This is a genomic window from Pantoea anthophila (genome assembly GCF_026104315.1).
Classification (GTDB): Bacteria; Pseudomonadota; Gammaproteobacteria; order Enterobacterales; family Enterobacteriaceae; genus Pantoea; species Pantoea anthophila.
Map to the genome: position 1 here is coordinate 169,538 of NZ_CP110473.1, position 457,732 is coordinate 627,269.

Consider the following 457,732-nt stretch of genomic DNA (forward strand, 5'->3'; position numbering starts at 1 on the left):
TGCAAACAGGCAGAGCGCCACGGTAATGGCCGGGTTCAGGTGCGCACCCGAAATGCCTGCGGTGAGGTAGGCGGCCATGGAAACGCCCAGCCCCCAGATGATGCAGATTTCCCACTGACCGAATGCGGCACCGGCGAGTTTCAGTGCGGCCACACAGCCCGCGCCGAAGAAAATAATCAAGCCTGTCCCCAGAAATTCGGCAATACACTGACCTTTGAGCGTGTTAGTTGTCTGACTCATAATAGTGGTTCCTGAAGCGAGGTTAAATTTTATCAGTTTTTGTTCTCATTCCATGAGTCGCCCAGCTTTATTGTAGGGTTGGTGTGAATTTATCGTTAACGAACATAAACGAGAAATAGCGAAATCATTTTTTGTGTACTGTGTCATAAAAATGCGCGTTTTCGCGTATTCCGGCTTTCTTTCGCCCTTAAATGCGCCGGATAGCGGGCGTGGCGGAGAGATCTCTGTGTGCCGTTGATCGGAGCACAGCATAAATTCAGGCATAGACTGAAAAGTGTTACAGACTACGCCCGGCGCGCCCGCGTTGCTGGACTTGCGGGGTGAGGGTACATACAATCGGGACAACGTTGCTGGCTAGCGCTGGCATCATCAACGCCTTGCAGGAATTTAGGAGAGGTCAGAAAGATGTCATTTGAAGTGTTTGAGAAACTGGAAGCGAAAGTACAGCAGGCGATTGATACCATCACCCTGTTGCAGATGGAAATCGAAGAGCTGAAAGAGCAGAACAACTCACTGCGTAACGATGCGCAACAAGTCGCGGGCAACCACGATGCGCTGATGCGTGAAAATCAGCACCTGAAAGAAGAGCAGCACGTCTGGCAGGAACGTCTGCGCGCACTGCTGGGAAAAATGGAAGAGGTTTGAAGCCTCAGCTGATGTGAAAAACGGGTGCTCAGGCACCCGTTTTCATGTCTGCTCCCGGTTGCTGTCGGACCTTATTCGAGGTCCAGCGCATCCTCTGACAGAATGATACCGGTATTGTCGGCATAGAGATGGTCACCGGAAAAGAAGGTCACGCCGCCGAAATTGACGCGCACATCGCTTTCGCCAATCCCTTCACCCGCCGCGCCGGCCGGAATGGCGGCAATCGCCTGAATGCCAATTTCCAGCTCTTCCAGCTCGTCAACCTGACGTACTGACCCGTAGATGACCAGGCCTTCCCACTCGTTAGTGGCTGCCAGACGTGCCAGCTGCGCATCCACCAGCGCCCGACGCACGGAACCGCCGCCATCAATCACCAGCACCCGACCGCGGCCATTTTCTTCCAGCAGATCGTAGAGTAAGCCGTTGTCTTCAAAGCATTTCACTGTGGTAATCTGACCACCGAATGAAGTGCGCCCACCAAAGTTTGAAAAAAGCGGTTCAACAACATTCACTTCTTCATGGTAGATATCGCAGAGTTCAGATGTATCGTATTTCATAAGGGTTTCGTCTGTTTGCCACAGGAATGCTAAGTATATCGCTATATGCAGATTGTTGGCAAAATCATCACCCTGAAAAAAGCATCGTTCGATCAAGAACATGCATAAAAAAGCCCAGCCGGTTCGGCTGGGCTTCTGAAAAGTGCGACATCCGTGAATCAGAGAATGAAGCGGCTCAGGTCTTCGTCAGCCACCAGTTCATCCAGATGTTTGCCCACATAGTCAGCATCGATGGTGACCGATTCACCGTGACGATCGCTGGCGTCATAGGAGATATCCTCCATCAGACGTTCCAGTACGGTATGCAGACGACGCGCACCGATGTTTTCGGTGGTTTCGTTAACCTGCCATGCGGCCTCAGCGATCCGGCGGATACCATCCTCGGTGAACTCAATATTCACGCCTTCGGTATTCATCAGCGCTTTGTACTGCACGGTTACCGACGCATTAGGCTCGGTCAGAATGCGTTCGAAATCATTCACGGTCAGCGCCTGCAGTTCAACGCGGATAGGCAGACGACCCTGCAGTTCCGGGATCAAATCGGACGGGCTGGCAACCTGGAACGCGCCCGAAGCGATAAACAGAATGTGGTCCGTTTTCACCATACCGTGCTTGGTTGAGACCGTGCAGCCTTCCACCAGCGGCAGCAGGTCGCGCTGAACGCCTTCGCGTGACACATCCGGACCGCCAGCATTCTGGCCGCCGCGCTTACAGATTTTGTCGATCTCATCGATAAACACGATACCGTGCTGCTCGACGGCATCGATGGCGTCCTGTTTAAGCTCTTCCGGATTCACCAGTTTTGCCGCTTCTTCTTCGATCAGCAGCTTCATCGCTTCTTTGATCTTCAGCTTGCGAGGTTTCTGCTTCTGGCCGCCGAGGTTCTGGAACATCGACTGCAGCTGGCTGGTCATCTCTTCCATTCCCGGAGGCGCCATGATTTCGACGCCCGGGCCGCTGGCGGCCAGGTCGATCTCGATCTCTTTGTCATCCAGCTGGCCTTCGCGCAGTTTTTTACGGAACGACTGGCGCGCCGCAGAAGGTTCCGCGCTCTGCTCTGACTGGCCCCAGTTGTTTTTGGCTGGCGGAATCAGAACATCCAGGATGCGCTCTTCCGCCATCTCTTCTGCACGGTATTTGTTCTTTTCAATCGCCTGGCTGCGCACCATCTTAATGGCGGAGTCGGTCAGGTCGCGAATGATCGAATCGACTTCCTTACCGACATAACCCACTTCGGTAAATTTGGTCGCCTCGACCTTGATAAAAGGCGCATTGGCCAGTTTAGCCAGACGACGGGCGATCTCCGTTTTACCGACACCGGTCGGTCCGATCATCAGGATGTTTTTCGGGGTCACTTCATGGCGCAGCTCTTCATCCAGCTGCATGCGACGCCAGCGGTTGCGCAGTGCAATAGCCACGGCGCGCTTGGCGCTGTCCTGGCCGATAATAAAGCGGTTCAGTTCGCTGACGATTTCGCGTGGAGTCATCTCAGACATAGTTATACCTTTACGCCCTGGAGGTTAATTCTTCGAAATTAACGTTATGGTTAGTGTAGATGCAGATATCGCCTGCGATGTTCAGCGACTTCTCAACGATGTCGCGCGCGCCCATGTCGGTATTCTCCAGCAGCGCACGTGCCGCGGCTTGGGCGAAAGGTCCGCCGGAGCCGATGGCAATCAGATCGTTTTCAGGCTGAATTACATCACCATTACCGCTGATGATCAGTGAGGCGGACTCATCCGCGACCGCCAGCAGGGCTTCAAGTCGACGCAGCATACGGTCAGTACGCCAGTCTTTAGCCAGTTCCACCGCGGCTTTCACCAGATGGCCCTGATGCATTTCTAGTTTACGTTCGAAAAGCTCAAACAGGGTGAAGGCGTCTGCGGTGCCGCCAGCAAATCCGGCAATCACCTTATCGTTGTATAAACGACGCACTTTTTTAACGTTGCCTTTCATCACGGTATTGCCGAGCGTAGCCTGGCCATCACCGCCAATCACTACCTGGCCGTTGCGTCGTACACTTACTATTGTTGTCACGGGCAGACCCCTTGTTGCAGTCGGAAAAGGACTCCGCGCACGGGGCGCGGAGTATCATGCAACAGATATGGGGCGGGTTTGACGGGTTTCAACCCCCGATTGAGAGGGGAATGCAGCCGGAGTGGCCGGAACTGCGCAGACGCTTCAGTGTGCTGTCCGCAGAGGCGCGATCTTTATACGGACCAATCACCACGCGATTCCAGCCGCCACCGGTCGTAATGCGGCTTTCAAATCCTTCAAAGGCTAAACCGGCACGCACTGACTCCGCCTGGTCGGTGCCTTTGAATGACCCGCACTGCACCATCCAGCGCTGCGAAGAGGCTTTCTCCGCCGGTTTCGCTTTTGCGGTCTCCTGCGGTTTTGACTGCAACTCGGGTTCCCGCGTAACTGGCGCAGGCTGCGTCTGGCGCTGAACATTTTGCTGCTGCTGCTGCTGCTGCTGCTGCTGCTGACGTTGCTGCTGTAACTGCAGCTGCTGCTGACGCTGTTGTTGCTGCTGCAACTGCTGCTGGCGCTGTTGCTGCTGTTGAGCCTGCAACTGCTGACGTTGCTGCTGCAGCTGTTGTTGCTGAACCTGCTGCTGCTGACGTTGCTGCTGTTGCTGGAATTGCTGCTGCTGGCGTTGCAGCTGCTGTAACTGCTGCTGATGCTGCAGCGTCTGCTGACGTTGCGCCGGTGTCTGTTCGTTCCACGGCACTTCGTTCAGCTGCGTTGGCTGCTGGCGCATATCCGCCTGCATCTGCTCCAGCAGCTGGCGCTGCTCGTCAGTCAGCTGCGTCTGCGACTTCACCTCGCCACCCGAAGAGGGTTCGATAGGGGTCGGCACGGTAACCTGACGGTTCTCCAGCTCTTTAATATATTTCCAGCGCTCTTCGGGCTTCGGCGGTAAGCCATTGCCGTTGGCTTTATGATCCGTAATGACCGGCACGTCCTCTTTCTTGTGATGCGCCAGGAACCATAAACCACCGGCAAAGGTCACCAGCACGGCGACCGCCAGTACAATCATCAGTTTGGATGTTCCCGAACCGCCTTTGCTCTTCTTGCCGCGGCTGGGGCTTTTTTTGCGACGCGTCCCTGTTGAACGCCCGCGGCCTACGTAATCTTTTTGTGCCACTCTCGTTCTTATACCCTTCAAAAATAGTGCCAGATGGGCGAAATGATGATTTTTACGCGCCCGGCAAGGAGTCCGCCATGTTACTCAAGGGTCGGAACTTTGACCAGCAGTGTTCGCTTTAAGAATCTACTGAAAAAGCGCGGCGAATACGCTTATTTTTCACGCTTTTTTGCGCGCGCCGTGCTGCCCCGAATGGTCAGACCCGCGTCCAGTAGCCGCGAACCGCTGATGACCCGTTTGCCATTCAGCTCATCCAGCAGCAGCAGCATCGCTTCCCGGCCGATCTGATAGCGCGGTTGGGTAACGGTAGTCAGCGGCGGCTCGCAGTAGCGCGCCAACTCGATGTCATCAAATCCCACCACAGAGAGATCGTCAGGTATCCGCAGCCCGCAGCGTCGGGCCTGATTCATCGCCCCGAGCGCCATAATGTCGCTGTGGCAGAACAGCGCGCGCGGTGGCTGCGGCAGGGTCATCAGCTGATTCATCGCGGCAACGCCCGCTTCGAAGGTGAAATCGCCGCGCACAATATAGGTGGGATCGACCGTCAGGCCACTGCGCCGCATCGCCTGGACATAGCCCTGTAACCGATACTGACAGAGCGGCATCTCTTCCGGCCCGGCGATACAGGCAATCTGTGTGTGACCTAACTGCAGCAGATGATTAACCGCTTCAAACGCGGCGGTCAGGTTGTCGATGTGCACCGAGGGCAGTGACATTTCGGGCGCAAACTCATTCGCCATCACCATCGGCGGCAGGTTGCGCTGCTCATCAATGCCGGCATCAAAGGGCAGCTGTGAGCCCAGCAGGACCATGCCATCTATCTGGCGCGTCACCATCAGGTTGAGAAAGGTTCGCTCCTGCTGATTCTGATGGGCGCAATCGCCAATCAGCACCAGATAACCCTCTTCGGCTGCCGTGACTTCAATGCCGCGGATGATTTCACTGAAGAAGGGATCGCAGATATCAGGGACAATGACGAGGATGGTTCGGGTCTCATTGCGACGCGCGTTGCGTGTTGGACCATGTGCTGCATAGCCGACAGCGGCAACAGCCTGTTCGACTTTCTGTCGGGTGGCCGCAGAAACTTTCTCCGGATTCATCAGCGCACGCGATACGGTGGCGGTTGAGACACCCGCATGTTCCGCGACATCCTTCATCGTGGCGGCGGGCGGTTGTTGATTCTGCTCCAACACATGCTCCTGACGCATTATGGCGTGTTCGATTCTGTTTTTGCCTGCTCAGAGGCAAACCAGCCACATTGTTAACGATTGCGTGGCTGGTTGTTACTTAATTTGCATAAAAATTGTGACTTATGCGACATTTTTCGATCTGGCTCGCAACGTCAGCGGAGATCAGCTCTCGGTAGGGTCAATATCCAGCGTCCATTTCACTTTGCGCGCGGCGGGCAGGGTGGAAATCAGCGGCAGCGAACTGCTCAGCAACTGCTGCAGACGCTGCCGGGAAGGGTGCTGAACCAGCAGTTGCCAGCGCCAGCGGCCGCTGCGTTTTGGCTGCAGGGCCGGGACCGGCCCCATAAACCACATGGCCTGATCGTTGAGCGGACTGGCCTCCAGCAGGTTACGAAGCTGTTGCAGAAATTCAGCTGCCTGCTGATTATCCATATCTTCAGCGCGAAACAGCGCATGGCGGCTCCAGGGTGGCAGGTGAACCGCCTGGCGCTCCAGCAGTGCCTGCTGCGCAAACGCCGTATAGCCCTGGTGCAGCAGGGTCTGAAGCAGCGGATGTTCCGGGTGGTGGGTCTGCAGCAGGACTTCGCCCTGCTTACCGGCACGCCCGGCACGTCCGGCGACCTGGGTGTAGAGCTGAGCAAAGCGCTCCGCCGCCCGGAAATCGGCGGAAAACAGCGCCCCATCGACATCCAGTAGCGACACCAGCGTCACGTCAGGGAAGTGGTGGCCCTTCGCCAGCATCTGAGTACCAACCAGAATGCGCGCGCCTCCGCGATGCACATCGGCCAGATGCTGCTCCAGCGCCCCTTTACGGCTGGTGGTATCACGATCGATTCGCGACACCGGCACGCCAGGGAACAGCGTGCCGAGCTGCTGTTCCAGCTGTTCCGTGCCGACACCGACCGGCAGCAGGTGAGTGGAGCCACATTGCGGGCACTGATGAGGAAGCGGACGCTGGCTGTCGCAGTGGTGGCAGCGCAGCTGGCGATGATGCTGATGCAGCGTGTAGTAGCGGTCACAGCGGTGACACTCGGCAATCCAGCCGCAGTCGTGACAGAGCAGGGCGGGCGAAAAGCCGCGGCGGTTAAGAAACAGCAGCACCTGATTATCCGCCTGCAGATGCTGACGCATTTTGCCAATCAGGCCCGGTGCCAGGCCGCCGATCAGCTGCACACCTTTTAAGTCGATCAGCTGTTGCAGCGCCGGTCTGGCATTGCCTGCGCGCTTTGTCAGGTCGAGCTGGCGATACTTGCCGCTGCGCACATTGTGCAGCGTCTCCAGCGCGGGCGTCGCCGATCCCATTACAATCGGGATATTTTCTTCATGGGCGCGAAACACAGCCAGATCGCGCGCCTGATAGCGCCAGCCCTCCTGCTGCTTGTAAGAGCTGTCGTGCTCTTCATCAATGATGATGACCCCCGGCCGGGCCAGCGGGGTAAACAGCGCCGAGCGGGTGCCAATCACAATTGCCGTTTCACCGCGTCGCGCACGTAACCAGACGGCCAGCCGCTCGCTGTCGTTTAAGGCGGAGTGCAGCACGTCAATCGGCGCATCAAAACGCTCCCGGAAACGGGCAATGGTCTGCGGGGTCAGGCCGATCTCCGGGACCAGCACCAGCGCCTGTTTTCCCCGAGCCAGCACATTCTCCAGCACGCTGAGGTAGACCTCCGTTTTGCCGGAACCGGTGATGCCCGCCAGCAGCCAGGCGGCGTAATGTTCGTCATCTGCCCGAATTGCACCGACCGCCATCGCCTGATCGGTATTCAGACGCAGGCGTTCGCCTTTAACGGCGAAGGTGGTTCGCCAGTCGTGCCGCTGCGGCTGATGCTCATACAGCTCGCACAGCCCTTTGGTGCGCAGAGCCTGAAGCGTCGCCTCCGTCAGGTCGTGTTCGCTGACCTGATGGCGATAGAGTGGCTGCTGACGCAGGGCAGCCAGCGCCTGCTGCTGTTTGGGCGCGCGCTTTAAACTCTCCGGCATGGTCGCCCGGCCCTGCTCGGTAATTTCCCAGCGCCATAACGGGTTATCCTGCGCGGGTTTACCCTGACGCAGCAGCACCGGGATGGCATGGTTCAGCACTTCGCCCTGGGGAGAGTGATAGTAGCTGGCGGCCCAGTTAAGGATGCGCCACAGCGAAGAGGGGTAGAGTGACTCGCTATCCAGCACCTCAATGACGCGCTTGAGCTGTCCTTCGGGCAGATCGCTGCTCTCACGCAGGGCGACCACAATGCCGATCATCCTGCGATTGCCAAAGGGCACACTTACGCGACCACCAATGACCGGCTGCGCGCCCTGTGGCGGCAGATAATCAAACAGGCGGGGCAAGGGGACGGGCAGGGCAACCTGGACAACGGGCATAACTCTCTCTTTCCGGCTCGGGCATCGGGAGGGCTAGTGTACACGCTGGACCCGGATGGCGGGTATCCCAGGATAAATTTGCAGCAATGACAACTTCTCTGTATAATATGCCGCCTTCGGTGAGAAAGACCTTGCCGGAATACACCCTATAATGTTCAACCGCGTGTGGTGCTGTGCAGGTTTAAGCCTGGCACGGAGAGCGACACGGCCTTCTATGAGGTTTCCCATGAAACAAGGTATTCACCCGAAATACGAAGCAGTTACTATCAAATGTACCTGCGGCAACGAGATCCACACCCGTTCAACACTGACTCACGAACTGAACCTGGACGTCTGTGGTAAATGCCACCCGTTCTATACCGGTAAGCAGCGTGAAGTGGCAACTGGTGGCCGTGTTGACCGCTTTAACAAGCGTTTCAGCGTGCCAGGCGCTAAAAAATAAGATTAAAAGGCACCTGAACCTGCGGGTTCGGCGGCAACAAAAAACCCAGCCTCGGCTGGGTTTTTTTATGGCCCGGTTACAGGCTGGAGTCTGTTTCAGGCTTGTTCAATTCCAGAAGCTGCGTGGTGTAATCACCATCTAAATCAGCAATGGTAGTGATCTTAGGGGCTGAGATTGAAATTTTATCCGCTTTCATGGTGCCCTGCCTGCACAATAACCACAGTCGGCAGGATGTATTACTGATTTTGCCATCCGTTGTCAGGGCCAGGGTTGCCGCCTTCAGGGTACCCTTATTAGAAATTCCACTTTTACCGGTCACGCTTAACCGCTCAGTCGCCTGCATCACGCCCTAATTGCTGAAGTCGTCAGAAACGAGAGAGGCATTCTGCGCTGTGAGGGTTCCGGCGTTAGAGACAGTTACGGCAGAAACAGAGGCTGTGCTCTGTGCGGTAACATCGCCTGACCGGAGGCTGACCCCTTTAACGGCGTATAAGCCAATAGTGTCCGCCTGAATCGAGCCGGAGTTAATCAGGCTGGTGTTGGCGACAGGCGTGATAACGCCATTCACCGTGCTGTAGCCGGTCTGCATTGTCAGGGCTCCAGCCGTGCTGATGGTGCCTTTATTTTCGATATCTCCCGCCAGCGAAAAAATGCTGACGGTACCATCGCCACTGATCTGCCCTTTCTCGTTGTTAGTCACTTTTCCATAACTCACGATGCTGGCGTTATTGGTGGCTTTAACAGTGCCTTCATTCGTGAATGTATTTGTTGTCTGCAGAGCAGCCTGGCTGGCAGAAAGCGTCCCTTTGTTCGTCATGCTGCCGCTGGCTGCGATGCTCATCACGCCAGCGTCAAGGGTTCCGTTGTTGGTTAACGTGCCATTGGTTGAGATATAAAGGCTGTTGGCATTCAGGACGCCATTATTGTTGACGCCCGCACCGGCTTCCGTAGTTTGCAGCTGGATCAGGCCTGCTGTTGCTCCGCCCAGCGCGCTGACATCGATGCTGTTGCCGCCAGTCCGGCCTGTCGTGCTGGCTGTGGCCTGACCCGATGCCCTGTTATAGGTGTATTTACCGGCAATCGCCCTGAGCTGGGTTGTCCCGACTTTGCCCTCAAGATTGATTTTTTGTGCCAGCAGGTCCGTATAATCGGCGCCTGTCAACCCTTTGCCTTTAACCGTAAGGGTGCCTTTCGTCACATTAAAGCCCGTCAGTGCACCATCGGTTAAAACTGGCGTGCCGGTGGTCAGGGTGGCGCGTCCGGTATTGATAAAATTACAGCCGGAACAGGTGATCCCGTTTGGGTTGGCGATAATCACATCGGCCTTCTGACCTGCGACTTCAATAAAGCCGTTCAGTGAGGAAGCTGTATTTGAGATGACCTCGTTCAGAATCAGACTGGCTGAGCTATTCAGATTGCTGTTCCGGGCAATATTACCACTGTCGCGAACCATATCTGTGGTGCTGTTATTCAGTACCAACCCCTTTTCTGAGACGTTGAAGCTCTGATACATATTATGTGACAGACCATTCGCATCCGGCTGATTAATATCCACCACGGTCGAACCATTTGCATGCTGATAACTGTTCAGTGCAGAAAGCGCAGGCTGGCTACACAGGGTGGCGAGCATCGCCAGGAATAGCAGATTAAACTTATGCGTATTCATTTTTTTCCTCTGGATATGTGTGTGTTTATTTTCAAACTCTTTTTATTTAACGCTTTTACTTCTTACTAATATTTCCACTGCAGTGAAAAACCGAGCGTAACGGGATCGGTGTGGAAAGCCTGGGGTTTTTTAACCGGGGTGCCGGCAAAAAGATCAAAACGTGTTTTCAGGAGTGTTCCCCGCAGGCCAGCCACGCTGCCTATAACGGTTTTTCCGGCATATTCCTGCTGGCTGCTATTACCGTAGACCTGGCCTGCGTCAATACCGATATAAGGCTGAACCGGTTTGTCAGGGAAAATCCAGCTGATATCGTTGCGCCAGAACCAGCCTTTATTATCCTGAAGCGCGTATTCGCCATCGAAGCCACGAACCGTCCAGCGGTTTGCCAGCGAAAAGCGATTCAGCGAAGAGAGGGTGTCGGGTGAATATTGCACACTGACATGGGGTGAGTAGTTCAGCCAGTTATCTCCTAACTGGAAATTAACCGAACCTTTCAGATCCAGCGTCATAATCCGGCCCTGCGTATCAATGAGCCCATACGTCTGTTCAACGGTATGGCTGCTGTTAAACCAGGGCATCTTCCGTTGATAGCTCAGGGTCGTCGTCAGCGCCGCGTTATCGTCATGCATCTCATGCTGCAGCAACGCTTTCCAGCCCGCACTTTTTTTATGCATGCTGATGAGGTCCCGGTCATTAAGTGAATAACGCGATGACGTATTGAAGATTTGCAGGCCAGCTGTGGTGGTCTGAAAGAGGGTTCGCGAAAGCAGTCGGTTGAGCTGCGCACTGTAGTAGCTGTTCTTATTATCCAGTGCCCATTCTGACCAGTTTCCGGTCAGGCGTTGCTGATAATGACTCTGGCTGGCATAGAGATCGAGCCACCAGAAACCCCATGGCACCGAATAACCCATCGATTTATTATCATTGCCTTTGCGGGTCTGTTTCGGCGCAATATCGTGGCCGTAAGAGACGTAAAAGATGTCACTTAATGACGCAATGTTGTTTAAATAGAGTGCGGTTCCCCCCTGATAACGCCCGGTCGCCGCCGAGCCGGCATCATTCAGCCAGGCGCTCATCTGCCAGTATTTATCCTGTTCGCGCTGGATAACGATATCGCTTTCACCTTTGCTGCTGCCTGGCAATAACTGAACGTTAACCCGCGATCCCGGGACGCGCTGAAGATTAAGGCTGCCCTGTTCCAGATCGCTGAGTTCGAGCAGATCACCCGCGCTGAACGGCAGGGTACTGGTGAGATTAATGTCGTCGCCACTCGCCTTATTTAGCACGATTTTTCCGACGTGACCGGCATGAATGTCAAACGTTAACGTACGGCCCGACAGATTCTGTTCGGGCAAATTAACACGCGTTGTAATATAACCCAGCCGGATAATTTCATTCTGCAGCGTTTTAGCGAGAAGTTTTATTCCGTTAATGCCCAGGCACTTCCCTTCTGCCTGTGCGGTAAAATAGCGTAATTTTCTGAGGTGCAGTTTTTTACTGTCCTGATTCAGCGAAATATTATCGATCGGATAGCAATTTTCCTCATGCGGAAACGGAATCGCTTCCGGTCTGAAGTCCTCTTTTTCAGACATGCCAGGCGGCAGGTCAGGCGCTAATTGCGCTTTGCGCTCCCGATCCTGTTGCCGGGCATTAATATTCTCATTTTGCACCGTTATAGCCGGTGCCACGCTGGATGCAGAAGTGAAATAACTGGTTGTGCCGGTGATGAAAAAAATAAAAAAAGTGGGTGCGAAGGATTTTATTTTATATTTGATGCTCATTGGCTTTCCGTGAAATTGTCGCTCTGACAAAATCTTACGGATGCGCATAATAGTGAACAATAGTAATAATTCTATTGTCCGGATAAAACAATATTCTTATTGCAATGGAAATAACGCAATAATAAGGAAAAGAGGGTAGATTTTTCTGATACGTCTGGCAGGCAATATGCAGGCGATGGCGTCAGGCCGGAAGAGAGGAGCGTCACAGGGGGCAGAACGGATCAGAAAAGCGGCTCCCTGAGCGGAGCCTGCTTCTCTGCAGCGAGGTCAGGCGACAACGGCGCCGGGGATCAATATTCCCATGTGTCCGGATCAACACCCATCTGGCGCATAATTGCTTTCGCTTCTTCCGGGATCTCATCGCTGCGCTCTTTGCGCAGGTCGACGTCATCCGGCAGCGGTTGACCCGTAAAGGCATGTAAAAAGGCTTCGCAAAGCAGCTCGCTGTTGGTGGCGTGACGCAGGTTATTCACCTGACGACGGGTGCGCTCATCCGTTAAAATCTTCAGCACGCTCAAGGGGATAGAAACTGTAATCTTCTTGACCTGCTCGCTCTTCTTACCGTGCTCAGCGTACGGGCTGATATATTCGCCGTTCCATTCAGCCATGGGTTACCTTAATTAATAAACGTTAAATGTGAGGAAATCAGCGGATTATGCCTGATTTTTTCCTGCCTGACCCCTGATATGGCGGGTTTTCTTCGTTCACTGCCTCTGTTCTTCAGAGAGGAACGCCAGGCGATGACGCATAATTTTAGCGGGTATTGCGTTTCTGCTCAATCTATACGCAAAGACATTTAGATGTCCAGATGTATTGACGTCTAATTAGAGGGTGATATTCTGTGAGCCACATTTTATTCACTTTTCAGGAACAATTCGCTCATGACGCGTAAACCGGCAACCATCGCAGTGCGTAGCGGTTTGAATGATGACGAGCAGTATGGCTGCGTTGTCCCGCCTATCCATCTTTCCACAACCTATAACTTCCTGGATTTTAATGAGCCGCGTGCGCATGACTATTCCCGTCGGGGTAACCCCACGCGTGATGTCGTGCAGCGTACGCTGGCGGAACTGGAAGGCGGTGCGGGCGCGGTATTAACCAATACCGGGATGTCGGCGATTCATCTGGTGACGACGGTGTTCCTGAAGCCTGGCGATCTGCTGGTTGCACCACATGACTGCTATGGCGGCAGCTATCGGCTGTTTGACAGCATGAATAAGCGCGGCGCATATCGGGTGAAATTTGTTGATCAGGGTGATCCGGTGGCACTGCAGGCGGCACTGGATGAGAAACCTAAACTGGTGCTGATCGAAAGCCCCAGCAATCCGCTGCTGCGCGTGGTGGATATCAGCGCGATTTGCACCGCTGCCCGGGCGGCGGGTGCCATCAGCGTGGTGGATAACACCTTTATGAGTCCGGCCCTGCAGAATCCGCTGGCGCTGGGGGCAGACCTGGTGATCCACTCCTGTACGAAATATCTCAACGGTCATTCCGACGTGGTGGCAGGCGCGGTGATTGCTAAAGATCCGCAGCTGGCGACGGACCTGGCCTGGTGGGCAAACAACATTGGCGTCACGGGCGCGGCCTTTGACAGCTACCTGCTGCTGCGCGGGATTCGCACACTTTCACCACGCATCGCAGCGGCGCAGCGCAATGCGCTGGCGATTGTGGAGTATCTGAAGCAGCAGAAACGGGTGAAAAAGTTGTATCATCCTTCGCTGCCGGAGAACGCCGGACACGAACATGCCGTTCGTCAGCAGCGCGGCTTTGGCGCCATGCTGAGTTTCGAGGTTGACGGTGACGAGGCGCTGCTGCGCCGCTTCCTGAAAGCGCTGCGGCTGTTTACGCTGGCGGAATCGCTGGGTGGCGTTGAGAGTCTGATCTCCCACACCGCCACCATGACGCACGCGGGGATGTCGGCAGAGGCACGCGCTGCAGCGGGCATTTCCGATACGCTACTGCGGGTTTCTGTTGGTATTGAAGATCACGAAGATTTAATTGCCGATCTGGATAATGCATTCCGGGTCGCAGCCGAGGGTTAAGCATGACGATTTCAGCAGGCACGGGAACGCCGACTATCAGGCAGTTGCATAAATTTGGCGGCAGTAGCCTGGCCGACGCACGCTGCTATCAGCGTGTGGCCAGCATCATGGCGGATTACAGTCAGCCGGGCGACATGATGGTGGTCTCTGCGGCTGGCTCGACCACCAACCAGCTGATTAGCTGGCTGAAGCTGAGCCAGAGCGACCGGCTCTCCGCGCACCAGGTGCAACAGGCTTTACGGCGTTACCAGAGCGAACTGATCGGTGCGCTGCTGCCTGCTGAGATGGCGGAACCCTTAACCGCGGCATTTATTCGCGACCTGGAAAAGCTGGCCGCGCTGCTGGATGGACCGATAACCGATGCGGTCTACGCCGAAGTGGTCGGCCACGGTGAACTCTGGTCGGCGCGCCTGATGGCAGCGGTGCTGAGTCAGCGCGACATGCAGGCCTGCTGGCTGGATGCGCGTGAGTTTCTGCGTGCTGAACGTGCGGCCCAGCCGCAGGTCGATGAAGGCAAATCCTGGCCGCTGCTGCAGACCCTGCTGGCACAGCATCCGCATCAGCGCATCGTGGTGACCGGCTTTATCAGCCGCAATGACGCGGGTGAAACCGTCCTGCTTGGCCGCAACGGTTCCGACTACTCCGCCACGCAGATTGGTGCGCTGGCAGGTGTGGGACGGGTCACGATCTGGAGCGATGTGGCGGGCGTCTACAGCGCCGATCCACGCAAAGTTTCTGATGCCTGTCTGCTGCCGCTGTTAAGGCTGGACGAAGCCAGTGAGCTGGCGCGTCTGGCGGCCCCGGTGCTGCATACCCGCACCCTGCAGCCGGTTTCCGGCAGCGATATCGACCTGCAACTGCGCTGCAGTTATCAGCCGGAGCAGGGTTCCACCCGCATCGAGCGGGTGCTGGCCTCCGGAACCGGCGCACGCATCGTGACCAGTCATGATGATGTCTGTCTGATTGAAATCCAGCTGCCGGAGCAGCATGACTTCGCCATCCTGCACAAAGAGATCGACCTGCTGCTGAAGCGGGCGCAGCTGCGTCCGCTGGCGTTTGGCGTCCATCCTGACCGCCAGCTGCTACAGCTCTGTTACACCTCTGAAGTGGTCAACAGCGCCTTTACGCTGCTGCAGGATGCCGGACTGCCGGGCCATCTGCAGCTGCGTGACGGCCTGGCGCTGGTGGCGCTGGTGGGCGCAGGCGTGACCCGCAATCCGCTGCATACCCATCGCTTCTGGCAGCAGTTAAAAGATCAACCCGTTGAGTTTATCTGGCAGTCTGAAGAGCACATCAGCGTGGTCGCAGTGCTGCGCGTCGGTCCCACTCAGCATCTGATTCAGGGATTACATCAGTCACTGTTCCGTGCAGAAAAGCGTATCGGCCTGATGCTGTTTGGCAAAGGCAATATCGGCTCACGCTGGCTGGAGCTGTTTGCCCGCGACCAGGAAACGCTCTCAGCGCGCACCGGCTTTGAATTTGTGCTGGCGGGTGTGGTGGACAGCCGTCGCAGCCTGCTGAGTTATGAGGGACTGGATGCCAGCCGTGCGCTGGCCTTCTTTGACGATGAAGCGGTAGAGCGTGACGAAGAGTCGCTGTTCCTGTGGATGCGCGCTCATCCGTTTGATGATTTAGTGGTGCTGGATGTCACCGCCAGTACGCCGCTGGCGCAGCAGTATCTCGACTTTGCCAGCCACGGTTTCCATGTCATCAGCGCCAATAAAGTGGCCGGTGCATCCGACAGCCAGACCTGGCGGCAAATCCGTGATGCTTTTACCAAAACCGGACGTCACTGGCTCTATAACGCCACTGTCGGTGCAGGTCTGCCGATCAACTATACGGTGCGCGATCTGCGTGACAGCGGTGATACCATCCTGGCGATCAGCGGGATCTTCTCCGGCACGCTGTCATGGCTGTTCCTGCAGTTTGACGGCACGGTGCCCTTCACCGAGCTGGTGGATCAGGCGTGGCAGCAGGGCCTGACCGAACCCGATCCGCGGGCCGATCTCTCAGGGCAGGATGTAATGCGCAAACTGGTGATCCTGGCGCGTGAGGCGGGCTATAACATCGAGCCGGATCAGGTGCGGGTCGAATCGCTGGTGCCAGACAACTGCCAGCAGGGCTCGGTTGACCATTTCTTTGAAAATGGCGATGAGCTGAATGAGCAGATGCTGCAGCGACTGGAAGCGGCGCGGGAGATGGATCTCGTGCTGCGTTATGTTGCCCGTTTTGATGCCAACGGCAAGGCGCGCGTGGGGGTTGAAGCGGTTCGTCCGGAACATCCGCTGGCCTCGCTGCTGCCCTGCGACAATGTCTTCGCCATTGAGAGCCGCTGGTATCGCGACAACCCGCTGGTAATTCGCGGGCCGGGTGCAGGCCGGGATGTCACCGCCGGTGCTATCCAGTCAGATATCAATCGCCTCGCACAACTGCTCTAGTCCTCCCCTCAGGCGCTTCGGCGCCTGTTTTCAATGCGTTACCGCTGCCTGTTGAATCTCTTTCATGCTGGTTGAAAATTGATCATCGCTGTTCACGATTTATGCGTTGACGGCACGATCGGATTGGGTCATTTTGAGCATCTGGACGTCTAAACGTTCAGATGTTCGCGGTCCAGTTTTTAACCGATGAGGATGCAGGATGAGTTTCTTTCATGCCAATCAGCGCGAAGCGCTAAACCAGAGCCTGGCTGAGCTGAACGGGCGCATTAACGTCTCATTTGAGTTCTTCCCACCGCGGTCTGGTGAAATGGAAGAGACCCTGTGGCGTTCCATCGACCGTCTGAGCAGCCTGAAACCGAAATTTGTTTCTGTCACCTACGGTGCCAACTCAGGCGAGCGCGATCGCACGCATAGCATTATCAAAGGCATCAAAGATCGCACCGGTCTGGAGGCGGCCCCTCATCTCACCTGTGTTGATGCCACCCGCGATGAACTGCGCGCTATCGCCCAGGATTACTGGCATAACGGCATCCGTCACATTGTGGCGCTGCGGGGCGATCTGCCAGAGGGAGGCGGCAGGCCGGAGATGTACGGCAGCGATCTGGTGGCGCTGCTGAAAGAGGTCGGCGATTTTGATATCTCCGTCGCGGCCTATCCGGAAGTCCATCCCGAAGCGAAAAGCGCCCAGGCCGATCTGATTAACCTGAAGCGAAAAATCGATGCAGGCGCAAGCCGCGCCATTACCCAGTTTTTCTTCGACGTGGAAAGCTATTTACGTTTCCGCGATCGCTGTGTCGCGACCGGCATCGACGTTGAAATTGTGCCAGGCATTCTGCCGGTTTCTAACTTTAAACAGCTGCAACGCTTTGCCACGCTGACCAATGTGCGCGTGCCGGGCTGGATGAACGCGATGTTTGCCGGACTGGATGAGGACCCGGAAACACGGAAAATGGTCGGGGCAAACATCGCGATGGACATGGTGAAAATCCTGTCACGCGAAGGGGTGAAAGATTTTCATTTCTACACGCTGAACCGCGCTGAAATGAGTTACGCCATCTGCCACACGCTGGGCGTGCGTCCGGTTGCGGTGGCGGCTTAACCGCTCTCCTTCAGGCAATAAAAAAGTCGGGACAGTCCCGACTTTTTTTATGGCGGCGTTCAGAGGGCGCGGACGATATGCCGCGCCTGCGCGCTAACCGGTGTTACGCATGCCTGCTGCCACGCCCGCAATGGTCACCATCAGGGCCTGCTCAACGCGCGGATCCGGCTCATCGCCGCGTGCTTCCTGTGCGCGTGAACGATGCAGCAGTTCTGCCTGGAGGACGTTAAGCGGGTCGGTGTAGACGTTACGCAACGCAATTGACTCGGCAATCCACGGCTGGTCGGCCATCAGGTGCGAGTCATTGGCGATGGTCAGCACCGCTTTGATATCGGCATCAAGCTGATCGCGCAACTGCTTGCCCAGCGGCCAGAGGGATTTGTCGACCAGACGCTGATCGTAATACTCTGCCAGCCACAGGTCCGCTTTTGCGAACACCATCTCCAGCATCCCCAGACGGGTAGAGAAGAAAGGCCAGTCACGGCACATCGCCTCCAGCTGATCCTGATGACCTGCCGCCATCGCCTGCTGCAGGGCCGCACCGGCACCCAGCCAGGCAGGCAGCATCAGACGGTTCTGCGTCCAGGCGAAAATCCATGGGATGGCACGCAGCGACTCCACGCCGCCGGTCGGGCGACGTTTAGCCGGGCGTGAGCCGAGCGGTAATTTACCCAGCTCCTGCTCCGGCGTGGCTGAACGGAAGTAGGGAACGAAGTCGGCATTTTCACGCACATAACCCCGATACATCGCACAGGAGTCAGCGGAGAGCTGATTCATGATGTCACGCCATTCGCGTTTTGGCTCCGGCGGTGGCATCAGGTTCGCTTCCAGAATTGCGCCGGTATAGAGCGACAGACTGGCGATGGTGACGGCCGGTAAACCATATTTGAAGCGAATCATCTCGCCCTGTTCGGTGACGCGCAGCCCGCCGCGCAGACTTCCTGGCGGCTGCGACAGCAGCGCGGCATGAGCCGGTGCGCCGCCACGGCCAATACTGCCGCCGCGTCCGTGGAACAGGGTCAGGGAGATGCCCGCTTTCTCGCAGGTTTTGATCAGTGCATCCTGCGCCTGATATTGCGCCCAGCTGGCGGCCATCACACCGGCATCTTTCGCCGAGTCAGAGTAGCCAATCATCACCATCTGTTTGCCCTGAATAAAGCCGCGATACCAGTCGATGCTCAGCAGCTGGCTCATCACATCATTGGCGTTGTTCAGGTCATCCAGAGTTTCAAACAGCGGTGCAACCGGCATCGCATAGCTGATGCCCGCTTCTTTCAGCAGCAGATGCACGGCCAGCACGTCAGACGGGGTTTTCGCCATTGAGATCACGTAGGCGGCGATGGAGCCCTGTGGCGCTTCAGCCGCGACGCGGCAGGTTTCCAGCACTTCACGCGTCTCGTCGCTGGGTTCCCAGCTGCGCGGCAGCAGAGGACGCTTAGAGTTCAGCTCACGGATCAGGAAGGCCTGCTTATCCGCTTCAGACCAGCTTTCATAGTCGCCCAGTCCCAGATAGCGGGTGACTTCGGCAATCGCTTCGGTGTGACGGGTGCTCTCCTGGCGCAGATCGATACGCACCAGCGGCACGCCAAAACATTTCACGCGGCGCAGCGTATCAAGCAGCTGACCGTTGGCGATAATGCCCATGCCGCACTGCTGCAGCGACTGGTAGATGGCAAACAGCGGGTCCCACAGCTGATCGTTGGAGACCAGCAGGTCGGCCGGACGCGGCAGACGCTCGCCTTTCAGGCGATGTTCCAGGAATGACTGCGTGCTCATGAGCTGGCTGCGCAGACGCTTCAGGATCACACGATAAGGTTCGATCGCTTCCGGATCGCCGCTGAGTTCACGGATCTCATCGCTGCACTCCGACATCGACAGCTCGGAGATCAACACGCCGATATCGCGCAGGAACAGGTCAGTGGCTTTCCAGCGGCTCAGCTGCATCACATGACGGGTGATCGACGCCGTCACATTCGGGTTGCCGTCGCGGTCGCCGCCCATCCAGGAGGTGAACCGGACCGGCACGAAATCCACCGGCAGCTTAATGCCAAACGCCTCTTCTACCTGTTCGTTCAGCTCACGCAGAAAGGCGGGAACGCCTTCCCACAGGCTGTTTTCCACTACGGCAAAGCCCCATTTGGCTTCATCGATAGGGGTGGGACGGTATTTGCGGATTTCATCGGTGTGCCATGCCTGCGCGACCAGCTGGCGCAGGCGGCGCATAATCTGGTTACGTTCGTAGTCAGAGACATCGCTGTGGTCGAGCTGTTTCAGGCAGCTGTTAACTTCGACCAGCTTGTGAATCAGGGTACGGCGGGTGATTTCGGTCGGATGCGCGGTCAGCACCAGCTCCAGCGACAGCGACTCAATGGCCGCCAGAATGTCGCTTTCACGGATATCTTTCTGCTGTTTCAGAGTCTCAAAGGTCTTTTTCAGCAGTTCCGGGTGATTCGCCCCTTCGCCACTCTGGGAAATGGTCTGATACTGCTCGGCCACGTTGGTTAGGTTAAGAAACTGGCTGAAGGCGCGTGCAACCGGCAGAAGCTCTTCGTTGGAGAGATTCTGCAGCGTATTGAGCAGTTCTTTACGATGTGTGTCATTGCCTGCACGGGATGACTTGGAGAGCTTACGGATGGCTTCAACCTGGTCGAGGATGTTCTCGCCCAGAGCTTCCTTAATCGTATCCCCGAGCAGTTTGCCGAGCATACTGACATTACTTCGCATTGCGGAATATTGTTCGTTCATTGGACCCTGACACCCTTATCGTCTTGAAAAACTTCTACACCCGACCTTTCAGGCAGCAGAAAAATCGGCAACGTTCTGCTCCCGCTAATCTACAGGGAACCGGCTCCGTTGCCGCCTGTCAGCATTCTGAAACGTTCTGGATAGTCACCCGGTGGGCATAACAACGTCTTTTATCTAGCCACGTAATGTTGCGTTCGTCAAATGCGTTAAAGTGGGCTGAACAGGTCGCTAAATAACGGAAATTCGAAGAATTTATCGGGAACAAAGCGGGATAAGTTATTCTTATTGGTAAATCCCGCAGAATGAGGGGGCATTTTACTGTTACTACAGTGAAATGCCCCATTTACTGTCAATCAGTGACAGAAATGCTGCACAACCTGACTGATAAGCGCCCGTGTCGGCTTAATAAATGCAGTATCAATAAATTCATCTGGCTGATGGGCCTGATTAATGGACCCTGGCCCCAGCACCAGCGTCGGACAGAGCTGCTGAATAAAAGGGGCTTCGGTGCAGTAGTTGACGATTTCGGTCGGCGTGCCCAGCAGTTTTTCCACCACACTCACCAGCTCATGATTCGCCGGACACTCATAGCCGGGAATCGGCGGATGCAGTTCGGCCACCGTGACACGGCCTGGCCAGCGTGCGCTGACCGGAGCCAGCGCCTCGTTAAGCAGCCCATCCAGATCGCTGAGCGACAGGCCCGGCAGCGGACGGATATCCATATGCAGTTCACAGCAGGCGCAGATACGGTTAGCGGCATCACCGCCATGAATATGGCCGAAGTTCATGGTGGGATAAGGGATGGCAAAGCCATCATGGTGATAACGCTCCTGCAGGGTCGTGCGCAGTTGCATCAGATGGGTAATCGACTCATGCATCAGTTCAATGGCGTTCACGCCGCGAGCCGGATCGCTGGAATGACCCGATTTCCCTTCAATACGGATCACATTCGACAGGTGTCCTTTGTGTGCCCGCACCGGCTTGAGTGAGGTGGGTTCACCGATGATGGCGCAGTCGGGGCGCAGCTGCGTCGATTCAGAGAAATATTTCGCGCCGGCCATCGTGGTCTCTTCATCGGCCGTGGCAAGAATATAGAGCGGCTTGCTGAGGGTGCTGACATCCACATCCCGCAGCGTATCGAGAATAAAGGCGAAGAAACCTTTCATGTCTGCCGTGCCCAGGCCATAGAGCTTGTTGTCGTGCTCGGTCAGGGTAAAGGGATCGCGTGTCCAGCGGCCATCATCAAAGGGAACGGTATCGGTATGCCCGGCTAACAGCAGGCCGCCCGCACCGGTTCCGGTCCGCGCCAGCATATTAAATTTATTGCGGGTGCCGGGTACAGGCTGCACTTCCACGCTGAAGCCGAGGTCACGAAACCAGCCTGCCAGCAAATTGATTAAAGTTTCATTACTCTGATCCAGAGCCGCATCGGTTGCGCTGATCGACGGTGTGGCGATTAACTGGCGGTAGAGTTCAATAAAAGGCGGTAATTTTGTCTTCACTGTTGACGGTCCTTGGGTTAGGATGTATCCATATTCATGCATTAATAGTGAATAAAAATACATTAACGTCCTCTGCAAGGAAACCTTAAATCACTGCAGAAGACTGAGTGGGTTACGGGGCAAGGCCGCGGCCCGGGACGTGCGACTGTAAAAGGGGTTACAGCCTGATGTTGAATACGCTGATCGTTGGTGCCAGTGGTTATGCTGGAGTAGAGCTTGCCACCTTCCTGAATCGTCATCCACATATCAACATAACCGCTTTAGCGGTTTCGGCGCAAAGCCCTGATGCAGGTAAGCGCTTGTCTGATCTTCATCCGCAGCTGAAAGGCGTGGTGGATCTTCCGCTGCAGCCACTGAGCAGCGCGGCGGAGTGGGCAGACAAAGTGGATGTGGTCTTTCTGGCGACGGCGCATGAAGTCAGCCACGATCTGGCTCCGGAATTTCTTAAGGCGGGTTGTGTGGTGTTCGACCTGTCGGGCGCTTTCCGGGTCAATGACGCTGAGTTCTACACCCGCTTCTATGGCTTCACCCATCAGCATGGCGACTGGCTGGACAAAGCCGTTTACGGCCTGGCGGAATATCAGCATGAAAACATCCAGCAGGCGCAGCTGGTGGCCGTGCCGGGTTGCTATCCGACCGCCGCGCAGCTGGCGCTGAAACCGCTGGTGGATGCCGGACTGCTAAACGACGCGCAGTGGCCGGTCATCAATGCCACCAGTGGCGTGAGCGGTGCCGGCCGTAAAGCCAATGTCGGCACCAGCTTCTGCGAAGTGAGCCTGCAGCCTTACGGCCTGTTCAATCATCGTCATCATCCGGAGATTGTGGCCCACCTTGGCACCCCGGTGATCTTCACACCACATCTGGGCAGCTTCCCGCGCGGTATCCTGGCGACCATTACCTGCCGTCTGAAAGCGGGTGTCAGCCGCGAAGATATTGCCGCCGTTTTCCATCGCGCCTATGACAATAAGCCGCTGGTGCGTTTCTATGACCAGGGTGTGCCGGCGCTGAAAGCCGTCGTGGGCCTGCCTTACTGCGACATCGGATTTGAGACGCAGGGCGAGCATCTGATTGTCGTGGCAGCCGAAGACAATCTGCTGAAGGGTGCGGCATCACAGGCGGTGCAGTGCCTGAACATCCGGTTCGGCTTCCCAGAAACGCAGTCACTGATTTAACGGACAAATAAACCATGACCAATCCATTGATTATCAAACTGGGCGGTGTGCTGCTGGACAGCGAAGAAGCGCTGGCCCGCTTGTTTGAAGCGCTGCTGAAATATCGCAGCACCCATCAGCGTCCACTGATCATTGTCCACGGCGGCGGTTGCCTGGTGGACGAGCTGATGAAAAAGCTGTCGCTGCCGGTGATGAAGAAAAATGGCCTGCGCGTCACCCCAGCCGATCAGATCGACATCATTACCGGTGCGCTGGCGGGAACCGCCAATAAAACGCTGCTGGCCTGGGCGAAAAAATCGGGCATCAACGCGGTTGGCCTCTGCCTGGGTGATGCGGGCATCGTGAATGTCACCGCCTTCGATCCGGAACTTGGCCATGTGGGCCACGCCATGCCAGGCGATCCGGCACTGCTGAATACGCTGCTGGCGGCGGGTTACATGCCGGTGGTGAGCTCTATTGGCATCACTGAGGGCGGCGAACTGATGAACGTCAACGCCGATCAGGCTGCGACGGCACTGGCTTCAACGCTGGGCGCGGATTTAGTTCTGCTCTCCGACGTGAGTGGTATTCTCGACGGCAAAGGTCAGCGCATCGAAGAGATGACCGCTGACAAAGCGGAGCAGCTGATCACCCAGGGCATTATTACCGATGGCATGATTGTGAAAGTGCACGCGGCGCTGGATGCCGCGCGTACGCTGGGCCGCCCGGTCGATATCGCCAGCTGGCGTCACGCTGAGCGGCTGCCTGACCTGTTTAACGGCGTGTCGATTGGCACCCGGATTCTCGCTTAACGACTCTGATTCAAGGATTACGAAATGCAAACGCAAAACATCAAAAAAATCGTTCTGGCTTACTCCGGTGGTCTTGATACCTCGGCAATCATTCCATGGCTGAAAGAGAACTACGGTGGCTGTGAAGTGGTCGCTTTTGTGGCGGATATCGGTCAGGAGCGTGGCGATCTGGAAGGTGTTGAGAAGAAAGCGCTGCAGTCTGGCGCCTCGGAATGCCACGTTGTGGATCTGCGTGAAGAGTTTATCAGCGACTACGTTTACCCGGTGCTGCAGACCGGTGCGCTCTATGAAGGCACCTATCTGCTCGGCACCTCGATGGCCCGTCCTATCATCGCGAAAGCGCAGGTTGAGCTGGCACTGAAAGTAGGCGCGGATGCGCTGTGCCACGGTGCAACCGGTAAAGGGAATGACCAGGTGCGTTTCGAAACCACCTATACCGCCCTGGCACCGCAACTGAAAGTGGTTGCCCCGTGGCGTGAATGGAACCTGCGTTCGCGTGAAGCGCTGCTGGACTACCTGAAAGAGCGCAATATCCCGACCACCGCCTCACTGGAAAAGATCTACAGCCGTGATGAAAACGCCTGGCACATCTCTACCGAAGGCGGCGTGCTGGAGAGCCCGGCCAATGCGCCGAATAAAGATTGCTGGGTCTGGACCGTCGATCCGCTGGAGGCGCCCGATCAGCCTGAAGAGGTGACCGTGACCGTCGAAAAAGGCCGGGTTGTGGCCGTTAACGGCGAAAAACTGAGTCCGTTCCAGTGTCTGGAAAAACTCAACGAGCTGGGCGCAAAACATGGTGTCGGCCGTATCGACATCGTGGAAAACCGTCTGGTCGGGATTAAGTCCCGTGGCTGCTACGAAACCCCGGGCGGCACCATCATGGTCAGCGCGCTGCGTGCCGTTGAACAGCTGGTACTGGATCGCGACAGCTTCAAATGGCGCGAGCAGCTCGGCCACGAGATGTCCTATGTGGTCTATGACGGTCGCTGGTTTGCCCCGCTGCGTAAGTCGATTCAGGCTGCTGCCGAATCGCTGGCGGAAGAGGTAAATGGTGAAGTTGTGGTGCAGCTCTACAAAGGCCACGCGACAGCCACTCAGAAACGCTCGGCTAACAGCCTCTACTCGGAAGAGTTCGCCACCTTTGGCGAAGATGAGGTTTACGACCACCGTCATGCAGGCGGCTTTATCCGTCTGTTCTCGCTCTCTTCACGTATCCGTGCGCTGAACGAGCAGAAGAAGAAGTAATATTTCAGGCGAGGTGCGCCTCGCCTCACAGATTCAATCCAGGGGCGGCATTTATGCCGCCCCTTGTTTAACGATTCAGAGGAGTTTTCACATGGCACTTTGGGGTGGACGGTTTACTCAGGCAGCGGATCAACGTTTTAAACAGTTCAACGACTCGCTGCGCTTCGATTACCGCCTGGCAGAGCAGGACATTATTGGCTCTGTTGCCTGGTCCAAAGCGCTGGTGACGGTAAACGTGCTGACTCAGGATGAGCAGCAGCAGCTGGAAGCGGCCCTGAATACGTTGCTGGGTGAAGTGCGCGAGAATCCTGAGCAGATTCTGCAAAGCGACGCCGAAGATATTCACAGCTGGGTTGAAGGACAGCTGATCGACAAAGTGGGCGCGCTGGGTAAAAAACTGCATACCGGCCGCAGCCGTAACGATCAGGTCGCGACCGATCTGAAACTCTGGTGCAAGATGCAGGTTGAGGCATTGCTGGGCGCGACACGCGATTTGCAGCAGGCGCTGGTCGTCACTGCGGAAGCGAATCAGGATGCAGTGATGCCGGGCTACACCCATCTGCAGCGTGCGCAGCCGGTGACCTTCGCGCACTGGTGTCTGGCCTATGTGGAAATGCTGGCGCGTGATGAGAGCCGTCTGCAGGATACCCTGAAGCGTCTTGATGTCAGCCCGCTGGGCTGCGGTGCACTGGCCGGAACGGCCTACGAAATCGATCGTCAGCAGCTGGCAGGCTGGCTGGGTTTTGCCTCCGCCACGCGCAACAGTCTCGACACCGTCTCCGATCGCGATCATGTGCTGGAGCTGCTCTCTGATGCGGCGATCGGCATGGTTCATCTGTCGCGCTTCGCCGAAGATATGATCTTCTTCAACACCGGTGAAGCGGGCTTTATCGAGCTGTCAGACAAAGTTACTTCCGGCTCATCGCTGATGCCGCAGAAGAAAAACCCGGATGCGCTGGAGCTGATTCGTGGCAAATGCGGTCGGGTGCAGGGCGCACTGACCGGCATGATGATGACGCTGAAAGGTCTGCCGCTGGCGTACAACAAAGATATGCAGGAAGACAAAGAGGGGCTGTTTGACGCGCTGGACACCTGGCTCGACTGTCTGCACATGTCCGTGCTGGTGCTGGATGGCCTGCAGGTGAAACGTCCGCGCTGCCAGGAAGCCGCAGAGCAGGGCTACGCAAACTCCACTGAACTGGCCGACTATCTGGTCGCCAAAGGTGTGCCGTTCCGTGAAGCTCATCATATCGTCGGCGAGGTCGTGGTAGCGGCCATCGGGCAGGGTGTGGCGCTGGAAGCCCTGTCGCTGGCACAGTTACAGCAGTTCAGTGCGGTGATTGACGACGATGTCTATCCGATTCTGGCACTGCAATCCTGTCTGGATAAACGTAATGCGCAGGGGGGCGTCTCGCCACAGCAGGTTGCCCGCGCCATCGGTGAGGCGAAGCAGCGGCTGGCATAATTCGCAGGCAAAAAAAGGCGGGCACAACAGATGCCCGCTAACCTCTAGCTTCAGAATTACTACTTTATTATAGGCACATCATCAAAGCGCCCGCTCTCCCGGCCGACGCTAAGATTCTCTTACGCTGACAGCAGGAACTGCTGCAGATCCTCACTGCCGCCGATATGACGACCGCCCATGAAAATCTGCGGCACCGTCGCCCGGCCTGATACGGCTCGCAGACTTACGGTTGTGGCATCCTGACCCAGCACAATTTCTTCATACTGGATGCCATGATCCATCAGCATCTGTTTTGCCTGGGCGCAGAAGATGCAGCCAGGTTTCGTAAAGATGGAGACTGACTCCTGTGCTTTGCACTCCGGGGCCAGATAGCGCAGCATGGTATCGGCATCGGAGACCTCAAAGGGGTCGCCAGGCTTGTTCGGCTCAACGAACATTTTCTCCACCACGCCGTTACGTACCAGCATGGAGTAGCGCCATGAGCGCGGGCCAAAACCGAGATCGGCTTTCTCAACCAGCATCTCCATACCTCGGGTGAACTCGCCGTTGCCATCAGGAATGAAGGTAATATTGTCTGCCCGCTGTTCGGCTTTCCAGGCGTTCATCACGAAGGTGTCATTGACCGAGACGCAGAGAATCGTGTCCACGCCATGTTGGGCAAACAGGCCCGCTAGTTCGTTGTAACGCGGCAGATGACTGGATGAGCAGGTAGGGGTAAAGGCACCCGGCAGGGAAAAAACAATCACCGTTTTGTCTTTGAACAGCGATTCTGTGGTGACATCGACCCAGCGATCGTCCTGGCGCGTATGAAACGTGACGGACGGAATGGCTTTACCTTCCTGACTTGCAAACATTTTTTCTCCTGATAACCCCTTTCCATTTGATGCGCGCATTATTCCGAACCGCCCTTGATAGGGCCAATCGTTCATTGCTATTCTATCTATCGCCACGGGCTATCGTGGTTTGGAGGGTAATAATGAATATTCGTGATCTTGAATATCTGGTCTCACTTGCTGAATATCGCCATTTCCGCCGTGCGGCAGATGCGTGTCATGTCAGTCAGCCAACGTTAAGCGGGCAGATCCGCAAGCTGGAAGATGAGCTGGGTGTGATGCTGCTGGAGCGTACCAGCCGTAAAGTGCTGTTTACCCAGGCCGGTTTGCTGCTGGTGGATCAGGCGCGCACGGTTTTGCGTGAAGTAAAAGTGCTGAAAGAGATGGCCAGTCAGCAAGGGGAAGCGATGTCAGGCCCGCTGCATATCGGCCTTATCCCGACCACCGGCCCCTACCTGTTGCCACAGATTATCCCGATGCTGCACCAGACGTTCCCGAAACTGGAAATGTATCTGCATGAAGCGCAGACGCAGCAGCTGCTGGCACAGCTCGACAGCGGCAAACTGGACTGCGCGATTGTGGCGCTGGTCAAAGAGAGTCAGGCCTTTATCGAGGTTCCACTGTTTGATGAACCGATGAAGCTGGCGATCTACGAAGATCATCCGTGGCGCGACCGCGATCGGGTACCGATGTCCGATCTGGCGGGCGAGAAATTACTGATGCTGGAAGATGGGCACTGTCTGCGTGACCAGGCGATGGGATTCTGTTTTGAGGCGGGTGCCGACGAAGATACCCATTTCAGGGCAACCAGTCTGGAAACGCTGCGCAATATGGTGGCAGCAGGCAGCGGCATTACACTGTTACCGGCGCTGGCGGTTCCGCCGGAACGTATCCGCGATGGGGTCTGCTATCTTCCGTGCTATAAACCGGTACCACAACGCACGATTGCGCTGGTCTATCGGCCGGGTTCGCCTCTGCGCAGCCGTTATGAACAGCTGGCAGAAGCAATCAAAACCCACATGCAGCACTATCTCGACACGACGTTAAAACAGGCGGTTTAAGCCGTTTAATGCCGCCACGCGATAGGCTTCCGCCATCGTCGGATAGTTAAAGGTGGTATTCACGAAGTACTCAATCGTGTTGCCACCATTTTTCTGCTCCATGATCGCCTGACCGATGTGAATAATCTCGGCGGCACGCTCACCAAAGCAGTGGATCCCCAGAATCTCTTTGGTTTCCCGGTGGAACAGGATCTTCAGGCTGCCGACGTTCATCCCCACAATCTGCGCCCGCGCCAGATGTTTGAACTGCGCGCGTCCCACTTCATAGGGCACTTTCATGGCGGTCAGCTGCTGCTCGGTTTTGCCCACGGAGCTGATTTCCGGAATGGTGTAGATACCGGTCGGGATATCTTCAATCAGATGCGCTGACGCTTCTCCTTTAATAATCGCCTGCGCGGCAATGCGGCCCTGATCGTAGGCGGCAGAGGCCAGACTCGGATAGCCAATCACGTCACCGACCGCATAGATGTGCGGCTGCGCAGTCTGATACATGCTGTTGACTTTCAGCAGGCCACGGCCATCCGCTTCCAGACCGACATTTTCCAGCGACAGGGAATCGGTGTTGCCGGTTCGGCCGTTGGCGTAAAGCAGGCAGTCCGCTTTCACTTTCTTGCCGGATTTCAGATGGATGATGACGCCATCTTCCACGCCCTCAATCTTCTCAAACTCTTCGTTGTGACGAATCACCACACCGCTGTTCCAGAAGTGGTAGGAGAGCGAATCAGACATCTCCTGATCGAGGAACGCCAGCAGACGATCGCGGGTATTGATCAGGTCAACCTTGACGTTCAGACCGCGGAAAATCGAGGCGTATTCACAGCCAATCACGCCGGCGCCATAAATGATGACGTGGCCCGGTTCGTGATGCAGGTTGAGAATGGAGTCTGAGTCATAGACGCGGGGATGGGTAAAGTCGACATCGTCAGGATGGTAAGGACGTGAACCACAGGCGATGACAAATTTCTCTGCCGTCAGCCGCTCACGCGTCCCATCAGGTTGTTCAATCTCAATGGTGTTGGCATCAACAAAATGCGCATCGCCCTGGTACAGTTCGCAGCGGTTACGCTCGTAGAAGCCCTGACGCATGGCCGTCTGCTGGCTGATCACGTTTTCCGTGTGATTGAGAATGTCGGCAAAAGAGGAGCGAAGGAGTCGGGTGTGATCGCTGTAAAGCGGGTTCTGATTAAATTCGATAATGCGACTGACGGCGTGACGGAGGGCTTTAGAGGGGATGGTGCCCCAGTGGGTACAGCCGCCGCCGATGTTATGGTAGCGTTCGATCACGGCGATGCGCGCTCCCTGTTTTACCAGCCCCATCGCCGCCCCTTCACCGCCGGGCCCTGAGCCAATCACAATGGCATCGTAATCGTAAGACTTTTGCATACCGATACGTCCTATTATTTATACATTTTTACAACGAGATTCTAACATCTCGTCGCGCACTTCTGAATTCTATCAGCGATTTTCATCACAGTTTGACAAAGAGTGAGGTTCACAGGCGGTGACAAAGATTGCCAATCTGTACGCTGAAATTTTTGATATAGTGCCTGCCTAACACCGCTAAAGGCAGAGAGAATGGGCGTCAGAGCGCAACAAAAAGAACGTACACGACGTACACTGATTGAAGCAGCGTTCAGTCAGCTCAGCGCCGAACGCAGTTTTGCCAGCCTGAGTCTGCGGGAAGTTGCCCGCGAGGCAGGTATCGCACCCACCTCCTTTTATCGTCATTTCAAGGATGTCGATGAGCTGGGCCTGACGATGGTGGATGAAAGCGGGCTCATGCTGCGACAGCTGATGCGCCAGGCGCGCCAGCGTATCGCCAAAGGCGGCAGCATCATTAAAACGTCGGTGTCGACCTTTATGGAGTTCATCGGCAACAACCCCAACGCTTTCCGCCTGTTACTGCGTGAACGTTCCGGCACCTCCGCCGCTTTCCGTGCCGCCGTGGCGCGTGAAATTCAGCACTTTATCGCTGAACTGGCTGACTATCTTGAGGTCGAAAATCGCATGCCGCGCAGTTTTACCGAAGCGCAGGCTGAGGCGATGGTGACCATTGTCTTCAGCGCCGGTGCAGAAGCACTGGATGTTGATGCTGAGCAGCGTCGTAAGCTTGAGGATCGGCTGGTGTTACAGCTGCGTATGATCGCCAAAGGCGCCTATTACTGGTACCGCCGGGAGCAGGAGCGTCTCGCGGTTACCCTGGAAAAACCCGAAGAGTAATGAGTAAGGATCCGTCCATGACCCACCCAGCTTCCCGCGATAAAGGCACACTGGCACTGGCTTTTATTACCGGCTTAGCGATTAACGGCTCATTTTCTGTGCTGTTCAGCGCCTTTGTTCCCTTTTCCATTTTTCCGCTGATTGCACTGGGCCTGGCGGCCTGGTGTCTGCATCAGCGTTACCTCAACACTAACATGCCGGAGGGGATGCCGGGCCTGGCAGCCGCCTTTTTCCTGCTGGGAATTCTGGTTTACAGCGCGCTGGTGCGGGCAGAATACCCGGACATGGGCTCCAACTTCATCCCCACTGTTCTGATGGTGGCGCTGGTGTTCTGGATTGCAACGCGATTTAAGCGCAAGCGTAATCAGTAAAAAAAACGGGAACCGCAGGGTTCCCGTTTTTGTTTATGCTTCAGGCTTTACGCGTCAGCAGAACACCGCATTCCATATGATGGGTGTAAGGGAACTGGTCAAACAGCGCCAGGCGCGCGACGTCGTGCGTTTGCGCCAGCGTCTGCAGGTTGTCGCTCAGGGTCTGAGGATTGCAGGAGATATAGAGGATGCGCGGATAAGCCTGCACCATCTTCACCGTCTCATCATCCAGTCCGCTGCGCGGCGGATCGACAAAAATCGTCTCGCAGTCGTAGCTGGTCAGATCAATGCCTTCCAGACGATTAAAGCTGCGGACACCGTTCATCGCCTGGGTAAACTCTTCCGCCGCCATGCGAATGATCTGCACATTATCGATCTGGTTAGCGGCGATATTGTATTGCGCCGATGCCACGGAAGGTTTGGCGATTTCCGTTGCCAGTACACGGCGGAAATTGCGTGCCAGCGCCAGCGAGAAGTTGCCGTTGCCGCAGTAGAGTTCCAGCAAATCCCCCTGTGAATCCCGGGTGACATCCAGCGCCCACTCCAGCATCTGAATATTCATTGCCGCGTTAGGCTGCGTAAAACTGTTTTCGACCTGGCGATAGATAAGCTCGCGGCCCGCCACCGGCAGACGTTCGTCAACGTAGTCGCGGTCGAGACAGATTTTGGTTTTGGTGGCGCGGCCAATCAGCTGCACATCCAGCCCTTCTGCACGCAGCCGATCGCGCAGCGCGGCGGCGGCCTGCTGCCACTCGTCGTCCAGCTTGCGGTGGTAGAGCAGCGAAATGACAATCTGATTGCTCAGGGTCGAGAGATAGTCGATCTGGAACAGCTTGTGGCGCAGAGTACGGTTATCGCGGATCGCGGCGATCATCTTTGGCATCAGCTGATTGATCAGCTGGCTGGCCGCAGGGAACTGATCGACACGGATCCGTTCGCGCGTCTGCTGATCGAAGATGATGTGATAGATATCATCACCGTCGTGCCACAGCCGGAACTCTGCGCGCATCCGATAGTGGCTGACCGGTGAACGGAACACCTCCACGTCGGGCGCAGCAAACGGCGTCATCATCGTCTCTAAACGACTGACTTTTTCCGCCAGCTGTGCGTCATACTCTTCAATGGGGAGATGTTCGGGTGTCATGAGCAATCCTGATTAATAGCTTACCAGCGGGCGATTGTAGGCATTCACTTGCTGATGTCCAGTCCCGCAGAGAGATGATTCCCGGCTATCTGGACTTCCGAATCGCCACTCCGTAGACTGCAGACGCCGGCCTCAGCCTGAGTTAATAGGGAATCCAGTGTAAATCTGGAGCTGACGCGCAGCGGTAAGGAATGTCGTGATGAGTGCAATGGCAGACACTGTCCTGCGGGATGGGAAGTCATCATCATTTATGGTTCCCAGCCCGAAGACCTGCCGGTGTAACGTCGCTACTCGTACAATCATCGCGTGCTATCGATTGTCGGCCTGCGGCATCCTGCTTCGTCTTATGGATGCGATTTAAAAATGATAAAAAAAAGTGTATCGCTGTTCGCTCTGAGCGCAACGGCGGCTTCTCTCTGGGCGCAAAACGGGTTTGCTCAGGCAAATGATGAGACGCAAATCGTGACCGCTAATCGTTTTGCCGAACCTGTCTCCGGCGTGCTGGCACCCACCACCGTCGTGACGCGCGATGAGATTGAGCGCTGGCAGGCTAAAAGCCTGGCGGATGTGATGCGCCGTCTGCCGGGTGTCGATGTGGCGCAAAACGGCGGATTAGGTCAGCAGAGCTCCCTGTTTATTCGCGGCACCGAGTCCCGCCATGTCCTGATCCTGATTGATGGCATCCGGCTGAATCAGGCCGGAATAAGTGGTTCGTCCGATCTCAGCCAGATTCCGCTGACCCTGGTGCAGCGTATCGAATATATCCGCGGGGCACGTTCTGCCGTCTACGGTTCTGATGCCATTGGCGGCGTAATTAATATCATCACCGGCCGGTCGCAGCCGGGAACCACGCTGACGGGGGGCATGGGCTCCAATGGCTATCAATCTTATGATGGCTCTACCCAGCAGAGGCTGAGCGACGCCACCACGCTGACCCTGGCAGGCAACTATACCTACACCAGAGGATATGATGTGGTGGCGGGCTATCCCAGTAATTATGGCCCGGCACAGCACGACCGCGACGGATTCATGAGCAAAACCCTCTATGGCAATCTTGAGCATCAGTTCAGCGATGAGCTGAGTGGGTTTGTGCGCGGCTACGGATTTGATAACCGCACCGCCTATGACGGGGCATACAGCTACGATGAGAGTTATACCAACATCATCGGTCTGCCGGACACCCGCCAGCTCTACAGTCAGACCTGGGACACCGGTTTACGCTTTAACCGTGATTTCTACTCTACTCAGCTCATCGCCAGCTATGGGCATACCAAAGATATCAACTACGACCCGCGCAATGGCCGCTATGGCGCGGCTTCCACGTTTGATGATGTCACGCAGTACAATCTGCAGTGGGGCAACACCGTGCAGATGGGGCAGGGCGCGGTGAGTGGGGGTGTCGACTGGCAGAAAGAGACTACTGAGCCAGGCACCAATACTCTGTCAGAGGGGTATGAGCAGCGTAACACCGGCCTCTACCTGACCGGCCAGCAGCAGTTCGGCACGGTTACCCTGGAAGGGGCGGTACGCGGTGACGATAACAATCAGTTCGGCTGGCATAACACCTGGCAGACGGCAGCTTCCTGGGAGTTTATCTCGGGCTACCGTGTATTCGCCTCTTATGGCACCGCCTTTAAAGCGCCGAATCTGTCACAGGTTTACAGCCCGGCTTATGGTAATCGGGACCTCGAACCGGAAAAAAGTAAACAGTGGGAAGGCGGCTTTGAAGGGCTGAGCGGGCCGGTCAGCTGGCGCGTGTCGGGCTACCGCAATGACATCGATAACCTGATTGATGGCGATCCGGCGACCTTCCGGTACTACAACATTAAGCAGGCGCGTATTAAAGGCGTGGAAGCGACGGCAGGCTTTGATACCGGGCCACTGACGCATCAGCTCTCTTATGATTATGTCGATGCGCGGGATGGCAGCACCAACCAGCCGCTGGTTCGCCGGGCAAAACAGCAGGTGAAGTATCAGCTCGACTGGACGCTGTATGACGCGGACTGGTCCGTGACCTATCACTATCTGGGCGACCGCTACGATACGGATTTTAACAGCACGCCCAGCCGCCGCGTCAGGGAAGGTGGCGTCAGTCTGTGGGATCTCGCCGTCTCGTATCCGGTCACTTCACAACTCACAGTTCGTGGTAGAATTGCCAACCTGTTCGATAAAGATTACGAGACAGCGTATGGCTATCAGACTCCAGGACGAGAGTATTACCTCAGCGGCAGCTACAGCTTCTGATTTGCGACCCACCGTGCTGGTATTTGATTCCGGCGTCGGTGGGCTTTCTGTCTATGATGAGGTCCGTCAGCTACTGCCGGATCTTCATTATCTTTACGCCTTCGATAACGCCGGCTTCCCTTATGGTGAGAAAAGCGAATCCTTTATCGTGGAGCGGGTGGTTGCCATCGTTGAGGCCATTACCCGCCGCACGCCTCTCTCATTAGTCATCATCGCCTGCAATACCGCCAGCACGGTTTCGCTGCCTGCATTGCGTGAACACTTTTCGTTTCCTGTTGTAGGCGTCGTTCCGGCGATTAAACCGGCTGCGCGCCTGACGCGTAATGGTGTAGTGGGCTTGCTGGCGACAAGAGCAACCGTTCGCCGTCCTTATACCCATGAGCTGGTGGCACAGTTTGCTGGCTCCTGCAAAATTGAGATGCTGGGATCGGCGGAGCTGGTGGAGCTGGCGGAAGCCAAGCTGCATGGCGGGGAAGTGGCACTGGATGAGGTAAGGCGTATTGTTCAGCCATGGCTGCGGATGGCGGAACCGCCTGACACGGTGGTTTTAGGCTGCACTCACTTTCCTTTACTGCGCGAAGAGCTGCAACAGGTCCTGCCGGAAGGAACGCGCCTGATTGATTCCGGTGCGGCAATCGCCCGACGTACGGTCTGGCTGCTGGAGCATGAAGCACCTGAGGTGCGTTCCTCACAGCAGAACGTCGCATTCTGTACGGAGCTGGGTGGCGAAGCGGTACAATTATCACCCGTTTTACACCGTTATGGCTTCCCGTTGCTGGAAAAACTGGCGCTTTAGGGGCTTTTAGCTGAAAAAAACAGCACTCGGAATTTTATTTGAAATTAGCACTTGTCAGCCTCCGAGAACTCCCTATAATGCGCCTCCACTGACACGGCACAACGGCTTACGAAGCGTCGCGTTAAGTGGTTCGAAATCATACGAACCAGTGAGTTAAGCGAAAATAAATGCTTGACTGACAATGCGGAAAGCGTAATATACGCAGCCCGCGCCGCAGGAAAACGCGGCACTGCTCTTTAACAATTTATCAGACAATCTGTGTGGGCACTCGCAGGATTGATATCAGCGCCTTAGGGCGCACAAAAATATCAAAGCCTCACGAGTGAACACATAATGAAATTCATTATGACGTTTTACAGATGAGCACCGCTGAACTCGTTTCAGCAAATCAAACTTTAAATTGAAGAGTTTGATCATGGCTCAGATTGAACGCTGGCGGCAGGCCTAACACATGCAAGTCGGACGGTAGCACAGAGAGCTTGCTCTTGGGTGACGAGTGGCGGACGGGTGAGTAATGTCTGGGGATCTGCCCGATAGAGGGGGATAACCACTGGAAACGGTGGCTAATACCGCATAACGTCGCAAGACCAAAGAGGGGGACCTTCGGGCCTCTCACTATCGGATGAACCCAGATGGGATTAGCTAGTAGGCGGGGTAATGGCCCACCTAGGCGACGATCCCTAGCTGGTCTGAGAGGATGACCAGCCACACTGGAACTGAGACACGGTCCAGACTCCTACGGGAGGCAGCAGTGGGGAATATTGCACAATGGGCGCAAGCCTGATGCAGCCATGCCGCGTGTATGAAGAAGGCCTTCGGGTTGTAAAGTACTTTCAGCGGGGAGGAAGGCGGTGAGGTTAATAACCTCGCCGATTGACGTTACCCGCAGAAGAAGCACCGGCTAACTCCGTGCCAGCAGCCGCGGTAATACGGAGGGTGCAAGCGTTAATCGGAATTACTGGGCGTAAAGCGCACGCAGGCGGTCTGTTAAGTCAGATGTGAAATCCCCGGGCTTAACCTGGGAACTGCATTTGAAACTGGCAGGCTTGAGTCTCGTAGAGGGGGGTAGAATTCCAGGTGTAGCGGTGAAATGCGTAGAGATCTGGAGGAATACCGGTGGCGAAGGCGGCCCCCTGGACGAAGACTGACGCTCAGGTGCGAAAGCGTGGGGAGCAAACAGGATTAGATACCCTGGTAGTCCACGCCGTAAACGATGTCGACTTGGAGGTTGTTCCCTTGAGGAGTGGCTTCCGGAGCTAACGCGTTAAGTCGACCGCCTGGGGAGTACGGCCGCAAGGTTAAAACTCAAATGAATTGACGGGGGCCCGCACAAGCGGTGGAGCATGTGGTTTAATTCGATGCAACGCGAAGAACCTTACCTACTCTTGACATCCAGAGAACTTAGCAGAGATGCTTTGGTGCCTTCGGGAACTCTGAGACAGGTGCTGCATGGCTGTCGTCAGCTCGTGTTGTGAAATGTTGGGTTAAGTCCCGCAACGAGCGCAACCCTTATCCTTTGTTGCCAGCGATTCGGTCGGGAACTCAAAGGAGACTGCCGGTGATAAACCGGAGGAAGGTGGGGATGACGTCAAGTCATCATGGCCCTTACGAGTAGGGCTACACACGTGCTACAATGGCGCATACAAAGAGAAGCGACCTCGCGAGAGCAAGCGGACCTCACAAAGTGCGTCGTAGTCCGGATCGGAGTCTGCAACTCGACTCCGTGAAGTCGGAATCGCTAGTAATCGTGGATCAGAATGCCACGGTGAATACGTTCCCGGGCCTTGTACACACCGCCCGTCACACCATGGGAGTGGGTTGCAAAAGAAGTAGGTAGCTTAACCTTCGGGAGGGCGCTTACCACTTTGTGATTCATGACTGGGGTGAAGTCGTAACAAGGTAACCGTAGGGGAACCTGCGGTTGGATCACCTCCTTACCTGAAGATACCTTCCCGCGCAGTGCTCACACAGATTGTCTGATAAAAAGTCACGAGCAGAAAAAACCTCTACAGGCTTGTAGCTCAGGTGGTTAGAGCGCACCCCTGATAAGGGTGAGGTCGGTGGTTCAAGTCCACTCAGGCCTACCAGATTTGTCCTCATGCTGCGTTGTGCCGACGGCTCGCATAGTTCACTATGCTTCGCGTCAGCACGCCTTGCCTGAGAAAAATCGCATTCTTTACATGAAGAATGCAACTCCTGGTAGTAGTGGTCTCTGCAGTAACTGTATGGGGCTATAGCTCAGCTGGGAGAGCGCCTGCCTTGCACGCAGGAGGTCAGCGGTTCGATCCCGCTTAGCTCCACCATACATGCTGTTTTTTCTGAAATACCTCAGAGCGTACCGGTGACGGTGTGCTGTGACGTATTATGCTCTTTAACAATCCGGAACAAGCTGAAAATTGAAACGACATGGCGCGTTCATTCTCCGTAATAAGAATGAAATGGCGACATGTCCGAGTCTCTCAAATGCTTACAGTCTGCAGCGTGAAAACGCCTGTGGGTTGTGAGGTTAAGCGACTAAGCGTACACGGTGGATGCCCTGGCAGTCAGAGGCGATGAAGGACGTGCTAATCTGCGTAAAGCGACGGTAAGGTGATATGAACCGCTACAGCCGTCGATGTCCGAATGGGGAAACCCGGTGCACTCAGTGCATCATTGCAGCATGAATACATAGTGCTGCAAGGCGAACCGGGGGAACTGAAACATCTAAGTACCCCGAGGAAAAGAAATCAACCGAGATTCCCCCAGTAGCGGCGAGCGAACGGGGAGCAGCCCAGAGCCTGAATCAGCATGTGTGTTAGTGGAAGCGTCTGGAAAGTCGCAGGGTACAGGGTGATACTCCCGTACACAAAAGCACACGCGCTGTGAGCTCGATGAGTAAGGCGGGACACGTGGTATCCTGTCTGAATATGGGGGGACCATCCTCCAAGGCTAAATACTCCTGACTGACCGATAGTGAACCAGTACCGTGAGGGAAAGGCGAAAAGAACCCCGGCGAGGGGAGTGAAACAGAACCTGAAACCGTGTACGTACAAGCAGTGGGAGCACCCTTGTGGTGTGACTGCGTACCTTTGTATAATGGGTCAGCGACTTATATTCTGTAGCAAGGTTAACCGTATAGGGGAGCCGCAGGGAAACCGAGTCTTAACTGGGCGTTAAGTTGCAGGGTATAGACCCGAAACCCGGTGATCTAGCCATGGGCAGGTTGAAGGTTGGGTAACACTAACTGGAGGACCGAACCGACTAATGTTGAAAAATTAGCGGATGACCTGTGGCTGGGGGTGAAAGGCCAATCAAACCGGGAGATAGCTGGTTCTCCCCGAAAGCTATTTAGGTAGCGCCTCGTGAACTCATCTCCGGGGGTAGAGCACTGTTTCGGCTAGGGGGCCATCCCGGCTTACCAACCCGATGCAAACTGCGAATACCGGAGAATGTTATCACGGGAGACACACGGCGGGTGCTAACGTCCGTCGTGAAGAGGGAAACAACCCAGACCGCCAGCTAAGGTCCCAAAGTCATGGTTAAGTGGGAAACGATGTGGGAAGGCACAGACAGCCAGGATGTTGGCTTAGAAGCAGCCATCATTTAAAGAAAGCGTAATAGCTCACTGGTCGAGTCGGCCTGCGCGGAAGATGTAACGGGGCTAAACCATGCACCGAAGCTGCGGCAGCGACACTATGTGTTGTTGGGTAGGGGAGCGTTCTGTAAGCCGTCGAAGGTGTGTCGTGAGGCATGCTGGAGGTATCAGAAGTGCGAATGCTGACATAAGTAACGATAAAGCGGGTGAAAAGCCCGCTCGCCGGAAGACCAAGGGTTCCTGTTCAACGTTAATCGGAGCAGGGTGAGTCGACCCCTAAGGCGAGGCCGAAAGGCGTAGTCGATGGGAAACAGGTTAATATTCCTGTACTCGGTGTTACTGCGAAGGGGGGACGGAGAAGGCTATATCAGCCGGGCGACGGTTGTCCCGGTTTAAGCGTGTAGGCGGAGGGTCCAGGTAAATCCGGACTCTTGTTAACGCTGAGGCGTGACGACGAGGCACTACGGTGCTGAAGTGATAAATGCCCTGCTTCCAGGAAAAGCCTCTAAGCATCAGGTAACACAGAATCGTACCCCAAACCGACACAGGTGGTCAGGTAGAGAATACCAAGGCGCTTGAGAGAACTCGGGTGAAGGAACTAGGCAAAATGGTGCCGTAACTTCGGGAGAAGGCACGCTGGCGCGTAGGTGAAGGGACTTGCTCCCGGAGCTGAAGCCAGTCGAAGATACCAGCTGGCTGCAACTGTTTATTAAAAACACAGCACTGTGCAAACACGAAAGTGGACGTATACGGTGTGACGCCTGCCCGGTGCCGGAAGGTTAATTGATGGGGTTATCCGTAAGGAGAAGCTCTTGATCGAAGCCCCGGTAAACGGCGGCCGTAACTATAACGGTCCTAAGGTAGCGAAATTCCTTGTCGGGTAAGTTCCGACCTGCACGAATGGCGTAATGATGGCCAGGCTGTCTCCACCCGAGACTCAGTGAAATTGAACTCGCTGTGAAGATGCAGTGTACCCGCGGCAAGACGGAAAGACCCCGTGAACCTTTACTACAGCTTGACACTGAACATTGAGCCTTGATGTGTAGGATAGGTGGGAGGCTTTGAAGCGCGGACGCCAGTCTGCGTGGAGCCATCCTTGAAATACCACCCTTTAATGTTTGATGTTCTAACGTGGCCCCGTGATCCGGGGTGCGGACAGTGTCTGGTGGGTAGTTTGACTGGGGCGGTCTCCTCCCAAAGAGTAACGGAGGAGCACGAAGGTCAGCTAATCACGGTCGGACATCGTGAGGTTAGTGCAATGGCATAAGCTGGCTTGACTGCGAGAGTGACGGCTCGAGCAGGTGCGAAAGCAGGTCATAGTGATCCGGTGGTTCTGAATGGAAGGGCCATCGCTCAACGGATAAAAGGTACTCCGGGGATAACAGGCTGATACCGCCCAAGAGTTCATATCGACGGCGGTGTTTGGCACCTCGATGTCGGCTCATCACATCCTGGGGCTGAAGTAGGTCCCAAGGGTACGGCTGTTCGCCGTTTAAAGTGGTACGCGAGCTGGGTTTAGAACGTCGTGAGACAGTTCGGTCCCTATCTGCCGTGGGCGCTGGAGAATTGAGGGGGGTTGCTCCTAGTACGAGAGGACCGGAGTGAACGCACCACTGGTGTTCGGGTTGTCATGCCAATGGCACTGCCCGGTAGCTAAGTGCGGAAAAGATAAGTGCTGAAAGCATCTAAGCACGAAACTTGCCCCGAGATGAGTTCTCCCTGACTCCCAGAGAGTCCTGAAGGGACGTTGAAGACGACGACGTTGATAGGCCGGGTGTGTAAGCGCAGCGATGCGTTGAGCTAACCGGTACTAATGACCCGTGAGGCTTAACCTTACAACGCCAGAGGCGTTTTTGAGAGACACGATTTTCAGTTTGTGACGGATAAAGAATAAGCAGAAGCGAAGAATTTTTCGTTTCGTGCACCAAGATTTGCCTGGCGGCTTTAGCGCGGTGGTCCCACCTGACCCCATGCCGAACTCAGAAGTGAAACGCCGTAGCGCCGATGGTAGTGTGGGGCCTCCCCATGCGAGAGTAGGGAACTGCCAGGCATCAATTTAAGACCAGTACGCTGGTCGTGACCACTCCGGTGACGCGGAGCGGGCGAAATACCTGAAGTCAGCGCAAGCGGACCTCAGTACAGAATCGGTGGAGCGGTAGTTCAGTTGGTTAGAATACCTGCCTGTCACGCAGGGGGTCGCGGGTTCGAGCCCCGTCCGTTCCGCCACCCTATTTAGGGGCGTAGTTCAATTGGTAGAGCACCGGTCTCCAAAACCGGGTGTTGGGGGTTCGAGTCCCTCCGCCCCTGCCAGAAAACGATCCTTTGCTTCGGCAAAGGATTTTTTTTGCTTATAAAAAAGCAAAAAAGAAAAACCAGCTAAATCTAACTGGTCTCTGATCTCTCTTCTTTCTGCACGCCTGCCTGCTAATTCAGCTGTTTTGCCTGACCAGAATCGGGAATTTAAGCAGCTGACGGATATGCGCCTGCTGATCGCTGTTCTGCAACCAGACCGCATAAAGCGGACGAACGGCGACCGGTGCGTCTGGCATCACCATCAGTTCACTGTATACGCTTTGCCAGAAGTCTGGCAGAAACGCGCATGCACCCGTAGTGTAGAGCAGTTCACGGGTAACATGTGCCGATGTCGTGGTCAGCACCGGCACATCATCAGCGCCAGAGAGGTAGCTCTGATGCTGATGGAAATCGGCTCCCCACTCCAGCTTGATGTAGTCATACTTTTCGCGCTTTTCGCTCTGGCGGGCACAGAACAGTGCCAGCGAAATATGGCCAATCTGCTGGCTGGTTAATTCATCCATCTTAGGCGCTTCAGTGGTAATCAACAGATCCAGCTGACGCTCATGAAGCTGCTTAACCAGCAGATGCCGCTGCGCCACGCGTGCTTCTAAATGCAGGCTCTCACGATTCTCATACAGCGTCTGAAGCCAGGGCGTCAGATAGGCCTCCCAGAGCGATGCGCTGGCACCTATCGAGAGCTCATGATGCTGCTCAGTATGAGAAACCTCCTTCTTCGCCATCATCCAGGTGCTCATCAGGCTTTCCGCATAAGGAAGCAGTCGCTCCCCGGCGGCAGTCAGACGTATGTTGTTGCGATGCCGGGTAAAAAGGTTAACGCCGAGCTGATTCTCCAGCTGACGGATGCGAAAACTGACAGCAGATTGCGTAAGGTAAAGGGCTTCAGCAGCACGCCCGAAATGACGTGTTCTGCTCACTTCTAGGAAAGTTTTCAGTAATTCCGTATCCACAACGCGCTCCCAAAAATTGTTTGTCGTATAGATTTAAATGTTTTGTTTTACACTCTGTCAAGCCTATCTAATACTCCGCGCCATTAACAGCACGGCATTAGAGAATCAGGAGCGTGTAACATGGCGGAAAGCTTCTTAACAGAGAATCGTTTCTTTGATAACAAACATTACCCGCGTGGTTTCTCACGCCACGGTGACTTTACTATTAAAGAAGCCCAGCTTCTGGAACGCCACGGTTTCGCCTTTAATGAGCTGGATTTATCGAAGCGTGAGCCTGCAACAGAAGAAGAACGTTTGTTTATCGAAGTGTGTCGTGGCGTGCGTGAGCCGCAGACGGAAGCTGAGCGTGTATGGTCAAAGTATATGACCCGCATCAAGCGTCCTAAGCGTTTTCACACGCTGTCTGGCGGTAAGCCACAGATGGACACCGTTGAAGATTACAGCGACAGCGACGATTAACAGAAAGGGGCGAGAGCCCCTTTTTTATTGCAGGCTGTTATGCAGATGGATCATTAATCGATCAATCGCGCGATAGCTGACCGCCTCCTGCAGATGGAGGCGGGTAATCTCTTTCTCTCCGGCCAGATCGGCCACGGTGCGCGCCACTTTTAAAATTCGCTGCCAGGCTCGCACAGATAACCCCAGTTTTTCCAGCACAGACTCCAGCCATTCGGCATCCTCTTTTTCAGGCTGGCACCAGCGCAGGATTTCCGCATTATTCAGATGCGCGTTAATTTTACCTGCGCGGGCGAGCTGGATCGCTCGCGCCGCAACGACCCGCTGACGAACCTGCTCAGAACTTTCTGCGGCCGGTCGCTGACCGCTGAGCATGCCACCGGGCAACAGCGGCACCTCCAGCGAAAGATCAAAGCGATCCAGAAACGGGCCTGATAACTTACTGAGATAACGCAGGATCTGCTGAGGCGAACAGCGATTGTGCTGTCCCTGATAATGCCCGGTTGGCCCGGGATTCATGGCAGCAATCAGCTGAAACCGTGCCGGGAACGTGACCTTTGCCCGAGCTCGCGAAATGGCGATGAGGCCTGACTCCAGTGGCTCACGCAGTGAATCCAGCACCCTGCGGTCAAATTCCGGTAATTCATCCAGAAACAGCACGCCATTATGCGCCAGGGAGATCTCTCCGGGCCGCGGCAGTGACCCTCCGCCAACCAGAGCATAGAGAGACGCGCTGTGATGAGGCGACCTGAAAGGCCGGCTACGCCACTGTCGGTGCAGGGCAGTGCTGTTTATCAGGCTGGCTATCGCCGCACACTCCAGCGCTTCCTGGTCGCTTAAGGCGGGCATGATGCCAGGCAGACGGGTTGCGAGCATCGTTTTGCCGGTGCCAGGCGGCCCAATCAGTAACAGGTTATGCCCGCCCGCCGCGGTGATCTCCAGTGCTCTGCGCCCCTGCTGCTGACCGATGATATCCGCGAGATCGTCACCAGGCGTGGCATGCTGATGCTCAGGGTAGGGAGCCGGTGATAATGTCAGCGCATCACGGAGAAAAGCGCAGACCTCACTGAGGTGAGCGGCGACCAGTGACGCTCCCTCACGAATCAGCCCGGCGTCACGCTGATTTTCCGCAGAGAGAACCAGCTGTCGTCCAGCCTGAAGGGCCATCATGGCCGCAGGAATTGCCCCCTGAACGGCACATAGCGCGCCATCCAGCGCCAGTTCACCCAGAAACTCAAAGTGCAACAGCTTATCCGCAGGAAGCTGCTCTGAGGCGACCAGAATGGCAATTGCCATGGGCAGGTCATAGCGCCCGCCCTCTTTGGGTAAATCCGCTGGTGCCAGATTGATGGTGACCCGTCTGGCCGGGAAGGTAAAACCGCTGTTGATAATGGCGCTGCGAACCCGTTCACGCGCCTCTTTGACCGTGGTTTCAGGCAGACCCACCAGCGTCAGTGCAGGCAGGCCATTACTGATGTGAGCCTCAATGGTCACCAGCGGCGCTTCCACGCCTAATGCTGCGCGGGTCAGAACTTTAGACAATGACATACTCACTCCTTGTTGCCATCAGTCTGATCAGCACCCAAAAGGAAAGCGAGTACGCCTTCTGACGATTCCGACGCACTGCACAAGAAATTGAGGTCACTTTCACTGGCTCTCATCGTGCTGCGAAACTGCACGTAAATTCAGCAGAACATCATTACGTCAGTAAAGTGATGAATATTTATCATCTTGTAATTATTACTTGTATTACAAATTGATAGGACGGGATTTAATCTCCCGCGCTAAAAAAAACCTGCAAAAAAAGTTGTGTTATGGCCCCTGACTATGATAACTCTGTAGGCATTACTTCGAACACGTAAAAGAATTGAACAACACATGAAAGCCCTTCTACAAGTGATTAGCCTGGTCGTGATTAGCGTGGTGGTGGTTATTGACCTACCGTGCGGGGCAACGCTTGGAGAAAGAAAGGCTTAAAAATCAAGCCTCTAATCCGAAAAAACCCCCGCACCGAAAGGTCCGGGGGTTTTTTTTCGACCCGGGGAAATATCAGTAAATCTGCAAGGAACAAACAATGAACAGTAGCATAAAATTCTGTTGTTCCCGTCAGGACACAGGAGAATAGCGATGACAGGTGCTCAGTGGGTAGTTCAGGCTTTACGCGCGCAGGGTGTTGATACCGTATTTGGTTACCCTGGCGGCGCCATCATGCCGGTCTACGACGCGCTATACGATGGCGGCGTGGAACACCTACTGTGCCGTCATGAGCAGGGGGCGGTTATGGCCGCGATTGGCTATGCGCGCTCCACCGGCAAAACCGGTGTCTGTATTGCCACCTCCGGCCCTGGCGCTACCAACCTGATCACCGGTCTGGCTGATGCCATGATGGACTCCGTGCCGATCGTTGCGGTAACCGGTCAGGTCTCGTCTGCGTTTATCGGTACTGACGCTTTCCAGGAGATCGACGTGCTGGGACTGTCCCTGGCCTGCACCAAACATAGCTTCCTGGTTGAGTCGCTGGATGAGCTGCCCGCTATCATGGCTGAGGCTTTTGCCATGGCGCAGTCAGGGCGTCCGGGTCCGGTACTGGTTGATATTCCCAAAGATATTCAGATTGCGCAGGGTGAACCCGCACCGCATCTGGTTTCGGTTGAGGAGGAAGAGTCGCTGCCGCATCATGCCATCCGCGAGGCGCGGGCAATAATGACCCAGGCCAGAAAACCGATGCTCTATGTTGGCGGAGGCGTGGGCATGGCGCAGGCGGTTCCGGCACTGCGTGCATTCGCAGAAGAAACCGGCATCCCTGCCGTTGCGACCCTGAAAGGTCTGGGCAGCGTCGATGCGCAGAGCGAGGTTTATCTGGGCATGCTGGGGATGCACGGCACCAAAGCCGCTAACTATGCTGTTCAGGCGTGTGACCTGCTGATTGCGGTCGGTGCCCGTTTTGACGATCGGGTGACCGGCAAGCTGGATACCTTTGCGCCGCACGCCAGCGTGATTCATCTCGACATCGACCCCGCAGAGTTAAATAAGTTACGTCGCGCGCACGTCTCACTGCAGGGCGATCTCAACGCGCTGCTGCCCGCGCTGAGTCAGCCTTTGCACATCGACGCCTGGCGCGACGAGGTGAAGGCACTCAAGGCCAGTCACGCCTGGCGCTACGATCATCCAGGCGAGGCAATCTATGCACCGCTGCTGCTGAAGCAGCTCTCCGAGCGCAAACCGGACAGCGCGGTGGTCACCACCGATGTCGGACAGCACCAGATGTGGACGGCCCAGCATATGGCCTTCAGCGCGCCGGAGAACTTCATCACCTCCAGCGGCTTAGGCACGATGGGCTTTGGTTTGCCTGCCGCCATCGGTGCACAGGTCGCCCGTCCGGAAAATACGGTGATCTGCGTCTCGGGCGACGGCTCAATCATGATGAATATTCAGGAGCTGGGCACCATTAAGCGCGGAAAGCTGCCGGTCAAAATCGTGCTGCTGGATAACCAGCGTCTGGGCATGGTGCGTCAGTGGCAGCAGCTCTTTTTCGACGGTCGCTACAGCGAAACCAATCTCTCTGACAATCCTGACTTCCTCACGCTGGCCAGCGCTTTCAATATCCCCGGCCAGCGCATTACCCGTAAAGATCAGGTCGACGCCGCACTTGATGCTCTGCTGAACAGCGAAGGTCCTTACTTCCTGCATGTTGCAATTGATGAGCATGAAAACGTCTGGCCACTGGTACCGCCGGGTGCCAGCAATGCAAACATGATGGAGAAAACCGTATGAACCAGCATCAATTGTCTATCGAAGCCCGCTTCCGCCCTGAAATATTGGAGCGCATTTTACGCGTCGTGCGCCACCGCGGTTTTCAGGTCTGTTCTATGAACATGGCCTCAGTCGCCAACGCGGAAAACATTAATATTGAAATGACCGTTGCCAGCCAGCGCTCCGTCGATTTACTGTCTTCGCAGTTAAGTAAATTGATTGACGTTGCATGCGTTCAGATTCAACAACAGACAACACAACAAATCCGCGCCTAGCCGCGAGAGGGAATAACAATGAGCACGAAGAAAGCAGACTTTATTTGGTTCAATGGCGAGATGGTTAAGTGGGAAGAGGCGAAGGTCAGCGTCATGTCCCACGCGTTGCACTATGGCACGTCGGTGTTTGAAGGCGTCCGCTGCTACGACTCTCACAAAGGACCGGTTGTGTTCCGCCACCGTGAACACATGCAACGTCTGCACGACTCCGCCAAAATCTACCGTTTCCCGATTAAAAGCAGCGTTGATGAGCTGATGGAAGCGTGCCGCGAAGTCATCCGCGTGAACAAACTGAAAAGTGCTTATATCCGTCCGCTGGCCTTCGTGGGCGATGTGGGCCTGGGCGTGAACCCGCCAGATGGCTTTACCACCGACGTGATCATTGCAGCCTTCCCGTGGGGCGCGTACCTGGGTGCGGAAGCTCTGGAAAACGGCATTGATGCTATGGTCTCCTCCTGGAGCCGTGTGGCGCCGAATACCCTGCCAACTGCCGCAAAAGCGGGCGGTAACTACCTCTCCTCACTGCTGGTGGGCAGCGAAGCCCGTCGTCACGGCTATCAGGAAGGTATCGCGCTGGATACCAATGGCCTGATCTCAGAAGGTGCGGGCGAAAACCTGTTTGAAGTGAAAGATGGCGTGCTCTTTACCCCGCCATTCACCTCTTCCGCTCTGCCGGGCATTACCCGCGATGCCATCATCACCCTGGCGCGTGATATGGGCATTGAAGTGCGCGAGCAGACCCTGTCGCGTGAATCCCTCTATCTGGCTGATGAAGTGTTTATGTCTGGTACCGCTGCAGAAATTACCCCGGTGCGCAGCGTTGACCGTATTCAGGTGGGCGAAGGCAAATGTGGCCCGGTGACCAAACGCATCCAGCAGGCCTTCTTTGGTCTGTTCACCGGCGAAACCGAAGACAAATGGGGCTGGTTAGATCCGGTTAATCCATAATCAGATACAGCGCGGACGTCATCTGACGTCCGCGAGCTTTTTCTTACTGGAGTAAATAGAGCATGCCTAAGTACCGTTCCGCCACCACCACCCACGGCCGTAATATGGCGGGTGCCCGTGCCTTATGGCGCGCGACAGGAATGACCGATGACGATTTCGGTAAGCCGATTATCGCTGTGGTTAACTCATTCACCCAATTTGTCCCGGGCCACGTTCACCTGCGTGACCTTGGTAAACTGGTCGCCGAGCAGATCGAAGCATCAGGCGGTGTGGCTAAAGAGTTCAACACAATCGCGGTGGATGACGGTATTGCCATGGGTCATGGCGGCATGCTGTATTCACTGCCTTCGCGCGAACTGATTGCTGACTCGGTCGAGTACATGGTGAACGCACACTGCGCCGACGCCATGGTCTGTATCTCCAACTGCGACAAAATCACGCCGGGGATGCTGATGGCGTCACTGCGCCTCAATATCCCGGTGATCTTCGTTTCAGGCGGACCGATGGAAGCCGGTAAAACCAAGCTTTCTGACCAGATCATCAAACTGGATCTGGTGGATGCGATGATTCAGGGGGCCAACCCGAACGTCAGCGACGCCGACAGTGAGCAGATCGAACGCTCTGCCTGTCCGACCTGCGGCTCCTGCTCCGGCATGTTTACCGCGAACTCAATGAACTGCCTGACCGAAGCACTCGGCCTGTCGCAGCCAGGCAACGGCTCCCTGCTGGCCACTCACGCCGATCGTAAAGAGCTGTTCATCAACGCCGGTAAGCGCATCGTCAGCCTGACCAAACGTTACTATGAACAGGATGACGTCAACGTGCTGCCGCGGAGCATCGCCAACAAGGCCGCTTTCGAAAACGCCATGACGCTGGATATCGCCATGGGCGGTTCCACTAATACCGTACTGCACCTGCTGGCAGCCGCGCAGGAAGGCGATATCGACTTCAATATCTCTGACATCGATCGCCTGTCACGCAAAGTCCCTCAGCTCTGTAAAGTCGCGCCAAGTACCCCGAAATATCACATGGAAGATGTGCATCGCGCGGGTGGTGTTTACGCGATTCTCGGCGAGCTGGATCGCGCAGGTCTGTTCGACAGCAGCGCCCGAAATATCCTGCAGCAGACGATGCGTGAAACGCTGGATCAGTACGACATCATGCTCACCAACGATCAGGCGGTAAAAGAGATGTTCCGTGCCGGTCCGGCGGGCATCCGCACCACCCAGGCATTCTCGCAGAGCTGCCGCTGGGACACGCTGGATGATGACCGTGCTGAAGGCTGTATCCGTACCCGCGAAAACGCCTATTCGCAGGATGGTGGTCTGGCCGTACTCTACGGCAACATCGCAGAAGATGGCTGTATCGTTAAAACCGCAGGCGTAGACAAAGAGATCCTGACCTTCACCGGCCCGGCTAAAGTCTACGAAAGTCAGGATGATGCTGTTGAAGCGATCCTGGGCGGCAAAGTGGTGGCGGGCGACGTGGTCGTGATCCGCTACGAAGGGCCAAAAGGCGGGCCGGGTATGCAGGAGATGCTCTATCCGACCACCTATCTGAAATCGATGGGACTGGGCAAAAGCTGCGCCCTGATCACCGACGGTCGTTTCTCTGGCGGCACCTCCGGTCTCTCTATCGGTCATGCCTCACCTGAAGCGGCAAACGGCGGCACCATTGCGCTGGTGAAAGATGGCGACACCATTGAGATCGACATCCCGAACCGCGGCATCAGACTTGCCGTGCCGGATAACGAACTGCACGCCCGCCGTGAAGAGCAGCAGGCACGTGGCGATGCGGCCTATACGCCGATCAATCGTCAGCGTGAAGTCTCGTTCGCGCTGCGTGCTTACGCCTCACTTGCGACCAGTGCTGATAAAGGCGCTGTCCGCGATAAGAGCAAGCTGGGAGGCTGACCATGGCCGAGTCTCAACCGCTACCCGATGCACCCTGCGGCGCCGAGTATTTGCGCGCGGTGTTGCGTTCACCGGTGTACGAAGTCGCACAGGTAACGCCGCTGCAGAAGATGGAAAAAATCTCATCGCGTCTTGGCAACACCATTCTGGTGAAGCGGGAAGATCGCCAGCCAGTGCACAGCTTCAAGCTGCGCGGTGCTTACGCGATGATTGCCGGCCTGAACGAAGAGCAGAAAGCGCGCGGCGTGGTAACGGCCTCCGCCGGTAACCATGCACAGGGCGTGGCGCTCTCCGCCAGCAAGCTGGGCATTAAGTCACTGATCGTGATGCCGCTGGCGACAGCCGATATCAAGGTGGATGCGGTGCGCGCGTTTGGCGGTGAGGCTTACCTGTTTGGTGCCAACTTTGATGAGGCGAAAGCCAAAGCGATCGAACTGTCGGAACAGCGCGGCTACACTTTCGTGCCACCGTTTGACCATCCGGCAGTGATTGCCGGACAGGGCACGCTGGCGATGGAGCTGCTGCAACAGGATGCGCATCTGGATCGGGTCTTTGTCCCGGTTGGCGGGGGCGGTCTGGCAGCCGGTGTGGCGGTGCTGATTAAACAGCTGATGCCGCAAATCAAAGTGATTGCTGTGGAGTCAGAAGATTCAGCCTGTCTGAAGGCGGCGCTGGAGGCGGGTCATCCGGTCGATCTGCCCCGCGTCGGGCTGTTTGCCGAAGGCGTGGCGGTGAAGCGTATTGGCAGCGAGACCTTCCGCCTGTGCAAAGCGTATCTTGACGACATTATCACCGTCGACAGCGATGCCATCTGCGCAGCGATGAAGGATCTGTTCGAAGATGTCCGTGCTGTGGCGGAGCCTTCCGGGGCGCTGGCGCTGGCGGGCATGAAGAAGTATATCCAGCAGCATGAGATTAAAGGCGAACGGCTGGCGCATGTCTTATCCGGGGCCAACGTCAATTTTCACGGCCTGCGATATGTCTCTGAGCGCTGCGAGCTGGGCGAACAGCGAGAGGCGCTGCTGGCTGTGACCATCCCGGAACAGCAGGGGAGCTTTTTACGCTTCTGCCAGACGCTGGGCGGGCGTGCCATCACGGAGTTCAACTACCGCTACGCTGACGCAGATAAAGCCTGCATCTTTGTTGGTGTCAGGCTGACCCGTGGCGTCGAGGAGCGCAGCGAGATTATCAGCGAACTGACCCACGGCGGCTATCAGGTGGTCGATCTCTCTGATGATGAAATGGCAAAGCTGCACGTGCGTTACATGGTGGGCGGACGACCTTCCAAACCGCTGCGTGAACGGCTTTTCAGCTTTGAATTTCCGGAGGCACCCGGTGCGTTGCTGAAGTTTCTGCAGACGCTTGGCACGCACTGGAATATCTCGCTGTTTCACTACCGCAGCCACGGCACTGATTATGGCCGCGTGCTGGCGGCCTTTGAACTGGGCAGCGATGAGCCGCGTTTCGAAGAGCATCTCACCGATCTGGGCTATGACTTTCATGATGAAAGCCAGAACCCGGCGTTCCGCTTCTTCCTGTCAGGCAGCTGATTACAGCTGGCTCCAGAAGGCACTGATCAGCGGCTCACCGAGCCGCTTTTTTTGTACGCAGATGCCGAGTTCAAACGGCGCGACCGATTCAACATTTTCCAGCATCATCACGCGGTTACGCACCGGTTCCGGGCTGTTTTCCAGCACCACATGCGGCAGCAACGCGATGCCGCATCCCAGCGCCACCATCGAGACAATCGCTTCATGCCCCGACACCGTGGCGTAAATCAGCGGGTTAGGAATGCGATGGCGGCGGAACCAGAGATCGATACGCCGCCGTGCCGGGCCCTGGTCCGGCAGAATAAACGGAATCTGTGCCCAGTCTGGCTGTGGCTGTGTAGCCTGCGTACGAACGGCACAGGGTAAGGCGGGCGCAATCAGGACCAGCGGGATCAGCCCCAGTGGCATAAAATCAATGCTGGCTGGCAGCGTTTCAGGGCGTCCGGCAATCGCCAGATCGGCATCACCGGAGTGAACTTTTTCCAGCGCATCCGCGGCATCGCCGGTATTCAGTTTAATTTCCACCTGCGGATGTTCGGCGCGAAAGCGGTCGAGGATGGGCGGCAGATGGCTGTAGGCCGCCGTTACCGAGCAGAACAGCCGCAGCTCGCCGCTGAGTGACGGACCATTAAGATCCATGACATGACGCAGTTGCTGATACTGCAGCAGCGTCTGCTGGGCAAACTGACGCAGGCGCTCACCCGCCTCCGTCAGTGTGACGGTACGGTTATCACGCAGAAACAGCGCATGGCCGACATCCTCTTCAAGCCGCTGGATCTGGCGTGACAGCGTGGAAGGGCTGACGTGCATAGCACGCGCGCTGCGCCCGAAGTGGCAGCTTTCTGCCAGATGAAGAAACAGTTTCAGATCCCGTAAATCCATATGCGCGTCGCCTCTGGGTGGTGTTGCATTTATTGCAATGTGACGTTGTTAATATATCAATTTAAGCAACAGAATTCCTGTCATATGATGGGGTCATTCGCGGCGCTGCATGACACGCCGTTCCTGAACAAAAAAAGCAAACACAACTTACCGGAGTACCCATGGCTAACTATTTCAACACACTGAATCTGCGCAATCAGCTGGCGCAATTAGGCAAATGTCGTTTCATGGCGCGCGATGAGTTCGCAGATGGTGCGAGTTTCCTGAAGGGCAAAAAAGTCGTTATCGTTGGCTGTGGCGCACAGGGCCTGAACCAGGGTCTGAACATGCGTGATTCCGGTCTGGATGTCGCCTATGCACTGCGTGCTGAAGCGATTGCTGAGAAACGCCCTTCATGGCGCAAAGCGACCGATAACGGTTTCAAAGTGGGTACCTACGAAGAGCTGATCCCGCAGGCGGACCTGGTGGTCAACCTGACGCCAGACAAACAGCACTCTGCAGTGGTTCAGGCTGTTCAGCCGCTGATGAAAGATGGCGCTGCGCTGGGCTACTCACACGGCTTCAACATCGTAGAAGTGGGCGAGAGCATTCGTAAAGATATCACCGTCGTCATGGTGGCACCGAAGTGTCCGGGTACAGAAGTGCGTGAAGAGTATAAGCGTGGCTTCGGTGTTCCGACCCTGATCGCTGTTCACCCGGAAAATGATCCAAAAGGCGAAGGCATGGCGATTGCTAAAGCCTGGGCAGCCGCAACCGGTGGCGATCGTGCTGGCGTGCTGGAATCCTCTTTCGTGGCAGAAGTCAAATCTGACCTGATGGGTGAGCAGACTATTCTGTGTGGCATGCTGCAGGCGGGTTCACTGCTCTGCTTCGACAAGCTGGTGGCGGAAGGTCATGACGCGGCGTACACCGAAAAACTGATTCAGTTCGGCTGGGAAACCATCACCGAATCGCTGAAGTTCGGCGGCATCACCCTGATGATGGATCGCCTCTCTAATCCGGCAAAAATCCGTGCATACGCGCTGTCTGAGCAGCTGAAAACCATCATGGCTCCGCTGTTCCAGAAGCACATGGATGACATCATCTCAGGCGAATTCTCTTCCGGTATGATGGCCGACTGGGCGAACGACGACAAAAACCTGCTCACCTGGCGTGAAGAGACCGGTAAAACTGCGTTCGAAAATGCGCCGCAGTTTGAAGGTAAGATCGACGAGCAGGAGTATTACGACAAAGGTGTCGTTATGGTCGCCATGGTCAAAGCGGGCGTGGAGCTGGCGTTTGAAACCATGGTTGATGCGGGCATCATCGAAGAGTCTGCTTACTATGAATCCCTGCACGAGCTGCCGCTGATTGCTAACACCATTGCCCGTAAGCGTCTGTACGAAATGAACGTGGTTATCTCGGATACCGCCGAATATGGTAACTACCTGTTCTCCTTCGCGGCTGTACCGCTGCTGAAAGAGTTCATGACCACGCTGCAGCCAGGCGACCTGGGTAAAGCCATTGAGGGAACGCAGGTAGACAACGCGCAGCTGCGTGACGTCAACGAAGCGGTTCGCCAGCATCCGATTGAAATCGTGGGCCGCAAACTGCGTGGCTACATGACCGACATGAAGCGTATCGCTGTCGCAGGCTGATAAGCGGCACTCCCGTTTTCAGCAAAACAAACCCCGGCTTGCCGGGGTTTTTTGTTTGTGAACACTGTCTGAGAAGTTCGCTGGTGGAACGGTGCCTGCACTGCCTGCTTCGCTATGAGACCGAGCCTGCACAGGTAACACGGTCAGATCGGAAAGGCGCTTAAGCCAATCCCTGGCCGCTCGGCCCGCGCGATTACGCACCTCATCCCTGAGGTGCGCCCGTAAACGGGCCAACGCGTTGCGTTGTTCAAAAACGCTCCCGGCGTTTTTATCCGGGCGGCGGGACGCCTTCCTCTTCTGACCGTGTTCCCTGTGCCCTTAAGCTTCTGCATTGCTGCCAGAATAACCCTGCCCATTAGCACGATGCAGGATCTTCAAACAGACAGCCAATCAACTTAAAGCGATGGGAGCATACGCCTGTAGCAAAGCATAGCGGGCCAGGGATGGCCCGCGCTGAGCCCGCCACGGATGGCGTCTTTTGCGTCTTTGCGGAGGGCGTATGCTCCCTGAGCCGGTAGCCTGACCATAAGGCGATGTTTTTGAACTCCTCAGGGTCAAAGTATGTTCCCTAAGCTGCCTTAGATTGACTAAACCCAACCCATAAAAAAACCCGGCATCTGCCGGGTTTTACTGACTTTCATCCCACCGGACTACACGTCATACAGCGTCTGGTGACGCGTCTCTTTACAGGCGAGCAACGCAATCAGTGTCAGCACCGCCATCGACGCCAGATAGAACCCTACCGCCTGTAGGCCATAACTGGCATTCAGCCAGGTCGCGATGTAAGGCGCAACCGAGGCACCCAGAATCGAGGAGAGATTGTAGGAGAACGAGGCACCGGTATAACGCACTTCGGTCGGAAACAGCTCCGGCAGCAGTGCGCCCATCGGGCCAAACGTCAGCCCCATAATGCTCAGACCCAGCAGCAGGAACGCCATCACCAGCGCCTGCGAACCCGAACCGAGCATCGCCGGGAACAGGAACGAAAACGCGATAATCATCAGCGTAATGGTAATCATGGTCTTGCGACGACCAAAGCGATCCGCCAGCACGCCCGCAATCGGCACCATCACGCCAAAGCCAATGACCGCCAGCATCAGCATCCACAGCATACTGTTACGCGGAATACCCAGACCCGCTGGCGCTGGCGTGGTGCCGTAACTCATTGAATAGACCGTCATGATATAGAACAGCGTATAGGTCGCCAGCATGATAAAGGTGCCGAGAATGGTGGCAGTCAGGTGCCTGCTCAGCAGCGCCGCAATCGGTACCCGAACCTGCTTCTGCTCTTTCTGCACTTTGGCAAACACCGGACTTTCATGCAGCGAAACGCGCACATAGAGGCCAATCAGCACCAGTACGGCAGAGAGAATGAAGGGAACGCGCCAGCCCCACTGCATAAACTGCTCGTCAGTCAGCAGCCACGAGAGCAGCAGAAAGGTGCCGTTAGCAAAGAAAAAGCCGATCGGCGCGCCCAGCTGCGGGAAGGAGCCATAGAGCGCACGCTTCTTCGCCGGAGCGTTTTCCGTTGCCAGCAGTGCTGCGCCACCCCATTCGCCGCCCAGGCCCAGCCCCTGACCAAAACGCGCCAGCGCCAGCAGCAGCGGCGCCATCACACCAATGGTTTCATAGCCCGGCAGCAGGCCAATCACCACGGTGGAGATCCCCATGGTCAGCAGCGAAGCAACCAGGGTGGCCTTACGTCCTACGCGGTCGCCAAAGTGACCAAACAGGGCAGAGCCAATCGGACGCGCAATAAAGGCGATAGCGAAAGTGGCGAGCGACTGTAGCGTGGCGACGGTGGCATCACCCTGCGGGAAGAAAATATGGGGAAAAACAATCACCGCAGCCGTGGCATAAATATAAAAGTCGAAGAATTCGATGGCCGTGCCGACCAGTGAGGCTATCACCACTTTACTGCGTGAGTTAACCGGTGCGGGGTCCTGCTGTTTGTCGAGTGTGTCTGAGAGGGAGGCTTGCATAACTGTTTCTTATTTGTAAATACAGACAAAGAATCTTACGCACCTGACTGACCGCATTCAATGGCGAAAACCCGCGCCGCGCCTGGCTTCAGCGGGCAAAAAGAGGATAATTTCTGTGGTGCGGCGAATGCCGGGTGATACCGGGGTAAACCGGACGATATCTGGCGGGATACTCTGTGAAAGGGCTAAATAAAAGTGACCCCTCAGCTATTCATCCTGTTATCTGAGTAAAAAATAGCCGAGGGGAGGTGTTTTCCGCTGTTGTTAACAGATCAGGAGGTTTTGCGTCGTGCTGCGCTGCCCGCTTCAGGCATCTGCGGATCGTCTTTATATTTAGCTGTGGCGATCCAGGCCGCACAGAACAGCGTCAGACGGGCGAAGAAGTAGAAGAACGCCATCAGGCCGAGCACGGAACCAAAGGCCGCTCCTGAAGGGGAGGTTGCCAGCTTTGGCAGGGTCAGCGTCATGACAAACTTGATCACCTCAAAACCGATGGCCGCCAGCAGCGTCCCGCGGAACAGCGCCTTCTTGCGTGGCTTATGTCGTGGCAGGATCCAGAAAATCCAGAGAAACAGCAGGTAGTTAGCCAGCACAGAAATCGAGGTGGCGATAATGGTCATCGCAGGCCGCAGCCAGTCGATGCCATCCAGCCCCAGGGCGCTCACGATGGTCGCCTGGGCAGACCCCGCCACTGAGGTCAGCGAAAGCGTAATGATCAGGGCCAGCATCAGGCCGGTCAGCGACAGGAAATCGCGGATGTAGCGTTTCCAGATCTTCTCCTGGTCATCAGGATTGCGTTCCCAGACGTCGCGCGACTGGGCGCGAATGGCTTCCCGCAGATTCCCCATCCAGTTCAGACCGGAATAGAGCGCCAGCAGTAAACCGGAGATCCCCACCGTGGCGCGCTGCTGAATGGCGGTATTCACCGTATTCTTCAGCGTGGTCGCCAGCGTCGGGTCGCTGATGCTGCTGACGATTTTATTGATGATATCGGTCAGCAGATCCGGATTGGAGGCGAGTACAAAACCGACGGCGGCAAACGACACCATCAGAATCGGGATCAGCGATAAAAATGAGAAATAGGTAATGGCCGCACCAAACTGGCTGCCGAGCCGGTCGTTAAAGCGCTCAAGGGCACGGATAAAATGCGCCACCGCCGGAATGGCCTGAAACCAGGCGGCAAAATGCGACACGCGGACAATCGACTGGTCCACGGTCTGATTGCCGGTTTTAATGTCGATAAGCGGTTTCTCTGGCTGTGTATCCTGCGAATGTTCCTGCTTGTCTGTCATAGACCTTCACTGTCCTGTTTGTCATTAAAATCAGAGTATAGTCGCTCAGGTGACGTACTCCTGCAGCACCTGACTCAGCCACTCCATAAAAACCCGCACGCGACGCGCCACATTGCGCCGGTGCGGATAGAGCAGGTGGATCGGCATGGGCCTGGCGGGGAAGCGATGCAGCACCTCGACCAGCTCGCCGTTTTCCAGCAGGGGCTGAATGCCGGCCGCCGGCACCTGAATAATGCCTAATCCAGCCAGACAGGCGGCGCGGTAGGTTTCGGTGCTGTTTACGGTTACGGCACCGCCGGTGTGAACATAGTGGCACTGCCTGCCATCAAAATATTCAAAACCTGGTGCGGCCTGGCCCAGCTGCTGGCTGTAGTGGACCATCGCATGCTGCGACAGCTCCTCCAGCCGGACCGGCATCCCGAAACGCGAAAGGTAGCCAGGGCTGGCGCAGTTGATCAAGGTGTGGGTGCCAATTTTTCGCGCGATCAGTCCCGAATCCTTCAGCTCGCCGACCCGGATAACACAGTCAAAGCCTTCCCGGATCACATCCACCTGACGGTCACTGCTGCTCAGTTCAATCTCTACGCCAGGGTAGTGCTGCAAAAATTCCGGCAGGCGGGGAAGGATAAAACCGGTCGCCATCGCGACGGACATATCGACCCGCAGCTTGCCGCTGAGCGTGGCGGGATCGTGCTGGAACAGACTGTCCATATCGTCAATCATCGACAGCAGGTCCAGACAGCGATCGTAATAGACCAGTCCATCCTGAGTTAGTTGCACCCGGCGCGTGGTGCGATGCAGCAAACGGGTTGCCATTTGATTCTCCAGCGCCTGTATCTGCCGCGATACGCTGCCTTTAGGCACGCCTAAACTCTCTGCCGCGCGGGTAAAACTGCCCATTTCGGCCACCCGCACAAAAACCTGCATTGCGTGAATTTTGTCCATGTTGTTCACCGATTGTTGTTTTTATTGAAACAGTGATGCGCTTTTTACACTGTTTATAGATCAATAATTCGCGAATATCCTTAACACGTGTTCAACTTTTCAACAGGTGTGAGAGATGAATCAGAAAGTTGCGTTAATTACCGGTGCAAATCGCGGTTTAGGCCGTAACGGCGCGTTAAAACTGGCTGCCAGAGGCACCGATATCATTCTGACCTACCGCACTCATGCCGATGAGGCGCAGGCGGTTGTCAAAGAGATTGAGGCGATGGGACGGCGTGCAGTGGCGCTGGCGCTGGATGTCGGCGACACCGGTCAGTTCGATCGCTTTGTCGGGCAGGTGAAAGAGGCCCTGCAGCAGCAGTGGCAGCGGGATCGCTTTGACTATTTAGTAAACAACGCCGGGCACGGTCACTATAAGCCGTTTACCGATACCACGGAGGCGGAATTTGACGCCCTGGTGAATGTCCATTTCAAGGGGCCCTACTTTCTGACCCAGAAGCTGCTGCCGCTGATCAACGACGGAGGCCGCATCCTGAACATCTCCAGCGGTCTGACCCGGCTGGTCTATCCGGGCTCTGCGACCTATGCATCAATGAAAGGGGCGATGGAGGTGCTGACCCGCTATCAGGCGAAGGAGCTGGGGGCGCGCCGGATTCGGGTCAATATTCTGGCACCCGGGGCGATAGAAACGGACTTCGGCGGAGGCCGGGTGCGCGACACCCGGGAGATTAACGATCAGATTGCTGCACTGACGGCGCTGGGCCGGGTGGGATTACCGGACGACATCGGCGATGCCATCAGCGCGATTCTCAGTGATGAAACCGGCTGGATCACCGCGCAGCGCATCGAAGCCTCAGGCGGGCAGGGCATTTAACCCCCGGCGGCATCGCGGCAGACCGGCCCGCCGATGCCGCCAGCCTTACAGCGCGATCGTGCCGTCGATGACGGTGACGGTATGGCCGCCAATCCAGATCGTGCCACTATCGAAGGTCACGTTTACCCGACCGGCACGCTGCAGCGCCGTGCCCTGACGCACACGATAGCCCGTGGTCTGTCCCGCCATGGCAAAGTAACGCGCCAGACAGGCGTTGGCACTGCCCGTCACCGGATCTTCGGTCAGGCTGCCATTCTCGACCAGCAGGGCGCGTACTTCATACTGCTCCTCTTCTCCCTGCGGCAGGCGGCCAAACGCCATTATCCCCGATACGTCCGCCTGTTTAAGCAGACGCTCGAGTTCGCTGACGCTGGGCTGCAGCGCCAGCACCGCGTCGGCGCTGGTCATCGGCACCAGCAGCCAGCGGATACCCATATCAACCACCGTCGGGCTTTGCGTCAGATCGAAAGCCTCGCTGTTTAACGCTTTCGCCATCAGTGCATCCTGCCAGGGTGTCAGCGTGGCAGCCGGGGCGGCAAACGCCAGTTCACCCGTCTCATTAATCTTCACCGTGACGTTACCGACACCGCACTCCTGCACAATCTCGCCGGGTGTGCGGGTTGGCCAGCCGGCCTCCAGCAGGGCGTGCGCCGTACCCAGCGTGGGATGACCGGCAAACGGCAGCTCGCCTTCAACGGTAAAAATGCGCACCCGATAGTCAGCTTCCGCATGCTCAGGCGGCAGCACAAAGGTGGTCTCCGACAGGTTAGTCCAGCGGGCAATGGCGGCCAGCTGGCTGTCGCTTAACCCCTGCGCATCCATGATGACCGCCAGCGGATTGCCGTTAAAGGCTGATGAGGTAAACACATCGACTTGCTTAAACGCGACCTGCATGGTGACTCCTTGCTGAGGGTGTTCAGGGTGGCCTTTTCTCTGCCAGATGATTGCTTATAACAGCTAACAGCGTTATCAATAAGTTAAAGATTCTACCGGAGACTCTGCATGTTAACGATCCTGGGACGCGCCTCCTCAATCAACGTGCGCAAAGTATTATGGCTGTGTGACGAGCTGGATCTGGATTACCAGCGCGAAGAGTGGGGCGACGGTTTCCGCTCCACGCATCTGCCGGAGTTCATGGCACTCAATCCGAATGCGATGGTGCCGGTGCTGAAAGATGATGACTTAGTCATCTGGGAATCTAACGCTATCCTGCGCTATCTGGCGAATGCCTATGGCGGCGAGTGGCTTTATCCGCCTAATCCGCAGGCGCGTGCACCGGTCGATCAGTGGATGGACTGGCAGGCCACAGAACTGAATACCTCCTGGCGCTACGCTTTCATGTCGCTGGTAAGAAACTCTCCGGCTCATCAGGATCCGCGCCTGCTGGCAGCGGCCTGCAAAGGCTGGGCGCACACCATGAGCATCCTTAATCAGCAACTGGAAAAAACCGGTCGCTACGTTGCCGGACGCAATTTCACCCTGGCCGACATTCCGATTGGTCTGGCGGTAAACCGCTGGTTTGAGACGCCGCTTGAGCATCCCGATTATCCGGCGGTTCGCACCTATTACGAGCGCCTGACCGAACGGCGTGGTTACACCGTCTGGGGCCGCAACGGGACGCCCTGAGCCTCACCAGCCGGGAGTCCTGACAGTTCACAGGCAATCTCTCCGGCGCGCTGAATTGCCCGGCTATAGCGCGCATCAAACGGATAACAGCAGGAGAGACGCAGCGCATGGTTGTAACGCTCGCTCAGAGAATAGAGCGCGCCAGGCGTGACGCAGATCTGCTCCTGCAGCAGCCGGTCAAACATCTCCGTAGTCTTCACGTTGCCGGGTAACTCGACCCAGAAGACGAATCCTCCGCGCGGCAGCGTGGCGCGGGTGCCCTGCGGGAAGTAGCGGGCGATCAGTCCCCGCGCCTCATCCAGATTGGCTGCGTAGCGACGGCGCAGGGTGCGCAGGTGGTGATCGTAACCGCCGGACGCAAGAAACTCCGCCAGTGTTTCTGACAGCAGGGCCGATTCAGCCATCGACGAAACCGCTTTGAGCCGGGCAATCGCGTCGTGAAAACGGCCGGCAGCGGTCCAGCCAATCCGGAAGTCGGGTGCCACGGTTTTGGTGAAGCTGGTGCAGTAGATCACCCAGCCATCGCGATCAAACGCTTTCACAGCGGGCGAGAGGGGCCAGTCGAACTGCAACTCGTCATACAGTCCGTCTTCGATCAGCGGAACGTGGTAAGTGTTCACTAACTTTGCCAGCCGCTTCTTGTTTGCCAGCGACATGCCGCAGCCCAGCGGATTCTGCACACCGGGCATGGCAATCAGTGCCTTGATGCGCTGCTCCTGCAGCAGCATCTCCAGCGCATCCAGCGACAGGCCATGCTGCGGATCGGTGGGGATTTCCAGCGCTTTAAGGCCCAGCGACGCCAGCAGTGGAAACAGGAAGAAGTAGGTCGGCGACTCCAGCCCGACACAGTCGCCGGGCTGCGTGACCGCACGTAATGCCAGCTGCAGGGCTTCCATGCAGCCGTGGGTGAGGGTGATCTCATCGGCGGTCAGCCGCTGTCCGGCGTGCAGCGCCCGGCGCGCAATCTCCTCCCGTAAGCGCTCACTACCGGGCGGAAGCGCATAGCGCCCGATCAGATTGGGATGACGGCGCAGCAGTGAAGCCGTGATCCGGGCGATGCGGGTCGCAGGGAAAAGTTCACTGTCCTGCGGGCAGGCCAGCGAGATATTGATGTAGTCGGGATGGTTCTGTGCGGCAAACACCTTATCAATCAGGTCGAGTTTACCGCTGCCGGGGTCGCGTACCCGGGTCTTATGCTCACCGTGACGGGTCACGGCGGGCAGCACGCCGCGCACGTAGTAGCCCGACTGCGGTCGAGCCTCAATCAGACCGCGATCTTCCAGCAGCTGCCAGGCATTCAGCACCGTATTCACACTGACCTGATGGGACTGAGCGACACGCCGGATCGCTGGCAGGCGTTTGCCCGGTTTCAGCGTGCCCTGGTGGATAGCCTCAGCGAAGCTGTCCGCCAGCTGCTGATAAAGACGCTGATCGGAAGAGGGAGCAAGGGACACAGTAGCCTCCGGATTGGATGGGTACAATTGCTGCAAACGTAAACTGTAACCATCACAATAGTGATTTTGTGTCACTGTTACCATCCTTTTTCGCGCCGTAGCATAGAGCTCTGTCCACTTTCAGGAGCGCCACTATGCTTGATCCCTCTTTCTTCAGTTACGTCACCGTCATGTCGATTACGCCAGGCCCAAACAATCTGTTGCTGGCGACCTCCGGGGTCAATTTTGGCATGCGTCGCACCCTGCCGATGATGTTCGGCATTTTACTGGGCTGTGCGGTGCAAACGGTGATTGCCGGAATGGCGCTGGAGGTGCTGCTGCACTGGATGTCGGCGATTCGCCTGCCGCTGACGCTGGCAGGCTGCACCTATCTGTTGTGGCTCTCCTGGAAGATCTTTCGTGCTGCCGCCCCCGAAACGCGAACCCGGCCGCAGCCGATGACGCTGCTGGGTGGCGCCTGTTTCCAGGCGATTAACCCCAAAGCCTGGCTGATGGCCAGCAACGTGGCACTGCTCTACAGCGCCAGCAGCGGCGTTGTAACGGTAATGATCTGCTTCATGCTGCTCAATCTGCCCTGCATCCTGATCTGGGCTGCGCTGGGCGACCGCCTGCGCAGCCATCTGCAGATTGCCTGGAAGCGCCAGCTGTTTAACAGCCTGATGGCGCTGTCGCTGGTGGCGACCACCGTCTGGATGGTGACCGACGCGCTGCAGGCCGCTTAATCAGGCGCGCCTGGTGCAGTGGCGGATGGCCATTTCCAGTTCTGCACCTCCGGCAGATCCTCGCCATGTTCGCGGACATACTGGTGATGCGCGGCCAGACGCTGCTGCAAATCCTCCAGCAGCCCGGGATGAGCATCCGCCAGCCCGGGCACGCGCAGAATCGCCTCCTGCGCCAGATGATAGCGGTCCAGTTCGTTGAGTACCGTCATATCAAATGGCGTGGTGGTGGTGCCCTCTTCATTGAAGCCACGCACGTGGAAGTTGCGATGATTGGTGCGCTGATAGGTCAGGCGATGCACCAGCGTCGGATAGCCGTGGAAGGCAAAAATCACCGGTTTATCCTGCGTAAACAGCGCATCAAATTCCGTATCGGATTTGCCATGCGGGTGCTGATCCTGCGTCTGCAGCGCCATTAAATCGACCACGTTTACCACCCGAATCCGCAGTTCAGGCAGCATCTCGCGCAGCAGATCGACGGCCGCCAGGGTTTCCATGGTGGGCACATCACCGGCACAGGCCATCACCACATCCGGCTGTGCATTATCGGGCGTGGTGCCTGCCCAGCGCCATTCGCCCATGCCCGCTTCGCAGTGGGTTATGGCACTGGCCATGTCGAGCCACTGCGGCGCAGGCTGTTTGCCCGCCACAATGACATTAATGCGGTCCCAGGTGCGCAGGCAGTGGTCGCCTACCCAGAGCAGCGTATTGGCATCGGGCGGCAGATAGATACGTACGATGTCCGCTTTCTTATTGGCAACGTGATCGATAAAGCCGGGGTCCTGATGGCTGTAGCCATTGTGGTCCTGGCGCCAGACGTGCGAAGAGAGCAGATAGTTGAGTGAGGAGATGGGCTTACGCCAGCCCAGCTTACGCGTGACTTTCAGCCACTTGGCATGCTGGTTAAACATGGAATCGATAATGTGGATAAAGGCTTCATAGCAGTTGAACAGCCCGTGACGGCCGGTCAGGAGATAGCCCTCCAGCCAGCCCTGACACTGATGCTCACTGAGAATTTCCATGACGCGGCCATCGCGCGCCAGCTGCTCGTCGTAGGGCTCTGTTCTTTCCAGCCAGGTGCGGCTGGTCACGTCGAAGACCGGCGTCAGGCGGTTTGAGGCGGTTTCATCCGGGCCAAACAGCCGGAAGTTGTCGCGGTTTCGCTGAAACAGCACGCTGAGGTAGCGTCCCAGATGCTCGGTAGCCTGCGCCATCTGTGAACCCGGTTCGCCGACCTCGCAGGCAAACGCGGCGAGCTCCGGCGTCTCCAGCTCACGGCGCAGCAGGCCGCCATTAGCGTAAGGCGAAGCCCCCATGCGCTTGTCGCCCTCCGGCGCCAGCGCCTGCAGCTCCGGCTTCAGGCGACCCTGTTCATCGAACAGATCATCCGGCTGATAGCTTCGCATCCACGTTTCCAGAATCTGACGATGACCTTCATCTTCACGACAGGCGGCGACCGGCACCTGATGCGCCCGCCAGAAATCCTCTACTTTTTTGCCGTCGACCGTTTTGGGGCCGGTCCAGCCTTTGGGGCTGCGCAGGATAATCATCGGCCAGCGCGGCACATCGGTCGTGGCGCTGCCCTGGCGCGCCTCACGCTGGAAGGCGGTGATTTTTGCCAGAGCATTGTCCAGCGCTTCCGCCATCAGCGGATGCATTTTCTCCGGCTCATGCCCGCTGACAAACAGCGGTTCATAGCCGTAACCGCTGAACAGCTGACGCAGATCTTCATCGCTGCTGCGACCCAGCAGCGTCGGGTTAGCAATCTTGTAGCCGTTGAGATGCAGAATAGGTAACACCGCGCCATCACGTTGCGGATTGAGGAATTTGATGCCGTGCCAGCTGGACGCCAGCGGTCCGGTTTCCGCTTCGCCGTCGCCGATGACGCAGGGCACCACCAGGTCGGGATTATCGAAAGCCGCGCCAAATGCATGAGAGAGCGAATAGCCCAGCTCCCCCCCTTCATGAATTGAGCCGGGCGTCTCCGGGGCCGCGTGGCTGGGAATGCCGCCCGGGAAGGAGAACTGTTTAAACAGGCGCTGCATGCCCGCCGCATCCTGGCTGATGTGCGGATAAATTTCGCTGTAGCTGCCCTCCAGCCAGGTGTTTGCCACCATGCCGGGGCCGCCGTGCCCGGGTCCGCAGATGTAGATCATGTTCAGATTTTGCTGCCGGATAATCCGGTTGAGGTGGGCATAGATAAAATTCAGCCCTGGCGTGGTGCCCCAGTGGCCCAGCAGGCGCGGTTTGATATGTTCCGGCCTGAGTGGCTCGCGCAACAGCGGGTTATCCATCAGGTAGATCTGCCCGACGGAGAGGTAGTTCGCCGCCCGCCAGTAGCGGTCAAGCAGCGTGAATTCCGGTGAAGCAGGGGAGTAAGACATGCCTTTTCCTCCTGAGTGTTCAGCTAAAAGATCTCTTAACCCTAATAGAGAAACCCCAGGACGACCAGGCAACCGGCCAATAAAAAAGGCCCCGCTGTGCGGAGCCTTTTTATCAGCGGTGCGGAATTACTTGCCGACAACGAAAGCGGTTTCACGTCCTTCATCGTTTGCCGCCATCGGTGTCACCGGCGAGTAGTCGAGCTGCAGAATACGGCTGGTTTCGGCCAACACTTTCTCTGTCAGGGCCACGTCACCGTTCAGCTTACGGCCCCAGGAAGGGATGACGGCGCGGATTTTATTCTGCCATTCCGGCGTGGCCATCTGCTCAGGACAGACCTTATGCAGCAGTTCCAGCATAATCGGTGCCGCTGTCGAGGCGCCCGGTGAGGCGCCCAGCAGTGCTGAAATCGTCCCATCCTGTGAGGCGACCACTTCGGTGCCGAGACGCAATACAGCACCCTCTTTCTCATCCTTCTTGATGATCTGCACACGCTGACCGGCCGTCACTAACCGCCAGTCCTCCTGCTTCGCCTGCGGCACATAGGCGCGCAGGGCGTCCATACGGTCGCGATCGCTTTGCAGCACCTGATCCATCAGGTATTTCACCAGATCGAAACTTTTCAGCCCCACTTTCACCATCGGCAGCATGTTGCTGCTGTTCAGAGAGGTGAACATATCCATCAGCGAACCCTGCTTCAGGAACTTGGTGGAGAAGGTGGCGAACGGGCCAAACAGCAGCACCTGCTTGCCATCCAGTACGCGGGTGTCAACGTGCGGCACGGACATCGGCGGTGCGCCGACGCTGGCTTTGCCGTAGACCTTGGCCATATGCTGCGCCACTACCTGCGGATTTTCCGTCACCAGGAACGAACCCCCTACCGGGAATCCGGCGTAGCCGTTCGCTTCCGGGATACCGGCCTTCTGCAGCAGCGGCAATGCCGCGCCGCCAGCGCCGATAAAGATTTTGCCCGCTGTCAGCGTGCGGCGGTTGCCGCTGTTCAGACACTGCAGCGTCACCTGCCAGCGCCCGTCAGCAAGCTGCTTCAGGTCACGCACTTCCTGACGCAGACGCAGGCGGAAGTTCGCCTTCTTCTCTAAGGAGGCGATCAGCTGACGCGTTACTTCACCGAAGTTCACATCGGTGCCCATCTCCGTCCAGGTCGCGGCCACTTTCTGACGGCGATCGCGGCCATTCATGACCAGCGGGATCCAGCGCGCAATCTGCTGCGGATCTTCGGAGTAGGCCATGCCCCGGAACAGGGTGCTTTTCTGCAACGCCTGATAGCGTTTGCGCAGGAATTCGACGTTGTCGTCTCCCCAGACAAAACTCATGTGTGGCGTGCTGTGAATAAAGCTTTTGGGATTGCGCAGGTTGCCTTTCTGGACCTGATATGACCAGAACTGGCGGGAAATCTGGAACGATTCGTTGATCGTCACCGCTTTAGAGATGTCGATGCTGCCATCCGCCTGCTGCGGCGTATAGTTCAGCTCGGCCAGGGCGGCATGACCGGTGCCGGCGTTATTCCAGCCGTTGGACGACTCCTCGGCCACGCTGTCCAGCCGCTCCACCATTTCGATGGACCAGTCCGGCGCTAAATCCTGCAGCCATGCACCGAGGGTAGCGCTCATCACACCTGCGCCAATCAGCAGCACGTCAACGTCTTTGCGCTCCTGCGCGGTAGTGGTGTCCTTTGCCATGGCACTCATCGCGAGCGCAAGGTTTACAGCTGAATTGCACATGAGGCGACATCTCCTCTTCTGTTGACCTGAAGCCCAACAGTTTTGCAGGCGAAATAGTCACGCTTCTTGCGAGCGCGTTGCGCTATTTCTCAAAGGTTAAGTCTCAGGTATAGGTTAAAGCGGTGATAACGGGTTAACTGCACGTTATGCTTTGTCATCCGAATATAACATTCTCACCCCTGAATTAAACATTTGTTTATTTTTTAAATGCAGAAATGATTCAGCATAAGAATTAATCATCAGCACGGCTGCGCGATTAGGGATTTTTTATTGTTAAGTCAGGGGGTTAACCCGGAAAGGATGTTGCGGAAAAGCGCCATGATGGTGCAACGGCAGAATCGATATGAACGGTGCGGAATTATTTAATTATCTGAATTTTAGCGATTTATTATGCAATGCGGAATAGTTTGAATTGTTGATAAAGCAGCCAGATAGGCTCTTGTGTAAAAATAATGTTACATTTTTGTGAGTCTGAAAATGCGCGCGCAGCGGCGCACGCATCGGCTTCACTTATGACGCATTCGCACTGGCAGGCAGCTTTTTCAGACTTATCGCCATGCGGTTGTAGGTGTTCATCAGGCCAATGGCGATATTCAGATCGACAATTGCTTTGTCACTGAAGTGCTCCCTCAGCGCGGTATAACTTGCTTCCGGCGCGCCATGCTGTGCAATCAGCGTCAGGCACTCCGCCCACTGCAGGGCCGCTTTCTCTTTTTCACTGAACAGGGTGCCGGATTCGTGCCAGACCGACGTCAGTACAATTTTATCCCAGCCGATCCCCGCCTTGTTCAGCGCTTTTGTATGCATATCAATGCAGTAAGCGCAGCCGTTAATCTGCGATATGCGCAGGAACAGCAGTTCCAGTAAAGTGAGCGGCAAATCGGTTTGTGACAGATAACCGTATACGCCGCTCAGTGCTTTCATGCCTGCCGGTGCTGCCTGGTGAAAATCGATACGTTCGCTCATCTTATTGCCTCCTGGGATTGATGAGGCGATTTTCGGCCTTTGAATGGAGCAGATAAAGTGCCAAAAAATGAGAGTCTGACTGGTCCATCCCCCCTTTTCTCGCTGACGCTGCAGCGCGGTACGCCGCGTGGTCTGAGCGAACAGCTGCGCCAGCTGATTGAGCAGGCGATTGGTGAAGGCCGTTTACAGCCGGGGGCGCGTCTGCCTTCCTGTCGCGATCTGGCTGCGCAGCTTGGTGTTGCACGCGGCACCGTCCGTGCCAGTTATGACATGCTGGCCGATGGTCAGTTTCTGGAAACCCGGGGCGCGGCGGGCACCTTCGTCAGCACTTTACCGCCATTAAAACCGGCCCGCTCCGATGCCGGGTGCCTTCCGCCGCCCTCTGCAGGGATCGAGGCGTTTGACGCGCCACCGCTGACCTTCCAGATGGGGACGCCCGCCAGCGATGCGTTCCCAGCCAAAGTCTGGCTGCGCATCCTGCAGCGGCAGGCGCGAATGCAGGTCAGCCGGCCAGCCAGCTATCCCGATCCGCGTGGCAGTCTGGCACTGCGGCAGGCACTGGTGGCCTATCTGGCGGTGGCGCGCGGTCTGCGCTGTCAGGCAGAGCAGATCATCATTACCAGTGGCTATGCAGGCGCGATGGGTCTGATTGGCCTGGCGATGGATTTTCAGGGCAAAACCGCCTGGCTGGAAGATCCCGGATTCTGGCTGGCGCGCGGCGCGGTGGAAGCGTTGCGGGTCAGGCCGGTTGCGGTGCCGGTCGACGAGGAGGGGATGCAGGTCGCTGCCGGGGTGACGCGTGCGCCGGACGCCGCTTTCGCGCTGGTGACGCCGGGCCAGCAGGCACCGCTTGGCATGACGATGAGCCTGGCGCGCCGCCATGCCCTGCTTGAGTGGGCCAGCCGCGAACAGCGCTGGATTATTGAAGATGACTACCTGGGTGAGCTCCAGCCTGGTCATCGCGCCGCGCCAGCGCTGGCCGCACTCGACAGCGAGGGACGGGTCCTGCATATCGGCACGTTCAGCAAGACGCTGACGCCACAACTGCGGCTCGGTTTTATGGTGGTGCCGCCCGCACTGGCTGCCCGGTTCGGTGAGGTGTGTGCGTTACTGGCACCGGCATCGGCAGGATTGCTGCACAATGCGGTCGCGGAGTTTCTGCGGGAAGGTCACTTCATGCGGCATCTGCGGCGGATGAAGCGTGTGTATCACGAGCGGCTGGAGCAGATGGTTGCCGCGCTGCACCCTCATTTTCCGGACCTGCAACGCGCCGGGCTGGCGGTGATCGTTCGCCTGCCCGCCGGTTCCCCGGACCAGCTTATTGCTCAGCAGGCGGCAGAGTGGGGGATGGCACCCTCGCCGCTGTCACTCTGGTATCAGGATGCGGATCAGCGCCGCGCAGGCCTGTTGCTGGGCGCGGCACATCTGCCGCGCGAAGGCTATGCCCGCAGCGCCGGACAACTAAAAGCGCTGGTGGACGCACATTGTGCCGTCAGGCCCTGAACCAGCGACGCCAGACAAAGCGGATAACGAAAAACTCCAGCGCGCCCAGCAGTAAAAACCAGATGCAGAACACGACCGTGTAAAGCTGATTGAGATCCTGCAGATGGAACAGCTGCAGCAGATGCTGCGCCACGGTCAGGCTGAAGGCAGGGGCGGGCAGCAGCAGCGCCGAGAGAAAACCCAGCAGCAGAATGCCACCAGGCACGATCAACGTTTCAAAAGGGTTATTCATTACCGGTATCCCATCATTATCAGCCCGGCATTTTCCGGTAATTGGTCGCGCGGTTCAATGGCGGTGTCGGGCGCAAAGGCGAACGGAGCGGGGATTCAGGCCATCGGAGTGGCCAGAAAACGCTTTGCCACCATCGACTTAGGTCCATTCATAGCGGAAGATAAGAGTTATAGCCTTTGCTATACTTAAATCCCTGATTTTGCTGTCTTTTTATCTGCGGGTTTGCATGGTAGACTGCGCGCACTTTTTCATAACTGAACACTTTGTGTGGTGAATTCAGCGTGAATAGCCGCTTTTTCGCCCCAGGTGAATAAATCATGACCTTTATTGCTACGTTAATTCTTGCGCTGGGTATGTCGATGGACGCATTTGCTGCTGCGCTGGGCAAAGGTGCGACGCTGCATCGTCCTGGTTTTAAAGAAGCGCTGCGCACCGGTCTGATTTTCGGCTCTATTGAAGCACTGACCCCGCTGATTGGCTGGGCACTCGGCCTGGCAGCCAGCCGTTATATCATGGCGTGGGACCACTGGGTCGCGTTTACACTGCTGGCGTTCCTGGGTGGCCGTATGATGATGGAAGGCTTCCGTCAGACCGCGGTCGCCGAACCCTGTGAAGCGCCAAAAAGCCACGGCTTTGTGGTACTGGCGACCACTGCGGTAGCCACCAGCCTTGATGCGCTGGCGGTCGGCGTTGGTCTGGCCTTTTTACAGGTGAACATCATCACCACCGCGCTGACGATTGGTGCCGCGACCACGGTAATGGCGACGACCGGTGTCCTGGTCGGGCGCTTTATTGGTCCGGTGCTGGGTAAATGGGCGGAAGTGCTCGGTGGCCTCGTCTTAATTGCCGTTGGTTCCACCATTCTGCTGCAGCATCTCGGCTACACCGCATAGTTTTTTATGAAGCGAGAAGCCGTAGTTTTGTGATCGGGTTCAAATTTATTTGCTGTTAAAACGCACAGAAGTTATACTTTTTCAGTATATCTTCAACTAAATTTGAATCAGGTGCTCCATGAAACGCATTTTCAAATACGTGTTCCGTGCTTACGTTGAGACGTTCAAACACGTACCGCCGGGTGCTATCTCCTGAGCACCCCGCAGGAAACCCTCGATAATCGCGGTCAGGGATCGACCGGTGATTATCACCTTTCTGTTTTGCCTCCGCTGACTGAAACCCGCTTTTTCTGCGCCTGAGGTCTGTTCAGGTTGCCGCCTCCGTTTCTCCGTTCTCTTTCTTAAACCCTGGATCGGTTCCATTCCGAAGCATAATTTTCAAATTCGCGTATCTGATAGGGATCGATAACGTATTTGACGTGACAGGTGATCATTTCTCCTCCGGGTATAAAAGATTGAAAATTCTATTTTTTATATACGACTTCAACCCTTTTTCATCATCATTTTAAAAAGCGGCTTCAGCCTTTCTCGCTTTTCACCCGTCTGCAGTTCATGACCTTGCCGGTACATGTCGGCATAATTTGTGAGTTATATCTTGTTTACATAATAAACAAGCTCATAACACTGGCATCAGCGCCAGTGTCGTCGATATAGTGATTTCATCATGTACACCTGAGTTTTACTTAGTAAAACAGACTGTGAGGCAGGCTATGTTCGCTGATGAGACACCGCTGATTCACCGCAGAGACGCACACGTGCGCACGGATTATGTCAGCCGGGTTAAGGGATTCACTGAAAAGGACACCATTCTATGACTTATCTGACGCAGGCGGATGTCAGGGAGACATCAATTTTTACCCGGCTGCCCGACCACTTTCGTTCCCCTGATCGCAACAATGTCTGGGCTGCCGCCAATCGCGGAGGACAGCTCACCGACTCATTCCTGGAAGGGCCGGTCTGGCACCCTTCCGGTTGTCTGTACCTGACCGATATCCCGTATGGCCGGATATTCCGGGTCGATATGGCAGGCAACTGGGATCTCGTCGTGCAATATGATGGCGAACCGAACGGCATGAAACTCGTCGATCCGGATACCCTTCTGATTACGGATTATCATCACGGGTTAATGAAGCTCTCGCTTAAAACGCAGGACGTGACGCCGTGGCTGCCTCGCCGCCACAGTGAGAGCTTTCGCGGTGTGAACGATTTAACGCCCGACAGCCGGGGCAACCTCTATTTCACCGATCAGGGTCAGACGGGACTTCACGATCCGACTGGCCGTGTTTATCGTCTCAGCCAGGACGGACGACTGGATATCCTGCTGGATAACTGTCCAAGCCCAAACGGGCTGGTTCTGTCGCCAGATGAAAAAGTGCTTTATGTCGCGATGACGCGCGGCAATGCCATCTGGCGCGTGCCGCTTCAGCGTGATGGGTCGGTCAGCAAAGTGAGTCAATATTTTACCTCGCACGGGCCCAGCGGTCCCGATGGACTGGCCATCAACGCGCAGGGTGAGCTACTGATTGCCAATCCGGGGCTGGGTCGCGTCTGGCTGCTCAACGATCTGGCTGAGCCTGCCGAAATCCTCACCAGTCCCGCCGGGCGCTCCACCACCAACCTCTGCTTTGGTGGCGAAAATTTACAGCAACTGTTTATTACCGAATCGGTCAGCGGCAGCATTCTTACCTGTTCAATGAAGACGCCCGGCCATCCACTGTCCTTTATGTCCACTGCATTTCTCTAAGAACAACTCTGCGTTCTCTGAACGCAGCGGAGGTACTCATGAATCTGCATACTGTAAGCACCGGCTCACCTGCGGAGCCGGAAACCGTGTCCGGCGATCGTGAAGAGATGAATCAAAAGGATTTTGAACAAAGTGAACAGGCAGCCGGTAAAGCGTTTCGCCGCATCCTGCCTTTTATTTTCATCTGTTATGTCGTCAGTTATCTGGATCGCACCAACGTCAGCTTCGCGGCGCTGGGCATGAATGCCGATCTGGGCATCACGGCTGAGCAGTTCGGATTCGGCGCCGGGATGTTTTTTATCGGCTATTTTCTGTTTGAAGTGCCCAGCAACCTGATCATGCAAAAAGTGGGCGCCCGTATCTGGATTGCCCGCATCATGATCTCATGGGGACTCATCTCCATGGCGACCGCCTTCGTGTCCGGCCCCCTGAGCTTTGCCTTTGCCCGTTTTTGTCTGGGGGTGGCCGAAGCCGGATTCACGCCCGGTATTTACCTGTTCTTCACATACTGGTTCCCCGGAAGCTGGCGCGCAAAAATTACGGCCGCCTTTTTAGTCGGGATCCCCGTGGCCAATATCATCGGCGCTCCCCTATCGGGGATGCTGATGCAAATCACCGGGCATGAACATATCCGTAACTGGCAGTGGCTGCTGCTGCTGGAAGGGTTCCCGGCGGTGATCCTCGGCGTGCTGTGCCTCTTCTTCCTTAACGACCGCCCGGAGAAGGCAAACTGGCTGAGCGACACGGAAAAGTCCCTGCTGAGCAGACGACTGAAGAACGAGCAACAGCAGATTGAAAAAGCACACGGTTCCAGCCTGCGCGATGCGCTGCGGAATCCGCTGCTTTATCTGCTGGCGTTTATTAACTTCTGCGGGATTGTCGGTTCGATCGGGGTGGGCCTGTGGATGCCGCAGATCATCCGCCAGCTTGGCGTCAGCCACACCACCACCGGTTTCCTGACCGCATTACCCTACATTTGTGCCGCGTTCAGCATGCTGTTCTGGGCCCGGCGGGCCAATGCCTCCGGGCATCGCATTCGCTGGATCAGTGGTGCACTCGTTATCGCCGCCTTTGCGCTAGCCTGCAGCGCCGTCGTGAATGAGCCCGTTCTGAAGATGCTGGCACTCTGCTTTACCGTCAGCGGCATTCTCGCTTTTCAGGCCTCATTCTGGGCTCTCCCTTCGGGCTTTCTTACCGGCAGCGCAGCCGCAGGCGGATTAGCCATGATCGTCTCTGTCGGGAATCTGGGCGGCTTTGTCGGCCCCTCCCTGATTGGCTATATCCGCCAGAGCAGCGGGGGATTTACCTGGGCACTGCTGGCGGTCTCTGCCGTGCTGCTGATTGGGGCGTTCTCCGTGGCATTAATCAAAGATCCCTATCGCAAAGCACAGTAAAAAGAGGGAAAAGGCGCGCTGGCGCCTTTTCCCCTCTCCGCGAATCCAGGGGCTGAAGACACGCTTTCCGGCGTCCCGCCTCCCCTCAAGAGACGCGCTGAACTTTTCCTCGCCATGACACCGATAAACCGCCTCCCATCCGATCCCGGCCTACACTGAATTATTCTCCCCGAAACAGGAGCAGTGGATGAGCCAGAAGCAGCGACGAAAACAGGCAGCGATAGTGGCAGGCGTGGGATTAGGTGTGGCGGCCACCCTGTGGGGCATGAAACGCTGGCAGCAGCTGAAACAGACACCGCCGGTGTCACCGCGCAGCCACCATGCCGGCATGGCCGGTTACTTTCAGCAGGTGGGCGACTGGCGGATGTTCACCCGGGTCACGCCCAATGAGGATAAGGGACTGCCGGTGGTGCTGATCCACGGACTGGTGATGTCAGGCCGGGCGATGGAGCCGCTGGCGCTGGCGCTGAGCCGCGCTTATCACGTGCTGGTGCCCGACCTGCCTGGTTTCGGAGCCAGTACGCTGCCCGCTTCTGCGCCGGTGATGTCAGTCGACCAGCAGGCGGAGGCGCTCTGGTTATGGCTGCAGCACAACGGCTTTCAGCGCGCCATCTGGGTCGGTAACTCGTTTGGCTGTCAGATTCTGGCCGCGCTGGCGGTGAAGCATCCGCAGGCGGTGGCGGGGCTGGTGCTGCAGGGTCCGACGGTGGACCGCCATGCCCGCAGCCTGCCGCGTCAGCTGTGGCGCGACTGGCGCAATGGCCGGCTGGAAACCCGGCGACCGCCGGGGCCGCTGGCCCGCATCGATTACGCTAAAGCGGGTCTGCGCCGCGCCTTTGGCACGATGCGTGAGATGATGCGCGACCACATCGAGCATCGCCTTACCTACATCAATGCGCCCACGCTGCTGCTGCGCGGCTCGCGCGATCCGGTCTGTCCGGCACGCTGGCTGGATGAGCTTGCCGCGCTGATGCCGCACAGCGAACTGATTACACTGCGCGACGGCACGCACACCCTGCATTACGTCTATCCGTGGAGTTTCTGTCACGCCATTCGCCCGTTCCTGGCGCGCATTCAGCAGGAGAATCAGCATGAGTAAACCCCCGAAAGGTATTGCCCGTTTTGACTCCGCCGCAGCGATGCTGCTGGCGCTGGCGAATGCGCTGCACGATCGCCCCTTTGCCAGTCCCAGCCAGTCTCCGACGCTGGATCGGCTGCTGCCGTCGCTGAACCGGCTGCCGACCGGACTGCGGGAGTGGGGCTACGCGCTGGGCGGGATGGCAGAGGGCATCAGCCTGCGCCAGGCGGGGGAGCTGGATGTGGAGGGCATCGCCGAATGGATGGTCAGTGAGTATCCCCAGCAGGATTATCCCGCCGCCTTTATCGGCTCGTCGAACGGTGCGCTGATGCATCTGGCGGCGGCGATGGGCGTGCCCTGGCTGCCACAAACCTTTCTCTGCCCGGTGCGGGCAACCAGCAGCGATCCCGATGATGCGCAGGCAGGTTTTGAGGAGGGTAAAGAGATTGCCGCTGCGCTGCTCTCGGCCTGGCCGCGGCTGGCGGTTCACCATATGCAGGACCCCAATCAGGATCGGCTGATGCTGGACCAGATGCGCTATTTCCGGCTGAAACTGCGCGACCTGCCGCTGGCCTTTAACGAGTTCCTGATGGGCAGCCTGCCTGCCGGATCCACCCTGTTCATTAATCACTGTACCCGCCAGTGGCCGGTCACGCGCACCAGCGATCGCTCCTTCTTTCAGTTTGGCGCGCTCGGCGGGGCAACCGAGCAGGAGTATTTACAGGGTGGTCCGCGGGTTGCGGAGTATCTGGCACGTTATGGCGTTGACCGCGAGCGCTGGACACCGCCCGCCATCACCGATCGGGTGCCGGAAGCGGAGTGGGGGCTGGATGGCTATCTCATCTCACCACTGAAAAAGCTGGCGCAAGCCCAGAACTGGAAGCTGATGGAGATTCGCTATGAAGATCCGGAAGCGATGAGTTATGTGGTGGCAGAGATCTATCGTGACTGGTATCTGGCTGCCGGTATTTTACCGACCCGTCTGACGGTGGACAGTTTCCTGCTGATGGACCCGTGGAGCAGCATCCGACAGCAGGCTATCCCGTTCTGGCTGGTGTTCTGCACCGAGCCGTCAGCGGCGGCCCTGCAACGCTTCCTGGAAAAACAGCCGCCGTTCCGCAATATCGACATGATGCTCTTTTCTCACGGCACCGACAGCATCGGGCTGGCGGAGATTGATCGCTGGCGGGCGCTGCTGGACCATGCCCGTGATGAGGGGGTCTTCATCGGCGTGGATGAAGAGCGGTTCCCGCGCGATTTTGCTACCTTTGCCCGCTTCGACTCGGCGCTGCGTGAAAGAGCACCGCTGCTGCCACCGCCACCGCCGCTCAGCACGGAGAAGGTGATCGCCGGTATTCAGCGTTACGGGGCGAAACATGGGGTTACACTGACGACGCTGAGCTGACCGCCGCGCCGTCAGCGGGGGTTATTCGCCGTCGGTGATCGGCTTACGCACCAGCAGCAGATAGGCGAGGGCGCCGATGAGCGTGACACAGGCGCAAATCATCAGCGCCAGGCTGAACGATTGGGTGGTGTCGAGCACCCAGCCGGTAATGACCGGCGCAAACGAGGCAAAGATAAAGCTGGCGAAGTTCTGAATGCTGCCGACCGAGGCGGTCATGCGCGCGGTAACGTTGGCGTGGATCAGCCCCCAGCACGACGTACCGGCAAAGTGGATACAGAACAGCGCCATGCCGATCAGCGTCACGGCGCTGGTGGTGTCGGTCGCGCGGGTGACAACGGCGGTAAATCCGGCTGACAGCAGCATGCCGCTGACGATGCAGACTTTGCGGGTTTTCACCGCGTTAAACCCGCGGCGTACCAGCGTATCGACCACATAGCCATTCAGCAGCATACCCGCCGCGCCGAACAGGAACGGAATCGCCGCCAGCAGGCCCGTGCTTTTGAGATCGAGGTGATAAGTCGACTGCAGATAGCCCGGCAGCCAGGCGATATAGAGCCAGGCGGTGTAGTTGATGCCGCTGAAGCCAATCATCATGCCCCACATGGTGCGCTGCTTAAACAGGCCGCGCCACTCCCTGAAGCTGATCGGCTCTTTGCGTGACGCCACGCTGCCCGCCTGCAGATAGTGGATCTCTTCGGCGCTCAGGGTGCGGTTATCGCGGTCGCGATAGACCATGTACCAGCCAATGGCGAGGAAGATGCCGAGGATGCCGATGGTGACAAACATCCCCCGCCAGCCCATCACCAGCATCATCGCCGCCAGAATCGGCGGTGCAACCGACAGCCCAATCATCGAGGCGGCGTTAAACATCCCCATCGGCATGCCGCGATCTTTGATATTGAACCAGTCGTTGATCACTTTGACGCCGCACGGGTTCATCGGCGCTTCGCCAATGCCGAGGCCGATGCGCACCAGCACAAACTGGGTGAAGTTGTGGACCAGGCCAGAGGCCGCCTGAAACAGTGACCAGATGAACATGCCGATGCCGAGCATGATGCGTGGCCCTTTGCGATCCAGCAGCGCACCGCACGGCAGCTGCGCCAGACCATAAGCCAGCGAAAAAGCGGAGAGCAGAACGCCGATTTCGGTGGCGCTCAGTCCCATCTCCTCACGGATAGTCATATTGGCCACCGACAGCGAGCTGCGATCCAGATAGTTGATGACGGCCGCAAACAGCAACAGCAGCATCGCGGTGACCTGAATCTTACGGATGCGCGGTGAACGCACCACGTCGCTGCGCATGGGCACGAAATCCTGGTCTGGTGTCATCTCACCGGACGCGCGATCACGGCCGGATACTGAGGTCTTTTCCATTGCACTCTCCCGAAACTGGCTGGTTATCGTTATGGTGAGAAGGGTCTGCGCGCAGCGGCAAAAGGCCGCCGTGACGTTACCGTCGAGACTAAGAGCAAAGGGAAAAGGATGTTGCAAAGATGTTTCTGAAGCGTGCGGGAGCTAATGCTTTGTGGTTTTTAATCGGTTTTTAATTGTACTGGCTGATTGATCGCACCATGGAGGTTTTTGCGGTAGCCAGATGGTTGTGCAGGGCGCAGAGCGCGTCGACATCCTGACGGCCAATCAGCGCGGTCAGAATCGCCATATGCTCCTCCAGCGCCACGATATTGCGCTGCTTAAGATCGCTCTCATCCCACTGATAGTGCGAATGAAAGATCACCGAGATGATCTCCAGCGACTGATTAAAGAACGGATTGCTGGCGGCGGATAAGATCAGGGAATGCATCTGCCGATCCAGCGCGGCAAAGTGGCGATAGTTGCTGGCGATGGTGTCGCGCATCGATCGATGGCGATCCAGCAGATCCCGTGCCTGAACCCAGCGCTCATCACTGGCGGGCAGATTCAGGAAGCGGCTCAGGGCGTGGGTTTCCAGCATCTCGCGCAGTTCAAACAGCTTCTCCGCGTAGTCCTGAGTGAATTTCTTCATCCGCCACTGGCCGCGTTTAACCGGCTCCAGCAGGTCATAGCGCATAAAGCGCAGCAGAAATTCACGCACCACGACCGGACTGACCTTCACCTGCTGCGCCAGCTGCAGTTCGCTGAACGTGTCACCCGGCACCAGCTGCCGCTGGTTAATCAGATTAAAAAACATCTGCTCTACGTGGCTGGCCTGCTGCTCAATCGGCGGCGTGACGGCGCTGAAACTGTCCTCTTCGCGCGGCTCGCGCACGATAACCCAGGTCTGTTCAACCTTATCCAGTACGCCGCACTGATGCAGGTAGTGCAGGGTATGGCGTACCGTGGTCCGGCTGATATTGAACATCTCCGCCAGCGCCGCCTGTGGCGGCAGCGGGGAGCGAATATGGCGCTGAGTAATACTTTCCAGCATCTGGTTAACCACGTTCTGACGCAAATTCTGGCTGCGGCTCATCGCACTCTCCGGTTTTTTATGCATTAAAAACCATTCAGAGCCCAAAAAAACCGTGGTGCTTCACACTTCCGGCAAGCGAGACCCGCGTCCGCTGCCGGATTCGGCATAACTGCCTGCAGGACAACCGGAGACTCACCATGACAACAATGAAAGCACTGGTCATCGCTGAACCACGCAGAATGGTCTGGGCCACCCGCGACAGGCCAGCGCCCGCCGCGGGCGAGGCGCTGATTAAAATTCTTACCGCCGGGATCTGCGGAACAGATATTCACGCCTGGTCCGGCAATCAGCCCTTTTTCAGCTATCCCCGGGTGCTGGGCCATGAAATCTGTGCGGAGGTGGTCGCGCTGGGCCGTGGCGCTGAAGGTGTTCAGCCGGGCCAGCGGGTGGCGCTTATGCCCTACATCGCCTGCCTGCACTGCGACGCCTGCCAGAGCGGTAAAACCAACTGCTGTGAGCAGATCTCCGTGATTGGCGTCCATCAGGATGGGGGATTCAGCGACTACTTAAGCGTGCCGGTCAGCACGCTGCTGGCGGTGGATGAAGTGACACCGGAGGCGGCTGCGCTGATTGAGCCGTTTGCCATCAGCGCGCATGCGGTGCGTCGGGCTGGCGTGACCGCCGATGAGCAGGTGCTGGTGGTGGGTGCAGGGCCGATTGGCCTGGGTGTGGCTGCCATTGCCGCTGCCAGCGGTGCGCAGGTGATTGTGGCGGACACCAGCGCATTTCGTCGTCAGCATGTCGCTGACCAGCTTGGCCTGGTGGCGCTGAACCCGGCAGACGCGGCATTCGATGCCGCGTTGCGCGAGCAAGCGGGCGGGCGGCTGCCGCTGAAAGTGATCGACGCCACCGGCAACCCGGCGGCCATGAACAACGCGGTCAGCCTGATACGGCACGGCGGCACGGTCGTCTATGTCGGCCTGCACAAAGGCGATCTGGTGATCCCGGACAGTGAGTTTCACAAAAAAGAGGCCACCCTGCTCGGGAGCCGGAACGCCACCCGCGAAGATTTTGATCGGGTCTGCTCCCTGATGGCCAGCGGTCAGCTGCGCGCCAGCATGATGCTGAATCACTCTCTGGCGTTCTCCACGCTGGATGAAACCTTTGAACCGCAGGTCATCAACAATCGCGAACTGATCAAAGGCGTGATTCATTTCGACCGGTAACGCGGCCAGCCAGCGCGTCAGGGCGCGGTGAGGGTGTTAAAGAAGTGCGCCCGCACCGCGTCAGCATCCACGCCGAGCGCGATGCGCTGGGCGGGCAGACCGGCAAACGGGTCCTGCCGGGAGGCCAGTGCGCTCAGCCTGCGCACCGTCTGACCGCAGGCGATCCCTTCGGTGATCACCCGCAGCGGGCTTTCGGCCAGGGTAAACGCCTCTGGCAGACTCAGCCATGCCACCGCCAGGGTGTCGTGCAGCGCCATGCCGTTAAATCCCTCTTTCGCCAGACTGTAAGCCAGGTAAGGGCGACAGATGGCGCTCAGCACTGGCTGATTCAGCCGCTGAACCTCTTCGCCAGTGATCAGGACCTTGTGGGTAACATCCAGCGGGATCACCACCACGTTCAGCGCCGAGGTGAGCACCTGATCGGCAGCATGCGGATCTTTCCAGATATTAAATTCGCTGAAGGGCGTCACGTTGCCACTGTGTCCCCCGCTGCCGAACGCACCGCCCATGATCACCAGCTCTTTCACCAGCGGAATGATGTCGGGTGCCTGATTAATGGCCGAGGCGATGTTGGTCAGCGGACCGATCGCCACCAGGGTGATCTGATGCGGCTGTGCCCGCACGCTGTCGATAATAAACTGCACCGCGCCGGGGGCCTGATCGCTACAGCTGTTTTCAAACGCATCACCCAGCCCGTCCTGGCCGTGCAGGGTGGCGGGGGCCGACGGGGCCTGCGCCAGCGGTCGCGCGCAGCCGCGATAAACCTCTGCGTCGATCGCCATCTTCTGGCAGAACAGCCGGGCATTTTTCACCGCCTGACCCACCGCCACGTTGCCGAAAACGGTGGTAATGCCCAGCAGATGCTGGGTGCGCGCCGCATAGGCCAGCGCAAAAGCATCATCCACGCTGATATCAGTATCAAAAATCAGGGTTCGCATCGCCTCTCCGTCACCGACTTTCATTCCTCAGCATTACCCCGCCCGCAGCGTGGGCGTCAAGCATTTACGCCAGCCGGGCCGGTTTCCCGGCGCAAGGTTGCCAGCCTGAAACGGGCGTCGTATTATCACCGGCTCAAGGTGATGGCGTGCCACCTTTCCCAACCGCCGGTGGGCTTAACACCGGCTGATGACGCCTGACACTCAATCCTTTCGCGGGAGCTGAGGCGTCAGGCGCAGTTTATCTCTGCCTCTCCTCTCAGCCCGGCGTTAATCTGTAACCAGGAGCAAGTTATGTTGAAACCGTTACTGGCGGTGATGATCGGCGGCTCGGCCGGCTGTGTGCTGCGCTGGCTGTTCGCGATGCGCTTTAATGCGCTCTTTCCCAATCTGCCACCCGGCACGCTGCTGGTGAATCTGATCGGCGGGCTGGTGATTGGCGGTGCGATGGCCTGGTTTGTTCGCCACCCTGACATCGACCCGATCTGGAAACTGCTGATCGTCACCGGCCTGTGCGGCGGACTGACCACCTTCTCCTCCTTCACGGCAGAATTAATGGTGTTGCTACAATCAGGTAAGTATCTCTGGGCGATGGCCAGCGCGCTGGTGCATGTGATCGGTTCACTGCTGATGGCGTTTGCCGGTTTTGCGCTGGTGACGCTGCTGGGCTGAGCCGGTTAACCGGCCCCTGTGCGCCAGAGAAACAGAGGGGTTCAGGTCACGCCCGTCTCTCACCGGGGGCATGACCTGAACATCACCGATTATTCCGGACGATTAAGGAGCCGAGCAATGCGAACCAACCCCACCTTCCTTAACCTGGTGTTGTTAAACGGTGAACCCGGCCAGAAACTCCAGGCGGCGCGTGACGCCGGTTTCGATCAGGTGGAGATCTGGCGCGAGGATGTTGAGGCGTGCGAGGGCGGTGCGGCGGCGCTGGCTGAGATCGCGGCGCGGCAGGGACCCGGCTTTACCAACCTCCAGGTGCTGCGCGATTTCACCGGCGCACCCATGGCACTGCGCGCACAGAAGCGCGAAGAGCTGCGTCAGTTTATTCAGATCGCCCAGGCGCTGGGCTGCGATACCCTTCAGGCTCCGGCCAGCACCCGGGAAGATTGCTGTGCCGAACTGATCGATGATGACCTGCGCTGGATGGCCTCTGAAGCCGCGCGCTACAACATGCGCATTATGTATGAGCCAATGGCCTGGTGCAGTGTGGATAACACGCTGCCGCTGGCGTGGCAGCGGTTGCAGCGGCTCGACCAGCCGAATATTGGTCTGGTGGTCGACCTGTTCCATATCTGCGCGCGCGGGGGCGACGCCGCCCATCTGGATGGCATTCCGGCCGACCGCATTTATGAGGTGCAGTTGTGTGATATGGCCGCCGTTCCGGCTCAGGACAAACAGAGCCTGATGGCGATGGCGAAGCATCAGCGTCTGCTGCCTGGCGACGGCATTATCGACGTGGATCGCTTTGTCGATAAGCTCAAAAGCGCAGGCTATCAGGGGCCGCTGGGTATTGAAGTCTTCAACGACAGACTGAAACGCCTGCCGCCTGAGGTGGCGGCGGCGCAGGCCTGGCAGGCGTTAGATCGCTACCGGCGTTAATCCTGCAGGCACTGTCCGATAAAGGCGGCGGCGTGCATCGCGCCCGGACCTGAAATGGTGTGGCCGGTGGACGGTTCAAAGCGCGCGTCGACCGGCACCCCGGCGGCTCTGAGTCGTGTCGCGGCCGATTCGCTCTCCTGCCACGGGATCACCTCATCGCCCTGGCCGTGGATCAGCAGCGCGGGCACATGAGCCTGCGGGGTTAATTGACCCTCAACGGCCAGACGACCGGAAAAGGCGACCACGCCTGCCAGCGGATAACGGCCCGAGGCGAGCGCATCCAGCGCCATAATCGACCCCTGTGAAAAGCCGACCAGCACCACATCCTGCCAGCGGTCGGCGAAGCCATGCTGCTCAACGATAGCGTTCAGGATTGCGTCAAACGCGGCGCGTGCTGCCCGCACCCGGCCTGGCCGATTTTCTGGCGTCACGTCGGTCAGGCTGAACCACTGCCAGCCAAACCCTGCGGCAAAACGTTCAGGCGCATTGGGCGCGGCAAAAATCACATCCGGCAACAATGTCGCCCAGTGGTGGCCCAGCGGGGCCAGGTCATCGCCGTTACTCCCCACGCCATGCAGAAAAATCACCAGTGCCTTTGCCATCATTGCTCCTTTAAAAACCGTATTCGCTCATATCCGGGCCCGCCGGCACGATGCCGTTCGGGTTGAGCGCTTTGATCGAGTAGTAACCCTGTTTGATGTGATCGATGTTGACCGTCTCACGCACGCCGGAGACCGACAGCATGCTCTTAAGATAGCGGTTGAGCAGCGTATAGTCGCGTAAGCGGCGCAGGTTGCATTTGAACAGGCCGTGATAGGCCACGTCAAAGCGGATCAGGGTCACAAACAGGCGAATGTCGGTTTCGGTCAGCCGTTCCCCCAGCAGAAACGTGCGGCCATCGCTCAGCAGCGCCTCCAGCTCATCCAGCTGGCTGAAGACGTCGTTAAACGCCTGCTGATAGCTGATGGCGGTCGTGGCAAATCCGGCGCGGTAAACCCCGTTATTCAGGCGCGGATAGAGGCTCTCATTGAGCGCATCAATCTCAGCGCGCAGCGCGGCGGGATAGAGGTCGATGCGGTTATCGGCCAGATCGCCAAAGCCGCTGTTGAACATGCGCACGATGTCTGCCGACTCGTTGCTGACAATGGTGCCGGTTTTCTTGTCCCACAGCACCGGCACGGTGGCCCGGCCCGTGTAATCGGGTGCCACGCGGGTATAGATCTCATGCAGGTACTGCGCGTTATTCAGCGGGTCCTGCTGCGCGCCAGGAAAATCACCGAAGCGCCAGCCCTGAGCACCGAGCTGCGGCTCCACCACCGTGACGCCGACGAGCGACTCCAGCCCTTTGAGCCTGCGGGCGATCAGCGCACGTGATGCCCATGGGCAGATCAGCGCCACATAGAGATGGTAGCGGTCGGGCTCTGCCGGGAATGGCGTTGAGCCATCGCTGCTGATGAAGTCCCGGAAACCGGATGTCTGGCGGACGAAACCGCCCTGTTTGTCAGTAGCCTGCACCGGATGCCAGTCACTACTCCACTTGCCTTCTACTAACATTGTGCGACTCCTCTGTTGAGATGAGAAGCAGCATAACTGATGACTAAAAGGCTGATAATCCGGTCCTGAAGACAATCATTTCTTCCATATTGGAAGAAATCAGACGGGTGGAAAATGAATGAAATGGGTGACCAGGAAGTCGATAAGCAGGCGCGCCCGGTGGGGCAGATGGCGGGCGGGCGGATAAACCGCAAACAGACCCAGTGGCGGCGTCTCGAAGTTCTCCAGCAGCCGAACGATATCACCGCGTTGCAGCGCAGGGGCCGCGATAAATCCGGGCAGGCGCGCGATGCCCAGGCCCGCGATAGCCGCCTGCAGACAGGCTTCGGTGTTGGCGAAGCGCAGACGGCCCTGCACAGGCACGGTCACGACCTCACCGTCGGAACCGGCAAACGGCCAGTGCCGGGGATCGCGAAAATTGGTGTCGATAATGCACTGATGCTGAGCGATCTCCTGCCAGTGCTGCGGGGTGCCGAACTGTTCAAGATAGGCCGGTGAGGCGGCGAAGCGCACGTGAACCTCGCCCAGCCTGCGCGCCACCAGGCTGCTGTCGCTCAGGTTGCCGATGCGGATCGCCATATCAAATCCTTCATCGACGATGTTCACGGCCCGATCTGAAAAGCTGACGTCCAGCTCAATCAGCGGATAGCGGCGGGCAAAGGCGACCAGTACCTGAGAGAGCACCGCCGTGCCAAAGGAGCCGGGCGCGCTGATTTTCAGCCGGCCGGTCGGCGTCATGGCGCTTTCGCGCACGCTGGCATCCAGCGTCTCAAACGCGTCGAGCAGGTGTTTGACCCGTTCGTAATAGGCGCGCCCGACATCGGTCGGCGACAGGGCGCGGGTGCTGCGCTTAAACAGCTGCACGCCGAGCTGCTGCTCCAGCTTCGATACCAGCTTTGACGCCTGACTGCTGCTGGTGCCGAGACGTAACGCCGCCGCAGAAAAGCTGCCGGTTTCCAGCACCGTGACAAACATCCGGTCACAATCGAGTCGATCCATGGCGATGTCCTGTGGGATAAAGTCGCAGTATAGGGGCTGTGCTCAGCGGATGCAGCCTTCACTTTGCGTGCCTTAGCCCTTTCGCTGACGCGCAAAACCTGCTTGACTGCATCTCTGCCCGCCGTTGTCTGGAGTTATTCATGTCGCTGATTCACCTGAACTCGCTGACGGCGATTCCCGCCGCTGAGTGGGATGCCCTGTTGCCGGATGACCAGCCGTTTCTGCGCCACGCCTTTCTGCTCACGTTAGAAGAGAGCGGCTGCGTGCGGCCTGCATCGGGCTGGCAGCCTGATCATCTGCTGTGGCAGGAAAACGGCGTGACCCGCGCCGCGCTGCCGGGCTACCGCAAACGCCATTCCCAGGGCGAGTATGTCTTTGATCACGCCTGGGCGGATGCCAGCCAGCGCGCCGGGATTCGCTACTACCCGAAATGGCTGGGGGCGATTCCCTTCAGCCCCGTCAGCGGTGCCCGGCTGCTGGGTGATCCCTCTGCCGCCGCACACCTGCTGGCGGCCCTGCCTGAGCACCTGTTGCAGCAGGGCTTAAGCGGCGCGCACATCAACTTTACCGACGCGCAGGCCAATACTTTGCTGGCTGAGCAGCCCGACTGGCTGTCGCGGCTCGGCTGTCAGTATCACTGGCACAACCGGGGCTACCGCGATTTTCAGGATTTCCTCGATACGCTGATGTCGCGCAAGCGCAAACAGCTGCGCAAAGAACGTGAACAGGTGGCGCAGAGCGGCTTCGAATTTGACCGCTATCCGGGCCATCAGCTGCGGGAAGATCAGTGGGATTTTGTCTATACCTGTTACGCCAACACCTATGCGGTGCGCGGCCAGCGCCCCTACCTGACGCGGGATTTCTTCAGCCTGCTGGCGGAGCGGATGCCGCAGAATATTGTGGTGGTGATCGCCCGCTTACAGCAGCAACCGGCGGCGATGGCCTTTTATCTGCGCGACAGCAACACGCTCTATGGCCGCTACTGGGGCTGTCTGGCGGAGTTTGACCGGCTGCACTTCGAAACCTGTTTCTATCAGGGGATGGATCTGGCTCTGGATGAAGGGCTGGCGCGGTTTGATGCGGGTGCGCAGGGTGAGCACAAGCTGGTGCGCGGCTTTGAGCCGCAGATCACCCACTCCTGGCACTATCTGCTGCATCCCGGCCTGCGCGATGCCGTCGCCGATTTTCTGCAGCAGGAGCGGGAAGGCGTGCGCGGCTGGGCGGAAGAAGCGCGCGACGCCTTACCCTATCGGCGTGGCGATTAATCGACGCCGACAAACCCCCCGGTCTGATGCTGCCACAGCCGGGCATAGAGGCCGTTTTGCGCCAGCAGTTCCTGATGGCTGCCCATCTCGGCGATGCCGCCCTTATCCAGCACCACCAGCCGGTCCATCTTCGCGATAGTCGACAGGCGGTGCGCGATGGCGATGACGGTTTTACCCTGCATCAGCGACTCCAGACTCTCCTGAATCGCGGCTTCCACTTCTGAGTCGAGCGCCGAGGTGGCCTCATCCATGATCAGAATCGGGGCATCTTTCAGCAGCACGCGGGCGATCGCCACACGTTGACGCTGACCGCCCGACAGCTTCACCCCGCGTTCGCCCACGTGGGCGTCTAGGCCGGTGCGGCCCTGCGGGTCGGAGAGCAGGGGAATAAACTCGTCGGCGCGGGCGCGGCGGATCGCAAGCTGGAGCGCCTCTTCACTGGCGTCTGGACGGCCATAAAGCAGGTTTTCACGGATTGAGCGGTGCAGCAGCGAGGTGTCCTGGGTGATCATGCCAATCTGGCTGCGGAGGCTCTCCTGCGTCACGCTGGCGATATCCTGATCGTCGATCACAATCCGGCCACCGTTCAGGTCATAGAGCCGCAGCAGCAGGTTGACCAGCGTCGATTTGCCGGCACCCGAAGGACCAATCAGACCAATCTTCTCGCCGGGCTGAATGGTGAGGTTAAGGTGGTTGATGACCTGACGACCGCCACCATAGTCGAAGCGCACATCTTCATAGCGAATCTGGCCGCGCGTCACCTTCAGCTGCTTCGCCTGCGGCGCATCCTGCACGCTCAGCGGCTGGGCGATGGTGTTCAGGCCATCCTGCACCATGCCGATATTTTCAAAGATGCCGTTGACGACCCACATGATCCAGCCGGACATGTTCACCAGGCGGATCACCAGACCGGTCGCCAGGGCAATCGCCCCGACGCTGATCAGCGACTGGCTCCATAGCCAGAGCGCCAGCCCGGAGGTGGAGACAATCAGCAGGCCGTTCAGCGCTGACAGCGTCAGATCCATGCTGGTGACCATGCGGCTGGCGTGCTGGGTTTTATCGGTCTGCTCCTGAATAGCCTCGCGCGCATACTGACGTTCCAGATCGCTGTGGGCGAACAGCTTGATGGTGGCGATATTGGTATAGCCGTCAACGATGGTGCCCATCAGCTTAGAGCGTGCTTCTGAGGAGACCACCGAACGCGCCTTGACGCGCGGTACAAAGAAACGCAGTGAGGCGCTGTAGGCCACCATCCAGAGGATCAGCGGGATCATCAGCCGCCAGTCGGCATCGGCAAACAGGATCAGCGAGGTCACGGCGTAGATCAGGACATGCCAGATGGCATCCACCAGCTGCACCGCCGAGTCGCGCAGTGAATTGCCGGTCTGCATGATGCGCTGGGCGATACGACCGGCGAAATCATTCTGAAAGAAATTGAGACTCTGACGCAGCACGTAGTTGTGGTGCTGCCAGCGGATCATACTGGTCATGCTCGGGCTGATACTCTGGTGCACCAGCATGTCGTGCAGGCCGATAAAGATCGGCCGCAGAATCAGCGCCACCGCCCCCATCCAGAGCAGCAACGGCCAGTTATCCCGGAACAGCGTGGCGGGCGTGGCGTGATTGACCATATCAATGAGGCGGCTCAGATAGCCAAACAGCGACACCTCGATCAGCGCGGAGACCAGGCCTACCAGCAGCAGCGCCGCAAAACTGGGCCAGACCTGGCGCAGATAGTAGAGATAAAAGGGCCAGACCGTGGAGGGCGGTGAATCGGTCGGCGCGTCATGAAAAATATTGATAAAACGCTCAAAACGGCGATACAACATAGCGAGGCTCTTTTCATCCGGTAAAGAGCTACAGCTTAGTGCATGAACCCCATCCGGCTAACAGGAGAAAATATGGAAATTGTCATACGGGCACGGGAACCGCAGGATGCTGCCGCCTATCAGCGGCTTTACAGCCACCCCGATGTTTACCCCTGGACACTGCAACTGCCGTTTCCCAGCGTCGCTCTCTGGGAGAAAAAATTCGCCAGGATGGATGCAGAGGGTTTTGTTGCGTTTGTCGCCGAAATCGACGGCGTGCTGGCCGGTGAGCTGACGCTGTTCGTCGACAGTAAGCCGCGCACCCGCCACTGCATCAGCTTTGGGCTGGGGGTACATCCTGACTTTGCCGGACGCGGCGTCGGTGAGCGTCTGATCCGCACCGCGATGAACTATGCCCGCAACTGGCTGGGGATCACCCGGATGGAGCTGGAGGTGTTTCACGACAACGAACGGGCGCTGCGGCTCTACCAGCGGCTGGGCTTTGAACGGGAAGGAATGAAGCGCCAGGCTGCCCTGCGTGACGGGCAGCTGCGCGATGTCGTGATGATGGCGAAGCTGCTGAACGACGCGTAATAAACGGCGCGGTCACGCGGCCGCGCCAGTCTGCGTCACGGGTTCTTCGTGCTGTATTGCTGCATATTCTGCTGCGTGACCAGCTCAAACGGGATCCACTGATGGGACGCTACCTTCTGGCCTTTAATCATCTGCTGCGCCACCTCAACCGATTTTCTGCCCTGACCCACGGCATCCTGGAAAACCGTGACCGCCAGTTTGCCGCTCGCCAGCGCTTTCAGGCCATCTGGCGTGGCATCAATACCGCCCACCAGAATGGTTTTCTTCGGCTTCGCCTGCGCGATCGCCATAGTGGCACCAATCGCCATTTCATCGTTGTTGGCGGCGACAATATCGATATCTTCGCCGTTCGACAGCCAGCTGAGCATTAAATCCATTCCCTCGTTGCGCGCATAGTTGGCGGTCTGTTTCAGCACCACTTTCATCCCGGGATACTTTGCGACCACCTGCTCCACATCCCGGGTGCGCTGCAACGCACCCGCATCGCTGAGGTTACCGATCATGATGGCGACTTTGCCGCGATAGCCGGCCTGTTTTGCCAGCGCCTCCATCTGCAGCGTGCCCGATTCGCGCTCATCCGAGCCGACAAACACCACGCCCGGAGGCAGGGTTTTATCGCCCGGCGTGCGGTTAACGTAAACCAGCGGAATGCGAGCCTGCTGCGCCAGGCGGGTCAGGGCAGGGGTGCTGGCGGAGTCGACCGGATCGACGATAATCGCATCCACTCCGGCGCTGATAAAGCTCTGCACCTGATCGGTCTGACGGCCCACATCGCCGCGCGCATCTTCAAACTGCGCATCCAGCTTTTGCGCTTTTGCCTCCTTGTCGATTGCCTGGCGGATAAGGGTGAGAAAGTTCTGGTCGAAATAGGCCATCGACACGCCAATTTTCTCTGCCAGCGCCGACGTGGAAAGAGCGAGCAGACAGAGAATTGCCCATGCACATTTTTTCATTGCGGACTCCCGAGGTTAACCGGATGGAATGGATTTTTCATTTATTCTGAGAATGGACAAATAAGATCATTTGCAGCTTATGAAGGAGAGTCAGGTTTGACAACCGCCTCTTTTCACTCTTGCTGGCGCCGCCACACTTTGCCGGAAAAGCGTGGCGTTATTGCTGTCTACAGCATTGATTGAGCGCGTCGGTAACAGGGTGAACGTCCTGCGTCCTGTAAATAACAAAAAGAAAGAAACGGGTATGACAGACATATCGTGTGCTGAACGCCTCCGCCGCACAAAACAGCCTGAAGAAAATTTGTCCAGCTGCCGATATCACCTTATCTCCCTCGCTGAGCTTAAGGAGTGATAGCGTGATAAAGCTGATTACCATTGATGAACTGCGCCCGGGGATGTTTATCCACAAGCTGGAAGTCTGGTGGATCAAAGACCAGCGCATTCGTAATGAGATGCTGATCGCCGATCCACGACAAATCGCCCTGTTACGCAGTGAAGGGATCCGCCAGCTCTGGATCGATCTCGATCGTTCAGTGCAGGCCCCGATCGCCACCGTGGTCGCGAAAAAAACCATTGGTCGCACCCCCTTTTTTCAGGAACTCGATCAGGCCCAGCAGATCTTCCAGCAGGGCAAACCGAAAGTCCTGGCGATGTTCAACGAAGCGCGGCTGGGTAACGGCCTGAAGCTCGACTATATGATGAATCTGGTGGATGAAATCGCCGGATCGATCACGCGTGAACCTTCCGCCATGCTGAGCGTGGCGCGGCTGAAGAATCATGATGACTATACCTACCTGCACTCCATGGCGGTCTGCGGGCTGATGATTGCGCTGGGTAAAACACTCGGTCTGAACGACCAGCAGCTGCGGCGGGTGGGCATGGGCGGTTTACTGCATGATGTCGGTAAAGCGGCCGTGCCGCTGGCGATCCTCAACAAAGCCGGCAAGCTGACTGACGAGGAGTTCAGAGTGATGCGCGAGCATCCGGTGGTTGGCACGCAGATGCTGATAGAAGCTGACGCCGATGACGATCTGCTGGATATCGCCCTGCATCATCATGAGAAATATGATGGCAGCGGCTACCCGCACGGCCTGAAAGGGGAGGCGATTTCGCTCTATGCCCGCATGGCGGCGGTGTGTGACGTCTATGATGCCGTGACCTCAACCCGTGCCTATCGCAACGGCTGGACGCCTGCTGAGGCGATGCATCAGATGCTGAGCTGGCGCGGCCATTTTGACCCCGGCCTGCTGCACACCTTTGTGCGCACCATCGGCATCTATCCGGTGGGATCGCTGGTGCGTCTCGCCTCCGGCCGGGTGGCACTGGTGGTCAGAGCGGGTGAAAAGTCGCTGATGCGTCCCTGTGTGCATGTGTTCTGGTCGCTGCACGCCCAGCGCGAAGTCAAACCGGAGGAGCTCGACCTTGGCGACAGTTTCTGCACTGACAGCATTGTCGGCGCAGAGGACAGTACGCTGTGGGGTAATGTCGATCTTAATCGTATCTGGGCGCTGGAAGTCGCCTGATATTTCGCCATTTTTACACTATTTTTACGCCCGCCCGCTGCATTTTAACCCCTTCTTTATACGCCTCCGCGCAAGCTATGCCCTAAATCCAAACCTCTGGAGGTTCCTGTGAGCGTGGGCGTAATAACCGGCATTCTGCTGGTGGTGTTGTTACTGGGCTATCTGATCTATGCCCTGTTAAATGCGGAGGCCTTCTGATGGCGGCCAATGTTTTCTTACTTATCGCCGTTTATCTGCTGCTGCTGATGGTGCTGGCGCAGCCGCTCGGCCGGGGTCTGGCGTCGTTAGTGGCGGATAAGCCGGTGTTTGCCCGCCTTGAAGCGCCGCTGTGGCGACTGCTGGGGGCGCAGCAATCTGACATGCGCTGGCCGCACTATCTGCTGGCGATTCTGCTGTTTAATGCGCTGGGTTTTGTCGTGCTGCTGGCGATTCTGCTGATGCAGGGGGCGCTGCCGCTCAATCCACAGCAGCTGCCTGGCCTGAGCTGGCATCTGGCGCTCAACACCGCCATCAGCTTTGTCACCAACACTAACTGGCAGTCCTACAGCGGTGAGAGCACCCTGAGCTATTTCAGTCAGATGGTGGGCCTGACGGTGCAGAACTTCCTCTCTGCCGCGACCGGCATTGCGGTGGCATTTGCCCTGATCCGTGGCTTCGCGAATCGCAGCATCGCCACGCTGGGCAACGCCTGGCGCGACCTGACGCGCATCACGCTCTACGTCTTACTGCCCATCAGCCTGCTGATGGCGCTGTTCTTTGTCAGTCAGGGCAGCATTCAGAACGTCCTGCCTTATCACAGCCTCTCCACGCTGGAAGGCGCGCAGCAGACGCTGTCGATGGGGCCAGTGGCGTCGCAGGAGGCGATCAAAATGCTGGGCACCAACGGTGGCGGCTTCTTTAACGCCAACTCTGCCCATCCGTTTGAAAACCCGAATGTGCTCACCAACTTCGTGCAGATGCTGAGCATCTTCCTGATCCCGGCGGCGCTCTGCTTCGCGTTTGGCGAAAGCGTGCGTGACCGTCGTCAGGGCCACATGCTGCTGTGGGCGATGACGCTGATGTTTGTGGCGGCGGTGGCGGTGGTGATGTGGGCCGAACTGCAGGGCAACCCGCACTTCCTCCAGCTGGGGGCTGACAGCGCCGTCAATATGGAAGGCAAAGAGACGCGCTTTGGCATTCTTAACAGCAGCCTGTTCGCCGTGATCACAACGGCGGCCTCGTGCGGTGCGGTCAATGCCATGCACGACTCCTTTACCGCGCTGGGCGGGATGGTGCCGATGTGGCTGATGCAGCTGGGCGAAGTGGTGTTCGGCGGTGTCGGAGCCGGCCTCTATGGCATGCTGCTGTTTGTGCTGCTGGCGGTGTTTATCGCCGGGCTGATGATTGGCCGCACGCCGGAGTTTCTGGGTAAAAAAGTCGATGTCTGGGAGATGAAAATGACCGCCCTGGCGATTCTGGTCACCCCGGCGCTGGTGCTGATCGGCACCGCTCTGGCGATGATGACCGACGCCGGACGCAGCGCTATGGCAAACCCGGGCATTCACGGCTTTAGCGAAGTGCTTTACGCCGTCTCATCCGCGGCCAACAACAACGGCAGTGCCTTTGCCGGACTCAGCGCCAACACGCCGTTCTGGAACCTGTTACTGGCCGTCTGCATGCTGCTGGGCCGCTTCGGCATCATCATTCCGGTGATGGCGATTGCCGGTGCGATGGCGGCGAAAAAAGTGCAGCCGGTGGGCAATGGCACACTGCCTACCCACGGCCCGCTGTTTATCGCACTGCTGATCGGTACGGTGCTGCTGGTCGGCGCACTGACCTTTATTCCTGCTCTGGCGCTGGGCCCGGTGGCTGAGCATCTGCAACTTGTTCAGGGACAATCCTCATGAGTCGTCAACAACAGGCGTTATTTGACGCAGCGCTGCTGCGCACCTCAGCCTGGGATGCGGTGAAAAAGCTCGATCCCCGGGTGCAGTTCCGTAACCCGGTGATGTTTGTGGTCTACCTCGGCAGCATCCTGACCTCGCTGCTGGCGCTGGCGATGCTGGCGGGCCGGATCGACGGCAGCGCCAGTTTTACCGGAGCGATTGCGCTCTGGCTCTGGTTTACCGTGCTGTTCGCCAATCTGGCGGAGGCGCTGGCAGAGGGGCGCAGTAAGGCCCAGGCGAGCAGCCTGAAAGGGGTGAAAAAGACCAGCTTTGCCAAAAAACTGTCAGCGGCGCGCTATGGCGCAGAGTGGCAGCAGGTGGCCGCCGATCAGCTGCGCAAAGGCGACGCGGTGCTGGTGGAAGCGGGCGACATCATTCCCTGCGACGGTGAAGTGCTGGAGGGCGGGGCCTCGGTGGATGAGAGCGCCATTACCGGCGAGTCCGCCCCGGTGATCCGCGAGTCGGGCGGGGACTTTGCCTCCGTGACCGGCGGGACCCGCATTCTCTCTGACTGGCTGGTGATCACCTGCAGCGCCAACCCGGGTGAAACCTTCCTCGACCGGATGATCGCCATGGTGGAAGGCGCGAAGCGTCGCAAAACGCCAAACGAGATCGCCCTGACCATCCTGCTGGTTTCGCTGACTATCGTCTTCCTGCTGGCGACCGTGACGCTCTGGCCTTTCTCGGCCTGGGGCGGAACGCCGGTCAGCGTTACGGTGCTGGTGGCGCTGCTGGTCTGTCTGATCCCGACCACGATTGGTGGCCTGCTGTCAGCGATTGGGGTGGCGGGGATGAGCCGGATGCTGGGCGCTAACGTCATCGCCACCAGCGGCCGTGCCGTCGAGGCCGCAGGCGATGTGGATGTGCTGATGCTGGATAAAACCGGCACCATCACCCTGGGTAACCGTCAGGCGACGCAGTTCCTGCCCGCGCCGGGCGTCAGCGAAGAGCAGCTGGCCGACGCGGCGCAGCTGGCGTCGCTGGCCGATGAGACGCCGGAGGGCCGCAGCATCGTGGTGCTGGCCAAACAGCAGTTTAACCTGCGTGAACGCGATCTCAGCAGCATGGGGGCCACCTTTATTCCCTTCTCGGCGCAGACCCGCATGAGCGGCGTCAACGTGCAGGACCGGCTGATCCGTAAAGGGGCGGTGGATGCGGTGCGTCGCCACATCGAAGCCAGTCATGGCCGTTTCCCGGCCGAGGTGAATGCGCAGGTCGAAGAGGTGGCGCGCACCGGGGGCACCCCGCTGGTCGTCGCCGAGGGTGCAAACGTGCTGGGCGTGGTGGCGCTGAAGGATATCGTAAAAGGCGGCATCAAAGAGCGCTTTGCCGAGCTGCGCAAGATGGGCATCAAAACCGTGATGATCACCGGCGATAACCCGCTGACGGCGGCAGCGATTGCGGCGGAAGCGGGCGTGGATGATTTTCTCTCTGAGGCGACGCCGGAAGCGAAGCTGGCGCTGATCCGCCAGTATCAGGCGGAAGGGCGTCTGGTCGCGATGACCGGCGACGGCACCAACGATGCGCCTGCGCTGGCACAGGCCGATGTGGCGGTGGCGATGAACTCCGGTACGCAGGCGGCGAAAGAGGCGGGCAACATGGTCGACCTCGACTCGAACCCGACCAAGCTGCTGGAAGTGGTGCACATTGGTAAACAGATGCTGATGACGCGCGGTTCGCTGACCACCTTCAGTATCGCCAACGACGTGGCGAAATATTTTGCGATCATCCCGGCGGCGTTTGCGGCGACCTATCCGCAGCTCAACATGCTCAACGTCATGCAGCTGCACTCGCCCGCCAGCGCAATCCTCTCAGCGGTGATCTTCAACGCTCTGGTGATTGTCTTTCTGATCCCGCTGGCCCTGAAAGGCGTCAGCTACCGGCCACTGAGTGCCGCTGCGCTGCTGCGCCGCAACCTGCTGATTTATGGGCTGGGCGGCCTGCTGGTGCCGTTTGCCGGCATCAAAGCTATCGATCTGCTGTTAGTGTTATCAGGCATGGCCTGAGGAGCAAAAAATGAGTCAGTTACGTCCGGCAATTTTACTGTTGTTACTGCTTACCCTGGTCACCGGCGTGGTTTATCCTTTCCTCACGACCAGCCTGGCGCAGTGGCTGTTTCCGGCGCAGGCGAATGGATCGCTGCTGGAGGAGGATGGCGTGGTGCGCGGATCCGCGCTGATTGGTCAGAACTTCACGCAGCCCGGTTATTTCTGGGGCCGCCCTTCAGCCACCAGCGACAAACCCGATAATCCGCTGGCCTCAGGGGGCAGCAATCTGGCAGCCAGTAACCCGGCGCTGGACAAAGCCGTCGCGGAGCGCGTCGCGGCGCTGCGGGCCGCCAATCCGCAGGCACCCGCCGCGGTGCCGGTTGAGCTGGTCACCACCTCAGCCAGCGGGCTGGACCCGGATATCTCGACTGACGCCGCGTTATGGCAGGCGCCGCGCATCGCCGCCAGCCGTAAGCTGCCATTGGCGCAGGTCGAGGCGCTGATCGACCAGCAGACGCACCGTCCGCTGATGCCATTCCTCGGCTCGCCGACGGTCAATGTGCTGCAGCTCAATATGGCGCTCAACGATCTGTAAGGGTGTTTCTGTTATGCCATTAAGGAAGCTATGAATCACGAACCCCAGCGTCCCGATCCCGACGCGCTGCTGCAGGCTAACCGCGAAACCCATCGCGGGCAGCTGAAAATCTACTTTGGTGCCTGTGCCGGTGTGGGCAAAACCTACGCCATGCTGCAGGAGGCGCAGCGGCTGCGCGCGCAGGGTCTGGATGTGCTGATCGGCGTGGTGGAGACCCATGAACGGCCGGAAACCGCGCAGCTGCTGACGGGATTACCCCTGTTGCCGCGTCGTGCGACCGGTCGCTCGCGTCATGCGGAGTTCGATCTCGATGCGGCACTGGCTCGCCATCCGGCGGTGATCCTGATGGATGAGCTGGCGCACACCAACGTGCAGGGCTCGCGCCATCCCAAGCGCTGGCAGGACATCGAAGAGCTGCTTGAAGCGGGCATTGACGTGCTGACCACCGTCAACGTGCAGCATCTTGAAAGCCTCAACGATGTGGTCGGGGGCGTCACCGGCATTCAGGTGCGCGAAACCGTGCCAGATCCCTTTTTCGACAGCGCCGATGAGGTGGTGCTGGTCGATCTGCCGCCCGACGATCTGCGTCAGCGGCTGAAAGAGGGCAAAGTCTACATCGGTGACCGGGCAGAGCGCGCCATCGAAAACTTTTTCCGCAAAGGTAACCTGTTCGCGCTGCGTGAGCTGGCCCTGCGCCGCACCGCCGATCGGGTGGATGATCAGATGCGCGCCTGGCGCGATCAGCAGGGGCGGGATCGCGTCTGGCACACCCGCGACGCCATTCTGCTCTGCATCGGCGACGACAGCGGCAGTGAGAAGCTGGTGCGCACGGCCGCCCGGCTGGCGGCGCGGCTCGGCAGTGAATGGCATGCGGTCTATGTTGAAACGCCCCGTCTTCACCGGCTGCCGGAAGGACGGCGGCGGGCGATTCTGCGCACGCTGCAGCTGGCGCAGGAGCTGGGGGCGGAAACCGCCACCCTCTCCGAGCCGGATGAAGCCGAAGCGGTGCTGGGCTACGCGCGCGAACATAATCTGGGCAAAATCGTCACCGGCCGCCGTCCGCTGCGGCGCTGGCGGCGTGACAGTTTTGCCGAGCGGCTCGGCCAGCTGGGGCCGGATCTCGACCTGCTGGTGGTGGCGCTGGATGAACCACTGAAGGATGCGCCGCATCCGCTGCCGGATGGCCGCCCGACCAGCGATAAATGGCGGATTCAGCTGCGTGGCGTGATGATGGCGCTGGTGCTCTGCATCGCCGTTACCGCCGCCGGGCAGTCGGTGCTGATCAACTTCGATCCCGCCAACTGCGTGATGATCTACCTGCTGGCGGTGGTGATCGTGGCGCTGCGCTACGGGCGCTGGCCATCGGTGATCGCCACGGTGATGAATATCGTCGCCTTCGACCTCTTCTTTGTGGCCCCCACCGGCACGGTGGCGGTCTCCGACCTGCAATATCTGGTCACCTTTGGTGTGATGCTGGCGGTCGGGGTCATCGTCGGCAATCTCACGGCGGGCGTCCGCTATCAGGCGCGGGTGGCACGCTACCGCGAACAGCGTGCGCGACAGCTCTATGAGATGGCGAAATCGCTGGGCAGCGCCTTAACGCCGCAGGATATCGCGGCGACCAGCCAGCGGGTGCTGGATGCCACCCTGCAGGCGCGCTGCCTGCTGCTGCTGCCGGATGAGCAGGGCGAACTGCAGCCGGTCGGTGAGGCGTTACCGGCCAGCGAACCGGACCGCGCTATCGCGAAGTGGAGCTACAGCAAAGGCCAGCCGGCGGGAGCGGGCACCGATACGTTACCGGCGGTGCCTTATCAGATCCTGCCGCTGAAAAGCGGCGGGCACTGCCGGGGCCTGCTGGTGGTGGAGCCGCAGAATCTGCGTCAGCTGATGATCCCTGAACAGCAGCGGCTGGTGGAAACCTTCACGGTGTTGATTGCTAACGCGCTGGAGCGGATGGCGCTGTCGCACAGCGAGGCGGCATCGCGGCTGTCGGCGGAGCGGGAACAGCTGCGCAATGCGCTGCTGTCCGCCCTGTCACACGATCTGCGCACCCCGCTGACCGTGCTGTTTGGTCAGGCGGAAATGCTGATGCTCGACCTGGCCAGCGATAACTCAAAATATGTGCCGCAGGCCAGCCAGATCCGCGAGCAGACGCTGAGTACCATCCGGCTGGTCAGCAATATGCTGGATATGGCGCGCATTCAGTCGGGCGGCCTCAATCTGCGTGAAGAGTGGCTGGCGCTGGAGGAGGTGATTGGCGGGGCGCTGAGCAGCATGGCGCCGTCGCTGAAAGGGCATGAGGTGCAGCTCGACCTGCCGGACGATATCGTGCTGATCAAAGGCGACAGCACACTGCTGGAGCGGGTCTTCACGAACCTGATTGAAAACAGCCTGAAGTATGCCGGTAACTGTGCGCCGCGCGGTATCCGGGCGTGGCGTGCCGCAAACCGGCTGGAGATCTCGGTCTGGGATGGCGGGAAGGGCATCGCTGAAGGGGACTTAAGCCGGATATTCGATAAGTTTTCGCGCGGTGATAAGGAGTCTGCCGTACCGGGCGTCGGGCTGGGGCTGGCGATCTGTAAAACCATCATTGAGAGCCACGGCGGCCAGATCTGGGCGGAGAATCGGACCGAAGGCGGCGCGGCCTTTCGTCTCTCGCTTCCCCTGCCGCCGGTTCCGGAAATTTCTGACGACGAGCTGAAATAACTTCACAGTGAATCGGTTATACTCCCGGACCTGTCTGATTACGTGTGGGATTGTATGGAACGTTTTACCGAAAACCTGATGTATGCATCGCGCTGGTTGCTGGCCCCGGTTTACATTGGACTTTCGCTGGGATTGCTGGCGCTGACGATTAAATTTTTCCAGGAAATAGTCCACCTGCTGCCCAACATTTTCAGCATTGCGGAAAACGATCTGATCCTGCTGCTGCTGTCGCTGGTCGATATGACGCTGGTTGGCGGTCTGCTGGTGATGGTGATGCTGTCAGGCTATGAGAACTTTATCTCGAAGCTCGATATCGACGAAGACAAAGAGAAGCTGAGCTGGCTGGGCAAGATGGACTCCGGCTCACTGAAGAACAAAGTAGCCGCCTCTATCGTCGCCATCTCTTCGATTCACCTGCTGCGGGTGTTTATGGAAGCGCGCAACGTCGATAATGATAAGCTGATGTGGTACGTGATTATCCACCTGACCTTCGTGCTCTCCGCCTTTGTCATGGGCTGGCTGGATAAGCTGTCACGCTACGATAAAAAGTAACGCATTCCCTTTCCGGCGCGCCGCTGATGCGGGCGCCTGCTCTGCCTCCTCCTCCCGCGTCTCCCTGCCCAAATCCGCTAGCTTTCTCCGTCGTTACTCCGCCCTGTCTGAGCGGGCCGGTTGTGAGGCCGGACGGGTGCCGGTCAGCTGCGGCATCACCTCTTTGATCATGGCAAAGAAGTGTTGCAGCCTGGCCGGGTAGTAACTCGCCCACGGATAGGTCAGCCACACCGGCAGCGGCGGGGCCTGCCACGCGGGCATCAGCTGAATCAGTTTGCCCTCCGCCAGATCGTCCTGCACCGCCCACGATGAGACAATCGCCGCCCCCATGCCGGCCAGTGCCGCTTTACGCACGGCGTAAAGGCTGTCGCTGCTCAGCCGCGGCATAATTGGCAGGTTCAGCGGCTGGCCGTCATCTATTTTCTGCAACGCCACTTCATTACGGTAAAAGCTGGTGAGCGCCAGCCACGGCAGATCGCCCAGCTGTTCCACCCGCTCAATCGGCGGAAACTGGTCCAGCAGGCGCGGCGCCGCCACCACGAAACGCGGCACTTCTGCCAGCAGGACCGCCACGACCGACGGATCGCTGGGCGCGCCGACCTGAATGGCACAGTCCACATTCTCCGCGATGAAGTCGGGTGTGCGGTCATTCAGCATCCACTCTATATTGAGTCGGGGAAAGCGGTGCAGATAGTCCACCAGGGGATCGATCAGCTGATCCTGACCAAAGGCGTGCGGGGCGCGAACCCGCAGCGTGCCGATGGGATCGTCACTGGCCCCGGTCAGCTCATCTTCCAGCGCATGCCACGTGGCCAGCAACTGCCGCGCCTGGGCGTAGCAGCGTTCGCCATCATCGGTGAGCTTCAGCGCATGGGTCGTGCGCAGAATGAGCTTCAGGCCGAGCCGCTGCTCCAGGATTTGCAGCCGCCGGCTGACGGTAGGCTGGGTGGTGCCGAGCTGTGCTGCAGCGGCGGAGAGGCTGCCGCTCTCAACAATACGGATAAAAGTCTGCATCAGTTCGATGCGGTCGCTGCCACTGGAATGATTCATACGCTCCACGCATAACGGTTTTGCCTGACGTCAGTCTACCGCGTATAACCGCAATGCGCTTAAATAGCGGCACGAAATGATGAGGATGACACCATGTCAGCAATAGAAAACCCAACCCGAAACGAACCGCTCTCCGCTCCGCTGGTCTTCACCCTGGCCGCCGGGGCCGGGCTCAGCGTGGCGTCGATTTACTACAGTCAGCCAATGCTGGATATCATCAGTAAGCAGTTCAGTGCGGGGATCGGCGCGGTCGGCATGGTGCCGATGCTGACGCAGGCGGGCTATGCGCTGGGCATCCTGCTGCTGGCCCCGCTGGGCGATCGCCATGACCGGCGCACGATTATCTTTATCAAGGGTCTGCTGCTGGTCGCCGCACTGCTGCTGTGTGGCTTTTCCGCGGGGCTCAGCGCGCTGCTGATCGCCAGCTTTGTGACCGGCCTGACCGCCACCGTGGCGCAGGATATTGTCCCGGCGTCGGCGGCGCTGGCTCCGGAACGCAGCCGGGGTAAAACGGTCGGCACGGTGATGACCGGCCTGCTGGTGGGGATTCTGCTGTCGCGGGTCGTCAGTGGCGTGGTGGCAGAGTATTTCGGCTGGCGCACCATGTATCTGATTGCGGCGCTGTCGGTGCTGCTGATTACGCTGACGCTCAGGCGGGTGCTGCCACGCTTTACGCCGGGCACCACCGTAAGCTATCCGCGCCTGTTGCTGTCGCTGGTGCATCTGTGGCGTCACCACCAGACGCTGCGCCGCGCCGCCCTGGCTCAGGGACTGCTGTCGGTAGGGTTCAGCGCCTTCTGGTCGACGCTGGCGTTAATGCTCAGCGATCGCTTTCATCTGGACAGCGCCGTGGCCGGGGCCTTTGGCTTAGCCGGGGCGGCGGGGGCGATGGCGGCCCCGCTGGCGGGCAGTTTTGCCGATCGCATCGGCCCGGCGCGGGTCACCCAGGCCGGTGCCGCCCTGGTGACGCTCTCTTTTGCGCTGATGTTCCTGCTGCCCGTGCTGCCTGTCCCGGCGCAGCTGGCGCTGATTGTGATCTGTACCATTGGCTTTGATCTGGGCGTGCAGGCCACGCTGGTCGCGCACCAGACGCTGGTTTATGGCCTGGCACCTGAAGCACGCAGTCGCCTCAATGCGCTGCTGTTCACCGTGGTGTTTATCGGTATGGCCAGCGGGGCGGCACTGGGCAGCCTGGCGCTGGCGCACTGGGGCTGGAATGGGGTGGTTGCGCTCTCTACCTTAGCCGGGGCGGCCGCGCTGGCGGTGCGCTTCGCCAGTCGCCACCTGAAAAACTGATCGTCTCGCCCTTCAAAAAATGTGCCAGGCTTATTGATAAACCCGAAATAAGCTGGAGCATTATGAACTTTTTAGCCTGGACAGCAGCGACGGGCGGCCTTCTGCTGCTGATGTCGCTGGCTTCCGGTTGGATTCACCGGGGGCCAGTCACCTCATTTGGTCTGTTTCTTATCGCGGGCATACTGTGCGGCCCGTGGGCGTTTGATGTGGTCCACATCGATATCGTCACTCATTCCGAGGCCGTGGCCCACATTACCGAAATCACCATGGCCGCCTCGCTGTTTATCACCGGACTCAAGCTGCGTCTGCCGTTACAGAATAACTGCTGGCACACCGGGCTGAAGCTCGCCTTTCCCGCCATGCTGCTGACCGTGGCGGCAATGACCCTGCTGGCCCATTTCCTGGTGGGATTAGACTGGCCGGTTGCGCTGGCGTTTGGTGCCATTGTCGCGCCGACAGATCCGGTGCTGGCCAGCCTCATCTCGGTAAACGATGCGCAGGATGATGACTCGCTGCGGGTGGCGATCTCCAGCGAAGCGGGCATGAACGACGGCTCCGCGCTGCCGCTGCTGGTGCTGGCGCTGCTGCTGTTCAATGGCGAGAGCCTGAGCGGGGGGATGCTGGCTCACTGGGGCGCGGTCGAGGTGATCTGGGCGATTGGCGCCGGCCTGCTTATCGGCTTTGTCATGGGGCAGATGATCGGTGTGCTGACGACCCGGCTGCGCAATGCCAACGGCGATGTGGCCCCAAATGATTTCCTCGCGCTGGCGCTGATCGCGCTGAGTTATTCGCTGGTGGAGTGGCTGGGCGCCTCCGGCTTCCTGGCCGCCTTTGCCGCCGGACTGGGGCTACGCCGCGCCGAGCTGGGGGTGTTTCGCCGTCATCAGCCGGAGGATCTCTCTGATGATGAACGTGTTCTCCCCTCTGAGGCGCTGGTCAATCCCAATAAGCGGCTGGCGCACCAGGGCAATAACAATATGGTGAAGTCGATTGGGTTTGTAGTAGGCGACGCCCTCTCTTTTGGCGATACTATTGAACGTCTGCTGGCGGCTGGCATGATGGTGGTGCTGGGCGTGACGCTGGCACAGCACTGGAATATCTACGGCGTGCTGCTGGGCCTGGTGCTGTTTGTGGTGGTGCGCCCGCTGGCCGTCTGGCTGGTCACGCTGCGCGCCGGGCTGCCGCTGGGTCAGCGTCTGCTGATTGGCTGGCTGGGCATCCGCGGAATCGGCAGCCTGAACTATATTGCCTATGCCTGGACGCACGGCATGGAAGGCCCGCAGATGGAAATCATGACGAATATGGCGTTAACGCTGGTGGTCTGCAGCGTGGTTGTCCACGGCACCACCGTGTCGCCGCTGCTGAACTGGCGTCAGAAGCGCATCGAAGCCCTTCAGCGCAAAGTTTAATCCGAACAAACAGGAGTGAAGAATGAAAGTAACCCAGATTATCCTGCTGAGCCTGCTCGCCTCCGGCAGCGCGCTGGCGGCGGACGACGCTGACACCGAACAGAATGTCTACGCCAGTCAGCTATGTCACATCGTCAGCAGTGAAAAAAAGGTCGCCAGCGCGGATCAGTATGTGGAGCAGATGAAATCTGACGTGGCGCGCAGTAAATCCTCATCGGCGATGAATCAGCCCGAATTCGATGAAGAATCGGCGCGGGAAGTTGCCAGTGCCTGGCTGCAGCTGGGTGACGATGAACGCGCCAAACTGCGCGTCAACGAACAGCAGTGTGAGCAGGCTGTGATGGCGCAGTTCCAGCAGGAAGATTAACCGGGCCGCACGGTATAAAACGCGCCTGCGGGGCGCGTTTTTTTATGGCTTTTCACCCGGCATTGCGTACATAATCGCCAGCGTCTGGCACCAGACTTGCATCTGTTGATTCTTTTGCAGCACACCGCAACGGTCTGCTCTCTTACTGGCATCACTTAACAGGCACTATGATTACGCGTCGACGCTTTATTCTCGGCACGGGAGCGCTTGGGCTCTCCATGACCACCGGCAAATTATTTGCCCGCGATGACATTATTCCCCTCTGGCCGGACGACCCGCCCGGCGGCGGTGGCCCGTCGGGCCAGCTGCACATTAACAGCAGCGGTTCGTGGTCCAATATCGTCAGCCCGGCGATCCAGCGTTTCAAACCGGAAAATCCCAACGGCGAAGCGGTGCTGATCGCCGCAGGCGGCGGCTATCGCTGGATCGGCATGGGGCGCGAAGCCTGGCCGGTGGCGCGCTGGCTGAACGCCAATGGCTACACCGCCTACGTGCTCAGCTACCGGCTGCCGCATGAGAAGTGGCAGGCGGGGCGGCTGGCTCCGCTGCAGGATGCGCAGCGTGCTATCCGGCTGGTGCGATCGTTTGAGCGCAGGGTGCATGTACTGGGCTTCTCGGCCGGTGGCCATCTGCTGGGGCTGGCGGCGGCGCGCCCGGACTTTGAATCCTATCCGGCCATCGACCCGCTGGATGAAGTGGTGCCCGCCGTCGACAGCGTGGGCCTGATCTATCCGGTCATTACCCTGGAAGCGCCCTATCAGCACACCAGCACGCATCTGATGATGGTCGGCAAAAATGCCACCCCACAGGATGAGGCAAACTGGTCAGTGCAGAACTTTGTGACCCGGCGCTATCCGCCCACCTTCCTGGCGCAGGCGGAAGACGATCACACCTCCAACCCGTTTAACACCGAGCTGATGCGCGACACCTGTCGGCGTAATCGCGTGCCGGTTGAGCTGATTCAGATCAGCAAAGGCGGGCATGGGTTTGGTCTGGGCAAAGCGGGAACGCCCGCGGCGTTGTGGGATCAGGCCTATGTTAAGTGGCTGGAAACCCCTCATCAGGCTGCGTCCCCGGCCCTGTAATGCTTCCCCTGCGGCTGACGTAAAAAAAGCTGGCATGAGCCAGCCTCGCTAAGTGCGCGTTGTCAGGTATGAAGCCATGCTGCACAAAACAGGAGCAGCCGGGTCAGAACTGATAGGTCAGGCCCATACCGATACTGTTTTTCGTCGTAATACCGGTGGCACGCGTAAAGTCGTTGTCCTTCAGCAGGTTTTTGCGGTAGTCCACGTAGGTCAGCATGTTCTTGTTGAAATAGAAATAGGTGCCCACCGCAATATATTTCTGCATCGTCTGGCTGCCTCCGGCAAAATTCCCTGCGCCCTGCAGGTTTTCGCCACGCTGCATGACAAAACCGACAGAAGGGCGCAGACCGTTCAGGAACTGGTACTGCGCAATCGCCTCAACGTTATGGGTTTTGTCGGCGACCTGTGCCAGCTGTCCATAAGGCGTAACGTCACTGGCTTCGCCATACATGGCGGCCAGATAGAGCTGGCTGGCATCATATTTTGCAGAGGTGACCCAGGCGGTGGCATCGTCTCCCTGACCGTCAGCTTGCTGGATCAGCGTCCGTTTTGCTTTCATCCCTGCCGCCGCAATGCTCAGCCCATCGGTAATGCTGTAAGTCACGCCAGCACCGTAGCCATCCCCGTTAGCCACTTTAGCGGTGGCGCGGTCATTTTTTCCCTGATACTGCAGGGTCAGCTTTAACCCACCCCACGCCGGAGAGTGCCAGGTCGCGAGGCCGGTTGAGCGTTTTGACAGGAAGTTATCGTTGGTAGTCATGGTGCCGGAACCGTAGACCGGTGCCATATCCGTATAGGCAGAGGCAACGTACAGCACCCCAAAGCTACGGCCATAATCGAACGAGCCGAAGTCGGCCAGTTTCAGACCGGCAAACCCTAAGCGGGTGGCATTACCCGTTTGCGCGTCGCTACCGCCTTCACTGTGATTCAGCGGGAAGTTATATTCCCATTGACCATAACCGCTAAGCCGATCGTTAATTTGCGTCTCACCTTTAAAACCCAGGCGTGCGTAAGAGTTGTCGCCATCTTCTGCAATATTATCTGAGAAAACATGACGCGCATCGACTTTACCGTACAGGTCGAGTTTATTTCCATCTTTATTATAAATCTCAGCGGAGTATGCAGAAAATGAGGCCAGAAAACAGATTGCATACGGCGCGGCGGCTTTTATTTTATTGTGCATATCATCTACCCTTATCCGTTAACTTAAGCATGAGGAGGTAACCGCTCAGAGCGGCATTTATTTCACTATGACTTTCGTCTTCCAGAATGGCTAAATAATAAAGGCGTTATAGCGGCCATAAAGTTTATGGCCATTTTTATAATGAATTTCCCTGGTGTTACGGGTTTGTGGCTGAGAACGTCCTGAACAATTTTTTATTCAGAATGCTAAGTCGGGTATATCGCTTAATACCGTTTGCGCACCCGCATCAATATATTTTCTGGCAAGAACCGGGTCATTGATCGTGGCAATCGCAAATTCAATACCTGAACGAGCCAGTCGCGTCAGGTCTTCGTCCGTCGCGAAGTCACCCAGGAAATGCAGGATCTGGCAACCCGTTCTGGCGAGGAGCGCCTCGGGGTCTTTGGGCGGGACGCAAACTGCCAGGCCGCGCGGGACGTCAGGCATAAGCTGTGCGGCAACCTGCAGCGAAATCTCCGAGAAGCTGCTGATAAAGAGCTTCTTCTCACCTGCAGGCCACAGTGACTTCAGCTGAGCGATAGCAATCTCCGCCGTTTCCACTTCCTGTCCGGAGGTGGGTTTGATCTCCAGTTGCAGCCCGACGCCTTTATCCAGAACAAACGCCACTGTTTCAGCCAGCGTCGGCACTTTTACGCCTCTGAAAAGGTGGCCATAACACACGCCCGCCTCCAGCGATCGGATCTCATCCAGGGTTAAGTTCGCCACATAGCCTTTGCCATTTGTTGTCCGGTCCACGGAATCGTCATGAATAATGACCGGATGCCTGTCTTTGGTGAGTTTGACATCCACCTCTATCCACGTCGCTCCGCGTTCAACAGCCGCCTGAAACGAAGGCAGCGTGTTTTCCGGGGCCAGCAGCGGTGCTCCCCGATGGGCAATCAGGCGTGAATTCACTACGCGTGCAGGGGTTTTTTTTGTCGACATTCCTGGCTTTACCTTCTGTTAGGGTTTTATCGCAGGTCTACCTGAGTAAAACCTGGTTAGAGAATTCGGTTCTGACTTCATCACCCAGCGGTTTAGGCATGAACTGGGTGCCATGAACGCGCTCTTTGCTGTCGATCAGCCCGGCATCACGATTCACTTCTCTGTTCTGCGGCGTAATGCCATAAACCTGCTGGAACAGCCGCTGGGTAGTGGGCAGCGTCAGCCAGTGGATAAACAGCAACGCTGCCGCTTTATGGGGGGCATTTTGCGGTATCGCCACCATATTTCCGCCGCCGGGCATGCCGAAATCAGGGACATAGAGCCGGATGGTTTTCGGGACTTCACCGTGGTTTTCTAATCCCACCAGGTAATCTTCCCAGGCGGGAACCAGCAGGAATTCACCGCTGACCAGTCGGGTGACGCTGTCGGCGTTGGAGGCCGTAATGATGTAGTTGGGACGCTGCTGTCTGAACCAGTTCCAGGCGGGCTGCAGAGCCGTCAGGCTTTTTACATCCGCATCGCCTTTGGTGAAATCAAAACCCGGCACCTGCATGCGCGTCACCGATTCAATAAAGGCCGGGCCGGAACCGCCGTTTTCAACGTTGAAGCCAAATTCCTGAGGATGAGCCTGCAGGAAAGCCGTGAGCTGCGACAGGGTTCGCGGCAACTCACTTTCCTTAAGGCGGCGCGAATCGTAGGCCAGACCGGTCTGGTTGCCCCAGAATGCCACGCCATAGCCTTTACTGTCCGTTCCCTCAATGGTGTAGTTCAGGGTTTTGCCTTCCGGCAGCAGTCTGTTAATCGGGCCAAAAAAGGTCTGCTCAGGCGAGACGGTTCCGAATGCGCCCCCGCCAATCGAAAACAGATCGATATCGCCCGTTTCCCGTCCGCGGTCAGCCATGAGCTTATTAATGTTGCCCTGAAGTGTGCCTTCAGACAGGGTAACGTTAATGCCGTACTGTTTTTCAAACAGGCTGACCTGCTCTTTTAACCGATCCTGGTAATACCATTGATACCAGGTCAGTTTCCCCTCCTTTTTCGCCTGTCCGACAATCTGTTCCCAGTTCATTGTGTTTAAATCCTGAGCCTGGCTACAGAAAGCCCCGGCCAGCAATAATATTGCAGCAGCGAGTCTGAACATATTTTTCCCCAATAACGCGTATTAAAGAGTGTCAGCCTTTTCCCGCAAAGGAGGCGACAGGATTTTTTGTCAGTAATTTTTCTGCAATCAACATTAAAATGACATTCGGTACAACCAGCATTAAAGAAATGACCGCCGCATTGGGTCGGATAAAGTTATAACCCAGATAAGAATAGAGAATGGCAGGGACGGTAATAAAATCGGGTGAGCCCACAATAAAACTTATGGCGAACTCTTCTATGGATAACGTAAAGACAATAATTAATGCGGCAAATATTCCCGGTCTGAGGGTGGGCAGGCAGGCCACTAAAAACCGGTTCATCGCCGAAGCGCCCATATCTCGTGCCGCATCGAGCGTGTCCTGGCGTATCTGCGAAAACGACAGGGTCAGAATGCGCACGGCATAAGGCATCAGGATAATCATATGCCCCAGTAAAATGCCGCCAAACCGGCTGTGAATGCCCACCACGTTGAGCAACATGGAAAAAAACAGCGCGACGACAAAGCCCGGAACGATAAGCGGCAATAAGATCGCATTCTGTAAAAGGTGTTTGCCCGTAAACGACATTCTGCCAAACGCCCACGCGGCAGGCAGAGACAACATCAGCGTGCAGACGGAGACGGCTGCCGCCAGTAAATAGCTGTTCCTGAGCGCCTGCGGTAATGCGGTCGTGGTCCATACCTCCACCCAGCGTCCCAGTGAGAGAACCGGCGGCAGGGCATCTGGCCATGCCCACGGATGGGTTTTATCGACCAGTGACCACAGCACGGTCAGCATAAAGGGAATAACCAGCCACAGCATAAACAGGGCGGTGATAAGGGTCATCATGACGATACGCAGCGGGGATAAGGTCTCTCTGGCTCTCATTATCTCTGTTCTCCGGCTTGTTGCAGCCACTTCGCCAGGGCGGCAAGCACGACTGCACCGACAAAAGCGGCCAGCATTAAAATCACCGCGACAACGGCCGCAAGATTCCAGCCCTGTGCGCTGATTTCAGGGAAGCGCAGCATGTATTGCGAAAGAGAGAACACGCTGGTTGGCCCCGCAACGACCTGGAAGGAAAAGTCACCCAGGGCGCCGATGAAGATCAGCACCAGCGATACCTGAACGGATCTGACAGATAAGGGCAGGATGATCTGTAACAACCGGGCACGCTTGCCGGCACCTAAATCCCGCGCGGCATTGAAAATTTCATCGCCAATCGCGCGCAGGCTGCCGGTCATGATCAGCAGCGCATAGGGAAGCTGTTTCCAGACCTGCAAAATAATCACGCCAATGCCCCAGCGGTCATTCTGCATTCTGATGGGGTGAGAGAGGATCCCCAGCCGGACCAGGCCCAGGTTAATAAAGCCCTGCCAGGAAATCAGGTTGATAAACAGCAGCGCAGCCACCAGCCCGTGTACCATCAGCGGGGCTTTGAGTAAGCCGCTCATCAGCATTGAGCCGGGGAAAGGCTTTCTCAGCCAGAGTGCCAGCGGAAGCGCCAGGGCAACGGACAGCACCGCACTGATCACGCCGATTCTGAGCGAGTAGCCTGTCGCGCGCCACAGCTGGTTGTCATTCAGAATGGTTTGCCAGTAGTGAAGCGTAAAGCGCGCCGGGGCGCCAAAATTAAACAGGCCAACGGATTGCGCCAGTGCCATGATCACAATCAGCATCAGCGTGATGACGACCGGCGCGACCGCAGGCAGAACCAGCAACCAGCAGAGCCTGTTCCGGGTGCGCGTTTTCATGAATAGCTTTCCCGTAAAAAGCGGATCTTGTCTGGCGGAAGAGAGAAATTAACGTTGTCCCCTTCGCGGATGGCGCTTTTACCGACCAGCTGGATGCACCACTGATATTCCGTTTCTTCATGGCCCAGCGGATGAACCTGGAGTTCAGAAAGGTTGCCCAGAAAACTCACCGCGCCGATTTCAAAGGCCCGCGTATTTTTTCCGGCACGCTGTTCGCTGAGTACGGCATCCTCAGGGCGCCAGAAGGTATAGACCTCGTCCGATACGGGCGGCGCAGGGCTATGGACTTCCATTTCGCCCAGTACGCACGCAATGCGATAAATACCGGTGCTGCTGTCGCTCTCCAGTACGCGGGCTTTCATGACGTTAGCCTGACCGACGAAACCGGCGACAAAGCGGTTTACCGGGGAATAGTAGATCTCATCCGGCGTTCCGGTTTGCTCAATCTTTCCGGCATTCATGACCACCACAATGTCAGACATCGACAGGGCTTCTGCACGGTCGTGGGTAACATAAATGGCGGTAAACCCGTGGACGCGCTGAAGCTGTCTGATCTCCAGTCGTACCTTGTCGCGTAATCTGGCATCCAGATTTGACAGCGGCTCATCAAACAACACGATTTCCGGACGCACGGCCAGCGCTCTGGCCAGCGCGACACGCTGCTGCTGGCCGCCGGATAACTGCGCTGGCAGTTTAGACAAATGCGCATTCAGCGAAACCTGCGCGGCGGTCTGCGCGACGCGAACGTGAATGTCTGTTTTTTCCATCTTCCGTTGCCTGAGGCCGAACCCGATATTTTCAGCAACGGAGAGGTGAGGAAACAGCGCATAGGACTGGAAGCACATCGCCGTATCGCGATGTTCAGGTTTGACATGATGCATGTCCTGCTGGTGGATCAGGACGTTGCCACTATCAAGCGTGTAGAAGCCGGCAATAACTTTAAGCAGCGTGGTTTTGCCACAGCCAGAGGGGCCAAGCAGGGAAACAAATTGCCCTTTTCTGGCCTGCAGGGAAATGCCGTTCAGCGCGACAAAATCGTCGAACGTCAGCATGGCATTGTGAATTTCTAGCGTGTTCACGTTGAGCGGCTCCGTCATAGAGTGCCAGGGACTTTTTAATTAATGCGAGGCGCATAATAATTTGGCGTATCGGAGTTAAGCAATTTCAGGCAGGTTAAGAATTTATTAACTTTTTAAAACCTATATATAACAGTTGAGTGGGCGTTTACTTGAGAGTCATACGTTTAACACGCTAACCATTTTCATGCATTGTAATTAATATTCGGGATAGAGGGCCGGGTGAACATGCATAGCGGGCAGGACAGCGGGGAAAGGCTGTCCTGAAATGCCGTGATGAGGTAAGCCGGCGGCAATGCGTGGTCAGGCGGGCGTAAAACGCGGGTAAGGGATAAACCGGGCGGAAAGGCGATTCATTTCGGCCGTCCCGACACTAACATGTGTTCTGCTCTTTTCCTGTGAACCGGCAAGATGTGCATCCAGTCCCGCGGCCTTACAGAGCGCATAACCCGCAGAAACGTCCCACATGCTGCTAAAACATTCCTGATAACCGTCGACGTAACCCAGCACGCTAAAGCTTAAACCTGCGGTGGTACAGCGATAGCGCACCACATTCCAGCCGTCGTCCCGATACGCCTTTTCAATACAGAGCTGATGGGTGAAATCCCATGATGGACTGTCGCCAATCGCCACGGTTTTCAGCGCTTCAGCGACCACAGGACGTTGAAAGGGCTCGCCATTCAGATAAAGCCCTGTCTCCTTGCCGCCGCTCAGCATGAGGTTTAAAACCGGATGGACGATCACGCCCATCACCGGCTCGCCATCGATCACATAGCCAACAGAAATCCCCCACAGGGATGAGCCGCGCAGGAAGTGACTCGTACCATCAATCGGATCAACAGACCAGTAGCTGGCGCTGGGCTCACCACCATGCTTTTCCCCGATAACTGATTCCTGTGGGAAGTGATGTTCCAGGCGCTGCCGAATCAGATTTTCCACTTCCCGATCGGCTTCACTGAAGAGATCCTGCGGCCTTTTTTCGCCGATCTCTGACTCTTTTAGCCGTCTGAAATAGTCCAGAGCCAAAAGCGAGGCCTCCTGCGCGATGCGTTCAGCAACCTTTAAGCGCGTTTCCATTGTTCACCTGATGCACAAAAAAAGTGTGTAAATGAAGGCAGAGCCCTGTGCACGGTGAAAGTGCCAGTCCGTACATAAGGCACGTTTTTAATATCATGCTCATTGCATGATATTGGAGTCTCCCCTCGTAATGTTTCACTATTATGACGCTTTTATGATCGTGTAAGGCAGGGCAGCAGAAGCTGAATATTGGCACATTTAACGAAAACGCAAAGGCAGGGTCTTTAACTATTCGCTATGCATAAAAGCATGCTAGGTTGTTAACAGAAGGCATTATTAAACAGGGTGAGGAGAACGCTGTGGTTTATGGATATTCCGCTGGTCATGAAGTCGAACTTAACCGCAGTGAAAAACTCATTCTTGAGCTTGTCCGCCGCAACGATGGCATTTCCCGCTCCTCGCTGGTTTCGCAAACCATTCTGAACCAGTCATCTGTTCACCGCATTGTTGATACGCTGACCGAAAACGGCTTTCTCAGCCTGGGGGAATCGCCCTCCCAGGGAAGAGGCAAGCCCAGCCCGTCGTTATCCCTCAATGCGAACGCGCGTTATGGTTACGGTATCTCGATTAACTCAGACAGCGTGGCCGCCAGCCTGATTAATTTCCGGGGCGGCATTACAGAATACTGCGTACTGGATACGCACCCGCGCGATCCTGCCCGGACCTTACTGAATATCAGACATCACTATCTGGATACCTTAAAACAATATGGTATTTCGCCAGAAAAAGTCTGTGGGGTGGGATACAGCATGGCGGGCTTTCTTTATGAATCACGAAAGTATTTTAATCCGCCTGAACCTTTAAAAGCGTGGATGGGCATCGATCTGCATCGTGAAATTACCATGTTATTTGATCGACCGGTATGGATTGAAAATAACGCCACAACGGCGGCGCACGCTGAAGCCTTTTTAGGCGCCGGGCTGAAATACGATACGTTTGGCTATCTCTCTTTTAATTATGGTTTTGGCGGTGGCATCGTGATTAACGGCAAACCGTTCCAGGGGGCATTCGGGAATGCGGGGGAGATCAGCCGTATTTTTACGCCGGAAGAGGGCAAGCTACGCCCGGCCCTCGGGATCCTGATCGATCGGTTACGTGATGGCGGTATTGAAATCAAAGATATACGCGATCTCAATCATAAATTCGATCCGGCCTGGCCGATTGCGCAACAGTGGGTAGAAGACGTAACGCCAAATCTGCATCGGGCAATGGATGCCATGAATGCGGTGATCGATCCCGGCGCCATCATATTAGGGGGTGAAATTCCCCGTCAGCTGGGGGAGATGTTTTTAGCTATGCCGCGCACGAGCTCGGGTGAACGCTGGGGCATTTCTGCGGAATATCCGGATATTCTGCTCAGCGCCATTGAGGGGGACAGCTCGGCAATGGGTGCGGCATTAACGCCGTTGCGGGAAACCTATTTTAATTAAAGCCGTTACCCGCAGAGCAACGTGTCAGCGGGTAACGGTCAGTCATGCGCAGGGGGGAGGTGGCTAGCGCATGGTCACAAACTCTTCCGCTGCGGTCGGGTGGATCGCCACGGTGTTGTCGAAGTCTTTCTTCGTCGCACCCATTTTCAGCGCCACGGCGAAGCCCTGCAGCATCTCATCCATGCCGAATCCGATACCGTGAATCCCGACAATCTTCTCATCGGCACCCACACAGACCAGCTTCATGCGGCACGGCTGACGATGCTGCGTCACGGCGGTGTACATCGCCGTAAACGACGATTTGTAGACCTTCACCTGATCGTCGCCATACTGTTCACGCGCCTGCGGCTCTGTCAGACCGACGGTGCCAATCGGCGGATGGCTGAACACCACGGTCGGGACATTGCTGTAATCGAGATGCTCGTCCGGCTTGTTGTTAAACAGGCGCTCAGAGAGGCGACGGCCCGCGGCCACCGCTACCGGGGTCAGTTCAACCGCACCGGTGTTATCGCCTACGGCGTAAACGCCTGACACATTGGTGTTCTGGAACTTATCGACGCGGATGTAGCCTTTCTCATCCAGCGCCACGCCCGCGGCCTGAATATTGAGATTGTCCGTTTCAGGCTCACGGCCAATCGCCCAGACCAGGCAGTCCACGGTGTAGTCGCTGCCGTTTTCCAGCTGCAGCGTCAGGCTGCCATCTTCGTTTTTAATCACGGCTTTCGGAACGGCTTCGGTATGCAGCATCGGCCCTTCGCTGTTCATCACTTCTACCAGCGTCTCGCTGAGCAGGGGATCAAAGCTGCGCAGCGGCGCGTGTTTACGCACGAACAGATGGGTTTCCGATCCCAGCGCGTTCACCACACCGGCCAGCTCCACCGCGATGTAGCCCGCACCGATCACCGCGGTGCGCTTTGGCAGGGCGTCCAGCTCGAAGAAGCCGTCAGAATCAATACCGTACTCCGCACCCGGAATCGAAGGGTGAACCGGGCGGCCGCCCGTGGCGATCAGAATATGGCTGGCTGTGATAATCTCGCCGTTGACTTCCACGCTGTGCGCATCGACAAACCGGGCAAAGCCTTTGATCACTTCGACTTTGTTTTTACCCAGCACGTTGTCATAGGAGTTGTGGATACGATCGATATAGGCGCTGCGGTTTTTGACCAGCGTGGCCCAGTCGAAACGATTCACGGTGGTGTCGAAGCCATAATCCGGCCCGTACAGATGGATAGCTTCGGCGATTTGCGCGGCGTGCCACATGATTTTCTTCGGCACACAACCTACGTTCACGCAGGTGCCGCCCAGCTCTTTGGCTTCAATCAGGGCACATTTCTGGCCATACATGGCCGCACGGTTAATTGAAGCGATGCCGCCGCTGCCGCCGCCAATGGCGAGATAGTCGAAATGTCGGGTCATTGAAGTATCCATCCGGTTGCATAAAAATTTGGGGTTGAGTGTAACGCTGTCGGTCGAAATGACGCAAAGATTGCGCCTATGATTGTAATAGGGTTCTGTTTTTTCATCGCTTTCAGGGAAGCATACCATGCACCTTACTTTTCTCGGCACCGGCGGCGGTGCGCCCAGCCTGCAACGCAACGTCACCGCCATCGCCTTCACCCGCGCACTGAGCGGGGAAACCTGGCTGTTCGACTGCGGCGAGGGCACGCAGTTACAGTTTATGCGCTCCAGCCTGAAACCGGGCAAGCTGGATAAGATTTTTATCACCCATCTGCATGGCGACCATATTTTTGGTCTGCCGGGGCTGCTCACCAGCCGCTCAATGGCCGGGTTAACCACCCCGATGACGGTCTATGGCCCGAAAGGCTTAAAGACCTTTGTTGAAACGGCGCTGGCGATCAGCGGCTCCTACACCGACTATCCGCTGAACATTGTTGAGATTGAGGCGGGCTGGACGCTGGATGATGGCGAGTTCCGGATCAGTGCCTGGCCGCTGAACCATCCGGTTGCGTGTTTTGGTTATCGCATTGAGCAGCACGACAAACCCGGCCTGCTCGATGCCGCGCGGCTGAAAGCGGAAGGGGTTCCGCGCGGGCCATGGTTTCAGCAGCTGAAACAGGGGGAATGCGTGACGCTGGAAGATGGGCGGGTGGTCAATGGCGCGGATTATCTCGGCCCGTCGACGCCGGGCAAAAAGCTGGCCATCTTTGGCGATACGGCGCCGACCGATGTCGCGTTGCAGCTGGCGGCGGATGTTGACCTGATGGTGCATGAAACCACGCTGGAGGCGGCGATGGAGGAGAAAGCCAACGGACGCGGACACTCTACCACCCTGCAGGCAGCCGACGTGGCAAAGCGCGCCGGAGCCAAACGGCTGATCGCCACTCACTTCAGCTCCCGCTATCTGGCAAAGGATATGAGCCGCCTGCTGGCCGAGTGCCAGACGATTTTCCCTCGCACCGAGCTGGCGAGCGACCTGGCAGTCTTCACCGTCTAGTGTTGCAGCGCGGGATAGGTAAACAGCAGCAGATGGGTAAGGTTCAGGGCAAAGTGCAGGAGGGTCGCCAGCCATAAGCGGCCGCTCCAGTGCCACGCCAGGCCGTACAATCCTCCCGCCAGGGTGGCAAAAATCACCAGCAGCACGCCGCCGGGGGCGTGCACCAGCCCGAACAGCAGCGCGCTTAGCAGCAGCGCGGGCATCCCCCCCAGCGCCTCTCTCAGCCGCTGTTGCAGATAACCCCGGAACAGCGCCTCTTCGGCCAGCGAAACAAAGAAGAGATTCGCCAGCACAAACGCCCCCAGCCACGGCGGAAAGTGGGGCTCAATCGCCAGGCCGCCCGGCAGCACGGCGCTACCGAGCAGCAGCGGAACCGCGGCGATTAACGCCAGCGCACTGAGCCAGCGAAAGCGCGGCGGGTGGGCAGGGGCGCGGAAGAGGGTGGGCAGCGCGGCCAGCAGCACAAAGGGAACCAGGGCTTTATCGAAGTTAAAGGAAAAACTGAAAGGCACGCTCTGCGCGCCAGCACGCACCTCATCAACCTGGCGGGGATTAGCAAAGCCGGGAAAGAGATGCAGAAATAACCCCATGGCAATCACAACCAGCAGGGCTTCGCTGAGGCGGTGCCGCCGGGAAGGGGCCGTATGCCAGAGACGCAGCGCGACCAGCACCCCGGTGCCGGCCAGCAACGGCAGCACCGGCCACGTCAGAACATGCTGATAGAACCCCACTCCGACGGCGAACGCTAACAGCAGGAGAGCCAGCCGTCGGGCGGGTTGCAGCGCGGCCAGCGCACCGGCCAGCAGGAGCCACATCAGGCCGGACGCACTTATTCAGGCACGATCTGGTTCACGACCGCGTGGCCGGTTCCGGCGGGCACCAGCTTCTGATGCAGCCACGGCAGCAGGGTTTCCATCTGTTGCGCCAGCTTCCACGGCGGGTTAATCACGATCATGCCGGAAGCGGTCATGCCGCGCTGATCGCTGTCAGGACGGGTCGCCAGTTCAATCTGCAGGATATTGCGGATACCGGTGGCTTCCAGATCGCGTAGCATGTGTTTAATTTGCTGACGTAACACCACCGGATACCACAGCGCAAAAACACCAGTGCTGAAACGCTTATGGCCTTCCTGAATGCCTTTCACCACCGCCTGATAATCGCTTTTCATCTCGTACGGCGGGTCGATCAGCACCAGACCACGACGCGACAGCGGGGGCAGCTTCGCTTTCAGCTGCTGATAGCCGTCGGCACGATCGACGCGCGCGCGCTTATCTTTGCTGAACTCGTTACGCAGCAGCGGGTAGTCGCTGGAGTGCAGTTCCGTAAGCTGCAGTTTGTCATCTTCACGCAGCAGGTGACGGGCAATCAGCGGCGAGCCGGGATAGTAGCGCAGCGTGCCACTGCGGTTCAGCGCAGCAATCGCATCAAAGTAGGGTTGCAGCAGTTCAGGCGCATCGGGCTGCTGCCAGATGCGGGAGATGCCTTCCAGATATTCGCCGGTGCGCTCGGCGTGTTCACCGCTGAGCTGATAGCGGCCCGCGCCTGCGTGAGTATCCAGGTAGAAGAACGGTTTCTCTTTCTCTTTCAGCGCCGTAATGATCAGACTCAGCACGGTGTGCTTCAGTACGTCGGCGTGGTTGCCAGCATGGAAGCTATGGCGATAACTCAGCATTGTTTATCCTGTTGAATGTATAAGGTTTTAATCGATGGGAAATCAATTTGTACCAATTATTACCTCACGTATTACCCACAGAACGACGCACAGCACCCGACGCAGGAAAAGCATGAGAATCCGCGATTATATCAGGGATGGGCGGGCGATGTGCCAGAAGCGTGACAACAAATCGGGGCGCGCGATCCGGCGGTTTCTTCCTCACCTCATCCTGCCTGCCATTGATTTTCGCTACACTAAGCCGCATGTTATTGAGATTGCGTTGCGCGACCCGCTGCGCCCCATACATCCATAAAGGACTGCGCTATGACCAATCCGCTACTGACATCTTTTACGCTTCCCCCTTTTTCTGCCATCCAGCCTGAACATGTGGTGCCTGCCGTGACTGAAGTGCTCAGTCAGTGTCGCGCAGAAGTTGAAAAGGTCGTGGCGCACGGCGCGCCTTACACCTGGGATAACCTGGTTCAGCCGCTGGCTGAAACGGATGACCGCCTGAGCCGTATCTTCTCGCCGGTCAGCCATCTCAATGCCGTGAAGAACAGCCCGGAGCTGCGCGAAGCCTATGAGCAGACGCTGCCGCTGCTGTCGGAGTACAGCACCTGGGTGGGTCAGCATGAGGGACTGTATCAGGCGTATCGCGACCTGAAAGAGGGCGATCAATACGCGACCCTGGATCTGGCGCAGAAGAAAGCGGTAGATAACGCCCTGCGCGATTTTGAGCTTTCCGGTATCGGTCTGCCGAAAGAGAAGCAGCAGCGCTATGGCGAAATCGCCGCACGTCTCTCCGAGCTGGGCTCGGCGTACAGCAACAACGTGCTGGATGCCACCATGGGCTGGAGCAAACTGATCACCGACGAAAATGAGCTGGCCGGTATGCCAGAAAGTGCGCTGGCGGCGGCGAAAGCGCAGGCCGAAGCCAAAGAGCAGGAGGGCTGGCTGCTGACGCTGGATATCCCAAGCTATCTGCCGGTGATGACTTACTGCGATAACGCGGCGCTGCGTGAAGAGATGTATCGCGCCTATGCGACACGCGCCTCCGATCAGGGGCCAAACGCCGGGAAATGGGATAACGGCCCGATCATGGCGGAAGAGCTGGCGCTGCGTCACGAGCTGGCACAGCTGCTGGGCTTTGACTCTTACGCCGACAAATCGCTGGCGACCAAAATGGCCCAGAGCCCGTCTCAGGTGATCGACTTCCTGAATGACCTGGCCGAACGCGCCCGTCCGCAGGGGGAAAAAGAGCTGGAGCAGCTGCGCGCCTTCGCGAAAAAAGAGCATGGCGTTGAAGAGCTGAATCCGTGGGATCTCACCTATTACGGGGAAAAGCAGAAGCAGCATCTCTATACCATCAGCGATGAGCAGCTGCGCCCATACTTCCCGGAAGCGCGTGCGGTCGCTGGCCTGTTTGAAGTGGTCAAACGCATCTACGGCATCAGTGCGAAGCAGCGTAACGACGTTGAGGTCTATCATCCTGACGTGAAGTTCTACGATCTGTTCGATGAAACCGGCGAACTGCGCGGCAGCTTCTATCTCGACCTCTATGCCCGCGAACACAAACGTGGCGGCGCCTGGATGGATGACTGCGTGGGTCAGATGCGTAAAGCCGATGGCACCCTGCAGAAGCCGGTCGCCTATCTGACCTGTAACTTTAACCGTCCGGTGAAGGGGAAACCTGCGCTCTTCACCCATGACGAAGTGATTACCCTGTTCCATGAGTTCGGTCACGGTCTGCACCACATGCTGACCCGCATCGAAGCGCCTGGTGTTTCCGGTATCAGCGGTGTGCCATGGGATGCGGTCGAACTGCCAAGCCAGTTTATGGAAAACTGGTGCTGGGAGCCGGATGCGCTGGCGTTTATCTCCGGACACTATGAGACCGGCGAACCGCTGCCGAAAGCCCTGCTGGATAAAATGCTGGCCGCGAAGAACTATCAGGCCGCGCTGTTTATCCTGCGTCAGCTGGAGTTCGGCCTGTTCGATTTCCGTCTGCATACCGAGTTCAACCCGGAAAAAGGCGCGCAGATTCTGGAAACCCTGCGTGAAGTGAAAAGCCGCGTGGCGGTGGTGCCTGGTCCGGAATGGGGCCGTTTCCCGCACGCCTTCAGCCACATTTTTGCGGGCGGCTATGCGGCAGGTTACTACAGCTATCTGTGGGCGGACGTGCTGGCGGCGGATGCCTATTCCCGTTTTGAAGAGGAAGGGATCTTCAACCGCGAAACCGGCCAGTCGTTCCTGGATAACATCCTGACGCGCGGCGGTTCGGAAGAGCCAATGGAGCTGTTTAAGCGCTTCCGTGGCCGTGAGCCGCAGCTCGATGCGATGCTGGAACATTACGGCATTCAGGGATAAGTCGGTTCGTGAAAATCTGTTTGCTCGATGAATCAGGCGCCGGAGACGGCGCCTTGTCACGTTTAGCGCAGCGCTGGCAGCTGGAGCAGGATGACACCGCGCTGCTGGCGCTGGTGCAGACCGCGACCCACCTTGAACTGCGTAAGCGGGATGAGCCAAAGCTGGGCGGTATATTTGTTGATTTCGTCACCGGCGCCATGGCCCATCGCCGTCGTTTCGGCGGAGGACGCGGTGAAGCCGTCGCCAAAGCGGTCGGCATCAAAGGCAGTTATCTGCCGGATGTGGTCGATGCGACCGCCGGTCTGGGACGCGATGCGTTTGTGCTGGCGGCGCTGGGCTGCCGGGTACGGATGCTGGAGCGCCATCCGGTGGTGGCAGCACTGCTGGAAGATGGTCTGCAGCGTGGCTATCAGGATGCGGAAATCGGTCCCTGGCTGCGCGAGCGGCTGACGCTGATTCATGCGGCCAGTGCCCAGGCACTGGGTGATATCACGCCACCGCCTGACGTCGTTTATCTCGATCCGATGTATCCCCATCGCCAGAAAAGTGCGCTGGTGAAAAAGGAGATGCGGGTCTTTCAGTCGCTGGTGGGGCCGGATGAGGATGCGGATGCGTTACTGGAGCCTGCCCGCCGGCTGGCCAGAAAACGCATTGTGGTAAAACGGCCAGACTATGCGCCGCCGCTGGCGGGTGTGGTGACGCAGGCCGCCGTGGTGACTAAAAGCCATCGCTTTGATATTTATCCTCCGCTCAGCGAATAACGTATGTCAGCGCGAGTGGCTATTTCGTTTTCTGTTTTTGCTTAAAGAGCATGCCTGATAACGTTTCAGGCATGCTTCAGCCTCTCCTGTTTGCGCAATCGTACAAACAGGGTAAATAAATCAGGCCGATATTGTCGTCAGGAAGCCGGAAAAGGCGGTCAGAAAGCTTTTGGCCACATTCAGGCCGAGGGCTCTGAAGGTCAGACTCAGTCGCTCTCCGAATGTGGTGCTTTCCTTCAGCGACGTCAGGGTGCTGTCCAGTAAGCCCGAAACGTCCGTCAGTGCGCTGTTCACGTCACCCAGAAATTCAGGCAGGCCAGCACCGCTTACCGCCGCAATTTCTTTCTCGTTAATTTCTCTCATTGTTAATGTCCTTATTGATTAAATAGATCAGCTTATCTTTTTCCTGCTCTCTCTGATGTAAACAGATCGGAGAGCAGGCGAAAGATAGCGAATGGGAAAAAGGTTGCCCATAGTAAAATTGTGATAAACAGCGCACTGCGCGAAATAAAACGATTCGCATTAGCGAATCAACGATTCATTAATGTAACGCCGGTTTTAATATGATGTTCAGATAAGCGAAATGAAGCGGATAAATGCGGGGGCCGGGCCGAACCTGAAAGAGACGACAGAGAAAAGCCGGCTGACGCCGGCTTTCAGAAAAGGATTTATTCGTCGTCGGCATCGCGCAGCGGCACAATCAGCATATCGATATGCACCGTGTTAATCAGCTGACGGGCCGAAGACATCAGCTTGCTCCAGAAATCCTGATGATGACCGCAGACCACCAGGTCAACGTCATACTTCTTAATGGCATCGACCAGAACCTGACCCAGGTCGCCGCTGCCGCTCAGGGTTTCACTGATCGGATAACCGGCCGCCTCTGATAATCCTTTCAGGGCGGTGTGCGTCTCTTCCGAGATACGCTTCTGCATATCCCCCAGGTTAACGTCGATCAGACCGGTGTAAAGGTCGGAGTAGTTCACGTCGACGTGAATCAGGGAAATGCGGGCATCGTACGGGCGAGCCAGCGAAACGGCCTTATCCACCAGTAACTGACTTTCGGGGGAAAGGTCTACTGCAATCAGGATATGTTTATAAGCCATGATAAAACTCCTTTCGCGAGATTAAGGATGGCATCCGGTGTTCCTGCCGCGTCACAGCTGAGCGAAATCCCTTGCGCGAGCGGGCGATGAGCGCCACCAAAGTGTCTGCCTGCGTTGCAGGTGATGTAGTTATGCCCTGAGTATAGTCTTCTCTCACCGTAAATGCTGTGGTTGCCGTCTGGCTTGTGAATAAGATCAAGGCTGTGCCGGATTTACTCGCGCTGAACGAAAATCATCGTTGGAAAAAACGTAAAGATTTCTCCTACACTGAAAAAAGGCGGTCCGATTCGCAACCGCTCAGGGGGTCGAAAACTTTCGCAGTCCGGTGATTCAGTGGCTGGTGATGACGGCAGGTTTGCTCAGGGATTTATCGCTGGGTCAGCGACTGCGCCGCCAGTCGGGAGGGGGAGAATATGATCAGCACGGTTGCGCTTTTCTGGGCGCTTTGTGTGGTATGCATCGTGAATATGGCGCGCTATTTTTCATCTCTGCGCGCACTGCTGGCGGTATTACGGGGGTGCGATCCACTGCTCTATCAGTATGTCGACGGCGCGGGCTTTTTTACCTCTCACGGTCAGCCGAGCAAGCAGGTGAGGCTGGTAACCTATATCTGGGCTAAGCGCTATCTCGACCATCATGACGATGAGTTTATCCGGCGCTGCGAGCGGGTGCGTGGGCAGTTTATTCTGACCAGCGCGCTGTGCGGACTGGTCATTATCAGCCTGGTGGCGCTGGCGATCTGGCATTAAAAAAGGGCGACCGGAGCCGCCCTTTTTAGCTGGCATTACACCAGTTTTAACGCAATCCAGTAGAGCGAACCTGACAGCACAATACAGACCGGCAGGGTGAAGACCCACGCCATCGCGATGTTCTTGATGGTCCGGCTCTGCAATCCGCCACCGTCAACCAGCATGGTACCGGCAACGGATGAGGAGAGGATGTGCGTGGTCGAAACCGGCATACCGGTGTAGCTGGCGACGCCAATCGACAGCGCGGCCGTCACCTGAGCCGACATGCCCTGCGCATAGGTCATGCCTTTTTTACCGATTTTTTCACCAATGGTGGTGGCGACACGACGCCAGCCAATCATGGTGCCGGTGCCCAGCGCCAGCGCCACAGCCATGATGATCCAGATCGGCGCATACTCGATGGTGCCGAGCAGGTCGCTTTTCAGCTTACCAAGGAAGCGTTTGTCATCGGGCGTGGTCTCCGGCAGTTTCGCCGCCTTGTCGGCAGTGTCGGAGATGCAGAGCAGCAGACGACGCATCTGACCGCGCTGTTCAACCGTCAGCTGATCGTAGCTCTGCAGGTTATTCAGCAGCCCCTGAGCACGCTGAACCGCCTGCAGCGCGCGGGCGCTGTCACAGTGGAACTCCTGCGGGCTGGTGGCCGGCACTTCTTCCGGTGTCGGCAGCTTTGGCGGTGCCATCTGGATGATATGCGTCAGCGAGGCGCTATGCTGCTGATAATATTGCTCCAGGTGATTGACCGCATCGCGGGTGCGCGTGATGTCGTAACCGGAGGCATTCATGTTGACCACGAATCCCGCCGGAGCCACACCAATCAGGACCAGCATGATCAGACCAATGCCTTTCTGGCCGTCGTTTGCCCCGTGCGAGTAGCTGACGCCGATTGCCGATACAATCAGGGCAATACGGGTCCAGAACGGCGGCTTCTTCTTGCCGTCGATCTTCTCACGGTCAGCAGGCGTCATATGAATACGCGCACGCTTTTTGGTGCTGCTCCAGTAGCGGCGCAGAATAAAGATTAAGCCACCCGCAATCACCAGGCCGATGATCGGCGACAGGATCAGAGAAAGGAAGATATTCAGCACTTTCGGGATGTTGAGGGCATCAACGACCGAGGTGCCGCTCATCAGGGCGTTGGTCAGACCGATACCGATAATGGCGCCAATCAGCGTATGGGAGCTGGAGGCCGGCAGACCGAGATACCAGGTGCCGAGGTTCCAGATAATCGCCGCCAGCAGCATAGAAAACACCATGGCGAGACCGTGTGCCGATCCCACATTTAACAGCAGGTCGGTGGGAAGCATATGAACAATAGCGTAAGCGACACTCAATCCACCGAGCAGCACGCCAAGGAAGTTGAATACGCCTGCCATGACCACAGCAAGCTGGGCACGCATGGCACGGGTATAGATGACCGTCGCAACCGCGTTGGCCGTGTCGTGGAAACCGTTGATCGCTTCGTAAAACAATACAAACAGCAGGGCAAGAACCAATAACAGACTCGTACTGAGGTCTAGACCAGCAAACAGATGTAGCATAAACGTTACGCCATTTTTGGAGGACATGAACGCGGCGCATTATCCGCGACAACGTGCTGTATGGGAAAGGAAAATATAGCCCTAATTTGACCTTTCGTTGTAAGCCTGACGCGTAAGTCAGCGAAAAAGGGTTAGATATTAAGCAGATACATTATGACACATTTACGGCAATTTTTTGACGCTGGCGTCTCAGTGAGCAGATCACTACAATCTGCGCCTTTCCTGTTATATGAGTGAGCTGCAGTGGAACAGTTTGACGTTATCATCATTGGTGCCGGGGCCGCAGGCCTGTTCTGTGCCGCCCAGGCCGGACAGCGGGGACGCCGCGTATTACTGCTGGATAATGGCAAGAAGCCGGGCCGCAAAATTCTGATGTCTGGCGGCGGGCGCTGCAACTTCACCAATCTCTACACGGAACCGGCGGCTTATCTGTCGCACAATCCCCACTTCTGCAAGTCGGCACTGGCCAGATATACCCAGTGGGATTTCATCGATCTGGTTAATCGCCACGGCATCGCCTGGCACGAGAAAACCCTGGGCCAGCTCTTCTGCGACGACTCTGCGCAGCAGATTGTCGATCTGCTGATGGCCGAGTGTGACAGGGGCAATGTCACTCTGCGGCTGCGCAGTGAAGTGCTCAGCGTCACGCGCGATGAGCGCGGTTATTCGCTGCAACTCAACGGCAGCACGGTGCAGGCTGAAAAGCTGGTGATCGCCAGCGGCGGCCTGTCGATGCCGGGTCTGGGTGCCTCGCCGTTTGGCTACAAAATTGCGGAGCAGTTCGGGCTGAGCGTCTTCCCGACGCGGGCCGCACTGGTGCCCTTTACCCTGCATAAACCGTTGCTGGAGCAGTTGCAGACGCTCTCTGGCGTCGCGCTGGACACCACCATCGATGCCGAAGATGGTACCCGCTTTAAAGAGGCGATGCTCTTCACCCATCGCGGGCTATCCGGCCCGGCGGTGTTGCAGATCTCCAGCTACTGGCAGCCGGGTGAGTTCGTGACGGTCGATCTGTCGCCCGCCACCCCGCTGGCACCGTTTCTGACGGCGCAGCGCGACGCCCATCCTAACCTCAGCCTGAAAAACAGTCTGGCCAAAATCCTGCCGAAACGGCTGGTGGAAGTGCTGCAGGCGCTGAACGTGGTGCCGGATGTCACGCTGAAGCAGCTCAACAGCCGACAGCAAACGGAACTGGCGCAGACCCTGCACGCCTGGCGCATCCAGCCAAACGGCACCGAGGGGTATCGCACCGCCGAAGTGACGCTGGGCGGCGTGGACACCACGCAGCTCTCCTCAAAAACCATGGAGGCGCGCGCGGTGCCGGGACTCTACTTTATTGGTGAAGTGGCGGACGTGACCGGCTGGCTGGGGGGATATAACTTCCAGTGGGCCTGGAGTTCCGCCTGGGCCTGCGCCCAGGCGTTGTAACGCCCGTTTACCAGCGCTGATGCACGTGGGGCGCGATCTTCTCCTGATAGAGCTGCTTCAGCGCCGTCATCGTTTCCGCAGAGAGCGCGTCAACGCCGCTGGCACGCGCATTCGCTTCCGCCTGCTCGCGGTTTTTCGCACCGGGAATGACCACACTGACATCGTCGTTCATCAGGATCCAGCGCAGCGCGAACAGGGCCATCGTGATGTCGCCCGGAACAAAGCGGCGAATCTCCTCAACCGCCTCCAGCGCCACCTCATAAGGCACGCCGGAAAAGGTCTCTCCTTTATCAAACGCTTCGCCATGACGGTTAAAGGTGCGGTGATCGTCAGCGGCAAACACGCTGTCGGCGTGCATTTTGCCGGTCAGCAGGCCTGATGCCAGCGGCACACGGGCGATGATAGCCACATCTCGGCTTTTCGCCTCACGCATAAGCCGTTCAGCCGGACGCTGGCGGAAAATGTTGTAAATCAGCTGAATGGACGCGACGTTGGGAAACTCCAGCGCCTTCAGACCCTCTTCGACTTTCTCAACGGATACGCCGTAGTGACGGATTTTTCCGGCGGCCACCATCTCATCCATCACCGCAAACACCTCCGGGCTGTAATAGACCTCGGTTGGCGGGCAGTGCAGCTGGACCAGATCCAGCGTGTCGGTTTGCAGATTATCCCGCGAGCGGTCAATGAAATCGTTGAGGTTTTTCGCATTGTAGCCTTCAGCCACATGGGGAGAGAGGCGCCGCCCCAGTTTGGTAGCCACGAAAGGGCGTTCGCCGCCGCGCTGTTTCAGCACCTCGGCAATGATTTTTTCGGAGCGGCCATCGCCATAGACGTCGGCGGTATCGATAAAGGTAACGCCCGCATCCAGCGCGGCATGCAGTGCGGCTCTGGCATCCTCCAGGCTGACCTCTCCCCAGGTTCCGCCGATAGCCCAGGCGCCAAAGCCAATTTCAGAGACGCGCTGACCGGTACGGCCCAGTGTTCGTAGTTTCATGCAAACTTTCCTCGATGCGTTTCAGACAGGGTAAGAGTACGCGGATGACCCTTGAGCTTAGTCTTTCCTGGCCGGGAGAGCGCGCCGCGTCCCCGCAGCTCAATCCAACAGAGAAGGAGGCGTCTGCAACGCCAGGCCGCTGGTAACGTTGAGGTTTTCAGGAAAAAATCGCCGGAAACAACGCCTTACCGCTTCGCTAATTAGCTGATTTTAAGAAATTTCCCCTGAAATTAATTGGGCGAGAGTGTGGATTCAGTCACATACTTCTTTTTTTGACTCACAAGTGGATCGCTATGTTCAGGTTTATTAAGTCGGTCTTTGCCAGTCCCGAGAAATTTCTGCAGATCATGACCCGCCAGGATATCAACGACTCGATTGCCGAAGGTGAACGCATCATCATTGATGAGAACGGCAATATCTCGGTCAACACGCTGAGCGAGGAAGTCCACGAAGATTTTTCCCGCCATGTGAACGCGTTAAAGGGAGTCTGAGGTGGGTACCGCAATATTCATGGTCCTGATGGTGAGTGGTTACTGGTACACCAGCCGCGATCTCAACAGCCGTTTTAAAATCCGCCGCTCATCAGGCTGGGACGTCTATTTCCTGGTCGCGCTGTATGGCTGTATTTTTGTCCTGCAGGGGGTCTTTGCCACCGGCCTTGTCTGGCTGCTGCTGCTGGGCATCTCCGCGCTGGCAAATGCTGTTCAGGTCATACCGGGCGCCCATCTGAAGTGGCAGGTGGAGTTCATGAACTGGAGCTTTCTCGGCATCCAGGCTCCGGTCGTCATTATGCTGGCCTTCGCGATCCTGCTCTGTCTCTACCGCTCCAACTGGGCGGGCAGCGCACGGCTGAACGTTTCAGGCCGTAAAGATCTCTATCAGCGGCTCTCCCGATCTAACGGCGTGGAGCAACTGCTGTTTCAGTGCATGGAAGAGGGTGAACTGGCGTGGATCACGCTGAAGTCCCGCCGCATCTACATCGGCATGGTTCACGCCTCCACGTTCGAATATGAGAGCACCAAAAACATTGTGCTGATTCCGATGCTGAGCGGCTATCGCGACAGCAAGACGCTGAAGCTGGCGGTGGAGCACAACTACAGCAAATGGTATGCTGAGCATGGCATTACGCTCGACTCGACACCGAAAGATGCGATGTCGTTTCGTAAGGTGATCATGGTTGACCAGATTGAAAGCCTGTCACTGTTCGATCCGGCCAGCGCCACGGCGCTCTCAATGGGCCATCCCCAGGAAGTGGAGAAGAGCCAGGGGAACGAGAACGGCGACAGTCCGGATGATAAAAGCCGGGACACGCAGGGATAATCAAAACCCGCTCCTATCCCTTCATCAGGCGCGCTCATCAGGCGCCTGAAACCTGCCTTCACCCCCTCTGCGAGCAGCGAAAAGTTACCTGACGTGCGGTGGCCCGGCGAAAAAGCACGGCGGGCCGCGCTCTGCGCCGATTTGCCGTTAAGCTTGTGATGAAACCACTAACGAGGAGTGAATATGGCTCAGCAAAATAAGGTACTGATTATCGGCGCCTCACGCGGTATCGGCCTGGCGGTGGCGCAGGCGTTCGCCGGGCAGGGCTGGCAGGTCACGGCCACCCATCGCAGCGGCATCCCGGCGCAGGGCAACCGGCCCGAAATCCGCTGGCACGCGCTGGATATGACCCAGGCGTCAGCGGTGGAAGAGCTGGCTGGCCAGCTCACCGGTGAGGGGTTCGATGCCATTCTGATTAATGCCGGCATTTCCGGGCCGTCGCACCAGACCCTGTCGCAGAGTGACGATCAGGAACTGGCGCAGCTCTTCCTGACCAATGCCATCGCGCCGGTACGCAGCGCAGAAATATTACTGCCACTGCTGAAGCCGAGTGGTGTGCTGGCACTGACCTCCTCCCAGCTCGGCAGCCTGAATGAAAACCCGGATGCGCAGATGCCGATTTATGCTGCCAGCAAAGCGGCACTGAACATGTTAAGCCGCACCCTGACCGCTGCTGTGGACGCGCAGGGCGGAACGCTGCTGACGCTGCATCCCGGCTGGGTAAAAACCGACATGGGTGGCGAAAGCGCGCCCCTGACGGCAGAAGAGAGCGCGGAAGGTATCGTCCGGCAGCTGACCCACTGGCGCGGTCGTGGAGGACATCACTACGTCGATTACGCCGGCCAGTCATTGCAGTGGTAAGCTGCGTCGGGGCGGTTACGCCCCGATATCACGCAGCGCTTTGCCTTTCATCAGATTGCGTTCGATGTGCTCCAGCGTCACATGTTTGGTCTCCGGCACCAGCATCATCGTCAGCACGATAAACACCAGATTCAGCGCGCCGTAGAACCAGAAGGTGTTGGCATTCCCCAGCTGATCGAGCAGGGTGAGGAAGGTTGCCCCTACAATCATATTGCCGACCCAGTTGGTGGTCGTGGAGGCGGTAATCCCGAAGTCACGCCCTTTCAGCGGCTGGATCTCGGAACAGAGCAGCCAGACAACCGGACCGGCTGCCATCGCAAAGCCCACGATAAACATCAGCAGCATCGCCACCGCAAAATATTTGCGGAAGTCGGTCTCAACGCCGATGTGCAGCAGCGTGCCCAGCACCCCCATCCCCACGGCCATCACCAGAAAGCTGGTGGTAAGCATGGGTTTGCGGCCCCAGCGATCCACAAAGAAGATGGCAATCAGCGTCGCCAGCATGTTGACCAGCCCGACAATCACCGTGCCCCACATCTGCTCACTGGTGCTGGAGAACCCGGCGATGTTGAAGATTTTAGGGGCGTAATACATCACGACGTTCATGCCGGTAAACTGCTGCATCACCTGCAGCAGCATGCCGAGCCACACCGCGCGGCGGAAATTGCCATTCGAGCGGAACAGTGACCAGCCGCGCTGCTTCACCTGCAGGCTTTCCCGGATCTCCTCCAGCTCCTCACGAGCCTGCTCGCTGCTGTTACGCAGCCGGTCCAGAACCCGCTGCGCCTCATTAAACCGACCGTGTGCCGCCAGCCAGCGCGGGCTGTTGGGCAGAAACAGCACGCCGATAAACAGGATCACCGCCGGAATCGCGATGACCCCGAGCATGCCGCGCCAGTTACCGCTGTAGCTGAAAGCCGTGTCGGAGAGATAGGCCACCACAATGCCGGTGGTCAGCATCAGCTGATACATGGAGATCATTGAGCCGCGAATACGCTCAGGCGCAATCTCGGCCAGATAGAGCGGCGCGGTGTAGGAGGCGATGCCTACCGCCAGTCCCAGAATCACGCGCGCGCAGACCAGCGAGGTCACATCCGGTGAGAAGGCTGACCAGAGCGAGCCAATCACAAACAGCGTCGCGCCTGCCAGCATACTTTTCTTGCGACCCAGCTTTGATGACATCCAGCCCGCCGCCAGCGCACCCAGCGCCGCGCCAAACATCATCGAACTGACCACCCACTCCTGTTGATGGTTGGTGATCTGCAAATCCTTCGCCAGAAACGGCAGGGCACCGGCGATGACGCCAATATCCAGGCCAAACAGCAGGCCGGACAGCGCAGCCATAAAACAGACGAACCAGGTAAAGCGGTTCTGCGTACTTCCCGATTTTTTTGCCGCGCCCATGCGAGTCTCCTTGCGGTAGTCCAGTGTCAACATTGTTAATGTTATGTAAACATAGTCGACGTCAGTGTGTTGCCGATCACACTTCCGACCACTGTTACCGCTCAGTCAGACAGAGCCGCAAAATAAAGCATGAGATATCAATGGGGTGACGACGAAGGCAAAACAGGGGCAGGGGCACGATTACACAAAGCCGTCCAGATTTTGCAACTCATCACCGGCGGCATTACACTGCCGCTTTCCTGCTATTGATTGAAGGTGTTTATGTCTGAACCTTTCCAGCGTCAGCCGCTGCCTCTGCCGGGCGGTCACAATAAAGTCCTGCTGCACTCCTGCTGCGCCCCCTGTTCGGGTGAAGTGATGGAAGCGATGCTGGCATCCGGCATTGATTACACGATCTATTTCTACAACCCGAATATTCATCCGCTCAAAGAGTATGAGCTGCGCAAAGAGGAGAATATTCGTTTTGCTGAAAAATTTGGCGTGCCGTTTGTGGATGCTGACTACGACCGGGATAACTGGTTTGAGCGGGCGCGCGGTCTGGAGTGGTCGCCGGAGCGCGGTGAACGCTGCACCATGTGCTTTGATATGCGCTTTGAGCGAACCGCGCTCTATGCGCATGAAAACGGCTTTCCCGTTATGACCAGCTGTCTGGGGATTTCACGCTGGAAAGATATGAAGCAGATCAACAGCTGCGGTGTCCGTGCAGCGGCCGCTTATCCCGATCTGCTCTACTGGGAATTTAACTGGCGTAAAGGTGGCGGGTCGGCGCGCATGATCGAAATCAGCAAGCGCGAAAGTTTCTATCAGCAGGAATATTGCGGCTGTGTCTATTCACTGCGCGACACCAATCGTCATCGCGTTGCTCAGGGACGTGAGCGGATTCAGATTGGTGTGCAGTATTATCAGCCGGATGAGTGATTAACCGGCATCGCGGAAAGTGTCGGCCTGCGCATAACCGCGTGCCGGGCGCCTGACAGGGCGCACCGTGACGGCACAGCGCGGCTGAGTGTCCGCGTCGGGCCGCGCGTAGCCGCACAGGGCACAGGGATTCTGCGCGTCTGCCAGCGCTGTGCTGCTCCCATTACTCAGCGGACGCTTGCGGCAGGCGCTCGGCGTGCAGCCCATCATCTGTTTGAATGAGCGGGTAAAGGATTGCTGGCTTTCAAAATGGTATTTCAGCGCCAGGCTGATAATGGGCGTACGGCTGTTTTTTAAATCATGAATACAGGCGTTAAGCTTTTTTCTGCGAATATAGCGCGCCAGTGTTTCATTATGATAGCGGGCAAAGAGTTTCTGCAGATACCATTTGGAATAACCCGCCTTTTCCGAAATATCATCAATACTTAAACGCTGATCGAGATTGTGATTAATCCACTCAGTGATGGAGACGATTACGCTTTCATTATATTTATTGTCGTTCATAGGCACCCCCCGTTTAACGTGCGGGCATTCTGAATTATTTATCTTAATGTGCTTATTCTTTGCGTAAAGATTCTTCAGGATTTGAATCGCAACCTCTCATGAGGTTCATTTAAACGGTGCTTATTAATAAATAAGATGAGATGTAATTAATCTGTTGGTTTTTTTGGCGGAATAAGGCGGCAACCGGCGCGGATGCAGCGCCAGCCCGGGTAAGCACTTCGCCACCGCACAGCGCATCAATAGATTTTTTTCCGCGACCTGCCAGGCTTACGACTCACCTTTAACCTGGAGAATCCCGGATGGGCCCGACATTTCTGCTGAAGAAACCGCTTGCTGTGCTGTTGACCTCGCTGGCCTTGCTGACCTCTCTCCCCACCCGTGCCGCCACAACCTATGGCGAACAGCTAGAAGGCTTTCACTACCCTTATCCTCTGCACCATTTTGATTTTTTATCGCAGCAGCAGTCGCTCAGCATGGGCTATATGGATGTGAAACCCGTCGCGCGTGCCAACGGGAAAACCGTGGTGCTGATGCACGGTAAAAACTTCTGTGGTGCCACCTGGGAAGAGACCATTCGCGCCCTCAGTCAGCAGGGATACCGCGTTATCGCGCCCGATCAGATTGGCTTCTGCAGCGCCACCAAACCCGCCCGCTATCAGTACAGCTTTCAGCAGCTGGCCGACAATACGCATCAGCTGCTTGCCCGGCTGGGTGTGGAGAAGGCGGTAATTGTGGGTCACTCCACCGGCGGGATGCTGGCGACGCGCTATGCGCTGATGTACCCGCAGCAGACGCAGAAGCTGGTGCTGGTTAATCCGATAGGGCTGGAAGACTGGAAAGCGAAAGGGGCGCCGTGGCGTTCCGTCGATCAGTGGTATCAGCGGGAACTCAGGCTCAGCGCAGAGGGCATTAAGAAGTATGAGCAGCAGACCTACTACGCGGGCCGCTGGAAACCTGAATATGACAAATGGGTCGATATGCTGGCCGGACTCAACAGCGGGTCAGGACATGAAAAGGTGGCGTGGAACTCCGCCTTAATCTACGACATGATTTTCACGCAGCCGGTGTTTTATGAGTTCGGCGATCTGAAGGTGCCGACCACGCTGATGATCGGCACGTCTGACACCACGGCTATCGGCAGCGATATCGCCCCACCGGCGGTGAAAGCGCGGCTGGGCGATTACAGGGTGCTTGGTAAAGCGGTCGCAAAACGCATTCCGGGGGCGCGGCTGATTGAGTTTCCGGGCCTGGGGCACGCGCCGCAAATGGAAGAGCCTGCAAAGTTTAATCAGACCCTGCTCGACGATCTGGCGCGTCCCTGACCCTTCAGCCGCGGCGGCGGCTGAGGTTACACCGCGACACGCTTCTGCTTTTTACGCTGGTACATCCGCTCATCGCTGTCGTGCAGCAGCTGTTCCAGCGACTGCGGCTGCGCCGGATCGAATTCGACGATGCCGGAAGAGAACTGCAGATGGTAACGACGATTCAGGCTGATCGACTGCTGGCGCAGATAGCAGGCAAACTGCTGTAACAGCGCTTCGCTCTGCTGCTGCGACATGCCATTGAGCAGCACCACAAACTCGTCGCCGCCCAGTCGGGCAAAGAGATCGGAGTGTTTAAACACCACCTTCATCGCGTCGGCAAAGTCCATCAGCGCCCGGTCGCCTTCGCGATGGCCCAGCGAGTCGTTGATCTGCTTGAACTTGTCGAGGTCGAGAAACGTCAGTGAGGCTGGCCGGTTTTTCATCCGGCACTCGTTCAGCACCATCTGTCCCAGGGTCATAAAGCCGCGGCGATTGGTTATCTGCGTCAGTTCGTCGCAGGTGGCGGTCTGAAAGGCGACCAGCTCTGCTTCAGCCATCGCGGCCAGGTCACGCATGGTAGCCTGATCCTCTTCATCAAACTGGCGCGGCTCGCGTCCAATGATGCAGAGCGTGCCCAGTTTGGCGCCGCCTGGTGCACGCAGCGGACAGCCGGCATAAAAACGAATATGTGGATCGCCGGTGACGAGCGGGTTGTCGTGAAAACGCTCATCTTTGTGCGCATCTTCAACAATCATGATCTCATCCTGCAGGATAGCGTGTCCGCAGAAGGAGATATTGCGCGGCGATCCCGGCGGTGCAAAGCCCTGAGCCGATTTAAACCATTGATGGTCAGCTTCCAGCAGGCTGACTAACGCGATAGGCACGTCAAACAGGCGGCGGGCCAGACGGGTTAAACGATCAAAACGTTCCTCCGCGGTGGTGTTCATGATGTTCAGCGCACGCAGCTGCGATAAACGTTGTGCCTCGTCGGCAGGAATGTCAGGTGCTTTCATCACAGAGACCTTTGTTGGTTTAGCCGAAGCCAGGTTCTGGTGTTTGCCTTTAGGCGGAGAAGAAGAGCGTGACATCGCGATCACGCTCTTTATGAGGAGGGGATCAGAGCACCTTTTGTTCGGCGAGATCAAGAGCGAAATAGCTGAAAATCAGGTCTGCACCGGCACGTTTGATCGCCCCGAGGCTTTCCAGCACCACGTTACGCTCGTCAATGGCACCGGCCGCTGCGGCAAACTTGATCATCGCGTATTCGCCACTCACCTGATAAGCCGCCAGAGGCAGTTCGGTGCGCTCACGGATGTCACGCAGGATATCCAGATAGGCACCTGCCGGTTTCACCATCAGTGAATCTGCGCCCTGAGCCGCGTCGAGCAGTGATTCACGAATCGCTTCACGGCGGTTCATCGGGTTCATCTGATACGTTTTACGATCGCCTTTCAGCGCCGTGCCTGCGGCTTCACGGAACGGGCCGTAGAAGGAGGAGGCAAACTTGGTGGAGTAGGACATGATTGCGGTCTGGGTGAAGCCCGCCGCGTCCAGCGCGCGACGAATCGCCTCAACCTGCCCATCCATCGCCGCCGACGGGGCGATAAAATCGGCTCCGGCTGCGGCAGCAACGACCGCCTGCTTACCCAGGTTTTCCAGGGTGGCATCGTTGTCGACACCGTGATCGCAGAGCACGCCACAGTGGCCGTGGCTGGTGTATTCGCAGAAGCAGGTGTCAGACATGACGATCATCTCCGGCACGGTCTCTTTGCAGATGCGCGACATGCGAGCCACCAGACCGTTTTCGTTCCACGCATCGCTGCCGGTGGCATCGGTGTGGTGCGAAATGCCAAAGGTCATGACCGAGCGGATACCGGCTTTGGCGATACGCTCAATCTCATAAGCGAGACGTTTTTCCGGAATACGCATCACGCCAGGCATCGCCTGAATCGGTTTGTAGTCGTCGACCTCTTCTTCAACAAAAATGGGCAGAGCCAGATCGTTCAGGCTCAGGGATGACTCCTGGAACATTTCACGCATTGACGCGCTGGCGCGCAATCTTCTTGGGCGCTGGATAAGGGAATAATCAGACATTTTCATTCTTACGCAGGTGAAAAAAGTGACAACAGTTTACTCCCTTTGCCCGCGGGGCATGAAGGATTGTGTGCGGTAGGGAGGGGGAAAAATGCTCTCCCGCCGGGCGGCGGGAGAGCAGAACGATTACTCGTTGATATCCGGATGCTGCTGCACCAGATTTTTACGTTTCGCTTCCAGACGGGCGATCTCTGCGTCGATATCTTCGATTTTATTCTCGATGTTATCGTGATGCTCCTGCAGAATCTCGCGCGCTTCTTCCATATCCGACGCGGCCGGTGTGGCCCCTTTCAGCGGCTTGTTCGCAGTCTCTTTCATGAACAGACCGGTAATCAGACCAATCACGGCCACGACCATCAGATAGTAGGCAGGCATGTAGAGGTTGTCGGTTGACTCAACCAGCCAGGCGGCCAGCGTAGGGGTCAGACCGGCAACCAGTACCGAGATGTTAAAGGCACTGGCCAGCGCACTGTAGCGGATGTGGGTCGGGAACATGGCAGGCAGTGACGAAGCCATCACACCGGTGAAGGAGTTCAGGATCACCGCCATCAGCAGCAGACCACCAAAAATCATGCCCAGCACGCCACTGTTGATCATCATGAAGGCAGGGATCGAGAAGACCATCAGGGCGAGACTGCCGATGATAACAAACGGGCGGCGGCCAAAACGGTCACTCATCATGCCGATCATCGGCTGAACAAACAGCATCCCGATCATGATGGCGATAATAATCATCACACCGTGATCTTCGCTGTAGTGCAGGTTATGCGACAGGTAGCTCGGCATATACGTCAGCAACATGTAGTAGGTGACGTTTGTGGCGATGACCAGACCGATACAGGAGAGCAGGCTGCGCCAGTGTTTGGTCGCAATCTCTTTGAAGGAGACTTTCGGGCCATCCTGCAGACCTTCGCGGTCACCCTGTTCCAGCTTGTCCACGTGCTGCTGGAATGCCGGGGTCTCTTCCAGCGCATGACGCAGGTAAAGACCGATGATGCCCAGCGGCAGCGCAACGAAGAATGGCAGACGCCAGCCCCACTCAAGGAAGTTCGCTTCCCCGATAATGGAAGAGATCAGCACGACCAGACCCGCACCCAGCACGAAGCCGGCAATGGAGCCAAAGTCGAGCCAGCTTCCCATGAAGCCGCGTTTGCGGTCAGGCGAATATTCGGCCACGAAGATCGAGGCACCGGTATATTCACCGCCCACCGAGAAGCCCTGTGCCATCTTCGCTAACAGCAGCAGAATCGGCGCCCAGATGCCGATGGAAGCATAGGAGGGGATCAGGCCGATACAGAAGGTACTGACCGACATGATGATAATGGTGATGGAAAGAATTTTCTGACGACCATATTTGTCGCCCAGCATACCGAAGAACAGACCACCCAGCGGTCGGATCAGGAAGGGCACAGAGAAGGTACCCAGCGCCGCGATCATCTGAACGCCTGGCGACGCATCCGGGAAGAAGACTTTACCCAGCGCATAGGCCACAAAGCCGTAAACGCCGAAGTCAAACCACTCCATCGCGTTACCCAGAGAGGCCGCCGTGATGGCTTTACGTAAACGGGCATCATCAATGATGGTGACATCATTGATCCCAATTGGTTTTACACGCTTCCTACGCAATTTCATAGAATTACCCTGTAATGGAACACGAAAGTTCTCAACGGCGCGAGCCGGATGAATCGTACAGACCGCCACGTTGAGAAATTTAAGCATAGCCGTAAATACGCGCTGTTTTAGCGCCCGTTAACACAATAATTACTGTTGTGATTATTGCGAACAGCGACAGAGTATACCGTTTTTGTGTGATATCTGTCATGTTTGGGCTACATGTAGCCTCTTTTTGCCACTGATAAGGCTATTTCTCTCCGCAAAAAAATTATCACTCTGCGTGACAATCGCCGCTTTTTTCAGCACTTGAGCGGCGGTCCTCACGCTTTTCCGGACGGGAGAAATGACGGGCTGGAGGAGGGAGGGAGCGCGAAGGAGATGACCCTGACAAAAGAGATAATCGCGACGGGCCAATCGGCTATCGGCGTTCTGTCGTCAGACGCCGGTAGCCGGTCAGGTCGTAAGGGCCAGGTCCGGCTCGACGGGCTGGTCGCCCTGTTCGGCCAGCCAGGCAATCAGGCCCGCATTGTCCAGCGGACGCGCGTAATAGTAGCCCTGAATAAAGACCACGCCGCGCTGTTGCAGATAACGGAACTGCAAGGCGGTTTCGACCCCTTCGCCCAGGACTTCCAGCTCCAGCTCATGACTGAGCTGGATAATGGCATCCAGAACGGGTGTTCTGCCCTCAAGCGACTCGATGGTGTTGATAAAGCCCCGATCAATCTTGAGATAATCCAGCGTGAAGGTCTGTAAATAGCTCAGCGAACAGTGACCCGTGCCAAAATCGTCAATCGCGACTTTCATGCCGCAGTGACGCAGGTGTTCCAGTTTGCGTGCCACTGCCGCGCCCTCTTTGATCAGGCTGCGCTCGGTCAGCTCCAGCGTGATCAGGAACTGCTTATCCCTGACCTGTTCAGCGAAGTGCAGCATATCGTCGACAAAGTCAGGATGCTGCAGGTGCTCCGCCGCCACGTTAATTCCCAGGTGGAAATGGGGCTCTACCTGCCAGCTCCGGACATCTTCTGCGACCAACGCCAGCAGGTGGCGGGTCAGCGGCACAATCATGCCTTCCGCTTCTGCGGCACCGATAAAAATATCCGGCCGCACGCCGTTGCCGTCCGGGGTTGTCCAGCGCAGCAGCGCCTCAACACCGACGCAGCGCTGCAGCCGGTTGTCATAGACCGGCTGATAGTGCGCCCTGAACTGGCCGCTGGCGATAGCGCGCCGGATCTCATCGCGCCAGGAAATACGTCGCTGCAGCCAGTTCGCCATTATCATCATCAGCAGAATAGAGAAGATTGCCGCCATCGGCATAATGATAAACATCACCTGACGCCAGGCCGAAATCAGCTCCGTGGGCGAGGCTATCAGCGTGACCGTCAGCGGATAGCGCTGGGAGGATGCCTGATAAATCGACGGTTTGAACCAGCTGTCGGCGGCGATTTGCGGATCGCCATAGGAGATGGGCGCACCATCACTGAAATCCATGCTGAAATGGTAGCGATGGGTGCTGCTGATGGCGCGCATAAAATCGATCAGATACTGCCCATCGATCACCGCCCAGAAACTTTCGCCATCAGGCAGGTCGCGCACAAAAATCACGGCGGGACGCGTCGGCACACCGGCGGTACCGGCAATCGACAGGCTCCACCAGGCTTTACCGGTGACCGGGGCATCACGCAGGATCATCGCTTTCAGCGGGGCAGGACGTGAACCATACACCGATGAACAGGCAATTTTTCCCTGCTCCATTTTACCGATAGCGCGAAAATAGGGATTAAGTGAGCCGATGCGCTGCAGCTGGTTTTCAATCTGGCTGCAGGGCACCTGATCAAACTGGCGCAGCTCGGTAATCATATTCCAGGCGCTGTCGCTCATTCTCTCCGCCTGGGATAGCAGGGTTTCTGCCGCGCTCATCTGCTGCTGATGAACGGTGTGGCGCGCATCCAGTGCGGTAAAAAACAGGCCAATAACCAGAGGCAGCAGGCCGGAGATAATAATCACCAGCCTGGCGTAGTCGCGTTTTCGTTTCAGTAGCGGCACCGCAAAATCCTCTGAATATTATTGGTGTTATCAGGAGGCGCTAATCCGCTGCGCAGAATAACATCTCTCCGGGCGGAGCAGATTAGCGTTTTTGCAATCAATCAGACTGACTCAGGTCAATTATCGAACAGTGCGTGTCATTTATGTGACGTTTGTTTTGTCTTTATTGCGATTCAGCGACACAAATTCAGCAGGCAGGACGCGAGGGATAACAGGCGATGCGCAGCGGTGGGCGAAAGGCCCTGCGCCGTCACGGGACGGTCGCAGGGCGGGCGCGTGAATGAAGAATTAATCAGTAAAAAAGATCTGCTTCAGCGCCACTTCCACCCCGCGCAGTTCAGCCAGTCCTTTCAGGCGGCCAATGGCGGAATAGCCGGGGTTGGTGCGTTTATGCAGGTCATCCAGCATCTGATGGCCGTGGTCGGGGCGCATAGGAATGGCCCGCAGGTTGCCCGCCCGACGACGGCGCTGCTCTTCGGCCAGAATGACCCTGATCACCCCCACCATATCGACATCCCCCGCCAGATGCGCCGCCTCATGGAAACTGGCGGGATTCTCTTCACGCTTCGTGGCGCGCAGATGGACAAAGTTGATGCGGTCGGCGTAGGTTTCCGCCATCTCAACCAGCGCATTGTCGGCCCGCACGCCGTAGGAGCCGGTGCAGAAACAGAATCCGTTGTGCAGGCTGTCGACGGTTTCCTTCAGCCACTGCATATCTTCCTGCGTGGAGATAATGCGCGGCAGGCCCAGGATAGGACGCGGTGGATCGTCCGGGTGCACCGCCAGTTTTACGCCAGCCTCTTCCGCCACCGGCACGATGGCGCGCAGGAAGGTCGCCATATGTTCACGCAGTTTTGCTTTGTCGATGCCGTCATACTGCGCCAGCTGCGCCTGAAACTGCTCCAGCGTGTACCCCTCTTCGGCGCCGGGCAGGCCCGCGATGATATTGCGCACCAGCGTGTTTTTCTCTTCCTCGCTCATCGCAGCAAAGCGCGCTCTGGCCACCTGCTGCTCGGCCGCGCTGTAGTCCTGCTCTGCACCCGGACGTTTTAGCAGGCAGAGTTCAAACGCGGCGAACGCGTCGGCATCGAAGCGCAGCGCCTTAGCGCCATCGGGCAGCGTCCAGGCGAGGTCGGTCCGCGTCCAGTCCAGCACCGGCATGAAGTTATAGCAGACGGTATCAATGCCGCAGGCGGCCAGATTGCGGATCGACTGCTGATAATTGGCGATATAGCGCAGGTAGTCGCCGCGCTGGGTTTTAATCGCCTCATGAACCGGAATGCTCTCCACGACTGACCAGACCAGCCCTTTTTCCGCCAGCAGGGCCTGCCGGGCTTTGATCTCCTCAACCGGCCAGATCTCGCCGTTGGGAATGTGATGCAGTGCGGTAACGATGCCGGTCGCGCCTGCCTGACGCGCATCATCCAGTGAAACCGGATCGTTCGGGCCGTACCATCGCCAGGTATGTTCCATGTTTGCTCCTTAACTGTGATGTGGCCCAGTGGTCAGGCCGCTGGACCAAGAGTATGATAGTGTGCTAAACAAGGCCGTGATCCGGATCGCAGCATCATAAACTGCATCGGCCAGCGGGCCGATTGAGCAGGACAGGAGGAGAGGACAATGACCCTGGCAGCCATTAAAACGGAGCGGCTCTACCGTCAGATAGCCAACGCCATTATGGCCGGTATCACGCGCGGTGACTTTGTCGCTGGCGGGCTGCTGCCGCCGGAGCGCGAGCTGGCAAAACAGCTGGGCGTCAGCCGATCATCCGTGCGTGAAGCGCTGATTGCGCTGGAGATGACTGGCTGGGTCGATATCCGCACCGGCACCGGGGTGTTTGTCGCCCAGCCGCTGCCGCAGGCCGGAGTTACGCAGGAGAGTGAGGCCTGCAGTCTGCAGGATCTGTTGCAGGCCCGTGAAGCCTTCGAAGGGATGCTGGCGGGCTTTGCCGCCCGAAACGGTACGCCGGCACAGCGGGCGGCCCTGCTGGCGCTGGCCGCTGAGCTGCAGCAGCATCAGGAAAACGATGCCGCCTTTCTGGCTAAGGACAAACGCTTCCACCTGCTGATCAGCGAGATGAGTGGCAATGATGTGCTGCGCGACCTGCTGGAACAGCTCTGGAACAAGCGCCACAGCCCCCATGTCGAGCGGCTGGAGCGCCATTTTGCTGATAACAGCTTTGCGCTGGAGATGAACGCTGACCATCAGCAGATTGCCAGCGCGATTGTGGCGGGGGATGAGGCGGCTGCCCGTCAGGCCATGGAGAACCATCTGCGGCACGTCCAGCAGCGCTTACTTGGTTAAGCCCCGCACCCGTTTAGGTCGCCCGGTGCCCAGCAGAATGGCCAGACGGCTGCCGCCGGGCGTGGTTTCCATCAGGATTTTCGTGATGCTGGTAAGCGGCACCGACAGCAGCATGCCAACCGGGCCCAGCAGCCAGCCCCAGAAGACCAGGGAGAGGAACACCACCAGCGTCGACAGGCCCAGACCCCGGCCCATCAGGCGCGGTTCCAGCATATTGCCAAACACCATATGAATGGCCGTAAACAGGGCGGCCACCATCGCAGCATCAAACAGGCTGTTCAGCAGCAGCGCCTGCAGAAAGGGCGGAATACCGGCAATGATCGGGCCGATGTTGGGAATGAAGTTGAGGATAAACGCCACCACACCCCACAGCAGCGCGAACTTCACATCCAGCAGAAAGAGCGTCAGCCAGACCGCCACGCCGGTGATCAGGCTCACCAGGGTTTTCAGCGCCAGATAGTGGGTCACCCCTTTCAGCGCTTTGTGCAGCCCGGCGATGCGAATCTTGGGATTCACCAGCGCGTTACGCATTTTGTAGGGCAGGTGATGGACCTCAAACAGCATAAAGACGACAGTCAGTACCAGCAGCACGGTGTTAGTCATCGCGCCGGAAAAGCCGCTCAGCGCCACCGTGGCCAGATTCATCATGGTGTTGGGGTCGAAATGTTTGATCAGAACGTCGGTTGAGATGTTGAGATGAAAGCCCGCGGCCAGATGCTGCAGCACCGTCATTTTCTGCTCCATGGTGGCGCGCAGCTGCGGGTAGAGATCGGAAAACTCGCTCATTGAGCTGGCGATGATGGCACCCAGCAGCACCATGACGCAGAAGATCACTGTGATCACCAGCCCGATCGCCAGCCCGCGGCGGAAGCCACGCCGCATCAGCATCGTCACCAGCGGGTTGAGTACAATGGCAAAGAAAGCCGCCAGCAGCAGCGGGACCAGAATGTCGGACGCTGCCCGCACCCCGGCGAGGATAATGACCAGCATTGCCAGTTTGATCAGAATATTTTGTCCGATCTTTTCCCGTTGCAGCTCGCTCATTCCCTCTCCCGTGACGTAAATTGGCTGTTGACAGTGTAGCTGAAAGAAAATTAACAATCTGATTTATCAGAGAAACGGTAAAGCGCGGCGGCAGAAGGGGGCCTTAATCAGCGCCACCACACTCCACTTTCGCGGCAGGGTCTTTGTCCGGCACGCTGCGGCCGGTTGACGGCGCAGCGCCGATACGTCAGCGGTGAAAGCGGGTATAGTCGACGGATAAACCTTATCATACAGCCTGATACGAGCGGGATCTCTCATGCCTGAACAGCCCACAGTGGAACCGGCCACCCCAACCGGCAATCTCCGTCTCACGCTGCTGATCCTCTCTATTGTGGCCTATAACTTTGCCAGCTATCTCACTATCGGTCTGCCGCTGGCGGTTCTGCCGGGATGGGTACATGACCAGCTGGGATTCAGCGCCTTCTGGGCGGGGGTGGTGATCAGCCTGCAGTATGTGGCGACGCTGCTGAGCCGCCCCCACGCCGGGCGTTATGCCGACCTCTGGGGACCAAAGAAGGTCGTGGTGATCGGGCTGGTGGGCTGCCTGATCAGCGGTCTCTGTATTCTGCTGGCGGCGCTGAGCGACTCGCCGATGACAAGCCTGACGCTGCTCTGTGTGGGGCGGGTGATTCTGGGTCTGGGCCAGAGCTTTACCGGCACCGGCACCTCGTTGTGGGGCGTTGCGCGGGTCGGTTCGCTGCATATTGGCCGGGTCATCTCCTGGAATGGCATCGTCACCTATGGCGCGATGGCGATTGGCGCGCCGCTCGGCGTGGTGATCTTCCGGGCGGGTGGCCTGCTCTGGCTGTCGCTGGTCATTGTCGCTATCTGCGTGGCGGGCATTGTCTGCGCCGTGCCGCGTCCGGCCGTCAAAGCCAGCCGGGCCAGGCCGCTGCCGTTTCGTGCGGTGCTGGGAAAAATTGCCGGCTTTGGCGCGATACTGGCGATGGGCTCGGCGGGGTTCGGGGTCATCGCCACCTTTATTACGCTGTTCTATCAGGATAAAGGCTGGGAAGGTGCCGCCTTTGCCCTCTCCCTGTTCAGTGCCGCCTTTGTTGGCACGCGCCTGCTGTTCCCGAACGCGATTAACCGCCACGGCGGCCTGCGCGTTGCCAGCCTCTGTCTGGCGGCGGAAGCTGCCGGACTCTTTCTGGTCGCGGCGGCGGGCGACCCCTGGATGGCAAAAGCGGGCGCGTTTCTGACCGGCGCCGGTTTTTCGCTGATTTTCCCGGCGCTGGGAGTCGTCGCGGTGAAGGTGGTGCCGCAGCAGAATCAGGGCAGTGCGCTGGCGACTTACACCGCGTTTATGGATCTGTCGCTGGGCATTACCGGGCCGATCGCCGGATTTATCATGAACTATGCAGGCGTGTCGCAGGTGTATCTGCTCACGGCGCTGCTGGTCTGCGTTGCGTTTGTCTGCACGCTGCGCCTGCAACGGCGTCAGGCGCTGTCACCGGCAGCCGACGAGACTGCGCCGTGAAACGCGCCCGGACGGGCCAGCCATGTTTTCAGCGCCTGCCAACACCGGCTTCAGGCCTGCAGCAGTTCGATACTGTGGCGGATCTGCCGTTCCGTTTCATCCGGTGTCCAGCTGTTGAGCTGGCTTGAGAAGGGCTCAAAGGCGTAGATCCCCTTATAGCCCAGCATCTCCAGCCGTTTAACCTGCACGACGCTGTTCAGCACATCGCTGTCACTCAGCATAATGCGCTCCTCATCGGTCAGCTCAGCGGTGGGCCGCCGATCTTCCACGCCCGACAGGTGCACCAGCCCAATCTGTTGCACGTCGACACCCGTGAGGAACTCCTCTTCCGCCTTTTCATAGAGATGGTGATGGAAGGTATCCAGCACCAGCTTAAAGGGTACGCCCGCGGCGGCGATGAGTCGCTGCGCCTCTGCGGCTGAGCGCAGTGAGCTGACCGGGAATCCCAGCGGCTCCACCAGCCCCTGAATGCCATAATGTTCAAAGCGCGGCGCCAGCTGCTGCATCGCCGCCTGCGTCTCCTGAGGCGACAGGGCAATCCCCTCATTCAGTGGACACATCACCAGCGCCTTCGCACCCGTCTGCTGTGCGGTCTGCAGCAACAGCTCTGCGCGGGTCAGCAGATCCTCATCGATACGGTTAAACGGATAGAGCGCATTAATGGTGACGATATCAATCTGATATCTGTCGGTCAGGGCGCGCAGCTGCTCGGGCGTCAGATCGTCTGTCACGCTGCCACCCGGCATGTCATTACGCAACTCAACCTTGCTCAGCCCCAGGCGATGAACCAGCTGAAAAAAGGCCTCCAGCGAGAGCCGGGGAGCAATTTTGCGGTTGATACAGAAACGGGTCGGATCGATAGCCATGTGATTACCCCGAAACAGAAGAAGATTGCGACTAAAGAAAACATTTATTTCATTAATAGTGAATTATGAAATGGAGATTATTGGATCTGCCTCGCATTAATTTCATATTTCGTTTCAGCCGGGTGCTGCCTCGCGGAGTTTATCCTGCAAAGATCCCCGGCGTGATGGTCCTAAGCCGCACCTGCCGGGCTGAGGATCGCGGCAATGGGCGCTCTCCGGACGTCAGGAGCGCGCCAGGCGCAAGCCGACGGAGAAAATGCGATCTGTGCCGCTAAAAGCAAATCTTCCAAAAAGAATTATTTGAAAAATTTATTCCAATGCAATAGCTTCATAGCACGCTTTCAGCTTTGCCTGGTCAGGCAGCGCGGCAGGTCGCATGGTTCGTCTGCAGGGAACTTAACCATCTAAAGAGGCAACATCATGACAATCACAGGTAACTTTATTGGCGGCAAAATTACGTTCAGCGCCAGCAACGAAACCATTCCTGTTTACGACCCGGCAACCGGCAAAGTGGTACGTGAACTGACCCAGAGTACCGCCGATGAAGTGGCTCAGGCGATTGGTGTCGCGCATGCGGCCTTTGCCGAGTGGTCGAAAACCTCGCCCCTGCGCCGTGCCCGTGTCCTGTTCAACTTTAAGGCCCTGATGGAGCAGCATCGTGACGAGCTGGCGGCGCTGATTGTGTCTGAGCATGGCAAAGTCTGGTCTGATGCGCTGGGTGAACTGACGCGTGGCATTGAAGTGATCGAGTTTGCCTGCGGTATCCCGCACCTGCTGAAAGGCGAATACTCCCCTAACGTCGGCGGCGGCGTTGACAGCTATTCGCTGATGCAGCCGGTCGGCGTCGTGGCGGGCATTACGCCGTTTAACTTCCCGGCGATGGTGCCGCTCTGGATGTTTCCGATCGCACTGGCCTGCGGCAACACCTTTGTCCTGAAGCCACCGGCACTGGACCCCTCGGCGTCTGTGCGGATGGCTGAACTGCTGACCGAGGCGGGCCTGCCTGATGGGGTCTTCAACGTGGTGCACAGCTCAAATGAAGACGCGGAGCAGCTCTACAAAGATCCGCGTATCGCCGCCGTCAGCTTCGTCGGTTCCTCCGGCGTGGCTGAGCACATCTACAAAACCGCCAGCGCGCATGGCAAACGGGTGCAGGCATTTGGCGCGGCGAAAAACCACGCCATCGTGATGCCGGATGCCGATCTGGATGCTACCGTCAACGCCATCATGGGCGGTGCCTTTGGTTCTGCCGGTGAACGCTGCATGGCGCTGCCGGTCGTGGTCGCCGTGGGCGATGATACCGCCGACAAGCTGATTGCCCGCCTAACCCCGCTGGTGCAGGCACTGCGCATCGGCCCCGGTATGAATCAGGGGGCTCTGGAGAATGAGATGGGGCCGGTGGTTTCAGCGGCGCACCAGAAAAAGGTGCTGGGCTACATCGACAAAGGCGAACAGGAAGGCGCGAAGCTGGTGGTCGATGGGCGTCATGTCCAGGTCGAAGGGCATGCTGAGGGATACTACGTCGGCGGCACGCTGTTTGATAACGTCACCTCTGACATGGTGATCTGGCGTGAAGAGATTTTTGGTCCGGTGCTGAGCATCATGCGCGCAGCGGATTACGACAGTGCGCTGCAGCTGGTTAACAGCCATGAGTTTGGCAACGGCAGCGCCATTTTCACCAGCAACGGTCACACCGCGCGAGATTTTGTGCAGAACGTTGAAGCGGGCATGGTGGGCGTCAACGTGCCGGTTCCGGTGCCGATGGCATTCCACAGCTTTGGCGGCTGGAAGCGCTCGGTGTTTGGCGCGCTCAACGTGCACGGGCCGGATGGCGTGCGCTTCTACACCCGCATGAAAACCGCCACCGTGCGCTGGCCATCCGGTCAGCAGACCGTGTCTGAATTCAGTATGCCGACCTTAGGCTGATTTATTTCCACGCTGGCAGGATGCGCGACCGGCAGATCACTCTGCCGGTCTTTCTGTTCGCAGGCGGGCTGCACGTCACGCCCGCGCGGCAACTGCAGCGATAACCGTGACAGAGAGGAGGATCAGGATGTCTTTACTGTCGAAAGCCCAGGCCCCTGATGCGCAGGGTCGTATTCAGCATGTGACGCCTGAACGCGCCGGCTGGCGCTATGTCGGGTTTGATGCTTATCTGATGAAAAAAGGGGAAACCCTGCAGCTTACCAGCGGGGATAAAGAGCTCTGTCTGGTGCTGGTGGCCGGACTCGCCTCGGTGAAAACCCGTCACGCGGCGTTTCCCGGGATTGGTCAGCGCATGTCGCCCTTTGAGCGCGTGCCGCCTTACTCCGTTTATGTGCCGCACGATGATGAGGTGGTGGTTTACGCGGACAGCGATCTGGAGCTGGCGGTCTGCAGCGCGCCCGATCACGGGCATCTGCCTGCACGACTGATTACGCCCGCAGACGTGGGCGTTGAGCATCGCGGCAAAGGGCGCAATCAGCGTCTGGTGCACAATATTCTGCCCGATGACAAACCGGCTGACAGCCTGCTGGTGGTCGAGGTTTATACCAATGAGGGCGACACCAGCTCTTACCCCAGCCACAAGCATGATGAAGAGAGTGAAAACGAAACCCTTCTGGAAGAGACCTACTATCACCGTTTCGATCCGGAACCCGGCTTCGCCATGCAGCGCGTTTATACCGACGATCGCTCACTGGATGCCTGTATGGCACCTTACAATCGCGATGTGGTGATGGTGCCGCGCGGCTATCATCCGGTTGCGACGCTGGCGGGATACAACAACTACTATCTGAACGTGATGGCGGGGCCTGTGCGGCTGTGGAAGTTTACCTGGGAGAAAGATCACGCCTGGGTGAACAGCGAGAATTATCCGCGTAACACCTAGCCCACGGCGGCGTCAGAAAAGCAGCCTCTCAGCCAAAAGGGCAGCGGGTCACGCTGCCCTTTTTTGCGCCCTGAAATCAGCTGGTGCCGGCGTTGTTGAGCGCCAGCGACACGGCCAGCGTCTGCGCCAGGCAGAGAGAGGCAACCTGTGAACGGAAGCCATCCACCTGGGCTTCACGCACCACAAAGCAGACGTCGCTGAAGGCGGCCAGCGGACTGACCTGGCTGTCGGTAATCGCAATCTGATGTGCGCCGCGTCGGGCGCCCATCTCCACCACTTCGACCGCTTCACGCGCATAGGGTGAATAGCTGATGGCAATCACCACATCTTTAGGATTAACGAGGCTGAGCTGCTCGGTAAACATCCCGCCCAGGCCATCAATCAAAAACGCGCGCCGCTCCAGATGACGCAGCGCGTAGACCAGATAGGAGGCGACGCTGAAGGAGCGGCGCAGGCCAATCACATAGATATTCTCTGCCTCGCTCAGCAGTTTTACCGCCTTGTTCAGCTGTTCAGGATTCACCTGCATCGCCAGCTGCTGCAGCGCCTGGCTGTTTACCATCGTAAAGACGTTGAGGATCTCTGACGGACTCTCAGGGGCGCTTGCGTTGTCATCGGTGGATGTCTGACGGAACAGACGCGCACGCTCGGTGTAGTTGACCGTCTCTTCCATCAGGTGCTGACGAAAAACCTGTTTCATTTCGTTGAAACCGCTGAAGCCAAAAGCATTAGCAAAGCGAATCAGGGTAGAGGGGGGCACATCGGCCTGCTGGGCAATCGAGGCGACGGTATCAAACGCAATACTGTTACTGTTATCAAGAATGTAGCGCGCAACCTGTTTAAGACGTTTGCTCAGTGTTTCGTAGCGGCGACGAATATCGTCCTGCAACAGAGAAAGTTGGGTGGGATTATTGTTCATCACTTCTGCCCGAATAATTAGAATAATGGCTGTATAATGAGCGCTATAGTATCAGATGGATGGAAAATTTCATTTGTTTGCGTCAATCGTGCGGTTTATTTCATGGCTTTATGAAATGGTTCACAGATTGGCTTGAGAGCCCGGTACGCGCCTCTTCACAGGCGATAAGCGGGTGAAAACCGGCTCCTGCTCGCTGCAGGATCGTGCAGACTCAGGTAGCACGGTCAGATCGGAAAGTCGCTTAAGCCATCCATGGCCGCTCGGCCCGCGCGATTACGCACCTCATCCCTGAGGTGCGCCCTGGCCGGGCCAACGCTTTGCGTTGTTCAAAAACGCTCCCGGCGTTTTTGTCCCTGGCGCGGGACGCTTTCCTCCTCTGACCGTGTTACCTTCGCGTTGAGCTTATTCGTCGCGGGAAGATTTGCCCCGCTTCAGCCTCTGGCCAGACACATTAACAGCATCAGGCGCGCGCCGCGCGCCAGTATTCAATCAGCCGCAGATAGTTACCTTTGACGCGCGCAATCAGCGCCTGATCGTCCAGTTCCCCCTGCAGCCACTCGCGTGAAGGCTGACCAAAAATAGTCCGGCCCACCGCAAAGCCTTTCACCCAGGGCGCGCTGGCCGCCGCGGCAAAACCCGCTTTCAGCGTCTCTTCGGGCGCATCCAGACCCAGTAGCAGAATGCCGCGACAGTAAGGGTCCTGCTGCTCAATCAGCGTGCCGATCGCCTCCCAGCACGCTGCGGACAGCGGCGGCAGTTTCCACCAGTCAGGCTGGATGCCCAGAGAGTAAAAATGGCGCAGAATGTCCACGTAATAGGCTTCATTCCTGTCCGGGTTGCTCTCAGGCAGGATCACTTCCAGCAGCAGCTCATGGCCGCTTTTGTTACAGCCCTGCCAGACGTCGAGTATCAGATCATCCTGCTCTTTGCGCAGTTCTGCACTGTCGTGAGGATGGTAAAACACCAGACACTTCACCACATGCTCAGCGGGCCAGTCGATCAGCTGCGAACCGATATTGCCATGCTCCAGGCGCAGCGGACGTGAGCCGGGCTGCTCAATCGGACGGCCAATCCACCACTGCTTACCGGTAATCGCATTCAGCGCTTTCTGCCCGTAGGTGGTATCCGCCAGAATCCCGCTTTTATTCTCTAACCCCGCCTCTTCGGCAGCCTGCTGAGCGGCTTTCAGCAGCAGCAGCTTCAGCGGCGGGATCCGGCTGGCCTCCACGCCCGCCTCCTGTGCCATCTCTGCCAGCTGTTTGCGGTGGTCAAAGGCAAAAACATTCAGCTCCGGCCACTGCTGTTTGCGGGTGGTGACCCGGTGCAGATGATTCAGACGGCTGTCGAGATCGGGGCGCTTCACTGCATCGTCGCGGCTCAGGAAATCATCCAGTTCGGCTTTGGTCGGCATGGCGGGTGCACAACCGTGGCGTGAGACTACCAGCGCCCCACAGGCATTGGCGTAACGGCACGCCTGCTCCCAGCCTTCATCATTCAGCCAGCCGCGCAGCAGTCCCGACATAAAGGCGTCACCTGCACCCAGCACGTTGAGCACGTCGACGCGCACGCCAGTGTGCAGGCGGGTCTCTTCCCAGCTATCCGGGATCGCTCCCTCAAACACCACGCAACCCAGCGGACCGCGTTTGCAGACCAGCGTCGCCTGACTCGCCTGACGCACATTTTTCAGCGCGGTCAGGGTGTCCGTGCTGCCGCCGGCGATGTGAAACTCCTCTTCGGTGCCCACGATCAGATCGAAATAGTGCACCACTTCCTGCAACTGCTGCGTCACCTGGGAGGATTCAATGAAACGCGTTTCACCGTCACCCGGCGAGGTCAGCCCCCACAATACCGGGCGGTAATCGATATCCAGCGCGGTACGAAGGCCGTTCTGGCGGGCAATCTGCAGCGCTTTCAGCACCGCTTCACGGGTCTGCGGATGGGAGAGGTGGGTGCCGGTCACCGCCACGGCGCGGGCTGAGGTAATGAAAGCCTCATCCACGTCATCCGGCACCAGGCCCATATCCGCGCAGTTATCGCGGTAAAAAATCAGCGGAAAAGTCTCTTCATCTTTGATGCCGAGGATCACCAGCGCGGTCAGGCGCCGCGGATCGGTAATCAGCGCATCCGTGTTACAGCCGACGCGCTGCAGTTCTTCACGCAGAAAGCGACCATTGTGCTCATCCCCGACCCGCGCCAGCATGGCCGATTTCAGCCCCTGAATCGCGGTGCCATAGGCGACGTTGCCTGACGATCCGCCCAGATACTTCGCAAAGGAGGTGACATCTTCCAGCCGTGCTCCAATCTGCTGACCATAAAAATCAACGGCAATACGCCCGATACAAATCACATCAAGCGGCTTCTGTTGTGCATTCATACCTGTGGTTTCCTTCTGTGACTGGCAGAGCCGGCGGGCAAAACGCGCGACGTCAGATGCGCGCTGCGTTCGGGTCTGTAAGAGCCTGACTGGCGATGAGGGCAGTATGAGGAATAAAAATTCCACATTCAATGCGAAATGAAACATCCATCGCAAATTTGTGAACCAGGTAAAAATCCTGAATCTCCTCTCTCCGCCTGCGTGTTGAGAGGATGATGCCCGCTGCAGCAGGGGTATGAAGGCGAACGCACCTGCTGGCGTGCCGTTCGGTCAGGCGGCGGCAACGGAATGAATTTTTTTATCGTACCCTGCTCATGGCTAAACGTTCCGCTTTTCACCCTCGCGACAGCCCGCCAGGGCTGACGCAGCGGCTAAATTTGATCTCACTCGCAAAATGAAATGTTTCTTCTGTAAGCGTGTTTTATGAAAAATATATTTGTTTATAATCGCCTCACGTTTCAGTTATTCCGGTCGCCTTTTCCGCCGATGACAGCGCCTGGCGCGGTGTTACGGGAGTCGGGGTCCGCCAGCATGTAAAGGAAAAGCATATGGGCACAATCAGACTGACCACGGCACAGGCGCTGGTTAAATTTCTGGATAACCAGTTCATCGATGTTGATGGCACTGAGACGAAATTCGTCAAAGGCATCTTCGCCATCTTCGGTCATGGCAACGTGCTGGGGCTGGGCCAGGCGCTGGAACAGGATAGCGGCGATCTGGTGGTCTGGCAGGGGCGTAATGAGCAGGGGATGGCCCATGCCGCTACGGGCTTTGCCCGTCAGTCGCTGCGCCGGCAGATTATCGCCTGTAGTTCGTCAGTGGGACCGGGTGCAGCCAACATGATCACCGCTGCGGGCACCGCGACGGCCAACCGCATTCCTCTGCTGCTGCTGCCCGGCGACGTCTTCGCCACGCGCCAGCCCGATCCGGTGCTGCAACAGATTGAACAGAGCTACGACCTCAGCATCAGCACCAACGATGCGTTCCGCGCGGTCAGCAAATACTGGGACCGCGTCAGCCGTCCGGAGCAGCTGATGTCCGCCTGTATCAACGCCATGCGGGTGCTGACCGATCCCGCTGAAACCGGTGCGGTTACCCTGTCGCTGCCGCAGGATGTGCAGGGCGAAGCCTGGGATTACCCCGACTACTTCTTCCAGAAACGGGTGCACCGGCTCGATCGCCGCCTGCCCGTCGCCGCGCAGCTGGCGGATGCGCTGACCCTGATTTCCCGCAAGCGTAAACCGCTCATTATCTGCGGCGGCGGGGTGAAATATTCTGAGGCGGGTGAGGCGCTGCGCCAGTTTGCCGAGCGCTATCAGATCCCCTTTGCGGAAACCCAGGCGGGCAAGGGCACGCTGGTTTCTGACCATCCGCTGAATGTCGGCGGCGTCGGTGAAACCGGCTCGCTGGCCGCTAACCTGCTGGCGAAAGAGGCCGATCTGGTGATCGGCATCGGCACCCGCTATACCGACTTCACCACCGCCTCCAAATGGATTTTCCGCCATCCTGATGTCAGCTTCCTGAACATCAACGTCAGCAACTTCGACAGCTACAAGCTGGATGGCGTGCAGCTGCTGGCCGATGCCCGTGAGGGGCTGACGGCGCTCACCGCCGGGCTGGCATCACAGCACTACAGTAACGACTGGGGCAGCCAGATTGAAGAGGCGCAGAGCCAGCTGCTGAAAGAGACGCAGCGCGTCTATCAGGTGGCCTGGCATGATGGCGACTTTGTGCCGGAGATTGCGGATCATCTCGACCGCGACGCGGTGTTTGCTGAGTTTAACCAGCTGACCCACTCCTGGCTGACGCAGAGCAGCGTGCTTGGCACCCTGAATGAACAGCTGCCCAAAGAGGCGGTGGTGGTGGCGGCGGCGGGCAGCCTGCCGGGTGACCTGCAGCGCGTCTGGCGCACCAAAGATTACAACGCCTACCACGTCGAATATGGCTACTCCTGCATGGGCTATGAGGTCAATGCCGCGCTGGGCGTGAAGCTCGCCCAGCCGCAGCGTGAGGTCTATGCGCTGGTCGGTGATGGCTCCTTCATGATGCTGCACTCCGAACTGGTTACCTCCATTCAGGAGGGGGCGAAGATCAACGTGGTGCTGCTGGATAACATGACCAACGGCTGCATCAATAACCTGCAGATGGAACATGGCATGGACAGCTTTACTACCGAGTTCCGCTTCCGCAACCCGGAAGGGGGCAAGCTCGATGGCGGCTTTATCCCGGTCGATTTCGCCGCCATTGCCGCAGGCTATGGCTGTAAGACCTACCGGGTTACCACGCTTGAAGAGCTCAGGGCGGCGCTGGAAGATGCCCGCACCCAGACGATTTCTACCCTTATCGACATCAAAGTGCTGCCAAAAACCATGATCCACAAATATTTCAGCTGGTGGCATGTCGGGGTGGCGCAGGCTTCGCAGACCGAACGCGCCCAGGCGGTAGCGGACAAGCTCAATACGCATCTCGGCCAGGCGCGAAAATATTAATTTCAGGGCCGTATCGCGGCCCGTTTTCCTCTTCTCCGTACGAACCCTACACAGGTGTAATTATGACTTTGAAACTTGGCGTCATCGGTACAGGTGCAATCGGTCAGGAACATATTCGTCGCTGCAGCCACGTGCTGCAGGGGGCACAGGTGGTGGCGGTCTCTGACATTAATGTCGAGGGTGCGCGTGCCGCCCTGCAGCGCCTGAACATTGAAGCGGAGGTTTTCCAGAACGGTCACGACGTGATTCAGTCACCGGATGTCGAGGCGGTGCTGGTCACCTCATGGGACCCCACCCATGAAGAGTTCACCCTGGCGGCGATTGCCGCCGGAAAGCCGGTGTTCTGCGAGAAGCCGCTGGCGATGAGTGCCGAAGGCTGCCGCCGGGTGGTGGATGCGGAGATGAAGGCGGGAAAACGGCTGGTGCAGGTCGGCTTTATGCGGCCTTACGATGCGGGCTACCGCGCGCTGAAAAAAGTGATCACCGATGGCGATATTGGTGAGCCGCTGATGCTGCACTGCGCGCACCGCAACCCAACGGTGCCGGAGAACTACACCACGCCGATGGCGATCACCAACACCCTGATCCATGAGCTGGATGTGCTGCGCTGGCTGACAAATGATGACTACAAAACGGTGCAGGTGGTCTTCCCGCGCGTCACATCGAAGACGCATGGGCAGCTGAAAGATCCACAGATTGTTCTGTTCGAAACCCGGAAAGGGGTGCGCATCGACGTCGAGATTTTTGTGAACTGCGCCTACGGCTACGACATCCAGTGTGAAGTGGTGGGGGAGGAGGGCATTGCGCGTCTGCCCGAACCCTCCTCCGTGCAGCTGCGCAAAGAGGCGCGCCTGTCGAACACGATCCTGGTCGACTGGAAAGATCGTTTTATCGAGGCGTATGACGTGGAGCTGCAGGCCTTTATTAATGATATCAGAGTGGGCCAGCTGACCGGTCCTTCGGCCTGGGATGGTTTTGCCGCCTCGGTAGCCGCCGATGCCTGCATCAAAGCGCAGAACAGCGGGGCGATTGAGCCGGTAGAGATGCCGCCACGTCCTGATTTTTATCGCTGATTCAGCCCTGTATGCGGCCTCGCCGCGCTCCGTCCGGGAATAAGATGATGAACAAAGAAAATGTAAAACTGGCGATCGCGCCGATTGGCTGGACCAACGATGACATGCCGGATCTCGGCCATGAAAACACCTTTCAGCAGACCGTCAGTGAGATGGCGCTGGCGGGCTTTACCGGCAGCGAAGTGGGCAGCAAATACCCGCGCGATCCGGCGATCCTGAAGCCGATGCTCGATATCCGCGGCATTGAAATCTGCAACGCCTGGTTCAGTACCTTCTTCGCCAACGGCGATAAAGCAAAAACCATCGATGAGTTCATCAATCACATGAACTTTCTCCATGCAATGGGGGCGCGGGTGATTGGCTGTTCTGAGCAGAGTAAAAGTATTCAGGGCACCCCGCTGGCGGTGTTTGAGCAGAAACCCATTTTCAGTGATGAGGAGTGGCAGTTAACGGCCGACGGCTACAACGAACTGGCACGCCTCGCAGCAGAGAAGGGGATGCGCGTCACGCTGCATCACCATATGGGCACCGGCATTCAGACCACCGAAGAGATTGACCGCTTTATGGCCATGACTGACGATCGGGTCGGATTGCTCTATGATACCGGCCACATCTACTACTCCGAGGGGTCACAGCAGCAGATGCTGGCGGTGCTGGAGAACTATCTGCCGCGCATCTTCCATGTTCATCTCAAGGATGTACGTGATAAGGTGGTCGCGGCGGTTCGCGAGAATCATCTCTCCTTCCTGGAGGGGGTGAAAAAGGGCACCTTCACCGTTCCGGGCGATGGCGTAATCGACTTTAAGCCGGTGTTTAAAATTCTGGATGAGTATGGCTATCAGGGCTGGATGGTCGTGGAAGCGGAGCAGGACCCGGCACTGGCCAATCCGTTTGAATATGCGGTCAAAGCGCGAAAATATATTCGTGAGAATGCGGGGTTATAAACAGCTCTGAGAATGCTGGCCTCCCTGCAATGCAGAGAGGCCAGCGATCGGCTTATTTCAGCGAGATGCTCTTCACGATGTTGTCAGCATCGCTCTGCGCCTGCTGCTGATTATCGCCTGGCAGCGTAATCTGCAGCGTCACCAGCTTGCCGTCGACCTTCGCCAGCACCACCGAAGACCAGGAGGTCTGGTTGTTGGCAGAGATCACCGTATCCAGCTGCTGAGCAGGCTGATCTTTCAGCGTTACCGCTTTGTTCGACACCACCTGCAGCTGCGGGTCGCGGTTACGCTGCTGCTGCTCCATACGCTGCGACAGCACATCCAGCGCTTCGCTGGTCGGCTCACCGGCAATCACGATGATGGCGCGGGCACCGGTTTCATCCGCATAGACATGCATATTGGTCGTCTGCGAACCCAGTTTGCCGCTTTTGTCTGACATGCCTGGCGGCAGTGAGAAGCTCAGTTTGCCATCCATCAGCGTCACGGTTTGCGCCGACTGACTGGCGCTGACGCCGTTGTCATTCGCCGCGTCATCTTTCTTCTGATCGCAGGCTGCTAAGCCCAGAACCAGTAAGCCCATTCCTACATATTTCACCAGGTTACGCATCAGAATCCCTTTTTAAATTTCCGGTCAGGCATCAGTACAACAGGAATCAGGCTGCAAACGCAACCTGATGATTGTCAGAAGATCTTAGCGGGTAATGGCGGAAAAATGTATGGCGGATTAGCCGAAATTTACCTGGCGGGCACTCTGGCGTTCAGCCAGACGTTTCAGCGCGGCGTTAAGCAGCACACCGTAAGCGGGCAGGAAGAAGACCATGCAGATCAGCACCTTGAAGCTGTAATCCACCAGCGCAATCTCCACCCAGTGCTGCGCCATAAACGCATCGGGACTTTTATAGAAGGCGATAAAGAAGAAGGCCAGCGTATCGCTGATATTCCCCAGGAACATGGCACTGCCCGGTGCGACCCACCACTGCGGCAGGCGGCGCAGCCGGTTGAAGACGTGAACGTCGAGGATCTGCCCCAGCGCGTAGGCCATAAAGCTGGCGCAGGCGATGCGGGCCACGAACAGGTTCATCTCTTTCAGTGCCTGCCAGCCCTGCCACTCTCCCTGATAAAACAGCGACGAAACGCCGTACGAGATAAACAGCGCCGGGATCATCACCGCCAGGATAATACGACGGGCCAGCGGTGCGCCAAAAATACGCACGGTGAGATCGGTCGCCAGGAAGATAAACGGGAAGCTGAACGCGCCCCACGTGGTGTGGAAGCCAAAGACAGAAACAGGCAGCTGAACCAGGTAGTTGCTCGATGTGATCACCAGCAGGTGAAACAGCGACAACCAGAAAAGCGCATACATGCGCTGACGCGAAGAAAATGCGAGCATAGTCAACCTTTTTAATGTTGGGGTGAGGGAACCCATTGCGGGACACCGTTCGGGCGGTGCCAGGCAGTTTTATGAGCAAAAAGCGGCGGCATATTACCGCGTTGTGCTTTTTATGCAATGGTTAATTTTAGCGCAATCGTTATCGCCTTGCGTCACGGTCAGCACGCGCTAGAATGAGCGCCCCTGACCTGAAGCGAGTTGAATATGAGCGATCTTTTTTCCTCTGCCGACCATCAGCTGGATGCCCGCGGCCTGCGTTGCCCGGAGCCGGTGATGATGGTGCGCAAAACCGTACGTGGCCTGCAGGAGGGTGAGACCTTGCTGATCATCGCCGACGATCCCGCCACAACCCGCGATATTCCCGGCTTTTGCCGCTTTATGGAACATGGTCTGCTGGCGCAGCAGACGGAGACGCTGCCCTATCAGTTTCTGATCCGCAAAGGGATGGCGGGATAACCCCAGCCGCACCGGCCGCTGTTATCCCCGGCCCCTGGCCGGCGCCGCGCGCTCAGTCACGGTGGCGCAGCAGGCGCAGCGCGTTGGCCGTCACCAGCGCGGTCGCACCGGAATCCGCCAGCACCGCCAGCCAGAGTCCGGTCAGGCCCAGCAGGGTCGTGACCAGAAAAATCGCCTTCAGGCCCAGCGCAATGCCGATATTCTGACGGATAATGCGGCGTGTCCGGCGCGCCAGCGCAATCATCGGGGCCAGCTGCGTGAGCTGATTCCGCGTCAGCGCCGCATCGGCCGCCTCCAGTGCCACATCGGTGCCGCTGCCCATGGCAATGCCCAGCGTTGCTGCTTTCATTGCCGGTGCATCATTGATGCCATCCCCGACCATCGCCAGCGGCTGCTGCTGACTCAGCTCACGGATAGCGGCCACTTTATCGGCGGGCAGCAGGCTGGCGCGATAATCGATCCCCAGCTCGCGGGCGAGCGTCGCGGCGGCGCGCGGGTTATCGCCGGTCAGCATCAGGCTCTCAATGCCGAGCCGGTTCAGCCCCTGAATGGCCGCCACTGCATCGCTGCGCAGCCGATCGCGCAATGCCAGCGCACCCAGCGCCTCACCGTCGCGCATCAGCACCACCATGGTGTTACCTTCCTCCTCCTGCTGTGAAATCTGCCTGCGCTGCTGTGCGGTCAGCCCTGGCGCATGAGCGGGCGTCAGCAGTTCAATCTGCTGCTCTGCTACCCGGGCCCGGATGCCGCGTCCGGCCAGAACCTGCTGATCCCGTGCATCCGGCATCGGCAGATGACGCGCCTGGGCGGCCGCCACAATGGCGCTGGCCAGCGGATGGGTCGCCCCCTGTTCGGCTGCGGCGCTCAGCGCCAGCATCTCCGCTTCACTGGCCGCGCCAAACCGCAGGATCTGTGTCAGCTGCGGTTTGCCCGGCGTCAGGGTGCCGGTTTTATCAAACGCGACTTTGCGCAGCGAACTCAGCCGCTCCAGCGCCGCGCCGCCTTTGATCAGTGCACCCTGCCGTGCCGCCGCCGCCAGCCCGGAGGTAATGGCCGCGGGGGTGGAGATCACCAGCGCACAGGGACAGCCGATCAGCAGCAGGGTCAGGCCCTTGTAGATCCACGGCTGCCAGTCGCCTGCGCCGAGCAGGGGCGGCACCACCATCACCAGCAGCGACAGCAGCATTACCAGCGGCGTGTAGAGACGACTGAACTGGTCGATAAAGCGCTCGACCGGGGCACGGTGTGTCTCCGCCTCTTCAATCAGCTGCAGGATACGGTCAATAGCGCTTTCCCCCGGTTCCGACACCACTTCCAGCTCCACCTGGCGATCCACGCTGGTGGCACCGGCGGGAATCGTTTCGCCGCTGGCTCGCGTGACCGGCAGTGACTCACCAGTCAGTGCGCTCTCATCGAAGCTGGCGAGCGGGCTGATTAACCGGCCGTCGACCGGCAGTCGGCTGCCCGCCGCCACTTCAATCCGATCGCCGGGGCGCAGCGCCGTGAGGGGAACTTCCGTGCGCTGACCCTGTTGCAGGCGGATCGCGGATTCAGGCCGTAACGCCATCAGGCGGGTAACCCCACTGCGCGCTCTGGCGGCGGCATAGCCTTCCAGCTGTTCACCCAGCTGAAACAGCAGCAGCACCATCGCCGCTTCGGCGTGGGCACCAATAATCAGGGCGCCCGCCGAGGCCAGCGTCATTAATGTTTCGATGGTAAACGGCGATCCGCTGCGCAGGCGCTGCCAGGCGCCGCGTGCCACCGGCGCCAGCCCGATGAGCGTGGTCAGCACAAACAGCCGATCGCCCCAGGCCAGCGCGAACTGGCCGAGAACGCTGCTGAGCAGCACCAGCAACGCCAGTAAAAGCAGCATCCGGTTTTGCTGCCAGCCCGGACGGGCGGCGGGAGTGACTGAGGAGGCTGATGAGGCCGTCAGCTCAAATCCGACCTTTCTGACCGCCTGTTCGACGGCGTTCCGGACATCCTGGCTGGCGCTGACGACGAGTTTCTCACTGCTGAACAGGACGCGGGTGTCGGTGACGCCGCTTATCTGGCGCACGGCCGTCTCAATGGTGCGGGCGCAGCCGGGGCAATCCATCCCGCGGACCTGCCAGCTAAAGGGGTAACCGGCGTCTCGCCGGTCGCTTTCCTCTGCGACGTCGGCCTCTGTGCCGGGGCTGCTGTTGCTTTCACAGCAGCAGCCTGCCGTATCAGCCGTTACGGGTGTCGCAGCATGAACAGAAAGGGAGAGGGGGCGGGCCTGGCGAACCTGGCACAGCGGTTTTGCTGCAGCGTGACTGGCACGGGGTTTGCCACAGCCACAGGCGTGATGTTGGTGCATATGACCTCCGGAGCGTAAGAAGAGCGGGATGAGCCATGCAGCTCATCCCTTATCCTACACTCTGGAGTGGACTCCAGAGTCAAGCCGCTTTTATCACACCACCCACAAGGAGCGCACGATCATAAAGTGACCGGCAAAATAGCAGGCGGCGACGATGGCGCTGTCGGCGGTGAAGCGACGACGGTAGTGAGAGACAAACCAGATGATGTTTGCCAGCAGCAGCAGCGCTGAACCCACCATGATGGAGAAGCTGTAATCCGTCGGACGGAAGAAGTACTGCTCGGTGGCGATCCAGGTCATGACCAGGGTCATGCCGATGAAGGTGCAGACGGGCCAGCGCAGATCTTCCAGTCGGCTCCACAGCATGCCTATCAGGGCTACACCGATAATCAGCAGCGTCAGCGGGATCGGCCAGAAGAAGGTCATAGTCATGCTGGCGGCGAAGCAGAGCGTATAGAGCAGATGCGACAGGAAAAAGGCCCCTACGGCATAGAGCATCTGCTGACGCGGCAGCAGCGTTAACGCATCACCGATCAGGGTTGCGATCAGCCCCGCCAGAATCAGGTAGTCCGTGGTCTGCAGCACCGGAGCCTGCCAGGCCAGACCCACCAGCAGCAGCAGGGTGACCGGTTTAAACAGCCAGCGTTGCCACTGCGGGCCGCGATAGGTGGCATCGACATAGAGCCAGCCGGAGAAAAGGACAGCGAGGAAAGACCAGAGCATTGTTTCTCCCTTTTTTATTCAGAATGATGAAAGATCCCAAAATATCCCTTCCAGTTTAGGTTACGCCTCAGAGATGTGACAATCAGGCAACTCTGGTTGTATCCTTTGCTCCCTGTTTCATCTTCTCCTCAGGCACAGATTCACCATGAGTAAACCCCCGCTGATTTTTATTATCGTCCTGGCGGTTATCGCCGTGCTGGCCACGCGTCAGTTTATCAAGCAACGCCGTGAAGGCGCGGTCAATGACGCGTCACCGGTGCGGGCGTTGCAGGCTGAAGTCAGAACCAAACGGGAATTTCCGGCGCCCAATCGCCGTTCACGGCAGCGGGAAGTGATCGCCGGCGAAGAGATGCGGTATGAAGCCCTGTTTCATCCGCTGAACGGGGCCAGCGATATTAAGGTGCAGATTAAAGAGGCGGAGTACCATCAGCTGGATAAAGGGGCGAAGGGCGAACTGAAGATGCAGGGCACGCGCTTTATCAGCTTCACGCCCGTGCAGTAACTGGCGGGCGTGACGCCCGCCCGGCACTATTTTTTGCGCGGGAAATGTTTCTTCTGCCAGGCGACCAGCTCGAAAACCCCGAACAGAAAGACTTTGATCTGGGTGACGCGATCGATAGGCGGCGCGTCTTTAGTCTGCGTGGCGCGCAGCAATACCAGCTGCAGACCGTGCATCATGATCATGAAGAACAGCGCCACGTTGATAAAGTAAGTCAGCGGTTTCGGGTAGGGATGCACCACGTTAGCCAGTAAAAATCCCCACACGCAAAGCATCAACAGACGCCCCAAATTAAGTAACATCCTGCGTCTCCTGTTGACGTTGATACAAACGATAAGCCACCTGTCCGGCTATTTTCTCGCGATAAAGATCCCACGCTGGCGGCACCGGCGGTGCGCCATTTTCCACTTCGCTCTCGACATAAATCAGCGCCTGATCGGCCAGCCAGTGATTCTGCTCCAGCAACTGCAGCGTCTGCGCCAGCAATCCCTGACGAAACGGCGGGTCGATAAACACCACATCGAAGGGTTCGCCCGGCTGCGCCAGCCAGTTTAGCGTATTGGTCTGGATGACGGTGCCGTTACTGGCGCGCAGGGTCTGCAGATTTTTTGTCAGCTGCTGCGCCACCGGACGTTCCAGCTCCAGCAGGGTCGCCGATCCTGCATAGCGCGACAGCGCTTCCAGGCCTAATGCGCCGCTTCCGGCAAAGCAGTCGAGGCAGCGCGCCTCGGGCAGCACCGGGGCCAGCCAGTTAAACAGCGTCTCTCGCACCCGGTCGGTGGTGGGGCGCAGTCCGGCACTGTCCGGCACCGGCAATTTACGTCCGCGCCACTGGCCGCCAATGATGCGGATCTGCCCGGTTCCGCCTGTACTGCGGGGGTTTTTATTCATCTTGCTCACAACTCGTCATAATTTGTTGCGTAGTTTAACGGGCGAATCGGTGAGAAGAAACGTTAAAAAAGGGTGCTGTGGTGAGCTGGCTGGAAAGTGTTAGACTACTGAGTTGCTGAAGTCATGCATTATTCTGCGGTTTACGCCGGTCTGGCGATGACCAACTTTCATTGATTTACCCCTGGAAACCCTGCGCGACCGGGACAAAGCCATCGAGGAGTGTAGTCACACAATGGCAAAAGAGAAAAAACGTGGCTTTTTTTCCTGGCTGGGATTTGGCAAAGAGGAAGAGAAACAACCTGCAGCGGAAGAGCAGACACAACAGGTCGCAGAACCCGCTCAGCAGCAGCCAGAACAGGAAGCCCCGGCTTTAAGTCAGGCAGAAGCACAGGCGGAAGAGACGGTTGCCATTACCGAAACGGTAGCCAGCGAGCAGCATGAGGCGGACGTAACCGCGGCCGCGCCATCTGAAGCGGCACCGGCGGCGCTGGATGACGCTGGATCTGTCGTTACCGAATCTGACGCTATCACTGAATCTGCTGCACCTGAACATGACGACGCGCCGGTCATTGACGCCGACGCCGTGGTCATGCCGGTTGAAGATGCCGTCCCCTCAGACGCACCGTTAAGTGAAGAGGAGCTGACGGCGCTGGCACTGGGCGATGCCGCTGTCGTTGAAACGACACCGGATGACGCCGAGGCTCCGCTGAGCGAAGCGGAGCTGACCGCGCTGGCGCTGGGTGACGCAGAGATTATCGACACGCCGCACAGCGACGCGGATGCCCCACACAGCGAGCAGGATTCTGCCGCACGGGCAGAAGACGATGCGGATACGGAAACTCAGCCCGGCGAGGCTGACGCGCCGCTGAGCGAGGAGGAGCTGACCGCGCTGGCGCTGGCCGACGCAGAGGTGATCGCTGAGGAATCGGCGGACGAGAGCACTGCTGATACCGTCAGCGATCTGCCGCTGGCTGCTGCGCCATTTATCGCCCAGGAGCAGGAGCGTCCCGCCAAAGAGGGCTTCTTTGCCCGCCTGAAACGCAGCCTGGTAAAAACCCGTCAGAACCTCGGTTCCGGTTTCATCAGCCTGTTCCGGGGCAAAAAGATTGATGACGATCTGTTTGATGAGCTGGAAGAGCAGCTGCTGATTGCGGATGTGGGTGTGGATACCACGCGCCGTATCATTACGCATCTGACCCAGCAGGCAAACCGCAAGCAGCTGCGCGACGCGGAAGCGCTCTATGGCCTGCTGAAGGCGGAGATGGCGTCGATTCTCGCCAAAGTCGACGCGCCGCTGGACGTTTCAGGCAAAACACCGTTTGTGATCCTGATGGTGGGCGTCAATGGTGTGGGGAAAACCACTACCATCGGTAAGCTGGCGCGCCAGTATCAGGCCGAAGGCAAATCCGTGATGTTAGCGGCGGGCGATACCTTCCGTGCGGCAGCGGTTGAGCAGCTGCAGGTGTGGGGCCAGCGCAACAATATTCCGGTGATTGCCCAGCATACCGGCGCAGATTCCGCCTCGGTGATCTTCGATGCGATTCAGGCGGCGAAATCGCGCGGCGTGGATGTGCTGATTGCCGACACCGCCGGGCGTCTGCAGAACAAATCGCACCTGATGGAAGAGCTGAAAAAAATCACCCGCGTGATGAAAAAGCTGGATGAGTCCGCGCCTCACGAAGTGATGCTGACGCTGGACGCCAGCACCGGACAGAATGCGGTCAGCCAGGCCCGGCTGTTTAACGAAGCGGTCGGCCTGACCGGTATTGCGCTCACCAAACTGGATGGCACCGCTAAAGGCGGCGTGATCTTCTCGGTGGCCGATCAGTTCGGTATTCCGATTCGCTACATTGGTGTCGGTGAAGGCATTGAAGATTTACGACCGTTTAAGGCGGACGATTTTATTGAGGCACTGTTTGCCCGAGAGGACTAATTAGGATGATTCGCTTTGAAGAGGTCAGTAAGGCATATCTCGGCGGACGTCAGGCGCTGCAGGGGGTAGATTTCCATCTGCGCCCCGGCGAAATGGCGTTTCTCACCGGCCACTCCGGTGCCGGTAAGAGTACCCTGCTGAAGCTGATTTGTGGCATTGAGCGCCCGAGTGCCGGAAAAATCTGGTTCAGTGGCCATGACATTTCCCGTCTGCGGAACAGTGAAGTGCCGTTTCTGCGTCGTCAGATTGGCATGATTTTCCAGGACCACCACCTGCTGATGGATCGCTCGGTCTATGACAACGTGGCGATCCCGCTGATTATCTCGGGTGCCAGTGGCGAAGACATCCGTCGTCGCGTGTCGGCCGCACTGGATAAAGTGGGTCTGCTCGACAAAGCGAAAAGTTATCCGATTCAGCTTTCTGGTGGTGAACAGCAGCGTGTCGGCATCGCTCGTGCGGTAGTGAACAAACCGTCTGTGCTGCTGGCGGATGAACCGACCGGTAACCTCGACGACGCGCTGTCAGAAGATATTCTGCGCCTGTTCGAAGAGTTCAACCGCGTCGGCGTCACCGTCCTGATGGCAACGCATGACAGCGGCCTGATCGCCCGACGCAACTACCGGATGATGACGCTGAATCAGGGACGCCTGCACGGAGGCCACGATGGTCAATAAACGCATTAAACGTCCGGCGGCACCGAAAGCAAAGCAGCCGTCGAAGAGTAAAGCGCTGAAGGGTGGCTGGCAGGAGCAGTGGCGCTATGCGCTGCGCGGCACCCTCTCTGATATGTGGCGTCAGCCGCTGGCTACGCTGCTGACGGTGATGGTGATCGCCATCTCCCTGACGCTGCCCAGCGTCTGCTACATGGTGTGGAAAAACGTCAGCCAGGCGGCGACCCAGTGGTATCCGGCTCCGCAGTTAACCGTCTATCTCTCCAAGACCCTGGATGACAGCGCGGCCGAAAATGTGGTGGCGCAGCTCAAACAGGTGGAAGGGGTGGATAACGTCAACTACCTGACGCGCGAAGAGGCGCTGAACGAGTTCCGTAACTGGTCAGGCTTTGGCGGCGCGATGGATATGCTGGAGCAGAATCCGCTGCCCGCCGTTGCGATCATTACGCCGAAGCTCAATTTCCAGAACTCCGACACCATGCAAAGCCTGCGCGATCGCGTGACGAAAGTGCAGGGCGTGGATGAAGTCCGGATGGATGACAGCTGGTTTGCACGACTGGCCGCGCTGACCGGGCTGGTGGGGCAGATCGCGTCGATGATTGGCGTACTGATGATCGTGGCGGTGTTCCTGGTGATCGGCAACAGCGTCCGGCTCAGCATCTTCGCCCGGCGTGACACCATTAACGTTCAGAAGCTGATCGGCGCGACGGATGGCTTCATCCTTCGGCCTTTCCTCTATGGCGGGGCGCTGCTGGGCTTCAGCGGAGCGGTGCTGTCGCTGCTGCTGTCGGAAGTGCTGGTGCTGCGCCTGCAGTCGGTGGTTGCCAGCGTGGCGACCGTCTTCGGCACCACCTTCTCGCTGGAAGGCTTCTCCTGGGATGAAGCGCTGCTGCTACTGCTGATTGCGGCGATCATCGGCTGGGTAGCTGCCTGGCTGGCCACGGTACAACATTTACGCCGATTTACGCCGCAGTAAACGCCTGCAACATTTTTTTGTTATAATGGTCCTCTGCTACCGACAGTGTATGCAGAGGACCTTTCCCCTCTTCCCTTCCTGTCATCTGTGTGTAAAATATTCACTGCTATAATTGAACTTGTGGATAACTTTCACACTCTAAGTAGCACAGATTGCTTTCGGATTTCGCGCGACGTTGACTTACTGTATCGTCTGCGCAGGGAAATGTGCGGCAATTCCATTGAATTTGTGAGGGTTTGAATGACCAAAGAAATGCAAACTTTAGCTATTGCTTCTCCGGGTACCCTGGATTCTTACGTCCGGGCTGCCAACACCTGGCCGATGCTGTCGGCAGAAGAGGAAAAAGCGTTAGCTGAACGGCTGCATTACCAGGGCGATCTGGATGCAGCTAAGACGCTGATCCTGTCACACCTACGCTTTGTAGTTCATATCGCTCGTAATTACTCCGGTTACGGCTTGCCACAGGCTGACCTGGTTCAGGAAGGTAATATCGGCCTGATGAAAGCGGTGCGCCGCTTCAACCCGGAAGTTGGCGTGCGCCTGGTTTCATTCGCCGTGCACTGGATTAAAGCCGAGATTCACGAGTACGTGCTGCGTAACTGGCGTATCGTGAAAGTCGCGACCACCAAAGCACAGCGTAAGCTGTTCTTTAACCTGCGTAAAACCAAGCAGCGTCTGGGCTGGTTCAATCAGGACGAAGTTGAGATGGTTGCGCGTGAGCTGGGCGTAAGCAGCAAAGACGTACGTGAAATGGAATCGCGTATGGCTGCGCAGGATATGACCTTTGATATGTCTGCCGACGATGAGAGCAGTGAAGGCCGCTCAATGGCCCCGGTGCTCTATCTCCAGGATAAGACCTCTGACTTTGCTGATGGCATTGAAGAGGATAACTGGGACGCACACGCCGCTGACAAGCTGAGCTATGCGATGGAAGGCCTGGATGAGCGCAGTCAGCACATCATCCGCGCCCGCTGGCTGGACGAAGATAACAAAACCACGCTGCAGGAGCTGGCCGATCAGTATGGCGTTTCAGCCGAACGAGTCCGGCAGCTGGAGAAGAACGCCATGAAAAAACTGCGTATGGCGATCGAAGCGTAATACCCAGAGGGGCGACAGCATGTCGCCCCTGTTGCTTTCTGTCACCCCGGACTGTCACACCTCTTCCGCCATCCCTTCTGCGTCATCTGTTGCCCGTATCCAGCCGTCACTCTGCGCCCGGAAGCCGCACGCCTGCATAAATGCCGCCCGCACCTGCTGATCGTCACTGCCATCATCGGCAATCCACCAGTCCGCTATCGATCCGTTCTGCGCAATCGTCTCTTCCAGCAGATAGTGGCCCACACCGCGTCGCCGCGTCACGTCACGCACCGCCAGCCGGTGGATCTTGCCGTGCGTACCGGCGATTTCCAGCTGTAACCCCGCCAGCAGCCGATCGTTGAAGCGCGCCGCATAGAGACGATGGCGCTCATCCAGCCGCTGTTCCAGTTCCTGAATGTTCAGATCGGGCCAGACCTTGCCCAGATCGATGTGGTCCTGCGGCGTCAGCGTGGTTAAACGCTGGATAGTCAGCTTCATAACAAAAACCTCTAAAAAAGGGGAAAGTGCAGCGAAAGTATACAACCAGAGCGCCACCACATTTTCATCAATAAAACAGGTCAAAAGATGGCCTGGGTGCCAGGATAATAGGTGTAAACAGGTTAAGCCTGCGATCAACCCAGCATAATGCGCTGGAAAAGTGGTGAAAAACCGGCCATTGCCTCCAGTGTATTATGCTGTTTCACTCAGTCAATTCTGAATATGTCAGTTGATTTACAGAAGAAACATCCTGTTTAATAACCTGAAAAATAAAGCCTTATTACTAAAAAATGCCAGAAAAGTACGCTAACTCCTTCATGATCAATCAGTTTTCGACTTTATCTGGCAATGCACGCACTCACAACATACACGACAAAACAGATGGGGTAGTCAGGATGAAAATGAAAGGTCGCGCATTACTGGCGGGATGTGTAGCACTGGCGATGAGCCATGCGGCGCTGGCTGAAGATATTAAAGTGGCGATTGTTGGCGCAATGTCAGGCCCGGTGGCGCAGTACGGCGACATGCAGTTCGCGGGCGCTACTCAGGCGATTGAAGATATCAACGCCAAAGGCGGCGTTAACGGCAACAAACTGGTTGCGGTGAAATATGATGACGCCTGTGACCCGAAACAGGCCGTTGCGGTCGCGAACAAAGTGATTAACGACGGTATCCGTTATGTTATCGGCCATCTCTGCTCCTCCTCGACCCAGCCTGCGTCTGACATCTATGAAGATGAAGGCGTGCTGATGATTACCCCGGCGGCGACCGCACCTGACCTGACTTCCCGCGGCTATAAACTGATCATGCGCACCACCGGTCTGGACTCTGACCAGGGGCCGACCGCAGCCAAATACATTATGAGCGAGCTGAAGCCGCAGCGTATCGCCGTGGTGCACGACAAACAGCAATATGGTGAAGGCCTGGCGCGTTCCGTACAGGAGAGCCTGAAAAAGCAGGGCGCGAACATCGTCATGTTTGAAGGGATCACCGCAGGCGACAAAGATTTCTCTACGCTGGTGGCGCGCTTTAAGAAAGAGAACGTCGATTTCGTCTATTTCGGCGGCTACTACCCGGAAATGGGCCAGATCCTGCGTCAGGCGCGGGCGGCCGGTCTGAAAACGCAGTTTATGGGACCAGAAGGGGTGGGCAACGCCTCCCTGTCGAACATTGCCGGTGCGGCGTCTGAGGGCATGCTGGTCACGCTGCCGAAACGCTACGATCAGGTTGAAACCAACAAACCGATCGTTGACGCGCTGAAGGCGAAGAAACTTGATCCGACCGGTCCGTTCGTCTGGACCACCTATGCCGCGCTGCAATCGCTGACCACCGGCATGGAACGTAGCAAGAGCGAAGAGCCGGACGCTATCGTGAAGAACCTCAAAGAAGGGGCTGCGGTGCCAACCGTCATGGGCAACCTGAACTGGGATGAAAAGGGCGATCTCAAGGGCTTTGAATTCGGCATCTTCAAATGGCATGCCGATGGTACCTCGACCGCAGTGAAGTAAACCAGGCGGTTTTCTGGTGAGCCGGAGGCCAGCTAAGCGGTCTCCACTGACCGGCGACACGAACGCCTGGCACGCCGCTGCCAGGCGTTTTTTGTACCCCGATCGCCTGCGATCGGATAAGTAAGGGTTAAGGTATGTCCGAGCAGTTCCTCTATTTTATTCAGCAGATGTTTAACGGTGTCACCCTCGGGAGCACCTACGCGCTGATCGCCATCGGTTACACCATGGTTTACGGCATTATCGGCATGATCAACTTCGCCCACGGCGAGGTGTACATGATCGGTAGCTATGTCTCCTTTATCGTGATTGCCGCCCTGATGATGATGGGCATCGACACCACCTGGCTGATGATTGCGGCTGGCTTTGTGATGGCAGTCATTATCTCCAGCGCCTACGGCTGGAGCATTGAACGCGTGGCCTACCGGCCCGTACGTTCCTCTAAGCGCCTGATTGCGCTCATCTCCGCCATCGGGATGTCGATCTTCCTGCAAAACTACGTCAGCCTGACCCAGGGCTCACGCGACCTGGCGCTGCCGAGCCTGATCACCGGACAGTGGACGGTGGGGGAGAGCAACGGGTTTGCCGCCACCATCTCAACCATGCAGATTGTTATCTGGGTGGTGACCTTCCTGGCGATGCTGGCGCTGACCACCTTTATCCGCTACTCCCGCATGGGCCGCGCCTGTCGCGCCTGCGCTGAAGATCTGAAAATGGCCAGCCTGCTGGGCATTAACACCGACCGCGTGATCTCGCTGACCTTCGTGATCGGGGCCGCGATGGCCGCGGTAGCAGGCGTGCTGCTGGGCCAGTTCTACGGCTCGATCAACCCCTTCATCGGCTTTATGGCGGGGATGAAAGCGTTTACCGCCGCCGTGCTGGGCGGGATCGGCAGTATTCCGGGCGCGATGATTGGCGGACTGGTGCTGGGTATCGCTGAAGCGCTGACGTCAGCCTATCTCAGCACGGAATATAAAGATGTGGTTTCGTTTGCCCTGCTGATTGTGGTGCTGCTGGTGATGCCGACCGGGATTCTGGGTCGTCCGGAGGTTGAGAAAGTATGAAGACCTCGTTTATCAACGCCCTGATCGCCTCGGTGATGCTGCTGATACTGGCCACCTTCTTTATGGGACTGCGCCTGACGCTGGATGGCACAAATCTGGTGGTGCAGAACGCGGGCAGCGTGCGCTGGAACTGGATAGCCGCAGGCTGTGCGGTGGTGTTTCTGTTCCAGCTGCTGCGTCCGGTCTGGCAGAGCAGCCTGAAGAAAGTCTCTGGTCCGTCGCTGGTGTTGCCGGGCTTTGATGGCTCAACGCCGAAGCAGAAGCTGGTGATGGCGGTGCTGATTATCGCCGCAGTCGCCTGGCCTTTCCTGGTGTCGCGCGGCACCGTGGATATCGCCACGATGACGCTGATCTACGTGATGCTCGGCCTGGGCTTGAACGTGGTGGTGGGACTGTCGGGCCTGCTGGTGCTGGGCTACGGTGGCTTCTACGCCATCGGTGCCTACACCTTTGCGCTGCTGAACCACTACTACGGCCTTGGCTTCTGGCAGTGTCTGCCGCTCTCCGGCATCGTGGCTGCGCTGTTTGGGCTGCTGCTGGGCTTCCCGGTGCTGCGACTGCGCGGCGATTATCTGGCCATTGTGACGCTGGGCTTCGGTGAGATTGTGCGTATCCTGCTGCTGAACAATACCGCGCTGACCGGCGGACCTAACGGCATCAGCCAGATCCCTAAACCGACTCTGTTTGGCCTGGAGTTCGGGCGTACCCCGCGCGAAGGCGGCTGGGATACCTTCCACAACTTCTTTGGCCTGAAGTACGACCCCAGCGACCGTATCATCTTCCTCTATCTGGTGGCGCTGCTGCTGGTGGTGGTGACGCTGTTCGTGATCAACCGGCTGCTGCGGATGCCGCTGGGCCGCGCCTGGGAAGCCCTGCGTGAAGATGAGATCGCCTGTCGCTCTCTGGGCCTCAGCCCGACCCGCATCAAGCTGACCGCCTTTACTATCAGTGCCGCCTTTGCCGGATTCGCCGGCAGCCTGTTCGCGGCGCGCCAGGGCTTTGTCAGCCCGGAATCCTTTACCTTTGTCGAGTCCGCCTTTGTGCTGGCGATTGTGGTACTGGGTGGCATGGGATCGCAGTTCGCGGTGATTCTGGCTGCCATTCTGCTGGTGGTTTCCCGCGAGCTGATGCGCGATCTCAATGAGTACAGCATGCTGGTGCTGGGTGGCCTGATGGTGCTGATGATGATCTGGCGTCCGCAGGGCCTGCTGCCGATGAAGCGTCCGCATCTGAAGCTCAGAACCGGTAAACAAGGAGAAGAGGCATGAGTCAGCCTTTATTAGCCGTTGAAGGCCTGATGATGCGCTTCGGCGGTCTGTTAGCCGTAAACAATGTGGCGCTGGAGCTGCGTCCGCAGGAGATCGTTTCGCTGATTGGCCCTAACGGTGCCGGGAAAACCACGGTGTTCAACTGCCTGACCGGCTTTTACAAGCCAACCGGCGGCAGCATCACATTGCGTGACCAGCATCTGGAAGGCCTGCCGGGTCAGAAGATTGCGCGCATGGGCATTGTGCGAACCTTCCAGCACGTACGCCTGTTCCGTGAGATGACGGTGATTGAGAACCTGCTGGTGGCACAGCATCAGCACCTGAAGAGCGGTCTGTTTTCCGGCCTGCTGAAAACGCCCGCGTTTCGCCGCAGTGAGAGCGAAGCGCTGGATCGCGCGGCGACCTGGCTGGAGCGGGTCGGCTTACTCGACCTGGCTAACCGTCAGGCGGGCAATCTGGCCTATGGTCAGCAGCGCCGGCTGGAGATCGCGCGCTGCATGGTGACGCGCCCGGAGATCCTGATGCTGGATGAGCCGGCTGCGGGCCTCAACCCCAAAGAGACCCACGAGCTGGATGCGCTGATTGCGGAACTGCGTGGCGAACACAAGGTTTCGGTGCTGCTGATTGAACATGATATGAAGCTGGTAATGGGCATCTCTGACCGCATTTACGTGGTCAATCAGGGAACGCCGCTGGCTAACGGAACGCCGGAAGAGATTCGTAATAACCCGGATGTCATTCGCGCCTATTTAGGAGAGGCCTGAGATGGCAAATGCGATGTTAACCATTGAGAACGTCAGTGCGCATTACGGCAAAATTCAGGCGCTGCACAACGTCAGTCTTTACATCAATCAGGGCGAAATCGTCACCCTGATTGGTGCCAACGGCGCCGGAAAAACCACGCTGCTCGGCACGCTGTGCGGCGAACCGCGCGCGACCCAGGGCACCATTACCTTTGATGGCAAAACCATCACCGACTGGCAGACGGCGCGCATCATGCGTGAGGCAATTGCCATCGTGCCAGAGGGGCGGCGGGTCTTTTCGCGCATGACGGTGGAGGAGAATCTGGCGATGGGCGGTTTTTTTGCCAGCCGTCCGGACTACCTGTCGCGGATTAAGCGCGTGTATGAACTCTTCCCGCGTCTGGCGGAGCGTAAAATCCAGCGCGCCGGCACCATGTCCGGTGGTGAGCAGCAGATGCTGGCCATTGGCCGTGCGCTGATGAGCCAGCCGCGCCTGCTGCTGCTGGATGAACCGTCGCTGGGACTGGCACCGATCATTATTCAGCAGATCTTCGACACCATTGAGCAGCTGCGCAGCGAGGGGATGACCATCTTCCTGGTGGAGCAGAATGCCAATCAGGCGCTGAAGCTGGCGGACCGGGGCTATGTGCTGGAGAACGGGCATGTGGTGCTGGAAGACACTGGTGCAGCATTACTCTCCAACGAAGCCGTCCGCAGCGCTTACTTAGGTGCCTGATGGGGCACGGCCTGGCTGGCTTGCCAGGTTCCGGTTGGGCAGTGCTCGCCATCCTCACGTACTACGTGTACGCTCCGGTGGCTGCGCGCTGTCCGCCCGCAACCTGCCTGCGCCGCCGACGGCCTTTGAAAGTGATGCGGAATGTGCCGACTACGGCCTTCAGCTTCAGTGAAGTGAAAGTCGCAGTCAGGCCTTTTCAGCGTCTAATCGCTCTGGATTTATGTAACTAAAAACTGGCAGCATGGGCGTTTTGCCGCCGCGCTGCCAGCGTCCTCTTTTCCTCAATAAAGCCTGTCACCCGCCTGTCATCTGCCTGTTATTAATCCGTCATTTTCCCGTGTCATGTTACTCCGCGAACCAGAAATCCGTGATTTCACGCGTATTTACCTGCACAGGAAAATTCTATGTCCGTCGTTACCTTTCGCCGTAGCCTGATGAGCGCGCTGCTCGGTCTGACCCTCAGCGGCCATGCCATCGCCGCCACTGAGATCCCTTTCTGGCACTCCATGGAAGGCGAGTTAGGCAAAGAAGTCGATTCGCTGGCTCAGCGCTTTAACCAGACCCATCCCGATTACAAAATCGTTCCGACCTACAAAGGTAACTACGAGCAGAGCCTGGCGGCCGGGATCGCGGCAGTGCGCAGCGGCAAAGCGCCTGCGGTGCTGCAGGTTTATGAAGTGGGAACGGCCACCATGATGGCTTCACAGGCGATTGTGCCGGTGCATCAGGTCTTCAAAGATGCCGGCATCCCCTTTGATGAAAAGCAGTTCGTGCCAACGGTCGCGGGCTACTACAGCGACAGCAAAGGCCAGCTGATCTCTCAGCCGTTCAACAGCTCCACCCCGGTGCTCTACTACAATAAAGATGCTTTCAGGAAAGCGGGTCTGAATCCCGATCAGCCCCCGAAAACCTGGCAGGAGCTGGCCACGGATGCCGCCGCGCTGCGCAAGTCGGGCATGAGCTGCGGCTACGCCAGCGGCTGGCAGGGCTGGATCCAGATCGAAAACTTCAGCGCCTGGCATGCGCTGCCGGTCGCCACGGAAAATAACGGCTTTGACGGCCTGGATGCGGTGCTGGAGTTCAACAAACCGGTGCAGGTGCGTCACATCGAAATGCTGGAAGCGATGAACAAAAAAGGGGACTTCACCTACTTTGGCCGCAAAGATGAGCCGACGGCGAAGTTCTACAACGGCGACTGCGGCATCACTACCGCCTCCTCCGGTTCGCTGGCCGATATCCGTCACTACGCAAAATTCAACTTCGGCGTCGGCATGATGCCGTATGACGACACCGTAAAAGGCGCGCCGCAGAACGCCCTGATCGGCGGAGCCAGCCTGTGGGTGATGAAAGGCAAAGATGCGGCAACGTATAAAGGGGTCGCGGAGTTCATGCAGTTCCTCGCGAAACCGGAAATCGCGGCGGAATGGCACCAGAAAACCGGCTACCTGCCGATTACCACTGCCGCCTATGAGCTGACGAAACAGCAGAGCTTCTACGACAAAAATCCGGGTGCAGATATCGCCACCCGTCAGATGATGAACAAGCCGCCGCTGCCGTTCACCAAAGGCATACGTCTGGGCAATATGCCCCAGATCCGTGCCGTGATTGACGAAGAGCTGGAGAGCGTCTGGACCGGTAAACAGTCGCCGCAAAGCGCGCTGGATAACGCGGTCAAACGCGGCAACGAACTGCTGCGTCGCTTCCAGCAGCAGGTGAAGTAATCTGCCCGACAGGGCCAGTGCAGGCTGGCCCTCTCTCTTTCTGAATCAGAGTGCGCTATGTCTTCTTCTCGCCCGGTTTTTCGCACCAGCCTGCTGCCTTATCTGCTGGTGCTGCCGCAGTTACTGATCACTGCGGTCTTCTTTCTCTGGCCTGCCGGTGAAGCGCTGTGGTACTCGCTGCAAAGCCTCGATCCCTTTGGCCTCTCCAGCCGCTTTGTCGGACTGGAAAATTTCAGACGCCTGTTTGCCGATCCCTACTATCTCGATTCGTTCTGGACCACTCTGACATTCAGCGGCATGGTCACGGGGTTCGGCATGCTGTTTTCGCTGCTGCTGGCGGCGCTGGTCGATTATGTCGTGCGACTGCGCCGCCTCTATCAGACCCTGCTGCTGCTGCCCTACGCCGTTGCGCCAGTGGTGGCCGCGGTGCTGTGGATGTTTCTGTTCAATCCCGGTCTGGGCCTCTTCAGCTACCTGCTGCACCACATCGGCTATGAGTGGAACTATGCGCAGAACAGCGGACAGGCGATGTTCCTGATTGTTCTGGCGTCGATCTGGCAGCAGATGAGCTACAACTTCCTGTTCTTTTTCGCTGCTCTGCAGTCGATCCCGAAATCGCTGGTGGAAGCCGCCGCGATTGACGGTGCCGGGCCGGTGCGACGCTTCTTCAACCTTTCCCTGCCGCTGATTGCGCCGGTGAGCTTCTTTCTGCTGGTGGTGAATCTGATCTATGCCTTCTTCGACACCTTCCCGGTGATCGACGCGGCTACCGGCGGCGGGCCGGTACAGGCGACCACCACGCTGATCTACAAAATCTACCGCGAAGGCTTCACCGGTCTGGACCTCTCCTCGTCGGCGGCGCAGTCGGTGGTGCTGATGCTGCTGGTCATCGGGCTGACGGTCATCCAGTTCCGCTTTGTTGAACGTAAGGTGCAATACCAATGATTGAGAATCGACGCGGGCTGGATCTCTTCAGCCACCTCGTGCTGGTACTGGGCGTGCTCACCATCCTGTTTCCGCTCTACGTCGCCTTTGTCGCCGCAACGCTGGATAACGAGGCGGTCTATCAGGTGCCGATGACGCTGGTGCCCGGCACCCATCTCTGGGAGAACGTCTCACGCATCTGGACTCACGGCGTCAACGGCAGCGGCCCGGCATTTGGTCTGATGCTGCTTAACAGCATGATCATGGCGCTCGGCATCACCTTCGGCAAAATTACCGTGTCGATGCTGTCGGCGTTTGCGCTGGTCTGGTTTCGCTTTCCGCTGCGCACGCTCTTCTTCTGGCTGATCTTTATCACCCTGATGCTGCCGGTGGAGGTGCGTATTTTCCCGACGGTGCAGGTGATTGCCGATCTTAATCTGCTCGACAGCTACAGCGGGCTGACGCTGCCACTGATGGCTTCAGCAACCGCCACCTTCCTGTTTCGTCAGTTTTTTATGTCGCTGCCGGATGAGCTGGTCGAAGCGGCGCGCATTGATGGGGCCAGCGCGATGCGCTTCTTTATCGACATCGTGCTGCCGCTCTCCAGAACCAATCTGGCGGCGTTATTCGTGATCACCTTTATCTACGGCTGGAACCAGTATCTCTGGCCGCTGCTGATTATCAATGACGCCAGCCTCGGCACGGCGGTGGCGGGGATTAAAAGCATGATCTCCAGCAGCGGTTCGCCGACCCAGTGGAACGAAGTGATGGCAGCAATGTTATTAACCCTGATCCCACCGCTGGTGGTGGTATTGGTCATGCAGCGTGCCTTTGTGCGCGGTCTGGTTGAGAGTGAGAAATAAGATGGCAGGCGTAACCCTTCAGGCAGTGACCAAATCCTATGACGGTAAAAATCAGATCATTCAGCCGCTGAACGTCACCATCCATGACGGCGAATTTATGGTGATGGTCGGCCCTTCCGGCTGCGGAAAATCGACCCTGCTGCGCATGGTGGCGGGTCTGGAGCGGGTCAGCTCCGGCGATATCTACATCGATAACCGGCGCGTCACCCAGGAAGAGCCGAAAGATCGCGGCATCGCGATGGTGTTCCAGAACTATGCGCTCTATCCCCACATGTCGGTAGAGGAGAACATGGCGTATGGCCTCAAAATTCGCGGCATGGGCAAAGAGCAGATTCGTCAGCGGGTGCTCGACGCGGCGCGCAGTCTGGAGCTGGATCATTTGCTGACGCGGCGGCCGCGGGAGCTCTCCGGCGGGCAGCGTCAGCGCGTGGCGATGGGCCGCGCTCTCGTGCGCGAACCGGCGGTCTTTCTGTTTGATGAGCCGCTGTCGAATCTCGACGCCCGTCTGCGGGTGCAGATGCGGCTGGAGTTGCAGCAGCTGCATCGCCGCCTGCAGACCACCAGCCTCTATGTGACGCACGACCAGGTTGAGGCGATGACGCTGGCGCAGCGGGTGATGGTGATGAATAAAGGGGTGGTCGAGCAGCTTGGCACCCCGGTGGAGATCTATGAGCGTCCCGCCAGCCAGTTCGTCGCCGCGTTTATCGGCGCTCCCGCCATGAACCTGCTGAAAGGGCAGTTCAGCAGCGACGGGTCGCGCTTTAATCTCGACGCCTCGCACGCGCTGCCGCTGAGCGAGAGCAAGGCGAAATGGGCCGGCCGGCCGGTGGTGCTGGGCATCCGGCCAGAGCATATCCGGCAAAGCAGCCGCGAGCAGGGCGGCATCCCGCTGCGGGTGGACACGCTGGAGATGCTGGGTGCCGATAATCTGGCCCATGGCCGCATCGGCGACACGCCGCTGGTGGTACGCTTAGCCCACAGTGAACGGCCGGAACCCGGCACGACGCTGTGGCTGCATCTGCCGTCAGATGCGTTACACTTCTTCGATTCAACCCATGGAAAGCGTCTGGAATGAGTACACAACACTGGCCCTATCCCCGCATCGTCGCCCACCGCGGCGGCGGTAAACTGGCACCGGAAAATACCCTGGCAGCCATCGACACTGGCGCGAAGTTTGGACATCAGATGATTGAATTTGATGTCAAACTCTCGGCCGATGCGCAGATTTTTCTGCTGCACGACGACACGCTGGATCGCACCAGTAACGGCTGGGGCGTGGCGGGTCAGCTGCCGTGGGAAAAGTTATCGCAGCTTGATGCGGGCGGCTGGTTTGGCAACGCCTTCTTGGGCGAAAAGCTGGCGCGGCTGGATCAGGTGGCGGCGCGCTGCCGTCAGCATCAGATGATGGCCAACATCGAAATCAAACCCACCACCGGCAGCGAGACCGAAACCGGCCGTGCCGTGGCGCAGGCCGCGGCAATGCTGTGGCAGGATCAGACCGCGCCGCTGCTCTCGTCGTTCTCTTTTGAGGCGCTGGAAGCCGCCATGCAGGCAGAGCCGCAGCTGCCGCGAGGGCTGCTGTCCCACAGCTGGGACCCGCAGTGGCGGGAAAAGACCACGGCGCTGGCGTGCGTCTCCATCCACCTCAACCATAAAGTGCTGACCGCAGAGCGGGTTGCAGAGCTGAAAAGCGCGGACCTGAAGATTCTGGTCTACACCGTGAACAGTCCGGATCGGGCGCGGGAGTTACTGAAATGGGGCGTCGATGCCATCTGTACCGACGCAATCGACATCATCGGCCCCGACTTCGGTTAGTTCTGATTTGAATTCTGATTCTGCTGCCCCGGCTGCGTGGTGATTACCCGCTGCCGGGCGCTGTCGCGCTGTTCCTGCATTTTACGCTGCATATCCTGAGTCTGACGCTGCTGATCCTGGCGCAGCTTCAGCTGTTGCTGCTGCTGCTGGGTCTGCATCTGTGACTGCATCCGCTGCTGGCTGGGATTATAGCCCGGCCGGTTTGGGTCATTAGTGCTGTTCAGCGTGTTCGCCTGACTGGCGAAAGGCAGCAGGGCGGCTAAAACAATCATCCACTTTTTCATCACTCCTCCTTTCTGAACGCGACAGGGTTATGGGTGCACAACGGCGCACACCGGCTTCTGGGTCGCACCCATAAGTTTACCCGATATCACAGACCTGACTTTCAGATGTATTCCTGATTTGACTTAACCCTGACACTTTTGCTGTATTTGTAAGCACTTGCAGAAATGATAAAAAAATGTAAATAACAACACGGGATGGTGACAGGATGAAAATGCAGCAAACGGTGCGTCAGCTTAGCTGGTCGCTGGTGATGAGTTTTACCGTCGTGGCGGGCGCTAATGCCGCGCCGACGCAGGCGCCGCCCGTCTCCTATGGCGTGGACAGCGACACGTTTCACCCGGTCAAAGCGCAGCACGGCATGGTGGCGTCGGTAGACGCGATGGCGACCCAGGTCGGTGTAGAGATTCTGCGTCAGGGCGGCAATGCCGTTGACGCCGCCGTCGCCGTGGGTTTTGCGCTGGCGGTTACCCATCCGCAGGCGGGCAACCTTGGCGGAGGCGGCTTTATGCTGCTGCGCACCGCCTCGGGCCGTGCCACCGCCATCGATTTCCGTGAAATGGCACCGGGACGGGCATCGCGCGATATGTTTCTGGATAAGCAGGGCAATGCCGACAGCAAGCTGTCGCTGACCTCACATCTCGCGTCCGGCACCCCCGGCACCGTAGCGGGTCTGGCGCTGGCCGCACACAAATATGGCACTCTGCCGCTGAGTACCCTGCTGGCTCCGGCCATCCGGCTGGCGCGGGACGGCATTCCGGTTAATGATGCGCTGGCCGATGACCTGAAAACCTACGGCAAAGAGGTGCTGATCACCCATCCCAACAGCAAGGCGATCTTCTACAAGCCAGACGGCACACCGTGGCAGAAGGGCGATCGGCTGGTGCAGAAAAATCTCGCTCACAGCCTGCAACTGATCGCCCGTCAGGGGCCGGATGCCTTTTATAAAGGCGAAATTGCGGATGAGATCGCCGGAGAGATGGCACAGCACGGCGGGCTGATCACCAAAGCGGACCTGGCGGCCTATCGTGCCGTCGAGCGCAAGCCGATTAGCGGCACTTACCGTGGCTATGAGGTCTTCTCCATGCCACCGCCGTCGTCCGGGGGCATTCACATCGTGCAGATCCTCAATATTCTGGAGAATTTCGATCTGGCGAAGATGGGCTTTGGCAGTGCGGATGCCATGCAGGTGATGGCGGAAGCGGAAAAATATGCCTATGCCGACCGCTCAGAGTATCTCGGCGATCCCGATTTCGTGAAGGTGCCGTGGCAGGCGCTGACCAGTAAAGCGTACGCTAAGACGCTGGCGCAGCAGATCGATGTGGCGAAAGCGCGCCCCTCCAGCGAGATCAAGCCGGGTAAACTCGACCCTTATGAAAGCAACCAGACCACCCACTTCTCGGTGGTGGATAAGCAGGGGAATGCGGTTGCGGTGACCTATACGCTAAACACCTATTTCGGCAGCGGCATTGTGGCAGGCAAGAGCGGCATTCTGATGAACAACGAGATGGATGATTTCTCTGCTAAACCCGGAACGCCTAATGTCTATGGGCTGGTGGGCGGTGAAGCGAATGCCGTGCAGCCAGCGAAACGCCCGCTGTCGTCGATGTCGCCGACTATCGTGGCCAAAGGGGGCAAAACCTGGCTGGTGACCGGCAGCCCGGGCGGCAGCCGCATTATCACCACCGTGCTGCAGATGGTGGTTAACAGCATCGATTTTGGCATGAACGTGGCGGAAGCGACTAACGCACCACGGTTCCACCATCAGTGGCTGCCGGATCAGTTGCGGGTAGAGAAGGGCTTCAGTCCGGACACGCTGCGTCTGCTGGAAGCCAGAGGTCAGCATGTGAAGGTGCTGCCTGCGATGGGCAGTACCCAGAGCATCATGATTGGGCCGGATGGCATGCTGTATGGCGCGTCTGACCCGCGCAGCATCGATGATTTAAGTGCGGGTTACTGATACAAACCAGACCCAGGTGAATCTGACAGCAATAAATAAGCTTAACGTGCAGGGAATGGGGTCAGAAGAGGAAAGCGTCCCGCGCCAGGACGGCGCGGGCCGAGCGTGTCATGGATGACGGCTTTTGCGTCTTTCCGATCTGACCCCGTTTCCTGTGCAGGCGCTGACTGACAGCGAAACATGCCAGGGTTTTCAGCACAAAGGGCACCAGCAGGTGCCCTTTTTCATCATCACAGCTCAGGGTTTAATCCGCGCCATATAGTACGTATCGATGAGTTCACCGTCCCGTATAGCGAACCCACGCGCCGTTCCCTCAATCTCAAAACCAAATCGCTGATAAAGGGCAATGGCCGGCGCGTTGTCGACGAACACCGTCAGCTCCATTCGGCTCACCTGAAGCCAGTTATCGCACATGGCGACCATTTCACGCATCAGTGCGCTGCCGACGCCACGCTGCCGGTAACGCGCATCCACCCCCATTCCCAGTGAAGCGGCGTGACGGCGTCTGGGGCGCTCTTCCACCTTTAACGCGCTTTGCCCGACAACCTCATCATCAATGCAGGCAGCCAGCAGGTATGAATGGGGCTGAGGCGTGGCGAGGCGCGTATGCCACCCCTGCAGGGATGAATGGGGCAGGTGGAGGGTGCCGGCCTGGGTATCGGGCTGGCTGTAAATCCGGTGCAGTGCAGCGGCATCTTCGGGTATAACGTGCCGGACAACGATTTCACTCATGGTCGCTCCTTTCGCCGTTAAAAACCTTTTAAACATCAAGGTATTCAATCCGTTAATCAAGTGAAAAAGTGCGAAAACTGCTTTACAGACGCGAATGATAATGATTATTATTGTCATGCGTTCTCGGGAGGTCGCCCGACAGCCTGAGAAAGCACGACATTGCTCACATTGCTTCCAGTATTATTTAGCCAGCCAGGGCGCTGGCTTTTTTTTTGCCCGCTCTCCTTCAGCCTTTTTCAGCCACTGCGCAACCCTTGTTCAACTATTTTGAACAGAGGAGTGAAGTTTTTCAGCTATCAATCAGACCGTCTCAGGCACAGACTATGAAAAAACATTGAGGAGATCTGAAAATGATTTATGTACGCAAAGCTGAAGAACGCGGTCACGCAAACCACGGCTGGCTCGATAGCTGGCACACCTTCTCATTCGCCAACTATTACGACGCGAACTTCATGGGCTTCTCCGCGCTGCGGGTGATTAATGAAGACGTGATCGACGGCGGTCAGGGGTTTGGTACCCACCCGCATAAAGATATGGAAATCCTGACCTACGTGCTCTCCGGAACGGTTGAGCATCAGGACAGCATGGGCAACAAAGAGCAGATCCCGGCAGGGGAGTTCCAGATCATGAGCGCCGGTACTGGCGTGCGTCACTCGGAGTACAACGCCAGCGAAAGCGAACCGTTGCACCTCTATCAGATCTGGATCATTCCTGAGCGTACCGGCATTGAGCCGCGCTACGATCAGCGCCGCTTCCCGGATGTGCAGGGACGTCAGCTGGTGCTCAGCCCGGATGCCCGTGAAGGATCGCTGAAAGTCTATCAGGACATGACTCTGTCGCGCTGGGTACTGGGTGCCGGTGAACAGGATAACGTGGCGATTGAACCCGGTCGTCGCATCTGGATCCAGGTCGTCAAAGGCAACGTGAGCGTAAACGGTAACGCGGTGACCACCAGCGATGCCCTCGCTATCTGGGATGAAAGCGCGCTTACGCTGGAAGCCAGCACGGCCGCAGAAGTTCTGCTGTTTGATCTGCCACCGGTCTGAGAAAACTGACGGGCGCACCCCGGTGCGCCCCGCTGGCAATTTTGTGACAGAAAAGTGATAGACTCATCGTACTTTAGCTTTCAGGGCGATCCCAGGCGCTACGATGAAGAAGAAAAGACCGGTATTACAGGACGTTGCCGATCGCGTCGGCATTACCAAGATGACCGTCAGCCGCTACCTGCGCAATCCTGAGCAGGTTTCTGTTGCCCTGCGGGATAAGATCGCGGTGGCACTGGATGAGCTGGGTTATATCCCTAATCGCGCCCCCGATATGCTTTCGAACGCCACCAGCCGTGCGATTGGCGTGCTGCTGCCGTCACTGACCAACCAGGTCTTTGCTGACGTTCTGCGCGGCATTGAAGCCGTCACGGATGAAGCGAACTACCAGACGCTCGTCGCCCACTTTGGCTACAACCCACAGAAAGAGGAGCTGCAACTGCGCTCGCTGCTGGGCTGGAACATTGATGGGGTGATTCTCACCGAACGCACCCATACCCCGGGCACGCTGCGCATGCTGGAAGTGGCGGGCATCCCGGTCATCGAGATGATGGACAGCGTTACGCCCTGCCTGGATATGGCGGTCGGCTTTGATAACGTCGAAGCGGCCCGGCAGATGACCCGGGCGATCCTCGGCAAAGGACATCGCCACACCGTTTATCTTGGCGCACGCCTGGATGAGCGTACCCTGCAGAAGCAGCGTGGTTACGAAATCGCGATGCGCGAAGCCGGGCTGACGCCGCGCAGCGTCATGATGGAGGATGCCTCTTCATTCAGTGCCGGTGGCGATCTGCTGCGTGAGGCGCAGCGTCTCTATCCTGAAACCGACAGCCTCTTCTGTACCAACGACGACCTGGCGGTCGGCGCGATGTTTGAGTGCCAGCGCCAGGGATTGCAGGTGCCCGATCAGATGGCGATTGCCGGTTTTCATGGTCACGATATCAGTCAGGTGGTGACGCCTCAGCTGGCTACGGTACTGACGCCGCGTGATCGCATCGGGCGCGAAGCCGCAGCGCTGCTGCTGGCGCGCATCGCCGGGGAAAGCCGCGAAACGCGCATGCTCGACACCGGTTTTGCGATCAGTGAAGGCGGCAGCATCTGATTGTGACGTTTTTATGAGTCAGCTCACACTTTGAGGCTTTTCCGGGTAAAAAGGTTGCCACGCTGTTAAGCGGCCAGGAGAATGAGAAACGACATTGTTATCGGTAACATTGGCAAATTCTCACCTGCCGGAGCAGAAAAATGACAACGCAATCCCCGTCGCATCACGTTTTTATCCTGATGGGCGTTTCAGGCAGCGGAAAGTCTGCCGTCGCCAATCAGGTCTCTCACCAGCTGAATACAGCCTTTCTTGACGGCGATTTTCTCCACCCCCGTGCCAACATTCTGAAGATGGCCGATGGTCATCCGCTGGATGACAACGATCGTCAGCCGTGGTTACAGGCCCTGAACGATGCCGCTTTTGCCATGCAGCGTACCCAGGCGATCTCCATCATTGTCTGCTCGGCCCTGAAGAAGCGTTATCGCGACATTCTGCGTCAGGGAAATGACAACCTGCGTTTCATCTACCTGAAAGGGGACTTCGACACCATTGAAGCCCGCCTGAAAGCGCGCAAAGGGCACTTCTTCAAGCCGCAGATGCTGGTGACGCAGTTTGCAACGCTGGAAGCGCCAGGCAGCGACGAGCCGGATGTACTGGAAGTGGATATCACGCATTCACTGGATGAGGTTGTGGCGGCTACGGTTGCGACTATCCGGGACGCTATCAGTCAGGGTTAGAGATGAATACCGCAACACTCGTTTTGACCGCAGCAGGCTCCGTCCTGCTGCTGCTTTTTCTGGTGATGAAGGCGCGAATGCACGCCTTTGTCGCACTCATGTTAGTGTCAATCGGTGCCGGACTGTTCTCCGGCATGCCTCTGGATAAGATTGCGGACACCATGCAGAAGGGGATGGGCGGCACGCTCGGCTTCCTCGCTATCGTGGTGGCGCTGGGCGCGATGTTCGGCAAAATCCTGCATGAAACCGGGGCCGTGGATCAGATTGCTATCCGGATGCTGAAAACCTTTGGTCAGAGCCGCGCCCACTACGCCATGGGGATTGCCGGTCTGATCTGCGCGCTGCCGCTCTTTTTTGAGGTGGCTGTCGTGCTGTTGATCAGCATCGCTTTTGCCGTGGCGCGGCGAACCGGGGGCAACCTGGTGAAGCTGGTTATCCCGCTCTTTGCCGGGGTGGCTGCTGCCGCCGCGTTTCTGCTGCCGGGACCGGCTCCGATGCTGCTGGCTTCACAGATGCACGCTGACTTTGGCTGGATGATCCTGCTGGGGCTGTGTGCGGCGATCCCCGGGATGCTGATTGCCGGGCCGCTGTTTGGCAATTTCATTGCGAAGCACGTCTCCTTCAGCGCCCCGCCGGAAGATCATCAGCCGGATGTCGATGAGAACCAGCTGCCCTCATTTGGCTTCAGCCTCTCTCTGATCCTGTTTCCGCTGGTGCTGGTCGGCCTGAAAACCATTGGCGCCCGCTTCACCACCGAAGGGACCTCGCTGTATGCGTGGCTGGAATTTATCGGCCATCCCTTCACCGCGATCCTGCTGGCGCTGCTGGTGGCGATTTATGGTCTGGCTTATCGTCAGGGCATGGATAAAGAGCGGGTGATGCAGGTGTGCGGCAGCGCGCTGCAACCGGCGGGGATTATCCTGCTGGTGATTGGCGCGGGCGGCGTGTTCAAGCAGGTGCTGGTGGACTCCGGTGTGGGTCCGGTGCTGGGCAACGCGCTGACCGGCGCGGGCCTGCCGATTGCGCTGGCCTGCTTTATCCTGTCAGGTGCGGTACGGGTCATTCAGGGGTCGGCAACGGTCGCCTGTCTGACCACGGTCGGGTTGATCATGCCGGTGATTGAACCGCTGCACTACAGCGGCGCGCAGCTGGCGGCGCTCTCGATCTGTATCGGCGGCGGCTCCATCATCATCAGTCATGTGAACGATGCCGGTTTCTGGCTGTTTGGCCGCTTCACCGGGGCCAGCGAAGCGGAAACGCTGAAGACATGGACGCTGATGGAGACGATTCTCGGCACGACCGGGGCTATCGTCGGTATGATTGCTTTCGCACTGCTTTCCTGACCAGCCTGACGGGCTCTCTGCCCGTCAGGTTTTTTCCCGCGAGCAGGGGAAGAGTAAAAACGGGAACAGCAGATAAGGCGCCACCAGCAGAAGGAGAATGACGCCGCGTGAATAGCCAGCGTCATTTATTCTCCTCACCGCGCAGGAAAAAACCGGCAATATAAACAGCAGCAGCGGGATTAAACCGGGTTCATGCCCACCTTCTTCTTATCAGAGCAAAAACAACCAGCGTGATGGCGGCGGAAGCCAGGTAAATCCAGGCAAAATCAGTGACGTCAATCTTCATCAACTGCACAGTATTTAACGCCGCTTTCCGGCCCGGGACAGAGAATAAGGTCAGGCCAGCTAAGCAAACGCTATTTGCCAGAAAGAATAGCGACTGAAAGGCGGTTTCTTTAGCCACGGACAGCAAGGCAATTTTCCTGAAGCTCCACCAGGCGACCAGATAAAACAGCAGCCAGAGCAGCGCGCAGAGTAGCGGGGCAACCAGATAACTGCGCATCTCTGTGATCACCCCTGAATGGCCGCTGCTGGCATAGTGCAGGAGTGCCTGAAAAGAGACGTAACCCGTTATCAGATAGAGCGCGCCGAAAAAAAACTGTAATAACAACCTCATGGTATCTCCCTCCGGGTTTTCAGATGCTGCATCCGCTGCGGCAGCTTTTTCCGGGCACCCTCACCCCTGTTTACTTTTTGCATCGTACTTTCTGGTGGCAATCGCGTCACCTTTATCGCCCTCAGACACCACCAGGCGGGCATCTGAATGGCCAAAACGACCGACCGGAATCGCTGCCTGAACAGGCTGCATGGTCGGCCTGTCGGGGTAAAAGGATAACGGTGCGCTTACAACTTCAGATACGCGCGGATGCCGTCCAGGAACATCTGGGTCGCCAGCATAATCAGTATCAACCCCATCAGACGCTCCAGCGCGTTGACCCCTTTATCACCCAGCAGACGCAGGAACAGACCTGACATCAGCAGAATGCCGACCGTCACGCCCCAGGCAATCAACAGCGCGCCCACCAGGTGGGACATCTGATGTGGATACTGATGCGACAGCAGCATCAGCGTCGCCAGCAACGACGGCCCGGCGACCAGCGGAATCGCCAGCGGCACCAGGAACGGCTCTTCCCCTGCCGGTAAACCAGAGCTGCTGCTCTCGGCCGACGGGAAAATCATCTTTATGGCGATAAGAAACAGGATGACGCCGCCGGAAATCGACACCGTCTCGGTGCGCAGATTTAAAAAGGCCAGAATGCGCTCGCCGGTAAACAGAAACAGCAGCATGATAATCAGGGCGATCAGCATTTCGCGGATCAGCACCACCCGCCGCCGTTTCGGCTCCAGATGCTTTAAAACCGACATAAAAATCGGCAGATTGCCCAGCGGATCCATAATTAACAACAATAATATTGTCGCCGAAATCATTTCAGTCATTGGTTTAACGCCATCCCGTCCGCCAGAAAGCGGAGTTATTAGTTACGCTGCTGAAAAAGTTAGCGTAATCGAATTAATTCACTTGCCACCAGGCCTGCATTTTGTAGAGTGAGCAGACAGAGGTAAATCCTATTATTACGCAGAGCGGCGTGAACATAGCACGCCGCTCTCTCCACTGAAATGAAAGCAGGTGAAATCTGCCTGAGACGGACACGACATGAAGAATGTAGGTTTTGTTGGTTGGCGCGGTATGGTCGGCTCCGTGCTGATGTCCCGCATGAGCGAAGAGCGCGATTTTGATGCAATCAATCCGGTCTTCTTCTCGACGTCGCAGCATGGTCAGGCGGCTCCGTCGTTTGCGGGCAAGCAGCAGGGCGCACTGCAGGATGCCTTTGATCTTGAGGCGCTGCGTGCGCTGGACATCATTATCACCTGTCAGGGCGGCGACTACACCAGCGATGTCTATCCTAAGCTGCGCGCCAGCGGCTGGCAGGGCTACTGGATCGATGCGGCCTCGACGCTGCGCATGCAGGACGATGCCATCATCATCCTCGATCCGGTCAACCACGCGGTGATCCGTCAGGGCATCGACCAGGGCATCAAAACCTTCGTCGGCGGTAACTGCACCGTCAGCCTGATGCTGATGTCGCTGGGCGGCCTGTTCGCGCAGGACCTGGTGGAGTGGGCCTCTGTCGCCACCTATCAGGCGGCGTCAGGCGGCGGCGCGCGCCACATGCGTGAACTGCTGACTCAGATGGGCATGCTGCACGACCACGTTGCGCCTGCGCTGCAGAATCCGGCCTCAGCAATTCTCGACATCGAGCGCAGCGTGACCGACTTCACCCGTTCCGGCACCCTGCCGACCGATAACTTCGGCGTGCCGCTGGCGGGCAGTCTGATTCCGTGGATCGACAAACAGCTGGAGAATGGCCAGAGCCGTGAAGAGTGGAAAGGCCAGGCAGAGACCAACAAGATCCTCGCGACCCGCAACGTCATTCCGGTTGATGGCTTGTGCGTGCGTGTGGGTGCACTGCGCTGCCACAGCCAGGCGTTTACCCTGAAGCTGAAGCGCGATCTACCGCTGTCTGAAATTGAACAGCTGCTGGCCTCTCATAACGAGTGGGTCAAAGTGGTGCCGAATGATCGCGAGCTGACGATGCGTGAACTGACCCCCGCGGCCGTGACCGGTACGCTGACCACGCCGGTTGGCCGTCTGCGCAAACTGAATATGGGGCCGGAGTATCTCTCCGCCTTCACGGTGGGCGACCAGCTGTTATGGGGCGCAGCCGAACCGCTGCGTCGCATGCTGCGGTTGTTAATCGACTAAGAAAAATATCGCCAAAGGCCGGATTTATCCGGCCTTTTTTTTGCTTTGCAGTACGTGAAACAACCTGCCGGTTCGCTTACTCAGTGATCAGCTTCCCCTTTTTGGCGGCCGGCAAAGAATATTTTGCTTTCAGCCATGGCAACTGCTGCGACCAAGCTATGATTTAACCATGATGTGCCACAGGTTTCGCTTTTGCTTTCCGGATTAAATGGTTGTGGTACACGGCAAAACACTTTTTCCATGGAATGGCCTGACACTTTTTTGCCGTCGTACGTATGGCTCAATGAAGAGCAGCGCAGATGACGCGCGACAGGCCGTGTCGCGAGCATCTCGGCTGCCAGTTATCACAGGAAGAAAGTCATGTCAGAGCTTCCCGATCGCGAGGCGATCAATGCCCTGTTTGCGGGTAATTATGCCGATCCTTTTTCGTTACTAGGGATGCACCGAACGCCACAAGGCCTTGAAGTCAGGGCGTTGCTCCCCGAAGCGCTTGAGGTGTGGGTCATTGAGACCTCTACCGGGCGCAAGCTGGCTCAACTGGCGTGTGAAGACGCACGCGGCTTCTTCAGCGGCGTGATCCCCCGCCGCAAAAATCCGTTCCGCTATCAGCTGGCGGTGAACTGGCACGGCCAGCAAAACCTGGTCGATGATGCCTATCGCTTTGGCCCGCTGCTGCAGGAGATGGATCTGTGGCTGCTGGCGGAAGGCACCCACCTGCGTCCGTACGAAACCCTGGGCGCGCATGGTGACGTGATTGATGGCGTGACCGGCACCCGCTTCTGCGTCTGGGCGCCCAACGCCCGTCGTGTTTCCGTCGTCGGCGATTTCAATTTCTGGGATGGCCGCCGTCACCCGATGCGTCTGCGCCAGGAGCTGGGCATCTGGGAGCTGTTTGTGCCGGGTGCGGTCAACGGTCAGCTCTACAAATATGAAATCATCGACGCCAATGGCGATCTGCGTATCAAAGCGGACCCTTACGCCTTCGAAGCGCAGATGCGCCCGGAGAGCGCGTCGATGATCTGCGGCCTGCCTGCGCCCGTTGAGATGAAAGCGGAGCGCAAGGCCGCCAACGGTTTTGATGCGCCGATCTCCATCTATGAAGTGCATCTGGGCTCCTGGCGGCGTCATACCGACAACAATTTCTGGCTGAGCTACAAAGAGCTGGCTGAACAGCTGGTGCCCTACGTCAAAGAGATGGGCTTTACCCATATCGAACTGCTGCCGATTAACGAACATCCGTTTGACGGCAGCTGGGGCTATCAGCCACTGGGCATGTATGCACCGACCCGCCGTTTCGGAATCCGTGACGACTTCCGCGCCTTTATCGACAGCGCCCATGCTGCCGGCCTCAACGTCCTGCTCGACTGGGTACCGGGTCACTTCCCCAACGATGACTTCGGGCTGGCGCGCTTTGACGGTACCGAGCTCTATGAGCACAGCGATCCGCGAGAAGGCTACCATCAGGACTGGAACACCCTGATCTACAACTTTGGCCGCCGGGAAGTGAGTAACTACCTGTCGGGCAATGCGCTCTACTGGACAGAACGCTTTGGCATCGATGGCCTGCGCGTGGATGCCGTCGCCTCCATGATCTACCGCGACTACAGCCGCGTCGAAGGGCAGTGGGTGCCGAATCAGTATGGTGGCCGCGAGAACCTTGAGGCGATTGAGTTCCTGCAACACACTAACCGCACGCTCGGTACCGTGGCGTCCGGCGCGGTCACGATGGCGGAAGAGTCGACAGACTACCCTGGCGTAACGCGTCCGACAGAGGGCGGCGGGCTGGGCTTCTGGTTCAAATGGAACCTGGGCTGGATGCACGACACGCTCGACTACATGCAGGTCGATCCTATCTACCGCAAGCATCATCACAACCTGATGAGCTTCGGCATGATGTACAACTACACCGAAAACTTTGTGCTGCCGCTGTCACACGACGAAGTGGTGCACGGCAAGCGCTCCATTCTCGACCGCATGCCGGGCGATGCCTGGCAGAAGTTCGCCAATCTGCGCGCCTATTACGGCTGGATGTGGGGCTTCCCCGGCAAGAAACTGCTGTTTATGGGCAACGAGTTTGCTCAGGGCCGCGAGTGGAACCACGATGTCAGCCTGGACTGGCATCTGCTGGAAGGCGGCGATAACTGGCATCACGGCGTGCAGCGTCTGGTGCGCGATCTCAACCACACCTATCAGTACTACACGCCGCTGCATCAGCTCGACTTCGATCCGGCAGGTTTTGAGTGGCTGGTGGTCAACGATGCGGAACATTCGGTCTTCGCGTTTGTACGTCGTGACCGCGAAGGTAACGAAATCATCGTCGTCAGTAACTTTACGCCGGTGCCGCGTCCGGGCTACCGCTTTGGGGTCAATCAGCCTGGCACCTGGCGCGAAGTGCTGAACACCGACCAGCATGAGTATCACGGCAGTGATGTGCGCAATCACCGGGTGCATACCGATGAGCAGGAGAGTCACGGACGACCACAGTCGCTGAGCCTCAATCTGCCACCGCTGGCAACGGTATGGCTGGTGCGGGAGGGGGAATGACCATTACTGCCGGGGATCCCGAACCGCTGGGTGCCAGTTACGATGGCAAAGGCGTCAATTTCACCCTGTTTTCTCAGCATGCCGGGCGCGTCGAGCTCTGCCTGTTTGATGACGAGGGGCGTGAACAGCGTCTTGATCTGCCTGGCCGCAGCGGGGATATCTGGCATGGTTATGTTCCGGCGCTGAAGCCGGGGCAGCGTTACGGCTACCGGGTGCATGGCCCCTGGGCGCCGCAGCAGGGACACCGCTTTAATCCGGCGAAGCTGCTGGTCGATCCCTGCGCCCGCGCGGTTGAGGGCGACGTCCCGGATGACCCGCTGTTTCAGGGCGGCGAGGCGCAGCCCGATCCGCATGACAACGCGGCCATCGCGCCGAAGTCACGGGTGGTGGCGGAAGATTTCGACTGGCAGGACGATGTCGCCCCGCGCACGCCGTGGGGTAACACGGTGATTTACGAAGCGCACGTTCGCGGGCTGACGAAGCAGCATCCGGAAATTCCGGAAACGCTGCGCGGGACTTACGCGGCGCTGGGTCATCCTGTTATGGTGAACTACCTGCGCGATCTCGGCATCACGGCGCTGGAGCTACTGCCGGTGGCCCATTTTGCCAGCGAGCCGCGCCTGCTCCAGCTCGGCCTGAGTAACTACTGGGGCTACAACCCCTTTGCGCTCTGGGCGGTCGATCCGCGTTACGCCTCTGGTCAGCCAGGCGTCACGCCACTGCAGGAGTTTCAGCAGGCGGTAAAAAACCTGCACGCCGCCGGTATCGAAGTGCTGCTGGATGTGGTCTTCAACCACACCGCCGAACTGGATGAGATCGGCCCGACGATCTCGATGCGCGGCATCGACAACGCCAGCTACTACTGGCTGAATGAGCAGGGCGGCTATCAGAACTGGACCGGCTGCGGCAACACGCTGAATATCCACCATCCGCAGGTGATGGCGTGGACCTTAGAGGCGCTGCGCTACTGGGTGCGGGTCTGTCACGTTGATGGCTTCCGCTTTGACCTTGCGCCGGTGCTGGGCCGCACACCCGATTACCGGCGTGATGCCCCTTTTTTCGATGCAATACGCGCCTGTCCGCTACTCTCTCAGGTCAAGCTGATTGCGGAACCCTGGGATATCGGCCCTGACGGCTATCAGGTTGGCCGTTTTCCGCCACCCTTTGCCGAATGGAACGATCAGTTTCGCGACACCGCGCGTCGCTACTGGCTGCATGGCGCACTCAGCAACGGCGAGTTTGTCCGTCGCTTTGCCGCCTCCAGCGATCTCTACCAGCACGATGACCGTCTGCCCCACGCCACGGTTAACCTGATCACCGCGCATGACGGCTTTACGCTGTGGGATGTGGTGAGCTTCGAACGCAAACACAACGAAGCCAACGGGGAAGATAACCGCGACGGTCACGGCGATAACTACAGCCACAATCACGGCAAAGAGGGGCTGAACGTCAGTTTTGACGTCACGGAACGTCGCCGCCGTAGCGTGCGGGCACTGCTCACCACGCTGCTGCTGTCACAGGGCACGCCGATGCTGCTGGCGGGCGATGAGCGTGGCCACACGCAGCGCGGCAATAATAATCCTTACTGTCAGGACAATGCCCTCAGCTGGCTTGACTGGCAGGCGGATGAGAAGGGATTGGTCGGATTCACCGCCGCACTGATTCGTCTGCGCCAGCGCATACCGGCGCTGACCGCGGATCGCTGGTGGCAGGAGGGTGATGGCAATGTGCAGTGGCTCAATGCCGGTGGCCAGCCACTGCAGCACGATGAATGGGCACAGGGGCTGCACAGATTGCAGATCCTGCTGTCTGGCCGCTGGTTAATAACAATAAACGCCACGGATACGGTGAATGACATCGTGTTACCAGACGGAGAATGGCGTGCCCTTCCTCCTTTCGCCGGGGACGACAACCCCATCCTGCTAACTGTCTGGCATGGTCCCGCACACGGGGTGTGCGTGTTCCAAAAGCAATCATAAGGAGTCAGACATGGTTAAGTTAGATAGAACAGAACACCTGATGCTGGCCCGCCAGCTCCCTACACAGACGGTTGCTCTGATCCTCGCCGGCGGACGCGGCACGCGGCTGGTCGATTTAACGGCCAAACGTGCCAAACCGGCGGTGCATTTCGGCGGCAAGTTCCGCATTATCGACTTTGCCCTCTCCAACTGCGTCAACTCCGGTATCCGGCGGATTGGCGTCATTACACAGTATCAGTCCCATACCCTGACTCAGCATATCCAGCGTGGCTGGTCGATCTTCAATGAAGAGATGAATGAGTTTGTCGATTTGCTGCCAGCGCAGCAGCGCTTTTCGACCGAACAGTGGTATCGCGGCACGGCCGATGCCGTGACGCAGAACCTTGATGTGATTCGCCGCTATCAGGCGCAGTACATCGTGATCCTTGCCGGGGACCACATTTATAAGATGGATTATTCACGCATGCTGCTGGACCACGTGGTGAACGAGGCGAAATGTACCATCGCCTGTTTACCGGTACCGGTGCATGAAGCCACGGCGTTTGGCGTGATGGCGGTGAATGAGGAGAACATGGTGATCGACTTCGTGGAGAAACCCGCGAAACCGCCCACCATGCCAGGTGATGACACGCAGTCTCTCGCCAGCATGGGGATCTACGTCTTCAACGCGGATTATCTCTATGAACTGCTGGAAGCGGATCTGCAGACGCCAGGCTCTAACCACGACTTCGGCAAAGATATCCTGCCGAAAGTGGTGGCAAGCGGCGAAGGCTATGCGCACTCCTTTGCGCTCTCCTGCGTCCAGAACGATGACAACGCGCCGCCTTACTGGCGCGACGTCGGGACGCTGGAAGCTTACTGGCGCGCCAATCTCGATCTGGCCTCGGTGATGCCTGAGCTGGATATGTATGACGTCACCTGGCCTATCCGTACCCACATGGAGCCGCTGCCCCCCGCGAAATTTGTTCAGGATCGTTCCGGCAGTCACGGGATGACGATGAACTCGCTGGTGTCGGGCGGCTGCATTATCTCCGGTTCGGTCGTGGTCAACTCGGTGCTGTTCCCCCGGGTTCGGGTTAACTCGTTTTGCAATATTGATTCAACCGTTCTGCTGCCGGATGTGGTGGTGGGTCGCTCGTGTCGTCTGCGCCGCTGCGTGATTGATCGCGCCTGTGAGTTACCGGAAGGCATGGTGATTGGTGAAAATCCGGATGAAGACAGTCGCCGGTTTCACCGTTCGGATGAAGGGATCGTACTGGTCACCCGCGCCATGCTGGCCAGGCTGGCCAAAGCGGGGCTGTAAGCGATAAGCGGAACTTACGCAATCGGCACGCGGAGCGTGCCGGATAACTTAATGAGGTCGAGGATGCAGGTTTTACATGTCTGTTCAGAACTTTTCCCGCTGCTTAAAACGGGCGGACTGGCTGATGTAGTCGGGGCATTACCTCAGGCGCAGATTGCGGGCGGCACAGACACGCGGGTGCTGCTGCCAGCGTTTCCTGCATTGCGCAAAGGCATACCTGATCTCCAGATGGTGACAGAGCGAGAGACATTTGCCGGTCATATACGTCTGTTATATGGTGAATTTAACGGTGTGGGCATCTATCTGATCGATGCCCCTGACCTCTACGACCGTCCCGGTAGCCCTTATCATGACGAGTCGCAGTTTGCCTATGTCGATAACTACCTGCGCTTCGCGCTGCTGGGCTGGGTCGGCTGCGAACTGGCGTGCGGTATGGATTCGATGTGGCGTCCCGATATCGTCCATGCCCATGACTGGCACGCAGGCCTTACCTGCGCCTATCTGGAAGCGCGCGGCCGTCCAGCCAAATCGGTGTTTACCGTGCACAACCTGGCCTATCAGGGACTGTTCTCGGCGCACCACATGGATCAGATTGGCCTGCCGTGGTCGTTCTTTAACATGCATGGGCTGGAGTTTTACGGGCAGATCTCCTTCCTGAAGGCGGGACTCTTCTACGCCGATCACGTGACGGCGGTCAGCCCGACCTACGCCCATGAGATTACCTCTGCTGAGTTTGGTTACGGCATGGAAACGCTGCTGGCGCAGCGGATGCGGGAAGGGCGGCTGAGCGGGATCCTCAACGGTGTCGACCCGACCATCTGGGACCCGGCCCACGACCTGCTGCTCAGCGCGCGCTACAACCGCGACACGCTGGAAGCCAAAGCGGAAAACAAACGGCAGCTGCAGGTGGCGATGGGGCTGAAGGTTGATGACAAAGCGCCGGTGTTCTGCGTGATCAGCCGCCTGACCAAACAGAAAGGCCTGGACCTGGTGCTGGAGGCGCTCCCTGGCCTGCTGGCGCAGGGCGGTCAGCTGGTGCTGCTGGGGCAGGGCGATGCCGAACTGCAGCAGGGCTTCCTGGCCGCGGCAGCAGAGCATCCGGGCAGCGTGGGTGTGCAGATTGGCTATCACGAGGCGTTTTCACACCGCATCGTCGGTGGTGCCGATGTGATCGTGGTGCCGAGCCGCTTTGAGCCCTGCGGCCTGACGCAGCTGTATGGCCTGAAATATGGCACGCTGCCGCTGGTGCGCCGCACCGGCGGACTGGCGGATACGGTTAACGACAGCTCGCTGGAAAACCTGGCGGATGGGATTGCCAGTGGCTTCAGCTTTGAAGATGCTAACGCCTGGTCGCTGTTGCGGGCGATTCGCCGCGCGTTTGTGTTGTGGTCTCGCCCTTCACTGTGGCGTTATGTTCAGCGACAGGCGATGGGCATGGATTTCAGCTGGCAGGTGGCCGCACAGGCCTACCGCGATCTCTACCAGCGTCTGATGTAACGGATGGGGAAAACCGGATATGAATGCACCTTTCACTTACGCTTCACCCACGCTGACGGTGGATGCTTTAAAGCATTCGATTGCGTACAAACTGATGTTTACCATCGGCAAAGACCCCTCTATTGCCAACAAGCATGAGTGGCTGAACGCTGCACTGCTGGCGGTTCGCGATCGGATGGTGGAGCGCTGGCTGCGTTCCAGCCGCGCTCAGCTGTCGCAGGATGTGCGACAGGTTTACTACCTGTCGATGGAGTTCCTGATGGGGCGCACCCTGGGGAATGCGCTGCTGGCGATGGGGATCTATGACGATCTCAACCAGGCCCTCGACGAGATGGGGCTGGATCTGGCCGAGCTGATGGAGGAGGAGAACGATCCGGGCCTGGGCAATGGCGGTCTGGGCCGTCTGGCGGCCTGTTTCCTCGATTCGCTGGCGACGCTGGGTATGCCGGGCCGCGGCTATGGCATCCGTTACGATTACGGCATGTTCAAACAGAACATTGTGGAAGGTGAGCAGAAAGAGTCGCCCGATTACTGGCTTGAGTATGGCAATCCGTGGGAATTTCAGCGATTTAACACCCGCTACAAGGTGCGTTTCGGCGGCCGCGTCCAGCACGAAGGGGCGAAAGTGCGCTGGCTGGAGACCGAAGAGATCCTGGCGATGGCCTATGACCAGATCATCCCGGGCTTCGACACCGACGCCACCAACACGCTTCGCCTCTGGGGCGCGCAGGCCAGTAACGAAATCAACCTCGGTAAGTTCAACCAGGGCGACTACTTTGCGGCGGTGGAAGATAAAAACCACTCCGAAAACGTCTCACGCGTCCTCTATCCCGATGACTCCACCTATTCCGGGCGCGAGTTGCGTCTGCGTCAGGAGTATTTCCTGGTTTCCGCCACGGTGCAGGACATTCTGAATCGTCACTGGCGCATGCATCAGACCTGGGACAACCTGGCGGATAAGATCGCCATCCACCTGAATGACACGCACCCGGTGCTGGCGATCCCCGAACTGATGCGCCTGCTGATCGACGAGCATAAATTCAGCTGGGACAGCGCCTTTGACGTCTGCTGTCAGGTCTTCTCCTATACCAACCATACGCTGATGACCGAAGCGCTGGAGACCTGGCCGGTGGATATGATCGGCAAGATCTTGCCGCGTCATCTCAGCATTATTTTTGAAATTAACGACTTCTTCCTCAAGACGATTCAGGATCACTATCCTGACGATCTGGATCTGCTGTCGCGCATTTCGATCATCGACGAGAACGACGGCCGTCGGGTACGCATGGCCTGGCTGGCGGTGGTGGTCAGCCATAAAGTGAATGGCGTCTCAGAGCTGCACTCCAACCTGATGGTGCAGTCGCTGTTTGCAGACTTCTCCCGCCTGTTCCCGGGCCGCTTCTGCAACAAAACCAACGGCGTCACTCCGCGTCGCTGGCTGGCGCTGGCTAACCCGGCGCTGTCAGAGGTGCTGGATGAGGAGATTGGCCGCAACTGGCGCACCGATCTCAGCCAGCTGGATGAGCTGAAAGCGCAGATCGACTACCCGGCGTTTATCGAGAAAGTGGCGATTGCCAAGCATCAGAACAAGCGCCGGCTGGCCGAGTGGGTGGCAAAAAACCTGGATGTGGTGCTCGACCCGAATGCGCTGTTTGATGTGCAGATTAAGCGTATTCACGAGTACAAGCGTCAGCTGCTCAACGTGCTGCATGTGATCACCCGATATAACCGTATCAAGGCCGATCCGCAGGCGGACTGGGTGCCGCGCGTCAATATTTTTGCCGGTAAAGCGGCCTCCGCCTACTACGTTGCCAAACACATCATCCATCTGATCAATGATGTCGCCAACATCATCAACAATGATCCGCAGGTGAAGAACAAACTGAAAGTGGTCTTTATCCCGAACTACAGCGTGAGTCTGGCGCAGATCATCATTCCGGCCGCCGATCTCTCTGAGCAGATCTCGACCGCCGGAACGGAAGCGTCCGGCACCAGTAACATGAAGTTTGCCCTGAATGGCGCGCTGACGATCGGCACGCTGGATGGTGCCAACGTGGAGATGCTGGATCACGTCGGTGAAGAGAACATCTTCATCTTCGGCAATACCACGCCGCAGGTAGAAGCCCTGCGTCAGGGCGGCTACAACCCGCGTGACTATTACGAAGGCGATGAAGAGCTGCATCAGGTGCTGACGCAGATCGCGTCGGGCGTCTTCAGCCCGCAGGATCCGGGTCGCTACCGCAACCTGTTCGATTCACTGGTGAACTTCGGCGACCACTACCAGTTACTGGCCGATTATCGCAGCTATGTGGATACGCAGGACAAGGTGGATGCGCTCTACCGTAAGCCGGAAGAGTGGCAGCGCCGTGCGGCGAAAAATATCGCCGGCATGGGTTACTTCTCGTCTGACCGGACGATTCAGGAGTATGCCGATGAGATCTGGAACATTTCACCGATAAGGCTGTAAGGCGCGCGCCGTCCATTCATCTGCTCTGCGGCCGGGAAACCGGCCGCACTTTTTTCTGCCCGTTCCGCTCCTCCCTGACCTCCGCAGATTCCGCCTTCAGCCGCAGTAAATCATCCGGCTGCGAGCCAGATCATTACACGCTGGCGGAGAATCGCTACTATGCGGAAAAGCAAAATGACCTTACAGGCAACAGCAGCCCATGAGTGACAATATCAATCAGGAAATTACCTTCCGGAAGCTCAGCGTCTTCATGATGTTTATGACGAAAGGCAATATCGCCCGCACGGCGGAAGCGCTGGAGCTGAGCAGCGTCAGCGTGCACCGCGCGCTGCACACGCTGGAAGAGGGCATCGACTGCCCGCTGTTTATCCACAAAGGGCGCAATCTGGTGCCGCTGCCCGCCGCCTGGACGCTGCTGGACTATTGTCGCGACGTCACGGCCCTGATGGGCAAAGGCATTGAGGAGGCCCGCAAAGTGGCGGGTATCGGTGGAGGACGGCTGCGGCTTGGCACACTCTACTCGCTGACGCTTGAAACCATTCCCCGGCTGATTATGGGCATGAAACTGCGCCGGCCGACGCTGGAGCTGGATCTGACCATGGGCTCTAACCAGATGCTGCTGAATATGCTGGAAGATGATGCGCTGGACGCGATCCTGATTGCCACCCATGAGGGCGAACTCAGCGAGGCCCGGTTTGATGTGATCCCGCTGTTCGAGGACACGATCTGTCTGGCGGCGCCGGCTGGCGAAACGGGCAGCGGCGACGCACCGGTCGATCTGCGTGACTATGCCGACCGCGATTTTGTCTCACTGGCCGAGGGATTTGCCACCTATGCCGGTTCGCAGGAGGCGTTTCAGATCGCGGGATTTGAACCACGCATGGTGACGAAGGTGAATGACATCTTCTCCATGATCAGTCTGGTGCAGGCGGGCGTCGGCCTGGCGCTGATCCCGGGAAGGATGCGGAAAGTCTATGAAAACAATATCCAGCTGCTGACGCTCGCAGCGCCTTACCAGATGCGGCAGCAGGTTGCGATTGTCTATTCGCATCGCCGCGAACGCGACAATGACCTGCTGGCCCTGGCGGCAGAAGGGCGCATGTATGCCCGTAACCTTACCGTTCCAGCCGTTTAGCCAGATGACCTGCCACATCGACGCCGTTTCGTTCCAGGCTGATTGCATCGCCCTGCCAGCCCGCCTGCAGGGTCAGGCCGGTCAGCACATTGCCTGGCGGCATCTCAATCGCCAGACGGGCATCGCGCTGGTTAGCCGAGACCATGGTGTCATACCACTGCACGGTCCGTGCCATATTGAACGCCAGATCCTCCGCGATCTTCTCCGGGTCGTGGATCACCCGTGCGGTTGAGCCGCTGAGGTAAGCACAATCGGGACGGGAGAGGCGCACGGATTCAAACGCACGCGCCAGTTCTGCCGCCGGTTTGTCCAGCAGCGCGCAGTGCGACGGCACGCTTACCGCCAGTCTGATCGCCTTACTGGCGCCTGCCTCAAGCGCCTTCTGCGCCACCCGTGCCATATCCTCATCACGACCGGCAATCACTATCTGCGTTTCGGCATTCAGATTGGCAATGTAAGTGTGGCTGCCAGGCAGCAGCGTTTCCAGATGCGTCAGCGTCAGGCCGGTGATCGCCGTCAGGCCATATCCGTGCGGATAAGCCTGCTCCATCAGGTCGCCGCGCAATGCCACCAGCCGCAGGGCGTCGCTGAAATCGAGCGCACCTGACACCACTGCCGCCGGAAATGCGCCAATCGACAGACCGCTGACAATATCCGGCTTCACCCCGCGACGTATCAGCTCGTGCGCCCAGGCGACCCCGCTGATCAGCAGGCTGAGCTGGACGGCGCGGGTGTGCTGCAGCGCGTCGTCGCTGTCGAGCCTGTCAGTTTCATCGCCCAGTACCGCCCGCACGCGGGCTAACAGCGCCTCGCCGTCAGGCAGATGCTGCAGCATGCCGGCTCGCTGGGTGCCCTGGCCAGGAAAGGTAAAGAGTATTTTCATGAGGTTTCTCTGCTCCAGGGTGAAGCGGTCAGCAGGGGGCCGGTGTCGGTTTTCAGCAGCACCTGTCCCTCGCGCAGCCACTCGTTGAGGGCAAACGCACCGGCAGGCGTTTCCACCTGGGTATCCACCCGGCACGCCAGCGCGTCGGTCTGATTCTGCCACCGTTGCAGCGCAGCCCGGTCCAGCGGCTGCGGGGCGCGGATCACCAGATCGAGATCGCTGGCGGCGTGCAGCGTGGGCTGCTGCGTCGCCAGCGCATAACCGGTGCTGCCGGTGATCCCCCAGCGCCACGGCCACTCTGCCTCACTCAGCACGATCGCCGCGCGAACCGGGGCAAAGGCGCTGAAAGGGGAAGTCTGCAGCAGGGGGCGATCGGCCAGCCCCTCCGGCGTTATCACCCGGACAATATCGTCCGGATGAATCCATCCGGCGGCACGCTGCTCCCGCCGTTCACCGCGCACCCCAATCGGGATCAGGCCGGATTCGCGATGATCGCGCCGCACCACCACCGGCAGGCCGGGATGCCAGAACATCCCGACCCAGCACGCTGAGATCGTGGCTAATGCGCTGCGATCACGCAGCCAGAGCAGATCGTGGGGGCAGGGCGCGGTCATATTACATTCCTGATGTCAGCGTAATGAACAGGGGCAACGACAGAACAGAGAGCACCGAACTTAACAGCAGCACGGCTTCAGCATCGGGCGACTGAACGCCAAAGCGGTTGCCGAACACCACGCCAAAGAAACCGGCCGACAGCGCAATCATCAGGATCGCGGTGATCGCCACCGGGCCGTTCAGCCCCAGTGCCAGCACCAGCCCCCAGGCAATCACGGGCTGAATCAGCAGTTTCGCCACCGTACCGACGCCCACGACGGCGTTGAGTTTCAGCTGACGGGCAGAAAGGATCACACCGGTCAGGAACAGCGCCGCCGCGGTGGCGGCCAGGCCCAGCGGCTTAATAGCCGAAAGCACCAGCTCCGGCATTCTGACGCCCAGCGCAGAAAGCACCACGCCCAGCAGCGGACCCCAGACGATCGGTTTTTTAACGGAGCGCCACATGAGCACCGGCAGCATGGTCAGCGTCGACCCCACATTCTCACCCGCACTGCGCGCTTTTTCCCGCTCCAGAATCAGCAGGCAGAAGGGCGTCATCAGCACCGAACCGCAGGCGATAGAGACAGCGACAGAGAGCGAGGTGGATGAGCCTTCGCCCAGCACGCTGCCCAGAATCGGCAGGCCCAGCGCCGCGTAATTGGGTAAGGCGACGGTCAGCGTCAGCACCGCCGCATCCTGTGGCGACTTTTTAAATACGCCGGTGGCCAGGAAATAGATCGCCGCATAGGTGATCCACATCGCCCCGGTCAGGACCACAATCAGCGGCGACTGCGCCACAATCCCCGACCAGGGTGTCTGCACCGTGGCGCTGAACAGCGCGGCGGGCAGCGCAAAATCCATCACGAAAATATTCAGCAGCGAAACGTCTTTGTTATTGACCATTCCGCACTTACCGGCCCAGAAACCCAGCAGCATAATGACAAAGATAGGCGCAAGGGCATGCACAATTATATAAATCATAAATCACCTGTTATTAAGAAAGAATTTTCCAAAAAACAGCGATGTTTATAATTCTGAACACGGCCACTGCGCCGGGGCGCTGTGACACGCCCCGTCAGACCGGATTCGGCAGGTTTATTTTTTTTATCGGTTTACCAGGTCGCGCGCATACGCTCGCGCACCAGGGAAGAGCTGTGACGGTTGGAGGCACCCAGACGGTTTTTCAGGCTCGGGTCCTGACGGGCATCGCCGATCGCCTTGTGCAGCGCGATTTCCACCATCGCCACGTCGGCATCAGACGGCGCATCGGGATTGCCCACGTTCAGCAGATCGGAGAGCAGACCCAGCGTGGCGAAGTTGCTCACGTCATAGGCCATGGGGGGGATGGTGGCGGCCAGTTTCTCCAGCGACTCCACCGAACGCAGCGTGATACGCGCCGCCGATGCTTTGCCCATGGCGTGAACCAGCACGCCCTGATCGTTAAGCGCAATCAGGCGGTTAGCCTGATAGCCGTGTGCCAGGAACGCACCGGACATCGCCTTGCCGACAATCAGCCCGATGACCGGATGGCCGGCCAGGCGCGCGTTAGCATAGGCTCCCGCTGCGCCCGCCAGCGCCTGATGAATACCAAATGCCTCTTCACGACGACCATAGGCCTGACTCGGCACATCGATGACCGCCACAATCGGGCGTTTCACGGCGCTGTTTTTATCCTCTTCCCGCGTTTCATTCACCACTTTTGCCAGCGTCCAGCCCTCCAGCAGACCCACTTCCCCCTGCGCGGCGCGCGGATAGTGGTTCTGTGCATCGGGCACCACGGCGATGAAGCGGACGTTTTCGCCATTCAGCTGGCCGTCAGCCACCTGAACAGAGGCGCACAGGCCACTGAGACGCTGTGCATGAGGTGCGAGTTTTTCCAGCCAGGTTGCACCGCGGCTGCTTGTCTGGGTCATTATTTCTCCTCCCGGGCGAAAAGCTGTTTGATCTGGGCGGTGTCCGCCTGCTGGCGGGTGTCGAACCGCGTCAGACGTGACAGGAAGTCGGCATAGTTGTCGCTGCGGTGCTGCGCCGGTACGCCTCTGGCAATGAAGTCATGCATCGCGGTTTTTACCGCGTTGATGCCGTCATCCACCAGCGCATCCACCAGTCCACTGGCGTAGCGGATTTCGCCCCCGGTCATGCTCCAGATAAAGGGCCGATCGCGCGAGTCATACTCTTCAATGCCCGCCTCCTGCTCAATGACCTGTGGGCCGTTCAGGCCCAGGCGCGCTTCCCGTGTCACGATCAGGTAGCTGCACAGCGCGGCGGCAATCGACATCCCGCCGAAGCAGCCAACGGTGCCGCTGATGATGCCGATCACCGGGGTGTAGCGACGCAGATCGACAATCGCGGCATGAATATCCGCAATCGCCGCCAGGCCAAGATTCGCTTCCTGTAAGCGCACGCCACCCGTTTCCAGGCAGAGCACCGCCTGCGTCGGAATGCCGTTGCGGTTGTCTTCCGCCGCCAGCTCCAGCGCCGCCGCCATTTTCGCCCCGGAGACTTCGCCCATGCTGCCGCCCTGGAAGGTGCCTTCGATGGCGATAACCACCGCAGGCTGACCGTTCAGCATGCCGCGTGCCACGACCATGCCATCATCGGACTGCGGCACCACGCCCTGCGGGGCCAGCCATGGCGACATAATGCCCTCAAAGGGATCCAGCAGTTCGCGATAGCTGCCGGCATCCAGCAGCGTACGGGCGCGTTCACGCGCCCGTAATTCAATAAAACTGGCGTCGTTACGCATGGCTCACCTCTTCAAAAACCTGTTCAAGACGGATACGAGCCACACCGGGTGTGGCACCGAAATCGTGAATAATCAGTTCGCCGGCCGGCAGGCCGTTGATCAAATTCAGGCGGTCAAACAGCGCCTTCCAGCGGGCGTCGCTGTTATCCAGTGAGGTGGTGATATCAACGTTCAGCGTGTCGCCCTGGGTTGCGGTGTACAGTACTTCCATATCACCGGAACCCACGACTCCGGCCAGCGCTCTGCCACTGAGCAGGCGGTTAGCGGGTAAAGATAATGTGATGTGTTCCATAATGGCCTCTAAAAATATGTGTGTTCAGGCGAACAGACCCGATCGATAAACAGCGTCGCCGCGAGCAAATCGGCGGCTCCGCCCGGCGAGGCGTTGAGCGCCAGCATCCGGCGATCAAGCTGCGCCAGCGCCAGCTTTCCGCCTGCGGTGCGGCAGCCGCCCGCCAGCAGTACGGCCTGTGCCCCGTGCTGCATCGCCGTCAGCCCCGCCATCCCTGCCCGTGACAGCACGCAGGTATCGCTGAGTGAGGTCATGATCGCCATCAGCGCATCCAGGCGGGCTTCGCTTTCGCTGGCCCCCACCGCCCGGCTGATCAGCAGCTGCGGCAGCGCCAGCTTCATCACGTGAGGAAACGCCTGTTGCGCCTCTTCGCGTGCGCCGGGCACCCGATAGCGGTGCGTCGCTTTTAACCCTTTGCTGAACAGTTTCGGCGCTACCCGGTCGGGCAGGCTGGCCAGGGCGGCGGCGGTGCGGGTCAGCTGATCGGCACTGGCAGCACCGCCATGCATGGCGGCGGCACTTACCAGTAAGCCCAGCGCCCAGATCGCTCCCCGATGGGTATTCACGCCACCGGTGGCCGCCATCATCTGCTGCTCGCCGTCACGGCCCAGACGCCCGACCGTTTCGCGCAGGGCGATATCGGCGGGACGCAGCCAGCTGTGACGGGCCAGCGCCAGAAAGGTCGGTGCCAGGCTGTGAGCGGAGCGCTCCATCAGCGCCAGCGTCAGATCCTGATGCGCGCCGTTACCCCGACTGTCGACCAGACCCGGCTTAGGGCTCAGACGTGCTTCATCGATCAGGCAATCGCGCGCCATCGTCGCCAGCAGGCTGGACTGCGCCTCGGCTTGAGTCTGGGACAGGAGTTTCATTTACCAGCTCCGGAATTTAGCAGGCGGGTTGTACAGACCACCGGACCATTCGACCAGGTCAGCCACGCTGCCCGCAGCCAGCAGTGAACGGGTGGCGTCGGAACGGCGGATGCCCATATCTTCCGGGTAGACCACTTTGCCGCTTTTACGCAGGGCCGCGACGCGTGCCGCATCCACACCCAGACCGATGTCGGTAATGCCCGCTACTGCGGCGACCATAGCGCGACGCTCTTCGAGGCTCTCTGCGCGATAGAGATAGGCGATACCTTCCTCGGTCAGCACATGAGTCACGTCATCGCCGTAGATCATCACCGGAGCCAGCGGCATACCCGAGGTTTTGGCAACATCAACCGCATCAAGGGTTTCAACGAAGGTGGGTTTTGCGCCGGCCTGGAAGGTCTCGACCATCTGCACCACCAGTTTTTTCCCGCGCTGCATCGGGTCTGGCTCGGTGATCATATTCAGCCAGGCGGGGGTCGCGTGACGGCGGCCGTGCGGATCGTGGCCCATATTCGGGGCGCCACCAAAGCCGGAGAGGCGGCCACGGGTCACGGTCGAGGAGTTGGCCAGCCCGTCAACCTGCAGGGTGGCCCCGATAAACATGTCGACTGCGTACTGGCCGGCCAGCTGACAGAAGGCGCGGTTAGAGCGCATCGAGCCGTCGCTGCCGGTAAAGAAGATGTCGGGACGGGCGCGGATATACTCTTCCATCCCCAGCTCGCCGCCGAAGCAGTGCACGCTCTCCACCCAGCCACTCTCAATGGCCGGGATCAGCGTCGGATGCGGGTTCAGCGCCCAGTGTTTACAGATTTTGCCTTTCAGGCCGAGCTGTTCGCCGTAGGTGGGCAGCAGCAGCTCAATCGCGGCGGTGTTAAAACCGATGCCGTGGTTGAGTGACTGCACCTGGTGTTCGGCGTAGATGCCCTTAATCGCCATCATCGCCATCAGGATATGTTCCTGCTTAATCAGGCGCGGATCGCGGGTAAACAGCGGTTCGATAAAGAACGGTTTGTCAGCAACGACAATGTAGTCGATCCAGGAGCCGGGAATATCGACGCGCGGCAGGTCGGTTTCGTCATCGACCAGTTCATTGACCTGGGCTATCACGATACCGTCACGGAACGCGGCGGCTTCCACCAGCGCCGGGGTATCTTCGGTGCCCGGACCGGTGTAGAGGTTGCCTTTGCGGTCAGCTTTGTAACCGGCAATCAGCGCCACATTCGGGCAGAGGTCAACATAGAGGCGGGAGTAGAGTTCGATATAGGTGTGGATAGCGCCGATTTCCAGCTGGCCATCCTGCAGCAGCTGCGACATGCGCAGACTCTGCGGACCGGAAAAAGAGAAGTCGAGTTTGCGGGCAATGCCTTTTTCAAAAATATCGAGATGCTCACTGCGGCCGACGCTGGGCATAATCATGTGCAGGTCGTGAATCTTTGCCGGATTTACCTGCGCCAGGGTGCGGGATAAGAAGTCAGCCTGTTTCTGGTTATTCCCCTCCAGCACCACGCGATCGCCTGGGGCAATTAAGTGTTCGAGGGCTTCTGTGGCTCGTTCAACAGGAATGACTTTGCCATCGAGGGGGAAGGCGGCCATACGACGCGCTTTTTCACTGCGGCGTGTGTTCCACTCCCGGGCAGGCGTTTGGCCTGTGTTCATTTCAACCTCCTGATTAGAATCGCGGTACTGACGTTTTTGCTGAACAAAGTCTGCGCGTTCTGCATACGGCGTTCAATTAAGCAAAAAAGCGAAACGTTAGATTTAAGGTAACGATGGTGAGCGGCCTGGCGGCAGGCGAAATCCGAGGCGCTGCAGGCAGGCGGGGAAGGGGGAAACGGCAGGGTGACAGGAGGAGAGCGTGCGAGGGGAAAGGGCTGCGGCACGGTTTAACCGGTTAAGTTCGCGTTCAGCCACCCATAAAAAAAGCAGGCCGGAGCCTGCTTTCTGCTTACTGCGGCCTGCTTAAGAGGCCAGCGAGAGTGCCGGTTTTGCTTTCGCAGCCAGCCACTCTGCCACGCGGGCCTGCTGCTCTTTCGTCAGCCACATACCCTGTTTGGTACGACGCCAGATAGCATCATCCAGCTCGCGAACCCACTCATGCTGCACCAGGTAGCGCAGCTCCGCCTCGTAAAACTCGTGACCGAAGTTCTCACCCAGATCGTTCAGGCTTTTCGCCCCGGCTAACAGGGTTTCAGTGCTGCTGCCGTAGGTGCGTGAGAAGTGACGCGCCATGTTTTCACTGATGAACGGATAGCGACGACGCAGGCTGGCCGCATAATCCTCACGGGTGCCGGAGATGTTCCCGCCCGGCAACACGCAGTTCTTCGTCCAGGCCGGACCGGCGTTCGGATAGTACTTCGCCAGTTTTTCCAGCGCGTGCTCGGCCAGCTTGCGATAGGTGGTCAGCTTGCCGCCAAACACCGACAGCAGCGGCGCCTGGCCGTTGTCATCACGGACATCCAGCGTGTAATCGCGGGTGATCGCCTGCGGTGAGTCCGATTCGTCATCACACAGAGGACGCACACCGGAGTAAGACCAGACGATATCGTCAGCGGTCAGCTGCTTTTTGAAGTGGGCGTTGAACACCTTCAGCAGATAGTCGGTTTCGCTGTCATCAATGTTGACGCTTTTCGGATCGCCTTTGTACTCCACGTCGGTGGTGCCGATGATGGAGAACTCATCCATCCACGGAATCACAAACACGATGCGGTTATCTTCGTTCTGCAGGATGTAAGCCTGCTTTTCGGTGTGCACGCGCGGCACCACGATGTGGCTGCCTTTAATCAGGCGGATACCGTAAGGGGATTTGAGCTTTAGGCTGTCGTCAAACAGCTGCTTAACCCACGGGCCTGCAGCGTTGACCAGGCCTTTCGCCTGCCAGGTGTAGGTTTTGCCGCTGTCGACATCTTCCGCTTCCACCTTCCACAGGCCGCCTTCACGCCAGGCGCGGGTCACGCGGGTGCGGGTCCGCACTTCGCCGCCGCGCTTCACCACTTCCTGCGCGTTGAGCACGACCATACGGGCGTCATCGACCCAGCAGTCAGAATATTCGAATCCGCGCGTGATCTCTGGCTTCAGGGCCGAATCCGCGCCAAAGCGCAGGCTTTTACTGCCTGGCAGGCTGGTGCGTTTGCCCAGATGGTCATACATAAACAGGCCGGTGCGGATCATCCACGCCGGACGCAGGTGCGGACGGTGCGGCAGACGGAAGCGCATCGGGAAGGCCAGGTGCGGTGCCATCTTCAGCAGGACTTCACGCTCAGCCAGCGCTTCGCTGACCAGACGGAATTCATAATGTTCAAGGTAGCGCAGGCCGCCGTGAATCAGTTTCGAGCTGGCAGAGGAGGTCGCGCAAGCCAGATCCCGCGCCTCCAGCATTAACACCGACAGTCCGCGTCCTGCAGCGTCTGCTGCAATGCCGGCACCGTTGATGCCGCCGCCGATCACGATCAGGTCTTTGGTTTCCACGTCATCTCCTCCGATGTTCGGAATAGTTCACTAATGTTCGTTTTCGAGCATTATCATAGTCGCAAACCAACATTAGCGCCAGCTTTTAACCCGCTAAAAACATTTTTGCGTGATATAGCTAACATTATGTCCACCAAAAAAACAGATACCCGTAACGATTGTCAGGTTATCGGCGTGGCTTCTCGGGTTACACTACGCGCTATTGTGACGACTTTGAGAGATCCCATGGAAACGTTCGAATGTATTGATGTGCAGCAGGCGCAGGCGCGTCTGGCGCAGGGGGCACTGCTGGTCGACATCCGCGATCCGCAAAGCTTTGCGATGGGCCATGCGGCGGGTGCGCTGCATCTGACCAACACCACCCTCAGCGACTTTATCAGTCGTGCAGACCACAGCCTGCCAGTGCTGGTAATGTGCTATCACGGCAACAGCAGTAAAAGTGCAGCACAATATCTGCTGGGGCAGGGCTTCAGTGCGGCCTACAGTATTGATGGCGGTTTCGATGCCTGGCGCGCGGCCTTTCCGCAGCAGGTTGCCCTGGGCAGTGAGTAAGTGGCCGCCTGTCACACGGAGAGTTACTGATGCGCATTACCCAATTTAATCAGCCGCGCATGGCGCAGGCGTTTGTGGACTACATGGCAACGCGCGGCGTGACGCTGCGTATTGAGCATGACCAGCACTATGTCATCATGCTGGATGATGAGAGCCAGTTTTCCGTGGTCGAAAACGAACTTCAGCAGTTTCTGCATGACCCTAATCACCCACGCTATCAGGCGGCCAGCTGGCACAGCGGCAAAACCGACAGCGGGCTGCGCTATGAGCGCAGTAACATCTGGGCAAACATTCGCGAGCGCGCCGGGCCGCTGACGATGACGGTGATGGTGCTCTGTATCGCCGTCTTTATCCTGATGCAGGTGATGGGCGATCAGACCGTGATGGCCTGGCTCGCCTGGCCGGACGATGACCAGCATTTTCAGGTCTGGCGCTGGTTCAGCCATGCACTGCTGCACTTCTCGCTGCTGCACATTCTGTTTAACCTGATGTGGTGGTGGTATCTGGGCGGGGCGGTTGAGAAGCGGCTCGGCAGCGGCAAACTCTTTGTCATTATGCTGATTTCCGCGCTGCTCAGCGGCTGGCTGCAGGCGAAATTCAGCGGCATCTGGTTTGGCGGCCTGTCGGGTGTAGTGTATGCCCTGATGGGCTACTGCTGGCTGCGCGGCGAGCGCGATCCCGACAGCGGCGTCTATCTTGAACGTGGCCTGATCGGTTTTGCGCTGGTCTGGCTGGTGATTGGCTGGTTCGGCGTCTTTGGCCTGGCCATTGCCAACGCAGCGCACGTCGCCGGTCTGCTGGTCGGGCTGGCGATGGCGCTGGTGGATACGCGTAACGTTACGCGTCGGTAAAGAGATTTTGCGGGTTAACAGGAGAGGAATGTGAAGCAGACGCAACGTCATGACGCGATTATCGATTTGGTCCGTCGTCAGGGATATGTCAGTACTGAGGAGCTGGTGGATCATTTTGAGGTCAGCCCGCAGACCATCCGTCGCGATCTCAACGATCTGGCCGATCAGAACAAAATTCAGCGCCATCACGGCGGCGCGGCGCTCCCCTCCAGCTCTGAGAACACCGCCTGGCACGATCGTAAAATGATGTGGTCGGCGGAGAAAGCGCGCATTGCTCAGCGGGTCGCCAGCCAGATCCCGGATGGAGCCACGCTGTTTATCGACATCGGCACCACGCCGGAAGCGGTGGCGCATGCGCTGCTCAACCACAGCGATCTGCGTGTGGTGACGAACAACCTCAACGTGGCGATGCTGCTGATGGGCAAGCCCGATTTTCGGGTGATTATTGCCGGGGGCGAAGTGCGCACCCGCGATGGGGCGGTAATGGGAGAGGCGACGCTCGACTTCATTTCGCAGTTCCGGCTGGATTACGGCATTCTCGGCATCAGCGGCATCGATATGGATGGCTCGCTGCTGGAGTTTGACTATCACGAAGTGCGGACCAAGCGCGCGATTATCGAAAACTCCCGCTGTGCGCTGCTGGTTGTGGATCACTCGAAGTTTGGCCGCAACGCCATGGTTAACCTCGGCAATATGAGCCTGCTGGATTACATCTACACCGACAAGATGCCGCCCGCCAGCGTCATGAAGGTGATTGAGCAGCATGAGGTGCACCTCGAACTCTGCTGATTCCTGCCACGCCAGCCTCCGGGCTGGCGTTTTTATTTGATTGCTGTCGCTTTTTTCCCCACTCCCGTCTTTACTTAACGATTGCTGGCCCCGCCTGCCAGCCCGTGCGCTTGCCATTTTTGCTTCACCTCATTGCGTAACAGAAGGGAGTGATATGCCGCAGCAGAAATTCAATAAAGCCCGTTTTAACGCCGCCTTTACCCGCCAGTGGCAACACCTTGGCCTCTCTTCCGCTCAGCAGATGACCCCGCACCAGGCGTGGCAGGCGGTCAGTGCGGCCCTCGCGGAACTGCTGGCCGCGCAACCGGCCCCGCGTCCGGCGCAGCAGCAGCGTCACGTTAACTATCTCTCGATGGAGTTTCTGATTGGCCGGCTGACCGGCAACAATCTGCTTAATCTCGGCTGGTATGACGAGGTGCAGGCGGCGCTGGCAGAGCAGCAGTTCGATTTAACGGCGCTGCTGGAGCAGGAGGTCGATCCGGCACTCGGCAACGGCGGGCTGGGGCGACTGGCTGCCTGCTACATGGATTCGATGGCGACGGTCGGTCAGTCTGCCACCGGTCACGGACTTAACTACCAGTACGGCCTGTTCCGCCAGTCTTTTCAGGCGGGCCAGCAGAAGGAGGCGCCCGACGACTGGCAGCGCGAGCACTATCCCTGGTTCCGCCACAACGCGGCGCTGGATGTGGAGGTGGCGATGGGCGGTCGGGTCGAAAAGCAGGAGAACGGCGAGGTACGCTGGCAGCCCGGGTTTACGTTGCGTGGTGAAGCCTGGGATTTGCCGGTCACCGGCTACCGCAATGGCGTTACGCTGCCGCTGCGTCTGTGGCAGGCGGTGAGTGCGCACCCTTTTGACCTGACGGCGTTTAATGACGGTCACTTCCTGCAGGCGGAGCAGCCCGGCATCGAGGCGGCAAAGCTGACCAAAGTGCTCTATCCCAACGACAATCATCAGGCGGGCAAGCGGCTGCGCCTGATGCAGCAATATTTTCAGTGCGCCTGTGCGGTGGCCGATATCCTGCGCCGCCACCATCAGGCGGGACGCAGCATTCACAGCCTGCCCGATTTCGAAGTGATTCAGCTCAACGATACCCATCCCACCATCGCCATCCCGGAGATGCTGCGCGTGCTGCTGGATGAGCACCGGCTCGGCTGGGATGAGGCGTGGCAGATCACCAGCCGGCTGTTTGCTTACACCAACCACACCCTGATGCCGGAGGCGCTGGAGCGCTGGGATGAGAAGCTGATGCGCGCGCTGCTGCCGCGTCATCTGCTGATCATCAAAACGATCAATCAGCGGCTGAAAAAGGTGGTGAAGCAGCGCTGGCCGGATGACAAAGCGCTGTGGCATAAGCTGGCGGTGATTGCGGACGGTCAGGTGCGGATGGCGAATCTCTGCGTTGTCAGCGGGTTTGCGGTCAACGGCGTTGCGGCGCTGCACTCCCGGCTGGTGGTCAGCGATCTCTTCCCGGAATATCACCAGCTGTGGCCGCAAAAATTCCATAACGTCACCAACGGCATTACCCCGCGCCGCTGGCTGAAGCAGTGCAATCCGGCGCTGGCCGGGCTGATTGATGAGACCCTGAAAACCGAATGGGCCAGCAATCTCGACGCGCTGATCGGCCTGGAACCTTACGCCGACGACCCGGCGTTTCGTCAGCGCTATCGCAGCATCAAGCAGCAGAACAAAGTGCAGCTGACCGACTATATCGCCCGGCACACCGGGATTATCGTCAACCCGGCGGCCCTGTTCGATGTGCAGATCAAGCGACTGCATGAGTACAAGCGCCAGCACCTCAGCCTGCTGCATATCCTCTACTGCTATCAGCAGCTCTGTAATAACCCGGAGGATGTCACCTTCACGCCGCGGGTCTTCCTGTTCGGGGCAAAAGCCGCACCGGGTTACTACCTGGCGAAAAACATTATCTACGCGATTAACCGGGTGGCGGAGGTGGTGAACAACGATCCCCGCATCGGTGACCGGCTGAAAGTGGTTTTTCTCCCCGACTACCGCATCACCGTCGCCGAAATGATGATCCCGGCGGCCGACCTCTCTGAGCAGATCTCTACCGCCGGTTATGAAGCCTCGGGCACCGGCAACATGAAGCTGGCGCTGAACGGTGCGCTGACCATCGGCACGCTGGATGGGGCCAATGTCGAAATCGCTGAGCAGGTGGGCGAGGAGAATATCTTTATCTTCGGTCACACCGTGGAGGAGGTGAAAGCGCTGAAGGCCAAAGGCTACAACCCGAAAAAGGTGCGCAGGCAGAACAAGGCGCTGGATGATTTACTGAAAGCGCTGGAGAAGGGCAAATTCAGCGACGGGGACAAGCACGCGTTTGACCTGATGCTGGAGAGCCTGACGAAACACGGCGATCCCTGGCTGGTGCTGGCCGATTTCCAGCCTTACATCGAGGCGCAGCAACGGGTGGAAGCCCTGTGGCGCGACCCGGAAGGCTGGACCCGCGCCGCCATCCTCAACACGGCCCGGACCGGCATGTTCAGTTCGGACCGTTCCATTCGTGACTATCAGCAACGTATCTGGCAGGCACCCCGCTAAGGAGCAGCAATGAAACAGGATTCACTTGATCAGGCCGCCCGTGCTGCGGGTATTTCACTGGATTACATCAACGTTAACGGCGAGAAAGAGGCGATCAGCGACGAAACCAAACGTGCGCTGCTGGCGGTAATGGGCGATCCACAGGAGGCGGGTAAATCGCCGCTGCCGCCAGTCGCCGTCTTCAGCGGCAGAGGCAAACGTCAGCTGACGCCGCAGGGCCGTGGCGTCTATCGCTGGCAGCTGCAGACAGAGAAGGGCAGATTGCTCAGCGGCGAGTTAACCGCGGGCGAACCCTTTACGTTGCCCACGCCGCTGGCGCAGGGATATCACCAGCTGACGCTCAGCAAAGGGAAGAAAAGCTGGCAGACGCGGGTCATTGTAGCCCCACGCCGCTGCTATCTGCCGCCGGCGCTGGAGGCGGGAGAGAAACGCTGGGGCGCACTGGTGCAGCTCTATACCGTACGGTCTGAACAGAACTGGGGCATCGGTGACTTCGGTGATCTCGACCAGCTGCTGGTGCAGCTGGCCGCACGCGGAGGCGATTTCGTCGGGCTGAATCCGCTGCATGCGCTCTATCCCGCCAGCGCCGATTTCGCCAGTCCTTACAGTCCGTCATCACGCCGCTGGCTGAACATCATCTATATCGATGTCAGCCAGGTGGCCGATTTTCAGCAAAGCGCGGCGGCACAGAAGTGGTGGAAAAGTGCCAGAACGCAGAAGGCGCTGGCTAAAGCCCGCGAGGCGGAGCATGTCGATTACGCAGCGGTGATGGCGCTGAAGCTCGCCGCACTGCGCCACGCCTGGGCACACTTTCAGGCCCGCGAGCGCGCCAGCGACGAGCAGCAATCCTGGGCTGAGTTTGTGCATGAAGGCGGTGACAGCCTGCGTTATCAGGCGGCCTACGACGGCATACAGCAGGCCCGACGGGCTGAGAATGCAAAACAGTGGGGCTGGCCCGCGTGGCCGGAAGGGTGGCGCAACAGCCAGCAGCCGGAGGTGCAGCAGTGGTGTAAGGAGCACGAAGAGGAGATCGCCTTCTGGCAGTGGCTGCAGTGGCTGGCGCAGCAGCAGTTCTCGGGCTGCTGGGCGCACAGCCAGGCGCTGGGCATGAGCGTGGGTCTCTACCGTGACCTGGCGGTTGGCGTGGCGGAAGGCAGCGCCGAAACCTGGCACGACCCGGAGCTCTACCGCCTTAAAGCCTCTGTCGGCGCACCGCCCGACCGCCTCGGTCCGCTGGGGCAGAACTGGGGCCTGCCGCCAATGGACCCGCATGTGATGCAGGCGCGCGGCTATCAGCCCTTTATCGACATGCTGCGAGCCAACATGCGTGACTGCGGTGCATTGCGCATCGATCATGTGATGTCGCTGCTGCGTCTGTGGTGGGTGCCCGCCGGAGAGACGGCGGATAAAGGGGCTTATGTCGCCTATCCGGTCGACGATCTGCTGGGGATTCTGGCGCTGGAGAGCCACCGGCTGCGTTGCATGGTGATTGGCGAAGATCTGGGCACCGTGCCGGAGGCGATAGTCAGCCTGCTGCGCAAAAGCGGCGTCTTTTCATGGAAGGTGCTCTGGTTCGAGCAGGAGAAAGATCAGCGCTATCGCGCGCCGCAGGACTATCCGCGTCAGTCGATTGCCAGCGCCAGCACGCACGATCTGCCCACCCTCACCGGTTTCTGGGAGCAGGGCGACCTGGCGCTGGGCGAGAAACTGGGCCTCTATCCGGGCGACGCGGTGAAGGCACTGCATGAGCAGCGGGCGACGCAGAAGCAGGCGCTGCTGGATGCCCTGCATCAGGTAGGGGCCCTGCCGGCTCGCAGTCAGAAAAAGGCGGAGAAGTTGGCGATGACGCCTGCACTGAACCGGGCAATCCACCGTTTTCTGGCCGACACCGACAGTGCGCTGCTGGGGCTGCAACCGGAGGACTGGCTCGGCATGACCACGCCGGTCAACGTGCCGGGCACGGTAGATCAATATCCCAACTGGCGGCGTAAGCTGAGCAAAACGCTGGAGGAGATCTTTGCCGACAGTGAAGTGAATGCACTGCTGAAGGTGGTCAGCCAGCAGCGTCAGTCAGGCAGGAAAGAGAAGTAACAAGAGCGCGGCAGTCTGACTGCCGCGCTCTTATCCTGTGCGTTAACATCAGTAGAAGGAGTGTTCGCCACGCTGATGCTCGGTAATATCCCGCACGCCTTTCAGTTCCGGGAAGGCAGCCAGCAGCTCTTTCTCGATACCATCTTTCAGCGTGACGTCGATCATCGAACAGCCGTTACAGCCGCCGCCAAACTGCAGAATGGCGTAACCGTCATCGGTGATCTCCATCAGTGACACGCGTCCGCCGTGACCGGCCAGCTGTGGGTTGATCTGCGCCTGCAGCAGATACTCCACGCGCTCCACCATCGGCGCATCGTCAGACACTTTCCGCATTTTGGCGTTCGGCGCTTTCAGCGTCAGCTGTGAACCGAGATTGTCGGTCACGAAGTCGATTTCCGCATCTTCCAGATAAGGTTTGCTCAGTTCATCAACATACGCAGAGAGCTTTTCGAACTTCAGCTCGGTGTCAGTCGCTTCAACGGCATCAGGCGGACAGTAAGAGACGCCGCACTCCGCAGTTGGCGTACCCGGGTTAATCACGAATACGCGAATCTGGGTGCCATCTTCTTGTTTGGATAGCAGTTTAGAAAAATGTTCCTGGGCAGAGTCAGTAATCCGGATCATGTCGATTGCTCAATAGTTGACTAATTTAGTTGGTTATAATACGCCCATCAATGACGCTCTACAAGGTACGGCACAGGCACCAGACCTGCACGCTGGCCGCGCCCTGCGCCAGTAACAGACGACTGATTTCGTCGACCGTACTGCCGGTGGTGATGACGTCATCCAGCAGGGCGATATGGCGACCCTGCACCGCCATTTCAAGGCGGAAGGCATCCCGTAAGTTAGTGCGGCGCTGGCGGGCAGTGAGCTGATGCTGCAACGCTCCCCTTCGCTGGCGGGAGAGGCCGTCACGCCATTCGCACCGCAGCCAGTGCGCCAGCGGGGCGGCCAGCAGGGCGCTCTGGTTGTAGCCGCGCCGCCAGCGTCGCCGCCAGTGCAGCGGCACCGGCAGCAGCAGGTCGGGACGCACCACACGACCGTGCCGCCAGACATCCAGCCAGCTTAGCAAAAGCAGCCGCGCCAGCATCACCCTGAGTGCGGTTATGTGAGAAAACTTAAGCTGATTAACCCACTCACTGAACGGCGGTCGATAGTCATTGACGCAGACCAGCGCCTGCCAGGCGGGCGGTTTGCGCTGGCAGCGGTCACAGGCGACCCGCGTCGTCCCGGCGGGCAATCCGCAGCGTGGACAGAGCAGAGGCAGCGGCGGTAATTCACGCAGACATAAGCTGCACAGACCGTGACGGGCGATCTGTAACGGCATCTGGCATAGCCAACACAGGGCAGGCATTGCTAGCATAGCGACCTCCTTATCATTTTCGGGATAGTAACTGATGACGTCGCTCTACTGGCACACCTGCGGAGAAGGAAAACGCGATCTTGTGCTGCTGCACGGATGGGGGCTGAATGCCGAAGTCTGGCAAAGCATTATTCCGCGACTCAGCCCGCATTACCGCCTGCATCTGGTCGATCTGCCGGGCTATGGCCGCAGTCAGGATGCGGGTGCGCTGACGCTGACACAGATGGCAGAGGCGCTGCTGCCTGCGCTGCCCGCACAGGCGATCGTCATGGGGTGGTCTCTGGGCGGATTGGTGGCGACACAGCTGGCGCTGACCGCGCCAGAAAAACTGGCTGCACTGATTACCGTTGCATCGTCGCCCTGTTTCACCGCCACAGAGCACTGGCCCGGCATTAAACCCGAGACGCTGCAGAACTTTCAGCAGATGCTCAGCAACGATTTTCAGCGCACGGTGGAGCGCTTTCTGGCGCTGCAGACGCTGGGCACCGAAACGGCGCGCGCCGATGCACGGCAGCTGAAAGAGGTGGTGCTGTCGCAACCGATGCCGGAAGTGGCGGTGCTGGATAGCGGACTGGAGATTCTGCGTCAGGTCGATCTGCGCAGCGCGTTACCGCAGATCGGGCTGCCGTTCCTGCGTCTCTATGGCGCACTCGATGGGCTGGTGCCGCGCCGGATTGCTGCAGAGATTGATGAAATGTTGCCAGCCTCGCCTTCAGTCGTTATCGACAAGGCAGCACATGCACCTTTTATTTCCCATCCAGACATCTTTTGTCAGCATATTATTAACTTTATCAGTGATTTGCCGGGATAATGAGGCTTTAAGTTGGCAAAATCGCTGGCAGCAGCAATACTTCTCTCTGTGAGCAAGGCCGCTGCAAATTTATGTGATTAGTCACGGAAATGACTATGCCGTTCCATACTGCCTTACGCGTTTAGCGGCTGCTTACATCTCACAATGGATCATGAATGAGGGTAAACATAATGAAGGTTTTTAAATGGGTTGTGGCTTCAATGATGATGGGCGCGATTTCATTTTCTGCGATGGCAGCGAAGGAAGTCACCAAAGAAGAAGTTAAATCAATGAACCTGCAGAAGATTGGCACTGTTAACACCACAGCGGAAACCACCTCGCCAATGGATGCTAAAAAAGTGCTGTCTCAGCTTGCTGACGAGAAAGGCGGTAAATACTACCTGGTGATCGCGGGTCGCGAACACGGTAAATTCAGCGCCACCGCTGAAGTCTACAAGTAATCAGCGTAGCCACATGAACTGCCAGGCATCCAGCTTAACCGGCTGGGTGCCATCCATCTTCTCTCCGCTTATCAGATCCTGCCACATACGTGCCTCAGGTAGCACTGTCTCCACCGGCCGTCCACTGAGATTAAACACGCAGAGCAACCCTTCATTGCTGTCCGGCGAATGACGTCTGAGCACCAGCAGGGCATTTTCGCTCTCTGAGATCGTCATCGGATTATCGGGATGAAAAGCAGGCTGGCGACGGCGCAGCTGGATCAGCTGACCGAGCCGGGTATAGATCTGCTGACGCAGCCACTCTTCCCCCGCCAGCGCCGCTTCTATCGTCTGCAGATCATACTTCTGGCGATTAATCGCCCGGTTGTGTCCGGCGGCACGCACCCCATCGTAATCATTTCGCCCGCCCACAATGCTCTGGATATAGATGGCCGGCACGCCAGGGAACACCAGCAGAATGGCATGGGCCAGTAAAAAACGCTTCAGCCGCGTGGCGTCGTCGTCCGCCTCACGGTTTAACGCATCCAGATAGGTGACGTTGATTTCATACGGGCTGGTGGTGCCGTCCGGATTATTTTTGTAGGAGACCAGCGCACCCTCCAGCGCCAGGTCGCGCACCAGCGCCACGATCTCCACCTCCGACAAAATTCCGCGCGCCGGATTCAGGCCGATACCATCGTGGGACGCCAGAAAGTTAAAAAAGGTGGTGTCATTGCTGCTGAGATCCAGCGAGCTGGCCCACTGCCGCAGCGCGCGCGCCGAGCCGGTATGAATCGCATGCAGCACCAGCGGCGGCAGCGAAAACTGATAAACCATCTGCGCCTCATCGTGGCCGTTGCCCAGGTAACTGATGTTGTCCCGATGTGGCACGTTGGTCTCCGTGATAATCACCGTGCCAGGGGCGACCTGGTCAGCAATCGCGCGAAACAGCTTCACCAGCTGATGGGTTTTTTCCAGGTGAATACAGCGCGTGCCGGGCGTTTTCCACATGTAGCCGACCGCATCGAGCCGCACGTAATCCGCGCCGCGTATCAGGTAGTCAAGCAGCACCCCGACCATGCGCAGCAGCACCTCAGGATTGGCAAAGTTCAGGTCGATCTGATCGGCGCTGAAGGTGGTCCAGATAAAGCGGGTGTCGCCATCGGCCATCTGAAAAGGGGTCAGCAGCGGCGAGGTTCGCGGACGGGTGACGGCGCTGAGGTCAGTGGCGGGCGGCATGCTGATAAAGAAATCGTCCCAGCCGGGGTCCTGCGCCAGAAAGTGACGGAACCAGGCGCTCCGCGACGACATATGGTTGCAGACAAAATCGAACATCAGCCGGGTTTCCTGATGCAGGCGGGCAACATCCTGCCAGTCACCGCACAGCGGATCAACCTGATGGTAATCAATGACAGAAAAGCCGTCGTCAGACGACCAGGGAAAGAAAGGCAGCAGGTGAACCAGCGGAAAGAGGGATTGCAGATGCTGCTGATAGAAGCGGGAAAAGGTCGTGAGCGTGGGCTTGCCGGTTTCCCGAAACTGATCGGCATAGGTGATGAGCACCACATCCTGCTCGTCCCAGTGCGCCTTGCGCGGCAGCTTGATGGCGTCGCGGGCGGTGGCGATCTCACTCAGCAGGCGCGTCAGGGTAGCCTGGGGAAAGGTGCCGGCATAAATCTTATCAATCAGATCGGTGATCGTTTCCATCGTGAGTTGGATGCCACAGCAGATGTTGTTTTTATGACAGGCGTCTTTTTAGCGTAGCGTTATGGCGGGGATTTTCAACCGGGGAAAGTGGCGGGAACAGGGGGCCAGCGTGCGGCCCCCTGATAAGCTTAGCGTTTTTTACCGAACGCGGCGGCCAGGGCATCACCCATCGCGCTGTTACCCGCAGAGGCGCTGACCGGACGCGGACGGCCTTTCGCGGCAGCCGGACGTTTCTCGTCACGCGGCGCGCCATTTTTCGCGCCGCCACGCGCATTGCCTTCGCCTGGCTGCTCATCGAGACGCATGGTCAGGGCAATACGTTTGCGCTGCAGATCGACTTCCATCACTTTGACTTTGACGATATCGCCCGCTTTTACCACCTGATGAGGATCTTCCACGAAGCGGTCAGAGAGTGAGGAGATATGCACCAGGCCATCCTGATGCACGCCGATGTCCACAAACGCCCCGAAGTTGGTGACGTTGGTAACGCTGCCTTCCAGAATCAGGCCCGGTGTCAGATCGCTCAGCGTCTCGACGCCTTCGGCAAACTGCGCCGTCTTAAACTCAGGACGCGGATCGCGACCCGGCTTCTCCAGCTCTTTCATGATGTCGGTTACGGTCGGCAGACCAAAACGGTCATCGATGAAATCGCGCGGGCTGAGATTGCGCAGGCTGCCCGCATTACCCATCAGGTCGCTCAGCGCCTGCTCGGTAGCGGCCAGAATGCGCTCGACCACCGGATAGGCTTCCGGGTGGACCGTGGAGGCGTCGAGCGGGTTATCGCCGTGATTGATACGCAGGAAGCCCGCGCACTGTTCAAAGGCTTTTGGTCCCAGGCGACTCACTTTCAGCAGCTGCTGGCGGTTGCGGAAGCGGCCATTTTCATCCCGCCAGCCGACAATGTTCTGCGCCATCATGCGCGTCAGGCCCGCGACGCGGGTCAGCAGCGGCACCGAGGCGGTATTCAGATCCACGCCGACGGCGTTCACACAGTCTTCCACCACCGCGTCGAGTTTCTTCGCCAGCTGGCTCTGGCTGACATCATGCTGATACTGACCGACACCGATCGATTTCGGATCGATTTTCACCAGCTCAGCCAGCGGGTCCTGCAGACGTCGGGCAATCGACACCGCGCCGCGCAGAGAGACATCCAGATCCGGGAACTCCTGCGCCGCCAGTTCAGAGGCGGAGTAGACGGACGCGCCCGCCTCACTGACAATCACTTTCTGCGCCGTGACCTGCGGGAACTGCTTCTGCAGATCGAGGAAAAAGCGCTCGGTTTCGCGGGATGCGGTGCCGTTACCAATCGCCACCAGCTCCACCTGATGCTTAACGCAGAGGGCCGCAACGGCGGCGGCGGCTTTCGCGGCCTGACCGGTGTGCGGATAGACGGTGTCAGTCGCGACCACCTTGCCGGTGGCATCAACGACGGCGACCTTAACGCCGGTGCGCAGGCCCGGGTCCAGTCCCATGGTGGCCCGCATGCCCGCGGGCGCGGCCATCAGCAGATCGTGCAGGTTACGGGCAAACACGTTGATCGCTTCATCTTCTGCGCGTTCGCGCACCGTGCCCATCAGCTCGGTTTCCAGATGCAGCATCACTTTGATGCGCCATGTCCAGCTCACGACCGCTTTACGCCAGCTGTCTGCCGGGGCGTTGTTCAGGCGCAGGTTCAGGTGTTCCGCAATCAGCGTTTCGCCGTGGCTTTCACGCGGCGCTTCATCAAACTGCGGGTCGGCATTCAGCGAGAGTTGCAGAACGCCTTCGTTACGGCCGCGCAGCATCGCCAGTGCACGGTGTGACGGCACGCTGCTCAGCGCTTCATGGTGGTCAAAGTAGTCACGGAACTTCGCGCCCGCTTCCTCTTTCCCTTCCACCACGCGCGACACCAGGTGAGCATTTTTCCACAGATAGTTACGCACTTTCGCCAGCAGCGCCGCATCTTCAGCGAAACGCTCCATCAGAATGTAGCGGGCGCCATCCAGCGCGGCACGTACGTCAGCCACCCCTTTGTCGGCATCGACATATTGTGCAGCCAGCTGCTCAGGGGTGTGAGACGGATCCTGCCACAGGGTGTCCGCCAGCGGCTCAAGACCCGCTTCAATCGCGATCTGTCCACGCGTACGGCGCTTCTGTTTGTAGGGCAGGTAGAGATCTTCCAGCTCGGTTTTGCTGAGGGTGGTGTTGATCGCGCGGGCGAGGTCGTCGGTGAGTTTTCCCTGCTCGTCAATCGACTTCAGAATCGACTGGCGTCGCTCTTCAAGTTCACGCAGATAGCTGAGGCGGGTTTCCAGCTGGCGCAGTTGGGTATCATCCAGCCCGCCGGTGACCTCTTTACGATAGCGTGCGATAAACGGCACGGTATTCCCTTCATCCAGCAGGCGAACGGCGGCGTCAACCTGTTCGGGACGCGCCTGCAGCTCACTGGCTATTATCTGGCTCAGAACGTTCATCATCAGGACTGTCTTGCTTTCCGGGTTGAGAAATAGCGGACAGTTATACGGATTGATGGTCAAAATTGCCAGAGACGCGGGCGGCTTTCAGCCATAATCTGAAACGTTATTGCGGGTAGTCAATCGCGTTGACATACCAGAGCGCCGGACCCACTGGCGTCTCGACGGTGGCAGCATCGCCCACCTCTTTTTTCAGCAGTGCCCGCGCCATCGGCGAGTCGATGGAGATGTAATCCTTGCGGCCAAAAATCTCATCGTAGCCCACGATGCGGAAGCGTTTGAGGTCGCCCGCATCGTTTTCAATTTCCACCCAGGCACCGAAGAAGACTTTGCCATCCTGCTGAGGCGAGTAGTCAACGATGCGCAGCTGCTCAAGACTTTTGGTCAGGTAGCGAACGCGACGGTCAATTTCCCGCAGCCGTTTCTTGTTGTACTGATAGTCGGCATTTTCACTGCGATCGCCAAGGCTGGCAGCCCAGGTCACCTTTTTGGTCACTTCCGGTCGCTCTTCACGCCAGAGGTAGTCGAGTTCCGCTTTCAGCTTATCGAAGCCTTCGCGGGTAATCAGTCGGGTTTTCATGCTAATCCGGCCAGCCAAATCAAAAGAGAAACAGTGTAAGGCAAACAGGGCGCGGCAAAAAAGAGTCGGGGAAGGGGTTTTTAAAGCTAAAAACCCGCGTTGACTTCCCCGGCGGCGAAAGGGGTGCTGCTGAAGCGTAATCTGGAGCCAGTCACAGGACGCTGGCCAATAAAACAGACTTATTTTCCGGCGTGAGTCGCCGTGGTGGTCGAGGTGCCGGTGCCATGTCCGTCACCGCCGCCGCCGCCCATGGTCGCCAGCGCAACGCCCAGCAGGGCCGCGACTGCGCCAACGCCAATGGCGTCAGAGTTACCTTTAGCGGTTGAGGTTGCCGCTGCACCGGCCGCTTCACCGGTCGCTGTGGCAGCATAACCTGGGCTGACGCTGCCTAATGCCAGCGCGCTCAGCAGTAAAATCGTTTTTTTCATTGTGTAATCCCCGTTGAGACGTCGAATGGTGCCTGAGCAGTCTGGTTGAAAACGGAGAAAGCGAAAAGTTGGCTTTACTGATTGATTTATCGGACTTTAATTTCAACTGGCCTTGCTGTGATAAGCACTGAAATTAATCCGAGATGAGGATGGCGTCCCGGGCGCTTTTGCTGGAATATTATGCTGTCTGGATGCGGGCAGGGTAGATTATCTGGAGCTTATCCATAATGATGACTCGGTTTTAAGCCAAATTAACTGCTAAGCCGCTGAATTTCTTCATTGAATAAATGCCGGTCCGCTTCTGACGCCAGCGATTCTGAGAAACAGGGCCGTTTTTTCAGATTTGCCGTATCCTGCCCTGTCGCCGGTAAAAAGGGTGAGCCTGGCCCCGAAATTGGCCCGAAATTAAATATAAGCTCCTGTTTAATATGCTTTGTAACAATTTTGGCTAGAATATAAACCATTAATGACTGTCACTATAAGGCATCTTTTTTTAACAATGTTGGCTCAGGCAATAGCGCCTTTGGGAGTTGAAAATGCAAGAGAACTACAAAATTCTGGTCGTCGATGATGATATGCGTCTGCGTGCTCTGCTTGAACGCTATCTCACCGAGCAGGGCTTTCAGGTGCGCAGTGTCGCTAATGCCGAGCAGATGGATCGTCTGTTAACCCGTGAATCCTTTCATCTGATGGTGCTCGACCTGATGCTGCCAGGTGAAGATGGCCTCTCTATCTGCCGTCGTCTGCGCAGTCAGAGCAACCCGATGCCTATCATTATGGTGACGGCCAAGGGCGAAGAGGTCGATCGTATCGTCGGGCTGGAGATCGGCGCGGACGACTACATTCCTAAACCCTTTAACCCGCGTGAACTGCTGGCGCGTATCCGCGCGGTGCTGCGTCGTCAGGCTAATGAACTGCCAGGCGCACCGTCGCAGGAAGAGGCGATTATCGCCTTTGGTAAATTCAAACTTAACCTCGGCACCCGCGAGATGTTCCGTGAAGATGAGCCGATGCCGCTGACCAGCGGTGAGTTCGCCGTGCTGAAAGCCCTGGTGAGCCACCCGCGTGAGCCGCTGTCGCGCGACAAGCTGATGAACCTGGCGCGTGGCCGTGAATACAGTGCCATGGAGCGTTCGATTGACGTTCAGATCTCCCGCCTGCGTCGCATGGTGGAAGAGGACCCGGCACATCCACGCTACATTCAGACCGTCTGGGGTCTGGGCTACGTCTTCGTGCCGGACGGCAGTAAAGCATGAGGCGACTGCGCTTCTCGCCACGCAGTTCGTTTGCGCGCACCCTGCTGCTGATCGTGACCCTGCTGTTTGTCAGCCTGGTCACGACCTATCTGGTGGTGCTGAACTTTGCCATCCTTCCCAGCCTGCAGCAGTTCAATAAGGTGCTGGCATACGAAGTACGTATGCTGATGACCGACCGGCTGCAGCTGGAGGATGGTACGCAGCTGGAAGTGCCTCCGGCGTTTCGCCGGGAAATCTACCGCGAACTGGGGATCTCGCTCTACACCAATGCAGCAGCAGAGGAGAGCGGATTGCGTTGGGCGCAGCACTATGAATTCCTGAGTGAACAGATGGGGCAGCAGCTGGGCGGGCCCACCGATGTGCGGGTTGAGGTCAACAAAAACTCGCCTGTGGTCTGGCTGAAAACCTGGCTGTCGCCTGATATCTGGGTGCGGGTACCCCTGACGGAAATCCATCAGGGCGACTTCTCGCCGCTGTTCCGCTATACCCTGGCGATAATGCTGCTGGCGATTGGCGGCGCCTGGCTGTTTATCCGCATCCAGAACCGGCCGCTGGTGGATCTGGAGCACGCCGCTCTGCAGGTCGGGCGCGGGATTATTCCGCCGCCGCTGCGCGAGTATGGCGCGTCCGAAGTCCGATCGGTGACCCGGGCCTTTAACCAGATGGCGGCCGGGGTAAAACAGCTGGCGGATGACCGCACGCTGCTCATGGCGGGGGTCAGTCACGACCTGCGCACGCCGCTGACCCGTATTCGTCTCGCCACCGAGATGATGAGCGAGCAGGATGGCTATCTGGCCGAATCGATTAACAAAGATATCGAAGAGTGCAACGCCATCATCGAACAGTTCATCGACTACCTGCGCACCGGTCAGGAGATGCAGACCGAGCGCGCCGACCTGAACAGCGTGCTGGGCGAGGTGGTGGCCGCAGAGAGTGGCTACGAACGTGAGATCGAAAATGCGGTGATGCCGGAAGAGTTAATGCTGGATATCAACCCGCTGTCGATCAAACGCGCACTGGCTAACTTGGTGGTCAACGCCGCGCGATACGGCAATGGCTGGATTAAAGTCAGCAGCGGACGGGAACTGCATCGCGCCTGGTTTCAGGTGGAAGATGACGGGCCGGGTATTAAGCCCGATCAGCTGGCGCATCTCTTCCAGCCATTTGTGCGCGGCGACAGTGCCCGCAGCACCAGCGGAACCGGTCTCGGCCTGGCGATTGTACAGCGTATTATTGATGCGCATCAGGGGTCGCTGGAGATTGGCGAGAGCGAGCGCGGGGGATTGCGTATTCGCGCCTGGTTGCCGTTGACGGAAAATATGGCGCTGAGCCATAACAACGGCAGCAACAGCGTCTCCGGCGGATAAAACCGGCGCGGCAGGAGGACTGCCGCGCCCGTTCCGTCAGCGTTGCGGGCCCGCTTTTACCAGCGCCGCACCGGCTGCGTTATCGGTGTACTTATCGAAGTTATCAATAAAGCGCTGCGCCAGACCTTCGGCGGCGGCAGTCCACTTCTCTTCACTCTCCCAGCTGCGACGCGGATCGAGCGTCTCACTGTCCAGCTCACCCAGTGTCACCGGCATCTGCAGATTGAAGATCGGCAGGGTTTCTACCGGCGCATCATCCAGTTCACCCGCCAGGATCGCATTGATGATGGCACGGGTATTTTTCAGCGAGATGCGCTTGCCGCTGCCGTTCCAGCCGGTATTGACCAGATACGCCTGCGCACCGGACGCCTCCATCCGCTTCACCAGCACTTCGGCATACTGCGTCGGGTGCAGCGTCAGGAATGCGGCGCCAAAACAGGCAGAGAAGGTCGGTGTCGGCTCAGTCACACCACGCTCGGTTCCGGCCAGTTTGGCGGTAAAACCGGACAGGAAATGATACTGTGTCTGCTCAGGCGTCAGACGGGAAACCGGTGGCAACACCCCAAACGCATCGGCGGTCAGGAAAATCACCTTCTTCGCATGGCCCGCTTTTGAGACCGGCTGCACGATGTTGTCGATGTGATTGATCGGGTAAGAGACGCGGGTGTTTTCGGTTTTGCTGCCGTCGGCGTAATTCACGCTGCCATCTTCGCGCACCACCACATTTTCCAGCAGCGCATTACGGCGAATGGCGCGGTAGATCTCCGGCTCAGCCTGCTCTGAGAGGTTGATGGTTTTGGCGTAGCAGCCGCCCTCGAAGTTAAACACGCCGTCATCGTCCCAGCCATGTTCATCATCGCCAATCAGCTGGCGGTCAGGATCGGTCGAGAGGGTGGTTTTCCCGGTGCCCGACAGGCCAAAGAAGACCGCCACGTCGCCCGCTTTGCCGACGTTGGCAGAGCAGTGCATCGAAGCGATGCCTTTCAGCGGCAGCAGGTAGTTCATGATGGCGAACAGACCTTTCTTCATCTCGCCGCCGTACCAGGTGCCACCAATCAGCTGCATGCGCTCCGTCAGGTTGAAGGCGACAAAGTTCTCAGAGTGCAGACCCTGCGCCTGCCAGTCCGGGTTGGTGCATTTCGCGCCGTTCATCACCACAAAATCGGGCGTGAAGTCGGCCAGCTCAGCGTCGGTCGGCTGGATGAACATATTTTTGACGAAGTGGGCCTGCCAGGCCACTTCGGTGACGAAACGCACGCTCAGACGGGAGTCAGCATTGGCACCGCAGAAGGCATCCACGACAAACAGGCGCTTGCCGGAGAGCTGCCGGGTGACGCAGCTTTTCAGCGCGTTCCAGGTCTCCTGCGACAGGGGCTGGTTGTCATTTTTGCCGGTGCCCTGGTCGTTCCACCACAGGGTATCGCGCGTGGTGTCGTCACGCACAATGTACTTATCCTTTGGCGATCGCCCGGTGAAAATCCCGGTGTCTACTGCAATCGCACCGCTCTGCGTCAGGGTGCCACGTGCAAAACCTTCGAGGTCCGGGCGCGTCTCTTCCTGAAAGAGCGTGTCGTAATCAGGGTTGTAAACCACTTCCGTGGTATCCACGATGCCCAAAGCGGCAAGGTCTTGCGAGGTCAGGCCGTTAACGCGCATTTTACTGCTCCTTAAATCGGTGTCTGTTCTGCAAAGCAGAGATAGGTTGGGATCGTACGGCCGGCTGTTGCACTGATGCGACGACGCACTGAAAAGTCACAGCGCGTCGTCACCTCAGCCTGCAGGCACAACCAGGCTTATCAGGGCTTCTGCCTCTGCCTTCCGGGCGGCTGCACGATCGCGCGCAGTTTACTCTTCTGCGTTGAGGGAAAAAGGGCAGCGATCTAAAAATGCGACTCAGGGCGCGTTAAGGCTATGTTTCGAACGTTTTAAAGATGTTATGAAAGTAAAAAAAGATAATTTGTCTGAGAAATTATGGGGATAGGAGGGGGAGAGGAAAACGGGGCGGCAGACGCCGCCCGGTGAATCAGTGCAGACGCTCGTCATTCCCGTGAGAATGGCTGCGAATCGCCGCGATATCGACTGCGTCAAACACGTAGTCTGAACCGCAGTAGTCGCAGTGCATGTCAATTTTGCCATCTTCCGCGATGATCTCATCCACCTCTTCCTTCGGCAGCGTGGTCAGCACTTCACCACAGCGTTCACGCGAACAGGTGCATTTGTAGATGACCGGCTGCGGATCATAGAGGGTGACCTCTTCCTGATGGTAGAGACGCCACAGCACCTCATTGGCCGGCAGGGTGATCAGCTCGTCGGTTTTGATGGTTTCCGTCAGGGTCGCGAGGTGGTCGAACGCCTCTTTCTCTGTCTCCTGTGCCGGCAGAACCTGCAGCAGGATACCGGCGGCACCCTGGTCGCTGGTGCGGATAAACAGCCGCGTAGGCAGCTGCTCAGAACGCATGAAGTAATCTTCCAGGCATTCCGCCAGCGTTTCACCTTCCAGTCCCACCACGCCCTGATAGCGTTCACCTTTTTCAGGGGAGATGGTGATCACCAGGTAGCCGTTGCCTACCATGCTTTTCAGGGTGCTGTCGGCCGGGATGTCGCCTTTAATGCGCGCCACGCCACGCAGCTCCTGATTGTTGTTGCCGTTGATCACCGCCAGAGAGAGCGGACCGTCACCCTGCAGCTGCACGGTAATTTCACCGTCAAACTTCAGCGTGGCGGTCAGCAGGCTGGTGGCGACCAGCATCTCACCCAGCAGCGTCTTAACCGGAGCCGGATAGTCGTGGTTCTTCACGGTTTCACGCCAGGTGTCGGAGACGTTCACCAGCTCGCCGCGCACAGCGGCATTTTCAAACAGATAACGGTGCAGTTGATCCTGGACTGACATATTTTTTCTCTCACTGGAACGGGGCGATGGCGCGTCCGCGAAGACGGCATTACTCATCGCCCGATAATTTAAACTTCATCAAATCGCGACGCTCTTTTTTGTCAGGTCGCCGATCGGGATGGGGCATAGTCAGCGCATTCAGTTTGCGTGCCTGCGCCATTTTTTCGCGTTTCTCGATACTGGCATCGGTTTCGCGGTAGAGCTGCTGTGCCTCGCTGGCGGGGCGGCGCTGAGCGCTGATATTCGCCACCACCACGGTGCGTTCATCGTTGCCCTGACGCACGGTCAGTTCCGCATTCAGCTCGACGATCTTGCCGGGTTTACTGCGCTGACCGTTGTAGTGCACTTTGCCGCCTTCAATCATCTCCCGCGCAATCGCCCGGGTTTTGTAAAAGCGCGCCGCCCACAGCCATTTGTCGAGGCGAACCTCTTCGCTGCTTTTCTCTTTCATTGCTGCTCCTGACTCAGATCAGCGTCCGGTAGTCGCCGGTGGCGCGGTGACGCTGAAAGATTTGCTCAGGACGACCCGAATCGGGATTTTTTACGCCTAAGCACCAGCCGATGCCCCATGACGCCGCAGCATCCAGAATCACTTCGCTGTCGTCGATAAACAGCGTGCGCGGCGCAGAAAAGCCGGTGTGCTGTTGTACCGCCTGCCACAGACGCGGGTCTTCTTTCGGATACCCAAAGGTATGGGTGGAAAGTAATAAATCAAGGTGTGGCGCTAAACCTGTCTGCGCCAGTTTGACGTCGAGATTATAGGGATGCGCGTTGGTCAGCAGGATGGTGCGCTTGCCAGCGCGACGCAGCGCCTGCAAAAAGGGCAGGGTGTCGTCACGCAGTGCGACCCGGCTGCGCATCGCCCAGGTCATGGCACGGATGTCCAGCGCCAGCGCCTCTGCCCAGTAATCCAGACAATACCAGTTTAGCGTATGGGCGACGGCCTGATACTTTTCCGTGATGATCCGGTCAGCGTCAGCCAGGGTGATGCCGCGCTGCTGGCTGAGCACCGCGGGCACATGCTCCAGCCAGAAATGACGATCAAACGCCAGATCCAGCAGCGTGCCATCCATGTCGAGCAGCACGGTGTCAATTTCAGACCAGTTGAGCATCGTGGCTCTCACCCTGTAAAAAAACCGGGCGACAGGGTAGCACAGAAGGGCAGGGCTCAGAATATCGAGCGCACGCTCTGCAAAGTGCTGAGATTATGGTTGAAACACTTGTCGTAGTAGAGCTGGATATCGATCATGCGCTGGCGATTACGGTGCATGCGGCGCAGAGCCAGCAGTCCGTTGATCACGCCGCAGGCCAGCAGCACCATCAGCAGCAGTACGGTGCCGAGATAGCGCCACTGCGCCATGGCATCCGGTTCATTGTGCAGCGCGATGTGACGCGTGCCGTTGGCATCGGTGGTGATGCTGGTGATGATGCCGCTGGCGCTGAAAGGCGTATGCAGCAGCATGGCGGAGATGCGCTGCAGCTCATGCCACTGAGCGGGCGGATCGAGATCGAACAGTGACACGGCAGGCTGAGGCTGACTGACCAGCTGGCGACCCTCGTCACTGACGATCAGGAATCCTCCCGGCGGCGGGCTGTTGAGATTTTCAGCCGCACGGCGGGTTTCGCGGAAAAAGAAGGTCGAGGTGGCGGTATTCACCAGGTTCTCCAGTGCTTCCGCACTGACCGGTCGCAGCAGCACGTTCATGCCGTTTAGCTGGCCGGAGTCGGCGCGGCGCATCAGCGCCTCCCAGTCTTTGGCGTTGCCCAGGTTTACCAGCGCGTTTTTCAGGCGCACGCAATCCTGCGGCTGATTACAGAGATCCTGGGTCTTCATGACCAGATCGGAGAAGTCATCCAGCAGAATCATCCCGGACTTCTGGATCGCTGACGCCAGCTGCGGGTTCAGTTTGGGATCGGTATTGGTTTCCGGGTGCAGCTGCCGGGTCGTGGTATCCAGCAGGGCGGCGGCTTTATCAATAATGTCAGATTGCGGCTGCGGCAACGGCTTCGCGTTATTCCAGTAGATGGCCGAGCAGTCGAACGGCATAAAGGCGTAACTCCGGTTGCTCTGGTAGTTATCCGGCACTGAACACATGCCGGTACCGCTCACCTTCAGGCTGTCGCCAATATTCAGGGCCACGCTGCTGAGTTTATCGACGCTGTTGACCTCCAGGCTGTCGGTGCCTCTGGCCCAGGCGAGACTGAGCTTGATCGGCATCCCGAGCGGGATCCAGGTGACCAGCAGGGTCAGCACCAGCAGCGAGCCGCAGGCCAGCACCACATTTTTCCGCCAGCGCTGAATCGGGAAATTTTTGACCTCATCCTGCAGGGATAAAAAGCGGCCCTGACGCACCACCTGACGGTTGAGGTAGATCTCCACGTCGGTCACCTGACCGAGGTCGTGCGCGACATAGGGCTGCCAGTGCGCCGGATAGGCGAGATCGATAATTCCCAGCGTGATGTTGCTCTGCTCCTGGTTCGATTCGCTGAACAGGCCCCAGCGCTTCGGCGCGCCGCGCAGGCAGTGGATGTCACGCAGGCCGCGCTCACCCGGAATGCGATAGAGCAGCCACAGGCTGGCTGCGATCATTCCCGCACCGGCCAGCACCAGCCAGATCATCAGAGTCGTGGGCACCAGCAGACTGAAGAAGAACAGTAAGAAGGCAAGCGAGATGATCACCCCTTCACGCGTGCCGTCTGGCCGCGACAGGCGATACTCTTCCGGGGTCTCTTTACGCACCTGCAGCAGTTCAACGTTTTCCGTTTCTGCTTTGCGGATCGAGGCGTTGGTCGACACCGGACGCATCAGCGTCGGCAGGGACTGCTGATCCACCGCGTAATCCACCAGCGAATGGCCGTTGAGCGAAATCACCAGCGGAATGGATTGGGTGCGGATTAACTCGACGTAGTTTTCGTCGGTGATGTACTGCTCCCACAGCGGCGGCAGATGAACTTCGACTTCATCCAGATAGTAACGCCATTTATGGGGATCGTCCGTTGAGAGGCCGTAGCGGGTAATGGCGCGGGTCACCGGATAGACGTTGTTGCTCTGCGCGGTCAGCGTCAGACGTTCAGACGCGCTGCGCTTGTCGGTCGTCACGGCGGTGCGGGGCTGTTTTGCCAGTGCGGTGACATATTTGTCTACCGCCTCGCGCTCCTGAGGGGAAAGCTTACGGCAGGGCGGACTGATAAATGGCAGCGGTTTCGCCAACGGCGGACGATGCCGCATAGCGTACCAGAACCCAATACCTGCCAGGATTGAACAGGTCAGCACTATGGCCAGGATCATAAAGATTGTGCTCATGCTCTGCTCAATTCAGCCAAAATGCTGCCTTCACTTTAAACGTACGCTCCGGGGGATGCTCACTTCTGAAGAGGCATTCCGGAAGATTATATAATCCTGAGGAGTCAGACACCCGATTAAATAGTGCCAGGGAATATCTGATTAGCATTTATTAAACCCTGCCTTGTCCGAATGGTAACCGGCTCAGACTGGATTAAATATCGGTATTATCTGAAACTTATCGCAGCATATTGACTAATGCAAATTCAGTCTTAACTGATAACCAAAGGCTGTTATTCAATTGCCGGAATCTATGTAACGATATCGTTATGGTGAGACTGTCGCACAATTGCCTGGGGTTAGGTATGCTAATTCGTTCCTGATAGCCGGCGCAGAAACTTTTGAGGCTGATATGAAAATTCCAAAAAAACCTGACATCCTCAATATCACCGCCGTGGCGCGTTCGCGGCTGTTTACCGTCGAATCGGTCGATCTCGCCTTCAGTAATGGGGCGCGTCGCGTCTATGAGCGGATGAAGCCGTCAGAACGTGAAGCGGTCATGATTGTGCCCATTATTGATGACCATCTGATCCTGATTCAGGAGTATGCCGTCGGACTGGAAACTTATGAACTCGGGTTTCCCAAAGGGCTGATTGATGCAGGCGAAACCGTGAGTGAGGCGGCGGTGCGGGAACTGAAAGAAGAGGTCGGTTTTGGGGCTGAGCACCTCACGCCGCTGGGCAAGCTCACGATGGCCCCCTCCTACTTTTCCAGCAAAATGAATATCGTGGTGGCAGAAGGCCTCTATCCCGATAAGCTGGAAGGTGACGAGCCGGAGCCGCTGATTGTTCACCGCTGGCCGCTGAGCGATATGCTGTCGCTGCTGGAGGAACCCGATTTTCGCGAGGCACGCAACGTCAGTGCGCTCTTTATGGCGCGCGAATGGCTGGTGAAGCAGGGGCGTCTGCGCTACTGACAGCACGAGCGTAAGCAAAGAAACGTGCCTGCCACAGGCACGTTTTTGTTTTAGTCAGCGACGACTTTTTCCTTCAGGTCAGATGCGTGCTTCAGAAACGGGGCGGTTAACAGGTACACCGCACCTGCGACAAGAATCGAATTGAACACCGGAATGCCCCATTTACTCAGCAGGCCGGTAGCACCACCTGCCACGCTGGCAATCAGAGCTGGCCAGCCGATCAATGGCGAGGTTGCCGGGAGCGTATTGGCGCTGCGGCTCACAGCAAGTGTCTGGCGATGGGTTTTCAGCACGTAGTAGTCAATGATCATTACGCCCAGTACTGGCGGGAAGATCACACCCAGAAGTTCCAGAAAATCGACAAAACGATCGAGAATCCCGAATACGGAACAGAGTGTGCCAAGCAGTCCCAGAAGCAGTGTAATTGCCTGATAACGGGGTTTGTAGCCGGTCAGGCCTTCAATTGCGTTAGTAATGCCCAGCGTGGATGAGTAGAGGTTGAGATCATTGACACGCAGAGTTGAAAAGACCACCGCAAACAGACCCAGAGTGCTCGTTGTCTGTGTAATGATGACAATAATGTCTGACGTCTGCAGCTCTCTGGCAATCAGAATGGCGAGACCATTAATCCCATACTCTCCCGCCAGAATGGTCAGCAGGGTAATCGCAAATACATCTTTGCCGTTGCGTGAAAAACGCGTCAGATCGGGCGTCATCAGGCTGGCAAGAATCGCGCCGCCAATGACCATGGTAATGGCGGCACTCACGGTCAGGGTGTCAGTCGCAGGAACCGGCGGCGTGATGTGTCCTGGCTGGCCGTGAAAAGCGTGCCAGAAAATCCATCCAACCAGCATAATAAACAGCGGCACTGCAATGCGGGCAGTAAAGCGCAGCGCCTTAAAGCCAAAGGTGACCAGCAACGTCAGTACACCTCCCGACAGTGCCGCAGACCCGGCAAAGCTCAGCTTGCCGTTCAGGGCAAAGGTAAGCGAGCGGGCGAAAACCGCATTTTGAATCCCGAACCAGCCCAGCAGGCTGACCGCTACAAGCAGGCCTATCAATACAGATCCATGTCGACCAAAGCCACACCAGCGCGCCAGCAGACTGCCAGGCATTCCTTCGCGCATTCCCGCATAGCCGAGCGCAAATGTCAGCACGCCAAACAGCAGGCTGGCCAGCGTAATTGCGGTAAAGGCCTCACCTGCCGTCATGCTGCTGCCCAGAACGGCACCAAGCATGAACTGATCCAGTGCGGTCAGCATGCCCATATGCACAATCGCCACGCTTAGCAGGGAGAGTCTTTTGCTCTCAGGCACGCGGCTCAAAGGATAATCATCAAACTTACTCACTATGGGGTTTCCTTACCTGTTTAAATATAAATGACGCCTGTGCTGAGAAAACGTTCTGGCAGATAATTTTCCAGTGACTCAGCACGGCAGTAGCTCTCGAATTGTTGCAGGGAGTGCACTCCGGCTTTCTGATAAAGGGTAGTGATGCGGTTACCGACAGTTTTTACACTGAGGTTATAAATGCGGGCGATCTCTTTTGCGCTGAATCGTCGTAGCAGCAGGAAAATGACATCCAGCTCAGCAGGAGTAAACAGTGCGTGCTTCAGTCGCGTAGTGAGTACAGAAGATTTCTGAGGATCGATAAAACTCATTGCTGAAAGGTTGTCGACCGGGCGTGCATTCCAGATGCAGCCAAGCCACTGGTTTTTGTTGTCGAAAACAGGATATTTTTCGCTAATAAAAGGGGAAAGATAGTTATTGCCATACCAGTAGTGGGTTTCAATGACCGCCACGCTGCTATGATTCTCTTTTACCTGCAGGTCGTGCTGACAAAATTCATCGGCGCAATCACTCCAGCGCGTGGGAAATTCATTATCTTTTTTTCCCTCTAATAAATAGTTTTTTGGCGTGGCAGTATAGGCTCTCGCTGCTTCATTCATATACAGATGCTGAGAGACGTCATTTTTAAAGCCCCAGGGCGTGGGTAAAAGATCCATCGTTGTGGCGAATGCAGAAATAAATTCATCGATATTGCGGTATGGGCTGTCCATGGCACCTCGCTGAAACTATTCAGATGATAATCGTTTTGCCAGATAATAACGGGCGTAACGCTGGGCATATCCTTCCTGTTCGCCATAGACGCGATAACCCAGTTTTTCATAAAAACCACGCGCCTGGAAACTTAACGTATCGACTACTGCCATATGGCAATGGCGGTTGCGGGCTTCGTCTTCTGCTGCCTGCATCAGCTTACGGCCTGTGCCATGTAGCCGCCATGCATCATTTATCCACAGATAATGAATATCCAGCGTGCCACACCATGTGTGAGCGAGCAGTCCTCCCTGAATATTACCCTGGTCGTCATACAGGATAACATTCAGCGTCTTCATATTGATGTCGGCGAAGCGCTGATTATGCTGCCAGAGGCGCTGAATAATATAATTTTCAGTTTCAGCATCTTCAGTGTGGCTGATTTTAATTTCCATATAAAATTATCCATCTGAGTTTTGATAGAAATACAACCTTTTATTATTATCATGGTGGCAAGCGATGCGCAAGGGTTAATATTCCTCCTGTAGTGGTATGCCCGTGGCATTAAGATAGCTTTCGCTGACCGATGAAATACCTCCTTTTTTATTTGCCAGCACCTGGGAAAACTACGCTGATGTTAGCGATATAAAATAACAACATGCTTTTCGGTTCGGTTTCTGAATCGCTTTACACACACATGTTTCAATTGTCAGACTGAATGAATGCCAATCGCCGGGAGCGATTGGCTCTTTTCCCGTTAATAATTGTGCTATCTCTTCGGCTTTTATTTTTTCTTTGCGGCTCAAATGAGACTCAAGGATGAAAAGCTGCGTCTGTTTTCCCCGGATGAATGACCGGATAAAAAAGGCCAGTCACCTTACAGTGACCAGCCTCAGGGATATTCATGGAGGGATATTACATCAGAACAGCTCGTGACTCTCGCCGTTGTCCATAATGGTGGTGCCCACATCATGAACGGAATACTCGGTCGGCTGGGTACCGTTGATGAAGTACTCCTGACGCGTATTGCCTCCGCCATTTGCCAGCTTGCCGGTGCTGCGGTCAATCGTGACCGTGACCACGCTATCCGGCGGCGTTAACGGCTGCACCGGTACCCCCTCCAGCGCACTCTTCATATATTCATCCCATGCCGGTTGCGCACTCTTAGCGCCGCCCTCATAGCCTGAAATCTGATCGGGAATCGCGCCGGAAAGGGTGCTGCGGCCTAAATTGCGGCGCGCATCATCAAAACCGATCCAGACGGAGGTCACGACGCCAGGGCCATAACCCGAGAACCAGGCATCTTTCGAGCTGTTCGTGGTACCGGTTTTCCCGCCAATGTCATTACGCTTGAGGTCACGCCCGGCACGCCAGCCGGTTCCCATCCAACCCGGTTCACCGAAGATGTTGCTGTTCAGTGCGCTCCTGATGAGGAAGCTGAGCGGGGTGTTGATGACATGCGGGGCATATTGCTGTTCGCCCTGCTGTGCCTGCGCCGGAACCTGCTCCAGTGCAGGCTGTGGCACCGCCTGGTTCTGATTGCTGTCTGACGCGGCCACGTTCTCAACGCTCTCTTCGTTCAGCGCCAGCGCTTTCTTCGTTTCGCCGTAGATGACCGGCAGATTGCACTGCGGACAGGCGATCTTCGGTTTCTCTTCAAAGACAATGCCGCCCTGTTCATTCTCAATCCGGGTGATGAAGTACGGGTCAATCAGGAAGCCGCCATTCGCCATCACGGAGTAGCCGCGCACCACCTGTAACGGGGTGAACGAGGCCGCCCCCAGGGCCAGCGACTCGGTATGAATAATGTTCTGCGCCGGGAATCCAAAGCGCTGCAGATACTCTGCGGCATAATCCACGCCCATGGCGCGCATCGCACGCACCATCACCACGTTTTTCGACTGACCAAGTCCCTGACGCAGGCGAATCGGTCCATCGTAGGTTGGCGGTGAGTTTTTCGGACGCCAGTCGGCACCCGCACCGGCATCCCAGCGTGAAATCGGCACGTCGTTCAGGATCGACGCCAGCGTCAGTCCGCGATCCATCGCGGCGGTGTAGAGGAACGGCTTGATGTTAGAGCCGACCTGGCGCAGTGCCTGGGTTGCACGGTTAAACATGCTCTGGTTAAAGGCGAAGCCGCCTACCAGCGCCCGCACCGCACCATCATTCGGATCGAGTGAGACCAGCGCCGAGTTCACATCCGGTACCTGGCCCAGCCACCACGCATCACCCACTTTGCGCACCCAGATCTGCTGGCCTGGCTGCAGCACCTGCGTCACGCTTTTCGGCGTCGGGCCCTGCACGGTGTCAGACTTATAAGGACGCGCCCAGCGCACACCCGCTAAGGCCAGCGACACATTGCTGCCATCTTTCATCATCACGGTTGCTTCATCACTGCGTGCTTCCGTGACCACCGCCGGATAGAGCGGGCCATAGACCGGCAGCGCACTCAGCGCTTTCTCGATCTTAGTCTGATCCCAGGCGGGCTCGCCCACCCGCCACAGCACGCTGGTCGGGCCGCGATAGCCATGACGCATATCGTAGGCGATGACGTTGTTACGCACTGAAGTCTGAGCCGCTTCCTGCAGGCGGCGGGTCACGGTGGTGTAAACCTTATAGCCGTCGGTGTAGGCGTTGTCGCCGTAGCGCTTCACCATCTCCTGGCGCACCATCTCGCTGAGATAAGGGGCAGAGAAGGCGATTTCCGGGCCATGATATTTCGCCACCAGCGGCGTGTTGCGTGCCTCATCATACTGCTGCTGCGTGATGTAGTGCTGATCCAGCATACGCGCCAGCACCACGTTGCGACGCGACAGGGCGCGGCTCGGCGAATAGAGCGGGTTAAAGGTGGACGGCGCTTTCGGCAGACCGGCAATCATCGCCATTTCACTCAGCGACAGCTGGTCAACCGGCTTACCAAAATAGACCTGCGAAGCAGCACCGATGCCATAAGCCCGGTAGCCGAGGTAGATCTTATTCAGGTAGAGCTCAAGAATTTCATCCTTATTGAGTAACTGCTCAATGCGGATTGCCAGAAACGCTTCCTTTATTTTACGCATCAGGGTGCGTTCCGGACTCAGGAAGAAGTTACGGGCCAGCTGCTGAGTGATGGTACTTGCCCCCTGGGAGGCGTGACCGGAGACCAGCGCGATGCTGGCCGCACGGAAAATCCCCACCGGGTCCACACCGTGGTGCTCATAAAAACGGCTGTCTTCGGTTGCAATAAACGCTTTCACCATCACAGGTGGCACTTGCTGCAGGGTCAAAGGAATACGGCGCATTTCGCCATACTGGGCGATCAGATCGCCGTCGGCGCTGTAAACCTGCATAGGGGTTTGCAGACGCACATCTTTCAGCGTGTTGACGTCAGGCAGCTGTGGCTCGATGTACTTGTACAAGCCATAAATCGAGCCAGCTCCCAACAGGATGCAACACACTGTAAGGATCAATAAATACTTTACGAACTTCACCTGGAGTTTCCCATCTATTGTCGTTTGAGCAGTTTATAAACAACCGCGCGGTAGTATAAAGGCAAGCCAGACGCTTTGATATGTCCATTTTCCCGGACGATAAGGAGATCGCGCGCATGGCTTTTCATACCTGGCAAATCGGGCTGGATATTCAGAACAGGCAGATGTGTGGCCTGGCCCTCCAGCGTCGTCGTGATGGCTGGCAGCTACGCCACTGGTGGCTGCAACGGCTGCCGCAAGATACGTTAAGAAACGGCGTGCTGCAATCTTCGCCTGAATTACAGGCGGTCCTGACAGCCTGGCGTCAGCAGTTGCCGCGCCGTTACTCGCTGAGGGTCGGGTTCCCCGCCCGGCTGGTGCTGCAGCGGCCGCTTCCGCTGCCCGCACAGTCACTCAGAGAGCCTTCGCTGGGGCACTACGTGCAGGTGGCCGCGCGTCGTCTCTTTCCGCTGGAGCCTGACACGCTGGCGCTGGACTATCACGAGGAGGCCGGGAGCCGTCAGCTCTGCGTCACGGCGGCCCGGCGTGAGAGTGTTGACCAGTGGATGACGCCCCTGTTACAGGCAGGATTCAGGCCGCAGGTGCTGGAACTGACCACCGACGCGCTGAAGCGGCTGGCCCGGCAGGCGCGGCTGCCGGGCGGCACGGTGCTGGTGTTGCAGCAGGAGGGGCGCTGGCTCTGGAGTGATGCGCAGACCGCAGCGGAGTGTGATGACGCCACCACGCTGGATGCACTGAAACAGCAGGCCTTTCCCCAGGCAACGGCCATCGCCTGGTGTGCCGCCACGCCAGCCGCGCTGCCCGCTGACGCTGTCGCGTTTTCCCCTTTTGATCTGCTTCGTTATCAGCAGCCCCCGTTGCCCGCGAATCCGGGAGCCTTTGCACTGGCGACCGGGCTGGCGCTGACCAGCGGAGATGAGCCGGCGTGGCGGTAAATCTGCTGCCGTGGCGGCAGCAACGGCGGCAACGGCAGCGGCGGCAGAGCCTGCTGGTGCTGGCACTGGTGGCGGCCGGTCTGCTGCTGCTGATGATGCAGCAGGCGTACCGGGTCCATGAGGCGCGCCAGCAGATAGCGCAGGAGAGCAGAATGCAGCAGCAGGCGCTGGAGACACTGGCTGCGCGTTTAGCGCAGCAGAAGCAGCTGCTGGAACAGCTCGCGCTTCTGCAAAAACAGCAGGCGAAGCAGCGTGACAAGGCTGCGCAGCTGGCCGGGTGGCAACAGTTCTGGCGCGATCTGCCCGGCATGCTGCCCGATACCGCCTGGCTGACCCGGCTGGAGAAGCGCGATAACCGCCTGATCCTGGAGGGGCAGGCGCAGGATATGGCAGCAATCCGGCAGTTTCGCCAGCAGCTTGCTACCGCCGCCCTGTTGGGTCAGGTGCAGCAGGGTGGGGTCCGGCGTCAGGCGGATGGCCGCTACCATTTTTCGCTACGGGCGCAGATAGCCGGGGGACGCGATGATTGATCGCTGGTGTCAGATGGCGGCTGTTCCGCGCTACGGCCTGCTGCTCCTTCTCGCGTTGGGTCTGCTTTTGCTTATCTGGCTGCCGGGCTTACGGCCTCAGCAGCAGGCACTGACCGCTGAACGGGCGGCGCTGTCACAGTTAACCCGCACTCTGCAGCAGCGCCAGCAGCAGTGGCGTCAGCATCCCACCATCGCGCAGCTGCAGGCGCAGCGGGAGACGATGGAGGCCGCTCTGTCTCGCGCAGCCGCATCGGAGGGGGCTATCGACGATATTCTGGCGCGCCGCCCTCACCAGCTGGAGGCGTTGCAGCCGGATGGCCCCGCCCGCCTGCTGACACTGCATCTGCCGTGGCAGGCGTTCCGGACACTCTTTGCTGAATTTGCCCAGGCCTCTGCGCCATTGCCTGTGCATTTCCTGCTGCTGGCGCAGCCGCACGACCTGGAGGCGCAACTCTGGCTGGAGCCAGCCGATGCGCCATAGCCTGCTGATTCTGCTGTTGTGCTGGGGTGATGTGCTGGCACGCGATCCCTTCCGGCCTGTTGCCGGTTCCCTGTGTCAGGCGGCGGTAGCCCCACTCACCGGCTGGCGTCTGCAGGGGATTGCCGGGCGGGAAACCCGCTATCAGGCCTGGCTGCTTACCCCGCAGGGAGAACGCGTCACGCTGGGCAGCGATACGCCTTTTCCGCTGACGCCCTGGCAACTGGTGGCGATCACCTCCCGCAGCCTCACGCTTGCCGTGCCGGCGAGCTGTCACGCTCAGCGGACCACATTTTATTTAAAAGGATATGCGCATGTTAAGGATAGCGACCCTGCTCCTCATCAGCAGCCTGCAGCCGGTTTACGCCGCTGACGAGGCGCCGCTCAGCCTCGCTTTTGACCACGCACCGGTAGAGCAGATTCTGCAGGCGCTGGCTGACTATCAGCAGGTCAATCTGCTGATCGCGCCTGAGGTTGAGGGGGTGCTATCGCTGCGGCTGGATAACCTGCCGTGGCGTCAGGCGCTGGCGCTGGTGGCGCGGATAGCAAAACTGACGGTTATTGAGCAGGATAATGTTCTGCTGGTCTATCCGCTGCGCTGGCAGCAGGCGCAGGACGCGGCCCGGGAGGCGGAGCGGCAGGCGCAGTTACAGCAGACGCCTTTGCAACAGCGCACGGTCACACTCCGTTATGCCAGCGCCAGCGACGTTCATGCCAGCCTGCTGAGTGAACGCCAGTCACTGATGACGCCGCGTGGCAGCGTGACGGTGGATAAACGCACCAACGCGCTGCTTCTGCGCGATACCGCCGCGGCACTGAAAGAGACGGCGCGCTGGATCCAGGGGCTGGATCGGCCACTGGAGCAGATTGAACTCTCTGCCCATATCGTCACCATCAGTGAGGAGCATCTGCAGGAGCTGGGGGTGCAGTGGGGCATGCTGGCGGGAGATGCAGCGGTGACAGAGAGCCTGCATCATCCCCGGCTCGCTGTTCCGCTGGCGATAAGTTCACCCGGTATCAGCGCGGGGATGGCGCTGGCGCGTATCGGCGGCGCCCTGCTGGATCTGGAGCTGAGCGCTCTGGAGCAGGAGAACCAGATTGAGATCATCGCCAGTCCGCGCCTCTTCACCTCGCACCAGCAGACCGCCTCGATTAAGCAGGGCACTGAAATTCCCTATGAAGTGTCGGCAGGCAACAGCGGCGCCACCTCGATTGAGTTTAAAGAAGCGGTGCTGGGCATGGAGGTGACGCCCACTATCGCCGGAAACGGCCGTATCCGGCTGAAGATCCATATCAGTCAGAATATGCCGGGACGCAGCATCCGGACCGGTGACAGCGACATCTTATCCATCGATAAACAGGAAATAGAGACTCAGGTCACGGTCAGCGACGGGCAAACGCTGGCCTTAGGCGGTATCTTTCAGCAGCAGCGAAACCGGGGAGAGAACAGGGTGCCGCTGCTGGGAAAGGTGCCGCTGATTGGCGGACTGTTTCGCCAGCAATCGGCGCAGCGTAAAAAAAGAGAGCTGGTTATCTTTATTACGCCGCGATTGGTCAGGGAAGCAGCGCTTACGACGGGATAAAACGGAAAATGAGGCCCTCGGGGTCATCTGCGTTGACGCAGAAGAGGAATTAGCTTACAAGGTTTAGCGATTTTCAATACGGTGTAACCGTCTGAACCGGATAAATCCCGGTTAACAGATCAGACAACTCCTCTGTAAGCAGCGTGGTAAAAGACGCAGCGCTGGCGCGTTACAGTTTCGCGAACACAGGCCAATTCAGAAATGGATGTGCTGAAGGCAATATAATCGGTTGCCAAACAGCCTTGAGTGTTGAGATAATTTTTCATCTGACTCTTGCTAACGCTCATGAGGTCTCAGTTCCTGTCCCGCCAGCAAAAGCTGAACGCGGGGTATCATTAACGAATTCTTAGTAATACCGACAAAATGGCAGAGAAACGCAATATCTTTCTGGTTGGGCCGATGGGTGCCGGCAAAAGCACTATTGGCCGTCAGTTGGCTCAGCAACTCAACATGGAGTTCTTCGATTCCGATCAGGAAATTGAGCGACGCACCGGAGCGGATGTGGGCTGGGTTTTTGATGTCGAAGGCGAAGCTGGCTTTCGCGATCGCGAAGAAAAAATCATTAACGAACTGACCGAGAAGCAAGGCATCGTCCTGGCGACAGGGGGTGGTTCCGTCAAATCCCGGGAAACGCGTAACCGTCTCTCCGCCCGTGGTGTTGTGGTTTATCTTGAAACCACGATCGAGAAGCAACTGGCGCGCACTCAGCGCGATAAAAAACGTCCGTTGCTGCAGGTGGACTCCCCGCCGCGTGAGGTGCTTGAAGCGCTGGCTGGCGAACGTAACCCGCTCTACGAAGAGATCGCCGATGTGACCATTCGTACAGACGACCAGAGTGCGAAAGTCGTGGCGAATCAGATTATCCACATGTTGGAAAAAAGTTGATCCAACGTTCGAAGGCTCTCTGACAGGTATTGAGCATCATGGAGAAGATCACCGTCTCACTGGGGGAACGCAGTTACCCCATCACTATCGCCGCCGGACTGTTTAACGATCCGGCTTCTTTTTGGCCGCTGACCGCGGGCGAAAACGCCATGGTGGTGACCAACCAGACGCTGGCACCGCTCTATCTTGACAGGATAACGGCGCAGCTGACGGCGGCAGGCGTAAAAGTTGATCAGGTGATCTTACCCGATGGCGAACAATATAAGACGCTGGCGGTGATGGATCAGGTTTTTACCGCACTGCTGCAGAAGCCGCACGGTCGTGATACGACGCTGGTTGCCTTAGGCGGCGGCGTCATTGGCGATCTGGCCGGTTTTGCTGCGGCCAGCTATCAGCGTGGCGTGCGCTTTATTCAGGTTCCGACCACCTTACTGTCGCAGGTGGACTCGTCGGTGGGTGGCAAAACCGCTGTGAACCATCCGCTGGGCAAAAACATGATCGGCGCCTTTTATCAGCCTGCCTCGGTGGTGATCGATACCGCCTGTCTGCAGACGCTGCCGGCGCGTGAGCTGGCCTCCGGTCTGGCAGAAGTGATCAAGTATGGCGTTATTCTCGACGGCGCCTTTTTCCAGTGGCTGGAGCAGAATATTGATGCGCTGCTGGCGCTGGATGAACAGGCGCTGGCGTACTGCATTCGTCGCTGCTGTGAGCTGAAAGCAGAGGTGGTGGCGGCTGACGAGCGTGAAAACGGTCAGCGGGCGCTGCTCAATCTGGGGCACACTTTTGGCCATGCGATTGAAGCGCATATGGGCTATGGCAACTGGCTGCACGGTGAAGCGATTGCCGCAGGTATGGTGATGGCGGCGCGCACGGCGGAACGGCTGGGGCAGTTCCAGCCGCACGAGACGGAACGCCTCATTGCCCTGTTGCAGCGTGCCGGTTTACCGGTGCATGGCCCACAGGCGATGCGTGCAGAGATGTACCTGCCGCACATGATGCGCGATAAAAAAGTTCTGGCGGGCGAACTGCGGCTGGTTCTGCCGTTGTCGATCGGCCGCTCTGAAGTGCGTGGCGGCGTGGCACATGATATGGTGCTGGCTGCAATTAACGATTGTCAGCAACCCTGAGAATAAGCAGTTGAGTGGTGACGCGGCGCGCAGGGTGCGCAGTGCGGAATGCCGCTTTACGGAGGAGGCAAAATGGATGAGTTTAAACCGGAAGATGAGTTAAAACCTGACGCCAGCGACCGCCGTCCCTCGCGCCCTCGTAAGTCGTCTACCGCAGCCAGAATACCGGTTTCGCGCCAGCGCATCATGATGGGCGTCGGGATTCTGGTTCTGCTGTTACTGGTTCTGGGGATTGGTTCCGCGCTCAACGGCCCTGATGAGAAAAAACCCGCGTCAGCGGGCACTACGCCTGCTGCGGGTGGCAGCACCGGCAGTGAGAAGAACATCGACCTGACCGGCTCCTCTTCCATGTCTGGCGCTCAGAACACGCCGGCCACCACCGACAATAACGCGGCGGCCAGCGGTGAGGCGGCGTCCGGCCAGGCGCGTGACGTCTCAATGCCGCCTGTTGCCTCTACGCCGACCCAGGCTGCACCGGTTGACGCCCCAGCGAATCAGCAGCGCGTCACCTTGCCAGGCGATCTGAACAGTGCGCTGAGCAATCAGCAGCAGCAGGTCGACAGTGCGGCAATGGGCTCGCAGGGCGGCAGCTCACTGCCGACCGCGCCTGCCACCGTCAGCGGCAATGCCGGAACGGCGGCGAATCCCGTTACCGCACCGGTGACGCGTCAGACGCCAGCCCGCTCAAACGCGGCCTCCCGTCCGGCGCACGACACCGTGCACAAAGCGGCTGCGAAGCCGGCAACCCGCGACAGCAAAACACACACGACGCCAGCACGGTCACCCGTCAGTTCTGCGCCCGCTACATCGGCAGCAGGCAGCAGCACGGCCAGCAAATCACTGCCAGGCGGCAGCTACACCCTGCAGCTGAGCGGCGCGTCTAAAGCAGAAAGCCTGAATGCCTGGGCGAAGCAGCAGAATCTGAGCGGCTATCACGTCTACAAAACCACCCGCAATGGTCAGGCGTGGTATGTGCTGGTGAGCGGCTCCTATGCCACACCGGCTGATGCCAAACGCGCTGTCGCCTCGTTGCCTGCAGACGTACGCGCGAAAAACCCGTGGGTAAAACCGGTCAGCCAGGTGAAGAAAGAAGCCAGTCAATAGCGGACAGGGGGCCAGTCTCTGGCCCCGTTTTAAGCGCAGATCTGCTGTCGGTCCAGCCACAGCCTCACAATAAGATGTAATTACCACGACAGCATGAAAAAAAATCGCGCTTTCCTGAAATGGGCAGGGGGAAAATTTCCCCTAGTCGAAGAGATCCATCGCCATCTGCCGCAAGGCGACTGCCTGGTCGAGCCATTTGTTGGCGCGGGTTCGGTGTTTCTGAACACCGACTTTGATCGCTATCATCTCGCTGACATCAACAGCGACCTGATTAATCTCTATAACATCGTCAAACTGCGCACCGCGGATTTCATTCGTGACGCGCAACTGCTGTTCACGCCGGAAGGGAACACCGAAGCCTGTTACTACCAGCGTCGCACCGAATTTAACCTCAGCACGGATGCCTACCAGCGCGCGCTGCTGTTCCTCTATCTGAACCGCCACTGTTATAACGGCCTCTGCCGTTATAACCTGCGTGGTGAGTTCAACGTGCCGTTTGGCCGCTATCGCAAACCCTATTTTCCGGAAGCTGAACTGTTATGGTTTGCCGAGCGAGCGCAAAAAGCGACGTTTGTCTGTGAATCGTACGATGTTACCCTGACCAGTGCCGGCAAAGGCTCGGTGGTCTATTGTGACCCCCCTTATGCGCCGCTATCGGCAACGGCCAACTTTACGGCTTATCACACCAACAGCTTCAGCCTGCGTGAGCAGGAGAATCTGGCGATGCTGGCGGCACAGCTGGCCGCGTCGGAACACCGGATTCCGGTACTGATTTCTAACCACGACACTGCACTGACGCGTCTGTGGTATCAGGATGCAGTGTTACATGTGGTCAAAGCCCGGCGTTCTATCAGCCGGAGCATAACCGGTCGCACCAAGGTCGACGAACTGCTGGCACTTTATCGCTAGTCTGTTTCGTCCGCGACCAACGCATTACGCCAGCCTAAGTGCTGGCGCACAACAGTGGGAGAATCGGATGAAACAATATTTGCTGGCCCCTTCAATCCTGTCGGCGGACTTTGCCCGCCTGGGCGAAGATACAGCCAAAGCGCTGGCGGCCGGAGGTGACGTGGTTCACTTCGACGTGATGGACAACCACTACGTGCCAAACCTGACCATGGGGCCGATGGTGCTGAAAGCCCTGCGTGACTATGGCATCACCGCCCCTATCGATGTGCATCTGATGGTGAAACCCGTCGATGCGCTGATCCCGGAATTCGCCAAAGCGGGTGCCACCTATATCACCTTTCATCCCGAAGCCAGCGAACACGTTGACCGCACCCTGCAGCTGATTAAAGAGCATGGCTGCAAAGCCGGTCTGGTCTTTAACCCGGCGACCCCACTGAGCTACCTCGATTACGTCATGGATAAGCTGGATATCATTCTGCTGATGTCCGTAAACCCGGGCTTTGGCGGTCAGTCATTTATCCCGGGCACCCTGGATAAACTGCGTGAAGCGCGCCGGCGTATCGATCAGAGCGGCTATAACATCCGTCTGGAAGTGGATGGCGGTGTGAAGATCGACAACATTGGTCAGATTGCCGCCGCCGGTGCCGACATGTTTGTTGCCGGTTCCGCCATCTTCGGTCATCCCGACTATAAAAAAGTCATCGACGACATGCGCAACGAACTGGAGAAGGCCAATGGCTCATTTCACTGATATTCGTGCGCTGGCGTTCGATCTGGATGGTACCCTGGTGGATAGCGCACCCGGCCTTGCCGAGGCTATCGACCGCACGCTGAACGACCTGCGTCTGCCGCAGGCGGGCCTGGCGCGGGTCTCCACGTGGATTGGCAACGGTGCCGATATCATGATGGCGCGCGCGCTGACCTTTGCGCTGGGCCGCGAACCGCAGCCGGAAGAGCAGCGCGATGCGCGGGCGCTGTTTGACCGGCACTACGCTGATACCGTGGAGGCGGGCAGTACGCTGTTTCCGCACGTGAAGCAGACGCTGGCAGCCCTTAAGGCGAGCGGACTGCCGATGGCGATTGTCACCAATAAGCCGACGCCGTTTGTGGCGCCGCTGCTGGAATCGCTGGGGATTGCCGATGCGTTTTCGCTGATTATTGGTGGCGATGATGTGCCGGTTAAAAAACCGCATCCGGCCGCCATTTTTATGGTGCTTGGCACCTTTGGGGTGCTGCAGGATCAGTTGCTATTTGTCGGCGACTCCCGCAATGATATCCAGGCGGCGCAGGCGGCAGGCGTGCCCAATGTGGCCATGACCTATGGCTATAACTATGGCGAGCCGATTGCCACCAGCCAGCCCGATTTAACTCTCGACTCTTTCGACGAACTTTTGCCCGCTCTGGGGCTGTAAATATCAGGACTTAAGTATGAAACCCATCGTTTTCAGCGGCGCACAGCCGTCCGGCGAACTGACCATCGGCAACTATATGGGTGCGCTGCGTCAGTGGGTGCAGATGCAGGATGATTACCACTGCATTTACTGCATCGTTGATCTGCATGCTATCACCGTGCGTCAGGACCCTGCCGCACTGCGTAAAGCGACGCTGGACACGCTGGCGCTCTACCTTGCCTGCGGCATCGACCCGCAAAAAAGCACCATCTTTGTTCAGTCCCATGTGCCGGAGCATACGCAGCTGAGCTGGATCCTGAACTGCTACGCCTATTTCGGTGAGCTGAGCCGCATGACGCAGTTCAAGGATAAATCCGCACGCTACGAAGAGAACATCAATGCCGGTCTGTTCGACTATCCGGTGCTGATGGCGGCGGACATTCTGCTCTATCAGACCCATCAGGTGCCGGTCGGTGAAGATCAGAAACAGCATCTGGAGCTGAGCCGTGATATCGCGCATCGTTTCAATGCGCTGTATGGCGACATCTTCAAGGTGCCGGAGCCGTTCATTCCGAAGTCTGGCGCGCGCGTAATGTCGCTGCTGGAACCGACGAAGAAGATGTCCAAGTCTGACGACAACCGCAACAACGTGATCGGCCTGCTGGAAGATCCGAAAGCGGTGGTGAAGAAGATTAAACGCGCCGTCACCGACTCTGAAGAACCACCAGTGGTGCGCTACGACGTGAAAGAGAAGGCGGGCGTCTCTAACCTGCTGGATATTCTGTCGGGCGTGACCGGTCAGAGTATCGCCGAGCTTGAGCAGGCGTTTGAGGGCAAGATGTATGGCCATCTGAAAGGTGCAGTGGCGGATGCGGTGTCGGGCATGCTCTCTGAGCTGCAGGAGCGTTATCACACCTTCCGCAACGACGAAGCGCTGCTGGAGCAGGTGATGCGTGATGGCGCGGCGAAAGCACGCGCACAGGCGCAGGAAACCCTGAAGAAGGTGTATGAGGCGGTGGGCTTCGTTGCGATGCCGTAACGGCTGAGCAGTCAATGAAACGGCGGACATGATGTCCGCCGTTTTTATTTGTCGATTGAGAACCAGCGCAGCGTCTCGCGCAGACTGACCACGCTGCCAATGATGACCAGGCCCGGACTGCTCACCTGTCCGGCCAGACTCTCCAGCTCGCTCAGCGTGCCGGTCACCACCCGCTGATGCGCTGTGGTGCCGTTCTCCACCAGCGCCACCGGCATATCGCTGCGCATCCCGTGTCGGATCAGCTGCTGCGCTATCTCTGCGGCCTGCGTCAGCCCCATGTAAAAGACCAGCGTCTGCTGTTCCGCCGCCAGCGTCTGCCAGGCGAGGGTGCCCGTTTTCTGCAGATGGCCGGTAACCAGCCTGACGCTCTGCGCATGATCGCGGTGGGTCAGGGGAATGCCGCTGTAAGCCGCGCAGCCTGACGCGGCGGTGATCCCCGGCACCACGCTGAAAGGGATCTGCTGCTGCGCCAGCGCCTCCAGCTCTTCGCCGCCTCGTCCAAAGATAAAGGGATCGCCCCCTTTCAGCCGTACCACCCGCTTTCCGCGCTGCGCCTGTTCGCAGAGCAGCTGATTAATCGACGCCTGCGGCACGCAGTGATGTCCGGCGCGTTTACCCACGAAGATACGCTCGGCATCGCGGCGTACCAGATTCAGGACAGCATCGGAGACCAGGCGGTCATAGACGATGACGTCCGCCTGCTGAATAAGCTGTAAGCCTTTCAGGGTCAGTAGTCCGGCATCGCCCGGCCCGGCACCGACCAGTGCCACCTCCCCCTGGCGGGCCGGGTCGGCGTCAAAAAGCGCGTCAGCGATCTGCTCTGCACGCGGCCTGTCGCCGTTCGCCAGCGATTGCGCCAGTCGCTCGCTGAGAAAGAAGCGCTCCCAGAAGCGGCGGCGGGCACCTGGCGCGCCATACTGCTTTTTCACCCGCGCGCGCAGGTGACCGGCCAGCTGCGCCAGCTGGCCGAGATGTTGCGGCAGTCTCGCCTCCAGCTTCTCCCGCAGCAGGCGCGCCAGTACCGGTGCCCGTCCGCCGGACGACACCGCCACCATCAGCGGGGAACGATCGATGATCGATGGCACAATCGCGCTGGCCTGCTGCGGTGCATCCACCAGGTTGCAGAAGATCTGCTGCCTTTCCGCCGCTTCCGCCACCTGCTGATTGACCGCGTTGTCGCTGGTGGCGGCCACCACCAGCCAGCAGCCGTTCAGCCAGTGCGGATCGAAATGTCCCGGCAGCAGCGTAACCGCACGCTGCTGTGCCCACGCCCGGAAGGCGGGCGAAAAATCAGGGGCACCCACCCGGAGTTCGGCACCGGCTTCCAGCAGCAGGCGGGCTTTGCGCTCCGCCACATCACCCGCACCCACCAGCAGACAGCGCCGGCCCTGCAGGCGGCAGAAGAGGGGGAAGTAGTCCATCAGCGATCCTTAAAAAAGCCCGCCGGAGCGGGCTGTGAAGAGAGTTACAGGCAGACTTCGACCTGTCCGGCATTGACCCGCACCGGCCAGGCGGCCACGTTGCGCGAGGCATCCTCCATACAGACACCATCGCTGAGACGAAAACGCTGCTTTTTCAGCGGGCTGGCCACCCAGAGCGCATCCTGATGTTCCGCGATGATGCCGCGCGACAGCACACTGGCCCCGGCGAACGGGTCGATATTGCTGATGGCATAGAGCTGTTCATCATTGCGTGGACGGAAGATGGCGATCTGCTCGCCGTTGACCAGCGCACAGACGCCCGTTGCGGGCAGGATCTGCGTCAGCGCGCACACCGGATGCCACTGGCTCATAATTTCGTCTCCTCTGTCAGGGTGATGGCAATACGCTCATTGGCGCGGGCCGGACGGTGCTGGTCGCGTTCGGCCACCCGCTGTATGCCAGGGTCGCGCTGCGGCGAGTTGATAAAGTGGGCGAAGCGCGACAGGGACGGTTCCTCTTCCAGCGTCACTTTCCATTCGCAGCGGACAGTGGCGCGCAGCGCAGCCAGCTGCTGCTCCAGCTGGCTGTTGAGACCGAGCCGGTCATCCATGATCACCGAACGCAGATAGTCGATGCCGCCCTCCATGCTCTCCAGCCACAGCGAGGTGCGCTGCAGACGATCGGCAGTACGGATATAGAACATCATGAAGCGGTCAAGCGCGGCGATCAGGGTCTCCTGATCCAGATCGGCGGCCAGCAGGTCGCCATGCCGCGGCTTCATGCCGCCGTTGCCGCAGACGTAAAGGTTCCAGCCTTTTTCGGTGGCAATGATGCCGACATCTTTCCCCTGGGCTTCCGCGCACTCGCGGGTGCAGCCGGAGACGCCAAATTTCATCTTATGCGGGGTGCGGATGCCTTTGTAACGGTTCTCCAGCGTCACGCCCAGAGCGAGACTGTCGCCGACTCCATAGCGGCACCAGGCGCTGCCGACGCAGGTTTTCGCCATTCGCAGTGCCTTAGCGTAGGCCTGGCCGGTTTCGAAGCCGGCGTCGATCAGCTGTGACCAGATGGCGGGCAGATCATCTTTCTGCGCCCCGAAAAGGCCGATGCGCTGTGAGCCGGTAATTTTGGTGTAGAGCTGGTAGCGTCCGGCGATCTCACCTATCGCTTTCAGTCCCTGCGGCGTGATTTCCCCACCGGGGGAGCGCGGGATCACGGAGTAGGTGCCATCCTTCTGAATATTGCCCAGGCAGAGGTCATTGCTGTCCTGCAGCGGGGCGTGCTGGGGTTTGAGCACATACTCATTCCAGCAGGAGGCGAGCAGCGAACCCACCGTGGGCTTGCAGACTTCACAGCCGTAGCCCTGGCCATAGCGGGCCAGCAGTTCATCAAAGGTTTTGATCTCTTCCACCTGAATCAGGTGATACAGCGCCTGACGGGAATACGCAAAATGGGCGCAAAGATGGTCGCTGACCGCAATCCCCTGGCGGCTGAGCTCACTGTTGAGCACCTGTGTGAGCAGCGGAATACAGCCGCCGCAGCCGGTGCCTGCACGGGTGGTGGTTTTCAGTGCAGCCACGGTGTGGCAGCCCGCCTGTACCGCCTGCACAATATCGCCTTTAGTGACGTCGAAGCAGGAGCAGATTTGCGCGCTCTCCGGCAGAGAGTCGACGCCGATAGCCGGTTTTTCGCCGCTGCCTGCGGGCAGAATCAGCGCTTCCGGCTGGTCAGGCAGCGGAATCGCGTTCAGCACCAGCTGCAGCAGGTTGCCATAGTCGCGGGTGTCGCCCACCAGCACGGCCCCCAGCAGGGTTTTCTGATCCTCACTGAGAATCAGGCGTTTATAGATCGATTTGCCTTCGTCCAGCCAGACCACGCTGCGGGCACCCGGCGTGATGCCGCGCGTATCACCAATCCCGCCGACATCGACCCCGAGCAGCTTGAGTTTCGCGCTCATGTCCGCGCCGGTAAAGGCATTGTCGCGGCCCAGCAGATGGTCGCTGGCAACCTGGGCCATTTTGTACCCCGGTGCCACCAGGCCATAGGCCCGATTCTGCCAGGCGGCACATTCACCTATCGCGTAGATAGCGGGGTCGCTGGTGCGACACTGGTCATCAATCGCGATGCCGCCGCGCGGCCCCAGCGTCAAGCCACACTGCTTCGCCAGCGCGTCCTGCGGACGGATACCGGTGGAGAAGACGATAAAATCGACCGCCAGCGTGCTGCCATCGGCAAACTGCAGCGTTTTGCCGCCCTGTGCATGATGCACAATCTGTTGGGTATTTTTGCCGGTGTGGACCCGTACACCCATCTCTTCGATCCTGCGACGGAGCTGCTCTCCGCCTTGCTGATCCAGCTGTTCTGCCATCAGCACGGGGGCAAATTCTATAACGTGGGTTTCTATGCCCAGATTTTTCAGAGCACCCGCCGCTTCCAGGCCCAGCAGACCCCCGCCAATCACCGCGCCACGTGAGCTGCGGCGTGAGCAGGCCTCAATCGCATCAAGATCCTCAAGGGTGCGGTAGACAAAGCAGTCGCTGCCGTCCGCTCCCTTAATCGGCGGGACCCAGGGATAAGAGCCGGTGGCAAAAATCAGCGTGTCGTAGCGGACCGTGCGACCGGTGCTGGAGTGGATCAGTTTCTCATCACGGTTAAGGGCGATGGCGCGCTCGCCCAGCAGCAGCGTGACCTGATGTTTCTCGTAATACCCTTTACGCACCAGCGAGAGTTCTTCTGCGGTGTGGTGGGAGAAGTAAGCCGAGAGGTGGACACGATCGTAGGCGACGCGCGGTTCTTCACAAAAGACGGTCAGCGAAAACCGGTCAGGTTCCGCTTTCTCCATTAACTCTTCTATGAAGCGGTGGCCGACCATGCCGTTACCGATAACGACGACATTGTGCTTGCTCATTTTTGCCTCAGATTTGCGATTTCTGCGGCTACAATAGCGCGCCCTTTCTGGCGCTTATTGATGTACATCAACCACCCGGCCATATACCTATTTAGAGTTAGGTGGTTGATTTGAATTGATTTTATCCGGAAGAGCTAACCCGCTGATAATCCGGTATTGCGGCCGGGACGACGATTCGTGCTAGTTTTAACCAAAACCCGGATAAGGAGCTGGCAATGCGGTCACCCAAGTGGATTAACAACGTGCGTTTACCCTGGCGGGAAGGTCTGTGGCAGATCGAAATTGCCGACGGCAGGATTGTCCGCCTCTCGGCCCAGCCCCAGCAGGCGACACCGGCCGATCAGTCACTGGACGGCGAGGGCGGTCTGGCCTGTGCGCCCTTTATTGAGCCACACATTCATCTGGATACCACCCAGACCGCGGGTCAGCCCGCGTGGAATCAGTCCGGCACCCTGTTTGAAGGCATAGAGCGCTGGGCGGAACGCAAGGCGATGCTCAGTCACGAGGATGTTAAACAGCGGGCGATGCAGACGCTGAAGTGGCAAATCGCCAACGGCATCCAGTTTGTTCGCACCCACGTTGACGTCTCCGATCCCTCCCTGACGGCGCTCAAAGCGATGCTGGAGCTGAAGGCTGAGGTGGCCCCCTGGATAACCCTGCAGATCGTCGCCTTTCCGCAGGAGGGGATCCTCTCCTATCCCAACGGGGAGGCGCTGCTGGAGGAGGCGCTGCGGCTGGGTGCTGATGTGGTCGGGGCGATTCCGCACTATGAATTTACCCGCGAATATGGCGTGGAGTCGCTGCATAAGACCTTTGCGCTGGCGAACCGCTACGACCGGCTGATCGATGTTCACTGCGATGAGATCGATGATGAGCAGTCGCGCTTTGTGGAAACCGTGGCGGCGCTGGCCCACCGCGACGGCAACGGCGCACGCGTGACCGCCAGCCACACCACCGCCATGCACTCCTATAACGGTGCCTACACTTCGCGGCTGTTCCGCCTGCTGAAGCTGTCGGGCATTAACTTTGTCGCGAACCCGCTGGTCAATATTCATCTGCAGGGGCGTTTCGACACCTATCCTAAGCGGCGCGGCATTACGCGGGTGAAAGAGATGCTGGAGGCGGAGATCAACGTCTGCTTCGGTCACGACGACGTGTTTGATCCCTGGTATCCGCTCGGAACTGCCAGCATGCTGCAGGTGTTGCACATGGGCTTACATGTCTGTCAGCTGATGGGCTACGAGCAGATTGATGCGGGGCTGGATCTGATTACGCATAACAGCGCGAAGACGATGCAGCTTGCAGGCTATGGCATTCAGAGCGGCAACGAGGCGAGCCTGATCATTCTGCCGGCTGAGAGTGGCTTTGATGCGGTGAGAAGGCAGGTTCCGGTGCGCTACTCGGTGCGGCGTGGTGTGGTGGTGGCGGAGACAAAACCGGCGGAAAGTGAAATTTACTGGCGGGAGCGGGAGCGCATAGATTTCCGGCGTTAACGAGCAGGGCGGCGATGAATCGCCGCCCTGAAGCATTAATGCGTGATGTGACCGTGCGTACGATGACGGCTGACAAAGCCGAGCAGCGCACACATGACAAACACCACCGCGTAAAGCGCGTTGGCGGTCGCCAGTGCCGTGTGCACTCCGCTTTTCTCAACGATAGGCGCCGTCACTACGAAGGTCAGCATGGTGCCGACGGTGCCACAGGTCAGGATAAAGTTGACCAGCTTCGGTGAGGCGACTTTGGTCTGCAGCGAACCCAGCGTGATGATGGTGGTGTAGATCGCACTGGAGCTGAAGCCAAGAATCATGATGATCCATTTCAGCATGCCGGCATCGTTGCTGCTGACGAACCAGTACATCAGCACCGTGGCCAGACCCGCCAGCACCATCAGAATGCGCTGCAGGTCGAAGAAGCGCAGCAGGAAGCTGAAGACCCACATGCCGACCATATAGGCTGTCCAGAAGCTGCCCACCAGCTGTCCGGCATCATTGATGTTCATGCCCATGACTTTGGTGGCATATTCGGGCACCCAGGAGATGAAGCCAAGCTGGCCGAGAATGTAGCAGAGAGCCGCCACTGACAGCAGCAGCACGCCCACACCCCATTTCTCTTTTTCCACCGTCGGGCTGTTTTCAGGCTTGCGCAGCACCGGGAACTCCACACACAGCGTCATGATGAAGATTGCGACGTAGATGAAGCCGATGCAGACGTAGACCCAGTACCACGGCAGCTGACGCGCCAGCAGGATCCCGGCTAGGACCGGAAACAGCGTGCCCGCCATGCTGAAGAAGGAGTCCGTGAAGAGCAGGCGGGAACCACGCTGACGACCCTCATACAGATGGGTGATCAGGAAGGTGCCGATCGACATGGTAATGCCGCTGACCACGCCCAGCACAAACATGCAGAGCGAGAAGATGGTCAGATCGCGGCTGGTCATTAATCCGACGATCGCCAGGACCATCAGAACGAAGCCGAAAATCAGCTGGCGCTTCAGTGGCACAATCACCATCAGCCAGGCATTCAGGAAGACCGCAGCCAGAATGCCGCTGTTGAGGAAGGTGAAGGTGTTACTCATGCTGGAGACAGGGATCTGGAAATCTTTTGCGATATCGCCCATTACCATGCCGGTAACGATTACCAGTGCGCCCGTCAGCGCATAGGAGAAAAAGCTTATCCAGGTAAGGCCAATACGATTTCGGTTTGTCATGTTCTGAACCTGTTAGGGACCGGGTGCCAAAAAGTGTCAGAAAGTGTAAACGGAACTGTGATCTTAATAAACAAGCAGTGAAACTACAGATCCAAATTTCATGTGTTGTGTGATTTTAATCACGTAATTGCTGAGGGTTAACGTTTGCGTCTCGCTTTTGCGCAGGCAGCGTAAATATAGGTAAAACGCTGGCTCTTGTATTCCATGCTCTTTACACTTAATCACTTTTTTCGATCCCCACTCTCCAGGGTAAGGAACCTTTCATGTTCAAACGTACTTTAACAGCGGCCATTACCCTGTTAGCGCTCTCATCTGTTTCCGCCCAGGCGCTGGCCGCAAAAGGCGACACGCACGTTCTGCTTACCACCTCCGCCGGTAACATCGAACTCGAACTGAATAACCAGAAAGCGCCGGTTACCGTAAAAAACTTCGTTGATTACGTTAACAGCGGTTTTTACAACAACACCATTTTTCACCGCGTGATCCCGGGCTTTATGGTGCAGGGCGGCGGTTTCACCACCGATATGCAGCAGAAGCAGACCAACGCGCCGATCAAAAATGAAGCCGATAATGGCCTGCGCAATCTGCGTGGCACCATCTCGATGGCGCGTACTGCGGATAAAGACAGCGCGACCAGCCAGTTCTTCCTCAATGTGGCGGATAACGCCTTCCTCGACCATGGACAGCGCGATTTTGGCTACGCCGTTTTCGGTAAGATTGTGAAAGGCCAGGATGTGGTTGAAAAAATTTCTCAGGTGCCGACCAAAGATGTTGGCCCTTACCAGAATGTCCCGTCTAAACCGGTCGTTATCCTCTCCGCGAAAGTCCTGCCTTAACGCCTTTTGTCGCCATCTGCGGATGGCGATCGCCCGCCGCCTCCGGCAAAGCCAGAATTTGCTCTTATACTTAGGGCAAAAACCTGAGCAGGAGGCGGCATGGCGAACAAACTCACCGAAAAACAGAAGGTCACACTGTGGCAACAGCGGCGCAGCGCTAGCTATCAGGCCAGCTGTCGGCTGGAGGGCTTCACACCGAATGAGATCAGCGTGAAGAGTGACGATGCGGAAACGCGTCTGGCGTCACTGAGGAGGCAATATGGACTCTAACAGCGCCGTCAGCCAGGACCCCTACCTGTGGCAGCACGACAATGTGCTGAAAAATCTGGCCGAAATCCACGATGCCGCCCAGTTGCGTAAGGCGGAGCTGAGCTTCAGTGCGGCGCGTCTCGCCACGCTGGAACTGGGGCCCCGCAACCCCGGTTTGCCCTGGCTGCGTCAGATTCACCGCACCCTGTTCCAGGATCTCTACAGCTGGGCCGGTGAACTGCGCACCATCGATATCTGGCGCGATGAGACGCCGTTCTGTCATTTCGAATATATCGAAAAAGAGGGCAACGCCCTGATGGCCGCGCTGGAAGAGGAGAAGGGGCTGGCTGACCTCCCGCGTGACGCCTTTATCCCGCGTATCGCCCACTACTATTGTGAAATCAACATGCTGCATCCGTTCCGCCATGGCAACGGGCGGGCCCAGCGCATCTTCTTCGAACAGCTGGCGCTGCATGCCGGGTATCTGCTGACGTGGGAAGAGACCGATGCGGAGAGTTGGAAAGCGGCTAATCAGGCTGGTGTGGCGGGCGATCTGGCTCCGCTGGAGGCGGTTTTTGCGAAAGTGGTGAGTGAGGCGGCTTAACCACGTAGAATAGCGGCGCGGTTTATCATTCTGGATCAGTCATGCTGCTGCTTATCGACAACTACGACTCCTTTACCTGGAATCTTTATCAATATTTCTGCGAACTGGATGCGCAGGTTAAGGTGGTGCGCAATGACGCCATCACGCTGGAGCAGATGGCTGCCTTACCGCTGACCCATCTGGTGATCTCCCCTGGCCCCTGTACGCCTTCGGAGTCGGGGATCTCACTGGCGGCCATCCGCCACTTTGCCGGGCAGCTGCCGGTGCTGGGCGTTTGTCTGGGTCATCAGGCTATCGCGCAGGCGTATGGTGCGCAGGTGGTGCGCGCCCGTCAGGTGATGCACGGCAAAACCTCCGCCATTCAGCACACCGGCAAAGGCGTGTTCCGCAATCTCAACAATCCCCTGACGGTTACCCGTTACCATTCGCTGATCGTGCAGCGCGAGACGCTGCCCGATGCGTTCGAGGTCACCGCCTGGAGTCTGCGCGACGGTGAGCCCGACGAGATCATGGGTTTCCGCCATAAAACGCTGGCGCTGGAAGGCGTGCAGTTTCATCCCGAGAGCATTCTCAGCGAGCAGGGTCATCAGCTGCTGCGCAATTTCCTGACGCAATAAGTTGCCTTTGAGTGATTTTTTATGCATATTTTGTGATTATTATTTCAATGTTGCACAACTATCATTCAAATGGGGTCATCAATGGCGGCGGAAAAAATTGCGGTTACCCGGGAGACGTTCGATAACGTTATTTTGCCTGTTTATGCACCTGCGCAGTTTGTGCCGGTAAAAGGCAAAGGCAGTCGTGTATGGGATCAGCAGGGCAAAGAGTATATCGATTTCTCCGGCGGGATCGCCGTCACCGCACTGGGCCACTGCCATCCGGCGCTGGTGGAGGCGCTGAAAAGCCAGGGCGAAACGCTGTGGCATACCAGCAACGTTTTCACCAACGAACCGGCCCTGCGCCTGGCCAGTAAGCTGATCCAGTCCACCTTTGCGGAGCGCGTTTTCTTTGCTAACTCCGGTGCCGAAGCGAACGAAGCCGCCTTTAAGCTGGCGCGTTACTACGCCTGCAAACGTCACAGCCCTTTCAAAAGTAAGATCATCGCCTTTCATAACGCCTTCCACGGGCGGACGCTGTTTACCGTCACGGTTGGCGGTCAGCCAAAATATTCAGACGGCTTCGGCCCGAAACCGGCGGACATCGTGCATGTGCCGTTCAATGACCTGGAGGCGGTAAAAGCGGTTATCGACGATCACACCTGTGCCATCGTGGTGGAACCGATTCAGGGCGAAGGCGGCGTGATGCCCGCGACGCAGGCCTTTATGCAGGGACTGCGTGAGCTGTGCGATAAGCATCAGGCGCTGCTGGTGCTGGACGAAGTGCAGAGCGGTATGGGCCGCAGCGGCAAGCTGTTCGCCTATGAGCACTATGGTGTTCAGCCCGATATCCTGACCTCAGCCAAAGCGCTGGGCGGCGGTTTCCCGGTCAGCGCCATGCTGACCACCAATGAGATCGCCTCGACGATGGCGCCAGGCGTGCATGGCACTACCTACGGCGGCAACCCGCTGGCCTGTGCGATTGCCGAAACCGCACTCGATATCATCAATACGCCAGAGGTACTGTCAGGCGTTGAGGCGCGTCGTCAGCACTTTGTGAACGCCTTACAGGCTATCGATGCGAAGTACGATCTGTTCAGCGATATTCGCGGCAAGGGGCTGCTGATTGGCGCGGCGCTGAAACCGCAGCATGCCGGACGGTCGCGCGATATCCTCAATGCCGCGGCCGCTGAAGGCGTGATGGTGCTGGTCGCCGGCACCGACGTGATGCGTTTTGCCCCGTCGCTGATCATCGAGCCTGCTGACATCGAAGAGGGCATGAGCCGCTTTGCCACGGCTGTCGGCAAAGTGCTCAACGGCTAGCGGATTTTTTCCGTAAGTGTCTGATCAGCCAGCGGCCATGTTGTGGTCGCTGGCTCCACGCCAGCGAGGAGATGGTGTGCATGACGCTGAGATGATCGAGAATGCGTCGCACATGCTGCTCTACCACCGTTACCGGTCCTTCACTGATATTCCCTAGCTCATCCAGCAGATTAACCTGCGAACTGGCACCCTCATATTCCAGCCGCTGCTGACAGCGTTGCAGCGCGATCTCACAGGATTGCAGGTAACGTTCCGCCAGCGAGGGGGTCAGCATGGTGTGCTCACGCGCCAGAATGGTCATCGCATTGATGTGCTCGACGATAAACTGGCTGTGCGTGACCCAGAGCCGCATATCTTTCAGATACTGGGCGTTGAAACCCGGCTCCTGCATCGCCTGATTCAGCGAGTTAAACAGCGCATTGTGCGCCTGATTCACCTGCACGCGCTGATAAGCCAGCTTGCCGGGTGCCTGTTCCTCTCCCAGCAGGAGGCGCAGCGCATCCTGATAGGTTTCCAGCGCGTCATGGGCATTTTGCCGCAGTAAGCCACTCTGCCACTGCGGCCAGAGCCAGATCATGCCGCCAAAGGCGATCAGGCAGCCCATCAGCGTATCCATCAGTCGCGGCAGCAGAAACTGCGCGCCATTCAGTGAGAGGAGCTGCAGCGAGTAAACCGCAGTGACCGTAAAGCCAATCATCGACCAGCCATAAAACTGACGGGTAAAGCGATAGCTGATGAAGGTAATCGCCAGCATCACCAGCAGGACGACAGGTTCCGGCACCGCCAGACGCAGTGTGGCCGCCGCGACCACCAGGCCGGCAAAGGTGCCGAGCGCACGGTGCTGGATACGGACGCGGGTGGCGCTGTAGCCGTTCTGGCTGACGAACATGATCGTCATCAGAATCCAGTAGGGCTTAGGGATGTTGAAGAAGAGCGCCAGCGCGCTGCCCAGCATCAGCATGACCGCAAAGCGACCGGCAGTGCGCAGCGCTGAGGAGCGAAATGAGAGGTAGCTGCGCAGTGCCGGGAGCAGCGGCAGACGGCGCTGGCGGTCAGCCATCAGATCGCGCTGGTAAAGCGGCTTCTGGGTGCGCAGCACCCGCGCAATGCGGTTGAAGTGATAAAGGCAGAAGTGGCCCACCGGATTGTCGGGATGCTGACGGGCGATCTTCTCCAGCGCGCCAAGCTGTTTATCCATCGCAAAACGATCGGCTAACTGGTGGTAGAGAATGGTATCGGCCAGCACCCGCAGCCGGGCTGAGATGGTTTTGGCGTTCCAGCGGATCACCGCTTCAGCATGGCTCTGCTCAACCAGTTTCTGCACCTCTTCCGGCCGGTGCAGGCTGACCGAGATGTGCTCCTGCAGATCCAGCGCCACCTGAAAGGCGCGCGTCAGCCGTTTATGGCTATTGTCGCGGCTCGCCGACAGCATATGCATCTGCTGATAACAGGTGTTGATCAAATCGACCACTTTCTGCTGGCGAGCCAGCAGCGGCGGCAGGGCCTTCTCCGGATCGGTCAGCTGCGTCAGCAGGGTATATTTGGCATCGCAGTAGTTCGCCAGCTCGCGGTAGATCAGGCTCAGGCTTTCGCGCATCGGCTGCTCTTTCCACAGCCAGAACCAGAACCAGTTAAACACGCCATACCAGAGGGTGCCGCCGATATAGAGCAGCGGCGGCACATAGATGGGCATGCGGCCCGTCAGGCTCAGGGTAAAAATAGCGGCGATGAGGGTGCCGGAGAGCAGGCGGCCATGCAGCGGGCTGATCTCCCCGGTGACGCCCAGCAACAGGGGCATCGCAAACAGGATCAGCGGCAGCGGAACCGCATGCAGGGTAAGCCACTGGATCAGGAAGCTGCCAAGCGCAAACAGGCTGCCGCCCACAATCAGACGTTTGAAGAAGCGTTTATGCGGGGTATCGAGACCGGCAATGTTGCAGCAGGCGGGGACTAACGAGAACAGCAGACCTTTTTGCAGGTCGCCAGCCAGCCAGCCCAGCGCGACCGGCAGGCAGAGCACCAGCGTTTGCCGCAGGGCATAGTTCACTTCAGGGTGATAAATAATTCGACGCCACATCGGCTCAGCACAAACAATAACGGCGTGATGCGAACATCACGCCGTGGATGACAGGAATTAGCGGGTGCCGTAAACGACGATGGTTTTGCCGTGTGCAGAGATCAGGTTCTGATCTTCCAGCATCTTCAGAATACGGCCCACGGTTTCGCGTGAACAACCTACAATCTGGCCAATTTCCTGACGGGTAATTTTAATTTGCATGCCGTCGGGATGCGTCATGGCATCTGGCTGTTTCGCCAGGTTAAGCAGCGTCTGTGCAATGCGTCCGGTCACGTCGAGGAAAGCGAGGTTACCCACTTTTTCTGACGTCACCTGCAGGCGACGCGCCATCTGCGACGAGAGTCGCATCAGGATGTCAGGGTTCACCTGAATCAGCTGGCGGAATTTCTTGTAGGAGATCTCCGCCACTTCGCACGCGCTTTTTGCACGTACCCAGGCGCTGCGCTCCTGACCTTCTTCAAACAGGCCAAGCTCGCCGATGAAATCCCCCTGATTGAGGTAGGAAAGAATCATCTCTTTGCCTTCTTCATCTTTAATCAGAACCGCGACGGAACCTTTCACGATGTAGTAAAGCGTTTCAGCTTTTTCACCTTGGTGAATCAGCGTACTTTTGGATGGATACTTGTGAATATGGCAATGGGACAGGAACCATTCGAGTGTAGGGTCTGTTTGCGGTTTGCCGAGAACCATTCGCTATTATCCTCTGTTGTAATCGTGCCCAAAATACAGGGGGCAGTTTTCCCTGTCAGGCGGTGAAAGCTTCAAGCGTTTCCTTTTCAGGAAATTATTCGGGCCGCATCAGGCGCAGTGCGCATCATTCTTCCCGGCTTCGCCATCGGGTGACGAAAAATATTTTCAGCTCTGTTTGTAGCACAGCTTTTGCCGACTGTCTTCTGTTGTCTCGCTTCAGCTAAGGGCGGATTTCTCTGGATTGCTGTTTATCAGGCGAAAGCGTACTCTGGCGACAAAACAGCGTATTCCGGAGCAAAAATCATGCAGGCAAGAGTGAAATGGGTAGAAGGGATGACATTCCTTGGTGAGTCATCCTCCGGCCATCAGATCCTTATGGATGGCAATTCAGGGGATAAAGCGCCCAGCCCAATGGAGATGGTGCTGATGGCGGCGGGCGGATGCAGCGCGATCGACGTGGTATCAATTCTGCAAAAAGGCCGCAACGATGTGGCTGATTGTGAAGTAAAACTGACCTCAGAACGTCGTGAAGAGGCGCCGCGAATCTTTACGCACATCAACCTGCATTTTATCGTGAGTGGCAAAGCACTCCAGGATAAAGCGGTCTCACGCGCGGTGGATCTTTCTGCTGAAAAATATTGTTCGGTGGTCATCATGCTGGGGAAAGGGGTGACGATGACGCACAGCTATGAGGTGGTTGAGCTGTAATAGCCGCAGGTTTTTTTAAAGTTGCTGGCTGTCCGGTGTGAGGCCGTGCCTGGATGGGGGAATTCACTTTGAGACTGTGCCTGCGCAGAAAACCGGGTCGGATCGATTTGTGGTGGTTCGCTGTCAGGCCGTGCCTGCGCAGGAAACCGGGTCAGATCGGAAAGTCGCTTGAGCCAATCCATGGCCGCTCGGCCCGCGCGATTACGCACCTCATCCCTGAGGTGCGCCCGTAGCCGGGCCAACACGTTGCGTTGTTCAAAAACGCTCCCGGCGTTTTATCCGGGCGGCGGGACGCTTTCCTCTTCTGACCCGGTTCCCTGCATGATGAGCTTTCGTGTTGCTGTCAGATTCTTTGTATGCAGGTTTTGTTTGTAGCGGCCTTACTGAAACCGGATGCGGCTACCGGACATGAAGCGAAGGGAGCATACGCCTGTAGCAAAGCATAGCGGGCCAGGAATGGCGGTTTTGCGTCTTTACGAAAGGCGTATTCTCCCTGAAGCTTACTCAGCAGTAAGCCTTTATCCGCAGAAAAACCGGTTTTACATTTTTGCAAAAGGCATCTGCTGTCTGAGGGTTTTTTGCTGACCTCTTACTCTATCCGTTTACCTTCCATCAGCCGCTTCACCAGCGGGCCCATGATCAGCTCCATCGCCAGACCCATTTTGCCGCCGGGCACCACCAGCGTATTGATGTGGGAGATAAACGACCCCTGCAGCATCGCCAGCAGATAGGGGAAGTCGATATCCTCCAGTCCCTGAAAGTGGATTACCACAAAGCTCTCATCCAGTGACGGGATAGCGCGGGCGGCAAACGGGTTCGAAGTATCCACGGTCGGGACGCGCTGAAAGTTAATATGGGTGCGGGAGAACTGAGGCGTAATGAAGTTGATGTAATCCTCCATCGACCGCACCACCGAATCCATCACTGCTTCGCGTGAGTGGCCGCGCTCGCTGGTATCCCGCACCAGCTTCTGAATCCATTCAAGGTTAACAATCGGCACCACGCCCACCAGCAGATCCACCTGTTCTGCGACGTTATGCTGCGCGGTAACCACGCCGCCATGCAGGCCTTCATAGAACAGAATATCGGTGTCCTGCGGCAGCGGCTGCCACGGCGTAAAGGTGCCAGGCACCTGATTCCACGGCACCGCCTCATCATAGGTGTGCAGATATTTACGCGACTGGCCCTGTCCGCTTTGACCATACTCTTTGAAACTCTGTTCCAGCAGGCCAAAGTCGTTGGCCTCCGGGCCGAAATAGCTGACGTGACGTCCTAAATCGCGCGCTTTACGAATCGCCATATCCATTTCAGGACGGGTAAAGCGGTGAAAGCTGTCGCCTTCCAGCTCCGCCGCATGCAGATTTAGCTGCTGGAAGATTTTGCGAAACGCGAGGCTGGTGGTAGTGGTTCCTGCGCCGCTGGAACCGGTCACCGCGATAATGGGATGACGAGCAGACATAGAAAAGCTCCCTGTGTGGTCGGGCAATGAGCATTGTTATCATGAAATGCCCGCCGGTGCATCAGCCGCGAAATTCTTTGCGCGGCATAATATTGACCGACTCATGCAGTTCCGACCATACCAGCACCACTTCGCCAGACTCCAGCTGCCGACGCACATCCGCGACCTTGTCGACCAGGCTGCGCTCCTGTTCGCCATAGTCGGTGCCTTCGCGCAGCACAAACGTTTCAATCAGGTTTTCGAGGGTCTCCGGGGAGACCTGTTGCCAGGGAATAATCACGCGATCAGTTATCCAGAATAGGGGCGATCCACTGGGGGATGCGCTGTTCCAGCCACATTTCGGGCTGACGTAACGTCCCACCGACAAAGCCGACATGGCCGCCGTGTGGGCTCAGTTGATAAGTAATAGTGGCAGATAATTGGCTGCTGTGCGGGATCACCTCATCGCTCATAAAGGGATCGTCTTTCGCATGGATGATCAGCAGCGGTGTTTCGACCTGCTTCAGCCACGGCATGGCGCTGGCACGCTGATAGTAGTCGGTCGCATCCGCAAACCCGTGGGCACGGGCCGTGATCGCGTCATCAAAATCACGCAGTCGCCGCAGGGCTTTCAGTTGCGCCAGGTTGACCGGCAGCGTATCCGGCCAGGCGTGTAGCTTGCGGCGGGCATTTTTCTTCAGTTGCGCCAGCAGATAGTACTGATAGACGCGGGAAAAGCCGCGCTCCAGTCTCAGGCTGCAGGGTTCCAGCTGCAGCGGGGCGGAGACGATCACGCCCGCATCAACCCCGGCGTCTGCACCCTGCTGACCCAGCAGGCAGCCCAGCATATTGCCGCCCAGCGAGAAGCCTACGGCGGCGGTGGGCACGCGTCCCCAGCGGTGGTGCAGCCACTGCAGGAAAAAGCGGGCATCGTCAGTTTCGCCGGAGTGATAGATCCGGTTCAGCCGGTTAGGCTCGCCGCTGCAGCCGCGAAAATGCATCACCACCGCCAGCCAGCCGCGCGCACGGCAGATGGCCATCAGGCCATGGATATAGGGGCTGTGAAAACTCCCCTCCAGACCGTGAAACAGCACCACACGCGGTTTATGCTGCGCCGTGTGCGGATCTTCGCTCCAGGCGAGGTCGACAAAATCGCCATCCGGCAGATCGAGACGCTGCCAGTGGGGCTGGAGAGTGACATGGCGCCGCAACAGGCGCGGCAGCACGGTCTGCAGATGCGCATTACGCAGTGAGCCCGGCGGGATAAAGCGCTCATTTCCGGGTCCGGTAAATTTCATGGGGTAAAAGCTTGTCTGTTCCATATCACACTGTTAGCTTCGAAAGGTTTTTTCTTGCAGGGGTAAGGAGTACCCGATTGCCATGGAACTGAGTCTTTTCTTATCGATGTTAGGGTTTCTCTGGGTCGCTGCCATTACGCCAGGCCCTAATAATATGTTACTCACCGCCTCAGGCGCTAATTTTGGCTTTGTGCGCACCATTCCGCTGATGATTGGCATCATGATCGGCATGCAGGTGATGTTGCTGATGGTGGCCTTTGGAGTGGGTGGCCTGATCCTGCTCTATCCGTCACTGCATCTGATGCTGAAAATCGCCGGCAGCCTCTATCTGCTCTGGCTGGCGTGGAAAATCGCCACAGCCAGCTATGAAAAGCTGGAAACTGACCAGGGCCCGGACGCGCCGATGCCGTTCTGGCAGGGGGGCGTGCTGCAGCTGATCAACCCCAAAGCCTGGCTGATGGCGCTGGGTGCGGTCGCCAGCTTCAGCCTGGCAGGGGACGCTTATCGCCATTCGATTGCCGCGATAAGCATCGGCATGTTTATGGTCAATCTGCTGTCGGGCGCAATCTGGATGGGATTCGGCGCGATGATTGGCCGCATTCTGCGCAGCCGTCGCGCCTGGAAAATCTTCAACCTCGCCATGGGGCTGCTGACTGCCGCCTGCGTGCTGTTAATCTGGCACTGAGTTAACTGGATGCGCGTTCAACGCGCGTCCAGGGCAGCACTTCGCGAACTACTGGCGCGTTCGGATTACGGATCTTCTGCAACAGCAGCTGCACGCTGCGAGCGCCCAGCTGGTTCATCGGCTGTTCGATGGTGGTCAGCGGCGGATTCAGGCTGCGGGTGAACGGAATCCCATCAAAACCGACCACCGCCAGATCTTCCGGTACGCGCAGACCTGCCTCCAGTGCCGCATGCACCACGCCCACCGCCAGCACATCGGAAACCGCAAACACCGCATCCGGCGGTTCCGGCAGCGCCAGCAGCTCCTTCACGGCCTGACTGCCCGCCTCAGGGGAAATTTCATCGGTATAAGCGACGCCAGACCAGGGATACTCCAGCTCTTCCAGTGCCTGCCGGTAGCCCTTTTCACGATGATGTGAATAGAGGTAGCGCATATCGCCATTCACCAGCCCGATGCGTTTACGTCCTTTACCGGCCAGGTAATGGACGGTGTCACGCGCAGCTTCAAGATGATCGATGGTGACCGAGGAGGCGGGGATCGTCGGATCAAACTCGCAGCACTGCACCCACGGCGCACCGGCGATCAGCGCCTGCAAATCCTGCAAGCCCGACGCGGCATCCATGGTAATCACGCCATCCACCACTTTTCCGGTCAGCAAACTCAGATAGGCGGCTTCCCGCTGCAGTTGCGAAGCGGAGTTGCAGAGCAGGATGTGATAGCCATGCAGCTCGGCTTCTGCCTCTATCCCCTGCACCACGCGAGAGCAGAAGGGATTGGTGATATCTGAGATCAGCACCAGCAGCATGTGGCTTTGCGCCGTACGCAGCTGACGTGCCAGTAAGTTGGGCTGATAGTCGCAGGCAGAGATCGCCGCCAGAACTTTCTCACGCGTATCGGGCTTGACGCCAGGATGCGCGTTGAGTACCCGCGATACCGTGGCTTTGGAGACGCCAGCCAGCTGAGCGACTTTCTCAATCGACATCGGGTTACTGAGACCTTAACAGGCAATGAATGGGAACACATATCAATATCACAGGGACAATGTGAGCGCCTGACATTTTTGCTTACTTTAGCTATTTTCAGCATTTGCGATTTCTGACTTAGGTTTGCAGATAGTGATCTAAGAACTTATTTCTATTAGGGATAATTTTTAATTCCTTTATGAAACTATAGTGCGCAGAGACACTGCCCCCACGATAAAAAAACAGGGGGAAAACGATCATGGCAACAACACGTTTCACACTTTTAGCCGCCGCGCTGGCGCTGCTGGCTTTCCGGGCTGATGCGGTGAATGTCACCGTGGCCTACCAGACTTCCGCCGAACCGGCAAAAGTGGCGCAGGCGGACAACAGTTTTGCCAAAGATAGCGGGGCCAGCGTCGACTGGCGTAAGTTTGACAGCGGCGCGGGCGTATTACGTGCGCTGGCCTCCGGTGACGTCCAGATTGGTAATATCGGTTCCAGTCCGTTAGCAGTGGCCGCGGCGCAGAAGCTGCCGATTGAAGCCTTTTTACTCGCGTCGCAGCTGGGTAATTCGGAAGCCCTGGTCGTCAAAAAGAGCATCACCTCCCCGAAAGATCTTATCGGCAAGCGCATCGCGGTGCCGTTCATCTCCACCACCCACTACAGCCTGCTGGCTGCGCTGAAACACTGGGGCATTAAGCCGTCGCAGGTTCAGCTGGTCAATCTGCAGCCGCCCGCGATTATTGCTGCCTGGCAGCGCGGCGATATTGACGGGGCCTATGTCTGGGCACCCGCGGTGAATGAGCTGGAAAAAGAGGGCAGGGTATTAACCGACTCTTCGCAGGTGGGGAGCTGGGGATCACCGACGCTGGATGTCTGGGTCGTACGCAAAGATTTTGCCGAACAGCATCCGGAGATCGTCACTGCCTTTGCCCGCAGCGCTATCGAGGCGCAACAGGCCTACCTGAAGAGTCCCGACAGCTGGCTGAAGCAGCCTGAAAACCTCAGCAAACTGTCACGCCTGAGCGGGGTGCCGGAAGCGCAGGTGCCGGACCTGGTGAAGGGGAATACCTATCTGACGGCGCAGCAGCAGGTTGAGCAGCTGGGCAAGCCAGTCAATAAAGCGATTGTCGATACCGCGCAGTTTCTGAAAGCGCAGGGCCGAGTGCCACAGGCCGATAACGACTACAGCAGCTACGTCACTTCCCGCTTCGTCGCGCCACTCGTTAAACAGTAAGGAGGCACTATGCTGCGCATCGCTCACCTTAATGCACGGTATGCCGGGCAGCCGGTGTTGCAGGATATCAACCTGCAACTGGACAGCCAGGAACTGCTGGTGGTACTGGGCCCCTCCGGCTGCGGCAAAACCACGCTGCTGAATCTGGTCGCCGGATTCCTGCCGGTTGAGTCGGGCTCCATTACGCTGGATAACCAGCCGGTGAACGGACCGGGCGCGGAGCGCGGCGTGGTGTTTCAGAATGAGGGGCTGCTGCCATGGCGCAACGTCCTGGATAATGTCGCGTTTGGCCTGCAGCTGGCCGGGATGCCCCGCCAGCCGCGTGAGGCGGTGGCGCGCCGCCTGATCAGACAGGTGGGGCTGGAAGGGGCGGAGAAGCGCGCCATCTGGCAGCTCTCTGGCGGTCAGCGTCAGCGGGTAGGCATCGCACGCGCGCTGGCGACCGATCCGCAACTGCTGCTGCTGGATGAACCCTTCGGTGCGCTGGATGCGTTTACCCGCGAACAGATGCAGACCCTGCTGCTGACGCTGTGGCGTGACAGCGGTAAACAGATCCTGCTGATTACGCACGACATTGAAGAGGCGATTTTCCTCGCCAGCGAACTGATTCTGCTCTCACCCGGACCGGGCCGCATTGTCGAGCGGCTGCGCCCCGATTTTGGCCGGCGCTTTGCCGCGGGTGAATCGTGCCGCAGCATCAAATCCGATCCGCAGTTTATCGCCCAGCGCGAGTATGTGCTGAGCCGGGTGTTTGATCAGCGGGAGGCATTTGCATGAGCGCGCTTATCAACGACAAATCTCTGCCGGTGCGCCGTCGGCTGCGCTGGCCTTTCTCAACTGCCCTGACGCTGAGCCTGCTGAGCCTCTCTCTGCTGTTACTGCTCTGGTGGGGCGTGACCGCGCTGGGCCTGATCGCGCCGCTGTTTCTGCCATCGCCGCAGCAGGTGTTCAGCAAGCTGCTGCTGATTGCCAGCGCACAGGGGTTTATGGATGCCACGCTCTGGCAGCATCTGGCCGCCAGCCTGACGCGCATGCTGATTGCGCTGACCGCTGCTGCCGCCATCGGTATTCCGACCGGCATTCTGATGGGCCTCAGCCCGGTTGCGCGTGGACTGCTCGATCCGCTGATTGAGCTTTATCGCCCGATTCCGCCTCTCGCCTATCTGCCCCTGATGGTGATCTGGTTCGGCATCGGCGAAACCTCAAAAATTCTGCTGATCTATCTGGCCATCTTCGCACCGGTGACGCTCTCCACCCTGGCCGGGGTACGAAACACACAGCCGGTGCGGCTGCGGGCGGCCCGCTCGCTGGGGGCTAACCGCTGGCAACTGCTGCGCTGGGTGATTCTGCCGGGTGCGCTGCCGGAGATCCTGACCGGACTGCGCATCGGTCTGGGCGTGGGCTGGTCGACGCTGGTGGCGGCTGAACTGATTGCCGCCACGCGAGGACTGGGGTTTATGGTGCAGTCGGCCGGAGAGTTTCTTGCCACCGATGTGGTGCTGGCAGGTATCGCGGTGATAGCCGTTATCGCTTTTAGCTTAGAACTCGGGCTCCGCGCATTGCAGCGCCGTCTGACGCCCTGGAGTGGAGAACAATCATGAGTGAACGTCTCAGTTTTACCCCGCTTGGCCCCTATATTGGCGCACAGGTTTCTGACCTGGATGTCTCGCGCCCCCTGAGCGATGCGCAGTTTGAGCAGCTCTATCACGGCCTGCTGCGGCATCAGGTGCTGTTTCTGCGCGATCAGCAGATTACGCCGGAGCAGCATCGCGCGCTGGCAGTGCGCTTCGGTGACCTGCATATTCATCCGGTCTATCCGCATGCGGAAGGCGTGGAGGAGATTATCGTGCTGGATACCCACCAGGATAACCCGCCGGATAATGATAACTGGCACACCGACGTCACCTTTATCGACACACCGCCTGCGATTGCGCTGCTGGCTTCCAAGGTGCTACCGGCGGCGGGCGGCGATACGCTCTGGACCAGCGGAATAGCGGCTTACGAGGCGCTCTCTGAACCCTTTAAGCAACTGCTGACGGGCCTGAGTGCGGAACACGATTTTAAAAAGTCCTTCCAGGAGTATAAGTACCGCAAAACTCCGGAGGAGCATCAGCGCTGGCAGCAGGCGGTCGATAAACATCCGCCGGTGCAGCATCCGGTGATCCGCACCCATCCGGTCAGCGGCAAAAAAGCCCTGTTTGTGAATGAGGGGTTCACGACGCGGATCGTGGAGTTAAGTGAGAAGGAGAGTGATGCGGTACTGCGCTTTCTGTTCGCTCACGCCACCAAACCGGAGTTTCAGGTGCGCTGGCGCTGGCAGCCCAACGATCTGGCTATCTGGGATAATCGGGTCACGCAGCACTACGCCAATGCCGACTACTATCCGGCGCGCCGTATTATGCAGCGGGCCACCGTCCTGGGCGACAGACCCCGTTAAGCGCACAGCCTTCTCCCTGCGGACAGGGAGAAGGCTAGCCCGTCAGGACGCCATCATCTGTTCGAGCTGCTCCTGCGCCTCCAGCCACGCCATCTCCACCTCTTCCAGCGCCGATTTACTCTCTGCCTGACGCTGCAGCGCGGTGGTCAGATCCGCTTTGCGGCCAGGATCATAAATGGCACTGTCCGAAAGCTGAGCTTCGGCATCGGCCAGCTGGCTCTGCCATTTGCTCATCTGCTTTTCCAGTTTTTCGATCTCTTTACGCAGCGGCTGAGTCTGCGCACGCAGTTCGGCATCGCGGCGCTTCTGATCTTTTCGCGCCTGGGCGCTGTTGCCGTTGTCCTGCTTTGGCGCGGCCTCCTGTTGCGCCTGCTGCTTCTGCAGATCGCTCAGCCACTGCTGATAATCTTCGAGATCGCCGGCAAAGACATCCACTTTGCCGTCGTGCACCAGATAGAGATCGTCCGTGGTGGCGCGCAGCAGATGGCGATCGTGCGACACCACCACCAGCGCACCTTCGAAGTCGATCAGCGCTTCCGTCAGCGCCTGGCGCATATCCAGATCAAGGTGGTTAGTCGGTTCATCCAGCAGCAGCAGGTTAGGGCGCTGCCAGACAATCAGTGCCAGCACCAGGCGCGCTTTCTCACCGCCGGAGAAGCGTTCGGTCATTTCCGTGACTTTATCGCCGCGGAAGTCAAAGCCGCCCAGATAGTCGCGCAGCTGCTGCTCCAGCACGTTCGGCGCAATGCGCGCCAGATGCTGCAGCGGGGACTCGTCGGCCCGCAGGTACTCGAGCTGATGCTGGGCGAAGTAACCGAGCTTGATCCCTTTCGCCAGGCCAATCCTGCCTTCCATCGCCTCCAGCTCGCCCGCCAGCAGCTTAATCAGGGTCGATTTACCCGCCCCGTTGCGGCCCAGCAGACCAATGCGCGAACCCGGTACCAGGTTGAGCTTGATGGCGTCGAGAATGATGCGATCACCATACCCCGCCGTGACCTTCTCCATCTTCAGAATCGGGTTGGGCAGGTTTTCCGGCTTGCGGAAGGTGAAGCTGAACGGGTTATCGACATGGGCAGGCGCGATCATCTCCATGCGCTCCAGCATTTTGATGCGGCTCTGCGCCTGTTTCGCCTTGGAGGCTTTGGCACGGAAGCGGTCAATGTAGCTGTGCAGATGCGCCACCTTCTCCTGCTGACTCTCATACAGCGACTGCTGCTGAGCCAGTTTGGCGACGCGCTGCCGCTCAAAGGAGGTGTAGTTGCCGGTATATTCGAACATCGACGCCTGTTCGATATGAATGATTTTGTCGACCACCGGATCGAGAAAGTCACGGTCATGCGAGATCAGGATCAGGGTACCTTCGTAACTCTTCAGCCAGCGCTCCAGCCAGATCACCGCATCAAGATCGAGGTGGTTGGTCGGTTCATCCAGCAACAGCAGATCGGAGCGGCAGATCAGCGCCTGTGCCAGATTGAGGCGCATCCGCCAGCCACCGGAGAAGTCGCTGACCGGGCGCTGCAGCTGCTCCTGACTGAAGCCCAGACCATGCAGCAGGCTGGCGGCGCGCGCATGGATACTCCACGCCTGCACCGCATCAAGCTTGCCGTGCAGCAGGGCGATCGCATTGCCGTCGTCCCGCCGGTTCGCCTCCGCCAGTTCAGCCTCAAGCTGGCGATAGTCGCGATCGCCATCAATCACATACTCCAGCGCGGCTTTGTCCAGCGCGGGGGTTTCCTGGTTAACCCAGGCCAGCGCCCAGTGAGCAGGAAAGGTGACGGTGCCGGCATCGCTGGTGATCTCACCTTTTAACAGCGACAGCAGCGTGGATTTTCCACAGCCGTTTTTACCCACCAGCCCGACCTTCTGACCGGGATTAATGGTGGCGGTGGCATTGTCGAGCAGGACGCGGATGCCGCGGCGAATTTGTAAGGCAGAGAAGACAATCATGTAAGCGCCGTATCGTCAGAATATGTTAATTTACTGGCAACATAATGAGATTTTGCTGCGTCGTGCATGGTAGCCGAAAACCGCACCAATGACGACGCTTTGGAGGGAAAGGATGTCGCAGCCACCCCGCGTGTTACTGCTTTTTGCTCATCCGGAATTACAGGATTCCGTCGCTAACCGGATTTTGTTGCAGTCGGCGCAGGCGCTGGAACACGTCACCGTACACGATCTGTACGCCACCTATCCGGATTTTTTTATCGATATTCATCATGAACAGCAGCTGCTGCGCGAACATGATGTCATCATTTTTCAGCATCCGCTCTATACCTATAGCTGTCCGGCCCTGCTGAAAGAGTGGCTGGACCGGGTGCTGTCGCGCGGTTTTGCCAGTGGCGTGGATGGCAATGCGCTGGAAGGAAAATACTGGCGCAGCGTTGTGACGACCGGGGAGCCGGAGAGCGCCTTTAAACAGCAGGGGCTGAACCGCTATTCACTCAATGACATCATGCGGCCCTTTGAGCTGACCGCACAGATGTGCCGCATGCACTGGATGCCGCCGATGATCGTCTACTGGGCGCGTCGGCAGAGTCCTGAACTGATGAAAAATTATGCCCGCGCCTATGGCGAGTGGCTGGCAGCTCCGCTGCCGAATGGAGGGATATAGATGGAAGGGCAAACGCTGCTGACCGCCGGGGTGATTTATCTGGTCGCGGCGGTATTAATTGTACCGGTGGCGGCTCGCCTCGGGATTGGTGCTGTACTGGGCTATCTGGTGGCGGGGATCGCTATCGGCCCGTGGGGATTAGGTTTTATCAGCGACGTCGATGAGATTCTCCATTTCTCGGAACTGGGCGTGGTTTTCCTGATGTTCATTATTGGACTGGAGCTGAACCCGGCAAAGCTGTGGGCGCTGCGCCGCTCCATTTTTGGTGTCGGTGCGGCGCAGGTCATCTTCTCTGCGGCGATTCTGGGCGGCCTGCTGTGGCTGACTGACTTTAGCTGGCAGGCGGCGGTCATCGGCGGCATCGGTCTGGCGATGTCCTCAACCGCGATGGCGCTGCAGCTGATGATGGATAAAGGCATGAACCGCAGCGAAGCGGGGCAGCTGGGCTTTTCGGTGCTGCTGTTTCAGGATATCGCGGTGATCCCGGCCCTGGCGCTGATTCCGCTGCTGGCGGGCACCGACAGCGGCCATATTGACTGGATGAAAGTCGGCATGAAGGTGCTGGCGTTCGCAGGCATGCTGGTGGGGGGACGCTATCTGCTGCGGCCTATCTTCCGCTATATCGCCGCATCAGGTGTCCGTGAGGTCTTTACCGCCGCCTCGCTGCTGCTGGTGCTGGGCTCCGCGCTGTTTATGGATGCGCTGGGTCTGTCGATGGCGCTGGGCACCTTTATCGCGGGGATCCTGCTGGCAGAGAGTGAATACCAGCATGAGCTGGAGGTGGCGATTGACCCTTTCAAAGGGTTGCTGCTGGGCCTGTTCTTTATTTCCGTTGGCATGGCGCTCAACCTCGGTGTGCTCTATACCCATATTGTGACCATCCTGCTCGGCGTGGTGACGCTGGTGGCGGTGAAAACGCTGGTGCTCTATCTGCTGGCGCGTATTTATGGCTTACGCAGTTCCGAGCGGCAGCAGTTTGCCGGCGTGCTGAGTCAGGGGGGCGAGTTCGCCTTTGTGCTCTTCTCCGCGGCCTCTTCGGCGAAGCTCTTCTCCGGCGATCAGCTGCCGATGCTGCTGGTGACCGTCACCCTGTCGATGATGACCACGCCTCTGCTGATGCAGGGTATTGATCGTCTGCTGGCGCATCGCTTCAATGAGCCCGATGAAGAAGCAGAGAAGCACTTTGTTGAAGACGATCAGCCGCAGGTGATTGTGGTGGGCTTTGGTCGCTTCGGCCAGGTGGTCGGCCGCTTGCTGATGGCGAACAACAAACGCATCACCGTGCTGGAGCGCGACATCAGTGCGGTAAGCCTGATGCGCAAATATGGCTACAAGGTTTATTACGGCGACGCCACCGAGCTGGAGTTATTGCGCGCGGCGGGCGCAGCCAGCGCGCAGGCGATTGTGATCACCTGTAATGAACCGGAAGATGTGATGACCATCGTGCACTTATGTCAGCAGCACTTCCCGCAATTACAGATTCAGGCGCGCGCCCGGGGCCGTGTCGAGGCACACGAACTGCTGCAGGCTGGCGTGACGCAGTTCTCACGTGAAACCTTCTCCAGTGCGCTGGAGCTGGGACGCAAGACGCTGATGTCTCTGGGGATGCATCCGCATCAGGCGCATCGCGCCCAGCAGCATTTCCGCCGGCTCGATATGCGGATGCTGCGTGAACTGATGCCCAGCCTCTCTGAAAGTGCGCAGGCGTCGCGCGTGCGTGAAGCGCGGCGGGAACTGGAAGATATCTTCCAGCGCGAAATGCAGCGCGAAAAGCGGCAGATCGATGGCTGGGACGATGATCAATAACCTTTTAAAACAGGCTGAAGCTCATGCGTAAACGTTTTATTGCTGGTGCGACATGCCCGCACTGCCAGGAGAAGGACACGCTGGCGATGTGGCGTGAAAATAGTGTCGATGTCGTGGAGTGCGTGAAGTGTGGACATCAGATGCGCGAGGCGGATAAACAGGCGCGCGATCAGGTTCGCACTAACGAGCAGGTTATCGGGATTTTCCATCCCGAGTAGCGAAGTGACGCAGCTTTTTTTACGCTTAAACTTACAGCGGGATTGAATTCCGTTACAATTGACGCCATTAACGCTGTGGTCGCAAGAGAAAGTGAAACCCCTCTTGCACTCAGCCCCGAACCTTTCTGGTTGGTGTTATTGCACGCAAGAATAGACCAATGAGACGGGATCTTAGTTCTCAACGGTTAGGAGATATCATGAAAGTAGCAAAAGACCTGGTGGTAAGCCTGGCCTATCAGGTACGTACAGAAGACGGCGTGTTAGTTGACGAGTCACCGGTGAGCGCACCGTTAGACTATCTGCACGGTCATGGTTCCCTGATTTCTGGTCTGGAAAATGCGCTGGAAAACCACGTTGCCGGCGACAAATTTGACGTGCATATCCCGGCAAACGACGCTTACGGTCAGTATGACGATAACCTGGTGCAGCGTGTTCCTAAAGATGTCTTCATGGGCGTCGACGAACTGCAGGTTGGCATGCGTTTCCTGGCAGAAACCGATCAGGGTCCGGTTCCGGTTGAAATCACCGAAGTGGAAGACGATCACGTCGTGGTTGATGGTAACCACATGCTGGCGGGTCAGAACCTGAACTTTAACGTTGAAGTGGTTGCGATTCGTGAAGCGACGCCGGAAGAACTGGCTCACGGCCATGTTCACGGTGCAGACGGTCATCATCATGACCACGATCACGGCCATGATCACGACCACGATCACGGTAAAGGCGGTTGTGGCACTGGCGGTTGCGGCTGCAGCCACTAAGTCTGACAATCGGTTAAGGCCACCTTCGGGTGGCCTTTCTTTTGGCGGCTATCCGGCGCTGGCCCGGACGGACAGCGCGCGATCAGTAGTGTGGCGGCGGCGTCTCTTCAGACTGTGAGGCCACCAGTGAGGTTGCGTTCGCTTTGAGCTTGTCGGTTAAGAGGCGTATCTGCTCACGCATTTTACTCATCTCCAGCTCGTGCTGAACAACGGCGCTGTTCAGCTGCTCAATGGTCATCTCCTGAAAGGCCAGTTTGCTCTCTAACGTCTCCAGACGCTGTTCCCACTCAGATTGTTGCATGACCTGTTCCTCTGTTAAGGTGCGACTCAGGGCGTGATTCTACGACCTGAACGCCAGGAATCACCTGTTTTTTTCATGCCCGAAGGCGTTGCGCTTGAAAAAAGGTGGCGCGGCATCATCTCTGATGAAACTTCCCGCTGTTATAAAGGTCGGAGGTTAACCGGGTAATTACATTGTGGGAGTGTTCGACACTGCCACGTAAAGTTATAGTGTGGACCCTGAAGTCCGCAATGTTTCCCGAGGTTAGACGCTTCGGTTTTGGAGAATGGATGAAATCACTGTTTAAAGTCACATTGTTAGCTACCACCATGGCTGTTGCGCTGAATGCTCCGCTGGCTATGGCGGCTGAAACCGCTGCGGCTCCTCAGGCTGCCCCGGCTGCTGCGCCACAGTCTGCGCCTCAGGCACCGAAAAATGCGGCTTTCAAAGATGAAGACCAGCAGTCAGCCTATGCACTGGGTGCTTCACTGGGTCGCTACATGGACAACTCCCTGAAGGAGCAGGAAAAACTGGGCATCAAACTGGATAAGCAGCAGCTGATCGCGGGCGTCCAGGATGCATTCGGTGGCAAGAGCAAACTCTCTGATGAAGAGATTGAGCAGACGCTGCAGGCGTTCGAAGGCCGCGTGAAAGGCGCTGCCTCTGCGAAAATGGAAAAAGATGCGAAAGAGAATGCTGAAAAGGGAACGGCTTACGCGACCAAATTCGCCAAAGAGAGCGGCGTGAAGAAAACGGAAACCGGCCTGCTCTATAAAGTTGAGAAAGAGGGCAGCGGCGACGCACCAAAAGATAGCGACACTGTGGTGGTTAACTACAAAGGTACCCTGATTGATGGTACTGAGTTTGACAACTCTTACACCCGTGGCGAGCCTCTCTCTTTCCGTCTGGATGGCGTCATTCCGGGCTGGACCGAAGGCCTGAAGCACGTGAAGAAAGGGGGCAAGATCAAGCTGGTCATCCCACCACAGCTGGCTTACGGCAAAAATGGCGTTCCGGGTATTCCGGCTAACTCCACGCTGGTGTTTGATGTTGAGCTGCTTGACATCAAACCGGCCCCAAAAGCCGATGAAAAAGCACAGGCGCCTGCGCCTGCTGCCGCAGAAAAAGCGCAGTAATCTGCTGACCGCCGCCTCCGGGCGGCGGTTTCATTTCGCCTTCACGACAAACCTCTGGCATAAGCCGACGACATTTGCCAGACTAATGCCTGCCTAATTATCCCAACATTGAGTCTGCCCATAAGCCGCTGTGACAGGCTCCAGCAATTCAGGGTGATACTCTTCAATGTCTAATCCATTCAATCCGGGTGAACTGAGCGACTTCGATCTTCTGGAGCAGCGCCCGTTCGAACAAACTGATTACGATATTCTGAAATCGTACGAGGCTGTCGTGGATGGCCTGGCGATGTTGATCGGTTCGCACTGTGAAATCGTCCTGCATTCACTGGAAGATCTTAAGTGTTCAGCCGTTCGCATCGCCAATGGAGAGCACACGGGCCGTAAGGTCGGTTCGCCTATCACCGATCTGGCCCTGCGGATGCTGCATGATATGCATGGCGCGGACAGTAATGTTTCCCGTGCCTACTTCACGCGCGCCAAAAGCGGCGTGCTGATGAAGTCCGTGACCATCGCGATTCGTAACCGTCAGCAGCGGGTTATCGGCCTGCTCTGTATCAACATGAATCTTGATGTGCCGTTCTCGCAGATTATGTCGACCTTTATGCCGCCCGAGATGCAGCAGGTTGACTCCAGCGTTAACTTCGCCAGTTCGGTCGATGACCTGGTTATGCAGACCCTGGAGTTTACGATTGAAGAGGTCAGCGCTGACCGCAATGTCTCCAACAACGCCAAGAACCGTCAGATTGTGCTCAACCTGTATGAGAAGGGGATCTTCGACATTAAGGATGCCATCAACCAGGTCGCTGACCGGCTGAACATCTCGAAGCACACCGTCTATCTCTACATCCGCCAGTTTAAAAATGGCGATTTTCAGGGACAGGATCGCTGATGCGTTACACCCTGCTGGTGACCGGCCCGGCCTACGGCACGCAACAGGCAACCAGTGCCTGGCTGTTTGCCCGGGCACTGCTGGCGGCGGGTCATCAGCTTGAAAGCGTTTTCTTCTATCGTGAAGGGGTGCTCAACGCTAACCAGCTGACGGCACCAGCCAGCGACGAGTTTGATCTGGTGCGGGCATGGCAGGCATTGCATCAGGAGCAGGGGGTCGTATTGAATATTTGTGTGGCGGCCGCACTGCGGCGTGGAATCAGCGACCCGCAGGAGGCAGCTCGTCTGCACCTGGCGGCCAGTAACCTGCAGCCGGGATTTACCCTGAGCGGGCTGGGTGCGCTGGCCGAAGCGGCGCTGAGCTGTGAACGCATGGTGCAGTTCTGATGAATCGGGTTGCCTTTGTCTTTACCCGTGCGCCCCATGGCAGCAGCGCAGGGCGTGAGGGGCTGGATGCCGCACTGGCAACGGGCGCACTCAGCGACGATATCGGCCTGTTCTTTATCGGCGATGGAGTGCTGCAGCTTAATCTGCAGCAGCAACCTGAACGCATAAAAAGCCGTCACTATGCCGCGACGTTTGGCGTGCTGGCACTCTATGACATTGAGCAGTGCTATCTCTGCCGGACATCACTGATTGCGCGCGGACTGGACGCTGACGCCGGGCGGCTGCTGGACGTGACGCTACTGGACGCGCCGGAACTGCGCCAGCAGCTGGCCAGCTTCGATCGCATTCTGACTTTTTAAGAGGCGCAAATGCTGCATACTCTGATGCACTCTCCGTCGCACAGCGACCTCGACACGCTGTTATTAATGGCGGAAGCCGGTGATGATCTGCTGCTGCTACAGGATGGTGTGCTGGCTGCCGTGGCTGGCAGTCGGGCATGGGTTCAGCTGTCAGCCTGCAAAGCGACGCTGTGGGTTCTGGACGAAGATGTCCAGGCGCGCGGGCTGTCTGGACAAATTTCGACCACTGTGCGGTCCGTAGACTATAATGGCTTTGTCACGCTAACGATCAGGCATCCGCAACAAATGGTCTGGTAATCGGCTAAAACCTGGTTATTTCTTGACACCCTTTTGACGCAGCCCTAAAATTCTGCCTCCTCGTAATTCTACGAGGCGATTTATTACGTGTTTACGAAGCAAAAGCAAATCCAGGAGCTATTTAATGGCAACAGTTAACCAGCTGGTTCGCAAACCACGCGTCCGCAAAGTTGCAAAGAGCAACGTGCCGGCGCTGGAAGCTTGCCCGCAAAAACGTGGCGTTTGTACTCGTGTGTACACCACCACTCCTAAAAAACCTAACTCCGCACTGCGTAAAGTTTGCCGTGTGCGTCTGACCAACGGTTTTGAAGTGACTTCCTACATCGGTGGTGAAGGTCACAACCTGCAGGAGCACTCCGTGATCCTGATCCGTGGCGGTCGTGTAAAAGACCTGCCAGGTGTGCGTTACCACACCGTTCGTGGCGCGCTGGACTGCTCAGGTGTTAAAGACCGTAAGCAGGCTCGCTCCAAGTACGGCGTGAAGAAGCCAAAGGCTTAATGGTTCTCCGTTAAGTAAGGCCAAACGTTTTAAATTAAATGTCAAAATAAACTCATAGAGTTTTGGACAATCCTGAATTAACAACGGAGTATTTCCATGCCACGTCGTCGCGTCATTGGTCAGCGTAAAATTCTGCCAGATCCTAAGTTCGGATCAGAGCTGCTGGCCAAATTTGTAAATATCCTGATGGTAGATGGTAAAAAATCTACTGCAGAATCTATCGTTTATACCGCGCTTGAGACCCTGGCTCAGCGTTCAGGTAAAAACTCCCTGGAAGCCTTTGAAGTAGCACTGGAAAACGTGCGCCCGACTGTCGAAGTTAAGTCACGTCGCGTTGGTGGTTCTACCTATCAGGTACCAGTTGAAGTCCGTCCGGTTCGTCGTAATGCCCTGGCAATGCGCTGGATCGTAGATGCTGCTCGTAAACGTGGTGATAAATCAATGGCTCTTCGCCTGGCGAACGAACTTTCTGATGCTGCAGAGAACAAAGGTACTGCAGTTAAGAAACGTGAAGACGTTCACCGCATGGCAGAAGCCAACAAGGCGTTCGCACACTACCGCTGGTAACAGTCGCGTAGTTATTGTTAAACCAGCGGGCGCCCAAACGGCCAACCCGCTGGGGTTGACTAATTTTGAACGTCCGAAAAACCGAGGAATAAAATGGCTCGTAAAACACCCATTGCTCGCTACCGTAACATCGGTATCAGTGCGCACATCGACGCCGGTAAAACTACCACTACCGAACGTGTTCTGTTCTACACCGGTGTAAACCACAAAATCGGTGAAGTACACGACGGCGCAGCAACCATGGACTGGATGGAGCAGGAACAGGAACGTGGTATTACTATCACCTCCGCTGCGACCACCTGTTACTGGTCTGGTATGGCTAAGCAGTTCGAACCACACCACATCAATATCATCGACACCCCAGGACACGTTGACTTCACCATCGAAGTAGAACGTTCTATGCGTGTTCTTGATGGCGCGGTAATGGTTTACTGTGCAGTTGGTGGCGTTCAGCCACAGTCTGAAACCGTATGGCGTCAGGCTAACAAATACAAAGTTCCACGCATTGCGTTCGTTAACAAAATGGACCGCATGGGTGCAAACTTCCTGAAAGTTGTTAACCAGATGGAAGTTCGTCTGGGTGCAACTCCAGTTCCTCTGCAGCTGGCTATCGGCGCAGAAGAGAAATTCACCGGTGTTGTTGACCTGGTGAAAATGAAAGCAATCAACTGGAACGACGAAGACCAGGGTGTAACCTTTGTTTACGAAGATATCCCGGCTGATATGCAGGAACTGGCTGAAGAATGGCGCGGCAAGCTGATCGAAGCAGCAGCAGAAGCCTCTGAAGAGCTGATGGAGAAATTCTTCAGCGGTGAAGAGCTGAGCGAAGAAGAGATCAAAACTGCTCTGCGTAAGCGCGTTCTGAACAACGAAATCATCCTGGTAACCTGTGGTTCTGCATTTAAGAACAAAGGTGTTCAGGCGATGCTGGATGCAGTTGTTGAATATCTGCCAGCACCGACTGACGTTACCGCGATCAACGGTATGCTGGACGACGGTAAAGACACGCCGGCTGTTCGTCACTCAGACGACAACGAGCCGTTTGCTGCACTGGCGTTCAAAATCGCTACCGACCCGTTTGTAGGTAACCTGACCTTCTTCCGCGTTTACTCTGGTGTTGTTAACACTGGTGACACCGTGTTCAACCCGGTTAAGTCAAACCGTGAGCGTCTGGGCCGTATTGTCCAGATGCACGCTAACAAGCGTGAAGAAATCAAAGAAGTCCGTGCGGGTGATATCGCCGCTGCGATCGGCCTGAAAGATGTGACCACTGGTGATACCCTGTGTGACCCGGATAACGTCATCATCCTTGAGCGCATGGAGTTCCCAGAGCCAGTAATCTCAATCGCTGTTGAGCCGAAAACCAAAGCTGACCAGGAAAAAATGGGTCTGGCTCTGGGCCGTCTGGCGAAAGAAGACCCATCATTCCGCGTATGGACTGATGAAGAATCTAACCAGACCATCATCGCCGGTATGGGTGAGCTGCACCTCGACATCATCGTTGACCGTATGAAGCGTGAATTCAACGTGGAAGCAAACGTGGGTAAACCACAGGTTGCTTACCGTGAAGCGATCCGCACTAAAGTTACCGACGTTGAAGGTAAACACGCCAAGCAGTCTGGTGGTCGTGGTCAGTACGGTCATGTTGTTATCGACATGTACCCACTGGAGCCAGGTTCGAACCCGAAAGGCTACGAATTTGTCAACGACATCAAAGGTGGTGTGATTCCTGGTGAATACATCCCTGCGGTTGATAAAGGTATCCAGGAGCAGCTGAAATCAGGCCCACTGGCTGGTTATCCGGTTGTGGATCTGGGCGTGCGTCTGCACTTCGGTTCTTACCATGATGTCGACTCCTCTGAGCTGGCGTTTAAACTGGCCGCGTCTATCGCCTTCAAACAAGGCTTTAAACAAGCGCAGCCGGTTCTGCTTGAGCCTATCATGAAGGTTGAAGTAGAGACTCCGGAAGAGAACACGGGTGATGTCATCGGTGACCTTAGCCGTCGTCGTGGTATGCTTAAAGGGCAGGAATCTAACGCTACTGGCGTTCAGATTCACGCTGAAGTTCCGCTGTCTGAAATGTTCGGATACGCAACTCAGCTGCGTTCTCTGACCAAAGGTCGTGCTTCTTACTCCATGGAGTTCCTGAAGTATGACGATGCGCCGAACAACGTAGCGCAGGCCGTTATTGAAGCTCGTAGCAAATAAGCTACGGTTTAAATTTGAACTGATGCCTTCACCCACGTGGTGAAGGCACAACGTAAGGAATTATCGCCATGGCGAAAGAGCAATTTCAGCGTAACAAACTGCACGTAAACGTGGGCACCATCGGTCACGTCGACCACGGTAAAACCACCCTGACCGCAGCTATCACCACCGTACTGTCTAAGACTTACGGCGGCCAGGCGCGTGCATTCGATCAGATCGATAACGCACCAGAAGAGAAAGCACGTGGTATCACCATCAACACTTCACACGTTGAGTATGAAACCCCGACTCGTCACTATGCACACGTTGACTGCCCAGGCCACGCCGACTATGTGAAAAACATGATCACCGGTGCTGCGCAGATGGACGGCGCGATCCTGGTTGTTGCTGCGACTGATGGCCCAATGCCACAGACCCGTGAGCACATCCTGCTGGGTCGTCAGGTTGGCGTTCCTTACATCATCGTGTTCCTGAACAAGTGTGACATGGTTGATGATGAAGAGCTGCTGGAACTGGTTGAGATGGAAGTGCGTGACCTGCTGTCAGCCTATGACTTCCCAGGCGACGACACTCCAATCGTTCGTGGTTCTGCTCTGAAAGCGCTGGAAGGCGACGCTGAGTGGGAAGCGAAAATCATTGAGCTGGCTGAGCACCTGGACAACTACATCCCAGAGCCACAGCGTGCGATCGACATGCCGTTCCTGCTGCCAATCGAAGACGTATTCTCAATCTCTGGCCGTGGTACCGTTGTTACCGGTCGTGTTGAGCGCGGTATCGTTAAAGTCGGCGACGAAGTTGAAATCGTAGGTATCAAAGATACTGCGAAATCAACCTGTACCGGTGTTGAGATGTTCCGTAAGCTGCTGGACCAGGGTCAGGCAGGCGAAAACTGTGGTGTTCTGCTGCGCGGTATCAAGCGTGAAGACATCCAGCGTGGTCAGGTTCTGGCTAAGCCAGGCACCATCAAGCCACACACCCAGTTCGAGTCAGAAGTTTACGTTCTGTCTAAAGACGAAGGTGGCCGCCATACTCCGTTCTTCAAGGGCTACCGTCCACAGTTCTACTTCCGTACCACTGACGTGACCGGTTCAGTAGAGCTGCCAGAAGGCGTTGAAATGGTAATGCCAGGCGACAACATCAAAATGGTTGTTACCCTGATCCACCCAATCGCAATGGACGAAGGTCTGCGCTTCGCAATCCGCGAAGGCGGCCGTACCGTTGGTGCGGGTGTTGTTGCTAAAGTTATCGCTTAATTGTGATATCTGCTGTGGTCGTGCAAACGGCCACTGCAACACAAAGAAAAGAGCACTTCGGTGCTCTTTTTTTTTGCCTGAAGAGCGCCATAACCCTGCAAAGGGTAGGTTTGTAATAAAAACGATTCGCATTTACACTGTGTACAGAAAATGGTCTCGAGTGATGAAATAATGTACGTCTGCCTGTGTAATGCCATCAGTGATAAAACCCTTCGTGAAGTAGTACGGCGCTATCAGCCCAAATCCATCCAGCAACTGCGTCATTTTGTACCGGTCGGCAAACAGTGCGGCAAATGTCTGCGCGCCGCGCGGGAAATCATGGATGAAGAGATGCAGCATCCGCCACTCTATAAAGAGATCGCCTGACACATCGCGTGTGCGAATACCCACAATATCTGTCGCGTTTTTTTGACTTCTTTTTAATCACATCTACGATCTGATAAAGCAGACGTGGAGGGTTAACAATGAAGGGCGATATCAAAATTATCAGTCATCTCAATAAACTGCTTGGAAATGAACTGGTTGCTATAAACCAGTATTTTTTGCATGCGCGGATGTTTAAAAACTGGGGGCTGATGCGCCTCAATGATGTGGAGTATCACGAATCGATCGATGAGATGAAGCATGCCGACAAGTACATTGAGCGCATTCTTTTTCTGGAAGGGATCCCGAATCTGCAGGATTTGGGCCGGCTGCGCATCGGTGAGGACGTTGAGGAAATGCTGAGTTCAGATCTCAATCTGGAGCTGGAAGGGGCCAAAGATCTTCGTGAAGCGATCGCCTATGCGGACAAAGTTCATGACTATGTCAGCCGTGACATGATGATTGAAATCCTGGCAGATGAGGAGCATCACATCGACTGGATCGAGACGGAGCTTGAGCTCATCCGGATGATGGGGATCCAGAACTACCTGCAGGCTCAGATCAAAGAAGCGTGAACCGCGTCTGCAGGACGAGAGTGACCCAGCCCGCAATGGCCAGGAAAGGGCCAAAAGGCAGCGGGCTGACGCCCTGCGTCCGGCCACGCAATTGCAGCATCAACACGCCTGCCAGCGCCAGCAGAGTGGCACCCAGTGCAATCCAGGGCAATCCCTGCCAGCCACAGCAGGCCCCCAGCGCGGCGAAAAGCTTCATATCACCATATCCCAATCCCTCATACCCCCTGACCAGTCGATAGCCCTGGGCAAGCAGCCACAGGGCAACGTAGCCCGACAGTACACCCCATATCGCCGGGGTTTCGGTACCTGCCAGTGTCGCATGAATTAACCCCAGCCAGAGCAACAGATAATTGAGCGGGTCAGGTATGCAGAGATGGCGACGGTCAATCAGGGCCACCATCATCAACAGAGAGGCCGCCATAAGAATAAACAGCGCATCAGTCAGGCTATCGAAGCTTAGCAGTACAAGCAGGCTCAGGCTGGCAACCAGCCATTCCATGACCACACTCTCTGCGCTAAATGAGTAAAAGCAGAAGCGACAACGGCCTTTTAAGGCAGCCCAGCTGATCAGCGGCAGCGTATCGCGCCATAACAGAGGCTTGCGGCAGTGGGGACAGTGCGAGCCGGGAAAACAGAGCGCGGCACACCACTGGGTGGGAGAAAGGGCAGGGGTGAAGCGCGCGCAGGCCAGCGAAAGAAAGCTGCCCAGCGCAGCTCCCCCAGCCAGGGCGGCTAACTGAATCAGGATTAAGGTCATCTTCGGGCTCCGGCTAAACGGTCGGCCATACTTTCACCGCTTTTACACTCTGTGTCGCCCGTGTATGCCAGCTTGCGGAACCCTGTTCACAACCTGATTCACCCCCTTTCAGTCATGAGACAGGTCTGTGCGATGTATGCCCCAGGACCCGGCCACTAATTAACAGCGAAAATGCCAGCACGGGTTGCTTCCTGAACAGAATTACGTATAATGCGCGGGCCTGCAGATATTGCAGGCGCGATTCGAGCAGAATCGCAGACGGCTGACCGTTAGGCCGCCTGACAATACTCCCAATTGGGGAGTTATATGCTGAACGATTACACTCTCCCATCAATCGTAATGGGTTCGAGTAGTAATTTTTTTCGTCTATAAAAAGTTTGGAGCTCTGGTCTCATGCAGAACCAAAGAATCCGTATCCGTCTTAAAGCGTTTGATCATCGTCTGATCGATCAATCAACCGCGGAAATCGTTGAGACTGCCAAGCGCACTGGTGCGCAGGTTCGTGGTCCAATCCCGCTGCCAACCCGCAAAGAGCGTTTTACCGTTCTGATCTCTCCGCACGTCAACAAAGATGCGCGTGATCAGTACGAAATCCGCACTCACAAGCGTCTGGTAGACATCGTTGAGCCAACCGAAAAAACGGTTGATGCTCTGATGCGTCTGGATCTGGCTGCCGGTGTTGACGTGCAGATCAGCCTGGGTTAATCAGGTCATCGAGCGATTGAGAGGTTGAAACAATGATTGGTTTAGTCGGTAAAAAAGTGGGTATGACCCGCATCTTCACTGAAGATGGCGTTTCTATCCCAGTAACCGTAATCGAAGTTGAAGCGAACCGCGTTACTCAGGTCAAAGGCCTGGAGAACGATGGTTACCAGGCAATTCAGGTTACCACCGGTGCTAAAAAAGCAAACCGTGTGACCAAACCTGAAGCTGGTCATTTTGCTAAAGCTGGCGTTGAAGCTGGCCGTGGCCTGTGGGAATTCCGCACCGCTGAAGGTGACGAGTATTCTGTAGGTCAGAGCATCAGCGTTGAAATTTTCGCTGACGTTAAAAAAGTAGACGTAACTGGCACCTCTAAAGGTAAAGGTTTCGCCGGTACCGTTAAGCGCTGGAACTTCCGTACCCAGGACGCTACTCACGGTAACTCCTTGTCTCACCGCGTTCCGGGTTCTATCGGTCAGAACCAGACTCCGGGCAAAGTGTTCAAAGGCAAGAAAATGGCAGGTCAGCTGGGTAATGAGCGCGTAACAGTTCAGAGCCTGGACGTAGTACGTGTTGACGCTGAGCGCAACCTGCTGCTGGTTAAAGGTGCAGTTCCCGGTGCTACCGGTAGCGACCTGATCGTTAAACCAGCTGTGAAGGCGTAAGGGGATAGCAATGGAATTAGTATTGAAAGACGCGCAGAGCGCGCTGACTGTTTCCGAAACTACCTTCGGTCGTGATTTCAACGAAGCGCTGGTTCACCAGGTTGTTGTTGCTTACGCATCAGGCGCCCGCCAGGGAACTCGCGCGCAGAAAACTCGCGCTGAAGTAACCGGTTCAGGCAAAAAGCCATGGCGTCAGAAAGGCACCGGCCGTGCGCGTTCAGGTTCTGTGAAGAGCCCGATCTGGCGTTCAGGTGGCGTGACCTTTGCTGCTAAGCCACAAGACCACAGTCAAAAAGTTAACAAAAAGATGTACCGCGGCGCGCTGAAAAGCATCCTGTCCGAACTGGTACGTCAGGACCGTCTGATCGTTGTCGAATCATTTGCTGTAGAAGCGCCGAAAACCAAGCTGCTGGTACAGAAACTGAAAGACATGGCGCTGGAAGACGTGCTGATCATCACCGGCGAACTGGATGAGAATCTGTTCCTGGCTGCGCGTAACCTGTACAAGGTTGACGTGCGTGATGCATCTGGTATCGATCCAGTTAGCCTGATCGCCTTCGACAAAGTCGTTATGACTGCTGATGCAGTTAAGCAAGTTGAGGAGATGCTGGCATGATCCGTGAAGAACGTCTGCTGAAAGTACTGCGCGCGCCGCACGTATCTGAAAAAGCATCTAGCGCGATGGAAAAAACCAATACCATCGTTCTCAAAGTTGCTAATGACGCGACCAAAGCAGAGATCGTTGCTGCTGTTGAGAAACTGTTCGAAGTAGAAGTTAAAGACGTAAACACCCTGGTTGTTAAGGGCAAAGTTAAGCGTCAAGGACAGCGTATCGGTCGTCGTAGCGACTGGAAAAAAGCTTACGTCACCCTGAAAGAAGGCCAGAATCTGGACTTCGCTGGCGGCGCTGAGTAAGTCGGAGGAGAAAGACAATGGCAGTTGTTAAATGTAAACCGACATCTCCGGGTCGTCGCCATGTAGTTAAAGTGGTAAACGCGGAGCTGCACAAGGGCAAACCATTTGCCCCGCTGGTAGAAAAAAACAGCAAATCCGGTGGCCGTAACAACAATGGTCGTATCACTACCCGTCATATCGGTGGTGGTCACAAGCAGGCTTATCGTATTGTTGACTTCAAACGCAACAAAGACGGTATCCCGGCAGTTGTTGAACGTCTTGAGTACGATCCGAACCGCTCTGCGAACATCGCACTGGTTCTGTACAAAGACGGCGAACGCCGTTACATCCTGGCCCCTAAAGGCCTGAAAGCCGGCGACCAGATTCAGTCTGGCGTTGATGCTGCGATCAAAGCAGGTAACACACTGCCGATGCGTAACATCCCGGTGGGTTCAACCGTGCATAACGTAGAAATGAAACCAGGCAAAGGCGGTCAGATTGCTCGCTCAGCCGGTGCTTACGTGCAGATCGTTGCGCGTGAAGGTTCTTACGTTACCCTGCGTCTGCGTTCAGGTGAAATGCGTAAAGTCGAGTCTGACTGCCGCGCAACACTGGGCGAAGTCGGCAACGCTGAGCATATGCTGCGCGTTCTGGGTAAAGCTGGTGCAGCCCGTTGGCGTGGTGTTCGTCCGACCGTTCGTGGTACCGCGATGAACCCAGTTGATCACCCGCACGGTGGTGGTGAAGGTCGTAACTTTGGTAAGCACCCGGTTTCTCCGTGGGGCGTTCAGACCAAAGGTAAGAAGACCCGTAGCAACAAGCGTACTGATAAATTTATCGTACGTCGCCGTAGCAAATAATATTAGAGGATAAGCCATGCCACGTTCTCTCAAGAAAGGTCCTTTTATTGACCTGCACTTGCTGAAGAAGGTAGAGAAAGCGGTGGAAAGCGGTGACAAGAAGCCTTTGCGCACTTGGTCCCGTCGTTCAACGATCTTTCCTAACATGATCGGTTTGACCATCGCTGTCCATAATGGTCGTCAGCACGTTCCTGTCTTTGTTTCCGACGAAATGGTTGGTCACAAACTGGGTGAATTCGCGCCGACACGTACTTATCGCGGTCACGCGGCTGATAAAAAAGCCAAGAAGAAATAAGTAGGAGGAAGAGATGGAAACTTTAGCTCAACATCGCCACGCTCGTTCTTCTGCTCAGAAGGTTCGCCTTGTTGCTGACCTGATTCGCGGTAAGAAAGTGTCGCAGGCACTGGACATTTTGACCTACACCAACAAGAAAGCGGCTGTACTGGTCAAGAAAGTTCTGGAATCTGCCATTGCTAACGCCGAACACAACGATGGCGCTGATATCGACGATCTGAAAATCACGAAAATTTTCGTTGATGAAGGTCCGACCATGAAACGCATTATGCCGCGTGCCAAAGGTCGTGCAGATCGCATCCTGAAGCGCACCAGCCACATTACTGTGGTTGTGTCCGATCGCTGAGACTCTGGAGACTAGCAATGGGTCAGAAAGTACATCCTAATGGTATTCGCCTGGGTATTGTAAAACCATGGAACTCTACCTGGTTTGCGAACACCAAAGAATTCGCTGACAACCTGGACAGCGATTTTAAAGTCCGTCAGTTTTTGACTAAAGAACTGGCTAAAGCGTCTGTCTCTCGTATCGTTATCGAGCGTCCAGCTAAGAGCATCCGTGTGACTATTCACACCGCTCGTCCTGGCATCGTTATCGGTAAGAAAGGCGAAGACGTAGAAAAACTGCGCACGGTCGTCGCGAACATCGCTGGCGTTCCTGCACAGATCAATATCGCCGAAGTCCGCAAGCCGGAACTGGACGCAAAACTGGTTGCTGACAGCATCACTTCACAGCTGGAGCGTCGTGTGATGTTCCGTCGTGCTATGAAGCGTGCGGTTCAGAACGCCATGCGTCTTGGCGCGAAGGGTATTAAAGTCGAAGTTAGCGGCCGTCTGGGCGGCGCCGAGATCGCACGTACCGAATGGTATCGTGAAGGTCGCGTACCGTTGCACACACTGCGTGCTGACATTGACTACAACACCTCTGAAGCGCACACCACTTATGGTGTAATCGGCGTTAAGGTATGGATCTTCAAAGGTGAGATCCTGGGTGGTATGGCTGCTGTTGAACAACCGGAACCGGCTGCTCAACCTAAAAAGCAGCAGCGTAAAGGCCGTAAGTAAGGAGAGTCGCTGATGTTACAACCAAAGCGTACAAAATTCCGTAAGGTGCACAAAGGCCGCAACCGCGGTCTGGCGCAGGGTACGGATGTTAGCTTCGGTACTTTCGGTCTGAAAGCTGTTGGCCGTGGTCGTCTGACTGCTCGTCAGATCGAAGCAGCACGTCGTGCTATGACCCGTGCAGTTAAGCGTCAAGGTAAGATCTGGATCCGAGTATTCCCGGACAAACCGATCACCGAGAAGCCGCTGGAAGTGCGTATGGGTAAAGGTAAGGGTAACGTTGAGTATTGGGTTGCCCTGATCCAGCCTGGTAAAGTCCTGTATGAAATGGACGGCGTACCAGAAGAGCTGGCCCGTGAAGCATTCAAGCTGGCAGCAGCAAAACTGCCTATCAAAACCACCTTTGTAACTAAGACGGTGATGTAATGAAAGCAACTGAGCTGCGTGAAAAAAGCGTTGAAGAGCTGAACACTGAGCTGCTTAATCTGCTGCGTGAGCAATTTAACCTGCGCATGCAGGCAGCATCTGGCCAACTGCAGCAGACTCATCTGCTGAAACAGGTTCGCCGTGATGTTGCACGCGTTAAGACTTTACTGACTGAGAAGGCGGGTTCGTAATGACCGATAAAATCCGTACTCTGCAGGGTCGTGTAGTAAGTGACAAAATGCAGAAATCTGCAGTTGTTGCTATCGAACGTTTCGTGAAACACCCGATCTACGGCAAATTCATTAAGCGTACGACCAAGCTGCACATCCATGACGAGAACAATGAATGTGGAATCGGCGACGTGGTAGAAATCCGCGAATGCCGTCCACTGTCCAAGACTAAATCCTGGACCCTGGTTCGCGTAATTGAGAAAGCCGTTCTGTAATCAGAACCGTTTTTTCTGAGGAAACCCTCTGCTTCGGCAGGGGGTTTTTTTTTGCCTCTGCCCCGGGATTGATCCATTTGTGTCCCCGGCCATGCAGATTTGATAGTGCGCACAAATTCGACAGTTTCCCGGCGGTAAGCTGCGACTCTTCAGGCGGTCTGGCCTGAATGCATCGGGCTGAACAGGCCGGTGTCGTCATAACTGTACAAGGAAATGTGCCGTGAAAATGGAGAGTCCCGATCGCTTACGGCGGTCACTGTTGAAATTACCTTTGTTTGCTGCGTTACCTGCTATTAGCTCTGCCAAAAGCTTGCCGCTATTATCGGAAAGCACACAATATCAACCTACAGGCAATAGCATGGAACGAACTCTGTTACTGAAGAACGCCGACTGTGTAGTTTGCATGGATGCTGACCGTCGGGAAATTCGCAACGCCTCTGTTCTGATCAAAGGAAATCAGATCGTGGCGGTCGGAGAAGCCGGAGCACTACCCGATAGCGCGGATGAGGTTATCGACCTGCGTGGGCACATTGTGATTCCGGGTCTGATCAATACGCATCACCATATGTATCAGAGCCTGACCCGCGCCATTCCGGCTGTGCAGAATGGCGAACTCTTTAACTGGCTGACTCACCTCTATCCTCTCTGGCAGAACCTGACACCTGAGATGATTCGTATCTCAACGCAGGTGTCGATGGCTGAACTGATACTCTCTGGCTGCACGACCACCAGTGATCATCTCTATGTCTATCCAAATGGCTGTCAGCTTGATGACAGTATTGAGGCTGCTGCCGTTATGGGAATGCGTTTCCATGCAAGCCGGGGCAGTATGAGCGTGGGGAAATCACGGGGCGGCTTACCGCCCGATAGCCTGGTGGAGAATGAAGCGGCAATTCTTAAAGATACGCAGCGGGTCATTGAGCGCTATCACGATGATAGCCATGGTTCAATGCTACGCATCGTGGTGGCTCCCTGTTCGCCATTCTCCGTCAGCCGGGAGCTGATGAAGCAGTCCGCCGCACTGGCCCGCAGTTTCAGCGTCTCGATGCACACGCATCTGGCAGAGAACGACAGCGACATCCGCTACAGTCGCGAAAAGTTTAATATGACTCCTGCGCAGTATGTTGAGGACCTCGGCTGGGTTGGCCAGGATGTCTGGCATGCTCACTGCGTCAAACTCGATCCACAGGGTATTGAACTCTTTGCCCGCACCGGAACGGGCATTGCCCATTGTCCCTGCTCAAATATGCGGCTCGGCTCAGGCATCGCCCCGATACGCCATATGTGCGATGCCGGTGTGCATGTCGGTCTCGGCGTGGATGGCTCTGCCTCCAATGACAGCTCAGATATGATGGCCGAGGTTCGTCAGGCGATGCTGCTACAGCGTGTCGGGTTTGGCCCGGATGCCATGACCGCACGGCAGGCTCTGGAGCTGGCAACGCTGGGCAGTGCAAAAGTGCTTAACCGTAATGATGTGGGGGCTGTTGCGCCTGGCATGATGGCTGACCTGGCGGTGTTTGACCTGAATCGGCCAGGCCTGGCTGGGGCAGGGCACGATCCGGTCGCCGCCCTGGTGTTCTGTAATCCGGGACAGGTTGCTTACAGCATCATTAACGGACAAGTCCGGGTACGTAAAGGAGAACTGGCCGGAATTGAACTGCCAGCGCTGCTGCGTCAGCACAACCAGCTGGCCACAAAACTGGCAGGCTGAGACAGAAGGGCACTTTATTTGGGGATCGACGAAAAATAAGGCAGATTACATTTGCTACTGTTCGCACTATTCCCTAGAATACGCCCTCCCTGTCATCAGGGAAAATCAGCGGCTCGATTGAGAGCCGTTTATTTTTTCTACCCATCTGTGAGAACCGGTGTTACAATGCCGCGCCCTCAATTATGGGGCTTTCTAACGACCTGAGGTTTAGGTCCCGAAGTAGTAGTTGACATTAGCGGAGCACTAAAATGATCCAAGAACAGACTATGCTGAACGTCGCCGACAACTCCGGTGCACGTCGCGTAATGTGTATCAAGGTTCTGGGTGGCTCGCACCGTCGCTACGCAGGCGTCGGTGACATCATCAAAGTTACCATCAAGGAAGCAATTCCTCGTGGTAAAGTCAAAAAAGGTGATGTCCTGAAGGCGGTAGTGGTGCGCACCAGGAAGGGTGTTCGTCGCCCGGACGGTTCTGTCATTCGCTTCGATGGTAATGCATGCGTTATTCTGAACAATAACAGTGAGCAGCCTATCGGTACGCGTATTTTTGGGCCGGTAACTCGTGAACTTCGTACTGAAAAGTTCATGAAAATTATCTCTCTGGCACCAGAAGTACTCTAAGGAGCGAACAATGGCAGCTAAAATCCGTCGTAACGACGAAGTTATCGTGTTGACCGGTAAAGATAAAGGTAAGCGCGGTAAGGTAAAGAATGTCCTGTCTTCTGGTAAGGTCATCGTTGAAGGTATCAACCTGGTGAAGAAACATCAGAAGCCGGTTCCGGCTCTGAACCAGCCAGGTGGCATCGTTGAAAAAGAAGCTGCTATTCAGGTTTCTAACGTTGCACTGTTCAACGCGGCAACTGGTAAGGCTGACCGTGTAGGCTTTAGATTCGAAGACGGCAAAAAAGTCCGTTTCTTCAAGTCTAACAGCGAAACTATCAAGTAATTTGGAGTAGTACGATGGCGAAACTGCATGATTACTACAAAGACGAAGTAGTCCAGAAACTCATGACAGAGTTTGGCTACAATTCTGTCATGCAAGTCCCTCGGGTCGAGAAGATCACCCTGAACATGGGTGTTGGTGAAGCGATCGCTGACAAGAAACTGCTGGATAACGCAGCAGCTGACCTGGCAGCAATCTCCGGTCAAAAACCGCTGGTCACCAAAGCACGCAAATCAGTTGCAGGCTTCAAAATCCGTCAGGGCTATCCGATCGGCTGTAAAGTAACTCTGCGTGGCGAGCGCATGTGGGAGTTCTTTGAGCGTCTGGTCACCATTGCTGTTCCACGTATCCGTGACTTCCGTGGCTTGTCCGCTAAGTCATTCGATGGTCGTGGCAACTACAGCATGGGTGTACGTGAGCAGATCATCTTCCCAGAAATCGACTACGACAAAGTCGATCGCGTTCGTGGTTTGGATATCACCATTACCACTACTGCGAAATCTGATGATGAAGGCCGTGCTCTGCTGGCTGCCTTTGACTTCCCGTTCCGTAAGTAAGGTAGGGTTACTTAATGGCTAAGCAATCTATGAAAGCACGTGAAGTTAAACGTGCAAAATTAGCAGACAAATTCTTCGCTAAACGCGCTGAACTGAAAGCGATCATCTCTGATGTGAACGCTTCCGACGAAGACCGTTGGGATGCTGTTCTGAAGCTGCAGAGTCTGCCGCGTGATTCCAGCCCTTCACGTCAGCGTAACCGCTGCCGTCAAACAGGTCGTCCGCACGGTTTCCTGCGGAAGTTTGGGTTGAGCCGTATCAAGGTCCGCGAAGCCGCCATGCGCGGTGAAATCCCGGGCCTGAAAAAGGCTAGCTGGTAATTGTCACCAATTGAATCACGGGAGTAACACAGATGAGCATGCAAGATCCGATCGCGGATATGCTGACCCGTATCCGTAACGGTCAGGCCGCGAACAAAGTTGCGGTCACCATGCCTTCCTCCAAGCTGAAATTGGCAATTGCCAACGTTCTGAAGGAAGAAGGTTATATTGAAGATTTCAAAATCGAAGGCGACATCAAGCTGGAACTGGAACTGACTCTTAAGTATTTCCAGGGTAAAGCTGTTGTAGAAAGCATTCAGCGAGTAAGCCGTCCTGGCCTGCGCATCTATAAGAAAAAAGATGAGCTGCCAAAGGTAATGGCTGGTATGGGCATCGCTGTAGTTTCTACATCCAAAGGTGTCATGACTGATCGTGCAGCGCGCCAGGCTGGTCTTGGTGGCGAAATTATCTGCTACGTAGCGTAATCGGAGGATACATATGTCTCGTGTTGCTAAAGCACCTGTCGTTGTTCCTGCCGGCGTAGAGGTAAAACTCGACGGTCAGGTAATTTCGATTAAAGGTAAAAACGGCGAGCTGACTCGTACTATCAATGATGCTGTTGAAGTTAAGCATGCTGACAACGCTCTGACTTTCGCTCCGCGCGAAGGTTTCGTTGACGGCTGGGCGCAGGCGGGTACTTCTCGCGCGCTGCTGAACGCAATGGTTATCGGTGTTACCGAAGGCTTCACTAAGAAGCTGCAGCTGGTTGGTGTAGGTTATCGTGCTGCCGTTAAAGGCGATATGGTTAACCTGTCACTGGGCTTTTCTCATCCAGTCGATCACCAGCTGCCCGCGGGTATCACTGCAGAATGCCCAACTCAGACTGAGATCGTGCTGAAAGGCGCTGATAAGCAGCTGATTGGTCAGGTTGCAGCAGACCTGCGCGCCTACCGTCGTCCTGAGCCTTACAAAGGCAAGGGTGTCCGTTACGCCGACGAAGTCGTGCGTACCAAAGAGGCTAAGAAGAAGTAAGGTAACACTATGGATAAGAAATCTGCTCGTATCCGTCGTGCGACCCGTGCACGTCGCAAGCTCAAAGAGCTGGGTGCTACTCGCCTGGTGGTACATCGTACCCCGCGTCATATTTACGCACAGGTAATCGCCCCGAACGGTTCCGAAGTTCTGGTCGCTGCTTCTACTGTAGAAAAAGCTATCACTGAACAACTGAAGTATACCGGTAATAAAGAAGCCGCAGCTGCAGTAGGTAAAGCTATCGCAGAACGCGCAATCGAAAAAGGCATCACAGGTGTTTCTTTCGACCGTTCCGGTTTCCAATATCATGGTCGCGTCCAGGCACTGGCAGATGCTGCCCGTGAAGCTGGCCTTCAGTTCTAAGGTAGAGGTCTAAGATGGCACACATCGAGAAACAAGCTGGCGAACTGCAGGAAAAACTGATCGCGGTAAACCGTGTTTCTAAAACTGTTAAAGGTGGTCGTATTTTCTCCTTCACAGCACTGACTGTGGTAGGCGATGGTAACGGTCGCGTAGGTTTTGGTTACGGTAAAGCGCGTGAAGTTCCAGCAGCGATCCAGAAAGCGATGGAGAAAGCCCGTCGCAACATGGTTAACGTCGCGCTGACCAACGGCACCCTGCAGCACCCTGTTAAAGGTGCACACACGGGTTCCCGCGTGTTCATGCAGCCGGCTTCAGAAGGTACCGGTATCATCGCCGGTGGTGCAATGCGCGCCGTTCTGGAAGTCGCTGGAGTTCATAACGTACTGGCAAAAGCCTATGGTTCTACTAACCCGATCAACGTGGTTCGTGCAACTATCGACGGCCTGGGCAATATGAAATCTCCGGAAATGGTCGCTGCTAAGCGTGGTAAATCCGTTGAAGAAATTCTGGGGTAATCACGATGGCTAAGACTATTAAAATCACTCAAACCCGTAGTTCAATCGGCCGCTTGCCTAAGCATAAAGCCACTCTGGTTGGCCTGGGTCTGCGTCGTATTGGTCATACCGTAGAGCGTGAAGACACGCCAGCTGTACGCGGCATGGTCAACGCGGTTTCCTACATGGTTAAAGTGGAGGAGTAAGAGATGCGTTTAAATACTCTGTCTCCGGCCGAAGGGTCTAAGCACGCTACTAAGCGTCTGGGTCGTGGTATCGGTTCTGGCCTCGGAAAAACCGGTGGTCGTGGTCACAAAGGTCAGAACTCACGTTCTGGCGGTGGCGTACGTCGCGGTTTCGAAGGTGGTCAGATGCCTCTGTACCGTCGTCTGCCGAAGTTCGGTTTCACCTCTCGCAAAGCAATGATCACCACAGAGATTCGTCTGTCTGATCTGGCGAAAGTTGAAGGCGGTATCGTCGACCTGAACGCGCTGAAAGCAGCCAACATTGTCGGTGTTCAGATTGAATTCGTTAAAGTAATTCTGTCTGGTGAAGTTTCTGCACCGGTAACGGTTCGCGGCCTGCGTGTCACCAAAGGTGCTCGTGCTGCAATCGAAGCTGCTGGCGGTAAAATCGAGGAATAAGTAGCAGATGGCTAAACAACCGGGATTAGATTTTCAAAGTGCCAAAGGCGGCTTTGGTGAGCTGAAACGCAGACTTCTGTTTGTCATCGGCGCACTGATTGTCTTCCGTATTGGCTCTTTTATTCCAATCCCTGGTATTGATGCCACTGTACTTGCCAAACTGCTTGAGCAACAGCGTGGCACCATCATTGAAATGTTTAACATGTTCTCTGGTGGTGCTCTCAGCCGTGCTTCTATTTTCGCACTGGGCATCATGCCGTATATCTCGGCATCGATCATTATCCAGTTATTAACGGTGGTTCATCCAGCGTTAGCGGAAATTAAGAAAGAAGGGGAGGCTGGCCGTCGTAAGATTAGCCAGTACACCCGATACGGTACGTTGGTATTGGCCATATTCCAGTCGATCGGTATTGCTACCGGTCTGCCGAATATGCCAGGGATGCAGGGTCTGGTGATGAATCCGGGCTTTGCGTTCTACTTTACCGCTGTTGTGAGTCTGGTCTCAGGAACAATGTTCCTGATGTGGCTGGGCGAACAGATTACTGAGCGGGGTATCGGTAACGGTATTTCGATCATTATCTTCGCAGGTATTGTTGCGGGTCTTCCGCCGGCCATTGGCCATACCATCGAGCAAGCGCGGCAAGGCGACCTGCACTTCCTTCTGTTGCTGTTGGTTGCAGTACTCGTATTCGCAGTGACCTACTTTGTTATTTTCGTTGAACGTGGACAGCGCCGCATTGTGGTGAACTACGCAAAACGTCAGCAGGGTCGTCGCGTTTACGCTGCACAGAGCACACATTTACCGTTGAAAGTGAATATGGCGGGTGTTATCCCGGCTATTTTTGCTTCCAGCATTATTCTGTTCCCGGCAACGATTGCATCGTGGTTTGGGGGCGGTACCGGTTGGAACTGGCTGACAACAATTTCGCTGTATTTGCAGCCAGGACAGCCGCTTTATGTGCTACTCTATGCGACTGCAATCATCTTCTTCTGTTTCTTCTATACGGCGTTGGTTTTCAACCCACGTGAAACAGCAGATAACCTGAAGAAGTCTGGTGCATTCGTACCGGGAATTCGTCCGGGAGAGCAAACGGCGAAGTATATTGATAAAGTAATGACGCGTTTGACCTTAATCGGCGCCCTGTACATTACTTTTATCTGCCTTATCCCGGAGTTCATGCGTGATGCGATGAAGGTTCCCTTCTACTTTGGCGGTACATCACTGCTTATCGTAGTTGTCGTCATCATGGACTTTATGGCTCAAGTGCAAACTCTGATGATGTCCAGTCAGTACGAGTCGGCACTGAAGAAAGCTAACCTGAAAGGCTACGGCCGTTAATTCAGTTGGTTGAGAAGTTACGGAGAGTAAAAATGAAAGTTCGTGCTTCCGTCAAGAGATTATGTCGTAACTGCAAAATCATTCGTCGCGACGGTGTCGTACGTGTGATCTGCAGCGCCGAGCCAAAGCATAAACAGCGCCAAGGCTGATTTTGTCACATATTTTTCTTGCAAAGTCGGGTTGAGCTGGCTAGATTAGCCAGCCAATCTTTTGTATGTCAGTACGTTTCCATTTGAGTATCCTGAAAACGGGCTTTTCAGCATGGGACGTGCTTGTTTAATTATAGGAGTGCATAGTGGCCCGTATAGCAGGCATTAACATTCCTGATCAAAAACATACCGTTATCGCATTAACTTCGATCTTCGGTATCGGTAAAACCCGTTCAAAAGCCATCTGCGCTTCAACGGGCATTGCTGAAAATGTTAAGATCAGTGAGCTGTCTGAAGAACAAATTGATCAGCTGCGTGATGCAGTTGCGAAATTCGTTGTTGAAGGTGATCTGCGCCGTGAAATCACCCTGAGCATCAAGCGTCTTATGGACCTTGGTTGCTACCGTGGTTTGCGCCATCGTCGTGGTCTTCCGGTTCGCGGTCAGCGTACCAAGACCAACGCACGTACCCGTAAGGGTCCGCGTAAACCGATCAAGAAATAATCGGGGTGAGTAAATAATGGCAAAGGCACCAGTTCGTGCACGCAAGCGTGTAAGAAAACAAGTCTCAGATGGCGTGGCTCATGTCCATGCTTCTTTTAACAACACCATCGTTACCATTACTGATCGTCAGGGTAACGCACTGGGTTGGGCAACCGCCGGTGGTTCCGGTTTCCGCGGTTCACGTAAATCCACTCCGTTTGCTGCTCAGGTCGCTGCAGAGCGCTGTGCAGAAGCGGTAAAAGATTACGGAATTAAGAATCTGGAAGTTATGGTAAAGGGTCCGGGTCCAGGTCGCGAATCTACGATTCGTGCTTTGAACGCCGCTGGTTTCCGCATCACGAATATTACTGATGTGACTCCGATCCCTCATAACGGTTGTCGTCCGCCGAAAAAACGTCGCGTATAACGCCCGTTTTTTTAGGATAGTTGGAGAAAGAAAATGGCAAGATATTTGGGTCCTAAGCTCAAGCTGAGCCGTCGTGAGGGCACTGACTTATTCCTTAAGTCTGGCGTTCGCGCGATTGATTCCAAGTGTAAAATTGAACAAGCCCCTGGTCAGCATGGTGCGCGTAAACCGCGTCTGTCTGATTACGGCGGTCAGTTACGTGAGAAGCAGAAAGTTCGTCGTATCTACGGCGTGCTGGAGCGTCAGTTCCGTAACTATTACAAAGAAGCAGCTCGTCTGAAAGGCAACACCGGTGAAAACCTGTTGGCTCTGCTGGAAGGTCGTCTGGACAACGTAGTTTATCGTATGGGCTTCGGTGCCACGCGTGCAGAAGCACGTCAGCTGGTTAGCCACAAGTCTGTTCTGGTAAACGGCCGCGTTGTTAACATCGCTTCTTATCAGGTATCTCCGAATGATGTCGTTAGCATCCGTGAGAAAGCCAAAAAGCAATCTCGCGTGAAGGCCGCTCTGGAGCTGGCTGAGCAGCGTGAAAAGCCAACCTGGCTGGAAGTTGATGCGACTAAGATGGAAGGTGTGTTCAAGCGTATTCCTGAACGTACTGATCTGTCTGCGGACATTAACGAACACCTGATCGTCGAGCTTTACTCCAAGTAAAGCTTAGTACCAAAGAGAGGACACAATGCAGGGTTCTGTGACAGAGTTTCTAAAACCGCGCCTGGTAGATATCGAGCAAGTGAGTTCGACGCACGCCAAGGTGACCCTTGAGCCTTTAGAGCGTGGCTTTGGCCATACTCTTGGTAACGCACTGCGCCGTATTCTGCTTTCATCCATGCCGGGTTGCGCGGTGACCGAGGTTGAAATTGATGGTGTACTTCATGAGTACAGCACCAAAGAGGGCGTACAGGAAGATATCCTGGAAATCCTGCTCAACCTGAAAGGGCTGGCGGTAAGAGTTCAGGGTAAAGATGAAGTTATTCTGACCCTGAATAAATCTGGCATTGGCCCTGTGACTGCAGCCGACATTACCCATGATGGTGATGTCGAAATCGTCAAGCCTCAGCATGTCATCTGCCATCTGACCGATGAGAACGCGGCTATCAGCATGCGTATCAAAGTTCAGCGTGGTCGTGGCTATGTGCCGGCTTCTGCCCGAATTCATTCGGAAGAAGATGAGCGCCCAATCGGCCGCCTGTTAGTTGACGCTTGCTACAGCCCTGTAGACCGTATCGCCTACAATGTTGAAGCAGCGCGTGTAGAGCAGCGCACCGACCTGGACAAGCTGGTCATCGAAATGGAAACCAACGGCACAATCGATCCTGAAGAGGCGATTCGTCGTGCGGCGACCATTCTGGCTGAACAACTTGAAGCTTTCGTTGACTTACGTGATGTACGTCAGCCGGAAGTTAAAGAAGAGAAACCAGAATTCGATCCGATCCTGCTGCGCCCTGTTGACGATCTGGAATTGACTGTCCGCTCTGCTAACTGCCTTAAGGCAGAAGCTATCCACTACATCGGTGATCTGGTACAGCGTACCGAGGTTGAGCTGCTTAAAACGCCTAACCTGGGTAAAAAATCTCTTACTGAGATTAAAGATGTGCTCGCTTCACGTGGTCTGTCTCTGGGCATGCGCCTTGAGAACTGGCCACCGGCAAGCATTGCTGATGAATAAACCGATCACAGGTTAAGGTTTCACTGAGAAGGATAAGGTCATGCGCCATCGTAAGAGTGGTCGTCAACTGAACCGCAACAGCAGCCATCGTCAGGCTATGTTCCGCAACATGGCCGGTTCTCTGGTTCGTCATGAGATCATCAAAACGACTCTGCCGAAAGCCAAAGAACTGCGTCGCGTAGTTGAGCCGCTGATTACTCTTGCCAAGACCGACAACGTAGCTAATCGTCGTCTGGCATTCGCCCGTACTCGTGATAACGAGATCGTGGCAAAACTGTTTAATGAGCTGGGCCCGCGTTTTGCGAGCCGTGCTGGTGGTTACACTCGTATTCTGAAGTGTGGCTTCCGTGCTGGTGACAACGCTCCGATGGCTTACATCGAGCTGGTTGATCGTCCAGAAGCTCAAGCAGAAGCAGCCGCAGAGTAATCTGCAGCAACGTAAAAAACCCGCTTCGGCGGGTTTTTTATTGCCTGAAATTCGCTACCTTAGAATGACGCTTCTATTTTTGAGGGCATCTGTTATGTGGCTGGTAGACGAACTTGCTGAACAGCACATCAAAGCGGCACTGGAAAAAGGTGAACTCAGTAACCTTCCTGGCTCTGGCAAACCGCTACAGCTGGATGATGACAGTCATGTCCCTCCGGAGTTAAGGGCAGGGTATCGACTGCTGAAAAATTCTGGCTTTCTGCCCCCCGAGCTGGAGTTAAGGCGTGAGGCGATGGAAGTCAACGATCTGATTCGCCAGCTGGATCCTGCGGATCGTGACTATCAGGATCACTGTCACCGGCTTCAGGTGCTGGAGCTGCGCTTGCGACAGGCGGGCATGAGTACCGATTTTCTTCATGGACACTATGCTACCGCGATACGCCACCATTTCCGCGAGGAGGAGTAGATGTTCCGCATAGGTCAGTTAGCAAAGCTTGCTGAGGTAACGCCTGACACCATCCGTTTTTATGAAAAGCAGCAGATGATGGAACATGGTGAGCGTACCGAAGGTGGTTTTCGCCTCTACAGCGAAGGCGATCTGCAACGTCTGAAATTTATTCGCCACGGTCGTAAGCTCGGCTTCAGTCTGGAAGCGATCCGGGAACTACTGTCAATCCGGGTCGATCCGGCACATCACACCTGCCAGGAGTCAAAAGCGATCGTTGAGAAACGGCTGGATGAAGTGGCGCAGATGATAGCGGAACTTGAGTCGATGCAGCGTTCTCTGCGTATTCTTTCGGACGCCTGTTGTGGTCACAGCCACAGTAGCATTTCGTGCTCAATTCTGGAGGCACTGGAGCGGGGAGAGGCTTCAGACAAACAAGGGTCTTGTGATTTTACCGCAAAGGAATAGAGTATCAGACCATCTCAACAGGAGGCGTTATGAGTAAATATCAGCATACCAGGGGGCAAATCCGCGATAACGCGATTGAGGCTCTGTTACACGACCCGCTTTTCCGTCAGCGCATTGAGCAGAAACAAAAGGGTAAGGGCAGCTTCAGACGAAAGGAAAAACACAACAAGGGGCAGCGATGGGAGGGCAGTGATAAGAAAGCGTCTTATCACTGCCCTTCTTCTTTACCATTAAAAAACCGCCTCAGAGGCGGTTTGTTTACTACACGCGGGTATTCTGCTGTTTAAGCAGGTCGCGAATTTCAGTCAGCAGCACTTCTTCGTTTGAAGGTTTAGGTGCAGGCTTCTCAACTTCTTTTTTCTTGTAGAGACGGTTCATCAGTTTGATCGCCATAAAGATGGCAAAGGCAATGATGACAAAGTCGAAGATACTCTGCAGGAAGATACCATACTGCATAACGACGGCAGGCGTGTCGCCAACAGCAGGCTTGAGCACCCAGGCAAATGATTTAAAATCGACACCACCGATCAATAAGCCCAACGGTGGCATAATGATGTTAGCCACTAATGATGAGACGATCTTACCAAACGCAGCGCCGATGATGACACCGACGGCCAGATCCATCACATTCCCGCGCATTGCAAAATCACGAAACTCTTTGATTAAACTCATACTTAACTCCTCTCCTTGCCAGTGTCATAAAGTCTAACAAACCTTGCTGTTTTTTCCATAAGCGCAGCCAAACAGGTGGCTGTCTTGCATAGCTCCCCCCGACTGAAAATCAATACAGGATTTACAGGAAGAAAGGACTTGGCTGGAAGAGCCGCTCAACATCCGACACGAATTTCTTATCGGTCAGGAACATGATTACATGGTCACCCTGCTCGATACGCAGGTTGTCATTGGCAATCATCACATCATCGCCGCGCACTACCGCACCAATGATGGTACCCGGGGGCAGTTTGATATCATCAATCGCGCGGCCCACCACCCGTGATGTCGATTCGTCACCGTGCGCTATCGCTTCGATCGCCTCAGCGATGCCGCGACGCAGCGAGGAAACACCCACGATGTCCGCTTTACGGACATGGCCCAGCAGGGCAGAGATGGTGGCCTGCTGAGGAGAAATCGCGATATCGATAACACTGCCCTGCACCAGATCCACATAAGCGCGACGCTGTATCAGCACCATGACTTTTTTGGCGCCCATCTTTTTCGCCAGCATGGCTGACATGATGTTGGCTTCATCATCATTGGTGACCGCAATGAACAGGTCAACCTGCTCGACATGCTCCTCTGCAAGCAACTCCTGGTCTGACGCATCGCCATAAAAGACGACGGTATCATGAAGATGTTCAGCCAGTTCGGCGGCCCGCTGGGGATTACGCTCGATCAGCTTCACGCTGTAGTGCTTCTCCAGTTGCTGTGCCAGACCGAAACCGATATTGCCGCCTCCCACTAACATGATGCGCTTGTAAGGCTTTTCCAGCCGCTGCATTTCGCTCATAACTGCACGAATATTCTGGCTGGCCGCGATGAAAAACACTTCATCACCTGCCTCGACGATGGTCGAACCCTGGGGACGAATGGGACGGTCCTGACGGAAGATAGCGGCGACACGGGTATCAATGTGCGGCATATGCTCACGCAGGATCGAAAGCGGATTCCCGACCAGAGGCCCGCCATAATACGCTTTGACTACGGCCAGGCTGACTTTGCCTTCGGCAAAATTCACCACCTGCAGTGCGCCCGGATACTGGATCAAACGGTAGATATTATCGATGACCAGCTGCTCTGGTGAGATCAGATGGTCGATAGGAACGGCTTCCGGCATAAAGAGCTTATCTGCATCGCGCAGATAGTCCGCCGCACGAATACGGGCGATTCGGTTCGGCGTATTGAAAAGCGAATAAGCAATCTGACAGGCAATCATGTTGGTTTCATCCGAACTGGTAACGGCAACCAGCATGTCGGCGTCTTCAGCGCCCGCCTCACGCAGGATCCGCGGATGTGAACCGTGCCCCTGTACTACACGCAGATCGAACTTATCCTGCAGATGACGCAGGCGTGCCGAATCGGTATCAACGACTGTGATATCGTTGTTTTCACCCACCAGATTCTCTGCCAGCGTTCCGCCTACCTGACCTGCGCCCAGAATGATTATTTTCATCGCTTATCAATACTCATATCAGTGTGAACCCGAATTTTTTATCAGCTTAGCGTAGAAGAAACCATCTCCGCCTTCAGCATCCGGAAAGACCTGTAACCCGCTCGCCGGTGCATCCCTGAGCGGCTCCGCCTGCGCATCGTGCTGTCGCTGCAGGAAAGCCTCAATCTGCTGGTGGTTCTCTTCAGGCAGGATGGAACAGGTGGCATAAATCAGCGTGCCGCCGGGTTTCAGGTGCGGCCAGATAGCGTCCAGGATCTCACGCTGCAGCTTTGCCAGCTCAGCGATATCGCGATCGCGGCGCAGCCACTTAATATCGGGATGTCGGCGGATAACGCCGGTTGCAGAGCAGGGCGCATCCAGCAGGATACGGTCAAACTGGCGATCGCCACACCACTGCTGCGGTGTCCGTCCGTCCCCCTGTTTGACCTCCGCTTTCATGCCCAGTCGCTGCAGATTCTCATCAACGCGTTTAAGACGCTGCGCATCCACATCGACAGCCAGCACGTCGGCTTCCGGCGCGATCTCAAGGATATGGGTCGTTTTACCGCCGGGGGCCGCACATAAATCCAGAATCTGCTCGCCATTCTGAGGTTCGAGCAGCAGAGCGCAGCGCTGGGCTGATAAATCCTGTACGGTCACCCAGCCCTGATCAAAGCCGGGCAACTGGCTGACCGGGGCGGGGGTATCAAGCCGCAACGCATCCGGGACATCGGCAGCCGGCTGTGCATTTCTGCCACTTTCAGTCAGCATGGTCAGCCAGGCGTCACGTGAGTGATGCTGACGGTTAACCCGCAGCCACATCGGCGGACGCAGATTATTTGCTTCGACGATATGCTCCCACTGTTCCGGCCAGGCGTGCTGCAATCGCTTAAGCAGCCAGCCCGGATGGAGATAACGTTGTGGGCCATCCTGAATGCTGGCGAGTAACGTTTCACGCTGGCGCTGAAACTGGCGTAATACCCCGTTTAATAATCCTTTCAGGCTGGTGCGCTTAAGCACCTCTGCGCCCGCGACGGTTTCAGCCAGTGCAGCGTGGGCTGGCACCCGGGTATATTCCAGCTGATAAAGTCCGACCATGATCAGATAGTGAAGAACCCGCTGTTTACCGGTCAGTGGACGTTCCATCAGTTTGCCAATCAGCGCTTCCAGCTGCGGCAGTGTGCGCAGAACACCAAAACAGATCTCCTGCACTAATGCGCTATCTTTGTCGGTGAGTTTTTTCTGGGCGGCAGGCAGAACCGTATTCAGGGATTCGCCTTTGTCCACAACGCGCTCAATCAGTTGGGCGGAGAGGCTACGCAGGTTGGTTGATTTAGTCATAGGGTTTTGTCATCAAACAAAAAGCCCGGTAAGTCACCGGGCCAGAGAGTCAGTCCAGAAGGGTTCCAGGTTCAAACCACTCCCGACGCGAGTTGAGAAGATCCTGAGCCGACATCGGTTTTTTACCGGCGGGCTGCAACTGCACCAGATTCAATACGCCCTCGGCGGTTGCGACCTGGATGCCCTGCTTATCTGCAGCGATAATTTCACCCGGTGCATGGTCGCGGTGAGGCAGTACGGTAGCCTGCCAGACTTTTACCGGCTGGTCGTCAATCGTGAAAAAACTCATCGGCCAGGGATTAAAGGCGCGGATACAGCGCTCAAGCTGTTCTGCGGGCAGTCTCCAGTCAAGACGCGCCTCCTCTTTGCTCAGCTTCTCAGCGTAGCTGGCGAGTGCTTCATCCTGTTTTTCGGGTGAGGCCTGCTGCGTGTTGAGTAACGTCAGCGTATCCAGCAGCCCCTGCGGGCCGAGCTGGGCCAGTCTGTCATACAGAGTGGCACTGGTGTCCTGGGAGGTAATCGGGCAGGCCAGTTTATGCAGCATATCGCCGGTATCTAAACCCACATCCATCTGCATGATGGTGACGCCAGTTTCACTGTCGCCAGCCCAGAGCGCACGCTGAATCGGCGCGGCACCACGCCAGCGGGGGAGCAGCGAACCGTGAACATTGATGCAGCCCAGACGTGGCATGTCCAGCACCGCCCTGGGCAGAATTAATCCATACGCCACGACAACCATCACATCGGCCTGCAGGTCAGCAACCAGCTGCTGATTCTCTTCAGGTCGCAGCGACTTTGGCTGAAACACCGGAATGTCATGAGCCAGCGCCAGCGTTTTGACCGGGCCAGGAGTGAGTTTGTTGCCGCGACCCGCAGGGCGGTCGGGCTGAGTAAAGACGCCGATAACCTGATGCTCAGAAGCAAGCAGCGCGTCAAGATGACGCGCTGCAAAGTCAGGAGTGCCGGCAAAAATGATTTTTAGCGGGGCAGACACGTTTATCCCTTTTTAAGATCTCAGGAAGCCTGGGCGTTCTGACGCGCCAGTTTCTCTAATCTGGTTTTGATCCGCTGACGCTTCAGAGGCGACAGATAATCAATAAACAGTTTGCCTTCCAGATGATCGATCTCATGCTGGATACAGATGGCGAGTAAGTCGCTGGCTTCCAGTTCGAAACTGTTACCGTCACGATCCAGCGCGCGAACTTTTACGCGCTCAGCACGCGGGACAAATGCACGCTGTTCCGGAATCGACAGGCAGCCCTCTTCAATACCGGTTTCACCGCTTTTTTCCAGCAGCTCAGGGTTGATCAGGACTAAACGCTCTTCACGACTTTCAGAGACATCAATCACGATGATGCGCTGATGAATATCGACCTGCGTCGCCGCAAGACCGATGCCCTCTTCGGCATACATCGTCTCGAACATATCATCAACGATACGCTGAATGTCTGCGTTAACTTCTTTAACGGGCGCGGCGACTTTGCGAAGGCGCTCGTCAGGAAAATGTAATACCTGCAAAACTGACATAAATATCCAGATCTGTATTCGGTTAGGAAAAGATTACTGCCTCATATTGTAGACTTTCTGAGACCTGATTGACAGCATTGTGCGGCAGGAAGCCGGGGCAATCAGGGAGCAGCAAATGGACAAAATAGCGCAGTATCTGCGGCTGGCCGCGGTGTGTGGAATGACAGGAAAGCGCTGGCTGACCGTGGCGCAGCAGCTGGGCGATGCACCGGCAGACAGCGGGAAACTTATGCGGCTGGGGTTAGACGCTGTGCAGTGTCAGCAATACGCTGATCTGCCTGAAAAAACGATCACTGATGTGCAGCACTGGTTAGCGCGCAGTTCTGCCCATCATCTGATCACTGCGCTGGACGCCGCCTATCCTGCCCGGCTCAGGGAAACCAGTCGCTTTCCGCCGCTGCTCTACATCCACGGCGACCCGGCCGTTATCACTACCCCACAGCTGGCAGTCGTGGGCAGCCGGAATGGCTCACCCAATGGCCGTTACTGGGGCGAATGGTTTACCCGGCACCTGAGCCTCAGCGGGCTGACCATCACCAGTGGACTGGCGCGGGGGATTGATGGCGTTGCGCATCAGGCGGCACTCAGTACCGGCGGCAAAACGGTAGCCATATTAGGCAGCGGGCTGCAGCGGCTCTATCCCCGACAGCATGTCCGCCTTGCCGCAGAGATTGTTGAGCAGGGCGGTGCCGTGGTGTCTGAGTTTCCGCTGAACACCATTCCTCATCCGCTCAACTTTCCGCGTCGTAATCGGATCATCAGTGGCCTGAGTCTGGGCGTGCTGGTGGTGGAAGCCTCACTGAAGAGTGGTTCACTGGTGACCGCTCGCTATGCGCTGGAGCAAAACCGCAATGTTTATGCACTACCTGGCGCGCTCGGCAACCCGTTAAGCGAAGGGGTAAACTGGCTGATTCAGCAGGGGGCCCTGCTGGTGGCACATCCCAACAACATTCTGGAGGATCTGGCTGGGGCACTGAACTGGCTGCCTGTGACACAGGATGACGAAATTTATTCTGAACCAGGTGACGATGCTCCATTGCCATTTGCTGATGTGTTGGCTAACGTAGGTGATGAGGTTACACCTGTTGACGTTGTCGCTGAACGTGCCGGCCAATCTGTGCCAGTTATCTCAGCTCAATTGCTGGAACTGGAGTTAGCAGGATGGATCGCAGCTGTACCCGGCGGCTATGTCCGATTGAGGAGGGCATGCCATGTTCGACGTACTCATGTACTTGTTTGAGACCTATATCCACAACGAAGCAGAAATGGGTGTTGATCAGGACAGATTGACAGATGACCTGACGGATGCCGGGTTCCATCGTGAAGATATTTACAGTGCGCTTAACTGGCTGGAAAGACTGGCGGATTATCAGGAAGGACTGGTTGCGCCAATTTTACTGACCAACGATCCGCTCTCTATGCGTATTTATACCGACGAAGAGAGTAAACGTTTAGATGCCGAAAGCCGCGGTTTCCTGCTCTTCCTGGAGCAGATTCAGGTGCTGAATCTGGAAACCCGTGAGATGGTCATCGAACGTGTCATGGCGCTGGATACCTCTGAGTTTGATCTGGAGGACCTCAAATGGGTGGTGCTGATGGTGTTGTTCAACATCCCGGGATGTGAAAATGCCTATCAGCAGATGGAAGAACTGCTATTCGACGTCAATGAAGGTATGCTGCATTAAATTTCCTTTCATGCATTTATCGCTATGAGTAAAGCTGCACTCTTCACCGTGCGTAAACAGGATCCCTGCCCCGCTTGCGGGGCAGAACTGGTTATCCGCTCGGGTAAACATGGCCCTTTTCTGGGATGCGCCAACTATCCGGCATGTGACTACATCCGGCCCTTAAAAGGGCAGGCCGATGGCCATGTGGTTAAAGTGCTGGAGGGCCACGCCTGTCCTGAATGCGGAGCCGATAAAGTGTTGCGGCAGGGCCGTTATGGCATGTTTATTGGCTGTAGCCACTATCCTGAATGCGGCTACAGCGAAACCATCGACAAACCGGACGAAACGACGCTGGCGTGTCCACAGTGCCATGAAGGCCGGCTGGTTCAGCGGCGTTCCCGTTATGGCAAAACGTTCCACTCCTGTGATCGTTATCCCGCCTGCCAGTTTGTCGTCAATCTGACGCCCGTGGCCGGGGTCTGTGCCTGGTGTCAGTTTCCGTTACTGGTTGAAAAAAAGACAGCGCAGGGGGTTAAACGCTTCTGCGCCAGTAAAAGTTGTGGCAAAGCCATTGCTGAAGAGAATGAATAGATCATGGAAAATCAACACCTCGCCGATTCACTTGAGCGCTGCGTAGCAGAGCTGAATCGTCAGGCGGTCATCGCCTATCCCACTGAAGCCGTATTTGGTCTGGGCTGCGACCCTGACAGTGAATCTGCCGTCATGGCGCTGCTGGCGCTGAAACAGCGTCCGGTAGAAAAGGGACTCATTCTGATCGCAGCTGATTATTCCCAGCTTGAACCCTATATCTCCGATCGCGAACTCTCTGTGATCCAGCGTGAGCGCATGTTCGCTTGCTGGCCCGGCCCGGTGACCTTTGTCGTCCCGGTTCCTCCCCAGACGCCCCGCTGGCTGACCGGACAGTTCGACTCGCTGGCGATACGGGTCAGTGACCATCCGGATGTGCAGGCGCTTTGCCGTGCATTTGGTAAACCGCTGGTTTCAACCAGCGCCAATCTGTCAGGACAGCCTCCCTGCCGTACGACAGAAGAAGTGTATAAGCAGTTTGGTGAGGAGTTCCCGGTTCTGTCCGGGAAAACGGGGGGACGACTCAATCCTTCAGAAATCCGCGATGTGATCAGCGGCGAACTTATACGTCAGGGTTAACTCATGGATCAATTCGCCGTTTTCGGTAATCCGATCAGCCACAGTAAATCTCCGCTGATCCATCAGGCTTTTGCTGAACAGACAGGCATCGAGCATCGATATGGCCGGATCTGTGCACCGGTTGACGGATTTCGCGATGCGCTGACAACCTTTTTTGCACAGGGCGGTCGTGGCGCCAACGTGACCCTGCCTTTTAAACAGCAGGCCTGGGAGTTTGCCGATCAACTCAGTGAACGCGCGGCCCTGTCCGGCGCCGTTAATACGGTAAAAAAGCTCAGCGACGGGCAGATCCTGGGTGACAACACCGATGGTATCGGCCTGTTAAGCGATCTTGAACGGCTGAAGATGATCAATGCGGGCGACAATGTTCTGCTGGTGGGCGCAGGTGGGGCGGCGCGCGGTGTGATTCATCCTTTGCTTTCGTCAGGGGTGACGCTCACCGTGGTAAACCGCACCGCCGAACGGGCAGAGGAGCTGGCTGGCCTGTTCGCAAAGAGCGGCACTATCCGTGCTGCTGCGTTTGATCAACTGGCGGACAAGCGTTTCGACCTTATCATCAATGCGACTTCAAGCGGTGTAGAGGGGAAAACACCCCCTTTACCTGCGGAGCTGATCCATCCCGGCGTACGCTGCTATGACATGTTCTATCAAAGCGGGCTGACGCCTTTCCTGCTCTGGTGTCAGACGCAGGGAGCGCACGCTCTGGCGGATGGTGTGGGAATGCTGGTGGGGCAGGCGGCGCATGCCTTCTATATATGGCATGGCGTGATGCCGGAAGTTGCGCCGGTCATTGCTCAGCTGAAACAGGCTATGCAGCCATGAATCAGGCGATTCAGTTTCCTGACGATGAAACCTATGATGCTGAACGGGATGCCGTCTGCTTCCCGGTACTGGTTAACGGTATGCGGTTGATCTGTGCGATTAGCCGTATGTCGCTGACGTCACGCTTTGGCGAAGGGGAGGCGATGGCGCTGTTTCAGCACCATCGCTGGGATCTCGAAGATGAAGCCGAAGCGGCCATTCGTCAGGAGCGTGTTGATGCTCAGGGCTGGGTCTGGTTATCTCCCGCCAGGTAATCATTTTTCCAGCCGACATAGTTATTCGCCGAATAGCGTAATCCTTCCTTCTCCTGGTCGTTCAGCGGCCTGATCTGTCTGACCGGACTGCCCAGATAGAGATAGCCGCTCTCCAGCCGTTTACCTGGAGGGACCAGACTGCCTGCCCCAATCATGACCTCTTCTTCTACTATTACGCCATCAAGCAGAATCGAGCCCATCCCGATAAGCACACGATCGCCGATAGTGCAGCCATGCAGCATCGCTTTGTGCCCGACCGTGACATCCTCGCCAATAATCAGCGGGAAGCCTTCCGGGTTAGCGGCAGATTTATGCGTGACGTGCAGAACACTGCCATCCTGCACATTAGTACGGGCACCGATGCGAACCTGATTCACGTCTCCCCGGATGACGACCAGCGGCCAGATGCTCACGTCATCGGCCATGATGACATCACCCACCACAACACTTGCTGGATCGACCATGACGCGCTGGCCAGTTTGTGGAAAGCGATCTTTATAAGGACGTAAGGCGGAAGTCATTGTGTTCTCCTTTATTCTGTTTTCTCAGCAGCCTGATGTGATTTTAGCCAGCTGACAAGCCTATTCTGGCCTGGATCGCTGGTGATCTCATCAATCTGGATCATTTATAACCGTTCAGAAAAAAGATCCAAAAAAAGGGTTGTGCTCTGAAACGGGATCCCTATAATGCGCCTCCATCGACACGGCACACCGGCAACGGTAAACGGGTTGAAGGTTCAGGAGACTGAGCCGCCGGAGAAAAACTTCTGAAAAAGAGGTTGACTCTGAAGGAGGAAAGCGTAATATACGCCACCTCGCGACAGGACGCTAACGCACTGTTCGCACTGCTCTTTAACAATTTATCAGACAATCTGTGTGGGCACTCGCAGGATTGATATCAGCGCCTTAGGGCGCACAAAAATATCAAAGCCTCACGAGTGAACACATAATGAAATTCATTATGACGTTTTACAGATGAGCACCGCTGAACTCGTTTCAGCAAATCAAACTTTAAATTGAAGAGTTTGATCATGGCTCAGATTGAACGCTGGCGGCAGGCCTAACACATGCAAGTCGGACGGTAGCACAGAGGAGCTTGCTCCTCGGGTGACGAGTGGCGGACGGGTGAGTAATGTCTGGGGATCTGCCCGATAGAGGGGGATAACCACTGGAAACGGTGGCTAATACCGCATAACGTCGCAAGACCAAAGAGGGGGACCTTCGGGCCTCTCACTATCGGATGAACCCAGATGGGATTAGCTAGTAGGCGGGGTAATGGCCCACCTAGGCGACGATCCCTAGCTGGTCTGAGAGGATGACCAGCCACACTGGAACTGAGACACGGTCCAGACTCCTACGGGAGGCAGCAGTGGGGAATATTGCACAATGGGCGCAAGCCTGATGCAGCCATGCCGCGTGTATGAAGAAGGCCTTCGGGTTGTAAAGTACTTTCAGCGGGGAGGAAGGCGGTGAGGTTAATAACCTCGCCGATTGACGTTACCCGCAGAAGAAGCACCGGCTAACTCCGTGCCAGCAGCCGCGGTAATACGGAGGGTGCAAGCGTTAATCGGAATTACTGGGCGTAAAGCGCACGCAGGCGGTCTGTTAAGTCAGATGTGAAATCCCCGGGCTTAACCTGGGAACTGCATTTGAAACTGGCAGGCTTGAGTCTCGTAGAGGGGGGTAGAATTCCAGGTGTAGCGGTGAAATGCGTAGAGATCTGGAGGAATACCGGTGGCGAAGGCGGCCCCCTGGACGAAGACTGACGCTCAGGTGCGAAAGCGTGGGGAGCAAACAGGATTAGATACCCTGGTAGTCCACGCCGTAAACGATGTCGACTTGGAGGTTGTTCCCTTGAGGAGTGGCTTCCGGAGCTAACGCGTTAAGTCGACCGCCTGGGGAGTACGGCCGCAAGGTTAAAACTCAAATGAATTGACGGGGGCCCGCACAAGCGGTGGAGCATGTGGTTTAATTCGATGCAACGCGAAGAACCTTACCTACTCTTGACATCCAGAGAACTTAGCAGAGATGCTTTGGTGCCTTCGGGAACTCTGAGACAGGTGCTGCATGGCTGTCGTCAGCTCGTGTTGTGAAATGTTGGGTTAAGTCCCGCAACGAGCGCAACCCTTATCCTTTGTTGCCAGCGATTCGGTCGGGAACTCAAAGGAGACTGCCGGTGATAAACCGGAGGAAGGTGGGGATGACGTCAAGTCATCATGGCCCTTACGAGTAGGGCTACACACGTGCTACAATGGCGCATACAAAGAGAAGCGACCTCGCGAGAGCAAGCGGACCTCACAAAGTGCGTCGTAGTCCGGATCGGAGTCTGCAACTCGACTCCGTGAAGTCGGAATCGCTAGTAATCGTGGATCAGAATGCCACGGTGAATACGTTCCCGGGCCTTGTACACACCGCCCGTCACACCATGGGAGTGGGTTGCAAAAGAAGTAGGTAGCTTAACCTTCGGGAGGGCGCTTACCACTTTGTGATTCATGACTGGGGTGAAGTCGTAACAAGGTAACCGTAGGGGAACCTGCGGTTGGATCACCTCCTTACCTGAAGATACCTTCCCGCGCAGTGCTCACACAGATTGTCTGATAAAAAGTAATGAGCAGGACGGCTGCGAAGTCGTGACACTATCGTGTCCCCTTCGTCTAGCGGTTAGGACTCCGCCCTTTCACGGCGGCAACAGGGGTTCGAATCCCCTAGGGGACGCCACCTGCTTGGTGACAGGTGAAAGGTGTCTCCATACAGTATCTCAAAACCGTTTCCGCTGCGCGAGCAGGGAGACGCGTCTGAGATATTTGCTCTTTAACAATCCGGAACAAGCTGAAAATTGAAACGACATGACGCGTTCATTCTCCGTAATAAGAATGAAATGGCGACATGTTCGAGTCTCTCAAATGCTTACAGTCTGCAGCGTGAAAACGCCTGTGGGTTGTGAGGTTAAGCGACTAAGCGTACACGGTGGATGCCCTGGCAGTCAGAGGCGATGAAGGACGTGCTAATCTGCGTAAAGCGACGGTAAGGTGATATGAACCGCTACAGCCGTCGATGTCCGAATGGGGAAACCCGGTGCACTCAGTGCATCATTGCAGCATGAATACATAGTGCTGCAAGGCGAACCGGGGAACTGAAACATCTAAGTACCCCGAGGAAAAGAAATCAACCGAGATTCCCCCAGTAGCGGCGAGCGAACGGGGAGCAGCCCAGAGCCTGAATCAGCATGTGTGTTAGTGGAAGCGTCTGGAAAGTCGCAGGGTACAGGGTGATACTCCCGTACACAAAAGCACACGCGCTGTGAGCTCGATGAGTAAGGCGGGACACGTGGTATCCTGTCTGAATATGGGGGGACCATCCTCCAAGGCTAAATACTCCTGACTGACCGATAGTGAACCAGTACCGTGAGGGAAAGGCGAAAAGAACCCCGGCGAGGGGAGTGAAACAGAACCTGAAACCGTGTACGTACAAGCAGTGGGAGCACCCTTGTGGTGTGACTGCGTACCTTTTGTATAATGGGTCAGCGACTTATATTCTGTAGCAAGGTTAACCGTATAGGGGAGCCGCAGGGAAACCGAGTCTTAACTGGGCGTTAAGTTGCAGGGTATAGACCCGAAACCCGGTGATCTAGCCATGGGCAGGTTGAAGGTTGGGTAACACTAACTGGAGGACCGAACCGACTAATGTTGAAAAATTAGCGGATGACCTGTGGCTGGGGGTGAAAGGCCAATCAAACCGGGAGATAGCTGGTTCTCCCCGAAAGCTATTTAGGTAGCGCCTCGTGAACTCATCTCCGGGGGTAGAGCACTGTTTCGGCTAGGGGGCCATCCCGGCTTACCAACCCGATGCAAACTGCGAATACCGGAGAATGTTATCACGGGAGACACACGGCGGGTGCTAACGTCCGTCGTGAAGAGGGAAACAACCCAGACCGCCAGCTAAGGTCCCAAAGTCATGGTTAAGTGGGAAACGATGTGGGAAGGCACAGACAGCCAGGATGTTGGCTTAGAAGCAGCCATCATTTAAAGAAAGCGTAATAGCTCACTGGTCGAGTCGGCCTGCGCGGAAGATGTAACGGGGCTAAACCATGCACCGAAGCTGCGGCAGCGACACTATGTGTTGTTGGGTAGGGGAGCGTTCTGTAAGCCGTCGAAGGTGTGCTGTGAGGCATGCTGGAGGTATCAGAAGTGCGAATGCTGACATAAGTAACGATAAAGCGGGTGAAAAGCCCGCTCGCCGGAAGACCAAGGGTTCCTGTTCAACGTTAATCGGAGCAGGGTGAGTCGACCCCTAAGGCGAGGCCGAAAGGCGTAGTCGATGGGAAACAGGTTAATATTCCTGTACTCGGTGTTACTGCGAAGGGGGGACGGAGAAGGCTATATCAGCCGGGCGACGGTTGTCCCGGTTTAAGCGTGTAGGCGGAGGGTCCAGGTAAATCCGGACTCTTTTAACGCTGAGGCGTGACGACGAGGCACTACGGTGCTGAAGTGATAAATGCCCTGCTTCCGGGAAAAGCCTCTAAGCATCAGGTAACACAGAATCGTACCCCAAACCGACACAGGTGGTCAGGTAGAGAATACCAAGGCGCTTGAGAGAACTCGGGTGAAGGAACTAGGCAAAATGGTGCCGTAACTTCGGGAGAAGGCACGCTGGCGCGTAGGTGAAGGGACTTGCTCCCGGAGCTGAAGCCAGTCGAAGATACCAGCTGGCTGCAACTGTTTATTAAAAACACAGCACTGTGCAAACACGAAAGTGGACGTATACGGTGTGACGCCTGCCCGGTGCCGGAAGGTTAATTGATGGGGTTATCCGTAAGGAGAAGCTCTTGATCGAAGCCCCGGTAAACGGCGGCCGTAACTATAACGGTCCTAAGGTAGCGAAATTCCTTGTCGGGTAAGTTCCGACCTGCACGAATGGCGTAATGATGGCCGGGCTGTCTCCACCCGAGACTCAGTGAAATTGAACTCGCTGTGAAGATGCAGTGTACCCGCGGCAAGACGGAAAGACCCCGTGAACCTTTACTACAGCTTGACACTGAACATTGAGCCTTGATGTGTAGGATAGGTGGGAGGCTTTGAAGCGCGGACGCCAGTCTGCGTGGAGCCATCCTTGAAATACCACCCTTTAATGTTTGATGTTCTAACGTGGCCCCGTGATCCGGGGTGCGGACAGTGTCTGGTGGGTAGTTTGACTGGGGCGGTCTCCTCCCAAAGAGTAACGGAGGAGCACGAAGGTCAGCTAATCACGGTCGGACATCGTGAGGTTAGTGCAATGGCATAAGCTGGCTTGACTGCGAGAGTGACGGCTCGAGCAGGTGCGAAAGCAGGTCATAGTGATCCGGTGGTTCTGAATGGAAGGGCCATCGCTCAACGGATAAAAGGTACTCCGGGGATAACAGGCTGATACCGCCCAAGAGTTCATATCGACGGCGGTGTTTGGCACCTCGATGTCGGCTCATCACATCCTGGGGCTGAAGTAGGTCCCAAGGGTACGGCTGTTCGCCGTTTAAAGTGGTACGCGAGCTGGGTTTAGAACGTCGTGAGACAGTTCGGTCCCTATCTCGCCGTGGGCGCTGGAGAATTGAGGGGGTTGCTCCTAGTACGAGAGGACCGGAGTGAACGCACCACTGGTGTTCGGGTTGTCATGCCAATGGCACTGCCCGGTAGCTAAGTGCGGAAAAGATAAGTGCTGAAAGCATCTAAGCACGAAACTTGCCCCGAGATGAGTTCTCCCTGACCCCTTGAGGGTCCTGAAGGGACGTTGAAGACGACGACGTTGATAGGCCGGGTGTGTAAGCGCAGCGATGCGTTGAGCTAACCGGTACTAATGACCCGTGAGGCTTAACCTTACAACGCCAGAGGCGTTTTGTGAGAGACATGATTTTCAGTTTGTGACGGATAAAGAATAAGCAGAAGCGAAGAATTTTTCGTTTCGTGCACCAAGATTTGCCTGGCGGCTTTAGCGCGGTGGTCCCACCTGACCCCATGCCGAACTCAGAAGTGAAACGCCGTAGCGCCGATGGTAGTGTGGGGCCTCCCCATGCGAGAGTAGGGAACTGCCAGGCATCAAATTTAGTGTGCTGATATGGCTCAGTTGGTAGAGCGCACCCTTGGTAAGGGTGAGGTCCCCAGTTCGACTCTGGGTATCAGCACCAGTTAAGACACGAGTTCGGTAAAGAAAAGAATTTGCCTGGCGGCTGTAGCGCGGTGGTCCCACCTGACCCCATGCCGAACTCAGAAGTGAAACGCCGTAGCGCCGATGGTAGTGTGGGGTCTCCCCATGCGAGAGTAGGGAACTGCCAGGCATCAAATAAGAGAGAGCCCTTCGCGTATGCGAAGGGCTTTTTTCGTTGTGGCTGCAGAAAACGGAGTAGCGCCTTTTCCGGTTATCATTAGGAAGAAAAAGTGTCGTCGCCTCAGCCTGTGCTCCTGTGCTCCTGTGCTCCTGTGCTACCCAGCCCAGCCCAGCCCAGCCCAGCCCAGCCCAGCCCAGCCCAGCCCGAAACCCCTTTACTGACCTTTATTCGGGCCATAAAAAACCCGGCACCAGGCCGGGTTGTAAATAGCGAGGGGTAGTGCCGGTCAGTGAATAACCTGAGACAAGAACGCCCGGGTCCGCTCCGATTTAGGATTCGCAAAAAACTCCTGCGGCGGAGCCATTTCAACGATCTCACCGCGATCCATAAAGATCACACGGTCTGCAACGGTGCGGGCAAAGCCCATCTCATGCGTCACGCACAGCATGGTCATCCCATCCTCTGCCAGACCAATCATGGTATCCAGTACCTCTTTTACCATCTCCGGATCCAGCGCCGAGGTTGGCTCATCAAACAGCATAATTTTCGGCTTCATGCAGAGTGAACGGGCAATAGCAACGCGCTGCTGCTGACCCCCCGAAAGCTGACCGGGGAATTTATGGGCATGTTCCGCAATGCGCACGCGTTGCAGATAGTGCATGGCCAGCTCATCGGCTTCTTTTTTAGGTATCTTTCTCACCCACGTCGGGGCCAGTGTGCAGTTCTGCAGGACCGTCAGATGCGGAAACAGATTAAAGTGCTGAAAGACCATTCCTACTTCGGTGCGCACGCGTTCAATGTTACGGATATCATCGTTAAGGTGAATACCGTCAACAACAATACGTCCCTGCTGATGCTCTTCCAGATGGTTAATACAGCGGATCGTGGTCGATTTGCCGGAACCAGAAGGCCCGCAAAGCACAATGCGTTCACGCGGCTTAACCTGCAGGTTAATGTCTTTCAGTACATGGAATTGTCCGTACCATTTATTCACGTTCTCAAGCGAAATCATCAACGCGTCGGAAGAGTGTGTCATAGAGTCAGTCATGTAAAACCTCAGTGCGATGTACGCCCGGTGTGAAAGCGCTTTTCCAGATACTGGCTGTAGCGCGACATGCTAAAACAGAAGATCCAATAGACCAGTGCAGCGAAGACGTAGCCTTCGGTCGACATGCCCAGCCAGGTGGGGTCCACCGTGGCCTGCTGAACGCTGCTGAACAGATCGAAAAGACCAATGATGATGACCAGGCTGGTATCTTTAAACAGAGCGATGATGGTATTTACCAGCCCGGGGATGGTGAGCTTCAGTGCCTGTGGCAGGATCACCAGCATCTGGGTTTTCCAGTAACCCAGCGCCAGAGACTCAGCCGCTTCATACTGACCTTTCGGCAACGCCTGCAATCCCCCGCGTACCACTTCCGCTACATAGGCGGACTGAAACAGAATGACGCCAACCAGGGCGCGCACCAGCTTATCGATGGTGGTGCCTTCAGACATAAACAGCGGCAGCATCACCGACGACATAAACAGCACGGTAATCAGCGGCACGCCGCGCCAGAACTCGATAAAGATAACCGACAGCGTGCGCACCACAGGCATACGGGAGCGACGGCCAAGAGCCAGCAGAATCCCCAGCGGCAGTGCGCCCGCAATCCCAACCGATGCAATAATCAGCGTCAGCGTTAATCCACCCCACTGACGTGTCTCAACGCGCTCCAGTCCCAGATAGCCGCCATACAGCAGAAACCAGATAATCACCGGATAGATGACGGCCCAGGCAGCAATATAGCGCCCGCGGAAGGGCAGGCTTTTCAGGAACATCGGCACAATCGACACCAGGCCAATGATCAGCGCCAGGTTGATACGCCAGCGCAACTCATGCGGATAGAGGCCATACATGAACTGACCGAAACGGGCATGGATAAAGACCCAGCAGGCGCCCTCTTTCGTACAATCGGCGCGGGTAGAGCCGATCCAGTTAGCCTGAAAGACCAGCCAGTTCAGCGCAGGCGGGATCACATGCCAGATTATCCAAATGCACAACAGCGTCAGTAACGTGTTAAACCAGCTGGAAAAGAGATTTTTACGCGCCCAAAGCCAGGCGCGACTGACCGGCGTCGTCGGGACGGGGGTCGTTTCATGCGTAGTTACAGACATAGTCATCCCGTTCTCTTAACGCTCAACCAGCGCAATTTTGCGGTTGTAGACATTCATAAGCAGTGATATTAGCAGGCTGATGATCAGGTACACGCCCATCGTGATAGCAATCGTTTCGATGGCCTGGCCGGTCTGGTTCAGGACCGAGCCGGCAAACAGCGACACCATATCGGGATATCCGATAGCCGCGGCCAGTGAGGAGTTCTTCACGATGTTCAGGTACTGACTGGTCAGCGGGGGAATAATCACGCGCATAGCCTGAGGAATGATCACCTGACGCAGCGTCACCGGATTCGGCAGACCCAGCGAACGTGCGGCTTCGTGCTGACCGTGCGGTACCGACTGGATGCCGGAGCGAATCACTTCTGCAATAAACGACGAGGTATAGATCGACAGGGCCAGCGTCAGTGCCGCCAGCTCCGGGATCATTACCGAGCCACCACGGAAATTGAATCCGCGCAGCTGCGGCACATCCCAGTGCGTTGCGGCGCCAAACCCAAGATGCGCCAGAACCGGAAAAAGAATCAGCATCGCAACGGCGGCAGGCCAGGTGCGACGTAACTCGCCGGTTTTCAGCTGATGCTGACGGTTGAAGCGGTAGAGACCATAGCTGATGGCTACGGCCAGAAGCAGCGCGATAACAAACGGCCAGCTCCCCGGAGCATAGGTCGGCCACGGTACATAGAGCCCGCGATTACTGACATAGGCTAGGTCAAACGCATTCAGCGCCTGCCGTGGGCCAGGCAGATTGCGCAATACCGCAAAGTACCAGAAGAAGATCTGCAGCAGTGGCGGGATATTACGGAAGGTTTCGATATAGATGGTCGAGAGTTTCCGCAGCAGCCAGTTGTCAGAAAGGCGGGATAATCCCACCGCGAATCCGAGAATGGAGGCGAAAACGATACAGAGTGCCGAGACCAGCAGCGTGTTGGTTAAGCCAACCAGAAACACGCGCGCGTAGGTATCGTCCTCAGTGTACTCAATCAGATGCTGAACGATACCGAAACCGGCAGTGCGCTCGAGAAAACCAAATCCTGATGTAATGCCGCGATTGGCAAGGTTGATAATGGTGTTATGCACCAGATAACCCACCACACCAAGCACTGCGATAACGGCAATGAACTGATAAATCCAGGCGCGAACCGTGGGATTACCAAATGAAAAATCCCTTTTCACGGTTGGGCGTTGTGACATGTTGAAACCTCAGTAACGAAAGCTGTGGCAGGGCACCGCAGAAGGCGGTGCCCGATTGGCGAGGTCTGTTAACGTACCGGCGGAGCGTACTGAATACCGCCCTGGTTCCACAGCGCGTTCTGACCGCGTGCGATCTTCAGAGCACTGTCTTTACCGACGTTACGATCAAAGCTTTCCTGATAGTTGCCCACCTGCTTGATGATGTTGTAGGCCCACTTATTATCCAGCTTCAGATCTTTACCAAAGTCACCCTCAGCACCCAGCAGATGCGCCATATCTGGCGTGGTCGGCTTGGCTGTCATCTGATCAACATTCTTCGAGTTGATACCCATCTCTTCCGCATTCAGCATAGCGAAGAGCGACCATTTCACGATGGTGAACCAGTCATCATCACCACGACGCACCAGTGGCCCCAGGGGTTCTTTGGAGATCACTTCTGGCAGCACAATGAATTCGTCCGGTTTGCCCAGCTTAATGCGCAGTGCGTAAAGCTGAGACTGGTCAGAAGCCAGGGTATCACAGCGGCCGCTGTCCAGCGCTTTGGCTGATTCATCTGAACGGTCGAAGGTGACCGGCGTGTACTGCATTTTGTTGGCTTTAAAGAAGTCCGCGACGTTCAGCTCGGTATCGGTGCCTGCCTGAATACAGACGGTCGCGCCATCCAGCTCTTTCGCACTTTTCAGGCCCGCTTTCTGGTGAGTCAGGAAGCCGATGCCGTCGTAGTAGTTCACGCCCGCAAACAGGAAGCCCATGCCGCCATCACGCGAGGAGGTCCAGGTGGTATTACGAGAAAGGACATCCACTTCGCCTGACTGCAGCGCGGTAAAACGCTCTTTCGCAGTCAGTGGGGTGTATTTCACTTTGGTTGCATCGCCAAACACAGCAGCAGCCGTTGCCCGACACACATCCACATCGATACCGGTGAACTTGCCGCTGGCATCCGCATAGGAGAAGCCCGGCAAGCCGTCACTGATCCCACATTGAACAAAACCTTTTTTCTTAATTGCATCCAGTGTGGCGCCGGCGTGTGCTTGCTGAGTAACGGCAACCAGCGAGGCGGCAGCGATCAGCGTAGAGAGCATCATCTTTTTCATAAAGCATCCTGTGTGGCGGGATCGTATTGTTATGTTTGCGCACTTTAGTGTGCGTTTTCCTGTCTGTGGCGGTCAGCCATTCACGACTCTGCAAAGCTGATGCCAGGTTTGCAGGAGCCTGAATTTGTATGAAAGAACGGTTAATAATCGGAAGCACTTAGAAAGTTCCGCTAATATGGCGCACCAAAAGGAAGCAAAGCGAGTCGACCCGATCACATTTAGTGCAAATAGTTTCACTATATGGAAGCAATGTGAGCCTTCGCGCAGGCAGGCATGTATGAAGGAGACACGTTACTTTTTTAATGCGCGGAAAGTCACACACCCGGAGCGGAAGGGCGCTGTCAGGGGGCAGGGCATTCAGGTCAGCCTGTAATCCCGGCTGGGAGGAGGAAAAAGAGAGGGCGAAATATCACGTCTGCGATTGCAACTATAGTTACCATATGAGAGGCAACTGTTTCATCCCTGAGGTCACCGCTTTGTGCCATACCGCACAAATAAAAACGCCAGCCCGAAGGCTGGCGTGATTAATAGACAGAACTCAGAATCAGTTCATGCCGTATTTTTTCAATTTCTTACGCAGCGTACCGCGGTTGATACCCATCATCAGGGCAGCGCGGGTCTGGTTGCCACGGGTATACTGCATCACCATGTCCAACAGAGGCTGCTCGACTTCAGCCAAAACCAGCTCATACAGGTCGCTCACATCCTGACCATTCAGTTGAGCAAAATAGTTCTTCAGTGCCTGTTTAACCGAATCACGCAAAGGTTTTTGAGTTACCTGATCCTGTGAGTTAACGGTAGAAACGGTCAGTACGTCAGAATTTACGCGTTGTTCGAACATAGTTCTTTCAGCTCTTTATTTCGTTACGCAAGATTTTCGAAGTATGCCTCCAACGCCTCCAGCTGTTCGCTGGCATCCTCAATGGCGTTGAATGTGCGCCGAAACTGGTCATTCGGGGCGTGCTCCTGCAGATACCAGGAGACGTGCTTTCGCGCTATACGGTATCCCTTGCCTGAACCGTAAAAGTCGTGCAGCTCACGTATATGCGAAACAAGCAAGCGCTTGACCTCTGCCAGTGGCAGCGGAGCAAGCAGCTCCCCAGTGTCCAGATAATGCTGGATTTCCCGGAAGATCCACGGTCTTCCCTGAGCAGCGCGTCCTATCATCAGAGCATCGGCCCCTGTATAGTCGAGCACCGCTCTGGCTTTATGCGGGTCAGTTATGTCTCCATTCGCGATAATCGGAATGGAAACACTCTGCTTAACTGTCCGAATGCTGTCATATTCAGCTTCTCCGTTGAACAGGCAGGCACGAGTGCGGCCATGTATCGTCAGAGCCTGTATACCGCAGCGTTCAGCCAATTGGGCAATCGCGACACAGTTCCTGTTTTCAGGATCCCAGCCAGTACGAATTTTCAGCGTAACCGGCACGTTCACTGCATTAACCACTGCGGAGAGAATGGACTCCACCACGGCGGGATATTGCAGTAAGGCTGACCCCGCCATTTTGCGGTTAACCTTCTTGGCAGGGCATCCCATATTGATGTCGATAACCTGTGCACCAGCCTCGACATTAATGCGTGCAGCTTGCGCCATTTCGCTGGGATCGCAACCGGCAATCTGCACGGCGCGAATGCCTGGCTCATCACTGTGAACCATGCGCAAACGAGATTTGTCACTGGCCCAGACTTCGGGGTTCGAAGACAACATCTCAGAAACTGCCATACCTGCGCCCATTTCGTGACACAGCGTCCTGAATGGCCTGTCGGTAATACCGGCCATAGGCGCCGCAATCAGTCGATTTCTCAGCTGGAGGTTTCCAATACGCATGAAGTCAGAATGGCCATACTGTGTCTGCAAGGCGGCGTATATTACGCATTTTTGCAGGAAGATGAAAGGCCAAACTTTGAACAATCAGCAAGAAAGATCAATGAAATCCGGGTGATGATCGGGTGTGTTTTTAATTACACTTTAATATCAATGATTTACTAATTTATGCTGAAATTGTGAACAAAAGTTTTTCCAGAAAAGTACGGCAATTCGCCAGATAAAAAACGTCACATGCCGTGATTAACGGTACAACTCTCCATGCCTGCCTGGAAAAGCCCGCAACTTACGCTGCGGGCTGGCTGATTGTGCTGTTTAGCCGCGTTGTGCCGGCTACCGGCATCGCCGTGAGCTACGGCGGAGGCGCACTTCAGGATTTGATGCCGGTAATCCGGCACCACTCCTCTTTCACCGCAACCGGGTCAAGCGTGAACTGACTTTCATAGGCTTCGCAGACACCTTCCGCCTGACTCTCCAGCACGCCTGACAGGCCGAGGTGACCGCCAGACTTAGGCAGCACGCTGATCAGCGGTGCCAGCTCACGCAGCGGACCGGCCAGGATGTTGGCGACCACCACATCCGCCTGCAGGTTTTCAGGCTGCTGGTGGGGCAGATAGAGCGACAGACGATCGGACACGCCGTTACGCTCAGCGTTGTCGCGACTGGCCTGAATCGCCTGCGGATCGATATCAATACCGATTGCCTGAGCCGCGCCGAGCTTAAGCGCCGCGATCGCCAGGATCCCTGAACCACAGCCAAAATCGATCACCGTTTTGCCCGCCAGATCCAGCCCGTCAAGCCAGGTAAGGCAGAGGGAGGTTGTCGGATGCGTGCCGGTGCCAAATGCCAGGCCTGGATCGAGCATGACGTTGACCGCGTCCGGATCCGGCACATCGCGCCAGCTCGGACAGATCCAGAGGCGCTCACCGAAGCGCATCGGATGGAAGTTTTCCATCCACTCGCGCTCCCAGTCTTTGTCTTCGATCTGCTCGATCCGGTGACGAAAATCGGCGCCTAACAGCGGATGCTGCGCCAGCTCGGCGGTAATCAGGCTAATATCGGTTTCAGCATCGAACAGGCCGATAACATCGGTGTCGCCCCACAGGCGGGTCTCTCCCGGCAGCGGTTCATAAACCGGGGTATCGTGCGTATCCTGGAAGGTCACTGAGACCGCACCGATATCCATCAGGGCATCGCTCAGCGTTTCCGCGTGTTCACCTGAGCTGTTAATTTTGATTTGAATCCACGGCATAACGTTTCTCTTTCCGTCAATGTTGCGGCGCGTCGACCGGTTGCGGCGCGCGTCCAAACAGGTTGCCCACTAAAAAAGCCAGCAGGCTCAGAAGCAGGGAGGGCACGATGGGGTGAAAGCCCAGAATCTGCAGTTTCAGGCTCGCCAGAAACGCATAGCAGCCACCACCCACCACCATGCCGGTGATGGCACCTGCGGCATTGGCGCGTTCCCAGTAGAGACCGAGAACCAGCGGCCAGAGGAAGACCGCTTCAAGCCCACCAAAGGCCAGCAGGTTAAGCCAGATAATCATATCGGGGGGATTCCATGCCGCGATCAGCAGCAGGAGACCCAGGGCGAAAGTAATGGTGCCAGATAACAGTCGCAGCCGCGCCTCATTTTCCATCTGGTGCGGGGCGACCCGCAGATAGAGGTCTTTGATCAGCGTCGCCGACGCCTGAAGCAGCTGGGCATTAATCGTCGACATAATGGCAGCCATGGGCGCGGCCAGAAACAGTCCGGCCGCTAACGGCGGCAGCACGGTAATCATCAGGGTCGGAATGACGCTGTCCGGCACGGTCAGATTTGGCAGTAACGCCCGGCCAAGCGCACCGGCCAGATGCATGCCCAGCATCAGCACCACCACCACAATGGTGCCCAGAATGATCGCCCGATGGACAGCCTTACTGTCCCTGTAGGAGATACAGCGCACCGCCGTGTGCGGCAACCCGATAACGCCAAAGCAGACCAGCACGATAAATGAGCTGAGGAAGGTTGGGGTGATAACCTCTCCCGGTCCCTGCGGTGAGAGCAGTGCGGGGTCGATGTCATGCAGTTTCTGAACCGCCGTGCTCAGACCGCCCGCCTGATGAATCACCGCGAACAGCAGCAGGAAGGTGCCAATCAGCATCACAACGCCCTGCATAGCGTCATTAAGTACGCTGGCGCGAAAGCCGCCAAACGCGGTGTAGAGGGCGATCGTGCCGCCAAAAATCAGCAGGCCGGTGTCATAGGGGATACCGGCAGCGGTTTCGAGCAGCCGCGCACCGCCAATAAACTGTACCGTCATGGCACCGATAAACGCGATCAGCAGGCTCAGACTCGCCAGCCAGATCAGCAGCGGGCTCCGATAGCGCGCATAGAGCATGTCATTCAGCGTGACCGCATTGTGCTGACGCGCCAGGATGGCGAACTTTTTCCCCAGCACCCCCAGCGAAAGCCAGACAGCGGGCACCTGCACCATCGCCAGCAGCACCCAGCCCAGCCCATATTTATAGGCGGCACCGGGCCCGCCTATAAATGAGCTGGCGCTGATATAGGTCGTGGTGATGGTCATTGCCAGCACAAATCCGCCCATGGAGCGGCTGCCGAGGAAATATTCCGTCAGGAAACTGCCTTCACGCCGTTTGCGAACGGCAAATACCGACAGTGCGGCGATCAGCACCAGATAGATCAGCAGCGGCAGGATAATTTCACTGTTCATTTTTCTCCTCCAGCGGCATGTCGCGAAAAATCACCCGCACCATCAGCCAGCACAAAAAAATGAAGAACAGGGGGGCAAACAGGCAGGAGAGTTCAAACCAGCGCGGCAGACCGGTGATGCCGGTGTCATTGCCACCCAGCCAGGCGGAAAGCCCCCAGACAGCGAGCCAGAGCAGGGTGAGATAGAGCGACCAGCGCGCCTCTTTATGTGCCTGTATAAAACGAGCATCCATGATTCAACCTTAACGCCCAGCGGCAAAAGAAAAAGGCCGGATTAACCGGCCTCTGACTGACTCAGCGTTGCAATTACTTCTCGTGCAAGCCGAGTTTTTTCTCCAGATAGTGGATGTTGGTTCCACCGTGCTGGAAATTCTCGTCGGACATGATTTTCATCTGCAGGTCGACGTTGGTCTTGATACCGTCGATGATCAGTTCCGCCAGGGCATTTTTCATGCGGGCAATCGCCACGTCACGCGTTTCGCCATAGGTGATCAGCTTGCCAATCATGGAGTCATAATAAGGCGGCACGGTGTAACCGGAGTAAATGTGCGACTCCCAGCGCACGCCAAAACCGCCTGGCGCGTGGAAGCGGGTGATTTTACCCGGACTTGGCAGGAAGGTTACCGGATCTTCGGCGTTGATACGGCACTCGACCGCATGTCCGCGAATGATCACATCATCCTGTTTGATCGACAGTGGCTGACCAGCCGCAATGCGCAGCTGCTCTTTGATCAGATCGACACCGGTGATCATCTCGGTCACCGGATGTTCCACCTGAATACGGGTGTTCATCTCGATGAAGTAGAATTCACCGTTTTCATACAGGAACTCGAAGGTGCCTGCGCCGCGATAGCCAATTTCGATACAGGCTTTGGCACAGCGGTTGCCGATAAAGCTGCGCAGTTCCGGCGTAATGCCTGGCGCTGGCGCCTCTTCGACCACTTTCTGGTGACGACGCTGCATGGAACAGTCACGTTCGCCCAGATAGATGGCGTTGCCCTGACCATCGGCCAGTACCTGAATCTCGATGTGGCGAGGATTCTCCAGATACTTTTCCATGTAAACCATGTCGTTGTTGAAAGCCGCTTTGGCTTCCGCTTTCGTCATGTTGATGGATTGTTCCAGATCCTTGTCGCTGCGCACAACGCGCATACCACGACCGCCGCCGCCGCCGGACGCTTTGATGATGACCGGATAACCGATGCGCTGAGCAAAGGCACGGTTTTTTTCCATATCATCAGTCAGCGAACCGTCAGAGCCTGGAACGGTCGGGACGCCCGCTTTCTTCATCGCGTTGATCGCAGAAACCTTGTCACCCATCAGGCGAATGGTGTCCGCTTTCGGACCGATAAAGATAAAGCCAGAGCGTTCAACCTGCTCGGCAAAATCGGCATTCTCAGAAAGGAAGCCGTAGCCTGGGTGAATCGCCACTGCGCCGGTGATCTCTGCAGCAGAGATCAGCGCCGGGATGTTGAGGTAACTTTTGACTGACTGCGCCGGGCCGATGCAGACGGTTTCGTCTGCCAGCAGCACGTGCTTCAGGTCACGGTCCGCGCTTGAGTGAACCGCAACAGTCTTGATGCCCAGTTCTTTACAGGCACGAAGAATGCGCAGCGCGATCTCACCGCGGTTAGCAATAACAATTTTATCCAGCATGATCTGCCCCGTTACTCGATGATAACCAGTGGCTCGTCAAATTCGACCGGCTGACCGCTTTCAACCAGAATGGCTTTCACCACGCCGGATTTGTCAGCTTCGATCTGGTTCATCATTTTCATGGCTTCGACGATGCACAGCGTATCGCCCGCGTTCACTTTCTGACCGACTTCCACAAAGGCTTTCGCATCCGGGCTCGGCGTGCGGTAGAAGGTGCCTACCATGGGTGAACGCACGATGTGACCGCTGATCTCAGCCGGTGCGGCTTCGGCAACGGCTGCAACAGGGGCCACAGCGGTGGCCAGCGCAGGCTGTTGTACCGGTGCAGCGTAAGCCTGCTGCATAACCGGGTAACCTGCGTTTGCAGGTGCGCGGCTGATGCGAACGGACTCTTCACCTTCAGAGATTTCCAGCTCAGAAATGCCAGACTCTTCAACCAGTTCGATCAGTTTTTTAATTTTACGAATATCCATGAGTGGGGTTCCGTACTCAGTTTGATTAATTAGTTTGAGACAGGCGTTTTACTGCCGTTTGTAAAGCCCATGTGTAGCCGTCAGCGCCAAGCCCGCAAATCACGCCAGCAGAGACATCAGAAAGATAGGAGTGATGACGGAAGGGCTCGCGTGCATGCACATTGGAGAGATGAACCTCGATAAACGGTATTTCTACCGCTAACAGGGCATCACGCAGTGCGACACTGGTATGGGTAAACGCGGCAGGATTAATGATGATGTAATCCACATTGCCTTTGGCCTCATGAATGCGATCAATAAGCTGAAATTCAGCGTTGGTTTGCAGGTGGCTCAACTCCACATTCAGCTGGTCTGCCTGATGCGTTAAATCGTCAACGATCTGACGCAGCGTGGTATGACCATATTTCTCAGGTTCACGCGTTCCCAACAGGTTCAGGTTGGGTCCGTTTAAAAGCAGAATATGTAATTTATGCGCCATCTTGCTGCCATCTCCCGCAATCATTGAGGCATCGCGTAAAATACCTTGCGAATCTCCATTTGTCACCTTTCACGGTGAAAAAGAAGACCCGACGAGCAATAAAGCCGGGCATTATATCCGTTTCGTGTCATTTCGCAGCAAAATACTGGTCTTATCTGCGAAGATGATCGGATGTGGCCTGCGGGCCACATCTTTTATCAGAAAACAGCAGCGGAAAACAACGGGTGAGAGCCTAGCGGGGCCACCATTTGAGAAACTTTTTGTAACGCCAGGCTAACAGTATCGCAGCAAGCAGGGCGTAGATAAGTGGCTGGGGTGACAGGATTTTTACCGACCAGATATAGTGAACCGGCACCAGGATCGCGACAAGATAGACCGCGTTGTGCAGGGTTTGCCAGCGTTTTCCCAGCCTGCGCTGCGCGCGCTGAAACGAGGTCACCGCCAGGGCCAGCAGGATAAACCAGCTGATGATGCCCAGCGTGAGATAGGGACGGGAGATCAGCTCGCTGCCCAGCAGACGCAGATTGTCCGCACCCAGCTCCAGCAGGTAATAGCTCAGCAGATGAAGTGAGGCCCAGACAAATGTCCAGACGCCCAGCAGGCGGCGGGTGCGGATTAACAGCGGCTGCCTGCCGTAACGCGCTAGCGGTGAGACCAGCAGCGTTCCCAGCAGCAGTTTCAGCGCCATTCGTCCGGTAAAATGCTGAATATCTTTCGCCGGATCGGCACTCAGCCCGCCCTGCATCGCGGCAAAAATCAGATAAACCAGCGGCAGCAGGGCCGCCAGATGCAGGATCACCTTTAAACCGGTTATCTGTTTTAACGACAGGCGCACCACCTAGTAGTTCTCCCGTAAATCCAGACCGCGATAGAGCGAGGCGACCTGCTCGCCATAGCCATTAAACAGCAGGGTCGGCTGACGCTCGACCTTCAGGCTGCCGCCAGGGCCGATAAAACGCTCGGTGGCCTGCGACCAGCGCGGATGATTAACGTGGGGATTCACGTTGGCGTAAAAACCATACTCATCAGCGGCAATCTGGTTCCAGGTGGTCGGCGGCTGATTGCTGGTCAGCGTGATTTTTACGATCGATTTAATCCCTTTAAAGCCATATTTCCACGGCACCGTCAGGCGAATCGGTGCGCCATTCTGCGGGGGCAGCGCTTTGCCATAGACGCCGGTCGTCAGTATCGTCAGTGGATGCATCGCCTCATCCAGACGCAAACCTTCGACATAGGGATAGTTGAGACCACCGCCAATAAAGCGATCTTTCTGGCCCGGCATCTGCTCAGGATCGTAAAGCGTCTGAAAGGCGACGAAACGCGCTTTGCTGGTGGGTTCGGCCAGCGAAATCAGTTTGTTCAGTTCGAAGCCAATCCAGGGCACCACCATCGACCAGGCCTCCACGCAGCGCATGCGATAAATCCGCTGCTCCATGGCGAACCGTTTAAAGATGTCATCCATATCCAGGGTCACGGGCTTCGCCACTTCCCCATCGATGGTCAGCTTCCAGGGCTCGGTTTTCAGCGTGCCGGCATTGGCGGCCGGATCGGCCTTATCCAGACCAAACTCATAGAAGTTGTTATAGCCGGAGACTTTATCCGCCGGGGTCAGGGTCAGCTCGGCCTGATACTGCGCCGGTTTAGTAAAGTCCAGCGGGCGGCCTGCCGGCGCTGGCGGGCGATCGTTTCCCTTAAACCAGCTGAGAATGTCGGCGTTTGCCACGCCAGGCACGCCGATGGCCGCGGCGCTCAGCCCCAGCGTTTTCAGCACCTGGCGGCGCTTCATATTAAAGATGCTTTCCGGCGTAACGTCGGCTTCAGTCAGGCAGGGTGTACGTTTCATGGGCCTTCTCCAAACAGATTCTTATCGACCAGCATGATGACTATCGCTGATGTCGGCCACTTTCGCTGCGAAAATGTGAAATTTCCTGGCTGGGCGGGGCGATGAGAATGCACTGAAAAGTGCCGGGGTTCACGTCAGCGAGACAATCCCGACGATATACTTCGGCTTCTGGCGTCCGGGCACTGCCGTCAGCGGTAAATTATGCTATTTTGCTCGCGTTTTCGTCAGGCTGACGGTACAAGGTTGGGTGATCCGGTTATCACCGCAGTAATACAGGCACAGGGATGCGATTAACCACAAAATTATCTGCGTTTATTACCTTTCTTAGCCTGCTAGCCATGTCACTGATGCTGGCTGGCTGCGCATTCAGTTTTTTCTGGTTCAGTCATCAGCGCGTGGAACATCGGGCACAGATCCTGGCGGTCCAGGTGGATCAGGCGATGCTCACCCAGACCCCGGATCAGCTGCATACCTGGCTCACGTCGATCATGCCAATCATGAATGCGGAGCAGATTTTACTGCACAACGGCAGACAGACGCTCCTGACGCTCTCCCGTCATGAAAACCCGATGCTGGAAGATGAACCCAACCGCTTTATCCAGTTCGAGGTGCCGCTGATGCATCAGACCGGCTTACAGCTGCGGGTTGTCACCCTCGATCCTGCCAAAACCTGGCTACGCTCCATCACCGGCACCTCGACGCTGGGCATTCTGTTTACCATTATACTGGTCATGAGTCTGATGCTGCTGATGATGCATCGCTGGCTCAGCCGTCAGTGGCGTGGCATGGAGCATCTTGAAGTGCGGGCCGAGGCGATTATCAACGGCGAACGCGGCGTCATGCCGAAGCGCGGCGTGGATGAGTGGCCGCCCAGGGCGAGCCGCGCGCTGGATCTGTTGCTGGTGGATGTGCAGGAAGCCGCCGAACAGCGTGTGCGTATCGACACGCTTATCCGCACCTTTGCCGCCCAGGATGGCCGGACCGGCCTCAACAACCGACTCTTTTTCGACAATCAGCTGGCGACGCTGCTGGAAGATCAGGAAGATGTGGGCACCCACGGCGTGGTGATGATGGTGCGGCTGCCTGATCTGGATACCCTGCAGGAGACGCTGGAGCCCGCGCTGGTCGACGAGTACCTCTTTAACTTCGTCAACATGCTCTCTACCTTTGTGCTGCGCTACCCAGGGGCGCTGCTGGCGCGCTATTTCCGCAGTGATTTTGCCGTGCTGCTGCCGCATCGCAGCCTTAAAGAGGCGAACAGCATTGCCGACCAGCTGATCAATGCGGTGGATTCACTGCCGCCGATGCGTCAGGTGAACCGTGATGATTTGATTCACATCGGCATCAGCGCGTGGCACAGCGGGCAGACCGTGCCGCAGGTGATGGAGAATGCCGAAATGGCCACCCGCCGCGCGGCGTTACTGGGCGGCAACAACTGGACCAACGGTGCAGGCAATCCGCAGGACGCCGGGCGGGGGAGTGTACGCTGGCGTACCCTGCTGGAGAATACGCTCAGCCGGGGTGGTCCGCGGCTCTATCACAAACCTGCCGTCAATATTGAAGGCAAGGTGCAGCACCGGGTGATGCTGACCCGCATCTTCGATGGCGACAAAGAGGTGCTGGCCGCCGAATATATGCCGCTGGTGCAGCAGCTGGGTATGGCGGATGCCTGGGATCGCCAGCTGATGACCCGCATTGCGGCCCTGTCTGAACTCTGGCCGGAAGAGACCCTGGTCATCCCGCTGACGATGTCCTCACTCCTGCAACGACCCTTTGTGCTCTGGCTGCAGAACATGCTGCTGCAGTGCCCGAAAGGACAAAGAAAACGATTTTTATTTGAACTTGCCGAGGCAGATGTCTGTCAACACATCAACCGCTTAACACCAGTATTCCGTGCGCTTAAGGCGTTTGGTTGTCGGGTGGCGGTGAATCAGGCCGGTTTAACCGTGGTGAGCAGCGCCTATATCCGGCAGCTGCCGCTGGAGCTGATCAAGCTCGATGCCGGCCTGGTGCGCAACATTGAGCGGCGCACTGAAAATCAGCTGTTTGTGCAGAGTCTGCTGGAAGTCTGTAAATCCACCGGCATTCAGGTGTTTGCCACCGGTGTTCGCACCCGATCGGAGTGGCAAACATTAGTGTCGCTGGGTATAGCAGGCGGGCAGGGTGACTTTTTTGCCCCTTCGCTTCCGGTTAACAGTAACGTGAAGAAGTATTCCCAACGTTACCGTATTTGATGAATTGCCGTCCTGATGACGGCAATTAGCGCTTTTTTGTCATGTTAAGTCTCGTCTGCACCCATAACCCGACTGCCGGAAATGTTAAATTTTATGTCGGGAATGGAAAGGCGAAAGGCGAAGAAAAGCAGGAGTGATGGCGTCTGGTCGCCATTCTGCCGATTTCTGTTACGGGTTCAGATGACTTAAACGCAATCAGGCCTCTTTTTTCACCGAAGCAGAACGTTTTTGCGCCTTGTGGCAGCTTCGTGTGGTTGGTAAAGTAAGCGGATTTTATTTTCCGCCCCCAGCTTGCAGGATTATCCCTTAGTATGTTTAAAAAATTTCGTGGCATGTTTTCCAATGACTTGTCCATTGACCTGGGTACCGCGAATACCCTGATTTACGTAAAAGGACAGGGCATCGTGCTGAACGAGCCTTCCGTGGTCGCTATTCGCCAGGATCGTGCCGGTTCGCCGAAAAGTGTCGCGGCCGTAGGTCATGACGCCAAACAGATGCTCGGCCGTACGCCAGGCAATATCGCTGCTATTCGCCCAATGAAAGATGGCGTTATCGCTGACTTTTTCGTTACCGAAAAAATGCTGCAGCACTTCATCAAGCAGGTTCACAGCAACAGCTTTATGCGTCCCAGCCCACGCGTGCTGGTCTGCGTTCCCGTCGGTGCCACCCAGGTAGAACGTCGTGCGATTCGTGAATCCGCTCAGGGTGCAGGTGCGCGTGAAGTCTTCCTGATTGAAGAGCCTATGGCTGCCGCAATCGGTGCAGGCCTGCCTGTTTCCGAAGCGACCGGTTCAATGGTAGTCGATATTGGTGGCGGTACCACGGAAGTGGCGGTGATCTCACTGAACGGCGTGGTTTACTCCTCCTCTGTCCGTATTGGTGGCGATCGCTTCGATGAAGCTATTATTAATTATGTGCGTCGTAACTACGGTTCACTGATTGGTGAAGCGACGGCAGAACGTATTAAGCATGAGATCGGTTCAGCTTATCCGGGCGATGAAGTCCGCGAAATTGAAGTGCGTGGCCGTAACCTGGCAGAAGGTGTACCGCGTGGCTTCACGCTGAACTCCAACGAAATTCTTGAAGCGCTGCAGGAGCCGTTAACCGGTATCGTTAGCGCAGTGATGGTTGCCCTTGAGCAGTGTCCGCCTGAGCTGGCCTCGGATATCTCCGAGCGCGGCATGGTGCTGACCGGTGGTGGTGCATTACTGCGCAACCTGGATCGCCTGCTGATGGAAGAGACGGGCATTCCGGTTGTGGTTGCTGAAGATCCACTGACCTGTGTGGCACGCGGTGGCGGCAAGGCGCTGGAAATGATCGACATGCACGGCGGCGATTTGTTCAGCGAAGAATAATTGCCTCAACCGGTTAAGAACGCAACGATCATGCAGGGGAGTAGCATGTGAACCGGCGAAATCTGGCCGGTACAGTGCGTTCAGCCCAGGGAAGCGCGGTGGTCAGCCGCCGCTTCCTTACCCGTTGTCGAGGATCACGCAGATTATATGAAGCCGATTTTTAGCAGGGGGCCTTCCCTGCAGTTGCGTCTTTTCCTGGCGGTTGTCGTGGCGATTGCCATCATTATTGCCGACAGTCGTGTGGGGTCTTTTACCCAAATACGCAACTATCTGGATACGTCGGTCAGTCCGTTTTACTTCCTGGCGAATGGGCCACGTCAGCTGCTGGACGGCGTCTCAGAGTCGCTGGCATCCCGTCAGCAACTGGAGCAGGAAAACAAAGCGTTACGTCGTGAGCTCTTCCTGAAAAACAGTAACCTGCTAATGCTGGGGCAATATAAGCAGGAAAACGCACGCCTGCGTGAACTGCTGGGTTCACCGCTGCGTCAGGATGAGCAAAAGATGGTGACGCAGGTGATCTCTACCGGCACCGACCCTTACACCGACCAGGTGGTGATCGACAAAGGCAGCGTAAACGGTGTTTACGAAGGTCAGCCGGTCATCAGTGATAAGGGCGTGGTGGGGCAGGTCATCGCCGTTGGGCAGTTGACCAGCCGCGTTCTGCTGATCTGTGATGCGTCCCATGCGCTGCCGATTCAGGTGCTGCGGAATGATATCCGTGTGATCGCCGCCGGTAACGGCTGTACTGAAGATCTTCAGCTTGAGCATCTGCCGGGCAACACAGACATTCGCGTCGGTGATGTGCTGGTAACCTCTGGCATCGGGGGACGTTTCCCTGAAGGTTATCCGGTGGGCGTGGTCTCCTCTGTTAAAGTGGATACCCAGCGCGCTTACACGGTGATTCAGGCGCATCCGACAGCCGGTCTGCAGCGTCTGCGCTATCTGCTGTTGCTGTGGGGAGCGGATCGCAATGGCGATATGCCGTTACCGCAGGATGAAGTGCATCGCGTCGCGAACGAGCGTTTGATGCAGATGATGCCGCAGGTGTTACCGCCTGCCGGGGAGATGGGTCCGCCTGCGCCTTCTGCACAGATGGGCCCGCCGGCCCCTTCCGGTAGCAGCAGCGGACAGGGCAGCAGCACCACGCGTTCACGCGGGGGCCAGCCTTGAGTCGATATCGCAGCCAGGGACGTTGGGTCATCTGGCTCTCTTTCCTGGTTGCGCTGATCCTGCAGATCATGCCGTGGCCGGATGAGATCTACATGTTCCGCCCCTCATGGCTGCTGCTGATTCTGATCTACTGGGTGCTGGCACTGCCGCACCGGGTCAATGTCGGCACCGGATTTATGCTCGGTGCCATCATGGATCTGATCGCCGGGTCCACACTCGGCGTGCGTGCCCTGGCGCTCAGCATCATCGCCTACCTTATCGCCTTTAAGTTCCAGTTATTCCGCAACTTAGCGTTGTGGCAGCAAGCGTTAATGGTTATGGTGCTGTCACTGGCGATGGATGTCATCGTCTTCTGGGCTGAATTCCTGGTAATCAACGTTTCATTCCGACCTGAAATTTTCTGGAGCAGTGTTGTCGACGGTATTCTCTGGCCCTGGCTATTCTTGTTAATGAGAAAAATTCGTCGTCAGTTCGCTGTTCAATAAGGAAATTTATGGTAACCCTTTATCTTGCTTCCGGTTCACCGCGTCGGCGTGAGCTGTTAACTCAGCTTGGGCTGACCTTCGAGCGCCTTGTGACGGACGTTGAAGAGCAGCGTCAGCCGGATGAAGCGGCAGAGGCCTATGTGCGCCGTCTGGCCAATGACAAAGCACAGGCTGGCGTCAGACTGGCCGCGCAGGATCTGCCGGTGCTGGGCGCCGATACCATCGTGGTGCTGAATGGCAGCGTGCTGGAGAAGCCGCGCGATGCTGATGATGCCCGCGAGATGCTGCGCAAACTTTCCGGACAGTCGCACCAGGTGATGACGGCGGTGGCGCTGGCCGATCGTCAGCAGGCGCTGGACTGCGTGGTGACGACGGATGTGACCTTCCGCACCCTGACCGCCACCGACATCGACGACTATATTGCGACCGGCGAACCGATGGATAAAGCGGGAGCCTACGGAATCCAGGGCAGGGGCGGAAATTTTGTCCGCAAAATTAATGGAAGCTACCACGCGGTGGTCGGATTACCTTTGGTTGAGACAGCGGAGTTACTCAGCCATTTCCAGTCACTGCGTGCCGTAAGGGGTCACCATGACGGCTGAATTACTGGTTAACGTCACGCCTTCTGAAACGCGGGTTGCCTATATCGACGGCGGCATCCTTCAGGAGATTCACATTGAACGTGAGGCGCGGCGCGGCATTGTGGGCAATATTTACAAGGGACGGGTAAGCCGTGTACTGCCCGGCATGCAGGCCGCCTTTGTCGATATCGGCCTGGAAAAAGCCGCCTTTCTGCACGCCTCAGACATCATGCCGCACACCGAGTGTGTCGCGGGTGACGAAAAGAAAAATTTTGTTGTTCGCGACATCGCCGAGCTGGTGCGCCAGGGTCAGGATCTGGTGGTGCAGGTGGTCAAAGATCCGCTGGGTACCAAAGGGGCCCGCCTGACCACCGACATCACGCTGCCGTCGCGTTATCTGGTCTTTATGCCGGGGGCATCGCATGTGGGTGTCTCTCAGCGCATTGAGAGTGAAAAAGAGCGCGAGCGGCTCAAAGCGGTGGTGGCAGACTACTGTGACGACCTGGGCGGCTTTATCATCCGTACCGCCGCAGAGGGGATTGGAGAAGAGGAGCTGGCGCAGGACGCCGCGTTTCTCAAGCGTCTCTGGACTAAAGTCAGCGAACGCAAAAAGCGTAACCAGACCCGCTGCCTGCTCTACGGTGAGCTGGCGCTGGCGCAGCGTATACTGCGTGATTTTGCCGGGGCCGCCCTGGATCGCATCCGGGTCGACTCCCGTCTGACCTGTGAAATGCTGGTGGAGTTTACTGCGGAATATATTCCGGAGATGGCGGGTAAGCTGGAGCTCTACAATGGCAAACAGCCTATCTTTGACCTGTTTGATGTCGAAAATGAAATTCAGCGCTCGCTGGATCGTAAGGTTGAACTGAAGTCGGGTGGCTATCTGATCATCGATCAGACCGAAGCGATGACCACCATCGACATCAACACCGGTGCCTTCGTCGGCCACCGCAATCTGGATGAGACGATCTTTAACACCAATGTGGAAGCGACGCAGGCGATTGCCCGCCAGCTGCGACTGCGTAATCTGGGTGGCATTATCATCATCGACTTCATTGATATGAATAATGAAGATCATCGGCGCCGGGTGCTGCATTCGCTGGAGAGCGCACTCAGTAAGGATCGGGTGAAAACCGGCATTAATGGTTTCTCGGCGCTGGGGCTGGTGGAGATGACGCGCAAGCGAACCCGCGAAAGCATCGAGCATATCCTCTGTCAGGATTGCCCGGTCTGTAAGGGACGTGGCACGCTGAAAACGGTTGAGACGGTCTGCTATGAGATTATGCGTGAGATTGTCCGCGTTCATCACGCCTACGATTCCGATCGCTTCCTGGTCTATGTTTCGCCGACGGTGGGGGAGGCGCTGAAAAGCGATGAGTCTCATGCCCTGGCGGAGGTCGAAATCTTTGTCGGCAAGCAGGTTAAAGTGCATGTCGAAGCGCTCTACACTCAGGAGCAGTTCGACGTTGTCATGATGTAACGCCGGCCCGCGCACTGGTTTCTCCGGCTGCCGGGCTGAAAAAACGCCCTTGTTTGGGATAAAATGCGTGTTTTACCGCTTTTGTCTGAAGACGGTCGGGTACGAGAGCCAACTATCCGTCGTTTGCGGAATACAAGGAGAGGCGTGAGTGAGGCAGTTGCCGAGGATTTTGTTACTGCTGGTCGCGGCAATCATCGTGATTGTCGCGCTGCTGGTCAGCGGATTGCGTCTGGTGATGCCGCATCTCGACAGCTATCGCAGCAACCTTCTGCAATTTATCTCCGATCGCAGCGGCGTTCCGGTCAGCGCCAGTCAGCTGCAGGGCAAATGGGAAAATTTCGGTCCCACCCTGCAGGTTCGCGATCTCAGCGTCGATCTCCACGAGAACGGCAAACTCACCATTTCACGCATTAATCTTGCCCTCGACGTCTGGCAATCCCTGCTGCACTGGCGCTGGCAGTTCCGCGACCTCACTTTCTGGCAGCTGCATCTCGACACGAATCGTCCCTTACTCGACAACGATAAAGAGAAAAACAGCTTCCGTCCGGCGCAAATCAACGAACTTTTCCTGCGGCAGTTTGACCACTTTGACCTGCGCGACAGCACCATCGGTTTCCGCACGCCGTCCGGTCAGCATGCCGAGCTGGCCATTCCGCGCCTGACCTGGCTGAATGAGAAAACCCGCCACCGGGCAGAAGGGGAAGTGAGCCTGTCGAGCTTTACCGGCCAGCACGGTGTGGTTCAGGTGCGGCTCGATCTCAACGACAGCAACGGTTTACTGAATGACGGGCGTATCTGGATGCAGGCCGACGATGTCGATGTGCGTCCGTGGCTGGGTCGCTGGATGCGCGACAATACCCGGCTCGACAGCGCCCGCTTCAGTCTGGCGGCGTGGGTGAACCTGCGCGATGGCGACATCTATGCCGGCGATCTGCTGTTGCGTCAGGGCGGTGCCAGCTGGCAGGGCGAGAGCGGACCACACCGGATTGAGGTTGACGGGCTGACCGCGCATCTGTCGCGCTTCCGGAATGGCTGGGTGGTCAATGTGCCGCAGACCCGCCTCAGCACCGACGGCCAGACCTGGCCCGCCGGTCACTTCTCCCTGCTCTGGCGTCCTGAGGATAAGCAGATGTCGGGCACTGACGGCCAGCCTGAGGTCCGGGTGCGCGCCACACAGCTGGTGCTGCGTCATCTTGCCCCTGTTATTCCCCTTTTCGCACCGCTCTCTCCGGCGCTGTTTGAAAACTGGCAGAAGTTAAAGCCACAGGGCACCGTTGAGGGACTGGCGCTGGATATCCCGTTAGAACAGCCAGAAAAGACCCGCCTGCAGGTGAAATGGCACGATTTCAGCTGGCAGCAGTGGAAGCTGCTGCCGGGCATCAGTCGGTTGAGCGGGGAGGCTCGCGGCAGTCTGAGCAATGGTCAGGTCAGTGTGGCGATGGGAACCGCCACCGTCCCCTATGGTGACATGTTCCAGGCACCGCTGGAGATTAAACGGGTCACCGGGGCGCTGCGCTGGCTGCGCGATGAACATGGCCTGACGCTGGCGGGTGAGGATCTGGATCTGCAGGCGCGCTCACTCCGGGCGCGGGGCGACTTCAGTTATCAGCAGAACCGTGGCGCGGAGCCGCGTCTTGATATTCTGGCCGGTATCCGGGTCACTGATGCAGGCGATGCCTGGCGCTATTTCCCGGTGCCGCTGATGGGCAGGGGACTCACGCACTATCTGAGCGGGGCCGTGAAGGGGGGCAAAGTCGACAACGCCACGCTGCTGTTTGCCGGTAACCCGGCGCTGTTCCCGTTTAAACACAACGATGGCATGTTCCAGGTCTGGGTGCCGCTGCGCCAGGCGACTTACGCGTTTCAGCCTAAATGGCCGGCGATCAGCAATCTGGATATCGACCTCAACTTCCTGAATGACGGACTGTGGATGCATGCCCCGGTCGCCCGGCTGGGTGACGTCGAAGCGCGCAACGTCAGCGCGGTCATCCCTGACTATCTGAAAGAGAAGCTGATCATCGATGGGGATATCCATGGCGAAGGCCCGCAGGTCGCGGACTATTTTCAGCAGACTCCGCTGAAGTCGTCGCTGGGTGCCGCCCTGGAGCAGCTGCAAATCACGGGCGGCGTAGGGGGGCATCTGAATCTCGATATTCCACTGGACGGTAAGCAGGTGCACGCGCGCGGCAATGTCGATCTGCATAACAACTCGCTGTATATCAAACCGTTAAAAACGACTATCGCTAACCTCTCTGGCCGCTTCCGTTACGATAACGGCAATCTGGCCAGTGAAGATTTGCAGGCGAACTGGTTTGGTCAGCCCCTGGGCGTCCGGTTCAGCACCACCGAGAACCCGGATGATTTTGGCGTTAACGTCAAACTGCAGGGCGACTGGCAACCGGCCAGAATCAGCCCGATTCCGGCCGCCGTCAGTAAGCAGCTGGGCGGACATCTGCCCTGGCAGGGGAACGTCGATATCACGCTACCCCATCATGGCGGAGCGCGCTATGAAGTCGCCCTGAACGGCAATGCAAAAGAAGTGAGTAGTCGCTTACCTGCACCGCTCGACAAGAAAGCCGGTGAGACGATGCCGGTTACCATTGAGGCCAGCGGCGACCTGAACCACTTCGATCTCAGCGGCAGCGTCAGCACAAACCACCGTTTTAACAGCCGCTGGCTGCTGGAGCCGACGCTGCGCGTGGATCGCGGCATCTGGCTGAATGATGCACAGAAGAAACCCGGGCTGCCCGACCAGGCCGGAATGGTGCTGAATCTGCCTGCGCTGGATGGCGAAGCCTGGGTCGGGATGCTGGCAGCCGGAGGCGCGACGGGCGGCAGGTCGTCAGGTGGCGGCAGCGATTTCCAGACCGGCGGCGTGACGCTGCCCGGCAATATCACGCTGCGTAGTCCGGCGGTCACGCTGGCGGGGCAGCAGTGGCATGAGGTTGAGGCGACGCTGGCACAGCGTTCAGCCGGCAGTGGCAACGTCAGCGTCAGGGCGAAGGAGCTGCGTGGTGAGCTGTCGATGGCACCACAATCCCCGTGGCAGGTGAATCTGGATTACCTTTATTACAATCCGCAGTGGAACAGCGAGACGACGAGAGGCAGCAAAGCGAGCACTCAGCAGGCCACTAACATTAACTTCAGTCAATGGCCGGCTCTGCAACTGCGCTGTAAAGAGTGCTGGGTTCTGGGGCAGAAATATGGTCAGGTCTCTGCGATGCTGCAACCCAAAGGGGATACGTTAGCGCTTACTAACGGTAAGGTGGATACCGGCAGTTCACAGCTGAAAATCAGCGGGGAGTGGGTGAATCGCCCGAACGACCCGCGCACCTCGCTGAAGGGCACGCTGAAAGGTCCTAACATCAATAATGCGACCAACTGGTTTGGCGTAAATACGCCGCTGCGTGATGCGCCATTCGACATTGCCTACGACCTGCACTGGCGGTCGGCGCCGTGGCAGCCCTCCGCAGAGACGCTGAGTGGCACCCTGAAAACACACTTTGGCAAAGGCCAGATTGCGGATGTGGACACCGGCACGGCTGGTAAGATCCTGCGACTGGTAAGCTTTGATGCATTGCTGCGCAAGCTGCGCTTCGATTTCAGCGACACCTTTACCAACGCGTTCTATTTCGATTCGATTAATGGCACGGCCTGGATCGAGAACGGCGTGATGCGCACCGATAATCTGCTGGTGGATGGGCTGGAAGCTGACATCGCTATGCAGGGCAATCTCGACCTGGTGAAGCGTCAGATCGATATGGAAGCGGTGGTGGCGCCGGAGATCTCCGCCTCGGTGGGTGTCGCGACCGCCTTCGCGATTAACCCGGTGGTGGGCGCGGCGGTTTTCGCCGCCAGTAAGGTGCTGGCTCCCTTGTGGAACAGGATATCGTTGCTGCGTTATCACATCAGCGGGCCGCTGGATAAACCGGAAATCAATGAAGTGCTGCGTAAACCGCGTGAAACAGACAACAAGTGAATTTGACGCCGTACCGGAATTACCGCAGGCTATGATTATCTGAGCACATAATGAGTGAGAAACGATGACTCTGAACCTGGTAAGTGAGCAGTTACTGACTGCTAACGGCATTAATCAGCAGGACCTATTTTCCCTGTTAGGGCAGCTTTCAGAACGTCGTCTGGATTATGCCGATCTCTATTTTCAGTCCAGCTTCCACGAATCCTGGGTGCTGGAAGACAAAATCATTAAAGATGGCTCTTACCATATCGACCAGGGCGTGGGCGTTCGCGCGGTCAGCGGTGAAAAAACCGGCTTCGCCTATGCAGACCAGATTACACTGAATGCGCTGCGTCTCTCCTCTGACGCCGCTCGCAGCATTGTCCGTGAACAGGGCAACGGCAAGGCACATACGCTATCTGCCGTCATGAACCGTTCGCTTTACCCGGCGGTCGATCCGCTAAACAGCCTGACGCGTGAAGAGAAAATTGCGCTGCTGCATCGCGTTGACCAGGTGGCCCGTGCGGCGGACCCGCGCGTGCAGGAGGTCAATGCCAGTCTGACCGGCGTTTACGAGCAGGTGCTGGTGGCTGCGACGGATGGCACGCTGGCGGCGGATGTCCGTCCGCTGGTGCGTCTCTCTGTCAGCGTCCAGGTGGAAGATCAGGGTAAGCGTGAGCGCGGCGCCAGCGGCGGCGGTGCACGCACCGGTTATGCGTTTTTCCTGGCCGATGAGAATGGCGAAGTGCGTGCGGACGCCTGGGCGCGTGAAGCCGTTCGCATGGCGCTGGTTAATCTCTCTGCCGTGGCGGCCCCGGCGGGCGCATTGCCGGTGGTGCTGGGCGCGGGCTGGCCTGGCGTACTGCTGCATGAAGCGGTGGGGCACGGTCTGGAAGGCGACTTCAATCGCCGTGGCACCTCCGTATTCAGCGGTAAAATCGGTCAGCAGGTCGCGTCAGAACTCTGCACCGTGGTGGATGACGGCACCCTTGAAGGGCTGCGGGGTTCACTGGCGGTCGATGACGAAGGCGTGCCGGGTCAGTACAACATGCTGATTGAGAATGGTGTGCTGAAAGGCTACATGCAGGACAAGCTGAATGCGCGACTGATGGGCGTCAGCCCGACCGGTAACGGTCGCCGCGAATCCTATGCGCATCTGCCCATGCCGCGTATGACCAACACCTATATGCTGGCCGGCAAATCAACGCCGCAGGACATCATCGAAAGCGTTGAATATGGCATCTATGCGCCCAACTTTGGTGGCGGCCAGGTGGATATCACCTCCGGCAAGTTTGTCTTCTCCACCTCAGAGGCCTATCTGATTGAGAAGGGCAAGATCACCAAACCGGTTAAAGGTGCAACCCTGATCGGCTCCGGTATTGAAGCGATGCAGCAGATCTCGATGGTCGGTAATGACCTGGCGCTGGATAAAGGCGTGGGCGTCTGCGGCAAAGAGGGGCAGAGCCTGCCGGTCGGTGTCGGTCAGCCAACGCTGAAGCTGGACAAACTCACCATCGGCGGCACCGCCTGATGTGACCCCGACAACCCGCCTGCTGGCGGGTTGTCAGCTTTTGCGGTGCAGCTGATACTGTTCCGCAACCTGCTCAAAATAGCCAGTCAGATAGTCGATACAGACCTGTACCTTGAGCGGCAACTTATCCTTCTCGGTATAGAGCGCATAGACCGGTCGCGGATCGGACTGATATTGCGGAAAGAGAATATCGACCTCACCTGCGGTGATCTCATCAATCACCCACATCATCGGCACATAGGCGATGCCGTTACCGGACTTCAGCCAGCGTAGCAGCGTCAGCGAATCATTGGTGACAAACCGTCCCTGCGGGGCCAGCCGGGTGACGATGCCTTCTGGCGCAATCAGCTCGAAGTTGTTGTCGGGCCGTACGCTGTATTCCAGCCAGGAAAAGTTATCGATATCCCCCGGTTTCTCCGGCGTGCCATGCTGCGCCAGATAGCTCCTGGCGGCGCACACCACCATCGGCATCGCGCCAAGGCGACGTGAAAACAGGCTGGAATCTTTTAAGGCCCCGACCCGAATCACCAGGTCCAGACCGTCCGCGATCAGGTCCGGAGCGGGGACGCCGGTCACCAGGTTTACGCTCAGCCCCGGATAGTCGCGCAGCATATCGCTGGTCATGCCCGCTAACACGTTCTGTGCCATGGTTGAGGAGCTGCCGATACGCAGCACCCCAATGGGCGTGTTGTTAAACGCATACAGCTGTTCATGCACCTGCGTCGCTTCCGCCAGCATACGGCGGCAGCCCTGATAGTAGATTTTCCCCGCTTCGGTGAGCCCGATACTGCGGGTACTGCGATTCAGCAGCTTAACCTGTAACGTATCTTCCAGCTTCGCGACGATCTGGCTGATTGAGGAGACACTCAGATGAAGCTGACGCGCCGCCGCGGTAAACGAACCAAGTTCGACCACTTTGGCGAAGACAGACATGCCCTTCAGTCGTTCCATTATTTACTCTGGCTTAAAAGTGATTTAGATCACATTCTGTAGAAAACTTATAGTCAGGCGCGTTATTATAAGCGCGCCGGGGTATCTCCCGGTGACTCTTCATTGCCTGATGCCCTGTGATGATACGCTATTATTAAGCCAGCTGCGGTTTGTATCGCGCTGTCAGCTGGGTTTGCTGTGACAGCTGAAAAGGCAAAGGAGACTCCCGGCAAGGTTGAACTAAGGATTTCTGATGAGTGTGCTTCCGGTATTTGTCATGTTTGGGCTCTCGTTTCCGCCCGTATTCATCGAACTTATTCTCTCACTGATGCTGTTCTGGTTAGTGAAACGTGTGCTGACGCCGAGCGGTATTTACGATCTTGTCTGGCATCCGGCACTTTTTAATACAGCGCTTTACTGCTGTGTGTTTTACCTTGTCTCCCGTTTATTAGTCTGAGGTTTAAGTGAAAGCACTCATAAGAAAAATCGCGCGTTACGCGATTACGCTCCTGCTGGTTATCATTGCTGTGGTTATCATCTTCCGTGCCTGGGTGTTCTATACCGAATCCCCCTGGACGCGTGATGCGCGCTTCGCGGCAGACGTAGTGGCGATCTCACCTGACGTGACCGGCCTGATCACCGACGTTCCGGTGCACGACAACCAGCTGGTGAAGAAGGGCGACACGCTGTTTGTGGTTGACCGCCCACGCTATCAAAAGGCGCTCGAGCAGGCTCAGGCAGACGTGGAATATTACCAGGCGCTGGTGAGTGAGAAGCGGCGCGAAGCTGGCCGCCGTAACCAGCTCGGCACCTCGGCGATGTCGCGCGAGGCGATTGAGCAGTCCAACAACGATCTGCAGACCAGCGAACATCAGCTGGCGAAATCGGTGGCGACACGCGATCTGGCGAAGATCGATCTGGAGCGCACCACCGTGAAAGCGCCCTCCGATGGCTGGGTCACCAACCTGAATGTCTATCAGGGCGAGTTCATTACCCGCGGCTCTGTGGCGGTCGCCCTGGTGCAGCAGCACTCCTACTATGTGCTGGCCTATCTGGAAGAGACCAAGCTGCATGGCGTAGAGAAGGGCTTCCGTGCGGAAGTGACGCCACTTGGCAGCAACATTGTGCTGCGGGGGACCGTAGACAGTGTGGCGGCCGGTGTCACCAACAGCAGCAGCTCGGTCGACAGTAAAGGCATGGCAACGGTCGATTCCAACCTGGAGTGGGTCCGTCTGGCGCAGCGTGTTCCGGTGCGCATCCGTCTGGATCAGCAGCCCGGCAACCGCTTCCCAGCCGGGACAACGGCGACCGTGGTCATTACCGGTCAGGCCGATCGTCAGCCTGAGCAGGTTTCACCGATGGTTCGCCTGTTTAATCGCCTGCGTGAGTTTGGTTAAGAGGGCGATATGATTGAGTTCCTGCGGTTCCCGGTAAAGCTGACCTTTGCGCTGGTGTTAGCGCTGATGGTCGGCTTTCACTTCAACCTCGAAACGCCGCGCTGGGCGGTGATGACTGCCGGTATTGTGGCGGGCGGCACCGCGTTTGCAGCGGGGGGCGATCCCTATTCGGGGGCGCTTCGCTACCGTGGCGTTTTGCGTATTATCGGGACCTTTATCGGCTGTATCGCCGCGCTGACCATCATGATCGCGACCGTTCGTGCGCCGGTTGTGATGCTGCTGCTGTGCTGCATCTGGGCAGGGCTCTGCGTCTGGCTCTCTTCGCTGATCAAAGTTGAAAACTCTTACGCACTGGGACTGGCGGGCTACACCGCGCTGATTATCGTGGTGACCGCTGACGCCAGCGGTGGTCTGACCCTGGTGCCGCAATATGCGGTCGAGCGCTGCAGTGAAATCGTGCTCGGCATTCTGTGTGCCATTCTGGCCGACATGATCTTCTCACCACGCTCGATCAAAAAAGTGATCGATGCGGAGGTCGACTCGCTGCTGGTGGCGCACTATCAGCTGCTGCAGCTCTGCGTCGCCCACGGTGACAAAGAGGAGGTCGATAAAGCCTGGAGCGCGCTGGTCCGGCGCACCACCGCCCTTAACAGCATGCGCAGCCAGCTGATGATGGAGTCGTCACGCTGGAAGAACAGTAACCGCCGGCTGCAGATGCTTAATACCCTGTCGCTGACCCTGATTACGCAGGCAGCCGAAACCTTTCTGATCCAGAATTCGCGTCCGGACTACATCCCCCCTCAGTATCGCCTGATGATTGAGAAGCCCGCCACGACGGTTGACGAGGTGCACAAGCGGATGAAGGTGATGCGGCGGGTGATGGGGGCCAGAGATAAAACGGCCCCGGTGACGCTGAGTAGCTGGGTGGGTGCCGCGACGGAATATCTGCTGCTGCTGAAAGGCATCCGAAGTAACAGCCGGATCACGTCGCTGGAGGAGGAGATCCTGCAGCGCGAGGTGGTGATTCAGGCGCGCTCCGCCGAAACACACCATGCGATGATCAACGGTATCCGCACCTTTGTGGCGACCGCGCTGGGTTCCCTGTTCTGGCTCTACACCGGCTGGACGTCGGGCAGCGGCTGTATGGTCATGCTGGCGGTTATCACTGCGCTGGCGATGCGGATGCCTAATCCACTGATGATGGCAAAAGATTTTCTCTACGGCATGACGGTTGCGGTGCCGCTGGGCGCGCTCTACTTTATGTATGTGCTCCCCTCGACCCAGCAGAGCGCACTGCTGCTCTGCATCGCCATCGGCCTGCTGGGCTTTATCGGTGGCATCTTCATTCAGCGGCGTCAGCTCGGCACACTGGGGGCGCTGATCGGCACGCTTAACGTGCTGGTTCTCGATAATCCGATGCAGTTCCACATCAACGTTTTTCTCGACAATGTGCTCGGCCAGGTCATCGGCTGCTTTGTGGCGATGATGGTTATCCTGCTGATTCGAGACAAATCGAAGGCCCGCACCGGCCGTAAGCTGCTGAACCGCTTTATGTATGCGGCGGTTTCGGCCATGACGACTAATCAGGCGCGTCGGCGTGAAAACCATCTGCCGGCCCTCTATCAGCAACTGTTTCTGCTGCTGAACCTGTTTCCGGGCGATATCAATAAATACCGTATTGCCCTGACGCTGATCATCGGTCATCAGCGGTTGCGTGACGCAGACATTCCGATCAACGCGGATCTCTCTGCTTATCACCGGCAGCTGCGCTATACCGCTGACCGGGTCATCTCTGCCAGCAGCGATGACAAGCGGCGCTACTATTTTGAACGCCTGCTGAAAGAGCTGGATCTCTATCAGGAGAAACTGGTCCATTACGAGGCGCCTGTCAGCGTTACGGAACCGGTAAAACGCCTGGCCGTGATGCTGGATAAGTACCAGAACACGCTCATCCAAATCTGAATCTGGCCGCTGCGATCCGCAGCGGCCTGCCCAATCCCCGCCCGTCACAAAACCTGTCGCTTTTGCCAACTATACTCTTCAGACGGAAGCGTAAAACTGACAGGAGCGAATCAATGACATCACTGCAACAGAGCGAGCTGTTTCAGACCGGCTATCTGGCAGACGGCCAGTGGCACCCGGCGGCATCCACCTTTGACGTAACCAATCCGGCAACCGGCGAGGTCATTGCGCAGGTCGCAAAAGCGGGCAAGGCTGAAACGGAACAGGCGATCGCCGCAGCAGAACGCGCCTTTCCCGCCTGGCGTGCGCAGACGGCAAAAGCGCGTGCTGAGATTCTCACTCGCTGGTACCAGCTCATCATTGAGAACAAACGCTGGCTGGCCGAACTGATGACGACGGAACAGGGTAAGCCGCTGAAAGAGGCGGAGGGTGAAGTGGAGTATGCCGCCAGTTTTATCCAGTGGTTTGCCGAACAGGCGAAGCGAGCCAATGGCGAGATCATTCCGCCCGCCAAAGCGGGTTCCCGCATCCTGGCCACCCGTGAACCGATTGGCGTTGTGGCGGCCATCACACCATGGAACTTCCCGATGGCGATGCTGACCCGCAAGCTGGGACCCGCACTGGCCGCAGGCTGTACCGGGATCATCAAACCCGCTAATAACACCCCACTCTCCGCCTTTGCCCTGCTGGCCCTGGCGAAACAGGCTGGCGTCCCGGATGGCGTGCTGAACGCGGTAGCGGGTGACACCCATGCCATCAGCGACGCCATTATGGCCAGCAAAGCGGTGCGGAAGATTTCGTTCACCGGTTCAACCCAGGTGGGCAAGCTGCTGATGCGCAATGCGGCCGAAACCATGAAGAAAGTGTCCATGGAGCTGGGCGGTAACGCGCCTTACATCGTCTTTGACGATGCCGACATCGATGCCGCCGTACAGGGTGCAATTGCGAACAAATTCCGCAATGCGGGTCAGGTGTGCGTCAGCGTGAACCGTTTCTACATCCACAACAGTGTTTACGATCGTTTCACCACGCAGCTGGCCGCAGAGGTGAACAGGCTTAAGGTGGGTAATGGTCTGGATGAGGGCGTGATTGTCGGGCCATTGATTGAAGCGTCGGCGGTGGAGAAAGTGGAACAGCACGTCAATGACGCGCTGGCAAAAGGCGGCAAACTGCTGGCCGGCGGCGAGCGCCATGCGCTGGGCGGCAACTTCTGGCAGCCAACCGTGATCGCCGAAGCACACGAAGGGATGCAGCTCGCTCAGGAAGAGACCTTTGGCCCGGTTGCCGCCTGCTTCCGCTTCGATGATGAAGATGAGGTGATCCGCCGCGCCAATGATACGCCATTTGGCCTGGCCGCCTACTTCTACACGCAGAATCTGCAGCGGGTGTTCCGCGTTTCAGCGGCGCTGGAAAGTGGCATGATCGGCATTAACGAATGTGCCGTTTCAACCGAGCTGGCACCCTTTGGCGGCGTTAAAGAGTCGGGTCTGGGCCGTGAGGGTTCGGTACTCGGCATGGAAGAGTATCTGGAGGTCAAAGCGCTGCATCTGGGCGGTTTGGGCTAGCAGAAGGGCACGGGCGGCGAAGGTCGCCCGCAGACGGAGCATGGGAGCCGTCAGCATGAAAACCGAGCGTTTTGATTTTAATGAAATTGTCGACCAGGCCCATTTTTTCCGCCAGTTTAGCGAGCGATTCGCGCTGGATGAGCGTCGCATCTGCGATCTGGATGGGTTATGGGATGTGGTGACGGGGGATCTGCTCCCGATGCCGCTGGAGATTGAGTTCATCAATCTGGGCAGAGGACAGCGACGGCGTTATGGGGCCCTGATTTTACTCTTTGATGAAGCTGAAGAGGAGCTGGAAGGTCAGCTTCACTTTAACGTCAGATGAAAAAAGGCCCCGGCGAGCGGGGCCAAAGGGTTCGTCATGATAGTGACGAGGAATTACTTATAAAGCTGTGCGGTGATGTGGTAGTTATCACCGGTACGCGCCTCGATCACTTTATAGGCGCTGGCACCCTGTTCATCGGCTTTCTGAGACAGTTCAGCGCGATAATCCATCGGTGCACCCGCGGTACCACTGATGGTTACGGTGCCCGCAGGCTGCAGGTTCTGCGTCTGATCGCCGGTTACCAGCTGCGCGGCGGAAGCGCCGAAAGCCATAACGGAAAGCAGACTGACTGTAGCGATGGTTGTTTTGATGTTCATGTTCGTCTCCTCATTACATTCAACAACCTGCGGTTAATCATTGGTGCGGGTCGTCGATATTTTCAACGCCACAAGGCGTCATCACAGTGAATTATTTATACAGCTCAGCGGTCACATGCCAGGTGTTGTCCTGGTTGTTTTCGATGATGCGATAGTGGCTTGCGCCCTGCGCATCCGCTTTCTCCGACAGAACCTGACGGATATGCGTCTGGTCGCCGTTACGGCCCGCAATGCTGATGGTCTGGTTCATTGACTGCAAACCCTGCGCCTGTTCATTAGAAACCAGGCTGGCGGCACTGGCACCTGCTGAAAACAGGGCGATGCTCAGTGCAGCGATGGCAAGTTTGGTTTTCATTTTCTGCTCTCCTGAAATTCTGCTTACGCTCTCCGGCACGCGGCTTATCGCATCAGCCGGAGTGGGGCGACGCCTTAGTTATAGAGCGCGGCGGTCGCGTGATAATTGCCGTTGTTGTAAGCCTCAATGACGCGATAGGCTTTTGCGCCCTGCTGATCGGCTTTGTCGCTCAGTTTCTGTCGGATATCCATCGGTGAGCCCGCTACACCGCTGACACTGATGGTGCCGACAGCCTGCAGATCCTGTGCCTGAGAGGCGGTGATAGATTCTGCTGCCACAGCACCGAATGACAGGGCAGAGAGCACGCTAAGAGCAGCGATGGTAGTTTTTACGTTCATGAAATTTTCCTCGTCGTCTGTTTTTATCTTTTTAGTTAGTGTGATTTGCATCACGAAAATAAGTATAGGACTAATAACGTCAGAAATTAATACCGCGCTAATAATGTTTTTTTGTGATTCTTTATCCTTATGGCTACTTTTAATAACCGGACGTTATAAAAACAGGGTGAAAAATGAGCTTTGAGCGTGTTTTAACAGCAGAAACAAGGGGATAAATGACTTTAACGTTTCGTGCGAAAGAAGGTGGTATATCGGGCTGGTGTTTGATCTGGATCCGGGCAATGCGGCCGGATTAGTGATGTAAAGCAGTGTAAAATAGCGCAAAAGGTGAAGCAGACGACGCTATCTGACCACCAGCCTGCTGCCTGAAAACGGGGGCAAGCCTCGCAGAACGGCAGTCACGAGAGGAGCGCGTAACGGGAAGAGGAGAAGCGCAAACCGCAGAGAAAGCGCGGCAGAGAGATGAACTGACGACCAGGCGCAGGATGGCCGGCCGCCAGTCAGCGATCAGAGTTCCTGTTCAAACAGGTTGAGGATCGCGCTATGCAGTTGCTTGACCGTGAAGTCACGCGCACGGGTAATAAAGATGGTGTCATCCCCGGCAATGGTGCCAAGAATTCCTTCCGACTTTCCTAATGAATCCAGCAGGCGTGCAATCAGCTGTGCTGCGCCCGGACTGGTGTGAATGACCACCAGCGCATCGTTGTAGTCGATATCCAGCACCAGGTTTTTTAACGGGCTGGTGGTCGTCGGCACACCCAGCTCGGCAGGCAGGCAATAGACCATTTCCATTTTGGCATTACGGGTGCGCACTGCGCCAAACTTGGTCAGCATCCGCGAGACTTTGGACTGATTGATATTTTCAAAGCCCTCATCCTGAAGCGCCTGAACAATTTCGCCCTGGGAACTGAATTTTTCTTCTTTTAATAAGGCCTTGAAAGCCTTGATCAGATCGTCTTGTTTCGATGGGTTTCGCATAGGTTACCAATAAATAGAAAGAATAACCGCGCATCCGCCCGCGGCAGAGTGGTGATTATGCATTTAAATGCATTTTTATGCAATCGGTCGATTGATGAGCAGGGTTCGGGCGGCTAGCGGGCGGCGATAATAGCAAATAAATCCCTTCAGACCAAAACCCCTGTCACAGCCCCGAAAGGCGAAGGTTGCAAAGTTGTTATACTATTGGTGGTGTAGTAACAGAAAACGAACATAGCCGTTCTCTGTCTGACGACGGCACGGTTGTCGGTCATTCAGGCGACATGATAAGTAACTTTTGAATCCGGCGATTAAGTGTGAAAACACGTAGAATTAACAGCGGATTATCATTATCGCCTGAGCAGTTGATTAAGGTCTTACACAGATAGAATTTCGGCCCATCTCTGCCCCACCTTAATAAGGAGTCAAGAATGAAAGTTGCCGTTCTCGGTGCCGCTGGCGGCATAGGCCAGGCGCTCGCACTTCTGCTCAAAACCCAGCTTCCGGCAGGTTCAGCACTCTCACTGTATGACATCGCCCCGGTGACACCGGGTGTTGCCGTTGATCTCAGCCATATTCCCACTGCCGTCACTATTGAAGGGTTCAGCGGAGAAGACGCGACGCCAGCCCTGAAAGGTGCCGACGTGGTCCTGATTTCAGCAGGTGTCGCACGCAAACCCGGTATGGATCGTGCGGACCTGTTTAATGTTAACGCCGGTATCGTCCGTAACCTGATAGAACAGGTGGCGGCAACCGCGCCGAAAGCCCTGATCGGGGTGATCACTAACCCCGTCAACACCACCGTTGCTATCGCGGCGGAAGTGCTGAAAAAGCATGGCGTCTACGATAAGAACCGTCTGTTTGGCGTCACCACGCTGGATATCATTCGCGCCAATACTTTTGTCGCGGCGCTGAAAGGCAAGCAGCCTGACCAGGTTGAAGTGCCGGTGATTGGCGGCCACTCTGGCGTGACCATTCTGCCGCTGCTCTCTCAGGTCAAAGGAGTGAGCTTCAGCGATCAGGAGGTGATGGATCTGACCAAACGTATTCAGAACGCCGGCACCGAGGTCGTGGAAGCCAAAGCCGGTGGCGGTTCGGCCACGCTGTCGATGGGGCAGGCAGCTGCGCGTTTCGGGCTGTCACTGGTACGCGCGCTGAATGGCGAAGCGAACGTGGTGGAGTGTGCCTATGTGGAAGGTGAGGGCGAACATGCGCGCTTCTTCTCACAGCCGCTGCTGCTGGGTAAAAACGGGATTGCTGAACGCAAGCCGATCGGCACACTCAGTGCGTATGAGCAGCAGGCGCTGTCAGGCATGCTGGAAACCCTGAAGAAAGATATCGAACAGGGAGAGGCGTTCGTTAAGCAGTAGCAGACGTCGCTGACTGAAAACGCCCGGCTTTCGTCGGGCGTTTTGTTTGTGACAAATTCGGGTTCATCTGGCTGTGAGAGTGTGCCTGCGCGGGGAACACGGTCAGATCGGAAAGACGCAAAAGCCGTCATCCATGACACGCTCGGCCCGCACCATCCCTGGTGCGGGACGCTTTCCTCTTCTGACCGTGTTCCCCTCGCTTCAGGTTTATTCGTCGCGGTTAAATTCACCCTGCGCACACTTTATCAGCTTAACTTCACATTTCCCCGACCCTGCCAGGCATGCTCTCTTACAGGCCACCCGATTTATAGGCACGGGCCGCCGGTGTCCCGTTACTGGCAGGCAGCTTCTTACCCAGGGTCTCCATGCGCATCTGGAAAGGCGGGAACGGCATCTCAATACCGTGCTGCTCAAATCCGCGCAGGATGAGCTGATGCAGCTCGTGACGCAGGGGCATACGATGTCCCATCTCAGCGGCATGCACCCGGAGTTCAAACAGCTGAATCCCCCGCTGCAAATCGACCAGGAAGGCTTCCGGCTGCGGTGTATCCAGCACATAACTGCAGCGTTCCGCCGCCTGCGTCAGGATGGTGGTGACCTGTTCGCTGCTCACTTTGGCCGGGGCCGGGATGGTAAGCACCACACGCGTAACGGAATCGGAGAGCGACCAGTTAATAAACTGTTCGGTGATAAAGGCCTTATTCGGCACGATAATCTCTTTGCGGTCCCAGTCGGTAATGGTGGTGGCACGGGTGTTGATCCGCGTAATGCTGCCGGTCAGGTCGCGAATCGTCACGGTGTCGCCAATACGAATCGGTTTTTCAAACAGAATGATCAGGCCTGAGATAAAGTTGGCAAAAATCTCCTGCAAACCAAACCCCAGTCCCACACCTAATGCGGCAACCAGCCACTGCAGCTTCGACCACTCTATGCCGATCATGGAGAAACCAATGAGCCCGCCTATCAGCAGCAGCAGATATTTGGTCAGTGTGGTGATGGCGTAGCCGGTGCCCGGCGTCAGATTAAGATGCTGTAACAGCGCCAGCTCAAGCAGGGCTGGCATGTTGCGCACCAGCTGAGTCGTGATGATAAACACCAGAATGGCAATCAGTACCGACCCCAGGGTAATCGGCTGAATCGACTCCACGCCCTGCACGGAGGTGCTGACATCCCACAGCTGGATATTCTCCAGGAAGCCGAAGGCCGAGTGAATTTCAGACCACAGGACAATCACCGAGACCAGGGCGATCAATGTCAGAAGGGAGCGCACCAGCCGCAGCGACTGCGCACTGATCGCATCCAGGTCGATCACCGGCTCCTCAACTTCAATCGCGTCGGTGTTCTGGGTGCCTTGTTCTTTCTCTTCTTCACTGCGCGCCCGGTTCGCCAGCATATCGGCACGGCGCTGACGGGCGCGATCAAAGCCCAGACGCCGCCGCTGAATCAGCATCCAGCGGCGGATGATGTGATAGATGACCAGCAGCAGGAACCAGATAGCGACTGAGGTTTCCAGACGAGCCAGCAGCGCCTGCGCGGTCGCCAGATACCCTACGGCAGAGGCGAGGGCTGCCATCAGCGGCATGGCGATCATCATGTTCCAGAGCATCCGGTTCACTATGTTATCGCCGTTTCCCTCTTTATCGAGATAGAGCGGGATGCCGGAACGCTTCAGGCTGACGGTGACGATGCTGATGGCCCCGCAGATCAGGATGAAACAGAGGCGGCCCAGCGATGCTGAGAACTTCCGGTCTTCAAGATTACCAAAGGCGATAAGCAACATGATCAGCGGCACAATCAGCCCGATACTCAGCGAGTAGTAGCGCATGGCGCGCGCGACCCGGTTCTGCGGCCAGCGGAAATGGACGATGAACAGTCCGTTGGGGCGGGCAAAGGCGGCGCTGATCATGAATGCCCACAGCAGCGGCAGCGTGGCGGTAATGCCATCACCAATCGCCACTGCGATAGGGTAGGGCCAGGCGTTCTGCAGGCCATACCCCAGCGTACCCCACAACACCGGCAGCGGCAGCGCCACCAGAATCGACCAGAACACGGTGCGGATGGTCAGACGAAAGCGATCCTGTGTCACTTTGCCGACTTTGCTGGCAGAACGATCCAGAAAAGCATTGAAGTGGCGGCGCGAGCTGATACTGAAGCCAACCAGCAGCAGCGCACCAATAATTGGCAGCACCGTGTTGCGACTGGTAAACATCATTGCTATCGCTTTCCCAAGCTGACCCAGCGTATCCAGCGACAGCAGCCGGGAAAGATCTCTCGCCAGGTCCAGCGGATAGCTTAACCCAATCGGGCTGACGTCGGCGGTCCAGAAGAGATAGCGGTGCGTCGCATCTTTGACTTCACTGAGCGCATCCTGAAGCTGAGTATTGCCGACCTTCAGCTTGGTGATCTCCAGAATCAGCGTGTCACAGCCGGAGATCAGCGAATTGAGCAGTTCACGCTGGGTGCGGAGCTGCGCATCGAGGATACGCTTCTGCTCGGCGGTAAAGGGCTGACCATTGGCCTGATGCCCCTTACGCAGGGTTTCCTGCTGCGCCATCAGATCTTCGTAGTAGAGACGCTGCACGCGAAGTTGCGCCATCTCGCTGTCAATCTGCTGGGACTTTGGCATCTCGGGCAGCCGGGCAACCTGCGCCCGCAGCGCTTCACCCAGCAGGTTAGAGGCACCCAGCCACTGCGACTGCTCACGCAGCGTCGAGAGAGCCTGACGAACCTGAATGATCTGGTTAGTGGCGAGACGCTGTTGCGATGCGACCAGATCCATCCGCTGCGCCTGCTGATTCAGGGCGACAGAGAGTTCACGGTTAACCCGGAACTGATCGCTGATGTCCTGCGGCAAATCACCGCTGTTTTCTGCCAGCTGCTCGGTGCGGGCCAGCGCAACTTCGGCTTCGCGTTGCCGCTGGTCATTGAGTTGATTGCGCAGCGCCTGCAGGTAGTTATCCAGCTGCGTTGCTTTACGCTGATGGGCTTCCGCCCGCATCCGCGCCAGTTCCTGACGGTTATTGGCAGAGAGTTGTGCCAGGTCAAGCTCATCGACGAGTGCTTTATTCGCCGCATTTTCCGCCTGGCGAGCCGCCAGCTGGAGCTGCCCCTGCGGTGAGCTGCTGTTGCTGGCACTCTGCAGACGACGCTCACTCTCCGTCATCGCCCGGCGGGCATCCGTCTGCTGCTGCGGCAGTTGCGACAGGGAATCACTGATTTCCCGCGCCCGATCCTGCTCCTGGCGCGCCTGCCGCCCCTCTTCCAGAAGCTGACTGCTGACCTGCAGGATCTCCTGATCCAGTTCGGCGCTGCTCATATTACTGCGCACTGTTTTTCCGCTGTCGCTGAGCGTGGCGATCTGCTGGCGCAGCTCCCGCGCCAGACGCGGAAAATCATCTATGACCTGCTGATACTGCGCTGCGCGCTCCAGGGAGTCATCACGTTCAGAGAGGAAATTCAGGGCGGCTTCAATCGACTGGATCTGCTCTGCCTGCGCGGGCGAGCTTTTGGCCGATTTTATCTCTTCCAGCTGCTGTTTGAGCTGGCTGGCGTCAGGAAGGCTGGCCGCAAAGGCCGGGCTGCTGAGCCAGAGGCTCAGCAGCAGGAGGAGAATCGAACGCACGGAGGACACTCAATTTAGTCGACGATGACGTCGGAGAGGTCTGTCGCGACCGGCAGCGCCAGGGCCAGCGGTTGTCCCAGACGGGTTTTACTTTCCGCTTCCAGGCTTTCAGCCAGTTTAACGCGGCCCGGTGCGAACAGGTTGATGACGGTAGAGCCGAGTTTGAAGCGACCCATCTCCTGGCCTTTCAGCAGGACCACGGCGCCTTCATCATCCGCTGCCGGATAGTGCCAGCGCTTAATTACACCTTCACGCGGTGGCGTAATCGTGCCTGCCCAGACGGTTTCGATACTGCCAACAATGGTGGCGCCCACCAGGATCTGCACCATCGGCCCGATATCGGTTTCAAAGTAGCAGATGACGCGTTCGTTACGGGCGAACAGATTCGGGATGTTACGCGCGGTCAGCGGATTGACCGAGTAGAGATCGCCAGGCACATAGATCATCTCACGCAGGATACCGTTGCACGGCATATGAACGCGGTGATAATCACGCGGGGCCAGATAGGTCGTGACGAATTCGCCCTCTACAAACCGGGCCGCCATTCGCTCATCACCCGCCAGCAGTGCCTCAAGCGAGTAGTGATGACCTTTGGCCTGGAAAATCTGGTCACCGTCGATGTGGCCGAGCTGGCTGATAGCGCCATCTGCGGGCAGGGCGATCAGGCTGGCGTCAGCATCCACCGGACGCGCATCCTCTTTCAGTGGACGCACGAAAAAGTCATTAAACGTCCGATAGCTGGCGGTGTCGGGCTTTCGTGCTTCCGCCATGTCGACTTTGTAAAACCAGACAAAGATGTCAATGACCAGTTTGGTCAACCAACCACCGCGGCGACTGGCGCCCCAACCGGCGAGTTCAGTCAGCCACTTCTTCGGGAGAATATGATTCAAGCCGAGTTTTAAACGATCAAACACCTTAGCCTCCTGGCTATTTTATGACGTTGAAAAAAGGAAGCGGATTGTAGCAGTGCCCCGTTCTGATGGCGACTATACCTGATTCCGCGCATGCTGCACGGTCTGGGTCGCCGAATGGAAGGCACCTCGCAAAATCTTCTGGTCAGACCGGATCACGCGGTTATACCGGTTAACTCTCACCGTCAGGGAAATTTTTACGCGTTTTTACCTGCGCCATGCTCTCCAGGATACGGTGGTAGTTGTCGAAACGGGAGCGATGAATTTTACCGGCTTCCACCGCTTCGCGAATCGCACAGGCCGGGTCGCTGCCATGTTTGCAGTCGCGGAATTTGCATGCACCCAGGAAGGCGCGAAATTCTACAAATCCACGGGTAATCTGTTCCGGCTCCAGATGCCATAAGCCGAACTCGCGCACGCCGGGTGAGTCGATAACATCTCCGCCGTGCGGGAAGTGATAGAGCCGTGAGGCAGTGGTGGTGTGCTGACCTAAGCCGGAGCCGTCTGACACCTCGTTGGTCAGAATCGCGAGCTGCTCTTCTTTGTCGAAGCCGAGCAGGGCGTTCAGCAGGCTCGACTTGCCGACGCCGGACTGACCGGCAAAGATACTGACGCGGTCGGTTAAGGCGGCTTCGAGATCGTCCAGGCCATTTTTCGCCCGGCTGGAGACCATCACTACGCGATAGCCAATCGCACGGTAGATATCCATCTGCTCATCGACCACGGCGCGCGCGCGCTCATCCAGCAGATCGGTTTTGTTGAGGACCAGTAGCGGCTCGATCTCCAGGGTCTCGCTGGCCACCAGATAGCGATCGATGATGTTAAGCGACAGTTCCGGCAGGATCGCAGAGACAATAATGATCTGATCGATGTTGGCCGCCATCGGCTTCACACCGTCATAAAAATCGGGACGGGTCAGTACGCTGGTGCGTTCATGCACCGCTTCCACAATCCCTTTGCCGCCGCTGGTTGCCGGACGCCATAGCACCCGATCGCCGGTCACCAGCGAACGGATCGTGCGGCGGATATTGCAGCGGTGGGCAACGCCTGCGCTATCCTCAACGTCAGCGTGCATGCCGAAACGGCTGACAACAACCCCATCTGCGGCTTCCCCAAACAGGTTGTCGTCCGCTTCCGGGCGCTCTTTACGCTGATTGAGACGGCGATCGTGGTTAGCGCTTACGCGGCGTTGTTGGCCCTTCGACAGTTTATTTTTACTCACTCACCCTCACAGCATTAGCCAGATTTCGCCCGGCTGGGCAAAACGTCTATGATACACCTTATTCATTGTGAATGACGACTATAGCAACCGCAGGAAACAGCATGGCTACTGGAAATGAACAGAACCTGATCTGGATTGATCTTGAGATGACCGGGCTTGATCCGGCTCACGACCGTATTATTGAGATTGCGACCCTGGTGACTGATGCCAACCTGAATATTCTGGCGGAAGGGCCGGTTATCGCGGTTCATCAGTCTGACGCGCAGCTGGCGCTGATGGATGAGTGGAATGTCCGCACCCACACCAACAGCGGTCTGGTTGAGCGGGTTAAGGCGAGCACGATTGACGATCGCGCGGCGGAGCTGGCCACCCTGGAATTTCTGAAGCAGTGGGTGCCGGCGAACACCTCACCTATCTGCGGCAACAGCATCGGGCAGGATCGGCGCTTCCTGTTTAAGTACATGCCTGAGCTGGAGGCGTACTTCCACTATCGCTATCTGGATGTCAGCACCCTGAAAGAGCTGGCCCGCCGCTGGAAACCCTCTATCCTGCCAGGCTTCAAAAAAGGCGGCACACACCAGGCGCTGGATGATATCCGCGAGTCAGTGGCGGAGCTCGCTTACTACCGCGAACACTTTTTGCAGCTTTAATCCGCGAAGGGTGCGCATGAAATCGCCAGGTTGCCGATTTAATCGGCAAACGCGCTGAAAACGAAAAATTCTGCTTTCAGACGCTTGCAGCAGCAATGATTTCTCGTATAATGCGCACCCCGTACCGGTGAAGAATTTAGTGTCGGTACAAGGCGCGGGAATAGCTCAGTTGGTAGAGCACGACCTTGCCAAGGTCGGGGTCGCGAGTTCGAGTCTCGTTTCCCGCTCCAGTTTTAATCAGCAGTACCCTCTTTGCGGGAATAGCTCAGTTGGTAGAGCACGACCTTGCCAAGGTCGGGGTCGCGAGTTCGAGTCTCGTTTCCCGCTCCAGTTTTGTTTAGCAGTGCCCTTCTATGCGGGAATAGCTCAGTTGGTAGAGCACGACCTTGCCAAGGTCGGGGTCGCGAGTTCGAGTCTCGTTTCCCGCTCCAGATTTAATATCAACCTCATTGTGATCAGTTATCCGACGGTTTATCGTCGTCTGATTTTGATTGTCAGCCTAAGGTTATCCACAGCACGGCACCCCATCGTCTGCGCCTTTTACGGCGATCTGTAAAATGTTTCTGAACAGAGTTATCCACAGCTTTATCGTTAAAACGAAGCGGTAGACTCATTATTAAATAAACACAACTTTTTCTTAAGTTGTTGATATTATTGATTATGAGGATATTTCAATTTGTTATTCCAGCGTGAAATGCCCGTTATTGCAGTTGAATGACAACAGCTTTTTATTTTTATTCACAGCGTGTGGAAAACGATAAACTGCCGGCTGGCTGGTTAATCACGCATCACGGGGTAAACCTTTTTCAACGGCACGCACCAGACGTTTCTGCTGAGCAGGCTGCACGTCCACGACGAGTTGCTGGCGTTTCTGCTGCTGACAGGCGACCGCCCACAGAATATGTTCATCCAGCAGTTCACTCTCTCCGAGCCGCTGTTCCAGTACTGGCACAATATCCGCTGACCAGGGCGCATTACCCAGCGCTACCGCAATATTACGCAGCCAGCGCAAATGACCAATCCGTCGAATCGCCGAGCCTTCGGTGATACGCAAAAATTTCGCCTCATCCCACTGAAACAGATCGATAAGCTCCGGTGCATGCAGGGCCGCGCGGGGAGAGAAGTCACTTTCATCGCTGAGTTGCCCGTAACGATTCCACGGACAGATCAACTGGCAGTCATCACAGCCATAAATCCGGTTGCCCATCAGCGGGCGAAACGCTTCCGGGATCGCTCCTTCCAGCTCGATAGTGAGATAGGAAATACAGCGGCGGGCATCCACGACGTAAGGCTCAACGATAGCGCTGGTCGGGCAGATGGTCATGCAGGCGACACAGCGGCCACACTGCTCCTGCTGCGGCGTATCAATCGGCAGGGGTATATCGATCAGCAGCTCGCCAAGGAAAAACCACGAGCCAGCTTCACGATTCAGAATCAGCGAATGTTTGCCGGTCCAGCCCAGTCCTGCTTTAGCTGCCAGCGGTCGCTCAAGCAGCGGGGCCGAGTCCACAAAGGGCCGGAAGTTAAGCTCGCTGCAATGCTGCTGGATCATTTCTCCGAGCTTTTTCAGGCGATTGCGCAATACTTTGTGGTAATCGCGGCCTAATGCATAACGGCTGACATAGCCCAGTCGGGGATTTTTCAGCGTGCTGGCAAAGGCGGCTTTGGCCGGAAGGTAGTTCATGCGAACGCTGATGACGCGCAGCGTGCCGGGAAGCAGTTCATGCGGACGCGCCCGCATCATGCCATGTCGCGCCATCCACTCCATCTCGCCATGATACTGCTTCTCCAGCCACGCCTGCAGGCGCGGCTCTTCCGCACTGAGATCGGTATCGGTGATGCCGACCTGCTGAAAGCCGAGATCTAATCCCCACTGTTTAATCTGTTGTGCGAACTGATGAAGATCGAGAGGGTATGACATGAGTGACCAGGATTCGAAGAGAAACGACCGCAGTTTACCATATTCTGTCTGGCCTGCGCAGGCGGTGGCGCAGCTTGAGCAGCAGGGAGCCGATGCCCTTGGCATTACCCTCTATGAACTGATGCTGCGCGCCGGGCAGGCCGCCTATGAGCATCTGAACCGGCACTGGCCTGACGCCCGCCACTGGCTGATTTTGTGCGGCCACGGTAACAATGGCGGGGATGGCTATGTGCTGGCCCGACTGGGACAGGCCGCGGGTAAAACCATCACGCTGCTGGCGTGTGACAGTGAAAAAGCGTTACCGGAAGAGGCGCAGCGCGCCCGGGACGCCTGGCTGGATGCGGGCGGCGAGATCCATGCGGCTGGTGCGGCCTGGCCAGAGCAGGTGGATGTGATTGTCGATGCGCTGCTGGGCACCGGCACACAGCGCGCGCCTGCGGAACCCTATGCCACGCTGATTCAGCAGGCAAACGCCCACGCGGCACCGATCCTCGCCATCGACATGCCCTCCGGCTTATCCGCGCGAAACGGCACGACGCCCGGTGAGGTGATTAACGCCACACATACCCTGAGCGTCGTGGCACTGAAGCCGGGCCAGCTTACCGGCAAAGCCCGCGACGTTATCGGCGCGCTCTATTATGCCGACCTTGGCCTGGCGACGTTTCTCGCGGGAGAAACCGCGCCGATGGCGCGTTATGATGCCAGCGCACTGACCCGCTGGCTCAAGCCGCGCAAACCCACCTCGCATAAAGGCAACCATGGCCGTCTGCTGGTCGTCGGAGGCGATGCCGGAACGGCCGGGGCAGTGCGCATGACGGCTGAGGCCGCGTTGCGCACCGGCAGTGGATTGGTGCGAGTACTCACTCACAAAGATAACATTATCCCGATCCTGACAGCCCGCCCCGAAGTGATGGTCGATGAACTGACCGATGAACGCCTGAAAGAGGCGCTGGAGTGGGCCGATGTCATCGCGGTCGGGCCTGGTTTAGGACAGCGCGAATGGGGTAAGCAGGCGCTGAAAGCAGTGGCAGGCAGTGAAAAGCCGATGCTTTGGGACGCAGATGCACTTAACCTGCTGGCAATCAGTGCGGAGAAACGTCAGAATCGCATCATTACGCCGCATCCTGGCGAAGCGGCACGTTTGCTGAATATCGAGACCAGTGAAATTGAGAGTGACCGCTTACATGCAGCGCAGAGACTGGCGCAGCAATATGGTGGCGTAGTGGTACTGAAAGGTGCCGGTACGATTATTGCCAGCGAGCAGGGCGAAATGGCCTTTGCTGATGTAGGCAATGCCGGTATGGCCTCCGGCGGTATGGGCGACCTGTTGAGTGGCATCATCGCCTCGCTGATGGGTCAGCAATTGCCGCTGTTCGGGGCGGCCTGCGCTGGCTGTGTGGCGCATGGTGCCGCAGCCGATGCGGTGGCGGCACAACGCGGCACGCGCGGTATGCTGGCAACAGATTTACTGGATCTACTGTGGCAGTTTGTTAATCCTGAGATGAATAAAGAAGCATGAAGACCTGTGTTATCTCTTTGCCCGATGAGGCGGCTACGCTCAGTTTGGGCGCTCAGCTGGCGCGCGCCTGTGGCAGCGCGGCAGTGATTTATCTCTATGGCGATCTGGGGGCGGGTAAAACCACCTTCAGCCGCGGCTTTCTTCAGGCGCTCGGCCATCAGGGCAACGTTAAAAGCCCCACTTACACGCTGGTGGAGCCTTATGCGCTGGGTGATCGCACCCTTTATCATTTTGACCTCTACCGCCTGGCCGATCCCGAAGAGCTGGAGTTTATGGGGATCCGCGACTATTTCAGCGGCGAGGCAATCTGTCTGGTCGAATGGCCGCAGCAGGGCGCTGGTTTTCTGCCGTCGCCCGATGTCACACTGACGCTGCGCTATGTGGGTGAGGCACGGGAAGCGGAGCTGACGGCACAATCCGCAGCCGGACAGCAATGGATTGAACACGTTGATCAGGGCAGGGATCAGGCATGATGTCACGGATGAAAATCGCGCTGGTGACACTGCTGCTGCTGGTCTGTACACCGCTGTTTGCCGCCACGTTATCCGATATTAAAGTGGCTAACGGCGACAGCCAGGCCACCATTACCCTGAACTTTGCCGGACAGCCTGTTTACGGCTTCTTCCCGCTGCGCAATCCCGATCGTGTGGTGCTTGATGTGCGCCAGAGCGGCGTGGTTCAGGGGCTGCCGCTGAACTTCAGCGGGGAAAATATCGTAAAGCGGATTCGGACCAGTACCCCGAAAGATAAACAGAGCGTGCGGCTGGTGTTTGAGCTGACGCAGGCGGGGAAAACCCGTGCGGTTACCCAGCGCAATGGCAACAGCTACAGCGTGGTCTTCACGATTACCGGTAAAGCGCCGGCGGTGACGCGCAGTGCACCCGCTCCGGTGACAGCCCCGTCGCGAGCGCCCGTCCAGAGTGCCGCTGCCAATCCGTTTAACGCCAATCCGGTTACCTCAGTGAGCAGTTCTGCCAGTACGGTACGCCCTGGCGCGACGGTCAGCCACAACGACACGGTGATTGTGGCGATTGACGCCGGGCATGGCGGTCAGGACCCGGGCGCCATCGGACAGCGCGGGCTGCAGGAGAAGAACGTCACTATCGCGATTGCACGTAAACTGCGGGTGCTGCTGAACAACGATCCGATGTTTAAAGGCGTTCTGACCCGCGATGGCGACTATTTTATCTCAGTGATGGGCCGTTCTGACGTGGCGCGTAAAGCCAATGCGAACGTGCTGGTGTCAATCCATGCGGATGCAGCGCCGAGCCATGCAGCTACCGGTGCATCGGTCTGGGTCTTATCCAACCGCCGTGCCAATAACGAGATGGCTAACTGGCTGGAGCAGAAAGAGAAACAGTCTGAGCTGCTGGGCGGCGCAGGCGACCTGCTGGCTAACAGCCAGGCGGATCCCTACCTCAGCCAGGCGGTGCTGGACCTGCAGTTTGGTCACTCGCAGCGCGTCGGATATGACATCGCGCAGAAAGTGTTGCAGCAGCTGCGCGGCGTCACCTCGCTGCATAAACGGCTGCCTGAACATGCCAGCCTGGGCGTGCTGCGTTCACCTGACATTCCTTCTCTGCTGGTGGAAACCGGCTTCATCAGTAATTCCTCGGAGGAGCGACTGCTTGGCAGTAGCGCACACCAGGATAAGATTGCGCAGTCGATCTACAAAGGTCTGCGCACTTATTTCCTGGCGCACCCGCTGCAATCCATCCCAAAGGAGGAAAACCGGCCGCTGGGCTCGTCGCCGGCGGTTAGCGTCGCCAGCAACCCGGCGACCGGGGTGACGCAATATACGGGGGCAACGCAGCGTCATACGGTGACGCGCGGTGAGACGCTTTCCGGTATTGCCGCGAAGTATGGCGTCAGCATGGCGACGCTGCGTGAGCTGAATACGCTGAAGCGGGATGTGGTCTGGGTCGGACAGCGGCTGAAGGTGCCCGCCAGTGCCACGGCCAGCCGCACGACCCGCGCCCGGGGTGTTGTGCGGCACAAAGTGGTCGTCGGGGATTCCCTGACCGGTATCGCCGCACACTATGGCGTCAGTCCGAAAGCGATAATGCAGACCAATAATCTGAAGTCGACCAACGTAATGTTGGGGCAGAACCTGAAAATCCCTGCATCCTGATTGTTCGCCCGGCTACGCGCCGGGCTGTCAGCCAAAAGGATATCCACCATGCCGATACAAATTTTACCGCCTCAGCTGGCAAACCAGATTGCGGCGGGGGAAGTGGTTGAGCGTCCTGCATCGGTTGTAAAAGAGCTGGTGGAAAACAGCCTTGATGCTGGCGCAACGCGCATTGACGTTGATATTGAAAAAGGGGGCGCAAAGCTTATCCGCATCCGTGACAACGGCTGCGGCATCGTGAAAAGCGAACTCTCGATGGCGCTCGCCCGGCACGCCACCAGTAAAATTGCCTCGCTGGATGACCTGGAGGCGATCATGAGTCTGGGGTTCCGGGGGGAAGCGCTGGCCAGTATCAGTTCGGTCTCCCGCCTGACCTTAACCTCGCGTACTGCCGATCAGACCGAAGCCTGGCAGGCTTATGCCGAAGGGCGTGAGATGGCGGTGACGGTCAAGCCGGCTGCGCACCCCTGCGGCACCACGCTGGAAGTGCTGGACCTGTTTTATAACACCCCCGCGCGGCGCAGATTCATGCGCACCGAGAAAACCGAATTTGGTCACATTGACGAGGTGATTCGTCGTATTGCGCTGGCGCGGTTTGATGTCGCCTTTTCGCTCAGCCACAACGGCAAAATGATGCGTCAGTATCGGGCCGTCAGCGAGGAGAGTCAGCGCGAACGGCGGCTGGCCGCCATCTGCGGCACCACCTTTATGCAGCATGCGCTGCGCATCGACTGGCAACATGACGATCTTTCGCTGCGCGGCTGGGTCGCCGATCCGGCCGGGTCGCGTCAGGTCAGCGAGCTGCAATATTGCTACGTCAATGGCCGTATGATGCGTGACAGGCTGATCAACCACGCTATCCGCCAGGCTTTTCAGGACCAGCTGCAGGATGAGCAGCAACCCGCTTACGTGCTCTATCTGGAGATCGATCCGCATCAGGTGGATGTCAACGTCCATCCGGCCAAACACGAAGTGCGGTTTCATCAGTCACGTCTGGTGCATGACTTTATTTATCAGGGCGTGGTCAGCGCGCTTCAGGCGGTTGCCGCACCAGCGCTGCCCGCGCTGAAAGCAGAAGAACCGGCCCCACGCTGGCAGCCGGAGAATCGTCAGGCCGCCGGGGGCAACCATTTTGCCCAGCCTGCGACCTCCGCCAGTGAGAACCGGCCGGCCGCGCCCGCCCGTGAGCCAGCCCCCGCATGGCAAAACAAAGAGAACGTCTATCGTCAGCGTGAAGGCGCGGTTTATCAGCAGCTGCTGAAAACGCCTGCCGCCAGTGCGGCGGCGCCTGAAGCCCGCGAACCGGCTGCGCGGCGTCAGCCGGAGAAAGCCACGCCGCTGGCGGCCCATGCGCAGAGTTTTGGCCGGGTGCTGACCGTCCTGCAGAACCACTATGCGCTGCTGGAACAGGACCAGAAACTGTTCCTGATGGCGCTGCCGGTCGCGGCGCGCTGGCTGAAGCAGGCGCAGCTCGAACCGGGTGAAGAGGGGCTTAAACCGCAGCCCCTTCTGATTCCGGTGCGCCTGAAAATGGCGCGGGAGGAGTGTCAGGCCGCTAAAGAAAACAGCAGTCTGCTCAGTCAGATGGGTATCGATCTGCAGCCTGACGGTGACCACGTGACCCTGCGTGCGGTGCCTTTACCGTTACGAACACAAAATTTACAAATCTTGATTCCTGAACTGTTAGGCTATCTCGCCCGGCAGCAGGAGAACTCTGCGACGCAGCTGGCCCAGTGGCTGGCACGGCGTCAGGATGCAGCGTCCTCCGACTGGAATCACTCACAGGCGATCAACCTGCTGGCAGAGCTCGAACGGCTTTGTCCACAGCTACTGAAATCGCCACCTTCAGGCTTGTTACAGCCCTTAGAGATTGAGAGCGCGATTAACGCGTTGAAGCATGAGTGAACTGAACCAGGCTGGCCGGCCAAAGGCGATTTTTTTGATGGGACCCACTGCATCGGGTAAAACCGCATTAGCCATTGAACTGCGCAGGCAGTTACCGGTGGAACTAATCAGCGTCGATTCTGCCTTAATCTATCGTCAGATGGATATTGGTACGGCAAAACCGTCGGCTGAGGAGTTAGCAGTGGCCCCCCATCGTCTGCTCGACATCCGCGATCCCGCAGAAGCCTATTCGGCTGCGGAGTTCCGGCGCGATGCTTTAGCAGAAATGGCGGATATCGTTCAGGCTGGACGAATTCCGTTGCTTGTTGGTGGAACCATGCTCTACTTCAAGGCGTTACTTGAAGGATTGTCGCCGTTGCCCTCGGCCGATCCCGACGTTCGTCAGCAGATAGAGCAAACGGCGCGTGAAAAAGGCTGGGAAGCTTTGCACCGCCAGCTGTGTGAGATCGACCCGGTTGCTGGTAGTCGTATTCATCCGAATGATCCGCAGAGACTTTCGCGAGCACTGGAAGTTTTTTTTATTTCGGGTAAAACTTTAACGGAACTGACAAAAACCTCCGGTGAAGCGTTACCCTACGACGTGCATCAGTTTGCCATCGCCCCCGCGAGCCGCGAACTGCTGCACCAGCGCATCGCGTTACGTTTTGAGCAGATGTTGGCGTCAGGATTTGAAGCGGAGGCTCGGGCCCTGTTTGCACGAGGTGATTTGCATACGGACATGCCTTCCATTCGTTGTGTTGGCTATCGTCAGATGTGGTCTTATTTATCAGGCGAAATCGATTACAGCGAGATGGTTTATCGGGGAATTTGCGCAACCCGGCAGCTTGCTAAGAGACAGATGACCTGGTTACGTGGCTGGGAAAACGTTCACTGGCTTGACAGTGACGAGCCCCGGCTGGCGCGTGATACGGTGTTACAGGTTCTTAGTGCGAAGCATGGGTGATTGTGTACAATTGATGAGTTATCGTGCGCAAATTTTTACGCAGTTTTTTTCAGAACCATAGGTTCTACGAGCAACAAACAACAAGCATATAAGGAAAAGATAGAATGGCTAAGGGGCAATCATTACAAGACCCGTTTTTGAACGCACTGCGTCGTGAACGTGTTCCGGTTTCGATTTATCTGGTTAACGGTATTAAGCTGCAGGGTCAGATTGAGTCATTTGATCAGTTCGTCATTTTGTTGAAAAACACGGTAAGTCAGATGGTTTATAAACACGCCATTTCTACCGTTGTTCCTTCACGCCCGGTTTCTCACCATAGCAATAATACCGGTGGCGGCAGCAACAATTACCATCATGGTGGCAGCAACACATCTGCGCAGCCACAGCCACAACAAGACGGTGATAACGCAGAGTAACGCGTCGCCGTACAGCCAGGATCGGAGAACAGTGGTTTTCCGTCCTGGTCTTTTATTTTAGCGAGGTTATAGCTTGTTTGACCGTTATGATGCCGGTGAGCAGGCCGTACTGGTACACATCTGGTTCTCCCAAGACAAAGAAGTAGAAGATCTGCAGGAGTTTGAAACCCTGGTCTCTTCTGCTGGCGTTGAGGCGCTGCAAGTGGTAACTGGCAGCCGTAAAGCGCCACACCCCAAGTATTTTGTCGGTGAAGGAAAAGCCGTTGAAATTGCCGATGCGGTAAAAACAACAGGAGCATCGGTCGTCTTATTCGATCATGCCCTTACGCCCGCTCAGGAAAGAAACCTCGAGCGCCTGTGCGAATGCCGGGTCATTGATCGCACCGGTTTAATTCTGGATATCTTTGCCCAACGGGCACGCACCCACGAAGGTAAATTGCAGGTCGAGCTGGCACAGCTTCGCCATCTCGCCACACGTCTGGTGCGCGGCTGGACCCACCTTGAACGCCAGAAGGGCGGGATTGGTTTGCGGGGTCCGGGTGAAACCCAGTTAGAAACAGACCGCCGTCTGTTACGCGGACGCATCAGCCAGATTCTGTCTCGCCTTGAGCGGGTTGAAAAGCAGCGCGAACAGGGGCGTCAGTCACGTGCCAAAGCGGATGTGCCGACCGTTTCGCTGGTGGGGTATACCAACGCCGGCAAATCGACCCTCTTTAATGCCATGACCTCGGCCAACGTCTTTGCCGCAGACCAGCTGTTTGCGACGCTCGACCCTACGCTGCGCCGTCTGAATGTGGCTGATGTCGGGGAAGTCGTGCTGGCGGACACGGTCGGGTTTATTCGCCATCTTCCTCACGACCTGGTTGCCGCGTTTAAAGCCACGCTGCAGGAGACACGCCAGGCGACGCTGCTGCTGCACGTGGTTGATGGCGCCGATGTTCGCGTCACCGATAATATGGCCGCCGTCGATGCCGTCCTCGAAGAGATTGAGGCGGATGAGATCCCGACGTTACTGGTGATGAATAAAATCGATATGCTCGACGGATTTGAGCCGCGTATCGATCGCAACGAAGAGAATCTGCCGATTCGTGTCTGGCTCTCTGCCCAGACCGGTGCAGGCCTTCCGTTGCTCTGGCAGGCGCTCTCTGAGCGGCTGTCCGGGGAGATTGCTCAGCATGCATTACGTCTGCCACCGGAAGCGGGGCGACTTCGCAGTCGCTTCTATCAGTTGCAGGCGATTGAGAAAGAGTGGAATGAAGAAGACGGCAGTGTAGGATTGCAGATACGTATGCCCATTATTGAATGGATGCGTTTATGTAAGCAGGAACCGTCGCTGACCAGTTACATTGTTTGATATTGCCAAAACGCATTTACCTTAACATTAGACGATTGTCGCATCCGAAAAATGAAGGGTAAAAACCGTAATTACAATAAATGGAGTAGAACATGGCGTGGAATCAGCCCGGAAATAACGGACAGGACCGCGACCCGTGGGGAAGCAGCAATAATCAAGGCGGCAACTCTGGGGGGAATAAGGGAGGACGGGAATCCGGGCCTCCTGATCTGGATGATATCTTCCGTAAACTGAGCAAGAAGCTTGGCGGACTGGGCGGTGGCAAACAGAGCGATAACGGTCAGCGCGGCTCCGGCAGCGGTGGCAAACTGGCTGGCATCGTCGCGGTAGCGGCGGTCGTCATCTGGGCTGCAAGCGGTTTCTACACCATCAAAGAAGCGGAACGGGGCGTGGTCACGCGTTTCGGTAAGTTCAGTCACCTGGTCGAACCAGGTCTGAACTGGAAGCCGACCTTCATCGATCAGGTTCGTGCGGTCAACGTCGAGTCGGTGCGTGAACTGGCGGCGTCTGGCGTCATGCTGACCTCCGACGAAAACGTGGTGCGCGTAGAGATGAACGTGCAGTACCGCGTAACCGATCCGGAACGCTATCTTTATGCGGTCACCAGCGCCGACGACAGCCTGCGTCAGGCGACAGACAGCGCGCTGCGTGGCGTAATTGGTCGTTCTACCATGGATCGCATCCTCACCGAAGGCCGTACCGTGGTGCGTAGCGATACCCAGCGTGAAATTGACGAGACGATTCGCCCGTACAACATGGGCATCGCGGTACTGGACGTCAACTTCCAGGCGGCCCGTCCGCCAGAAGAGGTGAAATCTGCGTTTGATGACGCTATCGCCGCACGTGAAAACCGCGAGCAGTACGTCCGTGAAGCGGAAGCCTACGCTAACGAAGTTCAGCCTCGTGCGAATGGCCAGGCGCAACGTATTCTGGAAGAGGCGCGCGCTTACAAAGAGCGTACCGTTCTGGAAGCGCAGGGTGAAGTGGCGCGTTTCGCCAAGATTCTGCCAGAGTATAAAGCGGCGCCAGAGATCACCAAGGAGCGTCTCTATATTGAGACCATGGAACGCGTACTGAGCCATACCCGCAAAGTTCTGGTTAACGATCGCGGTAATAATCTGATGATGCTGCCGCTGGACCAGCTGATGCGTGGCGGTCAGGCTGCATCCGGCCAGCACGGTCAGAAGGGCGGCACCAGCTCGTCACTGCCTGCGCTCTCCGATCGCAATGCCAGCCGCAATGACACGTCGTCATACAGTCCGGACAACATCATGGATCAGCGCCGGGCGAATGCTCAGCGCAGCGACAGCCAGCGCGAAGGGAGAGAGTAATCGATGCGTAAGCCAATAATATTTTTAATTATCGTCGTGCTGGTGGCGCTCTATGCGTCGCTGTTTGTGGTGCAGGAAGGCGAGCGCGGCATCGTGCTGCGCTTCGGTAAAGTCCTGCGCGACGGCGAAAACAAGCCGCAGGTGTTTGAGCCGGGTCTGCATTTCAAGATCCCATTCCTGGAAACGGTTAAGACGCTGGATGCGCGTATCCAGACCATGGACAATCAGGCCGATCGCTTCGTCACCAAAGAGAAGAAAGATCTGATCGTGGACTCCTACATCAAGTGGCGTATCAGCGACTTCAGTCGCTATTACCTGGCCACCGGTGGCGGGGATGTCTCTCAGGCGGAAGTGCTGCTGAAACGTAAGTTCAGTGACCGCCTTCGTTCTGAAATGGGCCGTCTGGATGTGAAAGATATCGTTACGGATTCCCGCGGTCGCCTGACCACGGACGTGCGTGACGCGCTGAACACCGGTTCTGTCGGCAGTGATGATGAAGTGGCGACGCCAGCGGCGGATGACGCGATTGCCAGCGCAGCGGCCCGTGTTGAGCGTGAAACCAACAGCAATGAGCCCGCTCCGAATCCGAACAGTATGGCCGCGTTAGGTATTCAGGTCGTTGATGTGCGCATCAAGCAGATCAACCTGCCGACCGAAGTGTCTGATGCGATCTTCAACCGTATGCGCGCTGAGCGTGAAGCGGTTGCACGCAGCCAGCGTTCACAGGGTCAGGAAGAGGCGGAAAAACTGCGCGCCCAGGCGGACTATCAGGTCACGCGTACGCTGGCCGAAGCGCAGCGTGAAGCGCTGATCACCCGCGGTGATGGTGATGCGGAAACGGCCCGGTTGTTTGCCGATGCGTTCAGCAAAGATCCTGACTTCTACGCCTTTATTCGTAGCCTGCGTGCTTACGAAAACAGCTTCAGCGAAAATCAGGACGTGATGGTGTTAAGCCCGGATAGCGACTTCTTCCGATATATGAAGGCGCCCTCTAACGCGACACGCTAAGAACTGATATAACCTACAGGCCGACAATGTTGTCGGCCTTTTTTTTGGGTATCAGAATGAAAACAAGCATCTGGATGGCACTGGCGCTGGTGTTGGTGCTCGAAGGGTTGGGGCCGATGTTTATGCCACGCCTCTGGCGACGCATGATCCTGTCGATGACCCGGTTACCGGATCGTCTGCTGCACCGTTTCGGCGGCGGACTGGTGGTGGCAGGCATGGTCATCTACTGCATGCTGAGTCTGCACGGCAACGTCTGAAACCGTGGCTAAAACCGGCTAAATTGTGCCTTTTTGCGCCAGAATCCCCAACATGTTGTAGTGATCAAAACTCAGGCAAAAAAGCGCGCAATCGTATGCTAAAAGTGCTGAAAACAGCGGGATCAGATGGTAGAATCCTTTTTTAAGCAATCGGTGATTTTGAGAAATGGGTAAGAACGTCGTCGTACTGGGCACCCAATGGGGTGACGAAGGTAAAGGTAAGATTGTAGACCTTCTGACTGAACGCGCGAATTACGTTGTGCGTTATCAAGGCGGCCACAATGCGGGCCACACGCTTGTCATCAACGGTGAAAAAACCGTCCTCCACCTGATCCCTTCTGGCATTCTGCGCGATAACGTGACCAGCATCATTGGTAACGGTGTTGTGCTCTCTCCTGAAGCCTTAATGAAGGAGATGAAAGGTCTGGAAGCGCGCGGGATTCCGGTACGTGAACGTCTGCTGATTTCTGAAGCCTGTCCGCTGATCCTGCAATATCATGTTGCGATGGACATGGCGCGTGAACGTGCGCGCGGTGCCAAAGCGATCGGGACCACCGGCCGTGGCATCGGACCAGCTTATGAAGATAAAGTGGCGCGTCGCGCACTGCGCGTCAGCGACCTGTTCAACAAAGAAACCTTTGCTGCCAAGCTGAAGGAAGTGGTCGATTTCTACAACTTCCAGCTGGTGGAGTACTACAAAGAGCCAGCCGTCGATTTCGACAAAGTGCTGAGCGATGTGATGGAAGTCGCTGACATCCTGACCGGCATGGTGGTTGACGTCTCTGAACTGCTGGACAGCGCGCGTAAGCGTGGCGATCTGATCATGTTTGAAGGCGCGCAGGGTACCCTGCTGGATATCGACCACGGGACCTATCCTTACGTGACCTCGTCCAACACCACCGCAGGTGGCGTGGCGACCGGTTCAGGTATCGGCCCGCGTTATGTCGACTACGTGCTGGGTATTGTGAAAGCGTACTCCACCCGCGTAGGTGCAGGCCCGTTCCCGACCGAGCTGTTCGATGAAACCGGTGAGTTCCTGTGTGCACAGGGCAACGAGTTTGGTGCGACCACCGGACGTCGTCGTCGTACCGGCTGGCTGGATGCGGTAGCCGTTCGCCGTGCAGTTCAGATCAACTCCCTGTCAGGTTTCTGCATGACCAAGCTGGACGTGCTGGATAGCCTGAAAGAGGTGAAAATCTGTGTCGCTTACCGTATGCCGGATGGCCGCGAAGTGACCTCTACGCCGCTGGCAGCAGAGAACTGGGAAGGCATTGAGCCGATCTACGAAACGCTGCCAGGCTGGAGCGAGACAACGTTTGGCGTTAAGACGCTGGAAGGTTTACCTCAGGCGGCGCGTGATTACATCAAGCGCGTTGAAGAGGTAACGGGTGTGCCGATTGATATTATTTCAACCGGTCCCGATCGCAGTGAAACAATGATTCTGCGCGATCCGTTCGACGCATAATGATTGAGGCCGGACGCTGTCCGGCCCTTGTTTTTCCACTCTCTGATGCCACTTATCTTCCCTTCGCTTGTCAAACCCGGTGCTGACTGAAAAAAACGCACGGCCAATCACACTCTGGTTTATCATCGTAGTTAATCGAATGGCGATCCGATTTAATCCCGACACCCATTGTAAGGCGAACAATGTCATGCCACGCCTGAAGGTTCACTGAGGTTACTGTGCAGCTCACGAGTTTTACTGATTATGGCTTACGGGCCCTGATTTATCTGGCCTCGTTACCCGAAGGCCAGCAGACCAATATTACTGCGGTAACCGACACGTACGGTTTGTCGCGTAATCATATGGTCAAAATCATTAATCAGCTGAGCCGGGCGGGCTATGTCGCTGCAACACGGGGTAAAAATGGCGGTATTCGTCTGGGTATGCCGCCGCGTCAGATTGTGATTGGTGAAGTGGTCCGCAGGATGGAGCCGCTACAATTAGTCGATTGCCCCTCCTGCTCCATTTCGCCCGCCTGCCGTCTTAAACAGGCGCTGCATGATGCAGTACAGCGATTTTTGCAGGAGCTGGATAACTATACGCTGGCCGATTTGGTCGAAGGCAATACGCCACTTTATGAAATCATACTGTCCAGATCGCCGGCGGATATAAACATTAAATGACATCGGAGGAACCGTTATGTCAAAAGATCCTTTTCAGGATAGAGAAGCTGAAAAATACGAAAACCCTATTCCAAGCCGTGAATTTATCCTGGCTTTATTAGAAAAACGTGAAAAACCGGCCAGCCGTGAAGAGCTGGCTGAAGAGATGAATCTGCACGATGAAGAGCAGCTTGAGGCGCTGCGTCGCCGCCTTCGCGCCATGGAGCGTGATGGTCAGCTGGTCTTCACCCGCCGTCAGTGTTATGCCCTGCCAGAGCGCCTCGATCTCCTGCGCGGTAAAGTTATCGGCCATCGTGATGGCTACGGCTTCCTGCGGGCGGAAGGTCAGAAAGATGACCTCTATCTTTCCGCTGAACAGATGAAATTCTGCATGCACGGTGACGTGATCCTGGCGCAGCCACTGGGTGCCGATCGCAAAGGCCGTCGCGAAGCGCGCGTGGTCCGGGTGCAGGAACCCCGCAACAATCAGATCGTTGGCCGCTACTTTACCGATGCCGGTGCCGGCTTCGTGGTGCCGGATGACAGTCGCCTGAGTTTCGATATTCTCATCCCGCCAGAAGAGACGATGCAGGCCCGTATGGGTTCCGTGGTGGTGGTAGAGCTGGTGCAGCGCCCGAACCGCCGCAGCAAAGCGATCGGTAAAGTGATTGAAATCCTCGGCGAAGATATGGGCACCAGCCTGGCCGTGGATATGGCGCTGCGCACCCATGAAATTCCGCACACCTGGCCGCCGCAGGTAGAAGCCCAGATCAGCCAGCTGAAAGAAGAGGTGCCGGAAGAGGCGAAAAAAGGCCGCGTCGATCTGCGCAAACTGCCGCTGGTCACCATTGATGGTGAAGATGCCCGTGACTTCGATGATGCCGTCTACTGTGAGAAAAAGCGCGGCGGTGGCTGGCGTCTGTGGGTCGCGATTGCCGATGTGAGCTACTACGTTCGTCCGGGCACGCCGCTGGATGATGAGGCGCATCAGCGCGGCACCTCGGTCTACTTCCCGTCACAGGTGGTGCCGATGCTGCCGGAAGTGCTGTCGAATGGCCTCTGTTCGCTTAACCCGCAGGTGGATCGCCTGTGTATGGTGTGCGAGATGACCATTTCGACCAAGGGTAAACTGACCGGCTTCAAACATTATGAAGCGGTGATGAACTCCCATGCGCGTCTGACCTATAACAAGGTCTGGAATATCCTGCAGGGCGACAAAGAGCTGCGTCAGCAGTACGCGCCGCTGGTTAAAGATCTTGAAGAGCTGCATAACCTCTATCAGGCGCTGGATGCTGCCCGCGAAGAGCGCGGCGGTATCTCGTTTGAGACGGAAGAGGCGAAGTTTATTTTCAACGCCGAGCGCCGTATTGAGCGGGTGGAACGCGTCTCCCGTAATGACGCCCACAAGCTGATCGAAGAGTGCATGATCCTGGCGAACATCGCCTCGGCACGCTTTGTGGAGAAAAATCAGGAACCGGCGCTGTTCCGCGACCACGATCGTCCGACCGACGAGAGCATCAAGAGCTTCCGTACCGTGCTCAATGAGCTGGGACTGAGCCTGCCAGGCGGCAACAAACCGCAGCCTGTTGACTATGCGGCGCTGCTGAAGCAGGTGGCCGATCGTCCGGATGCGGAAATGCTGCAGACCATGCTGCTGCGTTCCATGAAGCAGGCGGTGTACGATCCGGAGAACCGCGGCCACTTCGGTCTGGCCCTCTCCTCCTATGCTCACTTTACCTCGCCGATCCGTCGCTACCCGGATCTGACGCTGCACCGCGCCATCAAATATCTGCTGGCAAAAGAGCAGGATGAAGGCAAAGGGCTGGTTCAGCGCGCCATTAAGTACCTGATGCCGAAAGATCGCAGCGTCGCCAAAGATCTGACGACCGCGACCGGTGGCTATCACTATGACATGCCGCAGATGCTGCAACTGGGCCTGCACTGCTCCCTGACCGAGCGCCGCGCAGATGAAGCGACGCGCGACGTGGCGGACTGGCTCAAGTGTGACTTCATGCAGGATCAGGTCGGTAACGTGTTCAACGGCGTCATCTCCAGCGTCACCGGATTTGGCTTCTTTGTGCGCTTAAACGATCTCTTCATTGATGGTCTGGTGCATGTCTCCTCACTCGACAATGACTACTACCGTTTTGACCCGGTGGGTCAGCGTCTGATTGGTGAATCGGGCGGGCGCACCTATCGCCTGGGTGACACCGTGGAAGTGCGGGTGGAAGCCGTGCATATGGACGAGCGTAAAATCGACTTTGCCCTGATCTCCAGTCAGCGGCAGGTGCGTGGCGAAGGAAAAACCGCGCGCGACCGCGCAAAACGTGACGATAAAGCGCCAGCGAAGCGCCCTCGCGATGCGAGCCGTAAGTCTAACTTCGAGCCGGACGCCGCCTTCCGGGGAGGCAAAGGCAAATCTGCCGGGGCAAATAGCGAGAAAAAAAGTAAAAACGTCTCGGAAAAAACCCGTAAAATCGCCGCCGCCACAAAGGCGAAGCGCGCCAGAAGAAAGGCCGAGTCTGACTGAGGCGCGTCACCGCCTTTTCTCTCCGGAGAAAGGGCGGTCATTCTTTTCATTTCCAACCACTGAGCAGATTGATGAGCGAAATTATTTTTGGTATCCATGCCGTGCAGGCGCTGCTGGAACGTGCTCCACAACGTTTTCAGGAAGTCTTTATCCTCAAAGGCCGCGACGATCGTCGCCTGCAACCCGTGGTCGCCGCGCTGGAAGCTCAGGGGATCGTTATTCAGCTGGCGGAGCGTAAATGGCTCGACAGTCAGGTCGAAGGCGGGGTGCATCAGGGCATCGTGGCACGGGTAAAACCCGGCCGTCAGTATCAGGAGGGCGATCTGCCGGATCTGCTGCAGAGCCTGGACAAACCGTTCCTGCTGGTGCTGGATGGCGTCACCGACCCGCACAATCTGGGCGCCTGTCTGCGCAGCGCGGATGCGGCCGGTGTGCACGCGATTATCGTGCCGAAAGATCGTTCTGCCCCTCTGAACGCCACCGCCAAAAAAGTGGCCAGCGGCGCGGCGGAAAATGTGCCGTTGATCCGCGTCACCAACCTGGCGCGTACGCTGCGTCTGCTGCAGGAGTACAACATCTGGGTTGTCGGCACCGCAGGAGAAGCTGACCATACCGTCTTCCAGAGCAAAATGACTGGCCCGATGGCGCTGGTGATGGGCGCAGAGGGTGAGGGCATGCGTCGCCTGACCCGTGAACATTGCGATGAGCTGATCAGCATTCCGATGGCCGGCAGCGTTTCGTCGCTCAACGTCTCGGTGGCCACCGGCGTCTGCCTGTTTGAAGCGGTGCGCCAGCGCAACGCCTGATCCCCGATGTGATCCTCGCCACAAATTAGTTTCTGTACCAGGCATAACCCCGCGTCCTTCGCATACTTACGGAGTGACATCCGCGAGGAGTGGTTATGACCTGGACAACACACACCGTTTTTAATCAGCCCCATCCTCTCAGCAACAGTAATCTGTTTCTTTCCGATACGCCGCTCAGCGAAGCCCTTTCCCGTGAGGGGGCCGGATGGGATCGGGAATGGCTGACCTCCGTTGGCTCACAGCTCGGCGGGGCCGAGTCGCTGGAGCTTGGCCGGCTTGCCAATACTGAACCCCCTGAGCTGCAGCGCTATGACGCCCGTGGCGTGCGACTGGATGAGGTCCGTTTTCACCCCGCCTGGCACCTGCTGATGCAGGGCGTCTGCGCCAGCCGCCTGCACAACCTCAGCTGGCAGCCTGCGGTTCGGGAACAGGCGAGCGTGGCGCGCGCCGCGCGCTTTATCCTGCATGCACAGGTTGAAGCGGGCACGCTCTGCCCGATGACCATGACACATGCTGCCATTCCGCTGCTGCAGACCTGTCTGCCCGCCGCATTTGAGGGCTGGCTCGATCCGCTGCTCAGCGACCGCTACGATACCCATGCGCAGCCTGGCGACCAGAAACGCGGCCTGCTGATCGGCATGGGAATGACAGAGAAGCAGGGGGGCAGCGATCTGCTTACCAGCACCACCTTTGCAGAACCGCTTGAGGCGCGCGGCCCCGGCGAAGCCTGGCGGCTGACCGGCCATAAATGGTTCTTCTCCGTGCCGCAGAGTGATGCGCATCTGGTGCTGGCGCAGACGCCCGCCGGATTAAGCTGCTTCTTCCTGCCGCGACTGCTGCCCGACGGCACCCGCAATGCCATTCAGCTTGAACGGCTTAAAGAGAAGCTGGGCAATCGCTCGAACGCCAGTTGCGAAGTGGAGTTTCGCGAGGCGACGGGCTGGCTGCTGGGAGAAGAGGGTGAAGGGGTGCGGCTGATCCTGAAGATGGCCGGGATGACGCGCTTCGACTGTGCACTCGGCAGTCACGGGCAGATGCGGCGGGCCTTCTCGGTGGCACTCTGGCATGCTCACCAGCGTCAGGTGCAGGGGAAAAACCTCGTGGATCTGCCGCTGATGCGGCAGGTGCTGGCTCAGCAGGCGCTGCAGCTGGAGGGGCAGACTGCGCTGCTGATGCGCCTGGCGCGCGCCTGGTCCCAGCCGGCGAAACCGCATGAGGTCACCTTTGCCCGCTTATTTACCCCGGCCGCTAAGTATCAGATCTGCAAAGCGGGCGCGCCGTTTGTAGCGGAGTCGATGGAGGTGCTGGGCGGGATTGGCTACTGCGAAGCGAGTGAGCTGCCGCGTCTCTATCGTGACATGCCGGTCAACAGTATCTGGGAGGGGTCGGGCAACGTAATGTGTCTGGACGTCCTGCGCGTGCTCGCCCGCCAGGCTGAGGTGACTGAGATGCTGAATCAGGAGTTTGAGGCGGTAAAAGGAAGTAACCGGCATTTTGATGCGCGCTGGCGTCAGCTGCGGCTGAGACTCAGCCACATCCCTGAAGAGCAGGCGCGCGAGGTCACCCGCACGCTGCTGCTGCTGGCGACGGGCGCTCAGCTGCTGAAATATGCCGAACCGCCGCTGGCCGATGCCTGGTGCCAGCAGTGGCTCGACCCGCGCGGTTCACGCCCGCTGGAAGCCGCAGTGACCGATCGTTTACTGGCCCGCGCCTGTGGCCGGTGACGCACCATAAAGAATCGCACTGGCGTACCACAAGCCAGGCATCACCGTTTCACTCAGCGCCACGATCTGATAGTAAACCGCTCCGGCCTGATTGGCCCGGGCGGCCACCGCCCGCTGGGCGTCATCCGGCGAGCCATGCACGTTCACGGTGATATTACCCAGCTTCGGTAAGCCGCCACTCTGCGACCGTGAAATCTCCTGTGCCTGCTGCGCTGGGGCAGGCGGCGCTTCTGGCGTTGTCTGAAGGGCGGAACAGCCTGCCAGAAGCAGGCTCAGGATTAGTAAGTAAGCGGAACGCATAGCAAAACCCCTTTTCAGGACGAGACAGTAAGTGTATGTCATCGTCCTGAAGGCGGTCAGGCTTTAAGGCTGAATACGCTGACCAGCTGGGTGAGATGATGACCTTTATCACTCAGCGTCTGCGCACTGTTTTCCGCCTGCGCCACCAGCTCGCTGTTCTGATGGGTCGCCTGACTGATCTGATTCATCGCCAGATTAACCTGACCAATGCCCGCCGCCTGCTGCTGCGCCGCCACGTTGATCTCGCCCATCAGCGCCTGCACCTGCTCGATGTGCGTCACGATGTCAGTCATCGCATCACGCGTCTGTTCAGAGAGCTGATGTCCCTGTGCCACGTTGCCGATGGAGGTGGCAATCAGCCCATCGATCTCTTTTGCCGCCTGCGCCGAACGCTGTGCCAGTGCCCGCACTTCTGCCGCGACCACGGCAAAACCGCGGCCCTGTTCACCGGCTCGCGCCGCTTCAACGGCGGCATTCAGCGCCAAGATGTTGGTCTGGAAGGCAATCGACTCAATCACATGGGTAATGTCCGCAATGCTTTGTGACGACACTTTAATCGCTGACATGGTGTTTACCGAGCGCTCCACCGTCTGGCTGCCGTGGCTGACGATTCCGCTGGCTTCCGCCACCAGGGACATCGCCTGACGCAGGCTGTCGGCGGTGTGTTCCACCGTTGCGCCAAACTGCTCCATGCTGGCGGAGGTCTGCTCGACGCTGCTGGCCTGACGTCCAATCTGCTCGCTGATGTTATGGCTGCTGACGGCGATGGTATCCGTACCGTCACTGATCTCCTGTGCGGCAACGCGCACCTGGCTGACGATTTTTTCCAGACCGTTTCCAATACCGTTAATTGCCACGATCAGCTGGCCTACCTCATCAGAGCGGGTGGTCTTCAGGTTGACCTGCAGATTACCGGCGGCATACTGCTCCGCCAGATGGATCACCTGCTGCAGCGGATGGGTAATGGCCCGGCGGCTGTACCAGACAAACCCCAGCGCAAAGATCACCACCAGAATCAGTCCGGTCATCAGGAACAGGTTACGGCTGTGGGTAATCGGAGCCAGCAGGCTGGCACGGTTAACTTCGCCGGTGATCACCCAGTTCCAGCCCGGCAGCTGCTGCCAGGCCAGGATTTTCTGCTCACCGTCAATCTCCACCTGCTGCATGCCCTGTGGCTGCGTCAATAGCGGCTGCAGGATAGCGCTATCCCAGCCGGGCTGTTTTCCTTCGTTGTGCTGGTCAAACAGATAGTTGCCCTGCGTCTTACCGGGCGTGCCGTTGAGCACAAAGAAATGACCGCTGTCACCCAGCCGGCGAGCCAGGATTTTTTCGCGCATCAGCGCATACTGCTTGTCAATGCCGACGCCGACGAAGAGGATGGCAACGACCCTGCCACTCTCATCCTTTACCGGCTGGTACTGCGTGATATAGCGGTGGCCGAACAGCGTGGCCAGGCCCTGATATGCCCTGCCTTCGTGAACGCTTTTCCAGGCGGCGCCGGTGCGATCAAGCTGAGTACCGATAGCCCGACTGCCATCCTCCTTTTTCAGCGAGGTGGAGATGCGGATAAAGTCATCGCCATCGCGCACAAAAATCGTCGCCACCGCTGCGGTGCGGTCAGTGAAATCGTCGACGGCAACCTGATCGAGGTTCAGCGTTTTTAATCCGGCGCGCAGCACGGGCGTTGAAAATGCGCCCACCTGAATTCTGGCGCTGTCATCAAGGCTGAAGCGCCTGGGTAAAAAGCTGATAAACAGATTGGTATAGTGGCTCACCTCTTCGGTGAGGGTGGCGTTGAACATGGAGGCCATTTCATTAATGCCCTGCACCTGATTGTGCATGTCATCGATGGCGAGATTTTCCAGCTGGCGTGAGGCGTTGTGGCTTTGAGTCAGGGTGAGTACCAGCAACAGCAGCGCAACGCTGAGAGACGTCAGTACAGACAGCTTAACTCCAAGACTCAGGCCGCTGAGAGAGAGACGCGTCATAAATTACCTTTGAACAAGTTATGGGGGTACACCATCAACGGCAGGGAGGGGGAAAAGTTTAGGGCGAAATCCGGCCGCTAAGCGCAGCGGCACGTTTCGTTAAATCATCCACAGCACGTACACTGAAGCGGCACGCTTTCACCTCATCAGGAGAGACGATGATCGAACTCACGACAGAAACGCTGGCCGGTATTGAATGCCTGCACGCCACGCCTGCCGGACAGCGCCAGGCACCGCTGCCCACGGTGCTGTTTTATCACGGCTTTACCTCGTCGAAAGAGGTCTACGCCTACTTTGCGGTAGCGCTGGCGCAGGCAGGTTTTCGCGCGGTGATGCCCGATGCGGCGCGACACGGCGCGCGCTATGACGGTGATGCCGGGACACGCCTGGACCGCTTCTGGGAGATCCTGAAGCAGAACATTGATGAGCTGCCGCAGCTGGAAGCGGCGCTGCGAGATGAAAATCTGATCGCCGGTTCGTGTTTTGCGGTGGCGGGGGCCTCAATGGGCGGCATGACCGCCCTGGGGGCCATGGCGCGCTATCCACAGATTCACAGCGTCGCCTGCATGATGGGATCGGGCTATTTTATGCAGCTCAGTCACTCACTGTTTCCGCCGCGGCTCCCCGATTCGCCCGACCGGCAGGCGAAATTTGCTGCCCGTATGGCGCCTCTGGCGGAGTATGACCCCTGCAACCGGCTCACGGCACTGGCAGACCGGCCGCTGCTGCTGTGGCATGGCGAGGCGGATGAGGTGGTGCCCTGGGCGGAAACCGAGCGGCTGGAGAGAGCCCTGCGTGACAATGGCCTGGATCAGCATCTGACGTCGCTGTCGGAAAAGGGAATTGGGCATAAGATCACCCCCTCCGCCCTGACGGCGCTGGTCAGCTTCTTTCGTCATCAGCTGTAAACGATGAACGGGCGGAGCAGGATGCCGCCGCCCGTGACGCGACCGGTACTTACCAGCGCGCAGCCGATTTCTCAGCTGGACTGGCAGCCGCGCTGACCGGGTTTCGTTCCGGCCTGTCCAGCCGGTTAACGTAGACATAACCGGATGCCGCTTCACTGCTGTGACTTCTTATCTGCTGCGCACAGTCAGCATGGCTGGCAAGGGCGGGTGGAGACAGGAAGAGACCCAGGAAAGTGGCGATGACGAACGTTTTCATGCCCGACTCCTCACTTCAGGGAAGACACTCTGTGTGACGCCAGCGACCCTGTCGTGACGTCTGCTTTAATTTTAGCCACTGCCACTGCGAACGCCAGATCGTCCCGCTGAACCTCTCTGTCAGCGTTTTTGAACGATCCCGCGTTAACCCGCTGTTTTTACACTGTTCCCTTCCTGACCCACCGACTCCGCGTCCCCAGCCGCATTTTATTGAAATGCGCGCTTGAGTTTAGCCACGGTCGCCAGTATGATTACGCGTCAATTTTTCAGCCGCATTCTCAGGCTGTGTCCCACAAAGGCTCGTTACGGCGAACGGTTGTGGGACACAGCCTATAACGTTCCTTGCTTCCATGGGCCGCGGCTGACCCCGACAGGAGGCTGAATAATCCGTAAGGAGCAATTTCGATGCGTCATTACGAAATCGTATTTATGGTTCATCCTGACCAGAGCGAACAGGTTCCTGGCATGATCGAGCGTTACACTGGTGCTATCACTGGTGCACAGGGCACGATTCACCGTCTGGAAGACTGGGGCCGCCGTCAGCTGGCTTACCCGATCAACAAACTGCACAAAGCTCACTACGTTCTGATGAACGTTGAAGCGCCGCAGGAAGCGATCGATGAGCTGGAAACGAACTTCCGCTTCAACGACGCCGTTATCCGTAGCATGGTTATGCGCGTTAAACACGCGGTAACTGAAGCATCACCGATGGTTAAAGCGAAAGATGAGCGTCGTGATCGTCGCGAAGATTTTGCTAACGAATCCGCTGATGAGTCAGATGCTGGGGATTCTGAAGAGTAATCCATCGTGACGGTTAATCGACTGCGCTTGTCCGGCACTGTGTGCAGGACGCCGGTTCGAAAAATTAGCCCGTCAGGAATTCCTCACTGTCAGTTTGTGCTAGAGCACCGCTCAGTGCAGGAGGAGGCCGGGTTTCACCGGCAAGCCTGGTGTCGTATGCCGGTGATTATCAGCGGCAGCACCCATCAGGTGATTACTCAACATATAACGGTCGGCACGCAACTCACACTGGACGGTTTCATTAGTTGCCATCAGGCACGCAATGGCCAGAGCAAAGTGGTGTTCCATGCCGAGCAGATTGAATTGATAGATTCTGGAGACTAGCCTAATGGCACGTTATTTCCGTCGTCGCAAGTTCTGCCGTTTCACCGCGGAAGGCGTTGTTGAGATCGATTACAAAGACATCGCAACGTTGAAAAACTACATTACCGAAAGCGGTAAAATTGTCCCGAGCCGTATCACCGGTACTCGTGCAAAATACCAGCGTCAGTTGGCTCGCTGCATCAAGCGCGCGCGTTATCTGTCTCTGCTGCCGTACACTGATCGTCATCAGTAATCGGCAACTGTCCATTAACGACTTTAAGAGGATAAGGTAATGCAAGTTATTCTGCTTGATAAAGTAGCAAACCTGGGCAGCCTGGGTGATCAGGTTAACGTTAAAGCGGGCTACGCTCGTAACTTCCTGGTTCCACAGGGCAAAGCTGTTCCTGCTACAAAGAAAAACGTTGAGTATTTCGAAGCACGCCGTGCTGAACTGGAAGCCAAACTGGCTGACGTTCAGTCTGCAGCGACTGCACGCGCTGAGAAAATCAATGCACTGGGCACCGTGACCATCACGTCTAAAGCAGGCGATGAAGGTAAGCTGTTCGGTTCAATCGGTACCCGCGACATCGCTGATGCAGTGACTGCAGCTGGCGTTGACGTAGCGAAGAGCGAAGTTCGTCTGCCGAACGGCGTTCTGCGTACTACCGGTGAGCATGAAGTAGACTTCCAGGTCCACAGCGATGTATTCGCTAAACTGACCGTGAAGGTTGTTGCTGGTTAATTTTATTAACTGAGCACAACAAAATCGCCGGCCCTGTGCCGGCGTTTTTGTTTTTATGCTTGCTCAGCTACTGCGCGCGGATAAAGCTGCCGTCTGTCTGACGGGTAAACAGCACCGGGCCCTCTGCGCCCTCCACCGTCAGTCCCGTTACCACACCCTGTGCATCCTGTCGGATTTTGACCTGCTGACCACTTTTCAGTGAGCTGAGGGGCTGATCGTTGCCTTCCACCCGCGCCATCGCAAACACATCATTGACCGGCAGGCTGTTGTCACGAAACAGCTGCGCCAGCGTCTGGCCGGATGCGATGGTCAGACTGCGCCACGCGCCCTGAGAGTCTGCTTTTGGCGTCTGCTGTGATGAGGAGGCCTGCCCGGAGCGGGTGTTATCGTAGATATCCGCCTGCATCGGCACCTCTTTCTCTGCGGAAGGCGTAACCGGCTGCTCGACCGGATAGCGCGGCGTCGTGGCAGGCCAGAGAAACGCTACCAGCATAACCAGCAGCGCCGCCACAATGCCGCGACGGTGCGGTGCGGGCAGCGGTGCCATCCAGCGGATGTCGTCGGTAAAATGCCAGATTCGCTGAAGCCATGTCGGCAGGCGGGATGACGTCTCAGAAGCCATGCGGGGTTCCTCCTCTCCGGCAGGCTGCGCTGGCCTGCGTGCGGCCAGCCAGGTCTGCAGCCGGGATATCATATGTGTTGCGCGCGTCCGGCGGCGTCGTGGGGCGATCTGGCCCATAGTTGCTCTCTTCTTCGTGTGCCACAGACGGGGGGTATTCCGTCGTTAGTTATAGTATGGGCAATACTGGCGCGAAGTGCCTGCCAGCATTGATAAATCTGACGGCTCTATTGTTTCTCTTTCGCCGGGAAAAGTCATCTGCGATGCAGGGCATTTTACGCCAGCGGCCTGCGCTGCTATGCTGCCGGTTCGAATTTATCCGAGAGTGAAAGGAACGAAGATGACTACCCCTTCTTTCGACAGCGTCGAAGCACAAGCAAGTTACGGTATTGGTTTACAGGTTGGCCAGCAGTTGCTGGAATCTGGTCTGCAGGGGCTGCAGCCAGAAGCACTGCTCGCGGGCCTGCGCGACGCGCTGGAAGGGAACTCGCCTGCCGTACCGGTTGATGTCGTTCATCGCGCACTGCGTGAAGTTCATGAACGCGCTGAAGGCGTACGTCGTGAGCGCACCGAAGCCATGGCAGCAGAAGGTCAGGCGTTCCTGCAGGAACATGCGCAGCGTGAAGGCGTGAACAGCACCGAATCCGGTCTGCAGTTCAGCGTGATTACTCAGGGCGAAGGTCCTATCCCATCGCGTCAGGATCGCGTACGCGTGCACTACACCGGCAAACTGATCGACGGCAGCGTGTTCGACAGCTCGGTGGCGCGTGGCGAACCGGCAGAGTTCCCGGTGAGCGGTGTGATCCCGGGCTGGATCGAAGCCCTGACCCTGATGCCGGTTGGCTCAAAATGGGAACTGGTGATCCCACAGAACCTCGCGTATGGCGAGCGCGGTGCGGGTGCCTCCATCCCACCATTCAGCACCCTGATTTTCGAAGTGGAACTGCTGGAAATTCTGTAATTGCCAGACGCTGCAACCGCCCGGTTGCAGCGTTTTCTCCTGCCTTACTTCTGCTGTAAATTCACCTGCCACAACGCGAAGCCAGTCGCATCGGTCCCTTTGGGCTGAAGCGGATATTGCGCATGCTGCTTAATAAACCCGGTGGCTTTCTCACCCGGTGCCGTCTCAAACCGGATGTCCAGCGGCGTGGATGCGTTAATCGGGGCCAGCCGCCAGTTATTGTCCGCTTTTGGCTGGACTTCCCCGTGCGCTTTAGTCTCTGCACTGATATAGGCTGCCACCACCGAACGGTTCTCATCCGGCGAGGCAAAGGCGACATAGTTATCGCCGGTGCCGGCAAATTTGCCGCCATAAGCACGATAGTTGTTCGTCGCCACCAGGAAGGTCGCCTGCGGGTCGATCGGCTTACCCTGCCAGCTCAGCTGACGGATACGGGAGGCATCAGGATGGATCAGCTGGCACTCGCTGTCGTAGCGCGCTGGCTGGGTAACATCGATCTGATAGGTGACCCCGTCGATCACATCGAAGTTATAGGTGCGGAAATCCCAGTTAATCAGCGACTGGGTTTTCGTACTGTGCGGATCGATCTGGTTAAACTGGCCTGCAGAGCACTCCAGCCACTCTTTAACCTGCGCCCCGCTGACCTTCATGACCACCAGCGTGTTGGGGTAGAGATAAAGATCGGCGGCGTTGCGGAAGGTCAGCGGCCCTTTCTCCACTTCGACATAGCTGGCCGGATCGTTTTTACGCCCGCCCGCCTTAAAAGGCGCCGCCGCTGAGAGTACCGGCAGACGGCCCAGATCGGGATCGCCCTGAATGAAGTGCTCGACATAGGCGCGCTGAGCGTTGTTGACGATCTGCACGGTGGGATCGTCCTGTACCAGCGACAGGTAGCTGTACATCACGTCGGCGGACTTGCCGATGGGTTTCGCCACAAAGTCGCGCGTGGCGCGGTGATCCTCAGCCAGGACCTTCACCAGCGCGGGATCTTCGGCGGCGAGAGACTTTTTCGCTGCGGTGTCATAGATCGGGCGCGCCTCAGCTTTGCCGCTCGTGACCTGCCACCTGCCGTTGTCATTGTTCAGCACCAGGTCGACCACGCCCAGGTGATCGCCCCACATGCCGGGCATCACTGCAGGCACACCATTCAGGGTGCCGTTCTTAATGTCTGCGCCTTTAATCGCGGCAAAATCTTTACCGGGGAAGACGGCGTGGGCATGGCCAAACAGGATGGCGTTGATGCCTTCAACCTGACTGAGATAGTAAACCGAGTTCTCCGCCAGGGTGTGATACGGCTCGCTGCTCAGGCCGGAGTGCGGAATCGCGATGACCAGATCCGCGCCCTGCGCACGCATCTCCGGCACATAACGGCGCGCCGTTTCCGTGATGTCATCGACCCGCACCTTGCCCTGCAGATTGGCTTTATCCCACACCATGATCTGCGGCGGCACAAAGCCGATATAGCCAATCTTCAGGGTCCGGGTTTTGCCTTCACGATCAACCAGCGTGGTGGATTTGATGAGGTAAGGCGTAAACAGCGGCTTGCCACTCTTCACGTCAATGACGTTGGCATTGACGTAGGGAAAGCGGGCACCGGCCAGCGCTTTCTTCAGGTAGGGCAGGCCATAATTAAATTCATGATTGCCGAGGTTGCCGACGCTGTAATCCAGGGTGTTGAGCGCCTTGTAGACCGGGTGGATCTCCCCCTCACGCAATCCCTTTGCCGCCATGTAGTCGCCCAGCGGACTGCCCTGAATGATATCGCCGTTGTCGACCAGCAGGCTGTTTTTCACCTCCTGACGCGCGGCGTGGATCAGCGTGGCGGTGCGCACCAGGCCAAACTTTTCGGTTGGGGTATCTTTGTAGTAGTCGAAATCCATCATGTTGCTATGAAGATCGGTGGTTTCCAGTATGCGTAGATCGACCGTTGCGGCCTGTGCGGCGGCGGAAACGCCAAGTGCCAGTAAGACTATGCCGGGCTTAAACATGCCTGCTCCTGCTGCAAAATAATTGGGGATCTCAAAATAATGTAAAAGCCTGCCGGTGGGTCATTTTAAATCGTGATGGATATAACGTTTTGGCGCATCGGAGGCGGCACCGGATTCCGGCGGGCGCGCAAAGTGGCGCAGGCGTGGCGATAAACGGGTAACTATGATATTGATATATCTATAAATTGGCGCGCTGGTCAGCCCGTAAATGGGCAGGTCAGGCGAAACTGCTAAAATGTCACTGTCTGACGGACAGCTGATCCTGCAGCAGAAAGACACAACGAGGTGAAAAATGTTAGAGCAAATCTGCCAACTGGCACGCGAAGCAGGCGACGCGATTATGCAGGTCTATAACGGTGCCGCGCCGCTTGACGTTTCTCACAAATCGGATGATTCGCCGGTGACCGCCGCGGATATCGCTGCGCACGAGGTGATCCTCTCTGGCCTGAAGCAGTTAACCCCCGATCTGCCGGTGCTGTCAGAAGAAGATCCGCCCGCCTGGACAGAGCGTCAGCACTGGCAGCGCTACTGGCTGGTCGATCCCCTGGATGGCACCAAAGAGTTCATCAAACGCAACGGCGAATTTACGGTCAACATTGCGCTGATTGAGGCGGGCAAGCCGATTCTGGGCGTGGTTTATGCCCCCGCGCTGGGTGTGATGTACTCTGCGGCGGAGGGGAAGGCGTGGAAAGAGGAGGGCGGTCATCGTGAACAGATTCATGTGCGTGACGCACGACCTCCGCTGGTGGTGGTAAGCCGTTCCCATGGCGACGATGAGGAGATGAAAGAGTACCTGAAGCAGCTGGGCGAGCATCAGACCGTTGCAACCGGCTCCTCGCTGAAATTCTGCCTGGTAGCGGAGGGGAAAGCTCAGCTCTATCCCCGTTTCGGACCCACCAATATCTGGGACACCGGTGCAGGTCATGCGGTGGCGATGGCCGCAGGCGCGCATGTGCATGACTGGCAGGGTAAAACCCTGGATTACGCGCCGCGCGAATCTTTCCTGAACCCCGGCTTCCGCGTGTCGCTGTTTTAACGCGGGCTGAGCGTCTGTCTTCTGACGCCCCGGCGAGCTTCGTGCCCGCCGGGGCGTCTGCTATTCCGCCTTCAGCAGTGAGGTGACCAGAGCAATCACTCTTGTCACTTCATCCTGCGTCAGCGGGCCATCCTTCACAAATTTCACCGTGCCCTGTCTATCCAGCACGACGATGGCGGAGCTGCCTGGCTGCAGCTGCCAGGCGTGCTGCACATTGCCCTTGCTGTCGACGATAAACTGCGACCAGGGATACTGCTGCTTATTGGTTTCAATGCTGCTGCGCACAAACATGCCGGTGCCGGGGATCGCATCATCGGTGTTAACGATGGTAGTGGTCTGATAGCGGTCATGCGGCAGCTTCGCGGCCTTAATCGCCTCTATCAGCGCGGCGTTCATCTCTTTGGCGGAGGAGCGCCCGGCAATGTGCTGAATCACGCGAACTTTTCCACTCAGCTGCGCGCTATTCCAGTTTTTATAGCTAAACTTCTCCTGCTGCAGTATCAGCTCGCCTTTGTCGTTGACGCCCGTGGCGGGCACGCGGGAATCGAGCCTGAGGTCGTGGGCCATGACGCCCGCCGGCAGGAGTAATGACAGCGCCACGGCTGCCAGAATATTTCGCATCGCACTTTCCTTAAGTGATCAGACCAGTCAGTCATTTTACTGCAATAGTAAGCAGGGATGATGCGCCTGTCGTGGAAAGGTGTCAGGTTTGTTATGCCCGCCACAATTCCTTAACCAACGAAGGTTTATACTGTGTCATATGAGAGTCATAACAGACTGTTCTGTAATGATGTGTCAACTCAGTAAAAAAATTCATTTTTCGGAACACCAGTAGTGTTCAGTGTTCTATAGTTATCGCGAATTCGCGCTTCATGGGCTGGTACCTACTTTGGAAACGGCGAAGCGTGCTTTAAAAATGTACAGGAGTCAGTCAGTATGAAAATCTTCCAGCGCTATAATCCGCTGCAAATAGCGAAATATGTCAAAACGCTGTTCAAAGGAAGGTTGTATATCAAGGACGTTGGCGCGTTCGAGTTCGATAAAGGGAAAGTGTTAATCCCGCGCGTCAAAGACAAACAGCACCTGAGCGTGATGTCAGAAATTAACCGCCAGGTCGTTCGTCTCAAGCTTGAGTTCAACTAATCAAAAGGGCGCCGATGGCGCCCTGAGTGTTTTATAAGCCAGACCCTTCGCTATCCCTGCTCGTCTTCGCTTTTTGTCATGCTCAGCACCGGCGGTCGTTCATCGATGCGGGTGACCAGCAGCTGGTCGATGCGGTAGCTGTCAATATCCACCACCTCGAACTTGTAGCCGGCAAACTTCACAAAGTCGGTTCGCTTCGGGATCTTACGCAGCATATACATCATAAAGCCGCCGATGGTTTCGTAGTTGCCTGACTGCGGGAAATCGTCGATGTCCAGCACGCGCATCACGTCATCAATCGGCGTGCCGCCTTCAACCAGCCACGAGTTCTCATCACGCGCGACGATCTGCTCTTCCATGCCCTGACCGACCAGATCTCCCATCAGCGTGGTCATCACGTCGTTCAGGGTAATGATGCCCACCACCAGCGCATATTCGTTCATGATTACCGCAAAATCTTCACCGGCGGTTTTGAAACTTTCCAGCGCTTCGGAGAGGGTCAGCGTATCCGGCACAATCAGCGCAGAACGAATCTGCAGGCCGCTATTCAGCGCCATACTCTGGTTGCCCAGCACGCGCAGCAGCAGCTCTTTGGAGTCGACATAGCCGACGATATGGTCGATATCCCCGCTGCAGACTAAAAACTTAGAGTGCGGATGTTCGGCGATTTTACTCTTAAGGCTGGCCTCATCTTCATGCAGATCAAACCAGACGATGTTCTCACGCGAGGTCATGGAGGAGGGAACGGTTCGCGACTCCAGCTCAAACACGTTTTCAATCAGCTCATGCTCCTGCTTACGCAGCACGCCCGCCAGCGCACCGGCTTCCACCACCGCGTAGATATCATCGGAGGTGATGTCATCTTTACGCACCATTGGCAGCTTGAAGAGGCGGAAGAAGACGTTAGCCAGACCGTTAAACAGCCAGACCAGCGGACGCATCACCAGCAGGCAGAAACGCATCGGGTTGATGATGCGCAGCGCGATGGTTTCGGGGGCGACCATTCCAACCCGCTTTGGGGTTAAGTCGGCAAACAGGATAAACAGGCTGGTCACGATGGTGAAGGAGCAGATAAAGCTGAGCTGCTCAGCCAGTTCCGGCGGGACGAAGCGGCTGAAGAGGCCGCTGAAGACCGGTGAAAAGGCAGCGTCACCGACGATACCGCCGAGGATGGCGACAGCGTTAAGGCCAATCTGGACGACGGTAAAAAACATACCCGGCGTTTCCTGCATTTTCAGGACGCGCTGCGCATTAACGTTGCCTTCATCGGCGAGCAGTTTCAGTTTGATCTTGCGGGCGGCTGCCAGCGAGATCTCCGACAGAGAGAAAAAAGCACTGACGACAATCAGTAAAAGAATGACAAGTAAGCTATCTAACATAAGTGATCCAAAGGGTTATCCACTTGTCATTTTTGGCCTGGGCAGCGTGAGCAAGCGCGAACGGGGCGGTTACTCGTTAAACAGGGCTATCCGTGCCAAAAATGTCTGCGCCAGTTCGACAGGCTGAACGCTGCCGGGGCAGAAATGAAAACAGGCGGGATGCCTGTGGCTGCAGATTATAGCAGGAGCGCTTATCAGCCCGCCAGAGGGCAAACCGCCGGTTCGGGCGGCATTCACGGTCAGGGCGGTCAGTAGCCCGCTCAGATTTCTCTGAGTGACTCCATCAGGCGGGATCAATCCCCGTCGCAGGAGTTGTATCGATCTCCTCATTTACCGACAATAGCCCGGATATTTGACTTAGATGTTACTGCTACGCCGCCATTTGGCATAAAGTGCGGCTATGATAGGGGTGTTGCCGTTGCGGTAGTGCGGGCAAAGATGATTAATAAGCGCCCCGCGGAAAAGGGGCCGGCATGATTAACAGGAGTACAGGTGCCACGATTTCATACTTATTGCATGGCTGGCCTGCTGCTTGCTGCGCCTGCCCTTGAGGCGGCGACTGTGCGATTACAGGTAGACGGCTTAACCGGGGATCTGCAGCGAAATGTCAGAGCACGCCTCTCCACCATCGGCAGCGATGAAGTCTCCAATGATGGTCGCTTTCGTGCCCGCGTCTCTGTCGCGATAAAAGAAGGCCTGCGCGCGCTGGGTTATTACGAACCTGAGATCGACTTTGAATCCCGTCCTGCCCCCGCGCAGGGGGGACGGCCGGTGCTGATCGCGCACGTGAAACCGGGTCCGCCGGTTAAAATCGGCGGCAGCACCATCGTGCTGGAAGGGGATGCCCGCAATGATGCCGACTACAAAGAGTGGATAGCCCAGGGGCGTCCCAAAGTCGGCACGCAGCTTAACCACGGGCAGTACGATCGCTTTAAAAGCGGCTTCTCGAATCTCGCGCTGCGCAACGGGTACTTCGATGGCACCTTTAAAAAAAGCCAGCTGGGGGTGTCGGTCGAGCGGCATGAAGCGTTCTGGGATATCGACTACGACAGCGGCGAGCGTTACCGTTTTGGCGACGTGACGTTTCAGGGCTCGCAGATTCGCGAAGCGTACCTGCAGAACCTGGTGCCGTTTGAAAAGGGCGACTACTACAGCTCGCGCGATCTGGCTGAACTGAACCGTCGCCTCTCCGCCACCGGCTGGTTTAACTCCGTGGTCGTTGCACCAGAGTTCAGCAAAGGCCGGAAAACAAAAGTGCTGCCGCTGAATGCCTTGATGTCGCCGCGCACCGAAAACACCATCGAAACCGGGGTCGGCTACTCCACCGACGTCGGCCCGCGCCTGAAAGGCACCTGGAAAAAGCCGTGGGTTAACGACAGAGGCCACAGCCTGGCGGCCAGCGCCTACATTTCCGCGCCGGAACAGCAGGTCGATCTCAGCTACAAAGTGCCTCTGCTGAAAAGCCCGCTGGAGCAGTACTACACCTTCTCCGGCGGCCTGAAGCGCACCGACCTCAATGACACCAAAGCCGACACCACGACGCTGGCGATGTCGCGCAACTGGGACAGCAGCAGCGGCTGGCAGAAAGCGGTCAACCTGCGCTGGAGCCTGGATCACTTTACTCAGGGCAGCGTGACCAATACCACCATGCTGCTCTATCCCGGCGTCAGCGTAAACCGCACCCGCTCGCGTGGCGGCCTGATGCCGACCTGGGGCGACTCTCAGCGCTACTCAGCGGACGTCTCCGATACCACCTGGGGTTCAGACGTTGACTTCCTGATTTTGCAGGCGCAGAACGTCTGGATCCGTACCCTCGGCGACAGCCACCGCTTTGTGGCGCGCGGCAATCTTGGCTGGATTGAAACCAACGACTTTGAAAAAGTCCCGCCGGATCTGCGCTTCTTTGCCGGTGGTGACCGCAGTATTCGTGGCTACAAATATAAGAACATCTCACCGCGTGATGAGGATGGCAAACTCACCGGTGCGTCAAAACTGGCCACCGGCTCGCTGGAGTATCAGTACAACGTCAGCGGCAAATGGTGGGGAGCGGTATTTGTCGACTCCGGTGAAGCGGTCAACGACATCAAACAGAGTAACGTGAAAACCGGTGCGGGCGTCGGCGTGCGCTGGTCGTCACCGGTGGGTCCCATCAAATTAGACATCGCCAGACCTATCGGGGATGACGATGCACATGGACTGCAATTTTATATAGGACTGGGGCCAGAACTATGAAGCTGTGGAAAAAGGTCCTCATCGGCATCCTGATCTTTCTGGTGCTGCTGCTGGGTGGGGTGGCATTTTTAATCGGCACCACGCCGGGGCTGCATCTGGTGCTGAATGGCGCGTCGCGCTGGGTACCGGGCCTGTCAATCAAACAGGTCGAGGGCGGCTGGCGTAACCTGACCCTCAGCGGTCTGCGTTACGAAATGCCTGGCGTCAGTGTGGATGCCGGGCAGATCCATCTGGCGGTGAACCTTAACTGCCTGCTGCATTCGTCGGTCTGCGTGAATGATATCTCCCTGCGTGATATCAGCGTGGTGGTCGACAGTAAAAAGATGACGCCTGCCGCGCCAGCGCCGGAAGAGGAGAGCGGCTCGACCAACCTCAGCACGCCCTATCCGATTACGCTGCGCCATCTTGGCCTGCACAATATCAATGTCAAAGTGGATGACACCGCGATTTCGCTGCTCGACTTTACCACCGGTCTGCAATGGCAGGATCGTGCGCTGACGCTCAATCCTACCCATATTCAAAGCCTGCTGATTGCGCTGCCGAAAGCAGCCAAAGTCGTGAACGAACAGGTGGTGGAGCCGAAAGTTCAGCAGCCGCATCCGGCTGAGAAACCGCTGGGTGAAACGCTGCAGGCGATGTTTGCACAACCGCTGCTGCCTGCGCTGCCCGATTTCCGTCTGCCGCTGGATATCGACATTCAGCAGATCCTGGGAGAACAGCTGCGCATCACCGGCGACACCGATATTTCAGTCAGCCGCCTGCTGATGAAAGCGAAAACTGCCGACCGGCAGATGCAGCTGACCACGCTGGAGGTTGACTCTGACCTCGGCAATCTCAGAGGCAGCGGACAGGCGACGCTGGCCGATAACTGGCCGGTCGATTTTGCCCTGAACGGCACGGTCAACACCGCTCCGGTCAAAGGCGAAAAGATTGCGCTGAAACTTAACGGCGCGATGCGCGACGAGCTGAAGCTGGCGCTGAACCTCTCCGGCCCGGTGGATGCACAGCTCAGCGCCGCGACCCAGCTGGCGGTGGCGGGGCTGCCGCTGTCGCTGCAGCTGACCAGCCCGAAACTGCGCTGGCCGCTGACAGGCCCGGTCGCCTATCAGGCCGATAATCTGGACTATCAGTTCAAAGGCAAAGCCACCGACTATGTGATGTCACTGCAGACCGCCGTGAAGGGGGAGTCGGTGCCACCGGCGACCGTCTCACTGACCGGTAAAGGCAACGTTGAGCAGTTCAGTCTCGATCGCCTGCGCGTGGCTGCGCTGCAGGGCAACATCGACCTTACCGCGCTGGTGGACTGGAGCAAGGCGATCAGCTGGCGCAGCGAACTGACGCTGGCGGGGATCAATACGGCTAAACAATATCCCGACTGGCCGGCGCGGCTGGATGGCAAAATCACCACCCGCGGCAGTCTCTATGGCGGCAGCTGGCAGCTGAGCGTGCCGCAGCTGCAGCTGAAAGGGAATGTGAAACAGAACGCCGTCACCGCAGATGGCTCCCTGACCGGCAACAGCTACAACCAGTGGACGGTGCCGGGCATTAAGCTGGCACTGGGGCGCAACCAGCTGGATGTCAAAGGGTCGCTGGGCGACCGTCTGGATCTGGATGCCAGCATCAATGCGCCGCAGCTCGACAATGCGCTTCCCGGTCTGGGCGGCGTCGTCAACGGGGCCATCAAAGCGCGCGGCACCCTGAAGGCACCGCAGCTGCTGGCCGATCTCAATGGCCGGGGCCTGCGCTGGCAGCAGATGCGGATTAATCGCGTTACGCTCAAGGGCGACGTGCGCTCTGACGAACAGGTGGCGGGCAAACTGCAGCTGCGCGTCGAACAGCTGCAGCAGGATGCGCTGAACATCAGCCTGCTGACCCTGAATGCTGACGGCAATGAGCAGCAGCATCAACTGAAACTCAACGTGCAGGGCAAACCTGTCTCCGGCCAGCTGGCGCTCAACGGCAGCTTTGATCGCCAGACGCAGCGCTGGCGAGGGTCGCTGAACGACACCCACTTCGATACGCCGGTGGGCGAATGGCGACTGACCCGTGCGATGGCCATCGACTATCTCAACAGCCGTCAGACGGCGACCATCGGACCGCACTGCTGGCAGAACCCCAATGCCCGCCTCTGCGTGCCGGAACCGGTTGAAGCGGGCCCGGAGGGGCATGCCCATGTGGTGCTGAACCGCTTTGACCTGGCGATGGTGAAACCCTTTATGCCGGATGCCACCCAGCTCAGCGGCCTGTTCAGCGGCGACGTGCGCGTCAACTGGACGGCTGACGGGGCGCTGCCGACCGGAACGGTCGCGCTGAAGGGCAACGGCGTCAAGGTGGTGCAGGATGTGCAGGGCAATAACCTGCCGATCGCCTTTGATACGCTGAACCTCAATGCCGCACTGCGAAACGGTCGCGCGCAGCTCGACTGGCTGATCCGCATTGCCGGTAACGGGCAGCTGGATGGCAACGTGCAGATCGACGATCCGCAAAGCCGCCGCACGCTGGGCGGTAACGTCAACATCCGCAACGTCTCACTGGCGATGCTCAACCCGGCGCTGATGCAGGGCGAGAAGATCAAAGGCAGCCTCAACAGCAGCCTGCGTCTTGGCGGCAGCGTGCAGCAGCCGCAGGTCTATGGCCAGCTTGGCCTGACCGGGGTGGATGTGGATGGCAACTTTATGCCGGTTGACCTCACGGCCGCCAGCCTCAACCTGGTGTTCAATGGCATGAGCTCCACCCTGAACGGGCTGGTGCAGACCAGCCAGGGCAACATCAACCTCAGCGGTAATGCGGACTGGAGCCAGCTCGATAACTGGCGCGCCCGCGTCGCCGCGCAGGGCAGCCGGGTTCGCGTCACGGTGCCGCCGATGGTGCGCATGGATGTCTCGCCGGATCTGGTCTTTGAAGCGACGCCTGCCGCCTTTAACCTCGATGGACGGGTCGATATTCCATGGGCGCGCATCACGGTGCAGGAAGTGCCGGAGAGCGCCACGGGCGTTTCGTCGGATGAGGTGATGCTGGATAAACAGCTGAAGCCGATTGCGCCACAGACCGCGGCGATTCCGATCAACAGTAACCTGGTGATCCATGTCGGCAACGATGTGCGCCTTTCCGCCTTCGGTCTGAAAGCGCGACTGAATGGCGACCTGAAGCTGGTGCAGGATCGGTCGGGCCTCGGCTTAAACGGTCAGATCAACATCCCGTCCGGCCGCTTCCACGCTTACGGTCAGGATCTGATCGTGCGTAAAGGTGAACTGCAGTTCGCCGGCCCGCCGGATCAGCCCTACATCAACCTGGAGGCGATTCGTAACCCGGATGCCACCGAAGATGGCGTTACCGCGGGTCTGCGCGTCACCGGCCTGGCGGATGAGCCGAAAGCGGAGGTCTTCTCCGACCCGGCGATGTCGCAGCAGGAGGCGCTTTCTTACCTGCTGCGCGGTCAGGGACTCGGCAAAGATGGCGACAGTAATGCCCTCACTTCTGCGCTTGTGGGCTTAGGGGTTGCACAAAGTGGGCAGGTTGTGGGTAAAATCGGGGAGACTTTCGGTGTCAGTAATCTGGCTCTTGATACTGCGGGTGTTGGCGACAGCCAGCAGGTGCAGGTCAGCGGCTATGTACTGCCGGGTCTGCAGGTAAAATACGGTGTTGGCATATTTGATTCACTGGCGACGTTAACCTTGCGTTACCGCCTGATGCCCAAACTCTATCTGGAAGCCGTGTCCGGTGTGGATCAGGCTCTCGATTTGCTCTATCAGTTTGAGTTTTAGCAATGCGAATAATTGTCTACGGCAGTTTACGGCGCAAACAGGGAAACAGTCACTGGATGACGAATGCGCAGTGGCTGGGTGATCACCAGATTGAAGGCTTTGAGCTTTACAGTCTGGGCCATTATCCCGGCGTTATTGAGGGCAACGGCGCGGTACAGTGTGAAGTGTACCGCATTGATGCCTCAACCCTTGCGGAGCTGGATGCGCTTCGCACCAAAGGGGGAGAGTACAAACGTTTTCTGACTCAGACGCCGTTTGGCAGTGCATGGCTTTATGTCTATCAACGCTCAGTGGCAGGACGCCAGCGCATTACGAGCGGCGACTGGCTGAAGCGCGATGCGGAGCCAGAGGCCTGAACAAAAACACCGTCCTGATGGACGGTGTTTTTTTTTCGACTCACAAACGGGCAGCAGGCTTATTTCTTCTGTGCGCGCTCGAAAGAGGAGATGATTTCGGCTTTCGCGGCTTCGGCGTTGTCCCAGCCATCCACTTTCACCCATTTGCCTTTTTCCAGATCTTTGTAGTGCTCAAAAAAGTGGGTGATCTGCGCACGCAGCAGCTCTGGCAGGTCGTTCACATCTTTGATGTGATCGTACTCTTTAGAGAGTTTGGTGTGCGGCACGGCAACCAGTTTGGCATCTTCGCCAGACTCGTCGGTCATTTTCAGTACGCCAACCGGACGGCAGCGGATCACGGAGCCCGGTACCAGTGGGTACGGGGTCGGAACCAGTACGTCAACCGGGTCACCATCCAGAGAGAGGGTGTGGTTGATATAGCCGTAGTTGCACGGATAGAACATCGCGGTAGACATGAAACGGTCTACAAACAGGGCACCAGACTCTTTATCAACTTCATATTTGATCGGATCAGCATTCGCTGGGATCTCAATGACAACGTAGATATCTTCTGGCAGGTCTTTACCTGCTGGCACCTGGTTCAAACTCATCGGGTATTCCTTCAGTAGTCGTATGTTGAGTGTCGGCTATTATAGCCAACTGACTCTGAAAGTATGCCCTCTTTTTGGCGTTTCGGAATGCGCCCTAAGGCTACTTCGCCGACACAAACAGCGAAACGATTCCTGCGGCTATCAGTGGCCCTACCGGCACGCCACGGAAGAACGCCACGCCAATCACCGTACCAATCAGCAGGCCCCCGATAACCGACGGCTGAACGCTCATAAAACTGACGCCACGACCGCCGAGCCAGGCCACAAAAATGCCCACCAGGATAGCCACAATCGACTTCCAGCTGGCAAAGGATTTGATCAGCGCAGCGGCCGGCAGAGAGCCGCTGGCCAGCGGGGCCATCACGGCCACCGTCAGGATAATGATGCCTAAGGTAATGCCCTGTTTTTCCACGTAGGGAAAGAACTGTGCCAGCGGGGTTACTTTGATTGCCAGCAGCACCAGAATCGACAGGGTGACCGCGTTGTTGTGCACGAAATAACTCAGCACGGCGAGGCCAATCAGAATAAGCGTTGAAGCGTAAGCGGCCATGGTTTCTCCCTGAAGGTCAGTAAACGCGCCAGCTTCAGCCAGCGCAAAATCGGATCAGATCAACAGTCGTCGGGGTTAGCGCAGCTGCCCCTTGCCATCGCCTGCAGCATCTGCGCCTGATTGCGCACCAGGCTCAGACGCTGGGCGCTCAGCGCCACGCTGCCCAGAGAGCCCTGTGAACTGAGCTGGCTGTAGCCCGCCTCAAGCCAGCTGTCCCGATAGCTCAGCCAGGCGCGCTGAGCAGCACGCAGTTTATCCCGGGGTTCGCCGTTGAGGGTTTTCATCAGCCTGCCGTACTCCTTATTCATCGCCTGATCCCAGGCCTGAGTGGCGGCAGCGTAACACTGGTTCATGTCCAGCGTGGTCCGGGCGTTATTCAGGCAGCGGTCGAGCGAGGCATCTGACGGCAGATCCCCCGCTATCGTCACCGTGCTGGTCAGCAGCAGCGTCAGAAACAGGCCTGCTTTCATCGTGTTTCTCCGGGTCGGGGGTAAGCGGCGATTAGCTTGATTGATGTTTCCGTGATGATCAAGCTGTTAACACTCAATCAGGGTTAAAGTTTCGGTCCGTTACTGCCGATATCTGTTCCGTTTTAGGGCCGCTGGACATTTCGCCTATTCTCATAAACGGAAACGATCAAGATGAAACAGTTATCACTTCGCACGGGGTTGCTGGCACTGCTGGCATTTATGACACTGCTGCTGTTGGCGGTGAGTTTTATGGGTATTGTGGCAATTAACAAAGGGAACCGCTCGCTGGATGTTATCAACCGCATTCAGGGGATCGAGCTGAACAGTCTTTATCAGAGCAATGCAGATTTAATGCGGGCCCGCGCGAACGCGGCGCTGGCGGTACGAAAAATTGAAATCGGCATGCTGGAAGAGGGCGCCGCCGTCACCCGACTGTCGCAGGCGGATGTCGACTCCTCCCAGCAACAGCTCAAGCGCTTTATCGATGCCGGAACGGTAACGGCACACGGTAAAATGCTGGCGGATGCGATTTCAGCCAGCTACAAGGCCTATCTCGACCAGGGCATCAAGCCGATGATGAGCGCCCTGGACAAGCAATACACCGACGAGTATTACCAGCTGCTGGAAGGCAACCTGGCGACGCTGGCGGCCAGCTACAACAAGGCGGTCACGGACTTCAGCCAGTTCGCCGATCAGGTCACGGCGGCGCAGCTGGTGCAGGCGGCCCATAACGAAACCAAAATGAAAATCCTGATCGCCGTGGCGGTGGCCTTAACCCTGCTGCTGCTGGTGCTCGCCTGGCAACTGCTGCGCCGGATGCTGCTGCAGCCGCTGGATAGCGCGATTGTGCATCTTGAGCAGATCGCAGCGGGCGATCTCTCTCAGGTGCTGCCGCCGTCCAGCAACAACGAGCTGGGACGCCTTAACCATGCGCTGACCGGGATGCAGCAGTCGCTGCGTCACTCTGTCAGTCAGGTGCGTGAGGCGAGTATGCAGATCGACCTCGGCAGCCGTGAACTGGCCGCCGGCAACGTCAACCTGTCACAGCGTACGGAAGAGTCTGCCGCTTCGCTTGAGCAGACGGCGGCCAGCATGGAGCAGCTGACGGCAACGGTGCGGCTTAACGCCAGCAACGCTCAGCAGGCCCATCAGCTGGCAAATGCGGTCTCCGATACCGCCGACCGCGGCGCGGAGGTGGTCTGCTATGTGATGGAAAAAATGCATGAGATTACCGACAGCGCCAATCGCATCGGCGATATTCTCAGCGTGATCGACGGCATCGCGTTCCAGACCAACATCCTGGCACTCAACGCTGCCGTTGAAGCGGCACGTGCGGGCGAGCAGGGCCGTGGCTTTGCGGTGGTGGCGAATGAAGTGCGTACGCTGGCGCAGCGTAGTGCTAATGCAGCCAAAGAGATCCGCACGCTGATCAGCGATTCACAGTCGCGGGTCAAAGAGGGCAGTGAGATGGCGACGCGTGCCGGGGAAACCATGGATGAGATTTCCGGTGAGGTGATGCGCGTGACCTCCCTGATGAAGGAGATCTCCATGGCGTCTGACGAGCAGAGTCGTGGCATCGAGCAGGTGAATCTGGCGGTCACGCAGATGGACGTGGCGGCGCAGCAGAACGCGGCGCTGGTGGAGCAGGCGAAGGCCGCGACCGAGTCGCTGGAAGCGCAGTCCGATCAGCTTCAGGCAACCATGGCGCAGTTCAGATTGCAGCCAGCGTGATAAAAAAAAGGGCGCGATGATCGCGCCCTTTTTTATCTCTGCCGGATTAGCCCTGACGGCAATCCGGGAACTCAGCCAGGAAACGCTCAACGTCGTTGACCATCGCCTCATTGCCGCAGTAGAACGGGCAGCGCTGATGCAGCGTGACCGGTGGAATGTCCAGAATACGTCTCTGACCGTCGCTGGCTTTACCGCCTGCCTGCTCCGCCAGGAACGCCATCGGGTTGCACTCATAGAGCAGACGCAGCTTGCCCTGAGGATGGCTGGCGGTGCTGGGATAGAGGTAGATGCCGCCTTTCAGCAGGTTGCGATGGAAATCCGCGACCAGCGATCCGATGTAACGTGAGGTGTAAGGACGGTGCGTAGGCAGATCCTCTTCCTGACAGAACTTCAGATATTTCTTCACGCCCTGCGGGAAACGAATGTAGTTACCTTCGTTGATGGAGTAGGTGTAACCGGTCTCCGGGTAGGTCATACGTTCATGGCTGAGGCAGAAGACACCCAGCGACGGATCGTAGGTAAAGGCATGCACGCCTGCACCGGTGGTGTAAACCATCATGGTGGAGGAGCCGTAAACCACGTAACCGGCCGCGACCTGTTTGTTGCCGGGCTGCATGAAATCCGCTTCAACCACCGGGGTGCCCGGTTCGCTGACGCGATGATAGATAGAGAAAATGGTGCCGACAGAGACGTTAACGTCGATGTTAGATGACCCATCCAGCGGGTCCATTAACACCACATACTTGCCGTTCTCCTCACCTTCGAAGATGACGAACTCGTCTTCTTCCTCAGACGCGATACCGGCGACGATGCCACGCGCTTTCAGTGCGGCCTTCAGTTTTTCGTTGGCAAACAGATCGAGCTTCATCTGCTGTTCACCCTGAACATTTTCCACACCACTGGCACCGAGGATATCCACCAGACCGGCTTTATTGATGTCGCGGTGGATAATTTTGGCACCCAGCTTGATAGCTGAGATCAGCGCCGTCAGTTCCCCTGTGGCGTGCGGAAAGTCGTGCTGCTTCTCGACGATAAATTCGCCCAACGTTTTCATAACACATTCCCTGAATCTGCGATGGAGTGGCAGCACGCGTAACAGTCTGCCAACGGATGCGTACGCAGTTTAGCCGATTGAACTTCAAAAACCATAGTCCTAATCCGTTTCTTCCGTCTGCGAGCAGGGTTACACTGTGCGCCGAACTTTAGAGTAATGGATCACGTTATGCGCATTCACATCCTCGGGATTTGTGGCACTTTTATGGGCGGTCTGGCCGTGCTGGCCCGTTCACTTGGTCATCAGGTGACCGGTTCAGACGCCAACGTTTACCCGCCAATGAGCACATTGCTCGAACAGCAAGGCATTGAATTAACAGAAGGTTACGATGCGAGCCAGCTCGACCCGGCCCCTGACCTGGTGATTATCGGTAATGCGATGACGCGCGGTAATCCCTGTGTGGAAGCGGTGCTGGAACGCAACATTCCTTACCTCTCCGGCCCGCAGTGGCTGCACGATTTCGTGTTACGCGACCGCTGGGTGCTGGCGGTGGCGGGAACCCACGGGAAAACCACCACAGCCGGCATGGCAGCGTGGATTCTCGAGGCCTGCGGCCTGGAACCCGGCTTCATTATTGGTGGGGTGCCAGGAAACTTCGATGTCTCGGCAAAATTAGGAAAAAGTCCATTCTTCGTCATTGAGGCGGATGAGTATGACTGCGCCTTTTTCGACAAGCGTTCCAAGTTTGTCCATTACTGCCCGCGTACCCTGATCCTCAACAACCTTGAGTTCGATCACGCCGATATCTTTGACGACCTGCGGGCGATCCAGAAGCAGTTCCACCATCTGGTCCGGATCGTGCCGGGCCAGGGCAAGATCCTGCTGCCGGAGCATGACGCCAACATCAGGCAGGTAATGGCGATGGGCTGCTGGAGCGAGCAGGAGAGCGTGGGCGACCACGGGCGCTGGCAGGCGAAGAAGCTGACGCCCGATGCCTCGCACTGGGAAATCTGGCTCGACGGCGAGAAGGTCGGCGAGGTGAACTGGGCGCTGGTCGGCGAACACAATATGCATAACGGGTTGATGGCGATTGCCGCCGCGCGTCATGTGGGTGTGAAACCGGAAGATGCAGGCCAGGCGCTGAACAGCTTTATCAATGCGCGTCGCCGGCTGGAGCTGCGTGGCGAAGTGAACAGCATCAAAGTGTATGATGACTTTGCGCACCATCCGACCGCGATTCTGGCAACGCTGGCGGCCCTGCGCAGCAAGGTTGGCGGCAGAGCGCGCATTCTGGCTGTTCTGGAGCCGCGCTCGAATACCATGAAGATGGGCGTCAGCAAAAACGATCTGGCGCCGTCACTGGCGCGGGCGGATGAGGTCTTTCTGTTCCAGCCGCACCACATTCCGTGGCAGGTTTCTGACGTCGCCGAAGCGTGCATTCCGCCTGCGCACTGGAGCGCAGATATCGATACGCTGGTCGAGATGGTGGCGAAAGCCGCACAGCCAGGCGACTCGATTCTGGTGATGAGCAACGGCGGGTTTGGCGGCATTCACCAGAAGCTGCTGGACAGACTGGCCTGAGATGACGGGCGCCCGTAACGGGCGCTCATTTTCCGGTGACGTTCTGACGTGCTTCCTGCTACCGGCCACGACAGACCGGCTGTCCGGGCTATCAGGCTTCGGCCAGTTCGCGCAGGTACTGGAAAATCTGACGGGCTGACTTCGGCGGCTTGTTGCCCGCTTTCTCTTTCTGCGCGTTGCGGATCATACTGCGCAGCTGCTGACGGTCGGCGTCAGGATAGAGTGCAATCACGTCGCTGATCGCCTCATCGCCCTGTTCAATCAGACGATCGCGCAGCATTTCCAGTTTATGGAACAGCGCAACCTGCTGGTTGTGGCGGTTCTTGAGCTTGTCCAGCGCAACGCGGATCGGCTCGACATCAATACTGCGCAGCAGTTTACCGATCAGCTGCAGCTGACGGCGACGGCCCTCTTTCTTAATACGCTGCGCCAGTTCGATCTCGGTGCGCAGGCGCTCATCCAGCGGGATCTTATCCAGCGAGTTTTTACCCAGTTCTACCAGTTCGGCGCCCAGGCGTTTTAACTCTTCGGCATCGCGTTTAATTTCACTCTTACTGACCCAGATAATCTCTTCATCTTCCTGTTCGTCATTATCTGGCACATCGTCGAGCCACTCATCGGGCTGTCTGGTCATTTCCGGGCTCCCAAAAAAAAGAGGCTAATCCTACCAGTTTATCGGGTGACTGCGAAATTGTTCTCTGACTCTGATAGACTCAAATCATTCACACATAAGATTAGACGGCAGGTCGATGAACGTATCTACTCAGGTTGCAGAACAGCGAAAAGTACTGGAGCAGGCGATTGCGCAGGCACTTGAACTGGCTAAAGCAAGCACTGACAGCGCGGAAGTAGCGGTCAGTAAAACCACCGGCATCGGGGTCAGCACCCGCTATGGCGAAGTGGAAAACGTCGAATTCAACAGCGACGGTGCGCTGGGCATCACCGTCTATCATCAGAACCGTAAAGGCAGCGCCTCATCGACCGACCTCAGCCCGGACGCGATCAAACGTACCGTGCAGGCGGCGATCGATATTGCGCGCTACACCTCGCCCGATCCCTTTGCCGGCCCGGCGGATGCGGCGCTGCTGGCCTATGATGCGCCAGATCTGGATCTCTACCACCCGTGGGAGATCGATGCCGACCGCGCCATTGAACTGGCCGCGCAGGCCGAAGAGGCTTCACTGCGCGCAGACAAGCGTATCACCAACACCGAAGGCGGCAGCTTTAACAGTCATGTCGGCATCAAGGTGTTCGGTAACAGCCACGGCATGCTGCAGAGCTACTGCTCAAGCCGTCACTCGCTCTCCAGCTGCGTGATCGCCGAGCAGGATGGCAACATGGAGCGCGACTACGCCTACACCATCGGCCGCGCGTTTGAGGATCTGAAAAGCCCGGAGTGGGTCGGCGCAGAGTGCGCGCGTCGCACGCTCTCCCGTCTTGCCCCGCGCAAACTTCCGACCATGAAAGCGCCGGTGATTTTCGCCTCTGAAGTGGCGACCGGCCTGTTTGGTCATCTGGTCGGGGCGATCAGCGGCAGCAGCGTTTACCGGAAATCAACCTTCCTGCTGGATGCGATGGGTCAGCAGATCCTGCCGGAGTGGCTCACCATCAGTGAGCAGCCGCACCTGCTGAAAGGGCTCGCCTCGACGCCATTCGACAGCGAAGGGGTGCGCACCCAGGCGCGCGACATTATCCAGGCGGGCGTCCTGCAGACCTGGCTGCTAACCAGCTACTCCGCCCGTAAACTGGGCCTGACCAGCACCGGTCACGCGGGTGGCATTCACAACTGGCGCATTGCCGGTCAGGGCCACAGCTTTGACGATCTGCTGAAGCAGATGGGCACCGGTCTGGTGGTCACCGAACTGATGGGACAGGGTGTCAGCGCCATTACCGGTGACTACTCGCGCGGTGCGGCCGGTTTCTGGGTCGAAAATGGCGTGATTCAGTATCCGGTCAGTGAAATCACCATCGCCGGAAATCTCAAAGAGATGTGGCGCAATATGGTGACCATCGGCGACGATATCGAAACCCGCAGCAATATTCAGTGCGGTTCAGTCTTACTGCCTGAAATGAAGATAGCGGGACAATAACGACGCATTCCTGAAGCAGCCTGTTGGCTGCTTTTTTTTCGTCACAATAATAAGGAAGTAATGATGCGTAAGCAGCTAATTGCAATGTTGTCGGCTTCTCTGATGTTCTCCAGCGTCAGCCTCTGTGCGGCGGATCTGGAGCAGGATATGGACACGCTGAATGCGAACCTGAAAATCGTCAAAAAAACGGACGATGCCCGGGAGATGCAGCAGGCATTAACCCGGATGCGTGCGGCAGCGCAGGATGCGAAGCAGTCCACGCCCGATAAGCTGGAAGGTCAGCCTGCTGACAGCGCGCAGATCAAAGATTATCACGCCGGTCTCGACTCGCTGATTGCGCAGATCGACGTGGTCAGCACGCTGGCGAAAGCGAACAACGTGGAGGGCGCAAAGCGCGAAGCCGCGAAGTTTGATGAAATCCGCAATACCAACCATAAGAAATTCCGCTAATCAGACCGCCGGTCAGCCCGACCGGCGGTTTTTTCCATCACTTCTGCTTATCACCGCGCCTTAAAACGTATCGGACCTGCCGTGATGTTGCACAACATCAAGATCCGGCACGGTTAAATTCATTATTTTGCGCACAAAGAGTCATTTTTCGCACGAAGTGTGCACTCTGCGATCTGACGCACAGCCTTCACCTCCATTTCCGCTTGCTGCTGGAAATGTTGCCTCTCCACAGCGGGAGCCAGGACGGTTAATTTATTTTCAACGCGAATTATCCGGTTCAACAGGAGTAACAAGGTGAGCAATAACGGCATCCCGGTGTATGAAGCGCCACCGGAGAAAGTGCAGCAACTGGCAGAACGTGTCATGACGCAAATTGCGGCGATCTATCAGCAGCATGGTATCCAGCCCAACGCGGTTCAGCAGCAGATGCTGGAATCCCACGTCCGGGCCATGGCATCACGCTCTCTGAGTGGCGAGCCGCTGCCGGAAGTGGAAGCGGAGCTGTTTGAGGATATTCCGCCGGAAACCGTCGCGCTGGCGCAGCAGGTGGTGGATCTGTTTGGCAATCTGCCGCGTGAAGAGGCCTGGCTGCTGTCGGTTCACATTGAAGTCGCACGATCCAACAACTGAAGAGGAAAAGAACATGGTGACAGTCGTGATTGGCGATCGTTTAGGGAAAGGGCAGAAAGTGGCCGCAGGTATCGAAAAAGCGGGCGGTCGTGCGGTGGTGGTGCCGGGTGTGGCGGCGGACATGAAACTGGGTGACGTCATGAAGGCAGAAAACGCCGATTTCGGCATCTCGTTCTGCGGCAGCGGCGGCGCAGGCGCCATCACCGCGCAGAACAAATATGGCTACAAAGCGAAGCATGGCATGCGCTCTATCGATGAAGGGGTGACCGCCATCAACGAAGGGGCCACCGTACTGGGCTTCGGCTTTATGGACAAAGAAGAGCTGGGTGAGCGGCTGGTGCAGGCCTGGAACAAGAAGCACGGCAGCTGATTATGAAAGAACACTACGTTACCCAGGTGACGGTCGAGGGCAAAGGCGACACCAAAGCGAAAGCCTTCGCCGATGCCCTGAGTCGTGTGCAGAACCAGGTTCTGCGCGCGACGCAAAAAATTCTGCTGCGCATTGAACCTCAGGATGTCCGGGTGCTGCGCGCGCAGGAGAGCGTCAGAACCGAGAAGTTTCTCTTCTTCTTTCTGGCGCGCCAGCGGCGGAACTACAGCGTCACGCTGGAGATCACCGTCAGCGTCACCGTTTTCGACACCGAACAGGTGACGTTTACGGCGGCATCATAAAACAGCGCCTGTTAACGTCAGCCTGTCTGTAGCCCGCTCCTCTGCTGTCGCGCACGCGCGGCGGGCAGGCCGGAGTGAGGCGGCGGCGGCTGAAGTCTGACGGGATTAAAAAAACGACAACAAGGTACAACAACATGTTTTTAATCATTTTGTTTAAGTCGTTGATCATTGGCGGGCTGGTGGGCGTCGGCGTCGGCGCGGGTGCCGCACGCATGTTTCATGCGCCAACCACCCAGGGGATGGGCGCCTTTCGTACGCTGGGCGAGCTGAACTCATGCGAAGGCGATCCCGCTTCCCACTTCTCCTTTGGTCTCGGCTTCTTTTTCAACGCCTGGGCATCCTCTGTTGCAGCCGGTTCATTCACCCAGGATGTGGATCACCGCATCATTCCAAACTGGGGTGCGGCGGCACTGATGGTCAAAAACCGCAACGTGGCGGAAACGCTGCACAATCCGAAAAAAATGGCCATCGCCTGCGGCATTATCGGCATGGTCGTGGTCGCCTTCCTCAACTCCACCGCCTCGGCCGTTCCGGCGGCGCTTCAGGTCACGGCCGTTAAAGTGCTGGTGCCGGCGGCTAACCTGCTGGTTAACACCGTCATGCCGGTCATCTTCTGGCTGGCGGCCATCGACGCGGGCAAAAAGTCAGGCTTCTGGGCCACCATTTTTGGCGGTCTGGCACAGCTGATCATGGGCAATGCCGTGCCGGGCCTGGTGCTGGGTATTCTGATCGGCAAAGGGGTCGAAGAGAGCGGCTGGAACCGGGTCACCAAAGTGATGATGACCGCCATCGTCCTGCTGTTTGTGCTGAGCGGCTTCTTCCGCGGTTTCGATATGAAACTGCTGCAGTCCTTCCAGCTTGGCATTCCCGGCTGGCTCGACATGATCCATAACTCCGTCAGCGGCAAATAGGAGGCGATGCAATGAACGAAAATAAAGGCTTCTGGTACGCCGACTGGTCTTTCCCGATCTTTGTTGGCCTGCTCTCCGCCGGCGTGTTTGCCGGAACCCACATGTACTACCTCTATGGCATCGGCGCGTTCAACGAAGTGGCGTTTGTGTCGATGCTGCGCTCTGGCATGGAGACCGGCGTCTACGGCGCGGTCGCCGCCTTTGGTGCCAGCTTCCTGTTCGCCCGCATTATCGAAGGGTCGCTGGTGGGGATTCTGGATATCGGCGGCGCGATTCAGACCGGTGTCGGCCTGGGCGTTCCGGCCCTGCTGTTGGGCGCAGGTATCGTCTTCCCGGTGGCGAACTTTGCCGCCTCGCTGGCGACGGGTCTGGTGATTGGGGTGGCGATTGGCTACGTCATTATCCTGGCGCGTAAATTCACCATCAATCAGAGCGACTCCACCTACGGCGCAGACGTCATGATGGGCGCGGGTAATGCCTCCGGACGCTTCCTTGGCCCGCTGATTATCCTGTCAGCCATGACGGCGTCGATTCCGATTGGTCTGGGTTCACTGCTGGGGGCGCTGCTGTTCTATCTCTGGAACAAGCCGATCACCGGTGGCGCCATCCTCGGCGCCATGATGCTCGGTGCGATTTTCCCGATCGCGCTCTGATCTCACCGGCAGCCCGGTAGCGGGCTGCCGTTAAGGAGAAACCATGTACGACTTGATTATCCGCGCTGCACGACTCAGCGATGAGCAGGTGGTCGACATCGCGGTGCAGGATGGCCGCATCGCCGCCGTTGGCCGGGTGCAGGGCAGCGCACACCAGGAACGCGATCTGGCGGGTCGCTACTACCTCAGCGCAGGCTGGATCGACTCCCACGTTCACTGCTATCCCAAATCCCCCATCTACCATGATGAAGCCGATGCGATAGGCGTGGCCCACGGCGTGACGACGGTGGTCGATGCGGGCAGCACCGGTGCCGATCATATTGATGACTTTTACCAGCTGACCCGCGCGGCGCAGACCCAGGTTTATGCCCTGATCAACATCGCCCGCACCGGTATCGTCACCCAGAACGAACTGGCCGACATGAGGCAGATCGATGGCGAGGCGGTGCAGCAGGCGGTGGCCCGGCTGCCCGATTTTATCGTGGGCCTGAAGGCGCGCATCAGCAGCAGCGTGGTGGGTGAAAACGGTATCCAGCCGCTGATCCGCGCGAAGGCGATTCAGCAGCAGAGCGGCGGGCTGCCGCTGATGGTCCACATTGGCAACAATCCGCCCAATCTTGACCAGATTGCGGATCTGCTTACCACGGGCGACATCATCACCCACTGCTTTAATGGCAAACCCAACCGCATTCTGACGCCGCAGGGCGAACTTAAGGCTGCCGTTAAACAGGCTATCGCGCGCGGCGTGAAGCTTGATGTCGGCCACGGCGGTGCCAGTTTCAGTTTTGAGGTCGCCCGGGTGGCGATAGCGCAGGGCATTCTGCCCGATACCATCAGCTCTGACATTTACTGCCGCAACCGTCTGGCTGGCCCGGTTCACAGCCTGGCCCATGTCATGTCGAAATTCTTCAGCATCGGCATGACGCTGCCGCAGGTGATTGACTGCGTGACGGTCAACGCGGCGGCAGGGCTGCGGCTGCCGCGCAAGGGGCAGCTGAAAGTCGGCTATGACGCCGACCTGACCATTTTTAACGTCAAAGAGGAAAACCGGCCCTTCATCGATTCAGAAGGTGAAACGGTAACCGGTGAGAAGCATCTGGTCCCGCTGGCGGCAGTCGTCGCGGGTCAGTGGATCGCGACAGAAGAAGGAGCAGCACATGACCTCGGTTTATGAAAAGTATGGCCTGAAGCCGGTGATTAACGCCTCTGGCCGTATGACGATTCTCGGCGTCTCCACGCCGTCGAGCGACGTGATCGACACGGTGAAATATGGCCTCGATCACTACTTCGAAATGAAAGACCTGGTCGATAAAACCGGGGCTTACATCGCCGGTCTGCTGAAGGTGGAGAACGCGGTGGTGGTCTCCTGTGCCTCGGCAGGCATCGCCCAGAGCGTGGCGGCGGTCATCGTAAAAGATGACGAATGGCTGCTGGATAACCTGCATGCCGCGCCGCTCAGCGTCCCGCATCAGATCGTGGTGCCGAAAGGGCATAACGTGAACTACGGCGCACCGGTCGGCAGCATGGTGGCGCTGGGAGGCGGCCAGCTGGTAGAGGCGGGTTACAGCAATGAGTGCTCGCCCGCGCAGCTGGCGGCGGCGATCACCTCACAGACCGCGGCGATCCTCTATGTGAAATCGCATCACTGCGTGCAGAAGAGCCACCTTGATGTGGCGCAGGCCGCCGCCGTTGCGCGCCAGCACGGCGTTCCGCTGATTGTCGATGCGGCCGCAGAAGAGGATCTGCAGTGCTACTACGAGGCGGGCGCTGACCTGGTGATCTACAGCGGTGCAAAAGCGCTGGAAGGCCCGACCAGCGGCCTGGTGATTGGCCGCCACCACTACGTTGAGTGGGTCAAACGCCAGACCAACGGCATTGGCCGTGCGATGAAAGTGGGGAAAGAGGGCATTCTCGGCCTGACCCACGCGATTGAAAACTATCTGACTCAGCCAAAAATCAGCGGCGCGCAGATGGTGGAAAAAATGACACCGTTCATCGAACAGCTGAACCATCTGAATGGCGTCACAGCCCGCGTGGTGTGGGATGCCGCCGGACGTGACATCGCCCGTGCAGAGATCAAATTTGACGAAGCGGCGATCGGGCAGCGCACCGGCGATCTGGTGCAGGCGCTGAAAAACGGCGACGTCGCGATCTATTTCCGTGGCTACAAAGCTAATGAAGGGATCATTGAGGCGGACGTACGCAGCGTCAGTGCCGATCAACTGCACACCATTTTCACCCGTATTCAGACGCTGTTAACCGGAGAGAAAAACGCATGACGCTGACCCCCAACTTCTATCAGGATCGTCTCTGCCTTAACGTACTGGCGGGATCAAAAGAGAATGCGCGCGCCATCTGGCAGGCGGCCGAAGGGCATGTGCTGGTCGGCGTGCTGTCAAAAAACTATGCCAGCAATGACGCTGCTATCGCCGACATGAGCGAGTACGCTGCGCTGATCGACAACGCACTCTCAATTGGCTTGGGCGCGGGCGATCCCCGGCAGTCACAGATGGTGAGTGAGCTGGCGGAGGTGCTGCAACCCCAGCATGTCAATCAGGTCTTCACCGGCGTGGCTACCAGCCGGGCGCTGCTGGGCCAGTCGCAGACCGTCGTCAACGGTCTGATCTCACCCACCGGCACGCCGGGTAAGGTAAAAATCTCAACCGGCCCGCGCAGCGCAACACAGCCTGACGGGATCGTTCCGATCGAAACCGCGATTGCCATGCTGCAGGATATGGGCGGCAGCTCGGTGAAATATTTTCCGATGGGCGGTTTACAGGCGGTGGATGAGTATCGCGCCGTGGCAGACGCCTGCGCAAAAATGGATTTCTGGCTGGAGCCCACCGGCGGCATCGATCTGGAGAACGTCGGCGAGATCGTGCGCATTGCGCTGGAAGCGGGCGTCAGCAAAGTGATCCCGCACGTCTACAGTTCGATCATCGACAAAGCGAGTGGTGAAACCCGGATCGAGGATGTGCAGCGGTTGCTGGCGATCTGTAAAACGCTGCTGCCCTGAGGATCGCGCCGCGCGGCAGGCCGGTCGGGTGGCAGGTCGCGCACGCAACATGGACGTTGCGTCACGATCCCCGTAGGCTGAGTTTCCGTTTCCCTGATTTTCTCTGTAAACAGGTAACTGTCGTGAGATTTCCCAATCAGCGCCTTGCGCAACTGTTTGATGCCCTGCAAAACGAAACGCTGCCTCAGGATGAACTGGCGCGGCGTTTTGCCGTCTCGACCCGCACCGTACGCACCGACATTACGGCGCTGAATGCGCTGCTGGCTGAACATGGTGCGCAGTTCGTCCTGAGCCGCGGCGCGGGCTATCAGCTGAAGATTGAGGATGCTCAGCGCTTTCAGCATCTGCAGCAACACAGCGCCTCACCGCTGCGCATCCCGCGCACGTCGCCCGACCGCATCCGTTATCTGCTGACCCGGTTTCTCACCGCGGCCTATTCGCTGAAACTTGAGGAGCTGGCCGAGGAGTGGTTTGTCAGCCGCGCCACCCTGCAGAACGATATGGCGGAAGTGCGCGAGTGGCTGGGACGCTATCACCTGACGATTGAAAGCAAGCCTCACTACGGCATGAAGCTGTTCGGCAGCGAAGTGGCGATCCGAACCTGTCTGACCGATCTGCTGTGGCAAATCGATCAGTCACAGCCGGAGAGTCCGCTGCTGACCATTGAAGCGCTCAACAGCGGTATGCTGGAAACCCTCCAGCCGCTGCTGCAACGCTGCTTTGCTGAACACAATATCCGCCTCAGCGATGAGGGAGAACGCTATCTGCGGATCTACTGTGCGGTGGCGGTGCGCCGTATCAGCGAAGGCTATCCGCTTAACGATCCCGGCGCTGAGGAGATTGGGGATGACGTGCGCGAAGCGGCGCACCAGCTGATTACGCTGATGCGCCCGCTGGTCAGTAAACCGATCTCACCGGCTGAAGAGAACTGGCTGCGGGTCAACATTGCGGCACGGCGCATTCAGGCTATCGCCCCCAGCGCCATCAATGCGGATGACGCCGATGCGCTGGTGGATTACCTGCTCAGCTTCATCAACACCTACTACAACTTTAATCTGCAGAACGATCAGCAACTGCGTGCCGATCTGCTTACCCATATCAAGACCATGATCACCCGGGTGCGCTACCAGATCCATATTCCTAACCCGCTGCTCAGCAACATCAAGCAGCACTACCCCATGGCCTATGATGTCACCTTAGCGGCGGTGACCAGCTGGGGGAAATATACCCCTTACGTCATCAGCGAGAATGAGATTGGCTTTCTGGTGCTGCACATCGGTGTCGGGCTGGAGCGCCACTATGACGTGGGCTATCAGCGTCATCCCCAGGTGCTGCTGGTCTGCGACAGCGGTAACTCGACGCTGCGGATGATTGAGGCGATGCTGCTGCGCAAATACCCGCAGCTGAAGGTGACGGCACGCCTCTCTCAGCGTGAATATGAGGCGCGCAGCCGCATCGATGAGGACTTTGTGATCTCGACCATCCGGCTCAGCGAAAAAGAGAAACCGGTGGTGGTGATGTCACCGTTTCCCACCGGGTTTCAGCTGGAGCAGATCGGCAAGCTGGTGCTGGTGGATCGTACCCGTCCCTATATGCTGACGAAATATTTTGATGCTCAGCACTTTCATATCGTCGACAGGCCAATGACCCAGTCTGAACTGTTCCGGCAGTTGTGCGATCAGCTGGAGGCGGAGGGGTTCGTGGATGCTGCTTTCTATCCATCGGTGGAGGAGCGCGAAGCGATTGTCAGCACCATGCTCGGCGAAGGCATTGCGCTGCCGCACTCGCTGGGGCTGCTGGCGAAGAAAACCGTGGTCTACACCGTGCTGGCCCCGCAGGGCATCGCCTGGGGCGACGACACCGCCTATGTGATTTTCCTGCTGGCGATCAGCAAAAGCGAATATGAAGAGGCGATGGCGATCTACGATCTGTTTGTCACGTTTCTGCGGGAAAGGGCGATGATCCGCCTGCGGGAGAGCACTGACTTCAGCAGTTTCAGAGCGGTGGCGATGGATTGCCTGAGCCGCTCTTAACGCGAGGCTCTGCCGCCGTCAGTTTTTCTTCGCCAGCAGGCGCGGGATCTCACGCAGGCACCAGGCTTTGGCCTCGCCCATGCTGTCCCGCCGCCACGCCATAATAATGTCGACCTCGCGGGTATATTCCGGACTCACGACCCGCAGGCGGCCTTCCGCAATATCCTGCTCCACCAGCGGATAGGGCATGGTTCCCACGCCCAGACCCGCCAGCAGCGCACGGCGCTTGTCGTCCATGCTGCTGACGGTCAGGCGCTGCTGCTTATCCAGCAGCTGCACGGTCAGCACCGGGCGCTCACGCGCGGTATCCGCCACCGCAATGCCGCGGTATTTCACCCGCGTCACTTCAGACTGCGGTTCCGGCTCGTTATGGATCGGATGGTCGGCACTGGCGACATAGACGCTCATCATGGTGTAGAGCTTGCGGGTGTTGATCTCGGTTGAGGCGCGGAAGTGCATATCGGGGGCGATGACGATATCGGCCCGTCCCTGTTCCAGCCGCTCCCATGCCCCCGCCAGCACTTCGGTGACCAGCGAAAACTGGGTATTGGCTTTGTCGGCCAGGCGCGTCACCAGCGGAAAGAGGGCGTCGATGGGCACCAGCGCTTCGGTCACGATGGTCAGATGGGTTTCCCAGCCCCGCGCCAGCGCTTCGGCATCGGTGGTGAGTTTGTCGGCCGCTTCCAGCAGCACCCGGCCACGCTCCAGCAGCATGCGTCCCACGTTGGTAAATTTGGTGCGGTGGCCGGAGCGGTCAAACAGCACCACATCCAGCTCCTCTTCCAGCTTCTGCATGGTATAGCTGAGTGCAGAGGGCACGCGGCCCAGCTCATCGGCCGCCGCCGCAAAACTACCACGTCGATCAATCGCATCCATTACGCGTAACGATTCAAGGGTTAACGCACGCTCTTTAGCCATCCCGTTTCTCTGTCAGGAAATTTGAACATGCCCGGCAGATTAACTGGCTAACAATCCGGCGTCCAGACTTTTACCATGTGTGCATAGAGTCCGTGACCGATCCTCGTCACCGGATGCCGGAGGTAAATAATGATAACGACACGCAGTGCGTCCGCATGTGGCCAGGCCGACTTTGGCTGGTTGCAGGCCCGCTACAGTTTCTCTTTTGGCCACTATTTTGATCCAAAACTGATGGGCTACGCGTCACTGCGCGTACTGAATCAGGAAGTGCTGGCACCAGGGGCCGCCTTTCAGCCGCGCACCTATCCGCAGGTCGATGTGCTTAACATCGTGCTGCAGGGCGAAGCGGAATATCGCGACAGCGAAGGCAACACGATCAGCGTGCAGGAAGGGGAGGCGTTGCTGCTCTCAGCCCAGCCGGGGGTCAGTTACACCGAAATCAACCTGAGCAAAGAGCGCCCGCTGACCCGTATGCAGCTGTGGCTGGCCGCCTGCCCGGAGCGTGAGAATCCGCGGATGCAGAAACTGGCCCTGACGGCGGGCCGCACCTCTCAGCTGATCGCCTCGCCGGATGGCGTGGATGAGAGCCTGCAACTGCGTCAGCAGGTGTGGATCCATCAGGTCGAACTGGCACCGGGCGAGCAGCATGCGCTGCATCTGCAGGGGCCGCGCGCCTATCTGCAGTCGATTCACGGTTCGCTGGAAGCCCGATCGGGTGCAGCGCATCGGGAAGCGCTCGGGTGCGGCGACGGTGCCTTTCTGCAGGAAGAGTCGCTGCTGACGCTGACGGCGAAAACGGCGACCCGGGCACTGGTCATAGACATCCCGGTCTGATCCTCAGGCAATAAAAAAGGCGGCCATGGCCGCCTTTTTTGCGTCTTACGTGTTACTTCAGCAGGGTAAAGGCAGTGGTGACGTGCTTCACGCCACTGACGCGGCTGGCGATATCGGCCGCCGCCTGCGCTTCCTGTTGCGTCACCAGACCCAGCAGGAACACTTCGCCATTCTCGGTGGTCACCTTCACGTTGGAGGATTTCACCTGATCGCTGCCCAGCAGCTGCGAGCGGATCTTGGTGGTGATCCAGGTGTCTGACGAGGTGGTGCCGAGCGTCACTTTCTGACCAATGCGGATCTCGTTATAGACCTCGGTGGCGCCATCCACGCCCATGGTGATCTGTTTGGCACGATTGGCGATCTCCTGCGACGGCGCCTGACCGGTCAGCAGCACTTTGCCCTGATAGGCGGTGGCGATGACGCGGGCATCGGTTTTGATCTGCTGATCTTTCGCCAGCGCATTGGTGACGCGCAGCTCCAGCGTGCCGTCATCCACCTGCGTGCCGACCGTACGCGGGTCGGTGGCGGTTTTGGTGGCAACCGCTGCACCACCGGCAACCACGGCGACACAGCCCTGCAGCAGCATGGCGGTTAACAGAATAGCGATAGCGTTCAATGCTTTCATTCGTGCTCCTTCGGTCATTCCTGATGGGGAAAGAGGGTGTTATCGATCAGATCGCATAAGCAGTTAACGGTGAGCATATGCATCTCCTGAATCCGGGCACTGCGGTGTGAGGGAATGCGGATTTCCACATCCTGCGGGCCCAGCAGTCCGGCAAGCTCACCGCCATCATACCCGGTAAGCGCAACGATCGTCATATCGCGTGTTACCGCGGCTTCAACGGCCTTCACAATGTCGCGGGTGTTGCCACGGGTTGAGATGGCCAGCAGCACATCACCTGCGTGGCCCAGCGCGCGCACCTGCTTGGCATAAATTTCATCGTGCAGGCGATCGTTACCAATCGCGGTCAGCATCACGTTGTCTGCACTTAACGCCAGCGCCGGCAGGCTGGGGCGCTCGGTTTCGAAACGGTTGATCATGCTGGCGGCGAAGTGCTGGGCATTGGCGGATGAGGCGCCGTTGCCGCAGCTCAGGATCTTATTGCCGTTCAGCAGAGATTGCACCAGCGTCATGGCCGCACGGGAGATGGCATCGGGCAGCGCCTCAGCGGCAGCAATCTGGGTCTGAATACTTTCAGTAAAACACGCTTTAATTCTTTCCTGCACACAACCACCTGGTTCTAAACGTCTGCATTAAAGGCATCCGGCAGCCACTCGAGCGCCGTGCCGGTAATGGCGATGATGTCGAAACGGCAATTCACTGTTGCAAAACTGCCGCCGCGTTGCGCCAGCCAGAGAGCGGCAGCGCGCAGCAGCTTCTGCTGTTTGCTGCGGGTGATGCTGGCGAGTGCGCCACCGTAGCGCGCATCGCGGCGGTAACGAACTTCGACAAACACCCAACAGTGCCCGTCACGCATTATCAGGTCAAGTTCACCCCCGCGAAAGTGAACATTGCTGGCGACCCATTTCAGGCCCGCCTGCTCCAGATAGCGCCGGGCATCTTCTTCATACCGGGCGCCAGTCTGACGGCGGGTCAGTTGGCCGGTGCGATTTCGCCCCGACGATACTGGTTCCATGTCAACTTCCTGTTGATCACACAATCCGTGTTGGCGCTGAGCTTACCGGTGTTGCCATCCAGCGTATAACCCGGTGACTGACGCATCTGGTTAAAGTGATTGGCCAGCGTCCAGGCATCCATCCCCATGGCATAGAGGCGCACCAGCGAGTAGTCATTGTTGAATGACTTCGAGGTCTGCTGCATCAGGCCCGGATTGCTGCCGGAGAGCAGAGGAATATCGCTGAACTGCAGGCCATCCATCTCCAGACGGAAATCGGGACCGGCACCCGCCTGCGCGCTGCGCGAGCTGGCATAGAGCGAAATGTTGCTGCGGCTGCCGGTGCGCATGGCGATCATCGGCTTAATCAGCTGCAGCTCATCCTGGGTGGAAACGATATAGACCGCATCAACGCCTCCGCCGCTGCTGGTGCTGACGGCCTCTGGCGTGCTCTGCTGCGGTGCCGGAATGGTCAGGCCGGCAATGGACACACCCTGCTGCTGCTGGGCAGGGGCCGCATTCACCGGCGTGCCTGACAGGCTGATGCCCGCGCCACTGTTGATGCCCTGCTTCAGCTCAGCGGTCGAGCCAAAGCGCTGCTGCATCACGGTACCGCCACCCAGCGTCTGCCACTCCTGCGCGAAAGCATTGGTGACGCGATCGCCCAGACCGCTGCGCGGAACCAGCAACAGCGGCTCGCGTTTGCCCTGATCCCAGATATGGTGCGCGGCATCGCGCGCTTCGTCTTCAGGAGAAAGCGCAAAGTAGCAAATATTCGGATGGTTCTGGATCGTTTCCGGCTCGTTAAGCGCCAGAACATTGAGTGGCGTCTGACTGTTAGCCACTTTCTCCACGTTGCTCTTCAGCAGTGGCCCCACCACGAGGGTGGCGCCATCCTGCTGGGCCTGCTGCATCACCTGCTCAATCGGCTGGCTGCTGGTGTCATAGACCTTAATCTGAGCGTTGCTGGCCGGTTCGGCAGTGGCGGCAGGCTGAGACTGAGGCTGCGCCTGCGGGGTGGCCTCAGCCGCCTGCTGTTGCGGCGCGCTAATCGGGTCGGAAGCCGAGCCGGCGACAGCTGCCGGTTGCGTGCTGGCCGTGCCATCCGTCGCGGCGGGCTGTGCGGCGGCCGGTTGGGCGGCAGGGGCGGAGACGCCATTCTTCGCGTCAGTAAAGCCTTTCTGGATCGCATTCGCGAAGACCTGCGCCTGACCATTCATGGGCAGCAGCAGCGCGATAATGCTGGTTGAGGCTTTGGTGTAGTTCTGCATCTGGCTCAGCTGCGTCGGCAGCGTTTTGGCCGCCGGATTCTGGGGATAGCGGGTCTGCCAGTCTTTGATGCCCGACTTAAGCATCCCGGCATCCTGGGTGTTAGCCCGCCAGACGGCAAGCAGGTCGAGCCAGCCCTGCAGCACGTTTTCATCGGCGTTAATGACCAGGTTGCTGGCCTCCTGCGGCGACATCTGCGTCAGCGCCTGCCAGGTAGCATCGATGTTAGCCTGATGGTCGCTGCCGGTCAGCAGCGGCTCCTGCGCAATGTAGGTGCGCAACAGGGAGAGAGAAGGGCGACCCTGTGCACTGGCGATCTGCAGGCTGTAAAAACGCGCCAGCTGATCCTTCGATAATGCACCGGTTTTCACGTCAGCCAGCAGTGGCTCAGCCTCTTTGATCTTCTGCTGGGCAATCAGCAGCTGCGCTTTCAGCAGCAGCGATTCCTGCTGCTGCGTCTCAGAGAGCTGCTGCGGCAGCTGACTCAGTTGCTGGGTCGCTTCAGGATACTTTCCTTCCTTCAACAGGGCGCGGATTGCGAGTAATTGCCAGTCGGTCTTGCTATCATCGCTGCTTTGCTGCGCCTGCTGCAGATAGTAAGCGGAGCTGGCTGTGGCAGGCCCCTGAATATTGACGGTTGAGGTTTGCGGCCCCTGACCGCTACACGCGGCTAAAATCAGCCCAGCAAGAATGACAGGCAGAAAGCGTCCTGCTTTATGACGAACGACTTTTGAAGGAAGCATACTGTATCCAGTGATGTTTTTTTCAAGATGCTCAATATTAAATCGGCAATTCGGATGAAACAATGAAACAACTCGATCGGGCAGAGATTTCTGCCAGCACGCTCTACATCGTTCCAACCCCGATTGGTAATTTGGGTGATATCACCCAGCGGGCGCTGACGGTGCTTTCGAGCGTCGATCTGGTCGCTGCGGAAGATACACGTCATACCGGGCTGTTGCTACAACATTTCGCCATCAATGCGCGACTCTTCGCACTTCACGATCACAACGAACAGCACAAGGCTGAACTGCTGATTGCGAAGCTGGAGGAGGGTCAAAGCATAGCCTTAGTTTCGGATGCTGGCACGCCGCTGATCAACGATCCGGGCTACCATCTGGTGCGCCGCTGCCGCGAAGCGGGCATCCGGGTGGTGCCGCTGCCAGGCGCCTGTGCCGCCATTGCGGCGTTAAGTGCCGCCGGGCTACCGTCCGATCGTTTCTGTTACGAAGGGTTTCTGCCGGCCAAAACCAAGGGGCGTTGTGACGCTCTGCGTGCGCTGGTGCAGGAGCCGCGTACGCTGATTTTCTATGAGTCCACCCACCGTCTGATCGACAGCCTGCAGGATATGGTGAGTGAGCTAGGCGGGGATCGCTATGTGGTGCTGGCGCGTGAGCTGACCAAAACCTGGGAGTCGATCCACGGTGCGCCGGTGGCCGACCTGCTGGCGTGGGTAAAAGAAGATGAGAATCGTCGCAAAGGCGAGATGGTGCTGATCGTTGAAGGCCACAAGGCCGATGACGAGGACGCGCTTCCGGCGGATGCGCTGCGAACGCTGGCGCTGCTGCAGAAAGAGCTGCCGTTAAAGCGGGCGGCTGCGCTGGCGGCTGAGATCCACAGCGTAAAGAAAAATGCGCTTTATAAGTATGCGCTGGAGCAGCAAGAGGCGTGACAAATGCGGGCGAATGCCCTATTATCCCGCGCCGAAGCTGACCAGACAGTCGCCGCTTTGTCGTCGTCCTCACTTGTGGGGAGACGGGCAGAGGGGAGGAAAGTCCGGGCTCCATAGGGCAGGGTGCCAGGTAACGCCTGGGAGGCGCAAGCCTACGACCAGTGCAACAGAGAGCAAACCGCCGATGGCCCAGAAATGGGATCAGGTAAGGGTGAAAGGGTGCGGTAAGAGCGCACCGCGCGACTGGCAACAGTTCGTGGCACGGTAAACTCCACCCGGAGCAAGGCCAAATAGGGGTTCACAAGGTACGGCCCGTACTGAACCCGGGTAGGCTGCTTGAGCCAGTGAGCGATTGCTGGCCTAGATGAATGACTGTCCACGACAGAACCCGGCTTAACGGTCAGCTTCGACTTCTTACTAAAAAACCCCGCTCCGGCGGGGTTTTTGCTTTCAGGCGACGTGCATTCGGTGATGAATGACTGTCCACGACGCTTTTCATGAAAGGAGCGCGGCTTAACGGTCAGCTTCGACGTCTTACTACAAAACCCCGCTCCGGCGGGGTTTTTGCTTTCTGGCGCTGTCGGTCAGCCCCGGCTAGCGCTCGCCCTCCATACCCGCTTCACCGGACTGACTGAGCGGGGCCTGTTCAGTCAGCGGGCGATAGACCAGCGCGATTTATCGGTTACCCGAGGCTGCGGGCCTGATCTTCAGCAGTGGATTGCAGATTGGGATGCCGGTGGTGACGTTGCTGCTGGCGCTGAACCTGACGCTGGGCTTACTTAACCGCCTGACACCGCAACTCTCTATCTTTGTTATTGGCTTCCCCATCTCCATCACCCTGGGATTGGGGGCGCTGCTGCTGATGTATAACCTTCCGACCCTGTTTCAGGATCAGATGAATGAGATCTTCAGCGCGGTGAACAACATTCTGGTGGGGTTTCGCTGAGGGCGCGGGACGCCGCCGGGGTGAGACTCAGCCCCGCGCCACGGCGTGGGGCTGATGCCGCTTAATCGCGACCGTGCGGCTCATTCCAGTCAAACGCCGGGCCGAGAGAGATAACGCCGTGCGGGTTAATGGTTTTATGGCTGCAGTAGTAGTGATGACGAATATGCGGCAGACTGACCGTCTCCGCGATGCCCGGCATCTGATAGATGTCGCGCAGGAAACCGCTGAGATTCCGGAAATCACCAATCCGGTGACGATCGCATTTGAAATGCGTGACGTAAACCGGATCAAAACGCACCAGCGTGGTCCACAACCGCAGATCCGCTTCGGTCAGCTGATCGCCGGTCAGATAGCGGTGCTGGCCCAGAATCTGCTCCAGGCGCGACAGCGAGTGGAACAGGGCGGTGACGGCCTCGTCATAGGCGCTCTGTGAGGTCGCAAACCCCGCTTTGTAGACGCCGTTGTTCACCGTATCGTAGATCCAGCCGTTCAGCTCATCAATCTTCTCACGCAGGGCAACCGGGTAGTAATCCCCGGCGCGCGCACCCACCGCATCAAACGCACTGTTGAACATGCGAATGATATCGGCAGACTCGTTGCTGACGATGGTGTTCTGCTGCTTGTCCCACAGCACCGGCACTGTGACGCGACCGCTGTAGTGCGGATCGGCGTGCAGATAGAGCTGATAGAGGAAGTCATTCTGATAGAGTTTGTCGCCGGTTGCCTCCGGAAACGTATCGTCAAACGTCCAGCCATTCTCCAGCATCAGTGGATGCACCACCGAGACGTCGATCAGGTTATCCAGTCCCTTCAGCTGACGCATCAGCAGCGTGCGGTGCGCCCAGGGGCAGGCCAGCGAGACATAGAGATGATAGCGGTCGCGTTCGGCGGTAAACCCCGTCTTGCCTGTCGGGCCTGCGCTGCCATCGGCGGTCACCCAGTTACGGAAGGCGGACTCTGAGCGCTTAAAGCGTCCGCCGGTCGATTTGGTGTCGTACCAGGTGTCATGCCAGACACCGTCAATTAACTGTCCCATAATGGCTCCAAAGCAAACAGGGCGGGGAAATGTCCCCGCCCTGCTAAGTATATGTGGCATTACACGTTATGTGAGATTAGTGCGCAATCGCCTGCGGTTTTCTTTTGCTGATCAGGCGATCAATGCTGTATGCGCCCGGACCCACCAGACCCAGCACTAGGAAACCCCCGGCGATAGAGAGATTCTTCATGAACATCAGCTGGTTCACGCCTTCGGCAAAGTTACTGTGAAACAGGAACGCGGTCAGGATGGTGAAGCCGGCAGTGAACAGCGCGGTAAAACGGGTCAGGAAACCAAACAGGATAGCCAGACCGCCGCCAAACTCCAGCAGGATAACCAGCGGCAGCATAAAGCCGGGCACGCCCATCGCTTCCATATATTGCTGGGTGCCTGCATAACCGGTGATTTTGCCCCAGCCCGCGGTAATGAACAGGATTGGCATCAGGATGCGAGCCAGCAACAGACCAGTATCTTCGAATTTTTTCATCATTTACTCCAGCGTTATCAGTAGTGCAGGGCAGGCTGCCCGCAGGGTTTGTGCCCGCTGAAAGCAGTGATGCTTTTCATTGGGTTGATAGCTGGAGATGATAATCGCGGCGTGAAAAGGTTGTAAGCAGGAAAAACTGTCAGTGTTTTTCAGAAAAACTGATGAAGAAAGCCGGTCTTTTCAGGACCGGCTTTTCAGAGAGTTAACGCGGGGGCAGGGCGGACTTAATCATGCGCCAGGTACTCCAGGCACCAAATCCTCGCTTGGCCCAGCGCAGCAGCCGGTTGGGACTGCGAATCGAGTAGACGGCCAGCGCACTGCTGCCAATCGCCAGATAGCGACGTAAGCTCAGGAACGTGAACCAGCCACGATCGTACTGGGCGGTACTTTCCAGCCAGTCGCGCCGCGCCGCGCTTAAATCCAGCCGCTGCTGCTGCACGTGCTTAAGCAGTTCATGGATGCGTTCTTCACGCTCGCGGCGGCTCATCAGCGCTGCTCCTCAAGCAAATTACGGTCAGTCTCCAGCTCTTTACGCGTGTGGCGTAACAGCGTGGACTGACGGGATTTGTGAAGGGTCCAGAGTCCGAAGATAACCGCCAGCAGGAACAGAGTGCCGGTGGTGATCCCGATGGCCATCAGGCGATACTGCGCATCCACTGCCCAGATAATCAGCACCATCAGGCTCATCAGACCAAAGGCCGTGAACAGCATCGTCAGGCCCACCATCAACAGCAGCTGTATCAGGTTGGCTTTCTCATGCTCCAGTTCCACCACTGCCAGACGAACGCGCGTCTCGACCATGCCAACCAGCGTGGTGACAATACGCTGGCCGATGTTAATGACCCCTTTAGCCGGGCCGTGGTTCTGCTGTGAATCAGCCATAATCAGCGACGCGAAATGAGCATGCCCAGTGCGACGCCAATCGCTGCACCGATACCCACACCATGCCAGGGATTTTCACGCACGTAGCCTTCCGCCTTCTGCGCCGCTTCACGGGTTGTCGCCGCAAGGCGTTCGCCTGATTCACCCAGGCGCTCACGTGAGCTGTCCAGCGCCACACGCGCTTTATTACGAAGCTTATCCAGCTCCCCTTTCGATTTTTCAGTGCTGCTGCTCAGCACCTCTTCCAGGGTATCAGCCAGATTTTTCAGTTCAGCACGCAGATGTTCCGATGATGTGTCTTTAGACATAAAATACTCCTTTAACATCAGTAGATTAATTCCGATTAATAGGGCTCCGCCTGTAACTTTTTCAGCTCCCGGCGCGCTTCATCCAGTTTTTGTTGTCGCTTCGCAATCTTCTCCCTGTCGTGGCCCTCATCACGCTCTTCCCTGAGTTCGTGCTCGCGCTCAGCCACTTTCTGCTTCTGCGCGTTAATTCTTTCCAGATGGGCGGCTTCCAGCTTTTTGTCGCTGCAGTCCGCCTGGACTTCGGTCAGCGCCCGCTCAAGGCCGTTGACCCGGCGCAGATTGTTATGCTTCTGCGCCATCTCAATTTCGTGCTTAATGTCCTGCTCTTTCTGCTCGCACAGCGATTCGGCGGCCAGCAGTGAGCCAGACAGCGAAAAGAGGGCGACGCCCAGTAATAGGTGATATTTCATCCGTTTGGGTACCTTCCTTTGCGACCTGATTGTTCAGCAGCGGGATCAGATGTGGATCGCGGATGCTGAGAATCGACTCTCCGTTAAGCATAGACACGCAACGTAAAAAGTTCAAAGAAGACCGGGAGATAGAGAGGCTGTCAGGCCGCCACGCGATGCCGCGACGGCCTGAAAAGCAGGGACGGGGCGTATCAGGCCAGGGAAAGATGCTGAGCGTGATCGTGCTGCGCCACGATAAAGCCCTGTGGCAGCAGGCGGCGTAACACCTTTTGTGCCGCCAGACTCTGTTCTTCGCTGTCAAAGTGAATAATCAGTGCATCGCCCGCCGGGGTAATGCTTTTAATACGGATACCCTGCGCGCTGAGCTGCTGATAGAGATAAAAGCCATCGGGCAGAGTCGCGCCCGCATGGGAAACCCGGATCTGCACCACCGTCTCGTGCTGCATCAGGGCGGGAACCACGCAAAGCGCGATCAGCGCCAGCGCGCCCGCCATCAACCACGGCATCCACCGTTTTGGAATCGCCTGCAACGCTTTCATCACTCGGCTTTCCCGTTCTGATTCGCCTGACGTTTACGCCATAAAACGACCAGCGAACCTACCAGCCCGAAGACCAGCAGCGCCAGCGGCAGCATCATCAGGAAGAACATCATCTCATCTTCATAGCGCCGGAAAATCGGTGTTTTACCCAGAGCAAAGCCGATAACGGTCAGAATCACCACCCAGAGCAGCGCGCTGACCCAGTTGAAAAACTGAAAGCGGGCGTTGCTCAGACCGGACAGGCCGGCGATGGTAGGCAGCAGGGTGCGCACAAAGGCGATAAAGCGGCCAATCAGCAGGGCAGAGAGGCCGTGGCGGTGAAACAGGCTGTGCGCGCGCAGGTGGTACTGGGCGGGCAGATGGGAGAGCCATTTCTGTACCGTGGGGGTATTGCCGAGCCAGCGACCCTGGATATAGCTCACCCAGCAGCCCAGACTGGCCCCGGTGGTTAAAACCAGAATCGTTAAGGGGAAACTCATGGTGCCTTTGGCAATCAGCACGCCGACCAGAATCAGCAGACTGTCACCCGGCAGAAACGCGGCAGGAAGCAGGCCATTTTCCAGAAACAGAATCATGAACAGCACGCCGTAAATGGCCCATACCAGCGTGGGGTCGGAAAGGGTCTCGTAATCCTGTTGCCACAGGGCATGCAGCAACGCTTGCAGAATATCCATCAATCATTCCTGAACATCATTGTTAAACATGTCCCACAGGGACTTAAACGCAGACCGGCATGTCGTTATAAATTTTAGGAGCGCAGCCTGGGCGGGATTTTCCGGATCCTTCCAGAATTGATTGTTAAATCAGCGATTTTATAACCCCCTGTCTCAAAGGGTAATAAAAGGGCGATAACTGTAACAAAAATCACCTGTCTGAGACAGGAAAACTCGCTGACGAACAGGAGTTTTACCTTGTGAAACGGCGTGTAAAAAGGAGCTTTACATGACCTGACACTATTGCAGATTAACTGACCCTCACCGGCGCGTTCAGGCTGTTTAGCGGGCGTGGCTGGAGCCGTCAGGAAGGATGACCGGATTCTCACCGAACATGTATCGGTCGACATTAAATTCAAAATCATCCGCCGTCGCGTTAAACAGCATCTGTTTAGTATTTTCCAGATGTTGCCACATCGCCAGTTTGCTGGCGGCGGGATCTTTACGCATCAGGGCTTTGAGGATCTGATCGTGGTCGTCGCACCAGCTGAGAATGCTGCGCTGGTCGATGTGTTCGTGAAGTTTCAGCCAGTAGGGATTGTGCTGACGATGCAGCCACATTTTTTCAACGATGGCGGCTAACGCGCTGTTCTGCGTGGACTGGGCGATGCGGACATGAAACTGCATATCCCACTCTGAATCGCGGAAGTGATCTTCCTTACGGGCATTCTCCTGAATCGCCATCAGGTCGATGATGTCCTGTCGCGTCACCTGCGTGGCGGCAAACTCCGCCACGTTACTCTCAATCAGCTGACGTGCCTGCAGCAGTTCAAACGGACCGAACGTCGCGAACTCCAGCTGGCTGCTGGTCGGCGCGATGCGATTCTGCTGCTGGCTGGCAATGACGTGGATGCCCGACCCTTTACGGACCTCCACATAGCCTTCCACTTCCAGCATGATGATCGCTTCGCGCACCACGGTGCGGCTCACTTCCATCTCTTCGGCAATCAGACGTTCAGCGGGCAGCTTGTCACCGACCGGGTAGATCCCGGTTTCAATACGGCTTTTCAGCTCGCTGGCCAGCTTCTGGTAGAGTCGACGGGATTCGGTGAGGTCCATGGCACAGTCCTGATAGCAAAACAGATAAGTTGTTATACCACTTCAGGCGGCGGGAGGAAATGGGCTGGCGTATGCCAGCCCGGTGGGTTAGCTGCGAACGGCATTCGCAGGCGGCAGGGCGGCCTCAGCGCTCAGTTCGGCAACCGGTTTGTTTTTCAGTACGGTCCAGATCACCACCGCACCCAGCAGGTCGAACACCGCCAGCGCGGCAAACAGCGGGCTGAAGCCCAGCGTATCAGCCAGTGCGCCGACCACCAGCGCAAACATCGTACTGGCGGTCCAGGCTGCCATGCCGGTCAGGCCATTGGCCGTGGCAACCTCATTGCGGCCAAAAACGTCAGAGGAGAGGGTGATCAGCGCACCGGAAAGCGCCTGATGAGCAAACCCGCCCACACAGAGCAGCGCGATGGCGACATAGGGGCTGGTGAACAGGCCGATGGTGCCAGGCGCAATCATCAGGACCGCGCCCATCGTCACCACCAGCTTGCGGGAGACGATCAGGTTGACGCCAAACCAGCGCTGGAACAGCGGCGGCAGGTAGCCACCCAGAATGCAGCCGAAGTCCGCAAACAGCATCGGCATCCAGGCAAACATCGCAATCTCTTTGAGGTTAAAACCGTAAACCTTGAACATAAACAGCGGGATCCAGGCGTTAAAGGTGCCCCACGCCGGTTCGGCCAGAAAACGTGGCAGAGCAATCCCCCAGAACTGGCGGTTGCGGATAATCTCCAGCGCCGACATTTTGCGGGTGTTGCCGGTCTGATGCTGCGCCTCCTGACCGGAGATAATGTAATGGCGCTCCTCCTCACTCAGTTTCTTCTGCTGTTTCGGGTGTTTATAAAACAGCAGCCAGCACAGCGCCCAGACCATGCTCAGCACGCCGGTGATGATAAAGGCCATCTGCCAGCTGTGCGCCATGATGGCCCAGACCACCAGCGGCGGAGCCAGCATCGCGCCGATGGAGGAGCCGACGTTGAAGTAGCCGACCGCCACCGAACGCTCTTTGGCCGGAAACCATTCGCTGCTCGCCTTCAGGCCCGCCGGGATCATCGCGGCCTCAGCCGCCCCGACGGCACCGCGCGCCAGAGCAAAGCCGCCCCAGCTGCCCGCCATCGCCGTGGCCGCGCAGAAGATCGCCCACAATACGGCAAACACCGCATAGCCAATTTTGGTGCCGAGCAGATCGAGCACATAGCCTGCCACCGGCTGCATCAGTGTGTAGCAGGCCGAATAGGCCGCCACGATATAGGAGTACTGTTGCGTGGTGATATGCAGCTCGGTCTGTAGTGTCGGTGCCGCCACCGCAATCGTGTTGCGGGTCAGATAGCCCAGTACCGTGCCGAGCGTCACCAGCCCAATCATGTACCAGCGTAACCCTTTGATCTTACGCATCCTCTACCTCTTCCAGTTCTGTATGCGGTCATGCCGCTGTTGTTATCTGGAGCGGGACAGCACGTGATACTGCTCGGCTCACGCCCGCAGGTTCTGTGTCAGCAACCCCGTTTTTACCCTGCCATGTGTGGGTCGCCTGCGACCTCACGATGGGGCCAGAGCCTAACTTGTTATACAACTTTAAAAGTTGAGAGCCATCACAAAAACCCTTTCTGCGCTGTGGGATACTGGAAACCTGACAGATGACAGCCATTTAGCGCGCTGTGGGCGACAGAAATGTCCATGACGGCGGTGAGTGGCCGCGGTTTATGTGAGCAGGATCGCAAATAATTCCGTCACGGACCATAATTGGTATGATAACTTTGAGCCATACGTGGTTCAGCTGATGAGGATGTCTCTATGTCGCGTTTTATGACCGAGGATTTTTTACTGGATAGTGAATTCGCCCGTCGTCTCTACCACGACTATGCGAAGGATCAGCCGATTTTCGACTATCACTGCCACTTACCGCCGCAGCAGATTGCCGAAAATTATCGCTTTGCCAACCTTTATGACATCTGGCTGAAGGGCGATCACTATAAGTGGCGGGCGATGCGCGCCAACGGTGTGGCTGAGGCGTTCTGTACCGGGAACGCCAGCGATCGTGAGAAGTTTGATGCGTGGGCACGGACCGTACCGCACACCATCGGTAATCCGCTCTATCACTGGACGCACCTGGAGCTACGTCGTCCTTTCGGCATCACCGATACCCTGCTGTCTGAAAAAACCGCCGACAGCATCTGGCATCGCTGCAACGAGCTGCTGGCGCAGGACGCCTTTACCGCGCGTGGCATCATGCAGCAGATGAAGGTGAAAATGGTCGGCACCACGGACGATCCGCTGGATGACCTGCGCCATCATCGCGCCCTGGCAGAAGATGCCAGCTTCAGCGTGAAGGTGCTGCCGAGCTGGCGGCCGGACAAAGCCTTTAACATTGAAGCCGAAACCTTCCTGCCGTGGATCGGAGCGCTGGAGCAGCTGACCGACATCAGCGTGCAGCGTTTTGATGACCTGCGTCGGGCGCTGCATCAGCGGCTGGATCACTTTGCGGCGCACGGCTGTAAGGTGTCCGATCACGCACTGGATGTAGTCTGTTATGCCGACGCCGATGACGTCACGCTGGATAACATTCTGGCGCGCCGCCGCAGCGGCACCACGCCTACGCCACACGAGACGGCCCAGTTCAAAACCGCAGTGCTGGTCTGGCTGGGCAGCGAATATGCCCGTCGCGGCTGGGTGCAGCAGTATCACATTGGCGCGCTGCGCAACACGAACCCGCGTCAGTATCAGCTGCTGGGGCCGGACGTCGGCTTTGACTCGATCAACGATCAGCCGCTGGCCGAACCGCTGGCACGCCTGCTGGGCGCACAGAACCTCAATAACGCGCTGCCGAAAACCATTCTTTACTGCCTGAACCCGCGCGACAACGAAGTGCTGGCTACGATGGCGGGCAACTTCCAGGGCGAAGGAGAGGCGGGCAAAATGCAGTTCGGCTCCGCCTGGTGGTTCAACGACCAGCTGGATGGCATGCAGCGCCAGCTGACCCAGCTGTCGCAGATCGGACTGCTGAGTCGCTTTGTCGGGATGCTGACCGACAGCCGCAGCTTCCTCTCCTACACACGCCACGAATATTTCCGCCGCCTGCTGTGTCAGATGATCGGTCGCTGGGTAGACCAGGGTGAGGCGCCGGGCGATGAAGCCCTGTTAGGGCAGATGGTGCAGAACATCTGCTTTAACAACGCCCGCGATTACTTCGGCATTGAGCTGGGAGCCTGATGATGCAGAGGCTGAACCGCCGCGACTTTCCGGGCGCGCGCTATCGTGACCGGGTGATCCAGTTTGGCGAAGGCAATTTCCTGCGCGCCTTTATCGACTGGCAGATCGACTGGCTGAACGAGCATCAGGGCACCGATGCCGGGATCGTGGTGGTGCGGCCTCGTAACCGGGACGTCAGCGATACGCTGAATCAGCAGGAGGGACTCTACACCACGCTGATTCGCGGGCTGAACGCGCAGGGTGAGCCGGTCAGCGAAACCCGTCTCATCCGCAGTCTGAACCGTGAGATCCACCCTTATCAGCAGTTCGGCGACTTTATGGCGCTGGCGCAAAATCCTGACCTGCGCATGGTTTTCTCGAACACCACCGAGGCGGGTATCGCCTTTGCGGAGGCGGACCAGCTCACCGACCAGCCCGCCAGCAGCTTCCCGGGAAAACTGACGCAGCTGCTGTGGGCGCGCTACTCCCACTTCAGTGGGGCCAGCGACCGCGGCTGGCTGGTGGTGCCGTGCGAGCTGATTGACCACAACGGCGACACGCTGCGTGAGCAGGTGCTGCGCTACGCCGATCACTGGCATCTGCCGACCGAATTTAAAAGCTGGGTGCATCAGCACTGCGCTTTCTATAACACCCTCGTCGACCGCATCGTCACCGGGTTCCCGGCGGAGAGTGCGCAGCTGCAAAGCGAACTGGGCTATGAAGATCGCTATCTGGTGGCGGGCGAAGTCTACTACCAGTTTGTGATTCAGGGACCGTCGGCGCTGTTCAGTGAACTGAAGCTGGAGGCGCTGTCGCCGCAGGTGCGGCATGTGGACAACATCGCGCCCTATAAAGCGCAGAAGGTGGCGATCCTGAATGGTGCCCATACCGCGATGGTGCCGGTGGCGTTTCTGGCCGGTCTGGAGAGCGTGGGCGAGGCGATGGCCGATCCGGCTATTGCCGGGTTTGTGGCGTCGTTACTGCGCGAGGATGTCATCCCAACACTGGATCTGCCTGCTGCGGAGCTTCATGCCTTTGCCGATGCGGTTCTGCGCCGTTTCCGTAATCCCTTTATTCGCCATGCGCTGCTGTCGATTGCCCTGAACAGCATGACCAAATTCCGCACCCGTCTGCTGACGCCGCTGCTTACCGCACATCAGCAAACCGGGCAGTGGCCGGTGCACATTACCTTTGCGCTGGCGGCGCTGATCGCCTTTTATCGCGGCAGGCTCGCCGGAAAAGCGTGGCCGCTGCAGGATGATCCCCACTGGTTACAGCGCTATGCCGATGCCTGGCAGGCGCAGGAGAGCGGGGCGATGTCGCTGCAGCAGCTGGTGGAGAACGTGCTCAGTGATGCGCAGCACTGGGGCGAAGATTTAACCCGTCAGCCCGGGCTGGCTGAGACGGTTACCCGGCACCTGCAAAACATTACCGTCCACGGCGTTCGTGAGGCGCTGAGTCAACTGAGGTCACGCGATGCAAGACGCAATTAAAATCGATCCCCGCGACAATGTTGCCGTGGCGTTACGTGACTTAGCCGCGGGCGCGACGGTTGAGCTGCCACCACAGCGTGTGGTGCTGCATCAGGCCGTCGGGCGCGGGCATAAATTTGCCCTGCAGCCTGTCGGGCAGAATGAGTTGGTAATCAAATATGGCCTGCCGATTGGCCATGCCACGCAGCCGGTGGCGGCCGGAGAGCTGATCCACTCGCAGAATGCCCGCACCAATCTCAGCGATCTGGACCACTATGCATATCAGCCCGACGTCGTGACGCTGCCGCCGCAGCGTGGCGATCGCGAGGTGCAGATCTACCGGCGCGCCAGTGGCGAGGTCGGCATCCGCAACGAGCTCTGGATCCTGCCCACCGTCGGCTGCGTCAACGGCATTGCGCGTCAGATCCTGCAGCGTTTCCTGCAGGAGACGCAGCAGGCGGAAGATATTGATGGCGCGTTCCTGTTCAGCCACACCTTTGGCTGTTCGCAGCTGGGACAGGATCACGACAACACCCGCACCATGCTGCAAAACATGGTGCGGCATCCCAACGCGGGCGCGGTGCTGGTGATTGGTCTGGGGTGTGAGAACAATCAGGTCGATGTCTTCCGTGACACCCTCGGTGCTTTTGAAAGTGACCGGGTGGAATTTATGGTGTGTCAGCAGCATGACGATGAGGTGGAAGCCGGACTGGAACGTCTACATGCACTCTATCAGAAGATGCGTCACGATCGGCGTGAACCGGGCAGGCTCAGCGAGCTGAAGTTCGGGCTGGAGTGTGGCGGCTCGGACGGCTTCTCCGGCATCACGGCCAACCCGCTGCTGGGACGTTTCTCCGACCAGATGATCGCCAACGGCGGCACCACCGTGCTGACCGAGGTGCCGGAGATGTTTGGCGCGGAGCGGATTCTGATGAGCCGCTGTCGCGACGAGGAGACCTTCCATAAAACGGTCGCGATGATCAACGACTTCAAGCAGTACTTTATCGATCACCAGCAGCCGATCTATGAGAATCCCTCGCCGGGCAACAAGGCGGGTGGCATTACTACGCTGGAGGAGAAGTCGCTGGGGTGCACCCAGAAAGCGGGGCAGAGCCAGGTGGTCGATGTCCTGAAATATGGCGAGCGATTAACCACACCGGGGCTGAATCTGCTGAGTGCACCGGGCAACGATGCGGTCGCCACCAGCGCCCTGGCGGGTGCCGGATGCCACATGGTGCTGTTCAGTACCGGACGCGGCACGCCCTATGGGGGGTTTGTGCCTACGGTGAAGCTGGCGACGAATACGCCGCTGGCGGAGAAAAAACCGCACTGGATCGACTTTAATGCCGGACGGCTGATTGAGGGAATGAGCATGGAGGCGATGCTGGAAGATTTTGTCGATACCATCGTGGCGATTGCCAGCGGTCAGCCCACCAACAACGAAAAGAACGACTTCCGCGAGCTGGCTATTTTCAAAAGCGGGGTGACGTTATAATTTGCGGGCAAAAATGACGATCCAGAGGTCGTCATTACCGTCTGTTAATTCGGTGCACTTCGCGGGTGGCAGAGTCCGATCGCAAAGTCGCTTAAAGCATCCCTGCTCGCTCGGCCCGCGCCTTCCCTGGCGCGGGACGCTTTGCTCTTCGGACTCTGCCACCCACTCTTTGAACTGCTGAGCTATCTGAAAGATTAAGCCCGGCTGGTTTCGCGCTCCGCTTCTGCCTGACAGACAGCGGCGGTAAACAGAATATCCGTTGACGAGTTCAGCGCGGTTTCTGCCGAATCCTGCAGGACGCCGATAATAAAGCCGACAGCCACCACCTGCATCGCCAGGTCATTCGGAATACCAAACATGTTGCAGGCCACCGGGATCAGCAGCAGCGAACCGCCCGCCACACCCGATGCGCCACAGGCACAGAGGGAGGCTACCAGACTCAGCAGAATGGCAGTCGGCACATCAATGCTGATCCCCAGCGTATGCACCGCCGCCAGCGTCAGTACGGTAATGGTGATTGACGCGCCCGCCATACTGATGGTCGCGCCCAGCGGAATCGACACCGAATAGGTATCCTCATCCAGCTTCAGACGTTTCGCCAGCGCCATATTCACCGGAATGTTGGCGGCAGAACTGCGGGTAAAGAAGGCGGTGACGCCACTTTCGCGCAGACAGGTGAAGACCAGCGGATAGGGGTTACGGCGGATCTTCCAGAACACCAGCAGCGGGTTCACCACCAGCGCCATCAGCACCATACAACCCAGCAGCAGCGCCAGCAGATGCGCATACTGCCACAGCGCACCAAAGCCGGTGGAGGCCAGAATTGACGCCACCAGACCGAAAATACCGACAGGCGCACAGCGGATGACGCAGCGCACCAGCCAGGTCACGGCTTCGGACGCGTCATTAAGAAAGGCGCGGGTGGTGTCACTGCTGTGACGGAACGCCAGACCCAGACCAATCGCCCACACCAGAATACCGATGTAGTTCGCCTGCATCAGCGCGGTAATCGGATTCGACACCATGCTCATCAGCAGCCCGTGCAGGACTTCCGTGATGCCGGAAGGGGGAACGATTTCGGTACTCCCGACCGCCAGCGTCAGCGTCTGCGGGATCAGATGGCTGAACAGCACCGCGACCACTGCCGCGAAAAAGGTGCTCAGCAGGTAGAGCATGATAATCGGCCGGATATTGGTTTTCTGGCCCTGCTGGTGGTTCGCAATCGAGGCGATGACCAGCACCAGAACCAGTAAGGGGGCCACCGCTTTCAGCGCACTGACAAACAGTTCGCCCAGCAGGCCGACCGCTAACGCGGCATCGTGTGAGATCCAGGCGAGCGCGACACCGGCGACCAGCCCAATCATGATTTGCTTCACCAAGCTACCGGCGAGCAGCGTACCCAGACGTGCGGAGAGAGTTTTCTGCATAATAGTTTCTATATTTTGTCGCGAATGTAGTTTCAGGCGCGATGTTTTGCATCGGCTAAAACGGTTTGCCCGGCGGAGTATAAGGAAAAGATCGGACGAGAAAAGAGAAAGTTCTGCCGCTGTGGAGCGCGTCAGATTTTTATTATGCTGGATAGCGGAAGTGTGACAGAGGGATGAAACGGCGCGGCAGGCTGCCACAAAATAAAACAGGGGCATCCGCTGCCCCCGCAGGTAATTATGGTGCGAGCTTTTTCTGGTCTCTTTTGCGGTTAACCCAGGCATTAATCAGCAGGGTTGATGCCAGAATGACACCGACCACACTCAGCGAGATGCCGACCGGGATATGGTAGAGGTCGACAATCAGCATCTTAAAGCCGATGAACACCAGCACAATCGCCAGGCCATACTTCAGCATCGAGAAGCGCTCTGCCACGTTCGCCAGCAGGAAGTACATGGCACGCAGACCCAGAATGGCAAACAGGTTGGAGGTCAGGACGATGAACGGGTCGGTGGTGACGGCAAAGATCGCCGGAATACTGTCGACCGCAAAGATCACGTCGCTGAGTTCCACCATGATCAGCACCAGCAGCAGCGGTGTCGCAAACAGCACGCCGTTTTTGCGGGTAAAGAACTTCTCGCCGTCGAGATCGTCCGTCATGCGCAGATGCTTACGCAGCCAGCGCACCACCGGCTTGTCGCCTACTGCGCCATCATCCTCTTTCGCCAGCGCCATTTTCACCCCGGTAAACAGCAGGAAGGCACCGAACACATAGAGGATCCAGCTGAACTGGGTCACCAGCCAGCTACCGGCGAAGATCATGATGGTACGCAGCACGATAGCGCCTAATACCCCGTAGATCAGCACGCGACGCTGCAGGTTGGCCGGAATAGAGAAGTAGCTGAAGAGCATCAGCCAGACAAAGACGTTATCCACCGCCAGTGCTTTTTCCAGCACGTAACCGGTCAGGAAGGCGAGTGTCTGGGTGTTAGCCACCTCGCGTCCTGCGCTGCCTTCCAGATACCACCAGAAAGCGGCGCTGAACAGCAGTGAGACGGAAACCCAGATCAGCGACCAGATCGCCGCCTGTTTAAAAGACATGGTCTGCGCGCCGCGGCGTCCCTGCAACAGCAGGTCGATAGCCAGCATGATAAGCACCACAACCGCAAAGCTGCCCCAGAGTAAAGGTGTCCCCACAGTTTGCATATTCGTATCCTGTCTGAAAAATAAAAAAAACGGCTGAAGTCAGAAGACATCAGCCGCTTATTTTTGTGTAAGCAAACCTCGCCTTCCGGCAAGGTCTCACTTACAACACAGAAATCGATTCCGGGTTGCCTGACGACCGGATGCTTGCGCAACGTAGTGACGATCAATCAGATTACAAGTTACTCCCCTTTGCAGAAAGCTACGTTACGGTTTCACCGCCCAGGAAGCAACAGCTCGCAGACATATTTAGAAATATTTACACAACCGTCCGATCGGCCGGGAAGATAACACCGGTCTGCCGACGGATTTCAGTCAGCAGTGCCGCCGTGGTGCGTGAGATCGCAAGCCCGGGATGCGCCACCTGACGCTGCGCCACCAGCCGGGCAAATTCGGCCGCTTCATAACGCATCGTGTTGCTATGCTGTGGCTGACTTAGCACCTGCTTTTCTCCGCCGCGGGGCATAAAGGTCAGCTGCTGACACTCCGATAACTTCTCAATAAGCAGCGATCCGGCTTCTCCCTGAATCTCGCTGGGCAGGCTGGAGTCACTGACTTTCGAGTGCAGAATCGTCACGTCAAAATCGCCGTAGTCGAGCACCACCACCCCATGTCCGTCCACACCACTCTCAAGCAGCGTGGCGCTGGCCTGCACCCGCTGCGGCGCGCCCCACAGTGCCACCGCCGAGGCCAGGCAGTAATAACCGATATCCATGATTGAGCCGTTCGACCAGCGCGGATCAAAGGTGTTGGGGTTTTCACCATTGAGATAGCGCGGGTAGCGCGATGAATACTGACAGTAACTCAGCAGGGCTTTCCGCATCCGCCCCACGGCGGGCAGCGCCGCTTTTAAATGCAGGAAATTGGGCAGGCTGGCCGTTTTGAACGCCTCAAACAGCACCACCTGATGTTCCCGGGCGCAGGCGATCATCTGCTCCGCCTCGGCCAGATTGGAAGCCAGCGGCTTTTCACAGATGACATGCTTGCCGTGCGACATAAACAGCAGTGCCTGCTGGCAGTGCAGGGCGTTAGGGCTGGCAAGATAGACCGCATCGATCGCCGGGCTGGCGGCCAGGGCCTCCAGCGAGGTAAAGGTTGCCTGGCAGGGATAGTCGGCGATAAAGGCGTCCGCCTGCTGCTGACTGCGCGAATAGACCGCACAGAGTTGCATCCCGCCGGTTTCATGCGCGGCATCAATAAACTGGCGTGTTATCCAGTTTGTTCCCACAATGGCAAAACGAATCACGTTTTCTCTCCGGCAGCGGTAAAGCGGCAGAGTAACATCTCTCCGGCGCGGTGCAATGGGGAGGGGCGGGCAGGGATTGATCCTGCGATCCCGATTCCAATACTATGCGGGAGCGATGAATGTCAGGCACCAACCAGGGAGCGCAGGTGAAAGCAAGTAAGCACGCATTAAACTGGACCACACTGCTGATCGCCATTCCGGTCGGATGTGCCGCATCGCTGGTGACGCTGGCTTTTCGCGGCGTGATTGAACTGATCAACCATCTGCTGTTTGCCCGCAGCGGGGAGATCAGCGGGTTACTGCCGCTCTGGCCGTGGATTTTCTGGCCGCTGCTGGTGGGGGCTGGTGGTGTGCTGGCGGGCTTTTTTCTGCGTTATGCGGTCGCCATTGAGCAGCAGCAGACGGTGAAAACCGACTACCTTGAGGTGATCAACGCCCGGCTCGATGCGGTGCCGACCCGAACCTCACTGTTCCGCGCCTTGTCCTCCATCGCCAGTATCGGCAGCGGCGCGTCGATAGGGAAAGAGGGGCCGATGGTGCAGCTTTCGGCGCTGTGCGGCAGCGCGATTGGCCGCCTGCTGCCCGCCTCGCTTAACCTGAAAAACAGTGACGTGGTGGCGATGGCGGCGGCGGCGGGGCTTTCATCGGTCTACCATGCGCCGCTGGCTTCGGCTATCTTCGTCGCCGAAATCGCCTTCGGCATCTCCGCCCTGCAGCGGCTGATCCCGCTGATTATCGCCTCCGCCACGGCGGTGATGACCATGTGGACGCTGGGCTTTCGCAGCGCGCTCTACCCGCTGGCGGAGGCAAACTTTGCCATGGATCTCAGCAGCCTGCTGATGACGGTGCTGATTGGTTTGTGCGCCGGGCTGGCGGGCTGGCTGCTGATTAAGTGCATTGCCCGCAGTAAAGCGCTGTTCAGCCGGGTCGCCTCCCTGCCGCTGCGCCTCGGTGCAGGCGGAGTGGCCGTGGGCTTACTGGCACTGCTCTCGACCGATATCCTCGGCAACGGCTACGAAGTGATAGTGAAGGTGATGGCGGGCCACTATCTGCTGCCGGGTCTGTTGCTGCTGCTGCTGCTGAAAACCGTTGCCACCAGCCTCTCGGTGGGCTCGAATGCGGTCGGCGGGCTGTTTACGCCGTCACTGCTGATCGGCGCGCTGCTCGGCGTGATCCTGGCGACGCTGGGGGCGATGCTGCATCTGCCGCTCGGCAATGTGCTGCTCTATGCCGCTATTGGCATGGCGGCGGTGCTGGCGGCGGTCAGCCAGGCCCCGCTGATGGCGATGCTGATGGTGCTGGAGATGACCCTCAACAGCAGCCTGCTGTTTCCGCTGATGATCGCCACGGTGCTGGCCTCCATGGTGGTCTATCGGCTGCAATCGGCCAGCACCTACCCGGTAGTAAGCCATCACTTTACCCGTTCAGAAGCGAAATATGATTTCGATAACATGCGCATTGCCGAGCTGATTATTCCCGGCGCGGCGTTGCAGCCGGAAGCGTCGGTGGGGCAGGCGCTGGCGGTCAGTTCACTGAAGCGCGAGCGCTACGTCTATGTGATCAACGCCGGGGGGGCTTTCCTCGGCGTGGTCTCGATTCATGAGATTTCACGCCGGGTGCTGGCACAGGAGATCACCCTCGACTCGCCGGTGCAGTGCGTGATGGATCAGGATTTCCCGGTGATCTATCAGAACCAGAGCATGCGTGAAGGGTGGGAAGCCTTTGCCGCCGTCACGCTGGAGCGGTTGCCGGTGCTGAACAACCCCGCTGAGCGCCATTTTGAGGGCGCGCTGACCAAAACCAGTCTGATCCAGAAAGCGCAGGAGTTTCTTTAAGCCGCGTTGCCGCGCATCGCCTGGTCGGTCATCCAGAGCCGCGCATCAAATTCGAGCTGGTGGTAATCCGGCTCCATATGGCAGCAGAGCTGGTAAAACGCCTTATCGTGATCTTTCTCTTTCAGGTGAGCCAGCTCATGCACCACGATCATGCGCAGAAAAGGCTCCGGCGCGAGGCGGAAAAAGGTGGAGATACGGATTTCCGCTTTTGCCCGCAGTTTGCCGCCCTGCACGCGCGAGATAGCGGTATGCAGCCCCAGCGCATGCTTCATCACTTTAATTTTGTTGTCCCACACCACCTTACTGATCGGCGGCGCGTTGCGCATAAAGCGGTTTTTCAGCGCCTGGGTGTAGTCATACAGCGCCTTATCGCTCACGACATCGTGGGTATCGGGATAGCGTTCCTGCAGAAACGCGCCTAAGCGCTGATGGGTAATCAGGGTCTGCACCTGTTCAAGAAGGGGAGCAGGATAACCCTGAAGGTAGATGAGTGAGGACATTAGGGATTCCAGGCGAAAAAGAGTATACTGCGCGCCCTTTTTATCGGGGCGAAAATTAATCAAAGTGTACCACGCCGGAGAATTCATGAGCCAACTTGAACTGAACGATCGCACACTGATCCTGCATCGCTTCCCGCAGATGCGTGACGAAAGTCCATTACAAGCCTGGGATGCGGCTGATGAGTATCTGTTACAGCAGGCGCTGCCAGAGGGGCCGGTGCTGGTATTCAACGACAGTTTTGGTGCCTTAACCTGTGGTCTCAATCCGCGTCCCGTCTGGCACGTCAGCGACTCCTGGCTGAGCCAGCAGGCCGCCCGGCAGAACCTCTCTTTCAACGGGATGGATGACAGCGACGTCCACTTTATTGACAGCCTGGCGGCGCTGCCTGCTTCCCCGGCAGCGGTGCTGATTAAAGTGCCGAAGACGCTGGCGCTGCTGGAGCATCAGCTGCGCGCGATTCGTGAAGTGGTGACCCCGGAGACGGTGATTCTGGCGGCAGCCCGCGCCAAAGAGATCCATAACTCCACCCTGCAGCTGTTTGAACAGATCATCGGCGAGACGAAAACCTCGCTGGCGTGGAAAAAAGCGCGGCTGATCTTCAGTCAGTTCAGCCAGCCTGCCCTGCGCGAAGCCAGTCCCACGCAGGTCTGGCCGCTGGATGGCACCCCTTATCAGATCCACAACTACGCCAACGTTTTCTCACGCAGCTCGCTGGATATCGGCGCACGCCTGTTTGTGCAGCATCTGCCGGAAAATATCGAAGGCGAGATTGTCGATCTGGGCTGCGGTAACGGCGTGGTGGGGCTGATGGCGCTGGCACAGAACCCACAGGCTGAGGTGCATTTTCTGGATGAGTCCTACATGGCGGTCGCCTCCAGCCAGCTTAACGTGGAAGTGAACCGTCCGGAGGATCTGTCACGCTGTCAGTTCCTGGTCAACAACGTGCTGAGCGGCTATCCCTCGGACCGGCTGCACGCGGTGCTGTGCAACCCACCGTTTCACCAGCAGCACGCCGTCACCGATCACCTGGCGTGGCAGATGTTCCGTGATGCCAAACGCTGTCTGCAATATGGCGGCGAATTGCGCATCGTCGGCAACCGCCACCTCGACTATCACCAGAAGCTGAAAAAGCTGTTCGGCAACTGCACGCTGGTCGCCTCTAACCAGAAGTTTGTAGTGCTGCGCGCAGTGAAAATGCGCTAGTCAGACACGCAGCGCCAGCGCGGTCGCCTGTGCGATGGCGCGGCGCGCATCCAGTTCCTGTGCCACATCGGCACCGCCGATCACCGTCACCTTCTGTCCCCGTGCACGCAGCGCCGCTTCCAGTTCGCGCTGCGGCTCCTGTCCGGCGCAGATAATCACATTATCGACCGCCAGCAGCAGGGTTTCACCGTTGCGCCGCAGGTGCAGCCCGCGATCGTCAATCGCCAGATACTCCACGCCGCCCCACATCTCCACGCCGCGCGCCTGCAGACTGGCCCGGTGGATCCAGCCCGTGGTTTTTGCCAGCCCGGCGCCGGGTTTGCCTGTGCGGCGCTGCAGCAGCCAGATCTGCCGTAATGCGGCGGGCGGCTCGGGGGCCACCACACCGCCGCGCTGCGTCAGGCTCTGATCGATACCCCACTCAGCGTAAAAGGCCGCGCGATCCGCGTCATGCGAAGGCTGCGAGAGAAACTCCGCCACATCAAAACCGATGCCACCGGCTCCGATAATCGCCACCCGTTTTCCCACCGGACGCCCATCGCGCAGCACCTCAAGGTAGCTCAGGACGCTGGGGTGCTCGATGCCCGGAATATCCGGCGTGCGTGGCTGAATGCCGGTGGCCAGCACCACCTCATCGGCATCACCCAGCCCATCGGCCGTGACCCGGCAGCCGGTCCTGACCGTCACGCCGGCGGCCGCCAGCTGGTGACGGAAATAGCGCAGGGTTTCACTGAACTCCGCTTTGCCGGGGATCAGCCGGGCAATATTGAACTGGCCGCCGATATCGGCGGCGGCTTCATACAGCGTCACCTGATGTCCGCGCCCGGCCGCCTGCAGGGCAAAGGCCATTCCGGCCGGGCCACCCCCGACCACCGCCAGCCTGCGCGGAGCGCGACTGGGGATCACCGGCATCAGCGACTCGTGGCAGGCGCGCGGATTGACCAGGCAGGAGGTGATCTTTCCGGCGAACACCTGGTCTAGGCAGGCCTGATTACAGGCGATGCAGGTGTTAATGCTGTCCGGTTCGCCGCGCTGCGCTTTGCTGACAAAGGCGGCATCGGCGAGGAAAGGGCGCGCCATCGACACCATATCGGCGCAGCCTGACTGCAGCAGCTCTTCGGCGACGGCGGGGTGGTTGATGCGGTTAGTGGCGATGACCGGCACCGACACGTGAGCACGCAGGCGCTGCGTGACCCAGGCAAAGGCCGCGCGCGGCACGCAGGTGGCGATGGTCGGGATGCGCGCTTCATGCCAGCCGATACCGGTATTGAACAGCGTGACCCCACACTGCTCCAGCTCGCCCGCCAGCAGCAGCGTCTCCTCCAGCGTACTGCCCTCTTTGATCAGATCGAGCATCGACAGCCGGAAGATAATGATAAAACGGTCGCCGGTGGCGGCGCGCACCGCGCGGGTGACCGCCAGGGCAAACTGCATTCGCTGGCGGAAGTCGCCGCCCCAGCGGTCGCTGCGCTGATTGGTGTGCTTCACCAGGAACTGATTAATCAGGTAGCCTTCAGAGCCCATGATCTCGACGCCGTCGTAGCCGGCCTCTCGGGCCAGGCGGGCGCAGCGCGCAAAGTCATCAATAGTCTGTTCAATCGCCGCCTCGCTCATCGCCTGGGGCGTAAACGGATTGATCGGCGCCTGAAGGGCAGAGGGCGCGACCAGATCGGGCTGATAGCTGTAACGGCCAGTGTGCAGGATCTGCAGGGCGATTTTGCCCTGATGCTGATGAACGGCATCGGTAATCTGCCGGTGCCAGTGACACTGCGCCTCCTCTGTCAGCATCGCGCCGTGGGCGGTGGTAACACCCTGCGCATTGGGGGCAATGCCACCGGTGACAATCAGCGCGACGCCTTCGCGCGCGCGCTCGCCATAGAAAGCCGCCAGCCGGGCTGCGCCATCCGGGTGCTCTTCCAGGCCGGTGTGCATGGAGCCCATCAGGAAACGGTTTTTCAGTCGGGTAAAACCCAGGTCCAGCGGCCTGAACAGCGCGGGATAGTCGGAATGAACGGCCATGATCATCACTCACGATAAAGTGGTCGGATGAGTTAACTCTAGCCATTTCTGTGTTAAAAAAAAGTGAAAGAGTGTCAGGGTGTGAGTGAAATCAACATCAGCCGCGACAGGCCGTGCGTCCGCCGTGACCGATTTTCAGGGCGGGCGCGATTATCGCCGCCGGATCCAGGAGTAGCGGGATTGATAGCCGCTGCCCGTATGGGTGTTGAAGCGGTAGCTTGAACCGCTCTCGGCCATGCAGTAGGTGCAGACGCCGACATTATCGATCTGCGCAGCCGGAACGCCCGCATCGACCAGCATCTGCGTCGCCAGCGCCGGCAGATCGAACCAGACACCCTGCTGACGCGCCGTCGCCTGCGGGCGCTGAGCCTCACCATTGACCGGCTGCTGCCTGTGCCAGCGCAGCCCGCGGGCCAGCGCCGGATTCCGGGCGATCTCCGCCAGCTGAGGTTCGGCCAGCTCATAACAGCAGGGGCCGAGTGCCGGGCCGATCGCCACGACCAGATTCTCTGGCTCGCTGCCCTGTTCGCACAGTTTTTCCACGGCGCGGATCAGCACGCCCGCCAGCGTGCCTTTCAGTCCGGCATGCACCGCCGCCACGATGCGCTGCTGAGGATCGGCGATCAGCACCGGCAGGCAGTCAGCGGTATACACCGCCACCGGGCGCGTCCCGCTGCTGATAATGCCATCCGACTCGCAGCTTTTGGATGGCGTGTTTTCGACGTCGAAGACGACCGTGGCACTGTGGCGCTGATGCCCCCAGGCGCCGTCGGCGGGCGGTGGCTCACCGGCGGGCTGAAAGGCATAATCCACCCAGTCCAGCGAGTCGAGCAACGGCGAGCGCGGGATAACGGCCATAGGAATCTCCTGTGATAACAGCGTGCATTGGGCTGCCAACAGCTTACGTTAACTGCTACATTTTTGAAGCGTCTCCTCAGCCCTTTCTCACCTTAAGGATGAAATGATGAAAACCTCCGCAAAACTTGCCGCCTCCGGACTGGTTGCCCTGCTGCTGACCGGCTGCGCCTCCTCGTCACATCAGACCGCTCAGCAGCAGCTCGGGCAGCAGTCGGTGCTGGCGGTCAACTGGTTCCAGCAGTCCGGCGAATATCAGGCGCTGACCTGGCAGGCGTTCAACACCGCACGCATGGCGTTCGATCAGGCGCCGTCGCTGACCGGCAAACCGAAAGCTGTGATTGTCGATCTGGACGAAACCATGCTGGATAACAGCGCCTACAGCGCCTGGCAGGCGAAAAACGGTCAGCCGTTCAGCAGCAAGAGCTGGTCAGCCTGGACCCAGGCGCGACAGGCGAAAGCAGTGCCCGGCGCGGTTGAGTTTGCACGCCACGTCACCCAGAACGGCGGCACACTGTTCTATGTGTCGAACCGCGATCAGAAAGATTACGCCGCCACGGTGGCGAATATGCAGCAGCTCGGTTTTCCTGACGTCAGTGAAAAAACGGTGCGCCTGAATACCGACAGCTCCAACAAGCAGGCGCGTTTCGATGCCATCAAAAATGCGGGCTACAACGTGGTGCTCTACGTGGGCGATAACCTCAACGATTTCGGCGGAGCGACCTGGCATCAGGGCAATCAGCAGCGTCGCGATTTTGTGAATCTCAATCATCAGCAGTTTGGCACGCAGTTCATCGTGCTGCCGAACCCGCTTTACGGCGACTGGGAGAGCGGTATGGCGGAGAATTACAATAAGCTGACGCCGGATCAGCAGCTCTCCGTGCGGGAATCGCGCCTGCAAAGCTGGAACGGTAAATAATTCGTCAAGAAAAAGAGCCTGACCCGTTCAGGCTCTGTTAAATTCTGGTCCTGATTTACTTTCCGCTGTCACTATTTTGCTGCGAATCAAATTAATCATCTCTCGCTTTATTCTTATCTCAAAGCAGGCGTATTTAACTGGCTCTCTGCTATTAAGATGGTTGATTGTGCTAATGGTTAATTTTTTAATTAAGAGTAATCCTGGTAAAAGTGGGGCGAACGGGCAGGGTAAGAAAAAGCCATGCGGTTAGTGTTTGTATTAATTTGTCAGCAATAAATTAAGTCTTTTATTTTATATTTTTTAACTAAATGATATATATTATTTTAATCTTCGCTGTTTATGTGCCCTCATTTTTCTCCTGCTGAATTAAATTTACTTTCTTCTGACTTTTGCTGACGTTTAATTGACAAATCACACCATGTTAAAGCGTTGTGAAATATTGCTCGTGCATTGGCAATGGTTAACGTCTATAACCTTTTTCTGTGACTTGGTTCTTATTTACCTGGCGGCTCTCACGCTATTTGTGAGCCGATACACTTTGTGATCAGCCAGGATGCGACATCCCGGTAGTAGAGAGAAGATGAATGTGACGACACTTAAACCCTTATTAGCGAAAAATCGCAGTTGGGCATTACAGCGCCGCCAGCGTAATCCAGACTATTTCAAAAAATCCCTTCATCAGCAAAAACCGCACTCGCTCTGGATTGGCTGTTCAGACAGCCGTGTTCCGGCTGAAGTGCTGACCGGCTCCCACCCAGGCGAACTCTTTGTGCATCGCAATATCGCCAACATGGTGCTGGAGGAGGATGACAATCTGCTGAGCGTGCTGCAATACGCGCTCTTCTTTCTCAACGTGAAACGCATCGTGCTCAGCGGCCATTACGGCTGCGGCGGGGTAGAAGCCGCACAGAACCTGCCAGGCAGCGTGCTGGAAGGGCAGGACACCGCACTGGGAAGGCGTATTCAGCGGCTGCGTGATGACATTCAGCAGGGGCTGGCCGAGGAAGGGCCAGCAGACGCCACCCCCGATGAACAACGCGATCGGCTGGTTGAAGCCAACGTTAAAGCGCAATTCGCCAGGCTGGTGAAGTCTGAGCCGGTCAGGCAAATCTGGCAATCGGGCCAGGAACTGGAGGTGTTTGGTTGTGTTTATGACCTGCGCTCCGGCCATCTCAAAGAGCTGATTCATCAATCTTCAGAGGAGCCTTCATGATGAATTCTGATACCCTGCGCCGCGACATCCCGGCGGGTCTGGTGGTTTTCCTGGTGGCTTTACCGCTCTGTCTGGGTATCGCTCAGGCCAGCGGGCTGCCGCCGTTTGCCGGTCTGCTGACCGGGGTGATTGGCGGTCTGGTCGTCACCTCGTTAAGTCCCTCGCGCTTTGCCGTCAGCGGTCCGGCGGCGGGTCTGGTCACTATCGTTGTCGCCTCGATGGCGACGCTGGGCAGCTTCTCCGCCTTCCTCACCGCGCTGATTATCGCCGGGGCATTGCAGTGCCTGTTGGGTCTGCTGCGCGCCGGACGGTTTATCTCGCTGGTGCCGGGCAGCGTGATTAAAGGCATGCTGGCGGCGATTGGCCTGCTGCTGATCATGCAGCAGATCCCGGTGGCGCTGGGCGCGGCGGGCGATGCGGAGCTGGTTTCGCTGGTGAATGGGCAGATGACCTTCTCACTGCCGTCGATTGTCGTGGCGGCGGTCGGTTTAGCCATTTTATGCCTCTGGACAACCGCCCCGATCAAACGCATTAAGGCGCTGGCCTGGATCCCCGGGCCGCTGATTGCGGTGCTGGTCGGCTGCGTCGCCACGGTGGCAGGCGGAAGGCTGTTCCCGGAGATGGCGCAGGGGCTGGCACGCATCTCGCTGCCCGCCTTCGACAGCGTCTCTGCGCTGGTGGCTGAGCTGGAAACGCCTGACTGGATGGCCTGGCAGAATCCGCAGGTCTGGGTCGTCGCCGTGACGCTGGCTCTGGTTGCCAGCCTGGAAACCCTGCTGAGTCAGGAAGCGCTGAAAAAGCTGCGTCCGCAGACGCCCGCGCCGTCGCCCAACAAAGAGATGTTCGCTCAGGGCATCGGTAATCTGACCGCCGGTTTTCTGGGCGCGATGCCGATAACGGCGGTGATCGTGCGCAGTTCGGTCAACGTCAGCGCGGGGGCGCAGACAAAGCTCTCCATCTTCATTCACGGTGTGTTGCTGCTGATCTGCGGCATGTGGTTCAGTGAGATGCTGAACGCCATTCCCCTGGCCAGCCTGGCCGCGGTGCTGCTCTACACCGGCTATAAACTGGCGACCCCTAAACTCTTTGTCGAACAGTTCCGGATGGGGGCCCAGCAGTACGTGCCGTTCCTGGCGACCATCGTCGGCATTATTACGCTGGGGATGCTGGTCGGTATCGGCATCGGTATCGCCACGCAGATCCTCTACAGCATCTATAAAAGCCATCGCAACGCGCTGCAGCTTACCCGTTATGACGACCACTACGTTCTGCGCTTTCAGCAGAACCTGACGTTTATGCACAACCCAAAGCTGCAGGGATTGCTGGATGAGATCCCGGAGAACAGCGTGGTGATTATCGATAATGACAATGCGGAATATATCGATCCCGATGTGAAAGCGGTGCTGAAAGATTTTGGCGACAACGCGGACAAGCGCGGCATCCGCCTGAGTCAGTGGCCGGTGGCCGTAAAATAGCCTGAAGCGCAACGGCAGCATCAGCAGAAGAGTAAAAATCGGATATCTCGGATAGCCGATTTTTTTACTGGCGGGGCATAATAAAGCCCCGTTTTCTGCTGTCATCTGCTGTGCTTACCCGGCACTGGGTCATTTTATTGAGTTAGCCCATGAAGTGGGGTTTTATCGCAGGATGACATTGAGGGCATTCAGGATTTAATCATTCTGACACCACGCGCCTGTTCAGGCTGGCGTGGAGAGCCAGCCTCACCGCGATAAGGTCCGGACGCATGCGCACACCGCTGTTTGAAGAGCACAACGCAAAGAAGAACGCAGTTTTGCTGTTTTTAATCACGCTGCTGTTTTGTTTTATCGGCGGACATCTGCGCTTTCCCAAAGAGCTCTCTCTCTTCTGGCCGGTCAATGCGATCGTGACGGGCGTCATCGTCCGCAATCCCTTTCTGCACCGGGGCCGCTACTACCTGGCTATCCTGGCCGCCATGGTGTTCAACGACACCGTTTTTTCGGGCTGGGCGTTCTCAGCGTTAACCCTTAACGTGGCGAATGTGCTGTTTGTGCTGGTGGCGGTGACGCTGCTGGTCAGGCATCTTCAGCACGATTCCGGCAGTGAGCGGATTACCAGTGTGCTGCGAATCTTCCCGGCCTGCCTGCTGGCGGCGTTCACCTGTGCCAGCTGGGGCGCGCTGGCGCAGCAGGCTGATTTTGATACCGGGCTGGCGGTGGCATGGGCTGACTGGTTCAGCGAGCAGTTCTCCACCGGGCTGATGCTGCTGCCGTTTTTGCTGACCCGCGACTGGTCGTCGCTGTCGCCCCGCCAGTTTCTGCACATCCGCAAGCTGCTCCCGGTTATCGCCGTGGCGGGTTCGCTGACAATCGGGGCGATGATGGGTGGCGCGGGCAGCCTGACGTTCCCGGTTCCTGCGCTGATCTGGTGTGCGGTGGTGTTGCCCATGCCGCTGACCAGCCTGGTGATTTTACTGACCGGCATTACCGAAATTATCCTGGTGTCGCACGGCGTGATGAACATTCAGGGCAGCGACGCGATGCTGCCGCTTAACCATCTCACCTCGGCCCGGCTGGGGGTGGCGACCATCTCCATCAGCCCGCTGATCGTGGCCGCGAGTATGGATGCGATCCGACAGCTTAACCAGCGCCTGGCGCTGCGGGCGAATTACGACTTCCTGACCCGGCTGCTGTCGCGCTCCGGTCTCTATGAAAGCCTGCGCAGTGAACCCATCTTCCCTGAACGCAAAGCGGGCGTTATCCTGCTGGATGTCGACTACTTCAAAGCCATTAACGACAATTTTGGTCACGACGCGGGTGACAGCGTGCTGGAAGAGATCGCGCGTCGGATGCAGCGGGTGGTGGGCAAAGCGGGACGCATCTGCCGTTTTGGCGGCGAGGAGTTTGTGGTGGTGCTGTTCGATCAGAACCCGGAGAGACTCTATTTTCTGGCTGAGAATATCCGGCAGACGATGGCGAAAGAGAAGTTCTGGCTGCAGGGGAATACCGTGACGGTGACCATCAGTCTGGGACTGGCGCATGACAGCGCCGCTGAGGCGACGGAGTGGCCCCCCGTCATCAACCGGCTGATCTCTGCGGCAGATAAAAACCTCTATCTGTCGAAACGCAACGGCCGCAACCAGACCTCACCGGTTAACTACCGCACCTTTACCAGCGACGTGGCCTGACGCCACACCGCCGATGCACTCAGCTGACGCTGCTTTTCAGGTTGCTGGCCTGCTGGTGGCGCTCGATGGCCAGGTCGATCAGGCGGCTGATCAGATCCTGATAGCTGAGTCCGGCCGCCTGCCATAATTTCGGGTACATGCTGATATTGGTGAAGCCGGGCAGGGTATTCACTTCGTTGACAATAATCTCGCCGTCGTCAGTTAAAAACACATCGACGCGCGCCATACCAAAACACTCCAGTGCCGTGAAGGCTTTAATGGCAACCTCACGAATGGCATCGCTGGTTTCCGTGGAGAGGGCGGCGGGCACCACCGTCTGCGCACCGCTTTCCGAGATATATTTGGTGTCGTAGGAGTAGAAGGCGTCATGCACCACCACTTCGCCGCAGGGGCTGGCTTCGGGCGCATCGTTGCCCAGCACCGCGCACTCAATTTCGCGCCCTTTAATGCCCTGCTCGATCAGCACTTTACGGTCAAAGGAGAAGGCGAGCGCCAGCGCGGCGTCAAATTCCTCCGGGCTGTCCACTTTGCTGACGCCGACCGATGAACCCTGATTGGCGGGTTTGATAAACAGCGGCAGGCCAAAGCGGGCAATGACAGCCTCTGCATCCAGCTGGGCGCGCTGCGCCTGGGTGACGCTCAGCCACGGGGCGACCTTCAGACCGGCATCGCGTAACAGGCGTTTGGTGAAATCTTTATCCATGCTGACCGCAGAACCGAGCACGTCGGAGCCGACAAAGGGTAACGAAGCCATCCGCAGCAGGCCCTGCAGAGAGCCATCCTCACCCAGCGTGCCGTGAACGATAGGGAAGATGACATCGATCTGCGACAGCGGATGTGCGTTGTGACGGGTGATAACCTGCTGCTGAGTATGACCGGGTACCAGCGCCACATCGTCAGCCGCGCGATTCAGGGCGATCAGTGACGGATTCTCAGCGTTCAGTAAGAAGTTGGACGCATCGTTAAGACGCCAGTGCCCCTGTTTGTCGATGCCCAGCAGCACCACGTCAAACCGGGTTTTGTCTATCGCCTCAAGGATATTTTTGGCCGACTGCAACGACACTTCATGCTCAGCCGATTTCCCGCCAAACACGATCCCTACCCGCAACTTAGTCATCAATTTTGCCCACTGAAAAATCAAAACCTTAAGATAGCATGGGGTTTGCGCGGGAAAACAGGGTAAGGCGCGAGATAATTTTTCAGCGGCCGTTAACCCTCATCGCTGACGATAAAGCTGCCGTTAAGCTGCCACTGTTTCCGCTCACTCACCCGGGTGGCATCGGCAGCCAGCCAGGTGACTATCGTCACTTTTGCACGCAGCGTGCTGCCGGAGGCGATCTGGCCCTCTTTGCGGAACTGCAAAGGCTGACCGGCGCTGAATGCCATCGCTGCCGCCTCTGTTCCGGCTCGTTCGATCGTGACCGGACGATCGTCGAGCGTCGCATCATGCAGGGTCAGCGTCGCCCGGCCCTGTTCGCCAAACAGGTAGCTGTCGGCGTCTTTCGCGGGCCCGCTGAACATCAGTTTTAGCGGTGTCGGGCGGTCACAGATGACCGTGATCTCTGACTCTCGCGGGTCACCCATCCGCAGTTCGACGGCAGTCAGCGCATTGCCCGGGCGACCGAGCAGCTCGCCCCGTGTCATTTCACCGTAATCAATCCGTGGATCGCTGAGCTGAATTTCGCACGCCGCACGGGCAGGGAGTGCGGCAAAAAGGCCACTGAAAGCCAGCAGCAGAGGCAGAACAGAGAGCTGTTTCATGGGACGCATCTCGCGGAAAGTGAGGCATAAAGGGTGCCGGGCTGGTTATACCAGGGCGTAAGCATATCGATGGCACACTTGCTGCCATTGCGGTCGAGGCTGAATAGCGGCTCGTCCGGCAGGTCGTCGAAAAAGAGCGTGCCATCCTCATTCACAAAGGCGATCAGGTGACCTTTGCCATTTTTGACAGGGGCACCCGGTGCCGGACTTTGCTCTGGCGGGAAGCTCACCAGCGCCCGGCGAACCGTATAGGCGGGCAGAATCACCGGCACTACCGCGCCGCGGTAAGGCGTGATGTCTGCAATACCGCTGATGACCTGGACATTGTCAGGCAGGCTCTGGTTTTCGATCTGTACGGTATTCTTCTGCCACGGTGTCCAGGAGGTGATGGCATGACCCGTGTGGTCGCTCCACACCACGCCGCCAGGGGTGTGGATACTGACGTCAGGCTGGGGGCTGTTGAGGGAAATAATGCCAAAGGTATCGCCTGTTTTGCGGGGCGAAAAGGTCACTCCCTCACTATGCAGGACGGCGCTGCCACGCGCGCCCGCGTTGTAACTGGTGCTGTTTTCATTATGCGAAACGCCGCCGCTCAGCTGACTGTATTTGGTGGTCCAGGTTGCGGAACCCGCAACTGACGCATCCTCACGCTGACTTTTCTCCCCGGAGACGCTCCAGGCAAATTTATCATTCAGGGTGCTGTCAACACCCATGCCGGCGCGTGTTTTTCCCCGGGTGTCATTAACCCAGCTGCGCACGCTGCTGCGGCTGCCGAGCGGAACAGCGAAATTGAGGTATACGTAATGGTCATCAGTGTGGCGCTGATCCTGCGTAAGCCGGTTTTTCTGGATGCCGAGATTGACGTTCACTTTTCCGAAGGTGCGGCCCCAGCTGAACAGGTAGCCCAGACTTTCTGCATTCTGCCAGCTCTGTGACAGGCTGCCGGAAAAGGCGAGTACGCCGAGCTGCGGCTGGCTATAGCTTATCCCCGCGGCGTACTGTGAACGGATCTGTCCATTCTCCTGACGGGCGTCTCCGGCGCGCCATGAACTGCCGGGATCCCTGAAATCACGGCTGCGAAAGCTGGCGGAAGAGGTCAGTGATAATCGGGGCGTCACGCCTGCGCTGATGCTGAGCTGGTGATTGAGGCCCTGCATGTTGCCTCGCTCCCCGGCCGAATCCTGCATCTGCGAGGCGGTCTGGGTCAGGGAAGCGATAAGGCGTTCTGTCAGCCGCAGCGTGGTGCGCCAGGAGGCGGCCTGATAGTGCTCGCTCATCAGCCCGCCTGCCGTCACAGCCATGAAACCATTCTGATAAAGTCCGGCGGAACCGACGAACACCGGGAACGACTCATCGGTCAGGCGCAGACGTCCGGCGGCCAGAGAGAGTCCGGCATTTGCCAGAGAAACCGTGGTCAGAGCCTGAATATAGGGGATCGTCTGCTGCTGACGATGACCCGACTGGTCATGGCTGACGATCTCAAAATCATCGGACTGATTGATCGCCGGGATGTCAGCCAGTGTGTTCATGCCTGCTGTGACCTGATAGGTCTTCAGCAGGATGCCTGCCTGCCAGACCTCGGCAGTACCGGCTTGTGAGAAGAGCAGATTCAGCGACACGCCGCTGTTTCCGCTATTTTCTGCACTGCGTTCTGGCATGAGTTGTGCGCCCAGCAGGTTTATGCCGGAAAACAGGGTGTCGCCCGCGGTGATCTCACCTATCTGCACGACCGACGCCCAGCCGGGAAGGGAGCGCTGGGCATAACTGTAGAGTCGGGTCAGCTGGTGGTGTTCATTCTGGCTGGTATAGCTCTGCCCGCTGCGGAGTACCCAGTTGTTGATATTGCCCCCAATCTCGGAGGTCAGCGTCTGCGAGTGGTGGTTTTGTCCGGCGCGCGTCTGGTACTGATAGCGTCGGCCATCGTAATTCACCACCAGCGCATTTCCCCCGCTGGAGAAGCGCGGATGCGCAGACAGGTCGCCTGCCGGGACCTTCAGCAGCAGGCTACTGCGGTCAACCCGCTGCTCCAGCAGAATCGGGCTGTCGGATGGCAGCTGCAGGCAGCGTGCATCCTCTGCCTGACGAAAACGATCGGGGATGATCCCCAGCTTTTCTGGCAGATCGGCTGGCCAGCAGGGATTACCGGCCTGATCAAACGTCAGGATATGCACCCCTTTGCTTTGACCGTTAACGACAATATTGACGGGCTGTTTCCCCGGCAGAAAGTGCGTGCCTGCATCAAGCAGTTCAGCGGCACTGGCGTCGTAGCCGAGCGCTTTGAGCATCTCTTTGTCATAGCGGTTTGCCGCCTGCACACAGGCTGAACTGACCACAAGGCTGAGTATCAGAAATTGTTTCATGGATAAAGGTGAACGGACTCAGAGCGGCACATTAAAAGGGGCGGTTAAAATTCCATATCGGGTGACGGGGTGCAGAAGCAGGGCTTTCACCTTATTTGCGGAGGCAGCAGGCAGAGCCACATCAAACTTTTCACCCGGAAGAATGTAGGAATTTTTCAGTTCAACCGACCCTTTGCCGGGCAGTAAATTAATCTCTCTGGTGAGCCTGACGATATAAGGTGTCGGATTTTCAATGTGCAGAGAGGCACCTGAAAGATGGAAGGTCAGCCCTGTCCAGGGCGCGGTGTTTACCGGCAGGCTGGCGGGGGAGATAATGACCGGAATATTCTGGCCAATGAGAATGCGGGCGCGATTCTTTTTACCATCATCCTGCGGGATAGAGACAAAATTAATTCGCTGCATCTTCTGGGTATCCAGCCTGACACCCTCTTTTAACACCACCCGGATCTGCTGGTTTTTCCCTCCATCGACACGAACCAGTTGAGGGGTAATAATCAGCCGGTTTTCAGGGTCTTCAGGAATTGTCTGCAGGCTGCTGTGCAGCAGCGCCGTATCCCTGTCTGTGTTCAGTACATTAACCGTCACTTCACGATTCTGGTCATCAAGAAATAAAGCCGGTACTTCAGGCTTCATGCCGGCTGCAAATACGCCGGATACAGACAAGGAAAAGAGAATGGCAACAGAGAGAATTATTTTCATTTTATTTTTACCCTGTATTTAAAACGCGAAGGCCGGACGGCCTTCGCTGACAATCATGAAAAATTACAGATAAACCACAGAGAAAGTGACGTTACCGTCAATAGGCACTTCTTCCCCACTCGGGTAGGCATCCGCTTTCTTCAGAATCATTCTTGACGCAATGGAATAGGAGGCTTTAGTCATGGCTGCCGGGGTGGTGCTATTGGCATCCGCCGCCAGGGTAAAATAGCCGTTTTTAGTCAGCGTTGCGGGTGCTGTAGCCGTCACATGAGTGAGAGACCATGCCGCTTTATCGCTACTGGTCAGCACATTGGTATTCGCTGCACCGTCGGCGGTTGCGTCGGTAATCGCCAGTGCCATCGCCCCCACGTGTCCCTGAGCGCTGTCTGTCCCTAAGCCGAAAATGTGTGCATCTGATAAGCCTGAAACGGTTGCTTTCATCTCTTCAGACATGTTCGCTAGCGTCATGGCACTTGCCGCACGGTTATCTGTGGTCTGAACGGCAATCGCGACAGGCGCTTCACAATCCACATTCAGGGTAACGGTGTTGCCCTGTTTAACATTGCTGTCCTTCAGCAGTGTCGCTGCGGCGATGGTGCCAAGATCAATGCTTGCAGAGCTTAATGCCACACCACAGGCGGCTGGAGTGATGGTACCCGTGATGGAAAGGGTCGCAGATTCTGCAGCCTGAGCCGCAAAACTGACGGACGCCATCGCGGCAATAATGGCGGTGCTTAATAATAATTTTCTCATATTATCTCTCTTATCAGATTTGTTATAAATGAGCAGTTCTGAACAGACCGAACGCTCTCTTTGCTGTGCGGAGTAATCAGCGTGCAAAGTGATAATGAATAAGAGATATGAGGCGCATAATATTCTTATCCCTTAAACTGAGCACACTGATTAATCGCCTTCTCCTGATTTTTAATTTTGATTCAGGAAGGTCAGGCTAACATAGAACTTTATTAATGGTTTAGTTAACGAATAAGTAAAGTTGTCTTCATTTGCAGATAGTTGTTTATGGTGTATTTGATGCGTTATGGGTTTTTTACTTTAATATTGAATTTATGATCGAGCCATAACAGTAATGCGAAAATGATAATAATAAAGTTGCCGGTAATCTTGGTTTTTAAAATAGGGGAAAGCGGGAGTAAGAAATTGCGAGGGTGTCGTTTTTTTCAGCTCATTGCTGAAATGGGGTGAAGATGCGGCGGATGATGAACAGAAGTTTGCTGGCAGGCATAGAACCGGTCGCTGTGCTGCAATCTGCTGTGACACAGGAGCGCCTCTGCTATCCCTGCTTACCTGTCTCTATTGCAGTCATGCAGGGCATACCGACAGAGGCGAACTGAAACTTCCTTTAGCAGGGAATCAATGAGGCAGTTTGAAGTGGTTTAATTACTTACGAGAGTGCGTTTTAACGGCGAATAGAGTGCGATTGCCTGCTTTCCTCTTTCTGCTTTGTATTCGAAATGTTGTGATCGGTTGTTATCCTGCAGATAGGTTTGTAATCAAGACCTGAGATCTTCCTTTTGTCTTTGACTGGCTTTTTATCCCGCTTTCCTGAGGATACTGGCCAGCTCACCAGCAAATCTGCGAGCATTTCGAGTAAAGGATGCATCTGTATCGCTCCGTTTTCATCGTTGTGAACCCAGACTATCACTCTTCATCATAATCAATGAAGTGACGTTGCTGCTGTCTCTATAGCATTCGCATCAGGTGAGAAGAGGATCGCTGCCAGACTTCTCACCTGGATAAACACGCCCGTCCTGTTAAGACTCATGATAGCAAACACATCCATTGCCTGGCATCATTAATGGCGCAGACAAGGCACAGCAGGGCACAACAGGTTCGGCAGTGTAAAAGTTTGATAGTGCAACTCTGCAGGATATTATATGGCCGGAAAAAGCTGGCGATTAACCGCTTTACCTCGGTCGGGCCAGTTTATGTACCCTGTCTGCCTCCCGCGATACAGTAGTCTTACTGGCTCATTTAAAGCACTTCCTGCACAGTGGCTTTGCATCTTGCTCTATGTTTTCTTCAGGACAAGCGCCAAACTCATCGGTTTTTTTTGACTATAATTTCTGTATAATGACGCGCCATTAAAAAAGGATGATTACTAATGGCGCTATCACAATATTTAAAATTAAAGATCACAGCAGATAAGAAGATTGCCGATGCTTTCAGTAAGGGATTGCAGGGAGTAGGAAATGCTGCCAGAGAGAATTTAAGCGACATATATTCGGGTACAGAACGGCTTTCATGGCGCACTTCCTGCCTTACAGATAAGTACAGAGATGTTTGCAGCGAATTAAATCTTGAAGATAAACGAATGTTTCTTTCTGTCTATGAAGCGTACAAAAGAAAAGATGTCTTTTTAGATATGTTTCAACTCTACACTGCCTATCTGTTACGCGATCAGGATGCAAGAAAACTGGAAAACCCTGACTCTCCAATACAGAAAAAAGTCATGTCTATTGCTGGATTCGCTGCTAACGGCAAAGCATCGAAAGTCACAAAACTTGCTATCTCATATGCAATGGCTAAAGGAATGGCAGAAGCCGCGCCAATTTCTATAGCTATCAGAACGGCTATAAATGGTACCAGCTATATTGCTTTATCAGGATTAGGTTTTTATGGGAAAGTGCAAAAATCGGCTATGGCTGCGCGACGTCTCCACTCAACCAACCCTTTATTTTATCAGGCTCTTTACAAAAATAATCTTGAAATGCTCTATATTTATATTGAGAAAGTCATCAACACTTTTAATATGAAATTAAGTGGAAGAACATCGCCAACTGAGCAGGATATTATCAGGTTACTGGATGGTATAAAATGAGTTTCTTAACGAAGTTTATATTGAATATTGCTATTGATTATGCGCCTGTATTACTGGTGATTATTTCAGGGGTGTTTTATGTGGTATTTTTTCCAGATTACTGGGGAAGGCTATTGCTAATCACTATCGCCGTAATATTCGTATTGAGCGTTAAGGTTTTCAATAAAATACAGTTCAGATCTAAAAGAAAATAGTGAAAATTATTGGTGCTTAAGGGGGTGTATATCAAAAATGAGTCATCTTAACCACTATGAAGTGATTGCAGGTGATGCGACTTCCAGGTCCGTTAATGCCCCTCTGTATGGCCCGGCAGACGTTAACCTTATTATAGCCGCGAACTGCTGGCGCGCTCAGGTTGGTAAAGTCGCGCCAGAAGCAGAGTTATAAACAGGAAGTTGTCTGATTGATTATACGCCAGGCAGATTAGTTTTCTTTCAGCATCTAAAAGAGAATGGCGTTGGCTTCTGATCAGACCGCGCTCATGATGATGTTTTCTGGATTGTGATTTCTGCCCTTGTTTCTCTTTCGCAGGGTCTCCTTTATCTACAGGAGATGGTAAATCACATTCTGGTTGATATTAGCTTCATTGCTACAGATGACAACATGCCGCTGTTCTGACTCTGTGCAGGAGAGTGCATGTCTATGCTGCATGAGTCCGCACGATCCCATAAGGATCGTTGACGCTTCGGCCCGCCAGTACTGGCGGGCTTTTTTTTATGTCATGCACCTGCATGAAAACCGCTGCATAAAGCGGGCAGGCGTGGCGGGGATACGAGCGCGCGCCAGAAATGTTAATTGTGTTTTTAAATCTAACAATTTTTAGATATTGTTTCTTAACCATCAAAAGGAGGTAACTAAAAATGCAAAGAACGATTTTTTACTCATGGCAGTCAGATCTTGATTCAAGAGCTAACAGAAATTTAATCGAAGATGCTTTAAAAAAAGCAATGAAAGCAATAAAAAAAGATGATAGTGAAAGCATTTACCCTGTATTAGATAGAGACACAAGTGGGTTACTAGGATCACCATCTATTAGTGAAAGTATTTTCAACAAGATTTCACTGGCAGATATATTTGTTGCAGATGTTTCAATAATAAATGCACAATTATCCGGAAGAAAAACAGCAAATCCAAATGTGCTTATTGAACTGGGTTATGCAGTATCACAATTGGGCTGGGATAGGGTAATAATGGTACAGAACACATTTTATGGTTCACCCGAAGAACTTCCTTTTGATCTTAGAGGACGAAGGGTTATAGCATATTCACTTGATCCTTCTATCGAGTCAAAATCAGAAGCTAAAGGTCAACTTCAAGGCAGGATTGAATCAGCTTTGAAGGAGTCTCTTAACGATTCTAAGCTGGGTTCTATTTCCTCCGGTCAGGATGCCTTAATTTGGTGGGGGAAATGGTTTTCAGAGCAAAGAAGAAGCTATGGTGGTGAATTATTTATAAGAGAAACTTCTTCTAACGGATTTTTGTTTGATTTAAAAGTCACAAACGGAGCACATATTGGAGAGATAATCGGAGAGGCTGTCTTTGTTTCCAGAGATTCAGCATATGCGCGCATAAGGGAACCCGATGGGATAGGTTTTGGGGAACTAAGTTTCAGACGTAGCATTTTTGAGGGAAGAAGATACATTAAAATCAACGAAAATGTTAGTTGTCAGTACTGGCGCGGGATGGGAGCGACGTTCAATTGTGAGCTTCGGTGCGACGAAGATCATTTATTTGCTTTTGGATTTGCCAATGAAATGGAACTTCAACGTTTATACCAAGTAATGGGACAGCATTACTTTGAATTCAAGAGGGTTATGGAAGGAATTGGAGAGAGAGAGAATCTAGATACTTTCATTGGAAGAGCGTATGAAGGAGGGGTGCGAGGACTATATACATATAATGAAGGCGCAGTTATCTTTGGTACGGAAGGGGAGGTATGGGTGGCTTATCTGAATGATGAAAAAATAAGATATTTCACTAATGTACAAAAGTGGAAAGGACAGCTACCAAAAACGTTCCTAAATTGGATGAGTCGTTTCCCTCAAGTTCCAGTCGTTTATGATAACTATGTTTCTACACTTCCTGAATCTTCCAGTTTTTAATTAATTCCCCGTGACTTTTTTGTACGGGGATAAATTAATGATGTTGATGCAATAATGTGGGTATTTGATTTCTATATATTTTTTAATCTATTCGATTTTATAGGGTGAAAACTTTATTATTTCATCACCCAGCCAATCATTCAATTTTTCAAAACGCTTTTGGAGTGATATGAGTTCGTTACGCACGAACACGCGGCTGGCTTTTTCCACGTCACCGAATCCGCCAGTGTTATTTCGGATGAACCCATCAGCTGCGGCGGTACGCGGTGCTCCGCCATCATGTCATCACGGCCCACGTTATTGATGTTCAGAAATTCATCCTTTGCCGCCACCTCTGACAGGGAGATGGTCTGGATGCCGTCCTTTTTCCCGTTCGGGCTGTACATAAACAGGTTGCGGAAGTTGCCAGGGCCTTTTGCGCTTTTCATGGCGCTGCGGATATTATCCACGTCCCGCTGGCTCTGCGGCGGATCGATCATGTACATGATGAAACCGGTATCGCTGCCGTTCAGATAATACTTGCGGCGAAACAGCGTGGCTGCCTCGTTCAGCAGCGCCGGAGGAATAGCTGGTGGGTAGGGCCGTAAAACTCCTGATTGATGCCCGGCTCCATCAGGTGAAAGATCATGCTGCTGGCAAACTCATACGGCTCCATGTTAATGCCGTGATGTGCATACCTGTATGTATCCGGGGCCAGGCCGCGCCGGGTGAATATCGCCAGCAATGGTTCCAGCTTCAGCTCCTGAGAAACCGAACAGCAGCATGTTACCGAGGCGACTAATCCTTTTCTCAAGAGAGGCACTACCGTAAATCAGATGATCCAGCTCAAAACGGGTGAAAGAGCGTTAACTCAGTTGCCGATAGCCGTATGGTACGAAAGGTGGTGGTAACAGAGAGGAAGATGAAATTCTGCCGCCATTTTACCGCCAATAGCAAAGGCGGCCAACAAAAAAGCCACCCTGAAAGGTGGCTTTAATTTGCTGATTTAACAGCTAAAATTTGGTGGCCCCTGCTGGGTTTGAACCAGCGACCAAGCGATTATGAGTCGCCTGCTCTAACCACTGAGCTAAGGGGCCAGCGGAGCGGGGATTATAAAGTATCTCTTCAGGGCGATCCAGCACTCCGCCATCGGTTGCTGAAATAAACAGCAGCGATTTACCTGCTGATTTCTATAACAAAACTGGCGAACGGCGTTAGCGAAGTTTTAAAACAGCGTGGAAAATGCGACGCCGTGCCTTTAGCGAAACTGGACATCAGGCTGCAGCAGTCGTGTGCTGCCTCTGTCATGTCGATAGCGGAACGCGTTGAGTCCTGAAGGCTGGAATGTACTGAGCGTAATCACTACTATCTTAGCCAGAGATTACGTGGCAGAGAGCACAGGACGTTCTATGGAGAAGCAGAGCAGCAGAGCGCTTACGCCACAGCGTAGCGACAGCAGGGCGGGAAAGGCATGAGTGAACACGCTATCCGCGACATTATCACTCCGGGGCTTGATGTGCTGTTCTGCGGCATTAATCCCGGCCAGTCAACCGCCCATCAGGGCTTTCACTTTGCTCATCCCGGCAACCGGTTCTGGAAAGTCATCCATCAGGCCGGATTCACCCGGGAGCAGTTGAAACCGGAAGAGGAGCAGCGCTTAACCGAAACCGGCTGCGGTATCACCATGCTGGTTGAGCGACCCACGGTGCAGGCGAGCCAGCTTGCCACGGATGAACTACGTGAGGGCGGCAGACGCCTGATGGAAAAGGTGCTGAATTACCAGCCCGCCGCGCTCGCCATCCTGGGTAAGGATGCGTTTCGTCATGCCTTTCAGCAGCGCAAAGTGGAATGGGGTAAGCAGCCCGTCTTTATGGGGAAAACCCAGGTGTGGGTGCTGCCAAATCCCAGCGGCCTTAATCGCGCCTCACTGGAGGAGATGGTCGAAGCTTATCGTCAGCTTTACCGGGAGCTGCATCCGGAGGAGAG

At 57.3% G+C, this 457,732-nt stretch carries 430 protein-coding genes, 10 tRNA genes, 7 rRNA genes, 1 other RNA gene, 1 pseudogene and 2 riboswitches (2 of these 451 cut by a window edge); of the genes and pseudogenes, 268 read left to right on the plus strand and 181 right to left on the minus strand.

Annotation, left to right across the window (positions count from 1 at the left end; all coding sequences use genetic code 11):
• Positions 1–240 carry the start of an MIP/aquaporin family protein gene (locus OJ965_RS03345; protein ID WP_009088034.1) on the minus strand. The gene continues 615 nt to the left of window position 1, outside the view, so only the first 240 of its 855 coding nucleotides appear in the window; its start codon is at positions 238–240; its stop codon lies beyond the left edge, outside the window.
• Positions 241–645: 405 nt separating this feature from the next.
• Here OJ965_RS03345 and zapB point away from each other — a divergent pair, with 405 nt between their 5' ends.
• Entirely contained in the window at positions 646–885 is a 240-nt protein-coding gene (zapB, locus tag OJ965_RS03350) for a cell division protein ZapB (RefSeq protein ID WP_003851242.1), read from the plus strand.
• Positions 886–956: 71 nt separating this feature from the next.
• On the opposite strand, the gene rraA is transcribed toward zapB, so the two are convergent.
• The 6 genes from rraA to priA form a co-directional block, all read right to left on the minus strand.
• Positions 957–1,442, minus strand: coding sequence for a ribonuclease E activity regulator RraA (gene rraA / locus OJ965_RS03355; RefSeq protein ID WP_009088032.1), 486 nt, complete (start codon positions 1,440–1,442; stop codon positions 957–959).
• Positions 1,443–1,600: 158 nt separating this feature from the next.
• The gene (gene hslU / locus OJ965_RS03360) at positions 1,601–2,938 is read right to left on the minus strand and encodes an HslU--HslV peptidase ATPase subunit (RefSeq protein WP_009088030.1); all 1,338 of its coding nucleotides are present in this window, start codon (positions 2,936–2,938) and stop codon (positions 1,601–1,603) included.
• Positions 2,939–2,948: 10 nt separating this feature from the next.
• Positions 2,949–3,479: an ATP-dependent protease subunit HslV gene (gene hslV, locus OJ965_RS03365; RefSeq protein ID WP_009088029.1), complete on the minus strand. Its 531-nt coding sequence runs from the start codon at positions 3,477–3,479 to the stop codon at positions 2,949–2,951.
• An 88-nt stretch (positions 3,480–3,567) separates the two neighbouring features.
• Positions 3,568–4,593: a cell division protein FtsN gene (gene ftsN, locus OJ965_RS03370; RefSeq protein WP_265137785.1), complete on the minus strand. Its 1,026-nt coding sequence runs from the start codon at positions 4,591–4,593 to the stop codon at positions 3,568–3,570.
• A 152-nt stretch (positions 4,594–4,745) separates the two neighbouring features.
• Positions 4,746–5,783, minus strand: a complete 1,038-nt coding sequence (gene cytR / locus OJ965_RS03375) for a DNA-binding transcriptional regulator CytR (protein WP_265137786.1) — start codon at positions 5,781–5,783, stop codon at positions 4,746–4,748.
• 162 nt (positions 5,784–5,945) lie between these two features.
• Positions 5,946–8,141, minus strand: coding sequence for a primosomal protein N' (gene priA, locus OJ965_RS03380; protein ID WP_265137787.1), 2,196 nt, complete (start codon positions 8,139–8,141; stop codon positions 5,946–5,948).
• 226 nt (positions 8,142–8,367) lie between these two features.
• Between priA and rpmE the strand changes: the two genes are divergently transcribed.
• Positions 8,368–8,583, plus strand: coding sequence for a 50S ribosomal protein L31 (rpmE, locus tag OJ965_RS03385; RefSeq protein WP_003851227.1), 216 nt, complete (start codon positions 8,368–8,370; stop codon positions 8,581–8,583).
• Positions 8,584–8,659: 76 nt separating this feature from the next.
• On the opposite strand, the gene OJ965_RS03390 is transcribed toward rpmE, so the two are convergent.
• The 4 genes from OJ965_RS03390 to metJ form a co-directional block, all read right to left on the minus strand.
• Entirely contained in the window at positions 8,660–8,929 is a 270-nt protein-coding gene (locus OJ965_RS03390; protein ID WP_265137788.1) for a hypothetical protein, read from the minus strand.
• A 3-nt stretch (positions 8,930–8,932) separates the two neighbouring features.
• Complete coding sequence (locus OJ965_RS03395; RefSeq protein WP_265137789.1) at positions 8,933–10,249, minus strand: filamentous hemagglutinin N-terminal domain-containing protein; 1,317 nt, start codon at positions 10,247–10,249, stop codon at positions 8,933–8,935.
• A 65-nt stretch (positions 10,250–10,314) separates the two neighbouring features.
• On the minus strand, positions 10,315–11,919 hold the full coding sequence (locus OJ965_RS03400; RefSeq protein ID WP_261766144.1) for a ShlB/FhaC/HecB family hemolysin secretion/activation protein: 1,605 nt from the start codon (positions 11,917–11,919) through the stop codon (positions 10,315–10,317).
• 401 nt (positions 11,920–12,320) lie between these two features.
• Positions 12,321–12,638, minus strand: a complete 318-nt coding sequence (gene metJ / locus OJ965_RS03405; protein ID WP_009088019.1) for a met regulon transcriptional regulator MetJ — start codon at positions 12,636–12,638, stop codon at positions 12,321–12,323.
• A gap of 273 nt (positions 12,639–12,911) precedes the next feature.
• Here metJ and metB point away from each other — a divergent pair, with 273 nt between their 5' ends.
• The 3 genes from metB (at position 12,912) to metF (ending at position 17,609) form a co-directional block, all read left to right on the plus strand.
• Complete coding sequence (gene metB / locus OJ965_RS03410; RefSeq protein ID WP_009088017.1) at positions 12,912–14,072, plus strand: cystathionine gamma-synthase; 1,161 nt, start codon at positions 12,912–12,914, stop codon at positions 14,070–14,072.
• Positions 14,073–14,074: 2 nt separating this feature from the next.
• Complete coding sequence (locus OJ965_RS03415) at positions 14,075–16,510, plus strand: bifunctional aspartate kinase/homoserine dehydrogenase II (RefSeq protein ID WP_150030384.1); 2,436 nt, start codon at positions 14,075–14,077, stop codon at positions 16,508–16,510.
• Between the two features lie 199 nt (positions 16,511–16,709).
• Entirely contained in the window at positions 16,710–17,609 is a 900-nt protein-coding gene (metF, locus tag OJ965_RS03420; RefSeq protein ID WP_009088014.1) for a methylenetetrahydrofolate reductase, read from the plus strand.
• Positions 17,610–17,702: 93 nt separating this feature from the next.
• On the opposite strand, the gene ppc is transcribed toward metF, so the two are convergent.
• Positions 17,703–20,354: a phosphoenolpyruvate carboxylase gene (ppc, locus tag OJ965_RS03425; protein ID WP_265137790.1), complete on the minus strand. Its 2,652-nt coding sequence runs from the start codon at positions 20,352–20,354 to the stop codon at positions 17,703–17,705.
• Between the two features lie 353 nt (positions 20,355–20,707).
• Complete coding sequence (argE, locus tag OJ965_RS03430) at positions 20,708–21,856, minus strand: acetylornithine deacetylase (protein WP_009088011.1); 1,149 nt, start codon at positions 21,854–21,856, stop codon at positions 20,708–20,710.
• Positions 21,857–22,023: 167 nt separating this feature from the next.
• On the opposite strand from argE, the gene argC reads away from it, so the two are divergent.
• The 4 genes from argC to argH all read left to right on the plus strand — a co-directional run bounded on the left by argC (position 22,024) and on the right by argH (position 26,529).
• Complete coding sequence (gene argC / locus OJ965_RS03435; RefSeq protein WP_154929275.1) at positions 22,024–23,028, plus strand: N-acetyl-gamma-glutamyl-phosphate reductase; 1,005 nt, start codon at positions 22,024–22,026, stop codon at positions 23,026–23,028.
• 14 nt (positions 23,029–23,042) lie between these two features.
• On the plus strand, positions 23,043–23,819 hold the full coding sequence (argB, locus tag OJ965_RS03440) for an acetylglutamate kinase (protein WP_058957349.1): 777 nt from the start codon (positions 23,043–23,045) through the stop codon (positions 23,817–23,819).
• A 24-nt stretch (positions 23,820–23,843) separates the two neighbouring features.
• Positions 23,844–25,064 carry an argininosuccinate synthase gene (locus OJ965_RS03445; protein ID WP_009088006.1) on the plus strand — a complete coding sequence of 407 codons (1,221 nt, stop codon included), beginning with the start codon at positions 23,844–23,846 and terminating at the stop codon, positions 25,062–25,064.
• Positions 25,065–25,155: 91 nt separating this feature from the next.
• A complete protein-coding gene (gene argH / locus OJ965_RS03450; RefSeq protein WP_150030389.1) occupies positions 25,156–26,529 on the plus strand; it encodes an argininosuccinate lyase in 1,374 nt (457 codons plus the stop codon).
• A gap of 119 nt (positions 26,530–26,648) precedes the next feature.
• Here the strand turns inward: argH and OJ965_RS03455 are convergent, their stop codons facing one another.
• Positions 26,649–27,383: a glutathione peroxidase gene (locus tag OJ965_RS03455; protein ID WP_140029930.1), complete on the minus strand. Its 735-nt coding sequence runs from the start codon at positions 27,381–27,383 to the stop codon at positions 26,649–26,651.
• Positions 27,384–27,505: 122 nt separating this feature from the next.
• On the opposite strand from OJ965_RS03455, the gene oxyR reads away from it, so the two are divergent.
• Positions 27,506–28,423 carry a DNA-binding transcriptional regulator OxyR gene (gene oxyR, locus OJ965_RS03460; RefSeq protein ID WP_009088000.1) on the plus strand — a complete coding sequence of 306 codons (918 nt, stop codon included), beginning with the start codon at positions 27,506–27,508 and terminating at the stop codon, positions 28,421–28,423.
• Here the strand turns inward: oxyR and sthA are convergent.
• A complete protein-coding gene (sthA, locus tag OJ965_RS03465) occupies positions 28,406–29,806 on the minus strand; it encodes a Si-specific NAD(P)(+) transhydrogenase (protein ID WP_009087998.1) in 1,401 nt (466 codons plus the stop codon). The two genes, oxyR and sthA, sit on opposite strands and share 18 nt — an antisense overlap.
• 192 nt (positions 29,807–29,998) lie before the next feature.
• Between sthA and fabR the strand changes: the two genes are divergently transcribed.
• Both fabR and OJ965_RS03475 read left to right on the plus strand, forming a co-directional pair.
• Positions 29,999–30,643, plus strand: coding sequence for an HTH-type transcriptional repressor FabR (gene fabR, locus OJ965_RS03470; RefSeq protein ID WP_009087996.1), 645 nt, complete (start codon positions 29,999–30,001; stop codon positions 30,641–30,643).
• A gap of 17 nt (positions 30,644–30,660) precedes the next feature.
• Positions 30,661–31,014: a YijD family membrane protein gene (locus tag OJ965_RS03475; protein ID WP_009087994.1), complete on the plus strand. Its 354-nt coding sequence runs from the start codon at positions 30,661–30,663 to the stop codon at positions 31,012–31,014.
• Positions 31,015–31,054: 40 nt separating this feature from the next.
• On the opposite strand, the gene trmA is transcribed toward OJ965_RS03475, so the two are convergent.
• Complete coding sequence (gene trmA / locus OJ965_RS03480; RefSeq protein WP_009087993.1) at positions 31,055–32,158, minus strand: tRNA (uridine(54)-C5)-methyltransferase TrmA; 1,104 nt, start codon at positions 32,156–32,158, stop codon at positions 31,055–31,057.
• Positions 32,159–32,268: 110 nt separating this feature from the next.
• Positions 32,269–32,450: riboswitch (cobalamin riboswitch) on the plus strand.
• 71 nt (positions 32,451–32,521) lie between these two features.
• Between trmA and btuB the strand changes: the two genes are divergently transcribed.
• From btuB to OJ965_RS03525, 9 genes are all read left to right on the plus strand, one after another.
• Entirely contained in the window at positions 32,522–34,402 is a 1,881-nt protein-coding gene (btuB, locus tag OJ965_RS03485) for a TonB-dependent vitamin B12 receptor BtuB (RefSeq protein ID WP_265137798.1), read from the plus strand.
• The gene (gene murI / locus OJ965_RS03490; protein ID WP_265137800.1) at positions 34,347–35,198 is read left to right on the plus strand and encodes a glutamate racemase; all 852 of its coding nucleotides are present in this window, start codon (positions 34,347–34,349) and stop codon (positions 35,196–35,198) included. The genes btuB and murI overlap by 56 nt, the downstream gene beginning before the upstream one ends.
• Before the next feature lie 397 nt (positions 35,199–35,595).
• Positions 35,596–37,135 (plus strand): 16S ribosomal RNA (locus OJ965_RS03495).
• 73 nt (positions 37,136–37,208) lie between these two features.
• Positions 37,209–37,285: transfer RNA gene (locus tag OJ965_RS03500), tRNA-Ile, on the plus strand.
• A 140-nt stretch (positions 37,286–37,425) separates the two neighbouring features.
• Positions 37,426–37,501: transfer RNA gene (locus tag OJ965_RS03505), tRNA-Ala, on the plus strand.
• A 201-nt stretch (positions 37,502–37,702) separates the two neighbouring features.
• Positions 37,703–40,607: ribosomal RNA gene (locus tag OJ965_RS03510) — 23S ribosomal RNA — on the plus strand.
• A gap of 99 nt (positions 40,608–40,706) precedes the next feature.
• Positions 40,707–40,822: ribosomal RNA gene (gene rrf / locus OJ965_RS03515) — 5S ribosomal RNA — on the plus strand.
• Together the 16S, 23S and 5S rRNA genes with 4 tRNA genes alongside form the textbook arrangement of a ribosomal RNA operon.
• Positions 40,823–40,921: 99 nt before the next feature.
• A tRNA-Asp gene (locus OJ965_RS03520) sits at positions 40,922–40,998 on the plus strand.
• An 8-nt stretch (positions 40,999–41,006) separates the two neighbouring features.
• A tRNA-Trp gene (locus tag OJ965_RS03525) sits at positions 41,007–41,082 on the plus strand.
• A gap of 119 nt (positions 41,083–41,201) precedes the next feature.
• On the opposite strand, the gene hdfR is transcribed toward OJ965_RS03525, so the two are convergent.
• Positions 41,202–42,035 carry an HTH-type transcriptional regulator HdfR gene (gene hdfR / locus OJ965_RS03530; protein ID WP_154929138.1) on the minus strand — a complete coding sequence of 278 codons (834 nt, stop codon included), beginning with the start codon at positions 42,033–42,035 and terminating at the stop codon, positions 41,202–41,204.
• 120 nt (positions 42,036–42,155) lie between these two features.
• On the opposite strand from hdfR, the gene OJ965_RS03535 reads away from it, so the two are divergent.
• Positions 42,156–42,494, plus strand: coding sequence for a MaoP family protein (locus tag OJ965_RS03535; RefSeq protein ID WP_009087989.1), 339 nt, complete (start codon positions 42,156–42,158; stop codon positions 42,492–42,494).
• Positions 42,495–42,518: 24 nt separating this feature from the next.
• On the opposite strand, the gene OJ965_RS03540 is transcribed toward OJ965_RS03535, so the two are convergent.
• Positions 42,519–44,039: a YifB family Mg chelatase-like AAA ATPase gene (locus OJ965_RS03540; protein WP_154929137.1), complete on the minus strand. Its 1,521-nt coding sequence runs from the start codon at positions 44,037–44,039 to the stop codon at positions 42,519–42,521.
• 330 nt (positions 44,040–44,369) lie between these two features.
• Between OJ965_RS03540 and ilvL the strand changes: the two genes are divergently transcribed.
• From ilvL to ilvA, 6 genes are all read left to right on the plus strand, one after another.
• Positions 44,370–44,468: an ilv operon leader peptide gene (gene ilvL, locus OJ965_RS03545; protein ID WP_265137806.1), complete on the plus strand. Its 99-nt coding sequence runs from the start codon at positions 44,370–44,372 to the stop codon at positions 44,466–44,468.
• 150 nt (positions 44,469–44,618) lie between these two features.
• Positions 44,619–46,265 (plus strand): acetolactate synthase 2 catalytic subunit, encoded by a 1,647-nt coding sequence (gene ilvG, locus OJ965_RS03550; protein ID WP_154929136.1) that lies wholly within the window; start codon positions 44,619–44,621, stop codon positions 46,263–46,265.
• Entirely contained in the window at positions 46,262–46,519 is a 258-nt protein-coding gene (gene ilvM, locus OJ965_RS03555) for an acetolactate synthase 2 small subunit (protein ID WP_008926359.1), read from the plus strand. Before ilvG ends, ilvM begins: the two co-directional genes overlap by 4 nt.
• 18 nt (positions 46,520–46,537) lie before the next feature.
• A complete protein-coding gene (locus OJ965_RS03560; protein ID WP_009087986.1) occupies positions 46,538–47,467 on the plus strand; it encodes a branched-chain amino acid transaminase in 930 nt (309 codons plus the stop codon).
• Positions 47,468–47,529: 62 nt separating this feature from the next.
• Positions 47,530–49,380: a dihydroxy-acid dehydratase gene (ilvD, locus tag OJ965_RS03565; protein WP_265137821.1), complete on the plus strand. Its 1,851-nt coding sequence runs from the start codon at positions 47,530–47,532 to the stop codon at positions 49,378–49,380.
• Between the two features lie 2 nt (positions 49,381–49,382).
• Entirely contained in the window at positions 49,383–50,930 is a 1,548-nt protein-coding gene (ilvA, locus tag OJ965_RS03570) for a threonine ammonia-lyase, biosynthetic (protein ID WP_111207821.1), read from the plus strand.
• On the opposite strand, the gene ilvY is transcribed toward ilvA, so the two are convergent.
• Positions 50,931–51,812 carry an HTH-type transcriptional activator IlvY gene (gene ilvY, locus OJ965_RS03575; RefSeq protein ID WP_009087982.1) on the minus strand — a complete coding sequence of 294 codons (882 nt, stop codon included), beginning with the start codon at positions 51,810–51,812 and terminating at the stop codon, positions 50,931–50,933.
• 161 nt (positions 51,813–51,973) lie between these two features.
• Between ilvY and ilvC the strand changes: the two genes are divergently transcribed.
• Positions 51,974–53,449 (plus strand): ketol-acid reductoisomerase, encoded by a 1,476-nt coding sequence (gene ilvC, locus OJ965_RS03580; protein WP_046100812.1) that lies wholly within the window; start codon positions 51,974–51,976, stop codon positions 53,447–53,449.
• Positions 53,450–54,099: 650 nt separating this feature from the next.
• Here ilvC and OJ965_RS03585 read toward each other — a convergent pair.
• The 3 genes from OJ965_RS03585 to OJ965_RS03595 form a co-directional block, all read right to left on the minus strand.
• A complete protein-coding gene (locus tag OJ965_RS03585; protein ID WP_009087978.1) occupies positions 54,100–55,431 on the minus strand; it encodes an MFS transporter in 1,332 nt (443 codons plus the stop codon).
• Between the two features lie 272 nt (positions 55,432–55,703).
• A complete protein-coding gene (yhjD, locus tag OJ965_RS03590) occupies positions 55,704–56,723 on the minus strand; it encodes an inner membrane protein YhjD (RefSeq protein ID WP_265137823.1) in 1,020 nt (339 codons plus the stop codon).
• A gap of 45 nt (positions 56,724–56,768) precedes the next feature.
• On the minus strand, positions 56,769–57,668 hold the full coding sequence (locus OJ965_RS03595) for a LysR family transcriptional regulator (protein ID WP_009087975.1): 900 nt from the start codon (positions 57,666–57,668) through the stop codon (positions 56,769–56,771).
• 115 nt (positions 57,669–57,783) lie between these two features.
• Here OJ965_RS03595 and OJ965_RS03600 point away from each other — a divergent pair, with 115 nt between their 5' ends.
• A complete protein-coding gene (locus OJ965_RS03600; protein ID WP_046100811.1) occupies positions 57,784–58,542 on the plus strand; it encodes an SDR family NAD(P)-dependent oxidoreductase in 759 nt (252 codons plus the stop codon).
• Between the two features lie 45 nt (positions 58,543–58,587).
• Here the strand turns inward: OJ965_RS03600 and OJ965_RS03605 are convergent, their stop codons facing one another.
• Complete coding sequence (locus OJ965_RS03605) at positions 58,588–59,436, minus strand: PhzF family phenazine biosynthesis protein (protein WP_154929134.1); 849 nt, start codon at positions 59,434–59,436, stop codon at positions 58,588–58,590.
• A gap of 108 nt (positions 59,437–59,544) precedes the next feature.
• Between OJ965_RS03605 and OJ965_RS03610 the strand changes: the two genes are divergently transcribed.
• Positions 59,545–60,168, plus strand: coding sequence for a glutathione S-transferase family protein (locus tag OJ965_RS03610; RefSeq protein WP_009087970.1), 624 nt, complete (start codon positions 59,545–59,547; stop codon positions 60,166–60,168).
• On the opposite strand, the gene OJ965_RS03615 is transcribed toward OJ965_RS03610, so the two are convergent.
• A complete protein-coding gene (locus OJ965_RS03615; protein ID WP_154929133.1) occupies positions 60,135–61,622 on the minus strand; it encodes an aminotransferase-like domain-containing protein in 1,488 nt (495 codons plus the stop codon). The two genes, OJ965_RS03610 and OJ965_RS03615, sit on opposite strands and share 34 nt — an antisense overlap.
• 134 nt (positions 61,623–61,756) lie before the next feature.
• On the opposite strand from OJ965_RS03615, the gene OJ965_RS03620 reads away from it, so the two are divergent.
• Positions 61,757–62,344, plus strand: coding sequence for a LysE family translocator (locus OJ965_RS03620; RefSeq protein ID WP_058956905.1), 588 nt, complete (start codon positions 61,757–61,759; stop codon positions 62,342–62,344).
• Here OJ965_RS03620 and OJ965_RS03625 read toward each other — a convergent pair.
• The 3 genes from OJ965_RS03625 to OJ965_RS03635 form a co-directional block, all read right to left on the minus strand.
• Positions 62,341–64,725, minus strand: coding sequence for a phosphoketolase family protein (locus OJ965_RS03625; protein ID WP_154929132.1), 2,385 nt, complete (start codon positions 64,723–64,725; stop codon positions 62,341–62,343). The genes OJ965_RS03620 and OJ965_RS03625 overlap by 4 nt on opposite strands.
• Before the next feature lie 126 nt (positions 64,726–64,851).
• Entirely contained in the window at positions 64,852–66,465 is a 1,614-nt protein-coding gene (mqo, locus tag OJ965_RS03630; RefSeq protein ID WP_154929131.1) for a malate dehydrogenase (quinone), read from the minus strand.
• Between the two features lie 510 nt (positions 66,466–66,975).
• Positions 66,976–67,431, minus strand: coding sequence for a carboxymuconolactone decarboxylase family protein (locus tag OJ965_RS03635; protein WP_009087962.1), 456 nt, complete (start codon positions 67,429–67,431; stop codon positions 66,976–66,978).
• Between the two features lie 57 nt (positions 67,432–67,488).
• Here OJ965_RS03635 and pdxR point away from each other — a divergent pair, with 57 nt between their 5' ends.
• Positions 67,489–68,934 (plus strand): MocR-like pyridoxine biosynthesis transcription factor PdxR, encoded by a 1,446-nt coding sequence (pdxR, locus tag OJ965_RS03640; RefSeq protein WP_154929129.1) that lies wholly within the window; start codon positions 67,489–67,491, stop codon positions 68,932–68,934.
• Here the strand turns inward: pdxR and OJ965_RS03645 are convergent.
• Positions 68,924–69,166 (minus strand): DUF1158 domain-containing protein, encoded by a 243-nt coding sequence (locus tag OJ965_RS03645; RefSeq protein ID WP_009087958.1) that lies wholly within the window; start codon positions 69,164–69,166, stop codon positions 68,924–68,926. The two genes, pdxR and OJ965_RS03645, sit on opposite strands and share 11 nt — an antisense overlap.
• A 317-nt stretch (positions 69,167–69,483) precedes the next feature.
• Here OJ965_RS03645 and mntP point away from each other — a divergent pair, with 317 nt between their 5' ends.
• The 6 genes from mntP (at position 69,484) to OJ965_RS03670 (ending at position 75,680) form a co-directional block, all read left to right on the plus strand.
• On the plus strand, positions 69,484–70,059 hold the full coding sequence (gene mntP, locus OJ965_RS03650) for a manganese efflux pump MntP (RefSeq protein WP_009087956.1): 576 nt from the start codon (positions 69,484–69,486) through the stop codon (positions 70,057–70,059).
• A 118-nt stretch (positions 70,060–70,177) separates the two neighbouring features.
• Complete coding sequence (gene azuC / locus OJ965_RS21325; RefSeq protein WP_111207900.1) at positions 70,178–70,255, plus strand: stress response protein AzuC; 78 nt, start codon at positions 70,178–70,180, stop codon at positions 70,253–70,255.
• A gap of 615 nt (positions 70,256–70,870) precedes the next feature.
• Positions 70,871–71,803 carry an SMP-30/gluconolactonase/LRE family protein gene (locus OJ965_RS03655; RefSeq protein ID WP_058956912.1) on the plus strand — a complete coding sequence of 311 codons (933 nt, stop codon included), beginning with the start codon at positions 70,871–70,873 and terminating at the stop codon, positions 71,801–71,803.
• Between the two features lie 38 nt (positions 71,804–71,841).
• Positions 71,842–73,197 (plus strand): MFS transporter, encoded by a 1,356-nt coding sequence (locus OJ965_RS03660; protein WP_058956913.1) that lies wholly within the window; start codon positions 71,842–71,844, stop codon positions 73,195–73,197.
• Between the two features lie 187 nt (positions 73,198–73,384).
• Entirely contained in the window at positions 73,385–74,296 is a 912-nt protein-coding gene (locus OJ965_RS03665) for an alpha/beta fold hydrolase (RefSeq protein WP_265137831.1), read from the plus strand.
• Positions 74,289–75,680, plus strand: coding sequence for a hypothetical protein (locus OJ965_RS03670; protein ID WP_265137832.1), 1,392 nt, complete (start codon positions 74,289–74,291; stop codon positions 75,678–75,680). Before OJ965_RS03665 ends, OJ965_RS03670 begins: the two co-directional genes overlap by 8 nt.
• 21 nt (positions 75,681–75,701) lie before the next feature.
• Here OJ965_RS03670 and OJ965_RS03675 read toward each other — a convergent pair whose 3' ends face one another.
• Both OJ965_RS03675 and OJ965_RS03680 read right to left on the minus strand, forming a co-directional pair.
• Positions 75,702–77,054, minus strand: coding sequence for an MFS transporter (locus tag OJ965_RS03675; protein ID WP_009087947.1), 1,353 nt, complete (start codon positions 77,052–77,054; stop codon positions 75,702–75,704).
• 169 nt (positions 77,055–77,223) lie between these two features.
• Positions 77,224–78,126 (minus strand): GntR family transcriptional regulator, encoded by a 903-nt coding sequence (locus OJ965_RS03680; protein ID WP_265139254.1) that lies wholly within the window; start codon positions 78,124–78,126, stop codon positions 77,224–77,226.
• 137 nt (positions 78,127–78,263) lie between these two features.
• On the opposite strand from OJ965_RS03680, the gene OJ965_RS03685 reads away from it, so the two are divergent.
• Positions 78,264–79,292 (plus strand): zinc-binding alcohol dehydrogenase family protein, encoded by a 1,029-nt coding sequence (locus OJ965_RS03685; RefSeq protein WP_111207831.1) that lies wholly within the window; start codon positions 78,264–78,266, stop codon positions 79,290–79,292.
• A gap of 17 nt (positions 79,293–79,309) precedes the next feature.
• Here the strand turns inward: OJ965_RS03685 and OJ965_RS03690 are convergent, their stop codons facing one another.
• Positions 79,310–80,230, minus strand: coding sequence for a nucleoside hydrolase (locus OJ965_RS03690; RefSeq protein ID WP_154929126.1), 921 nt, complete (start codon positions 80,228–80,230; stop codon positions 79,310–79,312).
• Positions 80,231–80,358: 128 nt separating this feature from the next.
• Positions 80,359–80,434, plus strand: a riboswitch (Fluoride riboswitch).
• A gap of 87 nt (positions 80,435–80,521) precedes the next feature.
• Here OJ965_RS03690 and crcB point away from each other — a divergent pair.
• Positions 80,522–80,899 (plus strand): fluoride efflux transporter CrcB, encoded by a 378-nt coding sequence (gene crcB, locus OJ965_RS03695; protein ID WP_009087940.1) that lies wholly within the window; start codon positions 80,522–80,524, stop codon positions 80,897–80,899.
• Between the two features lie 117 nt (positions 80,900–81,016).
• Positions 81,017–81,832 (plus strand): sugar phosphate isomerase/epimerase family protein, encoded by an 816-nt coding sequence (locus tag OJ965_RS03700; RefSeq protein WP_058956919.1) that lies wholly within the window; start codon positions 81,017–81,019, stop codon positions 81,830–81,832.
• Here OJ965_RS03700 and OJ965_RS03705 read toward each other — a convergent pair.
• From OJ965_RS03705 to OJ965_RS03715, 3 genes are all read right to left on the minus strand, one after another.
• Positions 81,829–82,434 (minus strand): alpha/beta hydrolase, encoded by a 606-nt coding sequence (locus OJ965_RS03705; protein ID WP_261766136.1) that lies wholly within the window; start codon positions 82,432–82,434, stop codon positions 81,829–81,831. The two genes, OJ965_RS03700 and OJ965_RS03705, sit on opposite strands and share 4 nt — an antisense overlap.
• Positions 82,435–82,444: 10 nt before the next feature.
• Entirely contained in the window at positions 82,445–83,386 is a 942-nt protein-coding gene (locus OJ965_RS03710) for a glutathione S-transferase family protein (RefSeq protein WP_046100793.1), read from the minus strand.
• Between the two features lie 99 nt (positions 83,387–83,485).
• Entirely contained in the window at positions 83,486–84,385 is a 900-nt protein-coding gene (locus OJ965_RS03715) for a LysR family transcriptional regulator (protein ID WP_009087932.1), read from the minus strand.
• Between the two features lie 140 nt (positions 84,386–84,525).
• Between OJ965_RS03715 and OJ965_RS03720 the strand changes: the two genes are divergently transcribed.
• On the plus strand, positions 84,526–85,650 hold the full coding sequence (locus tag OJ965_RS03720; RefSeq protein WP_265137835.1) for a GNAT family N-acetyltransferase: 1,125 nt from the start codon (positions 84,526–84,528) through the stop codon (positions 85,648–85,650).
• Here the strand turns inward: OJ965_RS03720 and OJ965_RS03725 are convergent.
• Positions 85,647–87,479 (minus strand): ABC transporter ATP-binding protein, encoded by a 1,833-nt coding sequence (locus OJ965_RS03725; protein WP_009087928.1) that lies wholly within the window; start codon positions 87,477–87,479, stop codon positions 85,647–85,649. The two genes, OJ965_RS03720 and OJ965_RS03725, sit on opposite strands and share 4 nt — an antisense overlap.
• A 72-nt stretch (positions 87,480–87,551) precedes the next feature.
• Here OJ965_RS03725 and OJ965_RS03730 point away from each other — a divergent pair, with 72 nt between their 5' ends.
• The gene (locus OJ965_RS03730; RefSeq protein WP_009087926.1) at positions 87,552–88,052 is read left to right on the plus strand and encodes a GNAT family N-acetyltransferase; all 501 of its coding nucleotides are present in this window, start codon (positions 87,552–87,554) and stop codon (positions 88,050–88,052) included.
• Positions 88,053–88,087: 35 nt separating this feature from the next.
• Here the strand turns inward: OJ965_RS03730 and OJ965_RS03735 are convergent, their stop codons facing one another.
• Entirely contained in the window at positions 88,088–89,005 is a 918-nt protein-coding gene (locus OJ965_RS03735) for a sugar ABC transporter substrate-binding protein (RefSeq protein ID WP_150030134.1), read from the minus strand.
• Between the two features lie 356 nt (positions 89,006–89,361).
• Here OJ965_RS03735 and OJ965_RS03740 point away from each other — a divergent pair, with 356 nt between their 5' ends.
• The 7 genes from OJ965_RS03740 to OJ965_RS03770 all read left to right on the plus strand — a co-directional run bounded on the left by OJ965_RS03740 (position 89,362) and on the right by OJ965_RS03770 (position 98,294).
• Positions 89,362–90,528: an HD-GYP domain-containing protein gene (locus OJ965_RS03740; protein WP_009087920.1), complete on the plus strand. Its 1,167-nt coding sequence runs from the start codon at positions 89,362–89,364 to the stop codon at positions 90,526–90,528.
• Between the two features lie 108 nt (positions 90,529–90,636).
• The gene (gene kdpF / locus OJ965_RS03745; RefSeq protein WP_009087918.1) at positions 90,637–90,726 is read left to right on the plus strand and encodes a K(+)-transporting ATPase subunit F; all 90 of its coding nucleotides are present in this window, start codon (positions 90,637–90,639) and stop codon (positions 90,724–90,726) included.
• Complete coding sequence (gene kdpA / locus OJ965_RS03750) at positions 90,726–92,414, plus strand: potassium-transporting ATPase subunit KdpA (protein WP_265137839.1); 1,689 nt, start codon at positions 90,726–90,728, stop codon at positions 92,412–92,414. Before kdpF ends, kdpA begins: the two co-directional genes overlap by 1 nt.
• Positions 92,411–94,459: a potassium-transporting ATPase subunit KdpB gene (gene kdpB / locus OJ965_RS03755; RefSeq protein WP_009087915.1), complete on the plus strand. Its 2,049-nt coding sequence runs from the start codon at positions 92,411–92,413 to the stop codon at positions 94,457–94,459. Before kdpA ends, kdpB begins: the two co-directional genes overlap by 4 nt.
• 10 nt (positions 94,460–94,469) lie before the next feature.
• Positions 94,470–95,036: a potassium-transporting ATPase subunit KdpC gene (kdpC, locus tag OJ965_RS03760; protein WP_046100786.1), complete on the plus strand. Its 567-nt coding sequence runs from the start codon at positions 94,470–94,472 to the stop codon at positions 95,034–95,036.
• 30 nt (positions 95,037–95,066) lie between these two features.
• Entirely contained in the window at positions 95,067–97,742 is a 2,676-nt protein-coding gene (kdpD, locus tag OJ965_RS03765) for a two-component system sensor histidine kinase KdpD (protein ID WP_265137841.1), read from the plus strand.
• 54 nt (positions 97,743–97,796) lie between these two features.
• On the plus strand, positions 97,797–98,294 hold the full coding sequence (locus tag OJ965_RS03770) for a TIGR00645 family protein (protein WP_009087908.1): 498 nt from the start codon (positions 97,797–97,799) through the stop codon (positions 98,292–98,294).
• Between the two features lie 93 nt (positions 98,295–98,387).
• On the opposite strand, the gene OJ965_RS03775 is transcribed toward OJ965_RS03770, so the two are convergent.
• Positions 98,388–99,344: a LysR family transcriptional regulator gene (locus OJ965_RS03775; protein WP_154929122.1), complete on the minus strand. Its 957-nt coding sequence runs from the start codon at positions 99,342–99,344 to the stop codon at positions 98,388–98,390.
• 93 nt (positions 99,345–99,437) lie between these two features.
• Here OJ965_RS03775 and OJ965_RS03780 point away from each other — a divergent pair, with 93 nt between their 5' ends.
• The 4 genes from OJ965_RS03780 to OJ965_RS03795 all read left to right on the plus strand — a co-directional run bounded on the left by OJ965_RS03780 (position 99,438) and on the right by OJ965_RS03795 (position 103,501).
• Positions 99,438–100,640: an MFS transporter gene (locus tag OJ965_RS03780; protein WP_009087904.1), complete on the plus strand. Its 1,203-nt coding sequence runs from the start codon at positions 99,438–99,440 to the stop codon at positions 100,638–100,640.
• Positions 100,641–100,702: 62 nt separating this feature from the next.
• Positions 100,703–102,049, plus strand: coding sequence for a cation:proton antiporter (locus OJ965_RS03785; RefSeq protein ID WP_009087902.1), 1,347 nt, complete (start codon positions 100,703–100,705; stop codon positions 102,047–102,049).
• A gap of 22 nt (positions 102,050–102,071) precedes the next feature.
• Positions 102,072–102,416 (plus strand): hypothetical protein, encoded by a 345-nt coding sequence (locus tag OJ965_RS03790; protein ID WP_009087900.1) that lies wholly within the window; start codon positions 102,072–102,074, stop codon positions 102,414–102,416.
• A gap of 167 nt (positions 102,417–102,583) precedes the next feature.
• The gene (locus tag OJ965_RS03795; protein ID WP_033736095.1) at positions 102,584–103,501 is read left to right on the plus strand and encodes an alpha/beta hydrolase; all 918 of its coding nucleotides are present in this window, start codon (positions 102,584–102,586) and stop codon (positions 103,499–103,501) included.
• A gap of 103 nt (positions 103,502–103,604) precedes the next feature.
• Here OJ965_RS03795 and OJ965_RS03800 read toward each other — a convergent pair whose 3' ends face one another.
• From OJ965_RS03800 to OJ965_RS03830, 7 genes are all read right to left on the minus strand, one after another.
• Positions 103,605–104,684: a porin gene (locus OJ965_RS03800; protein WP_265137848.1), complete on the minus strand. Its 1,080-nt coding sequence runs from the start codon at positions 104,682–104,684 to the stop codon at positions 103,605–103,607.
• A gap of 198 nt (positions 104,685–104,882) precedes the next feature.
• A complete protein-coding gene (locus tag OJ965_RS03805; RefSeq protein WP_265137850.1) occupies positions 104,883–105,629 on the minus strand; it encodes a glycerophosphodiester phosphodiesterase family protein in 747 nt (248 codons plus the stop codon).
• Positions 105,630–105,666: 37 nt separating this feature from the next.
• Entirely contained in the window at positions 105,667–106,770 is a 1,104-nt protein-coding gene (locus OJ965_RS03810) for an extracellular solute-binding protein (protein ID WP_265137852.1), read from the minus strand.
• Between the two features lie 31 nt (positions 106,771–106,801).
• Positions 106,802–107,638 carry an ABC transporter permease gene (locus tag OJ965_RS03815; protein WP_154929118.1) on the minus strand — a complete coding sequence of 279 codons (837 nt, stop codon included), beginning with the start codon at positions 107,636–107,638 and terminating at the stop codon, positions 106,802–106,804.
• Entirely contained in the window at positions 107,638–108,504 is an 867-nt protein-coding gene (locus OJ965_RS03820) for an ABC transporter permease (RefSeq protein ID WP_154929117.1), read from the minus strand. The genes OJ965_RS03815 and OJ965_RS03820 overlap by 1 nt, the downstream gene beginning before the upstream one ends.
• A complete protein-coding gene (locus tag OJ965_RS03825) occupies positions 108,501–109,601 on the minus strand; it encodes an ATP-binding cassette domain-containing protein (RefSeq protein WP_154929116.1) in 1,101 nt (366 codons plus the stop codon). The genes OJ965_RS03820 and OJ965_RS03825 overlap by 4 nt, the downstream gene beginning before the upstream one ends.
• Before the next feature lie 282 nt (positions 109,602–109,883).
• Positions 109,884–110,657 (minus strand): inositol monophosphatase family protein, encoded by a 774-nt coding sequence (locus tag OJ965_RS03830; RefSeq protein ID WP_154929115.1) that lies wholly within the window; start codon positions 110,655–110,657, stop codon positions 109,884–109,886.
• A 299-nt stretch (positions 110,658–110,956) separates the two neighbouring features.
• On the opposite strand from OJ965_RS03830, the gene OJ965_RS03835 reads away from it, so the two are divergent.
• Entirely contained in the window at positions 110,957–112,087 is a 1,131-nt protein-coding gene (locus tag OJ965_RS03835) for an ROK family transcriptional regulator (RefSeq protein WP_154929114.1), read from the plus strand.
• A 63-nt stretch (positions 112,088–112,150) separates the two neighbouring features.
• Here OJ965_RS03835 and gorA read toward each other — a convergent pair whose 3' ends face one another.
• Positions 112,151–113,503, minus strand: coding sequence for a glutathione-disulfide reductase (gene gorA / locus OJ965_RS03840; RefSeq protein WP_009087879.1), 1,353 nt, complete (start codon positions 113,501–113,503; stop codon positions 112,151–112,153).
• 127 nt (positions 113,504–113,630) lie between these two features.
• On the opposite strand from gorA, the gene rnz reads away from it, so the two are divergent.
• Positions 113,631–114,542, plus strand: coding sequence for a ribonuclease Z (gene rnz, locus OJ965_RS03845; protein ID WP_058956939.1), 912 nt, complete (start codon positions 113,631–113,633; stop codon positions 114,540–114,542).
• Here the strand turns inward: rnz and OJ965_RS03850 are convergent.
• Together OJ965_RS03850 and OJ965_RS03855 are read right to left on the minus strand one after the other, a co-directional pair.
• Positions 114,539–115,357, minus strand: coding sequence for a CPBP family intramembrane glutamic endopeptidase (locus OJ965_RS03850; RefSeq protein ID WP_154929113.1), 819 nt, complete (start codon positions 115,355–115,357; stop codon positions 114,539–114,541). The two genes, rnz and OJ965_RS03850, sit on opposite strands and share 4 nt — an antisense overlap.
• Before the next feature lie 14 nt (positions 115,358–115,371).
• Positions 115,372–116,214, minus strand: a complete 843-nt coding sequence (locus tag OJ965_RS03855) for a 23S rRNA (adenine(2030)-N(6))-methyltransferase RlmJ (RefSeq protein WP_009087873.1) — start codon at positions 116,212–116,214, stop codon at positions 115,372–115,374.
• 112 nt (positions 116,215–116,326) lie between these two features.
• Here OJ965_RS03855 and OJ965_RS03860 point away from each other — a divergent pair, with 112 nt between their 5' ends.
• The 3 genes from OJ965_RS03860 to rsmJ are packed head-to-tail and all read left to right on the plus strand — an operon-like array spanning position 116,327 to position 119,324.
• On the plus strand, positions 116,327–116,509 hold the full coding sequence (locus OJ965_RS03860) for a hypothetical protein (protein ID WP_058956941.1): 183 nt from the start codon (positions 116,327–116,329) through the stop codon (positions 116,507–116,509).
• Positions 116,510–116,520: 11 nt separating this feature from the next.
• Entirely contained in the window at positions 116,521–118,563 is a 2,043-nt protein-coding gene (gene prlC, locus OJ965_RS03865; RefSeq protein WP_009087870.1) for an oligopeptidase A, read from the plus strand.
• An 8-nt stretch (positions 118,564–118,571) separates the two neighbouring features.
• Positions 118,572–119,324: a 16S rRNA (guanine(1516)-N(2))-methyltransferase RsmJ gene (rsmJ, locus tag OJ965_RS03870; protein WP_046100774.1), complete on the plus strand. Its 753-nt coding sequence runs from the start codon at positions 118,572–118,574 to the stop codon at positions 119,322–119,324.
• A gap of 120 nt (positions 119,325–119,444) precedes the next feature.
• On the opposite strand, the gene OJ965_RS03875 is transcribed toward rsmJ, so the two are convergent.
• Both OJ965_RS03875 and uspA read right to left on the minus strand, forming a co-directional pair.
• The gene (locus OJ965_RS03875) at positions 119,445–119,687 is read right to left on the minus strand and encodes a hypothetical protein (protein ID WP_058956944.1); all 243 of its coding nucleotides are present in this window, start codon (positions 119,685–119,687) and stop codon (positions 119,445–119,447) included.
• Between the two features lie 305 nt (positions 119,688–119,992).
• Complete coding sequence (gene uspA / locus OJ965_RS03880; protein WP_009087866.1) at positions 119,993–120,430, minus strand: universal stress protein UspA; 438 nt, start codon at positions 120,428–120,430, stop codon at positions 119,993–119,995.
• Positions 120,431–120,843: 413 nt separating this feature from the next.
• Here uspA and uspB point away from each other — a divergent pair, with 413 nt between their 5' ends.
• Complete coding sequence (gene uspB, locus OJ965_RS03885) at positions 120,844–121,179, plus strand: universal stress protein UspB (RefSeq protein WP_009087864.1); 336 nt, start codon at positions 120,844–120,846, stop codon at positions 121,177–121,179.
• A 35-nt stretch (positions 121,180–121,214) separates the two neighbouring features.
• Here uspB and pitA read toward each other — a convergent pair whose 3' ends face one another.
• Positions 121,215–122,717 carry an inorganic phosphate transporter PitA gene (gene pitA, locus OJ965_RS03890; RefSeq protein ID WP_009087862.1) on the minus strand — a complete coding sequence of 501 codons (1,503 nt, stop codon included), beginning with the start codon at positions 122,715–122,717 and terminating at the stop codon, positions 121,215–121,217.
• 243 nt (positions 122,718–122,960) lie between these two features.
• On the opposite strand from pitA, the gene OJ965_RS03895 reads away from it, so the two are divergent.
• A complete protein-coding gene (locus tag OJ965_RS03895; RefSeq protein WP_265137860.1) occupies positions 122,961–124,145 on the plus strand; it encodes a BaiN/RdsA family NAD(P)/FAD-dependent oxidoreductase in 1,185 nt (394 codons plus the stop codon).
• A 7-nt stretch (positions 124,146–124,152) separates the two neighbouring features.
• Here OJ965_RS03895 and OJ965_RS03900 read toward each other — a convergent pair whose 3' ends face one another.
• Positions 124,153–125,139, minus strand: a complete 987-nt coding sequence (locus OJ965_RS03900; RefSeq protein WP_046100771.1) for an aldo/keto reductase — start codon at positions 125,137–125,139, stop codon at positions 124,153–124,155.
• Positions 125,140–125,432: 293 nt separating this feature from the next.
• On the opposite strand from OJ965_RS03900, the gene OJ965_RS03905 reads away from it, so the two are divergent.
• From OJ965_RS03905 to OJ965_RS03915, 3 genes are all read left to right on the plus strand, one after another.
• The gene (locus OJ965_RS03905) at positions 125,433–125,630 is read left to right on the plus strand and encodes a hypothetical protein (RefSeq protein WP_033736089.1); all 198 of its coding nucleotides are present in this window, start codon (positions 125,433–125,435) and stop codon (positions 125,628–125,630) included.
• Between the two features lies 1 nt (position 125,631).
• The gene (locus tag OJ965_RS03910) at positions 125,632–126,459 is read left to right on the plus strand and encodes a hypothetical protein (protein ID WP_033736088.1); all 828 of its coding nucleotides are present in this window, start codon (positions 125,632–125,634) and stop codon (positions 126,457–126,459) included.
• 183 nt (positions 126,460–126,642) lie between these two features.
• A complete protein-coding gene (locus OJ965_RS03915; protein WP_111207848.1) occupies positions 126,643–127,320 on the plus strand; it encodes an SDR family oxidoreductase in 678 nt (225 codons plus the stop codon).
• A 15-nt stretch (positions 127,321–127,335) separates the two neighbouring features.
• On the opposite strand, the gene OJ965_RS03920 is transcribed toward OJ965_RS03915, so the two are convergent.
• Positions 127,336–128,724, minus strand: a complete 1,389-nt coding sequence (locus tag OJ965_RS03920) for a sugar porter family MFS transporter (protein WP_046100768.1) — start codon at positions 128,722–128,724, stop codon at positions 127,336–127,338.
• Between the two features lie 261 nt (positions 128,725–128,985).
• On the opposite strand from OJ965_RS03920, the gene OJ965_RS03925 reads away from it, so the two are divergent.
• Entirely contained in the window at positions 128,986–129,642 is a 657-nt protein-coding gene (locus OJ965_RS03925; RefSeq protein ID WP_009087852.1) for an epoxyqueuosine reductase QueH, read from the plus strand.
• On the opposite strand, the gene OJ965_RS03930 is transcribed toward OJ965_RS03925, so the two are convergent.
• A complete protein-coding gene (locus OJ965_RS03930; protein WP_154929111.1) occupies positions 129,643–130,146 on the minus strand; it encodes a helix-turn-helix domain-containing protein in 504 nt (167 codons plus the stop codon). It lies immediately after the preceding gene.
• Between the two features lie 299 nt (positions 130,147–130,445).
• Here OJ965_RS03930 and OJ965_RS03935 point away from each other — a divergent pair, with 299 nt between their 5' ends.
• On the plus strand, positions 130,446–131,468 hold the full coding sequence (locus OJ965_RS03935) for an alpha/beta fold hydrolase (protein ID WP_154929110.1): 1,023 nt from the start codon (positions 130,446–130,448) through the stop codon (positions 131,466–131,468).
• A 26-nt stretch (positions 131,469–131,494) separates the two neighbouring features.
• Here OJ965_RS03935 and OJ965_RS03940 read toward each other — a convergent pair whose 3' ends face one another.
• The 5 genes from OJ965_RS03940 to uxuA form a co-directional block, all read right to left on the minus strand.
• On the minus strand, positions 131,495–132,463 hold the full coding sequence (locus OJ965_RS03940) for a GGDEF domain-containing protein (RefSeq protein ID WP_009087845.1): 969 nt from the start codon (positions 132,461–132,463) through the stop codon (positions 131,495–131,497).
• Positions 132,464–132,566: 103 nt separating this feature from the next.
• The gene (gene hemB / locus OJ965_RS03945; RefSeq protein WP_009087843.1) at positions 132,567–133,544 is read right to left on the minus strand and encodes a porphobilinogen synthase; all 978 of its coding nucleotides are present in this window, start codon (positions 133,542–133,544) and stop codon (positions 132,567–132,569) included.
• A gap of 126 nt (positions 133,545–133,670) precedes the next feature.
• A complete protein-coding gene (proP, locus tag OJ965_RS03950; RefSeq protein ID WP_009087842.1) occupies positions 133,671–135,176 on the minus strand; it encodes a glycine betaine/L-proline transporter ProP in 1,506 nt (501 codons plus the stop codon).
• Positions 135,177–135,611: 435 nt separating this feature from the next.
• The gene (locus OJ965_RS03955; RefSeq protein ID WP_140925620.1) at positions 135,612–137,201 is read right to left on the minus strand and encodes an EAL domain-containing protein; all 1,590 of its coding nucleotides are present in this window, start codon (positions 137,199–137,201) and stop codon (positions 135,612–135,614) included.
• A gap of 288 nt (positions 137,202–137,489) precedes the next feature.
• Positions 137,490–138,674, minus strand: a complete 1,185-nt coding sequence (gene uxuA / locus OJ965_RS03960; protein WP_154929109.1) for a mannonate dehydratase — start codon at positions 138,672–138,674, stop codon at positions 137,490–137,492.
• Between the two features lie 147 nt (positions 138,675–138,821).
• On the opposite strand from uxuA, the gene OJ965_RS03965 reads away from it, so the two are divergent.
• Complete coding sequence (locus OJ965_RS03965) at positions 138,822–139,505, plus strand: FadR/GntR family transcriptional regulator (RefSeq protein WP_046100762.1); 684 nt, start codon at positions 138,822–138,824, stop codon at positions 139,503–139,505.
• Here the strand turns inward: OJ965_RS03965 and OJ965_RS03970 are convergent.
• Positions 139,494–140,549: an AI-2E family transporter gene (locus tag OJ965_RS03970; protein WP_009087834.1), complete on the minus strand. Its 1,056-nt coding sequence runs from the start codon at positions 140,547–140,549 to the stop codon at positions 139,494–139,496. The genes OJ965_RS03965 and OJ965_RS03970 overlap by 12 nt on opposite strands.
• Positions 140,550–140,805: 256 nt before the next feature.
• Here OJ965_RS03970 and OJ965_RS03975 point away from each other — a divergent pair, with 256 nt between their 5' ends.
• Positions 140,806–142,029, plus strand: a complete 1,224-nt coding sequence (locus tag OJ965_RS03975; RefSeq protein WP_154929108.1) for an MFS transporter — start codon at positions 140,806–140,808, stop codon at positions 142,027–142,029.
• Positions 142,030–142,079: 50 nt separating this feature from the next.
• On the opposite strand, the gene OJ965_RS03980 is transcribed toward OJ965_RS03975, so the two are convergent.
• On the minus strand, positions 142,080–142,895 hold the full coding sequence (locus tag OJ965_RS03980; RefSeq protein ID WP_154929107.1) for a TIM barrel protein: 816 nt from the start codon (positions 142,893–142,895) through the stop codon (positions 142,080–142,082).
• 420 nt (positions 142,896–143,315) lie between these two features.
• Here OJ965_RS03980 and OJ965_RS03985 point away from each other — a divergent pair, with 420 nt between their 5' ends.
• Positions 143,316–144,821: a CoA-acylating methylmalonate-semialdehyde dehydrogenase gene (locus OJ965_RS03985; protein ID WP_009087827.1), complete on the plus strand. Its 1,506-nt coding sequence runs from the start codon at positions 143,316–143,318 to the stop codon at positions 144,819–144,821.
• A 127-nt stretch (positions 144,822–144,948) separates the two neighbouring features.
• On the plus strand, positions 144,949–145,764 hold the full coding sequence (iolB, locus tag OJ965_RS03990) for a 5-deoxy-glucuronate isomerase (RefSeq protein WP_265137867.1): 816 nt from the start codon (positions 144,949–144,951) through the stop codon (positions 145,762–145,764).
• Between the two features lie 76 nt (positions 145,765–145,840).
• Here the strand turns inward: iolB and OJ965_RS03995 are convergent, their stop codons facing one another.
• The gene (locus OJ965_RS03995; RefSeq protein WP_009087824.1) at positions 145,841–146,683 is read right to left on the minus strand and encodes a MurR/RpiR family transcriptional regulator; all 843 of its coding nucleotides are present in this window, start codon (positions 146,681–146,683) and stop codon (positions 145,841–145,843) included.
• A gap of 460 nt (positions 146,684–147,143) precedes the next feature.
• Entirely contained in the window at positions 147,144–149,057 is a 1,914-nt protein-coding gene (locus tag OJ965_RS04000) for a bifunctional 5-dehydro-2-deoxygluconokinase/5-dehydro-2-deoxyphosphogluconate aldolase (protein ID WP_265137869.1), read from the minus strand.
• A 548-nt stretch (positions 149,058–149,605) separates the two neighbouring features.
• Here OJ965_RS04000 and iolD point away from each other — a divergent pair.
• From iolD to iolE, 3 genes are all read left to right on the plus strand, one after another.
• Positions 149,606–151,546, plus strand: coding sequence for a 3D-(3,5/4)-trihydroxycyclohexane-1,2-dione acylhydrolase (decyclizing) (gene iolD / locus OJ965_RS04005; RefSeq protein WP_265137871.1), 1,941 nt, complete (start codon positions 149,606–149,608; stop codon positions 151,544–151,546).
• 62 nt (positions 151,547–151,608) lie between these two features.
• The gene (gene iolG, locus OJ965_RS04010) at positions 151,609–152,619 is read left to right on the plus strand and encodes a bifunctional inositol 2-dehydrogenase/D-chiro-inositol 1-dehydrogenase (protein WP_265137873.1); all 1,011 of its coding nucleotides are present in this window, start codon (positions 151,609–151,611) and stop codon (positions 152,617–152,619) included.
• A gap of 47 nt (positions 152,620–152,666) precedes the next feature.
• The gene (gene iolE / locus OJ965_RS04015; RefSeq protein ID WP_140925629.1) at positions 152,667–153,563 is read left to right on the plus strand and encodes a myo-inosose-2 dehydratase; all 897 of its coding nucleotides are present in this window, start codon (positions 152,667–152,669) and stop codon (positions 153,561–153,563) included.
• Positions 153,564–153,615: 52 nt separating this feature from the next.
• Here iolE and OJ965_RS04020 read toward each other — a convergent pair whose 3' ends face one another.
• Both OJ965_RS04020 and OJ965_RS04025 read right to left on the minus strand, forming a co-directional pair.
• Positions 153,616–154,170, minus strand: coding sequence for a DcrB family lipoprotein (locus OJ965_RS04020; RefSeq protein ID WP_009087815.1), 555 nt, complete (start codon positions 154,168–154,170; stop codon positions 153,616–153,618).
• Between the two features lie 117 nt (positions 154,171–154,287).
• Complete coding sequence (locus tag OJ965_RS04025; protein WP_140925630.1) at positions 154,288–154,953, minus strand: 7-cyano-7-deazaguanine/7-aminomethyl-7-deazaguanine transporter; 666 nt, start codon at positions 154,951–154,953, stop codon at positions 154,288–154,290.
• A gap of 204 nt (positions 154,954–155,157) precedes the next feature.
• On the opposite strand from OJ965_RS04025, the gene tusA reads away from it, so the two are divergent.
• Complete coding sequence (gene tusA, locus OJ965_RS04030) at positions 155,158–155,409, plus strand: sulfurtransferase TusA (protein WP_009087811.1); 252 nt, start codon at positions 155,158–155,160, stop codon at positions 155,407–155,409.
• 52 nt (positions 155,410–155,461) lie between these two features.
• On the opposite strand, the gene OJ965_RS04035 is transcribed toward tusA, so the two are convergent.
• Positions 155,462–157,750 (minus strand): zinc/cadmium/mercury/lead-transporting ATPase, encoded by a 2,289-nt coding sequence (locus OJ965_RS04035; protein WP_265137878.1) that lies wholly within the window; start codon positions 157,748–157,750, stop codon positions 155,462–155,464.
• Between the two features lie 93 nt (positions 157,751–157,843).
• Positions 157,844–158,473, minus strand: a complete 630-nt coding sequence (locus OJ965_RS04040) for a lysoplasmalogenase (RefSeq protein ID WP_150030108.1) — start codon at positions 158,471–158,473, stop codon at positions 157,844–157,846.
• A gap of 145 nt (positions 158,474–158,618) precedes the next feature.
• Between OJ965_RS04040 and OJ965_RS04045 the strand changes: the two genes are divergently transcribed.
• Entirely contained in the window at positions 158,619–158,975 is a 357-nt protein-coding gene (locus OJ965_RS04045; protein ID WP_058956962.1) for a DUF2500 domain-containing protein, read from the plus strand.
• A 26-nt stretch (positions 158,976–159,001) separates the two neighbouring features.
• On the opposite strand, the gene OJ965_RS04050 is transcribed toward OJ965_RS04045, so the two are convergent.
• The gene (locus OJ965_RS04050; RefSeq protein WP_009087803.1) at positions 159,002–159,274 is read right to left on the minus strand and encodes a DUF1145 family protein; all 273 of its coding nucleotides are present in this window, start codon (positions 159,272–159,274) and stop codon (positions 159,002–159,004) included.
• On the minus strand, positions 159,264–159,863 hold the full coding sequence (gene rsmD, locus OJ965_RS04055; protein WP_009087801.1) for a 16S rRNA (guanine(966)-N(2))-methyltransferase: 600 nt from the start codon (positions 159,861–159,863) through the stop codon (positions 159,264–159,266). The genes OJ965_RS04050 and rsmD overlap by 11 nt, the downstream gene beginning before the upstream one ends.
• A 232-nt stretch (positions 159,864–160,095) precedes the next feature.
• On the opposite strand from rsmD, the gene ftsY reads away from it, so the two are divergent.
• The 4 genes from ftsY to rpoH all read left to right on the plus strand — a co-directional run bounded on the left by ftsY (position 160,096) and on the right by rpoH (position 164,541).
• The gene (gene ftsY, locus OJ965_RS04060; RefSeq protein ID WP_154929104.1) at positions 160,096–161,796 is read left to right on the plus strand and encodes a signal recognition particle-docking protein FtsY; all 1,701 of its coding nucleotides are present in this window, start codon (positions 160,096–160,098) and stop codon (positions 161,794–161,796) included.
• A 5-nt stretch (positions 161,797–161,801) separates the two neighbouring features.
• Positions 161,802–162,470: a cell division ATP-binding protein FtsE gene (ftsE, locus tag OJ965_RS04065; RefSeq protein ID WP_009087798.1), complete on the plus strand. Its 669-nt coding sequence runs from the start codon at positions 161,802–161,804 to the stop codon at positions 162,468–162,470.
• Complete coding sequence (gene ftsX / locus OJ965_RS04070; protein WP_009087796.1) at positions 162,460–163,443, plus strand: permease-like cell division protein FtsX; 984 nt, start codon at positions 162,460–162,462, stop codon at positions 163,441–163,443. Before ftsE ends, ftsX begins: the two co-directional genes overlap by 11 nt.
• Before the next feature lie 240 nt (positions 163,444–163,683).
• Positions 163,684–164,541 (plus strand): RNA polymerase sigma factor RpoH, encoded by an 858-nt coding sequence (gene rpoH, locus OJ965_RS04075; RefSeq protein WP_009087795.1) that lies wholly within the window; start codon positions 163,684–163,686, stop codon positions 164,539–164,541.
• A 54-nt stretch (positions 164,542–164,595) separates the two neighbouring features.
• On the opposite strand, the gene panM is transcribed toward rpoH, so the two are convergent.
• Positions 164,596–165,018, minus strand: a complete 423-nt coding sequence (panM, locus tag OJ965_RS04080; protein WP_154929103.1) for an aspartate 1-decarboxylase autocleavage activator PanM — start codon at positions 165,016–165,018, stop codon at positions 164,596–164,598.
• Positions 165,019–165,413: 395 nt separating this feature from the next.
• Between panM and OJ965_RS04085 the strand changes: the two genes are divergently transcribed.
• The 10 genes from OJ965_RS04085 (at position 165,414) to ugpQ (ending at position 175,657) form a co-directional block, all read left to right on the plus strand.
• Entirely contained in the window at positions 165,414–166,526 is a 1,113-nt protein-coding gene (locus OJ965_RS04085; RefSeq protein WP_009087791.1) for a branched-chain amino acid ABC transporter substrate-binding protein, read from the plus strand.
• A gap of 134 nt (positions 166,527–166,660) precedes the next feature.
• The gene (gene livH / locus OJ965_RS04090; RefSeq protein WP_009087789.1) at positions 166,661–167,587 is read left to right on the plus strand and encodes a high-affinity branched-chain amino acid ABC transporter permease LivH; all 927 of its coding nucleotides are present in this window, start codon (positions 166,661–166,663) and stop codon (positions 167,585–167,587) included.
• On the plus strand, positions 167,584–168,855 hold the full coding sequence (locus tag OJ965_RS04095) for a high-affinity branched-chain amino acid ABC transporter permease LivM (protein ID WP_058956964.1): 1,272 nt from the start codon (positions 167,584–167,586) through the stop codon (positions 168,853–168,855). Before livH ends, OJ965_RS04095 begins: the two co-directional genes overlap by 4 nt.
• The gene (gene livG / locus OJ965_RS04100) at positions 168,852–169,619 is read left to right on the plus strand and encodes a high-affinity branched-chain amino acid ABC transporter ATP-binding protein LivG (RefSeq protein ID WP_009087785.1); all 768 of its coding nucleotides are present in this window, start codon (positions 168,852–168,854) and stop codon (positions 169,617–169,619) included. The genes OJ965_RS04095 and livG overlap by 4 nt, the downstream gene beginning before the upstream one ends.
• A gap of 1 nt (position 169,620) precedes the next feature.
• Positions 169,621–170,334, plus strand: coding sequence for a high-affinity branched-chain amino acid ABC transporter ATP-binding protein LivF (gene livF, locus OJ965_RS04105; protein ID WP_033736083.1), 714 nt, complete (start codon positions 169,621–169,623; stop codon positions 170,332–170,334).
• A 404-nt stretch (positions 170,335–170,738) separates the two neighbouring features.
• The gene (gene ugpB / locus OJ965_RS04110; protein ID WP_265137899.1) at positions 170,739–172,055 is read left to right on the plus strand and encodes a sn-glycerol-3-phosphate ABC transporter substrate-binding protein UgpB; all 1,317 of its coding nucleotides are present in this window, start codon (positions 170,739–170,741) and stop codon (positions 172,053–172,055) included.
• A gap of 57 nt (positions 172,056–172,112) precedes the next feature.
• A complete protein-coding gene (ugpA, locus tag OJ965_RS04115) occupies positions 172,113–173,000 on the plus strand; it encodes a sn-glycerol-3-phosphate ABC transporter permease UgpA (protein ID WP_009087778.1) in 888 nt (295 codons plus the stop codon).
• Positions 172,997–173,842 carry a sn-glycerol-3-phosphate ABC transporter permease UgpE gene (gene ugpE / locus OJ965_RS04120; RefSeq protein ID WP_046100748.1) on the plus strand — a complete coding sequence of 282 codons (846 nt, stop codon included), beginning with the start codon at positions 172,997–172,999 and terminating at the stop codon, positions 173,840–173,842. Before ugpA ends, ugpE begins: the two co-directional genes overlap by 4 nt.
• Before the next feature lies 1 nt (position 173,843).
• Positions 173,844–174,917 (plus strand): sn-glycerol-3-phosphate import ATP-binding protein UgpC, encoded by a 1,074-nt coding sequence (locus tag OJ965_RS04125; protein ID WP_265137902.1) that lies wholly within the window; start codon positions 173,844–173,846, stop codon positions 174,915–174,917.
• A complete protein-coding gene (ugpQ, locus tag OJ965_RS04130; protein ID WP_265137904.1) occupies positions 174,914–175,657 on the plus strand; it encodes a glycerophosphodiester phosphodiesterase in 744 nt (247 codons plus the stop codon). Before OJ965_RS04125 ends, ugpQ begins: the two co-directional genes overlap by 4 nt.
• Here ugpQ and OJ965_RS04135 read toward each other — a convergent pair.
• Positions 175,654–175,941, minus strand: coding sequence for a DUF2756 domain-containing protein (locus OJ965_RS04135; RefSeq protein ID WP_009087771.1), 288 nt, complete (start codon positions 175,939–175,941; stop codon positions 175,654–175,656). The genes ugpQ and OJ965_RS04135 overlap by 4 nt on opposite strands.
• Positions 175,942–176,147: 206 nt before the next feature.
• Between OJ965_RS04135 and ggt the strand changes: the two genes are divergently transcribed.
• Complete coding sequence (ggt, locus tag OJ965_RS04140; RefSeq protein WP_033736081.1) at positions 176,148–177,899, plus strand: gamma-glutamyltransferase; 1,752 nt, start codon at positions 176,148–176,150, stop codon at positions 177,897–177,899.
• A gap of 237 nt (positions 177,900–178,136) precedes the next feature.
• Here ggt and OJ965_RS04145 read toward each other — a convergent pair whose 3' ends face one another.
• A complete protein-coding gene (locus OJ965_RS04145) occupies positions 178,137–178,631 on the minus strand; it encodes a GNAT family N-acetyltransferase (RefSeq protein WP_009087767.1) in 495 nt (164 codons plus the stop codon).
• 350 nt (positions 178,632–178,981) lie between these two features.
• Between OJ965_RS04145 and OJ965_RS04150 the strand changes: the two genes are divergently transcribed.
• The 4 genes from OJ965_RS04150 to gntU all read left to right on the plus strand — a co-directional run bounded on the left by OJ965_RS04150 (position 178,982) and on the right by gntU (position 182,796).
• Entirely contained in the window at positions 178,982–179,677 is a 696-nt protein-coding gene (locus OJ965_RS04150) for a pirin family protein (RefSeq protein ID WP_009087765.1), read from the plus strand.
• A gap of 103 nt (positions 179,678–179,780) precedes the next feature.
• The gene (gene gntR / locus OJ965_RS04155) at positions 179,781–180,776 is read left to right on the plus strand and encodes a gluconate operon transcriptional repressor GntR (protein WP_265137906.1); all 996 of its coding nucleotides are present in this window, start codon (positions 179,781–179,783) and stop codon (positions 180,774–180,776) included.
• A 140-nt stretch (positions 180,777–180,916) separates the two neighbouring features.
• Positions 180,917–181,453 (plus strand): gluconokinase, encoded by a 537-nt coding sequence (gntK, locus tag OJ965_RS04160; RefSeq protein WP_009087761.1) that lies wholly within the window; start codon positions 180,917–180,919, stop codon positions 181,451–181,453.
• A 2-nt stretch (positions 181,454–181,455) separates the two neighbouring features.
• Entirely contained in the window at positions 181,456–182,796 is a 1,341-nt protein-coding gene (gntU, locus tag OJ965_RS04165; protein WP_058956969.1) for a gluconate transporter, read from the plus strand.
• A 190-nt stretch (positions 182,797–182,986) separates the two neighbouring features.
• Here the strand turns inward: gntU and OJ965_RS04170 are convergent, their stop codons facing one another.
• From OJ965_RS04170 to OJ965_RS04180, 3 genes are read right to left on the minus strand one after another with little or no spacing between them, the layout of a single operon-like run.
• Complete coding sequence (locus OJ965_RS04170; protein WP_150030099.1) at positions 182,987–183,412, minus strand: hypothetical protein; 426 nt, start codon at positions 183,410–183,412, stop codon at positions 182,987–182,989.
• A 60-nt stretch (positions 183,413–183,472) separates the two neighbouring features.
• Positions 183,473–183,604, minus strand: coding sequence for a hypothetical protein (locus tag OJ965_RS04175; protein ID WP_255470412.1), 132 nt, complete (start codon positions 183,602–183,604; stop codon positions 183,473–183,475).
• A 35-nt stretch (positions 183,605–183,639) separates the two neighbouring features.
• On the minus strand, positions 183,640–184,233 hold the full coding sequence (locus OJ965_RS04180) for a YhgN family NAAT transporter (protein WP_009087757.1): 594 nt from the start codon (positions 184,231–184,233) through the stop codon (positions 183,640–183,642).
• A gap of 217 nt (positions 184,234–184,450) precedes the next feature.
• On the opposite strand from OJ965_RS04180, the gene asd (OJ965_RS04185) reads away from it, so the two are divergent.
• Entirely contained in the window at positions 184,451–185,560 is a 1,110-nt protein-coding gene (gene asd / locus OJ965_RS04185; RefSeq protein ID WP_009087755.1) for an aspartate-semialdehyde dehydrogenase, read from the plus strand.
• An 80-nt stretch (positions 185,561–185,640) separates the two neighbouring features.
• On the opposite strand, the gene OJ965_RS04190 is transcribed toward asd (OJ965_RS04185), so the two are convergent.
• A complete protein-coding gene (locus tag OJ965_RS04190; protein ID WP_158000247.1) occupies positions 185,641–185,802 on the minus strand; it encodes a hypothetical protein in 162 nt (53 codons plus the stop codon).
• Positions 185,803–185,920: 118 nt separating this feature from the next.
• On the opposite strand from OJ965_RS04190, the gene glgB reads away from it, so the two are divergent.
• The 6 genes from glgB (at position 185,921) to OJ965_RS04220 (ending at position 196,485) form a co-directional block, all read left to right on the plus strand.
• Positions 185,921–188,104 (plus strand): 1,4-alpha-glucan branching enzyme, encoded by a 2,184-nt coding sequence (gene glgB, locus OJ965_RS04195; protein ID WP_265137910.1) that lies wholly within the window; start codon positions 185,921–185,923, stop codon positions 188,102–188,104.
• Entirely contained in the window at positions 188,101–190,083 is a 1,983-nt protein-coding gene (gene glgX / locus OJ965_RS04200) for a glycogen debranching protein GlgX (RefSeq protein ID WP_265137912.1), read from the plus strand. Before glgB ends, glgX begins: the two co-directional genes overlap by 4 nt.
• A gap of 10 nt (positions 190,084–190,093) precedes the next feature.
• Complete coding sequence (gene glgC, locus OJ965_RS04205) at positions 190,094–191,386, plus strand: glucose-1-phosphate adenylyltransferase (RefSeq protein WP_009087751.1); 1,293 nt, start codon at positions 190,094–190,096, stop codon at positions 191,384–191,386.
• Between the two features lie 63 nt (positions 191,387–191,449).
• Positions 191,450–192,883, plus strand: a complete 1,434-nt coding sequence (gene glgA, locus OJ965_RS04210) for a glycogen synthase GlgA (RefSeq protein WP_009087749.1) — start codon at positions 191,450–191,452, stop codon at positions 192,881–192,883.
• 19 nt (positions 192,884–192,902) lie between these two features.
• Positions 192,903–195,350 carry a glycogen phosphorylase gene (gene glgP, locus OJ965_RS04215; RefSeq protein ID WP_009087747.1) on the plus strand — a complete coding sequence of 816 codons (2,448 nt, stop codon included), beginning with the start codon at positions 192,903–192,905 and terminating at the stop codon, positions 195,348–195,350.
• A gap of 199 nt (positions 195,351–195,549) precedes the next feature.
• On the plus strand, positions 195,550–196,485 hold the full coding sequence (locus tag OJ965_RS04220) for a LysR family transcriptional regulator (RefSeq protein ID WP_009087744.1): 936 nt from the start codon (positions 195,550–195,552) through the stop codon (positions 196,483–196,485).
• Here the strand turns inward: OJ965_RS04220 and mdcH are convergent.
• The 9 genes from mdcH to glpD form a co-directional block, all read right to left on the minus strand.
• Entirely contained in the window at positions 196,466–197,368 is a 903-nt protein-coding gene (gene mdcH / locus OJ965_RS04225) for a malonate decarboxylase subunit epsilon (RefSeq protein WP_140029811.1), read from the minus strand. The two genes, OJ965_RS04220 and mdcH, sit on opposite strands and share 20 nt — an antisense overlap.
• Positions 197,365–197,982, minus strand: coding sequence for a malonate decarboxylase holo-ACP synthase (locus OJ965_RS04230; protein WP_265137921.1), 618 nt, complete (start codon positions 197,980–197,982; stop codon positions 197,365–197,367). Before OJ965_RS04230 ends, mdcH begins: the two co-directional genes overlap by 4 nt.
• A 1-nt stretch (position 197,983) precedes the next feature.
• Positions 197,984–198,943, minus strand: a complete 960-nt coding sequence (locus OJ965_RS04235) for an AEC family transporter (RefSeq protein WP_150030095.1) — start codon at positions 198,941–198,943, stop codon at positions 197,984–197,986.
• A gap of 131 nt (positions 198,944–199,074) precedes the next feature.
• On the minus strand, positions 199,075–199,875 hold the full coding sequence (gene mdcE, locus OJ965_RS04240) for a biotin-independent malonate decarboxylase subunit gamma (protein ID WP_009087737.1): 801 nt from the start codon (positions 199,873–199,875) through the stop codon (positions 199,075–199,077).
• Positions 199,875–200,708: a biotin-independent malonate decarboxylase subunit beta gene (locus tag OJ965_RS04245; protein ID WP_265137925.1), complete on the minus strand. Its 834-nt coding sequence runs from the start codon at positions 200,706–200,708 to the stop codon at positions 199,875–199,877. Before OJ965_RS04245 ends, mdcE begins: the two co-directional genes overlap by 1 nt.
• The gene (gene mdcC / locus OJ965_RS04250) at positions 200,701–201,000 is read right to left on the minus strand and encodes a malonate decarboxylase acyl carrier protein (protein ID WP_009087734.1); all 300 of its coding nucleotides are present in this window, start codon (positions 200,998–201,000) and stop codon (positions 200,701–200,703) included. The genes OJ965_RS04245 and mdcC overlap by 8 nt, the downstream gene beginning before the upstream one ends.
• A gap of 8 nt (positions 201,001–201,008) precedes the next feature.
• Positions 201,009–201,869: a triphosphoribosyl-dephospho-CoA synthase gene (locus OJ965_RS04255; protein WP_265137927.1), complete on the minus strand. Its 861-nt coding sequence runs from the start codon at positions 201,867–201,869 to the stop codon at positions 201,009–201,011.
• Positions 201,870–203,525 (minus strand): malonate decarboxylase subunit alpha, encoded by a 1,656-nt coding sequence (mdcA, locus tag OJ965_RS04260; RefSeq protein WP_265137929.1) that lies wholly within the window; start codon positions 203,523–203,525, stop codon positions 201,870–201,872.
• A gap of 303 nt (positions 203,526–203,828) precedes the next feature.
• Positions 203,829–205,334 (minus strand): glycerol-3-phosphate dehydrogenase, encoded by a 1,506-nt coding sequence (gene glpD, locus OJ965_RS04265; RefSeq protein ID WP_058956980.1) that lies wholly within the window; start codon positions 205,332–205,334, stop codon positions 203,829–203,831.
• Between the two features lie 225 nt (positions 205,335–205,559).
• Between glpD and glpE the strand changes: the two genes are divergently transcribed.
• The 5 genes from glpE (at position 205,560) to malQ (ending at position 212,177) form a co-directional block, all read left to right on the plus strand.
• The gene (gene glpE / locus OJ965_RS04270) at positions 205,560–205,886 is read left to right on the plus strand and encodes a thiosulfate sulfurtransferase GlpE (RefSeq protein ID WP_265137932.1); all 327 of its coding nucleotides are present in this window, start codon (positions 205,560–205,562) and stop codon (positions 205,884–205,886) included.
• Positions 205,887–205,915: 29 nt separating this feature from the next.
• The gene (glpG, locus tag OJ965_RS04275) at positions 205,916–206,737 is read left to right on the plus strand and encodes a rhomboid family intramembrane serine protease GlpG (protein ID WP_009087724.1); all 822 of its coding nucleotides are present in this window, start codon (positions 205,916–205,918) and stop codon (positions 206,735–206,737) included.
• A 30-nt stretch (positions 206,738–206,767) separates the two neighbouring features.
• A complete protein-coding gene (locus OJ965_RS04280; RefSeq protein ID WP_009087722.1) occupies positions 206,768–207,526 on the plus strand; it encodes a DeoR/GlpR family transcriptional regulator in 759 nt (252 codons plus the stop codon).
• A 154-nt stretch (positions 207,527–207,680) separates the two neighbouring features.
• Entirely contained in the window at positions 207,681–210,086 is a 2,406-nt protein-coding gene (gene malP / locus OJ965_RS04285) for a maltodextrin phosphorylase (RefSeq protein WP_265137938.1), read from the plus strand.
• A 9-nt stretch (positions 210,087–210,095) separates the two neighbouring features.
• Complete coding sequence (malQ, locus tag OJ965_RS04290) at positions 210,096–212,177, plus strand: 4-alpha-glucanotransferase (protein ID WP_265137940.1); 2,082 nt, start codon at positions 210,096–210,098, stop codon at positions 212,175–212,177.
• A 48-nt stretch (positions 212,178–212,225) separates the two neighbouring features.
• Here the strand turns inward: malQ and nfuA are convergent, their stop codons facing one another.
• Together nfuA and gntX are read right to left on the minus strand one after the other, a co-directional pair.
• Positions 212,226–212,801, minus strand: coding sequence for a Fe-S biogenesis protein NfuA (nfuA, locus tag OJ965_RS04295; protein ID WP_009087718.1), 576 nt, complete (start codon positions 212,799–212,801; stop codon positions 212,226–212,228).
• 58 nt (positions 212,802–212,859) lie between these two features.
• On the minus strand, positions 212,860–213,540 hold the full coding sequence (gene gntX / locus OJ965_RS04300) for a DNA utilization protein GntX (RefSeq protein WP_167432091.1): 681 nt from the start codon (positions 213,538–213,540) through the stop codon (positions 212,860–212,862).
• A gap of 34 nt (positions 213,541–213,574) precedes the next feature.
• Here gntX and bioH point away from each other — a divergent pair, with 34 nt between their 5' ends.
• The gene (bioH, locus tag OJ965_RS04305) at positions 213,575–214,351 is read left to right on the plus strand and encodes a pimeloyl-ACP methyl ester esterase BioH (RefSeq protein ID WP_046100728.1); all 777 of its coding nucleotides are present in this window, start codon (positions 213,575–213,577) and stop codon (positions 214,349–214,351) included.
• 170 nt (positions 214,352–214,521) lie between these two features.
• A complete protein-coding gene (locus tag OJ965_RS04310) occupies positions 214,522–214,791 on the plus strand; it encodes a YdgH/BhsA/McbA-like domain containing protein (protein WP_009087712.1) in 270 nt (89 codons plus the stop codon).
• Here OJ965_RS04310 and OJ965_RS04315 read toward each other — a convergent pair whose 3' ends face one another.
• The 4 genes from OJ965_RS04315 to yjbE all read right to left on the minus strand — a co-directional run bounded on the left by OJ965_RS04315 (position 214,792) and on the right by yjbE (position 219,938).
• Complete coding sequence (locus OJ965_RS04315; protein WP_265137947.1) at positions 214,792–216,477, minus strand: alpha-amylase family glycosyl hydrolase; 1,686 nt, start codon at positions 216,475–216,477, stop codon at positions 214,792–214,794.
• A 128-nt stretch (positions 216,478–216,605) separates the two neighbouring features.
• On the minus strand, positions 216,606–218,933 hold the full coding sequence (locus OJ965_RS04320; protein WP_140029822.1) for a Tex family protein: 2,328 nt from the start codon (positions 218,931–218,933) through the stop codon (positions 216,606–216,608).
• 103 nt (positions 218,934–219,036) lie between these two features.
• Positions 219,037–219,510, minus strand: coding sequence for a transcription elongation factor GreB (gene greB, locus OJ965_RS04325; protein WP_009087707.1), 474 nt, complete (start codon positions 219,508–219,510; stop codon positions 219,037–219,039).
• Positions 219,511–219,689: 179 nt separating this feature from the next.
• A complete protein-coding gene (yjbE, locus tag OJ965_RS04330) occupies positions 219,690–219,938 on the minus strand; it encodes an exopolysaccharide production protein YjbE (protein WP_009087705.1) in 249 nt (82 codons plus the stop codon).
• A gap of 536 nt (positions 219,939–220,474) precedes the next feature.
• On the opposite strand from yjbE, the gene ompR reads away from it, so the two are divergent.
• Entirely contained in the window at positions 220,475–221,194 is a 720-nt protein-coding gene (ompR, locus tag OJ965_RS04335; RefSeq protein WP_003853014.1) for an osmolarity response regulator transcription factor OmpR, read from the plus strand.
• A complete protein-coding gene (envZ, locus tag OJ965_RS04340; protein WP_009087704.1) occupies positions 221,191–222,561 on the plus strand; it encodes a two-component system sensor histidine kinase EnvZ in 1,371 nt (456 codons plus the stop codon). The genes ompR and envZ overlap by 4 nt, the downstream gene beginning before the upstream one ends.
• A 36-nt stretch (positions 222,562–222,597) precedes the next feature.
• Here the strand turns inward: envZ and pckA are convergent, their stop codons facing one another.
• From pckA to OJ965_RS04365, 5 genes are all read right to left on the minus strand, one after another.
• Positions 222,598–224,217: a phosphoenolpyruvate carboxykinase (ATP) gene (gene pckA, locus OJ965_RS04345; RefSeq protein ID WP_265137955.1), complete on the minus strand. Its 1,620-nt coding sequence runs from the start codon at positions 224,215–224,217 to the stop codon at positions 222,598–222,600.
• A 367-nt stretch (positions 224,218–224,584) separates the two neighbouring features.
• Entirely contained in the window at positions 224,585–225,451 is an 867-nt protein-coding gene (hslO, locus tag OJ965_RS04350) for an Hsp33 family molecular chaperone HslO (RefSeq protein WP_009087701.1), read from the minus strand.
• A gap of 49 nt (positions 225,452–225,500) precedes the next feature.
• On the minus strand, positions 225,501–225,902 hold the full coding sequence (hslR, locus tag OJ965_RS04355) for a ribosome-associated heat shock protein Hsp15 (RefSeq protein WP_009087700.1): 402 nt from the start codon (positions 225,900–225,902) through the stop codon (positions 225,501–225,503).
• Positions 225,903–225,915: 13 nt separating this feature from the next.
• Positions 225,916–226,563 (minus strand): GMP/IMP nucleotidase, encoded by a 648-nt coding sequence (gene yrfG / locus OJ965_RS04360; protein WP_009087698.1) that lies wholly within the window; start codon positions 226,561–226,563, stop codon positions 225,916–225,918.
• 56 nt (positions 226,564–226,619) lie between these two features.
• Positions 226,620–228,755 (minus strand): intracellular growth attenuator family protein, encoded by a 2,136-nt coding sequence (locus tag OJ965_RS04365; protein ID WP_111207883.1) that lies wholly within the window; start codon positions 228,753–228,755, stop codon positions 226,620–226,622.
• A 391-nt stretch (positions 228,756–229,146) separates the two neighbouring features.
• Here OJ965_RS04365 and nudE point away from each other — a divergent pair, with 391 nt between their 5' ends.
• Complete coding sequence (nudE, locus tag OJ965_RS04370) at positions 229,147–229,710, plus strand: ADP compounds hydrolase NudE (protein ID WP_058957850.1); 564 nt, start codon at positions 229,147–229,149, stop codon at positions 229,708–229,710.
• Between the two features lie 50 nt (positions 229,711–229,760).
• Here the strand turns inward: nudE and OJ965_RS04375 are convergent, their stop codons facing one another.
• The 4 genes from OJ965_RS04375 to mrcA all read right to left on the minus strand — a co-directional run bounded on the left by OJ965_RS04375 (position 229,761) and on the right by mrcA (position 235,219).
• The gene (locus OJ965_RS04375) at positions 229,761–231,059 is read right to left on the minus strand and encodes a cytosine permease (RefSeq protein ID WP_265137962.1); all 1,299 of its coding nucleotides are present in this window, start codon (positions 231,057–231,059) and stop codon (positions 229,761–229,763) included.
• A gap of 20 nt (positions 231,060–231,079) precedes the next feature.
• Positions 231,080–231,769, minus strand: coding sequence for a helix-turn-helix transcriptional regulator (locus OJ965_RS04380; protein WP_265137964.1), 690 nt, complete (start codon positions 231,767–231,769; stop codon positions 231,080–231,082).
• Between the two features lie 15 nt (positions 231,770–231,784).
• Complete coding sequence (locus OJ965_RS04385; protein WP_265137966.1) at positions 231,785–232,204, minus strand: GNAT family N-acetyltransferase; 420 nt, start codon at positions 232,202–232,204, stop codon at positions 231,785–231,787.
• A gap of 465 nt (positions 232,205–232,669) precedes the next feature.
• On the minus strand, positions 232,670–235,219 hold the full coding sequence (mrcA, locus tag OJ965_RS04390; protein ID WP_265137968.1) for a peptidoglycan glycosyltransferase/peptidoglycan DD-transpeptidase MrcA: 2,550 nt from the start codon (positions 235,217–235,219) through the stop codon (positions 232,670–232,672).
• 116 nt (positions 235,220–235,335) lie between these two features.
• On the opposite strand from mrcA, the gene pilM reads away from it, so the two are divergent.
• The 12 genes from pilM to trpS all read left to right on the plus strand — a co-directional run bounded on the left by pilM (position 235,336) and on the right by trpS (position 245,200).
• The gene (gene pilM / locus OJ965_RS04395) at positions 235,336–236,154 is read left to right on the plus strand and encodes a type IV pilus biogenesis protein PilM (protein ID WP_265137970.1); all 819 of its coding nucleotides are present in this window, start codon (positions 235,336–235,338) and stop codon (positions 236,152–236,154) included.
• On the plus strand, positions 236,145–236,684 hold the full coding sequence (locus tag OJ965_RS04400) for a PilN domain-containing protein (protein WP_058957849.1): 540 nt from the start codon (positions 236,145–236,147) through the stop codon (positions 236,682–236,684). The genes pilM and OJ965_RS04400 overlap by 10 nt, the downstream gene beginning before the upstream one ends.
• A complete protein-coding gene (locus OJ965_RS04405; RefSeq protein ID WP_265137974.1) occupies positions 236,677–237,165 on the plus strand; it encodes a HofO family protein in 489 nt (162 codons plus the stop codon). Before OJ965_RS04400 ends, OJ965_RS04405 begins: the two co-directional genes overlap by 8 nt.
• A complete protein-coding gene (locus tag OJ965_RS04410; RefSeq protein WP_265137976.1) occupies positions 237,155–237,535 on the plus strand; it encodes a DUF2531 family protein in 381 nt (126 codons plus the stop codon). The genes OJ965_RS04405 and OJ965_RS04410 overlap by 11 nt, the downstream gene beginning before the upstream one ends.
• Positions 237,477–238,745 (plus strand): DNA uptake porin HofQ, encoded by a 1,269-nt coding sequence (gene hofQ / locus OJ965_RS04415; RefSeq protein WP_265137978.1) that lies wholly within the window; start codon positions 237,477–237,479, stop codon positions 238,743–238,745. The genes OJ965_RS04410 and hofQ overlap by 59 nt, the downstream gene beginning before the upstream one ends.
• A 363-nt stretch (positions 238,746–239,108) precedes the next feature.
• Positions 239,109–239,630: a shikimate kinase AroK gene (aroK, locus tag OJ965_RS04420; protein WP_003852989.1), complete on the plus strand. Its 522-nt coding sequence runs from the start codon at positions 239,109–239,111 to the stop codon at positions 239,628–239,630.
• A gap of 38 nt (positions 239,631–239,668) precedes the next feature.
• Positions 239,669–240,757 carry a 3-dehydroquinate synthase gene (gene aroB, locus OJ965_RS04425; protein ID WP_009087678.1) on the plus strand — a complete coding sequence of 363 codons (1,089 nt, stop codon included), beginning with the start codon at positions 239,669–239,671 and terminating at the stop codon, positions 240,755–240,757.
• Positions 240,758–240,829: 72 nt separating this feature from the next.
• Positions 240,830–241,861: an SPOR domain-containing protein gene (locus OJ965_RS04430; RefSeq protein ID WP_265137984.1), complete on the plus strand. Its 1,032-nt coding sequence runs from the start codon at positions 240,830–240,832 to the stop codon at positions 241,859–241,861.
• 93 nt (positions 241,862–241,954) lie between these two features.
• Entirely contained in the window at positions 241,955–242,770 is an 816-nt protein-coding gene (gene dam / locus OJ965_RS04435; protein ID WP_046100717.1) for an adenine-specific DNA-methyltransferase, read from the plus strand.
• A gap of 67 nt (positions 242,771–242,837) precedes the next feature.
• Positions 242,838–243,521, plus strand: coding sequence for a ribulose-phosphate 3-epimerase (gene rpe / locus OJ965_RS04440; RefSeq protein ID WP_009087670.1), 684 nt, complete (start codon positions 242,838–242,840; stop codon positions 243,519–243,521).
• Entirely contained in the window at positions 243,505–244,182 is a 678-nt protein-coding gene (locus OJ965_RS04445; RefSeq protein WP_265137990.1) for a phosphoglycolate phosphatase, read from the plus strand. The genes rpe and OJ965_RS04445 overlap by 17 nt, the downstream gene beginning before the upstream one ends.
• 16 nt (positions 244,183–244,198) lie before the next feature.
• The gene (gene trpS / locus OJ965_RS04450; RefSeq protein ID WP_009087666.1) at positions 244,199–245,200 is read left to right on the plus strand and encodes a tryptophan--tRNA ligase; all 1,002 of its coding nucleotides are present in this window, start codon (positions 244,199–244,201) and stop codon (positions 245,198–245,200) included.
• Between the two features lie 44 nt (positions 245,201–245,244).
• Here the strand turns inward: trpS and cysG are convergent, their stop codons facing one another.
• The 3 genes from cysG to nirB are packed head-to-tail and all read right to left on the minus strand — an operon-like array spanning position 245,245 to position 249,529.
• A complete protein-coding gene (gene cysG, locus OJ965_RS04455) occupies positions 245,245–246,621 on the minus strand; it encodes a siroheme synthase CysG (RefSeq protein WP_265137993.1) in 1,377 nt (458 codons plus the stop codon).
• A gap of 44 nt (positions 246,622–246,665) precedes the next feature.
• Positions 246,666–246,992 carry a nitrite reductase small subunit NirD gene (gene nirD, locus OJ965_RS04460; protein ID WP_111207888.1) on the minus strand — a complete coding sequence of 109 codons (327 nt, stop codon included), beginning with the start codon at positions 246,990–246,992 and terminating at the stop codon, positions 246,666–246,668.
• Positions 246,989–249,529, minus strand: coding sequence for a nitrite reductase large subunit NirB (nirB, locus tag OJ965_RS04465; RefSeq protein WP_265137997.1), 2,541 nt, complete (start codon positions 249,527–249,529; stop codon positions 246,989–246,991). The genes nirD and nirB overlap by 4 nt, the downstream gene beginning before the upstream one ends.
• 215 nt (positions 249,530–249,744) lie before the next feature.
• Here nirB and OJ965_RS04470 point away from each other — a divergent pair, with 215 nt between their 5' ends.
• Positions 249,745–251,022 carry a cytosine deaminase gene (locus OJ965_RS04470; protein WP_276558946.1) on the plus strand — a complete coding sequence of 426 codons (1,278 nt, stop codon included), beginning with the start codon at positions 249,745–249,747 and terminating at the stop codon, positions 251,020–251,022.
• A gap of 35 nt (positions 251,023–251,057) precedes the next feature.
• On the opposite strand, the gene tsgA is transcribed toward OJ965_RS04470, so the two are convergent.
• Positions 251,058–252,236 (minus strand): MFS transporter TsgA, encoded by a 1,179-nt coding sequence (gene tsgA / locus OJ965_RS04475; RefSeq protein WP_265137999.1) that lies wholly within the window; start codon positions 252,234–252,236, stop codon positions 251,058–251,060.
• 263 nt (positions 252,237–252,499) lie between these two features.
• Between tsgA and ppiA the strand changes: the two genes are divergently transcribed.
• The 5 genes from ppiA to argD all read left to right on the plus strand — a co-directional run bounded on the left by ppiA (position 252,500) and on the right by argD (position 255,844).
• Positions 252,500–253,072, plus strand: coding sequence for a peptidylprolyl isomerase A (ppiA, locus tag OJ965_RS04480; RefSeq protein ID WP_111207891.1), 573 nt, complete (start codon positions 252,500–252,502; stop codon positions 253,070–253,072).
• A gap of 99 nt (positions 253,073–253,171) precedes the next feature.
• The gene (locus tag OJ965_RS04485; RefSeq protein ID WP_009087653.1) at positions 253,172–253,342 is read left to right on the plus strand and encodes a YhfG family protein; all 171 of its coding nucleotides are present in this window, start codon (positions 253,172–253,174) and stop codon (positions 253,340–253,342) included.
• Positions 253,332–253,925, plus strand: a complete 594-nt coding sequence (locus OJ965_RS04490) for a putative adenosine monophosphate-protein transferase Fic (RefSeq protein WP_009087652.1) — start codon at positions 253,332–253,334, stop codon at positions 253,923–253,925. Before OJ965_RS04485 ends, OJ965_RS04490 begins: the two co-directional genes overlap by 11 nt.
• A 41-nt stretch (positions 253,926–253,966) precedes the next feature.
• Positions 253,967–254,542 carry an aminodeoxychorismate/anthranilate synthase component II gene (locus tag OJ965_RS04495; RefSeq protein WP_009087650.1) on the plus strand — a complete coding sequence of 192 codons (576 nt, stop codon included), beginning with the start codon at positions 253,967–253,969 and terminating at the stop codon, positions 254,540–254,542.
• Between the two features lie 81 nt (positions 254,543–254,623).
• Positions 254,624–255,844 carry a bifunctional acetylornithine/succinyldiaminopimelate transaminase gene (gene argD, locus OJ965_RS04500; RefSeq protein ID WP_009087648.1) on the plus strand — a complete coding sequence of 407 codons (1,221 nt, stop codon included), beginning with the start codon at positions 254,624–254,626 and terminating at the stop codon, positions 255,842–255,844.
• On the opposite strand, the gene OJ965_RS04505 is transcribed toward argD, so the two are convergent.
• Together OJ965_RS04505 and crp are read right to left on the minus strand one after the other, a co-directional pair.
• Positions 255,834–257,921 (minus strand): YccS/YhfK family putative transporter, encoded by a 2,088-nt coding sequence (locus OJ965_RS04505; protein WP_009087646.1) that lies wholly within the window; start codon positions 257,919–257,921, stop codon positions 255,834–255,836. The genes argD and OJ965_RS04505 overlap by 11 nt on opposite strands.
• A gap of 57 nt (positions 257,922–257,978) precedes the next feature.
• Positions 257,979–258,611: a cAMP-activated global transcriptional regulator CRP gene (crp, locus tag OJ965_RS04510; RefSeq protein WP_003852956.1), complete on the minus strand. Its 633-nt coding sequence runs from the start codon at positions 258,609–258,611 to the stop codon at positions 257,979–257,981.
• Between the two features lie 303 nt (positions 258,612–258,914).
• On the opposite strand from crp, the gene OJ965_RS04515 reads away from it, so the two are divergent.
• A complete protein-coding gene (locus tag OJ965_RS04515; protein WP_265138020.1) occupies positions 258,915–259,319 on the plus strand; it encodes an OsmC family protein in 405 nt (134 codons plus the stop codon).
• Positions 259,320–259,908: 589 nt separating this feature from the next.
• Here OJ965_RS04515 and OJ965_RS04520 read toward each other — a convergent pair.
• The 3 genes from OJ965_RS04520 to OJ965_RS04530 form a co-directional block, all read right to left on the minus strand.
• Entirely contained in the window at positions 259,909–260,778 is an 870-nt protein-coding gene (locus OJ965_RS04520; RefSeq protein ID WP_009087643.1) for a phosphoribulokinase, read from the minus strand.
• Positions 260,779–260,839: 61 nt separating this feature from the next.
• A complete protein-coding gene (locus tag OJ965_RS04525) occupies positions 260,840–261,058 on the minus strand; it encodes a YheU family protein (protein WP_009087640.1) in 219 nt (72 codons plus the stop codon).
• Between the two features lie 4 nt (positions 261,059–261,062).
• Positions 261,063–262,079, minus strand: coding sequence for a hydrolase (locus tag OJ965_RS04530; protein WP_009087639.1), 1,017 nt, complete (start codon positions 262,077–262,079; stop codon positions 261,063–261,065).
• Positions 262,080–262,137: 58 nt separating this feature from the next.
• Between OJ965_RS04530 and OJ965_RS04535 the strand changes: the two genes are divergently transcribed.
• Positions 262,138–262,740 carry a LysE family translocator gene (locus OJ965_RS04535; RefSeq protein ID WP_009087637.1) on the plus strand — a complete coding sequence of 201 codons (603 nt, stop codon included), beginning with the start codon at positions 262,138–262,140 and terminating at the stop codon, positions 262,738–262,740.
• A gap of 1 nt (position 262,741) precedes the next feature.
• Here OJ965_RS04535 and OJ965_RS04540 read toward each other — a convergent pair whose 3' ends face one another.
• A complete protein-coding gene (locus OJ965_RS04540) occupies positions 262,742–263,722 on the minus strand; it encodes a LacI family DNA-binding transcriptional regulator (RefSeq protein ID WP_009087636.1) in 981 nt (326 codons plus the stop codon).
• Between the two features lie 239 nt (positions 263,723–263,961).
• Here OJ965_RS04540 and tauA point away from each other — a divergent pair, with 239 nt between their 5' ends.
• The 4 genes from tauA to tauD are packed head-to-tail and all read left to right on the plus strand — an operon-like array spanning position 263,962 to position 267,376.
• The gene (gene tauA, locus OJ965_RS04545; protein WP_009087634.1) at positions 263,962–264,939 is read left to right on the plus strand and encodes a taurine ABC transporter substrate-binding protein; all 978 of its coding nucleotides are present in this window, start codon (positions 263,962–263,964) and stop codon (positions 264,937–264,939) included.
• 9 nt (positions 264,940–264,948) lie between these two features.
• Positions 264,949–265,716, plus strand: a complete 768-nt coding sequence (tauB, locus tag OJ965_RS04550) for a taurine ABC transporter ATP-binding subunit (protein WP_265138027.1) — start codon at positions 264,949–264,951, stop codon at positions 265,714–265,716.
• Positions 265,713–266,540 (plus strand): taurine ABC transporter permease TauC, encoded by an 828-nt coding sequence (tauC, locus tag OJ965_RS04555; protein ID WP_009087631.1) that lies wholly within the window; start codon positions 265,713–265,715, stop codon positions 266,538–266,540. The genes tauB and tauC overlap by 4 nt, the downstream gene beginning before the upstream one ends.
• Positions 266,537–267,376 (plus strand): taurine dioxygenase, encoded by an 840-nt coding sequence (gene tauD, locus OJ965_RS04560; protein WP_046100704.1) that lies wholly within the window; start codon positions 266,537–266,539, stop codon positions 267,374–267,376. The genes tauC and tauD overlap by 4 nt, the downstream gene beginning before the upstream one ends.
• Positions 267,377–267,418: 42 nt before the next feature.
• On the opposite strand, the gene OJ965_RS04565 is transcribed toward tauD, so the two are convergent.
• Positions 267,419–269,323, minus strand: a complete 1,905-nt coding sequence (locus OJ965_RS04565) for an ABC transporter ATP-binding protein (RefSeq protein ID WP_111207895.1) — start codon at positions 269,321–269,323, stop codon at positions 267,419–267,421.
• A 112-nt stretch (positions 269,324–269,435) separates the two neighbouring features.
• On the opposite strand from OJ965_RS04565, the gene kefG reads away from it, so the two are divergent.
• The 4 genes from kefG (at position 269,436) to slyD (ending at position 272,769) form a co-directional block, all read left to right on the plus strand.
• The gene (gene kefG / locus OJ965_RS04570; protein WP_009087624.1) at positions 269,436–269,987 is read left to right on the plus strand and encodes a glutathione-regulated potassium-efflux system ancillary protein KefG; all 552 of its coding nucleotides are present in this window, start codon (positions 269,436–269,438) and stop codon (positions 269,985–269,987) included.
• Positions 269,988–271,793 (plus strand): glutathione-regulated potassium-efflux system protein KefB, encoded by a 1,806-nt coding sequence (kefB, locus tag OJ965_RS04575; protein ID WP_009087622.1) that lies wholly within the window; start codon positions 269,988–269,990, stop codon positions 271,791–271,793. It abuts the gene before it with no gap.
• Between the two features lie 23 nt (positions 271,794–271,816).
• Positions 271,817–272,011 carry a YheV family putative zinc ribbon protein gene (locus tag OJ965_RS04580; RefSeq protein ID WP_046100701.1) on the plus strand — a complete coding sequence of 65 codons (195 nt, stop codon included), beginning with the start codon at positions 271,817–271,819 and terminating at the stop codon, positions 272,009–272,011.
• A gap of 197 nt (positions 272,012–272,208) precedes the next feature.
• Positions 272,209–272,769 carry a peptidylprolyl isomerase gene (gene slyD, locus OJ965_RS04585; RefSeq protein ID WP_009087618.1) on the plus strand — a complete coding sequence of 187 codons (561 nt, stop codon included), beginning with the start codon at positions 272,209–272,211 and terminating at the stop codon, positions 272,767–272,769.
• 82 nt (positions 272,770–272,851) lie between these two features.
• On the opposite strand, the gene OJ965_RS04590 is transcribed toward slyD, so the two are convergent.
• Positions 272,852–273,070 (minus strand): SlyX family protein, encoded by a 219-nt coding sequence (locus OJ965_RS04590; RefSeq protein WP_009087615.1) that lies wholly within the window; start codon positions 273,068–273,070, stop codon positions 272,852–272,854.
• Positions 273,071–273,339: 269 nt separating this feature from the next.
• On the opposite strand from OJ965_RS04590, the gene fkpA reads away from it, so the two are divergent.
• From fkpA to bfr, 11 genes are all read left to right on the plus strand, one after another.
• Positions 273,340–274,185 (plus strand): FKBP-type peptidyl-prolyl cis-trans isomerase, encoded by an 846-nt coding sequence (fkpA, locus tag OJ965_RS04595; protein WP_111207896.1) that lies wholly within the window; start codon positions 273,340–273,342, stop codon positions 274,183–274,185.
• A gap of 166 nt (positions 274,186–274,351) precedes the next feature.
• Positions 274,352–275,074: a helix-turn-helix transcriptional regulator gene (locus tag OJ965_RS04600; RefSeq protein WP_009087612.1), complete on the plus strand. Its 723-nt coding sequence runs from the start codon at positions 274,352–274,354 to the stop codon at positions 275,072–275,074.
• Entirely contained in the window at positions 275,074–275,460 is a 387-nt protein-coding gene (gene tusD, locus OJ965_RS04605) for a sulfurtransferase complex subunit TusD (protein ID WP_058957833.1), read from the plus strand. Before OJ965_RS04600 ends, tusD begins: the two co-directional genes overlap by 1 nt.
• Entirely contained in the window at positions 275,460–275,819 is a 360-nt protein-coding gene (gene tusC / locus OJ965_RS04610) for a sulfurtransferase complex subunit TusC (RefSeq protein ID WP_167429099.1), read from the plus strand. The genes tusD and tusC overlap by 1 nt, the downstream gene beginning before the upstream one ends.
• Before the next feature lie 9 nt (positions 275,820–275,828).
• A complete protein-coding gene (tusB, locus tag OJ965_RS04615) occupies positions 275,829–276,116 on the plus strand; it encodes a sulfurtransferase complex subunit TusB (RefSeq protein WP_046100699.1) in 288 nt (95 codons plus the stop codon).
• 124 nt (positions 276,117–276,240) lie between these two features.
• Positions 276,241–276,615: a 30S ribosomal protein S12 gene (gene rpsL / locus OJ965_RS04620; RefSeq protein WP_003852912.1), complete on the plus strand. Its 375-nt coding sequence runs from the start codon at positions 276,241–276,243 to the stop codon at positions 276,613–276,615.
• A gap of 96 nt (positions 276,616–276,711) precedes the next feature.
• The gene (gene rpsG / locus OJ965_RS04625) at positions 276,712–277,182 is read left to right on the plus strand and encodes a 30S ribosomal protein S7 (protein WP_009087603.1); all 471 of its coding nucleotides are present in this window, start codon (positions 276,712–276,714) and stop codon (positions 277,180–277,182) included.
• A 93-nt stretch (positions 277,183–277,275) separates the two neighbouring features.
• Positions 277,276–279,390, plus strand: a complete 2,115-nt coding sequence (gene fusA / locus OJ965_RS04630; RefSeq protein ID WP_009087601.1) for an elongation factor G — start codon at positions 277,276–277,278, stop codon at positions 279,388–279,390.
• Between the two features lie 68 nt (positions 279,391–279,458).
• Positions 279,459–280,643, plus strand: a complete 1,185-nt coding sequence (gene tuf / locus OJ965_RS04635; protein WP_009087599.1) for an elongation factor Tu — start codon at positions 279,459–279,461, stop codon at positions 280,641–280,643.
• 171 nt (positions 280,644–280,814) lie between these two features.
• Positions 280,815–281,009 (plus strand): bacterioferritin-associated ferredoxin, encoded by a 195-nt coding sequence (gene bfd / locus OJ965_RS04640; RefSeq protein WP_009087597.1) that lies wholly within the window; start codon positions 280,815–280,817, stop codon positions 281,007–281,009.
• Positions 281,010–281,107: 98 nt separating this feature from the next.
• Positions 281,108–281,581 carry a bacterioferritin gene (gene bfr / locus OJ965_RS04645; RefSeq protein ID WP_009087595.1) on the plus strand — a complete coding sequence of 158 codons (474 nt, stop codon included), beginning with the start codon at positions 281,108–281,110 and terminating at the stop codon, positions 281,579–281,581.
• Here the strand turns inward: bfr and OJ965_RS04650 are convergent.
• Positions 281,568–282,338, minus strand: a complete 771-nt coding sequence (locus OJ965_RS04650) for a prepilin peptidase (RefSeq protein ID WP_265138040.1) — start codon at positions 282,336–282,338, stop codon at positions 281,568–281,570. The genes bfr and OJ965_RS04650 overlap by 14 nt on opposite strands.
• A gap of 393 nt (positions 282,339–282,731) precedes the next feature.
• On the opposite strand from OJ965_RS04650, the gene rpsJ reads away from it, so the two are divergent.
• The 32 genes from rpsJ (at position 282,732) to OJ965_RS04810 (ending at position 299,380) form a co-directional block, all read left to right on the plus strand.
• Complete coding sequence (rpsJ, locus tag OJ965_RS04655) at positions 282,732–283,043, plus strand: 30S ribosomal protein S10 (protein ID WP_001181005.1); 312 nt, start codon at positions 282,732–282,734, stop codon at positions 283,041–283,043.
• A gap of 32 nt (positions 283,044–283,075) precedes the next feature.
• Positions 283,076–283,705 (plus strand): 50S ribosomal protein L3, encoded by a 630-nt coding sequence (gene rplC, locus OJ965_RS04660; protein ID WP_006120583.1) that lies wholly within the window; start codon positions 283,076–283,078, stop codon positions 283,703–283,705.
• 10 nt (positions 283,706–283,715) lie between these two features.
• Positions 283,716–284,321: a 50S ribosomal protein L4 gene (gene rplD / locus OJ965_RS04665; protein ID WP_009087590.1), complete on the plus strand. Its 606-nt coding sequence runs from the start codon at positions 283,716–283,718 to the stop codon at positions 284,319–284,321.
• On the plus strand, positions 284,318–284,620 hold the full coding sequence (gene rplW / locus OJ965_RS04670) for a 50S ribosomal protein L23 (protein WP_003850708.1): 303 nt from the start codon (positions 284,318–284,320) through the stop codon (positions 284,618–284,620). Before rplD ends, rplW begins: the two co-directional genes overlap by 4 nt.
• Before the next feature lie 17 nt (positions 284,621–284,637).
• Positions 284,638–285,459 carry a 50S ribosomal protein L2 gene (rplB, locus tag OJ965_RS04675; protein WP_009087588.1) on the plus strand — a complete coding sequence of 274 codons (822 nt, stop codon included), beginning with the start codon at positions 284,638–284,640 and terminating at the stop codon, positions 285,457–285,459.
• Between the two features lie 16 nt (positions 285,460–285,475).
• The gene (gene rpsS, locus OJ965_RS04680) at positions 285,476–285,754 is read left to right on the plus strand and encodes a 30S ribosomal protein S19 (protein WP_001138115.1); all 279 of its coding nucleotides are present in this window, start codon (positions 285,476–285,478) and stop codon (positions 285,752–285,754) included.
• 13 nt (positions 285,755–285,767) lie between these two features.
• Entirely contained in the window at positions 285,768–286,100 is a 333-nt protein-coding gene (rplV, locus tag OJ965_RS04685) for a 50S ribosomal protein L22 (protein WP_008927136.1), read from the plus strand.
• Positions 286,101–286,117: 17 nt separating this feature from the next.
• Positions 286,118–286,816: a 30S ribosomal protein S3 gene (rpsC, locus tag OJ965_RS04690; protein WP_009087585.1), complete on the plus strand. Its 699-nt coding sequence runs from the start codon at positions 286,118–286,120 to the stop codon at positions 286,814–286,816.
• A gap of 12 nt (positions 286,817–286,828) precedes the next feature.
• Positions 286,829–287,239, plus strand: a complete 411-nt coding sequence (gene rplP / locus OJ965_RS04695) for a 50S ribosomal protein L16 (protein ID WP_002438716.1) — start codon at positions 286,829–286,831, stop codon at positions 287,237–287,239.
• Positions 287,239–287,430, plus strand: a complete 192-nt coding sequence (rpmC, locus tag OJ965_RS04700) for a 50S ribosomal protein L29 (protein WP_003850146.1) — start codon at positions 287,239–287,241, stop codon at positions 287,428–287,430. Before rplP ends, rpmC begins: the two co-directional genes overlap by 1 nt.
• Positions 287,430–287,684 carry a 30S ribosomal protein S17 gene (gene rpsQ / locus OJ965_RS04705; RefSeq protein ID WP_003850147.1) on the plus strand — a complete coding sequence of 85 codons (255 nt, stop codon included), beginning with the start codon at positions 287,430–287,432 and terminating at the stop codon, positions 287,682–287,684. Before rpmC ends, rpsQ begins: the two co-directional genes overlap by 1 nt.
• A 358-nt stretch (positions 287,685–288,042) precedes the next feature.
• On the plus strand, positions 288,043–289,395 hold the full coding sequence (locus OJ965_RS04710) for an 8-oxoguanine deaminase (protein ID WP_140925504.1): 1,353 nt from the start codon (positions 288,043–288,045) through the stop codon (positions 289,393–289,395).
• A gap of 248 nt (positions 289,396–289,643) precedes the next feature.
• A complete protein-coding gene (rplN, locus tag OJ965_RS04715) occupies positions 289,644–290,015 on the plus strand; it encodes a 50S ribosomal protein L14 (protein WP_006120590.1) in 372 nt (123 codons plus the stop codon).
• A gap of 10 nt (positions 290,016–290,025) precedes the next feature.
• Positions 290,026–290,340, plus strand: coding sequence for a 50S ribosomal protein L24 (gene rplX, locus OJ965_RS04720; RefSeq protein WP_003850150.1), 315 nt, complete (start codon positions 290,026–290,028; stop codon positions 290,338–290,340).
• Positions 290,341–290,354: 14 nt separating this feature from the next.
• On the plus strand, positions 290,355–290,894 hold the full coding sequence (rplE, locus tag OJ965_RS04725) for a 50S ribosomal protein L5 (RefSeq protein WP_003850155.1): 540 nt from the start codon (positions 290,355–290,357) through the stop codon (positions 290,892–290,894).
• Between the two features lie 14 nt (positions 290,895–290,908).
• Positions 290,909–291,214 (plus strand): 30S ribosomal protein S14, encoded by a 306-nt coding sequence (gene rpsN / locus OJ965_RS04730; RefSeq protein ID WP_008927132.1) that lies wholly within the window; start codon positions 290,909–290,911, stop codon positions 291,212–291,214.
• 32 nt (positions 291,215–291,246) lie between these two features.
• A complete protein-coding gene (gene rpsH, locus OJ965_RS04735) occupies positions 291,247–291,639 on the plus strand; it encodes a 30S ribosomal protein S8 (RefSeq protein WP_003850158.1) in 393 nt (130 codons plus the stop codon).
• A 13-nt stretch (positions 291,640–291,652) separates the two neighbouring features.
• Positions 291,653–292,186, plus strand: coding sequence for a 50S ribosomal protein L6 (gene rplF / locus OJ965_RS04740; RefSeq protein ID WP_009087581.1), 534 nt, complete (start codon positions 291,653–291,655; stop codon positions 292,184–292,186).
• Between the two features lie 9 nt (positions 292,187–292,195).
• Complete coding sequence (gene rplR, locus OJ965_RS04745) at positions 292,196–292,549, plus strand: 50S ribosomal protein L18 (RefSeq protein WP_003850163.1); 354 nt, start codon at positions 292,196–292,198, stop codon at positions 292,547–292,549.
• A gap of 14 nt (positions 292,550–292,563) precedes the next feature.
• Positions 292,564–293,064 (plus strand): 30S ribosomal protein S5, encoded by a 501-nt coding sequence (gene rpsE, locus OJ965_RS04750; RefSeq protein ID WP_003850164.1) that lies wholly within the window; start codon positions 292,564–292,566, stop codon positions 293,062–293,064.
• Between the two features lie 5 nt (positions 293,065–293,069).
• A complete protein-coding gene (gene rpmD / locus OJ965_RS04755) occupies positions 293,070–293,249 on the plus strand; it encodes a 50S ribosomal protein L30 (RefSeq protein WP_003850166.1) in 180 nt (59 codons plus the stop codon).
• A 3-nt stretch (positions 293,250–293,252) separates the two neighbouring features.
• The gene (gene rplO, locus OJ965_RS04760) at positions 293,253–293,687 is read left to right on the plus strand and encodes a 50S ribosomal protein L15 (RefSeq protein WP_009087579.1); all 435 of its coding nucleotides are present in this window, start codon (positions 293,253–293,255) and stop codon (positions 293,685–293,687) included.
• Between the two features lie 7 nt (positions 293,688–293,694).
• Complete coding sequence (secY, locus tag OJ965_RS04765; RefSeq protein ID WP_009087577.1) at positions 293,695–295,026, plus strand: preprotein translocase subunit SecY; 1,332 nt, start codon at positions 293,695–293,697, stop codon at positions 295,024–295,026.
• 32 nt (positions 295,027–295,058) lie between these two features.
• Positions 295,059–295,175 carry a 50S ribosomal protein L36 gene (rpmJ, locus tag OJ965_RS04770; RefSeq protein ID WP_010252805.1) on the plus strand — a complete coding sequence of 39 codons (117 nt, stop codon included), beginning with the start codon at positions 295,059–295,061 and terminating at the stop codon, positions 295,173–295,175.
• Between the two features lie 146 nt (positions 295,176–295,321).
• A complete protein-coding gene (gene rpsM, locus OJ965_RS04775) occupies positions 295,322–295,678 on the plus strand; it encodes a 30S ribosomal protein S13 (RefSeq protein ID WP_003850176.1) in 357 nt (118 codons plus the stop codon).
• A 16-nt stretch (positions 295,679–295,694) separates the two neighbouring features.
• Complete coding sequence (gene rpsK / locus OJ965_RS04780) at positions 295,695–296,084, plus strand: 30S ribosomal protein S11 (protein ID WP_004160563.1); 390 nt, start codon at positions 295,695–295,697, stop codon at positions 296,082–296,084.
• 33 nt (positions 296,085–296,117) lie between these two features.
• Entirely contained in the window at positions 296,118–296,738 is a 621-nt protein-coding gene (rpsD, locus tag OJ965_RS04785; RefSeq protein ID WP_008927131.1) for a 30S ribosomal protein S4, read from the plus strand.
• A gap of 25 nt (positions 296,739–296,763) precedes the next feature.
• Positions 296,764–297,753, plus strand: coding sequence for a DNA-directed RNA polymerase subunit alpha (locus tag OJ965_RS04790; protein WP_003850179.1), 990 nt, complete (start codon positions 296,764–296,766; stop codon positions 297,751–297,753).
• Between the two features lie 40 nt (positions 297,754–297,793).
• The gene (gene rplQ / locus OJ965_RS04795) at positions 297,794–298,180 is read left to right on the plus strand and encodes a 50S ribosomal protein L17 (RefSeq protein WP_009087575.1); all 387 of its coding nucleotides are present in this window, start codon (positions 297,794–297,796) and stop codon (positions 298,178–298,180) included.
• A 94-nt stretch (positions 298,181–298,274) separates the two neighbouring features.
• Positions 298,275–298,646 carry a DnaJ family domain-containing protein gene (locus OJ965_RS04800; RefSeq protein ID WP_154929428.1) on the plus strand — a complete coding sequence of 124 codons (372 nt, stop codon included), beginning with the start codon at positions 298,275–298,277 and terminating at the stop codon, positions 298,644–298,646.
• A complete protein-coding gene (gene zntR, locus OJ965_RS04805; RefSeq protein WP_154929430.1) occupies positions 298,647–299,093 on the plus strand; it encodes a Zn(2+)-responsive transcriptional regulator in 447 nt (148 codons plus the stop codon).
• A gap of 29 nt (positions 299,094–299,122) precedes the next feature.
• Positions 299,123–299,380: an alternative ribosome-rescue factor A gene (locus OJ965_RS04810; RefSeq protein WP_154929432.1), complete on the plus strand. Its 258-nt coding sequence runs from the start codon at positions 299,123–299,125 to the stop codon at positions 299,378–299,380.
• On the opposite strand, the gene mscL is transcribed toward OJ965_RS04810, so the two are convergent.
• The 5 genes from mscL to def all read right to left on the minus strand — a co-directional run bounded on the left by mscL (position 299,355) and on the right by def (position 304,110).
• Positions 299,355–299,765 (minus strand): large-conductance mechanosensitive channel protein MscL, encoded by a 411-nt coding sequence (gene mscL / locus OJ965_RS04815; RefSeq protein WP_009087564.1) that lies wholly within the window; start codon positions 299,763–299,765, stop codon positions 299,355–299,357. The genes OJ965_RS04810 and mscL overlap by 26 nt on opposite strands.
• A gap of 121 nt (positions 299,766–299,886) precedes the next feature.
• A complete protein-coding gene (trkA, locus tag OJ965_RS04820; protein ID WP_009087562.1) occupies positions 299,887–301,263 on the minus strand; it encodes a Trk system potassium transporter TrkA in 1,377 nt (458 codons plus the stop codon).
• 18 nt (positions 301,264–301,281) lie between these two features.
• A complete protein-coding gene (gene rsmB / locus OJ965_RS04825; RefSeq protein ID WP_265138068.1) occupies positions 301,282–302,583 on the minus strand; it encodes a 16S rRNA (cytosine(967)-C(5))-methyltransferase RsmB in 1,302 nt (433 codons plus the stop codon).
• A 49-nt stretch (positions 302,584–302,632) separates the two neighbouring features.
• A complete protein-coding gene (gene fmt / locus OJ965_RS04830; RefSeq protein ID WP_265138070.1) occupies positions 302,633–303,577 on the minus strand; it encodes a methionyl-tRNA formyltransferase in 945 nt (314 codons plus the stop codon).
• 20 nt (positions 303,578–303,597) lie between these two features.
• Complete coding sequence (def, locus tag OJ965_RS04835) at positions 303,598–304,110, minus strand: peptide deformylase (protein WP_009087556.1); 513 nt, start codon at positions 304,108–304,110, stop codon at positions 303,598–303,600.
• Between the two features lie 115 nt (positions 304,111–304,225).
• Between def and dprA the strand changes: the two genes are divergently transcribed.
• Genes dprA through OJ965_RS04865 form a run of 6 tightly spaced genes read left to right on the plus strand, consistent with a single transcriptional unit; the run spans position 304,226 to position 308,020 of the window.
• Positions 304,226–305,350: a DNA-protecting protein DprA gene (gene dprA, locus OJ965_RS04840; RefSeq protein WP_265138073.1), complete on the plus strand. Its 1,125-nt coding sequence runs from the start codon at positions 304,226–304,228 to the stop codon at positions 305,348–305,350.
• A complete protein-coding gene (gene smg, locus OJ965_RS04845) occupies positions 305,322–305,795 on the plus strand; it encodes a DUF494 family protein Smg (protein ID WP_009087552.1) in 474 nt (157 codons plus the stop codon). Before dprA ends, smg begins: the two co-directional genes overlap by 29 nt.
• A gap of 24 nt (positions 305,796–305,819) precedes the next feature.
• Positions 305,820–306,368, plus strand: a complete 549-nt coding sequence (locus OJ965_RS04850; RefSeq protein ID WP_046100690.1) for a DNA topoisomerase family protein — start codon at positions 305,820–305,822, stop codon at positions 306,366–306,368.
• 3 nt (positions 306,369–306,371) lie between these two features.
• On the plus strand, positions 306,372–306,944 hold the full coding sequence (tsaC, locus tag OJ965_RS04855) for an L-threonylcarbamoyladenylate synthase type 1 TsaC (protein ID WP_265138078.1): 573 nt from the start codon (positions 306,372–306,374) through the stop codon (positions 306,942–306,944).
• Between the two features lie 3 nt (positions 306,945–306,947).
• The gene (gene aroE / locus OJ965_RS04860; protein ID WP_265138079.1) at positions 306,948–307,766 is read left to right on the plus strand and encodes a shikimate dehydrogenase; all 819 of its coding nucleotides are present in this window, start codon (positions 306,948–306,950) and stop codon (positions 307,764–307,766) included.
• Positions 307,763–308,020 (plus strand): DUF1488 family protein, encoded by a 258-nt coding sequence (locus tag OJ965_RS04865; protein ID WP_009087545.1) that lies wholly within the window; start codon positions 307,763–307,765, stop codon positions 308,018–308,020. Before aroE ends, OJ965_RS04865 begins: the two co-directional genes overlap by 4 nt.
• Here OJ965_RS04865 and OJ965_RS04870 read toward each other — a convergent pair.
• Positions 307,987–308,541 carry a gamma carbonic anhydrase family protein gene (locus OJ965_RS04870; RefSeq protein WP_009087543.1) on the minus strand — a complete coding sequence of 185 codons (555 nt, stop codon included), beginning with the start codon at positions 308,539–308,541 and terminating at the stop codon, positions 307,987–307,989. The genes OJ965_RS04865 and OJ965_RS04870 overlap by 34 nt on opposite strands.
• 491 nt (positions 308,542–309,032) lie before the next feature.
• Here OJ965_RS04870 and OJ965_RS04875 point away from each other — a divergent pair.
• The 6 genes from OJ965_RS04875 to rrf (OJ965_RS04900) all read left to right on the plus strand — a co-directional run bounded on the left by OJ965_RS04875 (position 309,033) and on the right by rrf (OJ965_RS04900) (position 314,323).
• A 16S ribosomal RNA gene (locus OJ965_RS04875) occupies positions 309,033–310,574 on the plus strand.
• A gap of 88 nt (positions 310,575–310,662) precedes the next feature.
• Positions 310,663–310,737: transfer RNA gene (locus OJ965_RS04880), tRNA-Glu, on the plus strand.
• A 226-nt stretch (positions 310,738–310,963) separates the two neighbouring features.
• Positions 310,964–313,867: ribosomal RNA gene (locus OJ965_RS04885) — 23S ribosomal RNA — on the plus strand.
• A 100-nt stretch (positions 313,868–313,967) separates the two neighbouring features.
• A 5S ribosomal RNA gene (rrf, locus tag OJ965_RS04890) occupies positions 313,968–314,083 on the plus strand.
• 14 nt (positions 314,084–314,097) lie between these two features.
• Positions 314,098–314,173, plus strand: a tRNA-Thr gene (locus tag OJ965_RS04895).
• 34 nt (positions 314,174–314,207) lie between these two features.
• Positions 314,208–314,323: ribosomal RNA gene (gene rrf / locus OJ965_RS04900) — 5S ribosomal RNA — on the plus strand.
• A gap of 277 nt (positions 314,324–314,600) precedes the next feature.
• Here the strand turns inward: rrf (OJ965_RS04900) and OJ965_RS04905 are convergent.
• The 14 genes from OJ965_RS04905 to msrP form a co-directional block, all read right to left on the minus strand.
• A complete protein-coding gene (locus OJ965_RS04905; protein ID WP_009087542.1) occupies positions 314,601–315,362 on the minus strand; it encodes an amino acid ABC transporter ATP-binding protein in 762 nt (253 codons plus the stop codon).
• Between the two features lie 8 nt (positions 315,363–315,370).
• Positions 315,371–316,471, minus strand: coding sequence for an amino acid ABC transporter permease (locus OJ965_RS04910; RefSeq protein WP_420874790.1), 1,101 nt, complete (start codon positions 316,469–316,471; stop codon positions 315,371–315,373).
• A 15-nt stretch (positions 316,472–316,486) separates the two neighbouring features.
• The gene (locus OJ965_RS04915) at positions 316,487–317,665 is read right to left on the minus strand and encodes an amino acid ABC transporter permease (protein WP_046102627.1); all 1,179 of its coding nucleotides are present in this window, start codon (positions 317,663–317,665) and stop codon (positions 316,487–316,489) included.
• A gap of 68 nt (positions 317,666–317,733) precedes the next feature.
• Complete coding sequence (locus OJ965_RS04920; protein ID WP_009087536.1) at positions 317,734–318,759, minus strand: amino acid ABC transporter substrate-binding protein; 1,026 nt, start codon at positions 318,757–318,759, stop codon at positions 317,734–317,736.
• A 544-nt stretch (positions 318,760–319,303) separates the two neighbouring features.
• On the minus strand, positions 319,304–319,600 hold the full coding sequence (gene fis / locus OJ965_RS04925) for a DNA-binding transcriptional regulator Fis (RefSeq protein WP_003855228.1): 297 nt from the start codon (positions 319,598–319,600) through the stop codon (positions 319,304–319,306).
• 23 nt (positions 319,601–319,623) lie between these two features.
• A complete protein-coding gene (gene dusB / locus OJ965_RS04930; RefSeq protein ID WP_009087532.1) occupies positions 319,624–320,589 on the minus strand; it encodes a tRNA dihydrouridine synthase DusB in 966 nt (321 codons plus the stop codon).
• Positions 320,590–320,956: 367 nt separating this feature from the next.
• The gene (gene prmA, locus OJ965_RS04935) at positions 320,957–321,838 is read right to left on the minus strand and encodes a 50S ribosomal protein L11 methyltransferase (protein ID WP_265138089.1); all 882 of its coding nucleotides are present in this window, start codon (positions 321,836–321,838) and stop codon (positions 320,957–320,959) included.
• Between the two features lie 16 nt (positions 321,839–321,854).
• The gene (panF, locus tag OJ965_RS04940) at positions 321,855–323,300 is read right to left on the minus strand and encodes a sodium/pantothenate symporter (protein WP_265138090.1); all 1,446 of its coding nucleotides are present in this window, start codon (positions 323,298–323,300) and stop codon (positions 321,855–321,857) included.
• Positions 323,290–323,532, minus strand: a complete 243-nt coding sequence (locus OJ965_RS04945; protein WP_009087527.1) for a YhdT family protein — start codon at positions 323,530–323,532, stop codon at positions 323,290–323,292. The genes panF and OJ965_RS04945 overlap by 11 nt, the downstream gene beginning before the upstream one ends.
• A 73-nt stretch (positions 323,533–323,605) precedes the next feature.
• The gene (gene accC, locus OJ965_RS04950; protein ID WP_009087525.1) at positions 323,606–324,955 is read right to left on the minus strand and encodes an acetyl-CoA carboxylase biotin carboxylase subunit; all 1,350 of its coding nucleotides are present in this window, start codon (positions 324,953–324,955) and stop codon (positions 323,606–323,608) included.
• A gap of 11 nt (positions 324,956–324,966) precedes the next feature.
• A complete protein-coding gene (accB, locus tag OJ965_RS04955) occupies positions 324,967–325,428 on the minus strand; it encodes an acetyl-CoA carboxylase biotin carboxyl carrier protein (RefSeq protein WP_009087523.1) in 462 nt (153 codons plus the stop codon).
• Positions 325,429–325,453: 25 nt separating this feature from the next.
• On the minus strand, positions 325,454–325,906 hold the full coding sequence (gene aroQ / locus OJ965_RS04960; RefSeq protein WP_009087521.1) for a type II 3-dehydroquinate dehydratase: 453 nt from the start codon (positions 325,904–325,906) through the stop codon (positions 325,454–325,456).
• 232 nt (positions 325,907–326,138) lie between these two features.
• Positions 326,139–326,741, minus strand: a complete 603-nt coding sequence (gene msrQ, locus OJ965_RS04965; RefSeq protein ID WP_046102638.1) for a protein-methionine-sulfoxide reductase heme-binding subunit MsrQ — start codon at positions 326,739–326,741, stop codon at positions 326,139–326,141.
• A 3-nt stretch (positions 326,742–326,744) separates the two neighbouring features.
• Complete coding sequence (gene msrP / locus OJ965_RS04970) at positions 326,745–327,749, minus strand: protein-methionine-sulfoxide reductase catalytic subunit MsrP (RefSeq protein ID WP_009087517.1); 1,005 nt, start codon at positions 327,747–327,749, stop codon at positions 326,745–326,747.
• Between the two features lie 284 nt (positions 327,750–328,033).
• On the opposite strand from msrP, the gene csrD reads away from it, so the two are divergent.
• From csrD to tldD, 8 genes are all read left to right on the plus strand, one after another.
• Complete coding sequence (gene csrD / locus OJ965_RS04975; RefSeq protein ID WP_058956523.1) at positions 328,034–329,983, plus strand: RNase E specificity factor CsrD; 1,950 nt, start codon at positions 328,034–328,036, stop codon at positions 329,981–329,983.
• A gap of 311 nt (positions 329,984–330,294) precedes the next feature.
• Positions 330,295–331,338, plus strand: a complete 1,044-nt coding sequence (gene mreB / locus OJ965_RS04980; protein WP_003855260.1) for a rod shape-determining protein MreB — start codon at positions 330,295–330,297, stop codon at positions 331,336–331,338.
• A 147-nt stretch (positions 331,339–331,485) separates the two neighbouring features.
• Positions 331,486–332,508: a rod shape-determining protein MreC gene (gene mreC, locus OJ965_RS04985; RefSeq protein WP_154929415.1), complete on the plus strand. Its 1,023-nt coding sequence runs from the start codon at positions 331,486–331,488 to the stop codon at positions 332,506–332,508.
• Complete coding sequence (mreD, locus tag OJ965_RS04990; RefSeq protein WP_009087513.1) at positions 332,505–332,993, plus strand: rod shape-determining protein MreD; 489 nt, start codon at positions 332,505–332,507, stop codon at positions 332,991–332,993. Before mreC ends, mreD begins: the two co-directional genes overlap by 4 nt.
• An 8-nt stretch (positions 332,994–333,001) precedes the next feature.
• Positions 333,002–333,595, plus strand: a complete 594-nt coding sequence (locus tag OJ965_RS04995) for a Maf family protein (protein WP_167429631.1) — start codon at positions 333,002–333,004, stop codon at positions 333,593–333,595.
• Complete coding sequence (rng, locus tag OJ965_RS05000; RefSeq protein ID WP_009087509.1) at positions 333,585–335,054, plus strand: ribonuclease G; 1,470 nt, start codon at positions 333,585–333,587, stop codon at positions 335,052–335,054. Before OJ965_RS04995 ends, rng begins: the two co-directional genes overlap by 11 nt.
• A 148-nt stretch (positions 335,055–335,202) precedes the next feature.
• Positions 335,203–339,033, plus strand: coding sequence for an AsmA2 domain-containing protein YhdP (gene yhdP / locus OJ965_RS05005; protein WP_265138114.1), 3,831 nt, complete (start codon positions 335,203–335,205; stop codon positions 339,031–339,033).
• A gap of 64 nt (positions 339,034–339,097) precedes the next feature.
• Positions 339,098–340,543, plus strand: a complete 1,446-nt coding sequence (tldD, locus tag OJ965_RS05010) for a metalloprotease TldD (protein ID WP_009087505.1) — start codon at positions 339,098–339,100, stop codon at positions 340,541–340,543.
• Positions 340,544–340,576: 33 nt separating this feature from the next.
• Here the strand turns inward: tldD and aaeR are convergent, their stop codons facing one another.
• A complete protein-coding gene (gene aaeR, locus OJ965_RS05015) occupies positions 340,577–341,494 on the minus strand; it encodes an HTH-type transcriptional activator AaeR (RefSeq protein WP_009087503.1) in 918 nt (305 codons plus the stop codon).
• Between the two features lie 232 nt (positions 341,495–341,726).
• Here aaeR and aaeX point away from each other — a divergent pair, with 232 nt between their 5' ends.
• The 5 genes from aaeX (at position 341,727) to OJ965_RS05040 (ending at position 346,722) form a co-directional block, all read left to right on the plus strand.
• Positions 341,727–341,930, plus strand: a complete 204-nt coding sequence (gene aaeX / locus OJ965_RS05020) for a p-hydroxybenzoic acid efflux pump operon protein AaeX (RefSeq protein ID WP_009087501.1) — start codon at positions 341,727–341,729, stop codon at positions 341,928–341,930.
• Positions 341,931–341,937: 7 nt separating this feature from the next.
• On the plus strand, positions 341,938–342,870 hold the full coding sequence (gene aaeA, locus OJ965_RS05025) for a p-hydroxybenzoic acid efflux pump subunit AaeA (RefSeq protein WP_009087499.1): 933 nt from the start codon (positions 341,938–341,940) through the stop codon (positions 342,868–342,870).
• A 9-nt stretch (positions 342,871–342,879) separates the two neighbouring features.
• Positions 342,880–344,832 (plus strand): p-hydroxybenzoic acid efflux pump subunit AaeB, encoded by a 1,953-nt coding sequence (gene aaeB, locus OJ965_RS05030; RefSeq protein WP_009087497.1) that lies wholly within the window; start codon positions 342,880–342,882, stop codon positions 344,830–344,832.
• A 113-nt stretch (positions 344,833–344,945) separates the two neighbouring features.
• Positions 344,946–346,397: an NAD-dependent succinate-semialdehyde dehydrogenase gene (locus OJ965_RS05035; RefSeq protein WP_058956520.1), complete on the plus strand. Its 1,452-nt coding sequence runs from the start codon at positions 344,946–344,948 to the stop codon at positions 346,395–346,397.
• 55 nt (positions 346,398–346,452) lie between these two features.
• On the plus strand, positions 346,453–346,722 hold the full coding sequence (locus OJ965_RS05040; protein WP_009087492.1) for a barstar family protein: 270 nt from the start codon (positions 346,453–346,455) through the stop codon (positions 346,720–346,722).
• A 53-nt stretch (positions 346,723–346,775) separates the two neighbouring features.
• On the opposite strand, the gene yhcN (OJ965_RS05045) is transcribed toward OJ965_RS05040, so the two are convergent.
• The 4 genes from yhcN (OJ965_RS05045) to argR all read right to left on the minus strand — a co-directional run bounded on the left by yhcN (OJ965_RS05045) (position 346,776) and on the right by argR (position 348,710).
• The gene (gene yhcN / locus OJ965_RS05045) at positions 346,776–347,039 is read right to left on the minus strand and encodes a peroxide/acid stress response protein YhcN (RefSeq protein WP_009087490.1); all 264 of its coding nucleotides are present in this window, start codon (positions 347,037–347,039) and stop codon (positions 346,776–346,778) included.
• A gap of 91 nt (positions 347,040–347,130) precedes the next feature.
• The gene (locus tag OJ965_RS05050; RefSeq protein ID WP_009087488.1) at positions 347,131–347,394 is read right to left on the minus strand and encodes a YdgH/BhsA/McbA-like domain containing protein; all 264 of its coding nucleotides are present in this window, start codon (positions 347,392–347,394) and stop codon (positions 347,131–347,133) included.
• A 74-nt stretch (positions 347,395–347,468) separates the two neighbouring features.
• Positions 347,469–347,732, minus strand: a complete 264-nt coding sequence (gene yhcN, locus OJ965_RS05055; RefSeq protein ID WP_009087487.1) for a peroxide/acid stress response protein YhcN — start codon at positions 347,730–347,732, stop codon at positions 347,469–347,471.
• A gap of 507 nt (positions 347,733–348,239) precedes the next feature.
• Positions 348,240–348,710, minus strand: a complete 471-nt coding sequence (gene argR / locus OJ965_RS05060; protein WP_009087485.1) for a transcriptional regulator ArgR — start codon at positions 348,708–348,710, stop codon at positions 348,240–348,242.
• Between the two features lie 428 nt (positions 348,711–349,138).
• Between argR and mdh the strand changes: the two genes are divergently transcribed.
• The gene (gene mdh / locus OJ965_RS05065; protein WP_265138124.1) at positions 349,139–350,077 is read left to right on the plus strand and encodes a malate dehydrogenase; all 939 of its coding nucleotides are present in this window, start codon (positions 349,139–349,141) and stop codon (positions 350,075–350,077) included.
• A gap of 289 nt (positions 350,078–350,366) precedes the next feature.
• Here the strand turns inward: mdh and mscM are convergent, their stop codons facing one another.
• The 3 genes from mscM to rsgA all read right to left on the minus strand — a co-directional run bounded on the left by mscM (position 350,367) and on the right by rsgA (position 355,832).
• Complete coding sequence (gene mscM, locus OJ965_RS05070; RefSeq protein ID WP_265138125.1) at positions 350,367–353,699, minus strand: miniconductance mechanosensitive channel MscM; 3,333 nt, start codon at positions 353,697–353,699, stop codon at positions 350,367–350,369.
• 14 nt (positions 353,700–353,713) lie between these two features.
• On the minus strand, positions 353,714–354,613 hold the full coding sequence (gene asd / locus OJ965_RS05075) for an archaetidylserine decarboxylase (RefSeq protein ID WP_009087480.1): 900 nt from the start codon (positions 354,611–354,613) through the stop codon (positions 353,714–353,716).
• A 169-nt stretch (positions 354,614–354,782) separates the two neighbouring features.
• On the minus strand, positions 354,783–355,832 hold the full coding sequence (gene rsgA / locus OJ965_RS05080; RefSeq protein ID WP_265138126.1) for a small ribosomal subunit biogenesis GTPase RsgA: 1,050 nt from the start codon (positions 355,830–355,832) through the stop codon (positions 354,783–354,785).
• 101 nt (positions 355,833–355,933) lie between these two features.
• On the opposite strand from rsgA, the gene orn reads away from it, so the two are divergent.
• The 4 genes from orn to OJ965_RS05100 all read left to right on the plus strand — a co-directional run bounded on the left by orn (position 355,934) and on the right by OJ965_RS05100 (position 356,913).
• Positions 355,934–356,482, plus strand: a complete 549-nt coding sequence (orn, locus tag OJ965_RS05085) for an oligoribonuclease (protein ID WP_009087476.1) — start codon at positions 355,934–355,936, stop codon at positions 356,480–356,482.
• Between the two features lie 154 nt (positions 356,483–356,636).
• Positions 356,637–356,712, plus strand: a tRNA-Gly gene (locus tag OJ965_RS05090).
• 24 nt (positions 356,713–356,736) lie between these two features.
• Positions 356,737–356,812, plus strand: a tRNA-Gly gene (locus tag OJ965_RS05095).
• A 25-nt stretch (positions 356,813–356,837) separates the two neighbouring features.
• Positions 356,838–356,913, plus strand: a tRNA-Gly gene (locus OJ965_RS05100).
• 350 nt (positions 356,914–357,263) lie between these two features.
• Here the strand turns inward: OJ965_RS05100 and queG are convergent.
• Positions 357,264–358,403, minus strand: a complete 1,140-nt coding sequence (queG, locus tag OJ965_RS05105; protein ID WP_046102615.1) for a tRNA epoxyqueuosine(34) reductase QueG — start codon at positions 358,401–358,403, stop codon at positions 357,264–357,266.
• Between queG and nnr the strand changes: the two genes are divergently transcribed.
• The 15 genes from nnr to OJ965_RS05180 all read left to right on the plus strand — a co-directional run bounded on the left by nnr (position 358,402) and on the right by OJ965_RS05180 (position 376,433).
• Complete coding sequence (gene nnr, locus OJ965_RS05110) at positions 358,402–359,922, plus strand: bifunctional ADP-dependent NAD(P)H-hydrate dehydratase/NAD(P)H-hydrate epimerase (protein ID WP_265138128.1); 1,521 nt, start codon at positions 358,402–358,404, stop codon at positions 359,920–359,922. The two genes, queG and nnr, sit on opposite strands and share 2 nt — an antisense overlap.
• Complete coding sequence (gene tsaE, locus OJ965_RS05115) at positions 359,919–360,395, plus strand: tRNA (adenosine(37)-N6)-threonylcarbamoyltransferase complex ATPase subunit type 1 TsaE (RefSeq protein WP_009087471.1); 477 nt, start codon at positions 359,919–359,921, stop codon at positions 360,393–360,395. Before nnr ends, tsaE begins: the two co-directional genes overlap by 4 nt.
• A complete protein-coding gene (gene amiB / locus OJ965_RS05120) occupies positions 360,392–362,053 on the plus strand; it encodes an N-acetylmuramoyl-L-alanine amidase AmiB (protein ID WP_154929182.1) in 1,662 nt (553 codons plus the stop codon). The genes tsaE and amiB overlap by 4 nt, the downstream gene beginning before the upstream one ends.
• 48 nt (positions 362,054–362,101) lie before the next feature.
• Positions 362,102–363,958 carry a DNA mismatch repair endonuclease MutL gene (gene mutL, locus OJ965_RS05125; RefSeq protein WP_140924859.1) on the plus strand — a complete coding sequence of 619 codons (1,857 nt, stop codon included), beginning with the start codon at positions 362,102–362,104 and terminating at the stop codon, positions 363,956–363,958.
• The gene (gene miaA / locus OJ965_RS05130) at positions 363,951–364,901 is read left to right on the plus strand and encodes a tRNA (adenosine(37)-N6)-dimethylallyltransferase MiaA (RefSeq protein WP_046102612.1); all 951 of its coding nucleotides are present in this window, start codon (positions 363,951–363,953) and stop codon (positions 364,899–364,901) included. The genes mutL and miaA overlap by 8 nt, the downstream gene beginning before the upstream one ends.
• A 104-nt stretch (positions 364,902–365,005) precedes the next feature.
• Positions 365,006–365,317, plus strand: coding sequence for an RNA chaperone Hfq (gene hfq, locus OJ965_RS05135; protein WP_009087468.1), 312 nt, complete (start codon positions 365,006–365,008; stop codon positions 365,315–365,317).
• Between the two features lie 73 nt (positions 365,318–365,390).
• Positions 365,391–366,671, plus strand: a complete 1,281-nt coding sequence (gene hflX / locus OJ965_RS05140) for a ribosome rescue GTPase HflX (RefSeq protein WP_009087467.1) — start codon at positions 365,391–365,393, stop codon at positions 366,669–366,671.
• A 92-nt stretch (positions 366,672–366,763) separates the two neighbouring features.
• Complete coding sequence (gene hflK, locus OJ965_RS05145; protein WP_009087466.1) at positions 366,764–368,002, plus strand: FtsH protease activity modulator HflK; 1,239 nt, start codon at positions 366,764–366,766, stop codon at positions 368,000–368,002.
• Between the two features lie 3 nt (positions 368,003–368,005).
• Positions 368,006–369,010, plus strand: a complete 1,005-nt coding sequence (gene hflC, locus OJ965_RS05150) for a protease modulator HflC (protein ID WP_009087465.1) — start codon at positions 368,006–368,008, stop codon at positions 369,008–369,010.
• Positions 369,011–369,066: 56 nt separating this feature from the next.
• Positions 369,067–369,267 (plus strand): DUF2065 domain-containing protein, encoded by a 201-nt coding sequence (locus OJ965_RS05155; RefSeq protein ID WP_009087464.1) that lies wholly within the window; start codon positions 369,067–369,069, stop codon positions 369,265–369,267.
• Between the two features lie 166 nt (positions 369,268–369,433).
• Positions 369,434–370,732: an adenylosuccinate synthase gene (locus tag OJ965_RS05160; RefSeq protein ID WP_265138136.1), complete on the plus strand. Its 1,299-nt coding sequence runs from the start codon at positions 369,434–369,436 to the stop codon at positions 370,730–370,732.
• Between the two features lie 218 nt (positions 370,733–370,950).
• Positions 370,951–371,394, plus strand: coding sequence for a nitric oxide-sensing transcriptional repressor NsrR (gene nsrR, locus OJ965_RS05165; protein WP_111208582.1), 444 nt, complete (start codon positions 370,951–370,953; stop codon positions 371,392–371,394).
• 16 nt (positions 371,395–371,410) lie between these two features.
• Complete coding sequence (gene rnr / locus OJ965_RS05170; protein WP_265138138.1) at positions 371,411–373,903, plus strand: ribonuclease R; 2,493 nt, start codon at positions 371,411–371,413, stop codon at positions 373,901–373,903.
• Between the two features lie 71 nt (positions 373,904–373,974).
• The gene (gene rlmB, locus OJ965_RS05175; protein WP_009087460.1) at positions 373,975–374,709 is read left to right on the plus strand and encodes a 23S rRNA (guanosine(2251)-2'-O)-methyltransferase RlmB; all 735 of its coding nucleotides are present in this window, start codon (positions 373,975–373,977) and stop codon (positions 374,707–374,709) included.
• Between the two features lie 95 nt (positions 374,710–374,804).
• Entirely contained in the window at positions 374,805–376,433 is a 1,629-nt protein-coding gene (locus OJ965_RS05180; protein WP_058956515.1) for an isovaleryl-CoA dehydrogenase, read from the plus strand.
• Here OJ965_RS05180 and bsmA read toward each other — a convergent pair.
• A complete protein-coding gene (bsmA, locus tag OJ965_RS05185; RefSeq protein ID WP_265138142.1) occupies positions 376,407–376,733 on the minus strand; it encodes a biofilm peroxide resistance protein BsmA in 327 nt (108 codons plus the stop codon). The two genes, OJ965_RS05180 and bsmA, sit on opposite strands and share 27 nt — an antisense overlap.
• Positions 376,734–376,789: 56 nt before the next feature.
• Positions 376,790–378,721: a methyl-accepting chemotaxis protein gene (locus tag OJ965_RS05190; protein WP_265138144.1), complete on the minus strand. Its 1,932-nt coding sequence runs from the start codon at positions 378,719–378,721 to the stop codon at positions 376,790–376,792.
• Positions 378,722–378,879: 158 nt separating this feature from the next.
• On the opposite strand from OJ965_RS05190, the gene yjfP reads away from it, so the two are divergent.
• Positions 378,880–379,629 carry an esterase gene (gene yjfP, locus OJ965_RS05195; RefSeq protein ID WP_154929179.1) on the plus strand — a complete coding sequence of 250 codons (750 nt, stop codon included), beginning with the start codon at positions 378,880–378,882 and terminating at the stop codon, positions 379,627–379,629.
• Positions 379,630–379,678: 49 nt separating this feature from the next.
• On the opposite strand, the gene OJ965_RS05200 is transcribed toward yjfP, so the two are convergent.
• Positions 379,679–379,885 (minus strand): hypothetical protein, encoded by a 207-nt coding sequence (locus tag OJ965_RS05200; protein WP_154929178.1) that lies wholly within the window; start codon positions 379,883–379,885, stop codon positions 379,679–379,681.
• Between the two features lie 404 nt (positions 379,886–380,289).
• Here OJ965_RS05200 and rpsF point away from each other — a divergent pair, with 404 nt between their 5' ends.
• The 4 genes from rpsF to rplI are packed head-to-tail and all read left to right on the plus strand — an operon-like array spanning position 380,290 to position 381,730.
• Entirely contained in the window at positions 380,290–380,685 is a 396-nt protein-coding gene (gene rpsF, locus OJ965_RS05205) for a 30S ribosomal protein S6 (protein WP_009087450.1), read from the plus strand.
• Between the two features lie 6 nt (positions 380,686–380,691).
• Positions 380,692–381,009 carry a primosomal replication protein N gene (priB, locus tag OJ965_RS05210; RefSeq protein WP_009087448.1) on the plus strand — a complete coding sequence of 106 codons (318 nt, stop codon included), beginning with the start codon at positions 380,692–380,694 and terminating at the stop codon, positions 381,007–381,009.
• Positions 381,010–381,013: 4 nt separating this feature from the next.
• Positions 381,014–381,241: a 30S ribosomal protein S18 gene (gene rpsR, locus OJ965_RS05215; protein ID WP_002210155.1), complete on the plus strand. Its 228-nt coding sequence runs from the start codon at positions 381,014–381,016 to the stop codon at positions 381,239–381,241.
• 39 nt (positions 381,242–381,280) lie between these two features.
• On the plus strand, positions 381,281–381,730 hold the full coding sequence (rplI, locus tag OJ965_RS05220) for a 50S ribosomal protein L9 (RefSeq protein WP_058956512.1): 450 nt from the start codon (positions 381,281–381,283) through the stop codon (positions 381,728–381,730).
• 67 nt (positions 381,731–381,797) lie between these two features.
• Here the strand turns inward: rplI and OJ965_RS05225 are convergent, their stop codons facing one another.
• Positions 381,798–382,469: a LysM-like peptidoglycan-binding domain-containing protein gene (locus OJ965_RS05225; protein ID WP_150030241.1), complete on the minus strand. Its 672-nt coding sequence runs from the start codon at positions 382,467–382,469 to the stop codon at positions 381,798–381,800.
• 220 nt (positions 382,470–382,689) lie between these two features.
• On the opposite strand from OJ965_RS05225, the gene fklB reads away from it, so the two are divergent.
• The gene (gene fklB / locus OJ965_RS05230; RefSeq protein ID WP_009087442.1) at positions 382,690–383,310 is read left to right on the plus strand and encodes a BamJ family beta-barrel-assembly machinery protein; all 621 of its coding nucleotides are present in this window, start codon (positions 382,690–382,692) and stop codon (positions 383,308–383,310) included.
• Positions 383,311–383,354: 44 nt separating this feature from the next.
• Here fklB and OJ965_RS05235 read toward each other — a convergent pair whose 3' ends face one another.
• Positions 383,355–385,298: a bifunctional 2',3'-cyclic-nucleotide 2'-phosphodiesterase/3'-nucleotidase gene (locus OJ965_RS05235; protein WP_154929177.1), complete on the minus strand. Its 1,944-nt coding sequence runs from the start codon at positions 385,296–385,298 to the stop codon at positions 383,355–383,357.
• Between the two features lie 292 nt (positions 385,299–385,590).
• On the opposite strand from OJ965_RS05235, the gene cysQ reads away from it, so the two are divergent.
• On the plus strand, positions 385,591–386,334 hold the full coding sequence (gene cysQ, locus OJ965_RS05240; RefSeq protein WP_046102601.1) for a 3'(2'),5'-bisphosphate nucleotidase CysQ: 744 nt from the start codon (positions 385,591–385,593) through the stop codon (positions 386,332–386,334).
• 60 nt (positions 386,335–386,394) lie between these two features.
• Here cysQ and OJ965_RS05245 read toward each other — a convergent pair whose 3' ends face one another.
• Positions 386,395–386,955 (minus strand): YtfJ family protein, encoded by a 561-nt coding sequence (locus OJ965_RS05245; RefSeq protein ID WP_154929176.1) that lies wholly within the window; start codon positions 386,953–386,955, stop codon positions 386,395–386,397.
• A gap of 315 nt (positions 386,956–387,270) precedes the next feature.
• Here OJ965_RS05245 and OJ965_RS05250 point away from each other — a divergent pair, with 315 nt between their 5' ends.
• Positions 387,271–387,477 carry a DUF1107 domain-containing protein gene (locus OJ965_RS05250; RefSeq protein ID WP_003855513.1) on the plus strand — a complete coding sequence of 69 codons (207 nt, stop codon included), beginning with the start codon at positions 387,271–387,273 and terminating at the stop codon, positions 387,475–387,477.
• A gap of 50 nt (positions 387,478–387,527) precedes the next feature.
• Here OJ965_RS05250 and paeA read toward each other — a convergent pair whose 3' ends face one another.
• Positions 387,528–388,856 (minus strand): polyamine export protein PaeA, encoded by a 1,329-nt coding sequence (gene paeA, locus OJ965_RS05255; RefSeq protein ID WP_009087434.1) that lies wholly within the window; start codon positions 388,854–388,856, stop codon positions 387,528–387,530.
• 492 nt (positions 388,857–389,348) lie between these two features.
• Between paeA and tamA the strand changes: the two genes are divergently transcribed.
• Genes tamA through OJ965_RS05270 form a run of 3 tightly spaced genes read left to right on the plus strand, consistent with a single transcriptional unit; the run spans position 389,349 to position 395,208 of the window.
• A complete protein-coding gene (gene tamA, locus OJ965_RS05260) occupies positions 389,349–391,088 on the plus strand; it encodes an autotransporter assembly complex protein TamA (protein ID WP_420874791.1) in 1,740 nt (579 codons plus the stop codon).
• A complete protein-coding gene (tamB, locus tag OJ965_RS05265; RefSeq protein WP_265138155.1) occupies positions 391,085–394,852 on the plus strand; it encodes an autotransporter assembly complex protein TamB in 3,768 nt (1,255 codons plus the stop codon). The genes tamA and tamB overlap by 4 nt, the downstream gene beginning before the upstream one ends.
• Positions 394,853–394,854: 2 nt before the next feature.
• The gene (locus OJ965_RS05270) at positions 394,855–395,208 is read left to right on the plus strand and encodes a gamma-glutamylcyclotransferase family protein (RefSeq protein WP_009087429.1); all 354 of its coding nucleotides are present in this window, start codon (positions 394,855–394,857) and stop codon (positions 395,206–395,208) included.
• A gap of 59 nt (positions 395,209–395,267) precedes the next feature.
• Here the strand turns inward: OJ965_RS05270 and ppa are convergent, their stop codons facing one another.
• From ppa to OJ965_RS05285, 3 genes are all read right to left on the minus strand, one after another.
• Positions 395,268–395,798: an inorganic diphosphatase gene (gene ppa, locus OJ965_RS05275; protein ID WP_009087427.1), complete on the minus strand. Its 531-nt coding sequence runs from the start codon at positions 395,796–395,798 to the stop codon at positions 395,268–395,270.
• Between the two features lie 100 nt (positions 395,799–395,898).
• Positions 395,899–396,348, minus strand: a complete 450-nt coding sequence (locus tag OJ965_RS05280) for a DUF441 domain-containing protein (protein WP_046102597.1) — start codon at positions 396,346–396,348, stop codon at positions 395,899–395,901.
• Between the two features lie 59 nt (positions 396,349–396,407).
• The gene (locus OJ965_RS05285; protein ID WP_111208590.1) at positions 396,408–396,818 is read right to left on the minus strand and encodes a lysozyme inhibitor LprI family protein; all 411 of its coding nucleotides are present in this window, start codon (positions 396,816–396,818) and stop codon (positions 396,408–396,410) included.
• Between the two features lie 171 nt (positions 396,819–396,989).
• Between OJ965_RS05285 and OJ965_RS05290 the strand changes: the two genes are divergently transcribed.
• Entirely contained in the window at positions 396,990–398,549 is a 1,560-nt protein-coding gene (locus OJ965_RS05290) for a methyl-accepting chemotaxis protein (RefSeq protein WP_009087420.1), read from the plus strand.
• A 46-nt stretch (positions 398,550–398,595) separates the two neighbouring features.
• Here OJ965_RS05290 and fbp read toward each other — a convergent pair whose 3' ends face one another.
• Entirely contained in the window at positions 398,596–399,603 is a 1,008-nt protein-coding gene (fbp, locus tag OJ965_RS05295; RefSeq protein WP_009087416.1) for a class 1 fructose-bisphosphatase, read from the minus strand.
• Positions 399,604–399,771: 168 nt separating this feature from the next.
• Here fbp and mpl point away from each other — a divergent pair, with 168 nt between their 5' ends.
• Positions 399,772–401,124 carry a UDP-N-acetylmuramate:L-alanyl-gamma-D-glutamyl-meso-diaminopimelate ligase gene (gene mpl, locus OJ965_RS05300; RefSeq protein WP_009087414.1) on the plus strand — a complete coding sequence of 451 codons (1,353 nt, stop codon included), beginning with the start codon at positions 399,772–399,774 and terminating at the stop codon, positions 401,122–401,124.
• 91 nt (positions 401,125–401,215) lie between these two features.
• On the opposite strand, the gene yjgA is transcribed toward mpl, so the two are convergent.
• Positions 401,216–401,758, minus strand: a complete 543-nt coding sequence (gene yjgA / locus OJ965_RS05305) for a ribosome biogenesis factor YjgA (RefSeq protein WP_009087413.1) — start codon at positions 401,756–401,758, stop codon at positions 401,216–401,218.
• Between the two features lie 115 nt (positions 401,759–401,873).
• On the opposite strand from yjgA, the gene pmbA reads away from it, so the two are divergent.
• The 11 genes from pmbA (at position 401,874) to OJ965_RS05360 (ending at position 411,579) form a co-directional block, all read left to right on the plus strand.
• Complete coding sequence (gene pmbA, locus OJ965_RS05310; protein WP_009087411.1) at positions 401,874–403,214, plus strand: metalloprotease PmbA; 1,341 nt, start codon at positions 401,874–401,876, stop codon at positions 403,212–403,214.
• Positions 403,215–403,277: 63 nt separating this feature from the next.
• Complete coding sequence (gene cybC, locus OJ965_RS05315) at positions 403,278–403,664, plus strand: cytochrome b562 (protein WP_046102594.1); 387 nt, start codon at positions 403,278–403,280, stop codon at positions 403,662–403,664.
• Between the two features lie 294 nt (positions 403,665–403,958).
• Positions 403,959–404,294, plus strand: a complete 336-nt coding sequence (locus OJ965_RS05320) for a glycine dehydrogenase (protein ID WP_009087405.1) — start codon at positions 403,959–403,961, stop codon at positions 404,292–404,294.
• 13 nt (positions 404,295–404,307) lie between these two features.
• Positions 404,308–404,664: an SFCGS family glycine-rich protein gene (locus OJ965_RS05325; protein WP_009087404.1), complete on the plus strand. Its 357-nt coding sequence runs from the start codon at positions 404,308–404,310 to the stop codon at positions 404,662–404,664.
• A 2-nt stretch (positions 404,665–404,666) separates the two neighbouring features.
• Positions 404,667–404,966 carry a DUF4312 family protein gene (locus tag OJ965_RS05330; protein WP_009087401.1) on the plus strand — a complete coding sequence of 100 codons (300 nt, stop codon included), beginning with the start codon at positions 404,667–404,669 and terminating at the stop codon, positions 404,964–404,966.
• A gap of 134 nt (positions 404,967–405,100) precedes the next feature.
• Positions 405,101–405,877 (plus strand): DUF4311 domain-containing protein, encoded by a 777-nt coding sequence (locus tag OJ965_RS05335; RefSeq protein WP_009087399.1) that lies wholly within the window; start codon positions 405,101–405,103, stop codon positions 405,875–405,877.
• Between the two features lie 11 nt (positions 405,878–405,888).
• Positions 405,889–406,530, plus strand: coding sequence for a DUF4310 family protein (locus OJ965_RS05340; RefSeq protein WP_265138166.1), 642 nt, complete (start codon positions 405,889–405,891; stop codon positions 406,528–406,530).
• Between the two features lie 43 nt (positions 406,531–406,573).
• Positions 406,574–407,704 (plus strand): amidohydrolase/deacetylase family metallohydrolase, encoded by a 1,131-nt coding sequence (locus OJ965_RS05345; RefSeq protein ID WP_265138168.1) that lies wholly within the window; start codon positions 406,574–406,576, stop codon positions 407,702–407,704.
• Positions 407,688–408,809, plus strand: a complete 1,122-nt coding sequence (locus OJ965_RS05350; RefSeq protein WP_154929171.1) for a DgaE family pyridoxal phosphate-dependent ammonia lyase — start codon at positions 407,688–407,690, stop codon at positions 408,807–408,809. The genes OJ965_RS05345 and OJ965_RS05350 overlap by 17 nt, the downstream gene beginning before the upstream one ends.
• Positions 408,806–409,546 carry a 2-dehydro-3-deoxy-phosphogluconate aldolase gene (gene dagF / locus OJ965_RS05355; RefSeq protein ID WP_009087391.1) on the plus strand — a complete coding sequence of 247 codons (741 nt, stop codon included), beginning with the start codon at positions 408,806–408,808 and terminating at the stop codon, positions 409,544–409,546. Before OJ965_RS05350 ends, dagF begins: the two co-directional genes overlap by 4 nt.
• A gap of 122 nt (positions 409,547–409,668) precedes the next feature.
• Positions 409,669–411,579, plus strand: a complete 1,911-nt coding sequence (locus OJ965_RS05360; RefSeq protein ID WP_009087389.1) for a BglG family transcription antiterminator — start codon at positions 409,669–409,671, stop codon at positions 411,577–411,579.
• An 18-nt stretch (positions 411,580–411,597) separates the two neighbouring features.
• Here OJ965_RS05360 and OJ965_RS05365 read toward each other — a convergent pair whose 3' ends face one another.
• The gene (locus OJ965_RS05365; protein ID WP_009087386.1) at positions 411,598–412,497 is read right to left on the minus strand and encodes a LysR family transcriptional regulator; all 900 of its coding nucleotides are present in this window, start codon (positions 412,495–412,497) and stop codon (positions 411,598–411,600) included.
• Between the two features lie 129 nt (positions 412,498–412,626).
• Between OJ965_RS05365 and OJ965_RS05370 the strand changes: the two genes are divergently transcribed.
• A complete protein-coding gene (locus tag OJ965_RS05370) occupies positions 412,627–413,331 on the plus strand; it encodes a pirin family protein (RefSeq protein ID WP_154929170.1) in 705 nt (234 codons plus the stop codon).
• A 52-nt stretch (positions 413,332–413,383) separates the two neighbouring features.
• On the opposite strand, the gene dolP is transcribed toward OJ965_RS05370, so the two are convergent.
• Genes dolP through OJ965_RS05390 form a run of 4 tightly spaced genes read right to left on the minus strand, consistent with a single transcriptional unit; the run spans position 413,384 to position 416,959 of the window.
• On the minus strand, positions 413,384–413,956 hold the full coding sequence (gene dolP / locus OJ965_RS05375) for a division/outer membrane stress-associated lipid-binding lipoprotein (protein ID WP_111208112.1): 573 nt from the start codon (positions 413,954–413,956) through the stop codon (positions 413,384–413,386).
• Positions 413,957–413,970: 14 nt separating this feature from the next.
• Positions 413,971–414,558 carry a DnaA initiator-associating protein DiaA gene (gene diaA / locus OJ965_RS05380; protein ID WP_003855538.1) on the minus strand — a complete coding sequence of 196 codons (588 nt, stop codon included), beginning with the start codon at positions 414,556–414,558 and terminating at the stop codon, positions 413,971–413,973.
• Between the two features lie 14 nt (positions 414,559–414,572).
• Positions 414,573–414,968 carry a YraN family protein gene (locus OJ965_RS05385; RefSeq protein WP_009087381.1) on the minus strand — a complete coding sequence of 132 codons (396 nt, stop codon included), beginning with the start codon at positions 414,966–414,968 and terminating at the stop codon, positions 414,573–414,575.
• Positions 414,926–416,959, minus strand: coding sequence for a penicillin-binding protein activator (locus OJ965_RS05390; RefSeq protein WP_058956502.1), 2,034 nt, complete (start codon positions 416,957–416,959; stop codon positions 414,926–414,928). The genes OJ965_RS05385 and OJ965_RS05390 overlap by 43 nt, the downstream gene beginning before the upstream one ends.
• Before the next feature lie 62 nt (positions 416,960–417,021).
• On the opposite strand from OJ965_RS05390, the gene rsmI reads away from it, so the two are divergent.
• The 3 genes from rsmI (at position 417,022) to OJ965_RS05405 (ending at position 418,834) form a co-directional block, all read left to right on the plus strand.
• Complete coding sequence (gene rsmI, locus OJ965_RS05395) at positions 417,022–417,888, plus strand: 16S rRNA (cytidine(1402)-2'-O)-methyltransferase (protein ID WP_265138172.1); 867 nt, start codon at positions 417,022–417,024, stop codon at positions 417,886–417,888.
• A gap of 33 nt (positions 417,889–417,921) precedes the next feature.
• Positions 417,922–418,300, plus strand: an RNA gene (gene rnpB, locus OJ965_RS05400) — RNase P RNA component class A.
• 306 nt (positions 418,301–418,606) lie between these two features.
• Entirely contained in the window at positions 418,607–418,834 is a 228-nt protein-coding gene (locus OJ965_RS05405; RefSeq protein WP_050544646.1) for a flagellar biosynthetic protein FliR, read from the plus strand.
• 61 nt (positions 418,835–418,895) lie between these two features.
• Here OJ965_RS05405 and OJ965_RS05410 read toward each other — a convergent pair whose 3' ends face one another.
• The 10 genes from OJ965_RS05410 to OJ965_RS05455 form a co-directional block, all read right to left on the minus strand.
• A complete protein-coding gene (locus OJ965_RS05410) occupies positions 418,896–419,870 on the minus strand; it encodes a glutathione S-transferase family protein (RefSeq protein ID WP_140924887.1) in 975 nt (324 codons plus the stop codon).
• Positions 419,871–419,946: 76 nt separating this feature from the next.
• Positions 419,947–420,357: a DoxX family protein gene (locus OJ965_RS05415; RefSeq protein ID WP_009087370.1), complete on the minus strand. Its 411-nt coding sequence runs from the start codon at positions 420,355–420,357 to the stop codon at positions 419,947–419,949.
• A gap of 202 nt (positions 420,358–420,559) precedes the next feature.
• Positions 420,560–420,844, minus strand: a complete 285-nt coding sequence (locus OJ965_RS05420; RefSeq protein ID WP_009087368.1) for a YqjK-like family protein — start codon at positions 420,842–420,844, stop codon at positions 420,560–420,562.
• On the minus strand, positions 420,844–421,239 hold the full coding sequence (locus OJ965_RS05425; RefSeq protein ID WP_009087366.1) for a phage holin family protein: 396 nt from the start codon (positions 421,237–421,239) through the stop codon (positions 420,844–420,846). The genes OJ965_RS05420 and OJ965_RS05425 overlap by 1 nt, the downstream gene beginning before the upstream one ends.
• A gap of 2 nt (positions 421,240–421,241) precedes the next feature.
• Positions 421,242–421,547, minus strand: coding sequence for an ElaB/YgaM/YqjD family protein (locus OJ965_RS05430; protein WP_009087364.1), 306 nt, complete (start codon positions 421,545–421,547; stop codon positions 421,242–421,244).
• Between the two features lie 35 nt (positions 421,548–421,582).
• Positions 421,583–421,957 (minus strand): DUF1090 domain-containing protein, encoded by a 375-nt coding sequence (locus OJ965_RS05435; protein ID WP_009087362.1) that lies wholly within the window; start codon positions 421,955–421,957, stop codon positions 421,583–421,585.
• Positions 421,958–422,148: 191 nt separating this feature from the next.
• Positions 422,149–422,496: an EnvZ/OmpR regulon moderator MzrA gene (gene mzrA / locus OJ965_RS05440; protein WP_009087359.1), complete on the minus strand. Its 348-nt coding sequence runs from the start codon at positions 422,494–422,496 to the stop codon at positions 422,149–422,151.
• Complete coding sequence (locus OJ965_RS05445; RefSeq protein WP_009087358.1) at positions 422,496–423,170, minus strand: DedA family protein; 675 nt, start codon at positions 423,168–423,170, stop codon at positions 422,496–422,498. The genes mzrA and OJ965_RS05445 overlap by 1 nt, the downstream gene beginning before the upstream one ends.
• A 321-nt stretch (positions 423,171–423,491) precedes the next feature.
• Entirely contained in the window at positions 423,492–424,268 is a 777-nt protein-coding gene (gene exuR / locus OJ965_RS05450; RefSeq protein ID WP_009087356.1) for a transcriptional regulator ExuR, read from the minus strand.
• An 87-nt stretch (positions 424,269–424,355) separates the two neighbouring features.
• Positions 424,356–425,660 carry an MFS transporter gene (locus OJ965_RS05455; protein ID WP_111208115.1) on the minus strand — a complete coding sequence of 435 codons (1,305 nt, stop codon included), beginning with the start codon at positions 425,658–425,660 and terminating at the stop codon, positions 424,356–424,358.
• A 399-nt stretch (positions 425,661–426,059) separates the two neighbouring features.
• Between OJ965_RS05455 and uxaC the strand changes: the two genes are divergently transcribed.
• Genes uxaC through OJ965_RS05470 form a run of 3 tightly spaced genes read left to right on the plus strand, consistent with a single transcriptional unit; the run spans position 426,060 to position 430,421 of the window.
• Positions 426,060–427,475, plus strand: coding sequence for a glucuronate isomerase (uxaC, locus tag OJ965_RS05460; protein WP_111208116.1), 1,416 nt, complete (start codon positions 426,060–426,062; stop codon positions 427,473–427,475).
• A gap of 2 nt (positions 427,476–427,477) precedes the next feature.
• Positions 427,478–428,947, plus strand: coding sequence for a tagaturonate reductase (locus tag OJ965_RS05465; RefSeq protein ID WP_111208138.1), 1,470 nt, complete (start codon positions 427,478–427,480; stop codon positions 428,945–428,947).
• Positions 428,931–430,421 (plus strand): UxaA family hydrolase, encoded by a 1,491-nt coding sequence (locus tag OJ965_RS05470; protein WP_111208117.1) that lies wholly within the window; start codon positions 428,931–428,933, stop codon positions 430,419–430,421. The genes OJ965_RS05465 and OJ965_RS05470 overlap by 17 nt, the downstream gene beginning before the upstream one ends.
• Positions 430,422–430,615: 194 nt before the next feature.
• On the opposite strand, the gene sstT is transcribed toward OJ965_RS05470, so the two are convergent.
• From sstT to OJ965_RS05485, 3 genes are all read right to left on the minus strand, one after another.
• Positions 430,616–431,848: a serine/threonine transporter SstT gene (sstT, locus tag OJ965_RS05475; protein ID WP_111208118.1), complete on the minus strand. Its 1,233-nt coding sequence runs from the start codon at positions 431,846–431,848 to the stop codon at positions 430,616–430,618.
• Between the two features lie 235 nt (positions 431,849–432,083).
• The gene (locus OJ965_RS05480) at positions 432,084–433,052 is read right to left on the minus strand and encodes a TerC family protein (protein ID WP_046102583.1); all 969 of its coding nucleotides are present in this window, start codon (positions 433,050–433,052) and stop codon (positions 432,084–432,086) included.
• Positions 433,053–433,308: 256 nt separating this feature from the next.
• Positions 433,309–434,295: a Gfo/Idh/MocA family protein gene (locus OJ965_RS05485; protein ID WP_111208119.1), complete on the minus strand. Its 987-nt coding sequence runs from the start codon at positions 434,293–434,295 to the stop codon at positions 433,309–433,311.
• Positions 434,296–434,441: 146 nt separating this feature from the next.
• Between OJ965_RS05485 and OJ965_RS05490 the strand changes: the two genes are divergently transcribed.
• Positions 434,442–436,130, plus strand: a complete 1,689-nt coding sequence (locus OJ965_RS05490) for a chloride channel protein (protein ID WP_111208139.1) — start codon at positions 434,442–434,444, stop codon at positions 436,128–436,130.
• On the opposite strand, the gene OJ965_RS05495 is transcribed toward OJ965_RS05490, so the two are convergent.
• Positions 436,127–436,630 (minus strand): M48 metallopeptidase family protein, encoded by a 504-nt coding sequence (locus OJ965_RS05495; protein WP_009087337.1) that lies wholly within the window; start codon positions 436,628–436,630, stop codon positions 436,127–436,129. The genes OJ965_RS05490 and OJ965_RS05495 overlap by 4 nt on opposite strands.
• 85 nt (positions 436,631–436,715) lie before the next feature.
• On the opposite strand from OJ965_RS05495, the gene rlmG reads away from it, so the two are divergent.
• Positions 436,716–437,834 carry a 23S rRNA (guanine(1835)-N(2))-methyltransferase RlmG gene (gene rlmG / locus OJ965_RS05500; RefSeq protein WP_111208120.1) on the plus strand — a complete coding sequence of 373 codons (1,119 nt, stop codon included), beginning with the start codon at positions 436,716–436,718 and terminating at the stop codon, positions 437,832–437,834.
• Here rlmG and OJ965_RS05505 read toward each other — a convergent pair whose 3' ends face one another.
• Both OJ965_RS05505 and OJ965_RS05510 read right to left on the minus strand, forming a co-directional pair.
• On the minus strand, positions 437,835–439,853 hold the full coding sequence (locus OJ965_RS05505) for an NADPH-dependent 2,4-dienoyl-CoA reductase (RefSeq protein ID WP_111208140.1): 2,019 nt from the start codon (positions 439,851–439,853) through the stop codon (positions 437,835–437,837).
• 150 nt (positions 439,854–440,003) lie between these two features.
• Complete coding sequence (locus OJ965_RS05510) at positions 440,004–440,711, minus strand: purine nucleoside phosphorylase YfiH/LACC1 family protein (protein ID WP_111208121.1); 708 nt, start codon at positions 440,709–440,711, stop codon at positions 440,004–440,006.
• Between the two features lie 106 nt (positions 440,712–440,817).
• Here OJ965_RS05510 and OJ965_RS05515 point away from each other — a divergent pair, with 106 nt between their 5' ends.
• The 4 genes from OJ965_RS05515 to OJ965_RS05530 all read left to right on the plus strand — a co-directional run bounded on the left by OJ965_RS05515 (position 440,818) and on the right by OJ965_RS05530 (position 446,006).
• Positions 440,818–441,627 carry a 5'-nucleotidase, lipoprotein e(P4) family gene (locus OJ965_RS05515; protein ID WP_111208122.1) on the plus strand — a complete coding sequence of 270 codons (810 nt, stop codon included), beginning with the start codon at positions 440,818–440,820 and terminating at the stop codon, positions 441,625–441,627.
• A gap of 580 nt (positions 441,628–442,207) precedes the next feature.
• Positions 442,208–442,840 carry a carbonic anhydrase gene (locus OJ965_RS05520; RefSeq protein ID WP_033736060.1) on the plus strand — a complete coding sequence of 211 codons (633 nt, stop codon included), beginning with the start codon at positions 442,208–442,210 and terminating at the stop codon, positions 442,838–442,840.
• Positions 442,840–444,315 (plus strand): SulP family inorganic anion transporter, encoded by a 1,476-nt coding sequence (locus OJ965_RS05525; RefSeq protein ID WP_009087324.1) that lies wholly within the window; start codon positions 442,840–442,842, stop codon positions 444,313–444,315. The genes OJ965_RS05520 and OJ965_RS05525 overlap by 1 nt, the downstream gene beginning before the upstream one ends.
• A 269-nt stretch (positions 444,316–444,584) precedes the next feature.
• Positions 444,585–446,006 carry a GGDEF domain-containing protein gene (locus OJ965_RS05530; RefSeq protein WP_265138173.1) on the plus strand — a complete coding sequence of 474 codons (1,422 nt, stop codon included), beginning with the start codon at positions 444,585–444,587 and terminating at the stop codon, positions 446,004–446,006.
• A gap of 19 nt (positions 446,007–446,025) precedes the next feature.
• Here the strand turns inward: OJ965_RS05530 and ddlA are convergent, their stop codons facing one another.
• The 5 genes from ddlA to OJ965_RS05555 form a co-directional block, all read right to left on the minus strand.
• Positions 446,026–447,123 carry a D-alanine--D-alanine ligase gene (gene ddlA, locus OJ965_RS05535; RefSeq protein WP_111208123.1) on the minus strand — a complete coding sequence of 366 codons (1,098 nt, stop codon included), beginning with the start codon at positions 447,121–447,123 and terminating at the stop codon, positions 446,026–446,028.
• A 92-nt stretch (positions 447,124–447,215) separates the two neighbouring features.
• On the minus strand, positions 447,216–447,767 hold the full coding sequence (locus OJ965_RS05540; protein ID WP_111208124.1) for a DUF1120 domain-containing protein: 552 nt from the start codon (positions 447,765–447,767) through the stop codon (positions 447,216–447,218).
• Positions 447,764–450,127: a fimbria/pilus outer membrane usher protein gene (locus tag OJ965_RS05545; RefSeq protein WP_111208125.1), complete on the minus strand. Its 2,364-nt coding sequence runs from the start codon at positions 450,125–450,127 to the stop codon at positions 447,764–447,766. Before OJ965_RS05545 ends, OJ965_RS05540 begins: the two co-directional genes overlap by 4 nt.
• Before the next feature lie 18 nt (positions 450,128–450,145).
• Positions 450,146–450,826, minus strand: a complete 681-nt coding sequence (locus tag OJ965_RS05550; RefSeq protein WP_111208126.1) for a fimbria/pilus chaperone family protein — start codon at positions 450,824–450,826, stop codon at positions 450,146–450,148.
• Between the two features lie 63 nt (positions 450,827–450,889).
• Positions 450,890–451,579: a DUF1120 domain-containing protein gene (locus OJ965_RS05555; RefSeq protein WP_265138175.1), complete on the minus strand. Its 690-nt coding sequence runs from the start codon at positions 451,577–451,579 to the stop codon at positions 450,890–450,892.
• Between the two features lie 1,369 nt (positions 451,580–452,948).
• Here OJ965_RS05555 and OJ965_RS05560 point away from each other — a divergent pair.
• Entirely contained in the window at positions 452,949–453,665 is a 717-nt protein-coding gene (locus OJ965_RS05560; protein WP_154929166.1) for a hypothetical protein, read from the plus strand.
• 860 nt (positions 453,666–454,525) lie between these two features.
• Positions 454,526–455,767, plus strand: coding sequence for a nucleotide-binding protein (locus tag OJ965_RS05565; protein ID WP_265138176.1), 1,242 nt, complete (start codon positions 454,526–454,528; stop codon positions 455,765–455,767).
• 87 nt (positions 455,768–455,854) lie between these two features.
• Here the strand turns inward: OJ965_RS05565 and OJ965_RS05570 are convergent.
• Together OJ965_RS05570 and OJ965_RS05575 are read right to left on the minus strand one after the other, a co-directional pair.
• Positions 455,855–456,612, minus strand: a pseudogene (locus OJ965_RS05570) (phage portal protein); the annotation flags it as partial.
• 155 nt (positions 456,613–456,767) lie between these two features.
• Positions 456,768–456,843: transfer RNA gene (locus OJ965_RS05575), tRNA-Ile, on the minus strand.
• A gap of 374 nt (positions 456,844–457,217) precedes the next feature.
• Between OJ965_RS05575 and mug the strand changes: the two genes are divergently transcribed.
• Positions 457,218–457,732, plus strand: partial view of a G/U mismatch-specific DNA glycosylase gene (gene mug, locus OJ965_RS05580; RefSeq protein WP_058956436.1) — the 5' portion only. The gene runs 16 nt beyond the window's last position; 515 of the gene's 531 nt are visible here — the first part of the coding sequence; its start codon is at positions 457,218–457,220; its stop codon lies off the right edge, out of view.

Bases quoted from the DNA above. Each gene is read 5' to 3' on its own strand.
- OJ965_RS05515 (WP_111208122.1), top strand. From the start codon at position 440,818: ATGAAAACCTCCGCAAAACTTGCCGCCTCCGGACTGGTTGCCCTGCTG.
- OJ965_RS04515 (WP_265138020.1), top strand. From the start codon at position 258,915: ATGCAGGCAAGAGTGAAATGGGTAGAAGGGATGACATTCCTTGGTGAG.
- rnz (WP_058956939.1), top strand. From the start codon at position 113,631: ATGCACCTTACTTTTCTCGGCACCGGCGGCGGTGCGCCCAGCCTGCAA.
- OJ965_RS03680 (WP_265139254.1), bottom strand. From the start codon at position 78,126: ATGAGCCGCAGCCAGAATTTGCGTCAGAACGTGGTTAACCAGATGCTG.
- OJ965_RS03980 (WP_154929107.1), bottom strand. From the start codon at position 142,895: ATGGCTATCGATCCGACCCGTTTCTGTATCAACCGCAAAATTGCTCCC.
- OJ965_RS04790 (WP_003850179.1), top strand. From the start codon at position 296,764: ATGCAGGGTTCTGTGACAGAGTTTCTAAAACCGCGCCTGGTAGATATC.
- dagF (WP_009087391.1), top strand. From the start codon at position 408,806: ATGACGCTGACCCCCAACTTCTATCAGGATCGTCTCTGCCTTAACGTA.
- rsmB (WP_265138068.1), bottom strand. From the start codon at position 302,583: ATGACTAAATCAACCAACCTGCGTAGCCTCTCCGCCCAACTGATTGAG.
- OJ965_RS04580 (WP_046100701.1), top strand. From the start codon at position 271,817: ATGCGTAAACGTTTTATTGCTGGTGCGACATGCCCGCACTGCCAGGAG.
- OJ965_RS03830 (WP_154929115.1), bottom strand. From the start codon at position 110,657: ATGGAAACGCGCTTAAAGGTTGCTGAACGCATCGCGCAGGAGGCCTCG.
- OJ965_RS04710 (WP_140925504.1), top strand. From the start codon at position 288,043: ATGGAACGAACTCTGTTACTGAAGAACGCCGACTGTGTAGTTTGCATG.
- OJ965_RS05340 (WP_265138166.1), top strand. From the start codon at position 405,889: ATGAACGAAAATAAAGGCTTCTGGTACGCCGACTGGTCTTTCCCGATC.
- OJ965_RS04495 (WP_009087650.1), top strand. From the start codon at position 253,967: ATGCTGCTGCTTATCGACAACTACGACTCCTTTACCTGGAATCTTTAT.
- aroE (WP_265138079.1), top strand. From the start codon at position 306,948: ATGGATCAATTCGCCGTTTTCGGTAATCCGATCAGCCACAGTAAATCT.
- OJ965_RS04995 (WP_167429631.1), top strand. From the start codon at position 333,002: ATGGTAACCCTTTATCTTGCTTCCGGTTCACCGCGTCGGCGTGAGCTG.
- kefG (WP_009087624.1), top strand. From the start codon at position 269,436: ATGTCGCAGCCACCCCGCGTGTTACTGCTTTTTGCTCATCCGGAATTA.
- OJ965_RS04380 (WP_265137964.1), bottom strand. From the start codon at position 231,769: ATGGACAGCCCATACCGCAATATCGATGAATTTATTTCTGCATTCGCC.
- rplW (WP_003850708.1), top strand. From the start codon at position 284,318: ATGATCCGTGAAGAACGTCTGCTGAAAGTACTGCGCGCGCCGCACGTA.
- pitA (WP_009087862.1), bottom strand. From the start codon at position 122,717: ATGCTACATCTGTTTGCTGGTCTAGACCTCAGTACGAGTCTGTTATTG.
- trmA (WP_009087993.1), bottom strand. From the start codon at position 32,158: ATGACACCCGAACATCTCCCCATTGAAGAGTATGACGCACAGCTGGCG.
- argB (WP_058957349.1), top strand. From the start codon at position 23,043: ATGACCAATCCATTGATTATCAAACTGGGCGGTGTGCTGCTGGACAGC.
- OJ965_RS03900 (WP_046100771.1), bottom strand. From the start codon at position 125,139: ATGAAACTACGAACACTGGGCCGTACCGGTCAGCGCGTCTCTGAAATT.
- dolP (WP_111208112.1), bottom strand. From the start codon at position 413,956: ATGAAAGCATTGAACGCTATCGCTATTCTGTTAACCGCCATGCTGCTG.
- tusC (WP_167429099.1), top strand. From the start codon at position 275,460: ATGAATCGGGTTGCCTTTGTCTTTACCCGTGCGCCCCATGGCAGCAGC.
- rpsK (WP_004160563.1), top strand. From the start codon at position 295,695: ATGGCAAAGGCACCAGTTCGTGCACGCAAGCGTGTAAGAAAACAAGTC.
- argH (WP_150030389.1), top strand. From the start codon at position 25,156: ATGGCACTTTGGGGTGGACGGTTTACTCAGGCAGCGGATCAACGTTTT.
- rsmI (WP_265138172.1), top strand. From the start codon at position 417,022: ATGAAACAACTCGATCGGGCAGAGATTTCTGCCAGCACGCTCTACATC.
- OJ965_RS04650 (WP_265138040.1), bottom strand. From the start codon at position 282,338: ATGACCTTAATCCTGATTCAGTTAGCCGCCCTGGCTGGGGGAGCTGCG.
- OJ965_RS04310 (WP_009087712.1), top strand. From the start codon at position 214,522: ATGAAGGTTTTTAAATGGGTTGTGGCTTCAATGATGATGGGCGCGATT.
- crcB (WP_009087940.1), top strand. From the start codon at position 80,522: ATGTTGAAACCGTTACTGGCGGTGATGATCGGCGGCTCGGCCGGCTGT.
- fis (WP_003855228.1), bottom strand. From the start codon at position 319,600: ATGTTCGAACAACGCGTAAATTCTGACGTACTGACCGTTTCTACCGTT.
- rlmG (WP_111208120.1), top strand. From the start codon at position 436,716: ATGAGCCAACTTGAACTGAACGATCGCACACTGATCCTGCATCGCTTC.
- OJ965_RS03995 (WP_009087824.1), bottom strand. From the start codon at position 146,683: ATGAACAATAATCCCACCCAACTTTCTCTGTTGCAGGACGATATTCGT.
- metF (WP_009088014.1), top strand. From the start codon at position 16,710: ATGAGTTTCTTTCATGCCAATCAGCGCGAAGCGCTAAACCAGAGCCTG.
- mreC (WP_154929415.1), top strand. From the start codon at position 331,486: ATGAAGCCGATTTTTAGCAGGGGGCCTTCCCTGCAGTTGCGTCTTTTC.
- rng (WP_009087509.1), top strand. From the start codon at position 333,585: ATGACGGCTGAATTACTGGTTAACGTCACGCCTTCTGAAACGCGGGTT.
- fklB (WP_009087442.1), top strand. From the start codon at position 382,690: ATGACTACCCCTTCTTTCGACAGCGTCGAAGCACAAGCAAGTTACGGT.
- rplP (WP_002438716.1), top strand. From the start codon at position 286,829: ATGTTACAACCAAAGCGTACAAAATTCCGTAAGGTGCACAAAGGCCGC.
- OJ965_RS05445 (WP_009087358.1), bottom strand. From the start codon at position 423,170: ATGGATATTCTGCAAGCGTTGCTGCATGCCCTGTGGCAACAGGATTAC.
- OJ965_RS05425 (WP_009087366.1), bottom strand. From the start codon at position 421,239: ATGGCTGATTCACAGCAGAACCACGGCCCGGCTAAAGGGGTCATTAAC.
- OJ965_RS04485 (WP_009087653.1), top strand. From the start codon at position 253,172: ATGGCGAACAAACTCACCGAAAAACAGAAGGTCACACTGTGGCAACAG.
- rpsD (WP_008927131.1), top strand. From the start codon at position 296,118: ATGGCAAGATATTTGGGTCCTAAGCTCAAGCTGAGCCGTCGTGAGGGC.
- gntX (WP_167432091.1), bottom strand. From the start codon at position 213,540: ATGCTAGCAATGCCTGCCCTGTGTTGGCTATGCCAGATGCCGTTACAG.
- OJ965_RS04945 (WP_009087527.1), bottom strand. From the start codon at position 323,532: ATGGATGCTCGTTTTATACAGGCACATAAAGAGGCGCGCTGGTCGCTC.
- OJ965_RS04850 (WP_046100690.1), top strand. From the start codon at position 305,820: ATGAGTAAAGCTGCACTCTTCACCGTGCGTAAACAGGATCCCTGCCCC.
- OJ965_RS05225 (WP_150030241.1), bottom strand. From the start codon at position 382,469: ATGGGCCAGATCGCCCCACGACGCCGCCGGACGCGCGCAACACATATG.
- proP (WP_009087842.1), bottom strand. From the start codon at position 135,176: ATGAAATTGCGTAGGAAGCGTGTAAAACCAATTGGGATCAATGATGTC.
- OJ965_RS04600 (WP_009087612.1), top strand. From the start codon at position 274,352: ATGTCTAATCCATTCAATCCGGGTGAACTGAGCGACTTCGATCTTCTG.
- OJ965_RS03585 (WP_009087978.1), bottom strand. From the start codon at position 55,431: ATGCAAGCCTCCCTCTCAGACACACTCGACAAACAGCAGGACCCCGCA.
- csrD (WP_058956523.1), top strand. From the start codon at position 328,034: ATGCGATTAACCACAAAATTATCTGCGTTTATTACCTTTCTTAGCCTG.
- OJ965_RS05270 (WP_009087429.1), top strand. From the start codon at position 394,855: ATGCGAATAATTGTCTACGGCAGTTTACGGCGCAAACAGGGAAACAGT.
- hemB (WP_009087843.1), bottom strand. From the start codon at position 133,544: ATGTCTGATTATTCCCTTATCCAGCGCCCAAGAAGATTGCGCGCCAGC.
- rsmD (WP_009087801.1), bottom strand. From the start codon at position 159,863: ATGAATAAAAACCCCCGCAGTACAGGCGGAACCGGGCAGATCCGCATC.
- asd (WP_009087755.1), top strand. From the start codon at position 184,451: ATGAAGAATGTAGGTTTTGTTGGTTGGCGCGGTATGGTCGGCTCCGTG.
- ilvY (WP_009087982.1), bottom strand. From the start codon at position 51,812: ATGGATTTACGGGATCTGAAACTGTTTCTTCATCTGGCAGAAAGCTGC.
- OJ965_RS04235 (WP_150030095.1), bottom strand. From the start codon at position 198,943: ATGATTTATATAATTGTGCATGCCCTTGCGCCTATCTTTGTCATTATG.
- OJ965_RS05415 (WP_009087370.1), bottom strand. From the start codon at position 420,357: ATGAAAAAATTCGAAGATACTGGTCTGTTGCTGGCTCGCATCCTGATG.
- ugpE (WP_046100748.1), top strand. From the start codon at position 172,997: ATGATTGAGAATCGACGCGGGCTGGATCTCTTCAGCCACCTCGTGCTG.
- OJ965_RS03710 (WP_046100793.1), bottom strand. From the start codon at position 83,386: ATGTTAGTAGAAGGCAAGTGGAGTAGTGACTGGCATCCGGTGCAGGCT.
- aroB (WP_009087678.1), top strand. From the start codon at position 239,669: ATGGAGAAGATCACCGTCTCACTGGGGGAACGCAGTTACCCCATCACT.
- OJ965_RS03610 (WP_009087970.1), top strand. From the start codon at position 59,545: ATGTTAACGATCCTGGGACGCGCCTCCTCAATCAACGTGCGCAAAGTA.
- OJ965_RS03935 (WP_154929110.1), top strand. From the start codon at position 130,446: ATGGGCCCGACATTTCTGCTGAAGAAACCGCTTGCTGTGCTGTTGACC.
- OJ965_RS03595 (WP_009087975.1), bottom strand. From the start codon at position 57,668: ATGGACAAAATTCACGCAATGCAGGTTTTTGTGCGGGTGGCCGAAATG.
- greB (WP_009087707.1), bottom strand. From the start codon at position 219,510: ATGAAAACCCGACTGATTACCCGCGAAGGCTTCGATAAGCTGAAAGCG.
- tauC (WP_009087631.1), top strand. From the start codon at position 265,713: ATGAGCGCGCTTATCAACGACAAATCTCTGCCGGTGCGCCGTCGGCTG.
- nudE (WP_058957850.1), top strand. From the start codon at position 229,147: ATGAAAATTCCAAAAAAACCTGACATCCTCAATATCACCGCCGTGGCG.
- OJ965_RS05190 (WP_265138144.1), bottom strand. From the start codon at position 378,721: ATGACGCGTCTCTCTCTCAGCGGCCTGAGTCTTGGAGTTAAGCTGTCT.
- OJ965_RS03820 (WP_154929117.1), bottom strand. From the start codon at position 108,504: ATGAAAACGCGCACCCGGAACAGGCTCTGCTGGTTGCTGGTTCTGCCT.
- zntR (WP_154929430.1), top strand. From the start codon at position 298,647: ATGTTCCGCATAGGTCAGTTAGCAAAGCTTGCTGAGGTAACGCCTGAC.
- OJ965_RS03620 (WP_058956905.1), top strand. From the start codon at position 61,757: ATGCTTGATCCCTCTTTCTTCAGTTACGTCACCGTCATGTCGATTACG.
- prmA (WP_265138089.1), bottom strand. From the start codon at position 321,838: ATGCCGTGGATTCAAATCAAAATTAACAGCTCAGGTGAACACGCGGAA.
- OJ965_RS04315 (WP_265137947.1), bottom strand. From the start codon at position 216,477: ATGGAAACGATCACCGATCTGATTGATAAGATTTATGCCGGCACCTTT.
- rplD (WP_009087590.1), top strand. From the start codon at position 283,716: ATGGAATTAGTATTGAAAGACGCGCAGAGCGCGCTGACTGTTTCCGAA.
- nnr (WP_265138128.1), top strand. From the start codon at position 358,402: ATGAGTGACCAGGATTCGAAGAGAAACGACCGCAGTTTACCATATTCT.
- gntK (WP_009087761.1), top strand. From the start codon at position 180,917: ATGACAACGCAATCCCCGTCGCATCACGTTTTTATCCTGATGGGCGTT.
- livF (WP_033736083.1), top strand. From the start codon at position 169,621: ATGGCAAATGCGATGTTAACCATTGAGAACGTCAGTGCGCATTACGGC.
- glgC (WP_009087751.1), top strand. From the start codon at position 190,094: ATGGTTAAGTTAGATAGAACAGAACACCTGATGCTGGCCCGCCAGCTC.
- OJ965_RS03975 (WP_154929108.1), top strand. From the start codon at position 140,806: ATGCCTGAACAGCCCACAGTGGAACCGGCCACCCCAACCGGCAATCTC.
- OJ965_RS04025 (WP_140925630.1), bottom strand. From the start codon at position 154,953: ATGCTCGCATTTTCTTCGCGTCAGCGCATGTATGCGCTTTTCTGGTTG.
- rplI (WP_058956512.1), top strand. From the start codon at position 381,281: ATGCAAGTTATTCTGCTTGATAAAGTAGCAAACCTGGGCAGCCTGGGT.
- uxuA (WP_154929109.1), bottom strand. From the start codon at position 138,674: ATGGAACATACCTGGCGATGGTACGGCCCGAACGATCCGGTTTCACTG.
- OJ965_RS03395 (WP_265137789.1), bottom strand. From the start codon at position 10,249: ATGAATACGCATAAGTTTAATCTGCTATTCCTGGCGATGCTCGCCACC.
- orn (WP_009087476.1), top strand. From the start codon at position 355,934: ATGGCTACTGGAAATGAACAGAACCTGATCTGGATTGATCTTGAGATG.
- tauB (WP_265138027.1), top strand. From the start codon at position 264,949: ATGCTGCGCATCGCTCACCTTAATGCACGGTATGCCGGGCAGCCGGTG.
- OJ965_RS04125 (WP_265137902.1), top strand. From the start codon at position 173,844: ATGGCAGGCGTAACCCTTCAGGCAGTGACCAAATCCTATGACGGTAAA.
- rlmB (WP_009087460.1), top strand. From the start codon at position 373,975: ATGAGCGAAATTATTTTTGGTATCCATGCCGTGCAGGCGCTGCTGGAA.
- OJ965_RS04865 (WP_009087545.1), top strand. From the start codon at position 307,763: ATGAATCAGGCGATTCAGTTTCCTGACGATGAAACCTATGATGCTGAA.
- OJ965_RS03775 (WP_154929122.1), bottom strand. From the start codon at position 99,344: ATGAATCATTCCAGTGGCAGCGACCGCATCGAACTGATGCAGACTTTT.
- iolB (WP_265137867.1), top strand. From the start codon at position 144,949: ATGTCTTTACTGTCGAAAGCCCAGGCCCCTGATGCGCAGGGTCGTATT.
- glgB (WP_265137910.1), top strand. From the start codon at position 185,921: ATGTCAGAGCTTCCCGATCGCGAGGCGATCAATGCCCTGTTTGCGGGT.
- envZ (WP_009087704.1), top strand. From the start codon at position 221,191: ATGAGGCGACTGCGCTTCTCGCCACGCAGTTCGTTTGCGCGCACCCTG.
- OJ965_RS04095 (WP_058956964.1), top strand. From the start codon at position 167,584: ATGAAGACCTCGTTTATCAACGCCCTGATCGCCTCGGTGATGCTGCTG.
- OJ965_RS03790 (WP_009087900.1), top strand. From the start codon at position 102,072: ATGAAAGTAACCCAGATTATCCTGCTGAGCCTGCTCGCCTCCGGCAGC.
- OJ965_RS04590 (WP_009087615.1), bottom strand. From the start codon at position 273,070: ATGCAACAATCTGAGTGGGAACAGCGTCTGGAGACGTTAGAGAGCAAA.
- OJ965_RS03540 (WP_154929137.1), bottom strand. From the start codon at position 44,039: ATGTCATTGTCTAAAGTTCTGACCCGCGCAGCATTAGGCGTGGAAGCG.
- rplN (WP_006120590.1), top strand. From the start codon at position 289,644: ATGATCCAAGAACAGACTATGCTGAACGTCGCCGACAACTCCGGTGCA.
- OJ965_RS04150 (WP_009087765.1), top strand. From the start codon at position 178,982: ATGATTTATGTACGCAAAGCTGAAGAACGCGGTCACGCAAACCACGGC.
- OJ965_RS04035 (WP_265137878.1), bottom strand. From the start codon at position 157,750: ATGCACCAACATCACGCCTGTGGCTGTGGCAAACCCCGTGCCAGTCAC.
- OJ965_RS05420 (WP_009087368.1), bottom strand. From the start codon at position 420,844: ATGAGCCGCCGCGAGCGTGAAGAACGCATCCATGAACTGCTTAAGCAC.
- OJ965_RS05555 (WP_265138175.1), bottom strand. From the start codon at position 451,579: ATGAGAAAATTATTATTAAGCACCGCCATTATTGCCGCGATGGCGTCC.
- priA (WP_265137787.1), bottom strand. From the start codon at position 8,141: ATGCCCGTTGTCCAGGTTGCCCTGCCCGTCCCCTTGCCCCGCCTGTTT.
- OJ965_RS03965 (WP_046100762.1), top strand. From the start codon at position 138,822: ATGACCCTGGCAGCCATTAAAACGGAGCGGCTCTACCGTCAGATAGCC.
- OJ965_RS05505 (WP_111208140.1), bottom strand. From the start codon at position 439,853: ATGGCCGTTCATTCCGACTATCCCGCGCTGTTCAGGCCGCTGGACCTG.
- OJ965_RS03475 (WP_009087994.1), top strand. From the start codon at position 30,661: ATGACCCACCCAGCTTCCCGCGATAAAGGCACACTGGCACTGGCTTTT.
- zapB (WP_003851242.1), top strand. From the start codon at position 646: ATGTCATTTGAAGTGTTTGAGAAACTGGAAGCGAAAGTACAGCAGGCG.
- rpsL (WP_003852912.1), top strand. From the start codon at position 276,241: ATGGCAACAGTTAACCAGCTGGTTCGCAAACCACGCGTCCGCAAAGTT.
- fabR (WP_009087996.1), top strand. From the start codon at position 29,999: ATGGGCGTCAGAGCGCAACAAAAAGAACGTACACGACGTACACTGATT.
- murI (WP_265137800.1), top strand. From the start codon at position 34,347: ATGGCTATCAGACTCCAGGACGAGAGTATTACCTCAGCGGCAGCTACA.
- yjgA (WP_009087413.1), bottom strand. From the start codon at position 401,758: ATGACCAGACAGCCCGATGAGTGGCTCGACGATGTGCCAGATAATGAC.
- livH (WP_009087789.1), top strand. From the start codon at position 166,661: ATGTCCGAGCAGTTCCTCTATTTTATTCAGCAGATGTTTAACGGTGTC.
- OJ965_RS05530 (WP_265138173.1), top strand. From the start codon at position 444,585: ATGCGCACACCGCTGTTTGAAGAGCACAACGCAAAGAAGAACGCAGTT.
- OJ965_RS03925 (WP_009087852.1), top strand. From the start codon at position 128,986: ATGTCTGAACCTTTCCAGCGTCAGCCGCTGCCTCTGCCGGGCGGTCAC.
- msrP (WP_009087517.1), bottom strand. From the start codon at position 327,749: ATGAAACGTACACCCTGCCTGACTGAAGCCGACGTTACGCCGGAAAGC.
- OJ965_RS04910 (WP_420874790.1), bottom strand. From the start codon at position 316,471: ATGTCTGTAACTACGCATGAAACGACCCCCGTCCCGACGACGCCGGTC.
- kefB (WP_009087622.1), top strand. From the start codon at position 269,988: ATGGAAGGGCAAACGCTGCTGACCGCCGGGGTGATTTATCTGGTCGCG.
- bioH (WP_046100728.1), top strand. From the start codon at position 213,575: ATGACGTCGCTCTACTGGCACACCTGCGGAGAAGGAAAACGCGATCTT.
- tsgA (WP_265137999.1), bottom strand. From the start codon at position 252,236: ATGACAAACCGAAATCGTATTGGCCTTACCTGGATAAGCTTTTTCTCC.
- rplE (WP_003850155.1), top strand. From the start codon at position 290,355: ATGGCGAAACTGCATGATTACTACAAAGACGAAGTAGTCCAGAAACTC.
- OJ965_RS03665 (WP_265137831.1), top strand. From the start codon at position 73,385: ATGAGCCAGAAGCAGCGACGAAAACAGGCAGCGATAGTGGCAGGCGTG.
- OJ965_RS04045 (WP_058956962.1), top strand. From the start codon at position 158,619: ATGAGTAAACCCCCGCTGATTTTTATTATCGTCCTGGCGGTTATCGCC.
- iolG (WP_265137873.1), top strand. From the start codon at position 151,609: ATGACTTTGAAACTTGGCGTCATCGGTACAGGTGCAATCGGTCAGGAA.
- OJ965_RS04520 (WP_009087643.1), bottom strand. From the start codon at position 260,778: ATGTCTGCTCGTCATCCCATTATCGCGGTGACCGGTTCCAGCGGCGCA.
- OJ965_RS04810 (WP_154929432.1), top strand. From the start codon at position 299,123: ATGAGTAAATATCAGCATACCAGGGGGCAAATCCGCGATAACGCGATT.
- pckA (WP_265137955.1), bottom strand. From the start codon at position 224,217: ATGCGCGTTAACGGCCTGACCTCGCAAGACCTTGCCGCTTTGGGCATC.
- OJ965_RS04915 (WP_046102627.1), bottom strand. From the start codon at position 317,665: ATGTCACAACGCCCAACCGTGAAAAGGGATTTTTCATTTGGTAATCCC.
- OJ965_RS05410 (WP_140924887.1), bottom strand. From the start codon at position 419,870: ATGGGACAGTTAATTGACGGTGTCTGGCATGACACCTGGTACGACACC.
- OJ965_RS03600 (WP_046100811.1), top strand. From the start codon at position 57,784: ATGAATCAGAAAGTTGCGTTAATTACCGGTGCAAATCGCGGTTTAGGC.
- OJ965_RS03915 (WP_111207848.1), top strand. From the start codon at position 126,643: ATGGCTCAGCAAAATAAGGTACTGATTATCGGCGCCTCACGCGGTATC.
- OJ965_RS03825 (WP_154929116.1), bottom strand. From the start codon at position 109,601: ATGACGGAGCCGCTCAACGTGAACACGCTAGAAATTCACAATGCCATG.
- OJ965_RS04175 (WP_255470412.1), bottom strand. From the start codon at position 183,604: ATGCAGCCTGTTCAGGCAGCGATTCCGGTCGGTCGTTTTGGCCATTCA.
- OJ965_RS03795 (WP_033736095.1), top strand. From the start codon at position 102,584: ATGATTACGCGTCGACGCTTTATTCTCGGCACGGGAGCGCTTGGGCTC.
- dprA (WP_265138073.1), top strand. From the start codon at position 304,226: ATGGACAAAATAGCGCAGTATCTGCGGCTGGCCGCGGTGTGTGGAATG.
- nirB (WP_265137997.1), bottom strand. From the start codon at position 249,529: ATGAGCAAGCACAATGTCGTCGTTATCGGTAACGGCATGGTCGGCCAC.
- OJ965_RS04220 (WP_009087744.1), top strand. From the start codon at position 195,550: ATGAGTGACAATATCAATCAGGAAATTACCTTCCGGAAGCTCAGCGTC.
- OJ965_RS04405 (WP_265137974.1), top strand. From the start codon at position 236,677: ATGATTGATCGCTGGTGTCAGATGGCGGCTGTTCCGCGCTACGGCCTG.
- OJ965_RS05385 (WP_009087381.1), bottom strand. From the start codon at position 414,968: ATGGAACCAGTATCGTCGGGGCGAAATCGCACCGGCCAACTGACCCGC.
- OJ965_RS05495 (WP_009087337.1), bottom strand. From the start codon at position 436,630: ATGTCCTCACTCATCTACCTTCAGGGTTATCCTGCTCCCCTTCTTGAA.
- ugpQ (WP_265137904.1), top strand. From the start codon at position 174,914: ATGAGTACACAACACTGGCCCTATCCCCGCATCGTCGCCCACCGCGGC.
- rpsC (WP_009087585.1), top strand. From the start codon at position 286,118: ATGGGTCAGAAAGTACATCCTAATGGTATTCGCCTGGGTATTGTAAAA.
- OJ965_RS04145 (WP_009087767.1), bottom strand. From the start codon at position 178,631: ATGAGTGAAATCGTTGTCCGGCACGTTATACCCGAAGATGCCGCTGCA.
- uspA (WP_009087866.1), bottom strand. From the start codon at position 120,430: ATGGCTTATAAACATATCCTGATTGCAGTAGACCTTTCCCCCGAAAGT.
- OJ965_RS04565 (WP_111207895.1), bottom strand. From the start codon at position 269,323: ATGATTGTCTTCTCTGCCTTACAAATTCGCCGCGGCATCCGCGTCCTG.
- cysQ (WP_046102601.1), top strand. From the start codon at position 385,591: ATGTTAGAGCAAATCTGCCAACTGGCACGCGAAGCAGGCGACGCGATT.
- rpmD (WP_003850166.1), top strand. From the start codon at position 293,070: ATGGCTAAGACTATTAAAATCACTCAAACCCGTAGTTCAATCGGCCGC.
- OJ965_RS04430 (WP_265137984.1), top strand. From the start codon at position 240,830: ATGGATGAGTTTAAACCGGAAGATGAGTTAAAACCTGACGCCAGCGAC.
- OJ965_RS04530 (WP_009087639.1), bottom strand. From the start codon at position 262,079: ATGGAACAGACAAGCTTTTACCCCATGAAATTTACCGGACCCGGAAAT.
- OJ965_RS05290 (WP_009087420.1), top strand. From the start codon at position 396,990: ATGAAACAGTTATCACTTCGCACGGGGTTGCTGGCACTGCTGGCATTT.
- OJ965_RS03605 (WP_154929134.1), bottom strand. From the start codon at position 59,436: ATGCAGGTCGCGTTTAAGCAAGTCGATGTGTTTACCTCATCAGCCTTT.
- kdpC (WP_046100786.1), top strand. From the start codon at position 94,470: ATGAGTCAGTTACGTCCGGCAATTTTACTGTTGTTACTGCTTACCCTG.
- trpS (WP_009087666.1), top strand. From the start codon at position 244,199: ATGAAACCCATCGTTTTCAGCGGCGCACAGCCGTCCGGCGAACTGACC.
- OJ965_RS04385 (WP_265137966.1), bottom strand. From the start codon at position 232,204: ATGGAAATTAAAATCAGCCACACTGAAGATGCTGAAACTGAAAATTAT.
- OJ965_RS04800 (WP_154929428.1), top strand. From the start codon at position 298,275: ATGTGGCTGGTAGACGAACTTGCTGAACAGCACATCAAAGCGGCACTG.
- malQ (WP_265137940.1), top strand. From the start codon at position 210,096: ATGAAACAGGATTCACTTGATCAGGCCGCCCGTGCTGCGGGTATTTCA.
- OJ965_RS05435 (WP_009087362.1), bottom strand. From the start codon at position 421,957: ATGAAATATCACCTATTACTGGGCGTCGCCCTCTTTTCGCTGTCTGGC.
- OJ965_RS04445 (WP_265137990.1), top strand. From the start codon at position 243,505: ATGGCTCATTTCACTGATATTCGTGCGCTGGCGTTCGATCTGGATGGT.
- OJ965_RS05285 (WP_111208590.1), bottom strand. From the start codon at position 396,818: ATGAAAGCAGGCCTGTTTCTGACGCTGCTGCTGACCAGCACGGTGACG.
- tsaE (WP_009087471.1), top strand. From the start codon at position 359,919: ATGAAGACCTGTGTTATCTCTTTGCCCGATGAGGCGGCTACGCTCAGT.
- tsaC (WP_265138078.1), top strand. From the start codon at position 306,372: ATGGAAAATCAACACCTCGCCGATTCACTTGAGCGCTGCGTAGCAGAG.
- OJ965_RS05430 (WP_009087364.1), bottom strand. From the start codon at position 421,547: ATGTCTAAAGACACATCATCGGAACATCTGCGTGCTGAACTGAAAAAT.
- ppa (WP_009087427.1), bottom strand. From the start codon at position 395,798: ATGAGTTTGAACCAGGTGCCAGCAGGTAAAGACCTGCCAGAAGATATC.
- OJ965_RS03970 (WP_009087834.1), bottom strand. From the start codon at position 140,549: ATGAGCGAGCTGCAACGGGAAAAGATCGGACAAAATATTCTGATCAAA.
- OJ965_RS05050 (WP_009087488.1), bottom strand. From the start codon at position 347,394: ATGAAAACCAAACTTGCCATCGCTGCACTGAGCATCGCCCTGTTTTCA.
- mscL (WP_009087564.1), bottom strand. From the start codon at position 299,765: ATGAGTTTAATCAAAGAGTTTCGTGATTTTGCAATGCGCGGGAATGTG.
- livG (WP_009087785.1), top strand. From the start codon at position 168,852: ATGAGTCAGCCTTTATTAGCCGTTGAAGGCCTGATGATGCGCTTCGGC.
- ftsE (WP_009087798.1), top strand. From the start codon at position 161,802: ATGATTCGCTTTGAAGAGGTCAGTAAGGCATATCTCGGCGGACGTCAG.
- rpsQ (WP_003850147.1), top strand. From the start codon at position 287,430: ATGACCGATAAAATCCGTACTCTGCAGGGTCGTGTAGTAAGTGACAAA.
- OJ965_RS05180 (WP_058956515.1), top strand. From the start codon at position 374,805: ATGACCTGGACAACACACACCGTTTTTAATCAGCCCCATCCTCTCAGC.
- malP (WP_265137938.1), top strand. From the start codon at position 207,681: ATGCCGCAGCAGAAATTCAATAAAGCCCGTTTTAACGCCGCCTTTACC.
- ftsY (WP_154929104.1), top strand. From the start codon at position 160,096: ATGGCAAAAGAGAAAAAACGTGGCTTTTTTTCCTGGCTGGGATTTGGC.
- OJ965_RS05280 (WP_046102597.1), bottom strand. From the start codon at position 396,348: ATGGCCGCTTACGCTTCAACGCTTATTCTGATTGGCCTCGCCGTGCTG.
- cysG (WP_265137993.1), bottom strand. From the start codon at position 246,621: ATGGACTACTTCCCCCTCTTCTGCCGCCTGCAGGGCCGGCGCTGTCTG.
- trkA (WP_009087562.1), bottom strand. From the start codon at position 301,263: ATGAAAATAATCATTCTGGGCGCAGGTCAGGTAGGCGGAACGCTGGCA.
- OJ965_RS05550 (WP_111208126.1), bottom strand. From the start codon at position 450,826: ATGAAAATAATTCTCTCTGTTGCCATTCTCTTTTCCTTGTCTGTATCC.
- hflC (WP_009087465.1), top strand. From the start codon at position 368,006: ATGCGTAAGCCAATAATATTTTTAATTATCGTCGTGCTGGTGGCGCTC.
- OJ965_RS04920 (WP_009087536.1), bottom strand. From the start codon at position 318,759: ATGAAAAAGATGATGCTCTCTACGCTGATCGCTGCCGCCTCGCTGGTT.
- OJ965_RS03720 (WP_265137835.1), top strand. From the start codon at position 84,526: ATGTCGCTGATTCACCTGAACTCGCTGACGGCGATTCCCGCCGCTGAG.
- hslR (WP_009087700.1), bottom strand. From the start codon at position 225,902: ATGAAAGAGAAAAGCAGCGAAGAGGTTCGCCTCGACAAATGGCTGTGG.
- OJ965_RS03940 (WP_009087845.1), bottom strand. From the start codon at position 132,463: ATGAAAGCACCTGACATTCCTGCCGACGAGGCACAACGTTTATCGCAG.
- OJ965_RS03625 (WP_154929132.1), bottom strand. From the start codon at position 64,725: ATGTCTTACTCCCCTGCTTCACCGGAATTCACGCTGCTTGACCGCTAC.
- uspB (WP_009087864.1), top strand. From the start codon at position 120,844: ATGATCAGCACGGTTGCGCTTTTCTGGGCGCTTTGTGTGGTATGCATC.
- OJ965_RS04320 (WP_140029822.1), bottom strand. From the start codon at position 218,933: ATGATGAACGTTCTGAGCCAGATAATAGCCAGTGAGCTGCAGGCGCGT.
- rpsN (WP_008927132.1), top strand. From the start codon at position 290,909: ATGGCTAAGCAATCTATGAAAGCACGTGAAGTTAAACGTGCAAAATTA.
- OJ965_RS05365 (WP_009087386.1), bottom strand. From the start codon at position 412,497: ATGGCTAAAGAGCGTGCGTTAACCCTTGAATCGTTACGCGTAATGGAT.
- mreB (WP_003855260.1), top strand. From the start codon at position 330,295: ATGTTTAAAAAATTTCGTGGCATGTTTTCCAATGACTTGTCCATTGAC.
- OJ965_RS04470 (WP_276558946.1), top strand. From the start codon at position 249,745: ATGCGGTCACCCAAGTGGATTAACAACGTGCGTTTACCCTGGCGGGAA.
- rplR (WP_003850163.1), top strand. From the start codon at position 292,196: ATGGATAAGAAATCTGCTCGTATCCGTCGTGCGACCCGTGCACGTCGC.
- mzrA (WP_009087359.1), bottom strand. From the start codon at position 422,496: ATGAAAGCGTTGCAGGCGATTCCAAAACGGTGGATGCCGTGGTTGATG.
- gntU (WP_058956969.1), top strand. From the start codon at position 181,456: ATGAATACCGCAACACTCGTTTTGACCGCAGCAGGCTCCGTCCTGCTG.
- rpsR (WP_002210155.1), top strand. From the start codon at position 381,014: ATGGCACGTTATTTCCGTCGTCGCAAGTTCTGCCGTTTCACCGCGGAA.
- OJ965_RS04230 (WP_265137921.1), bottom strand. From the start codon at position 197,982: ATGACCGCGCCCTGCCCCCACGATCTGCTCTGGCTGCGTGATCGCAGC.
- rpmC (WP_003850146.1), top strand. From the start codon at position 287,239: ATGAAAGCAACTGAGCTGCGTGAAAAAAGCGTTGAAGAGCTGAACACT.
- rplC (WP_006120583.1), top strand. From the start codon at position 283,076: ATGATTGGTTTAGTCGGTAAAAAAGTGGGTATGACCCGCATCTTCACT.
- nfuA (WP_009087718.1), bottom strand. From the start codon at position 212,801: ATGATCCGGATTACTGACTCTGCCCAGGAACATTTTTCTAAACTGCTA.
- ugpA (WP_009087778.1), top strand. From the start codon at position 172,113: ATGTCTTCTTCTCGCCCGGTTTTTCGCACCAGCCTGCTGCCTTATCTG.
- OJ965_RS05250 (WP_003855513.1), top strand. From the start codon at position 387,271: ATGAAAATCTTCCAGCGCTATAATCCGCTGCAAATAGCGAAATATGTC.
- aaeX (WP_009087501.1), top strand. From the start codon at position 341,727: ATGAGTGTGCTTCCGGTATTTGTCATGTTTGGGCTCTCGTTTCCGCCC.
- OJ965_RS03855 (WP_009087873.1), bottom strand. From the start codon at position 116,214: ATGCTGAGTTATCGCCATAGCTTCCATGCTGGCAACCACGCCGACGTA.
- kdpD (WP_265137841.1), top strand. From the start codon at position 95,067: ATGAATCACGAACCCCAGCGTCCCGATCCCGACGCGCTGCTGCAGGCT.
- tauD (WP_046100704.1), top strand. From the start codon at position 266,537: ATGAGTGAACGTCTCAGTTTTACCCCGCTTGGCCCCTATATTGGCGCA.
- rpsE (WP_003850164.1), top strand. From the start codon at position 292,564: ATGGCACACATCGAGAAACAAGCTGGCGAACTGCAGGAAAAACTGATC.
- OJ965_RS05465 (WP_111208138.1), top strand. From the start codon at position 427,478: ATGCAGAGGCTGAACCGCCGCGACTTTCCGGGCGCGCGCTATCGTGAC.
- amiB (WP_154929182.1), top strand. From the start codon at position 360,392: ATGATGTCACGGATGAAAATCGCGCTGGTGACACTGCTGCTGCTGGTC.
- OJ965_RS04085 (WP_009087791.1), top strand. From the start codon at position 165,414: ATGAAAATGAAAGGTCGCGCATTACTGGCGGGATGTGTAGCACTGGCG.
- ppiA (WP_111207891.1), top strand. From the start codon at position 252,500: ATGTTCAAACGTACTTTAACAGCGGCCATTACCCTGTTAGCGCTCTCA.
- OJ965_RS03715 (WP_009087932.1), bottom strand. From the start codon at position 84,385: ATGGATCGACTCGATTGTGACCGGATGTTTGTCACGGTGCTGGAAACC.
- ugpB (WP_265137899.1), top strand. From the start codon at position 170,739: ATGTCCGTCGTTACCTTTCGCCGTAGCCTGATGAGCGCGCTGCTCGGT.
- iolE (WP_140925629.1), top strand. From the start codon at position 152,667: ATGAACAAAGAAAATGTAAAACTGGCGATCGCGCCGATTGGCTGGACC.
- OJ965_RS05560 (WP_154929166.1), top strand. From the start codon at position 452,949: ATGGCGCTATCACAATATTTAAAATTAAAGATCACAGCAGATAAGAAG.
- ilvM (WP_008926359.1), top strand. From the start codon at position 46,262: ATGAACCAGCATCAATTGTCTATCGAAGCCCGCTTCCGCCCTGAAATA.
- rpsH (WP_003850158.1), top strand. From the start codon at position 291,247: ATGAGCATGCAAGATCCGATCGCGGATATGCTGACCCGTATCCGTAAC.
- OJ965_RS05525 (WP_009087324.1), top strand. From the start codon at position 442,840: ATGAATTCTGATACCCTGCGCCGCGACATCCCGGCGGGTCTGGTGGTT.
- OJ965_RS04410 (WP_265137976.1), top strand. From the start codon at position 237,155: ATGCGCCATAGCCTGCTGATTCTGCTGTTGTGCTGGGGTGATGTGCTG.
- OJ965_RS03735 (WP_150030134.1), bottom strand. From the start codon at position 89,005: ATGAAAAAATGTGCATGGGCAATTCTCTGTCTGCTCGCTCTTTCCACG.
- OJ965_RS03920 (WP_046100768.1), bottom strand. From the start codon at position 128,724: ATGGGCGCGGCAAAAAAATCGGGAAGTACGCAGAACCGCTTTACCTGG.
- mdcA (WP_265137929.1), bottom strand. From the start codon at position 203,525: ATGAACACAGGCCAAACGCCTGCCCGGGAGTGGAACACACGCCGCAGT.
- OJ965_RS05245 (WP_154929176.1), bottom strand. From the start codon at position 386,955: ATGCGAAATATTCTGGCAGCCGTGGCGCTGTCATTACTCCTGCCGGCG.
- metJ (WP_009088019.1), bottom strand. From the start codon at position 12,638: ATGGCTGAATGGAACGGCGAATATATCAGCCCGTACGCTGAGCACGGT.
- mdcC (WP_009087734.1), bottom strand. From the start codon at position 201,000: ATGGAACACATCACATTATCTTTACCCGCTAACCGCCTGCTCAGTGGC.
- rplF (WP_009087581.1), top strand. From the start codon at position 291,653: ATGTCTCGTGTTGCTAAAGCACCTGTCGTTGTTCCTGCCGGCGTAGAG.
- smg (WP_009087552.1), top strand. From the start codon at position 305,322: ATGTTCGACGTACTCATGTACTTGTTTGAGACCTATATCCACAACGAA.
- OJ965_RS05345 (WP_265138168.1), top strand. From the start codon at position 406,574: ATGTACGACTTGATTATCCGCGCTGCACGACTCAGCGATGAGCAGGTG.
- secY (WP_009087577.1), top strand. From the start codon at position 293,695: ATGGCTAAACAACCGGGATTAGATTTTCAAAGTGCCAAAGGCGGCTTT.
- OJ965_RS05350 (WP_154929171.1), top strand. From the start codon at position 407,688: ATGACCTCGGTTTATGAAAAGTATGGCCTGAAGCCGGTGATTAACGCC.
- rplQ (WP_009087575.1), top strand. From the start codon at position 297,794: ATGCGCCATCGTAAGAGTGGTCGTCAACTGAACCGCAACAGCAGCCAT.
- OJ965_RS04190 (WP_158000247.1), bottom strand. From the start codon at position 185,802: ATGGAAAAAGTGTTTTGCCGTGTACCACAACCATTTAATCCGGAAAGC.
- dusB (WP_009087532.1), bottom strand. From the start codon at position 320,589: ATGCGTATTGGAAACCTCCAGCTGAGAAATCGACTGATTGCGGCGCCT.
- OJ965_RS04170 (WP_150030099.1), bottom strand. From the start codon at position 183,412: ATGAGGTTGTTATTACAGTTTTTTTTCGGCGCGCTCTATCTGATAACG.
- OJ965_RS03670 (WP_265137832.1), top strand. From the start codon at position 74,289: ATGAGTAAACCCCCGAAAGGTATTGCCCGTTTTGACTCCGCCGCAGCG.
- OJ965_RS05510 (WP_111208121.1), bottom strand. From the start codon at position 440,711: ATGGCCGTTATCCCGCGCTCGCCGTTGCTCGACTCGCTGGACTGGGTG.
- rpoH (WP_009087795.1), top strand. From the start codon at position 163,684: ATGACCAAAGAAATGCAAACTTTAGCTATTGCTTCTCCGGGTACCCTG.
- OJ965_RS05480 (WP_046102583.1), bottom strand. From the start codon at position 433,052: ATGCAAACTGTGGGGACACCTTTACTCTGGGGCAGCTTTGCGGTTGTG.
- tamB (WP_265138155.1), top strand. From the start codon at position 391,085: ATGAAGCTGTGGAAAAAGGTCCTCATCGGCATCCTGATCTTTCTGGTG.
- glgA (WP_009087749.1), top strand. From the start codon at position 191,450: ATGCAGGTTTTACATGTCTGTTCAGAACTTTTCCCGCTGCTTAAAACG.
- OJ965_RS05040 (WP_009087492.1), top strand. From the start codon at position 346,453: ATGAAAACCGAGCGTTTTGATTTTAATGAAATTGTCGACCAGGCCCAT.
- btuB (WP_265137798.1), top strand. From the start codon at position 32,522: ATGATAAAAAAAAGTGTATCGCTGTTCGCTCTGAGCGCAACGGCGGCT.
- OJ965_RS04020 (WP_009087815.1), bottom strand. From the start codon at position 154,170: ATGCGTAACCTGGTGAAATATGTAGGAATGGGCTTACTGGTTCTGGGC.
- ilvC (WP_046100812.1), top strand. From the start codon at position 51,974: ATGGCTAACTATTTCAACACACTGAATCTGCGCAATCAGCTGGCGCAA.
- OJ965_RS05545 (WP_111208125.1), bottom strand. From the start codon at position 450,127: ATGAAACAATTTCTGATACTCAGCCTTGTGGTCAGTTCAGCCTGTGTG.
- yhcN (WP_009087487.1), bottom strand. From the start codon at position 347,732: ATGAACGTAAAAACTACCATCGCTGCTCTTAGCGTGCTCTCTGCCCTG.
- OJ965_RS03685 (WP_111207831.1), top strand. From the start codon at position 78,264: ATGACAACAATGAAAGCACTGGTCATCGCTGAACCACGCAGAATGGTC.
- kdpB (WP_009087915.1), top strand. From the start codon at position 92,411: ATGAGTCGTCAACAACAGGCGTTATTTGACGCAGCGCTGCTGCGCACC.
- mqo (WP_154929131.1), bottom strand. From the start codon at position 66,465: ATGTGCAATTCAGCTGTAAACCTTGCGCTCGCGATGAGTGCCATGGCA.
- OJ965_RS05155 (WP_009087464.1), top strand. From the start codon at position 369,067: ATGAAAACAAGCATCTGGATGGCACTGGCGCTGGTGTTGGTGCTCGAA.
- OJ965_RS05370 (WP_154929170.1), top strand. From the start codon at position 412,627: ATGATAACGACACGCAGTGCGTCCGCATGTGGCCAGGCCGACTTTGGC.
- exuR (WP_009087356.1), bottom strand. From the start codon at position 424,268: ATGGACCTCACCGAATCCCGTCGACTCTACCAGAAGCTGGCCAGCGAG.
- panM (WP_154929103.1), bottom strand. From the start codon at position 165,018: ATGAAGCTGACTATCCAGCGTTTAACCACGCTGACGCCGCAGGACCAC.
- oxyR (WP_009088000.1), top strand. From the start codon at position 27,506: ATGAATATTCGTGATCTTGAATATCTGGTCTCACTTGCTGAATATCGC.
- glgX (WP_265137912.1), top strand. From the start codon at position 188,101: ATGACCATTACTGCCGGGGATCCCGAACCGCTGGGTGCCAGTTACGAT.
- OJ965_RS05035 (WP_058956520.1), top strand. From the start codon at position 344,946: ATGACATCACTGCAACAGAGCGAGCTGTTTCAGACCGGCTATCTGGCA.
- iolD (WP_265137871.1), top strand. From the start codon at position 149,606: ATGGGCACAATCAGACTGACCACGGCACAGGCGCTGGTTAAATTTCTG.
- OJ965_RS04000 (WP_265137869.1), bottom strand. From the start codon at position 149,057: ATGAATGCACAACAGAAGCCGCTTGATGTGATTTGTATCGGGCGTATT.
- yhcN (WP_009087490.1), bottom strand. From the start codon at position 347,039: ATGAACATCAAAACAACCATCGCTACAGTCAGTCTGCTTTCCGTTATG.
- rnr (WP_265138138.1), top strand. From the start codon at position 371,411: ATGTCAAAAGATCCTTTTCAGGATAGAGAAGCTGAAAAATACGAAAAC.
- OJ965_RS05160 (WP_265138136.1), top strand. From the start codon at position 369,434: ATGGGTAAGAACGTCGTCGTACTGGGCACCCAATGGGGTGACGAAGGT.
- OJ965_RS03770 (WP_009087908.1), top strand. From the start codon at position 97,797: ATGGAACGTTTTACCGAAAACCTGATGTATGCATCGCGCTGGTTGCTG.
- OJ965_RS04490 (WP_009087652.1), top strand. From the start codon at position 253,332: ATGGACTCTAACAGCGCCGTCAGCCAGGACCCCTACCTGTGGCAGCAC.
- OJ965_RS03560 (WP_009087986.1), top strand. From the start codon at position 46,538: ATGAGCACGAAGAAAGCAGACTTTATTTGGTTCAATGGCGAGATGGTT.
- OJ965_RS04245 (WP_265137925.1), bottom strand. From the start codon at position 200,708: ATGCGTAACGACGCCAGTTTTATTGAATTACGGGCGCGTGAACGCGCC.
- fkpA (WP_111207896.1), top strand. From the start codon at position 273,340: ATGAAATCACTGTTTAAAGTCACATTGTTAGCTACCACCATGGCTGTT.
- panF (WP_265138090.1), bottom strand. From the start codon at position 323,300: ATGAACAGTGAAATTATCCTGCCGCTGCTGATCTATCTGGTGCTGATC.
- cybC (WP_046102594.1), top strand. From the start codon at position 403,278: ATGCGTAAGCAGCTAATTGCAATGTTGTCGGCTTCTCTGATGTTCTCC.
- rpsG (WP_009087603.1), top strand. From the start codon at position 276,712: ATGCCACGTCGTCGCGTCATTGGTCAGCGTAAAATTCTGCCAGATCCT.
- OJ965_RS03655 (WP_058956912.1), top strand. From the start codon at position 70,871: ATGACTTATCTGACGCAGGCGGATGTCAGGGAGACATCAATTTTTACC.
- hslO (WP_009087701.1), bottom strand. From the start codon at position 225,451: ATGTCAGTCCAGGATCAACTGCACCGTTATCTGTTTGAAAATGCCGCT.
- mpl (WP_009087414.1), top strand. From the start codon at position 399,772: ATGCGCATTCACATCCTCGGGATTTGTGGCACTTTTATGGGCGGTCTG.
- gntR (WP_265137906.1), top strand. From the start codon at position 179,781: ATGAAGAAGAAAAGACCGGTATTACAGGACGTTGCCGATCGCGTCGGC.
- ilvL (WP_265137806.1), top strand. From the start codon at position 44,370: ATGAAAGCCCTTCTACAAGTGATTAGCCTGGTCGTGATTAGCGTGGTG.
- argR (WP_009087485.1), bottom strand. From the start codon at position 348,710: ATGCGAAACCCATCGAAACAAGACGATCTGATCAAGGCTTTCAAGGCC.
- ompR (WP_003853014.1), top strand. From the start codon at position 220,475: ATGCAAGAGAACTACAAAATTCTGGTCGTCGATGATGATATGCGTCTG.
- OJ965_RS03535 (WP_009087989.1), top strand. From the start codon at position 42,156: ATGGCGGAAAGCTTCTTAACAGAGAATCGTTTCTTTGATAACAAACAT.
- crp (WP_003852956.1), bottom strand. From the start codon at position 258,611: ATGGTTCTCGGCAAACCGCAAACAGACCCTACACTCGAATGGTTCCTG.
- rpe (WP_009087670.1), top strand. From the start codon at position 242,838: ATGAAACAATATTTGCTGGCCCCTTCAATCCTGTCGGCGGACTTTGCC.
- OJ965_RS04180 (WP_009087757.1), bottom strand. From the start codon at position 184,233: ATGACTGAAATGATTTCGGCGACAATATTATTGTTGTTAATTATGGAT.
- tuf (WP_009087599.1), top strand. From the start codon at position 279,459: ATGGCGAAAGAGCAATTTCAGCGTAACAAACTGCACGTAAACGTGGGC.
- OJ965_RS03635 (WP_009087962.1), bottom strand. From the start codon at position 67,431: ATGAGCGAACGTATCGATTTTCACCAGGCAGCACCGGCAGGCATGAAA.
- OJ965_RS03905 (WP_033736089.1), top strand. From the start codon at position 125,433: ATGTTCAGGTTTATTAAGTCGGTCTTTGCCAGTCCCGAGAAATTTCTG.
- OJ965_RS03810 (WP_265137852.1), bottom strand. From the start codon at position 106,770: ATGTTCAGACTCGCTGCTGCAATATTATTGCTGGCCGGGGCTTTCTGT.
- OJ965_RS04535 (WP_009087637.1), top strand. From the start codon at position 262,138: ATGGAACTGAGTCTTTTCTTATCGATGTTAGGGTTTCTCTGGGTCGCT.
- OJ965_RS03690 (WP_154929126.1), bottom strand. From the start codon at position 80,230: ATGCGAACCCTGATTTTTGATACTGATATCAGCGTGGATGATGCTTTT.
- gorA (WP_009087879.1), bottom strand. From the start codon at position 113,503: ATGACCCGACATTTCGACTATCTCGCCATTGGCGGCGGCAGCGGCGGC.
- OJ965_RS03780 (WP_009087904.1), top strand. From the start codon at position 99,438: ATGTCAGCAATAGAAAACCCAACCCGAAACGAACCGCTCTCCGCTCCG.
- tusD (WP_058957833.1), top strand. From the start codon at position 275,074: ATGCGTTACACCCTGCTGGTGACCGGCCCGGCCTACGGCACGCAACAG.
- rpsS (WP_001138115.1), top strand. From the start codon at position 285,476: ATGCCACGTTCTCTCAAGAAAGGTCCTTTTATTGACCTGCACTTGCTG.
- rraA (WP_009088032.1), bottom strand. From the start codon at position 1,442: ATGAAATACGATACATCTGAACTCTGCGATATCTACCATGAAGAAGTG.
- OJ965_RS05200 (WP_154929178.1), bottom strand. From the start codon at position 379,885: ATGAAAACGTTCGTCATCGCCACTTTCCTGGGTCTCTTCCTGTCTCCA.
- paeA (WP_009087434.1), bottom strand. From the start codon at position 388,856: ATGTTAGATAGCTTACTTGTCATTCTTTTACTGATTGTCGTCAGTGCT.
- OJ965_RS05455 (WP_111208115.1), bottom strand. From the start codon at position 425,660: ATGCGTAAGATCAAAGGGTTACGCTGGTACATGATTGGGCTGGTGACG.
- yjbE (WP_009087705.1), bottom strand. From the start codon at position 219,938: ATGAAAAAAACGATTTTACTGCTGAGCGCGCTGGCATTAGGCAGCGTC.
- rplB (WP_009087588.1), top strand. From the start codon at position 284,638: ATGGCAGTTGTTAAATGTAAACCGACATCTCCGGGTCGTCGCCATGTA.
- OJ965_RS03415 (WP_150030384.1), top strand. From the start codon at position 14,075: ATGACGATTTCAGCAGGCACGGGAACGCCGACTATCAGGCAGTTGCAT.
- OJ965_RS03660 (WP_058956913.1), top strand. From the start codon at position 71,842: ATGAATCTGCATACTGTAAGCACCGGCTCACCTGCGGAGCCGGAAACC.
- OJ965_RS03445 (WP_009088006.1), top strand. From the start codon at position 23,844: ATGCAAACGCAAAACATCAAAAAAATCGTTCTGGCTTACTCCGGTGGT.
- queG (WP_046102615.1), bottom strand. From the start codon at position 358,403: ATGTCATACCCTCTCGATCTTCATCAGTTCGCACAACAGATTAAACAG.
- OJ965_RS05470 (WP_111208117.1), top strand. From the start codon at position 428,931: ATGCAAGACGCAATTAAAATCGATCCCCGCGACAATGTTGCCGTGGCG.
- pmbA (WP_009087411.1), top strand. From the start codon at position 401,874: ATGAACGTATCTACTCAGGTTGCAGAACAGCGAAAAGTACTGGAGCAG.
- prlC (WP_009087870.1), top strand. From the start codon at position 116,521: ATGACCAATCCGCTACTGACATCTTTTACGCTTCCCCCTTTTTCTGCC.
- aroK (WP_003852989.1), top strand. From the start codon at position 239,109: ATGGCAGAGAAACGCAATATCTTTCTGGTTGGGCCGATGGGTGCCGGC.
- OJ965_RS05325 (WP_009087404.1), top strand. From the start codon at position 404,308: ATGGTGACAGTCGTGATTGGCGATCGTTTAGGGAAAGGGCAGAAAGTG.
- ppc (WP_265137790.1), bottom strand. From the start codon at position 20,354: ATGAACGAACAATATTCCGCAATGCGAAGTAATGTCAGTATGCTCGGC.
- OJ965_RS04505 (WP_009087646.1), bottom strand. From the start codon at position 257,921: ATGTGGCGTCGAATTATTTATCACCCTGAAGTGAACTATGCCCTGCGG.
- argD (WP_009087648.1), top strand. From the start codon at position 254,624: ATGGCGGCGGAAAAAATTGCGGTTACCCGGGAGACGTTCGATAACGTT.
- ftsX (WP_009087796.1), top strand. From the start codon at position 162,460: ATGGTCAATAAACGCATTAAACGTCCGGCGGCACCGAAAGCAAAGCAG.
- yrfG (WP_009087698.1), bottom strand. From the start codon at position 226,563: ATGCTCAACTGGTCTGAAATTGACACCGTGCTGCTCGACATGGATGGC.
- OJ965_RS03800 (WP_265137848.1), bottom strand. From the start codon at position 104,684: ATGCACAATAAAATAAAAGCCGCCGCGCCGTATGCAATCTGTTTTCTG.
- tusA (WP_009087811.1), top strand. From the start codon at position 155,158: ATGAGCGATCTTTTTTCCTCTGCCGACCATCAGCTGGATGCCCGCGGC.
- fusA (WP_009087601.1), top strand. From the start codon at position 277,276: ATGGCTCGTAAAACACCCATTGCTCGCTACCGTAACATCGGTATCAGT.
- OJ965_RS03930 (WP_154929111.1), bottom strand. From the start codon at position 130,146: ATGAACGACAATAAATATAATGAAAGCGTAATCGTCTCCATCACTGAG.
- OJ965_RS05565 (WP_265138176.1), top strand. From the start codon at position 454,526: ATGCAAAGAACGATTTTTTACTCATGGCAGTCAGATCTTGATTCAAGA.
- OJ965_RS04255 (WP_265137927.1), bottom strand. From the start codon at position 201,869: ATGAAACTCCTGTCCCAGACTCAAGCCGAGGCGCAGTCCAGCCTGCTG.
- sthA (WP_009087998.1), bottom strand. From the start codon at position 29,806: ATGCAAAAGTCTTACGATTACGATGCCATTGTGATTGGCTCAGGGCCC.
- OJ965_RS04135 (WP_009087771.1), bottom strand. From the start codon at position 175,941: ATGAAAAAGTGGATGATTGTTTTAGCCGCCCTGCTGCCTTTCGCCAGT.
- OJ965_RS03730 (WP_009087926.1), top strand. From the start codon at position 87,552: ATGGAAATTGTCATACGGGCACGGGAACCGCAGGATGCTGCCGCCTAT.
- OJ965_RS05335 (WP_009087399.1), top strand. From the start codon at position 405,101: ATGTTTTTAATCATTTTGTTTAAGTCGTTGATCATTGGCGGGCTGGTG.
- OJ965_RS03645 (WP_009087958.1), bottom strand. From the start codon at position 69,166: ATGAATAACCCTTTTGAAACGTTGATCGTGCCTGGTGGCATTCTGCTG.
- hofQ (WP_265137978.1), top strand. From the start codon at position 237,477: ATGTTAAGGATAGCGACCCTGCTCCTCATCAGCAGCCTGCAGCCGGTT.
- yhjD (WP_265137823.1), bottom strand. From the start codon at position 56,723: ATGACAGACAAGCAGGAACATTCGCAGGATACACAGCCAGAGAAACCG.
- azuC (WP_111207900.1), top strand. From the start codon at position 70,178: ATGAAACGCATTTTCAAATACGTGTTCCGTGCTTACGTTGAGACGTTC.
- glpG (WP_009087724.1), top strand. From the start codon at position 205,916: ATGCGCATTACCCAATTTAATCAGCCGCGCATGGCGCAGGCGTTTGTG.
- pilM (WP_265137970.1), top strand. From the start codon at position 235,336: ATGGCTTTTCATACCTGGCAAATCGGGCTGGATATTCAGAACAGGCAG.
- fbp (WP_009087416.1), bottom strand. From the start codon at position 399,603: ATGAAAACGTTGGGCGAATTTATCGTCGAGAAGCAGCACGACTTTCCG.
- tldD (WP_009087505.1), top strand. From the start codon at position 339,098: ATGACTCTGAACCTGGTAAGTGAGCAGTTACTGACTGCTAACGGCATT.
- OJ965_RS04365 (WP_111207883.1), bottom strand. From the start codon at position 228,755: ATGAGCACAATCTTTATGATCCTGGCCATAGTGCTGACCTGTTCAATC.
- OJ965_RS05540 (WP_111208124.1), bottom strand. From the start codon at position 447,767: ATGAAACAGCTCTCTGTTCTGCCTCTGCTGCTGGCTTTCAGTGGCCTT.
- dam (WP_046100717.1), top strand. From the start codon at position 241,955: ATGAAAAAAAATCGCGCTTTCCTGAAATGGGCAGGGGGAAAATTTCCC.
- OJ965_RS03815 (WP_154929118.1), bottom strand. From the start codon at position 107,638: ATGAGAGCCAGAGAGACCTTATCCCCGCTGCGTATCGTCATGATGACC.
- glgP (WP_009087747.1), top strand. From the start codon at position 192,903: ATGAATGCACCTTTCACTTACGCTTCACCCACGCTGACGGTGGATGCT.
- ilvA (WP_111207821.1), top strand. From the start codon at position 49,383: ATGGCCGAGTCTCAACCGCTACCCGATGCACCCTGCGGCGCCGAGTAT.
- accC (WP_009087525.1), bottom strand. From the start codon at position 324,955: ATGCTGGATAAAATTGTTATTGCTAACCGCGGTGAGATCGCGCTGCGC.
- aaeB (WP_009087497.1), top strand. From the start codon at position 342,880: ATGATTGAGTTCCTGCGGTTCCCGGTAAAGCTGACCTTTGCGCTGGTG.
- OJ965_RS03850 (WP_154929113.1), bottom strand. From the start codon at position 115,357: ATGTGGCTCCTGCTGGCCGGTGCGCTGGCCGCGCTGCAACCCGCCCGA.
- OJ965_RS03875 (WP_058956944.1), bottom strand. From the start codon at position 119,687: ATGAGAGAAATTAACGAGAAAGAAATTGCGGCGGTAAGCGGTGCTGGC.
- OJ965_RS03675 (WP_009087947.1), bottom strand. From the start codon at position 77,054: ATGGAAAAGACCTCAGTATCCGGCCGTGATCGCGCGTCCGGTGAGATG.
- rplO (WP_009087579.1), top strand. From the start codon at position 293,253: ATGCGTTTAAATACTCTGTCTCCGGCCGAAGGGTCTAAGCACGCTACT.
- bfr (WP_009087595.1), top strand. From the start codon at position 281,108: ATGAAGGGCGATATCAAAATTATCAGTCATCTCAATAAACTGCTTGGA.
- rplV (WP_008927136.1), top strand. From the start codon at position 285,768: ATGGAAACTTTAGCTCAACATCGCCACGCTCGTTCTTCTGCTCAGAAG.
- yjfP (WP_154929179.1), top strand. From the start codon at position 378,880: ATGATCGAACTCACGACAGAAACGCTGGCCGGTATTGAATGCCTGCAC.
- tusB (WP_046100699.1), top strand. From the start codon at position 275,829: ATGCTGCATACTCTGATGCACTCTCCGTCGCACAGCGACCTCGACACG.
- mdcE (WP_009087737.1), bottom strand. From the start codon at position 199,875: ATGACCCAGACAAGCAGCCGCGGTGCAACCTGGCTGGAAAAACTCGCA.
- bfd (WP_009087597.1), top strand. From the start codon at position 280,815: ATGTACGTCTGCCTGTGTAATGCCATCAGTGATAAAACCCTTCGTGAA.
- hslU (WP_009088030.1), bottom strand. From the start codon at position 2,938: ATGTCTGAGATGACTCCACGCGAAATCGTCAGCGAACTGAACCGCTTT.
- OJ965_RS04540 (WP_009087636.1), bottom strand. From the start codon at position 263,722: ATGTCGATTGAGAAAGTCGCTCAGCTGGCTGGCGTCTCCAAAGCCACG.
- OJ965_RS03805 (WP_265137850.1), bottom strand. From the start codon at position 105,629: ATGTCGACAAAAAAAACCCCTGCACGCGTAGTGAATTCACGCCTGATT.
- ggt (WP_033736081.1), top strand. From the start codon at position 176,148: ATGAAAATGCAGCAAACGGTGCGTCAGCTTAGCTGGTCGCTGGTGATG.
- rpsF (WP_009087450.1), top strand. From the start codon at position 380,290: ATGCGTCATTACGAAATCGTATTTATGGTTCATCCTGACCAGAGCGAA.
- hflK (WP_009087466.1), top strand. From the start codon at position 366,764: ATGGCGTGGAATCAGCCCGGAAATAACGGACAGGACCGCGACCCGTGG.
- ilvD (WP_265137821.1), top strand. From the start codon at position 47,530: ATGCCTAAGTACCGTTCCGCCACCACCACCCACGGCCGTAATATGGCG.
- metB (WP_009088017.1), top strand. From the start codon at position 12,912: ATGACGCGTAAACCGGCAACCATCGCAGTGCGTAGCGGTTTGAATGAT.
- rplX (WP_003850150.1), top strand. From the start codon at position 290,026: ATGGCAGCTAAAATCCGTCGTAACGACGAAGTTATCGTGTTGACCGGT.
- miaA (WP_046102612.1), top strand. From the start codon at position 363,951: ATGAGTGAACTGAACCAGGCTGGCCGGCCAAAGGCGATTTTTTTGATG.
- OJ965_RS05235 (WP_154929177.1), bottom strand. From the start codon at position 385,298: ATGTTTAAGCCCGGCATAGTCTTACTGGCACTTGGCGTTTCCGCCGCC.
- OJ965_RS05520 (WP_033736060.1), top strand. From the start codon at position 442,208: ATGAATGTGACGACACTTAAACCCTTATTAGCGAAAAATCGCAGTTGG.
- OJ965_RS05330 (WP_009087401.1), top strand. From the start codon at position 404,667: ATGAAAGAACACTACGTTACCCAGGTGACGGTCGAGGGCAAAGGCGAC.
- OJ965_RS04040 (WP_150030108.1), bottom strand. From the start codon at position 158,473: ATGCTCTGGTCTTTCCTCGCTGTCCTTTTCTCCGGCTGGCTCTATGTC.
- rpmE (WP_003851227.1), top strand. From the start codon at position 8,368: ATGAAACAAGGTATTCACCCGAAATACGAAGCAGTTACTATCAAATGT.
- OJ965_RS03860 (WP_058956941.1), top strand. From the start codon at position 116,327: ATGAGAATCCGCGATTATATCAGGGATGGGCGGGCGATGTGCCAGAAG.
- tauA (WP_009087634.1), top strand. From the start codon at position 263,962: ATGGCAACAACACGTTTCACACTTTTAGCCGCCGCGCTGGCGCTGCTG.
- glpE (WP_265137932.1), top strand. From the start codon at position 205,560: ATGGAAACGTTCGAATGTATTGATGTGCAGCAGGCGCAGGCGCGTCTG.
- kdpA (WP_265137839.1), top strand. From the start codon at position 90,726: ATGGCGGCCAATGTTTTCTTACTTATCGCCGTTTATCTGCTGCTGCTG.
- OJ965_RS03455 (WP_140029930.1), bottom strand. From the start codon at position 27,383: ATGTTTGCAAGTCAGGAAGGTAAAGCCATTCCGTCCGTCACGTTTCAT.
- rpsJ (WP_001181005.1), top strand. From the start codon at position 282,732: ATGCAGAACCAAAGAATCCGTATCCGTCTTAAAGCGTTTGATCATCGT.
- OJ965_RS03705 (WP_261766136.1), bottom strand. From the start codon at position 82,434: ATGGCAAAGGCACTGGTGATTTTTCTGCATGGCGTGGGGAGTAACGGC.
- mntP (WP_009087956.1), top strand. From the start codon at position 69,484: ATGACCTTTATTGCTACGTTAATTCTTGCGCTGGGTATGTCGATGGAC.
- bsmA (WP_265138142.1), bottom strand. From the start codon at position 376,733: ATGCGTTCCGCTTACTTACTAATCCTGAGCCTGCTTCTGGCAGGCTGT.
- OJ965_RS05390 (WP_058956502.1), bottom strand. From the start codon at position 416,959: ATGCTTCCTTCAAAAGTCGTTCGTCATAAAGCAGGACGCTTTCTGCCT.
- ilvG (WP_154929136.1), top strand. From the start codon at position 44,619: ATGACAGGTGCTCAGTGGGTAGTTCAGGCTTTACGCGCGCAGGGTGTT.
- mdcH (WP_140029811.1), bottom strand. From the start codon at position 197,368: ATGAAAATACTCTTTACCTTTCCTGGCCAGGGCACCCAGCGAGCCGGC.
- OJ965_RS03785 (WP_009087902.1), top strand. From the start codon at position 100,703: ATGAACTTTTTAGCCTGGACAGCAGCGACGGGCGGCCTTCTGCTGCTG.
- slyD (WP_009087618.1), top strand. From the start codon at position 272,209: ATGAAAGTAGCAAAAGACCTGGTGGTAAGCCTGGCCTATCAGGTACGT.
- uxaC (WP_111208116.1), top strand. From the start codon at position 426,060: ATGTCGCGTTTTATGACCGAGGATTTTTTACTGGATAGTGAATTCGCC.
- ddlA (WP_111208123.1), bottom strand. From the start codon at position 447,123: ATGACTAAGTTGCGGGTAGGGATCGTGTTTGGCGGGAAATCGGCTGAG.
- OJ965_RS03700 (WP_058956919.1), top strand. From the start codon at position 81,017: ATGCGAACCAACCCCACCTTCCTTAACCTGGTGTTGTTAAACGGTGAA.
- nirD (WP_111207888.1), bottom strand. From the start codon at position 246,992: ATGAGCCAGTGGCATCCGGTGTGCGCGCTGACGCAGATCCTGCCCGCA.
- mdh (WP_265138124.1), top strand. From the start codon at position 349,139: ATGAAAGTTGCCGTTCTCGGTGCCGCTGGCGGCATAGGCCAGGCGCTC.
- sstT (WP_111208118.1), bottom strand. From the start codon at position 431,848: ATGCAGAAAACTCTCTCCGCACGTCTGGGTACGCTGCTCGCCGGTAGC.
- mutL (WP_140924859.1), top strand. From the start codon at position 362,102: ATGCCGATACAAATTTTACCGCCTCAGCTGGCAAACCAGATTGCGGCG.
- accB (WP_009087523.1), bottom strand. From the start codon at position 325,428: ATGGATATTCGTAAAATTAAAAAACTGATCGAACTGGTTGAAGAGTCT.
- rpmJ (WP_010252805.1), top strand. From the start codon at position 295,059: ATGAAAGTTCGTGCTTCCGTCAAGAGATTATGTCGTAACTGCAAAATC.
- OJ965_RS04905 (WP_009087542.1), bottom strand. From the start codon at position 315,362: ATGACTGACTCTATGACACACTCTTCCGACGCGTTGATGATTTCGCTT.
- aroQ (WP_009087521.1), bottom strand. From the start codon at position 325,906: ATGGCGCATAAATTACATATTCTGCTTTTAAACGGACCCAACCTGAAC.
- aaeR (WP_009087503.1), bottom strand. From the start codon at position 341,494: ATGGAACGACTGAAGGGCATGTCTGTCTTCGCCAAAGTGGTCGAACTT.
- argC (WP_154929275.1), top strand. From the start codon at position 22,024: ATGTTGAATACGCTGATCGTTGGTGCCAGTGGTTATGCTGGAGTAGAG.
- OJ965_RS03985 (WP_009087827.1), top strand. From the start codon at position 143,316: ATGACAATCACAGGTAACTTTATTGGCGGCAAAATTACGTTCAGCGCC.
- def (WP_009087556.1), bottom strand. From the start codon at position 304,110: ATGTCAGTTTTGCAGGTATTACATTTTCCTGACGAGCGCCTTCGCAAA.
- OJ965_RS04050 (WP_009087803.1), bottom strand. From the start codon at position 159,274: ATGTTACTTAATTTGGGGCGTCTGTTGATGCTTTGCGTGTGGGGATTT.
- OJ965_RS03725 (WP_009087928.1), bottom strand. From the start codon at position 87,479: ATGTTGTATCGCCGTTTTGAGCGTTTTATCAATATTTTTCATGACGCG.
- OJ965_RS04870 (WP_009087543.1), bottom strand. From the start codon at position 308,541: ATGACTTCCGCCTTACGTCCTTATAAAGATCGCTTTCCACAAACTGGC.
- hfq (WP_009087468.1), top strand. From the start codon at position 365,006: ATGGCTAAGGGGCAATCATTACAAGACCCGTTTTTGAACGCACTGCGT.